This window comes from Mucilaginibacter sp. UR6-1, from assembly GCF_020880975.1.
Classification (GTDB): Bacteria; Bacteroidota; Bacteroidia; order Sphingobacteriales; family Sphingobacteriaceae; genus Mucilaginibacter.
In genome coordinates, this window is the sequence record NZ_JAJIWP010000001.1 from 57,672 (window position 1) to 519,044 (window position 461,373).

Annotated in this window: 418 protein-coding genes, 7 tRNA genes, 1 other RNA gene and 1 pseudogene (2 of these 427 running past the window's edge); 215 read left to right on the forward strand and 212 right to left on the reverse strand. The window is 44.4% G+C overall.

Going from position 1 to position 461,373, the window contains the following annotated elements; translation table 11 throughout:
* Both ccsA and LJ707_RS00265 read left to right on the forward strand, forming a co-directional pair.
* Window positions 1-1,351, forward strand: the 3' portion of a protein-coding gene (gene ccsA / locus LJ707_RS00260; protein ID WP_228948715.1) for a cytochrome c biogenesis protein CcsA. Its footprint begins 1,097 nt before the window's first position; only the last 1,351 of its 2,448 coding nucleotides appear in the window; its start codon lies beyond the left edge, outside the window; the stop codon is at window positions 1,349-1,351.
* Window positions 1,351-2,076: a phytanoyl-CoA dioxygenase family protein gene (locus tag LJ707_RS00265; RefSeq protein WP_228948716.1), complete on the forward strand. Its 726-nt coding sequence runs from the start codon at window positions 1,351-1,353 to the stop codon at window positions 2,074-2,076. Before ccsA ends, LJ707_RS00265 begins: the two co-directional genes overlap by 1 nt.
* On the opposite strand, the gene LJ707_RS00270 is transcribed toward LJ707_RS00265, so the two are convergent.
* Complete coding sequence (locus LJ707_RS00270) at window positions 2,069-2,728, reverse strand: hypothetical protein (protein WP_228948717.1); 660 nt, start codon at window positions 2,726-2,728, stop codon at window positions 2,069-2,071. The two genes, LJ707_RS00265 and LJ707_RS00270, sit on opposite strands and share 8 nt — an antisense overlap.
* Window positions 2,729-2,786: 58 nt before the next feature.
* Here LJ707_RS00270 and LJ707_RS00275 point away from each other — a divergent pair, with 58 nt between their 5' ends.
* From LJ707_RS00275 to LJ707_RS00310, 8 genes are all read left to right on the forward strand, one after another.
* Window positions 2,787-3,557, forward strand: coding sequence for a Rossmann-like and DUF2520 domain-containing protein (locus LJ707_RS00275; protein WP_228948718.1), 771 nt, complete (start codon window positions 2,787-2,789; stop codon window positions 3,555-3,557).
* A 31-nt stretch (window positions 3,558-3,588) separates the two neighbouring features.
* Window positions 3,589-3,921, forward strand: a complete 333-nt coding sequence (locus LJ707_RS00280) for a 2Fe-2S iron-sulfur cluster-binding protein (protein WP_228948719.1) — start codon at window positions 3,589-3,591, stop codon at window positions 3,919-3,921.
* A gap of 23 nt (window positions 3,922-3,944) precedes the next feature.
* The gene (gene iscX, locus LJ707_RS00285) at window positions 3,945-4,187 is read left to right on the forward strand and encodes a Fe-S cluster assembly protein IscX (RefSeq protein WP_228948720.1); all 243 of its coding nucleotides are present in this window, start codon (window positions 3,945-3,947) and stop codon (window positions 4,185-4,187) included.
* Between the two features lie 11 nt (window positions 4,188-4,198).
* Window positions 4,199-4,720, forward strand: a complete 522-nt coding sequence (locus LJ707_RS00290) for an HAD family hydrolase (RefSeq protein WP_228948721.1) — start codon at window positions 4,199-4,201, stop codon at window positions 4,718-4,720.
* Between the two features lie 72 nt (window positions 4,721-4,792).
* A complete protein-coding gene (locus LJ707_RS00295) occupies window positions 4,793-5,368 on the forward strand; it encodes a nucleoside triphosphate pyrophosphatase (RefSeq protein ID WP_228948722.1) in 576 nt (191 codons plus the stop codon).
* A gap of 39 nt (window positions 5,369-5,407) precedes the next feature.
* On the forward strand, window positions 5,408-6,154 hold the full coding sequence (locus LJ707_RS00300; protein WP_228948723.1) for a prolipoprotein diacylglyceryl transferase: 747 nt from the start codon (window positions 5,408-5,410) through the stop codon (window positions 6,152-6,154).
* The gene (locus LJ707_RS00305) at window positions 6,147-7,544 is read left to right on the forward strand and encodes a radical SAM protein (protein WP_228948724.1); all 1,398 of its coding nucleotides are present in this window, start codon (window positions 6,147-6,149) and stop codon (window positions 7,542-7,544) included. Before LJ707_RS00300 ends, LJ707_RS00305 begins: the two co-directional genes overlap by 8 nt.
* On the forward strand, window positions 7,541-7,810 hold the full coding sequence (locus LJ707_RS00310; RefSeq protein ID WP_228948725.1) for a hypothetical protein: 270 nt from the start codon (window positions 7,541-7,543) through the stop codon (window positions 7,808-7,810). The genes LJ707_RS00305 and LJ707_RS00310 overlap by 4 nt, the downstream gene beginning before the upstream one ends.
* Window positions 7,811-7,825: 15 nt before the next feature.
* On the opposite strand, the gene LJ707_RS00315 is transcribed toward LJ707_RS00310, so the two are convergent.
* From LJ707_RS00315 to LJ707_RS00345, 7 genes are all read right to left on the reverse strand, one after another.
* Complete coding sequence (locus tag LJ707_RS00315) at window positions 7,826-8,752, reverse strand: exopolyphosphatase (protein ID WP_228948726.1); 927 nt, start codon at window positions 8,750-8,752, stop codon at window positions 7,826-7,828.
* Between the two features lie 37 nt (window positions 8,753-8,789).
* The gene (locus LJ707_RS00320; protein WP_228948727.1) at window positions 8,790-9,407 is read right to left on the reverse strand and encodes a hypothetical protein; all 618 of its coding nucleotides are present in this window, start codon (window positions 9,405-9,407) and stop codon (window positions 8,790-8,792) included.
* Between the two features lie 84 nt (window positions 9,408-9,491).
* Window positions 9,492-10,655 carry a molecular chaperone DnaJ gene (gene dnaJ / locus LJ707_RS00325; RefSeq protein ID WP_228948728.1) on the reverse strand — a complete coding sequence of 388 codons (1,164 nt, stop codon included), beginning with the start codon at window positions 10,653-10,655 and terminating at the stop codon, window positions 9,492-9,494.
* A gap of 89 nt (window positions 10,656-10,744) precedes the next feature.
* Window positions 10,745-11,317, reverse strand: a complete 573-nt coding sequence (locus tag LJ707_RS00330; protein WP_228948729.1) for a nucleotide exchange factor GrpE — start codon at window positions 11,315-11,317, stop codon at window positions 10,745-10,747.
* 288 nt (window positions 11,318-11,605) lie between these two features.
* Window positions 11,606-12,292: a cell division ATP-binding protein FtsE gene (locus LJ707_RS00335; RefSeq protein WP_228948730.1), complete on the reverse strand. Its 687-nt coding sequence runs from the start codon at window positions 12,290-12,292 to the stop codon at window positions 11,606-11,608.
* Window positions 12,293-12,298: 6 nt separating this feature from the next.
* Window positions 12,299-12,502 (reverse strand): fructose-6-phosphate aldolase, encoded by a 204-nt coding sequence (locus LJ707_RS00340; RefSeq protein ID WP_228948731.1) that lies wholly within the window; start codon window positions 12,500-12,502, stop codon window positions 12,299-12,301.
* Between the two features lie 104 nt (window positions 12,503-12,606).
* Complete coding sequence (locus tag LJ707_RS00345) at window positions 12,607-13,632, reverse strand: acyl-CoA reductase (protein ID WP_228948732.1); 1,026 nt, start codon at window positions 13,630-13,632, stop codon at window positions 12,607-12,609.
* Window positions 13,633-13,722: 90 nt separating this feature from the next.
* Between LJ707_RS00345 and LJ707_RS00350 the strand changes: the two genes are divergently transcribed.
* Complete coding sequence (locus tag LJ707_RS00350; protein ID WP_228948733.1) at window positions 13,723-14,076, forward strand: 4Fe-4S dicluster domain-containing protein; 354 nt, start codon at window positions 13,723-13,725, stop codon at window positions 14,074-14,076.
* A 505-nt stretch (window positions 14,077-14,581) separates the two neighbouring features.
* Here LJ707_RS00350 and LJ707_RS00355 read toward each other — a convergent pair.
* Window positions 14,582-15,523 carry a bifunctional helix-turn-helix transcriptional regulator/GNAT family N-acetyltransferase gene (locus tag LJ707_RS00355; RefSeq protein WP_228948734.1) on the reverse strand — a complete coding sequence of 314 codons (942 nt, stop codon included), beginning with the start codon at window positions 15,521-15,523 and terminating at the stop codon, window positions 14,582-14,584.
* A 96-nt stretch (window positions 15,524-15,619) separates the two neighbouring features.
* On the opposite strand from LJ707_RS00355, the gene LJ707_RS00360 reads away from it, so the two are divergent.
* Window positions 15,620-16,384 carry a C40 family peptidase gene (locus LJ707_RS00360; protein WP_228948736.1) on the forward strand — a complete coding sequence of 255 codons (765 nt, stop codon included), beginning with the start codon at window positions 15,620-15,622 and terminating at the stop codon, window positions 16,382-16,384.
* On the opposite strand, the gene LJ707_RS00365 is transcribed toward LJ707_RS00360, so the two are convergent.
* The 18 genes and pseudogenes from LJ707_RS00365 to LJ707_RS00450 all read right to left on the reverse strand — a co-directional run bounded on the left by LJ707_RS00365 (window position 16,381) and on the right by LJ707_RS00450 (window position 32,496).
* Entirely contained in the window at window positions 16,381-17,289 is a 909-nt protein-coding gene (locus LJ707_RS00365; RefSeq protein ID WP_228948737.1) for a WD40 repeat domain-containing protein, read from the reverse strand. The genes LJ707_RS00360 and LJ707_RS00365 overlap by 4 nt on opposite strands.
* A 136-nt stretch (window positions 17,290-17,425) precedes the next feature.
* On the reverse strand, window positions 17,426-18,016 hold the full coding sequence (gene hisIE, locus LJ707_RS00370; RefSeq protein ID WP_370632371.1) for a bifunctional phosphoribosyl-AMP cyclohydrolase/phosphoribosyl-ATP diphosphatase HisIE: 591 nt from the start codon (window positions 18,014-18,016) through the stop codon (window positions 17,426-17,428).
* A 38-nt stretch (window positions 18,017-18,054) separates the two neighbouring features.
* Window positions 18,055-18,840, reverse strand: coding sequence for an imidazole glycerol phosphate synthase subunit HisF (gene hisF, locus LJ707_RS00375; protein WP_228949749.1), 786 nt, complete (start codon window positions 18,838-18,840; stop codon window positions 18,055-18,057).
* 9 nt (window positions 18,841-18,849) lie between these two features.
* Window positions 18,850-19,194: pseudogene (locus LJ707_RS00380) on the reverse strand (endonuclease domain-containing protein); the annotation flags it as partial.
* 36 nt (window positions 19,195-19,230) lie between these two features.
* Window positions 19,231-19,980, reverse strand: a complete 750-nt coding sequence (locus LJ707_RS00385) for a HisA/HisF-related TIM barrel protein (protein ID WP_228948741.1) — start codon at window positions 19,978-19,980, stop codon at window positions 19,231-19,233.
* A 6-nt stretch (window positions 19,981-19,986) separates the two neighbouring features.
* Window positions 19,987-20,640, reverse strand: a complete 654-nt coding sequence (hisH, locus tag LJ707_RS00390; RefSeq protein WP_228949750.1) for an imidazole glycerol phosphate synthase subunit HisH — start codon at window positions 20,638-20,640, stop codon at window positions 19,987-19,989.
* 50 nt (window positions 20,641-20,690) lie between these two features.
* On the reverse strand, window positions 20,691-21,836 hold the full coding sequence (hisB, locus tag LJ707_RS00395) for a bifunctional histidinol-phosphatase/imidazoleglycerol-phosphate dehydratase HisB (RefSeq protein WP_228948742.1): 1,146 nt from the start codon (window positions 21,834-21,836) through the stop codon (window positions 20,691-20,693).
* Complete coding sequence (gene hisC, locus LJ707_RS00400; protein ID WP_228948743.1) at window positions 21,833-22,879, reverse strand: histidinol-phosphate transaminase; 1,047 nt, start codon at window positions 22,877-22,879, stop codon at window positions 21,833-21,835. Before hisC ends, hisB begins: the two co-directional genes overlap by 4 nt.
* Before the next feature lie 2 nt (window positions 22,880-22,881).
* Window positions 22,882-23,622: a hypothetical protein gene (locus LJ707_RS00405; RefSeq protein WP_228948744.1), complete on the reverse strand. Its 741-nt coding sequence runs from the start codon at window positions 23,620-23,622 to the stop codon at window positions 22,882-22,884.
* 101 nt (window positions 23,623-23,723) lie between these two features.
* Window positions 23,724-25,013: a histidinol dehydrogenase gene (hisD, locus tag LJ707_RS00410; protein WP_228948745.1), complete on the reverse strand. Its 1,290-nt coding sequence runs from the start codon at window positions 25,011-25,013 to the stop codon at window positions 23,724-23,726.
* 96 nt (window positions 25,014-25,109) lie between these two features.
* A complete protein-coding gene (gene hisG / locus LJ707_RS00415) occupies window positions 25,110-25,961 on the reverse strand; it encodes an ATP phosphoribosyltransferase (protein ID WP_228948746.1) in 852 nt (283 codons plus the stop codon).
* Window positions 25,962-26,229: 268 nt separating this feature from the next.
* Window positions 26,230-27,201, reverse strand: a complete 972-nt coding sequence (locus tag LJ707_RS00420) for a FimB/Mfa2 family fimbrial subunit (protein ID WP_228948747.1) — start codon at window positions 27,199-27,201, stop codon at window positions 26,230-26,232.
* 26 nt (window positions 27,202-27,227) lie between these two features.
* Window positions 27,228-28,127, reverse strand: coding sequence for a FimB/Mfa2 family fimbrial subunit (locus tag LJ707_RS00425; protein ID WP_228948748.1), 900 nt, complete (start codon window positions 28,125-28,127; stop codon window positions 27,228-27,230).
* A 9-nt stretch (window positions 28,128-28,136) separates the two neighbouring features.
* A complete protein-coding gene (locus LJ707_RS00430) occupies window positions 28,137-29,081 on the reverse strand; it encodes a FimB/Mfa2 family fimbrial subunit (protein WP_228948749.1) in 945 nt (314 codons plus the stop codon).
* A 12-nt stretch (window positions 29,082-29,093) separates the two neighbouring features.
* Window positions 29,094-29,960, reverse strand: coding sequence for a hypothetical protein (locus tag LJ707_RS00435; protein ID WP_228948750.1), 867 nt, complete (start codon window positions 29,958-29,960; stop codon window positions 29,094-29,096).
* Between the two features lie 60 nt (window positions 29,961-30,020).
* On the reverse strand, window positions 30,021-31,520 hold the full coding sequence (locus LJ707_RS00440; RefSeq protein WP_228948751.1) for a hypothetical protein: 1,500 nt from the start codon (window positions 31,518-31,520) through the stop codon (window positions 30,021-30,023).
* Between the two features lie 19 nt (window positions 31,521-31,539).
* Window positions 31,540-31,989, reverse strand: coding sequence for a hypothetical protein (locus LJ707_RS00445; protein ID WP_228948753.1), 450 nt, complete (start codon window positions 31,987-31,989; stop codon window positions 31,540-31,542).
* 15 nt (window positions 31,990-32,004) lie between these two features.
* Window positions 32,005-32,496 carry an HAD-IIIA family hydrolase gene (locus tag LJ707_RS00450; RefSeq protein WP_228948755.1) on the reverse strand — a complete coding sequence of 164 codons (492 nt, stop codon included), beginning with the start codon at window positions 32,494-32,496 and terminating at the stop codon, window positions 32,005-32,007.
* A 342-nt stretch (window positions 32,497-32,838) separates the two neighbouring features.
* Here LJ707_RS00450 and gltB point away from each other — a divergent pair, with 342 nt between their 5' ends.
* The 3 genes from gltB to LJ707_RS00465 all read left to right on the forward strand — a co-directional run bounded on the left by gltB (window position 32,839) and on the right by LJ707_RS00465 (window position 39,496).
* Window positions 32,839-37,362, forward strand: a complete 4,524-nt coding sequence (gltB, locus tag LJ707_RS00455; RefSeq protein WP_228948757.1) for a glutamate synthase large subunit — start codon at window positions 32,839-32,841, stop codon at window positions 37,360-37,362.
* 8 nt (window positions 37,363-37,370) lie between these two features.
* On the forward strand, window positions 37,371-38,855 hold the full coding sequence (locus LJ707_RS00460) for a glutamate synthase subunit beta (RefSeq protein ID WP_228948758.1): 1,485 nt from the start codon (window positions 37,371-37,373) through the stop codon (window positions 38,853-38,855).
* A 140-nt stretch (window positions 38,856-38,995) separates the two neighbouring features.
* On the forward strand, window positions 38,996-39,496 hold the full coding sequence (locus tag LJ707_RS00465) for a YcxB family protein (RefSeq protein WP_228948759.1): 501 nt from the start codon (window positions 38,996-38,998) through the stop codon (window positions 39,494-39,496).
* 132 nt (window positions 39,497-39,628) lie between these two features.
* On the opposite strand, the gene LJ707_RS00470 is transcribed toward LJ707_RS00465, so the two are convergent.
* The 3 genes from LJ707_RS00470 to LJ707_RS00480 form a co-directional block, all read right to left on the reverse strand.
* Window positions 39,629-40,798, reverse strand: coding sequence for an MFS transporter (locus LJ707_RS00470; RefSeq protein WP_228948761.1), 1,170 nt, complete (start codon window positions 40,796-40,798; stop codon window positions 39,629-39,631).
* Between the two features lie 99 nt (window positions 40,799-40,897).
* The gene (locus LJ707_RS00475) at window positions 40,898-41,560 is read right to left on the reverse strand and encodes a YdeI family protein (RefSeq protein WP_228948762.1); all 663 of its coding nucleotides are present in this window, start codon (window positions 41,558-41,560) and stop codon (window positions 40,898-40,900) included.
* Window positions 41,557-42,090 (reverse strand): RNA methyltransferase, encoded by a 534-nt coding sequence (locus LJ707_RS00480; RefSeq protein WP_228948764.1) that lies wholly within the window; start codon window positions 42,088-42,090, stop codon window positions 41,557-41,559. The genes LJ707_RS00475 and LJ707_RS00480 overlap by 4 nt, the downstream gene beginning before the upstream one ends.
* A gap of 105 nt (window positions 42,091-42,195) precedes the next feature.
* Here LJ707_RS00480 and LJ707_RS00485 point away from each other — a divergent pair, with 105 nt between their 5' ends.
* From LJ707_RS00485 to LJ707_RS00545, 13 genes are all read left to right on the forward strand, one after another.
* A complete protein-coding gene (locus LJ707_RS00485) occupies window positions 42,196-42,486 on the forward strand; it encodes a YciI family protein (protein WP_228948765.1) in 291 nt (96 codons plus the stop codon).
* Between the two features lie 36 nt (window positions 42,487-42,522).
* On the forward strand, window positions 42,523-43,305 hold the full coding sequence (locus LJ707_RS00490) for an NIPSNAP family protein (RefSeq protein WP_228948766.1): 783 nt from the start codon (window positions 42,523-42,525) through the stop codon (window positions 43,303-43,305).
* Window positions 43,306-43,480: 175 nt separating this feature from the next.
* On the forward strand, window positions 43,481-44,119 hold the full coding sequence (locus tag LJ707_RS00495; protein ID WP_228948767.1) for an RNA polymerase sigma factor: 639 nt from the start codon (window positions 43,481-43,483) through the stop codon (window positions 44,117-44,119).
* Entirely contained in the window at window positions 44,119-45,312 is a 1,194-nt protein-coding gene (locus LJ707_RS00500; protein ID WP_228948769.1) for an outer membrane beta-barrel protein, read from the forward strand. Before LJ707_RS00495 ends, LJ707_RS00500 begins: the two co-directional genes overlap by 1 nt.
* Before the next feature lie 13 nt (window positions 45,313-45,325).
* Window positions 45,326-45,889, forward strand: coding sequence for a YceI family protein (locus LJ707_RS00505; protein ID WP_228948770.1), 564 nt, complete (start codon window positions 45,326-45,328; stop codon window positions 45,887-45,889).
* 2 nt (window positions 45,890-45,891) lie between these two features.
* A complete protein-coding gene (locus LJ707_RS00510; protein ID WP_228948771.1) occupies window positions 45,892-46,833 on the forward strand; it encodes a DUF5777 family beta-barrel protein in 942 nt (313 codons plus the stop codon).
* 4 nt (window positions 46,834-46,837) lie between these two features.
* Window positions 46,838-47,278 (forward strand): ubiquinol-cytochrome c reductase iron-sulfur subunit, encoded by a 441-nt coding sequence (locus LJ707_RS00515; protein WP_228948772.1) that lies wholly within the window; start codon window positions 46,838-46,840, stop codon window positions 47,276-47,278.
* Between the two features lie 208 nt (window positions 47,279-47,486).
* Window positions 47,487-48,179, forward strand: coding sequence for a TolC family protein (locus LJ707_RS00520; protein ID WP_228948773.1), 693 nt, complete (start codon window positions 47,487-47,489; stop codon window positions 48,177-48,179).
* Between the two features lie 3 nt (window positions 48,180-48,182).
* Window positions 48,183-50,339 (forward strand): exopolysaccharide transport family protein, encoded by a 2,157-nt coding sequence (locus tag LJ707_RS00525; RefSeq protein WP_228948774.1) that lies wholly within the window; start codon window positions 48,183-48,185, stop codon window positions 50,337-50,339.
* An 11-nt stretch (window positions 50,340-50,350) separates the two neighbouring features.
* Complete coding sequence (locus LJ707_RS00530; protein ID WP_228948775.1) at window positions 50,351-51,529, forward strand: glycosyltransferase; 1,179 nt, start codon at window positions 50,351-50,353, stop codon at window positions 51,527-51,529.
* A gap of 2 nt (window positions 51,530-51,531) precedes the next feature.
* Window positions 51,532-51,681 (forward strand): hypothetical protein, encoded by a 150-nt coding sequence (locus LJ707_RS00535; protein ID WP_228948776.1) that lies wholly within the window; start codon window positions 51,532-51,534, stop codon window positions 51,679-51,681.
* A 10-nt stretch (window positions 51,682-51,691) separates the two neighbouring features.
* Window positions 51,692-53,224 carry an O-antigen ligase family protein gene (locus LJ707_RS20360; RefSeq protein ID WP_228948777.1) on the forward strand — a complete coding sequence of 511 codons (1,533 nt, stop codon included), beginning with the start codon at window positions 51,692-51,694 and terminating at the stop codon, window positions 53,222-53,224.
* Between the two features lie 4 nt (window positions 53,225-53,228).
* Entirely contained in the window at window positions 53,229-54,443 is a 1,215-nt protein-coding gene (locus tag LJ707_RS00545) for a glycosyltransferase (protein ID WP_228948779.1), read from the forward strand.
* Here the strand turns inward: LJ707_RS00545 and LJ707_RS00550 are convergent.
* Together LJ707_RS00550 and LJ707_RS00555 are read right to left on the reverse strand one after the other, a co-directional pair.
* The gene (locus LJ707_RS00550; protein ID WP_228948780.1) at window positions 54,440-55,210 is read right to left on the reverse strand and encodes a glycosyltransferase family 2 protein; all 771 of its coding nucleotides are present in this window, start codon (window positions 55,208-55,210) and stop codon (window positions 54,440-54,442) included. The two genes, LJ707_RS00545 and LJ707_RS00550, sit on opposite strands and share 4 nt — an antisense overlap.
* A 5-nt stretch (window positions 55,211-55,215) precedes the next feature.
* Entirely contained in the window at window positions 55,216-56,010 is a 795-nt protein-coding gene (locus tag LJ707_RS00555; RefSeq protein ID WP_228948781.1) for a glycosyltransferase, read from the reverse strand.
* 125 nt (window positions 56,011-56,135) lie between these two features.
* On the opposite strand from LJ707_RS00555, the gene LJ707_RS00560 reads away from it, so the two are divergent.
* On the forward strand, window positions 56,136-57,473 hold the full coding sequence (locus tag LJ707_RS00560; protein ID WP_228948782.1) for a lipopolysaccharide biosynthesis protein: 1,338 nt from the start codon (window positions 56,136-56,138) through the stop codon (window positions 57,471-57,473).
* Window position 57,474: 1 nt separating this feature from the next.
* Here the strand turns inward: LJ707_RS00560 and LJ707_RS00565 are convergent, their stop codons facing one another.
* Complete coding sequence (locus tag LJ707_RS00565) at window positions 57,475-58,587, reverse strand: acyltransferase (protein WP_228948783.1); 1,113 nt, start codon at window positions 58,585-58,587, stop codon at window positions 57,475-57,477.
* A 91-nt stretch (window positions 58,588-58,678) separates the two neighbouring features.
* Here LJ707_RS00565 and LJ707_RS00570 point away from each other — a divergent pair, with 91 nt between their 5' ends.
* On the forward strand, window positions 58,679-59,533 hold the full coding sequence (locus tag LJ707_RS00570) for a beta-1,6-N-acetylglucosaminyltransferase (protein ID WP_228948785.1): 855 nt from the start codon (window positions 58,679-58,681) through the stop codon (window positions 59,531-59,533).
* On the opposite strand, the gene LJ707_RS00575 is transcribed toward LJ707_RS00570, so the two are convergent.
* From LJ707_RS00575 to LJ707_RS00590, 4 genes are read right to left on the reverse strand one after another with little or no spacing between them, the layout of a single operon-like run.
* Complete coding sequence (locus LJ707_RS00575; protein ID WP_228948786.1) at window positions 59,530-60,066, reverse strand: hypothetical protein; 537 nt, start codon at window positions 60,064-60,066, stop codon at window positions 59,530-59,532. The genes LJ707_RS00570 and LJ707_RS00575 overlap by 4 nt on opposite strands.
* A gap of 1 nt (window position 60,067) precedes the next feature.
* On the reverse strand, window positions 60,068-60,403 hold the full coding sequence (locus tag LJ707_RS00580) for an STAS domain-containing protein (protein WP_228948787.1): 336 nt from the start codon (window positions 60,401-60,403) through the stop codon (window positions 60,068-60,070).
* Window positions 60,400-61,536, reverse strand: a complete 1,137-nt coding sequence (locus LJ707_RS00585) for a response regulator (protein WP_228948788.1) — start codon at window positions 61,534-61,536, stop codon at window positions 60,400-60,402. Before LJ707_RS00585 ends, LJ707_RS00580 begins: the two co-directional genes overlap by 4 nt.
* The gene (locus LJ707_RS00590; RefSeq protein ID WP_228948789.1) at window positions 61,536-62,075 is read right to left on the reverse strand and encodes a hypothetical protein; all 540 of its coding nucleotides are present in this window, start codon (window positions 62,073-62,075) and stop codon (window positions 61,536-61,538) included. Before LJ707_RS00590 ends, LJ707_RS00585 begins: the two co-directional genes overlap by 1 nt.
* A 60-nt stretch (window positions 62,076-62,135) precedes the next feature.
* Between LJ707_RS00590 and LJ707_RS00595 the strand changes: the two genes are divergently transcribed.
* The 3 genes from LJ707_RS00595 to LJ707_RS00605 all read left to right on the forward strand — a co-directional run bounded on the left by LJ707_RS00595 (window position 62,136) and on the right by LJ707_RS00605 (window position 64,954).
* On the forward strand, window positions 62,136-63,050 hold the full coding sequence (locus LJ707_RS00595) for a glycosyltransferase family 2 protein (protein ID WP_228948790.1): 915 nt from the start codon (window positions 62,136-62,138) through the stop codon (window positions 63,048-63,050).
* A 4-nt stretch (window positions 63,051-63,054) separates the two neighbouring features.
* Entirely contained in the window at window positions 63,055-64,218 is a 1,164-nt protein-coding gene (locus tag LJ707_RS00600; protein ID WP_228948791.1) for a glycosyltransferase family 2 protein, read from the forward strand.
* 121 nt (window positions 64,219-64,339) lie between these two features.
* A complete protein-coding gene (locus LJ707_RS00605) occupies window positions 64,340-64,954 on the forward strand; it encodes a DapH/DapD/GlmU-related protein (protein ID WP_228948792.1) in 615 nt (204 codons plus the stop codon).
* 445 nt (window positions 64,955-65,399) lie between these two features.
* Here the strand turns inward: LJ707_RS00605 and LJ707_RS00610 are convergent, their stop codons facing one another.
* On the reverse strand, window positions 65,400-66,599 hold the full coding sequence (locus LJ707_RS00610; protein ID WP_228948793.1) for a sugar transferase: 1,200 nt from the start codon (window positions 66,597-66,599) through the stop codon (window positions 65,400-65,402).
* Between the two features lie 26 nt (window positions 66,600-66,625).
* Entirely contained in the window at window positions 66,626-67,027 is a 402-nt protein-coding gene (locus LJ707_RS00615) for a response regulator transcription factor (RefSeq protein ID WP_228948794.1), read from the reverse strand.
* A gap of 225 nt (window positions 67,028-67,252) precedes the next feature.
* On the opposite strand from LJ707_RS00615, the gene LJ707_RS00620 reads away from it, so the two are divergent.
* Window positions 67,253-70,042: a PAS domain-containing hybrid sensor histidine kinase/response regulator gene (locus LJ707_RS00620; RefSeq protein ID WP_228948795.1), complete on the forward strand. Its 2,790-nt coding sequence runs from the start codon at window positions 67,253-67,255 to the stop codon at window positions 70,040-70,042.
* Between the two features lie 9 nt (window positions 70,043-70,051).
* On the opposite strand, the gene LJ707_RS00625 is transcribed toward LJ707_RS00620, so the two are convergent.
* The 6 genes from LJ707_RS00625 to LJ707_RS00650 all read right to left on the reverse strand — a co-directional run bounded on the left by LJ707_RS00625 (window position 70,052) and on the right by LJ707_RS00650 (window position 76,108).
* A complete protein-coding gene (locus LJ707_RS00625; protein ID WP_228948796.1) occupies window positions 70,052-70,861 on the reverse strand; it encodes a glycosyltransferase family 2 protein in 810 nt (269 codons plus the stop codon).
* Between the two features lie 37 nt (window positions 70,862-70,898).
* Window positions 70,899-71,075 (reverse strand): hypothetical protein, encoded by a 177-nt coding sequence (locus tag LJ707_RS00630; protein ID WP_228948797.1) that lies wholly within the window; start codon window positions 71,073-71,075, stop codon window positions 70,899-70,901.
* A gap of 52 nt (window positions 71,076-71,127) precedes the next feature.
* Window positions 71,128-71,397 (reverse strand): UBP-type zinc finger domain-containing protein, encoded by a 270-nt coding sequence (locus LJ707_RS00635; RefSeq protein ID WP_228948798.1) that lies wholly within the window; start codon window positions 71,395-71,397, stop codon window positions 71,128-71,130.
* Between the two features lie 18 nt (window positions 71,398-71,415).
* Window positions 71,416-73,074: a response regulator gene (locus tag LJ707_RS00640; RefSeq protein WP_228948799.1), complete on the reverse strand. Its 1,659-nt coding sequence runs from the start codon at window positions 73,072-73,074 to the stop codon at window positions 71,416-71,418.
* A gap of 43 nt (window positions 73,075-73,117) precedes the next feature.
* Window positions 73,118-74,518, reverse strand: a complete 1,401-nt coding sequence (locus LJ707_RS00645) for an ATP-binding protein (protein ID WP_228948800.1) — start codon at window positions 74,516-74,518, stop codon at window positions 73,118-73,120.
* Window positions 74,519-74,647: 129 nt separating this feature from the next.
* The gene (locus LJ707_RS00650) at window positions 74,648-76,108 is read right to left on the reverse strand and encodes a cell wall metabolism sensor histidine kinase WalK (RefSeq protein ID WP_228948801.1); all 1,461 of its coding nucleotides are present in this window, start codon (window positions 76,106-76,108) and stop codon (window positions 74,648-74,650) included.
* Window positions 76,109-76,258: 150 nt separating this feature from the next.
* Here LJ707_RS00650 and LJ707_RS00655 point away from each other — a divergent pair, with 150 nt between their 5' ends.
* A complete protein-coding gene (locus LJ707_RS00655; RefSeq protein WP_228948802.1) occupies window positions 76,259-76,618 on the forward strand; it encodes an iron chaperone in 360 nt (119 codons plus the stop codon).
* On the opposite strand, the gene LJ707_RS00660 is transcribed toward LJ707_RS00655, so the two are convergent.
* The 4 genes from LJ707_RS00660 to LJ707_RS00675 form a co-directional block, all read right to left on the reverse strand.
* Window positions 76,615-77,364: a DUF3575 domain-containing protein gene (locus LJ707_RS00660; RefSeq protein ID WP_228948803.1), complete on the reverse strand. Its 750-nt coding sequence runs from the start codon at window positions 77,362-77,364 to the stop codon at window positions 76,615-76,617. The genes LJ707_RS00655 and LJ707_RS00660 overlap by 4 nt on opposite strands.
* An 84-nt stretch (window positions 77,365-77,448) precedes the next feature.
* Window positions 77,449-78,684: a PepSY domain-containing protein gene (locus LJ707_RS00665; protein ID WP_228948804.1), complete on the reverse strand. Its 1,236-nt coding sequence runs from the start codon at window positions 78,682-78,684 to the stop codon at window positions 77,449-77,451.
* 6 nt (window positions 78,685-78,690) lie between these two features.
* Window positions 78,691-81,153, reverse strand: a complete 2,463-nt coding sequence (locus LJ707_RS00670; protein ID WP_228948805.1) for a TonB-dependent receptor — start codon at window positions 81,151-81,153, stop codon at window positions 78,691-78,693.
* A gap of 117 nt (window positions 81,154-81,270) precedes the next feature.
* Complete coding sequence (locus tag LJ707_RS00675; protein WP_228948806.1) at window positions 81,271-82,494, reverse strand: dicarboxylate/amino acid:cation symporter; 1,224 nt, start codon at window positions 82,492-82,494, stop codon at window positions 81,271-81,273.
* A gap of 128 nt (window positions 82,495-82,622) precedes the next feature.
* Between LJ707_RS00675 and LJ707_RS00680 the strand changes: the two genes are divergently transcribed.
* Window positions 82,623-84,284 carry a M1 family metallopeptidase gene (locus LJ707_RS00680; protein WP_228948807.1) on the forward strand — a complete coding sequence of 554 codons (1,662 nt, stop codon included), beginning with the start codon at window positions 82,623-82,625 and terminating at the stop codon, window positions 84,282-84,284.
* A gap of 64 nt (window positions 84,285-84,348) precedes the next feature.
* Here LJ707_RS00680 and LJ707_RS00685 read toward each other — a convergent pair whose 3' ends face one another.
* Together LJ707_RS00685 and LJ707_RS00690 are read right to left on the reverse strand one after the other, a co-directional pair.
* Window positions 84,349-84,747, reverse strand: coding sequence for a VOC family protein (locus tag LJ707_RS00685; RefSeq protein WP_228948808.1), 399 nt, complete (start codon window positions 84,745-84,747; stop codon window positions 84,349-84,351).
* Between the two features lie 111 nt (window positions 84,748-84,858).
* Entirely contained in the window at window positions 84,859-87,228 is a 2,370-nt protein-coding gene (locus tag LJ707_RS00690) for a glycoside hydrolase family 127 protein (protein ID WP_228948809.1), read from the reverse strand.
* Between the two features lie 233 nt (window positions 87,229-87,461).
* Between LJ707_RS00690 and LJ707_RS00695 the strand changes: the two genes are divergently transcribed.
* The 10 genes from LJ707_RS00695 (at window position 87,462) to LJ707_RS00740 (ending at window position 100,152) form a co-directional block, all read left to right on the forward strand.
* The gene (locus LJ707_RS00695) at window positions 87,462-88,400 is read left to right on the forward strand and encodes a dihydrodipicolinate synthase family protein (protein ID WP_228948810.1); all 939 of its coding nucleotides are present in this window, start codon (window positions 87,462-87,464) and stop codon (window positions 88,398-88,400) included.
* Between the two features lie 9 nt (window positions 88,401-88,409).
* Window positions 88,410-89,993 carry an aldehyde dehydrogenase (NADP(+)) gene (locus tag LJ707_RS00700; protein ID WP_228948811.1) on the forward strand — a complete coding sequence of 528 codons (1,584 nt, stop codon included), beginning with the start codon at window positions 88,410-88,412 and terminating at the stop codon, window positions 89,991-89,993.
* A gap of 1 nt (window position 89,994) precedes the next feature.
* Window positions 89,995-90,996: a 4-hydroxyproline epimerase gene (locus tag LJ707_RS00705; RefSeq protein WP_228948812.1), complete on the forward strand. Its 1,002-nt coding sequence runs from the start codon at window positions 89,995-89,997 to the stop codon at window positions 90,994-90,996.
* A gap of 44 nt (window positions 90,997-91,040) precedes the next feature.
* Window positions 91,041-92,285, forward strand: coding sequence for an FAD-binding oxidoreductase (locus LJ707_RS00710; RefSeq protein WP_228948813.1), 1,245 nt, complete (start codon window positions 91,041-91,043; stop codon window positions 92,283-92,285).
* Between the two features lie 115 nt (window positions 92,286-92,400).
* Window positions 92,401-93,300 (forward strand): AraC family transcriptional regulator, encoded by a 900-nt coding sequence (locus tag LJ707_RS00715; RefSeq protein ID WP_228948814.1) that lies wholly within the window; start codon window positions 92,401-92,403, stop codon window positions 93,298-93,300.
* Between the two features lie 92 nt (window positions 93,301-93,392).
* Complete coding sequence (locus LJ707_RS00720; protein WP_228948815.1) at window positions 93,393-96,134, forward strand: DUF5695 domain-containing protein; 2,742 nt, start codon at window positions 93,393-93,395, stop codon at window positions 96,132-96,134.
* A gap of 35 nt (window positions 96,135-96,169) precedes the next feature.
* Window positions 96,170-97,075 (forward strand): AraC family transcriptional regulator, encoded by a 906-nt coding sequence (locus LJ707_RS00725; RefSeq protein ID WP_228948816.1) that lies wholly within the window; start codon window positions 96,170-96,172, stop codon window positions 97,073-97,075.
* A 126-nt stretch (window positions 97,076-97,201) separates the two neighbouring features.
* Window positions 97,202-98,245, forward strand: coding sequence for an alpha/beta hydrolase (locus LJ707_RS00730; protein ID WP_228948817.1), 1,044 nt, complete (start codon window positions 97,202-97,204; stop codon window positions 98,243-98,245).
* Between the two features lie 136 nt (window positions 98,246-98,381).
* Window positions 98,382-98,882, forward strand: a complete 501-nt coding sequence (locus LJ707_RS00735; protein ID WP_228948818.1) for a DUF6265 family protein — start codon at window positions 98,382-98,384, stop codon at window positions 98,880-98,882.
* Between the two features lie 28 nt (window positions 98,883-98,910).
* Window positions 98,911-100,152, forward strand: a complete 1,242-nt coding sequence (locus LJ707_RS00740) for a deoxyguanosinetriphosphate triphosphohydrolase family protein (RefSeq protein ID WP_228948819.1) — start codon at window positions 98,911-98,913, stop codon at window positions 100,150-100,152.
* Window positions 100,153-100,216: 64 nt separating this feature from the next.
* Here LJ707_RS00740 and LJ707_RS20365 read toward each other — a convergent pair whose 3' ends face one another.
* Both LJ707_RS20365 and LJ707_RS20370 read right to left on the reverse strand, forming a co-directional pair.
* Window positions 100,217-100,396 carry a helix-turn-helix domain-containing protein gene (locus LJ707_RS20365; RefSeq protein ID WP_370632372.1) on the reverse strand — a complete coding sequence of 60 codons (180 nt, stop codon included), beginning with the start codon at window positions 100,394-100,396 and terminating at the stop codon, window positions 100,217-100,219.
* A gap of 87 nt (window positions 100,397-100,483) precedes the next feature.
* The gene (locus LJ707_RS20370; RefSeq protein WP_370632373.1) at window positions 100,484-100,534 is read right to left on the reverse strand and encodes a hypothetical protein; all 51 of its coding nucleotides are present in this window, start codon (window positions 100,532-100,534) and stop codon (window positions 100,484-100,486) included.
* 738 nt (window positions 100,535-101,272) lie between these two features.
* Between LJ707_RS20370 and LJ707_RS00745 the strand changes: the two genes are divergently transcribed.
* The 4 genes from LJ707_RS00745 to LJ707_RS00760 are packed head-to-tail and all read left to right on the forward strand — an operon-like array spanning window position 101,273 to window position 109,006.
* On the forward strand, window positions 101,273-104,506 hold the full coding sequence (locus LJ707_RS00745; protein WP_228948820.1) for a TonB-dependent receptor: 3,234 nt from the start codon (window positions 101,273-101,275) through the stop codon (window positions 104,504-104,506).
* 11 nt (window positions 104,507-104,517) lie between these two features.
* On the forward strand, window positions 104,518-106,536 hold the full coding sequence (locus tag LJ707_RS00750; RefSeq protein ID WP_228948821.1) for a RagB/SusD family nutrient uptake outer membrane protein: 2,019 nt from the start codon (window positions 104,518-104,520) through the stop codon (window positions 106,534-106,536).
* Window positions 106,537-106,596: 60 nt separating this feature from the next.
* Complete coding sequence (locus LJ707_RS00755; RefSeq protein WP_228948822.1) at window positions 106,597-107,766, forward strand: DUF4959 domain-containing protein; 1,170 nt, start codon at window positions 106,597-106,599, stop codon at window positions 107,764-107,766.
* Between the two features lie 19 nt (window positions 107,767-107,785).
* A complete protein-coding gene (locus LJ707_RS00760; protein ID WP_228948823.1) occupies window positions 107,786-109,006 on the forward strand; it encodes a DUF4998 domain-containing protein in 1,221 nt (406 codons plus the stop codon).
* Between the two features lie 93 nt (window positions 109,007-109,099).
* Here LJ707_RS00760 and LJ707_RS00765 read toward each other — a convergent pair whose 3' ends face one another.
* Together LJ707_RS00765 and LJ707_RS00770 are read right to left on the reverse strand one after the other, a co-directional pair.
* Window positions 109,100-109,453, reverse strand: a complete 354-nt coding sequence (locus tag LJ707_RS00765; protein WP_228948824.1) for a hypothetical protein — start codon at window positions 109,451-109,453, stop codon at window positions 109,100-109,102.
* Window positions 109,454-109,606: 153 nt separating this feature from the next.
* A tRNA-Gly gene (locus tag LJ707_RS00770) sits at window positions 109,607-109,679 on the reverse strand.
* Between the two features lie 306 nt (window positions 109,680-109,985).
* Here LJ707_RS00770 and LJ707_RS00775 point away from each other — a divergent pair.
* Window positions 109,986-111,146, forward strand: a complete 1,161-nt coding sequence (locus tag LJ707_RS00775) for a hypothetical protein (RefSeq protein ID WP_228948825.1) — start codon at window positions 109,986-109,988, stop codon at window positions 111,144-111,146.
* 102 nt (window positions 111,147-111,248) lie between these two features.
* Here LJ707_RS00775 and LJ707_RS00780 read toward each other — a convergent pair whose 3' ends face one another.
* The gene (locus LJ707_RS00780) at window positions 111,249-112,100 is read right to left on the reverse strand and encodes an endo alpha-1,4 polygalactosaminidase (protein ID WP_228948826.1); all 852 of its coding nucleotides are present in this window, start codon (window positions 112,098-112,100) and stop codon (window positions 111,249-111,251) included.
* A gap of 234 nt (window positions 112,101-112,334) precedes the next feature.
* Here LJ707_RS00780 and LJ707_RS00785 point away from each other — a divergent pair, with 234 nt between their 5' ends.
* Together LJ707_RS00785 and LJ707_RS00790 are read left to right on the forward strand one after the other, a co-directional pair.
* Window positions 112,335-113,279 carry an NADP-dependent oxidoreductase gene (locus LJ707_RS00785; protein ID WP_228948827.1) on the forward strand — a complete coding sequence of 315 codons (945 nt, stop codon included), beginning with the start codon at window positions 112,335-112,337 and terminating at the stop codon, window positions 113,277-113,279.
* Window positions 113,280-113,324: 45 nt separating this feature from the next.
* Window positions 113,325-116,015, forward strand: a complete 2,691-nt coding sequence (locus tag LJ707_RS00790) for a family 78 glycoside hydrolase catalytic domain (RefSeq protein WP_228948828.1) — start codon at window positions 113,325-113,327, stop codon at window positions 116,013-116,015.
* A gap of 81 nt (window positions 116,016-116,096) precedes the next feature.
* On the opposite strand, the gene LJ707_RS00795 is transcribed toward LJ707_RS00790, so the two are convergent.
* The 3 genes from LJ707_RS00795 to LJ707_RS00805 form a co-directional block, all read right to left on the reverse strand.
* Window positions 116,097-116,182: transfer RNA gene (locus LJ707_RS00795), tRNA-Leu, on the reverse strand.
* A gap of 49 nt (window positions 116,183-116,231) precedes the next feature.
* Window positions 116,232-116,307 (reverse strand) — tRNA-Gly (locus LJ707_RS00800).
* A 109-nt stretch (window positions 116,308-116,416) separates the two neighbouring features.
* Window positions 116,417-116,899: a regulatory protein RecX gene (locus tag LJ707_RS00805; protein WP_228948829.1), complete on the reverse strand. Its 483-nt coding sequence runs from the start codon at window positions 116,897-116,899 to the stop codon at window positions 116,417-116,419.
* A 64-nt stretch (window positions 116,900-116,963) separates the two neighbouring features.
* On the opposite strand from LJ707_RS00805, the gene LJ707_RS00810 reads away from it, so the two are divergent.
* The 4 genes from LJ707_RS00810 to LJ707_RS00825 all read left to right on the forward strand — a co-directional run bounded on the left by LJ707_RS00810 (window position 116,964) and on the right by LJ707_RS00825 (window position 122,362).
* Window positions 116,964-119,426 carry a bifunctional UDP-N-acetylmuramoyl-tripeptide:D-alanyl-D-alanine ligase/alanine racemase gene (locus LJ707_RS00810; RefSeq protein ID WP_228948830.1) on the forward strand — a complete coding sequence of 821 codons (2,463 nt, stop codon included), beginning with the start codon at window positions 116,964-116,966 and terminating at the stop codon, window positions 119,424-119,426.
* Between the two features lie 22 nt (window positions 119,427-119,448).
* Entirely contained in the window at window positions 119,449-120,066 is a 618-nt protein-coding gene (locus LJ707_RS00815; protein WP_228948831.1) for a DUF502 domain-containing protein, read from the forward strand.
* A gap of 75 nt (window positions 120,067-120,141) precedes the next feature.
* Window positions 120,142-121,626 (forward strand): sodium:solute symporter, encoded by a 1,485-nt coding sequence (locus LJ707_RS00820; RefSeq protein WP_228948832.1) that lies wholly within the window; start codon window positions 120,142-120,144, stop codon window positions 121,624-121,626.
* Window positions 121,627-121,654: 28 nt separating this feature from the next.
* Window positions 121,655-122,362 carry a TIGR00730 family Rossman fold protein gene (locus LJ707_RS00825; protein WP_228948833.1) on the forward strand — a complete coding sequence of 236 codons (708 nt, stop codon included), beginning with the start codon at window positions 121,655-121,657 and terminating at the stop codon, window positions 122,360-122,362.
* Between the two features lie 53 nt (window positions 122,363-122,415).
* Here LJ707_RS00825 and LJ707_RS00830 read toward each other — a convergent pair whose 3' ends face one another.
* Window positions 122,416-124,368 (reverse strand): TlpA disulfide reductase family protein, encoded by a 1,953-nt coding sequence (locus tag LJ707_RS00830; RefSeq protein WP_228948834.1) that lies wholly within the window; start codon window positions 124,366-124,368, stop codon window positions 122,416-122,418.
* Window positions 124,369-124,446: 78 nt separating this feature from the next.
* On the opposite strand from LJ707_RS00830, the gene LJ707_RS00835 reads away from it, so the two are divergent.
* The 3 genes from LJ707_RS00835 (at window position 124,447) to LJ707_RS00845 (ending at window position 127,235) form a co-directional block, all read left to right on the forward strand.
* Window positions 124,447-125,703 (forward strand): TCR/Tet family MFS transporter, encoded by a 1,257-nt coding sequence (locus tag LJ707_RS00835; protein ID WP_228948835.1) that lies wholly within the window; start codon window positions 124,447-124,449, stop codon window positions 125,701-125,703.
* 75 nt (window positions 125,704-125,778) lie between these two features.
* Window positions 125,779-126,396 carry a recombination mediator RecR gene (gene recR / locus LJ707_RS00840; RefSeq protein ID WP_228948836.1) on the forward strand — a complete coding sequence of 206 codons (618 nt, stop codon included), beginning with the start codon at window positions 125,779-125,781 and terminating at the stop codon, window positions 126,394-126,396.
* Window positions 126,397-126,398: 2 nt separating this feature from the next.
* Complete coding sequence (locus tag LJ707_RS00845) at window positions 126,399-127,235, forward strand: glycosyltransferase family 2 protein (protein ID WP_228948837.1); 837 nt, start codon at window positions 126,399-126,401, stop codon at window positions 127,233-127,235.
* Between the two features lie 51 nt (window positions 127,236-127,286).
* Here LJ707_RS00845 and LJ707_RS00850 read toward each other — a convergent pair whose 3' ends face one another.
* Complete coding sequence (locus LJ707_RS00850; protein ID WP_228948838.1) at window positions 127,287-128,150, reverse strand: SDR family oxidoreductase; 864 nt, start codon at window positions 128,148-128,150, stop codon at window positions 127,287-127,289.
* Between the two features lie 283 nt (window positions 128,151-128,433).
* Here LJ707_RS00850 and trpD point away from each other — a divergent pair, with 283 nt between their 5' ends.
* From trpD to trpA, 4 genes are all read left to right on the forward strand, one after another.
* Complete coding sequence (trpD, locus tag LJ707_RS00855) at window positions 128,434-129,423, forward strand: anthranilate phosphoribosyltransferase (protein WP_228948839.1); 990 nt, start codon at window positions 128,434-128,436, stop codon at window positions 129,421-129,423.
* 2 nt (window positions 129,424-129,425) lie between these two features.
* On the forward strand, window positions 129,426-130,046 hold the full coding sequence (locus LJ707_RS00860) for a phosphoribosylanthranilate isomerase (RefSeq protein WP_228948840.1): 621 nt from the start codon (window positions 129,426-129,428) through the stop codon (window positions 130,044-130,046).
* 5 nt (window positions 130,047-130,051) lie between these two features.
* Window positions 130,052-131,233 (forward strand): tryptophan synthase subunit beta, encoded by a 1,182-nt coding sequence (gene trpB / locus LJ707_RS00865; protein ID WP_228948841.1) that lies wholly within the window; start codon window positions 130,052-130,054, stop codon window positions 131,231-131,233.
* An 83-nt stretch (window positions 131,234-131,316) separates the two neighbouring features.
* Entirely contained in the window at window positions 131,317-132,093 is a 777-nt protein-coding gene (gene trpA, locus LJ707_RS00870; RefSeq protein ID WP_228948842.1) for a tryptophan synthase subunit alpha, read from the forward strand.
* Here trpA and LJ707_RS00875 read toward each other — a convergent pair.
* The 5 genes from LJ707_RS00875 to LJ707_RS00895 all read right to left on the reverse strand — a co-directional run bounded on the left by LJ707_RS00875 (window position 132,088) and on the right by LJ707_RS00895 (window position 136,433).
* A complete protein-coding gene (locus tag LJ707_RS00875; RefSeq protein WP_228948843.1) occupies window positions 132,088-132,708 on the reverse strand; it encodes an L-threonylcarbamoyladenylate synthase in 621 nt (206 codons plus the stop codon). The two genes, trpA and LJ707_RS00875, sit on opposite strands and share 6 nt — an antisense overlap.
* A 90-nt stretch (window positions 132,709-132,798) precedes the next feature.
* A complete protein-coding gene (locus tag LJ707_RS00880) occupies window positions 132,799-133,332 on the reverse strand; it encodes a YceI family protein (protein ID WP_228948844.1) in 534 nt (177 codons plus the stop codon).
* A gap of 207 nt (window positions 133,333-133,539) precedes the next feature.
* A complete protein-coding gene (gene sucC, locus LJ707_RS00885; RefSeq protein WP_228948845.1) occupies window positions 133,540-134,733 on the reverse strand; it encodes an ADP-forming succinate--CoA ligase subunit beta in 1,194 nt (397 codons plus the stop codon).
* A 40-nt stretch (window positions 134,734-134,773) separates the two neighbouring features.
* Entirely contained in the window at window positions 134,774-135,706 is a 933-nt protein-coding gene (locus tag LJ707_RS00890) for a hypothetical protein (protein WP_228948846.1), read from the reverse strand.
* Window positions 135,707-135,914: 208 nt separating this feature from the next.
* Complete coding sequence (locus tag LJ707_RS00895; protein ID WP_228948847.1) at window positions 135,915-136,433, reverse strand: hypothetical protein; 519 nt, start codon at window positions 136,431-136,433, stop codon at window positions 135,915-135,917.
* A gap of 217 nt (window positions 136,434-136,650) precedes the next feature.
* On the opposite strand from LJ707_RS00895, the gene LJ707_RS00900 reads away from it, so the two are divergent.
* The 4 genes from LJ707_RS00900 to LJ707_RS00915 are packed head-to-tail and all read left to right on the forward strand — an operon-like array spanning window position 136,651 to window position 139,776.
* Complete coding sequence (locus LJ707_RS00900) at window positions 136,651-137,301, forward strand: ABC transporter ATP-binding protein (RefSeq protein ID WP_228948848.1); 651 nt, start codon at window positions 136,651-136,653, stop codon at window positions 137,299-137,301.
* A 5-nt stretch (window positions 137,302-137,306) separates the two neighbouring features.
* Window positions 137,307-137,612, forward strand: coding sequence for a hypothetical protein (locus LJ707_RS00905; RefSeq protein ID WP_228948849.1), 306 nt, complete (start codon window positions 137,307-137,309; stop codon window positions 137,610-137,612).
* On the forward strand, window positions 137,602-138,210 hold the full coding sequence (locus tag LJ707_RS00910; protein ID WP_228948850.1) for an HAD family hydrolase: 609 nt from the start codon (window positions 137,602-137,604) through the stop codon (window positions 138,208-138,210). The genes LJ707_RS00905 and LJ707_RS00910 overlap by 11 nt, the downstream gene beginning before the upstream one ends.
* A gap of 42 nt (window positions 138,211-138,252) precedes the next feature.
* A complete protein-coding gene (locus LJ707_RS00915; protein WP_228948851.1) occupies window positions 138,253-139,776 on the forward strand; it encodes a S41 family peptidase in 1,524 nt (507 codons plus the stop codon).
* A 54-nt stretch (window positions 139,777-139,830) separates the two neighbouring features.
* On the opposite strand, the gene smc is transcribed toward LJ707_RS00915, so the two are convergent.
* The 11 genes from smc to lpdA form a co-directional block, all read right to left on the reverse strand.
* Window positions 139,831-143,370: a chromosome segregation protein SMC gene (gene smc / locus LJ707_RS00920; protein ID WP_228948852.1), complete on the reverse strand. Its 3,540-nt coding sequence runs from the start codon at window positions 143,368-143,370 to the stop codon at window positions 139,831-139,833.
* Window positions 143,371-143,488: 118 nt separating this feature from the next.
* On the reverse strand, window positions 143,489-144,274 hold the full coding sequence (locus LJ707_RS00925) for a PhzF family phenazine biosynthesis protein (RefSeq protein WP_228948853.1): 786 nt from the start codon (window positions 144,272-144,274) through the stop codon (window positions 143,489-143,491).
* A 2-nt stretch (window positions 144,275-144,276) separates the two neighbouring features.
* On the reverse strand, window positions 144,277-145,737 hold the full coding sequence (locus LJ707_RS00930; protein WP_228948854.1) for a glycogen-binding domain-containing protein: 1,461 nt from the start codon (window positions 145,735-145,737) through the stop codon (window positions 144,277-144,279).
* Complete coding sequence (locus LJ707_RS00935; protein ID WP_228948855.1) at window positions 145,734-146,708, reverse strand: pepsin/retropepsin-like aspartic protease family protein; 975 nt, start codon at window positions 146,706-146,708, stop codon at window positions 145,734-145,736. The genes LJ707_RS00930 and LJ707_RS00935 overlap by 4 nt, the downstream gene beginning before the upstream one ends.
* A 68-nt stretch (window positions 146,709-146,776) precedes the next feature.
* A complete protein-coding gene (locus LJ707_RS00940) occupies window positions 146,777-147,439 on the reverse strand; it encodes an ABC transporter ATP-binding protein (protein ID WP_228948856.1) in 663 nt (220 codons plus the stop codon).
* Window positions 147,414-147,740, reverse strand: coding sequence for a hypothetical protein (locus LJ707_RS00945; RefSeq protein WP_228948857.1), 327 nt, complete (start codon window positions 147,738-147,740; stop codon window positions 147,414-147,416). The genes LJ707_RS00940 and LJ707_RS00945 overlap by 26 nt, the downstream gene beginning before the upstream one ends.
* A gap of 20 nt (window positions 147,741-147,760) precedes the next feature.
* Window positions 147,761-148,465 (reverse strand): deoxyribonuclease V, encoded by a 705-nt coding sequence (gene nfi, locus LJ707_RS00950; protein ID WP_228948858.1) that lies wholly within the window; start codon window positions 148,463-148,465, stop codon window positions 147,761-147,763.
* A 48-nt stretch (window positions 148,466-148,513) separates the two neighbouring features.
* Entirely contained in the window at window positions 148,514-149,374 is an 861-nt protein-coding gene (locus LJ707_RS00955; RefSeq protein ID WP_114004714.1) for an RNA polymerase sigma factor RpoD/SigA, read from the reverse strand.
* Between the two features lie 110 nt (window positions 149,375-149,484).
* Window positions 149,485-150,327 (reverse strand): MBL fold metallo-hydrolase, encoded by an 843-nt coding sequence (locus LJ707_RS00960; protein WP_228948859.1) that lies wholly within the window; start codon window positions 150,325-150,327, stop codon window positions 149,485-149,487.
* Window positions 150,328-150,339: 12 nt separating this feature from the next.
* Complete coding sequence (locus LJ707_RS00965) at window positions 150,340-151,611, reverse strand: hypothetical protein (RefSeq protein WP_228948860.1); 1,272 nt, start codon at window positions 151,609-151,611, stop codon at window positions 150,340-150,342.
* 77 nt (window positions 151,612-151,688) lie between these two features.
* Window positions 151,689-153,080 (reverse strand): dihydrolipoyl dehydrogenase, encoded by a 1,392-nt coding sequence (gene lpdA / locus LJ707_RS00970; RefSeq protein WP_228948861.1) that lies wholly within the window; start codon window positions 153,078-153,080, stop codon window positions 151,689-151,691.
* A gap of 290 nt (window positions 153,081-153,370) precedes the next feature.
* Between lpdA and LJ707_RS00975 the strand changes: the two genes are divergently transcribed.
* Window positions 153,371-156,631, forward strand: coding sequence for a carboxypeptidase regulatory-like domain-containing protein (locus LJ707_RS00975; RefSeq protein ID WP_228948862.1), 3,261 nt, complete (start codon window positions 153,371-153,373; stop codon window positions 156,629-156,631).
* 126 nt (window positions 156,632-156,757) lie between these two features.
* Here the strand turns inward: LJ707_RS00975 and LJ707_RS00980 are convergent, their stop codons facing one another.
* Entirely contained in the window at window positions 156,758-157,939 is a 1,182-nt protein-coding gene (locus LJ707_RS00980; protein ID WP_228948863.1) for an AIR synthase related protein, read from the reverse strand.
* 64 nt (window positions 157,940-158,003) lie between these two features.
* Here LJ707_RS00980 and LJ707_RS00985 point away from each other — a divergent pair, with 64 nt between their 5' ends.
* Window positions 158,004-159,788, forward strand: coding sequence for a chloride channel protein (locus tag LJ707_RS00985; RefSeq protein ID WP_228948864.1), 1,785 nt, complete (start codon window positions 158,004-158,006; stop codon window positions 159,786-159,788).
* 48 nt (window positions 159,789-159,836) lie between these two features.
* Here the strand turns inward: LJ707_RS00985 and LJ707_RS00990 are convergent, their stop codons facing one another.
* Window positions 159,837-162,014, reverse strand: coding sequence for a glutamine synthetase III (locus LJ707_RS00990; protein ID WP_228948865.1), 2,178 nt, complete (start codon window positions 162,012-162,014; stop codon window positions 159,837-159,839).
* A gap of 502 nt (window positions 162,015-162,516) precedes the next feature.
* On the opposite strand from LJ707_RS00990, the gene LJ707_RS00995 reads away from it, so the two are divergent.
* The 7 genes from LJ707_RS00995 (at window position 162,517) to LJ707_RS01025 (ending at window position 169,442) form a co-directional block, all read left to right on the forward strand.
* Entirely contained in the window at window positions 162,517-163,572 is a 1,056-nt protein-coding gene (locus LJ707_RS00995) for a porin (protein ID WP_228948866.1), read from the forward strand.
* A 78-nt stretch (window positions 163,573-163,650) separates the two neighbouring features.
* Window positions 163,651-164,253: a DUF4468 domain-containing protein gene (locus tag LJ707_RS01000; protein ID WP_228948867.1), complete on the forward strand. Its 603-nt coding sequence runs from the start codon at window positions 163,651-163,653 to the stop codon at window positions 164,251-164,253.
* A 200-nt stretch (window positions 164,254-164,453) separates the two neighbouring features.
* Entirely contained in the window at window positions 164,454-165,323 is an 870-nt protein-coding gene (locus LJ707_RS01005) for an energy transducer TonB (protein ID WP_228948868.1), read from the forward strand.
* Window positions 165,324-165,480: 157 nt separating this feature from the next.
* Window positions 165,481-167,703, forward strand: coding sequence for a phosphoribosylformylglycinamidine synthase subunit PurL (purL, locus tag LJ707_RS01010; RefSeq protein ID WP_228948869.1), 2,223 nt, complete (start codon window positions 165,481-165,483; stop codon window positions 167,701-167,703).
* Between the two features lie 122 nt (window positions 167,704-167,825).
* Window positions 167,826-168,215, forward strand: a complete 390-nt coding sequence (locus LJ707_RS01015) for a VOC family protein (protein ID WP_228948870.1) — start codon at window positions 167,826-167,828, stop codon at window positions 168,213-168,215.
* Window positions 168,216-168,929, forward strand: a complete 714-nt coding sequence (locus tag LJ707_RS01020) for a tRNA1(Val) (adenine(37)-N6)-methyltransferase (protein ID WP_228948871.1) — start codon at window positions 168,216-168,218, stop codon at window positions 168,927-168,929. It abuts the gene before it with no gap.
* A gap of 18 nt (window positions 168,930-168,947) precedes the next feature.
* On the forward strand, window positions 168,948-169,442 hold the full coding sequence (locus tag LJ707_RS01025; RefSeq protein ID WP_228948872.1) for a metallophosphoesterase: 495 nt from the start codon (window positions 168,948-168,950) through the stop codon (window positions 169,440-169,442).
* 2 nt (window positions 169,443-169,444) lie between these two features.
* Here the strand turns inward: LJ707_RS01025 and rnhA are convergent, their stop codons facing one another.
* Window positions 169,445-169,915 carry a ribonuclease HI gene (gene rnhA / locus LJ707_RS01030; protein ID WP_228949751.1) on the reverse strand — a complete coding sequence of 157 codons (471 nt, stop codon included), beginning with the start codon at window positions 169,913-169,915 and terminating at the stop codon, window positions 169,445-169,447.
* An 80-nt stretch (window positions 169,916-169,995) separates the two neighbouring features.
* On the opposite strand from rnhA, the gene LJ707_RS01035 reads away from it, so the two are divergent.
* Together LJ707_RS01035 and LJ707_RS01040 are read left to right on the forward strand one after the other, a co-directional pair.
* Window positions 169,996-170,069, forward strand: a tRNA-His gene (locus tag LJ707_RS01035).
* 180 nt (window positions 170,070-170,249) lie between these two features.
* A complete protein-coding gene (locus LJ707_RS01040) occupies window positions 170,250-171,074 on the forward strand; it encodes a sialate O-acetylesterase (RefSeq protein WP_228948873.1) in 825 nt (274 codons plus the stop codon).
* A 132-nt stretch (window positions 171,075-171,206) separates the two neighbouring features.
* Here LJ707_RS01040 and LJ707_RS01045 read toward each other — a convergent pair whose 3' ends face one another.
* From LJ707_RS01045 to LJ707_RS01055, 3 genes are all read right to left on the reverse strand, one after another.
* Complete coding sequence (locus tag LJ707_RS01045) at window positions 171,207-172,157, reverse strand: hypothetical protein (RefSeq protein WP_228948874.1); 951 nt, start codon at window positions 172,155-172,157, stop codon at window positions 171,207-171,209.
* A 328-nt stretch (window positions 172,158-172,485) separates the two neighbouring features.
* The gene (locus LJ707_RS01050; RefSeq protein WP_228948875.1) at window positions 172,486-172,845 is read right to left on the reverse strand and encodes a hypothetical protein; all 360 of its coding nucleotides are present in this window, start codon (window positions 172,843-172,845) and stop codon (window positions 172,486-172,488) included.
* An 86-nt stretch (window positions 172,846-172,931) separates the two neighbouring features.
* Complete coding sequence (locus LJ707_RS01055) at window positions 172,932-173,585, reverse strand: hydrolase (protein ID WP_228948876.1); 654 nt, start codon at window positions 173,583-173,585, stop codon at window positions 172,932-172,934.
* 330 nt (window positions 173,586-173,915) lie between these two features.
* Between LJ707_RS01055 and LJ707_RS01060 the strand changes: the two genes are divergently transcribed.
* Together LJ707_RS01060 and LJ707_RS01065 are read left to right on the forward strand one after the other, a co-directional pair.
* Window positions 173,916-174,500, forward strand: a complete 585-nt coding sequence (locus LJ707_RS01060) for a Crp/Fnr family transcriptional regulator (RefSeq protein WP_228948877.1) — start codon at window positions 173,916-173,918, stop codon at window positions 174,498-174,500.
* Window positions 174,501-174,602: 102 nt separating this feature from the next.
* Window positions 174,603-174,839: a (4Fe-4S)-binding protein gene (locus LJ707_RS01065; protein WP_228948878.1), complete on the forward strand. Its 237-nt coding sequence runs from the start codon at window positions 174,603-174,605 to the stop codon at window positions 174,837-174,839.
* Between the two features lie 189 nt (window positions 174,840-175,028).
* On the opposite strand, the gene LJ707_RS01070 is transcribed toward LJ707_RS01065, so the two are convergent.
* Window positions 175,029-175,991, reverse strand: a complete 963-nt coding sequence (locus LJ707_RS01070; protein WP_228948879.1) for an alpha/beta fold hydrolase — start codon at window positions 175,989-175,991, stop codon at window positions 175,029-175,031.
* Between the two features lie 100 nt (window positions 175,992-176,091).
* Between LJ707_RS01070 and LJ707_RS01075 the strand changes: the two genes are divergently transcribed.
* A complete protein-coding gene (locus LJ707_RS01075; RefSeq protein ID WP_228948880.1) occupies window positions 176,092-176,949 on the forward strand; it encodes a LysR family transcriptional regulator in 858 nt (285 codons plus the stop codon).
* Window positions 176,950-177,027: 78 nt separating this feature from the next.
* On the opposite strand, the gene LJ707_RS01080 is transcribed toward LJ707_RS01075, so the two are convergent.
* The 3 genes from LJ707_RS01080 to LJ707_RS01090 all read right to left on the reverse strand — a co-directional run bounded on the left by LJ707_RS01080 (window position 177,028) and on the right by LJ707_RS01090 (window position 179,739).
* The gene (locus LJ707_RS01080; RefSeq protein WP_228948881.1) at window positions 177,028-177,732 is read right to left on the reverse strand and encodes a Crp/Fnr family transcriptional regulator; all 705 of its coding nucleotides are present in this window, start codon (window positions 177,730-177,732) and stop codon (window positions 177,028-177,030) included.
* Between the two features lie 302 nt (window positions 177,733-178,034).
* Window positions 178,035-178,604 (reverse strand): Crp/Fnr family transcriptional regulator, encoded by a 570-nt coding sequence (locus tag LJ707_RS01085; protein WP_228948882.1) that lies wholly within the window; start codon window positions 178,602-178,604, stop codon window positions 178,035-178,037.
* Between the two features lie 271 nt (window positions 178,605-178,875).
* Window positions 178,876-179,739 carry an SDR family oxidoreductase gene (locus LJ707_RS01090; RefSeq protein WP_228948883.1) on the reverse strand — a complete coding sequence of 288 codons (864 nt, stop codon included), beginning with the start codon at window positions 179,737-179,739 and terminating at the stop codon, window positions 178,876-178,878.
* 281 nt (window positions 179,740-180,020) lie between these two features.
* On the opposite strand from LJ707_RS01090, the gene LJ707_RS01095 reads away from it, so the two are divergent.
* From LJ707_RS01095 to LJ707_RS01115, 6 genes are all read left to right on the forward strand, one after another.
* The gene (locus LJ707_RS01095; protein WP_228948884.1) at window positions 180,021-180,653 is read left to right on the forward strand and encodes a hydrolase; all 633 of its coding nucleotides are present in this window, start codon (window positions 180,021-180,023) and stop codon (window positions 180,651-180,653) included.
* A gap of 7 nt (window positions 180,654-180,660) precedes the next feature.
* Window positions 180,661-180,786, forward strand: coding sequence for a hypothetical protein (locus LJ707_RS20270; protein ID WP_255678675.1), 126 nt, complete (start codon window positions 180,661-180,663; stop codon window positions 180,784-180,786).
* Between the two features lie 263 nt (window positions 180,787-181,049).
* A complete protein-coding gene (locus LJ707_RS01100) occupies window positions 181,050-181,856 on the forward strand; it encodes an SDR family oxidoreductase (RefSeq protein ID WP_228948885.1) in 807 nt (268 codons plus the stop codon).
* A gap of 9 nt (window positions 181,857-181,865) precedes the next feature.
* Complete coding sequence (locus LJ707_RS01105; RefSeq protein ID WP_228948886.1) at window positions 181,866-182,798, forward strand: AraC family transcriptional regulator; 933 nt, start codon at window positions 181,866-181,868, stop codon at window positions 182,796-182,798.
* 85 nt (window positions 182,799-182,883) lie between these two features.
* Window positions 182,884-183,189: a helix-turn-helix transcriptional regulator gene (locus tag LJ707_RS01110; RefSeq protein WP_228948887.1), complete on the forward strand. Its 306-nt coding sequence runs from the start codon at window positions 182,884-182,886 to the stop codon at window positions 183,187-183,189.
* Window positions 183,190-183,243: 54 nt separating this feature from the next.
* On the forward strand, window positions 183,244-184,224 hold the full coding sequence (locus LJ707_RS01115; protein WP_228948888.1) for a zinc-dependent alcohol dehydrogenase family protein: 981 nt from the start codon (window positions 183,244-183,246) through the stop codon (window positions 184,222-184,224).
* An 877-nt stretch (window positions 184,225-185,101) separates the two neighbouring features.
* Here LJ707_RS01115 and msrA read toward each other — a convergent pair.
* A complete protein-coding gene (gene msrA, locus LJ707_RS01120; RefSeq protein ID WP_228948889.1) occupies window positions 185,102-185,590 on the reverse strand; it encodes a peptide-methionine (S)-S-oxide reductase MsrA in 489 nt (162 codons plus the stop codon).
* 270 nt (window positions 185,591-185,860) lie between these two features.
* Here msrA and msrB point away from each other — a divergent pair, with 270 nt between their 5' ends.
* The 3 genes from msrB (at window position 185,861) to LJ707_RS01135 (ending at window position 189,520) form a co-directional block, all read left to right on the forward strand.
* A complete protein-coding gene (gene msrB / locus LJ707_RS01125; protein ID WP_228948890.1) occupies window positions 185,861-186,373 on the forward strand; it encodes a peptide-methionine (R)-S-oxide reductase MsrB in 513 nt (170 codons plus the stop codon).
* Window positions 186,374-186,449: 76 nt separating this feature from the next.
* Complete coding sequence (locus tag LJ707_RS01130) at window positions 186,450-188,528, forward strand: hypothetical protein (protein WP_228948891.1); 2,079 nt, start codon at window positions 186,450-186,452, stop codon at window positions 188,526-188,528.
* Between the two features lie 83 nt (window positions 188,529-188,611).
* Window positions 188,612-189,520: a metallophosphoesterase gene (locus LJ707_RS01135; protein WP_228948892.1), complete on the forward strand. Its 909-nt coding sequence runs from the start codon at window positions 188,612-188,614 to the stop codon at window positions 189,518-189,520.
* Window positions 189,521-189,589: 69 nt separating this feature from the next.
* Here LJ707_RS01135 and LJ707_RS01140 read toward each other — a convergent pair whose 3' ends face one another.
* Entirely contained in the window at window positions 189,590-190,438 is an 849-nt protein-coding gene (locus LJ707_RS01140) for a family 16 glycosylhydrolase (RefSeq protein WP_228948893.1), read from the reverse strand.
* A gap of 176 nt (window positions 190,439-190,614) precedes the next feature.
* Between LJ707_RS01140 and LJ707_RS01145 the strand changes: the two genes are divergently transcribed.
* A complete protein-coding gene (locus tag LJ707_RS01145; RefSeq protein ID WP_228948894.1) occupies window positions 190,615-192,378 on the forward strand; it encodes a M14 family zinc carboxypeptidase in 1,764 nt (587 codons plus the stop codon).
* A 156-nt stretch (window positions 192,379-192,534) separates the two neighbouring features.
* Window positions 192,535-192,891: an RNA-binding protein gene (locus tag LJ707_RS01150; protein ID WP_228948895.1), complete on the forward strand. Its 357-nt coding sequence runs from the start codon at window positions 192,535-192,537 to the stop codon at window positions 192,889-192,891.
* 1 nt (window position 192,892) lies between these two features.
* Here LJ707_RS01150 and LJ707_RS01155 read toward each other — a convergent pair whose 3' ends face one another.
* Genes LJ707_RS01155 through LJ707_RS01170 form a run of 4 tightly spaced genes read right to left on the reverse strand, consistent with a single transcriptional unit; the run spans window position 192,893 to window position 197,174 of the window.
* A complete protein-coding gene (locus LJ707_RS01155; RefSeq protein ID WP_228948896.1) occupies window positions 192,893-194,749 on the reverse strand; it encodes a heme ABC transporter ATP-binding protein in 1,857 nt (618 codons plus the stop codon).
* Window positions 194,750-194,752: 3 nt separating this feature from the next.
* A complete protein-coding gene (locus tag LJ707_RS01160; RefSeq protein WP_228948897.1) occupies window positions 194,753-195,793 on the reverse strand; it encodes an iron ABC transporter permease in 1,041 nt (346 codons plus the stop codon).
* Window positions 195,793-196,623 carry a hemin ABC transporter substrate-binding protein gene (locus tag LJ707_RS01165; RefSeq protein WP_228948898.1) on the reverse strand — a complete coding sequence of 277 codons (831 nt, stop codon included), beginning with the start codon at window positions 196,621-196,623 and terminating at the stop codon, window positions 195,793-195,795. Before LJ707_RS01165 ends, LJ707_RS01160 begins: the two co-directional genes overlap by 1 nt.
* An 8-nt stretch (window positions 196,624-196,631) precedes the next feature.
* The gene (locus tag LJ707_RS01170; RefSeq protein ID WP_228948899.1) at window positions 196,632-197,174 is read right to left on the reverse strand and encodes an HmuY family protein; all 543 of its coding nucleotides are present in this window, start codon (window positions 197,172-197,174) and stop codon (window positions 196,632-196,634) included.
* Window positions 197,175-197,496: 322 nt separating this feature from the next.
* Here LJ707_RS01170 and LJ707_RS01175 point away from each other — a divergent pair, with 322 nt between their 5' ends.
* The 7 genes from LJ707_RS01175 to LJ707_RS01205 all read left to right on the forward strand — a co-directional run bounded on the left by LJ707_RS01175 (window position 197,497) and on the right by LJ707_RS01205 (window position 205,136).
* Window positions 197,497-199,848 (forward strand): TonB-dependent receptor, encoded by a 2,352-nt coding sequence (locus LJ707_RS01175; protein ID WP_228948900.1) that lies wholly within the window; start codon window positions 197,497-197,499, stop codon window positions 199,846-199,848.
* 10 nt (window positions 199,849-199,858) lie between these two features.
* A complete protein-coding gene (locus LJ707_RS01180; protein WP_228948901.1) occupies window positions 199,859-200,533 on the forward strand; it encodes an HmuY family protein in 675 nt (224 codons plus the stop codon).
* A gap of 33 nt (window positions 200,534-200,566) precedes the next feature.
* Complete coding sequence (locus tag LJ707_RS01185; protein ID WP_228948902.1) at window positions 200,567-201,322, forward strand: HmuY family protein; 756 nt, start codon at window positions 200,567-200,569, stop codon at window positions 201,320-201,322.
* A gap of 58 nt (window positions 201,323-201,380) precedes the next feature.
* Window positions 201,381-202,295 (forward strand): DUF5018 domain-containing protein, encoded by a 915-nt coding sequence (locus tag LJ707_RS01190; RefSeq protein WP_228948903.1) that lies wholly within the window; start codon window positions 201,381-201,383, stop codon window positions 202,293-202,295.
* Between the two features lie 94 nt (window positions 202,296-202,389).
* The gene (locus LJ707_RS01195; protein WP_228948904.1) at window positions 202,390-203,010 is read left to right on the forward strand and encodes a Vmc-like lipoprotein signal peptide domain-containing protein; all 621 of its coding nucleotides are present in this window, start codon (window positions 202,390-202,392) and stop codon (window positions 203,008-203,010) included.
* A gap of 86 nt (window positions 203,011-203,096) precedes the next feature.
* On the forward strand, window positions 203,097-204,038 hold the full coding sequence (locus tag LJ707_RS01200) for a hypothetical protein (RefSeq protein WP_228948905.1): 942 nt from the start codon (window positions 203,097-203,099) through the stop codon (window positions 204,036-204,038).
* Between the two features lie 114 nt (window positions 204,039-204,152).
* Window positions 204,153-205,136 (forward strand): AraC family transcriptional regulator, encoded by a 984-nt coding sequence (locus tag LJ707_RS01205; RefSeq protein ID WP_228948906.1) that lies wholly within the window; start codon window positions 204,153-204,155, stop codon window positions 205,134-205,136.
* A gap of 9 nt (window positions 205,137-205,145) precedes the next feature.
* Here the strand turns inward: LJ707_RS01205 and LJ707_RS01210 are convergent, their stop codons facing one another.
* The 5 genes from LJ707_RS01210 to scpB form a co-directional block, all read right to left on the reverse strand.
* Window positions 205,146-205,994 (reverse strand): ThuA domain-containing protein, encoded by an 849-nt coding sequence (locus LJ707_RS01210; protein ID WP_228948907.1) that lies wholly within the window; start codon window positions 205,992-205,994, stop codon window positions 205,146-205,148.
* A gap of 13 nt (window positions 205,995-206,007) precedes the next feature.
* Window positions 206,008-207,747 (reverse strand): glycoside hydrolase family 9 protein, encoded by a 1,740-nt coding sequence (locus LJ707_RS01215; RefSeq protein ID WP_228948908.1) that lies wholly within the window; start codon window positions 207,745-207,747, stop codon window positions 206,008-206,010.
* Complete coding sequence (locus LJ707_RS01220) at window positions 207,737-208,534, reverse strand: ThuA domain-containing protein (protein WP_228948909.1); 798 nt, start codon at window positions 208,532-208,534, stop codon at window positions 207,737-207,739. The genes LJ707_RS01215 and LJ707_RS01220 overlap by 11 nt, the downstream gene beginning before the upstream one ends.
* An 83-nt stretch (window positions 208,535-208,617) precedes the next feature.
* Window positions 208,618-208,827: a hypothetical protein gene (locus tag LJ707_RS01225; RefSeq protein ID WP_228948910.1), complete on the reverse strand. Its 210-nt coding sequence runs from the start codon at window positions 208,825-208,827 to the stop codon at window positions 208,618-208,620.
* A 124-nt stretch (window positions 208,828-208,951) separates the two neighbouring features.
* Window positions 208,952-209,512, reverse strand: coding sequence for an SMC-Scp complex subunit ScpB (gene scpB, locus LJ707_RS01230; RefSeq protein WP_228948911.1), 561 nt, complete (start codon window positions 209,510-209,512; stop codon window positions 208,952-208,954).
* A gap of 123 nt (window positions 209,513-209,635) precedes the next feature.
* Here scpB and LJ707_RS01235 point away from each other — a divergent pair, with 123 nt between their 5' ends.
* Window positions 209,636-210,334, forward strand: coding sequence for a ferritin-like domain-containing protein (locus LJ707_RS01235; RefSeq protein ID WP_228948912.1), 699 nt, complete (start codon window positions 209,636-209,638; stop codon window positions 210,332-210,334).
* A 12-nt stretch (window positions 210,335-210,346) separates the two neighbouring features.
* Window positions 210,347-211,195: a ferritin-like domain-containing protein gene (locus LJ707_RS01240; RefSeq protein ID WP_228948913.1), complete on the forward strand. Its 849-nt coding sequence runs from the start codon at window positions 210,347-210,349 to the stop codon at window positions 211,193-211,195.
* Window positions 211,196-211,266: 71 nt separating this feature from the next.
* Here the strand turns inward: LJ707_RS01240 and mqnC are convergent, their stop codons facing one another.
* On the reverse strand, window positions 211,267-212,391 hold the full coding sequence (gene mqnC / locus LJ707_RS01245; protein WP_228948914.1) for a cyclic dehypoxanthinyl futalosine synthase: 1,125 nt from the start codon (window positions 212,389-212,391) through the stop codon (window positions 211,267-211,269).
* 103 nt (window positions 212,392-212,494) lie between these two features.
* Between mqnC and LJ707_RS01250 the strand changes: the two genes are divergently transcribed.
* A complete protein-coding gene (locus LJ707_RS01250) occupies window positions 212,495-213,169 on the forward strand; it encodes a hypothetical protein (protein ID WP_228948915.1) in 675 nt (224 codons plus the stop codon).
* On the opposite strand, the gene LJ707_RS01255 is transcribed toward LJ707_RS01250, so the two are convergent.
* Window positions 213,162-214,664 carry an ATP-binding cassette domain-containing protein gene (locus LJ707_RS01255; RefSeq protein WP_228948916.1) on the reverse strand — a complete coding sequence of 501 codons (1,503 nt, stop codon included), beginning with the start codon at window positions 214,662-214,664 and terminating at the stop codon, window positions 213,162-213,164. The genes LJ707_RS01250 and LJ707_RS01255 overlap by 8 nt on opposite strands.
* A gap of 109 nt (window positions 214,665-214,773) precedes the next feature.
* Between LJ707_RS01255 and LJ707_RS01260 the strand changes: the two genes are divergently transcribed.
* A complete protein-coding gene (locus LJ707_RS01260; RefSeq protein WP_228948917.1) occupies window positions 214,774-214,935 on the forward strand; it encodes a hypothetical protein in 162 nt (53 codons plus the stop codon).
* Window positions 214,936-214,959: 24 nt separating this feature from the next.
* Complete coding sequence (locus tag LJ707_RS01265) at window positions 214,960-215,421, forward strand: PA2169 family four-helix-bundle protein (RefSeq protein ID WP_228948918.1); 462 nt, start codon at window positions 214,960-214,962, stop codon at window positions 215,419-215,421.
* A 50-nt stretch (window positions 215,422-215,471) separates the two neighbouring features.
* On the opposite strand, the gene LJ707_RS01270 is transcribed toward LJ707_RS01265, so the two are convergent.
* Genes LJ707_RS01270 through LJ707_RS01280 form a run of 3 tightly spaced genes read right to left on the reverse strand, consistent with a single transcriptional unit; the run spans window position 215,472 to window position 220,147 of the window.
* On the reverse strand, window positions 215,472-217,658 hold the full coding sequence (locus tag LJ707_RS01270; protein ID WP_228948919.1) for a TonB-dependent receptor domain-containing protein: 2,187 nt from the start codon (window positions 217,656-217,658) through the stop codon (window positions 215,472-215,474).
* Between the two features lie 6 nt (window positions 217,659-217,664).
* A complete protein-coding gene (locus LJ707_RS01275; RefSeq protein WP_228948920.1) occupies window positions 217,665-219,209 on the reverse strand; it encodes a phosphatase PAP2 family protein in 1,545 nt (514 codons plus the stop codon).
* 11 nt (window positions 219,210-219,220) lie between these two features.
* Window positions 219,221-220,147, reverse strand: coding sequence for a hypothetical protein (locus LJ707_RS01280; RefSeq protein ID WP_228948921.1), 927 nt, complete (start codon window positions 220,145-220,147; stop codon window positions 219,221-219,223).
* A gap of 307 nt (window positions 220,148-220,454) precedes the next feature.
* Between LJ707_RS01280 and LJ707_RS01285 the strand changes: the two genes are divergently transcribed.
* The 4 genes from LJ707_RS01285 (at window position 220,455) to LJ707_RS01300 (ending at window position 225,612) form a co-directional block, all read left to right on the forward strand.
* A complete protein-coding gene (locus LJ707_RS01285) occupies window positions 220,455-221,672 on the forward strand; it encodes an AGE family epimerase/isomerase (protein ID WP_228948922.1) in 1,218 nt (405 codons plus the stop codon).
* Between the two features lie 111 nt (window positions 221,673-221,783).
* On the forward strand, window positions 221,784-223,772 hold the full coding sequence (locus LJ707_RS01290; protein WP_228948923.1) for a glycoside hydrolase family 97 protein: 1,989 nt from the start codon (window positions 221,784-221,786) through the stop codon (window positions 223,770-223,772).
* An 11-nt stretch (window positions 223,773-223,783) separates the two neighbouring features.
* Window positions 223,784-224,872 carry an SGNH/GDSL hydrolase family protein gene (locus tag LJ707_RS01295; protein ID WP_228948924.1) on the forward strand — a complete coding sequence of 363 codons (1,089 nt, stop codon included), beginning with the start codon at window positions 223,784-223,786 and terminating at the stop codon, window positions 224,870-224,872.
* The gene (locus tag LJ707_RS01300) at window positions 224,869-225,612 is read left to right on the forward strand and encodes an SGNH/GDSL hydrolase family protein (protein WP_228948925.1); all 744 of its coding nucleotides are present in this window, start codon (window positions 224,869-224,871) and stop codon (window positions 225,610-225,612) included. Before LJ707_RS01295 ends, LJ707_RS01300 begins: the two co-directional genes overlap by 4 nt.
* 71 nt (window positions 225,613-225,683) lie before the next feature.
* On the opposite strand, the gene LJ707_RS01305 is transcribed toward LJ707_RS01300, so the two are convergent.
* Window positions 225,684-228,170 carry a glycoside hydrolase family 9 protein gene (locus LJ707_RS01305; protein ID WP_228948926.1) on the reverse strand — a complete coding sequence of 829 codons (2,487 nt, stop codon included), beginning with the start codon at window positions 228,168-228,170 and terminating at the stop codon, window positions 225,684-225,686.
* 112 nt (window positions 228,171-228,282) lie between these two features.
* On the opposite strand from LJ707_RS01305, the gene LJ707_RS01310 reads away from it, so the two are divergent.
* Complete coding sequence (locus LJ707_RS01310) at window positions 228,283-229,926, forward strand: AGE family epimerase/isomerase (protein WP_228948927.1); 1,644 nt, start codon at window positions 228,283-228,285, stop codon at window positions 229,924-229,926.
* A 51-nt stretch (window positions 229,927-229,977) separates the two neighbouring features.
* Here LJ707_RS01310 and LJ707_RS01315 read toward each other — a convergent pair whose 3' ends face one another.
* On the reverse strand, window positions 229,978-230,976 hold the full coding sequence (locus LJ707_RS01315) for a glycosyl hydrolase (protein ID WP_228948928.1): 999 nt from the start codon (window positions 230,974-230,976) through the stop codon (window positions 229,978-229,980).
* Between the two features lie 210 nt (window positions 230,977-231,186).
* On the opposite strand from LJ707_RS01315, the gene glgX reads away from it, so the two are divergent.
* The 4 genes from glgX (at window position 231,187) to LJ707_RS01335 (ending at window position 240,532) form a co-directional block, all read left to right on the forward strand.
* The gene (gene glgX / locus LJ707_RS01320) at window positions 231,187-233,328 is read left to right on the forward strand and encodes a glycogen debranching protein GlgX (RefSeq protein ID WP_228948929.1); all 2,142 of its coding nucleotides are present in this window, start codon (window positions 231,187-231,189) and stop codon (window positions 233,326-233,328) included.
* Window positions 233,309-235,135, forward strand: a complete 1,827-nt coding sequence (gene treZ, locus LJ707_RS01325) for a malto-oligosyltrehalose trehalohydrolase (RefSeq protein WP_228948930.1) — start codon at window positions 233,309-233,311, stop codon at window positions 235,133-235,135. The genes glgX and treZ overlap by 20 nt, the downstream gene beginning before the upstream one ends.
* Window positions 235,128-239,339: a malto-oligosyltrehalose synthase gene (treY, locus tag LJ707_RS01330; RefSeq protein WP_228948931.1), complete on the forward strand. Its 4,212-nt coding sequence runs from the start codon at window positions 235,128-235,130 to the stop codon at window positions 239,337-239,339. Before treZ ends, treY begins: the two co-directional genes overlap by 8 nt.
* A gap of 92 nt (window positions 239,340-239,431) precedes the next feature.
* Window positions 239,432-240,532, forward strand: a complete 1,101-nt coding sequence (locus tag LJ707_RS01335) for a Gfo/Idh/MocA family protein (protein WP_228948932.1) — start codon at window positions 239,432-239,434, stop codon at window positions 240,530-240,532.
* A 56-nt stretch (window positions 240,533-240,588) separates the two neighbouring features.
* On the opposite strand, the gene LJ707_RS01340 is transcribed toward LJ707_RS01335, so the two are convergent.
* Together LJ707_RS01340 and LJ707_RS01345 are read right to left on the reverse strand one after the other, a co-directional pair.
* On the reverse strand, window positions 240,589-241,557 hold the full coding sequence (locus tag LJ707_RS01340; protein WP_228948933.1) for an EamA family transporter: 969 nt from the start codon (window positions 241,555-241,557) through the stop codon (window positions 240,589-240,591).
* A 26-nt stretch (window positions 241,558-241,583) separates the two neighbouring features.
* On the reverse strand, window positions 241,584-242,063 hold the full coding sequence (locus LJ707_RS01345) for an Lrp/AsnC family transcriptional regulator (RefSeq protein WP_228948934.1): 480 nt from the start codon (window positions 242,061-242,063) through the stop codon (window positions 241,584-241,586).
* A 148-nt stretch (window positions 242,064-242,211) separates the two neighbouring features.
* Between LJ707_RS01345 and LJ707_RS01350 the strand changes: the two genes are divergently transcribed.
* The 29 genes from LJ707_RS01350 (at window position 242,212) to LJ707_RS01490 (ending at window position 279,670) form a co-directional block, all read left to right on the forward strand.
* On the forward strand, window positions 242,212-243,762 hold the full coding sequence (locus LJ707_RS01350; protein WP_228948935.1) for a CotH kinase family protein: 1,551 nt from the start codon (window positions 242,212-242,214) through the stop codon (window positions 243,760-243,762).
* 138 nt (window positions 243,763-243,900) lie between these two features.
* Window positions 243,901-244,137: a hypothetical protein gene (locus LJ707_RS01355; RefSeq protein WP_228948936.1), complete on the forward strand. Its 237-nt coding sequence runs from the start codon at window positions 243,901-243,903 to the stop codon at window positions 244,135-244,137.
* A gap of 41 nt (window positions 244,138-244,178) precedes the next feature.
* On the forward strand, window positions 244,179-245,270 hold the full coding sequence (locus tag LJ707_RS01360; RefSeq protein WP_228948937.1) for an AI-2E family transporter: 1,092 nt from the start codon (window positions 244,179-244,181) through the stop codon (window positions 245,268-245,270).
* A gap of 68 nt (window positions 245,271-245,338) precedes the next feature.
* Window positions 245,339-245,518: a hypothetical protein gene (locus LJ707_RS01365; RefSeq protein ID WP_228948938.1), complete on the forward strand. Its 180-nt coding sequence runs from the start codon at window positions 245,339-245,341 to the stop codon at window positions 245,516-245,518.
* A gap of 138 nt (window positions 245,519-245,656) precedes the next feature.
* Window positions 245,657-246,232, forward strand: a complete 576-nt coding sequence (locus LJ707_RS01370; RefSeq protein WP_228948939.1) for an RNA polymerase sigma factor — start codon at window positions 245,657-245,659, stop codon at window positions 246,230-246,232.
* A 67-nt stretch (window positions 246,233-246,299) separates the two neighbouring features.
* Window positions 246,300-247,796: a calcineurin-like phosphoesterase family protein gene (locus tag LJ707_RS01375; protein WP_228948940.1), complete on the forward strand. Its 1,497-nt coding sequence runs from the start codon at window positions 246,300-246,302 to the stop codon at window positions 247,794-247,796.
* 144 nt (window positions 247,797-247,940) lie between these two features.
* Window positions 247,941-248,918, forward strand: coding sequence for a FecR family protein (locus LJ707_RS01380; RefSeq protein ID WP_228948941.1), 978 nt, complete (start codon window positions 247,941-247,943; stop codon window positions 248,916-248,918).
* A 9-nt stretch (window positions 248,919-248,927) separates the two neighbouring features.
* Window positions 248,928-252,350, forward strand: coding sequence for a SusC/RagA family TonB-linked outer membrane protein (locus LJ707_RS01385; protein WP_228948942.1), 3,423 nt, complete (start codon window positions 248,928-248,930; stop codon window positions 252,348-252,350).
* An 11-nt stretch (window positions 252,351-252,361) separates the two neighbouring features.
* Window positions 252,362-253,801 (forward strand): SusD/RagB family nutrient-binding outer membrane lipoprotein, encoded by a 1,440-nt coding sequence (locus LJ707_RS01390; RefSeq protein WP_228948943.1) that lies wholly within the window; start codon window positions 252,362-252,364, stop codon window positions 253,799-253,801.
* 29 nt (window positions 253,802-253,830) lie between these two features.
* Window positions 253,831-255,390 carry a DUF5689 domain-containing protein gene (locus tag LJ707_RS01395; protein WP_228948944.1) on the forward strand — a complete coding sequence of 520 codons (1,560 nt, stop codon included), beginning with the start codon at window positions 253,831-253,833 and terminating at the stop codon, window positions 255,388-255,390.
* A gap of 182 nt (window positions 255,391-255,572) precedes the next feature.
* Complete coding sequence (locus LJ707_RS01400) at window positions 255,573-256,595, forward strand: LacI family DNA-binding transcriptional regulator (RefSeq protein ID WP_228948945.1); 1,023 nt, start codon at window positions 255,573-255,575, stop codon at window positions 256,593-256,595.
* A 400-nt stretch (window positions 256,596-256,995) separates the two neighbouring features.
* Entirely contained in the window at window positions 256,996-259,998 is a 3,003-nt protein-coding gene (locus tag LJ707_RS01405; protein WP_228948946.1) for a SusC/RagA family TonB-linked outer membrane protein, read from the forward strand.
* 38 nt (window positions 259,999-260,036) lie between these two features.
* Window positions 260,037-261,554 carry a RagB/SusD family nutrient uptake outer membrane protein gene (locus LJ707_RS01410; RefSeq protein ID WP_228948947.1) on the forward strand — a complete coding sequence of 506 codons (1,518 nt, stop codon included), beginning with the start codon at window positions 260,037-260,039 and terminating at the stop codon, window positions 261,552-261,554.
* Between the two features lie 42 nt (window positions 261,555-261,596).
* The gene (locus LJ707_RS01415) at window positions 261,597-262,457 is read left to right on the forward strand and encodes a PKD domain-containing protein (RefSeq protein WP_228948948.1); all 861 of its coding nucleotides are present in this window, start codon (window positions 261,597-261,599) and stop codon (window positions 262,455-262,457) included.
* Window positions 262,458-262,500: 43 nt separating this feature from the next.
* Window positions 262,501-263,619 (forward strand): acyltransferase family protein, encoded by a 1,119-nt coding sequence (locus LJ707_RS01420; RefSeq protein WP_228948949.1) that lies wholly within the window; start codon window positions 262,501-262,503, stop codon window positions 263,617-263,619.
* Between the two features lie 15 nt (window positions 263,620-263,634).
* A complete protein-coding gene (locus LJ707_RS01425; protein WP_228948950.1) occupies window positions 263,635-265,185 on the forward strand; it encodes a DUF4832 domain-containing protein in 1,551 nt (516 codons plus the stop codon).
* 136 nt (window positions 265,186-265,321) lie between these two features.
* A complete protein-coding gene (locus LJ707_RS01430; protein ID WP_228948951.1) occupies window positions 265,322-266,446 on the forward strand; it encodes an aminoglycoside phosphotransferase family protein in 1,125 nt (374 codons plus the stop codon).
* Entirely contained in the window at window positions 266,443-267,111 is a 669-nt protein-coding gene (locus LJ707_RS01435; protein ID WP_228948952.1) for a carbohydrate-binding family 9-like protein, read from the forward strand. Before LJ707_RS01430 ends, LJ707_RS01435 begins: the two co-directional genes overlap by 4 nt.
* 24 nt (window positions 267,112-267,135) lie before the next feature.
* Entirely contained in the window at window positions 267,136-268,443 is a 1,308-nt protein-coding gene (locus LJ707_RS01440) for a sugar MFS transporter (protein ID WP_228948953.1), read from the forward strand.
* 12 nt (window positions 268,444-268,455) lie between these two features.
* Window positions 268,456-269,805 carry a Gfo/Idh/MocA family protein gene (locus tag LJ707_RS01445; RefSeq protein WP_228948954.1) on the forward strand — a complete coding sequence of 450 codons (1,350 nt, stop codon included), beginning with the start codon at window positions 268,456-268,458 and terminating at the stop codon, window positions 269,803-269,805.
* 161 nt (window positions 269,806-269,966) lie between these two features.
* A complete protein-coding gene (nagB, locus tag LJ707_RS01450; protein ID WP_228948955.1) occupies window positions 269,967-271,892 on the forward strand; it encodes a glucosamine-6-phosphate deaminase in 1,926 nt (641 codons plus the stop codon).
* A gap of 10 nt (window positions 271,893-271,902) precedes the next feature.
* Entirely contained in the window at window positions 271,903-273,288 is a 1,386-nt protein-coding gene (gene glmM / locus LJ707_RS01455) for a phosphoglucosamine mutase (protein WP_228948956.1), read from the forward strand.
* A 125-nt stretch (window positions 273,289-273,413) separates the two neighbouring features.
* Entirely contained in the window at window positions 273,414-275,777 is a 2,364-nt protein-coding gene (locus LJ707_RS01460) for an ABC transporter permease (protein ID WP_228948957.1), read from the forward strand.
* A 183-nt stretch (window positions 275,778-275,960) separates the two neighbouring features.
* Window positions 275,961-276,896, forward strand: coding sequence for a ring-cleaving dioxygenase (locus tag LJ707_RS01465; RefSeq protein WP_228948958.1), 936 nt, complete (start codon window positions 275,961-275,963; stop codon window positions 276,894-276,896).
* A 3-nt stretch (window positions 276,897-276,899) separates the two neighbouring features.
* Window positions 276,900-277,523, forward strand: a complete 624-nt coding sequence (locus tag LJ707_RS01470; RefSeq protein ID WP_228948959.1) for an alpha/beta hydrolase — start codon at window positions 276,900-276,902, stop codon at window positions 277,521-277,523.
* A 71-nt stretch (window positions 277,524-277,594) separates the two neighbouring features.
* Window positions 277,595-277,948 carry a hypothetical protein gene (locus tag LJ707_RS01475; protein WP_228948960.1) on the forward strand — a complete coding sequence of 118 codons (354 nt, stop codon included), beginning with the start codon at window positions 277,595-277,597 and terminating at the stop codon, window positions 277,946-277,948.
* A gap of 53 nt (window positions 277,949-278,001) precedes the next feature.
* Complete coding sequence (locus LJ707_RS01480) at window positions 278,002-278,589, forward strand: Crp/Fnr family transcriptional regulator (RefSeq protein ID WP_228948961.1); 588 nt, start codon at window positions 278,002-278,004, stop codon at window positions 278,587-278,589.
* A gap of 10 nt (window positions 278,590-278,599) precedes the next feature.
* On the forward strand, window positions 278,600-279,295 hold the full coding sequence (locus LJ707_RS01485; RefSeq protein ID WP_228948962.1) for a molybdopterin-dependent oxidoreductase: 696 nt from the start codon (window positions 278,600-278,602) through the stop codon (window positions 279,293-279,295).
* A 48-nt stretch (window positions 279,296-279,343) separates the two neighbouring features.
* Window positions 279,344-279,670, forward strand: coding sequence for a hypothetical protein (locus LJ707_RS01490; RefSeq protein WP_228948963.1), 327 nt, complete (start codon window positions 279,344-279,346; stop codon window positions 279,668-279,670).
* Here the strand turns inward: LJ707_RS01490 and LJ707_RS01495 are convergent.
* Window positions 279,667-280,530, reverse strand: coding sequence for a YitT family protein (locus tag LJ707_RS01495; RefSeq protein ID WP_255678683.1), 864 nt, complete (start codon window positions 280,528-280,530; stop codon window positions 279,667-279,669). The two genes, LJ707_RS01490 and LJ707_RS01495, sit on opposite strands and share 4 nt — an antisense overlap.
* Before the next feature lie 185 nt (window positions 280,531-280,715).
* Here LJ707_RS01495 and LJ707_RS01500 point away from each other — a divergent pair, with 185 nt between their 5' ends.
* The 3 genes from LJ707_RS01500 to LJ707_RS01510 are packed head-to-tail and all read left to right on the forward strand — an operon-like array spanning window position 280,716 to window position 283,476.
* Window positions 280,716-282,032: a sensor histidine kinase gene (locus tag LJ707_RS01500; protein WP_228948965.1), complete on the forward strand. Its 1,317-nt coding sequence runs from the start codon at window positions 280,716-280,718 to the stop codon at window positions 282,030-282,032.
* A gap of 17 nt (window positions 282,033-282,049) precedes the next feature.
* On the forward strand, window positions 282,050-282,433 hold the full coding sequence (locus tag LJ707_RS01505; RefSeq protein WP_228948966.1) for a response regulator: 384 nt from the start codon (window positions 282,050-282,052) through the stop codon (window positions 282,431-282,433).
* The gene (locus LJ707_RS01510) at window positions 282,433-283,476 is read left to right on the forward strand and encodes an adenylate/guanylate cyclase domain-containing protein (protein ID WP_228948967.1); all 1,044 of its coding nucleotides are present in this window, start codon (window positions 282,433-282,435) and stop codon (window positions 283,474-283,476) included. Before LJ707_RS01505 ends, LJ707_RS01510 begins: the two co-directional genes overlap by 1 nt.
* Window positions 283,477-283,496: 20 nt before the next feature.
* On the opposite strand, the gene LJ707_RS01515 is transcribed toward LJ707_RS01510, so the two are convergent.
* Together LJ707_RS01515 and LJ707_RS01520 are read right to left on the reverse strand one after the other, a co-directional pair.
* On the reverse strand, window positions 283,497-283,877 hold the full coding sequence (locus LJ707_RS01515) for a PleD family two-component system response regulator (RefSeq protein ID WP_228948968.1): 381 nt from the start codon (window positions 283,875-283,877) through the stop codon (window positions 283,497-283,499).
* Window positions 283,878-284,051: 174 nt separating this feature from the next.
* Window positions 284,052-284,759: a Crp/Fnr family transcriptional regulator gene (locus tag LJ707_RS01520; RefSeq protein ID WP_228948969.1), complete on the reverse strand. Its 708-nt coding sequence runs from the start codon at window positions 284,757-284,759 to the stop codon at window positions 284,052-284,054.
* 274 nt (window positions 284,760-285,033) lie between these two features.
* Here LJ707_RS01520 and LJ707_RS01525 point away from each other — a divergent pair, with 274 nt between their 5' ends.
* Window positions 285,034-285,651, forward strand: a complete 618-nt coding sequence (locus LJ707_RS01525; protein ID WP_228948970.1) for an HAD family phosphatase — start codon at window positions 285,034-285,036, stop codon at window positions 285,649-285,651.
* A gap of 18 nt (window positions 285,652-285,669) precedes the next feature.
* On the opposite strand, the gene LJ707_RS01530 is transcribed toward LJ707_RS01525, so the two are convergent.
* Genes LJ707_RS01530 through LJ707_RS01540 form a run of 3 tightly spaced genes read right to left on the reverse strand, consistent with a single transcriptional unit; the run spans window position 285,670 to window position 286,973 of the window.
* Complete coding sequence (locus LJ707_RS01530; RefSeq protein ID WP_228948971.1) at window positions 285,670-285,831, reverse strand: hypothetical protein; 162 nt, start codon at window positions 285,829-285,831, stop codon at window positions 285,670-285,672.
* Window positions 285,828-286,355, reverse strand: coding sequence for a hypothetical protein (locus LJ707_RS01535; protein WP_228948972.1), 528 nt, complete (start codon window positions 286,353-286,355; stop codon window positions 285,828-285,830). Before LJ707_RS01535 ends, LJ707_RS01530 begins: the two co-directional genes overlap by 4 nt.
* A 6-nt stretch (window positions 286,356-286,361) precedes the next feature.
* Window positions 286,362-286,973, reverse strand: coding sequence for a hypothetical protein (locus LJ707_RS01540; RefSeq protein WP_228948973.1), 612 nt, complete (start codon window positions 286,971-286,973; stop codon window positions 286,362-286,364).
* 127 nt (window positions 286,974-287,100) lie between these two features.
* On the opposite strand from LJ707_RS01540, the gene LJ707_RS01545 reads away from it, so the two are divergent.
* Complete coding sequence (locus tag LJ707_RS01545; RefSeq protein ID WP_370632362.1) at window positions 287,101-288,126, forward strand: low specificity L-threonine aldolase; 1,026 nt, start codon at window positions 287,101-287,103, stop codon at window positions 288,124-288,126.
* Window positions 288,127-288,624: 498 nt separating this feature from the next.
* On the opposite strand, the gene LJ707_RS01550 is transcribed toward LJ707_RS01545, so the two are convergent.
* The 3 genes from LJ707_RS01550 to LJ707_RS01560 are packed head-to-tail and all read right to left on the reverse strand — an operon-like array spanning window position 288,625 to window position 290,283.
* Window positions 288,625-289,215, reverse strand: a complete 591-nt coding sequence (locus LJ707_RS01550) for a hypothetical protein (RefSeq protein ID WP_228948974.1) — start codon at window positions 289,213-289,215, stop codon at window positions 288,625-288,627.
* Window positions 289,202-289,699, reverse strand: a complete 498-nt coding sequence (locus LJ707_RS01555) for an RNA polymerase sigma factor (protein WP_228948975.1) — start codon at window positions 289,697-289,699, stop codon at window positions 289,202-289,204. The genes LJ707_RS01550 and LJ707_RS01555 overlap by 14 nt, the downstream gene beginning before the upstream one ends.
* Before the next feature lie 56 nt (window positions 289,700-289,755).
* Window positions 289,756-290,283 (reverse strand): hypothetical protein, encoded by a 528-nt coding sequence (locus tag LJ707_RS01560; RefSeq protein ID WP_228948976.1) that lies wholly within the window; start codon window positions 290,281-290,283, stop codon window positions 289,756-289,758.
* A gap of 316 nt (window positions 290,284-290,599) precedes the next feature.
* Here LJ707_RS01560 and LJ707_RS01565 point away from each other — a divergent pair, with 316 nt between their 5' ends.
* From LJ707_RS01565 to LJ707_RS01625, 13 genes are all read left to right on the forward strand, one after another.
* A complete protein-coding gene (locus LJ707_RS01565; protein ID WP_228948977.1) occupies window positions 290,600-290,926 on the forward strand; it encodes a YbjQ family protein in 327 nt (108 codons plus the stop codon).
* A gap of 69 nt (window positions 290,927-290,995) precedes the next feature.
* On the forward strand, window positions 290,996-292,366 hold the full coding sequence (locus tag LJ707_RS01570; protein ID WP_228948978.1) for a dicarboxylate/amino acid:cation symporter: 1,371 nt from the start codon (window positions 290,996-290,998) through the stop codon (window positions 292,364-292,366).
* A 40-nt stretch (window positions 292,367-292,406) separates the two neighbouring features.
* Window positions 292,407-292,781, forward strand: a complete 375-nt coding sequence (locus LJ707_RS01575) for a four helix bundle protein (protein WP_228948979.1) — start codon at window positions 292,407-292,409, stop codon at window positions 292,779-292,781.
* A 55-nt stretch (window positions 292,782-292,836) separates the two neighbouring features.
* Complete coding sequence (locus tag LJ707_RS01580) at window positions 292,837-293,337, forward strand: hypothetical protein (protein WP_228948980.1); 501 nt, start codon at window positions 292,837-292,839, stop codon at window positions 293,335-293,337.
* A complete protein-coding gene (locus LJ707_RS01585; protein WP_228948981.1) occupies window positions 293,334-294,023 on the forward strand; it encodes a M48 family metallopeptidase in 690 nt (229 codons plus the stop codon). Before LJ707_RS01580 ends, LJ707_RS01585 begins: the two co-directional genes overlap by 4 nt.
* 71 nt (window positions 294,024-294,094) lie before the next feature.
* On the forward strand, window positions 294,095-294,403 hold the full coding sequence (gene rplU, locus LJ707_RS01590; RefSeq protein ID WP_194100723.1) for a 50S ribosomal protein L21: 309 nt from the start codon (window positions 294,095-294,097) through the stop codon (window positions 294,401-294,403).
* 50 nt (window positions 294,404-294,453) lie between these two features.
* On the forward strand, window positions 294,454-294,831 hold the full coding sequence (gene rpmA / locus LJ707_RS01595; RefSeq protein WP_228948982.1) for a 50S ribosomal protein L27: 378 nt from the start codon (window positions 294,454-294,456) through the stop codon (window positions 294,829-294,831).
* Between the two features lie 171 nt (window positions 294,832-295,002).
* Complete coding sequence (gene rpsO / locus LJ707_RS01600) at window positions 295,003-295,281, forward strand: 30S ribosomal protein S15 (protein WP_194100721.1); 279 nt, start codon at window positions 295,003-295,005, stop codon at window positions 295,279-295,281.
* A gap of 133 nt (window positions 295,282-295,414) precedes the next feature.
* Window positions 295,415-297,556, forward strand: coding sequence for a polyribonucleotide nucleotidyltransferase (gene pnp, locus LJ707_RS01605; RefSeq protein WP_228948983.1), 2,142 nt, complete (start codon window positions 295,415-295,417; stop codon window positions 297,554-297,556).
* A 165-nt stretch (window positions 297,557-297,721) separates the two neighbouring features.
* Window positions 297,722-297,994 carry a hypothetical protein gene (locus tag LJ707_RS01610; RefSeq protein WP_228948984.1) on the forward strand — a complete coding sequence of 91 codons (273 nt, stop codon included), beginning with the start codon at window positions 297,722-297,724 and terminating at the stop codon, window positions 297,992-297,994.
* A gap of 57 nt (window positions 297,995-298,051) precedes the next feature.
* Window positions 298,052-298,720: a ribulose-phosphate 3-epimerase gene (gene rpe, locus LJ707_RS01615; protein WP_228949753.1), complete on the forward strand. Its 669-nt coding sequence runs from the start codon at window positions 298,052-298,054 to the stop codon at window positions 298,718-298,720.
* Between the two features lie 147 nt (window positions 298,721-298,867).
* Window positions 298,868-299,935: a 3-phosphoserine/phosphohydroxythreonine transaminase gene (gene serC / locus LJ707_RS01620; RefSeq protein WP_228948985.1), complete on the forward strand. Its 1,068-nt coding sequence runs from the start codon at window positions 298,868-298,870 to the stop codon at window positions 299,933-299,935.
* Window positions 299,936-300,015: 80 nt separating this feature from the next.
* Window positions 300,016-300,963, forward strand: a complete 948-nt coding sequence (locus LJ707_RS01625) for a D-2-hydroxyacid dehydrogenase (protein ID WP_228948986.1) — start codon at window positions 300,016-300,018, stop codon at window positions 300,961-300,963.
* A 310-nt stretch (window positions 300,964-301,273) separates the two neighbouring features.
* On the opposite strand, the gene LJ707_RS01630 is transcribed toward LJ707_RS01625, so the two are convergent.
* Together LJ707_RS01630 and LJ707_RS01635 are read right to left on the reverse strand one after the other, a co-directional pair.
* Entirely contained in the window at window positions 301,274-302,671 is a 1,398-nt protein-coding gene (locus LJ707_RS01630) for an MBL fold metallo-hydrolase (RefSeq protein WP_228948987.1), read from the reverse strand.
* 117 nt (window positions 302,672-302,788) lie between these two features.
* Window positions 302,789-303,565, reverse strand: a complete 777-nt coding sequence (locus LJ707_RS01635) for an S-adenosyl-l-methionine hydroxide adenosyltransferase family protein (protein ID WP_228948988.1) — start codon at window positions 303,563-303,565, stop codon at window positions 302,789-302,791.
* A gap of 100 nt (window positions 303,566-303,665) precedes the next feature.
* On the opposite strand from LJ707_RS01635, the gene LJ707_RS01640 reads away from it, so the two are divergent.
* From LJ707_RS01640 to LJ707_RS01655, 4 genes are all read left to right on the forward strand, one after another.
* A complete protein-coding gene (locus tag LJ707_RS01640; RefSeq protein WP_228948989.1) occupies window positions 303,666-304,625 on the forward strand; it encodes a PhoH family protein in 960 nt (319 codons plus the stop codon).
* A 125-nt stretch (window positions 304,626-304,750) separates the two neighbouring features.
* Window positions 304,751-305,695 carry a phosphoribosylaminoimidazolesuccinocarboxamide synthase gene (locus LJ707_RS01645; protein ID WP_228948990.1) on the forward strand — a complete coding sequence of 315 codons (945 nt, stop codon included), beginning with the start codon at window positions 304,751-304,753 and terminating at the stop codon, window positions 305,693-305,695.
* A gap of 49 nt (window positions 305,696-305,744) precedes the next feature.
* Window positions 305,745-306,122, forward strand: coding sequence for an STAS domain-containing protein (locus LJ707_RS01650; protein WP_228948991.1), 378 nt, complete (start codon window positions 305,745-305,747; stop codon window positions 306,120-306,122).
* Window positions 306,123-306,143: 21 nt separating this feature from the next.
* Window positions 306,144-307,061, forward strand: coding sequence for a ribonuclease Z (locus LJ707_RS01655; RefSeq protein ID WP_228948992.1), 918 nt, complete (start codon window positions 306,144-306,146; stop codon window positions 307,059-307,061).
* Between the two features lie 3 nt (window positions 307,062-307,064).
* Here the strand turns inward: LJ707_RS01655 and LJ707_RS01660 are convergent, their stop codons facing one another.
* The 4 genes from LJ707_RS01660 to LJ707_RS01675 form a co-directional block, all read right to left on the reverse strand.
* Window positions 307,065-308,027, reverse strand: a complete 963-nt coding sequence (locus tag LJ707_RS01660) for a YpdA family putative bacillithiol disulfide reductase (protein ID WP_228948993.1) — start codon at window positions 308,025-308,027, stop codon at window positions 307,065-307,067.
* Between the two features lie 153 nt (window positions 308,028-308,180).
* Entirely contained in the window at window positions 308,181-308,843 is a 663-nt protein-coding gene (gene fsa, locus LJ707_RS01665) for a fructose-6-phosphate aldolase (protein ID WP_228948994.1), read from the reverse strand.
* Between the two features lie 92 nt (window positions 308,844-308,935).
* An RNA gene (gene ffs / locus LJ707_RS01670) (signal recognition particle sRNA small type) lies at window positions 308,936-309,035 on the reverse strand.
* Between the two features lie 100 nt (window positions 309,036-309,135).
* A complete protein-coding gene (locus tag LJ707_RS01675; protein WP_228948995.1) occupies window positions 309,136-309,687 on the reverse strand; it encodes a 2'-5' RNA ligase family protein in 552 nt (183 codons plus the stop codon).
* A 51-nt stretch (window positions 309,688-309,738) separates the two neighbouring features.
* Here LJ707_RS01675 and dinB point away from each other — a divergent pair, with 51 nt between their 5' ends.
* The gene (gene dinB / locus LJ707_RS01680; protein ID WP_228948996.1) at window positions 309,739-310,950 is read left to right on the forward strand and encodes a DNA polymerase IV; all 1,212 of its coding nucleotides are present in this window, start codon (window positions 309,739-309,741) and stop codon (window positions 310,948-310,950) included.
* Window positions 310,951-311,003: 53 nt separating this feature from the next.
* Here the strand turns inward: dinB and LJ707_RS01685 are convergent, their stop codons facing one another.
* The 8 genes from LJ707_RS01685 to queG form a co-directional block, all read right to left on the reverse strand.
* Entirely contained in the window at window positions 311,004-316,598 is a 5,595-nt protein-coding gene (locus LJ707_RS01685; RefSeq protein WP_228948997.1) for an alpha-2-macroglobulin, read from the reverse strand.
* 65 nt (window positions 316,599-316,663) lie between these two features.
* Window positions 316,664-317,068: a hypothetical protein gene (locus tag LJ707_RS01690; protein WP_228948998.1), complete on the reverse strand. Its 405-nt coding sequence runs from the start codon at window positions 317,066-317,068 to the stop codon at window positions 316,664-316,666.
* 51 nt (window positions 317,069-317,119) lie between these two features.
* Entirely contained in the window at window positions 317,120-319,450 is a 2,331-nt protein-coding gene (gene topA / locus LJ707_RS01695) for a type I DNA topoisomerase (protein WP_228948999.1), read from the reverse strand.
* Between the two features lie 205 nt (window positions 319,451-319,655).
* On the reverse strand, window positions 319,656-320,744 hold the full coding sequence (gene mnmA, locus LJ707_RS01700) for a tRNA 2-thiouridine(34) synthase MnmA (protein WP_228949000.1): 1,089 nt from the start codon (window positions 320,742-320,744) through the stop codon (window positions 319,656-319,658).
* 371 nt (window positions 320,745-321,115) lie between these two features.
* Window positions 321,116-321,268 carry an aldehyde dehydrogenase family protein gene (locus tag LJ707_RS20375; protein ID WP_370632374.1) on the reverse strand — a complete coding sequence of 51 codons (153 nt, stop codon included), beginning with the start codon at window positions 321,266-321,268 and terminating at the stop codon, window positions 321,116-321,118.
* Window positions 321,269-321,910: 642 nt separating this feature from the next.
* On the reverse strand, window positions 321,911-323,161 hold the full coding sequence (locus LJ707_RS01705; RefSeq protein WP_228949001.1) for a glutamate-5-semialdehyde dehydrogenase: 1,251 nt from the start codon (window positions 323,159-323,161) through the stop codon (window positions 321,911-321,913).
* Between the two features lie 8 nt (window positions 323,162-323,169).
* Window positions 323,170-324,246 (reverse strand): glutamate 5-kinase, encoded by a 1,077-nt coding sequence (gene proB, locus LJ707_RS01710; RefSeq protein ID WP_228949002.1) that lies wholly within the window; start codon window positions 324,244-324,246, stop codon window positions 323,170-323,172.
* A gap of 142 nt (window positions 324,247-324,388) precedes the next feature.
* Window positions 324,389-325,348: a tRNA epoxyqueuosine(34) reductase QueG gene (gene queG, locus LJ707_RS01715; protein ID WP_228949003.1), complete on the reverse strand. Its 960-nt coding sequence runs from the start codon at window positions 325,346-325,348 to the stop codon at window positions 324,389-324,391.
* Window positions 325,349-325,491: 143 nt separating this feature from the next.
* Between queG and LJ707_RS01720 the strand changes: the two genes are divergently transcribed.
* The 3 genes from LJ707_RS01720 to LJ707_RS01730 all read left to right on the forward strand — a co-directional run bounded on the left by LJ707_RS01720 (window position 325,492) and on the right by LJ707_RS01730 (window position 327,669).
* Complete coding sequence (locus LJ707_RS01720; RefSeq protein ID WP_228949004.1) at window positions 325,492-326,958, forward strand: hypothetical protein; 1,467 nt, start codon at window positions 325,492-325,494, stop codon at window positions 326,956-326,958.
* 119 nt (window positions 326,959-327,077) lie between these two features.
* Window positions 327,078-327,470, forward strand: coding sequence for an STAS/SEC14 domain-containing protein (locus tag LJ707_RS01725; protein ID WP_228949005.1), 393 nt, complete (start codon window positions 327,078-327,080; stop codon window positions 327,468-327,470).
* On the forward strand, window positions 327,460-327,669 hold the full coding sequence (locus LJ707_RS01730) for a hypothetical protein (RefSeq protein WP_228949006.1): 210 nt from the start codon (window positions 327,460-327,462) through the stop codon (window positions 327,667-327,669). The genes LJ707_RS01725 and LJ707_RS01730 overlap by 11 nt, the downstream gene beginning before the upstream one ends.
* A 48-nt stretch (window positions 327,670-327,717) precedes the next feature.
* Here the strand turns inward: LJ707_RS01730 and LJ707_RS01735 are convergent, their stop codons facing one another.
* From LJ707_RS01735 to ruvB, 3 genes are all read right to left on the reverse strand, one after another.
* Window positions 327,718-328,569, reverse strand: a complete 852-nt coding sequence (locus tag LJ707_RS01735; RefSeq protein ID WP_228949007.1) for a polysaccharide deacetylase family protein — start codon at window positions 328,567-328,569, stop codon at window positions 327,718-327,720.
* Window positions 328,570-328,653: 84 nt separating this feature from the next.
* Complete coding sequence (locus tag LJ707_RS01740; RefSeq protein WP_228949008.1) at window positions 328,654-329,733, reverse strand: Gfo/Idh/MocA family protein; 1,080 nt, start codon at window positions 329,731-329,733, stop codon at window positions 328,654-328,656.
* 30 nt (window positions 329,734-329,763) lie between these two features.
* The gene (gene ruvB, locus LJ707_RS01745) at window positions 329,764-330,786 is read right to left on the reverse strand and encodes a Holliday junction branch migration DNA helicase RuvB (RefSeq protein WP_228949009.1); all 1,023 of its coding nucleotides are present in this window, start codon (window positions 330,784-330,786) and stop codon (window positions 329,764-329,766) included.
* Window positions 330,787-330,972: 186 nt separating this feature from the next.
* On the opposite strand from ruvB, the gene LJ707_RS01750 reads away from it, so the two are divergent.
* Window positions 330,973-332,193, forward strand: coding sequence for a GAF domain-containing sensor histidine kinase (locus tag LJ707_RS01750; protein WP_228949010.1), 1,221 nt, complete (start codon window positions 330,973-330,975; stop codon window positions 332,191-332,193).
* A 217-nt stretch (window positions 332,194-332,410) separates the two neighbouring features.
* Here LJ707_RS01750 and LJ707_RS01755 read toward each other — a convergent pair whose 3' ends face one another.
* The 5 genes from LJ707_RS01755 to LJ707_RS01775 form a co-directional block, all read right to left on the reverse strand.
* Entirely contained in the window at window positions 332,411-333,130 is a 720-nt protein-coding gene (locus LJ707_RS01755; protein ID WP_228949011.1) for a CPBP family intramembrane glutamic endopeptidase, read from the reverse strand.
* 60 nt (window positions 333,131-333,190) lie between these two features.
* On the reverse strand, window positions 333,191-333,727 hold the full coding sequence (locus LJ707_RS01760; RefSeq protein ID WP_228949012.1) for an efflux RND transporter permease subunit: 537 nt from the start codon (window positions 333,725-333,727) through the stop codon (window positions 333,191-333,193).
* Window positions 333,728-333,839: 112 nt separating this feature from the next.
* Complete coding sequence (locus LJ707_RS01765; protein WP_228949013.1) at window positions 333,840-334,790, reverse strand: hypothetical protein; 951 nt, start codon at window positions 334,788-334,790, stop codon at window positions 333,840-333,842.
* A 66-nt stretch (window positions 334,791-334,856) separates the two neighbouring features.
* Window positions 334,857-336,137 (reverse strand): DNA polymerase IV, encoded by a 1,281-nt coding sequence (locus tag LJ707_RS01770; protein WP_228949014.1) that lies wholly within the window; start codon window positions 336,135-336,137, stop codon window positions 334,857-334,859.
* A gap of 55 nt (window positions 336,138-336,192) precedes the next feature.
* Complete coding sequence (locus LJ707_RS01775; protein WP_228949015.1) at window positions 336,193-336,804, reverse strand: WbqC family protein; 612 nt, start codon at window positions 336,802-336,804, stop codon at window positions 336,193-336,195.
* A gap of 36 nt (window positions 336,805-336,840) precedes the next feature.
* Here LJ707_RS01775 and LJ707_RS01780 point away from each other — a divergent pair, with 36 nt between their 5' ends.
* Complete coding sequence (locus LJ707_RS01780) at window positions 336,841-337,722, forward strand: lysophospholipid acyltransferase family protein (protein WP_228949016.1); 882 nt, start codon at window positions 336,841-336,843, stop codon at window positions 337,720-337,722.
* Window positions 337,722-338,759, forward strand: coding sequence for a glycosyltransferase family 2 protein (locus tag LJ707_RS01785; RefSeq protein ID WP_228949017.1), 1,038 nt, complete (start codon window positions 337,722-337,724; stop codon window positions 338,757-338,759). The genes LJ707_RS01780 and LJ707_RS01785 overlap by 1 nt, the downstream gene beginning before the upstream one ends.
* A gap of 57 nt (window positions 338,760-338,816) precedes the next feature.
* Here LJ707_RS01785 and LJ707_RS01790 read toward each other — a convergent pair whose 3' ends face one another.
* Window positions 338,817-339,698, reverse strand: a complete 882-nt coding sequence (locus tag LJ707_RS01790; protein ID WP_228949018.1) for a bifunctional 5,10-methylenetetrahydrofolate dehydrogenase/5,10-methenyltetrahydrofolate cyclohydrolase — start codon at window positions 339,696-339,698, stop codon at window positions 338,817-338,819.
* Window positions 339,699-339,810: 112 nt separating this feature from the next.
* Window positions 339,811-341,598, reverse strand: a complete 1,788-nt coding sequence (lepA, locus tag LJ707_RS01795) for a translation elongation factor 4 (protein WP_228949019.1) — start codon at window positions 341,596-341,598, stop codon at window positions 339,811-339,813.
* Between the two features lie 80 nt (window positions 341,599-341,678).
* Here lepA and LJ707_RS01800 point away from each other — a divergent pair, with 80 nt between their 5' ends.
* From LJ707_RS01800 to LJ707_RS01865, 14 genes are all read left to right on the forward strand, one after another.
* Complete coding sequence (locus tag LJ707_RS01800) at window positions 341,679-342,536, forward strand: fructosamine kinase family protein (protein ID WP_228949020.1); 858 nt, start codon at window positions 341,679-341,681, stop codon at window positions 342,534-342,536.
* A gap of 128 nt (window positions 342,537-342,664) precedes the next feature.
* Window positions 342,665-344,224 (forward strand): VCBS repeat-containing protein, encoded by a 1,560-nt coding sequence (locus tag LJ707_RS01805; RefSeq protein ID WP_228949021.1) that lies wholly within the window; start codon window positions 342,665-342,667, stop codon window positions 344,222-344,224.
* A gap of 242 nt (window positions 344,225-344,466) precedes the next feature.
* Window positions 344,467-345,630 carry a TlpA disulfide reductase family protein gene (locus LJ707_RS01810; RefSeq protein ID WP_228949022.1) on the forward strand — a complete coding sequence of 388 codons (1,164 nt, stop codon included), beginning with the start codon at window positions 344,467-344,469 and terminating at the stop codon, window positions 345,628-345,630.
* 11 nt (window positions 345,631-345,641) lie between these two features.
* Window positions 345,642-345,714: transfer RNA gene (locus LJ707_RS01815), tRNA-Cys, on the forward strand.
* Window positions 345,715-345,962: 248 nt separating this feature from the next.
* Window positions 345,963-346,283, forward strand: a complete 321-nt coding sequence (locus LJ707_RS01820) for a co-chaperone YbbN (RefSeq protein WP_228949023.1) — start codon at window positions 345,963-345,965, stop codon at window positions 346,281-346,283.
* 344 nt (window positions 346,284-346,627) lie between these two features.
* Entirely contained in the window at window positions 346,628-349,726 is a 3,099-nt protein-coding gene (locus LJ707_RS01825; RefSeq protein ID WP_228949024.1) for a TonB-dependent receptor, read from the forward strand.
* A 9-nt stretch (window positions 349,727-349,735) separates the two neighbouring features.
* Window positions 349,736-351,085 carry a RagB/SusD family nutrient uptake outer membrane protein gene (locus LJ707_RS01830; RefSeq protein ID WP_228949025.1) on the forward strand — a complete coding sequence of 450 codons (1,350 nt, stop codon included), beginning with the start codon at window positions 349,736-349,738 and terminating at the stop codon, window positions 351,083-351,085.
* A 20-nt stretch (window positions 351,086-351,105) separates the two neighbouring features.
* Entirely contained in the window at window positions 351,106-352,440 is a 1,335-nt protein-coding gene (locus LJ707_RS01835; RefSeq protein ID WP_228949026.1) for a DoxX family protein, read from the forward strand.
* A 12-nt stretch (window positions 352,441-352,452) separates the two neighbouring features.
* Window positions 352,453-354,138, forward strand: a complete 1,686-nt coding sequence (locus LJ707_RS01840) for a hypothetical protein (protein ID WP_228949027.1) — start codon at window positions 352,453-352,455, stop codon at window positions 354,136-354,138.
* Window positions 354,098-354,772 (forward strand): c-type cytochrome, encoded by a 675-nt coding sequence (locus tag LJ707_RS01845; RefSeq protein WP_228949028.1) that lies wholly within the window; start codon window positions 354,098-354,100, stop codon window positions 354,770-354,772. Before LJ707_RS01840 ends, LJ707_RS01845 begins: the two co-directional genes overlap by 41 nt.
* Window positions 354,773-354,784: 12 nt before the next feature.
* Window positions 354,785-356,044 carry a sulfite dehydrogenase gene (soxC, locus tag LJ707_RS01850; RefSeq protein WP_228949029.1) on the forward strand — a complete coding sequence of 420 codons (1,260 nt, stop codon included), beginning with the start codon at window positions 354,785-354,787 and terminating at the stop codon, window positions 356,042-356,044.
* Between the two features lie 50 nt (window positions 356,045-356,094).
* Window positions 356,095-357,342 (forward strand): YeiH family protein, encoded by a 1,248-nt coding sequence (locus LJ707_RS01855; protein ID WP_228949030.1) that lies wholly within the window; start codon window positions 356,095-356,097, stop codon window positions 357,340-357,342.
* Between the two features lie 195 nt (window positions 357,343-357,537).
* Window positions 357,538-359,814: a catalase/peroxidase HPI gene (katG, locus tag LJ707_RS01860; protein ID WP_228949031.1), complete on the forward strand. Its 2,277-nt coding sequence runs from the start codon at window positions 357,538-357,540 to the stop codon at window positions 359,812-359,814.
* 145 nt (window positions 359,815-359,959) lie between these two features.
* Complete coding sequence (locus tag LJ707_RS01865; protein WP_228949032.1) at window positions 359,960-360,409, forward strand: pyridoxamine 5'-phosphate oxidase family protein; 450 nt, start codon at window positions 359,960-359,962, stop codon at window positions 360,407-360,409.
* A 156-nt stretch (window positions 360,410-360,565) separates the two neighbouring features.
* Here LJ707_RS01865 and LJ707_RS01870 read toward each other — a convergent pair.
* The 7 genes from LJ707_RS01870 to LJ707_RS01900 all read right to left on the reverse strand — a co-directional run bounded on the left by LJ707_RS01870 (window position 360,566) and on the right by LJ707_RS01900 (window position 365,930).
* Window positions 360,566-360,639, reverse strand: a tRNA-Pro gene (locus LJ707_RS01870).
* A 321-nt stretch (window positions 360,640-360,960) separates the two neighbouring features.
* The gene (locus tag LJ707_RS01875; RefSeq protein WP_228949033.1) at window positions 360,961-361,692 is read right to left on the reverse strand and encodes a polyprenol monophosphomannose synthase; all 732 of its coding nucleotides are present in this window, start codon (window positions 361,690-361,692) and stop codon (window positions 360,961-360,963) included.
* Window positions 361,693-361,742: 50 nt separating this feature from the next.
* On the reverse strand, window positions 361,743-363,254 hold the full coding sequence (locus LJ707_RS01880; RefSeq protein WP_228949034.1) for an MFS transporter: 1,512 nt from the start codon (window positions 363,252-363,254) through the stop codon (window positions 361,743-361,745).
* A gap of 113 nt (window positions 363,255-363,367) precedes the next feature.
* Entirely contained in the window at window positions 363,368-364,291 is a 924-nt protein-coding gene (locus tag LJ707_RS01885; RefSeq protein WP_228949035.1) for a hypothetical protein, read from the reverse strand.
* A gap of 74 nt (window positions 364,292-364,365) precedes the next feature.
* Window positions 364,366-364,536 carry an Arc family DNA binding domain-containing protein gene (locus tag LJ707_RS01890; protein ID WP_228949036.1) on the reverse strand — a complete coding sequence of 57 codons (171 nt, stop codon included), beginning with the start codon at window positions 364,534-364,536 and terminating at the stop codon, window positions 364,366-364,368.
* A gap of 6 nt (window positions 364,537-364,542) precedes the next feature.
* Window positions 364,543-365,061 (reverse strand): hypothetical protein, encoded by a 519-nt coding sequence (locus LJ707_RS01895; protein ID WP_228949037.1) that lies wholly within the window; start codon window positions 365,059-365,061, stop codon window positions 364,543-364,545.
* An 11-nt stretch (window positions 365,062-365,072) separates the two neighbouring features.
* Window positions 365,073-365,930: an SPFH domain-containing protein gene (locus tag LJ707_RS01900; RefSeq protein WP_228949038.1), complete on the reverse strand. Its 858-nt coding sequence runs from the start codon at window positions 365,928-365,930 to the stop codon at window positions 365,073-365,075.
* A gap of 116 nt (window positions 365,931-366,046) precedes the next feature.
* Here LJ707_RS01900 and LJ707_RS01905 point away from each other — a divergent pair, with 116 nt between their 5' ends.
* The 7 genes from LJ707_RS01905 to LJ707_RS01935 all read left to right on the forward strand — a co-directional run bounded on the left by LJ707_RS01905 (window position 366,047) and on the right by LJ707_RS01935 (window position 372,696).
* Window positions 366,047-368,110 carry an HD family phosphohydrolase gene (locus LJ707_RS01905; protein ID WP_228949039.1) on the forward strand — a complete coding sequence of 688 codons (2,064 nt, stop codon included), beginning with the start codon at window positions 366,047-366,049 and terminating at the stop codon, window positions 368,108-368,110.
* A gap of 79 nt (window positions 368,111-368,189) precedes the next feature.
* A tRNA-Ser gene (locus LJ707_RS01910) sits at window positions 368,190-368,279 on the forward strand.
* 246 nt (window positions 368,280-368,525) lie between these two features.
* Complete coding sequence (locus LJ707_RS01915) at window positions 368,526-369,794, forward strand: site-specific integrase (protein ID WP_228949040.1); 1,269 nt, start codon at window positions 368,526-368,528, stop codon at window positions 369,792-369,794.
* 119 nt (window positions 369,795-369,913) lie between these two features.
* The gene (locus LJ707_RS01920) at window positions 369,914-370,177 is read left to right on the forward strand and encodes a helix-turn-helix domain-containing protein (protein ID WP_133230799.1); all 264 of its coding nucleotides are present in this window, start codon (window positions 369,914-369,916) and stop codon (window positions 370,175-370,177) included.
* A complete protein-coding gene (locus tag LJ707_RS01925) occupies window positions 370,174-370,464 on the forward strand; it encodes a hypothetical protein (RefSeq protein ID WP_228949041.1) in 291 nt (96 codons plus the stop codon). The genes LJ707_RS01920 and LJ707_RS01925 overlap by 4 nt, the downstream gene beginning before the upstream one ends.
* A 361-nt stretch (window positions 370,465-370,825) precedes the next feature.
* The gene (locus LJ707_RS01930; protein ID WP_228949042.1) at window positions 370,826-371,710 is read left to right on the forward strand and encodes an RES domain-containing protein; all 885 of its coding nucleotides are present in this window, start codon (window positions 370,826-370,828) and stop codon (window positions 371,708-371,710) included.
* Window positions 371,711-371,790: 80 nt separating this feature from the next.
* A complete protein-coding gene (locus LJ707_RS01935; RefSeq protein WP_228949043.1) occupies window positions 371,791-372,696 on the forward strand; it encodes a hypothetical protein in 906 nt (301 codons plus the stop codon).
* A 77-nt stretch (window positions 372,697-372,773) separates the two neighbouring features.
* Here the strand turns inward: LJ707_RS01935 and LJ707_RS01940 are convergent, their stop codons facing one another.
* The 16 genes from LJ707_RS01940 to LJ707_RS02015 all read right to left on the reverse strand — a co-directional run bounded on the left by LJ707_RS01940 (window position 372,774) and on the right by LJ707_RS02015 (window position 390,727).
* Window positions 372,774-375,080: a DEAD/DEAH box helicase gene (locus LJ707_RS01940; RefSeq protein ID WP_228949044.1), complete on the reverse strand. Its 2,307-nt coding sequence runs from the start codon at window positions 375,078-375,080 to the stop codon at window positions 372,774-372,776.
* Window positions 375,077-375,760, reverse strand: a complete 684-nt coding sequence (locus LJ707_RS01945; RefSeq protein ID WP_228949045.1) for a hypothetical protein — start codon at window positions 375,758-375,760, stop codon at window positions 375,077-375,079. The genes LJ707_RS01940 and LJ707_RS01945 overlap by 4 nt, the downstream gene beginning before the upstream one ends.
* 442 nt (window positions 375,761-376,202) lie before the next feature.
* Entirely contained in the window at window positions 376,203-376,544 is a 342-nt protein-coding gene (locus tag LJ707_RS01950; protein WP_228949046.1) for a helix-turn-helix domain-containing protein, read from the reverse strand.
* 61 nt (window positions 376,545-376,605) lie between these two features.
* Entirely contained in the window at window positions 376,606-378,768 is a 2,163-nt protein-coding gene (locus tag LJ707_RS01955; RefSeq protein ID WP_228949047.1) for a CHAT domain-containing protein, read from the reverse strand.
* 61 nt (window positions 378,769-378,829) lie between these two features.
* A complete protein-coding gene (locus LJ707_RS01960; protein ID WP_228949048.1) occupies window positions 378,830-379,858 on the reverse strand; it encodes a PD-(D/E)XK nuclease family protein in 1,029 nt (342 codons plus the stop codon).
* Window positions 379,859-379,907: 49 nt separating this feature from the next.
* Window positions 379,908-382,484: a hypothetical protein gene (locus LJ707_RS01965; protein ID WP_228949049.1), complete on the reverse strand. Its 2,577-nt coding sequence runs from the start codon at window positions 382,482-382,484 to the stop codon at window positions 379,908-379,910.
* The gene (locus tag LJ707_RS01970) at window positions 382,474-384,048 is read right to left on the reverse strand and encodes a hypothetical protein (protein WP_228949050.1); all 1,575 of its coding nucleotides are present in this window, start codon (window positions 384,046-384,048) and stop codon (window positions 382,474-382,476) included. The genes LJ707_RS01965 and LJ707_RS01970 overlap by 11 nt, the downstream gene beginning before the upstream one ends.
* An 81-nt stretch (window positions 384,049-384,129) precedes the next feature.
* On the reverse strand, window positions 384,130-385,962 hold the full coding sequence (locus LJ707_RS01975; RefSeq protein WP_228949051.1) for a hypothetical protein: 1,833 nt from the start codon (window positions 385,960-385,962) through the stop codon (window positions 384,130-384,132).
* A gap of 164 nt (window positions 385,963-386,126) precedes the next feature.
* Complete coding sequence (locus LJ707_RS01980; RefSeq protein ID WP_228949052.1) at window positions 386,127-386,726, reverse strand: hypothetical protein; 600 nt, start codon at window positions 386,724-386,726, stop codon at window positions 386,127-386,129.
* A 287-nt stretch (window positions 386,727-387,013) separates the two neighbouring features.
* Window positions 387,014-387,745, reverse strand: a complete 732-nt coding sequence (locus LJ707_RS01985) for an SDR family NAD(P)-dependent oxidoreductase (protein WP_228949053.1) — start codon at window positions 387,743-387,745, stop codon at window positions 387,014-387,016.
* Window positions 387,746-387,783: 38 nt separating this feature from the next.
* Window positions 387,784-388,029 (reverse strand): hypothetical protein, encoded by a 246-nt coding sequence (locus tag LJ707_RS01990; protein ID WP_228949054.1) that lies wholly within the window; start codon window positions 388,027-388,029, stop codon window positions 387,784-387,786.
* Entirely contained in the window at window positions 388,029-389,138 is a 1,110-nt protein-coding gene (locus LJ707_RS01995; protein WP_228949055.1) for a S1/P1 nuclease, read from the reverse strand. Before LJ707_RS01995 ends, LJ707_RS01990 begins: the two co-directional genes overlap by 1 nt.
* Window positions 389,135-389,371, reverse strand: coding sequence for a hypothetical protein (locus LJ707_RS02000; RefSeq protein WP_228949056.1), 237 nt, complete (start codon window positions 389,369-389,371; stop codon window positions 389,135-389,137). Before LJ707_RS02000 ends, LJ707_RS01995 begins: the two co-directional genes overlap by 4 nt.
* Before the next feature lie 13 nt (window positions 389,372-389,384).
* On the reverse strand, window positions 389,385-389,972 hold the full coding sequence (locus LJ707_RS02005) for an alpha-ketoglutarate-dependent dioxygenase AlkB (protein ID WP_228949057.1): 588 nt from the start codon (window positions 389,970-389,972) through the stop codon (window positions 389,385-389,387).
* A 3-nt stretch (window positions 389,973-389,975) separates the two neighbouring features.
* A complete protein-coding gene (locus LJ707_RS02010) occupies window positions 389,976-390,470 on the reverse strand; it encodes a helix-hairpin-helix domain-containing protein (protein WP_228949058.1) in 495 nt (164 codons plus the stop codon).
* On the reverse strand, window positions 390,467-390,727 hold the full coding sequence (locus LJ707_RS02015) for a hypothetical protein (RefSeq protein WP_228949059.1): 261 nt from the start codon (window positions 390,725-390,727) through the stop codon (window positions 390,467-390,469). The genes LJ707_RS02010 and LJ707_RS02015 overlap by 4 nt, the downstream gene beginning before the upstream one ends.
* Before the next feature lie 140 nt (window positions 390,728-390,867).
* Here LJ707_RS02015 and LJ707_RS02020 point away from each other — a divergent pair, with 140 nt between their 5' ends.
* The 4 genes from LJ707_RS02020 to LJ707_RS02035 are packed head-to-tail and all read left to right on the forward strand — an operon-like array spanning window position 390,868 to window position 396,584.
* The gene (locus LJ707_RS02020) at window positions 390,868-391,113 is read left to right on the forward strand and encodes a hypothetical protein (protein ID WP_228949060.1); all 246 of its coding nucleotides are present in this window, start codon (window positions 390,868-390,870) and stop codon (window positions 391,111-391,113) included.
* An 8-nt stretch (window positions 391,114-391,121) separates the two neighbouring features.
* Entirely contained in the window at window positions 391,122-391,847 is a 726-nt protein-coding gene (locus LJ707_RS02025) for an ImuA family protein (protein ID WP_228949061.1), read from the forward strand.
* On the forward strand, window positions 391,840-393,342 hold the full coding sequence (locus LJ707_RS02030; RefSeq protein ID WP_228949062.1) for a DNA polymerase Y family protein: 1,503 nt from the start codon (window positions 391,840-391,842) through the stop codon (window positions 393,340-393,342). The genes LJ707_RS02025 and LJ707_RS02030 overlap by 8 nt, the downstream gene beginning before the upstream one ends.
* 20 nt (window positions 393,343-393,362) lie before the next feature.
* The gene (locus LJ707_RS02035) at window positions 393,363-396,584 is read left to right on the forward strand and encodes an error-prone DNA polymerase (protein ID WP_228949063.1); all 3,222 of its coding nucleotides are present in this window, start codon (window positions 393,363-393,365) and stop codon (window positions 396,582-396,584) included.
* 2 nt (window positions 396,585-396,586) lie between these two features.
* On the opposite strand, the gene LJ707_RS02040 is transcribed toward LJ707_RS02035, so the two are convergent.
* The 35 genes from LJ707_RS02040 to LJ707_RS02210 form a co-directional block, all read right to left on the reverse strand.
* Window positions 396,587-397,522 (reverse strand): SOS response-associated peptidase, encoded by a 936-nt coding sequence (locus LJ707_RS02040; protein ID WP_228949064.1) that lies wholly within the window; start codon window positions 397,520-397,522, stop codon window positions 396,587-396,589.
* A complete protein-coding gene (locus tag LJ707_RS02045) occupies window positions 397,471-397,773 on the reverse strand; it encodes a hypothetical protein (RefSeq protein ID WP_228949065.1) in 303 nt (100 codons plus the stop codon). Before LJ707_RS02045 ends, LJ707_RS02040 begins: the two co-directional genes overlap by 52 nt.
* Before the next feature lie 372 nt (window positions 397,774-398,145).
* Window positions 398,146-398,379, reverse strand: coding sequence for a hypothetical protein (locus tag LJ707_RS02050; RefSeq protein ID WP_228949066.1), 234 nt, complete (start codon window positions 398,377-398,379; stop codon window positions 398,146-398,148).
* 131 nt (window positions 398,380-398,510) lie between these two features.
* A complete protein-coding gene (locus tag LJ707_RS02055; RefSeq protein WP_228949067.1) occupies window positions 398,511-398,969 on the reverse strand; it encodes a PH domain-containing protein in 459 nt (152 codons plus the stop codon).
* A complete protein-coding gene (locus LJ707_RS02060) occupies window positions 398,953-399,546 on the reverse strand; it encodes a hypothetical protein (RefSeq protein ID WP_228949068.1) in 594 nt (197 codons plus the stop codon). Before LJ707_RS02060 ends, LJ707_RS02055 begins: the two co-directional genes overlap by 17 nt.
* Window positions 399,546-400,319 (reverse strand): DUF4099 domain-containing protein, encoded by a 774-nt coding sequence (locus LJ707_RS02065; RefSeq protein ID WP_228949069.1) that lies wholly within the window; start codon window positions 400,317-400,319, stop codon window positions 399,546-399,548. The genes LJ707_RS02060 and LJ707_RS02065 overlap by 1 nt, the downstream gene beginning before the upstream one ends.
* A gap of 1 nt (window position 400,320) precedes the next feature.
* Window positions 400,321-401,496 carry an ArdC family protein gene (locus LJ707_RS02070; protein ID WP_228949070.1) on the reverse strand — a complete coding sequence of 392 codons (1,176 nt, stop codon included), beginning with the start codon at window positions 401,494-401,496 and terminating at the stop codon, window positions 400,321-400,323.
* Window positions 401,489-401,914 carry a M23 family metallopeptidase gene (locus LJ707_RS02075; protein WP_228949071.1) on the reverse strand — a complete coding sequence of 142 codons (426 nt, stop codon included), beginning with the start codon at window positions 401,912-401,914 and terminating at the stop codon, window positions 401,489-401,491. Before LJ707_RS02075 ends, LJ707_RS02070 begins: the two co-directional genes overlap by 8 nt.
* Complete coding sequence (locus LJ707_RS02080; protein ID WP_228949072.1) at window positions 401,911-402,321, reverse strand: hypothetical protein; 411 nt, start codon at window positions 402,319-402,321, stop codon at window positions 401,911-401,913. Before LJ707_RS02080 ends, LJ707_RS02075 begins: the two co-directional genes overlap by 4 nt.
* Window positions 402,318-404,309, reverse strand: a complete 1,992-nt coding sequence (locus LJ707_RS02085; RefSeq protein ID WP_228949073.1) for a type IV secretion system DNA-binding domain-containing protein — start codon at window positions 404,307-404,309, stop codon at window positions 402,318-402,320. The genes LJ707_RS02080 and LJ707_RS02085 overlap by 4 nt, the downstream gene beginning before the upstream one ends.
* Before the next feature lie 36 nt (window positions 404,310-404,345).
* On the reverse strand, window positions 404,346-409,799 hold the full coding sequence (locus tag LJ707_RS02090) for a helicase-related protein (protein ID WP_228949074.1): 5,454 nt from the start codon (window positions 409,797-409,799) through the stop codon (window positions 404,346-404,348).
* 2 nt (window positions 409,800-409,801) lie between these two features.
* A complete protein-coding gene (locus LJ707_RS02095; RefSeq protein WP_228949075.1) occupies window positions 409,802-410,017 on the reverse strand; it encodes a hypothetical protein in 216 nt (71 codons plus the stop codon).
* Between the two features lie 5 nt (window positions 410,018-410,022).
* Window positions 410,023-410,808, reverse strand: a complete 786-nt coding sequence (locus LJ707_RS02100; protein WP_228949076.1) for a DUF4138 domain-containing protein — start codon at window positions 410,806-410,808, stop codon at window positions 410,023-410,025.
* A 55-nt stretch (window positions 410,809-410,863) separates the two neighbouring features.
* A complete protein-coding gene (traM, locus tag LJ707_RS02105) occupies window positions 410,864-412,012 on the reverse strand; it encodes a conjugative transposon protein TraM (protein ID WP_228949077.1) in 1,149 nt (382 codons plus the stop codon).
* A 9-nt stretch (window positions 412,013-412,021) separates the two neighbouring features.
* The gene (locus tag LJ707_RS02110; RefSeq protein ID WP_228949078.1) at window positions 412,022-412,435 is read right to left on the reverse strand and encodes a hypothetical protein; all 414 of its coding nucleotides are present in this window, start codon (window positions 412,433-412,435) and stop codon (window positions 412,022-412,024) included.
* Complete coding sequence (gene traK, locus LJ707_RS02115; protein ID WP_228949079.1) at window positions 412,413-413,027, reverse strand: conjugative transposon protein TraK; 615 nt, start codon at window positions 413,025-413,027, stop codon at window positions 412,413-412,415. Before traK ends, LJ707_RS02110 begins: the two co-directional genes overlap by 23 nt.
* An 18-nt stretch (window positions 413,028-413,045) precedes the next feature.
* Window positions 413,046-414,188, reverse strand: coding sequence for a plasmid transfer protein (locus LJ707_RS02120; protein WP_370632363.1), 1,143 nt, complete (start codon window positions 414,186-414,188; stop codon window positions 413,046-413,048).
* Window positions 414,188-414,967: a hypothetical protein gene (locus LJ707_RS02125; protein WP_228949080.1), complete on the reverse strand. Its 780-nt coding sequence runs from the start codon at window positions 414,965-414,967 to the stop codon at window positions 414,188-414,190. Before LJ707_RS02125 ends, LJ707_RS02120 begins: the two co-directional genes overlap by 1 nt.
* Before the next feature lie 17 nt (window positions 414,968-414,984).
* Entirely contained in the window at window positions 414,985-415,650 is a 666-nt protein-coding gene (locus tag LJ707_RS02130) for a hypothetical protein (RefSeq protein ID WP_228949081.1), read from the reverse strand.
* Complete coding sequence (locus tag LJ707_RS02135) at window positions 415,647-416,312, reverse strand: hypothetical protein (protein WP_228949082.1); 666 nt, start codon at window positions 416,310-416,312, stop codon at window positions 415,647-415,649. Before LJ707_RS02135 ends, LJ707_RS02130 begins: the two co-directional genes overlap by 4 nt.
* On the reverse strand, window positions 416,309-416,971 hold the full coding sequence (locus LJ707_RS02140; RefSeq protein WP_228949083.1) for a hypothetical protein: 663 nt from the start codon (window positions 416,969-416,971) through the stop codon (window positions 416,309-416,311). Before LJ707_RS02140 ends, LJ707_RS02135 begins: the two co-directional genes overlap by 4 nt.
* A 5-nt stretch (window positions 416,972-416,976) precedes the next feature.
* Entirely contained in the window at window positions 416,977-419,391 is a 2,415-nt protein-coding gene (locus tag LJ707_RS02145; protein ID WP_228949084.1) for a TraG family conjugative transposon ATPase, read from the reverse strand.
* Window positions 419,369-419,656: a plasmid transfer protein gene (locus LJ707_RS02150; RefSeq protein WP_228949085.1), complete on the reverse strand. Its 288-nt coding sequence runs from the start codon at window positions 419,654-419,656 to the stop codon at window positions 419,369-419,371. The genes LJ707_RS02145 and LJ707_RS02150 overlap by 23 nt, the downstream gene beginning before the upstream one ends.
* Before the next feature lies 1 nt (window position 419,657).
* Window positions 419,658-419,963, reverse strand: a complete 306-nt coding sequence (locus tag LJ707_RS02155) for a DUF4134 domain-containing protein (protein WP_228949086.1) — start codon at window positions 419,961-419,963, stop codon at window positions 419,658-419,660.
* A 195-nt stretch (window positions 419,964-420,158) separates the two neighbouring features.
* Window positions 420,159-420,449: a DUF4134 family protein gene (locus LJ707_RS02160; RefSeq protein ID WP_228949087.1), complete on the reverse strand. Its 291-nt coding sequence runs from the start codon at window positions 420,447-420,449 to the stop codon at window positions 420,159-420,161.
* A gap of 2 nt (window positions 420,450-420,451) precedes the next feature.
* A complete protein-coding gene (locus tag LJ707_RS02165; protein ID WP_228949088.1) occupies window positions 420,452-420,733 on the reverse strand; it encodes a hypothetical protein in 282 nt (93 codons plus the stop codon).
* Window positions 420,730-421,077, reverse strand: coding sequence for a hypothetical protein (locus tag LJ707_RS02170; RefSeq protein ID WP_228949089.1), 348 nt, complete (start codon window positions 421,075-421,077; stop codon window positions 420,730-420,732). Before LJ707_RS02170 ends, LJ707_RS02165 begins: the two co-directional genes overlap by 4 nt.
* On the reverse strand, window positions 421,028-421,693 hold the full coding sequence (locus LJ707_RS02175; protein ID WP_228949090.1) for a ParA family protein: 666 nt from the start codon (window positions 421,691-421,693) through the stop codon (window positions 421,028-421,030). Before LJ707_RS02175 ends, LJ707_RS02170 begins: the two co-directional genes overlap by 50 nt.
* Before the next feature lie 15 nt (window positions 421,694-421,708).
* Window positions 421,709-422,665, reverse strand: coding sequence for a relaxase/mobilization nuclease domain-containing protein (locus LJ707_RS02180; RefSeq protein WP_228949091.1), 957 nt, complete (start codon window positions 422,663-422,665; stop codon window positions 421,709-421,711).
* A gap of 25 nt (window positions 422,666-422,690) precedes the next feature.
* Window positions 422,691-423,011, reverse strand: a complete 321-nt coding sequence (locus tag LJ707_RS02185) for a hypothetical protein (RefSeq protein WP_228949092.1) — start codon at window positions 423,009-423,011, stop codon at window positions 422,691-422,693.
* 616 nt (window positions 423,012-423,627) lie between these two features.
* Complete coding sequence (gene mobC / locus LJ707_RS02190; RefSeq protein ID WP_228949093.1) at window positions 423,628-424,038, reverse strand: plasmid mobilization relaxosome protein MobC; 411 nt, start codon at window positions 424,036-424,038, stop codon at window positions 423,628-423,630.
* A 139-nt stretch (window positions 424,039-424,177) separates the two neighbouring features.
* The gene (locus LJ707_RS02195; protein ID WP_228949094.1) at window positions 424,178-425,107 is read right to left on the reverse strand and encodes a toprim domain-containing protein; all 930 of its coding nucleotides are present in this window, start codon (window positions 425,105-425,107) and stop codon (window positions 424,178-424,180) included.
* Window positions 425,108-425,535: 428 nt separating this feature from the next.
* The gene (locus tag LJ707_RS02200; protein ID WP_228949095.1) at window positions 425,536-426,375 is read right to left on the reverse strand and encodes an RteC domain-containing protein; all 840 of its coding nucleotides are present in this window, start codon (window positions 426,373-426,375) and stop codon (window positions 425,536-425,538) included.
* Window positions 426,376-426,449: 74 nt separating this feature from the next.
* Complete coding sequence (locus LJ707_RS02205; protein ID WP_228949096.1) at window positions 426,450-427,811, reverse strand: cysteine peptidase family C39 domain-containing protein; 1,362 nt, start codon at window positions 427,809-427,811, stop codon at window positions 426,450-426,452.
* A gap of 32 nt (window positions 427,812-427,843) precedes the next feature.
* Complete coding sequence (locus LJ707_RS02210) at window positions 427,844-428,485, reverse strand: hypothetical protein (protein ID WP_228949097.1); 642 nt, start codon at window positions 428,483-428,485, stop codon at window positions 427,844-427,846.
* A 104-nt stretch (window positions 428,486-428,589) separates the two neighbouring features.
* On the opposite strand from LJ707_RS02210, the gene LJ707_RS02215 reads away from it, so the two are divergent.
* Window positions 428,590-429,204, forward strand: a complete 615-nt coding sequence (locus tag LJ707_RS02215) for a rhomboid family intramembrane serine protease (RefSeq protein ID WP_228949098.1) — start codon at window positions 428,590-428,592, stop codon at window positions 429,202-429,204.
* A 42-nt stretch (window positions 429,205-429,246) separates the two neighbouring features.
* Here the strand turns inward: LJ707_RS02215 and LJ707_RS02220 are convergent, their stop codons facing one another.
* Window positions 429,247-429,414, reverse strand: a complete 168-nt coding sequence (locus tag LJ707_RS02220; RefSeq protein ID WP_228949099.1) for a hypothetical protein — start codon at window positions 429,412-429,414, stop codon at window positions 429,247-429,249.
* Window positions 429,415-429,547: 133 nt separating this feature from the next.
* Here LJ707_RS02220 and LJ707_RS02225 point away from each other — a divergent pair, with 133 nt between their 5' ends.
* The 4 genes from LJ707_RS02225 (at window position 429,548) to LJ707_RS02240 (ending at window position 431,131) form a co-directional block, all read left to right on the forward strand.
* Entirely contained in the window at window positions 429,548-429,859 is a 312-nt protein-coding gene (locus LJ707_RS02225; RefSeq protein WP_228949100.1) for a helix-turn-helix transcriptional regulator, read from the forward strand.
* 111 nt (window positions 429,860-429,970) lie between these two features.
* Window positions 429,971-430,177, forward strand: coding sequence for a DeoR family transcriptional regulator (locus LJ707_RS20380; RefSeq protein ID WP_370632364.1), 207 nt, complete (start codon window positions 429,971-429,973; stop codon window positions 430,175-430,177).
* Window positions 430,178-430,213: 36 nt separating this feature from the next.
* On the forward strand, window positions 430,214-430,654 hold the full coding sequence (locus LJ707_RS20385; RefSeq protein ID WP_370632365.1) for a MauE/DoxX family redox-associated membrane protein: 441 nt from the start codon (window positions 430,214-430,216) through the stop codon (window positions 430,652-430,654).
* Between the two features lie 150 nt (window positions 430,655-430,804).
* Window positions 430,805-431,131: a DUF6520 family protein gene (locus LJ707_RS02240; RefSeq protein WP_228949103.1), complete on the forward strand. Its 327-nt coding sequence runs from the start codon at window positions 430,805-430,807 to the stop codon at window positions 431,129-431,131.
* A 157-nt stretch (window positions 431,132-431,288) separates the two neighbouring features.
* On the opposite strand, the gene LJ707_RS02245 is transcribed toward LJ707_RS02240, so the two are convergent.
* The 4 genes from LJ707_RS02245 to LJ707_RS02260 all read right to left on the reverse strand — a co-directional run bounded on the left by LJ707_RS02245 (window position 431,289) and on the right by LJ707_RS02260 (window position 436,836).
* Window positions 431,289-432,659 (reverse strand): RagB/SusD family nutrient uptake outer membrane protein, encoded by a 1,371-nt coding sequence (locus LJ707_RS02245; RefSeq protein ID WP_228949104.1) that lies wholly within the window; start codon window positions 432,657-432,659, stop codon window positions 431,289-431,291.
* A gap of 9 nt (window positions 432,660-432,668) precedes the next feature.
* The gene (locus LJ707_RS02250; RefSeq protein WP_228949105.1) at window positions 432,669-435,866 is read right to left on the reverse strand and encodes a SusC/RagA family TonB-linked outer membrane protein; all 3,198 of its coding nucleotides are present in this window, start codon (window positions 435,864-435,866) and stop codon (window positions 432,669-432,671) included.
* The gene (locus tag LJ707_RS02255) at window positions 435,863-436,450 is read right to left on the reverse strand and encodes a TlpA disulfide reductase family protein (RefSeq protein ID WP_228949106.1); all 588 of its coding nucleotides are present in this window, start codon (window positions 436,448-436,450) and stop codon (window positions 435,863-435,865) included. The genes LJ707_RS02250 and LJ707_RS02255 overlap by 4 nt, the downstream gene beginning before the upstream one ends.
* A 104-nt stretch (window positions 436,451-436,554) precedes the next feature.
* Window positions 436,555-436,836, reverse strand: a complete 282-nt coding sequence (locus tag LJ707_RS02260; protein ID WP_228949107.1) for a hypothetical protein — start codon at window positions 436,834-436,836, stop codon at window positions 436,555-436,557.
* Window positions 436,837-437,149: 313 nt separating this feature from the next.
* Here LJ707_RS02260 and LJ707_RS02265 point away from each other — a divergent pair, with 313 nt between their 5' ends.
* From LJ707_RS02265 to LJ707_RS02315, 12 genes are all read left to right on the forward strand, one after another.
* Window positions 437,150-437,371 carry a helix-turn-helix domain-containing protein gene (locus LJ707_RS02265; RefSeq protein ID WP_228949108.1) on the forward strand — a complete coding sequence of 74 codons (222 nt, stop codon included), beginning with the start codon at window positions 437,150-437,152 and terminating at the stop codon, window positions 437,369-437,371.
* A gap of 280 nt (window positions 437,372-437,651) precedes the next feature.
* Window positions 437,652-437,876, forward strand: coding sequence for a helix-turn-helix domain-containing protein (locus LJ707_RS20390; protein ID WP_370632366.1), 225 nt, complete (start codon window positions 437,652-437,654; stop codon window positions 437,874-437,876).
* Window positions 437,877-438,215: 339 nt separating this feature from the next.
* A complete protein-coding gene (gene dndC, locus LJ707_RS02270; RefSeq protein WP_228949109.1) occupies window positions 438,216-439,535 on the forward strand; it encodes a DNA phosphorothioation system sulfurtransferase DndC in 1,320 nt (439 codons plus the stop codon).
* A complete protein-coding gene (locus tag LJ707_RS02275; RefSeq protein WP_228949110.1) occupies window positions 439,525-441,672 on the forward strand; it encodes an AAA family ATPase in 2,148 nt (715 codons plus the stop codon). Before dndC ends, LJ707_RS02275 begins: the two co-directional genes overlap by 11 nt.
* Window positions 441,662-442,057, forward strand: a complete 396-nt coding sequence (locus tag LJ707_RS02280) for a DndE family protein (RefSeq protein ID WP_228949111.1) — start codon at window positions 441,662-441,664, stop codon at window positions 442,055-442,057. The genes LJ707_RS02275 and LJ707_RS02280 overlap by 11 nt, the downstream gene beginning before the upstream one ends.
* Window positions 442,058-442,209: 152 nt before the next feature.
* Window positions 442,210-442,467 (forward strand): helix-turn-helix domain-containing protein, encoded by a 258-nt coding sequence (locus LJ707_RS02285; protein ID WP_228949112.1) that lies wholly within the window; start codon window positions 442,210-442,212, stop codon window positions 442,465-442,467.
* Window positions 442,468-442,472: 5 nt separating this feature from the next.
* Complete coding sequence (gene dptF / locus LJ707_RS02290; RefSeq protein WP_228949113.1) at window positions 442,473-444,227, forward strand: DNA phosphorothioation-dependent restriction protein DptF; 1,755 nt, start codon at window positions 442,473-442,475, stop codon at window positions 444,225-444,227.
* Window positions 444,224-445,705, forward strand: a complete 1,482-nt coding sequence (gene dptG / locus LJ707_RS02295) for a DNA phosphorothioation-dependent restriction protein DptG (protein WP_228949114.1) — start codon at window positions 444,224-444,226, stop codon at window positions 445,703-445,705. Before dptF ends, dptG begins: the two co-directional genes overlap by 4 nt.
* Complete coding sequence (gene dptH / locus LJ707_RS02300; RefSeq protein WP_228949115.1) at window positions 445,677-450,869, forward strand: DNA phosphorothioation-dependent restriction protein DptH; 5,193 nt, start codon at window positions 445,677-445,679, stop codon at window positions 450,867-450,869. The genes dptG and dptH overlap by 29 nt, the downstream gene beginning before the upstream one ends.
* A 4-nt stretch (window positions 450,870-450,873) precedes the next feature.
* Window positions 450,874-452,862, forward strand: a complete 1,989-nt coding sequence (locus LJ707_RS02305; protein ID WP_228949116.1) for a hypothetical protein — start codon at window positions 450,874-450,876, stop codon at window positions 452,860-452,862.
* 105 nt (window positions 452,863-452,967) lie between these two features.
* Window positions 452,968-453,519, forward strand: coding sequence for a hypothetical protein (locus tag LJ707_RS02310; protein ID WP_228949117.1), 552 nt, complete (start codon window positions 452,968-452,970; stop codon window positions 453,517-453,519).
* The gene (locus LJ707_RS02315) at window positions 453,516-454,715 is read left to right on the forward strand and encodes a DGQHR domain-containing protein (RefSeq protein WP_228949118.1); all 1,200 of its coding nucleotides are present in this window, start codon (window positions 453,516-453,518) and stop codon (window positions 454,713-454,715) included. Before LJ707_RS02310 ends, LJ707_RS02315 begins: the two co-directional genes overlap by 4 nt.
* Before the next feature lie 72 nt (window positions 454,716-454,787).
* Here the strand turns inward: LJ707_RS02315 and LJ707_RS02320 are convergent, their stop codons facing one another.
* The 6 genes from LJ707_RS02320 to LJ707_RS02345 all read right to left on the reverse strand — a co-directional run bounded on the left by LJ707_RS02320 (window position 454,788) and on the right by LJ707_RS02345 (window position 459,137).
* Entirely contained in the window at window positions 454,788-455,213 is a 426-nt protein-coding gene (locus LJ707_RS02320) for a hypothetical protein (RefSeq protein ID WP_228949119.1), read from the reverse strand.
* Window positions 455,214-455,227: 14 nt separating this feature from the next.
* Window positions 455,228-455,563: a penicillin-binding protein gene (locus LJ707_RS02325; RefSeq protein ID WP_228949120.1), complete on the reverse strand. Its 336-nt coding sequence runs from the start codon at window positions 455,561-455,563 to the stop codon at window positions 455,228-455,230.
* Between the two features lies 1 nt (window position 455,564).
* Window positions 455,565-456,047 carry a hypothetical protein gene (locus LJ707_RS02330; RefSeq protein ID WP_228949121.1) on the reverse strand — a complete coding sequence of 161 codons (483 nt, stop codon included), beginning with the start codon at window positions 456,045-456,047 and terminating at the stop codon, window positions 455,565-455,567.
* A 53-nt stretch (window positions 456,048-456,100) separates the two neighbouring features.
* Window positions 456,101-457,162: a DUF932 domain-containing protein gene (locus tag LJ707_RS02335; protein ID WP_228949122.1), complete on the reverse strand. Its 1,062-nt coding sequence runs from the start codon at window positions 457,160-457,162 to the stop codon at window positions 456,101-456,103.
* A 12-nt stretch (window positions 457,163-457,174) separates the two neighbouring features.
* Entirely contained in the window at window positions 457,175-457,690 is a 516-nt protein-coding gene (locus LJ707_RS02340; protein WP_228949123.1) for a hypothetical protein, read from the reverse strand.
* 874 nt (window positions 457,691-458,564) lie between these two features.
* Window positions 458,565-459,137, reverse strand: a complete 573-nt coding sequence (locus LJ707_RS02345) for a GNAT family N-acetyltransferase (RefSeq protein WP_228949124.1) — start codon at window positions 459,135-459,137, stop codon at window positions 458,565-458,567.
* Window positions 459,138-459,731: 594 nt separating this feature from the next.
* Here LJ707_RS02345 and LJ707_RS02350 point away from each other — a divergent pair.
* Entirely contained in the window at window positions 459,732-460,085 is a 354-nt protein-coding gene (locus LJ707_RS02350; protein WP_228949125.1) for a hypothetical protein, read from the forward strand.
* A 288-nt stretch (window positions 460,086-460,373) separates the two neighbouring features.
* Here the strand turns inward: LJ707_RS02350 and LJ707_RS02355 are convergent, their stop codons facing one another.
* From LJ707_RS02355 to LJ707_RS02365, 3 genes are all read right to left on the reverse strand, one after another.
* Window positions 460,374-460,691: a hypothetical protein gene (locus LJ707_RS02355; protein WP_228949126.1), complete on the reverse strand. Its 318-nt coding sequence runs from the start codon at window positions 460,689-460,691 to the stop codon at window positions 460,374-460,376.
* Between the two features lie 108 nt (window positions 460,692-460,799).
* Window positions 460,800-461,168 (reverse strand): helix-turn-helix domain-containing protein, encoded by a 369-nt coding sequence (locus LJ707_RS02360; protein WP_228949127.1) that lies wholly within the window; start codon window positions 461,166-461,168, stop codon window positions 460,800-460,802.
* A gap of 95 nt (window positions 461,169-461,263) precedes the next feature.
* Window positions 461,264-461,373 carry the end of an N-acetyltransferase gene (locus LJ707_RS02365; RefSeq protein ID WP_228949128.1) on the reverse strand. It continues 193 nt past the right edge of the window, so only the last 110 of its 303 coding nucleotides appear in the window; its start codon lies beyond the right edge, outside the window — the gene reads right to left on this strand; its stop codon occupies window positions 461,264-461,266.

Here is a 461,373-nt window from a genome sequence, read left to right on the forward strand (position 1 = left end):
AGAACTGCCGATCACCAAAAAGGATGAAGATACTTACTCGCGTGAGTTCTGGATGTTTGTAGGCGCGGTGTTTTTGGCGCTGGCTTGTTTCCAGTTAATCATCTTTACCTCAAAACCTGTTTGGAATGCCATGTTTGGCACCAATATGGGGCCTTCAGAGGTAAAAGAGTATAATATTATACAGGCATCGTTCGCGGTAGTGATTATGCTGCTTACCGGCTTTACCCAATTCCTGAAATATAAAAAGACCGACTCGGGCCGTTTCTTTATAACCACGGTGGTTTATTTAGTGTTTGCCGGTGCAGTAACGGCCTTACTGGCTTATATAACTGGTGCTTATAAGCTGCATTGGATATATGTAGTGGTAATTCTTACCTCTATTTACAGCGTAGTTGCAAACAGCAAAATATTGATTGATGCGTTTAAAGGCAAATATAAACTGGCCGGTTCGGCAGTGGCGCATATTGGCTTCGGGTTGATGCTGATTGGTGCGGTTATATCAGCCGGTACAAGTAAAGTAGTATCTGAAAACAATACCGGCGAGCAATACAGCGCTGAGTTTGCCAAGGAAGAAAACCCGCGCGAAAACGTGTTGCTGTACAAAAATGAGCCTATTGAAATGAATGGCTACTCGGTTACCTTTTTGGGCGATACCCTTGAAGGCGCGCAGCACTTGTTTAATATATTGTACGAACGTAAGGATGCAACCGGCAAACTGACCGAAAAATTTGTACTTCGCCCCAATGTGATACAATCTCAGGATGGTATGTCGTCATCACCGGATACCAAACACTATCCGCTGTACGATCTGTACACCCACGTAACCATGACCAATGTTTTGGCCGAGAAAAAGGAAGATGAAAAGGCCGGGCATGACGAAGCGGACGAAGACAAGAACTACGATGCCCCAATGGCGCACGAGGTTGGCGTGGGCGATACTATTCGTTACCGCGATGGTTTGATTGTATTTAAGGGTGTGAATAAGCAGGCTAAGCTGCAAAATATTCCGCTTACTGAAAAGGATGTGGCCGTAGGCGCGCAGTTGGAGGTAATTACCCATGGCCGTACACTAAGTGCCGAGCCGATTTATATGATCAAAAACGGCAGCGCGTTTGATTTTCCGAAAAAGCTGGAAGATGCAGGCCTGAAGCTGCGTATTAGCAAAATACTGCCGGAGAAGCAAAAGTTCGAGATCACCGTATACCAGCAGCCCGAAAGCAAAAAGAAATTTATTGTTTTGAAGGCCATCCAGTTCCCATACATAAACTTTTTATGGGCGGGTGTAATTATCATGGTGATCGGTTTCCTGATGTCTATCTTCCGCAGAAACAAGGAGCTTAAAACGGTATAATGTTTTTTGAGGCTGACAAGCACAAGCATAATTTAAGGCAGGATGGTTTTACCATGCTGCCTTTGGTTTTTACAGCCGGTGAGATAAAGTCAATTGAACAATGTATTGCCAGTGCGGATAATTCGGGCGTAAACTTTCGTAAAACGGCTGATCTGTTTGCTATACGTCGCTTTTTCAATGAAGTGCCTGATGCGTTGCCCTTGATAATGAACGACAGGCTGAAAGCTATAATTAAGCAACTTTTTGGAGGTGATTATTTTATTGTCAAAAGTATTTACTTTGATAAGCCCGGCAACTCCAACTGGTTTGTAGCCTATCATCAGGATTTGACCATTGCCGTGGCAGAAAAGCACCCGACCGACGGCTATACCAACTGGACAGTTAAACAGGGGCAATATGCAGTGCAACCACCACTTGAGGTGCTCGAAAATATCTACACCGTACGCATTCATCTCGATGATACCGACGCTGATAACGGCGCGCTGAAAGTAGTAGCAGCATCGCACAACAAAGGCATCTATCGTCCCGAAAATATTGATTGGCAAAACGAACGCGAACATATTTGCGAAGTACCCGCAGGCGGAGTAATGATTATGCAACCGCTTTTGCTGCATGCCTCAAACCGGACGGTAAACAACAACAACCGGAGGGTAATTCATATTGAGTTCAGCAATTTGGATTTGCCGGGAGAATTGCAATGGGCTGAGCAGCTAAAAGTTATTTAGTGATAGTGCCTGTTTTAAATCCCAATCCAGCAAAATACCTTCTTAATATTTCATATTTCTGAGTGCAATATGTGCCCGTGCCAAATTTCTCAGACTGAGATCTGCCATTCTTGCATTCAAAGCATATTTCCAAATAATCAAATACCTTTCCTTTCTTATCAATAAATACTAAGGCATTTCTTGGGTTAAAACACGAATATCCTAAAAAAGCATAATCGTGTTTCACTTTCGTGCGGTAGTTATAAAATATAGAAGTCAGGGAGTCGATTTGAGATCGGGTTAATACTTTTTCTTCTCTAAGGGTAGTATGGTCAAGTATACCGTTTTTAACAAATAGTCCCGTATGTATGTCCGCATACTTTGCGTTAGTATCAATATCAGTGCTATCTATTACAATAGGTAAATTGACAGGTATTTCATATGATACAGCTAATATTTTTGTAGCTTTTGAGTATGGATAGAATTTACGCCTTTGTGCTACTGAGTATTTGTTGGTGAACCGACAATCATCGTAATATTTTTTACTTTCGGGCAAAGAATATCTTACGGTTGGATACTTATAGTTCTTTCGAGCCTTTTTAGCTTTAGTTTGCCCTGCCGCGAAACAAATAGGTAGCAATGCCAGGATTACGATGATAAGCAGGTTCTTCATGCTTTAAATATCTAATTAAAATATCATCCTGCCAAACCAAAACCCTTAGCTTTGCGCTATGCGTATCACCATCATCGGGTCGGGTAATGTGGCCACACACATGGCCGCGGCTTTTAAAAATGCAGGCCATCGTATTGTGCAGGTTTACAGCCCCACCATGCAAAATGCCGCCATGCTGGCCTACCATGTAGGGGCGGAGGCTATCGATCAACTGGCAGGCATCAACCCCGAAACCGATATATTTATCATCGCCGTTAAGGATGATGCTATTATGGACGTAGCCAAACTATTAGCTCCCTATAACAAACTTACAGTGCATACCTCGGGCGCTACCAGTATTTCGGCGTTGGAGATATTTACGGCTAATTGCGGCGTACTCTACCCGCTGCAAACCTTTAACAAGATACGGGAGCTCAACTTTTTAAATGTGCCGCTATGTATTGAGGGGGCTGATGATGAGATCACCAAGCAACTACAGCAGCTTGCCCAAACCATCAGCAACAAGGTGTATAAGGTAAGCTCGGATCAGCGGAAGATATTGCACCTGGCGGCGGTATTTGCCTGCAATTTTCCAAACTATTTATATCATGTGGCCGAGCAGTTGCTCAACCAAAACCAGTTGGATTTTAACATCATCCGTCCGCTGATTGATGAAACGGCGCAAAAGGTGCAACACACCTCACCGGCAAAGGTACAAACCGGCCCGGCCGTACGCGGCGACGAAAAAACCATGCGGGCGCATCTGGCGTTGTTGAATAATAGTGCTGACTTACAGGCTATTTACCAACTGCTAAGTCAGGCCATTATCAAAATGGATAAATCAGAATAACTACACCGCTAATTTTGTTACTTTTGCCCAAATGAATGTTTTTAAAGTAAAGATAAACTTTGAGGAGAAGGATCACCAGACGGTTGAACTCCCCATAGCTGAAGGCGAATCGGTGCTGGATGTTTGTCTTGAGAACGGTATTGAACTGCAGCATAACTGCGGCGGCGTTTGCGGGTGCAGCACCTGCCATATTTATGTGAATAAAGGCATGGATAACATCCAGGAAATATCAGACAAGGAAGAGGATTTTATTGACCGTGCGGTAAACCCGCGCATCAACTCACGCCTGGGCTGCCAATGCGTTATTATTGACGGCGATATTGAAGTTACCCTGCCCGATCAATCACAATTTTTAGGACACTAAACAAGTACCCCACTTATACCGACATGACACAAGATAAATTTGCGTTGCCTATCCACTGGAACGAGTACGAAGACATTGCCATGGGACTTTACGAAAAGTTTGGCGATGAATTTACCGAGGCTAAAATTTACCGTATCCGGTTTACCGACCTGCTGGAATGGGTTTTAACCATACCAAACTTTGCCGGTACACGCGAAGAGGCTAACGAAGGTCACCTGGAGCAGATACAATCGGCCTGGGTTTACGAGTGGCGCGATAACCAATAACAGCACCCTGCATGGAATCGTTTTTAACCAAGCTTAAAGATATTACCACCTTTATTTTTGACGTTGACGGTGTATTGACCAATGGCTCTGTATTTGTTGCCGATAACGGAGAGCAAACCCGTGCTTTTAACATTAAGGATGGTTATGCCCTGCAATTAGCGGTTAAATTGGGTTATAACGTGTGCGCAATATCGGGCAGTCGTTCAAAAAGCATTATCCACCGCCTTAACAGCCTGGGTATTACCGATGTTTATATAGGTGCCCGTAACAAGGATGAGCGCTTTAAGCTGTACCTTGAAGAAAAACGCATAAAAGCCACCAACGTTGTTTATGTTGGCGACGATATACCTGACCTTACTGTGATTCAGTTGGCCGGTTTACGCATTTGCCCTGCCGATGCCGTTGAAGAGATAAAGGCCGTGTGCGATTACGTTTCGCCGGTACCCGGCGGCAAAGGCTGCGCGCGCGACATCATCGAAAAAGTGCTGAAAGTACAAGGCAAATGGATGAACGCCGAAGCGTATAGCTGGTAGGGTGGAGGCTTATGGTTCATGGATCATAGTTCATGGCCATTAAATTCTACTATGAACCATGAACTATCAACTATGAACTCAATAAAATTCCCTCCTGTAATCCTGGCTTCAAAATCACCACGCAGGCAGCAGTTGTTGCAACTGATGGATGTAGATTTTCGTGTGGTGTTAAAAGAGGTGGATGAAAGCTACCCCGAAGGCTTAACGCCAGAGGAAGTTGCCTTATATATAGCTACCCAAAAAGCCGAGGCGTTTGACGAGGACGTTACCGATGAGGTAGTACTTACTGCCGATACCATTGTAACGCTTGATGGTGAGATACTGGGCAAACCCGAATCAGCAGAACATGCCGTACAAATGCTGAAAAAGCTATCAGGCAGGGTACACAGGGTGGTAACCGGGGTTTGTTTATTTTATAAGGGCGAGTATAATAAATTCTATGATGTAAGCGAGGTTTTCTTCCGTAAGCTGACTGATGCTGAGATACAGAGTTATGTTAATGAATACCAGCCGCTTGATAAGGCCGGATCATACGGTATTCAGGAACGTATAGGCCTGATCGGCATCGAACGAATCAATGGCTCATACACCAATGTGGTTGGCCTGCCTACCGAAAAGGTTTACCAGCAGTTGTTACGATTGGTTTAAACCTCCTGAAAATTTGTATTTTGCCGTAAAAACCCGGCTTTGCATTTTCCTGTTGACTTACATATCGGCAAACTTTCGCTCCCCATACACTTCATCTGCGAAACACTTTCTTATTTCATTGGCTACCGTTGTTACAGTTACCTGCGCAGGCAGGTAAACGATAAAATAAGTGATTATAACCGCCTGATTATTTTTGTTGGTGCCGCCGCCGGGGCTTTTTTAGGCTCACATTTGGTCGGCATTCTTGAAAATCCCGAATATTTAAAACAACTCAGTCTTTATAATTTCATGGCCAATAAAACCATCGTAGGCGGTTTGCTTGGCGGGTTGATAGGGGTTGAACAGGTAAAAAAAGCCATCGGCGTAAAAGCCTCTTCCGGCGATCTGATGGTTTATCCACTGATAGTAGCCATGATTATCGGGCGTACAGGTTGTTTCTTCGCCGGGTTGGAGGATGGTACTTATGGCGTTGCGTCCACCTTGCCCTGGGCCATCAATTTTGGCGATGGCGTATACCGGCATCCTACCAATTTATACGAGATTTTGTTTTGGCTGATGCTGTTGATAGCCTTACTATCGCTCAATAAAAAGTACACATTTGCCGATGGTGCCAGGTTTAAAATGTTTATGGTGAGCTACTTGTTGTTCAGGTTTTTTATTGAGTTTATTAAGCCTGCCTACTTCTTTAGTTTCGGCCTTTCGGTAATACAATTGGTATGTTTAGGCGGATTATTGTATTATTACAAGGTATTTACCCATCCTTCAAAACTGATTACTTATGCCTGAACGTCCGTACATCTATTATGATTTTACCCTCAGCATTTGTTCAACCTGCCTGCGGCGGGTTGATGCCAAAATAGTTTTTGAGGACGAAAAGGTATATATGCTTAAAGTGTGCCCCAGGCATGGCCGCGAAAAGGTGCTGATAGCTACTGATATTGAGTATTATAAAAACTGCCGTAACTACGCCAAGCGCAGCGAGATGCCTTTAAGGTTTAACACGGCAACACACTATGGTTGCCCATATGATTGCGGCCTGTGTGCCGACCACGAGCAGCACTCATGCCTTACAGTTATAGAGGTAACCGACCGTTGTAACCTTACCTGCCCAACCTGCTATGCCATGTCATCGCCGCATTACGGGCGGCACCGTACGCTGGAGGAGATTGAGCAGATGTTGGATGTGGTGGTACGTAACGAAGGGCAGCCCGATGTAATACAACTGAGCGGCGGTGAACCCACGGTGCATCCCCAGTTTTTTGAGATACTGGACATTGCCAAAACCAAACCTATTAAGCACCTGATGCTGAATACCAACGGCATCCGCATAGCCAAGGATGAGGCCTTTGTTGAACGGCTGGCCAGCTACATGCCCGATTTTGAGATCTACCTGCAATTTGATTCGTTTGAGCAGGAGGCGCTGGAAAAACTGCGTGGCGAGGATTTGCGCTGGGTGAGGGAAAAGGCAATCGAACATCTTAATAAATACAATCTATCGACCACATTAGTAGTCACCCTGCAAAAGGGAGTGAATACGCACGAGATAGGCAAAATCATTGAGTATGCGTTAAAGCAGCGTTGTGTGCGTGGTGTAACCTTTCAGCCAACGCAACAGGCAGGCAGGCTCGAAAACTATGACGAAGCCACTGAGCGCTATACCATGACCGAGGTACGCAGTGCCATACTGGAGCAAACCAGCATCTTTAACCATAACGATCTGATTCCGGTACCCTGCAACCCGGATGCGCTGGTGATGGGCTATGCGCTGAAACTGGGCGATCAGGTTTTTCCGCTTACACGGATGATCAACCCGGATGACTTGCTGGACAACTCAAAGAACACCATAGTTTATGAGCAGGACGAGCAGTTGAAGCTGCATCTCCTCAATATGTTCAGCACCGGCAATTCGGTTGATAAGGCCAAGGAGCATCTTAAATCCATCATGTGCTGCCTGCCCGAGATTGACGCGCCAAACCTGGGCTATGATAACCTGTTCAGGGTTATCATCATGAATTTTATTGACGCGCAGAATTTTGATGTACGCGCCATTAAAAAATCTTGTGTGCACATCGTGAACAAGGACATGAAGATCATCCCGTTTGAAACCATGAACCTGTTTTACCGTGATGACAAAATAGAATATCTCAACCAGTTACGTAACGAAATACCTGTATGACGCCTGAACAAAATCCCGACACAAATAAGCGCCCTGTTTACATGGGCATTACCGGCGTTAACATAATTATACTTGTTGGTTATACGATAATTTGTGGCATGTTGGGCGAGGAGGGATTAATATTTCAAATGGTTATAGTATTTATCCATGCTGCCGTATGTGTAATTATTGCACCTTTCGCGCGTAAGTGGGAATGGGTGCTTGCTGGCATTTTGGTGTTAATAATTGGTATGTCAAGCTGTTATGGTTTAGCGGTAATGCTTTAATTAAGGCGGGTTAACCTAACTTAATTCTGCAGCTAAAACACCTTCCTTTAGTGAATAGGTAGACATGACGATATTGGATATGCCAAGCCTCTGCATAACAAAACGGGTAATAAGTGATGCCATCACGATCATATCAACCCGTACGGGAATAATGGCCGGGTTTGATGCCCTTTGCTGATGTGATGATATGATCACCGCGTTGGTAACTTTGGTCAATTCATCTGTGTTAAATGAATAATTCCGTACATCTTTTAGCCGGAAACCTTCATTTTTCGGCTTTTCTATCAGCTCCGTAAATGTTTCAAAAGCACCTGATGAGCCTATCAGCGTATCCGCTTTATTGTTTTTTACGGCATCAAACAGTGGTGTTAACTTTTCTTCCAGATAGGCATTTAATTCAGCAATTGAGGCCTGCGGAATAGGGTCGGTTTGATGAAACTTATCCATCAGGCGTGCTGCGCCAATTTCAAAGCTTTGTTTCCAGATGATGCCTGCGTTGCTACCTAAAATAAATTCAACGCTGCCGCCCCCGATATCCATAATCAGCGTATTATTGGCAGACAGGCAGCCGGATGCCTTTATCCCCTCATAGATCAACCCCGCCTCGGTATCGCCGTTAATGATCTCTATCTGTATCCCGGTAAGTTCTTTTACCTGGTTGATGAATTGCTGCCCGTTACCTGCATTGCGAAGGGCAGAGGTAGCAATAGCACGCACACAATCAACCCCGTGATTATTTATTAGCTGACCAAACTGTTGCATGGTAGCCAAGCCGCGCCCAAAGGCTTCGGGTTGAATGGTGCCTTTATTGATGCCCCCTTCGCCAAGCCTTACGGCAATATGTTCATGCTCCAATATAGCGTAATCGGTAATGCTGCCCTCGGTAATCAATAAATGAAAAGTGTTGGTACCAAGGTCCATCACAGCTACACGTTTATTCATATTAGCCATAAAACCTTAAAGCTGATGAGTAGTTTGTTTAAACTTTTTTGTTAATAATAACCCCTTCGTTAAGCAGCAGCCACACTTTTTGCAGGATGAAGAAGATGGCGAAACCGGGAAGTAACGATATTAATTCAACCGCTGATACAGACAGTTTATTCATAACCGGTGTTTGTACGGCAGGCAATAATCTGGGCAGGTAATTGCTTATTAAAGCAGACAGTATAACCACAATAAAAAATGCCCTGAATGCCGCACCTAAAGATGAAGGAGTGATTTTGAACGAAGTCATCATCATAATAATGATAGTTGCGAAAGTAGCGAATACAGGAATTGCTGGTATAAAGCTTGTTGATGCCGATAAGGTAAGCAAACCGGTATGATAGGCTATCGGTATAAAAAAACTGATAATACTCAATGCCAGATAGATAGAAAGCCACAAAGCTGTTGATTTAGCCTGCCAATGCCTCAATGAACCAATCAGGAATATGATAACAGCCACAAAGCTCAACTCAGCCAGGAATAACAAAAAATATTGTAGTCCTTGAGGTATAATCAATGGAATGATCTTTACCGCCGCCGATATGCCCCGGCTAACTATATATATTATATTCAGTAAAAAAGCCAACTGGGCTGATTTTAAAGTGATCTTCATGGAAACAAATTAATGGCGGTAAATATAGCATATAAACAAAACAGCCCGGAATAACCGGGCTGTATATTACTTTACGCTTACTTTTTACTCAAAATATTCCTTCATCCGTTCAAAAAAGCTTTTTTCGTTTTTGCCCGGGTTGGGTTTAAAGTTGGGCGAGCTTTGCAGCTTTTCAAGCAGTTCGCGCTCTTCGCGGCTCAGTGCCTTTGGCGTCCAGATGTTGATGTGCACCAACTGGTCGCCACGGTGATATGAATTAACCTCGGGCACGCCTTTACCTTTAAGGCGAAGTATTTTACCGCCCTGTGTGCCCGCGTCTATCTTAATTTTGGCTTTACCATCAATAGTAGGCACTTCAACGCTGGTGCCTATTGCGGCATCAATAAAGCTGATGTGCAGATCGTATATCACGTTGTTGCCATCGCGTTTCAGTGTTTCGTGAGGCACTTCCTCAATCAGGATGATCAGGTCGCCGGGTACACCGCCACGCGGGGCCGCGTTACCTTTGCCGCTCATGCTTAGCTGCATGCCTTCGCTTACACCGGCAGGTACGTTAATGGTGATGGTTTCCTCACCTCGTACAACGCCATCGCCATGGCAAACATTACATTTTGAGGTGATTATCGAGCCTTCGCCATTACAGGTAGGGCAGGTGCTGGTGGTTTGCATCTGGCCCAAAATGGTGTTGGTTACCCTGCGCACCGCGCCGCTGCCGCTGCAGGTTTTACAGGTTTGAAAGGATGATTTATCCTTCGCTCCGCTGCCGTCGCAGGTTTTACAAATAACTTGTTTGTTAACCTTTATCTTCTTTTCGGCACCGTTTGCAATTTCCTCAAGGGTTAGTTTTACCTTGATGCGCAGGTTGCTGCCACGGGCTACGCGCCTGCCGCCGCCCTGACGTGCACCACCGCCGCCAAAAAATCCCTCGAACGGACTGCCTCCGCCAAATATATCGCCAAACTGGCTGAATATGTCGTCCATATTCATGCCGCCGCCACCGTAGCCGCCACCTGTGGCAGACTGCGCATTGGCCGCATGGCCAAACTGGTTATAGCGCTGGCGTTTTTCGGGATTGCTTAATACCTCGTAAGCCTCTGCCGCTTCCTTAAACTTTTCCTCAGCCTCCTTATCGCCCTGATTTTTATCCGGGTGATATTTGATGGCCATTTTGCGGTAAGCCTTCTTTATTTCGTCAGCCTCGGCAGTACGCGAAACCCCAAGTACGTCGTAATAATCTCTTTTTGACATCTCTGTTTATGTTCAATTATTGAATTATTGATTGACGGAATTATTAATTTTCTCTCATTCAATAAATCAGTAATTCAATAACTCAATAATTAATTTCCTACAATAACTTTGGCAAAACGCACAACCTTGTCGCCAAGGTAATAGCCTTTTTCCATTTGGTCTATCACTTTGCCCTTTAATTCATCAGTTGGGGCAGGTATATTGGTGATAGCCTCGTGTAAGTCAGCATCAAATGGTTCGCCAACGGCTTCCATCGGTTTTAAACCTTTTTGCGATAGTATGTTATTCAATTTGCTATGTATAAGCTCAATGCCGGCTTTAACAGCCACAACATCAGTAGCCTGGTCCATTGATTTGAAAGCGCGCTCAAAATCATCAAGCACCGGTAATAATGATACAATGATTTCCTTACCGGCGGTTTGCAATAGCTCTACACGCTCTTTAGTGGTGCGTCTTCTAAAGTTATCAAATTCGGCATACAGGCGCAAATATTTATCGTTGGCTTGTGCCAGTTCTTCTTTTAATTTGGCTTCAGCAGTAGGCTCCTGGGTAGATTCTTCGACCGGTTGCTGCGTATTATCTTGTTCGGCAGCGTTGTTATCGTTCACTGCTTCGTTATTATCTTGCATGTCGGTATGTTCTTTCTTTTTTTTCTTCAACATATCATTAAATTTCATAGCTAAATAATGCCAAACAAATGCCTTGCCATACCGGCAAAACAGCCAAGCTGACAGCAATAAGTCATTTTTTTAAGAAGCTATGACAGACTTTTGTTATAAAGTGGCAGTAGCAGTCATATAAGAATAGTAGTGGCAGTCAGTGTAGAAAAAAGTGGCAGTTGCGGTGCCAGTAGCAGTTGTATCGTTAGATTTTTGCTATAGCCACTACTGGCTATCAAAAAATACTGGCACTGTCACCGCAACTAATAAAAACTGCTGCCCAAACTAAACTCAGGCTATCTGCACATCCTCTAATACCTTACCATTTTCGCATTTAATAATGCGTGATGGAAAGGTGCGGATGATATGATAATCATGTGTGGCTACCACAACGGCTGTGCCCATTTGCTGGCTTATCTGCTTAAGCAGCATTACAATTTCTTCGGATGTATCAGGGTCAAGGTTACCGGTAGGCTCATCGGCAAGTATTATCTCCGGATCGTTAAGCAAGGCACGCGCAATTACCACACGCTGTTGCTCACCGCCTGATAGCTCGTGCGGCATTTTTTTAAGTTTTGAGCGCAGGCCAACTTTTTCCAAAACGTCGAGGGTGCGTTCGGTAACCAGTTTTTTATCCGTCCAGCCGGTAGCGTTTAGTACAAAATGCAGGTTTTGTTCAATGGTACGGTCGGTTAATAACTGAAAATCCTGGAAAACGATACCCAGCTTACGGCGCAAAAACGGCACATCGCGGTCGGCCAGTTTACCCAGATCGTACCCGCAGGCATACCCGTTGCCGGCGGCAATGTTAAGGTCGCCGTATAATATTTTCAGCAAGCTACTCTTGCCCGATCCGGTTTGGCCTATCAGCCAAACAAAATCATTTTTGTCAATATGCAGGTTTACGTTTGATAGTACCAGGTGTTTTTGCTGAAATATATCAACGCCGGTTAGTTTTATTATAGAATTTCCGATCATGGTGGTCTATAGCTCCAGTTTTAAAATCTGCCCGAAAGGCAGGTCCTTAATAATATTCATAATTTGCTCGGCCTTGTCGGCAAGCCCCACTTTATCAAGTGATTTGTCGGGCCTGTCAACCCTGAAATATGCCAGCAGCGTAAACTTATCGTCGCGCAACTGCACATAATCCGGTATTTTGGCAACGCCCTTTACTTTTATAATATACATTTTTGTAGGCTTAAAGCTCAAAGCAGAAAGCATAAAGCAATTAATATGGGCTTTCAGCTTTTTGCTTTACGCTTTTACCTTATCCTCCCAAAGTTATCGTTATTTTAAAGATCAGCCAAAAATTTCATGGTATCAATTCCATCGGCATAATCGCCAAGGCCGGGTTGCTGGCTTTGGCCAAATTCAACCACCTGGTTATTAACCTTTAATGATGTGACGCTAACCACGCATTGTATCTTGTCGCTTTGGCTGTTAATAATGGTTTCAGCGGCCTCTAAATGCTCATATTCATCGTAAAACAATACGGCCAGGGGCGAGGCCAGTCTTTCATCCTGCTTTACCAGCAAAAAGCCGTTATCATAATGCTTATCGCGGTTTACAAGGTATATTGATTTATTGTAATCGTAATTATTATGGTATTTATGGTGATTTCCTACTTCGCTGTATGCTTCTATCGACTCAAAAAACGTGGTAAAATCATAACCGGCAGGTACCAGTAGTTTTGATACATTACGGCAACCCAGGCCATAATAATCAAAAATATCGTGCCCGAGGGTATGCAGTTGCTCACGCGTTTCGTTACCGGTAAGCACTGCTATGCTGTTACGGTTTTTGCGGATGATGTGCGGCACCTTGCCAAAATAGTATTCAAAATAGCGGGAGGTATTATCACTGCCGGTGGCAATAACGGCATCAAAATTTTGTAATCGTTCAACAAAAGTAAAGCTGCCCTCAATGCTGATGTTTATTTCTACCAGTTTATTAAGCAGATAGATGATCAGCCGGGCATCCTGCGATGAAGCCTTTATTAAAGCCCTGTTGCCTGACAAAATTACGCTCAGCACATCATGAAATCCAACTAATGGAATGTTACCGGCCAGTATCAAGCCAACGCTTTTTGGTTGTTTATTTTCGTTTTGCGGATATTGCTCAAGCCACTGTTTAAGGTTAGCTATAGTAAGGTTGACGGCAATAGCATCAATGGCCGATTGTATATTTTCGGGTGTGAACCATGCGTTGTGCAGCTTTTCAGTTTGGATGAGTTGCGTAAGCTGTTCATCGGGTTGGCGCAGGTATTCGCCAAGGGCGGCAAAAGCTTGTATGTATGTATTGGGATTGTAATTTGACATATTAAATGTGGTATCGGTATAAACCCTGAAACCCTTTTTTTGTTATATTTGTGGCTTGCAAAGTTAATTTAGAATATAGAATAATAAAATATGGCGATCAAAATCACCGATGAATGCATTAATTGCGGGGCCTGCGAACCAGAATGCCCTAACAATGCTATTTATGATGCTGGTGCCGCCTGGCGTTTTTCTGATGGTACAGGTTTAAAAGGGCTTATCGACTTTGGCGATGGCAATACCCTTAATGCCGAAGAATCTCAGGCTGCATTATCTGATGATATATATTACATCGTACCCGATAAGTGTACCGAATGTGTTGGTTTTCATGACGAGCCACAGTGTGCTGCTGTTTGCCCTGTTGATTGTTGTGTAGATGACGAAGACATCCGCGAAACTGAAGAAGAACTGCTTGCCAAAAAAGATTGGCTGCATTTAGGTGAATAATTAAATTCTTTTTTTAAGAAATGTTAAAAAGGAGCATCTGTTGGTGCTCCTTTTTTTGTTTACCCCTCCTAAATCCTCCCCGAGGGGGAGGACTTGCTTGTCGCTTTTTTTTATTTATTGTCATTTCGAACGAGGTACGAGGAGAAATCTGTCGTTTGATTGTGAACGCGTGCAGATATCTCGCTGCCGCTCGATATGACAAGGTTGGTTAACTCGATATTAAAAGTCCTCCCCCCGGGGAGGATTTAGGTGGGGTTTTACGAGGAGAAATCTGTCGCCTGATTATGAATGCGTGCAGATATCTCGCTGCCGCTCGATATGACAAGGTTGGAAAGGAATGTAAAAAACACGTTCATTGCGCGGTATGAAGCAAGCTTTTTAGGTAGTTCGCAAACCCCTCCCTGGCCCTCCCGGGGGAGGGAAATTTGAGACTCTTTTAAAGTGAATTTGTAATTCCCTCCCTCGGGAGGGTCAGGGAGGGGTTTAACAAAGCTTCCTGCTAACCTTACAAATACATCTCCATCTTCACATCAGCACGTTTATATGGCGAATCTCCCACCGGGATATCCTTAAAGCCAAATTTGCGGTACACGGCAAGGGCAGGGGCAAGTTTGCTGTTTGAGCCTAACCAGATGCGTTTGGCACCCAGGCTGCGGGCAGTGTCGACGATGGATGTCATTAAGGCCTGGCCTATTTTGCGGCCCTGGTATTTGGGGCTTACACCCATTTTGGCTATTTCGTACTCAAGGTATCCTGTTTTAATAAGTGCGCAGGTGCCTGCTATATCGCCATCCACTTCGGCAAAAATTATGCGGCCACCGTTGTTTAATATATGTTCGGGATGATCGAGTTGTTCCAGATCATGCGCTTCAACGGTAAAATAAGTATTTATCCACTCCACGTTAAGCGATTTAAAATACGGAGCAAGCTCAGGCTTATAATCCAGCACCTTAACATCAGTAGGGCCCGAGTAGCTGAACATTTCCTTAAAACGCTGGTAGTAATTCTTTTCGGCCAATTCAGCCTCAATTTCAATAAGAGCTTGCAGTAAGTTGTTTTTTTGACTGCCGAATAATGATTTATTCAGGCTTAAAATCTTGGCCCAAACATGCTCGAATTTGACCAGGGATTGCTTGCCTTTTTCGGATAGGCGCAAGTTGCGTTTACGGCTGTCGGTTGATGATTTTACTGATTCAATATATCCTAAAGCCTCCAAATCCTTCGCCAGGTGGATTACGCCCGGATGGCTCATGGAAAGCTCTTCTGAAATTTCAGTAATTCCTATTTCATCGCGGCGACTGATCAGGTAATACAATGCAAAATATTTCGGTTCAAAGGTTAATCCTTCATCTTTATATATCTGCTCCACATCCTGCGAAAAGATATCATATAAACGCTTCATACGCGCGCCAACAGCAAGCTCCTGCAAATCATCAATTATCGCCATAGTAATTTATGTAAGTACTTACGTATTTACTTACGTAAGTACTTACAAATATATTATTTGTTATTGATTGTTTACATTTGGCGCAAATATTTTTTAATGGAATACGGTATTTGTAATATGGCCATAGCGCCTTTAAAGGCTGAACCATCTGAGCGCAGCGAGATAAAAACCCAGGTTTTGTTTGGCGAAGCCTTTATGATATTGGAGCGCCAGGAGCACTGGGTAAAAATCACCACCGCGTACGAAAATTATACCGGCTGGATAGGCAAGTTGCTATTTACCCAACTTGATGAGGCCGACTACAACCATATTAAACAAACACCGCCAACCATAACTACTTCTGCCGTTACCTGGGCATTTAAAAAACCGGAGATGGCTTTGCTGTATTTGCCGTTTGGCAGTTCGCTGCCTTTTTTAGAAGGTGATGAGTGCCGGGTGGGGGATAATTTTTACATGGTACCCGAAGTGGATGACGAACTGGAAGATACGCTGATTGAAACCGCCATGCAGTTTTTAAATGTGCCTTATTTGTGGGGTGGGCGTACGCATTTTGGCATTGATTGCTCCGGGTTAACGCAGGCCGTGTTTAAATTGCATGGCATCAAAATAGACCGTGATGCTTCGCAGCAGGCAGTGCAAGGGGCGTTGGTAGTCAATATTGAAGAGGCCAAAGAGGGCGATCTGGCGTTTTTTGCCAATACCGAAGGGCGTATTACCCATGTAGGCATCTTGTTAGGCGATGGCCAGATCATCCATGCATCCGGTCGTGTTAAAATAGAGCAAATAGATGAAAAAGGTATTTACTCCGAGGAACAGGGCAAATACACCCATCGGTTAGCGGTAATAAAAAGATACTTTTAAGCGAAGTTTACCTGCCATATCAGCACAGCTTTATCATCACTTACCGAGATCAGGTTGTCGCCGTTCCACACCAGTTTATTAACGGATAGCACATGCGATGGTATGCCTTTTTCACGGCTGATGATCTTGCGGAGCTTAAAGCTATGTGCATCCCATATTTTGATGCTTTTATCCATACTGGCCGTAGCAAAGTAGGGGCGGGTGGGGTGAAAGGCAATATTATTGATAGCAAACAAATGCGCCGGTATATTTTGGAGCAGGGTGTAGCTGTTAGTATCCCAAACCTTCAATTGCGCATCGCGCGAGCCGGTGAGCAGGTAACTTCCATCAGGCGAGTATTGTACCGAAAATACGGCCATGGTATGCTCATGTAGGGAGGTAATATAGCCGTAATCGTCCATATCATATATCTTTACGCTGTTATCGCGGCAGCCAAAGGCTATATGTTTTTTTTGAGTAGATACGGCAATGCACCGTATGGTGTCTCCCGAAACCTGTATAGTGTGCAGATGCTCCAGCGTATCAAGACTCCAAACGGTTACCGAGCCATCCTCGCTGGCTACTAATAACTCTTTTTTGGAGATAATGCTCTTTACATCAAACACCGGCTTGGTATGGTGCTTTAGTACTTTTACTACTTTTTGCTGAATAAAATCAAATACTGTTACATCACCAGTGCGTAAGCCCACAAACATATACGGGTAACCTTCGGGGCAATGAATGGCATAAACCGATGCAGGTACCGGAAACATCACCTTAATAAAGGAATTGTCCTTCAGGCTCCACTCCACAACGCCCTTGTCATTACCCCCGGTAAACAATATCCCCGGTTTTTGGGATAGCTCAGCGGTAAATATTGGGTTACCATGCCCTGTAAGTTCTGCTATTTTTTGTACTTCGATCATTTACCTCGTTAGTTCATGGTTCATGGTTGATAGTTCATAGTAGTACAAGGTTCATGGTCTATAGTTTCGGAATATATGCGAGCAACTAAGTAGCTATCTGCAAATAAGCCATGAACCATGAACTATCAGCTATGGACTACTTATGCCTCTCCTCTAAATTCTTAGCTATAGTTTCAAGGCTGATGCCTTTTTCGCGCAATAGTACCAGCAGGTGGAAAACCAGGTCTGACGATTCATTGATAAAATCGTGTTCGGTTTCGTTTAGCGCGGCTATAACGGTTTCAACGCCTTCCTCGCCAACCTTTTGGGCTATTTTATTAAGGCCTTTTTTGTGCAGCTTGTTCACGTACGATCCTTCCTGCGGGTTTTCATACCGATCAGCTATAATGCGTTCCAGTTCATGGATAAAGTTCTGATTATATTCCGTTTTAAAGCAACTGCGCGAACCTGTATGGCAGGTTGGGCCATCGGCTTTTACCTTGATCAGCAGGGTATCGTTATCGCAATCAATATCAATGCTTTTTACATGCAGATAGTTGCCGCTGGTTTCGCCCTTTTTCCAAAGGCGGTTTTTTGAGCGGGAGAAGAAGGTGACCACATTTTCCTGTACGGTTTTGTCGTAGGCCTCTTTATCCATGTAGCCCAGCATCAGTACTTCAAGGGTCTGCTCGTCTTGTATAATAACCGGCACCAGGCCGTCGCTTTTATCGAAATCAATGTTCATTATGTGAGTTTTTTGATAGGGATGATGAGTTAGCAAAACTATCAAACCATCCGCACTTCAATGCTATGTTGTTGTAAAGTGTTTTTCAGGTCAGGTATCAGTATCTCGCCGTAATGAAACACCGAGGCAGCTAACGCGGCATCCACATTTGTTTTTTCAAATACATCCACAAAATGCTGTACCGAACCCGCGCCACCCGAAGCTATAACAGGTATATGCACGGCATCGTTAACGGTTTTAAGTAAGCCATTATCAAACCCTGCCTTGGTGCCATCATGATCCATTGAGGTGAGGAGTATCTCGCCCGCGCCGCGGCTTTCGGCTTCTAAAATCCACTCTAAGGTTTCGCGCTCGGTAGGCAGGCGGCCACCATTCAGGTGAACAATGTTTTTATCGCCGATGCTACGGGTATCAACCGCGATCACCACAAACTGTACCCCAAAGGCTTTGGCCAATTCATCTATCAGTGCCGGGTTGCGCACCGCTGCCGAGTTGATGGAGATCTTATCAGCACCGGCGTTAAGCAGGGCATCGGCATCGGCAATCTCATTAATGCCACCGCCTATAGTGAAGGGTATATTTATTTGCCGGGCTACTGATTTCACCAGTTCAACCATAGTTTTTCGGCGTTCAACAGTAGCCGTGATATCCAGAAATACCAGCTCATCCGCCCCCTGGTTAGAGTAGTTCCATGCCAGTTCAACCGGGTCGCCGGCATCGCGCAGATCAACAAAGTTTACACCCTTAACCGTGCGCCCGTCCTTAACGTCAAGGCAGGGGATAATTCGTTTGCTAAGGCCCCCCGACCCCCTAAAGGGGGAGGAAATAGCTTGTTGTATAGTGTTCAATACCTTTTGTATTTGAGTAAATATCTCATCGTTGGTGAAACGCAATACCTTGATCCCATCATTTTCAATATTCAGTTGCCTTCTAATATCATTAACGGCTACCTCGGGTAAATTGTGAATGCCGCCATCTACCTCAATAATCAATTTGTGTTGATGGCAATAAAAGTCGGCAATGTAAATGCCTAACGGGTGTTGCCGCCTGAATTTAGTACCGAGCTGGCTGCCTTTTAAATGTCCCCATAAGAGCATTTCAGCATCAGTCATGTTGTTTCTTAATTGCTCAGCGTTTTTAAACATCAAACTATTTGCGCCAAGAAACATCTTCTTTTTCATAAAACAGGCAAAACTCCCCTTTAGGGGTTGGGGGCCTTATATAGATATTAAAGCGTCCAAATTCCAGTTTTTTACATCTTCGATAGAAATATGGCCTTCGTAGATGGCTTTGCCTACCACGCATGATTCCACTTTGATGCGGCTTAGCTTTTCGATATCGCCCATTGAGCTTACACCACCCGATGCGATTAGTTTGATGAAAGGTGAATGATCCAACAATTTTTCGTATAGTTCAATACCTGCGCCACCTAACTTACCGTCCTTATTAATATCTGTACATAAAAAGCGGAAAAAGCCCAGCGCCAGGCACTTATCTACGTAATCCATTAGTTTGATGGGGGAGCTTTCCATCCAGCCCGAGTATTTGATCACTTCGTCCAATACGTCAATGGCGATAACTACCTGGTCAGAACATTTGTAATCGCCGCAAATAGATTTGCTGAGGTCAACAAGGAATGTGGGGTTGGTAAGGGCTTGTGTACCAACGATAACACGGTGCACGCCGGCATCAATCAGTTCCTTTACCTTTTCAATGCTCCGTACGCCGCCGCCATATTGTATCTTCATGTCCGTTTTACGGATCACATTGAAGAGGTACGCCTGGTTTGAGAAATCGTTTTTAGCGCCATTGAGATCTATCACGTGGATAAAGTTTGTACCGTTTGACTGGTAACGCTCGATCATCTCTTCTAAAGATACATCATACTCTGTAACCTGTTTATAGTCGCCTTCGCGCAGGCGCACCACTTTTTTGTCCAGAATATCAATAGCGGGAATAATATACATGCCTTTTTAAATTTTTGAAAAGTTAGTTAAGAGGGTTTCACCATACAGGCCTGATTTCTCGGGGTGAAACTGCACTCCGTAAAAATTATCAAGCCAAATTGATGCCGAAAATTTGTTGTTATAAGTTGTTGACGACAAAGTGTATGCACCATTGTATTCAATAAAATATGAATGTACAAAGTAAAAGTGCGAACCTTGCGGAATATTTGCAAAAAGTTTATTCTCTTTTTCGGGGTAAACGCGGTTCCAGCCGGTGTGGGGTACCTTGTACTCAGAGCTGTCAGTAAAGCGCATGGTTTTAACCGGAACAAGGTTAAGCAGGCTGGCGTCACCCTCCTCGGAATGCTCGGTTAGTAGCTGCATGCCTACGCAAATACCCAGTACAGGTTTGGTAAGCGAGCGTATTTTGGGTACAAGGCCGGTGTTTTTTAATTTTTCCATAGCCGCGCCCGCATGGCCTACGCCGGGGATAATATAACGGTCAAACTGTTCAAAATCAGCTTCAGTATGTATCATTCCGTAGGCAATGCCCAGCCTGTCTAAAGCAGCAGTGAGCGAGAATATATTGCCGGCACCGTATCTTATTATTCCAATCCCCCCACCCCCTGAAGGGGGAGCAACTTCACTTGTTTGCGAAGCCTGGGTATTGTTAGCGTTCATTTCATCCATGCTATTAACTTCTGTTCCCCCTTTAGGGGGTTAGGGGGCCACTACAGTACTCCCTTAGTGCTTGGTAAAACCATCTTGTCTACATCGCGTTTTACGGCCATTTTTATGGCTTTGGCAAAGGCCTTAAATATAGCTTCAATTTTGTGATGCTCGTTTACACCCTCAGCCTTTATATTCAGGTTGCACTTAGCGGCATCGCTGAACGATTTAAAGAAATGATAGAACATTTCGGTAGGTACATCGCCTACCTTTTCACGTTTAAAATCGGCATCCCAAACTATCCAGTTACGGCCACCAAAGTCAATAGCTGCCTGCGCCAGGCAGTCATCCATCGGGAGGCAAAAACCATAACGCTCAATTCCTTTTTTATTGCCTAAAGCCTCAGCAAAAACCTCGCCGAGGGCAATGCCGGTATCCTCAACGGTGTGGTGCTCGTCAATATGCAGGTCGCCTTTGGCTACTACTTCCAGGTCAACACTGCCGTGGCGGCCAATCTGATCAAGCATGTGGTCAAAAAAATGCAGACCTGTTGAGATCTTGCCTTCGCCTGTACCATCAAGGTTTAGCTTGATGTAGATGTCGGTTTCCTTAGTGGTGCGGCGGTGTTCAACCACGCGCTGGCCCAGTTTCAGGTATTCGTAAATGTCTTTCCAATCGGTGCTTTCAATAGCGATGCTTTCCTTAATGCTTTCCGGCCATTTATCGGTATCAAACTCGGTGCCGCCAAGGTTGGAGTCATTATTTAACCAGATGGCTTTAGCGCCCAAGTTTTTAGCCAATAACACATCATTCTTACGGTCGCCAATAACGAATGATCCTTGCAGATCGTACTCATCGGTATTCAGGTATTGCGTAAGTAAAGCGGTGCCGGGCTTGCGCGTAGGGGCATTATCGCGGGCGAAGGTACGATCGATAAATATGGCATCGAAAGTTACGCCTTCGTTCTCAAACGTTTTTAAAATGAAATCGTGTACCGGGTAAAAGTTAGCCTCGGGGTGTGATGATGTACCCAGGCCATCCTGGTTGGTAACCATCACCAGCTCAAAACCGAGTTGAGCAATCTTAGGTAGCCACTGTAGCGCGCCGGGGTAAAACTCCAGCTTGGCAAACGAGTCGATCTGTTCGTCGGCAGGCTCCTTGATCAGCGTGCCGTCGCGGTCAATAAAAAGTACTTTTTTCAGGCTCATTTATAATTCTGTAAAGCGTTGATCAATGTTTCATTTTCGGCAGGGGTGCCGATGGTGATGCGCAGGCAACCTTCGCAAAGCTCCACTTTTGAGCGGTCGCGGATGATGATGCCCTGCTGCACCAGGTAGTTGTAAATCTCCCTTGCACCGGTGGTTTTAATCAGGATAAAGTTGGCATCGGATGGGTAAATATCCAATACAAAATCAAATGATTTTAGTTGAAGTACAAGTTTATCTCTTTGGTTTAAAGTTTCTTTAATCCAGTTATTTACGATGTCAATATTGCTTAACGCCTCAAGCGCTAACTGTTGCGATGCCTCGTTGATGTTATAAGGTGGCTTTACCTTGTTCATCACCTCTATGATCTCTTCGCTGGCAAAGGCCATACCCACACGCAGCCCGGCTAAGCCCCACGCTTTTGACAGGGTTTGTAATACCACAAGGTTGGCATATTCCGTCAATTCCTGTATAAAGGTTTTTTGGCGACTAAAATTGATATAAGCTTCATCAACCACTACTAAACCACTAAAGTTGGCCAGCAATGTCTCCACATCTTCACGGTTAATAGAGTTGCCGGTGGGGTTGTTGGGTGAGCAAATGAATATCATTTTGGTATGCTCGTCAATCGCTTCGGCAATACCTTCAAGGTTGAGCTGGTAATCCTCGGTAAGCAATACCTTGCGGGTTTCCACATCATTAATGTTGGCCGATACCTCATACATACCATAAGTAGGCGGCACCAGTATTACGTTATCAACTCTCGGGTTACAAAAGCTGCGGAACAGTACGTCGATAGCCTCATCACTGCCATTGCCTAAAAATATATTGCGCGGCGGTACGCCTTTTATCTCGCTCAGGCGCTTTTTAACTTTGTATTGCAATGGGTCAGGATAACGGTTATAAGCGGTATCCAGCGGGGAGCCAAAAGCGTTTTCGTTGGCATCCAGATACACGCTGGCCTCTCCCTTAAATTCATCTCTCGCGGAGGAGTAAGGAACCAGCTTTTTTATGTTAGGACGAAGTATTTTATTTATGTCGAACATGGTTATTTAAGAGTTAAATCGGGAGAAAACTTATATCTCTTTCCTTTAAATTGAAAAATTACTTGGCCATTATATGATTGAGGTGATTCAAAATATCCTCCATCATCAGTTTCAATTAAATCATTAAATAAATAATGGCTCGTTGTTTTAAGTATCAGAGGGTCAAACATCGCGGCGAAAACACGATTGTTAGTGCCTGCTTCTGATACTTTCCAATAATAGATCTTTTGATTAATGATTGCCGGATTCGCAAACCAGCCAAAGTCTTCAGCTTTGTTGTTGAGGCTGATCTTATTCCCTTTATTTAAAATAATAAAATCACCTATGTTAGCGAATATTGATTTTTTATAATGGTTATTACCAACCATTCCATCTTCGTTTTCTTTGTTGGTTAGAATACTTTTGCCATCAATTACCAAATACAAATAAACGTCATTTGAGATTTTTTGTATTCCGTATTGCTGATCAATGGTGTCCAATAGCTTATTGTCTTTCTTTACAACAGCATATGTGCCTTCTCCCAAGCCAAAATCAAAATAGCCAGTATCTGTAATTATGAAATCATTTATCACCGTGTAAGGCTTAAAAGCGGTATCCTTAGATATAGCTTTTTTACTTGTATCTATTTTTGGAAGCACAGGTGCGGTATCAAACAGTAAGCTATCCGATTGTGCACTTGTTTGCTTGCCTTTGCAAGCGGCAAACAATATCAGGCTCAAAATATAGATAATGTGTTTATTCATTCTATTTTTCATCCCGTCATTGCAACGTACGAAGCAATCTCTTGAAGCATGTAGATCGGAGATTGCTTCGTACCTCGCAATGACGGATTGGTTTTATTTTATTACTTATCAGCATACCTCACACTCACCGCATTCGCATGCGCATGCAGACCCTCCAACTCAGCCAGTGTTTGCACAGCCGGGCCGATGTTTTGCAGGCCATCAGCCGTAATATGCTGAAAGGTTACCTTCTTAACAAAAGAATCAACTGAAACACCGGAATAGGCTTTGGCATAGCTGCTTGTGGGTAGCGTATGGTTAGTGCCTGATGCGTAGTCGCCCGCGCTTTCGGGTGTCAGGTTGCCTAAGAATACCGAACCGGCATTGATGATGCTACCCGTTATCGCCTGCCATTTTTCAGTAGCTAAAATGAGGTGTTCCGGCGCATACTGGTTGCTAAAGGTCATGGCTTCACTAAGGCTGCCTGTTACTACGATGTAGGATTGGTCAATCGCCTGGCGGGCTATTTCTGCTCGTGGCAATATGGCTAACTGTTTCTCCACTTCGTTAGATGCCGCCGCGGCTGTTTCATAAGAGGTGCAAACTAATATCGCCTGGCTATCTATACCATGCTCAGCCTGCGCCAAAAGGTCGGCGGCAATGAATTTGGGGTTGGCTGTTTCATCCGCAATCACCAAAACCTCTGATGGGCCCGCAGGCATATCAATCGCCGTAGTGGTGGTTGATTGTATGATGGTTTTCGCCTTGGTAACAAATTGATTTCCTGGGCCGAATATCTTATCAACTTTAGTAATACTTTCGGTTCCGTAAGCCATTGCCGCAATGGCTTGTGAGCCACCTGCCAAGAATATCCTGTCAATATTCAGCATCAAAGCCACATAAGCGATGAAGGCATTTACCTTGCCATTTTTTTGCGGCGGCGAGCATACGATGAGTTCATGGCAACCGGCAATTTTAGCGGGTATACCCAGCATCAAAAAGGTACTTGGTAAAACGGCAGATCCACCTGGGATATATAGGCCAACTTTCTCGATCGGCCGCAACTCGCGCCAGCAGGTAACGCCGGGCATGGTTTCCACCTTATCCTCAGTTTTTAATTGTGACTGATGAAACCTGTAGATGTTTTGGTATGCAATATCCAATGCGGCTTTTTGCTCAGGCAATACGGTGGCGGCTATTTCCTCCAACTCATGCTTGTCGAGGTAGAGCTTTTCAAGCGTTACTTTATCAAAGCGGTCGGCGTAATCAAACAGAGCGCGGTCGCCATGCTGTTGTACGTTGCTGATCACCTCTTCAACAATGGCACGGATCTCGTTTGCCGGGTCAATATTGCGTTGTACCAGCCTGGCTATATCCTGTTTTGTTAGTTCTGAATAGTTGTATGTTTTCATAAACCTCATTCCCCCAAACCCCCTGAAGGGGTGTTACGTCCTGAATTTAATATGCGCATTGCTCCGGGTTCCCCTTTAGGGGCGGAGGGGCTGGCATTAAATTATTATCTTCTCTATCGGCAATACCACAATGCCCTGGGCACCGGCCTGTTTAAGCTGGCTTATACGGTCCCAAAAATCACGCTCGGGTATTACGGTGTGTACGGCCACCCAGTCGCTTTCGGCAAGTGCCACTACCGATGGGCTTTTTACACCCGGTAATAACGCTGTAATGGCATCCAGGTTTGCTTTCGGCGCGTTCAGTACCACGTATTTGGTTTCTTTAGCACGCAATACTGATTGTACACGCTGGATAAGTTCCTGGATCAGGTCGCTGTTTTCTTCGCCTTTACGTCCAATCAACACCGCCTCGCTGCTCATTACATCGGCAAAAGGCATTAGTCCGTTACTTTTTAACGTACCGCCGGTTGATACCAGGTCGCAAATGGCATCACTTAAACCTAAGCCCGGAGATATTTCAACCGAACCTGATATGGTGCGAATGTCAGCCTCAATATTATTGTTTTGCAGGTATTTATTAAGAATGACAGGGTAGGTGGTGGCGATGGCTTTGCCATTTAACGCGGCCAGGCTGCCTATGTCGCTATTGTTTGGGATAGCTATTTTAAGTGAGCATTTGCCAAAGCCAAGGCGTTGCAGATAAGCTACCTCAACCTCAGTTTCTTCAATCACGTTTTCGCCAACTATGCCCAGGTCTGCAATGCCATCCTGTACGTATTCGGGTATATCATCATCACGCAAAAAAAGTATCTCAAGCGGAAAATTTGATACCGGTGATATTAATGAGCTTTTATAATTCTCAAAGTTAAGGCCGCAGTTTTTAAGCAGCTCAACAGACTTTTCATTTAGCCGACCCGATTTTTGGATCGCTATTTTTAGTGTTTTCACAAAATAAAATTAAGGGTAAATAAATAAACGGGGGTGCTGTTATTTCACGTAGAAACATACATTATCTAATATCGCCATGGTGGCGATGGTGCAGATGCAGATGATGTAGTTTGTAACCGTTCATTTTTTAATATATAGTAGTACTATAGATTTTGAAGTGCTGCAAATATATACAGTAGATCATAAAATCAAAATTATATGTGAATTTTTATGAAAATGAAAAAGCCCTTTCGGTTGAGAAAGGGCTTTGATTAAAAAGTATTGTTACTCAAAATTCCTTTTCTATAACATCACTACTCCAGGTGGGATCGATGTTGATATTGGTATTATTATTTGATGTTCCATTACCACCAAAAAGATTACCTGTTAATGTAACTATCTTGTTGGGTTTAAATGTAATGTCTGACAATTTACTTGAGATTAGATGGCTATCGCCATCATAAGCACTTAGTTGTACTGTGTATTTGATAACAGGATCAGCAACAAATACTGCGGAGAATTTAACATTTGTTTTACCTTTAACAGAATCAGGAAATGCAAATCCTTTAGAATAATAAATGCCATAGCTGCTATTGTTATTCGGGAATCGCGAATAAACCGGTTTTCCGGTTGAAATACTAATAGCGTCGGGTAGAGGTTTGTTAAATGTAAATCCCAAACTTTCAGCCTTTTGAGGTATCGCATCCTTTATCACAATTTCAAGTTGCGAAGAAATCCTGTCAAGGCTAACCGTTTGTGAAATGTCGCTATCTGCAATAGTTATAGTTGTGCGCTTATAGTAACTTTCGGGCAAAAGTGATGATGTATTAACGTTTACTCTTCTAAAATAACAGTAATTGTTGCTAAAACTTAAATCATATGGGCTTTCTAATAAAAATGATCTTCCAGTATTTTGATAATCTATCATTCCTACAAATATCACAGTATATGTGCCCCCGGGTAATGATTCAGTAAAAGAGTTATTAGGCGTACCCCAGCCTGATGATCGGTTAGCTTTTAATCTGCCTTTATCATCATATATCAACAATTGAAGATACCGGGATTCATAGGCAGGTGTATTTACTTCACTGCTTTTAATACTGTTCGTTTTTATATCAGTAATTTCTGTTGTAAATCCACTTACAGTAAACGTTATTTTATGCAATTCGTCCGAACAGGAACTATGCTGTTCACTGTTTTTTTTGCATGAGCCAAATGCTACACACAAAACCAATAATATATTTAATATATTTTTTTTCATTTGATGTTGAATTGAAACATTTAATATTAAAACTGAACAACTTCTTTATCCGGGTCCCAGGCCTCGTTAAAGGTTGCGTTAAATGATCCTTTCGCATCTGTAAATAACCTACCTGATAGTATTGTTCTTTTGTTAGGCAAGCAATTTATATTGGGTACTGTAATGTTGGCAAGTAAGCCGCCGGTTTTTGAGGTACAAACAATTTTTACAGTGAACGTTTTTGTAGTATTCATTACGTTTGTGGCTATAGTGAAATTCTGTTTTCCAATTAAGGAGTCTACAAACGTTGCTGATCGTTCAGTTTCAAATGACGGAGAAACCACAACCCCTGTTTTTAAATTCAATGAATAATCAGGCGAAACAGTAATATTAATAGATTTAGCTTCCGGTGGTATAGAATCTAATACCTTTACCTGAAGTTGTCCTACTATTCGTTCTAAATTTATGTTTTGCTGTTCAGCAGGAGTAGATGAAGATACAGTGAGATTGAACTTTTTGTAAAAAATATCACGCCCAAATGCCCGCAAAATGTAGTTGCCTACAGGCGGAGAACCCCAAGCGCCCCATACAACCACAGTATACTCGCCTGTAGTAAAAGTGTCATTTATAATGCCAAAATTAGGATCATCATAATCTTGCAGGATAGTGGTTATTATATTGCCATTATTATCTAAAACGTAATATGCCAGTTGGCTTATTGTTGTTTTTAAATCGGTTGATTGTGCAGTAAGTGATTTATTAGTTTCATTTTTAACGCCTGATACAGTTTTTGAATTTGCATCAATACCTACATTAAAGTTTACTGTGTAAACTTTGCCGGTAGTATCCGGCTCCTCCGGATCGGGTTTACCCGGGCTCTTACCATCCTTTTTACAGGCCGCGAAAAGCAGGAAGAGCAAGGGGAAAATTAAATAAATTTTTCTCATAACTAATATTTAAAATGATTTATTGATCACGGTTGAACTCCAGGCGGTATCAACTTTAACATTATTGCCAGACGGGCCTGTAGCGCCACCAAATAAATTGCCACGCACCAGCGTAATTTTGTTAGGACTGCAAACAACGCCTGTAATAATTTTTTGTGCATATAACGTACTACCTGAATAAGCTCTTATAATTACTGTATGGGTACTGTTAGGCGGTACAAGCATTTGTAGTTCAGCGGTTATGTCACTGCGCTTATTTTGTGCAATCCCGAAAGATCCGCCGCTGCCAACTACCTCATGATATTTCTCGGGGCTGTTGCTGAATCTATTATAGGTCGAATCAATGCCAATGTCTATACGCGTTACAGCGGTAGGTACATAGTCTTTTATGTTTACCCGTAGCCTGCTGGTAATTCGTTGCAAGGTTACGTTTTGTGTTTGATTAGTTTGCGGAATGTTAAAGCTGATTTCTTTAAAAAAAATGTCTTTCGATAACTGCATAGGGCCAAATTCAGTATCGTTTTGATAGACGTAGTAATAGTTACCATCACTTTCCAGGTCAACTATTAAATTATAGCTAAACCGGCCTTCACTATAGTAAGTCTCCTTCATGCCGGTAAATACCGCCTTGTAGTTGCCCTGCGGTAATATTACCGAAAACTGCCCGAGGTTGCCTCTGTATACTGATGTTACGCCCTTATAAACTTCTTTTTTCTGACTGTCAAAAATATTAAGGCGTATGGCATCAGTTGTGGTGTCAAGTATGTCGTTGGTTTTTAAGCCATTGGTTACTGATGATAGATCAAAATCCGTAAATTCCTGCGAGAAGCCTGTAGCATTAAATTTCACCTCGTATTTTTTACCGTCGTTGGGCGTGTTTTCGGGAGCTTTATCTTTTTTGCACGCTGTAAATATTAGGCATGCAAGTATGGTTATCGTAAATATTTTTTTCATAAGATGGCTGTGTTAAAATTCAACAATCGTTGTATCAGGCTCAAATGCTTGATCGTAGCTTGCGTTAAAACCGGCTGAGTTCACGTCAAACAATTTACCTGATAGTATTGTACGCGTGTTTGGCATTACCTTTACGCTGTCAATAATTACTTTTTTACCTGTCGCAGAATTAATTGTTACCCTAAGATTTCTATCGGTGTTGGTTAACGATAGCAGGAAACTATAATTGGTAGTACCGATCAAGTTAGTCGGTATTTTTTTTACATAGCTCCTTAAATAAGTAGGATCGCCCGGCAAGCCGTCGGCAATATTTAAAGCCCTGTCGGTATTTACTTCATAGCTTATGCTGGTGGTTCCCTGTGGTATGGCATCCAGTATTTTGATTTCCAGTTGCCCGTTGCGGCGCTGCAGGTTTATATTTTGTGTTACGGATGAATTGGTTACCGTTAGCGTAAACTTTTTATAAAAGTTATCCCTGCCTACAGCTACAAAATTCTTATCGTTATACAACGTAGGCTTACCATCGGTAGCTAATGATATTATGGTGTACGTGCCGGCTTGTAAATTATCGTTTACTGAGCCGAAGTTCGATAGCGTGCTGTCCTGCACATAATGGCTTACCAGTTTATCTTGCGAGTCATAAACAAAATAAGCTAAAAACGAGGCTACGTCGGAAATATCAATATCCGCAGTGGTTTTTTGCCCGATTGCTGATTTTGTGCTGACGGTTTTACTGTTAGCATCTATGCCAACATTAAAATTTATGTCGTAGGTTTTACCATTATTATCCGGATCAGGTGTTGATGGGCTTTTGCCGTCTTTTTTACAGGAGAGCACAGCAAGCCCAATCAATGCAAAAAGGTAAAAGGTTTTTTTCACGGTAACGAAAATTTCGGTAAAGATAGTTATTTTGCTAATAACCAATTGTTTAATTTTAATTCAGGGCTTACTTACCAGGTAGATTGCCCCTTCATCAAATCCATAAAGTTTTTTTACCCGAAATTGTTTTTCAATGTCAGTAAGGCTAATCAGTTCAGTGTTAGCCATGGCGTTGAACCATACCAGGTAAAACTGTGTTTGCCGGTTAAATTCAGCTACATCGGCAGTAAAAAACTTTTGAGGCACCAGTTTGGCGTGGCCGCCGGTAAAAAAGTAAACCGCCTCGTCGGCATCTGAGTAGATGGGGATGCCGGGTTTATACATATGCTTATTTTGCTTGAGGAAGTTGATGAAATGCGAGGTGTTCCAATCATCATCGCTATAGCCCGGTACGCCATATTCAAATTCATCGTCATAGCGTTTTAAATCAATGAGGGTAAGGTTGTACAAAAAGCCTGCTATAATAGTAACTGCCGCGGCAGTTGCCCATTTACGGTTGTTTGTTTTTATGGCTTTAACAGCGCCAGGTATCCAACCGGTACAGGCAATAAGCATTGGCACGTACATGGGCGAAAGCAGCCTCGAATTTAACCGCTCAAACCGCGAAAAGGTGGCAATGAGTAAAATAAACAGGGCGTATACAATGGTATAAAGCAAAAACAGGTTTTCGTAGCGGTTTAAGTCCTTATGCAGCACCCGCCAGGCAAAGTTTATTATTAAGGCTACCAGTATTAAGGCACTTAACAGCGCGCCGTAAGCATAGGTAATATCTGTAAGGCCGAGCCAATCGCAAATTACTACACCAAAATAATGCAGGTTTTCGCCAAATGAGGTGATGGATGGCTTGCGTGTACCGGTTGATAGGCCTGACGACAGGTAGTTAACAAGCAGGTTAATAAGCAAGGGCGCTATAGCGGTTGCACCAAACACTAAAGTGTTGATCAGTCGCTTTTTTAGTGAGCGCCTTGCATCAAACAGCAGCATTAAACAGCCTGTAGCTATAACGGTAATGCCCGCGTAGCGGGTAATGCAGCATAACCCGGCAACAAGCGCGGCAAGTAATAACTGTTTTATCCCCGGTGAATCTGAATATTTCTTAAATAGAGGAATAAAAAGAATGGTCAGGAAGATGAATAACGTTTCTGACCATAGGAAGCTGTATATCTCCAGCAGTGCAGGGCTAAGCAATATGGCCGCTAACACCAGCCATTTATATATTATAGATGGCGTTTTAAACCGGCTGATGCAATAGCCTGTCAGCAATATAACGCCGCCAAACAATAATCCGTTAATTACCGGCCCGCCCTTAACAGCATCGGCACCGAACAAAAAGCTGCTGCTTAATACCGTGGGGTAAAAAACCGGGAAAAAGGTGAGAGGAGTGCCGTTAAAGGTAATGAGGTTGCCGTGTTTATAAATACTTTCGGCAGTGCTGGCATACATAATGGAGTCGGGCGATATGCCGACCCCACTATATTTTGTAAAAAAGTAAACAGCTAAATAACCCGCTATGGCGAATAGTAATGTATCGATATGGCGGATGATTTTGCTGTTTAGCATAATAATATTTGCGGTAATCTTAATCTATCTCAATGCTTTTTGCACTAAATGATTCAAAATTTATGGATAAAATATGTCCTGATCTGTAAGGTAAATCAAAAGTTAGCTCCCACTTTGTATCATTATCATAGGGTAGCGTAATCGCGTCTAATTTAAATTCTGAAACGAACTCTTCTTTAGTAAAATTTTGATCAATTTTTTTAAGAAAAGATATTGTCATTGGTATTGCACTAAGCAGTACCTTGTTATATGAAGACTCTATCATGCGGAAGTAATCTTTTTGATATAAGGTAGGCCCATGTTTGTCTGCATAAATCATAATATCAACCGGATACGCTACCGGTTTAAAATCCCTTTTTACATTGTACCAATAAGGTCCTTTATCAAAAAAATATTTATGATAAATTAATTGTCCGAAGAAATCATCATTTGAATACCTTATACCAGGTAGCCAATCTTTAAATCCCATTATTTTCGCAGGTAATTAATCTATCAAATTCAGCACCGTACTAATCGGCTGATCGCTATCAATCAATATACCGGTAACGCCTGCCAGGGTACCTGCTTCCACGTCGCGCTCACGGTCGCCAATAAAGTATGATTTTGATGGATCGATGTTATATTTCTCGATACCTCTCAGCAGCATGCCCGGTTTTGGTTTGCGGCAATCGCAGTCGCCTGTAAACTGCGGGTGGTGGGGGCAATAGTAAAAATCGGTGAATTTAACGCCATGTTCGCTGTACACATCGCTAAGGTGCTGGTGCATTTTGCCCAGTTCGTCCTCGGTATACCAGCCTTTGGCCAGGCCGCCCTGGTTGGTAGCTACAATAAGCAGGTAACCTTTATCCTGCAGGGTTTTTAGCGCCTCAAAGTTATCCAACACCTGGAAATCCTCTAAACGGCACACATAATCGCCCATCTCACGGTTAAGCACACCGTCGCGGTCAAGGAACACGGCTTTATTCTTTTCTTGCATTTGTTTGATTTTTTTGCAAAATTAGCAAATATTAAATTTTAACTGACCCAATAAAGAATTAGCGAATAAGTGTTTGCCGGTATTATCCGGTATTTCTATCACTTTAATCGGAATACTATATCATCATTATTTAATTATCAAAATAAAATTCTGATTTTAGAATGATTCTATATTCGCTAAAATATGTAATGAATAATAGTTTTTATTAAAAAATTATTAAATTAACATCATTATATGTTGCATACATTAAGAATGTCGCAAAAGTAATGCGCTTATTTTTAGTATTTATCAATTTAATTATCTTCGTAATTACACCCTAATTGAAACGGTTTTATTTTTATTATGAATCAAACTGATAGCCACCAGGGCCTTTACCGGCCTGAATTTGAACATGACTCGTGCGGAACCGGCTTTATAACGAATATAAACGGCCATAAGGAGCATAGGATAGTAAGCGATGCGCTTACCATGCTTGAAAATATGGAGCACCGCGGCGCCTGCGGTTGCGACCCCGACTCGGGCGATGGTGCTGGTATATTGATACAATTACCGCACGAATTGTTGATGGAAGAGTGCTCAAACCTTGAGATCAGCCTGCCTGAACCGGGTGAGTATGGTGTGGGGATGATATTTTTCCCTAAGGACTCAACCCTGAAAAAAGCCTGCCGTACCATTATTGATAAGGCGGTTGAAAAGCTGGGCCTGCATAAGCTTGGCTATCGTAAGCTAACTACTGATAATAGCGTAATTGGCGAAACCGCCCGCAGCGCCGAGCCGGATGTGGAGCAGATATTTGTTGCCAAGCCGCACCATATATTAAATATTGACGATTTTGAGCGTAAGCTATACGTGTTGCGCCGTTATATCAATAAATCAATTACAGAGCAATTCCCGAAAGCGGCAGAGGCATTTTATTTTACCTCGTTCTCGGCTAAAACCATCATTTACAAGGGTCAGCTTACCACTTACCAGTTGCGTAAGTATTTCTCTGATCTTTCTGATCCGCGTGTGGCATCAGGTTTTGCCTTGATCCACTCTCGTTTCTCAACCAATACCTTCCCGTCATGGAAATTGGCCCAACCGTTCCGCCTTATTGCGCACAACGGCGAGATCAACACCCTGACCGGTAACCTTAACTGGTTCTACTCAGGCCTGCAATCGCTGGCATCATCATACTTTACTAACGAGGAGATGGAGATGCTGCTGCCGGTTATTGATAATAACCAGTCTGACTCGGCTTGCCTGGATAACATTATCGAGATATTGGTACATACCGGCCGTTCATTACCGCACGTAATGATGATGCTGATACCTGAAGCCTGGGATGGCAACGAGCAGATGGACCCGATCAAAAGGGCATTCTACGAATACCATGCTACTTTAATGGAACCATGGGATGGCCCGGCCGCCATCAGCTTTACCGATGGTAAGCTGGTAGGTGCCGTGTTGGATAGGAATGGCCTGCGCCCGCTGCGCTACGCAATCACCAGCGATGGCCGTGTTATAGCAGGTTCAGAAGCCGGTGTACTGATTATTGATGAAAGCACCGTGGTTAAAAAAGGCCGCCTGCAGCCGGGTAAGATGTTTTTGGTTGATACCGAAAAAGGAAAGATCATTACCGATGAAGAAATAAAGCACGAAGTAGCTTCGCGCCAGCCTTATGGCCGCTGGCTCGAAAATTATAAGATTCGCCTTAACGAGCTTACCGAGCCGCGTTTGGCTTTCGCATCATTAAGTGCCGATTCGGTTTACCGTTACCAAAAGGTATTTGGTTACAGCCGTGAGGATACTGATCTGATCATCAAATCAATGGCGCTGGATGGCAAGGAGCCTATCGGCTCAATGGGTACCGATGTGCCGCTGGCTATCTTATCTGATAAGCCTCAGCACCTGTCGAGCTACTTTAAGCAGTTCTTCGCGCAGGTAACCAACCCGCCTATCGACCCGATTCGTGAGCGTTTGGTAATGAGCCTGGCTACCTTTATTGGTAACAACGGCAACCTGCTTGACGAGGATAAAATGCATTGCCATTGCGTAATGCTTAAACACCCGATATTAAAAAATAATCAGCTTGAAAAGCTGCGTAGTATTGATACCGGCCTGTTTCACGCTAAAACGCTGCAAACTTACTTTAAGGCTGATGGCCTGCCGGGCTCATTGGAGAAAGGTATAGCCAGGCTTTGCCGTTATGCTGAGGATGCCGTGGATGATGGATTCGAGGTACTGATCCTGTCAGACCGTGCTGTTGATTCAGAGCATGCGCCAATCCCGTCATTGCTTGCCGTATCAGCCGTGCATCACCACCTGATCAAAAAAGGCCGTCGTGGCGCGGTAGGTATCGTTGTTGAAAGCGGCGATGTTTGGGAAGTACACCACTTTGCCTGCTTGCTGGCATTCGGTGCTACGGCTATTAACCCGTACCTGGCCCTGTCAACCATCGAAACCATGCTTGAAAGCGGCAGCCTTGAAACAAGCCTGGATCTGCGTCAGCTACAAAAAAACTATGTTAAGTCGGTTAATGATGGCTTGTTAAAGATATTCTCAAAAATGGGTATCTCTACCTTGCAGTCATACCATGGCTCGCAGGTGTTTGAAATATTGGGTATAAACCAGGATGTGGTTGACCGTTACTTTGTAGGTGCCGTTAGCCGCATAGGTGGTTTAGGTTTGGATGAAATAGCCCGCGAATCGCTTACCAAGCATCGCGCAGGCTTTAACATCAACAAACAGGAAGAAGCGCACCTGCTGCCCGAAGGTGGTATATACCAGTGGAAACGCAGGGGCGAGGCGCACTTGTTTAATCCGCAAACCGTACACTTGTTACAGCATGCTACCCGTACCAATAATTACGATGTATATAAAAACTACTCGAAGCTGATTAACGAGCAGGGCGAAAAGCATTATACCATCCGTGGTTTGTTTGATTTTGCCCATCACCGCGAACCGATCAGCATTGATGAGGTTGAATCGGCCGAAAGCATCATGAAGCGTTTTGCTACCGGTGCCATGTCATTCGGATCTATCTCACACGAAGCGCACAGTACCCTGGCCATTGCCATGAACCGCATTGGCGGCAAAAGTAACACCGGCGAGGGTGGTGAGGATGAAATGCGTTTTGAGAAACTGCCTAACGGCGACTCTATGCGCTCAGCGATCAAGCAAATAGCATCAGCACGTTTTGGGGTAACTTCAAACTACCTTACTAATGCCGATGAGTTACAGATAAAAATGGCGCAAGGCGCTAAACCGGGCGAAGGCGGACAACTGCCCGGCCATAAGGTTGACGACTGGATTGCTAAAACCCGTCACTCAACACCGGGTGTAGGTTTGATATCGCCGCCGCCGCACCACGATATTTATTCTATCGAGGATTTGGCGCAGTTGATCTTTGATTTGAAGAATGCTAACCGTGCCGCGCGTATCAACGTTAAGCTGGTATCAAAAGCGGGTGTAGGTACTATTGCCGCGGGTGTGGCCAAAGCCCATGCCGATGTTATTTTAATAGCCGGTTATGATGGCGGTACAGGCGCATCGCCAATAAGCTCAATTAAGCACGCGGGTTTACCGTGGGAGCTTGGCCTGAGCGAGGCACACCAAACACTGGTACGCAACAAACTGCGCAGCCGTGTGGTATTACAGGCTGACGGACAGTTAAAAACCGGTCGTGATATTGCTATAGCTACCTTATTAGGTGCCGAGGAGTGGGGCGTAGCCACCGCTGCCCTGGTTGCAGGTGGCTGTATCATGATGCGTAAATGTCACCTTAATACCTGCCCGGTAGGTGTGGCCACGCAAGACCCTGAACTGCGTAAGTTGTTCTCAGGTGATCCGGACCATGTGGTTAACTTGTTCAAATTTCTGGTGCAGGAATTCCGTGAAGTAATGGCCGAGCTGGGTTTCCGTACGGTTAACGAGATGGTTGGCCGTGTACAATTCCTGAAGGTAAAAGATAATGTTAAGAGCTGGAAGGCCCGTACCGTTGATCTTTCAGGCATACTGCACCCGGTTACCAATGCCAAAGGTGCTACCCTGTATAACAGCGAAAGTCAGGATCATGGCATGAGCAACATTATCGATTGGAAATTGCTTGATGCCGCCAAACCGGCATTGGATGATAAAACCCCTATTTACGCCTCATTCAATGTAGTAAATGTTGACCGTACCATTGGTACAGTACTTTCAAACGAGATATCAAAGAAATACGGGTCAGCAGGTTTACCGGCTAATACCATCAACTTTAAGTTCAAAGGTTCGGCAGGGCAAAGCTTTGGCGCGTTCGCTACCAAAGGTATATCCTTCGAACTGGAAGGCGAGGCTAATGATTATGTAGGCAAAGGCCTTTCGGGCGCGCAACTGGCCATCTACCCGGCAGCTAACGCAACCTTTAAACCGTCAGAAAACATCATCATTGGCAACGTGGCCTTGTATGGTGCCACAGCGGGCGAGTTGTTTGTAGGCGGTATGGCAGGTGAGCGTTTTGCGGTACGTAACTCAGGCGCTACTACGGTAGTTGAGGGTACCGGCGATCACGGTTGTGAGTACATGACCGGCGGCCGCGCGCTGATTCTGGGTAAAACCGGCCGTAACTTTGCCGCAGGCATGAGCGGTGGTTTGGCCTGGGTGTATAACCCCGACAATACCTTTGCTGAAAACTGCAATACCGAAATGGTTGACCTTGACCCGCTATCAGTTAGCGATGAAGAGGAAATACTGACCCTGCTGCGCAAGCACATACAGTTAACCGGCAGCAAGCTGGCGCAAGGATTACTGGACAACTGGAATGAGGTATCAACCCAGTTTGTTAAGGTATATCCAAAAGAGTACAAAAAAGTTATCGAACAATCACAATATCAAACTACAGCATAATTATTAAGATGGGAAAACCAACAGGATTTCAGGAATTTAACAGAGAGCTTCCCGCTAAAACACCCGTTGCCGAACGTGTTAAGAATTATAACGAGTTTGTAGGATTGTATAGCGATGAAAAGCTGAACCAGCAATCGGCACGCTGCATGAATTGCGGTATACCGTTTTGCCATTCGGGCTGCCCGCTGGGTAATATTATACCTGAGTTTAATGATGCCGTGTACCGTAAAAACTGGAACGAGGCATATAACATATTATCATCAACCAATAACTTTCCGGAGTTTACAGGGCGCATTTGCCCGGCTCCGTGCGAGTCGGCTTGCGTGTTGGGTATCAACAAACCGGCCGTAGCTATCGAGGAGATCGAGAAGCATATCATCGAGATAGCTTATTCAAAAAATTTGGTTAAGCCTACCGCGCCACTTATTAAAACAGGAAAAACAGTTGCTGTTGTAGGCTCAGGCCCTGCGGGTTTAGCCGCTGCCGCCCAATTGGCAAAAGCCGGCCACAGTGTAACCGTTTTTGAACGCGACGACCGTGCGGGTGGTTTGCTGCGCTACGGCATCCCCGATTTTAAATTAGAGAAATGGGTGATTGACCGCCGTGTAAAGGTAATGGAAGATGATGGCGTGGTATTTAAATATAACACCGAAGTAGGTAAGGATATTGCTGCCGACGAGATTACCCGCAGCTTTGACGCGGTGGTATTGGCCGGTGGTTCAACCATTCCGCGCGACCTGAATATACCGGGCCGTGAGCTGAAAGGCATCCACTTCGCTATGGACTTTTTGAAACAGCAAAACAAGCGTGTGGGCAACAGCCCGTTCACTACCGAAGATATTTTAGCCACTGATAAGGACGTGATTGTTATTGGTGGTGGCGATACCGGATCAGACTGTGTGGGTACATCAAACCGCCAGGGTGCACGTTCGGTTAAGCAGTTTGAGGTAATGTTTAAGCCTGCTGATTCGCGCCCGAGCAGCACGCCTTGGCCAAGTTTCCCCGGCCCGGCGGTACTTAAAGTAACCAGTTCGCACGAGGAAGGTGCCGACCGCTACTGGAGCATTAATACCAAAGAGTTTTTAGGTGACGAGAATGGTAACCTGCGTGCCGTAAAAGTGGTTGATCTGGAATGGGAAGTTGACTTTTTAGGTCGCCCGGTTAAGTTTACCGAGGTTGCCGGTACCGAACGTGAGCTGCCTTGTCAGCGTGTATTCCTGGCTATGGGCTTTGTGCATCCGCAATTTTCCGGAGCCCTTGAAAACCTGGGCGTTGAGCTTGACGAACGCAAGAACGTTAAGGCTGCCGAAGGCGTTTACCGTACCAACGTAAGCAAGGTGTTTGCCGCAGGCGATATGCGCCGTGGCCAATCACTGGTAGTTTGGGCCATATCCGAAGGCCGTGAAGCTGCCCGTAAGGTTGATGAATTCCTGATGGGGCACTCGATACTGGAAAGCAAAGACGGGGTTAATGAGTTTGAACAGGCTTATTAGGCAGTAGGCAATTGTCATTAGTCATTAGTAAATGGTGATTAGTGAGTGCCTCTCTTAAATAAATATTAAGTTTAGCCGGGCGGTTTGTACGTCCGGCTTTTTTGTTTTATAATCGCAACCTTAATTTCACTTATCACTAAATGAAAATATCTACACAGATAACCTTACCGGAATACCGAAAACTTCAATACACGTTACTTTATACCAAACTTATTTTTGTATGGGTAACACTTTGTGGATTAGTAATGTTTGTTGCGGCTATTGTACAACTATTAAATGGAGAAGATGCTAATGGAAGCTCAATTAGTTTCGGCTTAGGATTTGGGTTATTGGTGATTTTGATGCCTTTGTTCATATACATATCCTCAAGTAAGACATTCAAAAGCCTTGTAGCATTAAACAAGCCAACTAAATATGAATTTCTATCAGACAGGTTAATTATTGATACCGCTGTTGGTCATACGGAAATGCCTTGGGAAAATTATTACAAGATAAAGGAACTTAGTAACTGGTTTTTATTGTATCAAAATGCAAATGTGGCTAATTTGATACCCAAAACAAACCTAAGCGAACAGGATATAGTAGGCATACGCTATATTTTGCAAAATGCACCTGTTAAGAAGAAGAAACTGAAGAAATAGATTCGAGCTATCCCACATAAATTCTCTATCCCTGTCATTTCAACGTAGGAGAAATCCGCACACGTTCATAATCAGGTGACAGATTTCTCCCCGTACCTCGTTCGAAATGAAATAGTTTATTAAAGCCTCGCTTTACTGCTTCAGCTTTGAGGATAGCATTGTAACTGTCAATCCCATAACGGCTATAATGGTATATGATACCCGCAGGTTTGTTGCCGCCGCCGCAAAACCGATGATAGGCGGACCCAACAAAAAGCCCAGGAAGCCCACTGTTGATACGGCCGCCAATGCCACCCCGGCCGACATGGTGGTTGATTTACCGGCCTCGCCATATACCAGTGGAATGATTGACGATACACCAAAGCCAACTATAAAAAAACCGGCTATTGCTGTATAAAGCTGTGGAAAAATAACAGATAATAGTAATCCGGCGGCTATGAGCGCACCGCTCATTTGCAGCATCTTTTTCATGCCGAAACGTGCGGTAAAAAAGTCTGCTACAAAGCGGCCACCGGCCATAGTGCACATGTAGGCGGTGTAACCGGCGCCTATCCAGGCCTTTTGGGCGTGTACAATTTCTTTAAAATAGATGCCGCCCCAATCAACCATAGCACCTTCGCACATCAGGCCGGAAAAGGCTATAACCCCTAACAGCATAAGCGCTTTATCGGGTTTGGCAAATACCGGCTGATCTGCCGAAACACTGCCTGTATCCTTTATTACAAAGCCGGAAGCGATGGCCGTAATAATCAGCACAGCCGCTGTAATGATAACATAATGCCAAAACGGGATCAGCTCAAAGCCGATCATTATGGTGCCGATAGATGCACCTGTAAAGCCGGCCAGGCTCCATAAACCGTGGAAAGATGCCATGATCGGCTTACTGTACAAAGCCTCAACCTGTACGGCCTGCGTGTTCACCGCTATGTTAACCATGTTGCCGCTAAACCCGAACACGAATAAACCTGCCAGTAACGCATAAACCGATGGCGATAAACCAATAACAATTAATGTAAGCGCATAGATCACGGTAGCGGCAAGCACTACTACACGGCTGCCAAACTTAGCGGTAAACCATCCTGAAAAAGGTAGTGCTACCATCAAGCCTGCCGGTAAGGCCAATAATAATCCGCCTATTTCAGCTTCGTTTAATTGGAATTTCTGCTGAAACGTAGGTATGCGTGATGCCCAGCTTGCAAAGCATAAACCTTGTGTAAAAAAAAGCGAACTTACGGCAACGCGATGCGCCAGGCGTGATACGCTTTTTTGCGGGGCAGGGGCTATTATGGCGGTTTCGTTCATCAGTATTAAAATAATACTGCAAAATTACTATTTTATATAGTGTATTTTATACACTTAGTATTAAAATGGCATAAGTATGAAGCTGATGTACAGCGTTACCTATTTATCAGCAGGATTCTTTTTGTTATCCAGCAGCATTTGCACCATTTTTTCGATCCGGCTTTGGCGGGTTTTCTCTTGTTTGGCGCTCAATATCCACACCACATATTCCTTTTTGTTGCTGTAGGCCAGTTTTTCAAAATAACTGATGGCGGCTGGATGATCGCTCAATGCTTCAAGCGCATCAGGAGGGAGGATCACTGTTTTTTGTTCGGTGTTGATGTACCGGCCATAGTCGTTTTGCTGGATGGCTTCGTTACGCGAATCTGATTTTTTTACCAGTTCCTCCGGTTTATAGCGTAACGAGGTCCATGTTTTATCAATAGCTGCCGAGGTTACAGGGCGCAGGCCATATTGTGCCATTATATCTAACCCGTTGTCCATCATTTCCAGGTCGGTTGTTATGCCGCTGTTCTTTTTAGGGTATATTACCCATAGCACCGTATCAGGTTGTAGTAGGTTTTTTAATAACTTTAAAAAAGCATCAAGCTCGTTGCCGGTGGTTACAAAAAGCTGAACTCCGTTAAACTTACCGTCAACATCCGTGCTGATGGTTATATCATCATGTGGTTCGAGCAGGGCGGGGTATCCATTGGGTGCATTAAGCAGCAGCCAGTGTTGCCCGGTCTTCATCTGTAGTTTTTTTGCTAATGCGCTTATCATGTTTTATTGAGTTTGTTAAAAAAATCCCACAACACAATGCCTGCCGATACCACAATGTTGAACGAGTGCTTGGTGCCAAACTGTGGTATCTCAATACAGGCGTCAATCTCCTGCATCACCTCATCGCTTACACCGTTTACCTCGTTACCGAATATCAGCGCGTACTTTTCGCCTTGTTGTGGTTCAAAGGTGTCCAGCATCAGGCTGTTTTCGGCTTGTTCAATAGCTATTATTTTATATCCTTCGTCACGGAGTTGCTGTACCGCTTCAAGCGGGGTTTTAAAGTATTCCCAATCCATTGATGAGGTGGCGCCCAGGGCTGTTTTTTCAATTTCACGATGCGGAGGGCAGGCGGTAATACCGCACAGGGCTATTTTCTCTGCCGCGAACCCGTCTGATGTACGAAAAATAGAGCCGATGTTGTGCATGCTGCGTACATTATCTAACACCACGGCTACGGGCAGCTTAGCCTGTTCCTTAAATTCATCAACGGTTGCCCGGTTCAGCTCATCAAGCTTTAATTTGCGCATGGCCAAAGGTATTAAAACGGGGTAGCATAAACAACCATAGCGCTTACCCTATATCACTTGTACATCAGCTTAAACATACTTACATTGCATTAAATATCGCACCTAATGAAACAGTACGTACTTACCGCATTTGATCATACCGATACTGATGCCATACAGCGCAGGCTTGATGTGCGCCCTTTGCATGTTGAAAGGGTAAAACAGCTCAAAGCATCCGGCAATTTTATTGTAGGCGGAGCCATGCTTAATGATAATGGCGATATGATCGGCTCAACAATGATTGTACAGTTTGATAGCGATGATGAACTGGAACAATGGAAACAGAGCGACCCCTACGTAACCGGTGGTGTTTGGGATAAGATCGAGGTTCGCCCTTTCAAGGTAGCTAACGTTTAATGTTTTCCATATCTAATAATTAATAAGCCTTTTACAATGTATAGTTTCAAACGTTTTTTGGCCGCCTTCGCGGTAGTGCTTTTTGTGTTGACAGCCGTAGGCGCCTCAGCTAAGGATGTAAGCTATTACCAGCTAAAGGTTTATCATTATAAAACCGCGGCGCAGTTTGAGCAGCTTAATCAGTATTTAGAAAAGGCTTACGTGCCGGCATTGCACCGTTATGGCATAAAAAAGGTTGGTGTATTTGCCACCCTGCCCGAAGATACTGCCGACAGGCGTGTTTACGTTTTTATTCCCATCAAAGGATTGAATAAGCTGGAGGAAATAGACCAGCGTTTAGCCGCCGACCAAAAGTATATTGCCGATGGTGCAGCTTACCTTAACGCGCCATATAACGGCTCGCCCTATACCCGTATCGAGAATATTTTGCTTAAGGCGTTTGCCGGTATGCCTAAGCCGGAAGTGCCCGCACTAAAATCGCCCAAGGCCGAGCGTATATATGAGTTGCGCAGCTACGAGAGCGCTACCGAAAAGTATCATCAAAATAAGGTGGAGATGTTTAATGATGGTGATGAAATATCGCTATTCAAAAGGCTTGGCTTTAACGCGGTATTTTATTCGCAGGTGCTATCAGGCGCACGTATGCCTAACCTGATGTACATGACCACCTTTAACAACCGCCAGGATCGTGATAAGCACTGGGAAACCTTTGGCTCGGATGGTGTGTGGAAGATACTTTCGGCCAAGGATCAGTATAAAAACAATGTATCGCGTAACGAGATCGTGTTCTTACGTCCGGTTGAATATTCTGATTTTTAGGTATTTAGTAAGTTTTTTATAAAAATTCCAAAAAATATTTCTCTGCCCAGGCAACCCAGGCCACCTGCCCGGCGTAATTACTTATAAACAGGTTTTAATGTTGCGATGAACATTAGCTGTAAGTGATTAATTATGCGATATTTATAGTAAAGATCATGATTGGCCCCCTCAATTTATGGCAGAGAAAAACTTACAGGAACTGATTGAAGGTTGTGTAAAGCAAAACCGGCAGTGCCAAAAGGAGCTGTACAAACTGTACTACAGCTATGCCATGGCTATATGCCTGCGTTATGCTAATGATAGGGATGAGGCCGCAGGCATCATGAACCAGGGTTTTTTCAAGGTTTTTAAATACCTGAAGAACTATGATGAGAACCGTCCATTTAAAATATGGCTCGGTAAGATCATGACCAATGTGGCTATTGACCATTATCGCGCAGCGGCGCGTATGGCTGTTGTTGAGGAGCTGGATAAGGCGGAGCATGTAAGTGATGTTGATATGGCCGATAAGCGGCTGCATTACAATGATCTGTTGGGGATGATACAGCGCCTGCCGCGTGCCTACCGTTTGGTTTTTAACCTGTTTGCCATTGAAGGTTACAGCCACGAGGAGATAGCCGATATGCTGGCTATAAGCACCGGGGCATCAAAATCAAACCTGCACAAAGCCAGGCAAAAGTTAAAGCTGATGATACTGGCAGCAGATAAAAGTGACAAAGGCAACTACGGTGCGGATGTGCAGTATGCGCCAATAGTAGCGATGAACGGACTATACTTAAATACCAATTACGTACTCAACAATTTTTTCAGGTAATGGATCAGGAGAAGGATAAAAAATTGGACGAGTTTTTTAGTGACGCCATGCGCAACCATGATGAAATAGATTTTCGTGAGCAGGATTGGGGCATGATGGAGCATATGTTGAACAGGCGCCGCAAACCCTTTATAATGTGGATGCGGGTTGCCGGGAGTGTTGCTGCCATGTTGCTGATAGCGTTAGGTATATGGTGGTTAATGCCCGATAAATATAATGAACAGGATACCATAACCCGGGCCAAAAATAATAAGCCGATGCAGAAGATAACGAAGCGTAACGAAGAGCCTGTGGTTGAGGGTAAAGGAGATAGCATAGCCGGGTTAACTGTACGTAAGGGGGTTACTGCAGCCGGAACAACGCATCGTAGTAAAAGTTCCGGTCCGGATGCTGCTCCTTTAAATGTTGACACCCTGGAGAAATCTCTTTTTCAAAAGGATGTAAATAATTCTGTTGCGGATATTGCATCGGTTAAGCCGGTAAATAATACCGGGCCCGATACTGCCGGCATGCAGTATACTGATATTGTAACCACGCAGGATGCAGACACCGGGGTTAATGAAAAGGTTGAGAAAACCCAAAGCCCTGCTAAGCCGCAGGGGGTAAGCAAACGGCCTGTGTTTGCGATAAGTGTACTGGCAGCGCCTGATGTTAACGGGGTTGGCTCATTTGGCAGCAGTAAGGTAGGGGCAAACGCCGGTGTTATGCTGAGTATGAAACTAAGCAGCAGGTTTACGGTAAGCACGGGCGCGGCCTATTCATATAAGCCGTATGATGTAAGGTTTAGCCAGTACCGAACTATTTATCAGTTTGCGGTTAACCCAACCAATGTTATGGCTGATTGCCGGGTGCTGGATATTCCGTTGAATATTGATTACAAGTTTTACAGCAAAAAGCAAAACAGTTTGAGCATGGGTGCTGGTTTATCATCATGGTTTATGCTGAATGAGAAGTACAGTTTTAGCTACCCGGGTAATGCCAGCGGACCAGCATCATACAGTGTATCAAATCAAAATAAACACATACTGGGCATACTTAACCTGCAGGCTACTTATCACCGGCAGCTTAACCAAAAGGTAGGTATAGCGGTACAGCCGTTTATGAAGGTGCCGCTAACCAATATAGGATACAGCCAGGTGCGATTACAAAGCCTCGGTATAGCAGCCGGGTTAACATGGAATTTAAGCCCATGATAAACTAAAAAACATGAAACATTTATTGATTTTATTTGCCCTGACAAGCGGTTTGCTTGCTCAGCAGGCCCCCTCTGCGCTTTATGTTAGCAAAAATGCTTCGGTAACCTTGTATTCCGAAGCTCCTATGGAGAACATTGAAGGCTCATCAACCGATGGCAAATCAGTGTATAACGCCGCAACCGGCGAGTTGGCATTTAACGTGGCCATACGCTCGTTCAAATTTCAAAAATCATTAATGCAAGAGCATTTTAATGAGAATTATATGGAGAGCGACAAATATCCGCAGGCATCATTTAAAGGCACTATTAACGAAAAGCCCGATGTAAAGGTTAATGGCAGCTACCCCGTTACCGCCACCGGTGTATTAGATGTACATGGTGTAAAACAGCAGCGCACCATTAAAGGCAAGCTCAATGTTAACAATGGCAAAATAACCATCACCTCAGAGTTTATGGTAAAGTGCGCCGACCATAAGATAGAGATCCCCAAACTTGTTTTTCAAAAAATAGCCGAAACATTAAAGATCACGGTAACGGCTAACTATACCGCATACAACAAAAACCCCACAAATTGATTATGAAAAAAGTATGTATTGTACTGGCAATGCTGCTGGCATGCCACACACTTAAAGCGCAAACGGATACGTCGTCGGCCGACGCGATAATGTCATCATTAAGTGCTGATGATAAGCATGAGGATGTTATCGCGACCTTTAAGGCTACCCGGCTTATTTTTACACAAACTACCGAAACGGTAAAAAAGCACAACCTTAACTTTTTGGTTACCCACCGCTTTGGTGATATAGCGGGCAGCGAGGGCGGCGGCTCAACACTGTACGGGTTGGATAATTCGAGCGATATATTTATCGGCTTTGAGTATGGCCTTACCGATAATCTCGACCTGCAATTTGGCCGCAGTAAGTTTGAACAGTTGATAGAGGCCGGTTTTAAATATGCCGTGCTGCATCAAAAAGCGGATGATAGCATGCCCTTTTCATTGGCTTTAGCAGGTAAGGCAGGCCTTAAACCCTACAGCGTAAACACCGATGTTTTTGATGATTACACCAATCGCCTTAATTATATGGCGCAGGCCATTATAGCGCGTAAATTTTCATCGAGCTTTTCGCTGCTGATATCGCCAACATTTGTGCGCAACAACCTGCCGTTCCCTTTTATTAACGGTAACGAAAAGGATTACATAGCGCTTAGCGCGGCAGCCAGGTATAAGTTTACTAAACGCCTGGGTATAGTGGTTGATTACGCACACCCGTTCTCCTCATTCCGCAATAATAGTACTAACCCCAAATTTTACGATCCGCTGGGTGTAGGGCTTGAGGTTGAAACAGGCGGGCACGTTTTCACGCTCAACTTCTCGAACGCAAAGGCCATATCAGAGATGAATTACCTGAGCGATACCGAATCGAGCTGGGGTAAGGGGCAGTACCGCATCGGGTTCACCATATCGCGCATGTTCGATCTCGGACCAAAAAATAAAAACAAAAAACAATCAAATTATTAACGCAATGGAAAGAAAAGAATTTTTATCAAAACTGGGCATCGGCTTTGCCGCGGTTTGTGTAGGTTGTGGTGTTGCCGCCTGCGGAAGTTCAAAGAGTAACGATCCGACACCGGATAAGCCTGATGACGGCGATGATGATGGTAACCTGTTCAGTGTTAACCTAAACAGCGAGCTTACCGCTGTAGGGCAGTCAAAGGTATCAAACGGGGTAATACTGGTACGTACGGCTGCCGGTAATGACGAAAGCTCATTTACCGCCGTTCAGGTAGCTTGTACCCACCAGGGCACCGCCATCAATTATAATAATGCGCAGGGGCGGTTTATTTGCCCTAACCATGGCAGCCAGTTCAGCAATGCCGGCGCGGTGTTGGTTGGCCCCGCTACTACTGCGTTAAAACAGTATAATATTGATATTAACGGCAATACATTAACCGTATCAGCCTGATTATTCGTATAAGTTTTAGGTTATAAAGCCTGTGCCTTAATTGGGTACAGGCTTTTATATTTACATAAGTTTAAGCAGGCAAACTAATTTTTGATTTATACGTATATACGTATCTGTAAAAAAGCTTGCACACAACTTTGTGGTATTTTTCAGCGATATTTACCGTGTAAGGTATATATTGCCGATAATTACATTTAAAATACGTTTAATGAAAATAAAGGTACTTTCAGTATTTGCTTTCCTGATCATGATATTACAGCATGGCTATGTGCTGGCCCAGGAGAGTATAGTACAGGATATATCGGAAGTATATGTTGATAAACTGGTTAATGTGGCCAGGCAAAACTATCCGCGCATCAAAACTTATCAAAGCCGGGTTGATGTTGCTAAGGTCAATGTATCTATAGCCTCGGTTTCGCTATTTGATGCATTGAGCCTGTCCTATATTTATCAGCCTGATAATGTTACGGTGGTTGATCCGGCAAACCCGGGTACGCGTTTTTTTAAGGGATTGCAGCTTGGCGTTTTTATTAACCTGGGTACCATACTGCGTACGCCCATGAATATTAAGCGCGCTAAAGCCGAGCGCCGGTTAGCTGAAAGCGAACGTGACGAATATACACTAACACTGGCTGCCGAAGTAAAGCGCCGGTATTACCTTTACATACAGCGCGTTGGCCAGTTAAAAACACAAACCCGCGCATGGCAGGAGGCTGAGAATGGCATAAAGGATATTGAGTATCGTTACAAAAAAGGTGAGGCTACTTTTGAAACCTTTAATACAGCGCAGATACAGCTTACGGAGCGCCGTACGCAAAAAATTGAGTCGGAAGCCAACGTGTTTATTTCAAAGGCCGACCTTGAAGAAATATTAGGCGAAAAGCTGGAAAACATAAAATAATAAATGGAATTCGGTAAATTTTTTAAACTGCTGCTAAAACATAAGTACACGCTTATTGCCATACCTGTAATAGCGGTTGTTATAACTTATTTTTTAGTACGCAATCAGCCTGATGTGTTTACCTCAACCGCGCAACTGGCTACCGGTATTGTTGACCCTACACAGCAGGTACTAAGTACTGAGCAGCCGCAGGAATCAAAAATAAGCCAGGAGTTTAGTAACCTGGTGCAGATGCTGCGCTCAACCCGGATACTCGACCAGGTGTCATACCAGTTAATGCTGCACGATCTGACCAGCGATAAGCCGTTTCGCAAACCGAGCGATCTTTTAGAGGATCTTAACCCGGATGCCCGCAAACATGCCATACAGGTTTACAGCAGGTTGTATAAAAACAGGCAGGAGCTTTCGCTTTTTGATCAGGATCAGAACGGATTGAACAAGGTGATCGAATCCATGCGGTATGATGACCAGTCGCTGCTTAAAACCCTGACAATTTACCGCCTTGAGAACAGTGATTTTATAAACATACAGTTTGATGCCGAAAACCCTGAACTCACCGCTTTTGTAGTAAACACGCTTTGTAAGGAGTTTATTAATTACTACACCTTTATCGTAAAAGAAAATCAGCGTAAGGCGGCTACGTTTTTGGGTAAGCTACTGCAAAACAAGCAAGACTCATTACATGCCCTAAGTGATTCCCTGAAACAGTACAAGATCAAGAACCGTGTGTTTAGCCTTACCGAGCAGGCCCGCAGTTTGTACGGCCAGCTATCTGATTATGAAACACGCCGGCAGGAGAATGAAAAGGATGTAGTATCAACACGCGCGGCTATCCGCAGGATTGATCAGAGCTTTGACCCGGCCGACAGGCAGTATGTTGAAAGTTCAATGACGCGTGTTAACGCACAGATAACCGAGCTGGATAAACAACTTAACGCGGCCAACAATGCCTATATTGAAAGTGATTTTGACCCGGCTTATAAAGGCCGTGTTGATTCGCTCAACAATATAATATCATCAAAAATAAGGCTATCGTCTGATAAATATATCCTCAACCCGCTATCGGCCAAGCAGGAGCTGGTTACCTCTAAGCAAGAGTTGCAAACCGCTAATGTGGTAGCCAAAAACAGTTCAAAATCAATAAATAAGGAGCTTGGTCGCCTTAACCGCCGTTTTGATAACCTGGTACCGCACGAGGCGGTTATAGGCTCGTACGAAAAGGCTATTGATATTGCCCAGGAAGAATACCTTACCCTGTTGGCCAAATACAACCAGGTAAGTATGGAGGCCAGCATGTCTGTAACGCTTAAACAAGTGGTAGCGGCCATGCCGGGTGTTGTACAGCCATCAAAAAAAATGCTGCTGGTTATATTGGCGGGTATAGGCTCGTTCGCGGTATGTGTTGTAGTATTGTTCGCGCTCTTCTTTTTAGATAATACCGTAAAAACCGCTAAAGATCTGGCTAACCGTACCAAGATACCGGTATTGGGCTATCTTAATTTGCTGGATAATAAGGTTATCGACTTTAAAAAACTATGGGACAGTAAAGATCCTGATAAAAATACCCGCACTTTTAAAAATTTGCTCCGGTCATTACGCTACGAGATAGATAACGAGATGCAGGGCGATAAGCTATTGCTGGTTAACAGCCTGAAAGCCAACGAGGGCAAAACGGTAATTGCCGTAAGCCTGGCATACTCGCAGGCGGTGATCAACAAGCGTGTTTTGCTGATAGATGGTAATTTTGAGGATTCGGGAATTACCGGTATGACTAAGCCCGCCATCTACCTGGAAGATTATTTGACCGGGAAGGTTAGCGGTACCGAAAATACATCGGGCATGCTTACCGTATGGGGTAACCGCGGCGGTGATGTTTCGTTATTTGAGATACGCCCGGAGCATGAGGTAAAGGAAAAGTTGGACGCTTTAAAACAAGCTTATGATCTGATTATTATCGAAGCATCAGCGTTGAATACCCTCAACCGATCTAAGGAGTGGGTAGGTATTACCGACAGGTTGCTTACTGTATTTGAATCGGGCCAAAACTTAACCGAGGCGCAAAAGCCAAACATTCAGTATCTCAAATCCGTAAAAAATAAATTCATGGGTTGGGTGCTTAACAAAGTTACCGATGTTGACCCGGCAGACAGAAAAGCTTAACAAGGCATTATATGGCGGTTATTAAAATTGTGTGGATAATTGTTCAGGTTTTAATAGGATATAACCTGGTATTGCCATTTATACTTTACCTGTTTTCGGCCACTGTACGCCGCAAATTGTATCCATCATCCATTGCCGAGGCTGATTATGCTGTTATAGTTACCGCTTATGAGCAAACCTCATCGCTGCCGGCGGTAGTTAATTCTATTCTGCGTGTAAACTATAAAAATTACCTCATATATGTGGTGGCTGATAAGTGCGACATCAGCAACCTGCATTTTGATGATGAAAGGGTAGTGCTGCTGCGCCCGCCCGAAACGCTGGCCAATAATATCAAATCGCATTTTTACGCTATCAATAATTTTCGCCGCCAGCATGATAGGGTAACCATTATTGATAGTGACAACCTGGTGCATCCGTCATACCTTAACGAGCTGAACAAAATGTTTGATGCCGGTTTTTTGGCAGTACAAGGCGTTCGCGAAGCAAAAAACCTTGATACTACCTATGCCCGTTTGGATGCCGCGCGCGATATTTATTATCATTATTATGATGGCAAACTGCTGTTCAACCTGGGCTCGTCGGCAACGCTGGCAGGGTCGGGCATGGCGTTTACCACACAGTTATACCGCGATTGCCTGGAGCGGAAAGAAATTTCAGGAGCCGGTTTTGATAAGGTTTTACAAGCCGAAATTGTTGGCCGTAACCTGCGTATAGCCTTTACCGAAAGCGCTATTGTGTACGATGAAAAAACCACCCGGTCAGATCAATTGGTAAAGCAGCGCTCGCGCTGGATAAATACCTGGTTTAAATACTTTGGTTTTGGCTTTACCATGATAGGCAAGGGCATAAGCAACTTTAGCCGTAACCAGCTATTGTTCGGGTTGATATTGCTAAGGCCGCCGCTGTTCATCTTTTTACTGTTGTCGGGTCTGTTCATGTTCATTAACCTGTTTGTAAGCATAACGGTAGCCTTTACCTGGCTGGTGGCATTTATATTGTTTGTACTTGGCTTTTATATAGCACTGGCTAAATCACCAACGGATAAGCGCATCTATCAATCGCTTATTAACATACCAAAGTTTATTTTTTACCAGGTACTATCGTTAGCCAAAGCACGTAAGGCCAACCAGCATTCGGTAGCCACACAGCATTACCATACCGGCGAGGGCGAAAAAGGGGAGCAGTAATTATGCGCATTGATCCGGCAGAAGAAATAATATACAGCGACCGTTTTAAACGCCGCTACCAACGCAGGGTTAACCGTATAACGCGCATACTGGCCATAGTTTTGGCGGCTTTAAGTACCTACGCGCTTATATTCAAGATCGTATTTTTTTAAAACAGCACCAGTGGATAATTTTCAGCTTAAAATAGATAACTCGTTAAGTGCCGCGGGCACCGGTAACGGGCTGTTTGGCAAGCTGAAAAAGCTGCTTTTTATTGATAAGCTCAATAACGGTGTCGGCATAGCCTTACTGCTTGTTTTGGGTGTTGTTTTTAGTGCCGGTATTGCCAAATTCGGCGCTATTTTCGGCGCGTTGATATTCGCGGCTATTATAGCGGTTTGGGTATTGGCAGGCATCATTGTATCTATCGAGTTTGGTATACTGGTACTCATGGTAATGGCATTTATGCTGTTTATGCTGATGCGTATAGGTGTATCGGGGCCTATTGGTATTTTGATGGATGCCCTGCAGGTAATGCTCATGATAAGTTCGCTGGTACGCCTTAAACGTGAGCGAAACTGGGAGTTGGTGCGTGGGCCTGTCAGCATAGCCATTTTGGTGTGGATTGGCTACAACGTGTTGCAGTTTGCTAACCCCATGGCCGAATCGAGGATGGCCTGGGTATATAGTATACGTACCGTAGCCATTGTGCTGCTGAGTTACTTTGTATTTGTATATAACATCCGCACACTGCGTATGGTGCGTATTATATTTAAGCTGTGGCTGGTGCTCGGGCTTATAGCGGCATTATATGCTTACAAGCAGGAGTATATCGGCTTCTCGGCTGTGGAAGATGCTTACCTGCATTCAGATCCGGAGATAGCAGGGTTACTTTTTATTGGCGGGCACTGGCGTAAATTCTCCATATTTTCTGACCCGGTAGTGTTTGCCTACAACATGGTAATGGTATCTATCATCTGTATTTGTATAGCTGCCGGTAAATTCAAAATATGGCAAAAAGTACTGGCCATTATTTTTACCTGCCTCTACCTGCAATCAATGCTGTTTTCGGGTACGCGTGGTGCCAACGTGCTGCTGCCCGCGGCTATGGTGCTGTTCGCCATCATGAATTATAATAAAAAAGTGCTGGTATTTGCCATTTTAGGCGCCATGTTTTTACTGGTACTTATTAATATACCTACAAGCAACCCCAATATTGTGCGCTTTCAAACCGCTTTCAGGCCTAATAACGACGACTCTTACAACCTGCGAAAATATAATCAGAAACGTATACAACCCTACATACAAACACACCCGTTTGGGGGTGGCTTAGGCGCTACAGGCACCTGGGGTAAGCGTTTCGCGCCCGGCTCGTACCTGGCTAACTTTCCGCCTGATAGTGGTTACATACGAGTGGCGGTTGAACTTGGCCCCATCGGTTTGATTATCTTCTGTACCATGGTTTTTACCATCCTCAGAAAAGGCATTAACTATTTTTACCGCATTCGCGATCCGGAACTGCGAACCTACTGCCTGGCCATGACGCTGGTGATCTTCGCTTACAACGTTGCTAACTTTCCGCAGGAGGCATTGGTGCAGTACCCGTCGAATATCCTGTTTTCGGTAGCGGCTGCGTTAATTACCGTTACTTACCGGCTTGACCGCGAGCAGAACCGCAATGCTGAACAAGCGGAGCCTGAACTTATAAAATACTGATACCATGAGCGCTATTGACAGCATACAAAACCGCGACATAGTAATTGTAGGGCAGCAACCCTGGGATGTTGAGATAGGCAGCAACTGCAAAAACCTGGCCCTTGAATTTAGTAAGCATAACCGGGTGCTGTATGTAAATTCGCCGCTCGACCGTATTACGCTTTACAAACAAAAGCATGATGCTAAGGTTCAAAAACGCATTGATGTTATTAATGGCAAAACCAACGGACTTGTAACCTTACAGGATAACCTGTGGAATTTATATCCTGATAAAATGATCGAATCCATCAACTGGGTTCGTGGTAATTTTGTATATGATGTTTTAAACAAGATCAATAATAAGCGCTTCGCGGCATCCATCAGCAAGGCTATAAAGCAACTGGGTTTTAAGGATGTCATCCTGTTTAATGATAACGACATGTTCAGGAGCTTTTACCTGAAGGAGCTATTGCAGCCCGATGTAAGCATCTATTACTCGCGAGATTATATGCTGTATGTTGATTACTGGAAACGCCACGGCGAACGTATTGAACCTTTGATTATAGCCAAAAGCGACCTTTGCGTAGCCAACTCCACTTACCTGGCAAGCTACTGCGGCAAATACAATAAAAATTCGTTTTACGTAGGGCAGGGCTGTGATCTGGAAATGTTTACCAACCAAACCGGCTTACCTGTTCCGGATGATCTGTCGGGAATCAGTAAGCCCATTATCGGTTACGTAGGCGCGTTACAAAGCATCAGGCTTGATATTGACCTGCTGGCCCATATAGCCACTACAAAACCTGAATGGAGCATTGTTTTGGTAGGCCCCGAGGATAATGAATTCCAGGCCAGCAATTTGCACGATATACCTAACATTCACTTTTTAGGTGCAAAGCCCGGCGATATGCTACCTGCCTATATCAACGCTTTTAATGTATGCCTTAACCCGCAAAAGGTTAATCAGGTTACAATTGGCAATTATCCCCGCAAAATTGACGAGTACCTGGCCATGGGTAAACCAACCGTTGCCACCCGTACCGAGGCCATGAGCGTTTTTGAGGAACACACCTATTTGTGCGATACCAAGGAAGATTATGTTAATGCCATCCAAAAAGGGTTGGACGAAGATTCACCCGAAAAACAGCAGGAGCGCGTAGCCTTTGCGTCAACCCATACCTGGGAGAATAATGTAAAGGCGATTTATAAAGCTATTATTACGGTTAAGGCCGGTAATTAATCCCGCTTGGTTTTAAAGGTTGCCAGGTCGTAATTATGTTTGATGTTACGGTAGATCATCCGGGCAAAGGTTATAAATGGATTGCTGCTCTGCCTGAAATCGCTGCGTGTCATGGTTGATGGTTCATCGTCAGGATTCACCTGGTCAAACAAACCCTTAAAGTCTTCATAAAATACGGCCTTCCCTTTATTTTTGAGGAATGAGATCGCCATTAAAAATTCTGTACGGTCGCCTTTCAGGCCCTCGGCATAACGCCCAAACTTACTGAAGAACGAGGTACGGCGCAGGTGTGGATGATCACTATAAACGTGAAATTTGCGATAACCCAACTTCCACACGCTGAACATCATCTCCGAAAATCCTTTACGCAGCGGTTTTAAGTATGGATACTTAAAGTAAGCGTAAAAGCGCGCCATATCCAGTTCAGGGCGCTCGTTTAACAGATCCAAAGCATCCTGTAAATGTTCGGCATAACCCGGAAACGGATCAAAATCTTCCTGGACATATAAGGTGTATGGTGTTTGCACGGCATCCTGCCCCTTGTTAATATTGTTACCCAGCCCACGGTTCTTTGGCGTGGTAATCAGCCTGAAATTATAGGTAATGGCCAGCTCACGCAACTTGTCCAGGTGCTCGGGGCGGCTGCCATCGTCAGACACCACAATGTCGGCAAAGTTGATGTTCTGGTTAGCAAAGGCCTGCAGCAGGCGCTGTAACGACTGGCTGCGGTTATAATGGGTTACAAGCAGGGTAATGGTATCAAACATGGTTTTTATACTTTCTTAAACAGCACATCATAGGTCCACCTCAGCAGCTTAAATTGCAGGTATACCGCCCTTGCTGCCAGGGCAAGCGGGTTTTTGCTTTCGCGCCATGAGGCACGGCCCATGGTGCTGGGCTCATCCGACGAGTTTTTTTGATAGAACAGATCGGTAAAACGGTCAAAAAATATGCCTTTGCCCTTATGCTGAATAAATGATAATGCCATGCGGTACTCTGTAATATCGCCCTTTATACCTTCGGGATAGCGCCCGAATTTTTGCAGAAAGGTGCTGCGGCGCAAATGCGGGTGATCGCTGTATACATAAAATTTGAGGTGGTTATTTTTAAATGGCGATGCCGAAAACCTCATCTCCGAAAAGCCTTTGTTATAAGGCTTGGTGTACGGATATTTAAAGTATGCGTAAAATCGGGCTATGTCAAGCTCCGGGTCGGTATTAAAAAATTGCAGGGCATCCTTAAAATGTGTGGCAAATATCTCCTTCGGTTCAAAATCCTCCTGAACATACAAGGTGTAAGGCGTTTGCACGGCATCCTGCCCTTTATTGATGTTGTTGCCCAGTCCCCGGTTTTTAGGGGTGGTTACCAGGCGATAGTTGTAGTCGGGCTGCATGGCTTCCAGTTTTTCAAGATGCTCGGGGCGGCTGCCATCGTCAGACACTACTATGTCGCCAAAAGTTATACCCTGCGCCCTGAAAGCGTTAAGCAATCTTTCGAGCGAGCGGCTGCGGTTATAGTGGGTAACCAGCAGGGTAACATCCTTAAAATGTAAATCAGGATCGGTCATACAATCTTTTACGCAATTTATACCGTATAAGGTTTAATATTGCTTTGTTTATTTTTTTAAGCTAATATGCAATAAAAACATGTTTTATCAATAGGTGTTTTATAAACGCTGTATAACAACTGTTCATGCTATCAAAACTACTGGCCTTAATTAAAAACAAGCATTTCCTGTCATTAGCGGGCAACATCATCATGTCCGGATTGGGTATGCTTACCACCGCCATTATTTACCGCTCGCTCACCCTTGCCGAGGTAGGTATATGGGTTATTTTTCAAACCACCATACTTTTTGTTGATACCTTCAGGTCAGGGTTTCTTACTACCGCTTTTATTAAATTTTATGCCGGTGCAACGCCCGAGCGCGCTGCCGAAGTGGTAGGCTCAACGTGGTATATCGCGCTGGGAATAACCGGTACATTGATATTGCTTAACCTGCCTGTGCTGTTTTTTATGCAGCATATTCAGGATGGCGGGTATATTTTATTTTTTAAATATTTTGGGTTAACATACATCCTGTCGTTACCCTGGTTTATAGCCAGTTGCGTATTACAGGGCGAGCAGCGGTTTGACAGGCTTTTGTACGTGCGCTTTGTTAACCAGGGCAGTTTTATACTGATAGTAGTACTGCTGCTGATATTTGGTAAAGCTACTTTGTTTACTGTATTGTATGCCTACCTGGCATCGCATGGGTTAACCAGCCTGTACACGCTGGTTATGCGCTGGACGAGGTTTAACACCATTGGCAAACGTACTAAAGAAACCACTGCCAGCATTTTTAACTTTGGTAAGTTCAGTGTGGGTACCACACTTAGCTCAAATATGTTCAGGCTGTCTGATGTGGCTATAATCAACCACTTTTTAGGTGCCGCGCCGGTGGCTATCTATAATCTCGGGCAAACATTAATGCAACTGGTAGAGATACCTTTGCGCAGTTTCGCGGCTACAGGTATGCCATCATTATCTGCGGCATACAACCAAAACAGCCGCAGCGAGGTGATCTACATCATGAAAAAATATATAGGCCTGATCACCGTAGTGCTTATACCCGCTGCTATTGTTGCCGTTTTACTTGCCGATGTGCCTATTTATATGATAGGCGGCGGTAAATATGTAGGTACCGAGGCTGCTAACGTGTTCCGTTTGTTCATGACGTTCGCGCTGCTTTACCCGGCCGACCGTTTCTTTGCCCTCACGCTTGATGTTATACACAAACCTAAAGTAAACTTTTATAAAGTGCTGGTAATGCTTGCCGCCAACATTGTATTTGATGTTCTTGGCGTAGTGCTGTTAAAAAGCATATACGGCATAGCCATAGCAACCGTTGTACCAACGCTGATAGCCGTGGTGGTGGGTTATGTGGCCCTGAACCGCTACCATAAATTCCCGTTTTTAAGTGTATACGCTTTAGGTTTTTCGGAAGCGAAGATATATTGGGGACAGATAAGGCAAAAACTGAAATTTTAATTTACCACAACCACCATGTTCTTTTTCCTTCGCGGCGGGTGCTCAGGTTAAAGCGCATTTCAATGTGCTTAAAAGTCCATCGCGATAGCCAGAATATAATAAGGTAGTTGAGTACAAATAAATAGGCATATGCCGACGGCGGCAGTTTTAACACCCTGATAAAGGCTATGTTGAATAAGCTCAGTATCAGTGTATGTATCATATAAATAGAGTAGGAGAGCTTGCCTGTTTCGTGCAATATGCGGGGCTTTTTTAACATAGCCGACAGCCATCCCTTTTCAAAAGCGAAGATGAGGATAGTGACAAAGAACAGCAGCTCAAAAACATAACCATACTGTTTAAAAATATCGCCATGCCAAACAAAGGCAAAAGTTATGGCAAGTGCCGCTATCTCTAAAAAACTGAATAACGCGTTAGGTAATGGCCGCAGCCAGGTTTTTAAATAATTATAAGCGTTAAAGCAAAGTACACCGGTAAAAAAGCCTGCAATGCCGCGTAAAAAGCCATAGTTAAAGGTGTAAGTAAGCTCGGTACTTTGGGTAAGATAAAACAACAGGCCAAAGGCTGTTACCACTATAAGTATATAAACCACATTGCGGGCGGCAAACAACTTGCTTTTGTTGATGAACAGCATGGTTAACCCGAAAACCAGGTAAGCTATCATTTCGGCACTGATGGACCAGCTTGCAATGTTCCAGCTTACATCATTAACTCCCGGCATTTTTACTGAATTGAGCAAAAACAGGTTAGTGAAAAATGTAGTGGTGTTATTGGCCGCGTTATCAATTTTGTTAACCTGCACGTACTGCGCTGCAAAGTGTTTGGATAGTTCAATGCCTACAAACAGTAGCAGCACTATTAAATGTAAAGGGTACAGCCTGAAAAAGCGCTTTTTAAAGAACCTGCCAAGCTGTTCGCCGCTTTCAATATATTGGTAGCTATAGCTGATCACAAAACCGCTCAGCACAAAAAAGAAATCAACAAACAAATCGGCATTGTATACAAAGTTGTTGTTGATCACCGGCGTGGCCGAAAAAGCGCTCATGTGAAATAAAACAACCAGGCTTGAGAATAAACCCCTGAAAATGTCTAAAACCTCAAACCTTTCTTTCATTATCTGTTCAGTTAGTGATGTGTAAATCTATATTAAATTTAAAGTAGTACGAAACGTATCATAAAATGGTTATGTTACGTAAAAATTATACATGAAGCTTGCCCATTTAATACTTGCTCATAACAAGCCTGAGCAACTGGCGCGCCTGGTGGCGGGCCTTGCCCACCCGGATGCTGATTTTTATATACATATTGATGCGAAAACGGATATAGGGCCATTTGAGCAGTTAAAAAAGTTAGCCAACATATATTTTATTGCTGATAGGGTTGCCGTTTACTGGGGGGCTTTTAATATAGTGCAGGCTACTATTAACGGTTTTAAGGAAATTGTTAATAGCGGTAAAGGATACGCTTATATTAATTTACTGAGCGGGGCCGACTATCCTATACTGCCTGCGGATACATTACACTCCTTTTTAAATGATAACCCCGGCAGGGCATTTATGAATGCGCTTGTTGCCGAAACCCATTGGCTGGAAGCATTGCCCAGGGTGCAGCAATATCATCTTAATAACTATCGTTTTCCGCTTAAATACAAAGTACAGCAGTTAATGAACAAGGTATTGCCTCCGCGTAAAATGCCTGATAATATGGTATTGGTTGGCCGTTCGCAATGGTTTACCATAAGTATTGAATGTTTACGGTATATTATTAATTACTGGGATAACCATCCGGCGTTTCGCAGGTTTATGAAATTTACCTGGGCGCCCGATGAATTTGTTTTTCAAACGATATTATACAATTCGCCGTTGCGCAACAATATGGTTAATGATGATCTTCGCCTCATCGATTGGTCGGCAGGGGGAGTGAGCCCTAAAATACTTACCATGCACGATACCGAAATGATAAAAACATCGGGCAAATATTTTGCACGCAAATTTGATACGGATAAAGATGCCGCCGTATTAAGGTATATAGACGAGCATTTGCTTAAAGTAAAGGGTTAATTAGCAGGCAGGTTTATTTTTGCTGTAAAAAGGTTCAGTTTGTTTTCATCATCATAATGGTATATAAAATCATCAGCACATTTGGTGATGATGAGCAATCCAAAATGCTCTGTGAGGTTCTCAATATCCGGTAGTTCATCATCAGTGCATTCTTCAATAGCAAAACTTACGTTATACTCATCGTGGTAATTGGCAAAAAGGCGGCACATAATATCATAGCTTATTTGTTTTTTGCCGTTGCACAAACCTGGTTTGCCAAACTTTACAGGCGGGCCGCTATCGTATTTTTGAATGATGAGCTTATCGCTGTCAATATCAACCACCAGGTTTACGGTATGTGCGTGCGAGTGCTTAAAGCTGTTGGTAAGCAACTCCGTGGCTATTGATTTAACTTTAAAAAAAACCTCATAGTTTTCAATTAACGATGCCCCGGTACACTCCTCAACATAAGCCAGCACTTGTTTAAGTGATGGCGTTAATACCGACTTGTCGTTTAAAAAAATAAACTCTTTATGTGTGGTTCTTATACGCATGTTATCCTGCGGTGGCTTCGTTTAGGTTTTTGTATATTTTAAATACTTTATCAAGCCTGATGAGGGTGAACAGGTTATGAATATCAGGCCTTAAACCGGTAAGCAATATATCGGTTTTAATGGCGATAGCGTGCTTTAATGATGATACCAGCGCCCCCAGAAATGAACTATCCATATACCCTATGCTGCTCATATCAAGTATGGTTTTTTTATGGTACTGATCAAGTATGGCAATAAGTTCGGCCTTAAATTTTTCAGAATTATTAAGGTTGGCTTCGTTTATTGTTGTTTTTAAGGCTATGTAGCCTTCGGTATCAGTTTCAATGCTGATCATCATGTTTTTATAATATTTATAATGCTCTGGTCATCAACTACAATGTCAGGGCTCAGGTTAAATAGTCGTTTCTTAATTTCGTCAAAATTGATGCCTTGGGCAAGTAATCCGGCAAGTTTTTGTTTAAAACCTTCATAATCGGTTTTAACACCGGCTTCATGGGCCATATCTATCATCCCATCAGTAAAAATAAAAAGTTGGTCGTTTTTGTTTAAAACTATTTTTTGTTCGGTATAAGCTACATCGGCAAACATGCCAAGCAGCAAACCATCGGTGCTTACCTGTTCAAGTATCGCATCATGGGCTTTGTAATGCAGCAGTGGCAAATCACCCGCCCCCGCATAATTAACAATGCCTGTTTCAGTATCTATCAATATTAGCGACAGGCTGGAGAGTATATCCTGCAGCACATCGTCAAGGCAAATAATGCTGTTTACTTTTTGCAGTATGTTGGCCGGCGAAAACTCATTGCTCAGCGTGGCAAAACGCACAGCCGAGCGTACATAACTAAGATACCCGAAAGTAAAATACCAGGCCATCCATTTTTTACCCATAATATCGCCAAGTACTATAAAGGTAAAGCGCTGGTTAACCTGTATAAAATCAATAAAATCGCCACCCGGAACATCATGGTAGGCATGATGCCAGAAATCCACGCTGATTCCGTTTATTTGCGGCGTTTTTTGCGGTATCGATTTTATATTGAGCGCCTTGGCCGCGTTTTGAACTTCGAGTGTTGAAAGCTCGCGCTGCTTGTTTACCGTAAGCAGTATATTGTTAAGCTTGGATATGATAACGTTGATAGGCGTATCCTTAATTATAAAGTCAATGGCCTGCAGGTCAAGCCCCTGTTCAATGGTTTCCTTATCGCTAAGCGATGTCAGGAACACAAAGGGTATATCTTTAAGGCCATCCAGCTTCATCAGGCTTTGCCTGAATTCAATACCGTTCATGCCGGGCATCTCATAGTCAGACAGGATGATATCGGGCACGTTTAACCGTAACTTTTCAATAGCCTGCGCTGCAGAATAAGCTGTGTAGCATTCCCATCCCGTTTTTTTGAACGCCTGAACCATGATGTTCAAAAAAAGCAGGTTATCGTCAACCAGTAATATCTTATTTTCTTTAGCCGGCATTATTGCTTGGGGTTGACAGGAGATTTAAACAACGATTTGATGAACAAATATATGCCCGAAAGTACAATTAATGATGATATAAGATCCATCACCGTAATACCATCATTCGGGTTAAAGAAAAAAATGGTGTATATCTCAAAGTCAGGCGGGGCGGGCATCACTATCATGGCCAGGCCAAGGGTGATGAGTACCAGGCTGATGATCATTAATACAATGTTGGCTCCCTTTTCTGCCCGTATGTATTTTTTTGAGGCTTCGCTGTCAAACTGGTGCGATGACAGCAGGATGCTGAATTCATCCAGTAGGTCATCCCGCGAGGCGTTGTCAGTATCTATCTGCCGCAGCGCCTCAATGCCTTCGCTCTCCTGTGCCGAGTTTTCAATAGCATGGTTAAGCCGCTGCTGTATGTTACGCGCTTTGTCACTATCAATATTAGTTTCGGCGAGCAGAGCTATCAGTTCATCCAGTTTTTGGTTGATGGCCTGCTCGTCGCCCGTGTTGCCGGGGCCTTCATTTATATTATTAGTTTTGTCGCTCAATTTAAATTGATAATTTCAACAACACATTACTTGTAAAACCGTACAAAGGTTATAATTTGAATGAAACGCGTATCTATAATAACAGTCAATTATAATCAAAGTTTGGTTACTGAGGCCCTGCTTGCTTCTATTAAATCAACCAATAATTATCCCGCTATTGAGGTAATAGTTGTTGACAATGGCAGCGCGGTAAACAGCATACCCGACTGGACGGTTAAGTATCCCGACGTACGCTTTATACGTTCTGACAAAAATTTAGGTTTTGCCGGAGGTAATAATATTGGTATTGCCGCCGCAAACGGTGATTATTTGTTTTTGGTGAACAATGATACCGAGTTTACCCCGGGCCTTGTTGAAACATTGGTTAAAACGCTGAATGATAATGCCGGGGTAGGTATGGTATCACCTAAGATACGCTACTTTGACCAGCCTGATACCTTGCAGTATATGGGCTTTACCGCGATGAACTATTACACCGCACGTAACAATTCAATAGGGCAGTTTGAGGTTGATAAGGGGCAGTATGATGATTTAACAGGCCCAACCGGCTATGCTCATGGTGCCGCCATGATGCTTCGCCGAGAATGTATTGATAAGGCCGGCCTAATGGCCGACCACTTTTTTTTGTATTACGAGGAGTTGGACTGGTGCGACCGTATAAAACGCGCCGGTTACGAGATATGGCTGAATACCGCGGCGCTTATTTATCATAAAGAGTCGGTTTCGGTAGGGCGGGTAAGCGCGTTAAAGGAGTATTTTATGAACCGTAACCGCATCCTGTTTATTCGCCGTAACGCGCCGTTTACAGCACGCCTGGTGTTTTATGTGTTTTTTTTGTTGGTGGTAACGCCGCGTAACATCATCAGGTATGTTAAAACCGGCAATACCGAATTTATAAAATGGCTGTTTAAGGCCATTTGGTGGAACATCACCCAAAGTAAAAACAGCGCTTATTTAGGTTACCCTTTAAAATAGTATAATGATAATTGCTTTTTGGCTGAGCCTTTTTATTGTTTTTTACGCCTTTGTGGGCTATGGTATAGTACTGTTTATACTCATCAAGATAAAGCGTGCCATAAAAGGCAGGCCTGTATTGCCCGGCGCGGTTAACCTGCCTACCTGTACCCTGGTAGTGGCTGCTTATAACGAAGAACGTTTTATTGCCGAGAAGATACAGAACAGCCTTGAACTGAATTATCCCGAAGGCAAACTGCAATTTATTTTTGTTACTGATGGGTCTACAGATGATACGGCTGCCATTGTTTCAACATTTTCACAAGTAAAGCTGATGCACAGGGATGGGCGCAGCGGTAAAATAGCCGCCGTACACCGCGCCATGACGGAGGTAACTACCGATGTAGTGGTATTTACCGATGCCAATACCTTTTTAAATAAGGATGCCATTGTAAATATATGCCGCCATTATGCCGACAAAAAAGTAGGCGCGGTAGCAGGTGAAAAGCGGGTGCATATTGATGAAACCGCTGACGCTACGGCAGGAGAAGGCTTTTACTGGAAATATGAATCAAAGCTAAAAACCTGGGATTCTGAACTGTATTCAGTTGTTGGAGCGGCAGGCGAGCTATTCAGCATTCGCCGCGAACTGTACGCGCCGGTACAGCCCGATACCATTCTGGATGATTTTATGATCTCGCTGCTGGTTACCATTGATGGTTACCGGGTGATTTACGAGCCGGATGCTTACGCTACCGAAACCGCATCGCAAAACGTGGGTGAGGAGCTAAAACGCAAGATCAGGATAGCGGCGGGGGGCATACAATCCATATTAAGGCTAAAGTCGTTGTTAAACCCGTTTCGTAATTTTGTGTTAAGCTTTCAGTACATCAGTCACCGTGTATTGCGGTGGACGGTGGTGCCATTTTTAATGATATTGGCATTGGTTTTAAATATAGCTATTGTAGCCAACGGCATTCATGGTATATACCTTTTGATGCTGATAGCGCAGGTTGGTTTTTACGGCATGTCGCTATTAGGCTGGATACTTGAGGCCCGTGAGATCAAGGTGAAAATATTTTTCATCCCCTACTATTTTTGTATGATGAACTATGCCGTAATACGGGGGATATTCAGGTATTCGGCAGGTAAGCAAAGCGCCATTTGGGAGAAAGCGAAGAGGCAATGATTGGAGATTAGTGGTTGGTGATTAGTAATTGGTAAAAAAGTAAATCAACCGAGAAATACTAACTACTAACTATTCACCATTTGCTAACTAACTAATCTCTAACCACTAATCACTTAAAAACATGTCCTTAAAAGATAAAATAAAACATAACCCTAAGCTAAAAAAGCTAATACACTGGATGCTGATCCCGACAGGTGAAGCCCGGCCGCGGCTTTGGGTAAAGTGGTTTGTAAATCCATTCATCCATAAAAGGGGCAAGGGCTCAAAGGTGCGTAGCCGTACCCGTATGGATGTGTTGCCATTCAACCGGTTTCAGCTTGGCGCTAACTCAACCATTGAGGATTTTTGTACCGTTAACAATGGTGTGGGTGATGTGCTGATAGGCGATAATTCACTGATCGGTATGGGCAATGTTATAATTGGCCCTGTAACAATAGGTAACAACGTTATTTTTGCTCAAAACATAGTAGCCAGCGGCCTTAATCACGAATATCGTGATGTTAGCCAACCCATACATGCCCAAAAAATACTGGTAGCACCCATAGTGGTTGAGGATGATTGCTGGATAGCGGCTAACTCCGTAATTACATCAGGTGTAACCATCGGCAAACACAGTGTAATAGCCGCCGGAGCTGTGGTCACCAAAGATATTCCACCATACTCAGTAGCTGTAGGCAACCCGGCTAAGGTAATTAAGCGGTTTGATTTTGAGGTGAATGATTGGGTGAGAGTATAAGATAAAAGGATAGTTTCATTACCTGTCCTAAATTTCTTTTGAGCGATCAAAAGAAACAAAACTTAGCGTTAGCGATCTCACGAGCTCAACTAAAAACAAAATAACAGCGAATAAATCGCCGGCTTTTTAATTTTATATTTAAGGTAGTGCATCCACCTGGTATCCGAAATTAAGAGGCCGAATTGTAGGTTATGATTGGCTTGTAATATTGTATGAAGCGTAATATTAATTCCCTCCTTGGGGAGGGCAGGGAGGGGTTCGCAAACTATTCAATCAACTTCATAGAGATAAAGTTATTTATAAGTTGCTTCATTAAAAAACATCTGCACGTATTTAAATAGCGGCAGATTTCTCCTCGTACCTCGTTCGAAATGACAATGATTATAACTTATGATGGTCGCATTTTTTTAAAGTCCTCCCCACAAGGGAGGATTTAGAAGGGGTGTTACACCTGCTCTTTTTGCAACAGCGCCGGGATGGTTTTTAATATCACTCGGGCATCGTTCCAAAAGCTGTGGTTTTCGGCGTAATAGTTGTCGAGCATCAGGCGTTCTTCTTCACTCATTTCGGCTTTGCCGCGTTTTTCAACCTGCCACAGGCCGGTAATGCCGGCAGGGGCTGCAAAACGCAGAGCGTATTTGTCGGTAGTTAATTTTTCAGCTTCGTACAATGGCAGCGGGCGGTTGCCTACAATGCTCATGTCGCCTCTTATAACATTCCACAATTGCGGCAGTTCGTCAATACTGGTATTGCGTATAAAGTTGCCTATTTTGGTAATACGCGGGTCGTTCTTGATCTTAAAGAAGGCTGAATCACCGGCCTCGCGTTTTGAGCTGATGTATTGTTTTTCGCACCATGTTACCTTATCGGCATGCAGCGGAAACTGGCACCTGCCGTAAGCGGTACATTCGGCACATAAAAAGTTAGTATTATCGCTTGCCGATTTTTCCTGTTTGCTTTGCGCGTCAATAGTGTATTGGTTAAGGTGTTTAAGATCCTTAATGCGCTGGTCGGCATTAACATACATCGACCTGAACTTATAAAACTTGAATACGTTATAACCCGTACCTACGCGCAGCGAATAATAAAACGCAGGCCCGCGCGACTCAAGCTTGATAGCCAGGTAAATAATCAAAAAGAATGGCGATAGCACCAGCAGTACGCCACCGGCAAAAAGTATATCAAAAATACGCTTGCCCAGCGGTGTTTTTTTAGGGGCAGGGGCCTTTTTAACCAGGTTGGTTTTAAGCTTGCTCCATTGCGAAAGCGTAAAGTTAACACGCGATTCAATATTTTCACCAACAAGGGGCTGCCAGAATACATCAACCACGCCTGATTCAAGGGCCAGTTTACGCAGGTTGGCGCTAAGGTGGTTAACCACTAAAAAGAAAGGAGGGGCATCTTTCCTTGTTTTTTTAATGGCTTCAATTAATTGTACACCGCCCGGTGCCAGTATTTCGCTTTGCGAAATTACGGCCGTAATATTAGTGCCTTTTTCCAGGGCATCGATCAACGCGTCGTTATCATCATAACATACCACATCTTTTACCGGCAGGTTCAAGCCTTTAAAAAAATCAGTAGTATGGTTGTTGCAGTTAACAAGTGCAATTATACCTGTGTTGCCTGGTGTGTTAATGTCTGACATAAATAAATACCTTGTTACAATCTTACTTATAGCGGTCTTTCTACACGCCTTAATACAACCCTTATACGTGCGGCAAGCTCGGCAGGGTTAAAAGGTTTTACAACAAAATCATCGGCACCGCTGTCAAGGCACTTAATACGTTTTTCTGAACTTTCTTCGCCTGAGAGGATGATGATGGGTATCGATTTAAAGAAATCGCTCGCTTTAACCTGCTCAATTAACTGCAGGCCCGTTATCTCGGGAGTATTATAGTCGGATAATATCAGGTCGGGTATGTTACCGTTTTGCAAAAAGGCAAGCGCGTGCATACCATTATCGCTTATTTCAACCTCGTAAGTAGCGCTCAAAAACTCATTCAGAATGATCTGCATATACGGATCATCCTCAACAACAAGTATTTTAATTTTATTAGTATCAGTAAATGCCATAGGCTATCGCTTGTTTATGATTTTTTATAAAAATATCCAACGTTTAGATATCTGCCAATTAAACTTACATTTATTTTATATGTAACATTATTACGTAAAACACAGTATATAGGTTGGTGCCGTATTATAATAAATTATTGTTTACTATTTTATACGGAATTAACACCGCTGGTTTTATTGTGATAACTTAAATAGTAACTTCGCTTAACGCTATTTTGTTGGTTAATGAATGTATCGCACTTTTTTTTTAATGCTGAGCAACTTGGCCGGTTGTTTCCTTATTACATATTGATAAGCAATCCTGAACTTGAAGTAGATGGTTACGGTGCTGCGCTCAGCAATATGATAAGCCTGCAAGTGCATGATAGCTTTGCCCACACTTTTCGTATAGCCGATAAAGATGATGCTTTAAGCAGTAATTACCTTTCGGTGCTTATTGGGCGTGCCATAACGCTGGTGCCCATAAACAATAAGGGAATACATATACATGGCCAGCTTGAATATTTAAAATCAACCGATCAGTACCTTTTTGCCGGTAATGCCATAACCGGTACCGAGGCCACGAGCAACCTTGCAGATACGGCGCTTAAAGGCAAGCTTGATTTTTATTTTGATGTACTTAACGAAGTGCCTGCCGAGGTGGTGGTTTTTGATACCGAACACCGGTATATATTCATAAACCAGGCCGCTATACGTGATACAGCCCTGCGCGAACGGATGATAGGCCTGAAGGATGAGGATTTTTGCTGGCTTACCAACAGGCCCGAAAGCCTTGCACGTGAACGACGCGCGCATTTTAATGAAGTTATGCAAACCCGCAAGCTTAAAACATGGGAAGAAACCATTGTAAACAGGCACGGAGAAGAGTTGTATAAATTGAGGCACATGTACCCAGTGCTTGACCACAACAGGCAGGTTAAGTTTGTGGTGGGTTACAGCATTGATATTACCGACCGTAAACGTGCTGAAGACCAGTTGCAGATAAGCGAACACAAATACCGCGAACAATATAACCTGAGCCCGGCACTTATATATACCCATAATTTACAGGGTCATGTATTATCGGTTAACCCTGCTATAACCGACACATTGGGCTATACCGGGGCAGAAGTTACCGGTAAGGCCATCAGTGCGCTATTGCCTAAATATGATGAGCGAAGGCTATCCAGAATGTACCTGGAGAAACTAAAGGCTGATGGCCATGCCAGGGGGATATTTAAAACGGTGCATCGTAACGGTAAGGATGTGGTATATATGTTTTACCAGAGCTATGTGGCCGGTGCCGGTAGTAATGATCCATATATCATCGGTTTTTCGCATGATATAACGGATCGGATAAACATTGAAAAACAATTGCGCGATGCTAAGGTAACCACCGAACATGCCGCCAAGGCCAAAGAAATATTTTTAGCCAACGTAAGCCACGAGATACGTACACCAATGAATGGTATACTCGGGGTAAATAAATTATTGGCCAAAACGCAACTTACCGAGCAGCAGCAGGGCTATACCAAGCTGATCGCCGAGTCGGCAGATAATTTGCTGGCCATTGTAAATGATCTGCTCGATCTTGAAAAAATAACATCTAACAATCTTGAGTTAGAAAGCCGTGCCTTCAATATCAGCAATAAGCTTGTACGTACACTTCAGCTTTTTCAGCTCAAGGCCAGGCAAAAAAACATCGATCTGGTACTCAAAAACCGTTTGCCGGAAGAGTTTATTGTATTAGGCGACGAATCGCGCTTCGCGCAAATACTGTCAAACCTGCTTAGTAATGCCATTAAATTTACCAAAACCGGTAGCGTAACGGTATCAACAGCGCTGTTGTATAATGCAAATGATAAGGTGCTGCTTGAATTTTCGGTTGCTGATACCGGTATTGGTATTAGCGACGAGCACCTGCAATATATATTTGATCCGTTTATGCGGCCTTCAACTAACCTGGCAAGGCAGCAAAGCGGCACAGGCATGGGGCTGGCCATTGTTAAAAGCCTTGTTGAGCTACAGGGCGGGCACCTTAAAGTAAACAGCAAAATTAACGCAGGTACTGAATTTGTATTCAGCGTTACGCTTAAAAAGGGAATGGCTTACGCGCAGCGCTACAACGGCAGCGATAATAATCAACTTGATCCTGACAGGTTGAAAGGCAAACAGATATTGGTGGCAGAGGATGTGGAACTGAACCTGTTTTTGGTGAAAACGTTGCTTGAAAGCTGGGGCTGTGTGGTTGATGTGGCCGAGGATGGTGTAAAGGCGCTTCAAAAAGCCGCGAATACTTATTACGACCTTATTTTGATGGATATACAAATGCCGGAGATGGATGGCCTTACCGCCACACGCCACATCAGGCATTTGGATAATGCCTTGTACAGTAACGTGCCTATAATTGCCCTTACTGCCAACGCCCTTAAAGGCGACAGCAAATATTATATTGACGCCGGCATGAACGATTGTGTTACCAAGCCATACTCTGAAGAATATTTATACGAAAAGATAGTTGAAGCGATAGGCAAAAGCAAGGACCGCAGCAGTACAGTTGATACCGCTGAAAATGGTGTTATACCCCAGGCCGATCAAGAACCGGCCATTGTAGAGCGCGAAGATACACCATCGCCAACAAATTGTGTTATTGAAGAAATTACCCCTGTTATAAATACCCCGCAACCTATGGATACCAGTATTAAGCTATACGATTTGTCGATAATTGACAGTATAAGCAAAGGCAACCAGGCCTTTAATAACAAAATGATCAAGATGTTTTGTGATATAACTGCGCAGGATATGAGCAAAATGAAGGATGTTGCCGCCGCGCAGGATTGGCAAACGGTGTCATCATTGGCACACAAGCTTAAATCAACCGTAGGCAATATGGGGGTTGAGGTATTGAAAGATCCTATTCGCGAGCTTGAAAAAAACACGGCCGCCGACCCGAACGCCACCATTGCCGAACTGGAAAGCAAGCTTGAACAGGTGAGGGGGCAGCTAAAGGCCGATTACCCGGATGCTTTTCAATAAGATGTAAAGTTATTTGATGTTTAAAACGCGTTTAAGGCGTTTCCAGGTACCTTTCCACAGGCCGCCGTCAATTTGTATGCGGCGGTCAGTGGTCCAAACAATAGCGTTTGAGCTTGATACACGGTGCATTTTGCCAAAGCCTTTACCTGTAAGCTTTAAGGCAAGGTAACCATCCTCATTAGTGCCCGGCGGGTGGTTAAAACCGTCAACCTGCAGGCCCTGCTCTTTACGAAAGCCGGAGTTAAATCCGTAAACATTTACAGCCTCGCTTTTAAACTTGCTGTTGTAAAAACGGGTAAGCTCGGCAAACCATTCGTAAAAATAATAGGTAAAGCGCCCCGTGCTGCCAATAGGGATAAATGAAAATATACCGTAGGTAATGGCCACATTATTACTGTTTACCAGCGGCTTTATCATTTCTTCTATCCAGTCTTTAGGATAAATGGTATCAGCATCAGCGTTAAGTATATACTTGCCGCGCGCCTGGGCCAAACCGCAATTACGGGCAGGTGTAATACCCTGGGTAGTTTCCAGTACGTAATTTACGCCACAATGTTTTATCAGTTGCTCGGTAGCATCTTTTGAGTTGTTGTTCACCACCACAATTTCAACAGGCCATTGGGTTATGTTGCTGCATAAAGATGCAAGGGTTTGTACAATGTTCTCTTCCTCATTATAGGCCGGCATAACAACCGAGATCAGTGGTTCAGCATCTTTTGAGAGCTTTTTGTAAGCAGCACGAATGCGCTCAAAGTTTGCAGCCGAATGATCTTTTGTAAGATATTGTTTAATGTATGCAGGTATATAGATGGGTCTCATTGCCAAAGTAGGGTGCTTTATTTATGAATATAGGTTTTTATACGTTTGTTTTTAAAAATAGATACATCAGGCTATGGCGCTGTAATAAACCCATAAAATAAACAGTACCTGCAACGGCACCCTCAACCACAGGTAATTTGTTCCGCTTCACGTAATTAGTGCCTTTTGGGTAATCAATATGTTTAATGGCGGCATAAATATTGGCGGGCAGCATCAGTACAAAATATAATGAGCGCTATGCACGTAGCCCTTGCAAATCTAACAGTTTAGTATTCTGTGAAAACCTCATCCGGGTAGCACCACAGCCAGCGCTCGCCCGGCTCGGCCGAGGCTATTACCGGGTGCTGCGAACGGTGGTAATGCTTGGTCATGTGTTTGCGGGGCGATGCATCACAGCATAATGTAACGCCGCAGGTTTGGCAGGTGCGCAGGTGTACCCAGGTGCCATCGTTTTTAATACACTCCTCGCAAACGTAATTATCACCAATGGTAACCTCGGTAATGGCGCCTATGTGCGCACAGGTTGGTTGTTCCATATGTTAATGCTGTTAAAGTTAAACTTCGGCCAGGTATTTATGTACAAAACTGATGGCCATTGAGCCTTCGCCCACGGCGGATGCCACGCGGTTCATGGCCCCGGCACGTACATCGCCCGCGGCAAAAATACCCGGTGTGCTGGTTTCAAGCATGTAAGGGTCGCGGGTCATTTTCCATATCTTGCCAAAACCATCGTAACGGTTTAGCTCGCGGCCGGTTTCAACAAAGCCTTTGTTATCCTTAATAATATTGGTACCCAACCATTCGGTATAGGGTTTGGCACCTATAAATATATATAGCGCGTCGGCATCAACAACTTCGCTTTCACCGGTTTGCAGGTGGGTAATGGTAAGCTCGCGCAGCTTATCGTCACCTTTAGCCTCGGTTATTTCGCTGCAGGCCTTCAGGCATATGTTGGGTACACCGTTGATCTGCTCAATAAGGTAGGCCGACATGGTTGACGACAAATCTTCCCTGCGGATGATGATGCACACCTGTTTAGCGAATTTTGACAGGTACATGGCCGCCTGCCCGGCCGAGTTGCCGCCGCCTACTATATACACCTGCTTATCGCGGCAGGAGAGGGCCTCGGTATTGGCCGCGCCATAGTAAATGCCCGCGCCGGTAAAGCTGTTTATACCCTTGGTGTCAAGCTTGCGGTAATCAACGCCGGTGGTAATAATTATGGCCTTGGCATTTATCTCGGTTTCATCATTCAGTATAATGGCCTTGTAACCATCCTTTACGCGTATCTCCTTAACGGTTTGGGGCGATAAAAATTCGGTACCAAAGCGGGTTGCCTGTGTAACGGCACGGCGGGTAAGGTCTGAGCCGCTCAACCCGCTCGGAAAGCCCAGGTAGTTTTCGATACGTGAGCTGGTACCAGCCTGTCCGCCTGGTGCATGGCGTTCAATAAGTAAGGTTTTTAACCCCTCGGATGCACCGTAAACAGAAGCGGCCAGTCCGGCCGGGCCGGCGCCAACAATGGCAACATCATAAACATTATTGCTTACCCTCGGGTTAAGGCCAATTTTTGAGGCTACATCAATTATGCTTGGTTTTTTAATCACCTCGCCATCCTCAAATATCAGCACCGGGAAATCCTTGGGTTGCAGGTTGTTTACGCTGCACAGGCGGGTGCCCTCCTCATCGGCCATATCAATCCATTGGTAAGGTACCAGGTTGCCGGCCAAAAACTCCTTTACCTCGTGGCTTTGCGGCGAAAACTGGTAGCCTAAAACCTTTATGCCTTTAAAATCAGGGCGATAGCCGCCCTGCCAGTCATCCAGCAGATCATCAATTATAGGGTACAGCTTTTCTTCAGGCGGGTCCCATGGTTTGGTGAGGTAGTAATCCAGCTTTACATCGTTGATGGCCTTTATGGCGGCATCAGTATCAGAGTAAGCAGTTAGCAGTACCCGTTTAGCTTCAGGAAAGAAAACCATAGCCTTGGTTAAAAAATCAACACCCTGCATTTCGGGCATGCGTTGATCTGATATAAAGGCGGCAACAACCTCACCTTTGTTTTTTAATTCAAGCAGGCTGCTTAATGCCTCATTGGCTGATGATGTGCTTAGTATGCGGTAGTCCTGACGGTATTTGTTACGCAGGTCGCGGTTTATGGCCCGCAATACCTGCGGGTCGTCGTCAATTAAAAATATTATTGGCTGATCCATTGATGGTTATAGTGCTGGTAGATTGGTGATTTATAAAAAAATGTTATTCCTGGTTTAAAGGCAGGCAAACCTCAAACTCCGTTTCGCCGGGTTTTGATTTAACCTTTACCGTACCATTGTGCTGCTGAATAATGCGGTTAACCACATCAAGCCCCATGCCCGTGCCTTTGCCCATAGCTTTAGTTGTAAAAAAAGGATCGAATATGCGGCTGCGTATCTCCTCCGGAATACCCGGGCCGCTATCGGTAATTTTTACCTGCAAAAATGCACCGTCTCTGCGGGTGCTTATCTTGAGTACGTTGCCGTTATTGCTCTCCATGGCATCAAGGGCATTATCTATCAGGTTGGTCCAAACCTGGTTCAGATCGCCGGGCCGCGCGTTTATTTTAGGCAGGTCATCGGCAAAGCTTTTTTCAAGATGTATGTTATTCTTTTTGATCTTATAGATCATCATTTTTAAAGTACTGATGATGCCTTCTTTTATATCCACTGGTTGCTTGTCTGCCGCCATGTCCATGTGGGTAAAGTTTTTTACCGAGGTTACCAGCTCGCTGATACGGCGCGATGCTTCCTCAATATCGGTAACCAGTTTGTCGGTCATCAGGGTATTATTTATCCAAACCAATACGGGCGATACACAATCAACTGCTACCTGGTCCCTTAACTTGTCGAGGTCGGCAACGGTAAAGCCAACATCAACCAAAGTTTCGGCCATTTCGTAGCTGTTCACCTCATGGTCTTCAAGCCAGTCCATTATCTCATCCTCTTTGGCTGATTTTTCGAGCATGCTCAGCACCGGTTTATCCGGCCGGTTAATAATCTCCTGTATAAACACGTTGATAGGGTCAACTTCGCTCATTTTTAATTTAATGGCGGCTATTTCCTTAAAAATATGCGGGTGTTGTTTAAGCTGATCCTTTAATGCCGATGTATTGCGTACAATGGCCGCCGCGGGGTTATTGAGCTCATGCGCCAAGCCTGCCGAGAGCTTGCCCAGGGCCATCATCTTTTCGTTTTGCTGTTGCAATGCTGTAAAATCACGCACCCGGTTGGTCATGATGTGTACCAGCGCTTCAGTAAGTTCGTAATGTAATTTAATGGCTTCCTGCATTTTTTCAGCCGGGCACATCAACGCAGTCATCTTTTTTACGCACTCACCGTACCCTATTACTTTTTTACCTCGCGAGTAGGGTAGGTAACCGGTAATTGATCCTTCGGAAAGCATAGCAACCTCGCGTATGCTGCCACCCTGCACCATGCAAACACGGAAACTGCCCTGTAAAATAATAAGCGTAAAATTTAAAGGCGAACCAGCCTCAAACAAACGGTCGCCGGGCTCAAATTCTTCAACATGGCTTTGATCTATAAGCCACTGCAACTGCTCATCAGGCACATTTTGCAGGTTTTCGTTGTGTTTAAGCAGGTCAACAGTTATAGTATGCATAGGTAGTGTTTTACGTAAGTAAAAGTAATGCACATTTTTTACAAATGCGTTATACAAAACACTACAAATAATGTATAAACATTAATAACCCTGAGCATATGATACCAGCTACCAGGATGGTAAGTTTGATCAGACCGAAAGGGGCAGGCTGAAATAAAAAGTGGCACCCTCAAACTCCTCGCTCTCAACCCATATTTTGCCTTTATGCAGGTGAATGATCTCGCCTGCTATGTACAGGCCGATGCCAAAACCGGCAACTGTTTTCATGATCTCGTTATCGGCACGGTAAAAGCGGTCAAACAGTTTTTCCTGATCCTGCTTTTTTACGCCGATGCCCTTATCAGTAACTGATATTACGGCATCGGTTTCATTAACCACGCAATTAACATAGATCTCCGTTTCGCGCGGTGAGTATTTGGCGGCGTTACTTAAAAAGTTATCCAATACCTGGGCTATCTTATTGCGGTCGGCATTTACCGGGGCGGCGTCATTGCGGTCAACTTCAATAAAGTGGCTGCTATTTATAAAGCGGGCATCGGCCACTACTTCATTTATGAGTTCGCTGATGTCAAAAACTTCGGGCGATAGGGTGATCTTACCCGACTCCAGTTTTGAGAGGTCAAGAAAACCGCGTATCATTTTGGTCATCTTCACAATCTGCAGATCAGCTTTGGCAAGGGCACCGGCAATAAAGGGTTCGCCCAGTTTTTGCGCCTTACCCATTGATATTTGTATGTACGATTTGATGGACGTAAGCGGCGTTTTAAGCTCGTGGCTTACCATCGCTATAAAATCATTTTTACGTATCTCTTCCTGCTTGCGCTGGGTAATATCTATCATTATACCCGAGTAATTGGCCGGGTTTCCGTGAGCATCATAATATAACCTGCCGGTTGAGTGCACCCAGTATTGCTTGCCTGTTTTTGGATCGGTAATAGGGTACTCCATATCGCAGCCACCGCCTTGTGCAAAGGCTTTGGTAATAGCGGCAACAACTTGCGGGCGCTGCTGTTCGCCTATGCGGGCCATAGCTTCGTCAAACAAAAGCTCATCATCAGGCTGCAACCCAAAAAACTGCTTGGTACGTGCTGATGGGTATATCTTCATGCTGGTGGCATCAATACTCCAGGTACCCAACCCGGCCGACTCAATGGCTAATTGCAAACGCTGCTGTGCCTCGGTAAGCTGAAAGCGCGCTGTTACCTGTTCAGTAATATCAATAGCGGTATGCAGTATGCCCCAAATACTGTGGTTGCTATCAGTAAGGGGTTTAAAAGTAATGTTATAGTATGATGCAATGGCTTTACCGTTTACTACACGGTCAACACGTTCCTCTTTAAGCTCAATATGCTGATTGTTTTGATAAGCATCGATCAGCAATGAGCCGAGCCGCTGGCAGGCAATCTCGGGCAGGGCATCGCAAAAAGGGGTGTCGAGTATGTCATCATCCTTTAACCATATTTGCAGCATGGCCTTATTAGCTACTTTTATGAGCATGTTTTTGCCGGTATAAAGCGCAGTTGGAGCGGGCGTTTCGTCAATAACGGCACGCAGCATATCCGGTTCAATATCAAAAAGGGAAAAACTCATACTTGGTTAGCAAATATAGATTGCAATCAGCATTTACTTATACGTAATTTTAAATGTAATGGTTAATGTCTTTTTTTTATCTTAAACGCATGGCATCTTTGTAATTTACAATTTAGTTTGCCGGGGGGGCACTGTAAAAAAACTGATAACATGCAAAGCAAAGCTACCAACGTTGACGATTATTTGAAGGAAGTGCCTACCGACCGCCTGGAGGCGCTTATACACTTGCGCGGGCTGTGCCGCCAAATATTTATTAACCATACCGAAAGTATGCTGTATGGCATGCCCACCTATACCATTAACGGCGTTGCCCATGTTGCCTTTAACAGCCAAAAGAATTACATATCGTTATACCTCACCGGTACTGAAATAATAGCCCGGTACAGCGACCGGCTGAATGCTTCGACAGGTAAAAGTTGTATAAGGTTTAGCAAACCGCAAAAAATGGATTTTGATTTAATTGCCGAAATGCTGCGCGAAGTGGTGGCATTAAACACAACGGGTGCTTAAAAGCGGATACCCAATGCCAAACCAAGCCTCGCCGTAATCCACTTACCATCCAGGTCTATCGTTGCGCCGTTTTGGTCAACCTTGTAATCAGTTTTTATAAAGCCGTTCTTAAATTCTTCCAGCTCATCGCGCAGGGCTTGCTGCTCGTTTTCATCAAGCGGCGCACGGCCGTCAACACGGCCGGATGAGTGGCCATAGCTGCCGCCAATTATCCACCAGTCAAGGTAAACCAATTGGCTTATTTTAAATTGCGAACCTATCATCACCCCGCCCGAAAACGCGTTGAGGCTGCCCGAAAACGGGAATACCTTTTCGGTACCGTTATAATCATACTTGAACGGCAGCTCGGCAGTGTAATGCGCATAGCGAACATATGGCGCAATGTAAAAGCCCCGGCCGGCCTGTTCGCCGGTATAGTACCTGAATTCGGGCTCAACCACAAAGTTTCCGGTACGAAAACCGTCTATCTGTTTTGATACCTCATCATCATCAATAATATTTTTAAAAGCTTGTTTAAAAGGCAGGCTCGAGGTAGGCGCGTACCTGATACCCAGGGCTACCGATGTTTTTTGCCCTACAGGCCGCTCATACTGCAACGAAATGTTTTTGAGCAATAAGGCAGGTACATTCAGCTTTAAATAGTTATCGCCATCGTAATCGGTAGTTTGCGCTTGCAGTGTTGAACAAATAAAACTCAGGCAAGTAACAAGGCAGGTTAGCTTCACCGTATATTTAAAAGCAGCCATGGTATACAATTATATTTAACATTTGGTAGTTGTATAATCGTATACGATGCCTGCTTTTTATTTGTTGTACCGATGGTAAATTAATTACACAACCTGATCCTCTTTAACCACCGCAAGGTTACGGCGTACAGGCGCTGCCCGTTTAGCCAATGGCTTTTTGCTTTTTTTATTGCGTTTGCCCCACCATATCATAAAACCGGTTATGGGTAATGATGCGCATACCAAGCTTGCCAAAAATGCCAGTAGCTGCGTGCCCAAACCATAAATACGGCCCGTATGAATATCTTTGTTGGAGTTGCGCCATTTTAAGCCTAATGGTTTTTGGCTGTGTATAAGCTTATCAAACTGTTTGCCGTTGCGCATATCAAAGTAAAAATAACTCATATTGCGCCAGCCATCGCTGCGGTTTTTGTGGTATACAAAGGCCATCAGGGTTGGTTCGTCCTTCTCAGGCAGGTTAAGGCCGATGGTAAGGTAGTTGTTGCTGACCTCGTGTTGTATATGCGCTAAAATGTTATCAAGCGTATGTTTTTGATTAACAGCAGGAGGGAGGGTACTAACTTCAGGCGCTTTGCGTACCAGCTCAACCTTGCCCGGTGAGCCTAAAATGCGGTATATGCCATCTTCCCACCATTTGAACGACCATACCAGCCCAGTGATAGCAATAATCATGGCAATGGGCAGCACGTAAAAGCCGAAGCTGTTATGCAGATCGTAATTAACGCGTTTCCACCGGGCATTCCATTTTACCGAGAGGTTTTTCTTTAGCTGCTTTAAATTTTTAGGCAGCCATAGCATAAACCCGGTAATCATCATCAGCAAAAACAACAAAATGCACGAGCCTATGATAACACTGCCTACCGGTTTTACCAGCAGCAACTGCCGGTGCAGTTGTTCGGTAATATTGAAAAACTCGTACCTAACGTCAATAACCCCAAGTACTTCACCTGTATATTGATTGATGTAAACATCATCTTTATACTTAAACTGGCTAAAATAGCTCCACCATTGTATTTTATCCTTTTTATTAATTTTTGATGCGGAGAAGATATAGCTGTGGTCGGCTTCATTAATACGGATATCACTAACCGGCTTTTTTTTGCCCAGCTTTGCTTGTGCTATCACCAATAACTCAGAAACCGGCCTTGCGGGGCCGGTTTGTTTCACCTCGACAAGGTCGCGGTGAAAAGTATCAAAAAGCTCATCTTCAAACACCAGGATGCACCCGGTTACTGATACCAGTACTACGATGATACCGGTAACCAGGCCTACCCATAAATGCAGCCATGCAGCTACGGCTTTAACTCGCTTCCAGATCATAAGCTATTAAAAATCGTACGTTAAAGTTAAAAGATAATTTGCAGGTGCGCCCGGGAACAGCCTGATATAATCATAGCCACCTACCCAGTATTTTTTGCCGGTGATGTTGTTGGCATTAAATTGCAACTGTACTTTATTAACACGATAGTAAGCCGCCGCGTTAACCAGCAGGTACTCCGGTATGGTTTTAGTTAAATCGATAGATAAGTTACGCTCACCCACATAGTTTGAGCCAACACCTAAACCAAAGCCGCTTAACGGGCCACGTACAAAATTATATCTCGTCCAGATGTTTGCACTGTTTTTTGGCGCGTTTGGCTTTTGCAAACCAAGTTCAACAGGATTTGGACTATCTACAATTTTTGCATCGTTATAAGCGTATGACGCTAAAATGCTCCAGTTTGGCAAAATACGGCCGGTAATATCAAACTCAATACCACGTGCGCGCTCTTTACCAATCTGCCTTAAAAGTTCAGGGTTAGTGGCATCATTAGCATTATAAAGGGTATTGTTCTGCTCAATTTGATAAACTGCGGTAGTGATGCTCAACCTGTCATCAAACCAACTGCTTTTTGCACCAAACTCGATCATGTTGCTGGTTAAGGGATCAAACGGTCCACCCGCATTAGGGTTAGCCAGGTTGGCCGCGGTTTGCGGGTTGTAACCCATTACATAAGTACCGTAAACATTGATATTTTTAGTAGCGGTATACACCAGGCCGAAACGTGGCAGCCAGGCGCTTGAATGCGTTTTAACTTCGGTATTGGTGAGGTAATTGTTAAAGTCGGTATAGTATTCATAACGGATTCCGGCTAATAATTGCAAACGGCCCAATTTGATTTGATCCTGCACATAACCTGCATTCAGGTAATAATAAGTTGGTGCAAGGGTAGTTGGTGCAAAAAAAGCTTTGGTATCGTCCTGCATGCGCTGAGACAATATTGAATTGTTAAGATCAAACGATGGTACGTTTGGCATTGGATTGCCATTAGCTTCATGTTTATATAATGAATCGCGCGTTGATACATACGACGCAATTGAGCGGGTATTTAATGAATCACGATATCCGGATGCTGTAAGCTGTGATGCACCAGCAGGCATTTTCTCGCTGCCATAATCATAGCCAACTACAATTTTGTGCTCAAAGGGACCCGTTTTAACATTGTAATTGAAGTATCCGCTCAGGTTGTCAATGTATCGTTTACGCTTGCGCTGAAATATTTGCATTGCTACTAAGTTCGAAATATCTTTTCCGGTTCTGTCCTTAGCAAAAGCATTTGCACTTCTGTGCTCATACAAGTCTTCCTGGTAGCCGGTTTTTGAATAGGCGGCGTTAAAGCTAAGCTTATCATTAAATTTATGGTTTAATGATAGGGTTACAATGTAGGTTTGCTCGTTCAAAAAATCGTTAGCGGTACTCAGCGCTAATGATTGTGGGGTAGAGTAAAGGTCGTTACCAATTACTGACTGGCCCCTGTCAAGCCTTGAGCGTGAGCTGTTGTACACCATATCAAAGTTGATGCTGGTTTTTTCGGACGCTATAAAGGTAAGCGATGGCGCAACCACAACATTCTTGTCAAATTGCAGGTCGCGGAACGAGCCTGCATCCTCATAACCCAAATTGAGGCGGTAAAGCAGTGAACTATCCTTATTGGCAGGACCGGTAAAGTCAGCCAAACCACGCAGGGTGTTAAAGCTGCCTAATGACATGCTTAACTGGCGGCGGGTTTCATTCAGCGGTTTTTTAGTTACACGGTTAACAACACCACCCGGGCTGGCGTTACCATACAGGGCTGATGACGGGCCTTTCAATACCTCAACACGCTCCAGGTAATTGGTAAGCGGCTGTTTCCAAAAGCCGGTGCTGGTACGCAGGCCGTTAACCAGTTGCGTATTGCTTTGGCCGTTAACGCGAAAGCCACGTATGGTCAGGTCATCATAAAAAGTGAACTGGTTTACACCACTAAAGTTTTTAACGATATCGCCGGTACGCACAACGCCCTGGTCAGCCATTAATTCCTTACTGGCGTAGGATACAGACTGTGGCAGATCCTTAATATCGGTTTCGGTTTTGTTGCCGATAAAGGTCGATTTGGTTTTGTAAGTTTTCTCCTTACGGCCGGTTATCTCAACCTGTTGCAGTGATGAATTATCAGTAGATAGGGAGATGTTCTGTTTAACGCTGGCACCCGCTGTTACATTTATTTTATGCGATGAGGCAGTGTAGCCAATAAAGCTAACGTGCAGGGTATAAGTTCCGGGTTCGAGTTTAATGGTGTAGCGGCCTTTAGCGTCAGTAGCGGCGCTGAGTGATGTGCCTTCAATAGCTACAGTAGTGCCGGGTAGCGGGTCGCCTTTTTCGTCAATCACTACGCCGCTTACGGTTTGTGATGTTTGTGCATATGCGGGAGGAATAAAATAAAGAACGCAACTGAGCAGCAAAAAAGAGAATAATAAACGTTTCGTCATGTTAAATTGTGCGGATTGTGATGGTAATAAATAACACCGCAAATGTATATTCTTATTTAGATTAAATCCAAATAAATTGTTAAAAACATGTTAAAACATTCAAACAAGTTGTAAATATTATGTTGAAACCTGCTCCATCCAGTTTTTACCATGGCTAAAGCGAGCTACAAGCATGGCAGCAACCGTATCGCCGGTTGAATTAAGGAGGGTAGCCAATGGATCAACCAGTGTGCCTATGATGATGGCAGGGGGGAGCGCCTCCGGCGGAAAACCGTAGGCAGATATAAAAAGCAACTCGCCAACGTAGCCGCCATTGGGGATGCCGCCCTCAACAATACTAACCAAAATGGTAATAGCCAGGGCAGTAATAATAGTTTCCGGGCTGTCAAACCCTTTGCCAAACAATGCAAACACCACTGCCATTTTTACGATGGACGAGATGCTCGAGCCATCCTTATGCAGTGTAGCGCCAAGCGGTATGGTAATATTGGCAATATAATCGGGCACGCCAATTTTTTTGGCGGCTTCCAGATTAGCCGGTATGGTAGCAATGCTGCTGCAGGTACTTACCGCCGTTGCCGATGGGATGATGTTGTTTTTCCAGTAGCGTTTAAAACCTTTGATGCCGCCCGCTATAAAGGCATAGGCACTAAATCCAAACACAAAATAAAATGCGCCCACACTATAGTATAAGCCTAATGATTTAGCATAAGCGCCAAAAAGCTGCGGCCCGAAATAACCCACCTGGTAAGCAAAGTAAGCCCCAAGGCCAACAGGTGCCATCTTCATCAGTATGATGAAGAGCTGCTTGAAAACCTCGTTCCCCGCGTTTAAAAAGCGGGCAAAGCGTACGCCATCCTCGCCGGAGCGCAGTACCGCGAAGCCGATGAGTACAGAGAATAATATCATGGCCAGCATGCTTGAGCGGGTGAATAGCTGGTAAAAATCGGCCGTGGTAAAAAGCTGTACCATTTGCTCACCAAAAGGCTTTTTACTGATTTGCTCGGTAAGTGGTGGCGCGGTTAACTGCTCATGTACCGGGAACAGGCGTACCGCTATTATGGTTAACGTGGCTGATACCAGTATCGTCCCTAAAAATACCAGCGATGTTACACTGAGTAATTTACCAATACGGTTGGTGCCGTTTAAATTAGCTATGGCCGATGATATGGCAAAGAATACCAATGGCACTACTGCGATGAACAACAAGTTCAGGAAAATATCCCCGATAGGTTTCAATACAACTACCTGTTTGCCCATTACCAAACCTGCAATGGCACCGGCGCTTACGCCGCTGATAAGCCATAATATTCCGCTGTAGTTTTTTAGCCAGTTATTCATTTACCGTTTTAAAGGTGTGCCGCAGGCTAAGATATGTAAAAAAGGAGCTAATAAGCGGTTGGCAAGCCATGGCTTTGTAAACTATTTTTGCTAATTGCAGGCCTTATGCCCGTATATTTATTTTGATTATGATACACACCAGATTATGCCTTACTGCTTTAGCACTGCTTGCCGCTGCCGGTTGCTTTGCCCAAACAGCCCCCAAAGTTTATATCCGTGCCGATACCCTGCGCGGCACCATCACCCCGGAGCGTGTTTGGTGGAACGTGTTAAAGTACGATATTACCGTTAAGCCCGATTACAACAGCAAAACCACATCAGGCTCAAACGTGATCACCTACAAAGTGCTTTCGGGCAAGCACACACCGGTAATGCAGGTTGACTTGCAGGAGCCGCTGAATATTGACAGCATATTGCTGGATGGCAAACAAAAACTAAAATATACCCGTGAGGGCAATGCCTGGCATGTAACCGTTGGCGAACAGGCCGCGAAATCAGAACATAAGCTGGCCGTTTATTTTTCAGGCACGCCCAAAGAGGGGGTTAGGCCGCCCTGGGTAGGCGGGTGGACGTTCGCCAAAGATTCACTTAACCGCCCCTGGATGACAGTTACCTGCCAGGGCCTCGGCGCTTCGGTGTGGTATCCTTGTAAAGATCACCAGTCGGACGAGCCGGATCAAGGGGCTTCGCTAACCATGATCGTGCCGGATACGCTGGTAGCCGTTGCCAATGGCAGGATGCTATCACACGCAAAAAACAATGATGGTACCGCTACCTACAAATGGGCGGTAACCAACCCCATCAACAATTACGATATTATACCCTACATAGGCAAGTACGTAAACTTTAGCGAGGTTTACAATGGCGAAAAAGGCAAGCTCGACCTGAATTACTGGGTGCTTGATTATAACCTGCCGAAGGCTAAAACCTATATGCCGTTTGAAGTAAAACACATGCTAAAGGCGTTTGAGCACTGGTTTGGTCCGTATCCGTTTTATGAGGATGGTTATAAGCTGATTGACGCGCCGCATACCGGTATGGAGCATCAGAGCGCCGTGGCTTACGGCAACTGGTACAAACCGGGCTACCGCCTGCGCGATGCATCAGGTACCGGACTCGGCATGAAGTGGGATTTTATCATCGTGCACGAGAGCGGGCACGAGTGGTTCGGCAACAACATCACCAGTAACGATCTGGCTGATATGTGGATACACGAAAGCTTTACCAATTACTCCGAAACCCTGTATGTTGATTACCGCTTCGGCGTTGATGCCGGTAACGATTATAACTACGGCATCCGCAAGGGAATACAAAATAAGGAACCGATCATTCCGCCATATAACGTAAATGCGCAGGGCAGCGGCGATATGTATCCTAAAGGCGGCAATATGCTGCAAACCATCAGGCATAGTATTAATGATGATGTGCTGTTTCGTAACATTATGCGCGGGTTGAACAAGCAGTTTTACCATCAAACCATAACCGCCGCGCAGATTCAGAACTACATATCCGGCCAGGCTAAATTCGATTATAAAAAAGTGTTTACACAATACCTGACCACCACGCAGATCCCAAACCTGGAATTGCAATACAGCACTGACGGTAAAACGCTTAAATACCGTTACACCAATTGCATACCCGGCTTTAATTTACCATTAGTGTTAAAGGATCAAACCAAACAGGTAAAACTCAGCCCGACAACCGAATGGAAAACCATTACAGTAGGTGCGGATAAAGAGTTATTTAAGCCGGAGGCTATTATTAAAATGTACTATATCACGGTATCTTAATATGTTTATAACCCATAAAAATGGCCGCTTTGAATAAAAGCGGCCATTTTATTTTATATCGATATTATAGATATTTCTCCGGTACGGAATGCAGCGCTACGCGGTTCCCCTCGGTATCTAAAAACACCGCCATGTAACCATACTCGGGCGATATTTCTGTTTTAGGTACGATGATGGTGCCACCGGCTGCCTCAATACGGTCAACCACAATTTGTACATCAGGGTTAGCATTCAGGTAGATCATGGTACCGCTGTTTGCCGATGGCTGATGAAAATCAGATACCTGGCACAGCGCGCCGCCTACACCGTTCATCGGGTCCTCAAGCGGGAACATGGCCATAACGGCACCCTCAAACTCAATGGTCTGCATCTTAATATCAAATATCTTTTCGTAAAAGCTTTGCGCGCGTTCAATATCTGCGGCCGGTATCTCAAACCAGCTAATGGCGTTTTTAAAGATCATAATTAGTGTTTTGGTTTAATTTAAAGTTAACGCTCAAATAGTTATAATCAAAACGTTTGCAACAAAAAAGCCCTGCTATTTGCAGGGCTCGGGTTAATAGGGGAGAGTTACTTATTCGCGCACCATGTGGCTGCCGTAAACCGGGCCTGCGCTGTTTTGCGGTTTGGCCTGTAGCTTAACAGTAACCTTGCTTTTGCCTTTAGTAAGCTCAATCGGTATGTTGTATTCAATATCGTAAAAGCGGCTTTCCTTGTATTTGTTCAAATCTTCGGTGGTAACCTTTACACCATCAACCAGTACATCAAATACACGGCCGCGGTTATCCATACCCCAGTAGGTATTTATCAACGTGTTTTGCTTGTTCGGGTCGGTTTTCATGGTGTACTGCAAAAAGCCGCCATTATTTGCTACACGGAATTTCTTTTGATGGTCTTCACCGGTTTCGCCATGTTCGTCGGTTAAGTTATGGTCGCGCTCAGGCTGCATCTCACCCAGGCGGATCAGGTCGGTAGTGCGCACCTCAAGCTCCTGCTGTTTTTTGCGCTGCTCCTCATAAGCCTTTTGCTGCACAGCCCAGGTAGCAGGCGTAAACACATCCCAGTAAACCGAATAGTATTGATTGTTAACCTGGTTAAAAGGCACCAGCGTAACATCCGCAGGCTGTGCAATGCTGGCCGTACGAAAGCTCAATTGGTTTTTATCAACCATTTGCAGCCATTTGTTCGGGTCGGTTTCGCTGGTTACCAATACCGGGGTACCCTTCATCGGGTCGGGCTCGGTTGTGCCTAAAACGCCTGCAAGCAATACCGGGCCATAAAATACCGCCTGGCGATTGGCATTATCAGGCATTGCCTCGGTATAAATATGCTCGGGCATGGTAAAGGTAACCTTGTCATTATTTTTCCAGCTTCGGTTAATTACCAGGTAGCCGTCAGCATCAGGGGTAGCTTGCACCGGCGAGCCGTTAACTTTTAGCGTATAGCCGGTTGTCCAGCTTGGTTTGCGCAGGCGGAGAGCGAATTTAGCGGTTTTAGTGGTGCTGATGCTCAGGGTAGTTTCATCGGTTGCAGGGAGGCTGCTTTGCTGTGTAATGGTAATGCCCTTTTCTTTCCAGGCCAATACTGATGGAATAAACAGGTTTACATACAAACTGCCGTCAGCGCCCTGAAAATAAATGCTCTCGTTATACTTAACATGGTTTTCCATACCCGAACCCACGCAGCAGGTAAACGTAGTGAACGGGGCACTGAACTCCTTACGCCCACCCATACGCAGGGGCACAAAGTAACACATCATGCCGTCATCATGGTTTTGCGATGCGAGAATGTGGTTGTAAAGCGCCTTTTCGTAATAATCCATTAAATACGCCGATGGTGCCTGCGCGAACAGATGACGCGTAAGCTTCAGCATATTATAGGTATTGCAGGTTTCGGTAGTGCTTTCGGTAAGCGTATTGTTCAGCTTACGGGCCGGCCCCAGGTATTCGTAATTACTATTACCGCCGGTAGCGTAGGAGTGATCGGTAACCACCGTTTTCCAGAAGAATTTAGCGATGCGGTCATCCTTTTCATCCAGGTTAACCTGGTAGCGGCGCGCACTGGCAATAATTTTAGGGATTTGCGTGTTGGAGTGTTTGCCGGGTAGAATGTCTTTTTGCTCAGCCAACGGATCGAGTATCACCTTATCATAAAACTTGTACGATAGGTCGAGATATTTTTTCTTCCCGGTGATGGCGTACAGGTTCACCAGCGTTTCGGCCATGCCGCCATACTCGCAAAAAAGCATTTTTTGCAATTGCTCATCATTCAAACCGTTAACGGTGTTACCTGTCCAGTCGGCAAGGCCTTCGGCAACTTTAAGCGCCTGCTTGTTGTTAGTATATAGGTAAGCATCCAGCAAACCGGCAAATACCTTATGTACTGTATACCACGGCGACCAGCCGCCATTCAGGTCAAACCCATGCGAGCGGATATCGCCTTTGGCCACTTCAGCCCAAATGGTATCCTCCTTAGGTATCGCGCCAACGTAGCCTGTTTTGCGCGCAACCTGGCATTCGCCAAGCTCGGTAACTATGTAGTTTGATCGCTTTAAAAACTCCGGGTCGCCGGTTGAGGCATAGTGCAATGCAATGGCCGATAGGTAATGCCCCAGGCTATGCCCTGCAAGACCTGATGATTCCCAGCCCTCATACTTGGCGCCTTTAGCTTTAAGGCCGGAGTGCACGCGGAAGTCAGACAGTAATCTGTCCGGTTCTATTGATAGCAAATAAGCTACATCCTTATCCATAGCCGTTTTAAATGGGCTTTGTAAAAGTTTTACCTGTTTAAGGTTAAAGGCATAAGCTTTAAGCGGAGCCTTGGGTTTAACGGCCATTTGCTTATCATTAAGCTCGGGCAGGTACGATTGTGCCATGGCTGCACGGCCAATCAGTAAGCCCACGGCAAGGGCGGTAAATAATTTACTCCTTTTTTTGAGATACATATATAAAGGTATAATTAACAACGCTGCGCGTTAGGTGAACAAGGCACTAAGTTACGCGGCCACAATATTGCTTTATGCGTGGTTATTGGCCTATACTGTGCATATTTTGACCTCTTTTTTTTGTAAGCTGATACAGGTCAGGTTTTTGGGTAAAATGTAATAAGTATAGGCTAATTTGTTATGAAGCAGCCATGTTTATTAAATATACTTTTGTAAAAAAATATTAATTACAAATGATAAATTTTAGCTGGAAAGGTGTATTCCCGGCAGTAACAACCAAGTTCACTGCAGATGATCAACTGGATTTTGAGGCTTTTGATGTAAACATACAAGCGCAGCTTGAAGCCGGTGCTGAAGGTATAATATTAGGTGGTTCGTTAGGTGAAGCAAGTGTGTTGACCGAGGACGAAAAATTCGGCCTGCTTACCCATACATTACAGTTTGTTAACGGTACTGTGCCGGTTATTTTGAACATTGCCGAGCAATCAACCCGTGCGGCAGTAAGGGTAGCGCAAAAGGCTTACGAGCTTGGTGCCGATGGTTTGATGGTATTGCCGCCAATGCGTTACAGTGCCGATGAGGACGAAACCATCGCTTACATTTCAGCTATTGCCGAGAGCACTCCGCTGCCGATCATGATCTATAACAACCCGGTTGACTATAAAATTGAGATCACGCTGGATATGTTCGAGCGCCTGTCGGTTTATCCAACTATCCAGGCCGTAAAGGAATCAACCCGTAACGTAATGAATGTTACCCGAATGATTAACCGTTTTGGCGATCGTTTCAAGATCATGACCGGTGTTGACCCTATCGCTACCGAGAGCATCATCATGGGCGCGCATGGCTGGGTTGCAGGTTTGGTTGATGCCTTCCCTAAAGAAACTGTAGCTATTTACCGTTTAATAAAGGCTGGCCGTGTTGATGAGGCTATCGCTATTCACCGCTGGTTTTTACCGGTGTTGGAGCTTGATATCCATGCCAAGCTGGTACAATACATTAAACTGGCCGAAGTGGCTACAGGTATTGGTACCGAGCAAACACGTGCGCCGCGCCTGCCATTAAAAGGCGCTGAGCGTGAAAGGGTATTAGCGGTTATTGACGCGGCATTGGCTAACCGCCCGGAATTGCCTGAAGGAAGTTGGGGTAGATTAGATGCGGTAAGTTTATAAATTTGACGAATGATCAAAGGACAAAATATTGTAGGCTGTAAACACATATCATTATCGGGCGAAAGCTTTAAGGCTATCGATCCATCTACAGGCAAACATCTCGACGGAGATTTTGAGGTAGCTGATGAACAAACAGTTGAGCAGGCCTTGCAGGCTGCCCAAAAGGCTTACAGTAGCTACAAGAATATATCGAACACAAACAAAGCGGCATTTTTACGCACCATAGCCGAAGAGATAACCGCCCTGGGCGATACCTTGATAAGCCGTGCCGTTGCTGAGAGTGGTTTACCCACTGCCCGCCTTTTAGGCGAAATGGGCCGCACAACCGGTCAGCTACGTATGTTTGCTGACCTGGTTGAGGAAGGCTCATGGGTTGAAGCGGTTATTGATACCGCTATGCCCGAACGTACGCCATTGCCAAAGCCCGACATCCGCAGGATGTACAAGGCCATTGGTCCGGTAGTAGTTTTTGGCGCAAGCAACTTCCCGCTGGCATTTTCTGTTGCCGGTGGCGATACCGCTTCGGCTTTGGCTTCAGGATGCCCGGTAATTGTAAAGGCGCACCCTGCACACCCCGGTACCAGCGCCTTGGTGGGCGAGGCTATCAGCAAAGCGGCTGTAAAGGCCGGTATGCCCGAAGGAGTTTTTTCGCTACTGCATGATTCAGGTTATGCTGTAGGTAAAGCCCTTGTAAAACACCCGCTTACCAAGGCGGTAGCTTTCACTGGTTCGTACAAAGGAGGTATGGCGCTGGTTGATATGGCCCGCGACCGTAAGGAACCTATCCCGGTATTTGCCGAAATGGGCAGCATTAATCCCGTAATTCTGCTGCCTGAAACATTAAAGAAACAGCCTGAAACACTGGCATCAAAATATGCCGCTTCTATCACCCTGGGTGCCGGGCAGTTTTGCACTAATCCGGGTTTAATACTGGCCGTAAAATCAGATGCGCTGAACGTGTTTATCGACAGCCTGAAAAAAGCTATCGAGGTAGTGCCGTCAGCAACCATGCTTACGCCGGGCATCTGGCAAAACTATCAAAACCTGTCGCAGGGTGTGGCAGGCGAAGCCGGTATTGATTTGATAGCCCGTTCAGGCAACGTTAACCAGGAGCTTTGTAACCAGTCGGTAGCTACGGTTGCCACGGTTAAGGCGAGCGAATTTATCAGTAATCATAAACTGAAGGAAGAGATATTTGGCCCATGGTCGTTATTAGTAGTAGCTGATGATGCTCAGGAGCTTGAAGCTGTAGTAGATACACTTGAAGGTCAATTGACCACTACTGTTATGGCCGAGCGTGAGGAACTTGCGGCGTATACCACTTTGCTTGATAAGCTGGCCGATATATCAGGCCGTGTAATTTTAAACGGTGTGCCAACCGGTGTGGAAGTTTGCGCGGCTATGCAGCATGGTGGGCCCTTCCCGGCAGCAAGCGACAGCCGTTTTACCTCGGTGGGTACAGGCGCAATCTATCGTTTTGTGCGCCCCGTGGCATGGCAGGATTGGGAAGACAGCCTGTTACCGGCCGAATTGCAGGATAGTAACCCGCTGAATATTTGGAGGCAGGTGAATAACGAATGGACGAAAGCATAACATGAGCAGCAAGACTTTTTTTTGTATAGATGCGCATACCTGCGGCAACCCTGTGCGGTTGGTTGCAGGTGGCGGCCCTCAGCTCAAGGGCGATAACATGAGCGAAAAGCGCCAGCATTTTTTAAAGGAATATGATTGGATCCGTACAGGCCTGATGTTCGAACCCCGCGGGCACGATATGATGTCGGGCAGTATACTGTATCCACCGCATGATCCGGAGAATGATGTGGCCGTACTGTTTATTGAAACAAGCGGCTGCCTTCCTATGTGCGGGCATGGTACCATCGGCACCATCACCATCGCTATTGAGGAGGGATTGATCCAGCCCAAAACGCCGGGTGTAGTACGTATGGAAGCGCCTGCCGGGTTGGTTATCATTTCGTACAAACAAGTAGGCCAAAAGGTAACTTCGGTAAAACTGGTCAACGTACCATCGTACCTGGCAGCGGAGAACCTGGAGGTTGAATGTCCTGATCTGGGTAAGCTAACGTTTGATGTAGCTTATGGTGGTAACTATTACGCTATTATTGATCCGCAGGAAAACTTTGGTGGTTTAGAGAATTATACTGCCGGGCAGCTTATTAGCTGGAGCCGTACCATCCGTACCCGCATTAACGAGAAGTACAATTTTGTGCATCCGCAAAACCCAACCATAAACACCTGTACGCATGTGTTATGGGCGGGGGCAACCTTGTCTGACGACGCAACCGCCCGCAATGCCGTATTTTATGGCGATAAGGCGATTGACCGTTCACCTTGTGGAACGGGTACATCGGCACGTATGGCGCAGTGGCATGCTAAAGGCAAGCTAAAAAAAGGCGATCAGTTTATCCACGAAAGCATCATCGGCAGTAAATTTATTGGTACCGTTGAGGATGAAGTAAAGATAGGTGATATAAACGCCATTGTTCCGGGTATTGAAGGTTGGGCAAAGGTATATGGTTACAACACCATCAAAATTGATGATGAAGACCCATACGCGCACGGTTTCCAGGTTATATAAATAAATATTAAAATAAGGCCGCTGCAATGCGGCCTTTTATCAATATGTCAAAAATAGTTATTATCGGAGGTGGCATCATGGGGTTGTGCTCTGCATATTATTTGCAGCAATCCGGCCATGAGGTTACTATCCTCGAAAAAGGTGATCTGAGCGACAACTGCTCGTTCGGCAACGCGGGCATGATTGTGCCGAGCCACTTTATACCCCTGGCCGCGCCGGGCATGGTGCAGCAGGGTATCCGCTGGATGTTTAACAGCAAGAGCCCGTTTTATGTAAAGCCGTCGTTAAGTGGTGAGCTGATCTCGTGGGGGGTAAAGTTCCTGAAAAATGCTAACAATGCCCATGTGGAGCGTTCGGCAAAACCATTGCTGGAGATCTCATTGTTGAGTAAAAAGCTTTACGGGGAGCTTAATGCACAACCCGGTTTTGATTTCGGTTTGGTGGAGAAAGGCATCCTGATGTTTTACAAAACTGAAAAAGCAGGGGAGGAAGAAGCGCACCTGGCCGGAAAAGCCCGTGAATTGGGTTTGGATATGGCCGTTTTAAGCGCGGCTGAATGCAAGGCCCTGCAGCCTGACCTGGCTCTTGACGTGCTTGGCGCGGTGCACTACCGTTGCGATGCGCATTTGTATCCTAACAAACTGATAGCCCTGCTGGTGAACTACCTGCAAACTAACGGCGTAAAAATAGAGCGCAATGCTGAGGTTACCCGTATTGAAACCGCGGGCGGCAAAATATCAAAAGTGTTTACCGGCAGCAAAGTTTGGGATGCTGATCAGTATATCATAGCGGGTGGCTCATGGTCGCCGGCGATAGCAAAAATGGTTGACATAAATGTGCCGCTGATGCCGGGCAAAGGCTACTCTTTTATGGTGCCCGAACCACAACAGCGTATGCAGATACCGGCCCTGCTTTGCGAAGCCCGTGTGGCTATTACGCCCATGAACGGCAGCATTCGCTACGGCGGTACTATGGAACTGGGCAAACTCAACAATAACATCAATATGAACAGGGTGAAGGGAATTGTTGAATCGGTACCTAAATATTTTCCCGACCTGCACCCCGAAGTACCGGCCGAAAAAGATATATGGTTCGGGTTCCGCCCGTCATCACCGGATGGCTTGCCATACATAGGCCGCAGCAAAAAATATAGCAACCTGGTGGTAGCAACCGGCCATGGTATGATGGGTTTGAGCCTTGGCCCGGCAACCGGCTTACTGGTTAAGCAGGTAGTTGATGGCAACAAAACAGAGATCAATATCGACGCGTTCTCTCCAAACAGGTTTTAACAAATTATTCTGGCCCGTACCATATGTTAGCAGTATTTTAACATTGGTGCGGGTGTTTTTTGTTTTTTGGGGATAAAATCGTAATTTGGGTTCCTGATTCACCCAAATTAATACGATGAAAGTACTGCAATTCACCATCCCCGTAGCGCACGATAAAAGTGTGATAACCGATCAGGTTGAGTTGCCTTACCATTACCCGCATCTGCATCGCCACAAAGAGGCCCAGCTTACCTGGGTGCAAAGTGGGGAGGGTACACTGATAGCCGGTAATAACATGCACGCCTACACGGCCGGCGAAATCTACTACATAGGCCCAAACTTGCCGCATCTGTTTAAAAGTAATCCTGAGTATTTTAAATCCGAACAGCACAGACCGGTAAAGGCGCTTACGGTTTTTTTTAATCCGGATGGTGTATTATCATCAATGTTTGATCTGCCCGAATTGCGCCCGGTAAAGCAGTTCTTAAATCAGCATACACAGGGTTTTAAAGTGCCCGTAACCAATAATGATGCTATTGCCGCCATAATGATGCAGGTACGCGAAGCATCGGGCAGTAAAAAACTGGTGCATTTTTTAGAATTGATGCAGGGGCTTATTGCAGTTGAGGGCAAACCCGAAGCGCTGTCAACCCATGGCAATTTGCCTTCAATGGCCGAGAGTGAGGGTATCCGTATAGGTAATATTTATAATTACATTATGCAGAATTACAATAACGCCATCACACTTGACGATGTTGCCCGCGCCGCCTGCATGACCTCCGAATCATTTTGCCGTTACTTTAAAAAACATACCGGGCATACTTTCGTGTCATTTTTAAATGAGGTAAGGGTTAACGAGGCTTGCAAAAGGCTTACCTCGCATAAGTTCGAGAACGTTTCGGAAATTGCTTTTAAATGTGGCTTTAAAAGTATCACCAATTTTAACCGGGTGTTTAAGGCGGTAACCGGTAATTCGCCGCGCGAGTACCTGGATAACTATCTTAACAACATCAACAGCCTTTCGCAAACCGCTTAGGTTAAAAACGGACTACTATTTGGCAAATTACAGCCGAATACACTCAAGCTGCTACCGTATTTTTATAGCCTGATTAATAGGTTGACTTAAATATGGTAAATATCTCCCTTCCCCCCCAAAATAATATTAACTGGCGCACGGCCATTTTTGCAAGTATGCTGATGTTCGGCAGCCTGCTGGCTAACGCGCAAAACCCTTGGGAAGTGCTTTCAAAGCGACCGTCTACACTTGGTATAGAATCAGGTATTGATACCTATAGTACTTCGGCGTTTAATTTAAAATTGGTAAAGGCCTCGCAAACAGTAGCCGGGCTTGAACCTAAATCATCCGCAGGTTTTGATTACATCCCCGCCGACAGGCTAAAACAACGCAGCAGCAATGGCATGTACCAGTTAGGCGACATCAATATCAGGCTGAAAACAGAGGGAGATACGGCCTGGAAAAGCTTTTCATCGGCCAGCAAACGCGCCCCTGTTAAAGCGCTTGCAGCTAATGACAGTGTTTTATCAGCCGCCGATCTGGCTGCTACCTTGCCTGCCGATATTCCGCTAAAAATTGAGCGTTTGTGGAAACAACGGAATGGCCAACTGATATTGGAGTTTGATATTACCAACACCAGCAACAAAGCGGTGGAGATAGGATCACTGGGTATGCCGATGATATTCAATAACATTTTACAGGATAAATCGCTTGAAAAAGCCCATGCCGAATGTGTTTTTTATGACCCATATATAGGCAGTGGTGCAGGCTACTTACAGGTTACCCGCCTTAGCGGACAAGGCCCCGCCTTGCTTGTGGTGCCCGATGGTGATACGCCTTTTGAAGCCTATAATCCATTATTGGATGACCCAACTCCGCGCGGTATTGACTTTGAAGGCTTTTACGAGTGGATGGTACACAGCAAAGCCTACGCGGATAAGGAATGGAAGAAAGCCGAGCCCTGGAATGAGCCGACCGCGTTCACCCTTAAACCGGGAGAAACACGCCGCTATGCCGTAAAATTCATTTTGGCTGACGCGATCAGGAATATCGAGAAAACGTTGATAGTAAATAACCGTCCTGTGGCTATGGGGGTACCGGGATACATCATTCCGCAGGATGTGGATGGCAAGCTTTTTCTGAATTATAATAAGGAGGTAACATCTATAAAGGTACAACCCGCAGGTGCTTTAACTTTTACAAAAGCTATTGATGCTCCGGCCGGATGGTTGGCCTACCAGGTTAAGGGCAATGTATGGGGCAGGGCAAGAGTTACCGTAACCTATGCCGATGGCCTGAAGCAAACCATCAGCTATAAAGTGATAAAGCCGGAAGAACAGGTAGTAAAGGATTTTGGTAACTTTTTAACCACCAAACAATGGTATCATAATGATAAAGATCTTTTTGGCCGAAGCAATTCCGTAATTACTTATGACTACGAGAAGAAAGCCAAAGTATTGCAGGATAGCCGTGCCTGGATAGTTGGCCTGAGCGATGAGGGCGGCGCAGGCAGTTGGTTGGGTGCCATGATGAAGGAAGTGATACAGCCCGACAAAGCAGAGGTGCAAAAGTTACAACTGTTTGTTAACCATACTATATGGGGCGGTTTGCAGCACAGCCAGGGTAAAGAGAAATACGGTGTTAAGAAAAGCCTTTATTATTACGATCCGAAAGGTAAACCGGCCGGTACATATAGCGATAGCATAAATTACAAAACCTGGGCCGCCTGGGATAAAAAAGGTGCTGATGATATAGGCCGGTCATATAATTACCCACACGTTGCGGCGGCGCATTGGGCGTTATACCGCCTGGCGCGTAACCATAAGGGCTTGGTGAGCGAGTATAACTGGCAATGGTATTTAACTAATGCCTATGGTACCAGCATGGCCATGATAACACTGGCGCCGTACTATGCGCAGTTTGGGCAAATGGAAGGGACTGTTTTTTACCTGATACTACAAGATTTAAAAGCCGAAGGCTGGGGCGAAATGGCAGGCAGGCTTGAAGCCGCCATGCGTAAACGCGCCGATCACTGGCGCACGCTGCAATATCCGTTCGGTAGTGAAATGCCCTGGGATTCAACCGGGCAGGAAGAGGTTTACGTATGGTCAAAATACTTTGGGTATAATGATAAAGCACTGGTAACCCTGAACGCCGTATTAGGTTACATGCCAACCGTTCCGCACTGGGGGTACAACGGTTCGGCACGCCGTTACTGGGATTTTTTGTATGGCGGTAAACTATCGCGTGTGGAGCGCCAGTTGCACCACTATGGCTCGGGGCTTAATGCCATACCTGTACTTACCGGCTATCGTAGCCAGCCTGATGATCTGTACTTGCTTAGGGTAGGTTACGGCGGTACACTGGGTGCCATATCAAACATTACCGAGGATGGTTTTGGTCCGGCGGCGTTTCACTCGTTCCCGTCAACCTTGAGGATAGATTACCTCTCCGGCGATTACGGGCCTAACTTTTTTGGTTATGCCGTAAACACTGCTACCTATATTGCTAATGATGCAACCTTCGGCTGGCTGGCCTTTGGAGGTAATTTAACCACAAATGGCGATGTAGTTAACGTGGCTGTAACCACGGCAGCAAAATCAAAGGTATTTATTGCGCCTCTAAAATTATGGTTAACCTTAGATGCCGGTCAATTTAAAACGATATCATACAATAAAAGCACCGGCGCGGTAAGCTTTATGCTTGATAAGGCGGATGCTTATACACCTGTTGCTTACCTGCATGTGGAGGGCGGCGAAAATAAATATCGATTACCACAAACCAAGGTGCGTGGCGCTTACGTAATTAAGCTAAGCAGCAAAACCGCAAGTAATTTCAAGCTGTTAAGCAATTAGTATTTTTCGTAACGATAAATGCCGGACATGGTTACATGTCCGGCATTTCGTTTTTTGATGTATTTTTGCAAGGCATTTATTCCTCAATTAACATGGCCCGTTACAAGCAATTCGCGTTTAAACAATTCGGTTATTTTGATATTGGTGCCGAGCAAAATGAGTTTGCACTGCATCCTGATTTTGCAGGCAGCGTTAAGGTTGCGTTTGTAAAAGCGGGCGGTAATGTTACGGTTGATTTTAAGGGGTATCAGCTTGAGCAGGATGCCTTGTTTTTTATTAGTGCCGGGCAGTATTACCAGATAGCTGATGATAGCCGCGGCACCATGATCTACTACAATCGTGATTTTTACTGCGTGGCTATACATGATAAAGAGGTAGCCTGCGATGGGTTACTGTTTCATAATGTGTATGAGATACCTGTGATATTGCTGAGTGATGAACAATCAGCAGGTATGCAGGCCATCATTGCCGAGATTAAGGAGGAGATAGTGCATGATGACTCGAGCATGGAAGAAATGCTGCGTATCCTGCTCAAAAGCATCATCATTAAAGCCACACGCATCTATAAATTACAGCATAACACCTCAACAGATGAAGCCAGGCAGGAGGTAGAGTTTTCCCGCAAATTCAGTCAACTGGTAGAGTGGCATTACGCCAGGCACCATACCGTAGCTGAATATGCCGAATTACTTAACATGACACCCAAGGCGCTCAATAAACGTATTACCCGCAACAGCGACAGTACACCTAACGATATTATCAAGAACCGCATCATTCTCGAAGCAAAACGCCTGCTGGTACATACCGACCTCAGCGTAAAAGAAATTGGCTATAAACTTGGCTACGATGATCCATCGTACTTTATACGTTTATTTACCAACCAAACCTCATCATCGCCACAAAATTTCAGGCAGCAATACCAGCATGCTACGGTAGCCTGAGCGTTTTTTTAGATGGAGGGGAAAAAAGTGCAATACATGTATAAAACCGTGCATTGAGTGGCCTTGTTTGGCGCCATACCTTTGTTGTGTTCAATTAATCATAATAATTAAAACATAAACAAAGTCATGAAAACTCAAACTATCTCACAAGGTATTTCAGCAGTAATTTTAACCATAGCCTTAACCGGTTCAGCCATAGCACAGGTTGCCGACCCTGCAACCGATCCGCATATTGAAAGTAATACCAAGGCATTTTTAAATGTATTGAATTCGGGTAACGGCAAACCGTTGGAGCAACTTAGCCCGGTTGATGCCCGCGCGGTACTTACCGGCGCGCAATCATCAGTAAATGTTGATCTGTCGGGCATTGCCGTAACTGATAAAACAATAGAGGCCGATGGCCAATCAATTAAACTGCACATTGTAAAACCCGAGAATAGCAAAGGTACACTGCCGGTATTCATGTTCTTTCATGGTGGTGGCTGGGTGCTGGGCGATTTTCCTACACACCAGCGCCTGGTGCGCGATCTGGTAGTTAACTCAGGTGCTGCCGCCGTGTTTGTTGATTATACACCATCACCAGAAGCACATTACCCGGTGGCTATAAACCAGGCTTATGCCGCCACCAAATGGGTAGCCGCCCACGGTAACGAGATAGGGGTTGACGGTAAACGTTTGGCCGTAGCGGGTAACAGTGTAGGTGGTAACATGGCCGCCGTGGTAGCGCTAATGGCTACAAACAAACAAGGCCCCGAAATTAAACTGCAGGTATTGTTATGGCCGGTAACCGATGCCAATTTTGAAACAGGCTCATATAATCAATTCGCTACAGGTCGTTTTTTGACCAAAAACATGATGAAATGGTTTTGGGATAACTATACTACCGACCAAAATGCCCGCAAAGAAATATACGCTTCACCATTGCAAGCTACTACCGAACAATTGAAAGGCCTGCCAACCGCCGTGGTGCAAACAGCAGAGAACGATGTGCTGCGCGATGAAGGCGAAGCTTACGCCCGCAAATTGGACGAAGCCGGCGTAAAAGTTACCGCTACCCGCTACAATGGCATGATACATGATTGGGGTTTGCTTAACCCGCTGGCAACTGTACCGGGCACGCAATCAGCCATGCTGCAAGCCGCTGCCGAAATTAAAAAAGCACTTAAATAATCTCCGTCATAATCAAAAAAGCAAAGCATCGGGTACTGGGCCCGGTGCTTTTTTGTTTTGTGCAGATGGCGAATAAATTTTGAGCATGTTTGGGTAATTGTTTAATTTACAGCCATCAACCAATTATAATATAACTATGAAACCAAAGTACATTTACCTGCTACTTACATTACTATTCAGCATTTCAACCGCGTATGCGCAAACCGGCAAAGGCTCGGTTGCCGATGTTGCTTTTATACAAGGTAACTGGAAAGCCACCACCCCGGATGGCCGTACCATTGAAGGCTCGTGGCTGCCGCCGCAGGGCGAGAATATTTTAGGCTTTATGCGGATGATGAATGGCGATAAGCCCGATCTGTATGAGATATTAGCCTATGAGCAAACCGACAAGGGCTTAACCTCCATGGTAAAGCATTTTCAACCCGGATTGATAGGTAACGAGGAAAAGGACAAGCAGGACCGGTATGTATTTGTAGAAGCCGCCAAAGGCCGCGCCATATTCCAAAAGGAAGGGGAGGAAACCCTGCGTATATTGTACGAAAAGCGTTCGGCAAGCCAGTTTGTAATAGCCCGCGGCAGCCAGCAGGATGGTAAATGGGTTTTTGTTGATCTGTTTGTGTTTAACAGGGTGAAGTGATAATACACTTAATTTTGATGATATAATTATGATTTCAACTGATTTAGAAAATTATTGTAGAGAAAAAGAAGATCAACTTAAAGTAGTAAAAGATATAAGAGTTGACAATACTTATAAAGGTACAATCGAATATTTCCGTAACAACGCTGATATAGATTACTCAAGAGTACTTTATTCTTCATCTTGTCGAAGACTTCAAGGGAAAATGCAGTTGTTTATTCCTAAAAGCCAAGTTTTTTACAGGAATAGACTTACTCATAGTCATGAGGTTGCTCAATGTGCAAAAACGATAAGTAAAAGATTAAAACTTCAAGACAATATAACTGTTCAAACCTGTTCACTTGCTCATGATATTGGCAATCCTCCATTTGGTCATGCAGGTGAAGTCTTTTTGAGTGAAGTAAATAGTAATATTCCATACGAGGGTAATGCGCAAACTTTCAGAATACTAAATCGATTAGAAGAAAGACATTATGATTTTAATGGTTTGAATTTAACAATTAGAACTATGTTAGGAGTAGTTAAATACTTCAAGCCTGAAAAAGAAATAACTACTGATGAGAGTGGGAACGAAGTGTCGATTGTAAATAAAAAATTTCTCTATAAGGGTGATTATAAGTTAGTTGAAGAGTGGTTAAAAGAATACAATATTACGCATAAGACAATTGACTGCGAGATAATGGATTTGTCAGATGAAATTGCATATGCAATTCATGATTTAGAAGATGCATTACGACTAAAATATTTTACCATTGACGAATTACTATATGAATTCTCAATTCGTAAAGAATATCATGAAGTATTAATTGAGTTCAAGAAGTTTAATGTTTTGGCAAGACAATTTGCAGAAAAGGCTCATGCATATAAAACATCAGAAGAATATACTATGCTTTATCGCAAAGAATTAACATCTATATTAACTAATGCATTTATTAGAGATGTTGATTTTGTAAACGGTAAACTGGGGTATAGAGCATTAGGTTCTTTAGTAAGTGGCCTTAAAAAACTAACTTTTGAAGCGATTAAAAGGCAACCTGATATTATTGAGTATGAGCAACTTGGCAAGCACGTTTTAACTAAGCTTTATGCTTTGTACACAGATAGGGATTATAATAAAGAAATGGTTTTACTACCAGCAAATTATCGAAGCAAGGTTAACTGGGAAAGATGTGTTCAAGATTATATTGGAGGAATGATGGATATTTATGCGATTCAACAGTATGAAAAATATTATGGAAAACTTGAAGGTAAGGGGATATATTTCAAATGATTTACTCTAAAATGATTGTATCGGCTGTTGAAAATAATTATTAAAATTAAATAATCATTTACTATTAAGCCCTGAACTCCAAAGGCGTAAAACCCGGTTTGCTTTTAAAGTAATTGGAGAAATTACCCAGGTCATCAAAGCCTAATGAGTAGGCGATGTTGGCAATGGTCCAATCGGTTTGTTTGAGCAGTATTTTAGCTTCGTGTATTACCTGCTTAATAATAAGCAGGGTAGTCGCCGGTATTTAATAGCAGGGCTGCTGCTTTTTGTCTGGTTTGTTCAATTTGCTGAACTATATCCAGTGCTTCCTTATCTTTATTATAACAAGTATTTATAGCGTAATGCCGTTTTTGGCCAGGCGCAAGGCTATATCTTTACCCAACCCGCGGCTGCCGCCGGTTACCAGCGCTGTTTTATTTAAGGCTCAGTTTCGCAAAATGCAGTTCAAACCCGTTGCATAATATTGATCAATCATGGTCAGGATCGTCATTTGTTACCGATCAGGTAATACTCATATGGTTAATAATCGTTTATTATACAATTATTAATTACTGTTTTAACATGCATATTCGTTATTATCGAATTATATTAACTCGTTTTAGCAATTAAATAACCAATTTTAATCGATTGCAGAGCGTATAGATTGTAAAAAATATTTTTTATTGTTTTTTTTACAATTAAAAATATTCGTTTATATTTGACTCACAATCAATTGTAAAACCAACTTTTAAAACAAATTTTCATGGAAAGATCTGTACTTCGGCGTAAGTGCTGTCTGCTTTAATCGGTTCGTATACTGCATTACATTAACATGCGCTTTAATGTGCTTGCAGGCTGCAATAACTGATTGATATAGCCGGTGCCTGCTAAATAATATTTACAGCAAATTTTACCGGTTTATATAACTGATTATACCAATTATAATTCGGATGGGATACTTATTGCCTTTAGGCTGAGTATGTGGAATGTGCTGCAAGTAGGTGTCCCGGCTTTTTGATAACCTGATTTTTTTAAAACGAATGATGCCACCCTGAACATAGTACCCGCTTATGCGCAGTAATTACTGTGCGCAACACTAATATATCTCACATACTCGCTAATCAATTTAAACTGTAAACATATGAGGAAAAATTACTTTCGTTTTTTTAGAAAGCTTGCTATCCTGCTATTGTTTCTGTTAACGGCAACACTTGCAAAAGCTCAGCAGGTAACCGTACAGGGGATAGTGCAGGATACCGTTGGCGGTATACCCGGTGCCACCATCGTTGTAAAGGGGGCAAGCGGCCAGGGTACTAATACCGATAACCTGGGGCGGTACAAGTTAAAGGTAGCCGCCGATGCCACGTTAACTTATTCGGCCATAGGTTCTAAACCCAAACAAATTATTCTTTCGGGCTATAAAGCCAATGCCGCCGGTGTAATCAATCTGGATGTTACACTGGAGGTAAACACCACCTCACTTGAGGAGGTAGCCGTAACCGGTTTTGGTAACACGCAAAAAAAGGCCAGCCTGGTAAGTTCAATTACTACGGTAAATGTTAAGGATCTGAAAACACCCTCATCCAACCTTACTAACGCGCTCGCGGGCAGGGTAGCGGGTATAATTGCCTTTCAGGGTAGTGGCGAGCCGGGTTTGGGCACTGATAACTCTACGTTCTATATCAGGGGCTTATCTACGTTCGGTTCCGGTAAGCAGGATCCGTTGATCCTGATCGACGGTATCGAATCATCATCTACCGACATGGCCCGTTTACAGCCCGATGACATCTCTGACTTTTCTGTACTGAAAGATGCTGCCGCGGCTTCAATATACGGTGCGCGTGGTGCAAACGGTGTGGTGCTCATTAATACAAAAATGGGTAAGGATGCCGCGCCACAGTTCAACTTCAGGGTAGAGAACCGCATGTCGCGTAATACACGCGATTATGAGTTTGCCGACAATATTACTTATATGAATATGAGTAACGAAGCCGTGCTTACCCGTAACCCCAACGGTGTCGAGCCTTACTCTCAAAATAAAATAAACAGCACGCGTGCCGGCGAAGATCCGTATCTGTATCCCAACAACAACTGGATCCAAAAACTGATTAAGGATTACACCATTAACCAGGGCTACAACTTAAACATCAGTGGTGGTTCTAACAGGGCAAGGTATTATATAGCAGGTACTTATAATAAGGATAACGGTATATTAAAAGTTGAGCCCATCAACGACTTTAATACCAACATCAGCCTTAAAAATTACTCTTTACGTTCAAACGTTGATTTTAATGTTACCAAAAGCACCGTGCTGATTGTGCGTATGTATGGCCAGTTTGATGATTATCAGGGCCCGATAGGCGGGTTTAATGAAAATGGTGCCCGTATTTCAGGCGGTGAACAAACTTTCCGTAACGCGCTTAATGCCAATCCGGTTATGTTTCCGGCAGTGTATCCGGCTTCAAAACTGCCGTTTATTGAGCACCCGTTGTTTGGCTCGGCACAAACCCGTAATTCTGATCTGAGCCTGAGCTCAACCATGTATATTAACCCTTATGCTGAGATGGTTAAAGGTTACCAGGTTTATAAAACATCAAACCTGCAACCTCAATTGGAATTGAAGCAAAATCTGGATGGTATTACACCCGGGCTTACCGCGCGTGCTATGGGCTATTTACGCCGTGTATCGTTCTACCGCGTAAACCGTAGCTATGTGCCTTTCTTTTATTCCGCTATCATCAACCCGCAGGATCAATCTTACTCGCTTCAGCCGCTTAATGATGGTTCGGCCAATTCTCTGCAGCCTGTAGGTCGTGAGTTTTTGGATTTTAACCAGGATGCAAAGGAAATTGATTCACGTTTCTGGCTTGAGGGCGCGGTAAATTACAACCGTACATTTAAAAAGAAACATTCGGTAAGCGGTATGTTGGTGTCGTACATGTCGAGCTATGAGAACGCTAACGCTTCCAGCCTTATCCAATCACTGCCTGCGCGTAACGCGGGTGTGTCCGGTCGTTTCTCATACGGATATGATGACCGTTACTTAGCCGAATTCAACTTTGGTTATAACGGCTCGGAGCGTTTTGACAGGCGTAACCGCTGGGGTTTCTTCCCTTCAATAGGTGTTGGTTACCGCATCTCACAGGAGAAATTTTTTGAACCACTGCGCGAAATTGTAAGTAACCTGAAATTCCGTGCTACTTACGGTTTGGTAGGTAATGATGCTATTGGTAACGTTAACGAGCGTTTCTTCTATATGTCAAACGTAAACCTTAACGATGGCGGTTTTGGCGCTACGTTCGGTCGTAATGATGGTACCGCCGTTTATAACCGCAACGGGGTATCTATATCACGCTATGCTAACAGCAGCATCACCTGGGAGCGGTCAAAACAAATAAACCTGGGTATGGATTTAAGCATTGCCAATGCCTTTGATTTAATTGTTGATGCTTACAAGCAAGAACGTTCAAACATCCTGCAACCGATATCAAATATTGATAACGCCGCAGGCTTAATGGCGGTTCCGTTCTCAAACTTCGGTAAGGTTAGCGCTAAGGGTGTCGATTTATCGGGCAGTTACCGTGCAAATATTTCAAAAGATTTCTCTATCAACGCACGTGGTACCTTTACTTATGCTACCACCCGTATCGAACGTATAGACGAGTTACCGTATTCAAGCGATCTGGCTTACCTTTCTCGCAAGGGGTATTCTATCAACCAGGCTTGGGGTTATGTTGCTGAGCGTTTATTTGCTGATGATGAAGAGGTTGTTAACTCGCCTGTTCAGTTTGGTAACACCAATCTGCGTGCGGGCGATATCAAATACCGCGATATCAACAAAGACGGTATAATTAACAGCGACGACCAAGTAGCCATTGGCTATCCAACACAGCCCGAAATTATTTATGGTTTTGGATCAAGCTTTTACTATAAAAATATCGATTTCAGCTTTTACTTTCAGGGGGCTGCGCGTTTTTCATTCTTTATCAACTCATCGCAAATACAGCCGTTTTACCAAAGCGGTGGTTATCAAACCGGCTTGCTGCAGGCTGTTGCTAATGATTACTGGTCAGAAACCAACCCTAATCTGTACGCTTTCTGGCCTCGTTTGAGCACTTACCGTATTGACAATAACAACCAGATATCAACCTGGTGGATGCGTAATGGTAGCTTTTTGAGGCTTAAGAACTTAGAGTTTGGTTATACTTTCAACAACCTGAAAAAAGTAAAAATGCAGCGTGCACGTCTTTATTTCTCAGCAACCAACTTGTTCATAGTAAGTGGTTTCAAAATGTGGGATGCTGAAATGAGGGGCAATGGATTGAACTATCCGCTGCAATCACTTTACAACCTGGGTGTACAAGTTAGTTTTTAATAGCAATCAACATGAATACACAAAAAAATATACATAACCAAAGCAACGGCAAACACATGGCGGGCTTTCGTAAGCTTATATCCGGCAAAAAAATCCGCCTGATAGCTGTGGCAGGATTGTTCGCTATAGCATCGAGTTTATCAGCCTGTAAAAAATATCTTGATATAGTGCCTGATAACGTTGCCGTTATTGAAAACGCATTCAAATTGCGTACTGAGGCCGAAAAATATCTGTTTACCTGTTACTCGTACCTGCCAAAAAACGGCGATGGCTGGTTTAACGCCGGCATGATGAGTGGCGATGAAATGTGGTTGCCGCAAAGCGATCAGGCACACTGGCACCCTGCTTTCCGCATAGCCCAGGGCCAGCAAAATAAGGACAGGCCACTGTTTAACGAATGGGGTGGTGATTTGAAAGGCGGCGACGGCCGATTCAATTACCTGGTAATGTTCAGGGGGATACGCCATTGCAACATATTCCTTGAAAATATTAAGGATCAGACTAAAGTGCCTGACCTGAGCCTTTCTGAGCGCGAAAGATGGATAGGCGAAGTTGAATTCCTGAAAGCTTATTACCATTACTACCTGCTGCGCATGTATGGCCCGATACCGATTGTTGATAAAAACGTGCCTGAATCATCAGCACCTGAAGAGCTGTATTACAAACGTATGCCGGTTGACGAATGCGTGAATTATATATCAGCTTTGCTGGATGATGCTATTGCTAAACTCCCGCCGCGTATTGTTGACGAGAATAAAGAGCTTGGCCGTACAACACAGGTTATAGCGCTGGCAGTGAAGGCTAAACTTTGGTTAATGGCTGCGAGCCCGCTATTTAACGGTAACAGCGATTTTGCCGGCTTCCGTGATAAGGAAGGCATTGCGCTTTTTAACCCCACGGTTGATCAAACCAAATGGGAGAAAGCACGCGACGCGGCAAAAGCGGCAATTGACGCAGCCGAAGCCAACGGTAACTCGCTTTACACCTACCGTAACGACGTTTTTAACCTGAGTAACGAAACAAAAACACAGTTAAACATTCGTAACGCCGTTACCGACAGGTGGGGAACCGAAGTGGTTTGGGGTTTATCAAACAGTTACTTTGTTAACGAGGCATTGTGTATGCCGCCGCTGGTGCGTGGCTCTAATACCGACAGGTTTCAGTTACAGGGTGTTTGGGCTGCACCGATCAAGATCGCTAAGATGTTTTACAGTAAAAATGGCGTACCCATTGATGAAGATAAAACACTCGATTTTACGAATTATATGCAGACCCGTACTGCCGTTACTTCTGAGCAATTTTATATTGAACCGAACTTTGTAACAGCACGCCTGAACTATGACCGCGAGCCACGCTTTTATGCTGATCTGGGTTTTGATGGCGGCCGCTGGTACATGAAAGATGGAACAACCACCGGTAGTGATGTTAACGGGATGTATGTGCAGATGAAGAATGCGCAAACCGCAGGCTTCGGTCACTTTACCAACTGGAACGAAACAGGTTACTTTATTAAGAAATTGGTTCACTGGGAGTCAACCACTAACAGTAATAACGCGCCTACCTGGAAAAGCTATCCATGGCCCGAGATCAGGCTTGCGGACTTGTACCTGATGTATGCTGAAGCCCTTAATGAGGTTGAACCTGCATCGCCGATGGCTATATCATATGTTGACAGGGTAAGAACCCGCGCCGGTTTAAATGGTGTGGTTGAATCGTGGAGCAATTTTTCACGTAACCCGGGTAAATACGGCAGCCAGGACGGCTTACGTTCGATAATCCACCGAGAGCGCCTGATCGAGCTTGCCTTTGAAGGGCAGCGTTTCTGGGACCTGCGCCGTTGGAAACAATCGGGCGAGGAGTTAAATAAAGATATTACTGGTTTCAGCATATTAGGTAAAACTACCGAAGCTTATAATATTGAGCGTACTATCTTCAACCAAACCTTTATCGCTCCGCGCGATTATTTGTGGCCGATAGGTAACTATGAAACCAGGCGTAATCCTAAGCTTGTTGAAAATCCGGGATGGTAATTATAAACTTAAAATAGTTGTACTATGAAATTGATAAAATTAATCCGTTATATACCAGTTTTGGCGACGCTATTGTGGCTGTCATCATGTAAAGAGGATATGGACTATAAAACCCCGGCAGGTGGCGATGGTTCGGTACCGCAGGTGGTTAGTAATGTAACTGTAGAGAACCTGGCCGGCAAAGCCCGCATTACCTATAAATTGCCAAACGATAAAAATTTACTGTATGTAAAAGCGGTTTATAAAAACTCTGCCGGTGCAACGGCCGAAACCAAATCATCGTACTATAAAGATACGCTTACGGTGGAAGGCTTTGCTGATACTTTAGAGCATGAGGTAAGCTTGTATTCCGTTAGCCGTAGCGAAGTGCTTTCATCGCCGGTAGTAATAAAGGTAAGGCCACTTGAGGCGCCGTTTAAAAAGGTTTTCAAAACCATTTCGGTTATCAACGCTTTTGGTGGTTATAACCTTACAGCCTTAAACCCTACGCGCGATAATGTGGCCATTATTGTAATGAAACGTAACGCGTTCAACCAGTTTGAGGTAGATAATTTTAAGAGTATTTATACACGTACTGATGATATCATCTCCAAAATACGCGGGCTTGATACAACCAACCATGAGTATGCGGTTTATGTTAAGGATAAATGGGGTAACAGTTCAGATACGCTGGTTGTAAACGTAAAACCCATTTATGAGGCAAAACTTGATCCCGGAAAATTCAGAGGTTTTGTATTGCCCGGCGATGCGCCGCAGGTAACCAACGGTGCCCGCCTGGAGTATGCCTGGGATGGCCAATTAGGCTGGCCTTGGGTTAGCTTTACCGCCCAGGTAACCGGTGGTACCAATCCGCATATGATCACTTTTGACACCGGTGTAACTGCCAAAATCAGCCGTATCTGGATCAGGCCTTTCCCTGAAGGAACAAGGTTCTATTACCTGTCTACCATGCGCCGCTTTGAAATTTATGGCGCAACAAATCCATCGCTAAATGGTGCGCTTGATGGTAGCTGGACTTTGATGGGCACCTACGAGGTTAAAAAGCCATCAGGCTTACCTTATGGTACTGATAATGCCGAAGATCAGGCCACGGCAGCGGCAGGCTTTAGCTGGGAGGTTGACCTGAATGCGCCAAAAGTTCGCTACATACGCATCCGCTGCCTCGAAAACTGGGCTGGTGGTACCGCGCAAAGTATCAATGAGCTTGAGGTTTATGGTTCAACGCTTTAACTTTTAACGATCAATGGTTATGAAACATAAATTTCAACATAAAATAAAAGCGTTATTAGCGGTTGCCGCGGTTTGTACGCTTACATTCTCATGCTCAAAGTGGGATGATTTTAAAAAATATAAAGAGGGTGGCGAAATCATTTACACCGGTAAGTTAGATTCGGTTAAGTTCCTTTCAGGCAACCAGCGCATCAGGCTGAAAGCCATGCTGAAGGCCGACCCGAAGTTAACTAAAGTAAAAGTTTTGTGGAACGGTGGTAAAGACTCTATTGTATACGATGTGGATATGCAAGCCGAACCACGCGAGTTTATCCGTACTTTCCCGATGGAAGAGGGGATTAAGAACTTTGTTGTGTATACATATGATGCTGCCGGAAACCAATCGGTAGCGGTTAACGCGGTAGGGCAGGTGTATGGCCCCCGTTATCAAAATGGCTTAAATAACCGCGTGGTTAGTTCGGCTTCTTCACTGGTTGATACCACAAAGATTGATTGGTTGCCAATTGATTTATCAGCAGGCCCTATTGCTACTGAGGTTACCTATCTTTCAAAAACCGGTATTAAAAAAGTACTTACACCAATAGCGCAGGAGCGAACCATAATAGGTGACCTTGATGCAAGTGCTGCAACGATAAGCTACCGCACGCTGTTCAAGCCTCAGCCTACAAGTATTGATACCTTTTATACCGAACCCGTAGAGGTGAAAGTTACCAAGGAGTATTTACGTAACACCAAAATTCCGTTTGAAACCGTATTAAACAGCGACAGGTGGGCTATACCTAAGTATTGGAAAACCAACGCGGCGGTGCTTAATTTCACCAATGGGGCGGGTACTAAGTTTGGCGGTGTCGACTTTTGGTTTGGCGGCCCTCAGTTAGCTATGGAAGCCGGTTGGTCATCAGATAATATGGTAACCATCACCAACGGGAAAATTTACCAAACAGCGGAACTGCCTGCCGGTAATTACACTCTTGAGATGGATATACCGGATTGTACTCAAAACGGCAATTTTTACACTGTTGCCGCTGAAGGCTCGATCATTCCGGATATCGAGAATTTATCGTCAGCAATCAGCTACGCTAAAACAAGTACCACGGGTACGCATAAAATCAGCTTTAAGCTTACATCAACCAAAACCGTATCAATGGGTTTTGTAGGCACGCTGCAAAATAAGGGCTGCTGCGACGGTACTTTCTGGCGCATAAGCGCGGTAAGGCTAAAGCAACTCCCGTTAGAATAAAAAAGTAAAAATATATCCGGTAAAGCAGGCTGATCATAAAATGGTCAGCCTGCTTTGTTTTAAATAAAACTTACTTGGTATAGGATACTATCATTAAACATCATTATCATTCACATCCTTGCTTAGCACAGGTTTTTCGCGTAGCTTTTTACGAATGGTATAAGCGCCGTACACAAACATGCAGGCAATAAAAATGTACACCCACGCAGGTATGTTTCGCCCGGCAACTATAATATATACATAAGGTATACTAAATGCTAATGCCGAAAACAGGATAGGCACTAACACCGGCGCTTTTTTGCGCGCACGATTTACCGTTAACACCAGGCAGCCAATAAAGCATGGCTTGCTGATAAAGTACAGAATACCGAGCGTTAATGGGTCAACGTCATATTCTTCGCCTAATGAGGTGAGCCAGTCATTAAATTCGGTAAGGTAATCCTGCATTTATTACAATGTTAGTTTGAAAGTTTGAATTTATAAGGTGTCGCCTCAAAAAAAATATTACGAGTACAATAATAAGCTGTTAAAGTGGGGTTTTAATCGGAAGGTATAGAAACAATAAATCCTTCTCTGCCAGCAGAGAAGGATTTATTTTAGAGCGAAAGACGAGATTCGAACTCGCGACCCCGACCTTGGCAAGGTCGTGCTCTACCAACTGAGCTACTTTCGCATTGGGTGAAAAATAAAGCCCTGATATTTTTATCAAGGCTTTATGCCTGCAAAGGTATACTTTTCCTGTTATTTTTAAAATCATTTTTTGGCTTTTATGCCTTGGCTTATATAATAAGTTGATTCTTAGCCAAAAAATTATTTAGTATACATAAGCCTAAAAAGTGAAACTTAATAGTATGTTATTAATACAAATGAAAGTTTATATACACCTGTTGAAAGATATATCGTATTCTGTATGCGAATATTAACTTATCTGTAAAGTTTTATTTATAAATTAACGAAATTGAACTATAAAACTTTATCTATGAAAAAACTCTTATTGCCGGCTATGGCTATGTTACTTGCCGCCTGCCAAAACAAACCACTTGTTACTCCTGAAAACTCAAAAACACAGCAAGATTTATCGGTTAAATCAAAAAAGCGCCCCGGGGCTATTGCTACCGATAGTATTTATGGTGTATGTGTACACTTTGGGCAGGCTAATAACCTGGAATATACAATTAACAAGATTGGCTTTGCGATTGACCTTGCCGAAACCATGAACCTTAATTTTTTTCGTACAGATGTTACACTGAATTCCAGCGGTACACCAAACGCTACGTTTGAAGCTTTTGCAGATTCGGCCTACAACGCCGGATTTGGTATTTTAGCTGTGATGAACAACCCAACTGTAACAGCACCTGCAAATGGTACTACTTACACAAGTACTGAATTGCAAAGCTATTATAATCAAGGGTATAGTAAGGGTTATGGGTTTGCAAGCCGGTCTTCATTGCAAGGCAAGGTGCAGTATATTCAAATATTTAACGAGCTTGAAAATGATAATAATGCGGCAATCCTTAGTCCTACTTATGGGGGTACTCAGGAACCTACGGTTGGCCAGAATGATAGCAAGTATAACATGACTAAGTATCCTGCTTATCTGCAATTTATGTTAGGTGCTTATACGGGTATTAAAACCGCTAACAGCACGATTAAGATCGGCACTAATTATGCCTGGCTGCATTACGGTTTGTTTTTACGCTTTACCAAAGATATGATCGCGCAAAACAAGAAACTTGATTTTATGCTGCTAAACTGGTATAATGTTGAAGAATATGGTGTTGATCAATCACACAATGTTGATCCCAACAATGTACCTATGGCAGGGCAGGCCATTAATCGTCTGAAATATAAATTTTTGCAGCAGCCCACGTCGCCCCTGGTTAACCAGGTTGGCTTGAGCGAAACCGGAATTTCTTTTGGCGGTGGCAGTACACCTAACCCTAATAATTTAAGTAAAGGCGGTTTTTTAACACTTATGCATAACCAATACAGGCCGCAAACAAACATGTTTTTTTATTACGAGTTGTTTAAACAATTACAAACAAAATCACAAAACCCTAAAGAGGCGCAGTTTGGTATACAAATAGCCACCAATCCGGCTAATCATTTGGTGACAGATACATTGTCAAACTTATATTAATTAAATCCTCAGGTTGATACAGACGGTTAACCGTCGGTTTGTAATCAAAAAGGCGCTTTAACAATTGTTAAAGCGCCTTTTTTAAATATAGTGCCCTGCTAATTACTCGCACTTATGCACCCAGGCATCCAGATCACGTTTTTTGAGGATGGCCGTATAGCCCAAAGCTGCTGCTGCCGGGCAGTATTGAGCATCAAAGGTTTTTTGAGGTGTTTCATCGGTATATTCTACCACGAAAACCGGCTTTTTAAGCTGAGCGTAGAGCTTTAAGTCGTTTTGCCAGCCTTGTTTAAAAGCATCTTCAGTAAGGGCCCAATCAAATTTTGAAGCGTATTGACCTGTAAGTTCGGGTACATTTTTTTGGCCAATGCCTAAGCCGTTGCTATGGGCTGTAGTTATTAAAAAATCAATATACTTTTTAGTGTCATCTATATTAATATCAAAACCTGTAGTGTTGGCATAGCTGTCGAGATTATCAGGCTCAATGGCATCAAAGCCCTTTTTCAGTATCATGTTGAACCTTGAATTTAGCCAGGGCTTCAGTTTATCTATCTGGCGTATATCCACCCACTTTTCGTGCGGCCACTCATCATACTTTTTGCCCACTACATCCTTTGGCAGGAGCGAACCGTCGGGCCTGTCATCCTCAAATGTACCAACAGACAAATAAGCGATCACTTTTTTGCCTTGCGCGTGCAGTGCCGCAACGGTTTCGGCCGAGGTGGTAAACGCGTCAACATCCACCACGCTGCCACTAAAAGTGGTTGATGAATTAATGTCATCCAGTTGCCAGTCAAAACTAATGCCTGCGGCTGGCTGCCACCAGGTAGTTTTATCGCCGGGAAGTTCGGTAGGGTCTACCGTGTTCGGGGTATCGTTATCTGTGGTGTCTTTTTTGCAGGCTATTAATAATAACAGCATCAGGGCAAGGCCGGAGGTCTTTCGGTTGAACATGAAAATGTGAATACTTGAATGCTTAAACGCAGGCTAAGTGATTTTTGTATACAGTTGTAAAGATTAATATTACAGTTTAAGCGCCATACGTAATGGAGTATGCTTCACTAAAATAAACATTTAGCCAAACGTTTGTGCACCTCAAATACTGTGTAAAAAAGTGCTATTTATTAGCTGATATGTATACTTTTTTTAAAGTACGTAGGTATAATTTTGCTTAATAACATTAAACAAATGAAAACATATATCTTAAATGAGCCTGGAGATACCACTCATTTGCAAATTTCAGATCAACCGAAACCACGTGTTAGCGGTAATGATGTACTTGTGCGGGTTAAAGCGATCAGTATTAACCCTGTTGACGTAAAGACGAGGGCAGGTAAAGGCGTTTATGGCCGTTTAAAAACCCTCGACCCAATAATTATCGGGTGGGACATCGCCGGTATTGTTGAAGAAACCGGCGATCAGGTAACCGGTTTCAAAGCAGGAGATGAGGTGTTTGGAATGATCAATTTTCCCGGACATGGAAAAGCATATGCGGAATATGTATCTGCTCCGGCTCGGCATCTTGCTCTTAAGCCTGCAAATATAAGTTTTGAAGATGCTGCCGCCGCAACATTGGCGGCTTTAACGGCTTACCAGGTGCTGGTTAAAAAAGCCGGGGTACAGGCGGGTGATAAAGTTTTGATCCATGCCGCGTCCGGTGGCGTAGGGCACTTTGCCGCGCAGATAGCTAATCACCTCGGTGCCCGGGTTACAGGTACATCTTCTGCACAAAATCGTGATTTTGTGTTATCATTAGGTATAAACGAACATATAGATTACCAAACAAACGCGCTCGAAAAAAGGGAAGGGTATTTTGATTTTGTGTTTGATGCGGTTGGGGGTAGCACTATTGAACGGTCTATACCATTAATAAAATCTGGAGGAACGCTGATCTCAATTCCTACCGGGATCAGTGAGGCCGCCTTAGCCCGGGCTAAGGCACTTAATGTTGAGGCTTATTTTTATCTGGTTGAATCAAACGGAGACGACATGATAAAAATAGCTGATTGGCTTGCTACAGGTGTTATTAAGCCTACCGTGTCAAAAACATTTCCTTTTGAGGATATGGCCTTAGCGCATAAAGCCGTTGAAAGCGGCAGAACAATTGGGAAAGTTGTAGTATATATTAAGTAAAGCCTGTAATAAATGTATCTTGCGTGTATACCAATTAAACACACTATGAGATCAGCTTTAACTACGATAGTTCTGTGTTTTTTCGCATGCCTGGCCTTAGCTAAAACGGCGGAGGTTACGGTTGTTAATTTGAGGTGTGAATACCTGTCTGATCCTATCGCTGTGGAGGATCAGCACCCCTTACTAAGTTGGCAATTAACATCAATCTACACGGGTAAAAGTCAAAAAGCGTATCAGGTACTGGTAGCAAGTTCGCCTGTATTGCTGGCTCAAAATAAGGGCGATTACTGGAACAGCGGGAAGGTTAATTCATCCAATTCAACACAAGTTATTTACGGTGGTAAACCCTTATCATCACGAAAACAGGTGTATTGGAAAGTGATGGTGTGGGATGAGAAAAATATAGTATCCGGCTGGAGTAAAACCGCCTCCTGGCGTATGGGTTTGTTACAACCTGCCGATTGGCAGGCAAAATGGATAGGAGAGATGCGGGATCCTCAACCTGATTCGGCGATTACCTATCCGGCACCTTTTTTTCGTAAAGCGTTTACGGTGAAAAAAAAGATCAAAAGGGCAACTGCCTACGTTAGTGGCCTCGGTTTTTATGAGTTATATATAAACGGTAAAAAAATAGGAGACCAGGTATTGGCTCCTGCCGTTACCAACTATGATAACAGGCCGCTTAAAAAGTTGCTGTATCCGTACGATGATCAGTCAAGGCAGCGGGTACTTTACAATGCTTTTGATGTTACAAATTACCTCATCCGTAATGATAACGCTATTGGTATACTACTCGGTAACGGTTGGTATAACCAACGTGACCGTACCGTAGAGGGCCTGATGTGGTATGATGTTCCCAAAGTCATCCTTCAACTGGAGATCCGGTACGAAGATGGAACGTTTGGTACTATCCTATCAGATAATTCCTGGAAAACAACTACCGGTCCGTTGCTGAAAGACGGGATATTTACCGGAGAAAAATATGATGCCAGGGCAGAATTAGGTGCATGGAACGGCCCGGGTTTTAACGATTATAAGTGGCGCAAGGCCATCCTGGTTAAGGCTCCAAACGGTACACTGCATCCGCAGATGGCGCCGTTCGATAAAATAACGCGTATTCTAAAACCTGAGTTTAAAGGCCGGATCAGCGATTCTGTTTACCAATATCATTTAAAGGAGACCGTGTCGGGCTGGGCAGCACTGCATGTTAAAGGTAAAGCGGGCAGTAAGATAACCATGAGGTACATTAGCGAAGAAGGTGAGGATTACGGGCAGTTTGATAGCTATGTTTTAAAAGGTAACGGTACCGAGAGCTGGGAGCCAAAGTTTACATGGCATGCTTTCATGAATTTGGAAGTAACATCGCCGGATGTGGTGTTGGATGCTTCAAATATTACAATCAAAGAGGTGCGTACTGCCGTAGTTTTAAACGGAAGCTTTGAGTGTTCAAATACTTTTTTGAACAAGATTAACACAGCCTATGTAAGAACACAGAATGCTAATATGCATGGCAGTATAAGCAGTGATTGCCCGCACCGGGAACGGTTGGGTTATACCGGCGACGGACAAGTGGCGATGGAAAGCGCGTTATTGTCTTACCATATGCCGCAATTTTATCGTAAATGGCTGGATGATATGGATGATGCCCGTAACCACAATACCGGATTTGTGCCGCACGCGGCACCTTTTGGTGGTGGTGGCGGCGGCCCGGCCTGGGGTTCGGCTTATGTGATCATGCCCTCCTTGTATTTTTCTTATTATAGTGATACCCTGGTTTTAAAGCGGCATTACGCGGGCATGAAGCAATGGGTTAACTATTTACAAACGCGGATCAATGAAAATGGCTTGATCACCAAAGAAGAGCCTGATGGTTGGTGCCTTGGCGACTGGTGTACGCCGGAGCAGATTCAACTGCCTGAGCCACTGGTAAACACGGCTTATTTTTTTCATGTAACCAGCCTGATGGCTGATATAGCCGGAGTTTTGGGGAATGAAAGCGACAAGGCGCAATTTGCCGGCATGGCGCAAAAAATAAAGGCCGACTTTAATAAAGCTTACTATAATACTGCAACAAAAACCTACTGGCAAGGGCGGCAGGGCGCGGATGTTTTTGCTTTAGCATTTGGCTTGGTGCCCAATGATAAGTATGATGCCGTGTTTAATTCGTTATTAGCGCATTTAAAGCAGATCAATTACCATTTTGATACAGGTATTTTGGCTACACCGCTATTGCTCAAAGTGCTTTCGCAAAACAACAGGGATGACATCGCCTACCAAATCATGAACCAGAAAGACACACCCGGATTTGGTTATTTATTAAATAATAAAAACAGCACTTTATGGGAAGAATGGAATGGCGGCGGCTCACACAGCCACCCGATGTTCGGCAGCGTGGTGGCCTGGTTTTATTCGGCTATCGGCGGTATTAAGCCTGATCCGGGCAGTGCCGGTATGAAACATTTTTTTATAGCGCCAAAACCCGTTGGTGATCTGAATTATTGCAAGTCAGCATATACAAGCTTATACGGCAAAATACGTTCGGAATGGGTACGGGAAAAAAATGGCGGGTTGCAGATTGTTATAGAAGTGCCGGCCAACACATCGGCAACATTTATTTTACCCGAAGGTATGAAAAACCTTGTGAGCGGCCCCGGTAAAAAAAATCACGCAAAAAAAGTTAACAAGCTATACATTGCAGAGTTTGGATCAGGGATTCACCGGTTTAAAATTGACTGATGCAAAATGCGATGTTTATCGGATGAGCAATTGTAAGTAAATAAAAACGGGAAAGAACGTATATACGTCTTTCCCGTCAAGTACTCGGGGCGGGAATCGAACCCGCACTCGCTTTAAGGCGAACAGGATTTTAAGTCCTGCGTGTCTACCAGTTCCACCACCCGAGCAGGTGATTAACCTTTTAAAAATAAATCCCTTCTGCTTGAGGGAAGGGATTGGAGCGAAAGACGAGATTCGAACTCGCGACCCCGACCTTGGCAAGGTCGTGCTCTACCAACTGAGCTACTTTCGCATTGTTTTTGCTTACAATCGCTGTTCGTGTTTCGTTCGTTGATTGTGGTTGCAAAGATAGAGAGAAAACCATTTTCCGCAAGTAAAAAGTGTAATTTTTTTAAAGTTTTTTATAACTCGCTGTTTTTCAAAACTTCTAAAATTAAGTTGCTCTCAAAACCCCGGCTTAAAGCGTATTGTTGTAGTTTATAGCGGCGTTTTAAGCTGTGTTTTTCCTTTAATGATGCCGCTTTTTTTTCCAATAAATGCTGCAATGCGGTCATATAGTCGTCCAGGTCAATACCAGCCAGGGCTTTTTTAATAAGTACATCGGGCACGCGTTTCAGTTTAAGGCCTTGTTTTATTTTTACTTTTCCCCAATGTTTTTGGTTGAATTTGCTTTTAGCGTAAATACGTGCAAAGCGCTCTTCACTCAAAAAATTCTCGGTGATGAGCCTGCTTATCACAATTTCAATAATGCGCCCGGCAACGCCCCATTCATACATCTTGTCGCGCACTTCCTGTTGCGCGCGTTCCTGGTAGGCGCAATAGCGCATGGCTTTGGTAAGGGCGGTGTTCTCGTCGGTAATTTTTATCGGGTTATCGCGTTCCATTTGAAAATCAAAAATCGCTAAAATTTCTTCTATTAACAGGAAATATAAGCAACTTAGCATTGTGATGTACAAAAGCAGGTATACAACTACTCAGGTAAAACAAATATTGAATGCCACCGGCGATGTGGTTAATGATAATAGTATCAGTTTATTAATAACCGATAGCCGCCGCATCAGTAACCCATCCGGCGGCTTATTTTTTGCTTTAAGCGGCAGGCGTAACGGGCACGAGTTTGTGGCCGAGGCTTATAATGCCGGCGTGCGTGATTTTGTGCTGAGTGCAAAGCCGCAAGGGTATTTCCCCGAAGCAAACCTGCTTATTGTGCCCGATGTGCTGGCAGCCTTACAGCAGTTGGCCGCGCATCACCGTGCGGCGTTTAATTTGCCGGTAGTAGGGGTAACGGGCAGCAACGGTAAAACCATTGTAAAAGAGTGGTTGTACCAACTGATGTCGCCCGACAGAAATATTGTGCGTAACCCCAAAAGCTACAACTCGCAGATTGGTGTACCACTATCTGTATGGCAAATTAACGAGAAGAATGACCTGGGTATATTTGAAGCCGGCGTATCAACCACCAGTGAAATGGATAAACTGGAAGCCATCATTCAGCCGGAGATAGGTGTGCTTACACATATTGGTTCGGCGCACGACGAAGGCTTTAGCAGTCGTGATGAAAAGGTTGCCGAAAAGCTGAAGTTGTTTAAGCATAGCCGCCTGCTGGTATATAATTACGAGCAAATGCTCGATTATAAAAAGCTCATAAGCACCCCTGAAACCTTTGTTTGGAGCCGTAAGTTCAATCAGGCTGATCTGTATGTGTTCAGTGAAGCGGTCATCGCCAAAAATTATTATATGCGCGCCGTGTATAAAGGGGCGGAGATAGAATGTATCATTCCGTTTCGTGATGAGGCCTCTATAGAGAACGCTATTATCTGCTGGGCAACTATGCTGGCCATGGGGTATGAACCCGCCGTTGCCGACGATCGGCTGGAGCGCCTCGCCCCGGTAAGTATGCGCCTCGAATTGAAAAATGGCATAAATGATTGCTCCATTATTGACGATACTTATAATTCCGACATACAATCCTTAGAGATAGCGCTTAACTTTTTGAGCCAGCAAAATCAACATCAAAAAAAGACGCTTATCCTGTCAGATATTTACCAGAGCGGCTTGCAGCAGGAGGTGTTATACAAGCAAGTAGCCGAACTGGTTAAAGCCAGCCAGGTCGACAAGTTTATCGGCATCGGCACGGCTATATCAGGCTACCGTGATGTGTTTGAGGTTGCCGAAAAGCAGTTTTACCCGGATACCACCGGTTTTTTAGCGCAACTGCAAACGCAGCATTACCGTAATGAAACCATATTGGTAAAAGGCTCGCGCAGTTTTGAGTTTGAGCGTATAAGCCGTGTGTTTGTACAAAAGGCGCACGAAACCGTGATGGAAATAAACCTTAACGCCATGCTTAACAACCTTAACTATTACCGCTCAAAACTTAATCCGGGAGTAAAGCTGATGGCTATGGTAAAGGCATTTTCGTACGGTAGCGGTACTTATGAGTTGGCCAACGTGTTGCAATACAATAAGGTTGATTATCTGGCTGTTGCTTATGCTGATGAAGGTGTGGCCCTGCGCCAGGCAGGTATCAGCCTGCCTATTGTGGTGCTTAATACCGAAGTTGGCGCTTTTGAAAAATTAACGGGTTTTAAGCTTGAGCCGGTTATTTACAGTTTTGGTTTGTTTGATGAATTCATTAAATATGTACAGGATAGTAACATATTTAATTATCCCGTACATATCAAGATAGATACGGGTATGCACCGACTTGGTTTTGAGAATTTTGAGGTAGAAACTTTGTGCGATCTGTTAGAGGAGAATCCTTACGTGCGTGTGCAGTCGGTATTCTCGCACCTGGTAGCCAGTGACGCGGTCCAGCATGACGAATTTTCGCTGAAGCAGATCAATTCGTTCGAGAAAGCTTATACTGATATTGAGGATGCGCTGGGGTACCGGGTGATCAAGCATATCTGCAATACGTCGGGTATTACCCGTTTCCCGAATGCGCAGTATGATATGGTGCGGCTGGGTATAGGGCTTTACGGGGTTGATGGCGCTATATCACCCGATGAAGGGGTGCTACAGCCTATTGCCACCTTAAAAACAAGCATATCGCAGGTGAAAAAAATTACGGCGGGCGAAACCGTAAGTTACATGCGTAACGGTAGTTTAACCAAAGATGGACGCATAGCAACAGTGCGTATAGGTTATGCCGATGGTTACCTGCGGGCATTTGGCAACGGGGTAGGGCGTATGCTGGTTAACGGCGTGCTGGCACCCACGGTAGGCAACATCACCATGGATATGTGTATGATAGATGTTAGCGAGGCAGAAGTAAAAGAAGGCGATGAAGTGATCGTATTTAATGATGAGTTACGTATTGAGGAACTGGCTAAACAGATAGGTACCATCCCATATGAAATACTGACCAATATTTCGCAAAGGGTAAAAAGAGTGTACTTTTACGAGTGATTTTGTTACTTAGCCCATTGCCATGAAAAAATTAATCGGTGCCATATTAAATTACTTTATCAAAGGCTTGCTTGTGGTGGTGCCTTTGGGCGCCGCTTTCTTTTTGATATTCTGGGCGGTGTCAAGCATTGATAATGCGCTTAATCTGAGCGGTATATTGTGGACAGATAAGCATGGCAAACCCATTTATATACCGGGTTTAGGCATCCTGAATGTTATTTTTATTATACTGATAGCGGGCATATTGGTAACCAACGTAATTACCGAACCCATAAAACGCTGGATGAGCCGCTGGCTTAACCGCTTACCGTTGTTCAAGTTTCTGTACTCATCAATAAAGGATCTGACCGAGGCTTTTGTAGGCGAGGAAAAGAAGTTCAGCGAACCGGTTTTGGTTGAGGTAAACGAGTTCGGGTTAAAAAAGATAGGCTTTTTGGTAAAGAAAGATCTGAGCGCTATTGACCTGCCGGGCGAGGTAGCCGTTTACTTTCCCCTGTCGTACTCATTTGCCGGGCAGGTGGTAATCATCCCGAATGATAAAGTGAAGCCTATTAACAGGAGCGCGGCAGAGGTAATGAAATTTGTAGTATCAGGCGGCGTAAGCGGGCTGGATGATCATCATGATAAAGTTTCAAAATAAAAGCATCATTGCTAAACTAACTGAAATTTTTATACATTCGGATGTTAACAGATTATATCTAAAAACAGCATCTGCATGGAACCGGGAATACTGCTTTCTTTTATCATAGGGTACTTTTTAGTACTGATATTGATCTCGTGGCTCACCTCACGCAACTCAGCCGATAACGATACCTTTTTTGTGGCCAACCGTAATTCAAAATGGTATTTGGTGGCATTTGGCATGATAGGTACGGCTTTAAGCGGCGTAACATTCATATCCGTACCGGGTAAGGTGGGCGCCGCCAGCGGAGATGAATTTGCATACTTTCAGTTTGTGCTGGGCAATGCTGTAGGTTTTATCATCATCGCCACAGTACTGCTGCCTTTGTACTACAGGCTCAAGTTAACCTCAATTTACAGTTACATTGAAAGTGCTTTAGGTACATGGAGTTATAAAACCGCCGCCGGTATATTTCTGATCAGCCGTACTATTGGCTCGGCGTTCAGATTGTATTTGGTAGTGATTGTTTTGCAGCGTTTTATATTTGATGCTTACCATGTGCCATTTGCGGCTACGGTGCTGATATGTTTGCTGCTGATATGGTCGTACACCTTTAAGGGCGGCTTAAAAACCATCATTATTACCGATAGTTTGCAAACGCTGTTCCTGGTATCGTCAGTGTTTTTATCTATCTATTTTATTTGTGATAGCCTTGATATGACCATCTTTCAGGCTGCCGACGAAATAGCCAAGAGCAGCTATTCCAAAATATTCTTTTTTGAGGATTTTATAACCAGCAAGTTCCATTTCAGCAAGCAGTTTCTGGGCGGTTTGTTCATCACCGTGGCCATGACGGGTTTGGATCAGGACCTGATGCAGAAGAACCTTAGTCTTAAAAACATCCACGAAGCGCAAAAAAATATGTTCAGTTTCACCAGTATTTTCGTGGTGATCAATATATTCTTTTTAAGCGTAGGCGCGTTGCTATACATCTATGCTAACAAATACGGTGTAACGGTCGAAAAAACAGATTACCTGTATCCAACCATTGCCCTTAATTACCTGGGTTTGGCACCGGCTATTGTGTTTATGCTGGGCTTAACGGCGGCAACCTTCGCCACTACCGATTCGGCACTGACGGCGCTAACCACCTCTTTCTGTGTCGATTTTTTGAACTTCAATAAAAAGGCGGATATCAACAGTAAAAAAATGGTGGCGTTAAGGCATTATGTGCACATTGGTTTTTCCGGTTTGATGTTTTTAACCATTATTATCTTTAATTCGATCAATAATGATGCGGTGGTGAGTGCTATATTCAAGGTCGCATCATATACCTACGGGCCGCTGCTGGGCTTATATTCATTTGGCTTGTTTATGAGTGGCAGGCAGGTGAATGATAAGCTGGTGCCCTTTATCTGTTTGATCTCGCCCGCGATCTGCTTTTACCTGAGCACCAATTCTGCCACGTTGTTTAATGGCTACGTATTTGATAACGAACTGATTATTGTTAACGGTTTAATAACCTTTGCCGGGTTGCTGTTAACCTCAAAGGCCAAAACAAAAGTGGCCGTTTTATAATTATAACTTCCTAAATATATATGTGATTATGACTGGTGATGAAAAAATAAGAAACGCCTTTGAGAACAAGAACTGGCCCGAGGTTAAGGTAACCGACTCGTGGCAGATATTTAAAATTATGGCCGAGTTTGTGGATGGGTTTGAAAAACTGGCCCGTATAGGCCCGTGTGTATCCATATTTGGTTCGGCGCGTACCAAAACCGATCATCCGTATTATGGCCTTGCTGAAGATATTGCCAGCCGCCTTACCGAACGTGGTTACGGTGTAATTACCGGCGGTGGCCCTGGTATTATGGAGGCCGGTAATAAAGGCGCTTATGAAGCAGGCGGCAAATCGGTTGGGTTAAACATTGAACTGCCCTTTGAACAATTCCATAATAAATATATCGACAGGGATAAGCTGCTTACATTTGATTATTTTTTTGTGCGCAAGGTAATGTTCATGAAGTATTCGCAGGGCTTTATTATTCTGCCCGGCGGTTTCGGTACAATGGACGAATCATTCGAGGCCATCACCCTGATACAAACCGGTAAGATAGCCCGTTTCCCCATCGTATTTGTTGGGCGCGATTACTGGAAGGGATTGTTTGATTGGGTGGAGGAGAAGATGCTGAACCAGGAAAATAACATTAGTCCGGATGATTTGAACCTGTACCGTGTGGTAGATACGGCTGAAGAAGCTACCGAACACATCTTTAGATTCTACGACAAGTATATGTTGAAGCCAAACTTCTAAAAACAAAAAAAGCGATAGTTGCCTATCGCTTTTTTTCTTAATACTACCGGTAATTATTTACCGGTTGATATAGCTTTTGATTTAATATCAGCTTTAGCGGCTGTTGGGCTGGCAAGCATATCTACCATGCTGCTTACCTCATTCAACACGCCTTCATCCGTTCCCGAAAAACCTACGTGCTTAAAGCGGATGTTGCCGGTTTGGTCGATAATAAATTTGGTTGGTATGCCTGTTACGTTGAATGATGATACCACTTTTGACTGACGGCCATCTGTGCCTTTTTCATCGATCAATACGTGGAAGGTATATTTATTATCGGCAATAAATTTTTTAACGCCCGGTACATAGTTATCGCCACTTTCCCAGGTATCAATAAACAGGAATTTAACGTTCGGGTTATCTTTGTATTTATTTACGGCTAATTGCATACCCGGGAACGATGCCTTACAAGGGCCGCACCAGGTTGCCCAAAAATCAATCACCACAACTTTACCTTTCAGGCTGGCTAATGATACCTCTTTGCCGTCAAAATCTTTCAGGGCAAAAGCAGGCGCTGTTTCGTTGATCATGGATTTGGCCAGTTCTTCGCGGGCTTTTTCTTTCGCTGCTTTATCAAATGCGCCAACATAAGCGTCAAAGCCGGTTTCGTTGCCTTTTTGTTTTATGTAGATCTTTTTAAGTTCGGCACGCAGGGCGGTTGAGCCTTTACCATCTTGTAATGATTTTTCGATGATCTCCTTCGCTTTGTCAGCTTGTCCGCTGGCTGAAAGAATCAACGCGTAATGTTCGGTAATTTCAGCATCAGGTGTCGGGGTACTGTCATAAACCTTTTGCTGGTATTTTAACGCCTCGGCATAATCGCCTTGTTTGTATTTAATAAAGGCATAAGTATCAGCAAACATATAGTATGATGCGCGGTTGTTGGTTTTTGCCTGCTTAACCGACTGAAACATGGCCGGTTTTGGGTTAGCATAAGCGGCATCCAGTATTTCAAGAGATTGCATTGAATACTTGGCAGCCTTTTCCAGGTTTTCACCCTTTTCGGCCATTGGCCAGGCAACACTGTTCAGAGCGCTTGCCAGGTTTGATTTATCTTTTATCTGCGCGGCATATTTTTGGTAGCCCGCATCATTACCGGCTTGTAAGTAGGCTGATGCCAATTGCATCCTGAAGTTATCGATAAGGCTTGCGTTATCCTTATTTTCAGGATATTTAGCCAGGTAATCGTTAAGTAAAGCTTCTTTTTTAGTCAGATCCTTTTCTTTATTAAAGGCCATACCTGCTTCATTTTTTGCAAACTCACCTTTTGTGAATTTTGCCTTTATTATGGCGTTTACTGAATCGGCTTGTGCAGTTTTACGCTGGCGTGAATACCAATTGCTCAAAGTCATCAGGTCTTTCTCATCCTTGCTTTTACCAAGGGCAGCCAATTTGCTGTCAACAACGGCTTTGTTAGCCGGGTCTTTAACAGACGACAGATACATCAGGTAATTAAGCAGGTGCTCTTTTTCACTTTTTGGGTATAAGGCAAATTCCTTTTTGTATAGTTCACCGGCACGGGCTATATCGGCATTTATCTTTCCAAAGTAATTACCCATGCCCGATTGTATGAGGTAAGCCTCATTAGCATAAGCACCCTCAACAGGCTTGCCGCCTTTATAAACTTCGTATATATAACCCTTACCACTGTTATTGTCAATATTTTGCCCATTGGCCAAACGCACAAAAAATGAGGTAGCCGTTGCAGGTACCGTAAACTCGCCTTTAAAAAGTTTGCCATCCTCGGTTAGCTCAACATCGCTCACCGGGTAAGTTTTTTCCAGGAAATGCACGGTAGCTTCCGGTTTGCCGCCCAGGTTTGCGCCTGTGGTATCATAAGTAAAGGTAATTTTTTGATTAGCAGCCGGGTTTGAGGCTGATAGCTTCAGCCTTTCGGCGGTTTGGGCAAAGGTGCTTTGTGCTAAAAGGGGTAGCAGTAAAGCGGATAAGAGTTTAAAGTTTTTCATGATAACTATAATTTTAGTCAAATTAAAAATTAAATAATTAATAACCAAAATTTTAATTGTACTTCATTACTTTGCACGATGGAAAAATCTGAAACTCAAAAACAACAGCGCGGTTTAATATTTATTTTTATTACGTTGTTGGTTGATGTTATCGGTTTGGCTATAGTTATACCGGTATTCCCAAAGCTTATCGAGAAGCTGATACATGGCAATGTAAGCCAGGCATCAAGCTATGCAGGGTGGTTACTGGTGGCTTATTCTATCATGCAGTTTTTGTTCTCGCCGTTTATAGGCAACCTGAGCGATAAATATGGTCGCAGGCCGGTGCTGTTATTATCATTACTCGGTTTCGGGGTCGATTATTTATTTTGCGCTTTCGCGCCAACCATAGGCTGGTTATTTTTGGGCCGGGTAATAGCCGGTATCACCGGTGCAAGTTTTACCACGGCATCAGCCTACATAGCTGATGTTAGCACACCCGAAAAACGCGCGCAAAACTTCGGGATGATCGGTGTAGCTTTCGGGTTAGGCTTTATTATCGGCCCGGTTTTGGGTGGCATACTCGGTAAAATTGATACGCAATATCCTTTTTACGCGGCGGCAGGGCTGGCTTTACTCAATGCGTTGTACGGTTACTTTGTACTGCCCGAATCATTAAGTAAAGAAAACCGCCGGGACTTTGATATTAAACGTGCTAATCCGATGGGGGCATTGCTGCAATTAAAAAAATACCCATCAGTAATAGGTTTAGCGTTATGCCTGTTCATCGTATACTTTGCCGGCCATGCCGTACAAAGCGTTTGGACATATTATACTATCGAGAAATTCAAGTGGAGTGAAGACCTTATCGGTTATTCGTTAGGTTTCATCGGTTTGATGATCGCCATCGTACAGGGTGGATTGATCCGCATTACTATACCCAAATTAGGGCAGGAGCGGAGCATATGGATGGGGCTGCTGCTGTATGCTGTGGGGATGCTTTTGTTCGGCCTTGCCAATAAAAGCTGGATGATGTTCGCCTTCATGATTCCTTATGCGCTGGGTGGTATTGCCGGGCCTGCTTTGCAGGGTATCATGACCAGCGAGGTACCGGCCAACGAGCAGGGCGAATTACAGGGCGGCCTTACCAGTTTAATGAGCCTGAGCTCCATATTCGGCCCGCTGTTCATGACGCAGGTATTCTCCTACTTTACCAGCGATAAGGCTCCCGTACATTTGCCCGGTGCACCATATTATGTGGCATCGGCACTCATGTTACTAAGCGTTTGGCTGGCTGTGCGCAGCTTTAAAAATGTGCATCATCATAGTAAACCGGCTGAAGTTATAGCGCCTTAATAATATTACATTACGCTTGCGGCAGTCTATTAATATTGATTAACGGCTTAGCTTAAAAATAGCTAATTTTGCAGCATGAATTTTTCTTCAAAACTACTGGAGGATGCCGTTGCAGAGTTTGCCAAACTACCGGGCGTGGGCCAAAAAACCGCGCTGCGTTTGGTATTGCACCTGCTTAACCAGGATAAGCCCGAGGTGGAGAAATTCAGCCGCAGCATCAGCAAACTGCGTAATGAGATACAGTTTTGCCGTGTTTGTCACAATATATCTGACACAAATGTTTGCGAAATATGTGCATCGCATAAGCGTGATAAAAGCCTGGTTTGCGTAGTAGAGGATACCCGCGATGTAATGGCCATTGAAAATACCAACCAATACAACGGCGTATACCATGTTTTAGGCGGATTGATATCGCCTATGGATGGTGTTGGCCCCTCAGATCTGCAAGTGGATACATTGGTTGAACGCCTTGCTGCAGGCGAGGTAAAGGAGATCATATTCGCCCTAAGCGCCACCATGGAGGGCGATACCACCATCTTCTATCTTAATAAACGTGTAAAACATTTTAATATAACTATCTCAACCATCGCCCGTGGCATAGCTTTTGGTGGTGAATTGGAGTACGTGGATGAAATTACGCTTGGCCGCTCTATTGCTACGCGCGTTCCGTACGAAAATTCGTTAACCCGGTAGTTATGAAGTTATCCGTAATAGTAGTTAACCACAATTTATGTATGTGGCTCAGGCAGTGCATCAGCTCTTTAGAAGCCGCCCGTAATGGTATTGACTGTGAGATAGTTGTGGTGGATAACGCCTCTGCCGATAAGTCGGTTGAAATGATGCAGTCAAAATTTCCGGGTGTGCGTTTAATAGAGAATGAAAAGAATGAGGGCATTGCCAGGGCACTTAATCAGGCTATTACATCATCATCAGGAGAGTATGTTTTTCTGGTCAGCCCAGATACAATAGTGAGCAAAGATACCCTGACCAAGGTGGTTGATTTTATGGACAGCCATACCGATGCTGCCGGTACAAGCGTACGCATGGTTACGCCGCAGGGGCATTTTATCCGTTCATCAAAATACGGATTGACCAAAAAATGGAACTTGCTGCTCAAATGGGCCGGCTTGTCAAAATACTTTGCCAAATCGCGTATAACATCATCAAACCATTCTCAGCCGGATGAATTTGAAACCGCCGAGATTGATGTACTTAACCGTTCATCAATGCTATTACGCCGCTCGGCATTAAATAAAGTGGGTTTGTTTGATGAACGTTTTGTCATGTTCGGTTACGATGTCGATCTGTCGTTCCGGTTAAAGGTAGAAGGGTTTAAAAACTACTACTTTCATAAAACCTATGTAATCAACTTTAATATAAAGCCCGTACAAAAATATACCTTTAGCTACCTCAAATATTATTACGGAGCCATGCTCGCTTTTATATCAAAGTATTTGTTTGAGGCGCCAAAACTTACGCTGGGGGCCCCCGTTAAAACACTATACACGCCACAATACGAAATAGAGCAATAACAAAAGCGGCTGTATTAAATATACAGCCGCTTTTGTTATATATGTTTTAAATTATCCATTTATTACTTCGCCGCCGTTAACGTGCAATATTTGCCCGGTAATGTATGAGGCATCATCAGAAGCAAGGAATACATATGCCGGCCCAACTTCAGATGGTTGCCCGGCACGGCCAAGCGGCACATCCTGTCCGAATTTTGATATTTTTTCGCCATCAAAAGTTGATACGATCAGTGGTGTCCAGATAGGGCCGGGAGCCACACCATTTACACGTATTTTTTTCTCGGCCACGCTTGTAGCCAGCGATCGTGTAAAGGTAGTTATGGCGCCTTTGGTTGCCGAATAATCTATTAATCCCGGTGATGAGCGATAAGCCGTTACCGATGTGGTATTAATGATAGAGTCGCCCTCTTTAAGGTATACCAGCGCGGCCTTAGCAAAATAAAAATAAGCGAATATATTGGTGCGGAAGGTGGTGTCTAACTGCTCATCACTAATGTCCTTCACATCCTCCTGCGGAAACTGCACCGCTGCGTTGTTAACCATTATATTTAGTTTGCCTAATTCATCAACGGTTTGTTTTACGGCGCTTTCGCAAAATGCACTATTCTTTACATCGCCTTTTATCAGCAAGCACTTGCGGCTTTCGGCTTGTACCAATTGTTGGGTTTCCTTTGCATCAGCATCTTCATCAAAGTAAACAATGGCCACGTCGGCACCTTCTTTAGCATAATGCACAGCTACTGCACGCCCAATGCCGCTATCGCCGCCGGTAATCAGGGCTACCTTGCCGTTAAGCTTTCCGGCTGCTTTATAATTGCTGTTAATGTATTCCGGTTTTGGGTCCATTTCATGCTCATTACCCGGCTGTCGTTCCTGCTTTTCATCGGGAGAAAATGTTATCTCTTTGTTTTCCATAGTATATGTTTTGTTATATCAGGAACAATTATATTGTGGTAGGGTTTCCTTTAAATAAAATATATTAATTATAAATATCTGTTTTGCTGTTTTAGGTTAGCCCAGATTATTTTTATAAAAATTGCATTTCAAAAAAATATTTACATATTTGTGCTGTAATGAAAACGATAATATTAAACAACAACTGGTGGTGGCTTAACGAGTAATCGTAAGGCAATTCCGTTTTTGTTTTTTTAATAATATTCAGGAGGGTTGCCACAAGGCAACCCTTTTTTGTTGGCACATGAAACAGATACTAAATCATTTATTTGAGCATAAAACCTTTAGCCGCGAGCAGTCAAAACAAATACTGACTGATATTGCGCAGGGTAAATACAATACATCGCAAATGGCCGCTTTCATGACGGCTTATTGCATGCGCAGCATCACCGTGAGCGAGTTAGAGGGCTTTCGCGATGCCATGCTGGAGCTTTGCCTGCCGGTAAACATTGAGCACGATACGCTGATTGATTTATGTGGTACCGGCGGTGATGGTAAGGACACCTTCAATATCTCCACGCTGGCCTCATTTGTTGTAGCAGGAGCGGGGTACAAGGTAGCCAAGCACGGTAACTATGGCGTTTCATCAGGCTGTGGCTCATCAAATGTAATGGAATACCTGGGCTACCGGTTCACCAGTGATATGGATACCCTGAAACGTAATGTTGATGAGGCCAATATCTGCTTTTTGCATGCCCCGCTGTTTCACCCGGCCATGAAAACCGTTGCGCCTATCCGCCGCGAACTGGGGGTGAAAACATTTTTTAATATGCTGGGTCCGCTGGTTAACCCGGCGAAGCCGAAAAATCAGTTAGTAGGTGTTTTTAACCTTGAACTGGCAAGGGTGTATGCTTATTTGTACCAGCAATCAAAAGCTAAATACACTATTGTAAACGCTTTGGATGGTTATGACGAGGTATCGTTAACCGGCGACTTCAAAACCTTTTCGGCCGATGGTGAAAAGATAAATGATATTGAAAGCCTCGGCTTTGAACGTTTGGATGCGGCTGAAATAGCGGGAGGCCATACTGTTGCCGACTCGGCAGCTATATTTACCGGTGTACTTACCGGTGAAGGTACAACAGCTCAAAACAATGTGGTTTTATGCAATGCCGCACTGGCCATCCGTACCATCCACCCTGAAAAGAGCTTCGCCGACTGTTACTACGAAGCTGAAGAAGCATTGCATAGCAAACGCGCGCTTAATAGTTTTAAACGCTTAATTGAAAACTAAAGGTGAAAATTAAGGTTTGCGGTTTAAAGATTCCGGATAATATAAGTGAAGTTGCAGTATTGCAGCCCGATTATATGGGGTTTATATGTTACGACAGATCGCCAAGGTATATTGATGAACTTGAGGCGGATGATTTGAATGATGTTCCCGTAAATATTATCAGAACAGGAGTTTTTGTTAATGAAGATGCCGATCAGATCAATGGGCTGATCGAAAAATATAACTTTAAAGCTATCCAGCTACATGGCAGCGAAACACCTGAGTTTTGTGCGCAGTTTAAAGGCAGGGTGCAGGTAATAAAGGCTTTTGGTATAGATGTTCATTTTGATTTTGACACGCTTAAACCTTACGAAAATGTGTTGGACATATTTTTGTTCGATACCAAAACCGCGGCACATGGGGGCTCAGGCAAAACGTTTGACTGGCAGGTGTTAAAGAATTATACACTCCATGTACCATTCTTCCTTTCAGGTGGCATTGGTTTAGAGAACCTGGAAGAAGTGAAAAAGATCGATCACCCGCAGTTAGCCGGGCTTGATCTGAACAGTCGCTTTGAGCTATCGCCCGGAAATAAAGATATAAATAAGCTGAAACAGGCTTTTGAAATAATTAAGCAACTATAATGCACATGAAATACGGAGTTGATGAACATGGTTATTACGGCGATTTTGGCGGAGCCTACATTCCCGAAATGCTGTACCCCAATATTGAGGCCTTGCGCGCACAGTACCTCAAAGTACTGGATGATGATGATTTTAAAGCTGAGTACGATCAGTTATTGAAAGATTATGTTGGCCGCCCTTCGCCATTGTACCATGCCAAACGTTATTCAGAAAAATATGGCGCTAATATTTTTTTCAAGCGCGAGGATCTGAACCACACCGGCTCGCACAAAATAAACAATGCCATCGGGCAGATACTGCTTGCTGAGCGTCTTGGCAAAAAACGCATCATTGCTGAAACAGGTGCCGGGCAGCATGGTGTGGCAACGGCTACCGTTTGCGCATTAAAAGGCCTGGAGTGCGTGGTATACATGGGCGAGATAGACATGGAACGCCAGGCACCGAACGTTGCCCGTATGAAGATGTTGGGTGCAAAGGTAGTGCCTGCCACATCAGGCAGTAAAACATTAAAAGATGCCACCAATGAAGCCCTGCGCGACTGGATAGGTAATCCGGAAGATACACACTACATCATCGGCTCGGCAGTAGGGCCGTACCCTTACCCGGAAATGGTGGCCAAGTTTCAGTCCATCATTTCATTCGAAGCTAAAAAACAATTGCTGGAGCAAACCGGCAGTGAGTTGCCGCAATATGTACTGGCTTGTGTTGGCGGTGGAAGTAATGCCATCGGTATGTTCTATAACTTCCTTGATGATGAAACGGTAAAACTAATAGCCGTTGAGGCTGCGGGAAAAGGTGTTGAAACCGGGCATTCGGCTGCTACTACATCGTTAGGTAAAGAGGGGGTATTGCATGGTACCCGTACCATTTTAATGCAAACTGACGACGGGCAGGTGGTTGAACCATACTCTATCTCTGCCGGACTGGATTATCCGGGCATTGGCCCGCAACACGCGCATCTGTTCAAAGTAAATCGCGCTGAATATGTAAGCGCTACGGATGATGAGGCATTGAATGCCGGTTTATTAGCTTGCCAGTTAGAAGGCATCATCCCGGCAATTGAAAGCGCTCACGCGTTGGCTCACCTCGAAAAAATGACATTCAACCCCGGCGATAATGTAGTGATCTGCCTGTCAGGCCGTGGTGATAAGGATCTGGATACGTACATAAAACACTTTGGATATTAATTGATCAGCATATAGTTAATGGTTCACAGATCATAGCCAAAAACGGCCATGAACCATGAACTATCAACCATGAACTACACATAATGAACCGTTTACAAACTCTTTTCGCGAATAAAAAAAACAACCTGTTATCTATCTATTTTACGGCGGGTTATCCTGAACTGAACACCACACTTGATATTGCCGTGGCGCTGGAACAGTCCGGGGCCGACTTTCTGGAAATAGGCTTCCCGTACTCTGATCCGGTGGCTGATGGACCTACTATTCAGCAAAGTTCAGAAAAAGCACTGGAGAACGGCATGACGCTGAATGTGTTGTTTGAACAGTTAAAGCAGTTGCGCGAACGTGTAACTATCCCGGTTTTACTGATGGGTTATATCAACCCGATTGTGCAGTACGGCATCGAACGTTTTTGCAAAAAAGCCGCCGAAGTAGGGGTGGACGGAGTGATCGTACCTGACCTGCCTATTTACGAATACGAAAAACTATATGCCGATACCTTTAAGCAGAATAACCTAAGCAATATATTCCTGGTAACACCCAACACCAGCGAGGAGCGTATCCGCAAAATTGACAGGTTGAGCAACAGTTTTATTTACCTGCTGTCATCATCATCAATTACCGGTAGTACGTTAAATGTGTCAACTTCTATTGAGGATTATTACAAGCGTATCAAGGCTATGGAGCTGGATAACCCGACCATTATAGGCTTTGGTATATCAAATAATGCGTCTTACAACAAAGCTTGTGAGTACGCCAATGGCGCTATTGTAGGCAGCGCGTTTGTTAAGCATCTGGCTACGGATAATCACCTGCAAACCATCCCCGATTTCATAAATAATATTCGACCAAAATTATAGATAAAGCTCAAGATCACCTTTACCCTCGCGGATCACTTCAAAGTCGCCCGAGGTACAGTCTATAACGGTAGAGGCAAGGTTACCGCCGTATCCGCCATCGATCACCAGGTCAACAAGGTCCTCATATTTTTCGTGGATCAGTTCCGGGTCGGTAGAGTATTCCATGATCTCGTCCTCATCCTTAATTGAGGTTGATAGGATTGGGTTCCCCAACATACGGACTATTTCGCGGGCTATGCTGTTATCAGGCACACGTATACCCACTGTTTTCTTGTTAGAGCTTAGCAGTTTAGGCACCGCGTGGCTGGCATTAAAAATAAAGGTGAATGGCCCCGGCAGCGCCTTTTTTAACACCCTGAAGGTGGTGTTATCAATTGGCTTTATATAATCGGATATATGGCTCAGATCATAGCAGATGAATGAGAAGTTAGCCTTTTCGGGCTTGATGTTACGCAGGCGGGCAATACGCTCAATAGCCTTATGGTTGGTAATATCGCAACCCAAACCGTAAACGGTATCAGTAGGGTAGATGATGATGCCCCCCTTACGCAGCACCTGTACCACCTGTTCAATGGCCTTTTCGTTCGGGTTTTCGGGATATATTTTGATTAGCATGTAAGTAAAGCAAATATATGGCTAAAAAGGTTTTAAAAAGCAAAAAGCCACCTGCAAAGCAGGTGGCTCCAATATATTAGTGCCGAAAATTTATTTCTGTTTTGCGAACTGTACGTTGGCGATCAGTTTAATGTCTTCGCCAACAACAATTGAGCCTGCTTCGGTTACGCCATCCCAGGTTAAGCCAAACTCTTTACGGTTAATTTTGCCGGTTACTTCAAAGCCTGCTTTGGTATTGCCATAAAAGTCATCAGCCGAACCACCGAATTCAACATTCAGCGTTACCGGTTTGGTAATACCTTTAACGGTCAGGTCGCCTTCGGCCACATACTCGTCATCACCCTTAGCGGTTAAGCTGGTTGATTTAAAAGTGATCTTAGGATATTGTTCAGCGTCAAAAAAATCAGCGCCTTTAAGGTGACCATCACGTTGCTCCTGGTTAGTGTCAATTGAGTTAACATCTAATGAAAATTCAACAGTACCGTTAGCAATGTCATCGCCCTCGGTTGTTAATGTACCTTCAAAGTTTTTGAATGAACCTGTTACAGTTGAAATTACAAGGTGTTTAACTTTAAACTGTACTTCTGAGTGGGTAGGATCTAATGTCCAAATTGTAGTTGCCATGATTGTATGTGATTTATTTTTTTTATTTACTTGTTGATTAACAGAACAAATATACAAATAGATGTTTAAACATGTAATTTATATTTACCTTCTGACACTTTGCAGACAATGTATGTTTAAACGTGCAATCACTCAACTTGTTTTAAAATTTTTGATAACAAAAAAGGGGACAATCGTCCCCTTAAATATTTGTTGTTTAACGAGTTGTTAATTTGCTAAAACTTCTTTAACACGTTCAGCAGCTTCTTTCAGCAAAATGGCTGAGAATACTTTGAGGCCTGAGTTATCGATCAGTTCTTTCGCTTCGGCAGCGTTGGTGCCTTGCAAACGAACAATGATCGGCACCGGGATGTTACCTATCTCATTATAAGCATCAATTACACCTTGTGCCACACGGTCGCAACGTACAATACCACCAAAAATGTTGATCAGGATAGCCCTGACATTAGGATCTTGTAGTATGATGTTAAAACCGGCCTTAACGGTTTGCGCGTTAGCGGTACCACCTACATCCAAAAAGTTGGCAGGCTCGCCACCGGCAATTTTGATGATATCCATAGTAGCCATAGCTAAACCGGCACCATTAACCATACAGCCTACGTTACCATCAAGCTTAACATAGTTAAGGTTTGATTTACTGGCTTCAACCTCGGTTGGATCTTCTTCGGTTACATCGCGCAGGGCGGCATAATCCGGGTGGCGGTACAGCGCGTTATCGTCAAGGTTTACCTTAGCGTCAACAGCTAATATTTTATTGTCAGATGTTTTTAAAACCGGGTTGATCTCAAACATTGACGAATCAGTAGCGATATATGCTTTGTATAAAGCGGTGATGAATTTGGTCATGTCCTTAAAGGCATCGCCTGAAAGGCCCAGGTTAAAGGCAATTTTACGTGCCTGAAAACCCTGTAAACCAACTTTAGGATCAATCTCTTCTTTAAATATTTTTTCAGGCGTGTGCTCAGCAACCTCTTCAATGTCCATACCACCTTCGGTTGAGTACATGATGATGTTGCGGCCTTTAGCGCGGTCAAGCAAAACACTTACATAAAACTCTTTAGTTTCGCTTTCGCCGGGATAATAAACGTCCTGGGCTACTAATACCTTGTTAACCTTTTTACCTTCCGGACCGGTTTGCGGGGTAACCAACTGCATACCAATGATAGCGCCGGCTTTTTCCTTAACCTCGTCAAGATTTTTTGCCAGTTTTACACCACCGCCTTTACCGCGGCCGCCTGCATGAATTTGTGCTTTTACCACAACCCAGTCTGAGTTGTACTCATCTTTAAGCTTTTGTGCCGCCTCAACAGCCTGATCTGCAGTGTCGGCAACAATGCCTTCCTGAACTCTTACACCAAAGCTTTTTAAGATGGCTTTACCCTGATATTCGTGAATGTTCATGTTCTAAATCGTATTTGCGGTAAATCTACACTTTTTTGCTTTAAATGGTAGTTTGATGGTCTATTAAGTTGTTTTTGTGTAATTGTGGTGATAAAACATCTATTTCATAAGGCAGGTTGCGTTTTTTAGAGTGAAGCACATCTATAAGTATGGTAATACAAATGAGTGTCCATAAGCACAGCATGCCGTACAGTTGAATATTAATATTATAAGGCAATAAAACAATACCAACCTTTTCAAAAGTTAAGATGCTTACCACACGCACACCTACAGCATATATTATAGCTATGATAATTGCTATGCGCATCCAACTTAACGCAATTGTTTTTTTGATAAAGTTGTATAACAAACTGTAGTCAATAAAGGCCATGTATACAATTCCGTTTACTATAAAATTTATATTGAAGAATAGTAAATTGATCAGATGAAAACCGGCTGCCATAAGCAACCACGTTTGCCAGGCTTTACGAGAGTATAAAAGTGCTGCAAAGGGCATTAGTTCAAACAGCACTCCTGTAAAGTCCATTATTTTAAAAAGCCAGAACGGTGCCGTTTTAAGTAACGGAGCCAGTATTGGCTGACGCTGATAATTGTACAAGGAGTTATAAAACCAACGTGCTGACCCATTAGAGCTGAGGTCAAAATTAATCCAGTTTATAGCTTTTTCAAAACCTGCTGTAAAGTATCCAAAGCAAATTAAAACGGCGAGTAGTGAAAGGCATTTAGTCGTCGAGTCAAACTTTGCCGGTCTGTCTGGCCACAGTGCAAGCTTTAGGCCCCAGCCTGAGAAGGACATACACGCCAGCATTGCCGGTAGCAATATCTCATGATCTATTTTACCAAACGAATACTGATAATTTAATACTCCTACCTTTGTTATGATAAATACAAACACCGCAATGCGCGGCTTAATTCCAAGAGTAATGGCTACAATACTCGCAATCAATGTAAAATCAGCAATAAATAGTATCACCTCGCCGGGAAAGTTATCAGCAAATAAGTTGATAATGCTTAATACGGGTGGTATGAAAAATGCTTTAGGCAGATCTGCCATCCAGGCATAGTTAGGCGTAACAATAAATAACAGAAAAACGCCTGTTAATATCCTGAAAACTGATAATGAATAAATATTTGCGTTAGTTGAATTAACCGCCGCACTCCAAAATTTTGTATTAATATTATTAATCCAAAGCATAATATTTCTCATTCTTAAGTTCCCTTTCTAAAATTTCTCCGTTAATTGTTGATATGGTATGCGAATAGGTGGCTACCTTTATTTGAGAGGTTTGGTAGTTGTTTTTCTCAAGCCGTTCTTGTATCCACGTTCGTAATTCAGTTAAGTCCTGGGGTGTAGATTCATCATTTTGAGATCTGAACAGGTAGTTAACCACAGGGTACTTGCCATTAAAAAGCTTAGGCTTAGCTTTTTTAAATCCCATATCCTTATATATTAAATTGGTTAAATAAGGGGCAGGTGCGGGGTACATAAAATTTCTGGGCTCAACAAGCCGCCATTGTCCGTGTTTATTTTGGGCAAATAATTGTTTAATCTCAACCTTGATTTTTCCTTGAATGGATTTAACGGTTTGTGGCCCGGATGGAAAAAGTATAGCCGGGTAAGGCTCATACCTCATTAGCCTTAATAAAAAAGGAACTAACAGGCAGATAAATAAAATTGTAGTGAATTTTACCGAATACATGTTGTTGGTTTAGGTTAAAAACTGTGAATTAGTATGCGCTATTTACAGTTAACAGTCGGTTCAGTTAATGTTGTTTATTTATTGGTTATATTAAAGTTATATAATATAAACTATAAATCAATGGTTAAATATTTTTGTTTTTTTAGATTACATCTGAAAGGGTGTTCATTTTGGCTTTTTCCTGATTTAAATCATTATAACAATTACCTTTGCCCATATGCTTACAGCGCGATCAATTCATAAAAAATACGGCACGCTCGAAATTTTAAAGGGAGTGGATATTGAGGTTAATAAAGGCGAGATAGTTACCATTCTTGGGGCATCAGGCGCGGGCAAAAGTACGCTGCTCAATATTTTAGGCACGCTTGACAGGCCCGACTCAGGCAATATCCATATTAATAACATCGAGGTAAGCCGTTTAAGCAATAAGCATTTAAGCGCCTTTCGTAACCGCTATATTGGTTTCATATTTCAGTTTCACCATTTATTGGCCGAATTTTCGGCTATTGAAAATGTGTGTATCCCGGCGTTTATTGCCGGTACCTCAAAGCACGATGCCGAAAATCGCGCTACTGAATTATTAGAGCGCCTTGGCCTTGCCGACAGGCTGCACCATAAGCCGAGCCAATTATCAGGAGGAGAGCAGCAGCGTGTGGCCGTGGCCCGTGCACTGGTTAATAACCCGGCGCTAATTTTTGCTGATGAGCCATCAGGAAACCTCGATTCAACCAACGCACGCGAACTGCACGAACTATTTGTGAAATTACGCAATGAATTTGACCAAACCTTTGTGATCGTAACGCATAATGAGGACCTGGCTGCCCTGTCAGACCGTAAGGTGATCATGAAGGATGGTTTGATACAATAATATATATGCCTTATACTTTAATTACAGCCGCAGCAGGGGCACGTGCGCACCAAATAAAACAATCATTTGGAGGCAATGTCATATTGGGCGATTATCATGAACTACCTGCTTTTATGATAAGCTCGGGTAAAATGGTAAAGCTACCCAGTCCCGAATCGGTAAGTTATGCCCACCAGATGCTTACTTTTTGCCTGGATAATGATATTGCCGCTATCTTTCCGTTAGAGGAGAAGGAAGCCGCTTTACTGGCAGAGGCTGTACAGCTTTTTAACGAATTTAACATTACCCTGCATTTGCCCGATGACCTATAGCGATATCGATCCTAAAAAAAGCGCCTTTGTTTTTGAGCTGGATAATGTATTGTATCCCGAAAAAGATTACCTTTTCCAGGTATACTACCTTTTTGCAAGCATGATAGAGTATACTGAGCTTTGGGATGCTAAAGCAATGGTTAGCCTCATGACGGATACCTACAAGCAACACGGGCACCAGGCGGTGTTTGACGCACTAAAACAAAAATTTAATGTTGATGAAAAGTATCGTACCAATTTTAACGATATGCTCATCACGTCAAAACTGCCTTTAAAATTGCTGTTGTTTCAAAAGATGCTCGAACTGTTGCAGCAGATAGTGGTTGACCGTAAACGGATATTCATCGTTACCAACGGTAACCCGCAACAGCAGTTGAACAAGATAAAACAAACGGAATGGAATGGGCTCGAACAGTATTTAACCTGCTATTTTGCTGATGAAATTAACGCCAAGCCCGAGCCCGACGCAATAAACCAGTTACTGGCCGATCATAACATCAGCAGGCGTGATGTAGTGATGATAGGAATAACTGAAGCAGACGAACAGTGCGCCGAAGCTGCAGGAATTGATTTTATAAATTCAGACGGTTTTTTGTAACATATTTGTGGTTATAACGTTCATATGCTTATATTTAGAAAGATGAAAAGATATTTTTACGCAAGTGTACTTTCTTTAGCTGTGCTGATGACGGCTTGTAAAAAGGAAAAGAATACTCCAGATACAGATGATGATGGTAGTGATACTACTACAACGCCAACCACCGGCACTGCGCTTGACAGGATTAAAGATTCGGTTTTTCTGTATGCACAGGAAGATTATCTATGGAACGATCAGTTGCCAACATACAGCAAGTTTAATCCCCGCTCCTTTAAAGGATCTAATGATTTAGCAGCATTGCAAAATGAGGTTGATGCGCTTTCGCAATATGCTAAAAATTCGTCAGGCCAGGTATTTGAATATAACGCGTCAAGTCCGGGTACTTCAAAATACTCATTTATTGATGATGGCAGTACATCAGGCGAGTTAGGTGGGCAAGCCAGCGGCGATTTTGGCTTTGAGCCTCGTTACGGTGCCGATGGCGGATTGTATATTAAGTATGTTTATCCTAATTCACCCGCCGCCGCAGCCGGTGCTAAGCGTGGTTACAAGGTTACCAAGCTTAATGGCAGCACAGCTTTAACACCAACTAATGATAATGTTGAAGCTATAATCAATGCTTTTTATAACAAAACTACCATGACCATAACGCTCCAAAAGCCCGATGGTAGTTCTATTAACGCTAATTTAAATACAGCAAGCTACACCATAAACCCGGTGCTTACTTATAAAGTATTTGATGCAGGCAGTAAAAAAGTAGGCTATATGGTTTTTAACAGCTTTACATCACCTGCTAATGCTACTCCTAAAATTGATGCGGCGTTTACTAAATTCAGTGAAGAGGGTGTGACGGACCTGATCATCGATTTGCGCTATAACGGTGGTGGTTACGTAGCCACGTCAGACTATATTTCAAACCTGATAGTACCTGCTGCTAAAAGCGGATCATTGATGTATACTTATTACTTTAACCAAAGCTTGCAAAACAATAATTTCGCACTCATTAACAAAAAAGTGTTTGATGGCGAATTAGAAGCAGGAGCATTTAAGCCGGAGCAAAATCAGGTTAAGTTTTCTAAAAAGGGTTCATTAGCTATTAACAAGGCAGTGTTTATAGTAACGGGCAGCAGCGCGTCTGCCAGTGAGCTTACTATAAATAACCTGCTTCCGCATTTAGATGTTAAGATAGTTGGTGAAACAAGCTATGGTAAACCGGTGGGCTTTTTTGCCATTCCTATTAATAAGTACGAATTGTACATACCGGAGTTTGAAACCCGTAATTCGGCTGGTAACGCCAACTACTATACTGGTATGAAACCAGGCTCATCACTATACCCTGGTGCGGAGATTGATGACGACGTAGCCAAAGATTTTGGTGATGCCACCGAAGGTTGTACACAAGCTGCGTTAAGCTATATTACAACAGGCGATTTCCTGTCATTTTCACGTACGCAATCACCAAGGCTTAATTCAACACGTGTACTAACAGTACAACAGGTGCGAGACTTTGGCTTAAAATTGGATGGCCCTCACTTTAAAGGGATGATCTATAACAAAGTGAAATAATAAAAGCGGATATGATATTATAAGCGGTTGCTGAAAAGCACCGCTTTTTTTGTTTTAGTCCACCAGTTCGCGCAGATCTACGGGCACTACGCGCGATATGCCCTGCTCAACCATGGTAACACCATAAATAACATCGGTGCTGGCAATAGTGCGCTTGTTGTGCGATACAATGATGAATTGCGACTCCTTTGAAAATGTACGGATGATATTATTGAACTTATCAATATTGGTATCATCCAGCGGAGCATCAACCTCATCAAATATACAGAAGGGGGCAGGCTTTAACAGGTACAGCGAAAATAGGATTGCTGTCGCTGTCAGCGTTTTTTCACCGCCCGAGAGCTGGTTGATGGATAGCGGACGTTTACCTTTGGGGCGGGCGATAATGTCGATGTCCGACTCAAGGGGTTTATCCGGATCAGTCAGGATCAGGTCGCAGGAGTCCTGCTCATTAAACAGCGAACGGAATACTTTAATAAAGCTCTCGCGCACCTGCATAAATGCCGACATGAATTTCTCCCTTGCAGTATCATCAATCTCCTGAATAGTAGCCAATAACGATGCCTTAGCTTCTGCCAGGTCGCGCTTTTGCGATTGAATAAACTCGTAACGCTCGTTCATCTCGTTATAAGCTTCAACCGCCATGGGGTTTATCGCGCCAAAGTCATCAAGCTGTTTCTTTAATTTTTCGGTTTTTTCGCGCAGGTCGGCCTCGTTCTCATCTTCGGGTATCGCGGTATCAAGCAAATCCTCTATCTCTACATTAAACTCTACCGAAAGGCGCTCCTTCAGGCTGTTCAGTTCAATTTTAAGGTTGTTGCGTTTATCGCGAAGCTCATTTTCAATAAGCTCGGCGTTATCCTTTTTGCGGCGAAGTGCGGTTATTTCATTTTCGGTTTCGGCTATTTTGCCCCGCCAGGCATAATGCTCCTGTTCAGCTTCCTGTGTCGCTTTTTCAAGCAGTTCCTTTTGCTCGTACATTTCTAACAGGTCATCGTCCGAGTGGTCGGCCTGCTGCAAATTTTCATGTATGGCGGCCTTTACCTTTTCCATCTCCGCATTATTTTGCCTGATGCGGGCATCCAGGTTTTCCTGCTGCGATTCGCGGTACTCAATATCCTTAAACAAGCCCGATACCTTATTTTGCTGCTGATGAAAACGGATATTCTCCTGGTTATAAGCGTTTGAGCGTACGGTAACCATTTCATTCAGCTCGGCAAAGTCGGCCTGCTTTTCAACCATCTGCTCGTTTTGTATCTGCTTTTGGGTTTTAAGCTCTTCCAGTTCGGGCTTTAATTTTAATACATCCTGCCTTATGCTATCTATCTTATTGGCTATATCCTGTTTGCGGTTCAGGCTGTTCTCAATAAAGGCCTGGTATTGTTCCTGTCGTGTTTTTATGGTGATCAGTTCGGTATTCAGCTTGCTGAGTTCCTGCTGTTGCTGGCGTATCTCGTTGGCCTTACCGGCGGCTTTTAAGGCCACCAGTTTGTCCTGCAGGTTTTGCAGTTCGCCCCGTCCGGCATTTACCTGCGCATCTATACTTTTGATCTCTTTCAACAGGTTCTCCAGATTTTTGGCCCTACCGATACGCTTACCCTCAAATAAACCCACCGAACCACCGGCCATGGTGTATTTTGATTTATTGAATTTACCACTTTTGCCCAGCAAAACCATATCAGCAGGCACAGCGGTGTTATTCAGGTCTTGCTCATTGTCATCATTTATCAGGAATACGTTTTTAAGCAGATGGCTGCACAGCGGCTGATAACGTTTCTCTACTTCAATAACTGTTAGGGCAGGTACACGGTCATCTATCGTATTGGGGGTTTCTACCACCTCATCCGTATAATTACTCAATATAAAAAACTGCGCCCGCCCGCGCGAAGCATTGCTCAGCAAGTTGATCGCCTTGATGGCTTCGTCATAATTATCAACCACATAATGGTTCATCAGCGGCTCCAGGTAGTTTTCAATAGCTACGCGGTATTCCTCCTTACAAAACAGTACATCACTAAATAGCGGCGCGTTTTTGGCCCAATCCGTATTTTTTTTCAGGAAACGGATAGACTCCGGGAACCCTTCGAGGTTATCAACCAAACTTTTGGTTAGGTTGTACTCGTTCTGTTTGGCATCCAACCGGCGGCCTTCGGCCGTAATTGTATCCTTTAGGGTAGATATATTGGTTTCGGTTTGGCCGATCTGTTCCTGCAACTTGTTCTCAAAATCAAGCGCGCCCTGGTATTCGCTTTCCAGCGTTTCAACCCTGGTTTGCAACTCGGCCACCGCCTGGTTAAAATGCGATAGTTCAGCCTCCTTATTACTGGTATCCTCAATATTACGCTGGCTTTCCTGCTCAAGTGCCTGCTGCTGTATACTGAGTATCTCCAGATCCTTTTCGGCTTTGTAAACCTGGTTTTGCAGGCGGTTGTTAATGCTTGTCAGTTCATTCAGCTCATTACGTGCTTCGGTTTGTTGCTCGCGTAATTCATCAACGGCTTCTTTTAGATCAGTGACACGGCTTTGGATGGTTTGCAGGTTTTCATCTTCCTGCATCTTTTCTTCGGCCAGGCGTTTCAGGTTATATAAAACGTGATTAAGCTGACCACGGTCGCGCTCTAACTCATCGTTCAGTCGAGCCTCTTTATCCTGTTGAAATTTTAGCTGCTCGTTCTTTATCTTTTTCTCGCTCTCGTAAGCGCGTATCTTGCTTACAAACTCGTTTGTTGTTTTTTGCTGTAGCGACAGATTTTTTTCTTTGGTTATGCTATCCAGCTTTTGTTGCTGAACAATCGCCTCCAAACTATCTATCTGCGTTACTATGCCCGATTTATCTCCCCGGTGCTTTTGTTCCTCATCCTCAATACGTGCCAGCGATTCGCTGAATGAGGCTATGCGGAATGATGCCAGCGTAATGCTCAAGGCCTTATACTGATCGCGCAGGCGGTAATAGCGCTCTGTTTTCTTAGCCTGATTTTCGAGGGTTTTCAGGTTTTTCTCTATCTCAAACAGCAGGTCGTCAACGCGGGCAAGGTCGGCCTCGGTATCGCGAAGCTTATTAAAGGTTTGCTTTTTGCGCAGCTTGTACTTTGATATGCCCGATGCTTCCTCAAACAGGTTACGGCGCGAGCCTTCCTTATTAGTGATAATCTCGTCTATCATCTTCAGCTCAATGATAGAGTAGGAGTCGGACCCGATGCCGGTATCCAGAAAAAGATCGGTAATATCTTTCAGACGGCATTGAACATCGTTTAAACGATACTCACTGTCGCCGGTACGATATAGCTTTCGGGTTAGCGTAACCTGCGAAAACTCGGTAGGCAGTATATTCTTTGTATTATCAAAGGTGAGCGATACCTCGGCCAGGTTGGCTGCCTTGCGGTTTTTGGTGCCGTTAAAAATGATGTTTTCCATCTTCTCCGACCGTAAAGCACGGGTACTTTGCTCGCCCAACACCCAGCGTATGGAATCAACCACGTTTGATTTTCCGCAGCCGTTAGGGCCAACAATTCCGGTAACGCCATCGTTGAAATTGATGGTGATCTTGTCCCCGAAACTTTTAAAACCCTTAATTTCTAATCGTGTAAGCTGCATGCACCTTTTAGCTCCCTCGCGGGGATGATATAAAGCTGAAATATACTAAACATCCTTGCTTGTGGCAATAGCGATGTTTGGTAGCAAGCAAATATGTTTTGCCCGGTTATGGTCTTATTTATAAATAGATCTCGCCCTTTAAAAAAGTAACAGCCTTACCGGCCATTAATACACGTTCGCCGTTCAGCTTGCACCAAAGCTCTCCTTTACGGGCGGATAATTGATAGGCATGTAAGTCGTTCCTGCCCAGTTTATCAGCCCAGTAAGGTATCAGGTTACAATGTGCCGATCCGGTTACCGGATCCTCATTTATACTGGCGGCAGGCGCAAAAAAGCGCGACACAAAATCGGCCTCTATACCCGGCGCGGTAATAATAACGCCTACAGTAGGTATTTTGGCGAGTTTCTCAAAATCGGGAGCGGCGGCGCGTATATCATACTCATTATCAAAAACAAGCATATAGTCGCGGGAGCGGAGTACCTCAACCGGCGTTTTCATACCGAGGGCCTCTATCAATCCTTGAGGCAGTTCAACCGGTTCGGCAGGGCGCGAGGGGAAATCCATGCTGTATTTGTCGCCATCCCGGGTTACAATAAGCGTGCCCGCCTTAACGGTTTCAAAATGCAGGGTATCATTTGCATAGCCAAGCTCAGTAAATAATATATGCGCCGTGGCAAGCGTGGCATGGCCGCAAAGGTCTATCTCATATTCGGGCGTAAACCAGCGCAGTTTATAGCCGCTGTCGGTCTTTACAAAAAATGCTGTTTCGGCAAGGTTGTTCTCAATGGCTATCTTTTGCATCAGCTCATCAGGCAGCCACTCATCAAGCGGAACAATGGCTGCCGGATTGCCGCCAAATAGTTGATCGGTAAAGGCATCAACCTGGTAAATAGGTAGTTTCATAATCATATAGTTTTGGTTGAGGTTTCAGGGTCTATCCATATTACGGAGTTGCCCGTATCAAACTCATTGCTTTCCCATTGTTTGTTGCCGGGGTCAAGTATCCAATTGCCATCCACCACAAATTTATAGCGTGTTTTGCCAACAGGCAATTTAATATTAAGTATCCACTCATCGCCCTTGCGGCCCATGGTATATTGGTCGGGGTTCCAGTTGTTAAAGCTGCCTGCAACGCGCACGCTTTGCGCATTAAGGTAGCCGAGCAATTTAAAGGTATAGTTAGGCTTAACCGCTATAAACGAATTGGTTTCGCCGCCTTCGTTTACATAGCAGGTATTGGCCGGGTCGGTTATCCATTTACCGTCAACAATGTATTTATAGCCGTAGTTACCCTGCGGTATAATAACCGGTAACTGCCAAAGGTTATCTGTCTTTTTCAGAAAAATACGTTCGGGTTGCCAATTGTTAAAGCTACCCGCAATGCAAACCTTATTGGCGTTGGTATAGCCTTTCAGCTTAAAGTTCACCATTTCGCCCAAATTAATTACCGAGGCGATAAGCCCTTTTTCATCATTTGCTTTACTTTTATTGGCAGGGTCAGTTATCCACCTGCCGTCCAGCATAAAACGGTACAAAAAAGTGCCATCGTGCAGATACATGGATGCCTGCCAGCCGTTGTTGTTTCGTGTAAGTGGAATCTCATTTGTATTCCACTTGTTAAAGCTGCCCGCTACAAATACCTTGGCCGACTTTTGAAAGCCTTTAAACCTAAACGTGTAATTGTAGCGGTAGTAAATAGAGTTTACATGGTTAAAGCCATCATGCTCGGTAAGTTTATTATTAACGTCATGCGTCCAGTTACCGTTGATGATGAATTTATACGCATAAATGCCGGGCTTTAGCTTAACGTCTGTTATCCAGCCACTGTCGGTTTTCAGCATAATGCCTTTTGACAGGCTCCACATGTTAAAGCTACCCGAAACATACACCCTTTTTGCCGTAAGGTTTCCGGGTACAAAAAAGCGTGTCATCCCGTTAGGGAGTTCGCGTACCGTTTGGAGGCCAAACTTATTTACGCCGTAAAGCACATCTGCCGGGTAACCGGGGCTGCCCTCACTGTTTACGGTATTGGTTGTTATGATGAAGGGCTGCTGTACAACTGGTGCTGAAAAGTTGATATTAAGCGCCCGGTTAAAGCGCACTTTAAAGCGGCTGTTTTCAGCAAGTTGCCAGCCTTTTGAGGTAAGCGCGCTATAGTCGCCTTTTAGTATTTTAGTGCTGATGTTATCGCCATTCACACCGGCGCGGGTAAGTATGGTATCCAGATAGTTTTTTGCAGAACGCTTGTCAATCTGCAATATCAGTTTGTCGTTTGCAAGGGTAAGACTGTTACGTTGCTGGGCACGCATAGGTAAGCCGCCTGCCAGCAGCAGAATGATAATAACCAAACACCTCAAAAACATCATACCTTATACGTGTACATCGCAAACTCCTTTTTCACAAAATTTATTGTGAAAACTCCCCGCATAAAAAAGTCGTAACCTAAAATACCATCAACTGAATGGCCATAGGCTTTACCCATATTATCAAGGCTGGTAAGCACTACCTGATTTTTGGTGAACAGATTTTCGCCCACCATCAGTTTATCTAATTTAGCATAAATTATTTCAAATACCGAACCACCTACCCCGGTTAATTTCGAGGTGCTCAATACTTCAAAGTTCCGGATGATCTTTTTTGAGCGGCGGTAATCAAGCAGATTGGTTTCGGCCCCGGTATCAAAGGCCATCCACAAGGTATTGTTATTGATGCTGGTTTTTAGAAAGATAACGTCATTCATCAGCTTAAAGCCGGTTTTCATGAATGGTTTACTGAAAGGGAGTTCGGCCGGGCTTATATCGCCATCACTGTTTAGTTTGTGGATGTACAATACGTTATTAAAAATGTCGACAGTGATTGCCAATTTGGCAAACAGGCGGGTACCCAGCAAGCCTAATATTTTAATGTTTCGGCCGTTCTCAATAGCCGACAGATCGGTAACATCGGCTTTTAGGCGCTTATAAAACAGATCGAGGATAGCGAAATTTTGTACCTCGGTAATAAAGGAATTGGCTACCTCGCCGTTCACGCCGCCTGATTCCTGGTTAGCTATGCGGGGCATATCCCTGAAATAAGTAGCATTAAGCACCAGGTGAGGGGCTCCGGTATCCAATACAAAATTGCCCGTAATACTGTCAACCTTAGCTTCAATAATAATAAGGTTGCCTGCCCGTTTAATGGGCACAACCAGCGTACTGAAGTCACCGTAGGGGTCGGGCGCGGGGTCGTCAATTGTACTGAAAGAAATACCACCTATGCTGATATGGCCTGCATGGGCGTTCGCCTGAACGCCCGATGCCAGCAAAATCATAATAAGGTACGTTAAAAACTTGCGCATCAGTAAGGTTGTTGTGTATATATGACGGTTTATTACACCCCAGTGTTACACCTTACGTATATTAATTATTAAATGCCGCTGAGATATTTATAAGTAACAAGATCATGCGCGCTGTTAACAGCACGGGTGCAGCCGTTATCCAGCAAAATTATACGATCGCTAACATCAAGCACATTGTAATATTGATGGTCTGTTACGATCACGCCTTTGGTTTTGGCGCACTGCTTTATGAGGATTTTCAGATCATCAGCCTGTACCGGTGAAATATGGGTAAAAGGTTCATCCAGCAAAATAAAATCAGCATGGCTGCAAATAATCATTAATGTTTCTAACTGCCGTAACTCACCACCCGATAACTGATTAACTGTTTTATGCTGATGTAGTTTAAACGCCGGTTGCCTGCAAAACTCATCCCATAATAATGGATCAACAAAAGGTTCGGCCAGTTTATATATTTTGATGCCTGCAGGCAAGTAGTTATGCTGTGGCAGATAGGCAATGCGGTTGTTGTGATACCCTTTTTGTAAATGATGCCCATCAATACTTACGTACCTGTAGCTGCAATTAAGGCTGCCGAAAATTATACGTAACAATGATGATTTGCCACAGCCATTACGACCAAGCAGCCCTACAATCTCGCCCGTTGAACAGTCGAGATAAATATCCTGCAATATTTTACGGCCGTCAAATTCAAGTTGAACACTGTCAACCTTTAAGGTGTGTGAGGGCATAAAAAGGGATTAAGATGATGGTTGATAGAAGGATGAATAGCAGTATATCTAAAATAAAAATATACGTATACATTAGCCTGGCGCTTAAACCGGCATTGCGATAATAAAAGTACGATTTGGCTGAAAAGAAGTACTGATAGCTGATACACACCAGGTAGCCGAATAGTTTGATTATTATTACGATAGGCATAGCCCGCAAGCCAAATTTAATCAAATCAAAAATAGCGCAAAAGCTGAATACAAGGTTAATGAAGAATAAAGGGCGATAAAAATGAAAGATGAGCGTTGTCAGTCTTTTCATCTAATTAATTGTGGCGCAGGTTAGCTAAACAAATCATGTTGGTTGTTGGGTGCATTGCCGTTGGCTATCCGTATCTTATTTACCAGCAGGTGGGCCTGCCGGGTAGGTTCGGGTATACGGTAACCGCGAAGGCAATGCTTTATCACCTCAACGCTTTGTGGGATATTAATATTATTGCCCGGCGAAATAAACAAGGGATTACAATTGCGTTTACTGCGCAGTGCCACGCCAACGTGCTCGCCTTTATGGTACAAGGGGCTTTCGGCCATAGGGGCGTTGCCCGGCTCCTGGTAAGTACCTGCAAGGCGGCTCTTGGCGCAGCCCAATGTTGTGGCACCGGTTACCAGGCCAAAATGTGTAGCGATACCTAAACGGCGTTCATGCGCTATGCCTTGGCCATCAAGTACAATAACATCCGGTTTGCTTTCCAGTTTGTTCCACGCCTCAAGCAAGGCGGGTACCTCGCGGAATGCCAGCAGACCCGAAATGTAAGGAAACGATGTACGACTGATCGCAGTGGCATTGCCAATTATCTTTAACTCCGGATAGCTAAACACCACGATGCCGGCATAGACAGTTTCCTCATATTTATTGAATGATATATCAGCCCCGGCAATGGCGCGTATTGGTGTATCAAGCGGCTTTATTTGAATTTGCTTACGCAACTCGTGCTGGTAAGCAACGGCTTCGGCAGGGGTGAGGTGTTCATAATCGGAAGGGTGCATAATCAGGCAACAAAAAAGCCTTCCGTATGTTCGGAAGGCTTTTTTATGTTAACCTAAATATGATTTCAGGATCTTGCTCCTTGAGGTGTGACGCAGTCTTTGCAGCGCCTTATCTTTTATCTGCCTTACACGCTCACGTGTCAGGTTAAATTTCTCGCCTATCTCTTCAAGCGACAGGGGATGATTTGTACCCAAGCCGAAGAACAATACGATGATCTCGCGCTCACGCTCGGTAAGGGTTGATAGCGAACGTTTGATCTCCTCTGATAATGATTCGTTGATCAGTATCGAGTCTGTATTCGGCTCGTGGTTTTCCAGTACGTCTAACAGCGTATTTTCCTCACCCTGAACAAAAGGCGCATCCATTGATACGTGTCGGCCTGAATTGCTCAGCGTGTCAGATATCTTGTCAACGGTAGTTTCCAGTATGTCGGCAAGCTCTTCAGGTGATGGCTCGCGCTCGTACTCCTGTTCAAGTTTAGAGAATGCCTTGCTGATCTTGCTTAATGAACCTACCTGGTTCAAGGGTAAACGCACGATACGTGATTGCTCGGCAATAGCCTGCAATATCGACTGGCGGATCCACCATACGGCGTACGAAATGAATTTGAAACCTTTGGTTTCATCAAAGCGCTTAGCGGCTTTAATCAGGCCGAGGTTACCCTCATTTATAAGGTCGCCCAGTGTTAAACCCTGGTTTTGATATTGTTTTGCTACAGAAACAACAAAGCGAAGGTTGGTTTTAGTTAAGCGCTCAAGGGCTGCTTGATCGCCTTCGCGTATCTTTTGTGCTAATATTACTTCTTCTTCGGCAGTTATCAGGTCAACTTTACCAATCTCGTGAAGATATTTATCAAGTGATTGCGATTCACGGTTGGTAATGGATTGTGTTATTTTGAGTTGTCTCATCTATTTATATAACCTCGATTCTTTTGATTTAGAATTGAACGTGCAAAGGTATAAAATTGTTCGCTATTTAGCACTGTAATATAGCATATTTACGTAAATATTATATGACATCATATAATGTCTCGCAAATTAAATGTTTCTTTTAAACGTATGCCTTTTTCGGTTTGTTGCAGTGTACAGCACTCATTTTCGGCATCATGTTCCAAAAACAAAATATAATCATTTTTAAACGATTCGGCTAAAAAAGTTTTCTTTTCATTCAGCGTAACCAGCGGGAACATATCATAAGCCATTACATAAGGTATGGGCAAATGGCCCACAGTAGGCAGCAAATCGGCCATGTACAACAGCTTTTTATCTTTGTAGGTAATTAACGGCAGCATTTGCGCGTCAGTATGTCCGTAAACAAATCTTACGTCAAAACCGGGTAAAAAACTAATGCCGTCAGCATCTTTAATAAATTGTAACTGTCCGCTTTCTTGTAAAGGCAGTATATTCTCCTTTAAAAAAGATGCTTTTTCTCTTTCATTAGGGTTTATCGCCCAGTCCCAATGCCTCTCATTGCTCCAGTAAGTGGCGTTTTTAAATGCCGGTAATAGTTTTTCACCATCACGAGCTACGGCTCCGCCTACATGGTCAAAATGCAGGTGGGTTAAAAATACGTCGGTTATATCATCACGGTGAAAGCCATGTTTGGCAAGTGAGCTATCAAGCGTGGCATCACCATGCAGGTAATAATGGCTATAAAATTTTTCGCTTTGCTTGTTGCCAATGCCGGTGTCTATCAATATCAATCGTTTATCATGCTCAACCAGCAAGCAGCGCATAGCCAAATTGCAAAGGTTGTTTGAGTCGGCCGGGTTGGTTTTATTCCAGATGGTTTTAGGCACCACACCAAACATAGCGCCTCCGTCTAATTTAAATAAACCGGTATCGATACTGTACAAATTCATTTATATGCGCAATTAAAACCTATAGGTTAAAAGCAAATAAAACACTTTTGGTTTTGCATTATAAAAATCATACAGGTCAAAGCCGCTGGTAACTTCGTAGCGTGCTTCGAGGCCGTAGTTTTTGTAATTTAAACCGGCACCGCCTAAAAAGCCCATCTCATAAACACCCGGTTTTTCATCTTTAAGATAAGTGTCATCCACCTCAACCGAACCTTCCTGAACATGTGAATAGCCGCTTTTCGCGTTTATTACAAAACTATTAGTGATGCCTGCAATAATAAAAGGCTTTATATCGCTTTGAGTGAAAGAGTATTTAGCAGCCGCATTGGTTTTTAGGTATTTAAAGTCGAAATCATATTGTTTTATAGACATGTTGCTCAAACCATTTTCGATAATACCTATGTGGCTTTTTAAGCGATAATATTGTGCTTCAAACAATAATCCGAAATTTGATCGTGGTAAAATATAATCCACACCAATACCTATTACAGGTTGCGTATTGTTAGCTGATTTTACGTTGTTATTAGGATCATCGCTATTGTTGCTTTTGGTAAGGCTGAGTTTTGAGAAGGATGCGCCTAACAACGCTTTAAAAACTAATTTTGACCGGCCTTTTTCAAAGGTGGTATTAGTGTTTTGATTATTAGTTGATCCACCGCAATTGTTGTATTGAGCAACAGCATTGGTTAACGCTTCCGCATTGTATAACAGGCTGCGAGCCTTCTTTAAATCTATTTTTTCGCAATCGGTCATCGCCTCATATAATTGCGATTTGTATTGCTGATTATTAACTACATTTTTACTTACCTGGTCAATGTACTTATTGCTGATTAATTCAGTGGCTTCTCCCTGGCCTTTTCTGATGATAAAGTGATCGCGTTTATCGGTATAGTTGTATAGTTGCAAACTGCCGTCAACTAATACAAGGGCGAAAATCCACTTCTTCTCAAAAACGGTTTCAGGCGTTTTGCGGTAGTTTTGAATGTTATCTGACGATTTATCGATATTGATGTTAAACGTGCGATATTTTTCTACACTGTTTTTAAGATATACACCAAATTCACTAACATCCTTACATGTTAATGTGCTGTAGCTGCCACCTTGTGTGGTACTAAAATCAATAGCGGTTGGGCTTTTATCCCAGTTATTGTATTTAATAAATCCCTTTGTGGTGTCGGTACCATTAATAATGTAGCCGGCAAGCTGGTTGTTTTGTGCGGATGAGTTTTTAAAACAAAAGATAAGGCAGACAAAAAGTGCCACGCTGGGTAAGCGTTTAATCATGGTTTAATTAAGTTTAGGTATTACAAAAGCCCCTGCTAAGCAGGGGCTTTAAATATTTGTGATTGTTATGTTACAATTTAGATATGGATCACCTCGCCATACGCAGCGGCAGCGGCTTCCATAATAGCCTCGCTCATGGTAGGGTGAGGGTGTACCGATTTAATGATCTCATGGCCGGTAGTTTCCAGTTTACGTGCGGTTACTACTTCAGCAATCATCTCGGTAACATTGTTGCCAATTAAGTGCGCGCCTAAAAACTCGCCGTATTTAGCATCAAATATTACTTTAACAAAGCCATCTTTAGCACCGGCGGCACTTGCCTTGCCTGATGCCGAGAATGGGAATTTACCGATCTTTACTTCGTAGCCGGCTTCTTTAGCCGCTTTTTCGGTATATCCTACTGAGGCAACTTCAGGTGAGCAATAAGTACAGCCCGGGATGTTGTTGTAGTTGATAGGCTCAGGGTTTAAACCTGCTATTTTTTCAACACAGGTAATACCTTCGGCTGATGCTACGTGAGCCAGGGCCTGGCCTTTAACAATATCGCCGATAGCGTAAACACCTTCAACGTTGGTTTTGTAATAATCGTCAACCAATACTTTACCTTTGTCGGTTTTTACACCGGCTTCTTCAAGGCCTATACCTTCAAGGTTGGTAGTAACGCCTACTGCTGAAAGTACGATCTCGGCTTCAAGCACTTCAGTACCTTTAGCGGTTTTAACGCTCACTTTGCACAGGTCGCCTGCGGTATCAACCGACTCAACGGTAGAGTTGGTCATGATGTTGATGCCTTGCTTTTTAAGGGAGCGTTCAAGTTGTTTTGAAACTTCTTCGTCCTCCAGTGGCACAACATTCGGTAAAAACTCAACAACGGTTACTTTAGTGCCTATAGAGTTATAAAAGTAAGCAAACTCAATACCAATAGCGCCCGAACCTACAACCACTATTGATTTTGGTTGCTGCGGCAATACCATGGCCTGGCGGTAGCCGATGATCTTTTTACCGTCCTGTTTAAGGTTTGGTAACTCGCGCGAGCGACCGCCTGTAGCTACGATAATATGTTTTGCTGTATAATCCTTAGTAGCGCCGTTAGCATCCTTTACCTCAACGGTACCCTTGCCTTTTAGTTTACCAAAGCCCATGATCACGTCGATCTTGTTCTTCTTCATCAAAAACTGCACACCTTTGCTCATGCCTTCGGCCACATCACGGCTGCGTTTTACTACGGCTTTAAAATCAACCTCGCCACTGCCGTTTACCTTTATACCATAATCGGCAGCGTGATTTATATATTCAAATACCTGGGCGCTTTTTAACAATGCTTTAGTTGGTATACAACCCCAGTTTAGGCATATACCACCCAGCGATTCTTTCTCGATGATGGCGGTTTTTAAACCTAACTGAGAGGCACGTATTGCGGCAACGTAACCTCCGGGACCTGAACCAATAACAATTAGATCGTAGCTCATATTTACCTGTTATATGTTTTTTATTGATGCCAAAGCTAAGTAAATAGCCTGAATTGCCGAAATGCCCCACTTCACCCTTATGTAACTTTAATTGGGTCGAAATTTATTTTCTGCATAGTGATATGATCTGCATCATATAATTATAGCGCTATTATAATAATTTGATTAATTGTGTATTAATGTTGATAAATTTTTTAAAATAGTTAATGTTAAATTAACATTGACCGTTAAACTTTTATATATTTTTGCAGAAATATTAATTAACTGATTTATTAACAAATTTCCACCACATGAGAAAGTTTTTACTTTTTTTAACTTTTTTATGTTTGTCTGCCGGCATTACGCTGGGTCAGGTAATTACAACCAGTAATATTTCTGGTGTTGTTACTGACGAGAAAGGACAAACTGTTCCGGGTGTTACTGTAATTGCTGTACACACACCAACAGGAACCAATTATTCTACAGCAACCCGTGGCGATGGTCGTTACAACTTGCCTAACTTACGTGTAGGCGGCCCGTACACTATCACCTACAAATTCATTGGTTATTCTGACTATTCACAAAACAACATCAGCCTTGCTTTAGGTCAGGATTTTAAGTTGAATGCTAAGCTTAGCCCAACAAACACGCAATTAAGCGAGGTTGTGGTAACAAGCACTCAAAACAAAGTGATCAACAGCTCACGTACAGGTTCGCAAGAGATCATTACCCGTACTCAAATTGACCGCCTGCCTACTATCAGCCGCTCAATTTATGATTACACCAAGTTAACCCCAACAGCAAACGGCCGTTCATTCGGTGGTCGTAGCGACGCAGGTAACAACTTAACTATTGACGGTGCTTTGTTCAACAACTCTTTCGGTTTATCGAGTTCATTAGGTGGCCAGGCAAACTCCCAGCCAATATCGCTCGATGCGGTTGAGCAAATTCAGGTTGCAGTTTCACCATTTGACGTTACCCAAGGTCGTTTCTCAGGTACTTCAATTAATACTGTTACCAAATCAGGTACTAACGAAGTAAAAGGTAGTGTATATTATTATCAGCGTACGCCCGGGTTAGTTGGTCGCAAGAGTATGACTACTTGGGTACCTACGCCAGCAATTGACTATAACCAACGTGGTTTTAGTGTAGGTGGTCCGATAGTAAAGAATAAGTTATTCTTTTTTATATCAGGTGAACAAGAACGTATTAACGATCCATATTCAAACTACACTGCAAGAAGAGGTACTGAAACAGGAGGAACAATTTCTCAGGCCAGTTTTACGGAGTTATCAGCTTTACGCGACACCCTAAATCGTAAATATGGTTATAATGCAGGATCTTTTGAGAACATTTCACTGCGCACACAGTCTGATAAGATTACTGCTAAATTAGATTGGAATATTAATGATAAAAATACTTTGTCATTGAAGTATTTCTATCTGAAATCTTTCCGTGATGTAGCGCCGAGCAACTCTGGTGCAAACGGCTCTCGCGCGGCGAGCTTAACTACCCTTCCTTTCTTCTCATCATTTTATACCATTAATAATAATTTTAACATTGGTATAGCTGAGTTGAATACACGTATTAACGACAGGATGGCTAACAAGGTGATATTAGGTTACCAGGCTCTGCGTGACTTCCGTGAATCACCAGGTGGCGGCCAGTTTCCATTGGTTGATATATTAGGTGCTAACGGAAGCACCATGACCACTTTTGGTTACGAGCCTTTTACTGCTAATAACTTATTAAATACTGATACTTACCAGTTTACTGATAACTTTACTTATTACAAAGGTGATCATGAATTTGATGCCGGTGTATCATTCGAGTACAACAAATATAAAAATGGTTTCGCTCCGAACTATTATGGTGCTTATCGTTTTAACAGCCTACAGGATTTTTACGATTCAGCAAATGGTGTACCAGGTAAAGTTGCACGTTACGAAAAAAGATATTCAGCACTTCCTGGCGGTGCATTCCCGTTTGCTTTTGTTAAAGCCTATACAATTGGCGCTTACATTCAGGATAAATGGCAAGTACAGGATAATCTTAAAATTACTTACGGCTTACGTGCTGACATGCCTGTGTTTAATACAAACAGCGAAGCAAACCCTGCTCTCTTGAATCTTGACAGATTTCGTGATGGTGTTAGACTTGATGTATCTCAATATCCTAAAACACGTATTCAATTATCTCCGCGAGCAGGCTTTAACTGGGATGTTAACAATGATGGTGTTACCCAGTTACGAGGTGGTATAGGTATATTCAGTGGCCCAACTCCGTTTGTTTACATATCAAACCAGGCAAGCAATAACGGTGTTCAATTTGGTTCATACGTTGTTACTCCAACTACTACTGGTGTTTTACCAACTGATCCACGTTTGATCTTCAATCCTGATGTTAACGCCAACAAACCCACAAATGCTGCTGCAAATACATCATATAATATAGCAATTACCGATAGGAATTTTAAACTGCCAAGCAATTTCCGTACTACATTAGCGGTTGACCAAAAACTACCTGGTGGTATCATCGGTACTGTTGAGGGTAACTATTCTAAAGATATTAATGCGGTTTACCATGTAAACGTTGCCTTGCCTACAACAGGTAAAGCATTTGTTGGTTCTGATAACCGTATCCGTTATGACGGAACAACTGTTTACCCGGCAATCAACGGTGGTGCAGGTAATACTGCTGAATTACCCAATATTACGGACGCTATCCTGATGAAGAATACCAGTAAAGGTTATTCATACAGCATTACTGGTCAGTTGCAAAAAACCACACGTAACTTGTATGCAAGTATAGCATATACTTATGCTGATTCTCGTACAGTAAATGATGGTGGTTCAATAGCTCAATCTATTTGGCGTGACCGTGTAGTAGCGGGTGATCCTAACTCAGATGAAACGTCATACAGCAACTTCTATCAGCCTAATCGTGTAGTAGCTGCCTTATCATACCGTAAAGAATACTTAAAGCATTTGAGCACATCTTTTGGCTTAACTTACGAAGCTGCCAACAACGGTACTGCATCTTACATATACAGTAATGATGTTAACGGTGATGGTCAAACCAACGACTTGATCTATATACCACGTGATAAAGATGATATTGTTCTTGTTCCAAATGACATTAACGATACTCGTACTGCTCCTCAGCAATATGCTCAATTAAGCGCTTACATAGAGCAAGATCCATATTTGAGCAAAAACAAAGGCAAGTATGCTAAACGCAATGGCTTAGTATTGCCTTATTATCATTTGGTTAACTTTAACTTTAGCCAGGATATATTTGTTAACGCCGGTAAAAACAAAAACACGCTGCGTTTTGAGTTTAACATCATCAACTTTGGTAACTTCCTGAATGATGCATGGGGTAACTTTAAATTTGTTAACCGTAACACTTTGTTAACTTATAAAGGTTTGGATGCTAATGGTCGTCCGACTTATTCATTCCCTTACTTTGATAACGCTAACAAAGTGCCGTTAGTTAATTCATTTGGTAACGGTATATCTCAGCAATCACGCTGGCAAGCACAAATTGGTTTAAGGTATATCTTTAACTAATAGTTGCTTAATAAAACAAAAAACGGCTGCCGAATTTCCGGCAGCCGTTTTTTGTTTAAGGTGCATAAAAAAAATGCCGGTTGATATTTATTCAACCGGCATTTTTGTTTTAAGATGAGTCGGAACTCAATTATACACAAACTCGCCAAATTCCGACTGTATAGTCACTTGTTTTTTATCAGCAGCCTCAACACGGCCAATTATCCGGGCATCTACATTAAAGCTTTTTGATATGGCGATGATGTCGGCAGCGATGCTTTCAGGCACATAAAGCTCCATGCGGTGCCCCATGTTAAATACCTTGTACATTTCATGCCATGAGGTGCCCGATTCTTCGTGGATCAGTTTAAACAATGGTGGCACCGGGAAAAGGTTATCTTTAATCACATGTACATCATCCACAAAATGCAGCACTTTGGTTTGCGCGCCACCGCTGCAATGCACCATGCCATCAATTTGCGAACGGTATTTTTCTAAAATAGCTTTAATAATCGGGGCGTAAGTACGTGTTGGCGAAAGCACCAACTTGCCCGCGGTTACGGTTTGGCCATTGCCAATGTCAATTTGATCGGTAAGGCTTTTTGAGCCGGAGAAGATCAGATCATATGGTATACCGGCATCGTAGCTTTCCGGATATTTTTCGGCAATGGTTTTATTAAATACATCGTGCCTTGCTGAGGTAAGGCCGTTGCTGCCCATGCCGCCGTTGTATTCGGTTTCATAAGCAGCCTGTCCGTAAGATGCCAGGCCTACAATAACATTACCTGGTTGTATACGGTGATTTGATATAACCTCCTCACGCGGCATACGGCAGGTAACGGTCGAGTCGACAATAATGGTACGCACCAGGTCGCCTACATCGGCAGTTTCGCCACCGGTTGAATAGATGCCAATGCCTGCGTCGCGCAGTTCGGCTAATATTTCTTCGGTACCATTAATAATAGCGGCAATAACTTCGCCCGGTATCAGGTTTTTGTTGCGACCTATGGTTGACGACAGCAGGATATTATCAACAGCGCCCACGCACAGCAGATCATCAATATTCATGATGATGGCATCCTGCGCAATGCCGCGCCATACTGATATATCGCCTGTTTCTTTCCAGTAAGTATAAGCTAACGATGATTTTGTACCCGCGCCATCAGCGTGCATAATATTGCAAAAGGCAGGGTCGTTTGTTAAAATATCAGGAATTATCTTACAAAAAGCTTTAGGATATATACCTTTGTCGATGTTTTTGATCGCGTTGTGTACATCATCCTTTGATGCCGACACGCCGCGCTGATCATATCTTTGCGAAGAAGTCATGGGCAAATATACGGCTTAATCGCTTTTTTTAAACCTCTAAAGTACTACCGCATTTAAAATTGTTATGCATCTACTAAAAACGCTTACCTACAAACTCAATCGTATACGGCTAACACTTAATAGCCAGCGCAACTTTTTGATCTATTGCAGTGTGTTTGTTGGCCTCATTGGCGGGCTTGCCGCGGTAGTTTTAAAGTTTTTGGTGCATTTTATGGAAGAGCTGAGCCGCGATATATCATCACACCTGCCATACCATTTCATCTACGTATTTTTACCCGCGCTGGGTATATTGGGTACGGTAGCATACTTACACCTCATAAACCGCGATAAAATACAAAAGGGGATAGGGAATATTCTGGTAAGCATAAAGCGCAACCGCTCCAACATGCTTTTTAATAATGTCTACTCCCATCTCATAAGCAGTTCATTAACGGTAGGTTTTGGTGGTTCATCAGGTTTGGAGGCACCTATAGTTTGTACCGGGGCGGCTATCGGCTCAAATACCGGTAAGTTTTTTAAGCTGTCAGCCTACGAAAAAACAGTTCTGCTTGCCGCCGGTACATCAGCCGGTATAGCGGCCGTATTTAACAGCCCTATAGCCGGGGTGCTTTTCTCGCTGGAGTTATTGATAGGGGAGATCACCATACCTACATTTATCCCGCTTCTTATCGCTTCGGCAACAGGGGTAGTAGTATCAAAGGTGCTGTATTCAGGTCAGTTATTTCATTTGGTTACCGAGGGCTGGGTAATGCACGCGCTCCCGTTTTACATTTTATTGGGCATACTATCGGGCTTAACATCGGTATATATTACAACGGTTGCCGGCAAGCTCGAAAAAGGTTTGTTTGTTAACCAGAACAGGTATGTAAGGGCTTTATTTGGTGGGCTATTGTTAGGTGTACTGATATTATTGTTGCCGCCGTTATTTGGCGAGGGTTATCACGAGTTGCAGCAAGCGCTTAACGGTAATATCGAAGCTATAAAAGATCAATCAATTTTTAGTGAATACCTTAATCACCCCCTGGCCTTGCTGGGTTTTATTGCGCTGTTGGTTTTTATGAAGATAGTGGCGGCGGGCATTACCATTGGTTCGGGTGGTAACGGCGGTACGTTTGCACCAACCATGTTCACCGGTGCCTTTTTAGGATTATTCATCGCTTACGGTTGCAACCTTACGGGGCTGATCCATTTAAATACCAGCAATTTTATAGCTGTAGGCATGGCTGGAGCATTGAGTGGTGTATTGCATGCGCCGTTAACCGCGATATTTTTGATTGCTGAGATTACAGGCGGATATGTGCTATTTATCCCGTTAATGATAGTGTCGGCCATATCATATATCATATCGCGGCATTTTAACCCGCATAATATGTACTGGCACGATCTGGTGCACGAGCGTAATATTCACCCCGATCATGACCATGATATGCTGTCATCCATTGTGATAGATAGTGTTATCAACCGGAACTACACGGCTGTGGCCAAAGATATGCCTATCCGTAACTTTTACCAGGTAATATCGCAAAGCCAGGCAAATATTTTTCCGGTACTTGGGTTTAACGATCATATAGAAGGTGTGGTTTTGGTTGATGAGATACGCAAACAATTATTTACAGCGGATTTTGCCGACCATACCGTTGCCGAGATCATGATAACGCCACCGGCTGTTATACAATATCACGAATCGGTAAATGCGGTGATGAGCCAGTTTGATAAGCTTGATGTATGGCAACTGCCGGTTGAGCAGGATGGCCGCTTTATTGGTTTTATATCCAAATCGTCACTCCTGGCTAAATATCGTGAAGTGCTTATAGCGCAGCATAAACAGGCGGATCTGTTTGCGCATTAAAAAAAGAAAAGCGGCACCATTTGATGCCGCTTTTCTTTTATCGGTTATTTATTTAAAGAATAATAATTCCCTGAATTTTGGCAATGGCCACAGCGAATCATCAACCAGTTGCTCCAGTTTGTCAACATGGTAACGTATCGGCTGAAAGTATGAACGTACCTTTTCGTCATAATCAATAGCCTTTTGGCGTACATCTTCAACGTTATTGTTAATGTTTTTGCGTGCCTGTACCATTTCCTCAACGTTGGTTTTAACAAAGTTGATGTGTTCTGACAGTTTGGTAATAATGTCAAGCTGTGCCTGGTAGGTATCTTTACCCAGCCCTATATCTTTAAGGCCTTTTACGTTTTCAACCAGCTTGCTCTGGTAAGCAATAGCGGCGGGGATGATCACATTGTTAACCAGTTCGCCCATTACACGGGCCTCTATCTGTACCTTTTTATAATAGCTTTCCAGTAATATCTCGTGGCGGGCATGTGCCTCGCGTGGAGAGAATACGCTGGTACTGGCAAAAAGTTCGGCGGTTTTTTCGGTAATCATTACATCAAGCGCCTTTGGCGTTGTTTTGATGTTTGACAGGCCGCGTGCCTCGGCTTCTTTTTCCCAATCCTCACTGTAACCATTACCTTCAAAACGGATGCTGCGCGATTCCTTTAAATACCTTTTGATGGTCATCATCAGGGCTACATCCTTTTTCTCGCCTTTTTTCAGCAATTTATCTACATCTACCTTGAATTTTTTAAGCTGATCGGCAACTATCAAATTAAGTATCGTCATTGGGCTGGCCGAATTGGCTGATGAACCAACGGCACGCAACTCAAACTTATTGCCGGTAAAGGCGAAAGGAGAGGTGCGGTTACGGTCGGTATTGTCCGCCAATATTTGCGGTATCTTCGGGATGCCCTGCCAAAGGGTGTTTTCCTCTTTTATTTTTTTGCTGAGGCGTGAGGTTTCTATCTCATCAAGCACCTCGCTAAGCTGGCTGCCTAAAAATATAGAAATAATGGCCGGCGGCGCTTCATTAGCACCCAAACGATGATCGTTATTTACTGACGCGATGGAGGCTCTTAACAGATCAGCATGTTCATAAACCGCCTTAATGGTATTCACAAAAAAGGTAAGGAACATCAGGTTGTTCTTAGGCGTTTTGCCCGGCGATAACAGGTTTTTACCAGTATTGGTGATCATGCTCCAATTATTATGCTTACCCGAGCCGTTAATGCCCGCGTAAGGTTTTTCGTGCAGCAACACTTTAAAGTTATGGCGTTTGGCTACGCGATCCATCAGGTCCATCAGCAATTGGTTATGGTCAATAGCCAGGTTGATCTCCTCGTATATAGGGGCGCACTCAAATTGCGAGGGGGCTACCTCATTGTGGCGTGTTTTTAACGGAATGCCTAATAATAGGGCTTCGGTTTCCATATCCTGCATAAAGGCCAGTACACGCTCCGGTATCGAGCCGAAATAATGGTCTTCTAACTGCTGGTTTTTGGCGGATATGTGGCCGAACAGGGTGCGACCGGTGAGGTACAGATCCGGCCTTGCATTAAAAAGGGCTATATCTACTAAAAAATACTCCTGCTCAATACCAAGTGAGGCATTTACCTTTTCAACGCTTTTATCAAAATAATGGCAAACATCAACGGCGGCTTTATCAAGCGCTGTGAGGGCCTTTAATAACGGAACTTTATAATCAAGCGCCTCGCCGGTGTACGATACAAATACGGTAGGTATACATAAGGTACGCCCCATCAGGAATGCAGGCGACGATGGGTCCCAGGCGGTGTAGCCGCGTGCTTCAAAAGTATTGCGTATACCACCACTCGGAAAGCTCGAGGCATCAGGCTCCTGCTGGGCCAGTGCATCGCCCGAGAAACGCTCAATAGCGCCGCCATCTGCTGTCGGCTCAAAAAAGGAGTCGTGTTTTTCGGCAGTGCTGCCGGTTAAGGGCTGAAACCAGTGGGTATAATGTGTAGCGCCTTTGCCTATTGCCCAGGCGCGCATGGCTGATGCCACCTGCTCCGCCATATCGCGGTGTATAGGCTCGCCAAGTTCAATAGAGTTGATAACACTTGCATAAGCGTCGTCAGACAGGTATTCCTTCATCTTCTTTTTATCGAAAACGTTGGCCCCATAAAAATCTGAAATTTTTGCTGAGGGTGGCTTTATCTCTGGTACGGTACGGTTAAGCACCGATTGCAGGGCTTGAAATCGGGTGTTCGACATATCGGGTAATTATTTTAGGTCGGCTCAAAAATAGAACAAAGTATTAATAAAGTATAATTTAAAAGCCTTGAGCTTAATAGTCGTTATATGCTGCTGTTAATATTATAAATGGTGGTATTATTTAATAATAATACGAAGGCTGGATTTTGTTGTTTTCTCAACAATTAATTCAAATACTTATTAATTTTTTTAAAAAGTTATAAAAAATGAAGTATAAAATTGTGTTTTGTATAAAAAAACCAACCATGTGTTGATATTAATGCAATTATTTTAATATAAAATTTTGATTTGTAAATATCCATCTATATTTTAGGAAAAGATTAAACAAAAAGCCACTTATAATTCGGTTTGGATAAAAAATATCTAATTTTTTTCGACTTATAATTGTTTTTTGTTCTAAATAGGTTTAAAATTTTGTCATTTAACTAACTAATTCTATGTAAATAACTCAATAATTAAAAAATCAACACAAATTAACCCCTTAACTATCCAAATCATTGTCATGAAAAGAAAACTTTTACTCTTATCATTATTATCTGCCGGAGTTTTTTCTGCAAACGCGCAGGATTCAACTCAAACGGATCCCCCTTTAACTATTACCGGTTCTGTTGATACTTATTATAAGTATGATTTTGCCGACCATAGTAACCTGCCTACAAGCTTTGCATCTGATCATAATTCCATGTCAATAGGTATGGTTGATATTGCGCTGAAAAAAAAGGTGAGTAAAGCTTCTTTTGTAGGCGAAATTTCTTTCGGCCCGCGCGGGCAATCGCAATCATTGCCCAATGCCGCCGGTGTTTATGATGAAACCACCAACAGCTATAATATCCAAAACCTGTACGTATCATACGATGTAACTGATAAACTTGCGCTTACAGCCGGTTATATGGCAACATTTGTAGGTTACGAGGTGATTAGTCCGGTGGGTAATTTTAATTATTCAACATCGTATTTGTTTACTAACGGCCCTTTCCAGAATGCCGGCTTTAAGGCTTCTTACGCCTTTTCGGGTAAAGTTAGTTTGATGGCCGGTATATTTAATGATTACTGGAATGTATACAAATCAGCATCAAAGCTGAACACTTTTGGCGCTCAGTTATCATTGGCGCCTGTTGAGGGGTGGTCTGCTTATGTAAATTTGCTTACCGGCCCGTCATCAGGTACCGAAATCGACCTTACAACTTCTTATCAAATTACATCAGCGTTTAAATTAGGCCTTAACGCGGCAACGTTTTCTGCGGGTAATGATTATGAAGACGGTGGATTTACCGGTGTAGCATTGTACCCGCAATATGCTGTATCAAGTGCGGTAACCCTTGGGCTGCGTGGCGAGTATTTTAAAACAAAAACCGGTGATTATGCCACCTTTGGCCCTGCACCTGGCGAATCAGTTACTGCTATTACCGCGACAGCTAATATTAAAGCGGGACCGCTGAGCCTGATTCCTGAAGTGCGCTTTGATAATATGAGCAACGATGCCGTGTTTACTAAAAAGAGCGGTGCGCCATCAAAAAATGCCGGTCAGTTTGTACTGGCAGCGGTGTACGCATTCTAACAAAATAATTTAGTTTAAGTTGATTTTTTGTAAAGGCCGTTACCTGTTAAAAGGAACGGCTTTTTTTATATTTACCAGATGAAGAGATTGATTATAGTATTGTTACTGGCGTTAGCGGGTAGTGCCGTATATGCTCAGGCACAGCAAACAGATTCGCTTGGGTTTGATGAGAACAATAAATATATATACTACCAGGTAGCTGCACAGCCAGGCCTTAATGCTGATACCATATATAAGAGGGCATTGAATTTTTTGAAAACCGCTTATACAAAGGATAAGCTGAAATTAAAAAAGCAGGATGATGGCAAAGCTACGTTGATGGGGGAGGGCGGGTTCCTGGTGTCTAAAAAAGCGCTGGTATCAAAGCATGAGGATGCTAAAATTACCTATGATATAACTGTTGAGGTTAAGGATGGCAAATACCGTTACTGGCTAACTAATTTTGTGGTGATACCCTACGAACGTGATCGTTATGCCAACTTTGTACCGGTTAACGGCAAAAAAACTCCGCTTGAACATGGCCTGCGAGTACTGGGGCAAAAAGATCTGGATGATTACCTGGAAAAAGTATTGGTGAACAGCAGGGAGATAGGTAAACGATTAAAGAATTTTATTCTGTCGCCGGCGCCTGCAACCACAAAAGAGTCTAAAATAAGCCCGGTAATAAAGAAGGATTGGTAAAAAACCAAATAATATATTGTTTAAGGCCGGAGCGATCCGGCTTTTTTTATGCGAAAAATTTAATAATAGGGCGCTTTTTTGCTGGTATTGCAAAAATTTGGCAGCAGGAATAAAAATGTATTAAAAATTCTGTTTATTAAAAAATAACAAAATTTAATTCTGTAAAATAGCGTTATGATTATAAACTAAATTCTAATTATATGCTTATCACCAAATTAAATTTGTACAACACCGAGTGGCTCGATGTTGTATTTAAAAACCGCAACAAAAGCTATGGCGCTTATGATCTGCGGAAACACAATGGTACAAATATGCTAAAATCTTTGCTGATTACATTCTCGGCAGTGGGTGTTGGTATAGCTTTTTATTCTTTTATGAACAATCGTGGGTCAGGTGAAATTTCATCGGTGCCAATATTCAACCCTGAAAAGGATACGATGATCGTTGTGCCTATTCTTCCCCCACCCAAAGAAGAAGAAAAAGTATTTGAGGCTACGCCAAAAACGGAATTGCCAAAAGTTGCTCCAAAGGCAGAAAAAGTAAAAACTACGGCTATACCAACGCATGTTACTAACGATGAAGCTAAAGCGGTTGAGCCTACTCCAACAGATAAAATAGAAGGTGCTATAGGCCCAACAAATCAGGATGGTCCGGCTACAGCGGCCAATATACCCGCAGGTACTGAAAATGGTAAGGAAGGTGGTAGCGGGACTAATGATGGAAATGGGGAAGGGGCCAGTAATGAACCTGTCGGCATAGCCGGTTTAACTTCGCTACCCGAACCATTTGACGGCATGGATGGCTGGAATAAATATTTAAGCCGTAACCTGCGCTACCCGGCAATAGCTTCTGAAGAGGGTAAAAGCGGCAGGGTATTCATCAGCTTTATTATTGAAAAAGATGGAAAACTGACCGATATAAAAGTAGAGAAAGGCGCAGGGTATGGTTTTGATGAGGAGGCCCTGCGCGTACTTAAAAAAGCCAAAGCCTGGAAACCCGGTACACAAAATGGCAGGCCCGTACGTGTAAGGTATACCATACCTATCAGTTTTACCATTACCAACAACTAATATTACCTAAACCTGTAAATATGCCGGTGCCATACTCAGGTATGGCCCGGCTGCGTTTTTTAAAGGCATTGCGGCATCTAACTAAACTGTAAACTTATTACCTGCTTTCGCCTGATTTTCCTAATTTTGCGCCATCCTTTAAAATAAATATAAAGCATTGGAGAATCAGGAGCTAACTACCGTTGATACCGCCAAAGACCTTGGCCTGTTACCCGAAGAGTATGATCGTATAAAAGAGATATTGGGCCGCGTGCCTAACTTTACCGAATTGTCTATATTTTCGGTAATGTGGAGCGAGCATTGCTCATACAAAAACTCTATAACATGGTTAAAAACCTTACCAAAGGATGGCCCGCGCATGCTGGCCAAAGCCGGTGAAGAAAATGCCGGTTTGGTTGATCTGGGCGATGGCATAGGTTGCGCCTTTAAAATAGAATCACACAACCACCCATCAGCGCTTGAGCCTTACCAGGGCGCGGCAACCGGTGTAGGCGGTATAAACCGCGATATTTTTACCATGGGTGCAAGGCCTATCGCGCAGCTTAACTCCCTGCGTTTTGGCGACATCAACCTTGATAAAACCAAGTGGTTAATTAAAGGCGTGGTAAAGGGCATCAGCCATTACGGTAACGCCTTTGGTATTCCAACCGTTGGAGGCGAACTTTTCTTTGACGAATGCTATAACATCAATCCGCTGGTAAACGCCATGTCAGCCGGTATAGTTAAGGCTGGTGAAACCGTTTCGGCTACATCTTATGGTGTGGGTAACCCGGTTTACATTGTGGGTTCAGCCACCGGTAAGGATGGTATACATGGCGCGGCTTTCGCGTCAAAAGATATTACGGAAGATTCGGTAAACGATTTACCTGCCGTACAGGTAGGTGATCCATTCCAGGAAAAATTATTGTTGGAAGCTACCCTTGAGGTAATCAAAACCGGTGCTGTAGTAGGTATGCAGGATATGGGTGCCGCGGGTATCATCTGCTCAAACTCTGAAATGTCGGCCAAAGGTGAGCACGGTATGCGCATTAATCTCGATGCGGTGCCAACCCGCCAGGAAAACATGAAGCCGTTTGAGATATTGCTTTCAGAATCGCAGGAGCGTATGCTGATTGTGGTACATAAAGGCCGCGAAAAAGAAGTAGAAGCTGTTTTTGATAAGTGGGATTTAAACTGCGCCATTATTGGTGAGGTTACTGATACCAAACGCCTGGAGTATTTTATGAATGGCGAACTGGTGGCTGATGTACCTGCCGATGATTTGGTATTAGGCGGCGGCGCGCCGGTTTACCAACGCGAATACCGCGAACCAGCTTATTTTGCCGAGAACCAAAAATTTAAGATAGAAGATGTTGCCGAGCCGGAAGATTTGGTAGCCGTAGCCGAGCATTTGCTTGGTCACCCTAACATTGCATCTAAACGTTGGGTAACTGATCAGTACGACTCAATGGTAGGTGTATCAACCATGACCACCAACCGCCCGAGCGATGCCGCTGTAGTGGCCGTACGCGATACCGAAAAGGCTATTGTTTTAACGGTTGACTGTAACTCACGCTACGTATACGCCGATCCGCAAAAAGGTTGTGCTATTGCCGTTGCCGAGGCCGCGCGTAATATTACCTGCGCCGGTGGCGAGCCGGTGGCTATTACCAACTGTTTAAACTTTGGTAACCCGTACATTCCTGAAGTGTACTGGCAGTTTGTGAGCGCCATTAAAGGTATGGGCGAAGCTTGTACCAAGTTTGAAACCCCGGTTACAGGCGGTAACGTGAGCTTTTACAACCAATCATCAGATGAAGGCCCGGTATTCCCGACGCCAACCATAGGTATGCTGGGTGTAATGGATAATATTGATAACATCATGACGCTTGACTTTAAACAGCCGGGCGACTTTATATACCTGATAGGCGAATCGGTTAATGATATCGCTTCATCACAATACCTGGCCTCATGGCACAAGGTATCGGCGTCTCCGGCCCCGCATTTTGATCTGGATCAGGAATTTGCTACGCACCAGGTGATCAAAGAGCTGATCAAACATAAACTGGTACAATCAGCCCATGACGTTGCCGACGGTGGTTTATATGTAACCCTTGCCGAAGCAGCTATGCCCAACGGTTTAGGTTTTGATATCAGTACCGATGCCGCTATCCGTAAGGATGCCTTCCTGTTCGGTGAAGCACAGGGCAGGATAGTAGTGAGCGTTGCCCCGGCAGATCAGGACAAATTTGTTGAACTGATGGCCACCAGCGAAACTGACTTTACCTTATTGGGTACGGTAACCAACGGGCAGTTTAATGTTGACGAGCAATTGTTTGGCCATGTAACTGATGTGAAGATGTTGTTTGACAATGTGCTGCACGTTGCCTTAGGCGAATAATTTCGATTTCGGATTTCGAAGTTTCGAATTCTGAATTATACTATAAATATTAAATGATTATTCCCTCTCTGTTTACAGAGAGGGATGTCGAGCGAAGCAAAGACAGGGTGAGTCCTAATAATATGCTAAAACTTAACCGCGTACATCATATAGCTATTATCTGTACCGACTATGAGCGGTCGAAACAGTTTTATACCGATGTATTGGGTTTAACTATAGTACGCGAGGTTTACCGTGAAGAACGGCGATCATACAAGCTCGATCTGGAAGTTTCAGGACTATACCAGATCGAGCTTTTCTCTTTTCCCGATCCGCCTGCAAGGCCATCACGCCCCGAAGCAGCGGGCCTGCGTCACCTGGCTTTTGAGGTGGATGATGTAGAAGCCGCTATAGCGCATGTAAATGGGTTTGATGTAGCCACGGAGCCAATCCGCATAGATGAATTTACCGGCAAGCGATTCACCTTTCTCGCCGACCCGGACGGGTTGCCTATCGAATTTTACGAAAGATAAATGGCCGGCGTATTTCGCTTTAAGCAGTTCAGTGTCGATCAGTCGGGCTGTGCCATGAAGATCAATACCGACGGTGTACTACTTGGCGCATTGGCAGGGGAGGGACAGCCTCAAAGCATACTTGATATAGGCACCGGCACCGGCGTTATCGCGCTAATGCTGGCGCAACGCTTTACATCGGCACAGATAGACGCGGTGGAAATAGATGATGATGCCGCCAAAACCGCGTTAAATAATTTTGAAGGTTCGCCCTACAGTGATCGCCTAAAAGTATATCATCAGGATTTCAATACATTTTTCGCTGAAAATCCCGAAAAGCGTTACGATATCATCGTAACTAACCCCCCTTTTTATATTGATGCCTTAACATCGCCCACGGCAAAAATTAACCAGGCCAAACATGCAGACCGAAACTTTTTCGAGGACTTGATTAAAGGTGTATCAAATCATCTTACCAAAACCGGAACCTGCTGGCTGGTGCTGCCGGTTAATACGGCTGGGTATATTAAAACGTTACTTACCGACCATGACCTGCATCTGCAAAAAACAATAATTATACGATCATACGCTGATAGTGAACCTCACCGGTATATTATAGTGATAGGCAAAGCCGATACAGAGCCAACGAGCGAGCAATTTTTAATTTACGATGCGCCAAAGGTTTACAGCCAGCAATACATTGCTACGCTAAAAGCGTTTTTTATTGTGTTTTAATTTGCTTTGTTTTGAAGCATGACGAGGATAGGCCTGATATCAGATACGCACAGTTATTTAGATGATGCCGTATTTAAGCATTTTGAACAATGTGATGAGATATGGCATGCAGGGGATATAGGTAACCTTGAACTGGCCGATAAACTGGCGGCTTTTAAGCCTTTTAAAGCCGTATATGGTAATATTGATGGTGGCGACATCAGGCGTGTGTACCCCGAAAGTTTGCGCTTTAAATGCGAGGATGTTGATGTTTGGATAACGCACATCGGTGGTTATCCGGGTAAATATAGTCCGCAGATACGGAATGAGATATATACTAACCCGCCACAGTTATTTATCTGTGGGCATTCGCACATATTAAAGGTGATGTTTGATGAGCGCATCAAATGCCTGCACCTCAATCCCGGAGCGGCCGGTAAACAAGGCTGGCACAAAGTGCGCACACTAATGCGCTTTAATATAGATGGCCATAAAATTCAGGATATGCAGATAATTGAGTTGGCCGGGAGGTAGGTCTACAGTAAATTCACTCTTGCATTTTCAGCCTCAAACACGGTATCGATTTTTAAGTTAGGTTGTTTTGCCGCCGCAACGGCAAGTTGATCGCAGCGCTCATTCTCCGGGTGCCCGGCATGTCCTTTTACCCATACCAGTTTAATTTTATGTGGTTTGCTCACTTCCAGGTAGCGCAGCCAAAGGTCTTTGTTCTTTTTATCCTTAAAACCCTTTTGCCGCCAGCCGTAAACCCAGCGCTTCTCGATGGCATCGATCACATATTTCGAGTCGGAGTAAAGGATAACTTCCTGGTTAGGGTTCTTAAGTGCCTCGAGGCCCTTGATAACAGCAAGCAGTTCCATGCGGTTATTGGTGGTTTTACGAAAACCCTCCGAAAGTTCCTTATAGTGCTGACCAGCACGTAGTATAGCTCCGTATCCGCCCGGCCCCGGGTTGCCGCTTGAAGCGCCATCCGTAAATAATTCGATCACCATGCGGCAAAGGTATCAGAAAATTGAAAAAAAACTTTGCAAATAGTCGCGAGATTTCTATTTTTGCAGCCTCCAACACGGTAGATGTAGCTCAGTTGGTTAGAGCATCGGTTTGTGGTACCGAGGGTCGTGGGTTCGAGCCCCATCATTTACCCAAAAGGAGATAGTCAGTTTTGATTATCTCCTTTTTTTGTATAAATTACTTTTAATCCCCCTCACGGTATTTGCAACTTAGTATTCTGTAGACTTGTATTTTTTGCTACCAAATACAAAAAGTCCAATATGACTTTGCTTACCCTTTCTTATCTTCCACTTAATACCAATAACAAATAAAATGTTAAATTCATTTTTGATGATAGGCCAATCGAACATGGCAGGTCGCGGTTTTTTAAAAGATGTGCCAATCATTTATAATCATCATATTAAGATGCTTAGAAATGGACGTTGGCAAACCATGTGGGAACCTATTAATTATGACCGTCCTAATGCCGGTATTGGCCTGGCCGCTTCTTTTGCTGCTGCATTGTACACAGAAAACCAGGATAGTGAGATCGGGTTGATTCCATGTGCAGATGGAGGAACCAGCTTAGATGATTGGAATATTGATGGAGTATTGTTTCAAAGTGCTATTTCTCAAGCAAAAATCGCTCAAAAGACCAGCCGCATAAAGGGTATTCTGTGGCATCAGGGCGAAAACGATTGTCAACCCGGAAATGCACCAAAGTACGGTGAAAAATTTGCTGTAATAGTAAAAAAATTGCGTGAAGAACTTGGCGATAGTGATATTCCGTTAATTATTGGCGGACTTGGAGATTTTCTAACAGAGGGCATCTATTGGGCTTATTTTGAATCCTACGCTGTTGTAAATAAAGAGTTGGAGAAATTTGCTCAAAACACTAATCATTGTTACTTTATAACTGCTGCCGGCTTAACGGCAAACCCGGATAATATCCATATGAATGCTGAATCGCAACGAATTTTTGGCATTCGTTATTTTGAAGGTTTTCACAAAAGACAACATGTATTAAAACCTCTTACGAACGAAAGTAAATTGGTTGAGGCTATATATGAACGTAACCTAACTAAAGAAGAACAGAAAGGGCTTATCGATATACAATTTTCTATGGGAGAGTTATCTATCGAGGCTTATAAAAACTAAAATTTCTGAATTAAAATAACATCTCGTGCCGTGATCAGCCCTGTGAAAGTATCCTTGAACCGCGCGGGTTAAGAGTGCTTTCCTGTTCAGGAGGAAAAATTTGGCCATTACCTTTCAAAATGGATCCATTGGTCAATATTCCAAAACGTAAATCTTTTTATGAGCGTAGTCCCAAACCGTTTTGTACTTTACAAGAAACCGGTAACCAATGTTCATCAGGTTAGGCTCTGTAATTCCTGACTTTTCCCGTTCAATTTGGGTGGCATTCAGTTCGGTCAGGGCCAGTCCGTTCAGGCTGGTTTTTAACTTCCCACCTACGATGATATTCTTAACATTCAGCAAAGTGTCACCGTAACTGTCTGTGCCGGACCGTAGAACAGAGCCATGGCTTTCAAGTAACTTAGCAGAAGTGGCATCCAATTGTAACAGACCATTTTGACCTGTATCGAACACGCCCACAACATTTATCCCGTCTATTTTTAACCTTATGATCGGGTGATTTGCTAATTTCCTGATCTCAAAATCGATAACAGCTAAGACCTTTTCATTCTTTAAAAAATCCCTTGTCCGGGTCCGTTCAGCGGTGGATTTGTAAAAAGTGACCTTCCGGTGGAGATAATCAAGCTTAAAAAGATACCCCCGGAAGAAATCGTAACCGATAAAGCCTATAAAATCAGGTGTAATGTTCTTCTGTAGAAAATCATAATTAGCACTGGGGATATTTAACAGTTTGCGATAAATGAGCCCGTTGCCGAACCTGATCTCGGAAATGGTGTCATTGACATTTGTTTTGAAAGACTGGCCGCTACCGGTAACACCACTACTTTTCGCTTTTTTATCGGGTAGCTCAATAAAGTTGTCATTAAGTGAAATAAATGTTTGATATCCTGTATCGAACATGAATTTTCCGCCAACACTGTTGACCGTTCCAGATATGAAAGGATAAACATCGATGAGGGTGAGCGGAAACACAACGGTGTCACCATGGAGTTCGGGTGTTTCATATACCTGGGCTTTCAGGCCAGATGCTGAACAGCACAGAAACAGACCGGCCAGTAAAAAAGGTAATTTGAATTTTGACATATTTTTTAGTTAAACCGTGTAATAAAAATGATCTGTATCAGGTTCAAAATATTTGTGCAATATTATGAAGCCGGTTTTCAGGTATAACATTCCTAATTCTCCAGCGGTGTTCCGTTCATAAGTCTTATCATTGGTGCCCATTGATCATTCCAGGGTTATGCTGAATATAATGCTCCTGCCAGTATTTTTCAATGGCATGCGAGTCACGATCAACGAAGAATTCTTTCATTGCCTTGACAACGATCTCTTTATTAGACATTTTGATATGAAAATGTATTAAATAGATAATGTGGTGATGATCTAACGTTAACGATAATGCAGAGGCTGTTTAGCTATCAAGAAAGACATAAAGGGAGGTAATCACATCGTTCTCGAACCGGGCGACATCCATACCGGTACTTATGGGAGCTTGCCCCGATGGTCCGGCCCCCCAAACCAGTCTGCCGATATCATTATTTATGATCACCGGCTTCAGTTTGGTAAATACAAAATTGGATGGCAGTATTTTTTGTGTGATGGATACGCTTTCATTGATCGCATCAGCACCGGTAACCCGGTCGCCAACGTGATTCAGGGTAGCTGTCGGGCTGTAAATTTTTTCGATGGCTTTCAGCCGGGTGGCCGGATCTCGCTCGTTCCAAACCCGCTCAAGGTTTTCTTCCATTATCCGGGCTTCGTTATTGGTCATGATCTATAAGTTAAGGTAGGTATCGTGTTAGCATTTTGATGATGACATCCCGGTAGGTTCCGGGATGTCATCTGAGTCTCTTCGGACTATTGTACCGGAACTGGTGTGTTCAGTAACTGTAATTCCCAGTTAAACGCTACACCGGTAGCTCCGGCATGTTCAACCATAAGTCCAGCAAGTTTGCCGGCTGTGTCGGTGCGCGCCCAGTCACGCTGCCACTCAGAAACCACAGCTAACCAGGTGATAGGCGTTATGCCATGTTGTACCATACGACGGACGGCCATATCGTGTGCTTCCGCCGATACTGCCCCGCAGGCATCTGTTACAACGAAAACATCATAACCTTCGGCCACTGCCTGGATTGACGGCATTGCCACACAAACTTCTGTCCATAGCCCTGCGAGGATAAGTTGTTTACGGCCGCTCTTAGCAACCACATCGGTAACGGCTGGGTCCTGCCAGGTATTGATGAAGGTACGGTTGATCGGTTTTTGTTCCGGAAATACATCCTGAATCTGTTTGATGATCAGGCCGCCGCGTTCTTCAACCACGGTGGTCAGTATTGTTGGTACATTGAAAACTTTTGCCGCTTTTGATAAGCCAGTTACTGCGTTAATGATCATAGCCGGTTCGTGGCTGTTCAGGTTAGCGAACTGAAAAGGCTGGTGATCAATCAGTACGACGATGCTGTCTTCAGGACGCAGGAGGGCATCAAGGCCGGTTTTTAAATTGTTTGACATGGTTATGTAGTTAGATGGTTAATATGCGGCTTTCGCCATATCCCAAATCTCATAAATTGTATGGTGCGGAAAGATGACATAGGTCTAAAAAAAAAGTAGATATATGTCTACTATCCAATGCAGTAATGAATTCGATATTTATAGGTTATTAGGTCGGGAGCTGTATCGACCCCGGGTTGGTTGCCATATAGTATTAACGAAATAAAATCCTGCTGCGCAGGTCGGGCAGGAATGCGCGATTAATATTATATTTGACTATGGATTTCCGGAGAGGGATCATTTATAATTATATTATTCAACTAAAATCGCTGGGTGGGCGCTGTTCTGTTAATGCACGAGGCTTTATTCAAGTACTTTAAAAAATTTAATTCTGAACCGCTGAAAGAGGAGGAAGAGATGCTGATAAGGCAGGCTTTCATCCCTTTTAAACTGAAAAAGAAACAATACCTGCTGCAGGCTGGAGATCATTGCCGGCATTTTGCTTTTGTGGTAAAAGGCGCGATGCGGCAATATTCAGTAGATGAAAAAGGCGGCGAACATATGGTACGTCTGGGTGTCGAGGACTGGTGGATGGGCGACCGCGAAAGCTGGGTCACCGGGAAGGCCAGCGCTTATCACATTGATGCCTGGGAGAATACAGAGATGCTGCTGGTTACTAAAGCCAGTATAGACCATCTGCTGAACAAGACTACGATCATCGCAAAAATGATGCTTCAACTGGATGAGCGCAATAATATCGCCAACCAGCGGAGGCTGACCTCTGCCATCAGCGCAACGGCGGTGAAAAAATACACTGATTTTGCAGCCTGCTATCCCAATTTAATAGAGCGGTTTCCGCAGCATATCATCGCGTCGTATCTGGGTATCACCAAAGATACATTAAGCCGTGTAAAGCGGCAGCTTTTACAGCGCTGATGAAGCTACAGATTGATACTTAAAAAGTAGACATAGGTCTGCTTTGTTGTATTAATGGTTATCTATCTTCGGTAATTATCCCGGAGATACTAAAGATGGCTTATGGAAACACTTGAATACTTTAATGGAGAAGTAACGATCCTTTGGAAACCGAAAGTCTGCATTCATTCGGGCATATGCGTAAAAACGCTGCCACAGGTTTATAACCCTAAAGCCCGACCATGGATAAGGCCTGAAAATGCAACAACACAGGAGATCATCAACCAGGTGGCCATGTGCCCATCGGGCGCATTAAGCATCAAGGAGCATTATGGGGAAAACCTTCAAGTATGGTGTTAAAACTCCTGAAGGGTAATGTCCTCTGAACCCGATATTTTATCGACATGAGCCTTCCTGGTACGCGGCGACCGATCACGGATGTATGGAACCTCTTGTTACCCATTAATTTCTTTTACCCTCAGATAAAAAGAGCACGGTAATGATGACCGTGCTCTTCCCAACATTTTTACAGAATTTTTTTGACAGAATTTAACGGGGCAATTCGGCCATGAAGTCCAGTATCTCGGCACCGATCTCGCTGGCATTTGTTTCCAGCGCAAAATGGCCTGTGTCATAAAATTTTAGTTTAGCGCCGGGCAGGTCCTTTAGATAAGCCTTAGCGCCGGCAGGAAGAAAATAAGGGTCGCGGTTTCCCCAAACCAGTAATGCCTTGGGCTGGTATTTTCTAAAATATTCATGAAACTTTGGATAAAGCGCCACATTCGTCCGGTAATCTTTTACCAGGTCAAGCTGGATCTCGATGTTGCCCGGCCTGTCCAGAAAATGCTGGTCAAGCGTGTATGTTTCCGGCGCGATCAGCGAAGCGTCCGCTACACCCTCATGGTATTGAAACCAGGTCGCTTTTTCCGAAACGAAATCCTTTAAAGCATCACGGTTCGCCTGCGACTGATCCTTCCAGTATTTTTGGATCGGGCCCCATTCCTTGCTCAGTCCTTCTTCATAAGCGTTACCATTCTGTGAAATGATACCGGTGATCTTCTCCGGATTAGCCATGGCAAGCCGAAGGCCAACAGGCGATCCGTAGTCAAAAATATAAACGGCGAACCGCTTCAATCCCAGTTCATCGATGAAGCCTTGTGCTGTACTGGCAAGATTATCGAACGTGTAGTTGAAATTTTTGTGATCGGGTGCATCAGAATATCCAAAACCCGGCAGGTCCGGCGCGATCACATGATATCTGGCGTTCAGTATCGGTATCAGGTTCCTGAACATGTGCGATGAGGTTGGATAGCCGTGCAGCAGTAGCAGCGTGGGCGCGCCTATCGGCCCGGATTCTCGGTAAAAGATATTCAAACCATTTACTTTTACATTACGATAGTGGATCTGTGTGTGTTCCATAGTGCTTTTGATTATTTGTTTATTTTTATACTGCGCGGCAGCATTGCCGGTGAGCAATCCTGTGACCATCAGGATCATTAACAGTTTTGTCATAATTCTATTTCTCTTATACATATGTCAAAATTAAAACGGATATTTAATTATTAAAAACGATTAATTGTGATTTTTTATATCATTATTAGTGATTGATAGTATGAATTTGAACGACCTGAAAATATTTGAGGCAGTTGCCGAGACCGGAAGTTTTACCAAAGCTGCCGGAGCAACCTTCACCGTACAGTCTAACGTCACCGCCCGGATCAAAAGCCTGGAGGAGGAATTCGGTGCTGCACTATTCGCCCGAACTTCCCGTAAAGTTTCGCTTACGCCCGCCGGACACACCCTGATGCAATATTCAAAACAGATCGGTAAGCTCGTAGAGGAAGCGAAGTTCCATGTTCAGAAAGGTGATAAGATTGCCGGTAACCTTAAGATTGGCTGCATCGAAACAACCATGGCCCTTAAAGTGCCCGGCATGCTTCGGCAATTCGAAGACCTATATCCGGAGGTTGAGCTCGAATTTCGTTCTGATATACGTAGCGCGCTGATCAGCGCGGTGCTTAAACATGAACTGGACGCGGCCTTTGTACCTGCCCCACTTAATGTAAGCGGGCTTGACCAAATCAAAGTCAGGACGGAGCAACTTGTACTCATCAGCGCCTCGGAAGGGCCGGATATTAAAGAGCTGATTGAAAGCGATCCGCTTAAGATAGTCGTCTTCGCCGAGGGCTGTGTCTTCCGGGCGAGGCTGGAATCGTGGTTAAGTTCTAAGGGCATTATCAATTACAAAAGCACGGTTCTGAATTCGATAGAAGGCATCATTAATTTTGTCGAGTCGGGCATCGGCATCAGTTTGCTGCCTGAAGAGATCATCCGGGATTTTTACACCGGCCGGAAGATCCGTACAGATACCTTAAATAAGGAACTCTCCACCATGAACACGGTAATGATCACGCGAAAGGATGAGCCGCCGTCGAGAGTGCTCGCTGCATTTATGGATCTCTATCGCTGATCTTGTCAAAGAACGGTGGCGAAATATTTGGCTGGTAACAGCCTCATGGTATTATGATGAACTTACCCGCGACGTTGTTTAGCCCGGTAGGTTACCACTATTATTTGTGATTGTTGGTGCCGGAACATGATCTATGGTTAGATGTGCTGCCAGGAAGGCAGGTGTACAGCCGTTCCCTAACTCTTTGCTCAACGGGGGGGGCTTGTATTTGTAAAGCTGTCTTTTAATCCTGCTTAATGAATCTTTGTTTATCCCGAGATAGGAAGCGATATCCCGCTGGGGAAAGCGTTCAATAAGTTCAGGATGACAGGCAATGAAATCTTTATACCGTTCCAGGGCTGTAACGCTGATGGCTGCATTCAGCCGACGCTGGCAGGCAATGATATCCCGGCTGTCCAGCTCCCGCAGCATCTGCGCACAAGCGGGCACCTTCATAAGATCGGGCAGATCCGACCTTCGGATCAGCAGCATTTCCGTATCCTCGACGGCCTCAATGTAGTAATTGCTCGGGCGGTAAAGTACATAACTTTCGCGGTCACCTATCCACCGGTTTTCTATCCCAAGGCATACCATATGCAGGCCGCCCTTCTGATCGAGGAAATACTGTCTCATTGCGCCTTTTACAATGAAAGCATAAAACTTGCAATGGAAACCCGGCTGCAGCAGGTATTGCTTTCGCCGTATTTTATAAGGTGTCAGCGCTTTCCTGATCAGCTCAACTTCGTCAGCCGTTAACGGCAGGTAATTAAATCCCTGTAGATAATTAAAAAATGCTTCATACATATCCGGATTGTGACAACAATAGTTTAACATGGCCGGCTCAGTTGTAAATAATTACTTTGCAGAGCACTGTTCCGCACGTGCGCAACAGATACCCGGCGGCACCGGCCGCAGCACGTTCCGATCATATCCATCGTCAACATAAAGCGGCAGGATGCTTAGTGGAGCAACCACGTTCTCTAAGCATACTGCCGCACCTCAGCCCCGCAATTGATCACGGGCGCCTCGATCCTGAAGACGAGATGATCTTATTACAAATGTTAGGATATGTTTACAGAATCCACTGAACATATGGTAAATAATAATCAGCGGATATTTTTTCTTATCCTGCTCAACGACTGTTGCGTGATACCAAGATAAGATGCAACATACGCCAGCGGAACCCGGGAAGCAATCTTTTCAAACCCGGTCAGGAAAGAACGGTAACGGGAAGCGGCGTCCTCGGTGATCAGGCGGCTCCGACGTTCTATTGATTCGTGCAGGCATTTCTTTGCCATTTTACTTTCTATTTCCGCCCAGCCCACGATAGTATTGCCAATCTCGTCCCAGTCCTCCTTCTCGAACATCAGGAATTCGCAGGGGGTGATTGCCTGGATATATTCAGATGCCACGATCTGGGTCTCGAATCTGGCGTAATCCGTTACAAACTGACCCTCGCCAACAAAATAATGGGTGATCTCCTGGCCTTTATTGTTATAGTATACGAAACGTACCACACCGCTTAACAGAAAACCGACCTGCCTCGGTACCTTTCCCGCCTCTGTCAGATAGCCTTCCTTTGCAAATTTGACCGGTGTTGCCTTGCTTATTATTAATTGGATCTGCTGTTCATTCAATTTACCGAATTGCAGGATGAAATTTATGAGTTCTTTCATTATTAAATATACAGGCTATCTCATAACAATCCATTTACCATATGGTAAAAAAATTGGACAAAATGATGGTTGAAATACCGTGTGCTGTATGACAAGTAACGAAAGCGGGACAGCATTTAGAAGGTAACCCTTATTTATTTTTGATGATTTTTTATACGCGAACATTGCCTTGATGTGTGGTTACTCAAATAAAAAAGCCGGTCCATCACACCCTTGGCTATTGATGCCTGGAGGTGAAGGGCCGGCCTGTGACTTGAAGATAGGGACTTAATTAGGCTAAAAGCTCTTTCAGTCCGTACGCTTCCATGGCTTTTTTAAGTTCAACCTGCTGCACGGCATTGATCGTTTTTATGTATTCTCCTGTTGTCGGGTCAATAACCGTTCTTAACGGCCTTGCCCCCTTAGGCTGACCGATCAATTCCACCACGGCATCTGCGATCATCTGCGGATCAGGTTTGTGGATCTCAAATAGCTGGCCGATAGCGGCAAACATCCTATCCTGTAGCCCATCAAGGACTTTGTAACCTCCGGCGACAGACGCGTCGGCACCGAACTGTACTTTGGTGCCCATTTCCGTTGGGAAGCCGCCGGGTTCCAATATCGCCAGGTCAATACCCAGTGGCCGCAGCTCATAATGCAAACCTTCGCTCAAGCCTTCAAGCGCATACTTTGAGGCGCAATAGGCGGTAAAATAGGGAAAGCTGACCCGCCCGAACCCGCTTGTTACATTAATGATCAACCCTTCCGATTGTTCACGCATTACAGGTAACGCCAGTTTGGTTGTACGCCACGGCCCCAGTACGTTGATGTCAAGCATACGCTGAATGTCTGCAGCAGTAGCTGTTTCTCCAAGGCCGAACATACTGGCACCGGCGTTGTTCACCAATACGTCAATCCTGCCTTCGGCCTCAATGATGCTGTCAAACGCCTTTTTCACACTTTCGTCGTTCGTGAGTTCCACATCGAGCACCTTTACGTTCTCTACCTGCGATAGTTCGTTAGCTTTTTCTGCGTTCTTGCCGGTGGTGTCTCGCATGGTGGCATATACCTGGTGCCCGAGTGCGGCCACGCTGTGGGCGGTCAGCCAGCCGAAGCCACTGTTAGTCCCTGTTATCAATACAACTTTTTTGCTCATGATATAGATGTTAAAATATTGACGCAAAATTCATCAAGAGTTCTTTAAATCTATTTACCATATGGTAAAAAATGAGTCAGTTGCTGTAATGTCAATCATAATGACCTCTAAATGACAGGAGGTTGGACCGGCTTTACAGCGATCAATTTCTATTGTAGTTTATATGACCCGGAAAATGTAGGCATAGGTCTACTTAATTTAATGGCATAGGTCATCTTCCGGTGATATACTGATGCGGAGATTTGAGCCGGAACTCTTTTATAAAAAACTAAAATTCTATCATGAGTAGCATTACACCTATCCGCGATCCTAAAGAGGATCACCTGATCACCCCGGAAAATTCTGCCCTGATCCTGATCGATTATCAGCCACTGCAGGTCAACTCCGTAAGGTCAATGGATCACATTGAATTGGTTAAGAACATCGTTACCGTCGCTAAGGTAGCTAAGGCATTCAAAGTGCCTGTTATCCTGAGTACCGTTAATGTAGCCACAGGTATCAATAAACCAACCATCAGTCATCTCCGCTCAGTATTGCCGGACGTGCCTGAACTGGACCGCACGTCCGTCAATTCATGGGAGGACAAGGAATTCCAGGATGCGGTCAAAGCCCTCGGCAGGAAAAAACTGGTTATCTGTGCCCTTTGGACCGAGGTTTGTCTTTGCTTTCCGGCACTTGACCTTATTAAGGAAGGTTACGAGGTATACACCATTGTTGATGCCGTTGGCGGTACTTCACCTATAGCGCACGAGGTTGCCTTACGCCGAATGGAACAGGCTGGCGTGCAACTATCATCGGTTACGCAGTTCGCCTGTGAACTGCAAAGAGACTGGAACCGTCTTGATACCAAGCAGCCGTTCTTCGATGCGCTGATGGAGAACGGCTCGTTCTTCGTAGAAACCCTGCGCTGGTAGTTTTCTGATGAACCTTTCGCTTGCGGCATCACCTGGTCAGGCTGATGCCGCAAGCGAAGGTTTTTCTGACATGCTGAATGACCTTGACGGCATTTTGAATAAACAGTTAAGCAAGCTAAGGAACCGAAATTGAATAAGGGATTAAAAGGACCGTTCTCGATTTGCAGCCTGTGACCGTTAGTATAGGCACTGTCAGCGGTGCAGAAAAGGTTCTGTTTCCGATCAGCTATGTAACTAAGGTACCTATGATATCGGCGGCCTCAATAAAATACCCAATTGGGATACAATAAACAGCGTTTTGGATAATCGGTTAAGGCATTTCCCGGATAAATTTGTTGATTCACATTTCGCTGAACAAATAATGTCATCTCGGTATTTATTTATAAAATTCTGCTTATGAAAAAAACGATCTTTATAACGGGAGCTTCTGCCGGACTCGGTAAAGCTACCGCCAGGCTGTTTCAGCAAAAGGGCTGGAATGTTATCGCTACCATGCGAGATCCGGGAAAGGAAAAAGAACTTTCTCAACTACCCAATGTTACCTTGCTGCCACTTGACGTAACCGACCTGAAACAGATCAGGGAAACTACTGAAAAAGCGACAACACTACATGATGTTGACGTTGTGTTCAATAACGCCGGCTATGGCCTGATGGGTGCCTTGGAGGCTTTCAGCGATGAACAGATACTTAAACAACTTAACACAAATCTTATCGGTGTTATCATGGTCACCCAAGCGTTCATTCCCCATTTCAGGAAAAAGAAAAGCGGGGTGTTTATCAGTACCACCTCTATGGGAGGGCTGCTGGCCTATCCTTTGCATTCCATCTATCATGCTGCAAAATTCGGAGTTCAGGGCTGGTCAGAAAGTATGTCGTTCGAACTCGGCTTGCACAACATCAGGATCAAAACGGTTGCACCCGGTGCTGTGGCAACGGATTTTTTAGGAAGATCACTGGACAAGAACTTGCATACTGCTTACAAAGAGCTTGAGGATAAGCTTTTTGCCATGACAGAAGCGATGATGTCTCAGGCGGTGGCACCTGAAAAGGTTGCGGAGGTTGTTTATGAAGCTGCTACTGATGATAAGGACCAGCTCACCTACATCCCAACCAGTGATGCCCGGGCAGCTTATGACAGGCGGGTTGAGATAGGGAGTGAGGCTTCACGAATAGAGATAAGGGAACAGATATTGGGAAAATAATGGTTCTGCATGGAAATCATCGGCACTATCGCGGATAAACACCGTCTGCTGTCCTTACCGCAACCGTTTCATCCTTTAATAAGTGTCGTGAGGGTGGCGGACGTTCGTGCGGTGGACGATCCCATCTGGCAACGCTTTGCACTGAATTTTTATTGCATCGCCCTTAAACGGAATGTCAAGAGCAAAATGCAGTACGGTCAGCAGCGATACGATCATGATAAAGGGATACTGACCTTTATAGCCCCTAAACAGGTATTATCCCTAAATGGCCCGCCGGTTTATGAAACAGGTGAGGATGCCGGTTACGCTTTGTTTTTTAATGCTGAATTCCTGCACGATCACCCGCTGGCATCGAAGATCAGAACCTACGGTTTCTTTTCTTACATGACCAGCGAGGCATTGCATTTATCAGAAAAGGAGGAAAAATGTATTGGTGAGATCTTTTTGAAGATAGAGGAGGAGTTACAGCAGTCAGATCAGCACTCGAAGGATGTTATTCTTGCGCAGATAGAACTGATACTGAGTTACAGTAAACGCTATTATGAAAGGCAATTTATTAGTCGCAAGACAGTCAGCCATGCTATTCTCACCAAAATTGAGCAGTTGATGAATGACTACTTCGACGGGAAAGAAGCTTTAAATAACGGGATACCTACGGTCGAATATTTAGCGGTCAGGCTTAACCTTTCACCCCACTATTTCAGTGATGTGCTGAGGTCGCTGACTGGCGAGAGCGCACTGCATCATATTCAGGAAAAGCTGGTTGATAAAGCGAAGGAGTATTTGTCTGTAACCGACCTGACCGTTTCGGAAATTGCCTACAAGTTAGGATTTAAACATCCGCAATCGCTCAGCAAGCTGTTCAGAAGAAAGACGAATATTTCTCCCTTAGTGTTCCGCAGGAACTTAATTACTTTGACGCGTACTAAACCTACGGGATAAATTCAGGATCCGTTGATCTTATCATAAAATTGTAAATATTGGATAGATACTTGTAGGTATTTAGGTAAATGCCTAAATTTGTTTTATGAAATTGTTAGAGGTAATTAAATCATTGTCTAATCAAACGCGTTTGGATATCCTTACTTGGTTAAAAGACCCCTTTGCTTATTTTCCGGCAGAGGAGTTGGTTGATTACTCACCGTCATTAGGTGTTTGTGTTTCTGATATTGCTAAAAAAGCAAAAATGTCTGTTCCTACGGTTTCAGTTTATCTTAAAAACATGGCGGCAGCGGATATTTTAGTGGCAACAAGAAAAGATCAATGGACCTATTATAAACGTAATGAGGACGCGATACAGGAATTAGCGGAGTTGATCAAAGAAAAATTATAAAAAAAATTAACGAATAACTTAGAGTTTTACCTAAATAGCTAAATACAAAAAACAATGAAAGCAGCAGTTTTAAAAGAGTTCGGCTCGGTTGAAAAATTTGAGATATTAGATGTACCAACCCCAAAACCGGGATTTGACGAAGTATTGGTAAAAGTAATGGCTACATCAATTAATCCGCTGGATTTTCAGGTGCGTAGGGGAGATTATAAAAATGAATTGCAACTGCCGGTGATTACCGGGCATGATGTGTCAGGCGTGATTGTTGAGATCGGCTCAGGCGTAAAAAATTACAAAGTAGGTGATGAGGTGTATTACACACCCGAAATTTTTAACGGGAACGGCAGCTATGCTGAATATCATGTGGCCAAAGAATACATAATTGGTATCAAACCGAAAAATGTAAGCCATTTAGAGGCCGCTACATTTCCTTTGGCTGCAGGTACCGCCTGGGAAATGCTTTATACCAGGGCACAACTTAAGATCAATCAAACGATATTGATACATGGTGGTGCAGGTGGGGTAGGTATACCCGCTATTCAACTGGCCAAGGCTATAGGTGCCATTGTTTATACCACAGCAAGAGGCGTTCATCATGAATTTTTAAAAGGATTAGGAGCTGACTATGTGATTGATTATGAAAAGGAAAATTATGTAGACGCGATCCTGGAACTGACAGATAATAAAGGCGTGGATGTAGTGATCGATACCATAGGCGGTAACACTCTTGCCGATAGCGGTAAGATATTAAGCCAAATGGGACAGGTGGTAACAATAGTTGATATTGATAAGCCTCAAAACCTGATACACGCATGGGGGAAAAATGCCACCTACCATTTTGTATTTACCAGACAGAACAGAAATAAATTGGACGAACTTACTAAGCTGATAGAGACCGGAAAGCTGAAACCGGTGGTAAACAAAATTTTCCCGTTGGCTGAGATTGGTAAGGCCCACAGGCTGCTTGAATTTAAGGATGGCGACAAAAATTTTTATGGTAAGATTGGAATACGGATCGGCAATTACAACATTGATTAGAAAAGTTTTAATGGAAAAATAATGTGGTTAATAAAGCTGGCCGATGGAGCACAGTTGGAGATGAAACCGAGATATTTGTATGATTGATTGTTTAGACTGAATCGGCTTCTTAGTACAATTTATCCTATTGTAGTTAAATTTTAATAAAATGGGTTCGAACGCTGTACCCTTATCAACCCAAAACGCCCTTCATGAAAATGAAGGGCGTTTTTTTAGCCGCTTTTTTGTTATCTATTTCAGGTCGTTGGTGTTTTCTGCTAATTATATTTAACTCTTCTAATCCGTCTGCTTTCAAGATAAAGGTTAATATTCTTAGACATCAATAAGTTAACAATAAACCATACATTATAAATTGTGATTATTAACGGTAACCAGTCAAACCAACTGTTTAGCTCAATAGACCGAAATTTTTTTGCGAATTCTAAAACTGAGTAAACAAACATAAACAGCAACATCCATTTAGCAAATCTATATCCGTTTATAGTGAATATGGTAAGAATGGTACTAAGTGAAAGACGAAAAATTTGGGCTGGTAATCTATCATGACCAATTCTATAATTATATATGAATATAATGCATGAACTGATAACTATTGCTACAGTGCACATTGCAACTAATTCAATTTGTCCCTTTTTAATATTGTCCAACGTATTGTAATATTATTAGGTTAAAGATAAATAAATATCAGCAGGAAAGATCTTCGCATAGAGTGGTTGATTATTAAATGTATCAAACAGTATGGAAGTAAATAGTATTATACTGCGGGTAGCTAAAAAAGTGTGTCGGGCAGTTATACAAAATATACACTTGCATCCACAAAAAAGGCGGAAAGATCTAATAGTCTTTCCGCCTTTTTTTTAGAAATCGTATCCCGTTTTTACAATGTCCACTCAGGGCGTTCAAAGTGGCAGGTATAACCAAAAGGATGTTTTTGCAGGTAATCCTGGTGTTCTTCCTCAGCATCCCAAAAATCACCGGCGGGTACTACTTCAGTAACAAACTTTCCGGGCCATTTGCCTGATGCTTCCAACTCGCTGATCAATGTCGTTGCGGTTTCTTTTTGCTTTTCATCAACAAAAAATATGGCCGAACGGTAAGATGTTCCGATATCATTACCCTGGCGGTTACGCGTTGTAGGGTCATGTATCTGAAAAAAGTATTCCAGCAAATTTCTGTATGATAAAACCTCCGGATCAAAAGTAATGGCAATGCCTTCGGCATGAGTGCCATGATTGCGGTAGGTTGCGTTAGGCACATCCCCGCCCGTATAACCAACCACGGTGTTTTTAACGCCCGGCAATTGCCTGATCAGTTCTTCAACACCCCAAAAGCAACCGCCGGCCAATATAGCTTTTTCAATGCTCATATAATTTTATTTAGTATCAGGTTTAGTTCAACTGTCGTGCCATATTATTTTTGTCAGGCCTGTTTTGTTTATACCTAAGGTCCTTATTTAATTCGTTAATGGTTTAATGGTTGTTTACGCCATCTTGTCGGGTTTTACTGACTGTATACCATATTGTCATTTTAAAATAAAATAGATGTACAACAGCATCCATTGCTCACTGTTTATCGTTTATACAAGTAGCAAAGCATATACAAAGCTTTGCATACTTATCTGATACAAAAACTGATTATGAGATTAACTATCATTTTATTACTCCTTGCCATAGGCTTAGGTGTATCGGCCCAAAATATAAAGGGTGACAAGGGGCATGAAAATAACCCATACTACTCCAATACTGACACCAAAAAGCTAAAGGTTAGTAATGCGCAGTGGAAAAAAATACTCCCGACGGAGTTATATAAAGTGGCCCGCGAGGCTGCTACCGAACGCGCGTTTACCGGCAAGTACTGGAATGCCACAGCCAAGGGTACTTATTATTGTGCGGTTTGCGGCAATAAGCTGTTCCGCTCGGATGCCAAGTTTGCAAGCGAGTGTGGCTGGCCAAGTTTTTTTGAACCGGTACGAAAAAACAGCGTTATTTATTTGACCGATAATTCACTGGGTATGGAGCGCACCGAGGTAAAGTGTGCACGTTGCGATTCGCACCTTGGGCACATTTTTGATGACGGCCCGCCGCCAACACATAAACGCTATTGCATGAACTCCGTATCGCTGGAGTTTCAGCCTGACAGCGGAATTTAACATCGTTTTATAGTTTGACTGATTGGTTGTGTTTTGCAGGAGAAAATTATATCTTGCCGCAACCAATTGAAAAACTATGCTAAAAAAGCTCATGCTTGTGCTGGGGCTGTGCCCCTTGCTGCTTAATGCGCAAACTCCTGTAACTTTTTCCGGCTTTAATAAATCCGGATCTGCAAAAGCTGTTGTAAATAACAACATACTTACTGTTAGCTGGCCCGTGGGCAGCAATGAAAACGGGCAACTGTTGCTTGACCTCGACCAAGGTAAGCCCTTGTTTAAAAGCATGCAGATAAGTAAAAACAAGGTGTATAAGGCCGTTGCCACTAATTTAAACCCTGCTTTTGTGCTCACGGTTGGTAAGCGTGACCTGGTATCACAAAACGGGTGGAATATTTTTTTTGACAAGGTACCGCAAAAGCCGCATCAATCATACCCGGTTAAGTTTGAAAAGGGCAGGGTAAATATAAGCACTGCAGGCTCACGCACGGTGGTAAAGGTAGGTAAGGTAACTGCCGAGAAATTCAATGGCACGCTCGAAATAACGTTATTTAACGGTTCGCCGCTCGTAAATATAGCTGCGGTAATGTCAACACCGGTCGACTCGACCGCTATTTTATATGATGCCGGCCTGGTAAGCCAAACACCATCATGGAAAAACCTTGCCTGGGCATCAACCGATGGGCAGCTCCAAACAGCGGTTGCTAACATTGGCGAGGCCAGCCGTAACCTTGCCGTTAAGTATCGTACTATTTTGGCGCAGCAGAACAGCGGCAGCCTGGCCGTGTTTCCGGCACCACATCAATATTTTTATCCGCTGGATGAAGCTTTTAACTTAAAATTTGTTTGGTATGGTAATAATTACCGTGATATGCTGCACGGCTATGGCCTTGGCATAAGGCAGGAGCTGGAGGGCGATAAGCGTTTTGTGCCCTGGTTTAACGCTCCGCCTAATACACAACAACGCTTAAATTTTTTCTGCCTGTTAAGTGCCGGTTCGCCGGGTGATGCGCTGGCGGAGGTGAAAAAATTTACTCACAATGATGTATATCCCAAAGTAGCAGGTTATAAAACACTGTCAAGCCATTTTCATAATGAGTTTATAATGAGTGTGGTACGTAATGGTAAGCCCGTGCCTGATAGTCCGAATTTTGTTAAAGTATTTAAAAATACAGGCATTGATATTATTCATTTGGCTGAGTTTCATTATACCGCGCATCCTAAGGGCCCTGATAGCCTGCGCCTGCCGGAGTTAAAAGCCTTGCATGATATATGCGCCCGTTTCTCAAACAATAAGTTTTTGCTGCTGCCGGGCGAGGAGCCTAACGAATTTTTGGGTGGCCATTGGTTGTCATTTTTTCCTAAACCGGTATATTGGGTAATGTCGCGCAAGCCGGATCAGCCCTTTGTAAGCGAGGTGGCAGGCTATGGCAAGGTTTATCACATTGGCGATAAAGAGGACATGCTTAAACTGATGGAAGCGGAGAACGGCCTGATGTGGACTGCTCACCCACGCACAAAAGGTTCAACCGGTTATCCTGATAAATACAAGGATGAAAAATTCTTTCAGTCCGATCATTTTATGGGCGGTGCCTGGAAGCATATTCCGGCCGACCTGTCTAAGCCGCGCTTTGGCGACCGTGTATTTGAGTTACTGGATGATATGAACAACTGGGGACTGAAAAAGCATATTATTGCCGAAGCCGATCTGTTTACCGTGGAGCCCGAAAATGAGATGTATGCCCACCTCAACGTTAATTATTTAAAGATGGATAAACTGCCCGACTACAAGCAGGGCTGGCAACCCGTATTGAATGCTATTAAGGGAGGGCATTTTTTTACATCCACGGGCGAGATCATGCTGCCTGTTTTTAATGTGAATGGCAAGCAATCCGGCGAAACATTAAAGCTGCCTGCAAATGGAAAAGCAACCGTGAACGCGCAAATAAACTGGACCTTTCCGCTAAGTTTCGCGGAGATTATATCCGGAGATGGCAAAAAGGTATACCGCCATCGTATCGAATTGAATAGTACGCAGGCTTTTGGTAGCAAACAGTTTAGCTGGCCGGTAGATTTGAAAGGCCGCAAATGGGTAAGGTTTGAAGTTTGGGATGCTGCCGTGAACGGTGCGTTTACGCAAACTATTTATTTGCAGTAGGTATTTAACTATTTAATAACATTCGGCATTCATCAAATAAAACCCGCGCTGATAATTTTGCCTGATATTGATAACCATCTATCATGCAAAGGCGATCTGTATTAAAAACTATCGGCGCGGCATTAATCGCGCCTTCAATAACCTTAGCTGCTCCAAGCCCGTCGCGCAAGCGGGTGTTGCGCGTTGCCCATTTAACCGATGTTCACCTTAAAAATGACCTTGGTGCACCGGCCAAGTTTGTTAAGTGTTTGCACCATGTGCAGCAGCAAACTCCCCGGGTGGATATGATATTAAACGGTGGCGATATCGTGTTTGACATGAACAAGGAGAACATGGACACCATCAATACCCAGTGGAAGCTGTACAAAGATGTATTGAAAAACGATTGCAGCCTGCCTGTAACCTACTGCCTGGGTAATCATGATATTTGGTGGGCGGAGAATAATAAAGGGCAGGCCATATACGGCAAACAATACTCGCTCGATCAGTTACATTTAAGCAAGCCGTATTACAGCATGGTAAAAAGCGGCTGGAAATTCATTATATTGGACAGCGTTAATTTGGATATTGACGGTACCTGGTACATTGGCAAACTGGGCGATGTGCAGTTTAGCTGGCTGGAACAGGAGCTGAAAAACACCGATCCTGGTATGCCGGTGCTCATCATGTCGCACATACCCATACTCACCGCTACCAATTTGATAGAGGATGATATTGTAAACCGCTGGCAAATGTATGGCGGCGATATGCATACCGATGTTTCAAAGATCATCAAGCTGTTTTACCGGCATCCAAATGTTAAACTATGCCTTAGCGGCCACATCCATTTGCGCGAACGCCTGGAGTATAACAACGTAACCTACATTTGCGATGGCGCGGTAAGCGGTGCCTGGTGGAACGGTAACCGCCGCGAAACTGCACCGGGCTACGGCCTGATCGATTTGTATAATGATGGAAGTTTTGATGAACGTTACGTAAACTATCTATCATAAAAAAAACCAGGATGGCGGTTCTTCTGAAATCATCATCCTGGTTTAAAATAGGGGTGTTTATTTTTTTAATCAGCCCGCTGCCGTACGGCCAACATAAATATTTTTGGCTTTGTAATATGTATTGGTTGTTGGCCCGTTTGATCCGGATGAACCTTCCATCTGCAGGTTAATGATAATCCACATAGGTTTACCTACAAAATTGCCGCGATGCACCGCCTTCCACACCCCGTCAAGATAGTAATGAATATCAACCTCGGTGGCGTTTACTTTTGTTATCCATGCGCGGTAAGTATGCCAGTTACCTGGTGATGGTACGTTAACCAGCGTTGATGATACATCACTCGGTGTACGGAAGGTATTGAACCAGTTCTGCGTATCGCCCTTAAATTCAAGTATATCGCTTTCGGGTGGCCATGAGTTTACTGCGGTTAGCCAGAATGCGGGCCATGTTCCGGGTGATGAAGGTGCCTGAAAATCACCTTTAACCTCATAGTTAGGGTACTGATCGTTAATTAATACCTGATGCTTTGCATGTATCGCGCCCGAATGGTAGCGAATAGGCAGGTGTGGTACAGACGAACTTACACCCTCATCCCAGTTAATACGCGTGGCCAGCAAAGTAAGTTCGCCATTAGTTAACGATACATGGTTATGATCTGTAGGGCTGCCATACATACGTGCTGTGCCGTTATGGTCTGCCCCCCAGGGATACAGGTAATTCCATTGTGCCTCAAATGCTGTATAATCAGCAAAACTCGAATTGTCGATCACAGTTTGCCAGGTATCAGCGGCGCGTTTTTCTTTTTCCGTTGGGTCAGGCCCTGATTTGGCCCGTTTTTGGGCGGCATCTTTTTTACACGAAAATAAAAATACCAATGCCGTTAACGCCAGGCACAGGCGAAGGTTTCTGTGTTTCATAATGTAGAGGATTAGGAAATTAATAATTAGTTAAATCCAATTTATACAGATATTTAATTAGTTAAAAGGGGCTAATGAGCAAATAAACAGGGGTATATTTAATATTAGCATAATTGTATAACGTATTTTACTAACCGCATTTGGTTTAAGCAGGCTTGGCGGCTTAAATTTACCGCATGGAATTTTTTGGTAAAGTAGCGGTACGCGCATGGGTGTATGGTATTGCATTAATGTTTACAGTATCTACCGCCTTCGCGCAGCTTACTCCCTTTGAAAAAAGCAGCGATAAAAATTACACGGCTACGTATGCCGAGGTAGTAACCTACTATAACGCGCTGGCTAAGCAATATCCAAAGCAATTGCGCTTGCTTAACTATGGTACAACTGATGTGGGCAAACCACTCACATTAGTGGTGCTTTCAAAAAGCGGAGTGTTTGATCCGGCAACTATAAAAAAGCAAAACAAACGTGTGCTGTTCATTAACAATGGCATCCATCCCGGTGAGCCGGAGGGTATTGATGCCAGCATGATGTTAACGCGCGATCTGCTCAAAAGCAATCAACTACCTAATGATGTGGTGCTGTGTTTTATCGCCTTATATAATATTGACGGGAGCCTGAACAGGGGCGTATCGCGCATCAGCCAAAACGGGCCGCGGGCGTATGGCTTCAGGGGCAATTACCGTAACCTCGATCTTAACCGTGATTTTATTAAGGCCGATAGCCGCAACGCGCTGGCTTTTATGCAGATATTCAATACCTGGCAGCCCGAGGTATTGTTGGATAATCATGCAAGTAACGGTGCTGATTACCAGTATGTAATGACGTTGATTGAAACGCAGAAGGATAAGCAGAACCCCGTACTGGCCAACTATACCTCAAAAACGCTTTCGCCTGAATTGTATAAGCGCATGGCCGCGGGTTGCTTTGAGATGACACCTTATGTAGAAAGCATGAAGGAAACGCCCGACTCGGGTATTGTGGCTTTTTTGGAAACACCGCGCTTTTCAACCGGTTATGGCGCGCAGCATAATGTGATCAGTTATATGACCGAAACGCACATGCTGAAACCTTATGACAAAAAGGTATATGCCACCTATACTTTTATGCAAAGCCTGATAGCTATTTGCCAGCGCGATGCCAAAAAGATAGGAGAGCTGAAACGACAGGCTGATACCGATGTTGCTAAGCAGCAAAGCTTTGTGCTTAACTGGGCTCTTGATGCTGAAAAATTTGACATGATAACTTTTAAAGGTTTTGAGGCAAGCCACAAACCCAGCGATATCAGCGGCTTGCCAAGGCTTTATTACGACAGGAGCAAGCCTTTTACTAAACAGATAAAATACTATAACACCTACAAAGCTATTACTACGGTAAATAAACCGGCAGCTTACATTATTCCGCAGGCCTGGGGTAAAATAATTGAGTTGTTTAAACTGAACAAGGTGGTTATGCAGCAGTTGCAGCATGATACCACACTTGCCGTACAAACCTATTATATAGCTGATTACAAAACACGCACCAAACCTTACGAGGGGCATTACCTGCATTATGATGTAGCGTTAAAAACGGTTGATAATAACATGGTTAAGTTTTACAAGGGCGATTACCTGATTTATACCGATCAGCCGGTTAACCGTTATATTGTTGAAACGCTGGAACCACAGGGCGTGGATTCATTTTTTGCCTGGGGATTTTTTGATTCAATGCTGGGGCAAAAAGAGCATTTTTCTGATTATGTTTTTGAGGATATTGCTTTTGAATATCTGAAGACCCATCCTGATCTGCAACAAAAACTTGATTCGGCAAAAGCAACACAGCCTAAGTTAATGCAAAGTGCCGCCGCGCAGTTGGAATTCATTTACCAAAACTCGCCTTTTTTTGAACAAACTTACCTGCGTTACCCGGTAGGGCGGCTGTTAAAATCAGTAAAAAAATAAGTATTAAACGCTGCTCTGTCAGCCGTGTATAAAATTCCCTGCAATGTGTGTATAAATTACACTTCGGTGTTTAACTTCGCAGGCGATACGATTAGTTTTTTGCCTGTAAAATTTAGTGGCACACTTTTCGTTGTTATTTTGATATAGCAAACAAACATGACGAAACTTTTTATCGTGGGTATTCCCCGCGACATGGACGAGGCCGAGCTTACTGAAATATGCCACCAGTATGGCCATGTAGCTTCTGTTAAGATAATTACCGATATGGAGAGCGGACAAAGCAAAGGCTATGGCTTTATCAATATGGTTGATGAGCTGAGCGCTACCGCAGTAATCAAAGCGCTTGATGGCGGTACTATTGACGACCGCACCATCAGCGTACGCCTTGCCGACAGGCAGCAACCCGTACAGCAATCGCAGCCGCAGGTAAGGCGTAAGCCCGTGCGCCCGGCAGGCTATGCGGTATCCGCCGTGTCCGAACGCAGGGGCAAACGCCCGAGAAAAGCTTCCTGATCTAATTTATTGGTTCGGTAACCTGCCCAATACCGGCAACCACTTCGCGCCACTCATTAAGTTCAGGCACGCCGGGTTTGCGTTTACCAAACATTTGCAATATCATATCGCCATTCTCGTCATACAATTCAATCGAGTTTACGTCGCTATCTGTTGATGGTTTAATAACATGCCAGGTTTCGGCAATGGCATCCATGCGCAGGTGCAAATTAAATTCCGGATCGAGCACATTATACCAAGGGCCCATCTCAACCAGCTTGTTAATATTGCCGGTGTGGATTTGTATGCACCCATGATTGGGCACAAATATCATCACCGGAACATTTCCTTCAGAACACAGCTCACATGCCTTTCTGAAATTATCAGCATTAAGTTTTCGGGCAAAACCTTCGGGGGCAAGTCGCAGTGCCTGCGTGCGTGATAGGTTGAACCTTTTAAGCAGGCCGAAAAATTCATGGCTGTCATTCATACCTTTCCATGCGGTTTGAAAATCGGCTGTCTGTACCGCATCATCGGGCATCTCCGTATTGGGTTTGCTTTCTTTAGCAGTTACATTTATGGTTTGTACTGCTGCATCGGTAAAATCATTTAACAGGCTTTGATAGGCATCATTGTTACTTTTATCAGTAAGATAGATTTTGTGCAGGGCGGTGCCGTCCTTGTCAAAAAATTGCAGGCTGTGCCTGTCGTTCTCATTAACGGCAAAGCCAAACTGCCAGGCGTGCATAAACAGGCGCAGGTCAATATCCTCGCCCAAAACCAAGCCGGCGTGTGGGGTAAATGATATTTTTTCGTACACGCCTTTACGTTCGCTCACGCAATACTCGTTACGTGTAAGCGCCATTACATAACCCAGATCATGCACGCGTTTAAGCAGGTTTTCAAAGTCTTTTTTCAGCGGGGTGGCAGTTTCGCCAATACCGGTAGCTACCAGTTCAGCCTCGCTCACATTAAGATCAGTAGCTATTTCGCGGATGCGCTTCTTGGGGTTTTCGGCTTTGTATTCAGTGTACCGTTGTTTCAGGTTGTTTTGTGTTGTTTCCATATCCGTAGGGTTTAAAGTTTGTTGTTTATAGTTAAATACCACTTCACGCGGCATAATCATTTGTTTTAATGTTGATGGGTTGATCACAATATCGGCCTCAACCTCAAAAATTTCGTACACAGGCTTGGGCTGCAATATCTCCTGCGGCGTACCGTCATACCATTTACGGCCATTTTTTAGCATCAGCACACGGTCTGCGTAATGCGATGCCAGGTTCATGTCGTGCAGTACGCATACCACCATATGCCCTTTTTTCGCCATTGATTTTAGTATGGCCAGGGTTTGTTGCTGGTACAATATATCCATGCCGGTAACAGGCTCATCCATCAGCAACAATGCTTTTTTTTGTTCCCATAATTGTGCCAGCGACCGTGCTAACTGTACCCGCTGTTGCTCTCCGCCTGATAGGGTAAGGTATGATCGCCCTGCCATCAAAGTAATACCCGCCGCTTCCATTACTTCATTTACTATAGCTTCATCATTTATGGATGGCGAATTTTTAAAATAAGGATATCGCCCCATCATCACCAGTTCACCAACCGTAAAGGGCAGGCTCACATTGTTTTGCTGGTTAAGTACCGAACGGTGTTTGGCAAGCTCGGTTGTTGAATAGTCGCCAAGCGGTTTTCCGTTAAACACAATATGCCCTTTGCCCGGTTTGTGCATACCCGCCAGCATTTTAAGCAAGGTTGATTTACCGGCACCGTTGGCACCCAGCAAAGCGATCATCTCGCCCGGCCTTATACTGAATGATACATCACTCACCAGCGTTCGATGGCCTGCATAAAAGGATATGTTGTTTACCGTAAGCATTTGTTAAATAATGAGTTTACGTTTATCACGTATCAGTATATATAAAAATACCGGTGCGCCTATCAGTGCTGTTATTACACCAATAGGCAGCTCAATAGGGGCAATGATGGTGCGGGCTATCAAATCGGCAAGGGTTAACATCAAGGCTCCTAACAATGCCGATGCGGGCAGTACATGGGCATTATCAACCCCGATTATTAACCGAACGATATGGGGCACCAGTAATCCCACGAAGCTGATGATCCCGGTTAGCGAAACCGCTGACCCGACTGCCATGGTCGATAGCAATATCACACGCTTTTTTACCTTGTCAACATCAATGCCCAAATAACCTGCCTGTGCCTCGCCAAGCGAAAAGGCGTTCAATGCCTTGCCCGATAAGGGGAGCAGTATAACGGGTATCAATACGAAGGGCACCAGCGTAGTAATGGTTTGCCAGGTAGCGCCACCCAGGCTGCCGAGCATCCAGAAGGTAATGTTACGCAACTGCTGCTCGGTAGCAAGGTAAGTGATGAGGCCGGTTAAAGCCCCCGCTAAGGCGTTAATGGCAATGCCTGCCAGCAACATGGTAGTAATATTTGGCCGCCCCTCATGTTTTGATATATGGTAGATGATGAGCGCCGTAACCCCGGCTCCGGCAAAAGCGCCGAACGCCAGCAGGTAATAACCAATCAAATTGCTTAATCCGGCAAACACTACACCTTCAAGCCCGATAACGGCTACTGCCGCTAATGATGCCCCGGCAGATACGCCGATCAATCCCGGTTCGGCCAGCGGGTTACGGAATATGCCCTGTATAGATGCTCCCGAAATTCCAAGCGCTGCACCGGCCAGTAAGCCAAGTAACAGCCTTGGCAAACGCACAATGGTAATGATGGCCTCGTGCTGTAAATTCGCTTGCGGGGCATTCACACTAAAAATTTTGTTAAAAAGCAGCGTTGCTACCTCCACCGGCGGAATGCTAACCGCCCCCAGGCCTATAGATAATATACCCGATACCACGATACCTGTAATCACTAATGTATAAAAGAGTTTTTTATTCATCAGAGCTTACCGTGGAGTTGAAGTATAGCCTGATCCAGCCGTGTGCTGAAACCTACCATCAGGTTTGAATCCATTTGAACAATGCGTTTGTTTTTACCCGCGTTGGTTTGTGCCATACCCGGCATCTTTATAATACTTTCAGTACCGCCCAGGCTGCTAAAGCCAAAATCAAACATCAGTATAATATCCGGGTTAGCCTCCACAAGGGCCTCGGTAGTGTATGGTTTAAAATCATTAAAGCCCGATACCGCATTTTGGCCGCCTGCCAGGCTGATCATGGCATCAACACTGGTGTTTTTTCCGGCTACCATCATTACACCGGTACCGCGGGCGTAAACAAACAGTACCTTGCTTTTTTTAGGATGCTGTTTTACAAAGTTTATTGCCTTGTTTACCTTGGCTTGCAGGGTTTTAATAAGCGCCGCACCTTTTGCCTGCACTTGCAGTGCCGCGGCAACATCCTTTATTAACTGGTAAGTGCCCGCCGGTGAGTATACCTGCTTTATTTGTACCACCTTGATACCTGCGGCTGTTAGCTGATATTCAATTTCCTTATTCACGCTGCCCTCTGCTGCAAGCACAATATCCGGGCTGAATGATAACAGCCCCTCAGCCGATACCGAGCGGTTTTTACTTGCCTTTGGTAATTTTTGCACATAGGCAGGGTAGGTGCTTGTAACATCAACCGCTACAATATTTTTGCCCAGGCCAAGTGCATCCACCGTTTCGGTAAGGGTATTGTTTAGGGTGATGATGCGTTTTGGAGTTGCCGCTATGGCCGTTTGTAAGGTGGCCAGCAGCAGGCATATTATAATGATGTATTTTTTCATATTAAGGCTTAGTTGGCTTTATTTATGAACGCGTACCTGAAAGTATAATAACCGGGATCACCATCGCCATTTTTATAATAGTTCAACACCTCGATCTTAGCGTATTTTCCCGATGATGTTTTAACCACTATTATACGGCCCGGTGCCGGGTTAACGGTGTGGTTAGTCATGTCATATAAATACCAACCCTGCCCTGTGCCCGGTGGCACGGCCTTGGCTTGTGCCGAATCTTCAATATAACCATCGGCAGGCGCAGTTGTTACTTTATCAAACGCGGTGTTCTTTAATAGCTGCGCGGCGGTAGTGCCTTTGCCGCTGGTACCGCTGTTCACTAATATATTGGTGCGCTGTAACGCAATATCCCACACTGCCGACGCGGTATCAGTTCCGGTTACCTGTGTTCCGTTATCTATACTGAAGTAGACTTTTGATGTAGCCTGTAAGTCTTTTACAACTTTAATATCCTGCGCTTTGAGGCAGGTATTTGCAAAAAACAATAAACCTATTGTTAAGTACAGGCCATTATGCAAAGCCTTTATATTTGATTTCATGCCACAAACTAACCTCTTATTTATAAGCATTCCAAATAAGAGAGGGGCGGCTTACGGAATCAGGATTTAGCTACAGGCGTTTATCGGGTTGTTTTAAATGTGTTTACGAGAAATGTTAAATAATTGTATATCTGATTATTGTAAAGGATTTCAATGCTTTTAACACGATCTCATTTATGGTATAAGTTGCGCTGTTTATCTAAATAACAGTCCCAAAGTCGTAAAAAATAATCCCGATTTCGGTAATAAACTATCAATTAAACTGCACACCTTTGTCTTGTTGTTATTTAGACTGATTAAAAATAGTATTTATAGACCCTTAATGAAATACTTCTATTCCTTGTTCGCTATGCTTACGTTAACCATCCATACAGTTTATTCTCAAACCCCGGCAGGGCGTTTAAGCGGTACTGTAACCGATGAAAAGGGCAATGCGGTAGCAGGTGTAGCGGTTACCATTATACAAACCGGGCAGGGCACAGCTACCGGCGATAGGGGTGAGTTCGTTATAAATAAAGTAATAGCTGGTAATTACCATGTACGGGTAAGCGGCGTTGGCTTTAAACCACTGGTAGTTAAAACCAGCGTAAAACAAGCACAGCAGGTAACACTGGCTATATCTGTTGAGGCGGATGTTAACGCCTTGCAGGAGGTAAGCATCAACACAAAGCCTTATAACCCGGATAACCTGATCGATTTTCAGCGTACGCCCATGCCGGTAACGGTAATAACCCGTAAGCAAATTGACCAGATGGGCAGCCGCAGGCTGGATGAAGTGCTGAAAGAGCAAACCGGCCTGGCCATTGTGAGTGATATTGGTGCCGGGCCGCGCGCTGTAGGTTTACAGATGCAGGGTTTTGACAGTGGTTATACCATGATACTGATAGATGGCCAGCCCATGACAGGCCGTAACTCCGGGAATTTTGATCTGTCGCGCATTACGGTAGCTAACATTGAACGTATCGAGATCATCAAGGGGGCATCATCGTGCCTGTTTGGTAGCGAGGCAATGGCCGGCGCGGTAAACATTGTTACCCGTCAGCGTATATCACAAAGCCAGGGCATGGCATCAGTACGTTATGGGAGTTTTAACGTAGTGGATGCCAATCTGGAGGGCGAAACACCTTTTGCCGGTGGACGCGGCTCGGGCTACATCGGAGCCAACTATTACCGTACCGATGGCTTTAATGCCAACCCTTATTTAACTGAGGGAAAGACGGTTTACCCGTACAGCAGCTTCACCTTACAGGGGCGTGGCCGGTACTCGCTGAGCGAAACTAACTCTTTGAATTTTACCGGGAGGTTCGCCTCTCGCGAATCAGTGAACGATAAGTCATTCGGTACCACGCCACAGCGTGATGCGTTGAGTGAGGATGACCTGAACGCATCGGCAGTGCTGAACAGCAACCTGAAAAGTGGCCTGCGCTTAAAAACGCAATATTACATTACCCGATATTCTAACCGCCAAAACAATACCGACCTTACATCTACCCAAATTTTAACTGCGAACAATTTTACGCAGTACCTGCACCGTGGCGAGGTGCAGGTATCAAGGTCGTGGCATAATGCGTTTACGCTAACCGGTGGGGCGGGCACACAGTATGAAACCATGGACAATACGTTGTATGGTGGCAGCCGTAACCAGCAAAATAGCTTTGCCTACTCGCAGGGCGATTGGCGCCTTACCGACAGAACCAGCGTGGTGGGCGGGCTTCGGTTTGAGCATCATAACCGTTACGGCAGCAGCCTTACCCCAAGCCTGGGTATCGACCATAAAATAGGCAGCACATTAACGCTTAAAGCGGCCGTTGCATCAGGCTTTAAAACGCCGGATTTCAGGCAGTTGTATATGGTGTTCACCAACTTTGCCGGCGGTGGTTACACGGTTTTGGGTAACGAGGTACTTGCGCAGGAGTTGCAGCGCCTGCAGGATAATGGCGAAATTTCATCAGTATCACCAAACGTACAGCGTGCCGGGCCTTTAAAGGCCGAACGGTCAATATCATATAGCGCAGGGTTTAATTATACCCCTTTAAAAGCGCTTAATTTTCAGGTAAACGGATTTTATAATGATGTAAACAATTTTATAAACTATGATCTGGTAGCTTCAAAAACCAATGGTCAGCAGGTTTACTCTTATTTCAATATCAAAAAGGTTACGCTTAAAGGCGTTGAGGTAAGTGGTAATTTCAATGCTTTTCGCGGCCTAACCATATCAGCGGGTTACCAATTGTTATATGCCAGGGATCAAGGTGTAATTGATTCGATAAAGGCAGGAGAGGGGCTTTATGCCACCGTCCACAATCCCGAAACGGCGACTGACAGGCGCTCAACCACGGCTGATTATTTTGGTTTGAACAACCGCTCACGGCATATGGCTAATGTAAGATTGGTTTATGAGTATGAGCCAAAAGGTGTCACCGGCACATTCAGGGTGAATTACCGTGGTAAATATGGCTTTATGGAAGCTAACCGGAATAACGGTTTTTTGGACCCATATGATACTTATGTACCCGGCTACTTCCTGCTGAACGCGTCTGTACAAAAAAGCCTGATGCAAAAGCATTTATCGGTACAGGTAATAGTTGACAACATTATGAATTATCGCCATGAGTATATGCCGGCCAATTCAGGCCGTACGGTATTGCTGGGTATTAATTACCGCTTTTTTTAAATCAATGTGTATGAAACTAAATCAACTTATAAAATTTAAAACGATGTTTTTGGGCTTGCTTGTGGTAATGGCAATGAGTGCCTGCACCAAGGAGGAAGTAAAGCCGGTACTGGCCGATGGTAAAAGCACCGTTGTTGCCGATTTGCCCGGCGATATAGGTAATACGGTAGGTAGCGGTAAGCCATTCACGCCGTTTTACTTCAGCCTGGCAACCAGTGCCAAGGTAGATAGCAGCGAGAAAAAAACCACCAAATGGGATATTGCCTTTGCCAAGGAGTACAATTCCTATATATCCATTAATAACGGCAATAATGAGTTGAGCTTTGGCTTGGGCGGGCCGGGTAAGGGAGCGCTTATCGCTGTAAATCAAAATTATGATAAGCTGACCATCGCACCGTCTGACGAGGAATTCGCTAAGAATGGCATTACCGCCGCGGGTTGGGATAGTGGCAACGGTAACGGCTGGTATTTTTATGATTTAAACACACATATAGCTATACCGGTTAAAAACCGCACTTATGTGCTGCGTACCGCCGAGGGCAAGTTTGCCAAACTTGAACTGGTGAGCATGTACAAAGGGGCACCGGCTGTGGTTACAGACCTTACCTGGCCCTCGCCATATTTTACCTTCAGATATTACGTGCAGCAGGATGGCAGCCGTAACCTCTCAACTAAGGATCAATAATCTATTTACTTAACAAATACATATTTAAAAAACATGATGCGATCATTATTAAAAAGTTCAGGAAAGTGGTTTTTTATGCTGACAATGGTGAGCTTGCTGTTTACAGCATGTTCAAAAGATGACGATGTGGTGCCAGATGACGAAACCGGAACTGAAACACCTAATCCTAATGGTAATGTACCTTACTATAAAACACAACGGGTTGAGAATTTTTTAGCACCTGTTGATGATACGCAGCCAACCACACCGCCGCCGATAGTTTATTTCAGTTTGGAAAACAAAGAGGAGGTTGCAGCCGAATTTAAAACCACTGCCCGTTGGGATATAAGCTTTGCCAGTTTGTATAACAGTTTCATTGGTTCAAACAACGGCAAGGATGAAAAGAATATGGGTTATGGCGCCAATGGCGTTGGTGGTATTTTAATATTAAAACAACCTTTTGAGGAAGTGACCAGCGTACCTGCCGATGCGGAATTTTCAACCTCTGATAGTTACGGTACTGATGCATTAGGCGCATTTGGTGAAGGTACAGGCTGGTATCTGTATGATTTTGCCGGCACTATCCGCGGGGATGGCAGCGAGCAGAAAAAGCACGTAGCCTATGCCATGCCCGAATCGCGTACGCTGGTAGTGCGCACCGCATCAGGCGATTATGCTAAAATTAAGATGATAAGCTGTTATAAAGATGCCTTTACGCCCGACTTGTGGTTTAAAGATACCCCGCACATGTATTTCACTTTTGAATATGTGCTGGTACCTAAAGGCAGTACCAAATTCGAGATAAAATAACCGCCGCAGATAAACTGAAATGAAACCGAAACTTATACAATTTTTATTACTGATAATAATGGCAGCGGGTATTGCATCGTGCACAAAAACGATGGATCTGCCTGGTTTGCCCCAAAACAAGATCACCTTATACAAAGTAGTGAACCTGCCCGATACGGTGATTTACGGCGCTATTGATAATGTTGAAAAAACGATAACGGTTTATGTGCCTTTTTACTACAACATGGCGGTTATTGATCCGGAGATCACCTTGTCCGAAGGGGCTAAGCTAAGCGAAAGGGCATTGCCCGTATCAGTAAACGCGCAGGATGTAAAGTATACGGTTACAGGCGCTGATGGTAGTACCAATACCTACGCGCTGAAAATAGTCAATCAATCCATATCATCACTTGAGGTTGACTGGTTAACAACTGACGAACAAATTGCCAGCCCGGTTGGGGTATTGCCTAATATAGCAGGCAATTTTCAAAGCAGAAACGCGCAGGCGGTTAGTGTTGAACTTGCAAAACAGGGATCGGGAGAGAAAGTGAGCCTGGTTATGGATGCAGCCGGATTAGAACCATCGGGTAACAGTTATACGCTGTTCAATCCACCTATACCTGCCACTATCGATACCGGTTATTATGACGTTACTGTAAGTTTTGCCGGCCATAGTTCAAAAATCAGCAGGCCGGTGCACGTTGTATTTCAACAGCCTGATCTGTTAATACCAAGCCGTGAGGTTAAGCAAGGCGGCGAGATAAGTTTTACTGCTTTTAATACCGTGTTTGTCGGCCTTAAATCGGCATCGGTTACTGTTAACGGGCTAACTTATCCGTTAAGCATAGTAAGTTTTGACAGGCTTAACATGACCCTTAAAACGCCCGACAATATGCCGGTTGGAGTTTACAACTATACAGCCACTTACAATTTTGAGTTTGAAGGATGGCCGGCGGTAAGTAAAGTAGGCGCGTTAACGGTAACATCAAAATAAGGGGACATCTATACAACAATGGTTAATCCGCTTTAGCGTACGGAGAGCGACTAACATACATCACAATCTATTTACATTTTTAATTTAAAAACAAATGAAAAACAAATTCCTAAGCACCGTAAGGTCAGTAACCGCAATTGCAGCCATCGCTATTGTTGCCGTGTCATGTAAAAAAGATGCCGCAGTGCCTGAGTCATCAGCATCAGCGCAATCAAACTTAACTACTAACGCGGTACCAACAAGCGCCACGTATACCATTTATGGCCGTTATGCTAACCCGGCTTTAGGCCCTGCAGGTTACGGTACCATTTATGTTGACCTGGCCAATGGCGATCAGGACAGCGTTGCAACCTTTACCGGTGTTGATGTGCATTTTACCAGCACTAACAACTCTGTTATCCAGGTGCCTTCAGGTTCTACACTAAAAACGTTATACAATACTTCTAAAACGTTAGCCACATTAAAAATCACTGATTTTACAGGCAGCGCGGTAACAAGTGTAGGCCGTAATACCTCAACAACAAGTACACCTAACGGCTGGTATAACTATGCTGTACCGGGTGGTGTTACGCCAATTGCAGGTTACTTTATATTGGTTACACCAGCTTCAGGCAGTCCTTACGCTATCCAGGTAACTGCCGCGGCAGGTGATGGTACTGCTACCAGCAACAGAGGTGTTTACACCATCAGAACAGGTGTTATAAACAACTCATAACAACCTGTTAAATATAGCCGGGCCCGTAATGGGTCCGGCTGTTTTTAAACGTGCAGCGCACAAATAATACTGAAACTTTAAACAAAATGACCCACGCTAAACGCCAAACTTTTATCAGCAAATTTTACGCATTCATCTTAATATTTATGGTGACAGCCGGCCTGTTATCCTGTAAAAAGGAATACCCTGCATTGCCATACAACGATATTGAACAATTTACCATTAAGGATGCCGACGGTAACGATATTAAGGCATCGATTGATGGTAGCAGCATTATAGTTTATTATCCGCCTTTTCAAACCGTGCCCGATAAAATAAAGCCAGTAATAACAGTATCTGAAGGGGCAACGGTAACCCCGGCATCGGGCAGTGAGGTTGAATATAAGGACGGTACAGCCTTTGAGGTTAAAGCTGCAGATGGCAGTACTAAAATCTACACATTAAAAGCTTATGTTAATCAGCCTACACCAACTTTTGAGGTTGGTGATTTGCGCATAGGTGATTATATTTCTATTCCGGCTGAATATTTATTACCCGACACTAATCAAACCAAGTTATATCTTATCAATACCCAAAACAACGAAATTCAGGTATCTGCATCAACATTTACTGAGTTTTCGGCCTCGCGCATTGTAGCGCCTTTGCCTGCAGTAATTGATACCGGTAATTACCGTGTACGTTTAATTACCGGCACCTATAATATAGTTAAGGGCCCTATACATATAGACCGCCCCGGCCTTATGCTTGAACTTCCGCAGGAGACAGCTAAAAAGGGTGGTGACATCACCCTGGTTAATACCAACAATTCAATGAAATATTACCGCGATGGTATTGCCACCAAAGCGCAGATATATTACGCCCGCAGAAATTTTGTTGAAGCCGATGTTATAAGCATAACTGATACAGAAATTAAATTAAGACTGCCTGCTGATTTTCCGGGAAGTATTATCACCAATGTGGTATTAAAGGTAGAGGGTTTAGACTCAGTTGTTTCGCCATTAATGGGCAGCATTACAGTTACTGATTAATACTTTAATTAATATACATACACAACCCCAAGTCACAAACTAAAAAAGATAAAAAGTCCTGCGGGCCTGTGCTTATTGTGTAGGCACGGGCGCGGCAGGCACAAACGTTACTAAATGCATATAAAATCAAAAATAGAAGGGTTTGAAGACTGGCTGTTTATTGAAGAACTGCCTGATACATTTAACGCGAACACACCGCTGGCCGAAAAACGCATGACCATTAAGCGGCCGCCGGTGCAGGAGTTTTCCAACTACATGCTAAGTTCGGGCGGTATGTTTTTGATGCACGCCAAAATGCAGTTTGAGGAACAGGCCACCATACTTTTTGAAATAGAGGGCGAAACCATTAATTCGCAATTTATATTTTATGATAACGTACCGGTTACTGACGATAGGGCCGGTAAAAAAACACGCGGAGGCGCTCGCCATAATATAAGGTATATACCGTCCCTATCGGGTAAGTACGATCTGATTAAAGGGGTTAGTTACAGTTACTTTTTGGTAGTGCTGTCCAAAGAGTATTATTTCCATCTTATTAATAAGGACTCCATTCTTCATGCTGATTTTGTGGAGGAGATCAAAAATGGCAAGTATACTTCCATATCGGCAAAAGATCTGCTGGTATCGCATGAGATGAGGCAGATGATCAGTGATATTGTGGAGTGCCGTAAAACGGGTGAGATAAAACGCCTTTTTACCGAAGCAAAAATACTTGAGCTGCTGATGCTGCAAATGGAACAGATACAAAACGATCAGTTAAATGAAACCAATACCTTTACACCTGCAGAACAGGAAAAGGTGGAGCATGCCCGCGATGTACTTGATGAACAGTTTGTTAACCCGCCGGTGCTGCCTGTGCTTTCGCGCCTGGTAGGTTTAAATGAGTTTAAGCTGAAGCGTGGTTTTAAAGCCTATTTTGGTACCACCATTTACGGTTATGTTACCCGCCTTAAAATGGAGCATGCCCGCCATTTGCTGATCGACAAAAAACTTACCGTACGTGAGGTTACCTACGAGGTAGGTTTTAAACACCAATCGCACCTCTCCGAAGCCTTTAAAAAATACTACGGTATTTTACCCAGTGAGATAAAGCAATAACAGGTTGTTTTAATGTGCCGCCTGCTTGCCGCCCAGCCATAACAGGCTGTTGATGATGAGCTGATCTTCAACGGTACTATCAAACGTATGCGAAAGCGTTTGGTTGGTGCCATGCTCGTAATCCATATCATTATGGCCCATATTAAAGTATATCATCTTATACCTGGTATTGGTCCATACCACCGGGTAATAGCCGCTGTGCCATATCTCCTCCGGCTTTGGCCCGGTACCCAGCGGAAAGCTGCATGTATCTATTGAGCAAAGTATGCGTATATCCTTATTCTGGCGCAGATCCTTTTCCCAGCGGTACCACTCATTGGGTGCTGATCTGAACAGTACCGGCATACCTTTGGTTACAGGGTGGTTTCTGTCTTCAACTTTAATACTTGCTGATGTTGGCCGCCACGTGTTGCTAACATAACTGCCCGAGCCTAAAAATTCATTATGGTACCAATCCCAGTTCTGCGGATAATCTGACGGGGTAAGGGCAAATGCCGAAAAGTGGAAACCCATCCATCCGCCGCCATTGCGCATATAGGTTTCAAAAGCGTCGCGCTGTGCTTTTGTCTCCGGGCGTGTATCTAAAAAAACAACTACTTTATATTTTGATAAAAATTTGGCGTTGAGTTTGTTCCAGTCGCTGGTAGCATCATAAGCAAAATGATTTTGTGCAGCTACCTGCGCAAACCATTTGTTGGCCTCATCAACAAAGCTAATGTGGGCCGCATCATTTTTAGCGGTGTAAAAAGCGATCACTCTGAAAGCTGGCTGTGTTTTTTGCGCAAAGCAGGCGGTGCTTATCAGCAATGTTATTACTACTAATATAAACCTGATAGTCCTGAAAATCTTAGTCATCATTATCAATAAATATTTATTGTGCCGATAGGGCGGCAATCGCCTGCATAAACCATGCGGCATGTGGTATCCACTGTTCAGTCCAGCGCCACTCGTTGCCCCCGGCTTCTCTTTTAAAATCAATTCCGCTGCCATCGGCATTGCCATCCTTACCGGTTATGCCGTTGGATATTCCGCCCCGTTCAGAGCCATGGCCAAAGCTTGATTGCATGTAAGGTACATTATTTCGGCCAAATTTATACATAAAACAGGTTTGATAGGGGTTACATCCTAATATCCAGTTTATTTGCTGCGTGGCAAACGCTTTAAGTTTTTTTTGGGTATGCTCATCATTATTAAAAGCAATTTTACTGCCTGTTAACGCCGCGGTAGCTAATGATGCCAGCCGAGCATTTTCGCCTTGCCACCACCACCCGGTTTCGTTTTCGTGCGGAATAAAATAGCTATCCTTAATTACATTATTTACCCTTACAGTTTGCCGGGCGTAGCCAAAAGGGTTAGCACCATTGTTACTTACTTTTAATAAATACAGCAAATGCTTTTTAACTGTCTGCGTTGCTGATAATTTTAATTCCTCATCAGTTTCTGTAGCTATGTAACGGCATAAGGCAATAACCGGCAGCCCGGCATCCGAGGCATGCCAGTAGGGGCGGGTACCATCATCGGCAATAAAGTATCCGGCTGATGTTAAGCGGCTATTTAACTTTTTGGCACGCTTGCGGGCCTCAGTTTGGTATTGTGCATTATGTGTGGTTATCCACAGTTCGGTGGCAGCCATTAAGGCGCAGTAATCATCAATGATATTTTCATTGCCATCATCGCAATACTTTTTGTTGTTGATTAGCAAGTGGGCAAAAGCCCTTTTAGCTGCCGTGAGGTATTGCGCCTGAGTATATTCGCCATGCTTTTTCCACCGGGCGGCACGCGCTAACGCGGCTATACCCATACCACCGCCCTCGCGAAAGGCGCACTGATACTGATCGGTAGTTACGCTGTTTGCCAGTAAGCCTACCACACGCCGTTCATTCGGGTCTTTTTTAAAGTAGCTGAACAGGGTCATGTAAAAATACCCCTCTTTGGATAGCGACCGGTAAACATAATCAGCCCCGTACAATGCCTCGTGCTCCAGCGAATCTCTGATATGTAACTGATCCAGCATGCCGGGCAGCGTTTCGCAGGTGTTGAGCATTGACCATGTTACCAGCGGTATTTGTTGCGGCGACATAAAGTTGGCATAAGCCAGGTGCGAAAAGTATTTGCTTACATCTCCGGATGCATCACACCAGCCGCCACGCAGATCAACCCGTTTGTTGCTGCCGAATAATTGTACATGTTCATCTGCACCTAATTCCTGGGGAGTATTAGCCCTTTGCTTGTGATAGTAATTAAGCATAGCGGGCAGGGTAAGGGCAGCCAGTTGGTTATCGCCAATTGTAAAAACATCCGATGTATCACCCTTAAAAACAAGCCTGCAACTTCCCGTTGTTTTTAATGAACTAAAATCAGCAGGATAAAAATATTTTCCGGGCATCCATTCCTCAATTTGTTGTTGCGAACCTAATGTGCCGTTGTAAATGTTTTGATTTGATGAATTTATAATGCTGAAAGCAGCGTTGTTGCCAACCGGCGATGCCGATGCAACAAGTGCCAGTTTAGGGCCTTTGCTATTGAAGCCCACCTGGTTAATGTAGATGTTGCTTTGCGCATGGCAAACGCTTGCTAATAACAGCGATATCATAATGGCTCTAATTTTCATCAGCTACAGATTTTGATGATGCCCATACAATAGCATTGCTGAACAAGGTTGTGTATGCCATATTGCTAAACAACTTTGGTGAGTGGCCCATAAAAATATAAATATTACGAGCCTTGAATTTAGGGTTTGTCCATATTACAGGGTGATCGCCCATTACAACGTTTGATGCCGGTTTGTAAGATTTTTCATCAACGCCGGCCAGCACGCTTACATTAGCCCGCGGACTTTTATCATACGTATACCACTCATCGCCTTCAATAATAAATTCATTTGGTACACCTTTAAATACGGGGTGTTTGCGTTGTTCAACATTTACGGTAGCATCGGCAAAAGTGGCTATATAGTTTTTAAATTTGATACCGCCTATAAAATCATAATACCAGTTCCACATTTTAAACCCGTCAAAATCGCCCGTTAAGCTGGCGTGGTGAAAGCCTATCCACCCGCCCCGGCCCTCGGTTATGTATTTTCTGAAGGCCTGTTCGGCGGTTTTGCCCCAGCCGTAAGGCGGGTAATCAAGCTGGATGATAAGATTGTATTTTTTTAGCAGTTTGTTGGTAAAAGTTTTGGGCGAATTAAGGTAATCAACAGTATAATTGCTATCGGCAGCCAGTTTATCAAGCCATGTTTTGGCAGCAGTTGAATATGCTACATGGTGCCCGCCATTTTCATAAACGGCCAGAATGCTGATATGTTTTTTTGCCTGTTGTGCCGAACAGGTTATCCCGTACAACAGCAGGAGAGGGAGAAAGATAATTTGTTTGATAGTGGCTGATAATCTGATCATTATTACACTAATATACATGATGACGGTTATAGTATCAGCCACAAATAAAAAAGCATTCAGCTTAGGCCGAATGCTTTTGGGTATTAATATTTATAATCGTCATCATCTTCATCGTAGCTGTTGCCTAACGAGTCATAGTCAAGCTCGTCCAGCGGGGCATCAAACTCGTCATCATCGTCATCATCTACAAATCGTTTTTGCGGTTTGGAATTATTAGCCAGGCCGCTTGGTTTTTTGTCGCCGGCAGTTTTAGAAGCAGGCTTTTTGTTCACTGTTTTCTTTGGCGTTCCCATTATACAAACTTTTGGTAATATTTAATTCAAATAAGTTATTTAAGCGGTTAGCTATTTAATCAGGGTTAAATTGCGTTCAGTAAAAATAGCGAAAATCCATTTTTTTATAAAAAAAAGCGAAAAATTATTCGCCTGCTTCACCAATGGTTGAACTGTCAGTTGTAAGTTCTTTTATCTGAGGTAATTCATTGGCTGAGTTAATTCCAAAGTAATCCATAAAAAGCGGACTGGTAGCGTAAAGTATAGGTCTGCCAACAGCTTCTGCCTTGCCTGCAATGGCTATCAATTCCTTTTCAAGTAGTTTTTGTATCGAGTAATCGCAGTTTACGCCGCGTATCTGTTCAATATCGGTTTTGGTTACCGGTTGTTTATAGGCGATGATGGCCAGGGTTTCCATAGCTGCCTGGCTCAACTTCTTTTTAGCGCGCTGTGCCTGCAGCATACCTACAACGGCATGGTATTCCTTTTTAGTTAAAAACTGGTAGCCGTTATTAAGTTTTACAAGTTCAATGGCAAAGCTTTGGTGCCTGTATTTCTCACTTATATTATTAATATGGTTTATTATTTCCTTATCATCAAAATCCTGCTCAAAGGTGCCCTGAAGGCAATATAATATCTCCTCGAGCCGCAAACTTTGTTCGGACGAAAAGATGAGTGCCTCAATGTATAATTCAATATTATGCATGCTATTTAACTGTATTTGCGGGTATTACTCCAAAAGGTTGTAACAACATTTTTGAAATACTAAAACCGCCGCTTATAAAAACAGGTATGTACAATTATAAACTAAAAATTATATATCAGTATTATGAAAACAGAAACACAAAACCTAAATAATGCAAATATGGCAAGGCGGGCCTTTTTGCGTTATGCCGGGGCGAGTACTGCTGTTGCCGGTATTGTGGCAATGCAGGCCTGCTCTAAAGACAACAGTGCCTATGAGGACGATGGCAGCAACAGCAGTGGTGCTATTGATGTTGGATCGGGCGATCCGGGTATATTGAATTATGCCTATGCGCTTGAGCAATTGGAAGCAGCATTTTACATCCAGGTAGTAAATTCATTCTCGGCTGATTTTAGCGCGGAAGAGAGATTATTACTTACCGATATTCGCGACCATGAGGTAGCTCACCGTGAGTTTTTTAAAGCAGCATTAGGCTCAGGTGCTATAAAAGGCCTAACGCCTGATTTTAGCAAGATTGATTTTAGCAGCCGTGCAAGTGTATTAAATACTGCTAAAGCATTTGAAGACTTGGGCGTTGCCGCGTATGATGGCGTTGCATCAAAAATTCAAAATGTTGATTATCTGGTTATTGCCGGTAAAATTGTTTCAGTAGAAGCAAGGCATGCGGCTGTTATCAGTAACCTCAGATCAACCGGTAGTTTTGTTGATAGCGACCAGGTAGATGCTGATGGTCTTAACATCACCCTCGGCCCAACCAAGGTTGTAGCTACAGCTAACACCTTCCTGAAAACCAAAATCAGCGCAAAAAGCTTTAACTTTTAATCCACAGCTACCATGAACTTATTTAATGTAATTGAAAATATAGAGAAGATTGACCCTGAGTTGGGCGATCGTATCAACCCGCGCCGCAGCGCTATCAGAAATATGGCAAGCTTCGGTTCAAAAGTGGCTGTTGCCGCTTTACCATTCGCATTTGGCACTTTGCTTAAAAAAGCGTATGGCCAATCATTACCTACAGCAATTGTTGATGTATTGAACTATGCTTTAACATTGGAGTATCTTGAAGCTGAATTTTACAACCAGGGCAGGGCTGCTTCAGGCCTGATCCCGGCATCAGATAAATCAAATTATTTTGATAAAATATCACGTGATGAAAATAACCACGTAGCATTTTTGCAAAAAGTACTTGGCTCATCAGCTACACCAAAAAGTGCGTTTACGTTTGACTTGACCGCCAATGGTGCTTTTGCCGATGTACTAAGTAATTATGATACATTCCTTAAAGTTTCTGTAGCGTTTGAAGATACTGGCGTACGTGCATACAAAGGCCAGGTTGGTGCTGCAAAAGCTAATGCTGATATTTTAACAGCAGCGGTATCAATCCACGCGGTTGAAGCACGCCACGCGGCTATAGTGCGTTATGTACTCAACAAAAAACTAAACCTTGGCTTAAAACCATGGATAGTGAGCACCACTACAGGTAATGATACCGGTATTGCCGCTGTTAACGGTAACTATGAAGGTGAGGACAATGTATCACAAGCGGGTGTTGACATCACTAAGTTACCTGCTACAGGTACAAGCGCAAGCAAAGCATCTGCTACTGCCGCGTTTGATGAACCGTTGACGAAAGATGCCGTTTTGGATCTGCTGGTAGGGTCATTCATCAAGCTTAATGATTAATAGCGATCTATTTTTTATAAAAGAGAATGCCCTGCAAAATTGCAGGGCATTCTCTTTTTATGAGATTTATTTTAGTAATTGATCACCTGTTCTTCTATTTGAGCAGGTATTTCGCGCCACTCATATCTTTGGTTACGCAGTTGTGGCTCAAATCCCGCTTCAATAATTGATTCCTGTATGCCTTTGGCTGTAAAGCGGTGCGGCGCGCCGGCTGCCGAAACCACATTTTCTTCGATCATGATCGAACCAAAATCATTAGCCCCGCCATGTAAACATAACTGTGCTACCTGCTTGCCTACGGTAAGCCATGATGCCTGTATATTTTTTACATTGGGCAACATAATACGGCTCAGCGCTATTATACGGATATACTCATCACCACTTACATTATTAGTTATGCCACGAACTTTGCGCAGTAATGTACCATCATCCTGAAACGGCCATGGAATGAACGCGGTAAAGCCGTAATGGCCTTCAGGTTTTTCTGATTGTACCTCACGTATCCATACCAGGTGCTCAAAACGCTCCTCAATGGTTTCAACGTGGCCAAACATCATGGTAGCCGATGTTGGAAGGTTTAATTTATGGGCGGCGCGCATCACGTCCAGCCATTCCTTACCACCGCATTTACCTTTTGATATCAGGCGGCGAACACGGTCATTCAATATTTCGGCACCTGCGCCGGGTAATGAATCTAAACCGGCTTCCTTCATGGCCTTTAGAACATCATAATGGCTCATGCCTTCCAACTTTGATACGTGGGCAATCTCCGGCGGGCCAAGCGAGTGTAGTTTAAGGGTAGGATAAAGCTCCTTTAACTGGCGAAACAGGGTGGTATAAAATTCCAGACCCAGATCAGGGTGGTGGCCGCCCTGCAGCAGCAACTGATCGCCGCCGTACCTGAAGGTTTCCTCTATCTTGCGTTTATAAGTTTCAATATCGGTTATGTAACTATCCTCGTGCCCCGGGCGGCGGAAGAAGTTGCAGAATTTACAGTTAGCAATACAAACGTTAGTAGTGTTAACATTTCTATCGATCTGCCAGGTTACCTTGCCATGTGGCACCTGTATTTTTCGGAGTTGGTTGGCTACGTGCATCAATTCGGCAGTAGGGGCGTTGTGGTAAAGGTAAACGCCTTCCTCCATACTCAAAAAATCAAACTCCAGTGCACGCTGCAACAGATCGGCTGTATTCATGTAAGCAAAAATACGTGTATTGTAGGCCAATTAAAACTACTGTTTAATAATTGACACAAAATGTACAGTTTGATGCTATATTTAACTGTTAAATCAATACCCAATGAACCGCAAACCTAAGCACATAAAAATCTATCATCCAGGCATGATCAGTCTTATCATCTTACCCGTACTTTTAGTTATTTATATTTATCATGATGCCATTGTAACTAAATACTTTTTAACTGAAGTGGTTTGGCGTACCCGGAGTATTGAAGCTACATCACATATGTATGGAAGTGAATTTTACCGTAATGGTAATGACACCAGCTACAGGCAGTATAAAACAGTATTAGTAGATGGGCAGGAGGTTAAAGCAAATGCTGCCATGCAACAAGCATCGGTACTTATAAAACAAATGATCGCAAAAAAGGATACTGTAAACGGCGTGCGTGTAAAGTTTGGCAGCAAGGCTACATACAAAAACATGGTTGATGTAATCAATTTATGCTTTTTAAACGAGCAGCCGAATTTTGATTATTACTGTGTGGATGATGAAGTTATGGCATATTATAAAGTTGCACAAAACAGCGATCATGATATTTGGGCTGTCTGCGGTTTTAATGGCGGTTCCGAGCCTGAGATTCGTAAAATTCCAGTTTTAGAAGGGATAAAGTATATTAATCAAAATCTTAATGATTTCGGATTAAACAATGCTTCAATATTAATCGCCTGTGTTGCTTGGCTTATTTTGTTTTTTGGTATGGCTTTTAAACCTGTTACAAGTTTATTTAGCTAACTACCGCTCCTTTTTGCAAACGTAACACCTTATCAACACTATCCGGTATCTCGTGCTGGTAATGTGTAACGTATATCAGCGTTACCGGGGTATTATGGCATATCTGCTCTACCACGCTTTTAAAGTGTTCCTGCTGGTGGGTATCAAGGCCCTGGCAAGGTTCGTCAAAAATTAGCAGGGGCGGGTTTTTCACCAGCGCGCGTGCCAAAAGGCAAAGCCTTTGTGCTGATGCGGGTATGTTTTTAAGTAAGGTGCGGGCATACTGATCTATCTCTAAAACCTTCATCCATTGCAGCGCTTTTTGTTGGTACACCGAGTTTGACGGACGGAAAAGACCCAGCGTATCATAATATCCTGATTCGATTACCTGTAAACAACTGTTATCCGCCGGGAAGTACTGGTAAAACTCAGGCGACACGTAACCGATGCGCTTTTTTATATCCCAAATGCTTTCGCCGCTGCCGCGCTTTTTGTCGAACAACACAATATCGTTGGCATAAGCCTGCGGATTATCGCCATTTATCAGGCTTAACAAGGTTGATTTGCCGGCCCCGTTCGGGCCCAAAAGTGCCCAATGTTCTCCGGGCTTTATTTGCCAGCTTACGTTTTTTAGTACCTGGTTTTCGCCATAGCGGATGTTTACATCACGCATATTTACAATGTATCGGTATGGCGATGTCTCGGTTTGCCGGGTAAGTTCGGCAATGGCATTTCCATCGATGTTGCTTTTAGGGTTGAAACTATATTTAGAGGCATCAAATGCCTCACGGCGGCTGGTTTCAATAATGTTGCCGTCCTTTAAAACAGCTACGTTAGTTATAGCGGCGGGTATCTCATCGGGTGCAGCCGTCATTATCACGGTGGTACCTGCTTTAGCTATTTTACCAATAATGGTGTTGAACTCCTGTCGTGTACTCACATCAAGCCCGGCCAGCGGGTTATCAAGCAACAACAAAGCCGGGTTTTTTATTAATGCCGATGCAATGCGCAGGCGTTTGGTTTCACCGTTGGATAGCATGATCAGTTTTTTATGCAGTAGCGACTGCAGGTTAAGCAAAGCAATAACCTCATCAAGGTTCCAAAGTTCACGGCCTTTCAGCGGATGAATGTCCTGTATATACTCATCAACCGTTGAGGAATCGTCAGAATCTGACGAGTTAAAACGCTGCTGATAGTAAAAGTCAGTAGTGTTTGACAGGTTTTTAAAATGATGCTTTGACTCAAGCAGGGTGATAAGTTGATGGAAGGTGATTTGGCTATTGTCAGGGTGCTGTTGTATATATTCTTCCCAAAAGCCATACACAATGTTACCATTGGTTACATTAAGTTTACCGGCAATGGTTTGCAGCAATGCGCTTTTGCCCGAACCGCTTTGGCCAACCAGGGCCCAGTGTTCACCTTTGTGTACGGTAAGCGATAGGTTTTCAAATAATAGTTTGTTATAACCGCGTACGCTAACATTATTAAGCTCTAAAAAAGTATCAGATACATCCATCGGCGGCTAAAATAAACATATCGGCCAATAAATAATATCGCTTTTAAAACATAGCGGGCGCAGGTTATGTTAATAGTTAAATAATATCCTCACTATTTAAAACACATATATGAGAAAATTTAGCATGCTGGCGTTTATGCTGGCTATAATGAGCTTAAGCAGTTGCCAGGTTATTGGCGATATATTTAAGGCCGGGGTTTATGTTGGTATCATAGTTGTGATACTGGTGGTAGCTATTATTATCTGGATAATCAGAAAGATAAGCGGATAATGGTAGTTGTTAAAAAACATTACCATGGAAAACACAAAAGCAACAGTTGAAATTTTGAATGATCTGGTACAGATCAACAACGACCGTATTAACGGCTTTGAACGCGCACTGAACGATTTGAAAGAAGGCGACGCAGATGTTCGTTACCTTTTCACTAACTGCGTGGGCGAAAGCCACCAGTTTAAAATGGAACTGGCAACAGAGGTACAGGCATTAAGCAGCCCTAAGGATGTGCAAAACAATACATCGGTATCGGGCACGCTGCACCGAACCTGGCTCGATCTGAAAGCTCAATTCACCGGTCATAGCACTAAAAGTATTTTGGAGGAATGCGAGTTTGGTGAGGATGCCATATTAAAGGCATATAAAACAGCGCTTGATGAGGAGTTTATCCCGGCTTACATCCGCGAGATGCTCATTAAACAACAGGCCATTTTGCAAAAAGCGCATACCGAAGTGAAAGCGTTGTGCGACCATGTTGCTTAATACCAGATGATTCAATGCAGCTATAAAACCACCGCCACAAAGCGGTGGTTTTATAGTTTTATACCCAAAGTGGCTGACAAGGTACGCCCATCCGAAGGCCATACACCCGGGCCGGGATAAAATTGCGGCCTCTTGGTAAAATACTGCTTATCAAATGCGTTGTTCAGGTTAAGGCGTAAGCTGAGGCTGCCGGTTAAGTTTACCCTCGCATTTACATCAAATATATGGTATGATGGTACCAAACCTGCCGAACCGGCGGCATTTGGTTCAACTGTGTTCAGGGCATCAGCAAATGTGCTTGAGGTATAACTGTGCAATATTGTAAAGCTGTAGCGGTTAAATTTTACTGTAGCACCGTTGCGGCTTTGCCATTCGGGCGCGCTTTCCACCTTGTTGCCGCTTACATTAATATTTGTAGTTCCTGATCGTACCGCGGCATCTTTATAAACTGCATTCATGTAGGCGGTAGAGGTAAAAAGCGTAAGGGCCGCCTTATTGCTCAGTTTAATATCAGCCTGTGTAAAAAACTCAATACCATTATTTACCGAGTTGCCAATATTGGTGCGGTAAATAATATCATCGCCATTATCATTCTTTATCGCTACCGTACCCAGCCTGTTTTTGTACAACAGCCTGAAATAGTTTACATCCCAGCTTAAAATGCTCCAGCTACCCCTGAAGCCGCCTTCAAGGTTATAGCCTTTGGCATCCTTCAAATTCTTGTCAGATACCTCGTAAACTGATGCCGGGATAATATCCTTAAATATTACCGGGCGGTACGCCTGCGACCATCCGGCATAAAAATTTATGGTGCTGTTAAGTTTATACTGTGTGCTTACCCCAAACAGCGGGAAATGGTGTTTAATAGTATTGGGTACATCAGCAGGGCTCAAATAGTTAATTGTGCCGGTTAAATCAGTAGTGCCCCGCTCCACACGGAAGCCGGTATTTACGCTTAACCTTTTTGATAGCGTCCACTTATTTTCGGCAAACAGGGCTATGTTGTTGGTTTTGTAGTGCATATCCCGCCCAAAACCCGGGGTTATCAACGTCAGGTCATAATTGCTGCCGGTAGTGCCTTTGCCCAATTGCTGGCGGTGCAGGTTGTTGTTCATGTACTGTACGCCGCCTGTAATGGTGTTGGTATTGCCAAAAAACTGGTAGTTATGCAGTACCCGCAACTCCGATGTATAGCTGTTAAAATGATCAATATCAACCTGGCGGTTATTGTATTGCAGGGTTTGCGCGTTTATGGTATCGGCAACAGTAGCCAGCTTATCATACAGCACGCTGTTGCGTGAGCCAATAATGGCCGATGTGGTTAGCAATACGCGGGTATTTTTGCCGGGCTGCCAGTCCAACGCGAGCGAGGGTATATTTATGATCGGATTATAGTAATTGCGCGCCCTTGTTGACATTTGAGGGTCCTGCTTAAACATGGCATCCGTTAACGGGCCTGCCAGGTGTATGGTATAGTCTGACCGTGTCCACTCTGCCTTTAACAATAACTTAGGCGAGAACCGGTAAAACAAGCTTATGTTCTGCGAATTGTACTTTGAGTCACCGTTATCACGATAGCCGTTATTGCTTTTATTGTTAAACCAGGCATAATAACTAAACTTGCCCCTGGTACCGCTAACCGAGTTGAAGGTGCTCAACAAACCGTATGAACCAACGGTATTGATACTCTCGAACGAGAATGGTTTTACCGAGGGTTGCTTACTGATGTAGTTAAGCATACCGCCAAACTGCGCCCCGTATTGCAATGAGCCGGTGCCGCGTACCAATTCAATACGCTCAACAGCTTCCATGGGTATGTTATAATGACTGGCCGGATAGCCATACATGTCCGAATTGGTAACGATACCATCCTTACGAATATTAAACTCCCAGCCCCGGTGCGGATCGAGGCCACGGGTGGCAATATTTACCTGGTTGCCTGTGCCGTCCATATCATACATAAAAACACCGGGTATCTTGGCGAAGATCTGCCTGCCGTATTTTTCGGTAATGGCAGCATCAAGGGCCGGTAATTTGATCACCTCGTTTTTTTTACCCGAGAAGATGTAAGTGCCCTTGATGCTGTCCAGTCTGGCTATGTTGCCATTTCGTTTTATTTCGGATATAGTTACTTCATTCAGTGTAGTTGAAGTATCATTTTGTGTTTGAGCAAGGGCGTTATCAGCAAATAGTATTGATAATGATATGTATAAGGTAGTACGTAATTTCGTCATCATTAACAATTAGTTCGCGCCATCAATTTTAGCCCTTTCAACCGCGTAGTTGCCTACTTTTTGGCCGGTTATCAACCCTTCTGAGCAATCAGACCGGTAGTGGATACCGCCATACATACGCGACATAGAGGCTTCGTTGGCCATATCCTCAAAGTCCTTAGCCTTTGATGGCACCAGGAAAGCCAGTATAGTAGCTGCCGCGCCGCTAAATGTAGAGTGCCCCGATATATAAGCCGGGAAGTTTGGTACGCCTGTAAGTGTTTTTATGCGCCCATCAAGCTGGCAGGGGCGGGCATTAAAATAATAGTATTTAGTGTTCCAGCATACTATGGCGGCATCCATCAACGAAGCGTTTAATAAGGCATAGTTACGCGCCCAACGTACTTCGCTGTATTGGTTCTTCACGAATTCAGTGGTCGCTATAGCATTCCAGTGGCCCGGTGGGGTATATGTGCCCACACCATCAGCCCAATAATTCACAATGCGCATCCGTTCACGGCTGGCATTTTTAGTAAAATCCAGCACCTCGGCCACTTCCTTTTTCATGATTTCTGAATTAGTTGCAGGTGGTGCAGGCGGACGGATAGACGCTACATCGGCTGCGGCAAACATCATTGGTTTTACGTTGCCGAACACCGGCAACATAGGCGGCCTTTTAGGGATTTCTAACGAGTACCATGGTGTTTCGCCTTTGGCAATGCAATCATCTTCCAGTTTTTTCCAAACCGTAGCGTTACCAACTGCGGCACCCATGCCATCAGTTTTGGCGCGGGCCACCACTTTGCGGGCTACCCAGCGGCCTAATGAATCGCCTGCAATAACATCGCTTGCAACATTTACACCGGCAAGCATACGGTATTGTTTTTCTTCCTCGGCTTTTTGTTTGATGTAATCAATATCAGCAGGGAAAAGTAGTTTCATGATCTCGAACGAAGCACCTGCTACCACGGCATCCTCAGATGGGTAAGATGGCAAATCGCTCTTAGGTACTGAAACTGTTATGCCCGATGCGGTTTTATAAGGTGCCTGGCGGTTGTATTTATATTTAAAATGCCATGCAGCTACCAATGCATCATACTGTGCCGCGCTCACATAAGCGTAGGCACGGGCGGCATACGGTGGGTTTGAGAACGGGAATTGTGGGTACGAGAACGGGTTAGCCGCGCTCGGAATAGGGTAGGTGCCGTCCGGGTTTTGATAGGGCGGCAGGTTATGCTTGGCTACCAGTTCGCGCATTATCTCATTCCAGCGCAATACGCTGCCTACTTTCCAGTAGTTTATTATCTCCCGCTGATCTGAGGTCAGGTTTGATGACAGGGCTTTCAGGTCATCCAATTCCTTCTGATAAGCGGCTGAGCTCGTAGCTTCGGGCGCTGGCAGGTTAAATTCTTCGGTAGAGGTGATCACCAAAGGTTTCCAGTTACCGGCGGTTGCATCAACCTTGGCAGGTTGCAATGCCGGGAAATCTTCATTATATTCTTTAATATCCTTATTACAGGCTGCAATTGACGAGGCTAACAGGATAAGGGATGCGTAAGTAAATAGTTTCTTCATAAATCAGTTAATTATTTTGATTTAGCCACATTTAAAGTATAAAGCACGCCAGCCATAAAACCGGTGGCCTGGCCAACATTGCGGCCTTCCAAAGTTCTCCATGCGGCTGCATGTAAGCCAAGCGCGCGCAATTGGGGCAGGTAGTACTTACCTTCAAAACCAACATTGGTGCTGTTCATGGTATTGCTTACAAAAGGCATGTCATTACGGCGAATATCAAAACCGCCGTAAGTACGCATATGGTCAACATAAGCCTCGGCAATAATATAAGGCGTACGGTAACCTGTCCTGAACTGGTAAACACCCGCGTTGGGCATTTGCACCTGGTTGGAGTTGATCTGGCGGGTGGTGTAATAAGCAGTACGGTCAATCTCTACATTGCTGCGGTACAGGTAAGAGCCTGATGCCGTAGCGAAAAATTTGCTCAACTGGTAATCAACAATTAAGCGCCCGGTGGTAACGTTGCTGCCCATACCTATTGATACCGGCATCAGGTCAACATTATAATTATGGCTTGGTGCGCTGTAACCTGCAACGGCAAATACCGATAGTTTTTGGCTGCTGCCGAATGTTTTACGTACTGGCCGGTACTTAACATAAAAGCTCAGATCCTGCAAACCGTTAAGGCCGCTCAGCGTACCTGCTGATGTTTTGGTTGATACATAAGGTAATGATACCATGATGTTCAAATCGTCGCGAATGCCATAATTAAGCATAGCCATTATTGACGATGCCGAGAAAGTGCCTATGTTGGCGTTGTCACGTTTCAGGCTGCCTTCCCAGTACCTGTCCCACGAGGAGTAGGAGTAACCGGCGGCGATACATAAATTGTGTTTGCCCATCATAAGCGCGTCGGCTTCATTTTGCGCATGGGCTGTCGGGGCCGAAAGGCCTAAACACGCCATTGCAATTGCAATAGGTTTAAATAGTGGTTTCATTAAGCTTAATTAGGGTTAGCTTTTTAATTTTTGTGTAAGTTAAGTAATAAATTTATTACAAAACAATAACTTATTAATTTTTTAACAAAGTATTCGCCATTGGTTAAATGGCTCATTTATAACTGGTAAAACAACATTGTAAATTAAACAACTTAAATTATACTGATGACGATATTGATGGTTTTATATAAGTTTTTGATAAAAAAATATTAATGACGGAGTAGTGTATGCTCGTAGTTTTGATGATGATAAACCTGCCGTTTTGCGGCGCTACTTTTTCGTAACAGTTTAAAACATAATTAACCTTTTGGAAAAAACAGATCAACTGCTGCAATACGGCAAACAGGTTAGGGCTGAGCTTAGCAATATCCTTAACTTTTGGAGTCACCATTCGGTTGATCATATAAATGGAGGTTTTTTGGGCAGGGTTGATCATCATAACCATCCGTACCCGGATGCGCCTAAAGGTTCAGTTATGCACGCGCGTATTTTGTGGGCATATTCGGCAGCATATAATTTTCAGCGCCATGATGCTTATCTTGAATTGGCCCGCCGCGCTTACCAGTACATACTCGGTTTTTTTGTTGACGAACAACACGGCGGCATCTATTGGACGGCAGATCATCTTGGCAATCCGCTCGATACCAAAAAGCAGGTATATGCCAATGCCTTTGTTATTTATGCACTGGCCGAATACTATAAGGCTACAAATGATGATGACGTAAAGCAGCAGGCCATTGATCTGTATAATCTGCTGGTTGAGAAAAGTTACGACCATGAATATACCGGTTACTTTGAAGCCTATACCCATGATTGGCAACCCATAGCCGATTTGCGCCTGAGCGCTAAAGATGCCAACGAGCAAAAATCAATGAACACGCACCTGCATGTGCTTGAGGCTTATGTCAACTTGTATACTATTTGGCCCGATGCAGGCTTAAAACAGCAGATCATCAGCCTGCTCAAAAACTTTAGCGACCATATTATTGATAATGAAACCGGGCACCTGGTGTTGTTTTTTGATGAGTATTGGAACAGGCGCTCAAACATTGTTAGCTACGGCCACGATATTGAAGCCGCCTGGCTGTTATTAGAGGCGGCGGAGGTTATTGATGATGAACAACTTATTACGCAGTTTAAAGGCTTTGCCATACACATGGCTGATGCCGCGCTTGAAGGAATTGATACCGCAGGCGGTGGCTTGTGGTACGAGTATGATTCCGCGCATGGTGGCTTGGTAAAAGAAAAGCATTGGTGGGTACAGGCAGAGGCTATGGTTGGGTACCTGAGTGCCTGGCAACTTACCGGCGAATGGAAATATGCCGCTATATCCCTTAAACTTTGGGCATATGTGCAGGCAAACATTATTGATAGCGAACGTGGCGAATGGGTATGGGGTGTTTATGCCGATGGCAGCCTTATGGCACACGAGGATAAAATAGGTATATGGAAATGCCCTTACCACAATAGCCGTACCTGTATAGAAGTCTATAAACGTGTATTAAAACAACATATACCGGCCTGAAGATGATAACTTATACTTGTTATCGGCTAAAATAGGCGTAGATGACGGGTAAGCGATATTGTATCTTGCTGCAGTTTACATAAACCAAATTATTACTGATATATCTTTATCATGAAAAGTATTTACAAATTTTGTGTGGTAATGCTTGCTATGCTGGTTAGTCAGCAACTTATCGCGCAGCAAAAAAGCTACTCCGTTACCTCGCCCGATAAAAAGGTTAAAGTCACTCTTAGCGCAGGCAGGCAGTTAAGCTGGTCGTTATGGTATGATGGTACACAGATCATTCAGCCCTCTGTTGCCGCCCTTAAACTTGATGGCGGAGAGGTGCTGGGCAATGATGTTAAGGTAACTGCAGATAAGGTTATCGCAGTAAACTCAAAGTTTGAGGCTTACAACTATAAAAAAAAATTTATTAATGAAAGCTATCAGCAGCTAACACTTAGCTGCAAGGGGGGCTATAGTTTTATAGTGCGCGCTTATAATGATGGGATAGCCTATCGCTTTGTTCTTAATAAAACCAAGCCGGTGAAGGTGATGGCCGAGGATGCCAATTTTAAATTTGCTGATGATTATAAGGTGTTTATCCCTTACGCGCATGATCCGCGGTTAAAAGGCGATTATTATCAAACCTCATTTGAGGCTTTATATAATGAGGTGCCTTTATCAAAAGTCGGGGTGGATTCACTGGCCTTTCTGCCCATGCTGGTTGATCTGGGTAATGGGGCAAAGGCTGCCGTTTTAGAGGCCGGACTGGAAGATTACCCGGGTATGTACGTAGTTAAAAACAAGGATGAACAGTATGCGCTAAAAGCCGACTTTGGAAAGTATCCGGTAAAAGAAGAACTCAGGAGGCTGAATACGTTGGTTACCGAACGTGGCGATTATATAGCAACGGTTAACGGCAAAGCAGCTTTGCCCTGGCGGGCGGTTATTGTAGCGCCGGATGATAAAACATTGCTGAATAATGATATGGTGCAAAAGCTGGCCGGCCCATCGCGCATAAAGGATATTGCCTGGATAAAACCCGGCAAAGTGGCCTGGGACTGGTGGAACGACTGGAATATATCGCATGTTGATTTCAAAGCGGGCATCAACACCGCTACCTATAAATACTATGTTGATTTTGCATCAGAGAACAAGCTGGAGTATGTAATATTAGACGAGGGCTGGAGTAACTCGGTTGACATGACCAAGCTTAACCCCGCTGTTGATCTGCACGAGATTATTACCTATGCTAAGCAAAAAAACGTAGGTATTATACTTTGGGCTACCTGGCATGGTGTAATGGCCAATATGGATGGCATATTTAAACAATATGCAGATATGGGTGCCAAAGGCTTCAAGATAGATTTTTTTGACCGTGATGACCAAAAGGTAACCTCATCGGTTTATAAGATTGCCGAAACCGCCGCTAAGTATCGCCTGCTGGTTGATCTGCATGGTATGTACAAACCTGATGGCATACAACGCGTATACCCTAATGTGCTCAACTTTGAGGGCGTAAAAGGTTTGGAGAATGCCAAATGGGCACCTGATGATGATGTGCCGCGCTATGATGTTTCTATACCCTTTATCAGGATGCTGGCCGGGCCGATGGATTATACACCGGGAGCTATGCGCAATGCCAACAAGGCATCATACCGTCCCATAAATTCAAACCCCATGAGCCAGGGTACACGCAGCCACCAACTGGCCATGTATGTAATATTTGAGGCCCCGATACAAATGCTGGCCGATAACCCGACAGCTTACCGCAGGGAGCAGGAGTCGACCAATTTTATAAGCAAAGTACCTACTGTTTTTGATGAAACCGTGCCGTTGCTGGGCAAGGTAGGCGAGCATGTAGCTATTGCCCGCCGTAACGGTGACACCTGGTACGTAGGTGCCATGACCAACTGGGACGCGCGCGACCTGGAGATCGACCTGTCATTTCTGCCCAAAGGTACTTACGAGGCCGAAATATTTAAGGATGGTGTTAATGCTGATCGTGATGCTGCGGATTATGTGCGCGAATTGGTTAAGGTATCAGCAGGAGAGAAGCTAAAAGTACATTTGAGTAGTGGCGGCGGCTGGGCTGCAAGAATATACCCGGCAAAGTAAAAAGATAAGTTATGCGGATTTTTGGATTATTAATAGGAGCTGTATTATTGGCCGGCTTGTGGGCATGGAAAGCTCCTGCAGATAATCTCCATGAATATAAATCTACCGACAAGCGATTTCAATACGTAGGTCGAATTGATTTTACCAATCCGCAGTTGCCGCGTTTTTGGGCGGCAGGTGTTTACATCAAGGCAGCATTTAAAGGCACATCCTGTGAGTTGTTAATTAATGATGAAATGATGTGGGGTAAAGATCATAACTACATCTCGGTAGCTATTGATAACCTGCCTGTGCAGCGTATAAAACTCACACAAAAAAATAATACCATAAAGGTTGCAAATAACCTTACCAATGCACGGCACGAGATTACCATCTGCAAAAGTACCGAATCAGGCATCGGATATTTGGAATTTGTGGGGCTGAGGTGCAAGCAACTGCTCGCTCCTGCACCATTACCGGTACGTAAAATTGAATTTATAGGTAATTCCATTACTTGCGGTACAGGTAGCGATGAAAGCGCCTTTGCCTGTAATACCGGCCAGTGGTACGATCAGCATAACGCATATATGGCTTACGGGCCTGTAACCGCACGGGCTTTAAACGCGCAGTGGCATCTTACGGCTGTTGCAGGCATCGGTTTAACCCGTAGCTGCTGCAATATGGAGGTTATCATGCCCGATGTGCTTGATAAGGTTAACCTGCGTGCCAATGCCATACAATGGGATTTTAAAAAATACCGGCCTGATGTGGTAACCATATGCCTCGGGCAAAATGATGGCCCTGTTGATTCTTTAAAGTTTTGCCCGCCTTATGTATCGTTTATTAAAAGATTGCGGGCTTATTATCCATCAGCAACCATTATTTGTTTAACCAGCCCAATGGCCGACAGCAGCCTGGTACAAGTTCAAAAAAATTACCTGCGGGGTATTGTTGATGAAGTAAATAATACGGGTGATAAAAATGTGTATAAATACTATTTTAGCAAACGCTATCATAAGGGTTGCGGTGATCATCCTGATTTAAGTGAGCACCGCCTGATAGCTGATGAACTGATTACCTTTATTGAAAAAACAAAACACTGGAGAAGAAACACACCATGAAGAAAACCTTTATTTTACCGGCGCTTTTTTCGGCGCTGTTATTTACATCTGCTTACGGCCAAACTGCTGATACGGCACGTATGGCTAAAGAGTTAAAACAATTAAATTATTTGAGAGAAGACTGGGCAAACCTTAAACGTTTTGAAAAAGAAAATGCCGCTGTACAACCACCGGCAAAAGGGGAGGATCGTGTGGTTTTTATGGGTAACTCCATAACCCAGGGCTGGAGCGATAAAGACCCTGAGTTTTTTAAAGGCAAACCTTACATAAACCGTGGCATAGGTGGCCAAACAACCCCGCAAATGCTGCTTCGTTTTCGCCCTGATGTGATCAACCTCAAACCAAAGGTTGTGGTGATATTGGCCGGTACTAATGACATTGCAGGTAACACCGGGCCAACGTCTGAAGAAACAATTGTAGGCAACATACAATCTATGGCTTTGCTGGCACAGCATTATGGTATTAAGGTAGTGCTGTCATCTATATTGCCGGTGTACGATTATCCATGGAGACGCGGACTCAATCCGGTACCTAAAATCGCATCAGTTAACAAAAGCCTTAAAGAGTTCGCCGCGGCTAACAAAATGGTTTACCTGGATTATTTTACCCCGATGGTTGATGAACAGCAAGGCCTTAAAAAGGAGTTAACCTACGATGGCGTACACCCTAATGAGGCAGGCTACAAAGTAATGGAGCCACTTGCGGAGGCAGCCATTAAAGCGGCTTTAAAAAAGAAGTAATCAATTAAGCAGATAAAACAAAAGCGGCCTGTATCACTACGGGCCGCTTTTGTTTTTTAAGATATTCTGGTTTATTTCTTATTCAAAACATGATCTGCAGCTAAGGCCAGGAACAGGTAGTCGGTTGTGCCGCCGCCCAAAACGTATTCACCTTGCTGCCATAAGTAAGGCCATTTAAGCAATTCCGGGAAATCCGGGCGGATCAAAGCTGTGCCTGATGCGCTGCCGCCGGGTATGTACGACCAATCCGCACGGTTAAAGCCATACGCCGTGGTCATGGATTGTGAACCCACGCCCGATACGAATGAAGAGCTATTTGAGCCCGGATGGCATCCTAATACAAAGTTCAACGCATCCAGCATGTAATCAGTCGGTATAATATCAGGGAACGAGGCATGTAAAAAATACTGCCTGAAACCAAAGCCCTGTATACCCCAGCCTGCGCCCCAAATATCCGGTTCGTAAGGTACGCCATACGGTGTTTTTTTACCGTCGGCTACGATGGCGCTATACATGGTTTTCACGGCTGAATTTACCGCCTGTTTGTATTGGGCGTTATTAACCAGCTTTAATGTACGGCCAACGTACCAGCCTGTTTTGGTTATGTTTTTAGTAATGTCATCGGTTTTGCTCACTAAATAATCAGCATACTCCTTATCGCCGGTAGTTATCAAAAGCTCGGCAGCTAACTGTATACGCGGTAATATGTTGTTTGATGCCGTGTTTTTCCAAACCTCTTTAGCTATTTGCAGCGATTGCGTGGCCAAAGTATCATTATATCCCTTCATAACCCTGCTGGCAGCAGCCAGATCAGCGGCGGCTTCCAGCTCGCGTGGCGGATTTTGCTCCGTAAACACCCAGCGGTCGTCGGCCCAGGTTTTAATGCCTGTCGCATTTACCGGCGGCTGTTTGCTGTTGTAGGGGATGTTATCCGTAAGGTTGGCGGCATCGCCTAACAACACATACTGCTGTAGGGTAGGCTCAATTATGCCGCGGTAAAAGCGCCCTAAAGTGCGGTAACCGTTTGTAACGGATAATAAACCATGCTCTATTTGCTGTAACAGATCGGGCTTATTATCGGGCTCATGTATCTCTGTTACTAAAGTGGTTTGATTAATTGCTGTATTATCATGCTTTTCGCCAAACTCCTCGTAAGCCAGGGTCAGCCCGTAAACGGTTTCCGCCTGCGATTCAACCCTTAAGTCAAAGTCGCCCGCGTCATGCCAGGCACCACGGTTAAGCATAGGTACATTGTCGCCAGGTTTGTATTTGGTAAGGGTTGAACCGTCCTGAATATAACCATCAAAGTGATTAGAGTCGATAGGGGCCATGCGGGCATCATCCAGGTGGCACCAGCCATGCCAAACACGGTATTTCTCGTTTACACGCATGTGGCACATTTGCGCCGGTAAAAAATAATCAAGTGTAGGCTGCCAAACGTTTTCTTTAAATACGCCCGCGTTAATAGCGAACGGACGGCTTTGGTAATTACCGTACTTTACAATATACATGCCCGGTTTGGTTACCTTGGTAAAGTCAAACTGAAGGTAATGGTAACGCAAAAAATCACCCCATTCTTTTGGTGCTGATGTAAGTACCGGTTCAAGCCCGCCTTTTTCGGCTATGCGCATAAGCGATACCTGTTTGCGGCTTTTATCTTTACTATCCAACTCAATAACGGCAATTTTTGATTGTGCCGGATGATAACCTACCTGTGATATCTGGATTACAGGGTCTGACTGCCAGCCGCTGACCGCGTTAGGCGTAACCAGCCACTCAATAGCATTTTTTGAGGCGCCTTTTTCTACCAGCGAGCGTACCACAAACCAGCCGTTATTGTGCTTGCCGCGGCCATCCAATAGCTCCAGGTTGCCGCCCGAAAGGTTTTGGATCGTCATGCGCTGGGCATCAAGTTCAGGCACTATGGTGAGTGATTTTCCACTGGCCATCGGTTTTATTTGCAGCTCACCGGCGGCATCCTTATACATTTGTCCGTTAGGTTGCTGCGGAAATATGCCGAACTGGTTATCCATGTAATAAGAACGGCCGAATAGTATGCCCGGAAAAAGCTCGAAGTTGAAACCAACCTTGCCAATCCATTCGTCAGGCAGCGGCTTATCCAGGTCAACAATAATGCGGAATGAGCGACCCTCTGGCTTTACCCGAATGTTGTAGGCAAAGTTCAGGTCGGGGTAAATAATGGGGTTAAAGCCTTTGCGGTTCATATCCGGGTTAGGGTACTCCATGCGTACGCTAACCTCGTTTTTTTGGCGGTCAACCACACGTTTGCCCACCTTAGGTATGGGCGACCATTGCCCCGGCGTAGGTTCAAGGCGCAAATCGCCGTTGGTAGCGGTGCGCTGCCCGTTCTGTATAACGCCAACACCGCCCTGGTGCCCTTCGGGATAAAAATCATGCGCGAGCATCACATTTACGCCTTCAAGCTCAAGGTAATCCTTACTGTTGATCACCATCGCCTTTTTTTGCTGGCCGTAAACCGAGCAGGCGGTTGCTATGCCGACGAGAAGCAGAAGAGTTGATTTGTATAAAATTTGCATAGATATGTTAAGTTACATAGTTGGTAAGCTAAAAGTAACATGGTGCCCAACAGGCATGTAATGTATTTTTACCAAATGTTTGTAATATATTGGCAAAATAAGGGCTGCACCAATGTCAGCATTTATTTTTAAGCCTGAAACCACTTATTTAACCATGAATAAACTTATACCTGACTGCCTTAAACTCGTGTTTACAGGCAGTTTTTTACTACCGCAAATGTTGTTAGCACAAACCGACAAACCGGCCATTGCTAAACAAATGGAGCGTTCTGCCCGGGTAGAACTGCTTGATAAGTGGTACCCGCGTTCGGTTGATACGGCTGATGGCGGCTTTCTGAGCGCCTTTACCTACGACTTTAAAATAGCGCCCGATCAGCATAAAATGATCGTTACGCAGGCAAGGCATGTATGGTCAAACGCTAAGGCGGCATTGTTTTACCCTAATGTGCCTTATTTTAAGGCTGATGCCAAACATGGGTTTTTGTTTTTGCGGGATAAGATGTGGGATAAGGTAAACGGTGGTTTTTATACCTATACCGATAAGGAGGGCAATGTGGTCGAAAATTCATTCGCACCAAAGGAATCGTATGGTAACTCCTTTGCCATATACGGGCTGGCTGCCTACTACCAGGCCTCAGGCGATACAGCCGCGCTTAACCTGGCCAAGCAAACCTTTTGGTGGTTAGAGAAACATGCTCATGATCCGGTTAATAAAGGATACTTTCAGCATATGGAGCTGGATGGAACCGTGATAAAGCGTACGGCTGATTTTCCGTCAACATCAGATAAAGGATACAAGGATCAGAATACCTCCATCCACCTGCTCGAAGCCTTTACCGAATTATATACCGTTTGGCCTGATAGCCTGCTGCGCGAAAGGCTGAATGAGATGCTGCTGTTAGTGCGCGATAAGATCACCACGCCAAAAGGCTACCTCACGTTGTTCTTTCAGCCGGATTGGACACCTGTTTCAACCCGAGATTCATCAACTACAAGCATCCTGAAACATCGTTATCTGGATCACGTATCCTTTGGGCACGATGTGGAAACCGCTTACCTGATGCTGGAGGCTTCGCATGTGTTGGGCAACGAGCATGACGAGGCGACATTAAAGGTAGCCAAACGCATGGTTGACCATTCCCTGAAAAACGGATGGGACAACAAGGTAGGGGGCTTTTACGATGAAGGTTATTATTTTAAAGATCAGCCCGGCATCAGCATTATAAAGGATGGTAAAAACTGGTGGGCGCAGGCTGAGGGGCTGAACTCGTTGCTGCTGATGTCTACACTTTATCCAAAGGATGAGTTGAAATATTACGATAAATTCACACAGCTCTGGACGTATGTGCAAACCTATCTTATCGACCATCAGCACGGCGATTGGTATCCCGGAGGAATTGACAAGGAACCCGAGATGAAAAAGGCACTCAAGGGGCAGATATGGAAAGGTACATACCACAACTTCCGCGCGCTGATGAACTGCATTAATCAGCTTAAACCAGATAAAACGCCGCCATCGGTACCACAAAAAGTAACAGTAAAAGAACTCGCGACAGGGACAAGGCTGCAATGGACTGCCTCAACGGATAACCGCCAGTTTATGGGCTACAACATTTACAACAACGGCAAACGTATAGGCTACACACCGCTTACCTGGTTTCTGGTAAATACTGGTGATGCCAAAGCGGCCTACACCATTCGCGCTGTTGATTTGCAAGGCAACTTATCTAAGCCGGGCAATACGGTTTCAAACTAAACAAAAATGCCGGGCTGATTAACCCGGCATTCTTGTCTAACGATAGTATCATTATTTGTAACTGATCTCATCAAGCGTTAAAGCTTGCGGGCGGGCGTAATTACCTTTTACCAATTCCCTGGTATTATGCGTCCACAACCAATCTCCCCAAACCATAAACCAAACCCATTCAGGCTGTGCTTTAAGTATTTCGGGTTTAGGTAGTTCACCAACTTCTGTTAAAGCGATGGGTTTACCTTTGGCCAATTGTAAAAGCTCGTTATAATCCTTCTGCTCATAATCGGCGTTGTAAATATCGGTGCCTAAAATATCAACATACTTAGCACCCGGGTAATAGTATTTGTACGAGTAAGCCTGGTCTTCGGGCAAGTCGCGCGGGCCATTGGCTCCCCATACCCATATCAGGTTGTTAAGCTTGTGATAATTGGTGTAACGGTCATACATCATCTTCCACAACTTACTGATGCCGTCCGGTCCTTTTTTATCACCCCACCAAAACCATACGCCGTTCATCTCATGGTATGGGCGCCAAAGTACAGGCACTTTGGCATCCTGTAGTTTTTTCAGCCATACGGCTATCTGGTCAACCTGAGCAAGCCAGCGTTTGTTCAATTTTGTGTTTGGTGTTGTTAGCTCCTTCCATTGCGCGGGTGTAAGCTTGGCCTGTACACTTTCTTTCCAACCGTAAGGTGGGTTATCTGTTGGGCGGCCCTGGTGCCACATCAGGCAAATCAGGTAGCCTTGTTTGTAACGTTCAATGGCTTGGTCAACTATAGTTTGGCCAACATCATTAGTACCGCTCCAAATAAAATCGGCACCCCAAAGGCCGGGCTCTTTACCGGTGAGGGCCTTTACACTATCCAAATGCTTGTTGGGTATATGCGGATAGTTATGCTGCCCGGTTATAATGTTTTTGCCTTTGATGCTGTAAATGTAGCTGAGCAGTTTTCGGGCTTCGGGCGTGGTGTTTGGGTTTACCGGGGCAAATTGCTGCTGGGCAAAGCAGTTTAGCCCTGCCACAAGGGCAAGTAAGGTAAGTTTTATTCTCATAACAGGTTTTTAAACAAAGCTACTACAAGGCCAACCCCGGGGTTAATATTTATTTATCCTTATAAGATATTTTTTAAGCCATTTTTAAACGTTGCTTAAACATTATAGGGGTTTTGCTGTAATTATGGTGGCTGTTATCAAAGCAGACTGCAGCCTTGGCAGCCGGTGCTTATTGTATCTGCTGCCGCACTAAAACATTTAAATCTATCTATGAAAATAATTACTTACCCGGGTAAACCGTACCCGCTTGGTGCAACATGGGATGGCGAAGGCGTTAACTTTACTTTATATGCCGATAATGCCACCGGTGTTGAACTGTGCCTGTTTGATTCGCCCGAAGCAACAGCAGAATCAAACAGGATAAAACTTTATGAACGCTCGCACCAGGTGTGGCATATTTACCTGCCCGGCGTTAAGCCCGGTCAGTTATATGGCTACCGTGTGCATGGCCCTTATGAACCTCAAAATGGCCACCGCTTTAACCCCAATAAGTTATTGTTGGATCCGTATGCCAAAGCCATAGCCGGTGTAATTGACTGGCACGATTCGCTTTTTGCTTATGAGGTTGGTCATCCTGACGAAGACCTTAGCTACAGCGAAACCGACAGTGCCCCGTACATCCCAAAATCAGTAGTTGTAGACAATAATTTTGATTGGGAGGACGATCAGTTACCACGCACACCTTATCACCAATCCGTAATTTATGAGGCACATGTACGCGGCCTAACCATGCAGCATCCTGAAATTCCTGAAAATATTCGTGGAAGTTACGCGGCGATAGGGCATCCGGCTATCATAAAGCACCTTCAAGATCTGGGTGTAACGGCTATTGAATTGATGCCTATACACCAGTTTGTTAATGATCGTTACCTGGTTGAAAAAGGGCTGCGTAACTATTGGGGCTATAACTCCATCGGTTTTTTCGCGCCGGATGTTCGCTACTCATCAACCGGCGTTACCGGCGGGCAGGTAAGCGAGTTTAAAGCGATGGTAAAAGAGCTGCATAAGGCAGGCATTGAAGTGATATTGGATGTGGTATATAACCATACCGGCGAGGGTAACCAGATGGGGCCAACCCTCTCATTTAAAGGGGTAGATAATGCCTCATACTATCGCCTGGTTGATGATGATAAGCGTTTTTACATGGATTATACAGGTACAGGCAACACGCTTAATGCTATGTTACCTAATGTGTTAAGGTATATAATGGATAGCCTTCGCTACTGGATAACCGAAATGCATGTTGATGGTTTCCGTTTCGATCTGGCCTCAACACTGGCGCGTGAATTACATGAAGTGAACAGGCTGAGTGCCTTTTTTGATATTATTCACCAGGACCCGGTTATATCGCAGGTTAAACTCATCGCAGAGCCATGGGATATAGGCGAGGGTGGCTATCAGGTAGGTAAATTTCCGCCGGGATGGGCTGAATGGAACGGAAAGTACCGCGATTGCATACGCGATTACTGGCGCGGCGCGGACAGTATGCTTGGTGAATTTGCCCAGCGTTTTACGGGCAGTCCTGATTTGTATCAGGATGATTACCGCAGGCCAACAGCCAGTATCAACTTTATAACCGCGCACGATGGTTTTACCATGCACGATCTGGTATCGTACAACGAAAAGCATAACGAGGCCAATGGTGAAGATAATAACGATGGCGAAAGCCATAACCGATCATGGAATTGCGGTGCCGAAGGAGAAACTGATGATAAAGCGGTGCTTGAACTGCGCGCGCAGCAAAAGCGTAATTTCCTGTCTACACTCTTCCTGTCGCAAGGGGTACCTATGTTGGTTGCGGGCGACGAGATGGGCCGTACGCAGGGAGGTAACAACAATGCCTACTGCCAGGATAACGAAATTTCATGGCTGGATTGGGAAAACGCCGATACCGACCTGTTGAAATTTACTCAAAAGCTGATACATTTTCGTAAAGAGCACCCTAACTTCAGGCGCAGGCGCTGGTTTCAGGGGCAGCCTGTAAAAGGGCAGGAACTTGAGGATGTAGCTTGGTTTTTACCGGAAGGTACCGAAATGAGCGAGGAAAACTGGAGCCATGATTTTGCAAAATCATTAGCGGTATTTCTTAACGGTAAAGGTATCCACTCGCTTGGCCCTAAAGGAGAAAGAATAGTGGATGATAGCTATTATCTCATATTTAATGCTTTCCACGATTCGATAGATTACAAACTGCCATCTGAAAAATTTGGCCATACCTGGAAAGTTATTATGGATACATCAGCCTACGAAGCTGATGGAAACACGCACCATGCGGGCGATACCATTACCGTGCAGGGGCGTACAGTTGTATTGTTGCAGCATCATAATAAGCATGAAAAACCCACAGATTAATAAGCGCAGTTTAGGCGTAAGTTTTGATAAGCTGGGTGTTGCTCATGTTACCTTATGGGCGCCATTAGCTAAAGAGGTAGCTGTGCTGATCGGTAATGAAAAGTCAGAACTTGCTTTGCAGGCAGGTGAATATGGCTACTGGACGTTAAGTACCGATAAGTTGAAGCCTGGTGATACTTACACCTTTTCGCTTAACGGTGAAAAGGAGCGCCCTGACCCTGCATCATTAGCTCAGCCGGATAGTGTGCATGGCCCGTCAAAGGCAGTTGATATAACTGCCTTTAGCTGGACGGATGCAAAATGGGCCAATCCAAAGCTTGATGATTATATTTTTTATGAGCTGCACATAGGTACATTTACCGCTGAAGGTACTTTTGAGGCGGCTATAGATAAGCTTGATCATTTGGTGGAGCTTGGCGTTACCGCGGTGGAGATAATGCCTGTAGCGCAGTTTCCGGGCGATCGGAATTGGGGATATGATGGTGTATTGCCGTATGCCGTACAAAACACTTACGGCGGTGCCGAAGGCTTAATGCGTTTGGTGGATGCCTGCCATGCCAAAGGTTTGGCCGTGGTGTTAGATGTGGTTTATAATCACCTTGGCCCTGAAGGGAATTATTTTAACGATTTTGGCGCGTACTTCACCGATAAATACCACACCCCCTGGGGCAACGCCATCAATTTTGATGATGCCTGGTGCGATGCTGTGCGGTTGTATTATATAGAAAATGCCCTGATGTGGTTCAGGGATTTTCATATTGATGCGCTGCGGATGGATGCTGTACATGCCATAAAGGATCTGAGTCCGGTGCATATCCTGAAAGAAATTAAACAGCATGTTAACCGGTTAATTGCCGAAACCGGCAGGCAACATCATCTTATTGCTGAACTTGACCTGAATGATCCTGTTTATATAAATACTTTAGAAGAGCATGGTTATGGTATTGATGGACAGTGGATAGATGAATTTCATCATGCTTTGCGGGTAACTGCCGGAGAACCACAAACAGGATACTATTCTGATTTTAACGGCATCGAACATTTAGCTAAAGCTTATCGCGATGCTTACGTGTATGATGGCATTTATTCACCCCACCGGCAAAAGGTATTTGGTGTCAAAGCCGAAAAAAATACAGGCAACCAATTCGTGGTATTCTCTCAAAATCACGATCAGGTGGGAAACCGCATGTTGGGCGAGCGCACAAGCACACTGGTAAGTTTTGAGATGCAAAAGCTAATGGCGGCGGCTGTAATGGTTAGTCCGTACATGCCCATGTTGTTTATGGGAGAGGAATGGGGCGAAACCAATCCTTTTCAGTACTTCATCAGCCATACCGATAAGGAACTGGTAGAAGCTGTACGCAAAGGCCGCCGTGAGGAATTCAAGGCATTTCACGCCGAAGGAGAAACACCCGATCCGCAAGCTGAGGAAACCTTTAACCGTTCAAAGCTTCAATGGGATCTGTTGTTTCAAAGTAAGCATCAAACTATGTTTGCTTTTTATAAAGAACTTATTAAAGTAAGAAAGCAACATCCTGCACTTAAATACTTAAACAGAAGTGATTTAAATGTTGATTATAATAAAGAAAAGAACACGCTTTTATTACAACGCCGGCATGGTGATGAGAAGGTTTGCTGCGCCATGAACTTCTCTGATCAGCAACAAAATATAGCATTACCTGCAGGCCCGCAGTGGGTACAATTACTTAACAGTGCCAACCAACAATGGGGCGGCAATGCTTCGGAGGTAACTCCGGGCGTTGTGGAACCCGAATCTATTATTATTTACATCAACCATTATGTTTGATCCCGCAGCTACCTATCGCATTCAATTCAATAAGGATTTTACCTTTTCGCACCTTGAGCATATCATACCTTACCTGCAGCAGTTGGGTATTAAAACACTTTATGCCTCACCAATATTTGAGGCCGTGCCGGGTAGTACGCATGGTTATGATGTTACCGATCCGCATCGCGTAAACCCCGAGATAGGTACTTTAAAGCAATTAAGGCAGGTAACTGCCCGGCTAAAAGACGCGGGTATTAACTGGGTGCAGGATATTGTACCAAACCATATGGCCTTTGATGTAAAAAACAGTTGGCTGATGGATGTATTTGAAAAGGGAAGCCTATCAGCTTATGCATCATTTTTTGATACTTCCGGTACGAGCGAATTGTTTGAAGGCCGCATTATGGTGCCTTTTTTGGGTGCTCCACTAACAGATGTTATAAGCAAAGGCGAACTAAAACTGGGTTATACCCGGGGCAGTTTGTTCCTGGGTTATTACGATAGCCAATATCCGCTTAACATATCAGGGTATTCATGGGTTATCTCATCCATAAAAACAAAGGATGATTCCCTTAAAAAGCTGCTCCAGCAAATTAAACAGGCACATCAGGTTGATGATGTAAAAGCTTTTTGTATAGAGTTTAATGAGTTGAAAAGTCAGTTTAATTCATTATTCTCAAATGCTGAACATAACGCATTGTTAACCGAGGCCATCAACAGTATAAACAAGAGCAGCAAAAAACTTGAACAGCTTGCAGACGAACAATACTATCGCTTGTGTAACTGGCAGGAAACAGATAGCCGTATAAATTTCAGGCGCTTTTTTACGGTTAACGGGCTGATATGCCTTAACATGCAAAACCCGCAGGTTTTTGCGCATTATCATAAATTTATATCGCAATTACTTAAAGAAGGTGTTTTTCAGGGTTTGCGGGTTGATCATGTTGATGGCCTGTATGATCCTGCAGGTTATTTACAGCAACTTCGTAAACTTACGGGTAACGAAACTTACATTGTTGTAGAAAAGATACTGGAAAAAGGTGAAAGGCTACCTGCTGATTGGCCTGTACAGGGCGCAACCGGTTACGAATTTTTGGCGGCTATAAATAATCTGTTAACGCATCGCGAGAGCGAGAAACAGTTTACATCGCTATATCAAAAAGTTACAGGCAGGCAAAAGTTTGATGAGAGCGATATTTGGGAAAAGAAGGCCTACATACTGCACAATCATATGGCCGGCGAGCTGGTTAACCTTACCAGATATTTTTGCGAACTTAACCTGATAGATGAGGAAACGCATAAGCAAATTGCTCATGAAAAACTTAAAGAAGCTATAGCGAAATTGCTGATATACTGCCCTGTTTACCGCTACTATGGTAACAGCATGCCCCTGCAGTGCAAAGAAGCAGCCAACGTTGAAAATATTTTAAAACAGGTAAAAAATAGCGATAAGGAGCTTAAACCTGTAGCCGACCTTTTGGAAGCAGCACTATTAAAATTGCCTTCAGAAAAAGGGGATGACTATGCCGCTAATGCCCTGCGCTTTTATCAGCGATGTATGCAGCTTACCGGGCCGCTTATGGCAAAAGGGGTTGAGGATACGCTGATGTATACCTATAACCGCTTTGTGGCGCATAACGAGGTTGGTGATGCGCCTGATGCCTTTGGTATATCTGTAGATGATTTTCACGCACTAATGCAGGACAGGCAACAGCACTGGCCGCTGGCCCTGAACGGTACCTCAACCCACGATACCAAACGAGGTGAGGATGTACGCGCGAGACTTAATGCTTTAAGTGCAATGCCTGATGTGTGGGGTAAATTGGTTGAAAAATGGCTTAAAGAAAATGTGCAACCAGCAGAAGGTAAAAGGCTCGATGTTAATGATGTATACCTGATTTTTCAAACCATTGCAGGCGCTTACCCGATGCCGAGCGAAGGTGATGATGGTTTTGAGCAACGTATACATGAATATCTTGAAAAGGCCTTGCGTGAGGGTAAGCAACACTCGCAATGGGCCGGGCCTGACGAAGAATATGAAACCGCCTCCAAAAGTTTCGCGTCAGCTTTGCTGAAAAAAGATTCCGCTTTTTGGCAGAGTTTCAGGGCCTTTCATAAACAACTTGCCGATCATGGCATCATCAATTCACTGGTTCAGGTAGCGCTTAAATTTACCGCGCCCGGCGTGCCCGATGTTTACCAGGGGTGTGATCGCTGGGATTTGAGCCTGGTTGATCCGGATAACCGCAGGCCGGTTGATTACACATTAAGCGGTGAATTGCTTAATGCCATTAATCAAGATGATGAAAGTTTGATTGAACAGCTTTGGAATGATCGTTACAGCGCGAAAATAAAGTTATGGTTTACCAACAGATTATTATCCCTGCGCGGCAAATATCCTGATCTGTTCGCTAAGGGGCAATATATCCCGCTAAAAGTTAAAGGCAAATACAAAGCACATGTAATAGCATTTGCACGGCAGCATGGCAGGCAATGGCTGGTATCTGCTTTGCCGCTTCATCTACCGGTTATAACGCCTGAGTTTAAAGCCGGAGAGATAAACTGGGCATCAACAAGGGTAATACTGCCTGCTACATTACCCAATCAATATACCGATGAGCTTACTGGTTTAGCCGCTAATGTTGATGGGGGTGAGTTGTACATTAAGGACGTATTTAAACCTGCATTACCGCTGGCGGTGCTCAACTTTAAACGACCGGAAAATCCCCGTGGTTCGGGTTTACTGATGCACATTACCTCGCTTCCGTCAAATTTTGGCGTGGGTGATCTTGGGCCGCAGGCTATGGCATTTGCCGATGCTTTAAAGAATAGTTTGCAAAAGTACTGGCAACTATTACCGCTTAGTCCTACTGAAATGCTTGATGCCCACTCGCCCTACAGTTCATTTTCGAGCATGGCTGGTAATACACTATTGATCAGTCCTGAACTATTGGCTGCTGATGGCTTACTTACCGCCGCCGACCTGAAAGATAATGCCCTGCCATCAAAAATTGAAGTTGATTACGCCGGGGCTGAGCGGGTGAAAACACACCTGTTCAATATAGCATGGGCAAATTTTAAAAAGGGCAGCAATGTTTTGCAGGATGATTTTAATGCCTTTTGCCTTGGACAAGCCGCCTGGCTTAATGACTTTGCACTTTACGTGGTTATCAAGCATCACCATGCAGGTAAACCCTGGTTTGAGTGGCATACGGATTATATGCAGCGTAACGATAAGTCGCTTAAAGGCTTTGCCCGTAAATACGCTGATGAAATTACAAAGATCAAGTGGCTACAGTTCATTTTCGCCAGGCAGTGGAATGGTTTACGCTCATATTGTAATGATCTCGGTATAAAGCTGTTTGGCGATCTGCCTTTTTATGTAAGCTATGATTCGGCCGATGTATGGGCTAACCGCGAGATATTCAGTTTAAATGCAGAGGGTAAAATGCAAGGCGTAGCCGGTGTGCCGCCCGATTATTTTAATGCCGATGGCCAGTTGTGGGGTATGCCGGTTTTTTGCTGGAATAAGCTTAAGCAAACCAATTACAAATGGTGGGTTGATCGGGTAAAAAAGAACATGGAGCTGTTTGATATTTTACGCTTAGATCATTTCAGGGCCTTTGCCGCTTACTGGGAGGTGCCCGCGGGAGAAAGTACAGCTATTAACGGGCAGTGGCAGCAAGGGCCCGGTAAGGAGTTTTTTGAAGTGCTGCAAAAGGAAATGGGCTGGCTGCCTTTAGTAGCCGAGGATCTGGGTGATATTGACGATGCGGTTTACGAGTTGCGCGATGGCTTTAATCTGCCCGGCATGAAGGTGCTGCAATTCGCTTTTGGTGATAATATGCCGCAGTCAGCCTACATACCGCATAATTACACCGAAAACTTTGTGGCCTATACCGGTACGCATGATAATAATACCACTGCCGGATGGTACAAGCAGGATGCCGATAAACAGGTAAAAAAGCAATTGGCCGCGTATAGCGGCATTAAAACAAAGCAGGGTAACGTACATGAGGTTATGGCTAAACTGGCATTCGGTTCGGTAGCTAAAATGGCCATACTCCCGGTGCAGGATTTGCTTGGGCTTGATGAAGATACGCGCATGAACACCCCGGCATCAACAGCTAAAAACTGGTTATGGCGTTTAAAACCCGGGCAGTTGGATGAAAAGCATATACATAAACTGCTCCACTGGACGATATTATACAATAGGGCTTAAATAAATTGGTTGCAACAATTTGGTATTAAGTGTGTTGATAAAATACACCACCCAATAGTAGTAACCAATTTTATTATTTAACTCTTACAGCCATGAACGATCGCGAAGCATTCAGCCGGAGAAGTTTTCTAAAAACATTATCGGTTGGTACAGGGGCGCTTGCACTGATGCCAACACTGCAGTCATTCCTTCCGCAAGGTAAAAAATTAGGCATAGCCCTGGTTGGCCTGGGCGGTTATAGCCGTGGGCAGCTTGCACCCGCCTTGCTCGAAACCCAACACTGCTACCTTGCCGGGTTAGTTACAGGCACACCATCAAAGGCTGACGAGTGGTCAAAAAAATATAACATTCCTGATAAGAATATTTACAATTACTCCAACTTTGATGATATAGCTAATAACCCGGCTATTGATATTGTGTACGTGGTGCTCCCGGTATCTATGCACAAGGAGTTTACTATTAGGGCGGCTAAAGCAGGCAAGCATGTTATCTGCGAAAAGCCGATGGCACTAAATGCTGCCGAATGTACTGAGATGATAGCCGCCTGTAAAAAGGCTAACCGTATGCTGTCTATCGGTTACCGTTTGCATTTTGATCCGCATAATATGGAGATGATGCGCCTGGGGCAAAAAAACATTTATGGCAAGATTACCGCGCTCGATACCGGCAATGGTTTCGTTTATCGTGGCGACCCGAATGCCTGGCGTTTAAAGAAAGCGCTTTCCGGTGGTGGCGCGCTAATGGATATGGGGGTTTATTCCATACAGGGTACACGTTACACGCTGGGGCAGGAGCCACTGTTTGTTACCGCTACCGAGCAAAAAACCAATAACGATCTGTTTAAAGAGGTTGATGAAACTATAACCTGGCAAATGGAATTTTCGGGCGGACTAATTACTACCGGAAAAACAAGCTATAACAATAACTGGGGTTATCTGAAAGCCACAGCCGAAAAGGGACAATTTGCGCTGGAACCCGCCTTTGGCTATGGCGGTATAAAAGGCAGCACACACTTAGGGGTGATGAATATGCAGAATATTAATCAGCAAGCCGCGCAGATGGACGATTTTGCATTATGTGTACTAAATAAAAAACCAACACGTGTACCGGGCGAAGAAGGGTTAAAAGACCTGAAGGTGATAGATGCTATTTACAGAAGTATAGCATCAGGTAAAAAGGAAAAAATAGGGTAGATGTAATTGCCCACAAAATTTCCGGAAGGAGTATTTTGTGAGCAATGAATTTATTATCAGGCATTGGCGCATTTCTGCTCGGTTGTAACCTGGGCAGGCTTTCTGGCGCTGCGGTATTTTGCAAGGTTAATGAGCAGTACACTGCTCAGGATGATCACCAGTCCGCTGATCTGTAAAGGTGTTATCTGTTCATTTGCAAACAAAATTCCCAGCAGTACCGCAATCACGGGGTTAACATAAGCGTAAGTGCTTACCTGTGTGGCCGGGCGAACTTTTAACAGCCATACATACGCGCTAAACGCCACTATCGACCCAAATATTACCAGGTAAGCCACCGCCCACCATGATGCAGCCGGTATTTCGCTTATTTTTAACCCATTCCATTCATGATGCGCTATGCTGCAGGGAATAAAAGCGATGCCTGCTGCCAGCATTTGCCAGGTGGTATTTACCGTAGTTGAGGTACTGCCTGCCTTATATTTTGAATATAACGACCCTGCCGACCATATAACAGATCCAAAAACCAATATGGCCATATAAGGCAGTTTTGAGGCGCCATTAGTGTGCATGGCGCCACTAAGCTGCTCGCCAAACAGCATTACCACGCCACCAAAGCCTATCAGTAAACCGATGATGGTTGACGGGCTTTTTAAATTTTCGCGCCAATGCCCGGCATCCAATAAAACAAACCATATGGGCGCTGCTGATACCAGGATGGCCGAAACCGCGCTTGGTACTTCAAGTTCGCCCAATATGAGCGCGCCGGTGCCGCCAAATAACAACAGCACGCCGCTTATCATGGCGTGCTTGTTGTACTTAAAATTCCAAACTTTTTCGCCGGTAATTATGCACCATATCAGCATAATGCTGCCTGCCGCTAAAAAGCGGGCTGCCCCTAAAAAAAAGGGAGGCATCCCTTGCAGGGCCATCTGTATAAAAAAATATGTTGAGCCCCATACAATGTATACCAATGCAAAGGATACGATCACCATTACGGTTGATGCTTTGTTTTCTGAGGTTGACATAGGTATCGGTATTTAAGTATTTTTAATTAAGCTTCGGGTATTACCAGTTGCTGTTGTTCTTTCACGGTTTCAAGCACTATGGTTGTGCGGGTACTCACAATATTGGGTATCTTGCTTAAATGGTTCCGCATTATATTCATTAGCGATGCCGAGTCATATGTGCGCACTTTTACCAAGTAGCAATCATCTCCGGCCACATGGTGCACTTCCTGCACTTCGGGTATGGCCGCCAAATGCTTGGTTGCCTCAATATTAGCCGGGCCCTCATTGGCTTTAATGGCTATAAATGCCAGCAAATTCTGTTTTAACGCTGATGGGTTAATGGCTGCCGTGTATTGCATTATCACATTTTTCTGTTCCAGCTTCTTAACCCTTTCAAGTACCCCTGATGGGGCCATACCCACCTCGCGTGCTATATCAGCGTTTGATATACGCGCGTTATCCTGCATCAGGCGTAATATGTGCAGGTCGGTTTTATCAAGAATTAGATCGTTTTCTAAAATCATTCTCAAATTTAAATATAATTCAGAATTAAATTCAATAAAATATAAATAAATATGAATAAAATTCTTTTTAGTTCTATATTGTAAATTTAATGTTACTTAAACATTAAGATCATATATTTGAAGAACCAATTATTTCTAAAAACCAATTATGATTAAAAGATTTACTATTTGCTTATTAATAGCTGTAGCCGCGTGGAGTTGTAAAAGTACCAAAGAAACCGACCCTGTACCTGAGCCTGAAAAAGCTGATACGGTGATGCTTACCTCGGTAACCATCGAGGCCAAAAATAATCCTGATCTGCTAACTGCGGATGTTAAGGCAACCATAAAGGATAATGATATAACAGCGCTTATTCCGTCTATCAAAAACAGTAAAAAACTGGTGGTTACTTTTACCACCAAAACTGCCGGTACAGTTGTAAAGGCTAATGATACGCTGCTGGTAAGCGGTACTACTAAAATTGATTTTACCAAACCCGTAACTTACGCTTTAACTACGCCTAAAGGGTTAACCCGTAACTATAATTTTAAGGTTAAGAATTTTACGGGGATACCTGTATTTTATCTAACCACCAGCGCACCTGTAAACTCGAAGGATAATTATGTAACCGGTACATTGGTTATTAATACCAATGGCGAATTTGAGCAGGAAAAGCTAACCATACCACTGCAAATAAAGGGTAGGGGAAATTCAACCTGGGGCCATCCCAAAAAGCCATATCGTTTAAAGTTTAATGATAAAACGGCTGTTTTGGGTATTGGCGCTGCCAAAAACTGGGTGTTGCTTGCCAATTACTCCGACAAAACATTAATGCGCACCAGCATTGCTTTTAGCCTGGGTAAAAAGCTCGGTGTTGGTTTTACGCCCGACAGCCGTTTTATTGAGGTGGTGCTTAATGGCGAATATATTGGCAGCTACCTGCTTACCGAGCAGGTTGAAGTGCATGAGAACAGGGTGAACGTACCCGAACTTAAAAAGGGCGATGTTGCGGCTGATAAAATTACCGGTGGTTATTTATTAGAGTGGGATCAGCGCCTGGATGAAGAATATTGGTTCCGCACTTCGCATAATATACCATTTACTATAAAATCACCCGAAGATATACCGGATGCCCAGTTCAATTACATTAGTGGCTATGTGCAGCAAACCGAGGATGCCATATTTGCCGATAACTTTGCCGACCCTAACGAGGGATATGCCAAATATATTGATGTAAACTCGTTTGTAAACTATTACATCATCCAGGAAATAATGAAGAATCAGGACGCTAAGGACTTTAGCAGCATCTTTTTTTATAAGGATAGGGGCGGCAAACTGACGCTTGGCCCGCTGTGGGACTTTGATCTGGCCATTGGTAATGTTGATTATTCAGATGCCACGCAGGCAACCGGGTGGTGGATAAAAGATGGCCCATGGTATTCGCGCTTGTTTGAGGATGCTGTCTTCCGTAAAAAAGTTAAAGATCGCTGGAACCAGATCAAAGGGAATGAGATCAAAGGTATATATACTGATATTGACAGCAATTATAAGTACATCAACCTGTCGCAACAGCAAAACTTTAAGCGCTGGCCAATACTTAACGAGTATGTTTGGCCAAACCCGCTCATTCTTGGAACTTATGATAACGAGGTTAGCCAGATCAAAAGCTGGCTGACAAAACGCATAACCTGGCTTGATATTGAGATAAACCGATGGTAGGCGATTGTTGAATTGATGGGTGTTCCCTAATAAATGTTATGAATACATTAATAATAAATGTAAATATTTATTAAAATGTTAAAACATTGTGGTATCTTTATGTGTTACTATCCTTACACACTAAATTTTTCAATACTTATGAATACCGCATTGTTACTAAACCCTATCATGTTTGTAGCAACATATTGGGGAGCGCCCGCATTTATTAAAGTAATTCAAGATGGTGATATGTTTGATCTTTCAATAAACGATCAGCATATGGCTACGCTTGCCTATACCAATAATCAGGAGCTTACGGATATTGACGAGCGTTTAAGCGGTTCAGAAATGCTTAAAGAAATTTCACGCCGCATTCGCGAAAGTCTTTCCGCTTAAGTTTGCCTTAAACTTTATCACAATATGCTTGTTGCTTAGTCATGGCTAAACTTCAACGCAGTGTTCTTGTGCTTTTTCTTTTGTTTTTGCTCATTAGCGGGCTTTATTTTGCAAAAGAGTTTTTAGTTCCCATAACCATATCGGGTTTGTTTGCAATGTTGTTTATCGGCTTTAGCAACTACCTCGAATCCAAAGGCCTGTCTCGCGGGGTTTCAGCTTTCCTATCAGTATTTACATTGGTGTTATCAGTCGCAGTGATCATTTATCTGTTATCACTACAACTTGGCGAATTTTCAACCAACGTTGATACCATGAAACAACGGCTTGGACAAATGCTTTTAGATGTTAAGCGTTGGGTAAATAACACCGTAGGCATATCCATGAAACAGCAGGATGATATGCTTAAACAGCAAACCGAGCCGGGCAGTGCGGGTAACGCGGGCAGTATGGCCGCAGCGGTAGCAAGTTCAATAATGGGCGTTGCAGTAAATATGGTGCTTGGTTTAGTGTACATGTTTTTGCTGCTGTATTACCGTAGCCACATCAAAAAATTTATACTTAAAATAGTGCCTGATGAGCAATTAAAGCGTACCGACGAGGTGGTGCATGATTCGGCACGCGTGGCCCAAAAATATCTTAGTGGTTTAAGTTTAATGATTGTGATGCTGTGGGTGTTATACGGCATAGGCTTTAGTATTGTAGGGGTAGAGAATGCTATATTTTTCGCAGTGCTGTGTGGTATTTTAGAGATTGTACCCTTTGTGGGCAACGTTACCGGTACCTCGCTTACAGTATTGGCTGTAGTAGTTCAGGGTGGTGATGGAGGTATGGTAGCAGGCGTGCTTGGCACTTACTTTTTGATACAGTTTACCCAAACTTATATACTTGAACCATTGGTAGTAGGTGAGCAGGTTAGCGTTAACCCGCTGTTTACTATTATGGCTATAGTACTTGGCGAATTGATATGGGGCGTACCCGGAATGATATTAGCCATACCGGGTATAGGCATAATCAAAATTATTTGTGATAATGTGCCCGAACTTAAACCTTATGGTTTCCTGATCGGTTCGCAAGGCAAAAAGTCAAACACCGGCATACTGGATAAAATTAAATCCGTCTTCAAAAAAAATTAGCGGTACAGTTATTGTTTTAATAAGGTGGTTGCGCATTAGTGCGCATCTGTTAATTTAAAACCATAGTTATGAAAAAGGGACAGGATCTAAGAAACACCGGAAACTTTCAGGGTAACTCCATTGCAGACAGGGCATTTAATGATAGCCGCGAAGTAGCCAAATCAAAAGGCATAACCAATGGCGGCGCTCAACGGGCCGACCAAACATCAAACCGGGATAATATCCGCAAGCAGGAGAACAAAAAATAGTAATAAAAACAGGCCAAAAGCCTGTTTTTATGTTTTAACGCAATTTAATTGTAACAAACACACTGCGATAGAATTAACATAAAATTAATAGTGTTGATGTAAGCCGGGGGGTAAAAGCCATTTAATTTTGCATCTGGCATGCAAACGGTAAGTGAAGTTAAAATAAGTACCCTCCATAATCTTGAAACTATTTTCAAGGAACATTACTCGTCCCTGTTCAGGTACGTGCACACCATGGTTAAGGATGACGACGAAGCGAAGGATGTTTTGTCGGACTTGTTTCTTAACCTGTGGATGCAAAAAGATGATCTGCAAATAATAAACATCAAAGCCTATCTGTTTCGTGCGGCGAGAAATGGTGCTTTAAAAGCGCTTACAGCAAGGCAAACAGATGAGTTGACTGAGAATTGCTGGAATATTAGTGAACAGGCCTTTGGCCCGTTTGAACGTTTAGTGGCTAAGGAGTCGGTAAAGATTGTTGAACGGATGATCAATAAACTGCCGGCCATGCGTAAGGAGATCATCCAACTGCGGCTTACCGGTTTAAAAAATCATGAGATAGCCAAAGTACTTGATGTTACCGAAAAAAAGATAGAATACCACATGCGCGAAGCCATTGAACAATTAGGCTACTACATGCGCCACGAAAATTACGACCGCGCCACCATTGCCGGTGGGCTGCTGCTGGTTAATATAATGTTAACATTTATTTAACGATTTTTTTCGGTGAAAACCGGCCTGGCTTTGCTCTTTGCTTAAAAGATATCTTGTAATTAAACATATGTCGAACAGAAGAGATTTTATTAAAGGCCTGGGCATAACCGGGGCTATGCTGAGCATCCCGGCGGTTATTAACGCCAAACCGGCAGTTGCCGCTTCCGAAAAAGTTGATATTGCTAATATTACCCTAAAGGGCCGTGTGCTTAGCAACGGGCAGGGGGTAGCCAATGTTGCTGTTACTGATGGTATTAACATGGTACTTACCGATAAGGGTGGTAACTACCAACTGCTAAGTAATAAAACCGCGCAGTTTGTGTACATCAGTTTGCCTGCCGGTTATGCATTTCCTCACGAAAAAAGCATTACCCAGTTTTTTAAGCAGATTGATAACAGCCAAACAATATTCAAGGCTGATTTTAACCTGACCCGTCTTGAAAAGGAAGATACCAATCACGCTTTTGTAGTTTGGGCCGATCCGCAAATTATCTCAAAAAAGGATGCTGACATTATGTTAGCAACCTCGGCGCCTGATCTTCGGGATCTGGTAGCATCATACCCTGCCGGTACGCTGATGCACGGCATTGGTTGCGGTGATCTGGTTTGGGATCACTTTGAGCTTTACGAGGATTATAAAAAGGCCATCAGCATGTCGGGCATACCATTCTTTAACCTGATAGGTAACCACGATATGGATCTGGATGCCCGTACCGATGATTACTCGGCACAAACTTTTAAAAAGAATTTTGGTCCAACATATTACTCATTTAACCGCGGGCAGGTGCATTATGTAGTATTGGATGATGTGTTTTTTATCGGTACAGCTAAACGCTACATAGGTTACCTTACCGAAACGCAGTTGCAATGGCTGGAGCAGGATCTGTTGCACGTAAAGCCGGGTACAACGGTGGTAGTGTCATTACATATACCAACCAATACCGGTGTTAAACGCCGTGCGAATGCTAAAGAGGATGAGTTAGGCGGCGTGGTGTCTAACCGCGAGCAGTTATATAAAATACTGGCACCATATAAGGTACACATCATGTCGGGCCATACCCACATGAACGAGAAATGGGAAGACCGTAACATGATAGAGCACGTACACGGCACGGTTTGCGGTGCATGGTGGACAGGCCCTATTTGCAGTGACGGCGCGCCGGCCGGTTATGCGGTGTACGAGGTTAAAGGCGGCGATATCAGTTGGTATTATAAATCAACCGGTAAACCAAAGGATTATCAGCTTAAAATATATAAAAAAGGATATCTGCAAACCGCGCCTGATGAAGTGGTGGCCAACGTTTGGAACTGGGACAGCAAGTGGACGGTACAGTGGTATGAGGATGGCGTGTTAAAAGGCAACATGGAGCAACGTATTGACTATGATCCATGGACGGTAGAGCTTTACAAAGGCGACCAGCTCCCTAAAAAACATAAATGGGTTGATCCGACTTTGACTGATCACCTGTTCTTTGCCAAACCATCAGCAGGAGCAAAAAAGATAAGCGTTACGGCTACAGATCGTTTCGGCAATAAGTATAGCCAGGACCTAAGCCTGGTATAATAAAGATTTTTCACTTGATGGAGGGCTGTTCCTGCTTGGCAGGGCAGCTTTTCCTGTTTTTAGGTGATGCTTAACAATTACTTCATAAACGCTTAACTATTTCTTTCAGTGAAAAGCGGCTTCAGGGTGCTCTTAGGTATAAATATGATCGCAGTGAACTGGGAGATACTTATAAAATACCTGAACAAAGAAACTACAGTGGCCGAAAGCGCTGAAGTAGAAACATGGCTTACTCAACGGCCCGAAAATAAAATGCTGCTGCAACACCTTCAGGAGCGTAGCCGCAAAGCTAATGAGCCTGTTAAAAGCGACGAGATACATAACGAGTGGGTTAAACTGCTTGACCGGATGTATGCTGACCCAAAGCGGGTAAAGCAAACTAAGGTTACCAGGCTGTACACATGGGCCGGGGTGGCAGCATCGCTGGTATTGGTTTGCTGTTTTACGTGGTATTCACTACAGCGAAAAAAGGAGGTTTATGAAAACAATTATACGCTCATAAAAAAATCGCCCTTACGCAAAAAAGTGGCATTGCCTGATGGCTCGCTGGTTTATTTAGCCCCGGAGGCATCTCTTGAAGTTAGCAACGCCTACGGACAGGCCAAACGTGAGGTGCGCCTGAGCGGTGAGGCCTTTTTTGATGTTAAGCACGATGTAAAACGGTCATTTATTGTACGTACGGCAAATAACCTGCAGGTTAATGTACTGGGTACATCATTTAATGTTTACTCACACAAAGGGCTATCTGAAGAAATTAAGGTGGCTACCGGCCTGGTTGGTTTTGTTGAAGGTAAGCATACCCATTTTGTTAAGGCAGGCGAGCAGCTCAATTACAATGTAGCAGCTAAAGCGGCGCAAAAACAAACTGTAAATATTCAGGAAGCCGAAAGCCTGCTTAACGGCACCCTCTATTTTAGTAAAAGTAACGCTACACAAATAGCGGACAAGCTTGAGCAGTATTACCATATTAAGGTAGAGGTAAAGCCATCGGCTAATAAAAAATATAGCCTGTTTAGCGGTGAAATGCAGGATAATGGCCTGGATAAATTACTCGAAGGACTTAACTATGCTACCGGAATCCACTATAAATACAAAAATCCACAAACGATTATTTTTTACTAATCATTAATCATGTATCGAAAATTTTTACAAAAAAAAGTTCGGAATTACTTATGTGCCATACTGTGCTGCATGTTTGCCTTGCCGCTGCATGCGCAAATGAGGCAGCTAAAATTTAACAGTAAGCAGGTAACCATCTCAAGTATCATTGATCGTCTGCAATCGGTATATAACTACAAGGTATCCTATGATGCTGACGTAAATACAGCCGGTCAGATCAATCTTTCATCAACCGATATTACACTTGGGCAACTGATCACCGAAATTGAGCAGCAGGCCGGTGTAGGTATCCGCAATATTGGCGGTAACCTTGTTTTTAAAAAGGTTGATACTTTTATAGTTAGTGGTACCGTTACCTCGGCAGATGATGACCTGCCCCTGGCTGGTGTTACCATCAGCAACATCGCTAAAAAATCATTAGGCAGTACCAATGCCGATGGCCGTTTCAGCATCCGGATTACCGCGGACGCGCCGGTAAGTTTTGGTATGATCGGGTTTGATACCTATACCACAAAATTTAAATCGGCAACGGCTAATGTTAAGGTGAAACTGATTACAGCTAATACCTCGCTTAACGAGGTGGTGGTAACGGCCCTTGGCATCAAGCGTGAGGAGAAGGCACTGGGTTATGCGGCTACGGTAATTAAAGGCGAAGATATTGCCAATGCCCCGTCAAATAACTGGACGGACGCGCTATCAGGCAAGGTTGCGGGTTTAAACCTGCTGCGTTCAAACGGTGGCCCTACCGGATCAAACAAAATAATATTACGTGGTGAGAATAACCTGACCGGCGAAAACGAGGCATTGATAGTGATTGACGGTGTGGTGATCAATAACGGTAGCGGTCGTGCTACGGGTTATGGTTCAAGCTCTTATCTTGCTGATGAAACCCCGGTGGATTTTGGTTCGGGCTTAAACGATATTAACCCGGCTGATATTGAAAATATCACCGTACTAAAGGGGGCTAACGCTTCGGCATTATACGGCCAGCGTGGTGCCAATGGTGCTATCATCATCACTACAAAAGCCGGTTCGGCGCGTAATAAAGGTGTAAATGTTACCGTTAACTCAAACTTCGCGATGGAAAGCATTAACCGCTGGCCTGATCTGCAATATGAATATGGCCAGGGTGTTGATGGCGCTAACTACTACTCGTTCAACGCGTCCGAAGATGGTGCCAGTACCCGTAGTACCAGTTCGGCATGGGGGCCTAAGTTTGATGGACAAGCATTTTATCAGTACGATCCGGTTACGCATACCAAGGCAACTAACCGCACACCATGGGTGCCTTATGTAAATAATATCCGTGATTTTTTTGAAACCGGTAAAACCTATACCAATTCGGTAACGGTTGATGGGGGTAATGATAAAACAACGGCAAGGTTCTCGGCTACCAACGTAAAAAACTCATGGATAATACCTAATACCGGGTATGATCGTAATACGGTGGCATTATCCATCAATCAAAAAATGAGCGATAAGTTTCAGATCGCTGCCAAGGTGAATTATACTAATAAAAAGAGTGATAACCTGCCATCAGTTGGTTACAATAACCAATCTATAATGTACTGGTACATGTTTTGGCAACCTAATGCTGATATAAATTGGTTAAAGGATTACTGGCTGCCTGGAAGAGAGAACATTCAGCAAAGCTATCCTTTTAGCAGCTTTCCGGACAACCCATATCTTATTACACAGGAGATGCTCAATACCATGAACCGCCATGGTGTTACGGGTAATATACAGGCAACGTATAATTTTACCAAGGAGTTAAGCCTGATGGTGCGTACCTCGCTTGATTTTGGTTATGACCAGCGTACACAGCAACGCCCTTGGGATACCGAGAAATTCAGAAAAGGTATGTACCGTACCCAAAATATATTCTCGCAGGAGGTATCAGCCGATTTTTTGCTGCGTTATGCTAAAAAGCTGAATAAAGATTTTGAAATATCGGCCACGGCAGGCGGTAGTACCCTGAGCAATACCTATAGCCGGGATGAATTACGTGCCGACTCGTTAGCGTACCCGGGTATTTATAAACTGGCAAATACTGCCGGTGTGCTTGCGGCTTATCCATATAAAAGCAAATACAGTATTAATAGCTTTTACGGCTTATTAACCGCCAGCTATAAAGATTATCTTTTTATTGACATGACCGCCCGTAACGATTGGAACAGCGTTTTGGCAACCCCTAACGGTACTGATAATGTTTCATTCTTTTATCCGGGTGTAAGCATGAGCTTTATACCTACCGAGATATTTACCTTCCCTAAGTTTGTTGATTATTTTAAGGTAAGAGGTTCGGTATCATCAACCGGCAGCGGTTCATTGATACCGTATCGTACATCATACAATTACCAGCCCTTGCCAACCTACCCCGGTGGCGCGCTCGAAAATCCATCATCGCTTGCTAACCTGAATTTAAGGCCTTTACGTACAGTATCATACGAAGCAGGCGTTGAGGCTAAATTTTTTAACAACCGCTTAGGCTTTGATTTGGCATTGTATACCGCCGATACCAGGGATCAGCATTTAAATTCAATTCCTGATAGATCAACAGGTGTATCAACCATACTGGTTAATGCCGGCCGTATACGTAATAAAGGTATTGAGTTAGCGGTTAACGGTACACCATTTAAAGTTAAGAATGGCTTTACCTGGAACATTAACGGAACATTTACCGCCAACCGTAACGAGGTGCTGGAGCTTTTGGATAGTATTCCTGAACTTACCTTACAAAACGGACCCGGCAGCCGTGGCGCTATTATAGCCAAAGTTGGCGGCAGTATGGGCGATTTTTATGGTCGTGGTTATGAACGCGCACCTGATGGGCAAATAGTTTACGAGAATGGCTATCCTGTTTTAGGTACTGATCTTAAATACCTGGGTAACACGATGCCTAAATTCAGGGCAAGCCTGCAAAATGAGTTCCGTTACAGGCAATTCAGTTTCAGCTTTCTTGTTGATGCGCAAACAGGCGCGGTTGGTTACTCATTAACCAGCGCTGTACTTACCGAGCAGGGTAAAACAACTAATACAATGCCGGGTAGATATAACGGTATAATTGGCAATGGCGTGGTGCGTAACGCCGATGGTACCTACAGCCCTAATACCGTTATTGCCGAAAATATATCAACTTATTATAACGCGCATGGCGGTCGCGATAATGTGGAGGGTACAACCTACTCAACAGATTATTTAAAGTTGAGAGAAGCCCGTATTGACTATACCCTGCCTGTAAAATTTGCCAAAAAAATAGGCATGAGGCGAGCCGTTGTAGGGGTGTATGGCCGTGACCTGCTGATATTCAGCGACTGGCCTGCATTTGATCCTGAATTTGGTACCCTTAGCGGTGCTGATATAAACCGTGGTTTTGAATTAGGCCAGTTGCCGTCAACACGCACCTTTGGTATGAACGTAACCTTAGCATTTTAACATTACAGTAAATGAAAAAGAAATATATTATTTGGGGAGTGGCGCTGTCATTATCATTATTCAGCGCATCGTGCACCCGTAACTTCCAGGAGATAAATACTGACCCTAACAGCAGCTCGTTCGCCCTGCCGCAATCATTATTAGCTCCTGCCATAACTGATGTGGTAAGCGCTAACATGAGCCGTAGCCAGCGTATTACCAATGAGCTGATGCAGATCACCGTAAATATGGGTGATACCGATGGTAAGATTTTTCGTTATGAAGTGCGTGCGGCCGAGGCTGATTATTTGTGGAACGCCTGGTATTTACAGCTTACCAACTTTAAGGATATATATACCGGCGGTAAGGATAACCTGAGCAATACGTATATGGCCATATCGCTCATCTGCCAGTCGTGGGTGTACTCAATGCTTACCGATACTTATGGCGATGTGCCGTACTTTCAATCAAACCGTGCCAAGGAGGGTTTGTTTTTGCCTAAGTTTGATACACAGCAGGCTATCTATGCTGATATTTTCGCTCGCCTTGAGGAAGCGAATGAATTGTTAAAAACAGGCACTAATGTTGTCAGCACCAGCGATCCGATATTTGGCGGCAACGCTACATACTGGCGCAAGTTTGGTAACTCCCTTTACCTGCGTTTGCTGATGCGTGTATCGAATAAAGATCAGGCAGCTATTGATAAAATAAAGGATATGGTAGATGTAAATGCTACCAATTATCCTATCATGACCAGTAATGCCGAGTCGGCTATATTAAAATGGAGCGGTACTGCACCCTATGTGTCGCCATTTTCAACCTGGAGGCCTGCTGATTGGTATACGCCTAAACTGGCAAGCTTTTTTGTGGACAATCTGAACGAATGGAGCGATCCGCGTATAGGCAAGTGGGCTACGGTATTTGAGGGAGAATATGCCGGTATTCCGAGCGGTTACCCGGTAGGGCAGGTGCCTGTTGCAAAATCAACCCTGCCAACCGCCCTGCAAAAGGAACCATTGCTGGGTAATGTGCTTAATTATGCCGAAGTGCAGTTCATCCTTGCCGAAGCAGCGGCCAAAGGTTGGATCACCTCAAAACCTGCACAGCAATATTATCAGGAGGGTATAACCGGCGCTATCACCATGTGGGGGTATACCGTGCCGGCAAACTACATGAATTATTCGCTTATAAAGTGGGACGATAGTTATACGCTCGATCAAAAAATGGAGCTGATACATAAGCAAAAATATTACGCGCTGTTTTTTACCGACATGCAATCGTGGTTTGAGTATCGCCGTACAGGCCACCCTGTGTTACCAAAAGGTTCAGGCCTTGACAATGGTGGTGTAATGCCGGCCCGCTTAAACTACCCGGTTTATGTTCAGGCAGCAAACAGCGAGAATTATCGTGCAGCGGTTGCCGCTCAAGGTCAGGACGTTATCAGTACACAGGTTTGGTGGCAAAAACCATAATCAAAAAATACGATCAAATATCATACACAATGAAAGCTAAGATATTTTTATTAGTTACAATATTATCGGCGCTGGTTTTAAGCGCCTGTAAAAAACACGATTTTGCCGATGGCGAACTTAGTCCTGTCATAGCGCTGGTTGATCTGCGTGCTATACATAAAGGTGCCGATGTTATGCTTAATAAAGATAACATGCTGGGCGCTTATCAAATTACAGGCAAGGTAATTTCTATGCCTGATTCAGGAAATGTTCCGCAGGGGGTTTTGATCTTGCAAAACAATCGCCGCAAGGCCATTCGTGGCATACAAATACCTATTGGCGATGCCGCTGGTACTTTCAAATCAGGTGATAGCATAGTGGTTAACGTTGAGGGTACAACACTAAAGAGAGTTAACGGTGCGCTACAATTAACAGGTGTAAGTCCGGCTAACATTACAACAATATCAACCGGGAATGAGGTGCAGGTGCAGCAGGTTTCAAGCTACTCAATTAAAACAAGGCCTGATGATTATGAAAGCACGCTGGTGAGCATCAAATCGGCAACGGTTTCACCCGCGCCTATATTGGGGCAAACCAAATACGCCGGTAACAAATACCTTGTAAATGGTGCGGATAGTATTATTATGCACACCGAGCCTGCCGCGCAATTTGCTGATGAGTTTTTACCTGCCGGGGCTACAGTAGCCGGTATATTGGTAGTTAACAATGCTGCCGATTCAGCTTCGGCGTACCAGGTTTGGCCGCGCAGGTTTTCGGATATAAGTGATATCACCCAACCGGCCGATCCGAACGCGCCTGATCTGGGCGAAATGCCGGTAGTTATATCGGGCTTTGTTAATGATGCCAAAGGGTCTGACGGTAACTACGAGTACTTCCAGTTCAGGGCAACTCAAAATATCGATTTTTCTGTTACGCCGATGGCGGTAGTTACCTGTACCAACGCAGGTGCCGCCCAACCTAACGCAGGCGATGCCCCCGGAGCCGGATGGGCAACAGGTGGTGGCCGTACCTACAAGTTCAACCTAACTTCAGGTCAGGTTAAAAAAGGCGATTTCTTTTATGTTGGCGGTAGCAACAAACGCATTAACGGCCCTAATACAACTGACATCAGCGAAGCCAAATGGATAAGCGCCATTGCCTATGTAACTAATGATGGCGACGGTTTTGGCAGCGCCAGCAGCGGTTTATTGCCAAACAGCGGTAATGCCGGAGGCATAGCCATATTTAAGGGCATAAACGTAACCGAACAAACTGTACCTGTTGATGTGGTGTTTTTTGGTGGCACAGGCAAAACAACTATGTATAACCCAACAACCAACAAAGGTTATCGAGTACCTAAAAATGATCATTATAACTTTGTTGACGAAGCAGGGGCTGAGCAGCCGTTCTTTTATCAGGGTACCAACCAGTATGTGATACCTCACGTAGCGCCTGCCGATCAGGGCGTGTTTATGAAACTGGGCGGTAATTTTGATGCCGAAACCAAATCATGGATCACGCCGCGCGGTATATCGGTATTCATCATGTCGGGCAGTACCACGCTTATGGAGATTGAATCAGGTAGTGATGTAACAGCTATTTCGAACTAAAATTCTTACCATATTTAATAAAGCCGCTCTTTTTAACAGGGCGGCTTTTTGCGTTTAAGCCTGTATTTATGGTTGAGGGATGGTTTATTATTAACTGCATAAAAAGCAACTGTTATATTTTTTCACTATAATAGTGCTGTTAAACCAATTAAGCAGTTGCTACCGAGATAACCACCCTAAGTATGCAAAGTAATAAGTTACCCACTATTAAGGAGATCGCCAAAAAGCTCAATGTATCCATATCAACGGTATCCCGGGCATTGCACGATCATCCGAGTATAGGCCTGGTAACCACCATGCGGGTGCACAAGGTAGCCCAGGAGTTGGGGTACGAGGTAAACAAATCGGCCATATATTTTAAGGAGCGTAAAACCTACACTATCGGCGTAATCATCCCAAGTTTGGCTGAGCCATTTTTTTCATCAGCTTTATGCGGGGTGGAAGATTTTGCCGGGCAGTTCAATTACAACGTGATCATTGGCCAGTCGCTGGATAGCTTTGAGCGGGAGCAGCGTATTGTTGAGAACATGAAAGATCATCGCGTTGATGGTATCTTGGTATCGCTTACTAAAGAAACATCCACTTACGAGCATTTTGATAACCTGAAAAAATATAATATACCGATCGTTTTCTTTGATCGGGTGCCGCAAAAAAAGGATATCCATTTCGTGTCTTGCAACCTGCACTCGGGTATGTTGCAGGCCATAACCCGTTTTGTGGCGATGGGGCATAAAAAAATAGGGCTCATTAATGGCCCTGCAAAAATGGCCGCTACTTTGCAACGGCTCGAGATATATTTTAAATGCCTTAAAGAAAATAACCTGCCTATTAATTATGACATCATCGCCTCCACTACATTAAGCAAAGAGGATAATGTTAAGGCCATAAAAAAACTTATTGACCAGGAGGAAATACCCACTGCGGTAATGGTTTTTAATGATTATGTATTGCTTGATTGCATTGCGACAGTTAAAGCCGCGGGTTTGGAAGTTAACAAGGATATTAGTTTTATCAGCTTCGCCAATCTTCCTATCTGGGAATATATGGATACCCGTCCGCTCGCTTCTATCGAACAATTCTCATATCGGCAAGCTTCTATCGCTACTGATTTTCTTTTTAAATTAATTGAAACTAATAACAAGGGTGAAAATACAGACTCGAATTATTTGCAGCAAATTATTGACTCCGAAATGGTGAATTATTGATCTAATAATTCATTTAACTTGATATTTTTCGTTTTAGCAATTTTTCTTAGTGTGATTTTTACAATAAGCTTGATATTGTTTAAAATTACCGTACAGTTTCTGCGATTTTAGCTGTTGATTTTTTTACAGTTTGAATAACATTCGAATTTATTGATGGTATTGTTATTGATTTGAGGCGCTAAACAGTGCTAAAATTTCATTTTTGATTGTAAAAGGCATCAATAATTCTGTTGTATGCAAAAATTACACAAACGTTTGCGTAGTCTACACAAACGTTTGCGTAAATAAAATTAGGCCTGTGCAGCCCTGCACAGGTTTTTTTAATGCCTTTTTTCCATCAACTTTAAACTATTCCAATTAACGATGTACTAACTGTTTATTTAACCCTACTTAACATTATATGAAAAAAGTTGTACTCCTGTTTTGTTGCCTGATGGTTTTTGCGAGAGCCTTTTCGCAAAACCAGCCGGTGTCAGGTAAGATCACCTCCGGCACTGATCAGCAGCCGCTCCCGGGCGCGGCTATCACCGTTAAAGGCACCACTATTGGTGTATCATCACAGGCTGATGGATCGTTCAAGATCAATATTCCTGCACAAAAATCAACCCTGGTTATTACCTCAATGGGCTTTTTAAGCAAGGAGGTTGAGGTTACCGCCGGGCAAAAGGATCTGGTGATCTTCCTGTCCGAAAATATTACCCAGCTTAACGATGTGGTGGTAGTTGGTTACAGCAGCAAAAAGCAAAGCGAACTTACCAGCGCGGTAACCGTAGTATCTGCAGATAAGCTGAAGGATGTTACGGCCAATAATGTAGGTACCATGCTGCAGGGTAAGGTGGCGGGTTTGCAGGTAGTTAACAGCTCAGGCGCGCCGGGTTCACAGCCCGAGATCAGGCTGCGTGGCGTGTCGTCAGTTAATGCTAACCAAAGTCCGCTTTATGTGGTTGATGGTATCATTGGTGGTAATTATGACCCGAATGATGTGGAATCAGTTACTGTACTTAAAGATGCTGCTTCTACGGCATTATACGGTTCGCAGGCTAACGCGGGTGTAATTATCGTTACTACCAAAAGCGCCAAAGCCGGTAAAACCCGTTTTGAGGCCAAAATAACTTCAGGTTTTCGTACGGCCGATTTTGGCAAGATGAACCTGATGAACAGTAATGAATTGTACGATTATCAAAAGGAGTTTTACCGCGATTATATAGTAGGCGCAACAGATAACTCTTATAAAATAGACCTGATCAAGTTTTACAGCGAGCGCCCGCTTGAACTGCGTAACCAGGATTATGACTGGGCGAAGGAATCATTCAAGGCAGCGCCTATGTATAATGTATATGTAGCGGCCAGCGGTAAAACCGAAAAGAATGATTACTATGTTGGTGCATCCTATTACAACGAGAAGGGTACTTTTATGAATACCAATTATCAGCGTATAAACCTGCGTGCCAATTCAACTTACCACTTTTCTAAAAAGCTTGATATCACCAACAACATCAACCTGAGCGCGTCAACCGGCCGCAGTTATGATTATATGGACATGTACTACTCATTCCTGAACATGCCATGGGATAATCCTTATGACGCAGCAGGCAACCCGGTTTATGTGGATGGTACCTCAACATTTAAATGGTGGTCGCGCGATAAGATCAACCCGATACATACCATCAAAAACTCCGATCATACCTACAAGGGCTTTGATGTGAACTATGATTTTATGCTGAACTACCGCATTACCAACTGGTTAACCTTTACCAGCACCAACAGGGTATCGGCAGCATTTAATAAGGGTGTAAATTATGTATCGCCTTTGGCAGCAGGTACCTATCATGATGATGGTTATATAGATGAATTGAACACGCTTAACTACGGCGGTATATCAAACAACCTTTTAAAATTCAATTTTGAGGCAGGTGATCATGCATTAAGCGGCTTGGCGGGTATCATTTTTGAGGGAGGCAGAACCGAGTATTCAGGCGGATCAGGCAGGGGACTGCCGATAGGTTTAAAGGTGCTTAACGTTGCATCAAACACGCAATTAGTAAATGGGTACAATTTAAGTACTGAACTGCGCTCGTTCCTGTCGCAGGTAAATTATACTTACAAAGGCCGTTACATATTGTCGGGCTCATTCAGGGTTGATGGTTCATCCGCTTTTCCTGAAAGTAAACAATATGGTTCGTTCCCGTCAGTGTCAGGTGCCTGGATCATCAGTAATGAAGAATTCCTGAAAAGTAATGATGTAGTTAATAACCTGAAATTGCGTGCCAGCTACGGTGTTACCGGTACGCAGGATATTGGCGCCACCCGTTACCTGGGCCTGTTCTCGTTAACAACGCAATACAACTCATTAACAGGCGCGGTGCCATATCAATTGGCTAACCCACTGCTAACCTGGGAAGCTAAACATCAAACCAATGTTGGTTTTGATCTGAGTTTGTTCAGGCGTGTTAACTTAACTGTTGATGCTTATCGTAATAATACCAAAGATCTGTTATTGCAGGTATCACAGCCATTATCGGTTGGGTTTGAAACCCGCTGGGAGAATGTGGGCAACGTAATTAATAAAGGTATTGAGGTTGGCTTGAACACCATCAACATTACCAATAAGAATTTTGAGTGGGTTACTGATTTCAACATCAACTTTAACAATAATAAAATTTACGGCCTGCCGGCTGATATTGTAAAAACGGGATCGTGGAGCATATCGCAGATCTACCGTAACGGTGGCAACCTATACGAGTTTTATATGCCTAAATGGCTGGGTGTTGACGCGCAAACAGGCGCCCCTGTTTGGGAGAAACTGGTTTACAACGATGCAGGCGAGGCAGTTGCCAGCGAGAAAACGTCTAACTATTCTGAAGCTACCATACAGGAAGTTGGTTCGGCACTGCCTAAATTTCAAGGTGGCTTTAACAACAGCTTCCGCTACAAAAGCTTTGGTTTGCGTATAAATACGTATTTTAACTACGGTAACAAGGTATTTAGCAATAACCTGCGCTTTATGATGAATGACGGCCACGAACCCTATTACAATCAGATAAAGCTACCTGATGACGCGAAAGTTTGGAGTGGTCCAGGCGATACGGAGGCTACCGAGCCAAGTCCGCAAAATTCGGCCAACTCCACCGAAACCTCAACCCGCTATTTGAGGAATGGCAGCTACTTTACCATACGTAACATAGCTTTTAATTACACCCTGCCATCGGCATTCGCTAAAAAGCTGAATTTTGAGAGCATTACAGTAGGTTTAACGGCCGACAATGTGGCTACGTTTTCAAACTTCCTGGGTCAGGACCCGCAAACTACCATTACACCCGGCAGCTTTGCCACCCCCGGCGTGTCCGACTTTAAGTACCCTAACAACAGGCAGTATTTGTTCACCGTTAACTTCAACTTTTAATAAAGCTACAGCCGGTAACCGGTTAAAATATTCATAACATGAAAAAGAAGCTATCATCCATATTGGTACTGTTGCTGCTGGCAGCAAGCAGTTGCAAGGACCTTACCGTAAATCCAACGGATGCCATTAGTACCGAAACGCTGGTGACTACCACCGCGGGCCTTACCAATGCCCTGAACGGCGCTTATGCACTGTTTAAGGATCACATAACCTTTAACGGCACCATTGATCAAAATAACATGTACCTGCGCCAGTACTATCACCTGTCAGACTTTGCGAGTGATGACATTGTGTGCGGCCAGGTAACCACCGACCCGTTATTCTACAGCTTTAGCCTGGGCCATGCGCCATCGCAGGGCAATACCCGCTACTTTTGGTATGTATCGTACAAAATTATATCAGGCGTAAATACAGTTATTGATGCCGTTGAAAAATCAGGCGATCAGGATGCCGCTAAACAGCAATTGCTGGGCGAATGTTATTTTTTACGGGCGTTTTGCCACTTTAACCTGGTGCGCTTGTTTGGTAAGCCTTATAGTGTTGATCCTAACGCCCCGGGTATTGTTTTGCGTACCTCATTAACTGACGAAGCCAAGAAAGCCCGCTCAACCGTGGGTGAGGTTTATACATCAGTTATTGCCGACGCTGAAAAGGCAGCTACGTTAATGACTCAGAACCGTGGCGTGCAGTATGCCTCAAAAGAGGCGGCATGGGCTTTACTGAGCCGGGTTAATTTGTATAAAGAGGATAACCAAAAGGCATTGGATTATGCTAACCAGGTAATCAGTTCAAACCGCTTTAAGCTGGAAACCAAAGCTACTTATCCTAACTTATTCGCCAATGCCACTACCGGCAGCGAAACCATTTTTTGTGTAGCCTTTACCGCGGCTGATGATTATGGCAAGTTCGGTTCTATCGCATCGATGATCTATTCTGATGGTAACTCAGGCTGGGGTGAGGAATATGCCTCATCATCATTACGTAACGTAATGTCAAAGCATACAGAAGATGTGCGCTGGAACTACATTGTGCCGGCTAAGGACGCAGGCAATAATGTCCAGAAAAAAAACGGTATTGAAATGTACTACATAAGCAAGTTCTCGTTCCAGGGCGGCTCACCTAACCTGAGCTCACCCATCATGTTCCGCCTGGCCGAGATGTATTTGAACAAGGCTGAGGCTGAAGCCAAGCTTAACCAAACCTCGGCCGCGCTTAATGATGTTGACGAAATTCGCAAAAACCGCGGTTTGGAAGGATCGCTGTATGCCGGTAAACTGCCATCGGGCTATACCGCGCTTGATGCTGTGTTAGAGGAGCGTCGTATTGAGCTGGCTTTTGAAGGCCATCGTACATATGATGTTTTCCGTAACAAACGCACGCTCAATAAAACTTACTGGGGCTACCACCTGGCCGGGTTAAAAGAAACGGATATTGACTTGAGCAAAACCCCAAGCGGCTACCCTAACATGACAGTGCCTTACACCAGCAATCGCATTATTTATTTTATTCCGGTTGATGAAGTGCTGAGCAATCCGCAGGTAACACAAAATCCATAAACGCAATTATCCCAAACTGTAATAATTAACAGAACAAGAGATATGAAAAATATTAAGACCCATATATGTTTACTGGGCGTACTGGCTTTAGGCATGGTAAGCTCCTGTAAAAAAGATAGCACCGAAATAAAAACGGATTTACTTTATGACGTAACCGTTGAAGGTAATGAGGCTAAGTTTACCGTTAAAACAGAGGGAGTAAGCGGTTACCGCTGGGATTTTGGCGACGGCGAAAGCTCAACCGATGCTAACCCTACACACGCTTACCCGGGTAAGGGCAAATATGTGCCAACCCTTTATGCTACCGTTAACGGTAAAGAAGCAGAAGCCTCAACCGTATTACGTATAGCTAAAACCACCCCGGTTAAAATAAATGATAACACGTTGAACGATTGGGCTAACGTAACCACCACTGTCAGTTTAGGTGCACGTAAAGGTGTATTTAACGAGGTGAAAATGGATTACGACGGCAATTATGTGTATGTGTACGTAGATATGGTTGGCAAAAAAGCTAATGGCGATATTTTTGATTTCTACATGGATTCGGATAACAATCCTTCAACAGGTTTGGCAACAGGTACCTTTACTGAGGGCGGTTATGATATACTTTTGGAAGGCCAGTTGCTTACCAACGGTGTAGATATTTTTTATCATAACAGCGCCAACCAGGCCGATTTCAGTTTTGCACAGCAAAGCATAGCGGAGGCTTACCAGGTGGGTACTATTGCTGATAGCGGTGCCAATGTTAAGTTTGAGATGCGTATAGCCCGCGGTAAACTTAAAGGCTTAACCGGCAGTGGCCTGCGTATTGCCATACAAGCAATAAAAAACGATTGGTCGGTGGTGCTGGGTAGCGCGCCTGATGATGGAACGGCGAGTTTTCTGCTGGATATGAGCGAATAAATGTTGATATAACTAATACATCAACAAATAAGTATCTATATAAATGAACAATCCGGCTAACCAGGTTTTTACAGGGCGTGTTATATCTCTTGATGTGATGCGTGGCATAATTATGCTTCTGCTTTGCGCAGAGAGCTGCCATGTGTTTATCGCCTTGAGCGAACTGCATCCGGCACAACCCTTTGCCGCCCTTGTTGATCAGTTTTTTCATCATCCCTGGCATGGCCTTCGGTTTTGGGATCTGGTACAGCCCGCCTTTATGTTTATGGCAGGGGCAGCCATGTACATATCCTACAGCCGTAAACTGGCAAAAGGCGTAAGCTGGAACGATAACCTGAAGCATGTGCTTTGGCGTAGCCTGAAACTGTTTATATGCGGTACGGCATTGCATTGTGTTTACGCTGGTAAAATGGTTTGGGAGTTATGGAATGTGCTAACGCAACTATCAATTACCAGTATCATCGCTTATGTAATTATCAACCGCTCATTCACCTATCAGATAGTGGTATCGGTATTACTATTATTGCTTACCGAGGTATTATACCGCACAGTACTGATGCCGGGATTCGATCAGCCCTTTGTGCAGCATCACAACTTTGGCGCTTATATGGATACGGTGCTGATGGGTAAAATAAACAGCGATGGTTGGGTAGCTATTAACATCATCCCCACAGCGGTACACACCATTTGGGGGGTGCTGGCCGGCCGGTTGCTGGTTTCATTTAGGTCATCAACAGAAAAGATAAAGCTGCTGGTTATTTGTGGTATAATATCGCTCGCATTAGGCTTCGGCCTTGATTGGGCAGGCATAACACCCATCATTAAACGTATCAGCACAACTTCATTCGCACTGGCTTCGGCAGGGTGGGTATTGCTGATGCTGGCGGCTATTTACTGGCTGGTTGATGTAAAGCAAAACGTAAAACATGCCTGGATATTTACCGTAATGGGCATGAATGCCATATTCATCTACCTGTTTTTTGAGACGGTAGGCATGCAATGGGTTAATGGCTTCGTCAACATTTTCACCGGCGGCATGCTACAACAATTTTTTAATGCGCCTCAACATATAGCGGCATTAGTATCAGCATTAGCTGCCTGGATTGCCGAGTGGGGCCTGTGCTATTGGCTGTACAAACGAAAGATATTTTTTAAACTCTGATTAATCCTGAACATAATGAAATTTAAACTCAATAATTTTTGCCTGTGCTTTAGCTTCGCGGCACTGTCTGTTATGCAGGCTTGTAAGGATAGCGATAAGAAATTGGTACAGGTTGAAAAGATCAACGTTACCTATACCGAAAGTAATGATGATTTCGCGAACCCCGAGCGTGGTTTTTATCGCTACTCCGAAACACATGCCAGCAACTTTAGTCTGCTTAATGCCGATGAGCTGAAAAGCTACCGTAGCGAGCAAGCCATTGAAGGTGCAACGTACAAGGTGTACAGTACGTTAGTATTCAGGTATTATATTTTAGATAACGTTACCTCAACACCCATACCTGCTTCATTTTTAACCAATGTAGAAAAAGATATGGTTGCCGCCCGTACCGCGGGCGTAAAGCTGATACCGAGGTTTGTATACACCGTACGCCAAACCGCCGGTAGCTGCCCGGAAGGGTTTATTTGTCCGCCTTATGGCGATGCGCCTAAAAGTATCATTCTGGGCCACATAGCGCAGCTTAAACCGGTGCTGCAAGCCAATGCCGATGTTATAGCTGCTGTGCAGTTAGGCTTTATAGGTACCTGGGGCGAACAATATTACAGTGATTTTTTTGGTGATGCCTCAACCAACGGCGGGCAGGATAATAAGCTACTGGATAAAAACTGGCTTGACCGCGCCGAAGTACTGCGCGCCATGCTTGATGCCGTTCCAAACGATCGTATGGTACAGGTGCGTTATCCGCAGATAAAACAACGCTTTTTATATGGTGTTAACGCGCCGATAACATCAGCGGCATTGGCTGATGGCACCGCCTTTACCACGGCTGATAATGCCCGTATCGGTTTTCATAACGATTGTTTTTTGGCCAGCTCTAATGATTTTGGTACTTATGAGGACTATGGTAACAGCTCATCGCCGCGTGTATCCGGTGGTTCGGTAGTAAACGTGCTGCGCGATTATTTAAAGGCCGACAGTAAATATGTGGCCGTAGGCGGCGAAACCTGTTCAGACGGGTACAGCCCGTCTAACGACTGCGAACCTGCCGGTAAAGCGCAGGAAGAATTTGCCGCCATGCACTATAGCTATCTTAATGCCCATTACAATAACGATGTAAATAACGACTGGCAAACCGGTGGCTGTATGGATAATATTAAAAAGAACTTAGGCTACCGTTTTGTACTGCAAAGCGCCGTATTGCCCGACAATGTTGTGCATGGCACAAGTATGACCATTGTAATGAATTTAAAGAATACAGGCTACGCCTCGCCGTTTAACAAACGTACCGCTAAGCTGGTGCTGCGCAATAAGCAAACCAACGAGGTTAAGTCGTTTGATCTTACATCTGATGTTCGTAAGTGGTACTCTGGCGCTAACAGGATAGAGGAGAGCGTTAAGATACCTGACAATATGCCCGCCGGTGATTACGAGATGCTGCTCAACCTGCCTGATGTATACGAAAGCCTGGCAGGCAAGCCGGAGTATAGCATTCGTTTGGCCAATAATGATGTTTGGGAATCATCAACAGGATATAATAAATTGAACCATACAATCAAGGTCAATTAAGTTATCAGGTGCTGTTAATGATCATGTTTTATAGTTAGTTTTTTCGGGTTAGTTGCCATGCTGCTGTGCCGTGATTTGGGGCACAGCAAGCATTGGCAATCCAATAAAAAGTGTTTAATTTTATAATATATACAGCGTGCAAAGTGTAGAGAACATAGCAGAAATCGTAGCGAACTTTAATTGCAATGCGGATACAGCTTCTTTAAGAAATTTTGGGTCGGGGCATATAAACGATACGTATTTTCTGAAAAATATTGACGCAGGAGGCAGTGATTACCTGCTGCAGCGCATCAATCACCACATATTTACCAATGTTGCCGCGCTTACCGATAACATGTGCCTGGTAATTAATCATCTGAAAACCAAGGTCAATCCGGCAAATGCTGATAAGGAGGTAATGACGCTGATTCCCGGCCGTGACGGTAATTATTTTTACCGGGATAAACAAGGCGACTACTGGCGCTTGTGCTTTTTTTTAAGTGATACCAAAAGTTATGATGTGGTTAAAACGGAAAAGCAGGCTTTTGAGGGCGGTAAGGCTTTTGGTAAGTTTCAATGTATGCTGGCCGATCTTGATCCGGATGTGCTTTTTGAGGTGATACCTGATTTTCATAATATAAGTACCCGGCTTGCATCCTTACAGTTAGCCGTTAATCATGATATGAAGGGTAGGGCAGCGAGTGTTAAACCTCAGCTTGATTACATTGCCGGCTATGCGGAAACCATGCAGTATTTTCAAAAACCTCAACAACAATCGGTATTGCCTAAGCGTGTTACGCATAACGATACCAAGTTCAACAATGTATTGCTCAACAGCAATGATGAGGCTCAGTGTGTTATTGATCTGGATACGGTTATGCCCGGCTATGTGGCTTATGATTTTGGCGATGCGATACGTACCATCATCAATACCACGGTAGAGGATGAGGCCGATCTGGATAAGATACAGTTGAATTTACCTTTATTTAATGCCTATACAAAAGGATATTTGCTTGAAGCGGGACGGTTTTTAACTAAAGCTGAGGCGAACTCATTGATTATGGGGGTATTGCTATTGCCATATATGCAGGCAGTACGGTTTTTAACCGATCATATTAATGGCGATACATACTTCAAAACAAATTTTGAAGGGCATAACCTGCAACGGGCAAAAGCGCAGTTGCGTTTGTTCGGGATGTTAGATGCTAATAAAGAAGCTTTGCATCAAACCATCATCAGGCAAATGGAAAACTTTGGCTTGGGGGCAAAACTATCTGTATGAGTTTGGTGAACATACCTTATATCCCGGCCGGTAATTTCAGCCCGTACCCGCTTATGGATGATGTTTCGGCCATGCTGGGTGCGCAGCAAACCTACGAGCTTACGCCCGCCAGTTGGAGCAAAGGCGGAGCTGATGTTTCGGTATCGTTTACTTTGGCTTACAGCGATCAATATCTGTTTGTTAAATACTTTGTTATTGAACCTGTTGTTAAAGCGACATATTATCGCCCAAATGAACCGGTTTATAATGATAGTTGTGTAGAGCTTTTTATCGCCTTTGATGATGACGCTAACTACTATAACCTGGAGTTTAATTGTGCCGGTACCTGCCTTGGGCAATATGGCAGCGGCCGTGATAACCGTGTTTATTTACCGGCAAACCTGCTAAAGCAAATAAAACACCTTACCGTGTTACGCGCTGTGCCTAACGAGGGTATTGTGTGGGAGTTGTCGCTTGCTATACCGTTGAAGGTATTTTGCTACCACCCTTTATTAAAGCTATCCTGCTGTAATGCAAGGGTAAACACTTATAAATGTGGCGATGAGCTGGAGCAGCCGCACCATCTTTGCTGGGGGCAAATTGAATCAGCCGAACCCAACTTTCACCGGATTGAATATTTTAAGCGTGTATTGTTTACACTAAGTGAAACATTTTCTGTAGATTAAGGGCCACTAAAACATTTAAGCAACATGATTTCAACAGAAAACTCTTCAACGCAAACATCAAAACTTAACCCCATTGTTCTCATCGGTATCCTGTTCTTTATTTTCGGGTTCATTACCTGGTTAAACTCGGTACTGATACCTTATCTTAAACTGGCCTGTGAGCTTAACAACCTTGAGGCTTATCTGGTAGCTTTTTGCTTTTACATTGCCTACTTTTTAATGGCAACGCCATCAGCACGGATATTAAATATTACCGGTTATAAAAAGGGGATTGCAGCGGGTTTAGGAGTGATTGCGGTTGGCGCGCTGTTGTTTATCCCGGCTGCGCTTACCCGCCAGTATAGCCTGTTTTTATTCGGTCTTTTTGTACAGGGTACAGGTTTGGCTTTACTGCAAACAGCATCAAACCCTTACATTACCATTCTGGGCCCGCCGGAGAGTGCAGCGAAGCGTATCAGCATCATGGGTATTTGTAATAAAATTGCAGGTGCCATTGCGCCGATAGTTTTAGGTGCTGTTGCTTTAAAGGATGCCGACGGTTTGAAGGAACGTTTAGACAAAATGTCGATTGATGAAAAGATTGTTCAGCTAAACGAGCTTGCCTCAAGGGTGATCACACCTTACATCATCATTGTAATAGTACTGGTTATACTGGCCGGGTTTATTTACTACTCAAGCCTGCCCGAAATTGACAGCGATAAAAAGGATGATGCGGATATTGTTGAAGCGCCATCTGTAACCAACAAAACAAGTGTGTTCCAGTTCCCGCATTTATTATTAGGCGCGTTTACATTATTTTTATACGTAGGTGCCGAAGTTATTGCCGGTGATACGGTGATCAATTACGGTGCCGCGCAGGGAATAGCCTTAAGCTCTGCCAAATTTTTTACTACGTGTACACTGGTTTGTATGATAGCAGGTTACCTGATAGGCATCTTTTGCATACCAAAATATTTTACCCAGGAAACAGCCATGAAAGGTAGTGGCATTTTAGGTATTATCTTCTCGATACTGGCCTTGGTTACCAGTGGCTTTACCTCCGTTTTAATGATTGCGCTGTTAGGTTTGGCCAACTCTCTGGTATGGCCTGCAATTTGGCCAATGGCTTTGGCGGGTTTAGGCAAATTTACTAAAACCGGGGCGTCTTTGCTGGTCATGGGTATTTCGGGCGGCGCGGTTATACCATTAATTTATGGTGCCTTGTCTGATTCATTTAACCCGCAGCATGCGTATGTTATATTAATACCCATCTACTTAATGATATGGCTTTACGCCGTTAATGGGCACAAAATAGGCTTGCATCAAAATTTAAAAATCAAATCAACTCAATAAAAACTAAAAATTATGGATCGCAGAGATTTTGTTAAGAATACCGCTGTCGGATTAGCAGGGTTAACAATTTTGCCTTCAGGTATGTTATTCGGTAAAGCTAAGGATAAAGTTCGCCTTGGTTATATAGGTGTTGGCCTGCGTGGCCGTAACCACATCAGCGAGGGCTTGCTTCGTGATGATGTGGAGATTGTGGCCATTTGCGATACGCAGGAAAGCTCACTTAAATATTGCCGCGAACAATTTGTGAAGGCCAAAAAGAAACTGCCTGCCGAATATACCGGCGGTGTGGATGCTTACAAAAAGCTCATCGCGAGAAAAGATATTGACGGCGTGATCATCGCTACGCCGTGGCAGTTCCATAAGGATCAGGCTATTGATGCTATGCGCAGTGGTAAATATGTAGGTTGCGAGGTGATAGCCGGTATTACTTTGCAGGATCACTGGGACATACTGAAAGTGTATGAAGAAACCAAAGTACCTTACATGACTCTGGAGAACGTTTGCTACCGCCGTGATGTAATGGCAGCGCTGAATATGGTTCGTCAAAATCTATTTGGCGAGATAGTTCACCTGGAGGGCGGTTATCAGCACGATCTGCGCCAGGTATTGTTTAATGATGGCAAGCAGTTTTACGGTGGTGGTGCCGAGTTCGGTCCGCAAACGGTAGGCGAGGCGCAATGGCGTACACAATATAATATTGACCGCAACGGTGATATTTACCCGACTCACGGCGCAGGCCCGGTAATGAATTATATTGGCATAAACCGCGGTAACCGTTTTACTAACCTGGTATCGTTCGCGTCAAAATCTCCGGGCTTGCCGGCTTACATCAAAAAGATCTCTCCCGGAAATAAAAACGCCGACATCAAATTCAAGAATGGCGACATCATCACCACAACACTTAATTGTGCCAATGGTGAAACGGTTGTGTTATCGCACGATACACATTTGCCACGCCCATATTCATTAGGTTTCCGTGTACAGGGTACCGAGGGCATCTGGATGGATGTGGCCGATGCGGTATACATTGAGGGTAAATCAAAAAATTACGACCAGTGGGATAAGGCCAGCGAATGGTTTACCAAATACGATCACCCGCTTTGGAAAAAATACGAACATCTTGCCGAAGGCGCAGGCCACGGCGGTATGGACTGGTTTGTGTTCAATGCCTTTATTGAGGCTGTTAAACAGAAAAAGCAAACCCCGATTGATATATATGATTCGCTGACCATGAGCGTGATCACCCCGCTATCTGAAAAATCAATAGCCGATGGCAATGCCCCGCAGGAATTCCCTGACTTTACCAAAGGCACCTGGAAGGATCGTAAAAACACCTTCGCGCTTGATGATAGCGGCTTTTAAACCATAATTGAAACCCTTGTTGCCGTAAATGGCGGCAAGGGTTTTTAATATTAACAAATCCCAACTAAATACAGGTGACAATAAATTACCGGCAGGCAAAAAATGCTTCTGCACGATACTGGAAATCTCATGCCTTATTTAGTTTAAAATAAAAATATAATATGTTGAAATTAAACTTATTAGAAGAAACACGTTACGAAAAAGTTCCGGTAAAAATTTACAGTGACGATATCGAGGCCAGCGTTGATGTGGCCCGCCGCATAGCCCAACTGATAAAAGATAAACAAGCCAAAGGCGAAACTGCTGTGCTTGGCCTGGCTACAGGCGCTTCACCGGTAAAGGTATATAAGGAGCTGGTGCGCCTGCATAAAGAGGAGGGACTCAGCTTTAAGAATGTGGTCACCTTTAACCTCGACGAATATTACCCCATACAACCCGATGCCGAGCAAAGTTATGTGAGGTTTATGAAGGAGCAGTTATTTGATCATGTTGATATTGATATGGCCAACGTAAACATTCCCGACGGGACGCTGAAACAGGAAGATATTGCCGGATATTGCCTGGCTTACGAACAAAAGATAAACAGCTATGGTGGTATTGATCTGCAGGTGTTGGGTATCGGGCGTACTGGTCACATTGGCTTTAATGAACCGGGTTCGGCACCAAACTCGGGCACACGGCTGGTTACTTTGAATGATCTTACCCGTCGTGATGCCTCCAAGGATTTTGGCGGAAAGGAGAACGTGCCCAAAAAAGCCATCACGATGGGCATTGGTACCATATTTAAGGCTAAGGAGATCATTCTGCTGGCATGGAACGGTAAAAAGGCCCCGATCATCAAAAAAGCGGTTGAGGGGCCAATCTCAAATGAGGTACCGGCTACTTTTCTGCAAATGTCAAACAACGCGGAGTTTGTTATTGATGAGGATGCCGCGGTCGAGCTTACCCGTTTTGATATACCCTGGCTGGTAAAAGATTGCCGATGGACAGATTCGCTGACCAAAAAAGCGGTAGTGTGGCTGGCCAAAACTTTGGGTAAACCTATTTTGAAACTTACCGAAGCTGATTACAACAACAACGGGATGGCGCAATTAGCTACCGATTTTGGGCCGGTGTATAATATCAACATTAATGTTTTTAACAAACTGCAGCATACTATTACCGGCTGGCCGGGGGGTAAGTTTAATGCCGATGATAGTCAGCGGCCGGAGCGGGCACTGCCGCAGGTAAAGCGTTCAATCGTGTTTTCTCCGCATCCGGATGATGATGTGATCTCGATGGGTGGCACGTTTATTCGTTTGGCCGATCAGGGACATGAAGTGCATGTGGCCTACCAAACATCGGGCAACACGGCTGTGTGGGATGAGGATGCGCTGCGTTATGTGGAATTCGCTATGGATTTTGGGCAGGCACAGGGGCAGGATACAACGTATCTGACTAACCTTTACGCCACCATGAACGAGTTTTTCAAAACCAAAAAACCTAATCAATCCGACCCAAAAGAAATACGCACCATTAAAGGTTTAATACGCAAGGGCGAAGCCATTGCCGGTGCCCGCTTGTCAGGCTTGCGCGATGAGAATATCCATTTTATGGATCTGCCTTTTTATGATCGTGGTAAGTTTGAAAAGGTGGTATCTTATGAGGACGATGTACAACAAACGATGGAACTATTACAACAGGTAAAGCCGCACCAGATATTTGCCGCCGGTGATTTTGCCGATCCGCATGGTACGCATAAGGTGTGTTTTGAAATAATATTGGAGGCGCTTACCCGTTTACGCAAAACCGAGGCCTGGACAGCGGATTGCTGGTTATGGCTTTACCGTGGTGCATGGCACGAGTTTGAGATACACGAAATTGAAATGGCAGTACCGCTTTCGCCGCAGGAGGTTGAACGTAAAAGACTGGCCATATTCAAGCATCAATCGCAAAAGGATCTGCCGGTATTTCCGGGTGATGACGCGAGGGAGTTTTGGGTTAGGGCAGAGGACAGGACACGCGTAACAGCACGCTTATATAATGCCCTCGGTTTGGCTGAATATGAAGCTATCGAAGCTTTTGTAAAATGGAAGTTTGAAGATTAACTGAAAGAACATGACACTAATCAAATCAATAAGCGGCATCCGCGGCACCATCGGCGGCGCAGCCGGCGAGGGGCTAACGCCGCTTGACATTGTAAAATTCACCTCTGCCTATGGTAGCTGGGCGGTAAAAAAGGCAGGCATTAACAAGATCGTTATCGGCCGTGATGCCCGCATCTCGGGCGAGATGGTAAGCAGCCTGGTAACCGGCACCCTGCAAGGCCTGGGCATCGATGTGATCGACCTTGGCCTGAGCACTACACCCACGGTAGAAATAGCCGTACCACTGGAAAAAGCCGCAGGCGGCATCATCCTGACGGCCAGCCACAACCCCAAGCAATGGAACGCCCTGAAACTGCTGAATGAAAAAGGCGAGTTCATCAGCGATGCCGATGGCAAGCAAGTACTGGATATAGCCGAACAAAGCGACTTTACCTACGCCGATGTAGACAGCCTGGGCAAAGTAACCCAGGATGACACTTACCTGCAAAAACACATCGACCTGATACTGAACCTGCCACTGGTGGATAAGGAAGCGGTAAAACAAGCGAACTTTAAAATAGCGATAGACTGTGTAAACTCCACCGGCGGCATCTACGTACCGGCATTATTAAAAGCATTAGGTGTAACAACTATCTATGAACTCTATACCGAACCCAACGGCCACTTCCCGCACAACCCTGAGCCGCTGCCTGAGAACCTGACCGCGATAGCCGAAACGGTAAAGGAAAACAAAGCCGACCTGGGCATTGTGGTAGACCCGGATGTGGACAGGCTGTGCTTTGTAAAAGAGGATGGCAGCATGTTCGGCGAGGAATACACTTTAGTAGCGGTAGCCGATTACATACTGAAACATACCCCGGGCAATACGGTATCCAACCTGTCATCCACCCGGGCATTGCGTGATGTCACCGAAACCCATAACGGCAACTACACCGCTGCCGCGGTAGGTGAGGTAAACGTGGTGAACAAGATGAAGGAAACAAATGCCATCATTGGCGGAGAAGGTAACGGCGGTATCATTTATCCGGAGCTTCACTACGGCAGGGACGCGCTGGTGGGCATCGCCTTGTTCCTGACGCACTTGGCAAAGGAAAACAAAAGTATCTCCCAACTCAGAAAAACCTACCCGGAATACTACATCTCCAAGAACAAGATCGAGCTGCAGGCGGGTATGGATATTGACGGCTTGCTCAGGCAAGTCGAAGAAAAATACAAGGATCAGCCATACAGCACGATAGACGGATTAAAGATAGAATTCGGTAAAGAATGGGTACATTTGCGCCGGTCGAACACGGAGCCGATCATCAGGATCTATTCGGAGTCATCAAGCGAGGCAGCAGCAACTGCTTTGGCCGAAAAGCTCATTGCTGATATGAAGGCGATTCTGGGGATATAAGCACCATCCGCAAACGAACATCAATTGCATCATAACCGAACACATAGTTTAGTTATGATGCTGATATTAAGTTAATTGTTATTTGGCATTGGTTTGGTTGCAATAGTGTAGCTTAATGTAAAACTATGCTGAAAAATTACTTTATCACCGCCTTTCGCAGCCTTAAAAGGTTTAAGTTGTTCACATTTCTTAATCTTTTCGGCCTGTCAACCGGTATGGCTTGCAGTATCCTGATTATGTTGTGGGTGCAGGATGAAAAAAGCTACGATAAATTCACCCCGAATGCTGCTGAAATTTACCGGCTTACCTCCAATGTATCCGGCTCGATAGCCGCGGTAACTCCTCCGCCTGTTGTTGATGCTGTTAAACAACAAATTCCGGCTGTTGAAAACGTGACCCATGGTGTACCTATATCCGCTACGGTTAGTATTGGAGATAAAAAGTTTGACGAAAAAAACCTGCTGTATGCCGACGCTAATTTTTTGCAATTTTTTAATTATCCATTGGTACGGGGTAATGGTAATGTACTTGGGCAGCCTAACCAGGTGGTAATCACGGCTTCAACCGCGATTAAATATTTTGGTACTGAGAATGCGGTAGGCAAAACTTTAAAAGTTGAAAACGGCTACAATAGCGATTATATAGTAAGCGGTGTTCTTAAAAATCTGCCGCATAATTCGCATTTGCAGTTTAGTATGTTGCTGCCCATAAGCTATTACTATCTCTCAAACGGTGAAGATTGGGGTAACTTTTCGGCTTATAGTTATGTAAAACTGGATAAGCATTTTAATGCGACATCATCGTCCATCGCATTGCTTGAAAAGCAGATTGATCTGATTCACCAAAAGAACGATCAATCCAATACCAAAAGCCGGTTTACGCTGCAACCTTTAACCGATATTCATCTTACCGCCGGTTTACAGCTTGATGTTGAAGGGCAGGGCAATATGCAGAATGTAAAAATATTCAGTATTGCGGCCATATTCATACTGGTTATCGCCTGCATTAATTTCATGAACCTTTCTACCGCGTTGGGCAGCACCCGTGCAAAGGAGGTAGGCCTGCGAAAAACCATCGGCGCACGCCGTATCGATCTGATTGTTCAGCTCATGGGCGAATCATTACTCGTGGCCTTATTGGCATTGATGATCGGCGTATTGCTTGCCTGGTTCTTACTGCCTTTGTTTAATGAGCTTGCATCAAAAAATATTGGTATTGATTTATTGAATGGCAGTTTGATAGCACAATTACTTGCTATCGCGGTGTTTGTTGGGTTGATTTCCGGCAGTTATCCGGCTATATTCATTTCTTCGTTTAACCCGGTAAAGGCGTTAAAAGGTATAAAGGCTCCAAAAGGCGAGCTTTCTTATTTACGTAGTGGTTTGGTTATCTTTCAGTTTGCCGTATCGGTAGTACTTATTATCAGCACGTTGATAGTAAATAACCAGCTTGATTTTATCAGGAAAAGGGATATTGGCTTCAATAAACAAAACCTTTTATATATACAGGTGCCGCAGGTGGGCTATCAAAAAGCAAATTACGACGCATTAAAGCAGGCTTTACAGTTAAATAATGGTATAGCTGATTATACCATTGTTGATCACTTGCCAACTAACCTTACCACCGGCACTACCGACGTGGTGTGGAGTGGCAAAGACCCTAATATGCAAACCGTATTTCCGCATATTGGTGCCGATGCCAGCTTTTTGAAAACCTTTGGCATGAAACTGATAGCAGGGCGAATGTTCAATGCCAACTCAATTGCCGATGATAGCACTTACCTGGTCAATCAAACCGCGTTGAAGATCATGGGCATAAAACCGGCAGCGGCTGTAGGTCAAAAAATATCAACCAACGGTAATCAGGGTACCATCATAGGCGTAGTGCAGGATTTTAATTTTAAACCGGTACAACAAGCTATCGAACCGTTAATCATCAGGCATAATAACCGCGCGGGGTTTGTAGTGATCCGTACCAGTGGCGCAGATTACCAGCAAATTATCGGAAATTTGAAGGATGTAATTCATAACCTGTATCCAAACTATCCATACAATTACGGTTTTGTTGACCAGGATATAGCAAAACTGTATGTTACTGAACAGCGCACAGGTATGTTGTTCAATGTGTTCTCCATTATGTCGGTCATTATATCATGCCTGGGCTTGTTTGGCCTGGCTACTTTTGCCATACAAAAACGGGTGAAGGAAATTGGCGTTAGGCGCGTTTTAGGCGCAAGCGCGCAAGGTATAGTCGCCATGTTATCTGCCGATTTTATAAAACTCGTGGGGGCATCATTGTTAGTAGCATTTCCTGTTTCATGGTATATAATGCACCAATGGCTTGCAAATTATGCTTACCGCATCACTATTAGCTGGTGGGTGTTTGCCATATCAGGTATTTGCGCGGTGTTAATAGCGCTTATAACCGTTAGCTATCAGTCAGTAAAAGCGGCTTATGCCAATCCCGTTAAAAGTTTAAGGAACGATTAAAAAGGATTTGATCTATATATAAAAAATGTAAAGCGATGCGTAAACCATCGCTTTTTTGCTTTCAGCAAAAAAACAATCATAAAAATACTTTCTTGTCCTATGTCAAGTCGGCGGGCTAAAATGTGGGGTACATTTGTAGTGTTAAAACAATAAATCAAAACAAAAAACTAAATATTAAACACTATGGAAAGTACAATCAACGGCATACACCACATCACTGCAATAGCAGGTAATGCCAAACGCAATCACGATTTTTATACCAAAACTTTAGGCTTACGCATGGTTAAAAAAACGGTGAACTTTGATGATCCTGAAACATACCATTTGTATTATGGCGATAAAGAAGGTACTCCCGGCACCATTCTGACTTTCTTCCCATGGGAAAATATCATGACCGGCAGGCGCGGCGCACGCCAGGCTACCGAGATTGGTTACTCAGTACCTGAAGGCAGTTTGAATTTTTGGCAAAAACGCTTTGAAGACCACGACGTGATCTATAACAAAGTGGCCGAAAAATTTGGAGAACAATATTTAACATTCCTTGATCCGGATGGCTTGAAACTGGAATTGATCGTATCAAAAACAGCCGACAACCGTTTGCCTTGGGAAACTGATGAGATCAAGGCTGAAAATGCCACCAAAGGTTTTCATAACATTACCATCACTACTAACAAAATGCAGCCAACTGCTGATATTTTGACCAATGTATTCGGTTATAAATTATTGGAGCAACATGTAAACCGTTTCCGTTTTGTTACTGACGCAGTTGATAACGCCAATATTGTTGACCTGGTTGAAGTACCTGGAGAGGTTGCCGGCCATGTAGCAGGCGGTTCGGTACACCACGTAGCATTCCGTGTAAAAAATGAAGAAGTGCTGATGCAATATCGTGATAAAATAGCTTCGCTTGGTTTACATATAACCGAAAAGATAGACCGTAACTACTTCTACTCACTGTATTTCCGCGAACCGGGTGGTGTTTTATTTGAGATAGCTACTGATAATCCTGGCTTTGCGGTTGATGAACCGGTTGAAGAGTTAGGTCAGCACCTTAAATTGCCTGCACAATACGAGCAATACCGTGCAAGTTTAGAAACCACTTTACCAAAATTAGTTTAAGTAATGTACACACACCAAAAACAATATATCACCGCCGGAAAACCAATTGCCGAAGCCGGCGGTGCCCTGATCATGATACATGGCCGGGGCGGCACAGCCGAGAACATCATTAGTTTGGCTGAGGAGTTAAATGCGGGTGAACTGGCTATTTACGCGCCGCAGGCCAGCAACCATAGCTGGTACCCATATAGTTTTATGGCGGCTGATAATCAAAATCAGCCCGCTTTAAATTCAGCTATCGAGGTGATCGGTGAACTGGTTGAGGAGATTGTCAGCAAAGGCATCCCGGCTGAAAAAATATACTTCCTCGGCTTTTCGCAGGGGGCATGTTTAACGCTGGAGTACATAGCCCGCAATGCCAAACAATATGGTGGCGCGGTAGCTTTTACCGGTGGATTGATAGGCCAGCAATTGGATGTTAGCAAGTACACTGGCGATCTTAATGGCACCCCGGTACTGATAACCACCGGCGACCCTGATCCGCATGTGCCGCTGACAAGGGTTGAGGAAAGTGTGGCGCTGCTAAAAAAACTGAATGCTGACGTAAACGTAACCGTATTCAACGGTCGCCCGCATACCATCATTCAGCAGGAAATTGACCTGGCTGACAAATATGTGTTTCGTTAAAAAACTGCGCGACCGGCTGCTGGCATTTTATACCTCGTTGCAATTCAGTAAGTATGATAAATATTAAAAACATGGAAGCATTTAAAGTGACCCGGGTTTATGCCGACGAAAATGGTGACAGTCGTTTTGATGAAGTATATTACCCATTGCATGAGGGTGGGCCTATAGGTTATTTCTCAGAGAAGATAGCGGTACATGAGCTCATCTTCCGCAAAGTAGTGCCCACGTATGATGACTTTCACGCCGCGCCGCAAAGGCAATATGTTGTACTGCTTGATGGGGGTGTGGAAATTGAAATATCAACCGGTGAAAAGCGGCGGTTTGCAGCCGGTGAGGTATTGCTGATGGAAGATACCGAAGGCAAGGGCCACCGCAGCCGCAATTTGAAAGAGCAGGTGCGTAGTTCGCTGTTCATTACTTTTTAGGCGCGCAGAGGCGCTTTTAGTAGTATATTGCGTTTTTATCGCGATTACTATCTATGTCAACCGATCTGATACTGAAAAGCATTGGCAAATACATTGGCCTTACCGATGAGGAGAGAGAATATTTTTTAAGCCTGCTGCATCCAAAGGAGCTGACACGCAAGCAATTTTTATTAAAGGAATTTGAGGTTTGTAAATATTCGGCTTTTATAAACAGCGGCTGCCTGCGGGGCTATACGGTTGATGAACACGGGCTGGAGCATGTAATGAATTTTGCCCCGGCAGGGTGGTGGATAGCCGATATGTATAGTCTGTTAAGCCAAAAGCCCGGTACTTTAAATATCGATGCCATTGAACCAACCGAAATATTACTGCTCTCAAAAGTAAAGCAGGAGCTTTTATATCATGAGGTGCCCAAATTTGAGCGCTTTTTCAGGATTATAACAGAAAATTCGCTGGTAGCCTATCAGCAGCGGTTGATGGATAATTTGAGCCTTACGGCAGAGGATCGGTATAACAATTTTTGCCGCAGATACCCTACATTGATCAATCAGTTGCCTAAAAAGGATATTGCCGCCTATATTGGCGTTACGCCGGAGTTTTTTAGCCGGATGATGGCAAAGCTTTTGCGAGCAGAAAAGTAAAACAATAGCTATGGAAGATCAGGAAAAACTCAACCGCATTATTGAGGCCCGCATGAAGCTGAAGGCGCGTTTTGAGGAGCAGATGCGCAACACACCATCCGTTGCTGATGACAAGCCCAAAGGCTCAGGTGAACCTAACCGGCACGGTATGCCCGTCATCCCGATAGGGCAAACGGCAACTTCAAAATGGCCGGTGCTTGACCTGGGCTATCAGCCCAATGTTCCTTTAGACAGGTGGCGCTTAACCATTGATGGTGAGGTGGAAAATCCGGTTCGTCTTACCTGGAAACAGTTTATGGATCTGCCGCAAACCAAAGATACCTCTGATTTTCATTGTGTAACCACCTGGTCAAAACTCAATATGCACTGGAAGGGTGTTAGCCTGCTTGACCTGGCGGCATTGGTTCATCCAAAGGAAACGGCTACCCACATTATGTGTTATGGTTATGATACGTATACTACCAATGTATCACTACAGGAAGCCTTGAAGCCCGATGTACTGCTGGTACATACCTACGAAGGCCAGCCGCTGCCGCATGAACATGGCGGCCCGGTGCGAATGATCACCCCGCAGTTATACGCGTGGAAAGGCGCGAAATGGATAAAACGAATTGAATTTTTATCAGCCGATAAACTTGGTTTTTGGGAGGACAGGGGTTACTCTAACACCGCTTACCCGTGGCGGAATGATCGTTATAGCGAATAGTAAAACACACAGCCGTTTTACCTGTTGAGCTTATAAAATAAGATAATCATGATCAACCCGGCAACCTTCAACACGTCCGCTCAAGACGGTACTATAAGAAAACTTATAATAGAGCCTGTTTTAAAAAGGGACAATAATGGCGAACTCGCCGATACCGGCGTTTATAGGTTACTCAAAAATTCTACAGATAACGATAGCTTTTTATTTACCGAGCCGCTTGAAACTACGGAAAGTAATACAGATATACCGGATACTATTAACCCGGATTACCTCGGCAAAATTACATTTGCAAATGGTAGCTGGGCCTTTGAAGGAGATTTGTTAACCGAGCATGAGCAGCAGCAGGTGGCCGGGTTTATCATTAAGCATGCTTAGTGCCTTGCCCGGCGTTTAAGTACGCCACCGGCAGCCTCTTTAATGGTGCTGGTAAATACAAATGCTTTTGGGTCAATATCATGTACCAGGTTACGTAATCGCCTAACTTCAAGACGGGTAACTACGGTGTATACAATATCTACAGGATGGCTCACATCAAAACTTTCCTTTAAAAAACCGCGTTCGCCTTTGTAAACGGTAATACCTCTGCCAAGCTCCATAACCAGTCGTTTTTTAACCTCTTCACTTTCTGATGAAATTATGGTTACGCCGGTATATTCTTCAAGCCCTTCAATCACAAAGCTAATAGTGCGGGATGCCGCGTAATATGTTAGTATAGAGTATAACGCGGTAGGCAGCGTAACTTCAATGGCCGCTATTAAAAATATAACGATGTTGATGCCTAAGATGATCTCGCTGATGGTGAAGCTGATGCGTTTACCGGTATATAAGGCCAGCACCTCAATGCCATCCAGCGCGCAGCCGCCGCGAATGGCCAAACCCACGCCGATACCCATAAATACACCACCAAATATGGATACCAGCAATTTATCTGACGTTATTTGCGGGTAGGGCAAAAACAGCAAACACAAGCCAAGGCCAATAATGGCGGCCAAAGTTTTTAAAGCAAAACGGTTATTTACCTGGTAAGCCCCCATAATAACAAATGGGATGTTGGCCAGCACAATTACGTAAGCTATATTAAGATGATAAAGCTCATGTATAAGCAGGGCTATACCGGTTACGCCGCCATCAAAAAATTTGTTAGGTATCATAAAACTTTTAAGCGCGAACCCGCAAAAAAGGATCCCTAAAACTGTGTAAGTTGTATCAATTAACCAACGTGGCAGGTGCTTCATCTGTATAAACGTGTACTTGTAAATCGGTATTTAAATCCCATTGAAATAAGCGTTCAATACCATAACTTCAAATTCAATGCTAATATATTCAAATGTTTCTATTTATAGGCCGTAATGGTTTAATAAACGGAAATGTTATATTTGGTAGCCGGCATTAAAATTAACCGGCCTGCTTTATTTCAATTATGTATTTTTTTGTATATATAGGTGCTTTTTTGCTTTTAACACGTTTACGTACCTCTGTAAAATATACGGAGTTATTTGATAAATGGAACCAAACATTAAGGTGGGCGGCCATTGGTGTTGCCGTATCATTTTTTCTTTTTGAAAAGATTTTTCCGGATGAAATTACGCCATTTTTAGGTCCGTTGATTTTAGGATTTATAGTAGCCTATACCTTAAAAGAGCCCGATTTTAAACCGCTGAAAAGCTTTATTAACACCCATTTACCTTTGGTGATTGTAGGTTTTTTGGATGCGGTTGTAGATTTGATTACGCCAAAGTTCTACGCCGAATATGATGACTATTTTCAGATAGGTGTATTGCTTGCCTTCTTATGGATATTCGCGCGCTGGGCAAGTACCAAGAAACAGCAGCAGGAACTGCGCATGATGTCGGTAAAAAAGGATGAGCTGGAAGCCGTTGTTGCCGAACGTACCGCCGAACTAACCAAACAGCGTAATGAACTGCAGGATTTGGTGAAGGAACTGAAAGCCACGCAAGCCCAGTTGATCCAGTCCGAAAAAATGGCATCATTGGGTGAGCTTACCGCGGGTATTGCGCATGAGATACAAAACCCGCTCAACTTCGTTAATAACTTTTCGGAGGTAAGCGCCGAACTGATAGACGAGATGGAGGAGGAGCTTGAAAAAGGTGATAAAGAAGAAGCCCTTGCCATAGCTGCCGACATTAAACAAAATCTCGAAAAAATACGGCATCACGGTAAGCGTGCCGATGGTATAGTAAAAGGCATGTTGCAGCACAGCCGCCAAAGTAATAATGTTAAAGAGGCTACTGATATTAATAAACTGGCCGACGAATATTTGAGGTTGGCCTACCACGGTTTACGGGCTAAGGATAAATCATTCAATGCCGAACTAATCACCCGTTTTAGCGAAAATCTGCCTTTGGTAGAGGTGTTGCCACAGGATGTTGGCCGGGTACTGCTTAACTTGTTTACCAACGCGTTTTACGCCACGCAGCAAAAGCAAAAACAAGGCGACCCAAAATATCGCCCGGTGGTTGAGGTAGCTACCATCGCCAAAAAAGGTATGATCGAAGTGTTTGTGCGCGATAATGGTACAGGCATCCCTGAGCATATAAAGGATAAAATAATGCAGCCGTTTTTTACCACCAAGCCTACCGGCGAGGGTACAGGTTTAGGACTTTCACTAAGCTATGATATTATTGTAAAAGGCCACAACGGTAAAATTGATGTACAAACCAAGGAGGGCGAATACACCGAGTTTGTGATATGTATTCCCCTATCTGTTAAAAATTAACTAATTTTACCACCTCTATGAAAATACTGGTTGTTGATGACGAGGCGGATGTACAGCCGCTTTTTTTGCAGCGTTTTCGTAAAGAGATACGCAACAACGAAATTGAATTTGACTTTGCCCTGTCGGGTGAGGATGCCCTGAAATATTTGGAAGATAAACACTCCGAAGTAGTGCTCATCCTGTCGGATATTAATATGCCCGGCATGAGTGGTATTGAATTGCTGGGCCACATACGTGAAGATTTTGGCGATCCGCCGCCGCCGCCCGTGGTAATGATGGTAACCGCCTATGGCGATGAAGAGAATTACAAACAAGCGATGGATAAAGGCGCGAATGACTTTTTGACCAAGCCGCTTGATTTTGATCTGCTTAAACAAAAACTAAAAAACCTTACTGCATAATGGCCAAAATACTGGTAGTTGATGATGAAGCCGACCTGGAACTGCTGGTAAAACAAAAGTTTCGCCGCAAGATAAGGGAGAATGTATACGAATTTATTTTTGCGCAGAATGGGGTTGAGGCGCTTGAAAAGGTTAAAGAACATCCTGACCTTGATATTATACTGAGTGATATAAATATGCCCGTGATGGATGGGTTAACCCTGCTTACCCACCTGCCCGAGGCTAACCCTACGCTAAAGGCGGTGGTAGTTTCGGCTTATGGTGATATGCAGAATATACGTACCGCCATGAACCGCGGCGCGTTTGATTTTATATGCAAGCCTGTTGATTTTGATGATCTGGACGTTACCATGCAAAAAACCATTGATCATGTGCGTCAGTTACAAAGTACCATTAAGGCCATCAAAGAGAATAACATACTTAAAATGTATGTTGATGAAAATGTGCTCAACTTTATGACGCACAAGGAGTTTGAGAGTAGCCTGCTCAAAAATGAGTTGGTGCAGGCCTCTGTGATGTTTGTTGATGTATGCGGGTTTACCGCCCTTACCGAGCAGGTGCCACCCAATACCGTAGTGAATTTACTTAACAGTTTATTTGATAAGATAGTAAAGGAGATAATTGCACAGGGCGGCCATGTGGATAAATTTATGGGCGATGCGGTAATGGCTGTATTTAAAGGAGATTATCATTTAGACAGGGCTATTGATACGGCATTAGCCGTGCGTGATCAGATTAAAGCGACAGAAGAAATTGATGCAGGCAGCCGTAAATATAAACCGGGTGTATCAGTAGGGATTAACTCAGGCGAGGTAGTGTCGGGCAATATCGGCTCAGCATCACTTAAACGTTTGGACTATACCGTAATAGGCGATATAGTTAACGTAGCGCAGCGCCTGCAATCAACCGCTAAAGAGGGGCAGATACTGATCAATGAAGCTACTTACGAAAAGGCTAAAGAATCATTCAGTTGTGAGAAGATAGGTGAGGTGGTACTTAAAAACAAAGCAAAACCTGTTACCATATACGAGGTGCTTGAATAACAGCACCCCGTACACGATAATTAAGCGTGTTCGTAATGGCTTTCGCCAAGGCAGCGTTTTATAGCGCCTATCATCTCGTCAAGATCAAATGGTTTGGGTATAAAAGCATCGCAGCCGTAATCGCCAAAAGCCTCCAGCAAGCGCGGGTATCCTGAAAGTAAGATAACCGGTAGCGATGCCGTTAACGGGTGGTTTTTGATCTCCCGGCAAAGTTCGCCGCCGTTTACCCCGGCAAGCAGGTGGTCAAGCAGCACTATATCAGGCTGATAGATACTGATGCTTTGGGCAATATCATCGGTGTAAAGCAGGGCGGTAACGTTAAACCCTTCAGGGGTAAGCACGTCAGTCATCAACTCCAGCATCTCCGGCTGGTCATCAATGATCAAAATATTCGTTATCATTTCAGTTTATATGATCGGTACTGTAATAACGTGCAATTATCAATATTTGTTTCTTACCAAACAGGGTATGCAGCAAATATAATCCTGAATTTATTTGGGCTTAACATGCTTTGTTGATAAGGCAACAGGGGGGTGCACAATCAAAGCTTAAGGAAGAGTAATTTTGAGTGAATTCTATACAGGTACCTGTGTAGCCGCTTCCTGTGTTAGTGAAAGCAATCCATCGTAATTAGCTATGGCTATGCTTTTGCCTGATAAAGTGATAAGCTGTTCGGCCACCAATTCGTTAATTACCCTGAACACCGTTTCGTATGTGGCTCCGGCGTAAGAGGCAAGATCTTGCCGGCTCAGGTCAATACTAATATATCCTTCAGATGAGGTTCCGAATTGTTTATTGAGCAGTATCAATGCTTCGGCCACGCGGCCCTTTACCGGCATGTGGGCCAGGTTGCGCATCTTTTTTTCGGACTCGCGTAATTCATCAGCAAAAAACATTAGCAAGCGATAGGCAAACTCCGGGTTTACTTTTAAACTGGCTTCAAAAAAATCCATGTCAATATAGCATACCACACCCGCCTCAAGTGCCGAAGCCGATACTGGGTATATTGCATCACCGCCAATGCCACGATGCCCCAATATGGCACCATCCCTGGCAAACCGTATAATCAGTTCTTTCTCAGCATCCCATTTTTTGTAAACTTTAACCGTGCCCGAATAAACAAAATAAACACCCGTTACCGGGTCGCCTTCTTTAAATATTTTTTCGCCTTTTTTTACTTTAAAGCTTTTTTTATGTGCTGAAATAGCGGCATGCCATTCTTTAATAGCGTGTTTGCACAAAAAACAATCGCAGTTATCGCTAATTAAGTTCTTTTTAACCATTGTAGTGGGGGTATCTCAACTCCAAAATTGCTTAATTTTAAATAAATATCAGCAATTTGTTTAAATATTTAATTAGTAGTAAGTGTTTGTTTTGAAATTAATAAAATATGATTGCTGTAAGTGGTTTAAAATGAAGTTAATCGATATGTTGATTTAAAATTTTAATAAATAATGCTTTTTGGCCTTGTCTTAAATTTATGTTTAAAACAGGAACTTAATGTATTTATTACACTATAATAACGCTGCAACATTAGTATTTTATTAATATTTGCATATGATTAATGATGTATTGCACCAGCAAAAGCTTGATAAATTAACTGAAATATCTAAAGGCTATAAGGCTTTTTTGTACGATTGTGATGGCACCCTTGCCGATAATATGCCTGCACATAAAGCCGCCTATATAAAAGTTGCCGCTAATGGCGGGTTGGTTTTTGACGGTGCTATTGTAGACGAACTGGCCGGCTGGCCGGTAAAAAATGTAGTTGAAGAAATAAACAAACGTTACAACAGCACCTTTGATCCGGTTATTTTTGCCGAGCAGCGTTACCAGGTATTTTACGATGAATATATTGAAAGCACGCAACCTATATCATTTGTAGTTGAGCACTTAAAGGCTCATGTGGGTAAGGTGCTTATAGCGGTTGTATCGGGCAGCGGGCGTAGGGCTGTTGAACGTACATTGGGTATTTTAGGTATATTGAATTTGGTTGAGGTGCTGGTTTGCGCCGGTGAAACCGAGCATGGCAAACCGTATCCTGATCCGTTTTTGGCAGCGGCCGAAAAGCTTGGCGTAGCGCCAGCGGATTGCCTGGTTTTTGAAGATGGCGAGGCCGGTACCAAAGCCGCCGAGGCCGCCGGAATGCAATGGGTACGTATTGATAAAATATAAGTAGTATACAGCCGGGGTTTATTGCTGGTGGGATGCTTTTACTTTGTTAAAGTATTCTATCAGCTTATCAATATTATTAAGGTTGAACTTATTTTGCTGGATGAGGCCAACCACTTCGGGTTCATCGCCCATAATATCGCTCATAATATCATTAAAGTTGATAGGGGTGAGCAACATCATTTCGGCAGTGTTGGCACCAAAGTAATAAGCTGTTTTTTGCTTACCGCCGTTGCCGCCGCCGCCAAGTGATATACCCACGCCGCCGCCAACGCCGCCATAGCCGCCGCTACCCAAACCAAAACCGCCCGAAAGGCCCGGCCGTATACCAAAGCCGCCCGATTTGCCTGCGCCCTTACCGGTATAAAGTTTATTTCCTCATTAAGTACTACCTGCACAAAGTCAAGTTCCTTACCTGCCCACATAGTATTGCCGGGGGCATGGGCAACCACAAAGCTATCGCGCCCAATGGTAAATGAGCGTAATTCGCCCGCGCTTAGTTTAATGGGGTTCATCTTGTCATCAAGCTTGTATTCAATAAATGCTTCCTCTTTTACCGGGCCTTTGCCTTTTGGGTTAGGGTTAATAAAGCCGGTTTGCCTGATGCCTTTTGCATCGGTAAAACTGCCCGCCTGCCATTTTTGCGCCGAGGCGGTAAGTGTTGTTATAGTAAGTAATAGAATAGCTAAGCAGCAGTTTTTCATCATCAGGAATTAATCTATCAGCGATGGCTCAACACCGGTGTTGTAAAATATCACCAGTTCGTCCATATCGCCATAACGGAATGTTTTGTCTTTTATTTTGGCAGTAACCTTAGGTTTGTCGGCCATAATGGTGCTGGTAATATCTACAAAGTTTTGCATGGTAATGGTAGCCAGCGAGTTTTCGTCCTGGCCGTAATAATAGCCGTTGTAGCTTTTTAGGGCACCTGCATGTCCGCCAATTTCAGCACCGGTTTCACCGCCCAGCAGCCCGCCTATCATGGAGCCTTTACTGAACTTTTTTACCAGCGGCCGCGATACGTATATTTTAGTAGGGCCATTAGTTAGTACCTGTACAATAACAGGCTGCCCGAAAACAGGCGCACGCGATACCCTGAAACTATCTTTATCAACCATAAAGCCGTTTATTTCGGCGGCGGTAAGTTTTATTTCTTTATCCTTTTTGGTGGGTTTATATAAAATGTGCTGCTCGTCCCTTTTTATAAGGCCGGTATTTTTGTTGCCGCTCACATCATAATAGCTGCCTTTTTTCCACTGGGCGCTGGCGTTTAAGGCCATTACGGCAAAAAATAATAGTAAAGTTATCCTGTTAAATAATTGCATAAGTTAAGGTGTTTTGCTGTGATTGACTTAGCGTTTGCATAATGGTTTAACCGGATGTTGTAAGCTATGCAAAATCAATAATAATGTTTTGCGCATAAGGCTTAGCTTTGCAGCTAAATTACTAAAAATGCCTGATATGCAACTAACGGTCGATTTTCGCAGCGATACCATAACAAAACCTACACCGGCCATGCTTGAGGCCATGATGAATGCCAAAGTGGGCGATGATGTTTTTGGTGAAGATGAAACGGTTAACGCGCTCGAAGAAAAGGCTGCCGCCATGTTTGGTATGGAAGCAGGGCTGTTTTGTCCGTCAGGCACCATGACCAACCAGATCGCGATAAAATGCTTTACCCAGCCTATGGATGAGCTGATTGCCGACCAAACCGCGCATGTTTACCGCTACGAGGGTGGGGGAATCGCGTTTAACTCAGGGGTGTCCACACGTTTACTTAATGGTTACAGGGGTATACTTACTGCGGACATGATAGCGCCGGAAATTAATGCCGACAATATACATTACCCGCACACCAGCCTGGTAGTGCTCGAAAATACGGTGAACAAGGGTGGAGGCAGTTGCTACACACTTGAGCAAATCAAGCCTATAGCTGAACTGTGCCGTCAGCACGATCTAAAGCTGCACCTTGATGGCGCACGTATATTCAATGCCATTACGCATACCGGTGATAGCGCCGCAGATTACGGAAAATATTTTGATGGCATTTCTGTATGCCTGTCAAAAGGTTTGGGTACGCCTGTTGGTTCGGTTTTATTAGCCGATAAGGATACTATTAAAAAAGCACGCCGTATACGCAAGGTGCTGGGCGGAGGTATGCGACAGGCCGGCTTTTTAGCCGCTGCCGGTATATACGCGCTCGATCATCATGTTGAGCGACTGAAAACAGACCATGCACACGCGCATATCCTGGCTGATGAGCTCAGTCAGTGCGATTGGGTAACCCACGTTATGCCCGTTGAAACTAATATTGTATTATTTGATACCATTGAACCTGCCGACTTAATAGTTGCCCGCCTTGTCGAACAGGGTGTTAAATGCGGCACTACCGATAAACACCGCATTCGCTTTGTAACCCATCTGGATGTACATGCTGATGGTATTGAGTATACGGTTAAGGTTTTGAAGGGCCTGTAGTATATAGTTCTGATTACTATTCTTATCCTGTCATTCGAGTGACAGCGAGAAATCTGCACGCGTTCATTGTAAGCGACAGCTTTCTCCTCGTACAACCCCTCCTAAATCCTCCCCCAAGGGGAGGACTTTAATATGATACGTTTTTCAAAAAAGCGCGGTGGCCTGGCAGAAAACCGGGCAAGGGAGTATGGCCTGTGGGGGGAAGGTTTTTTCTGCCTTGATGTTTGGTTACTTTGCATCTTAAGGTAAAGTAACGGGCCTCTGCGGCCAAAAGCGGACATTCATTAAAGCCCCCTTTATATATCGGGCACAAACTATAATAGTTCATTATTTGTCCTCAATTTCTTTTGAGCGATCAAAAGAAACAAATATCGCCGTCTACGCCCTGCCCGGTGAAAGGTTCTGCTTTGGCAGGGCTTGTGCTGCTCCGGGCATTTCTGATGCCGGTAGAACAGGTTATTTGCGATTTGTGCTTTGTTGATTAATAAGCTCAGCTATTCAATCAAACTGATTCTGCAACCGTTCTAATCGCTCTATTATCAGGTTCAGTTTTTCCTGTTCCAGTTTAAATATGCGGTCTTTAAGGTAAAAGGCTACATATAAAAGCCATACAAGGGTAAAGCCGTAAAACGAAAAGCGGAACAATCGTGAGGAATGTTCAAGCACCTCAAACAGGTATAGCGAAAGGCCAACGGTAATTAATAGCAGGTACAGGTAATATAACCAGCCATACAGGTTTGAGCGGCGGTGCTGGTATTCTTTTAAACCTTGTAAATAACCTACAGGGTGTATGGTAACGTCCTCTTTTGATACCAGCCTGTAATCTTTTATCATTACAAACATGTACAGCAGCATGGTGCATAAAATAATGCCGATACCGCAATACGTTACCCACGATTGAAATACCAGGAACAGCATTACAAATAATACCGCTACCGAACCGATCAGCATACTGATTATGCCGCGTAACAACCTTTTGTTAAGGCTTCCCACCCCACGTTTCACCTGCCTCAGCGCCTCGTCTACCGAAAGCTGATCGCGTTTTGGCTGCTCCTGCCAAACCGACATTATATGATCAAAGTCTTTCATACTGGTTGTATAATTCTGTTAACTTTTGTTTAATACGATGAATTTTTACCCGCAGATTGCCTTCGGATATCCCTGAAACCTCAGCAATTTCAGGGTAGGGCATTTCATCAAGCACCATAGTTATTATAATTCTTTCCGATTCTTCAAGTTTAGAGATACATTTATAAAGCAACGCCACCTGCTCATTCTTTTCAGATAGTTCCTCGCGTTTGGTTTCCGCGATTTGCGGGGTCAGTTCATCCTTAGCCTGGCGTTTTTCAGATCGCAGGTAAGTTAGGCAGGTGTTTACAGCAATGCGGTATATCCAGGTCGATATCATGGCCTGGTTACGAAACTTGTCCAGGTTTTGCCAAACCTTTAAAAAGGTTTCCTGCAGCAGGTCATGCGCCGCGTCGTCATCGCCCGTGTAACCATAACACAGGTGAAATATCTTTTTTGAGTTGGCTTCAAAAATTTGCTTAAAGGCAGCTTCTTTACCGGGCACGCTTGCAGTTACAGTTAATTGTGTTTTATAGTTTAGATGGCAAAGTTATTATTATGTTACAACTCGTAATCAATAATATTTAACCATTGTAATTTTTTATCCGCACTGCTCAGCAATTGTTCATAATCAGGTATATGGTCGTGCTTTATGTCCTCGTGCAGCTTGTTAATGTTGTTACGTATCTTTTCTAACTGCTTTATCAGTATCATACGTAAGGGTTTGTATGATGTTTTTCGGTCGGCATATTGCAGGTAGTTTTCGCCAAAATTTATCAGCAGCTCAATCTCGGCGGTTTTTGAGGCCATGAACTTTACGTATTTATTGATCAGCCTTAATATTTTACGTAGTGCTTTAGCGGCAAAATAGCTTTGCGAGGGTAGTTGGCTAAAGGCGAAACCAACCTCGGCCTTAACCTGCTCAACAAAAGCCGCCTCATTATTCGCCTCGAACATCAGGTAAGCCAGCAACTCCTTATTTTCTTTTTTATGACGGGCAAGGCGCAGCAGTAAGTCGGCCATTTGTGCGGGCTGTAAATGCTGCAGTTCCTTTTTTATGTTTTGTAGTCCGTACGTATTAACACTCATAGCTGGTATATCATCTAAAACAACAAAGTTCTGTTATTCATTTAAATATTGATGATATAACTTATGTTTGAGGTAACAAACACATTTAGTAATCTTAAAATATAATTTTGCATCCGCGAACATTTGCCAAAATACAAGTATTTATTATAGGGGCTTTTTTGTTCATACTGGGGTTGTCCTTAATGTTTGTCCAAGGAAAATATTTCGCCCATGCTAAACCATATGTTGCATATTCAGGTTTAGCCATATGTGCTACCGGACTATTTATATTGAAATTTCATAGAGATATTATTGACTTTAAACATAGAAAAGGATTATGATAGTAACAACAAGTACACATTTAGAGGGTTACAAAGTAACCGAACATTTAGGCGTTATCCGCGGCATAACCGTTCGTTCGCGCGGTGTGGGCGGCAACTTTTTGGGTGGCTTACAAACCATCTTCGGTGGCCGAAACAGTATTTACACCGAGCTTTGCGAACAAGCCCGCCAGGAAGCCTATAACCTGTTGATTTTGCATGCGCAGGAAGTTGGTGCTACCGCTATTATTAATATGCGTTATGATGCCAATGAGGTGATGCAGGGCGTTACTGAAGTGCTGGCTTATGGCACTGCTGTAAAGGTGAGCAAGGTTGATGTGTGACAGGCGGGTTTTCAACGCCTGCTTTTATTACCCGTGTAAATTTGTAGCTTTGGGGTTTAACTGACTTGCATGCGCCGTAGCAAACTTACACTTTACATATTTATAGCCCTGGTTGTGGGCGTAATAACAGGGTATTTATATAATACCCTTGTTATTAATGAAATCAACACCAAAATGGCCGCTGCCGAGGCGCAGATAAAAACCATTGACGCGCGCCTGGTTACCATGACGGATACTACGGTTGCCGGTTATAAAGAGCTTAATATACAACGCGCCGAACAGGTAACTATCCGCAAGGCCAATGATGCCGCCCGCGAGGATAAGCTGGTTGGGTTTAACATTCTTAGCGATATATTTTTACGGCTGATAAAAATGATCGTGGCACCGCTGGTGTTCACTACACTGGTGGTGGGGGTTGCCAAGGTGGGCGATATAAAGGCCGTTGGGCGTATTGGCGGTAAAACCCTGCTTTGGTTTTTAAGCGCTACGCTGGTATCGTTACTGTTAGGTATGGTGCTGGTTAACTTTTTTGAGCCGGGTAAGGCTATGCACCTGCCGCTGCCTGATAGCCATATCAGCACAGGGGTACAAAAGGCGGCGCTTTCTCTGCGCGATTTTATTGGCCACGTATTTCCCAAAAGCTTTATCGAGTCGATGGCTAATAATGAGATATTGCAGATCGTGGTATTCTCCCTGTTCTTTGGTGTGGCTACCGCCGCCATCGGCGAAAAAGGGGAGGTGGTGATCAAGGCTATGGATGCCATTGCCCATGTTATCCTGAAAATTACCGGCTATGTTATGAAGGCCGCGCCGCTTGCCGTATTTGGCGCTATAACGGCCATTATTGCCAAGCAGGGGTTAGGCATTCTATCAACCTATGCCATTTTTATAAGCGAGTTTTATTTTTCGTTATTGATATTATGGCTGGTTATCATACTTGCGGGTTACGTAGTGCTGCGCAGGCGTGCCTTTACATTGGTTAATAATATTAAGGATGCCATGCTGGTAGCCTTTAGCACCTCAACCAGTGAGGCCGCTTATCCACGGGTGCTTATCGAGCTTGAGCGTTTTGGCTGCAATAATAAAATTGTAAGCTTTGTGCTGCCGCTGGGTTATTCATTCAACCTTGATGGCTCCATGATGTACATGACCTTTGCCTCGCTGTTTCTGGCGCAATCTTATAACATCCATCTTTCGTTCGAGCAGCAACTGTCTATGCTGCTTATATTGATGCTTACCAGTAAAGGTATTGCCGGTGTGCCCCGCGCATCGCTGGTGGTAATTGCCGGTACCATCTCCATGTTCAATATTCCGGAGGCTGGTTTAGCCCTGCTTATCGGCATCGACCCATTGCTTGACATGGGCCGCTCGGCAACCAACGTTTTAGGCAACGCCATGGCTACCGCTGTAGTAAGTAAGTGGGAGAAAGAAATAGACTAAGTTAATTATTGATTTATTGAGTTAATGAATTATTGATTTTATGTCAGACAAAGAGAAAGTTGATTTTGCTGAAGCTTTTAAAGCCAGAACGAAAAGATTTGTGGTTGATAACATCAAATTTTACAGAACTTTACCAAAAACCGAAGAAGCAAAGATAATCGGGCGGCAATTACTACGTTCATCATCCTCAGTTGGTGCTAATTACAGGGCTGCATGTCGTGCTCGTTCACAGGCTGAATTTCATTCAAAACTTTCAACTGTTGTTGAAGAAACTGATGAATCCGTTTTTTGGATGGAAGTATTAATTGAGGCTGAAGTGGTGCCTGCGCCACAACTAAATTATTTGCTTGATGAAGGTAATCAAATACTCAAAATAGTTTCAGCCTCCCGTAAAACGGTATCTGCAAAAAAGTAAAAATTCAGTAAATCTATAACTCAATAATTCAGTAATTCAATCATTAATTAAGTAAATGACCCTTCGTAATAAAAAGATCTTCCTTGCCGCCAGTGTTATAGTGCCTTTTCTGGCTTATTGCTTTTACTATTATGGTATGATGGTTAAGAATGCGCCATACAAGTTCAATGAGTTTCAGTACATCGTTTTTGAGTATGGCAATGGCGATAGCCTGGTAAATAAATATAACTCGAAAACGCATAACTATCAGTTTATTGATGGTCGCGATTCACTGGTTAAAACTACGCTGAAACTTACCAAGGATGATCTGTTATACCTGCACCGCAAGGCTGCTGATCTTGGTTTTTGGGACTTCCCGGCGCAGGAAGTGAATAGTGCTAAGCGCGACCCGAACGTGCCGTATTATGTTATTCAGTTCAACTACATGCGTAAAAGTAAATCGGTATTGTTTCAGGCCAATTACCAGGGTAATGAGAAGCTGATAGATGCTAATCAACGCCTGATAAAAGAGATACAGCGTGTATTGCGCGATGCCGAGCAGCGAAATAAAAAATGAAGCAATTAACACTGTTTTTTTTAATCGCTGCTTCTAACCTATGTTTAGGTCAGAAAATAACCTACAACGAGTGGAAAATTAAAGCTAAAACAGAAATCAGGTTGTTGCCTGAGTTTGGTCACGCAGTTAAAAATAGCGGGCAATTAGCCGCTGATAAGGAATTTATAGAAACAACTTTAGCTGATCAGAAAAACCCGCGTAAAGCATCTGATGCTTCAATCAGCAGGGGATTTCAGTATTTATATTCCGGTGATCCGGTCACGGCTATGTACCGGTTTAATCAGGCTTGGCTTTTAGATAATAAAAACGAAAACGTTTATTGGGGTTATGCCGCTGTATATTTTTATTTTGAGGATTATAATGAAGCACTCAGGCAGCATGAAACCGGATTAAAAATCAATCCCAAAAGCGCTAATCTTTTAACAGACAAAGGAACTGTACATTTTGTATTGTATACAAAAAGCGGTAACAAAGCTTATTTTGCAAACGCAATCAAGTTATTGGAGTCATCTTACCGGATTGATCCTTCAAATCAAAATACATCTTACAAACTATCCATTTTATATTTTAACAAAAACGATTGTATCAATGCAGTTAAATACTTTAAAGTTTGTAAAGAATTAGGCGGTAAGCCAATTGAAGCAGCTTATGAGCAAGCGTTAAGATCAAAGTGTAAATTAAATTAACATAGGTTTGTGTTTTGTTTTTGAAAGAACTATATTTGCACCTCGAAATTTTAAAAACATAATTTATAACAATGTACGCAATAGTAAGTATAGCCGGACAGCAATTTAAAGTTGCAAAAGACCAGCAGATCTTTGTACACCGCTTACAGGGAGATGAAGGCGCTAGTATTGAATTTGACACAGTATTGTTAGCAGAAAACGAAGGTAAATTCAAATTAGGTACTGATTTGAAAGGCGCTAAAGTATCAGCTAAGATCTTGTCGCATGTAAAGGGTGATAAAGTGATCATCTTCAAAAAGAAAAGAAGAAAAGGTTACAAAAAGAAAAACGGTCACCGTCAGCAATTTACCAAAATCGAGATCACAGGTATCGCTCTGTAATTATTGTTTAATCCCGAAGGGTTTTTATCCTTCATAAAAAGATATAAGAAATGGCACACAAAAAAGGGGCCGGTAGTTCCAAAAACGGCCGTGAATCGCATAGCAAACGCTTAGGTATCAAAATATTCGGTGGTCAGCCTGCAATCGCTGGTAACATCATCGTTCGTCAGCGTGGTACCCCGCACAACCCGGGCCTTAATGTAGGTATCGGTAAAGATCACACTTTATTCGCGCTTATTGATGGCCAGGTAGTTTTCAAAAAGAAAGCTGATAACCGTTCATACGTATCAGTTATTCCTTTTGAGACTGAAGAAGTTGCTGAAGTAGCAGTACCTGCTCCAAAAGCGAAAGCTGAAAGCAAAACAAAAAAAGTTAAAGCTGAGGCTCCTGTAGATGAAGGTACTGAAGAAGCTGCTGTAGCTGAATAATTTCAGTATAAATATTACCACATACAAGGCTGCCCTAATAGGGTGGCCTTTGTTTTTTAAGCTAAAATATATTTATAAACAAGCTGTGCCGCTATTGTATATGCTGATTAATAAGTATATCTTTGCACCCACAATTAATAAAGTATTAACAGCTTTAATATTATTCAAGTAATGTATTTAAGTAAAGAAGCGAAACAAGAAATTTTCGCAAAACATGGTAACAGTGCTGCCGATACAGGTTCAGCAGAAGGTCAGGTAGCGTTGTTTACAACCCGTATTGCTCATTTAACCGGGCACCTGAAAAAAAACAAAAAAGATTTTGCAACCCAGTTATCACTGCAAAAGCTTGTAGGTAAACGCCGTGCATTACTGGCTTACCTTTATAATAAAGATATTGCAAGGTACCGTGCTATCATCAAAGCTTTACAGCTTAGGGATATCATCAAGTAATCTTCAATCGTATTGCAAAAAAAGCCGTTCGTTAAATACGAATGGCTTTTTTACTTTTGTGCGCAAGTTTTTAAACAAACATAAACAACCGGTGCGTTCCTGAAGATGAAAAACGCATCACAATAAAAACAAAATGAGTTATAACGCAATTAAAAAGGTATTTGATTTAGGTGACGGCCGCACCGTTGAGATCGAAACCGGCAAACTGGCCAAACAAGCTGATGGCTCTGTAGTAGTAAAACAAGGCGACACCATGTTGCTGGCTACTGTAGTATCATCACCTGAAGCAAAAGAAGGGGTTGATTTTTTACCGCTTTCTGTTGACTATCAGGAAAAATACGCGTCTACCGGTCGTATACCGGGCGGCTTTTTACGCCGTGAAGCACGTTTGTCAGACTATGAGGTATTGATCTCTCGTTTGGTTGACCGCGCTTTACGTCCGCTTTTCCCGGAGGATTACCATGCCGATACACAGGTAATGATCTCATTGATCTCGGCAGATAAGGATATTATGCCTGATTGTCTTGCCGGTTTGGCGGCATCAGCGGCTTTGGCTGTTTCTGATATCCCGTTCAACGGCCCTATATCAGAAGTTCGCGTAGCTAAAATTGATGGCAAGCTGGTAATTAACCCAACCCTGAGCAATTTAGAGCGCGCTACGTTAGAGTTCATCGTGGCAGGTTCTGAGTTTGACATCAACATGGTTGAGGGCGAATCAAAAGAAATTCAGGAAGAAGAACTTGTTGAAGCGATTAAATTCGCTCATGAGGCTATCAAAGTACAGGTGCAGGCTCAAAAAGAACTTGCTGCCGAAGTTGGTAAAACCGAGAAACGTATTTACAGCCACGAGCATAGCAACGAGGAGTTAAAAAAACAAGTTTATGCTGCCACTTATGATAAAGTTTATGAGGTAGCCAAATCAGGTTCAAGCAAACACGAGCGTCATCAAAAACTGCGTGAAATACGCGATATATTCATCGCTACTTTAGGTATCGAGATAGATGCGGTTACTGAAGGCCTGATCAAAAAATATTTCCATGATGTAGAGTACGATGCTGTACGTAACCTGATCCTTGATGAGGATCTGCGTTTGGATGGCCGTAACTCAAAACAAATACGCCCGATATGGAGCGAAGTTGGCTACCTGCCTGCGGCTCACGGTTCGGCGGTATTTACCCGTGGCGAAACACAATCATTAACCACTGTTACCCTGGGGGCTAAGGATGATGAGCAAATGATTGATGGCGCGTTCATCAACGGTTATCAAAAATTTATTTTGCACTACAATTTCCCGGGTTTCTCAACCGGCGAGGTTCGTCCTAACAGGGGTGCAGGCCGTCGCGAGATCGGTCACGGTAACCTGGCTATGCGTTCATTAAAACAAGTATTGCCAGTTGCTGATGAAAATCCATACACTATCCGTGTAGTATCTGATATATTGGAATCAAACGGTTCATCATCAATGGCTACCGTTTGCGCGGGTACATTAGCGTTGATGGATGCCGGTATCAAAATCCAATCTCCGGTATCAGGTATCGCCATGGGCTTAATTACTAATCCTGAAGGTACTAAATACGCCGTATTGTCTGACATTTTGGGCGACGAGGATCACTTAGGTGATATGGACTTTAAGGTAACCGGTACTGAAAATGGTATTGTTGCCTGCCAGATGGACTTAAAAATCAACGGCCTGTCATACGAAGTATTGGCTAAGGCTTTGCACCAGGCTAAAGATGGTCGTTTGCACATCCTTAACGAGATGAAAAAGACACTTGAACAGCCTCGTGATGATTACAAACCACACGCTCCGCGTATCATCACCATTAAAATTGATAAAGAATTTATTGGTGCGGTTATCGGTCCCGGTGGTAAAATCATCCAGGAAATGCAGCGTGAAACCGGTGCTACCATCTCTATCGAAGAAGTTAACAACCAGGGTATAGTACAAATATTTGCTGATAACAAGGCATCTATCGATCAGGCTGTTACCCGCATACGTAACATAGCCGCTAAGCCAGAGGTTGGCGATATCTATGAAGGTAAAGTAAAATCGATCATGCCTTTTGGCGCTTTCATCGAAATTTTACCGGGTAAGGACGGATTGCTTCACATATCAGAAATTGACCACAAACGCTTTGAGAGCATGGACGGTATTTTCCAGGTAGGTGACGAGGTGCGTGTAAAACTGCTTGATGTTGATAAGCAAGGTAAGCTGAAATTATCACGTAAGGCTTTACTGCCAAAACCGGAAAGACCAACTGAAGAGAATAAATAATTTATTATTATTGCAACATGAAACCCTCCCTAAAAGCGAGGGTTTCATTGTTTAAAGATGGTTTGTAACATTATTGTAACAAAAGTTTATTCATTAAAACATTGCTAACAACTGTTTGTATTGGATAGTTAGATGGTATAGTTATATCCGGTGCTTATATAGAAAATGAATTTTACACCTCTTGATCCTTTAGATTTTCTGAGTAATAACCCGAAAGGGCTAAAGTCTGATGCGCAGGCGGATCTGGTGCAACTACTGCTATATGAGATTATTAGAGTTAAGGATATTATAAAGTACTACGAATCGATACCCAACGGGGCCGGGCAATTGGGTGCATCAATACTTAATGAGCTGGTTTCTGAGGCGTATAATTCACTTGTAAATTACGATACGGTTTTAATGAAAAAATATTATGATCTTTTGCTTAATTGCGATTGATTACATTCTACAGAAACAAATTTTAACCGCACCCTAACAATGCCTATATTTACCGCCATGAAGCCATTAGTTGCCCCTTCTATTCTTGCGGCGGACTTTGCCAATATGCAGCGTGATATTGAAATGTTGAACAACAGCGAAGCTGATTGGATACATGTGGATGTTATGGATGGCGTATTTGTGCCCAATATATCTTTTGGTTTCCCGGTGATGAAAGCGGTTAAGCAGTACGCAACCAAACCGCTGGATGTACACCTGATGATTGTAGATCCTGACCGTTATTTAAAGGCTTTTAAGGAGGCCGGTGCTGATGGCATAATGGTGCATTATGAAGCATGTACTCACCTGCATCGTACCATACAGGCTATAAAAGATCTGGGCTGCAGGGCAGGGGTGGCGCTTAACCCGCATACCAATGTAAGTTTGCTTGAAGATGTTATTACTGATGTTGAGCAGGTTTGCATTATGTCCGTAAATCCGGGTTTTGGCGGTCAAAAATTTATTGCCAATACCTACAAAAAAATAAAGCAGCTACGCACACTTGCTGAATATCATAACCCTAAGCTTTTAATTGAGATAGATGGTGGGGTAGATGTAACCAACGCCGCAAAATTGATTGAAGCCGGCGCTAATGTATTAGTAGCAGGTAGTTCAGTTTTTTCGGCTGATGATCAATCCGCGGCTATATCAGCACTCAAAAATGTGCAACCCCTTCAGCAAGCCTGAAACCCATCCTGCTGATTGTTAATAAAGTGTCGCTTTTTTTCAACAAAAAGCAAATAATCTCTATATACTTTGTCAAAATAATTAACTTCGGCGCGTTAATATACTAACTGACCAAAGTGTTTTAGCATTCACATTTCAACAAATTATATGAAACATAATTTTGGTGCCGGGCCGGGCATATTACCCCAGGAGGTATTAAAGCAGGCCGCTCAGGCTGTTATCGATTTTAATGGTACAGGCTTATCAATACTTGAGATCTCGCACAGATCCAAAGAGTTTGAAGCTGTTTTAGATGAAGCTGTACGTTTGGTTAAAGAGTTATTTAGTTTACCTGAAGGTTATTCGGTATTATTTTTACAGGGCGGTGCAAGTACGCAATTTGCGTTAGTGCCATATAACCTTTTGCCGGAGGGCGGCAAAGCCGCATACCTTGAAACCGGTGTATGGGCAAACAAAGCGCTTAAAGAGGCTAAGTACTTTGGCGAGGTTGCTGTGGTTGCTTCATCAAAAGAGAGTAACTTTACCTATATCCCTAAGGATTTTGAAATACCTGCCGACGCGGCTTATTTCCACATAACATCAAATAACACTATTTACGGTACGCAGTTACAAAACTTCTCACCGTCGCCGGTACCTGTAGTTTGCGATATGTCGTCAGATATATTCAGCCGCAAGATCAATGTTGCCGACTTTGGCCTGATCTATGCCGGTGCGCAAAAAAATATGGGCCCTGCCGGTGTAACGCTTGTTATTGTTAAGGATGAGATATTGGGTAAGACAGATCGTAAGATACCTGCAATGTTCAACTATCAAACACAAATTGAAGGCGGTTCAATGTACAATACGCCTCCGGTGTTCGCTATCTACGTATCAATGCTAACCTTGAACTGGGTAAAAGCAAAAGGTGGGGTTGAAGCCATCGAGCAGGAAAATATTGCCAAATCAAAAGCATTATATGCCGAGATAGACCGCAACCCATTGTTTAAAGGTGTGGCTGCAACTGAAGACCGCTCGCACATGAACGTTTGCTTTGTGGCTGAAAACCCGGAACACGAAAAACCATTCCTGAAACTGTGTGACGAAAAAGGTATAGTAGGCATTAAAGGCCACAGGAGTGTAGGCGGTTTCAGGGCATCAATTTATAATGCTTTGCCAATAACCAGTGTGCATGTGCTGATAGAAGCTATGCAGGAGTTTGCTGAAAAAAATAAATAATTTAGTCAACGGTCAGTGGTCAATAGTCATTAAATAAAATGATGTTTGCCAATGACTAATGACATAATGACTAATGACAAATGAAAATATTAGCTAATGACGGTATTGACCCGGTAGGCAAGCAGATGCTTGAAGATGCTGGTTTTACTGTTGATACCAACAATATACCGCAGGATGAATTACCTGCCCGTTTAAATGAATACGATGCTATCACCGTACGCAGTGCTACTAAGGTTCGTAAAGCACTTATTGATGCCTGCCCTAACATTAAACTGATAGGCCGTGGTGGTGTAGGTGTTGATAATATTGATGTTGACTATGCTAAGGAGAAAGGCGTAGCCGTATACAATACGCCGGCTTCATCATCATTATCAGTAGCGGAATTAGTATTCGCCCACTTATATGGCGGTGTACGCTTTTTGTATGATAGCAACCGCAAAATGCCGGTTGAGGGTGCTACCAATTTTAACGGCCTTAAAAAAGCTTATGCCAAAGGTGTTGAACTGCGCGGTAAAACATTAGGTATCCTGGGTTTTGGCCGTATCGGTCGTGAAGTGGCCAAGATCGCTATTGGCGTAGGTATGGAAGTACTGGCTTATGATGTATTCCCTTTTAACCCTGAGCTGGAAATTGTTTTAGGTGGTGGTATTAAAGTGAATGTATCGGTTAAAACCGCCACATTAGAGGAAGTTCTGAAACAATCAGATTTTATCACGCTGCATACGCCATTTGTCGACAAAGCCCTGATTGGCGAAGCTGAGCTGGAGCTATTGAAAAAGGGTGTAGGCTTAATTAACTGCTCACGCGGCGGCCTCATTGAAGAAACAGCTTTGATATCGGCACTTGATAGTGGTAAGGTTTCATTCGCTGCACTTGATGTATTTGACAATGAACCAACCCCCCGTCAGGAAATTCTTTCTCACCCTAAAATTTCGTTGACTCCGCACATTGGCGCGGCAACCAACGAAGCGCAGGAAAGAATAGGCGTAGAACTGGCCAGCCTGATCATCGATCACTTTAAAAAGTAAGATAATTTATCAATCTGATATTTAAAGTCCACGGGTAGTAATGCTCGTGGATTTTTTTTACCCCTCCTAAATCCTCCCCTGGAGGGAAGACTTTTATATTGAATTTTTTGTCATTTCGAACGAGGTACGAGGAGAAATCTTGTCGCTTTTTTATGAACGCAGACAGATTTCTCGCTGTCGCTTCGAAATGACAAGTGGGATAAAAAATGCGTCATTGTGAGGTACGAAGCAATCCCCGGGCGATTTGCTTGAAGAATGTTCTAAAGAGATTGCTTCGTACCTCGCAATGACGCTTTTTATAAAGTTCGATTTATAAAATATACTCCACACCCTTTTCAGGCACAGTAGCGCTGTAACCGGCTTCCTCAACAGAAGCTGACAGGGCATCCATACTTGAAGTTTCACCATGTACCAGGAAGACGTTTTTAAGCTTGTTCTTATCCTGTGAAAGGATGTTACCCATCAGGTCGTCATGATCGCCGTGGGCGCTTAATACATCCGTTTGTTTAATGGTGGCGTAAACAGCCAGGTCGCGATCTTTGATATGCACAATCGGGTCGCCGCGCAGCAGGCGATGGCCCAATGTGCCTTTGGCGCAATAGCCTATAAACAGGATGGTGCAATAGTAATTTTGTATGTTGTAAAAAAGGTGATCCTGTATACGGCCACCCTCAAGCATACCGGCTGATGATATAATGATGCAGGGCTCAAAATAATTGGAAACCTGCCGGCTATCCTTCAGTGTTTCTACATAGGTAAGATTATCAAATTCAAATTCGTCGCCTTGCCTGTTGTAAAACTCTTGCGCCTCATCATTAACCAGGTAATGATATTTGCGAAATATCCGGGTGGCCATCACCGCCATGGGGCTATCAACAAATACTTTAACAGGAGGCAGTAACCCGCTGCTGAATATTTTATTAAGGGCAAAAACCAATGATTGCGTGCGCCCGATACTGAATGCCGGGATGATGAGCCGGCCCTGCTCTTTAATACAGGCTTTCTCAATGGTTTCAACCAAGGCGTCCTCAACGGTTTTATTTTTGGTATGGTAACGACCGCCATAGGTAGCCTCGCTAACCAGGTAATCAACAGGAGGGAGCGGCTCCGGATCATTCAGTACAGGGTAATTTTTGCGGCCTATATCGCCGGTAAATGCGATCGTTTTTTCCTCGCCGTTATCATTAACCTTTAAAACAGCTCCGGCAGCACCAAGCAAGTGCCCTGCGGGTATAAAGGTAAGTTCAACATCGCCGGTTAGCCTGAATGGTTTATTAAAGCCGATGGTAACAAAGCGTTCCATCGTGTCCATTACGTGCTTTTGCAGGTATAAGGGTTGTGCGCCACTGTTGAATTTACCGCGGTTACGGCCATGTTTGCGGCCTTTGTTGGCCTTGTTCATGAATATGCTTACTGAATCTAATAAAAGCAGTTCGGTAAGATCGGCCGTGGGGGCGGTGCTTAATATCTGCCCTTCATAACCCATACGCACCAGCGTAGGTAAATTGCCTGAGTGATCAATATGCGCGTGAGTGAGTATCACCACATCAATGTCAGCCGGGTTAAAAGGAAAGTTCTCGTTGCTTTGCAGGTGCCGTTCACGCTCATAATCCAATCCGCAATCTATCAGTATCTTATAATTATTTACCTCAAGCAAATGCATGCTCCCGGTAACCTGGCGGGCGGCACCATGTATAGTTAATTTCATTAAATTACCATCAGTTAGTTGCCTGCAATGCAGGCTTGGTTGAGTATTTTACCCACGGCAAAGTTAAGCCAAAAAGCCCTGTTTACAGTTAATTAAAGTAAATGTTACAAGGCATTGCTATTCAAACTCAATAATTACGCTATCGCCTAAATTAAGGCCTAATAATCCGCTGGCATTGCCTTTGTTTATAGCTATCTCAAGGTGATCGCTAATGCCAAACAGGCACAGCTTTTCGCCCTCGGGCACTTCGTTGTAATGCCAGCTCAGGTGGTTAATGGTTTCGTTGCGTTTAAAATACAAAGTGAAACGGCGGCCCTGCTGTATGGTGTTAAAAAACTCTTTAGTGATATTGGTGATCACATTCTGGAATGAGTCGATATAGATCACCGCGCCTTTGATCAGGTTCTTCTCAACCACTGGCTGCAGGTTCATTTTTTTCTCGATGCCGCTTATACGTAAACCTATCTCGTCAATAGGGTCGCCATTGGCCAGGTGGCAAGCCGCCTTAACAAAAATATCAGCCAGCGGAAAGTGCAAAAATTTAAGGTCCTGCATAATGTTTATCTCATAAACCTCTTCCGGTTCTTCATCAAACATCAGCGAGAATATGCCATTATCGGCCCCAACAAAAAAGTGATTTTTATAATGGATGGCAAGGTATTTTGTAAATGAATTATACACGGTATCAATACCGATAAGGTGCACCGTATTGTCCGGAAAATAGTGAAAACTATTCTTTAAAATAAAAGCCGCCTGTTGTATATTGAACGTGGATACGCTGTTGGTAATATCAACAATATTAACCTCGGGCAACAATTTTAAAATACTCCCCTTTAGTGCTGCAAGGTATATATCCTTATCGCCAAGGTCGGTAGTTAAAGTTATTATTGCCATTAATTATTTAAATATTTATTACTAATCTTGTACAAGCGATAAGCGCTACAAATATTCAATTTTTAATTCATAAAAATCAGCAACTAAAAATCAATTTGTATTGAACGAGTTAAAATTATCTATCGAAAACATCAATCCTGCGGTACTTTGGGGGCCTAATAATGATCATTTTGAGATCATTAAAAAACAATATCCAAAGTTAAAAATAGTTGCACGCGGCAGTGAAGTAAAGGTATTGGGTGATGAGCAGGAACTGCTGGTTTTTAGTGAAAAATTCGGTTATCTGCTACAGCATGTTGAGAAATACGATAACCTTAATATAACTGATATAGAGCGCATACTGGGTTCAAAAGTATCGCTTGCGCCGGTTAATGATACTCCTGCCGATAAATCAACCACCGGAGAAGTTATAGTTTTTGGCCATAACGGTATAATGGTTAAGGCGCGTACGGCCAACCAGCGCCGCATGGTTGATAGCATCCTGAAAAATGATGTGTTGTTTGCCATTGGCCCCGCCGGTACCGGTAAAACCTACACTGCCGTTGCCCTGGCCGTTCGTGCTTTAAAAAACAAGGAGATAAAGCGCATTATACTAACCCGCCCGGCTGTTGAGGCAGGAGAGAACCTGGGTTTTTTGCCGGGTGATCTGAAAGAGAAGATAGACCCGTACCTACGCCCGCTTTACGATGCGCTGGACGATATGATACCGCCGGAAAAGTTAAAAACTTACCTGGAGAACCGTACCATAGAGATAGCCCCGCTGGCGTTTATGCGTGGCCGTACGCTTGATAACTGTTTTGTGATATTAGATGAGGCGCAAAACGCTACCGATATGCAGTTGAAGATGTTTTTAACGCGTATGGGCCCTACAGCTAAGTTTATAGTAACCGGCGACGTAACGCAGATTGACTTGCCCAAAAAGCAGCAATCAGGCTTGCATACGGCCTTGAGGATACTTACCGACATTAAAGGCATCGATATTATATACCTGAGCGGCGAGGATGTGGTACGCCATAAACTGGTAAAACGCATTCTGGAGGCTTACGGCGATATACAATAGTAGGGCATAGTTTATAGTTCATGGTTCATAGTTTTATTGCCATGAATTATACATTATAGTACTAACTCTTTTTTACGGTTTATAGTTATTCCATGAACTATGAACCATCAACTATTAACTCATAAATGGACGCGATAAAAGAAACACATTTTAATTTTGACGGGCAAACGGCTTTTTACAAAGGCAAGGTGCGCGATGTATATACTATAAATAATAAATTCCTGGCCATGGTGGTTACCGACCGCATATCAGCATTTGATGTGGTATTGCCTGAGCCGATTCCGTATAAAGGACAAGTACTTAACCAAATAGCGGCCAAGTTTTTAAAGGCTACCGAAGATATTGTACCCAACTGGGTGATCAGTGTGCCCGACCCAAGCGTTACCATTGGCCGTATATGCGAACCTTTTAAGGTTGAAATGGTGATACGCGGCTATTTAGCAGGCCATGCCTGGCGCGAGTACAGCGCCGGCCGTAAAGAGGTTTGCGGTTTGGCCTTACCAGAGGGTTTAAAAGAGAACGATAAGCTTCCTCAGCCTATCATCACCCCAACAACTAAGGCATCAGTTGGGCATGATGAGGATATATCAAAAGAAGAGATACTTGCTCGCGGAATTGTATCGCCTGAAGATTATGCAAAGCTGGAAGCTTATACCCAGGCATTGTATGCGCGTGGTACCGAAATAGCGGCTGAACAAGGCTTGATATTGGTAGATACCAAATATGAGTTTGGCAAGGCCGATGGGGTTATTTATCTGATAGATGAAATTCATACGCCCGATTCATCGCGTTATTTTTACAGCGAAGGATATGCCGAGCGTCAAAAAAATGACGAGCCTCAAAAACAGCTTTCAAAGGAATTTGTTAGAAGGTGGCTGATAGAGAATAATTTTCAGGGCAAAGATGGCCAAACCGTACCTGAAATGACAGCGGAGAAGATCCTGTCAATATCTGAGCGATATATTGAGCTTTATGAAAAGATAACCGGCGAAAAGTTTGTTCGTTCATCAAGCGATGATATTTTGAAAAGGGTAGAGGGCAATGTTAAACAGGCATTGGCAGCGCTTTAATTTTACTAACATTAAAAAATTGCTATATTAGCTATATAATAAACGTACAATGAAATTTACTGTTGACAAACACGAGAAGTATATATTGGTGAAGCTGAATGAATCAAAGTTAAATTCATTGGTTACTCCTCAGCTTAAATCAGAGCTTATACTTATCAATACCGAAGGCCAGCGCAATATCATTCTTGATCTGTCGCAGGTTAAATTTGCTGATTCATCGGGCTTAAGCAGCCTTTTGGTTGGCCATCGCCTTTGTAAAAATGCCGAAGGTGTTTTTATTTTGTGCGGGTTGAATGATGCGGTTAACCGTTTGGTTACCATATCACAACTGGAGAATGTATTAAGCATTGTACCAACCTGTGAAGAAGCTATCGACCTTATTTTTATGGAAGAGATAGAAAAAGAACTTAAACGGGAACTAAAATAACTTTTTGATTGTTTTCCGGGTATGAAGTTTGAAGTTATAATACTTGGAAGCAGTTCGGCAACGCCTATTTACAACCGTAACCCCACGGCCCAGGTACTAAACATTAACGAACATTTATACATGGTTGACTGCGGCGAAGGCAGTCAGCAGCAAATGATGCGGTTTGACATTAAAGCAAGCCGCATCGATTGTATCTTCATCAGCCATCTTCATGGCGATCACTATCTCGGTCTTGTTGGCTTACTTTCATCACTGCATTTAAACGGCCGTAAAAAGCCCATGAACCTTTTTGGGCCCGCACCGCTTATAGAGATCATTGAAATGCAGCTCAAATACTCAGAAACCACGCTGCAATATCCGCTTGTTTTTAAAGCTACTAATGCCGACAGGCCTGAGCAGATATTTGAGAACAATGATTTTACCGTTGAAACTATACCCTTGCTTCATCGCATAGCCTGCACCGGTTTTATATTCAGGGGCAAAAAGCGCACCCGTAAGCTTGTAAAGGAACGTATAGATGAATTAGAGGTGCCCGTAGCATATTTTAGCGCTATTAAGGCGGGGCGCGATTATACCGCGCCAGATGGAACTGTATATGCTAATGACAGCCTTACTATTCCGCCACCGGAGCCGAAATCATACGCATATTGTTCGGATACCATATACAGCGCGCATTATTTTGAACAGATAAAGGGCGCCACAGTTTTGTACCACGAGGCAACGTTTATGAATGATATGCTGGAGCGAGCCAAGGATACCTATCATACAACCGCGCTACAGGCTGCTGACGTGGCTGTTAAAACAGGTGCTGAAAGATTATTGATCGGCCATTTTTCTGCGCGATATAAAACCCTTAATGATTTGCTTGACGAAGCCTGTACCGTATTTCCGGATACGGAGCTGGCGATAGAAGGAAAGACGTTTATTATTGATGAATAGGAGTTAAGCCTGATTCTTGTTCAATATATCCCCGATGATCATCTCGGCATGTATACGCGAGTTTTCAATAAACCATAAATGCGTATCTAACCCGCCGCAAACTACACCTGCAAGGTACATGCCCTGCTGGTTGGTTTCCATGGTATCTTTATTATAGTGTGGAATGAATTTATCTGCTGAAAGTTCTATTCCCAGCTTTTTCAGAAAGTTGAAGTTAGGTTTGTAACCCGTCATCGCCATTACAAAATCATTCGGGATGGTAACGATGCCTTCGGCTGTTCTTATATCAGCCTCGTGCTCGCGTACAGCGGCAAGTTCTGAGTTAAAGTACGCCTTAATACTGCCTTCATCAATACGGTTGATAATATCCGGCCTTACCCAATATTTTACACGGCTGCTTACTTCGCTGCCGCGCACTACCAAAGTTACGTCAGCGCCTTTACGATAGGTTTCCAGCGCCACATCAATAGCTGAGTTGCTGGCACCCACCACAATCACCTTTTGCATGGCGTAATAATGCGGATCTTTATAATAATGCTTTACTTTGGGCAGGTCTTCGCCGGGGATATTCAGGTTTACGGCAATATCATAAAAGCCCGTAGCCAGCACTACATACTTAGTCTGGTAAGATGCCTTGCTGGTAGTAATGTTGTAATATTCTCCATCACGTTTTACTTCGGTAACTTCTTCAAATAAATTAACGGGTAATTCATTTGATAGTGATACACGCCTGTAATATTCCAGAGCTTCGGCACGATTGGGTTTGTTGTTGATGGTAACAAAAGGTATACCGCCAATCTCCAGCCTGTCTGACGTGGAAAAGAATGTCATGGTATACGGATAGTTATACAGCGAATTTACCAGGCAACCCTTTTCAATTATCCTGAAAGAAAGCCCTGCCTTTTGCGCTGCCAGCCCGCAGGCCAAACCGATAGGGCCGCCGCCTATAATGAGTATATCAAGCATTTGTTAAATATCAGCAGATGTAAAATAAAACAAAAAATGTCATTCTGAAGGATGATAGCGGTATTTCTTTGGTCACAGTAATGTTAATTACCTCTTTTCAAAGTATGCCGCATCCGTTCAGGATGACATTTTAATATTGTTGTAACTGTATGCTTACGCTTTATTAGCGCCCTTTTGGTAGTCAGCTAAAAACTGAGCTAAACCGGTATCAGTTAAAGGGTGTTTAAGCAATGCGGCAATAGCGCTTAGCGGACCGGTAATTACATCCGAACCAATTTTAGCACACTGTATAATGTGCATTGGGTGGCGTACCGAAGCAGCCAATATCTGCGTTTCGTAACCGTAATTGTCAAATATCAAACGTATATCTTCAATCAGTTGTATACCATCGGTTGATACATCATCCAAACGGCCAACAAAAGGAGATACGTAAGTGGCACCGGCTTTAGCGGCCAATAATGCTTGCCCTGCTGAGAATACCAGTGTACAGTTTGTTTTAATGCCTTTTGAGGTAAAGTACTTAATAGCTTTAATACCATCTTTAATCATAGGTACTTTAACCACTATACGCTCATGCAATTTAGCAAGGGCTAAGCCTTCAGCTACTATCTCGTCATAAGTAGTTGCTATAACTTCGGCGCTTACATCACCATCGGTAATTTCGCAAATTGCTTTGTAGTGGTTAATGATATTGTCGTGGCCTGTAATGCCCTCTTTAGCCATTAACGATGGGTTAGTAGTTACACCATCTAAAACACCCATTTCGTGTGCTTCTTTGATTTGTGCAAGGTTTGCAGTATCAATAAAAAATTTCATTTTGTATGATGATTTTGTTGAAATAACAAAAATATATAGTTACCCGAGTTATAATATGGAGTACTCAGGTAACAAAAGGTCGAGTTAAAAAAAATGGGTAAGCTACTTTTATCGCACCGCTACAACCCTCTACCCTTGCTGCGTTCCCACCCTGGGGGAGTTCAAGAGGAGCTGGTCGTAAAAGACTTACCCACCGCAAATATAGCAAAGATTTCGTCACCGCAACATAAATTGCTGATTGTGTATTTAACACACTTATAATCAGCATGAATAATTATTAATATTGCTAAACTTAGCTAAAAAATCGATTGTGGAAGGGCAATACCTTATGTTGCTGCCAATGCTGTTCGTGCCCGAAAGTATCGCGTTTAAGTACAGTGAGGGCATCAATTTTAAAAACATCATTGTATTGTGCTTTGGCAAAGTATGGCCATAGCAACTCAAATTGTTTTGCCGTAATGTTACGCACAACGGTAATGTGCGGGTTTAAGCTTATTTTAAGGTTCATGTTTTGCAATAGCAGTTTAAACCATTTTTTAACAGCGTCGTTATAGTCAACATTGGCATAAATGGTCATGCTCTTGTCGCCATGCTTAAAAAAGCCAAAGCCTTTTATATGTAATACAATAGGTGGTATGGTACTTAGTTTTTGCGCTAAACGTTGCAGGGTAGGTTCAATAATAAAGGTTTTTTGCCGTTCGGCCTTACAAATGCTAATATGTGCTTTGGCGTGCATACTCTTAAATTGACCAATATGTTTGGCCGAAGCTTTTTTGTATCTCTCAATCTCATAAACCACCTCATCAGGCGGGGAGAGCAACATCATATAATCGGCGTAGTGCATGGTTTGATATAATGGTTTTAAAGCCACAATATTTGCTAATAATTTTAGTAATTGCAAATTATTTTTGATATTTGCACCATGTCCGGCAAGCGCCATATTGTACATATTGATCTTGATTCGTTCTTCGTTTCGGTTGAGCGTAAGTTCAATCCTGAACTTATCGGCAAAGCTGTCATCATCGGAGGCTCGGCTGATAGGGGTGTTGTGGCATCATGTAGTTACGAGGCGCGCAAGTACGGCGTACATTCAGCCATGCCTACCAGGCAGGCGCTTAAACTTTGTCCGCATGCTATTTTAATCAGCGGCAGTCACGGCCGGTATGGCGAGGCCTCACGCGAAGTAACCGAGATCATCCATAACGCGGTGCCGCTGTATCAAAAAACATCGGTTGATGAATTTTATATTGATTTGACCGGGATGGACAGGTTTCATGATCCCTACAAGATCGCCTCTGATCTTAGGCAAAAAGTGATGCGGGATACCGGGCTGCCCATCTCATTCGGTATGGCATCAAGCAAAACGGTTGCTAAAATGGCTACCAATAAAGCAAAGCCTAACGGACAATTATTGATACCCCACGGTAGCGAAATGGATTTTTTAGCTCCGCTGCCTATTAATAAGATACCCATGCTGGGCGAGAGTACCTGCAAAAAACTATACGAATACGGTATTGAAAAAATAGGCGATCTGCAAAAGGTGGAATTGCGTTTTTTGCAAACGGTTTTTGGCAAGTCGGGCCTGTATATATGGGAAAAGGCGCGAGGGATAGACCATAGCGAGATCGTACCACATTCAGACAGAAAATCAATTTCAAGCGAACATACTTTTCATCATGATGTTGCCGACGCGCGCACGCTGGAAACTATTTTGGTGAGCATGACGGAGGAACTATCCTATAAACTACGTAAAGAGAATAAACTGGCCTCGTGCCTTGCCATCAAAATAAGGTATGCTAATTTTGAAACCCATACTTTACAGGAAAAAATATCACTCACCGCTGCCGAACATATACTGATACCGGGTGTAAAAAATCTGCTTAAAAAAGCCTGGAACGGGCATAGGCCTGTACGATTAATAGGGGTTAAGCTCAGCAATCTGGCTACCGGCCGATACCAGATCAACCTGTTTGAAGATAACGAGGAACGTATCCGCCTTTACCAGGCTATGGATAACATTAACTTTAAGTTTGGCGATAAAACCGTATGCCGTGCCGCCGGTATGGAGATAGGAACGAGAAACTTTAACCCGTTTTTAAAAGGATAAAACAAACAGGGTTGCAATTAGCAACCCTATTTGTTTGGTGTAAATAGTATTTATTACTTAATTACTTCAACCCACTGGCCTTTAATCAGGGCGTTGATGGAGTTGTTATACATTGCTTCGCAATAGGTTGCCGGCAAATAATACCTGCCCGCATAAGCCGCGTTAAGCATTACATAATAAGTAACTTCCTGTCTTTCGCCCAAGCCAAAGTAGGTGTTCACCCTGTCGTCGCGAATGTCGCGGTAATCAGATGGGGACGATTTAAAGGCTTCATCATTATTCAGCATCCGGCTGTTCAGTATCTCCCATCCGGAAGGGAAGATCTGCGTTAATGCCATATTATCATAACGGCCCTGCTTACCCGGGTTACGTAATGTTACCTGGGCTACAAAGTCGGTACCTTGTTTAAGTTTTGCAACATCAACCGGTTTGCCGCCCAATGTAAAGTAGGCTATGCTCATACCCAAAACATCCGGATTTACATTAGTGGCAATATTATCTGCCGATGATGGCTGCCCCTTTTGGATCAGGCGCACATACAATTTGTTAGTGCCGTTATTTTTAACAAACACCTTACCGCCATTTGGGGCGGCATCTGCCTGCCATATGTACGAGTTGGCATTAACCGAACCTTTAGCACCCGCCTGGTAGGCAAATGCCATTTTGCCGCCGTTTTTGTTCACGCCGCAATACTGCGCTATCGCGATGAGTGAGTAGGCGGTGGTTTGGGTGCTGTACCAGTAATCGTGCGATAAATGAGCGGCCACAGTACGCATTAAGGCTGATGCCCTTTGCTGTTGGCCTAACAAGGTCAATGTTTCCAGTATCATGGCCTGGTCGCGCAGGTCTGACCCATAGGTGCCAAACATGCTATTGTATGGCTTGATCTCTGTAGGTAAGCCTTTTATCAGGTTAAGCGCTACCTCGGTTTGCCCGGCCAGTTTGTAGGCTGCTGCCAAACGCCATTTAGCTTCAATGCTGATGTACTGGAATTCGCGCAGCCGGTTCATTGCCCCAAGTTCCGGCGAGCGGGCGAGCGCCAGCAGATATAAACGATAAGCTTGTATCAGATCGGCACCATAAAAACTGCGAGTATCCGGAGCCCAGCCAAGTGCTTTTTGTTTTTGGAATTTTTTCCATTGTTCAATAAACCCAACAGGTAACTGATAGCCTTTGGCTTGAGCAGCCAGCATAAAATGACCGGCGTAGTTGGTTCCCCAATCGTCAGCTTCGCCATAACCGGGCCAGTAGCTTAACCCGCCGTTGTTAACCCTGAAGCCGTTAAGCCGGTTAATGGCAGCCTTGATATTACGCTCGGCCTCAGCTTTCTGGCGGTCTGTCAAATCCTGAAGCTGCTCCAGGTAAAGTTGCGGGAAAGCTGCCGATGTAGTTTGCTCCACGCAACCATGCGGGTACTGTATCAGGTAGCTTAAGCGTTTTGATAGGTTAAGTGCCGGTATGGCCGAAACCTCCAACGTTGCCTTGTTCGTGCCGATCATACCCAGCGCAGCATACAGTGTACCCCATGTTTTACCCGGAGCCAGTTCGGCTTCCAGTATTTTAGTAACCGGAGGATTAGGATTACGTACGTTCAGCTCAACATCATAAGCCGCGGTTTCGCTGCCGCTTTTAGCAATTATCCTGACTTTGCCTACGCCAACAAAATCTTTAACGTTTAAATTGAAGGTTACCAGTTGGTCGCCTGTTTTAGTAAACGTGAGCGATTTGCTGTTGTTACCACCAAGATTGCTGAACGCGTTTGATTGTACCTGAACATTCACGTTCTTGATATTCTTTTCGAGCGCGAAAACGGTTACCGGCAGTTGTATCTGTTCCTGCGGAGCAAGTACACGGGGTAGGGTAGCTAAAATCATTAATGGTTTTTTAACCGCCACTGCTTTCTCGGCAAAACCGTAACCACCCGTATGGCCTGCAATAACCATTGCACGTACTGAGCCAATGTATTGCGGTAGAGTAAAGCGCTGGGTTTGTTTTTCGCCTGCATTTAAGTGGAATGGCCCCAGGAATTTTACCACAGGCTTAAAGCGGTTAACCGACACATTCTTATTTTGCGAGGCGGTACCGTCGCCACCTATGCTGAGTATACGTTCTAACCCGCCGCCAAACGCACCGATAACGTAATCAAACAGGTCCCAGGTTTTAACGCCTAACGCTTCCTTAGCATAAAATGTGCTATGCGGATCAGGCGTTTTAAAGCCGGTTATATCCAGCAGGCCTTCATCAACAATAGCAACGGTATAGGTCATTTCCTTGCCCGATGCTTCGGAAACGGTAATAGCCGACTGTGTTTCCGGTCGTATCTTATCAGGCATGCTGATCACCGGTTTCAGTATCGTTTCCGGGTTTTCAACCTGCAGGCCTATAGTACCGTACATGCGTATCGGTAAATCATTAATGGTTTGCGCGTGGCGCTGTAGCAAGGTCACGTTTACAAAAACGTTAGGTGCCATGCTTTCATCAACCTTAAAGCTGTAACGGGTTTGGCCTTTTTTGGTATCTATCCATTCGGTTTTAAGCACCTTGCTGCCATTTTCAAAGCTGATCAATGCGCGGCCATCACTACTGGTTGGAATGGTTAGCGTAGCATCCTCACCAACTTTGTAGCTTTTCTTGTCAGAGGTAAATGAAAGCATCGCCGCTTCGGTAGGGTTATCCTGCTGTAACCTTTCTGACCAGTTTGGCCAGTCAACATAAATGATCTTACCGGTTGAGTGCCCCGTTTGTGGGTCTTTTACTTTGATGAGGTACCGGCCCCAATCGGCCTGTGCTATACGCATTCCCCATTTACCGCGACCGTTGGTCAGGTTAACAGTTTCGGTTTTTATCAGTTTATTATACCTGTCTTGCGTAAAGTTGCTTAGCTCGTCGCCGGTTTCATCCCACCACCAGCGCCATTGAATTTTATACAGTTCAACCTCAACCGAACGACTGCCGGGTAATAGTTTGCCTTTGGTATCCACATCGGCAATATCTATCACATGATCTTTACCAGTAACCAACATACCCGAAAGTTCACTGCCTTTTGGTGTTTTTATACCTACGTAAGCAGGGTAAACATTATAGGGTAAAGCAACCTGATTTATGCTGAAATTACCTCCCGGTTCAAAAACCTTTACCACAAAATTAGCACGTAAACGGCCTGGCGCCTGGCGTTCAACATTAATATCGGCACTTACAGGGGCCGTGCCATTGCCATTAAGGCGTGCATCAAATACGGTTTGGGTTTGTGTGTTAAAGGCAAGGGTAGGGTCATCAAATACATAGTCATCAAAACCTTTAAAGGTGGTTGTTTGTGCCGATAAGAAGGCATCCACCTTAGCTTTTAAGTTTTGAGCCGCGCCGCCAAACAGCCATTGTGCTGAGAGTGCGCCGTTTTGGCCTGCACCTTTGGTAAGTTCATCAGCCCCGCCGAATGACAAGTTGAGCTTTAGCCTGTTAGGCATAATGGTTTCAACCTTAATATTTTTCTCAAACACTGCGCCGCCTACCTTAACCCTGGCCAGCCAGTTACCTGTTGGTGATGAAGTTTCGGTAGCGGTATGAAAGCTGTAAAAACCATCAACAGATTTATTTTGGGTGATACGTTTATATACCTGCCCCTGCGGATTGTAAAGCTCAAACTCAACAGGGTGATCAGCAGGGAGGGTTTTAAGTTTATCCTCTAAAATAAAGGTGAGGTAAATATCATCGCCCGGGCGCCACACGCCACGTTCGCCATAAATAAAGCCTTTTAAGCCTTTTTGTACCTGTTCGCCGCTTACATCAAAACGGGTTAATGGTAGCGAACTGCCATCATCTAATTTAAGGTAGCCCCGTTCGTTATTGTATTTGGCCATCAGCAGGTAAGGCTTGCGCTTCAGGTCAAATTTAGCCAGGCCATCACCGTCTGATGTGGTTTTGAAGATAACCTGCTTTTGATAATCAAGCAACTGAAGCTCAACACTACCCATAGGTTGTGCGGTAAGCAAATTGGTAACGGCAACCACCATGCTGTTATCGCTGCCACGCTTGGCTATTAAACCAATGTTTGATGCCATAATGTTGCGCGTGGCCCAGCGCTGTTTGCTGAAGTAGGAGTTGGTACAAGGGTCGTTACGCTCATCCCAACGGTAATCATCAGGGTAATAATTATCATAACGCTGCCAAAATTCATCGTCTTCATCATTTACCTTGCCGGTATTATTGCCGCCATATTCGTAATCATCATAACCCTCATCTTCATCACTAACTTTTGCAGCCGAACCTGCGCGGCAATTAAATAGCGAATACTCCTTGCGGAAACCGATCACTACGCGGTATATAGCACCCGGTTCGGTACGTAGTAACTGGTCAATATCCAGCATAAAACGGTTCTTTTTACCCAGGTTAAGAGCTTTGTCATCATCCAGGCGAATGGTTTTTTGTACAACCGGTTTACCTACCTGGCGAAGTTCGGTACCGCCATCAAATCCATTGTTTTGGAAGTACTGCGGTACGTTGTTTTCGTATACCTTAATGATGGTTACATCCACCGCTTTCAGGTTTACGGCCTCAAAAGGCATCATCAGGTGACCAGAATCCGGCAGGATAACGCCTTTGCCCGGTATGGTAACAGCAGGCAAACGATTTTCAAAAAATACGTTTGCAGTATAAGGCTTAGTAAGCTTTTTGTTTGAAATATTTTCGATGCCGGGATTTACCGTAACCGTATAATTGCCTTCCAATCTCTCGGGTGCGTAAACCTTAACCACGCTGCCGTCAATGGTGTACGCGGCATCGCCAATGTTATTAATGCTGATCAATCCGTTCAATTCCTGCCCGACCATGATAGCATCTGAGAATTGCACTTCGGTATACTCATCGTTATTTTGTACTGCACGAACTGCCAGCACCCTGAAATCGCCAATGGCGGGTACCACGAAAGCCTGGCTGCCTTGCTTCTCAACGTTAAGGCTGCCGCCATTCCAGTCAACAGTTAGGGGAGTGGCCTTGTCCTTAGCACGGGCAAGGTTATTTACCGTAAACGTGTGCGATTTTGTGGCCGCGTTATGCTGCCAGGTTATTTTGGCTGAAGATGAATAGTTTACAGCTAAAATCTTTTCTATCGCTTTCGGGTCTTCGGTATCGGCTGTTTGTATACAGCCGCCAAGTTTCATTTTATCTATAGATGTATTGGTGGCCGTACGTAAGCCTGCGAAGGTTACGGTAAAATCGGGTTTTATGATCTGGAAATCAAAGCTGAAATTCTGATACTCTTTAGGTACCTCAATAACCTTGCTCAGGCTAAAGTCAGCCGAATAATTTTGCCCGGGTTCAAGTTTCTCTGATGGTGTGAATTCAATGGTGCGGGCATCAACCCAGCGGGCCTTGCCTTTTATTGACGGCGAAAATTCAAACAGATCATCGCTAAGATCACCATTTTGCTGATGCGATACCTGTACCTCGCCAGAAAGTTTTATGCGTATAACGCCTTGTTTGGAGATAATACCGGTGGTGTAAGCCTCAATATACTTGCTAAAAACCGGATCGACAGGCGGGCGTTTAGGCTTGGTAATAAAAAAATAACTTACTATAAAGATCAATATCAGGGCTATCCCTATAGTGACTAATCTTTTGCGATGGTTAAAAAGATTGCTCTCACTCTGCATAAAAAAGGTTTAAATATTTTGAGTAAATATAAACCTCTTATCATATTAAGCAAATAACCCCGGGTTTATTTTATCATTACGCCTGGTTTATTTATTACGGGCAGTTTTATCAGGTTCATATCCACAATGCTTTCGGGCAAAAAGATGAATTTTTTATCGAATATGTTTTTGCCGATGTAGTAGCTCAGCCAGTATTCGTTACTCAGGCCAAAAGTTTCCTCGTCAATCGGTTCTATCAAAGCGAACGAGTTGGGCTGTACATTTGGGATCATGTGGCGCAGGGTGGAGGTTTTTACCTGCTCGCCATTTTTTTCACCATAGCCTTTGGCCGTGATCAGCACATTCTCTATAGCTTCGTTTTTAAGGTTAATGAGGTATACATACCAGGTTTTCCCCTCAACGTTCTCTCCCTCTAAAGCCACCGCGATGGCAATATCCTGAACCGTATTATCCGGAAGATCCTTAATCATTGTACAGTATTATAATTTAACCTTAAATAACACGCTGTAACATGCAGGTTATTATTTCTTTTTAGCGAATTTTTTAGCGCCTTTTTTGGGTTCTTTACCAGCTTCTCCTGCTAAGGCCTTCACATCTTCAAACGTAATAGTGTTCGGATCTTTATCCTTTGGTATCTTAATGTTTTGCTTGCCGTATTCAATATATGGCCCCCAACGACCATTCAATATCTTGGCATCCGGATCTTCATCAAAAACCTTGATCAGCTTTTCGGCATCCTTTTTACGTTTTTCGTTGATGATCTCAATGGCTTGTTCTTCGCTTACATCCAACGGATCTAAGCCCTTAGGCAGCGAATAGAACGCACTGTTGTGGCGAATGTACGGTCCAAATTTACCGATGGCTACCGTCATGTCCTTATCTTCAAAAAAGCCTACCTTTTTAGGCAGCTTAAATAGTTCAAGCGCTTCTTCAAGCGAGATCGTTTCTATGCTCTGGCCGGTACGCAGGCTGGCATACAATGGTTTGTTTTCCGCGTCATCATTATCACCAACCTGTACAAACGGGCCATAGCGACCAATGCGTACAGATATTTTCTTTCCATTTTCGGGATGTACACCTAATTCACGTTCGCCGCGGGCTTTGTCTGCCGTTTCGATGGTGTTCTCTACATCTTTATGGAAAGGGCCATAGAACTTGCGGATCATGTCCGTCCATTCTTTTAAACCCTGGGCTATTTCGTCAAATTGTTTTTCAACGCTTGCGGTAAAGTTAAAGTCGACAATGCCGTTAAAGTATTGCACTAAAAAGTCGTTCACAACAGCGCCAATATCAGTAGGGAAGAGCTTGCCTCGTTCGGCACCGGTATTTTCTGATTTTTCCTGCTTTGATATTGAACCGTCCTTTAATGCAAGCACACGGAAATTGCGTTGTTTGCCATCACGATCTTCCTTAACCACGTAACCACGGTTTTGTATGGTTGATATGGTTGGGGCGTAGGTTGACGGGCGGCCGATACCCAACTCCTCTAACTTTTTAACTAAACTTGCCTCAGTATAACGTGCCGGCGGACGAGAGAACCTTTCGGTAGCTGTAAGCTCCTGCAGATCTAACTGCTGGCCTTTTTGTAATGGCGGCAGCATGGCGTTATCACCTTCCTGGTTATTGTCATCTTCATCGTCATTACTCTCAAGGTAAACCTTTAAAAATCCGTCGAATTTCATTACCTCGCCATTGGCAACTAAATCCTCATTACGTGTTGATATTCCGATTTTTGCCGTGGTTTTCTCAAACTGAGCTTCACTCATTTGCGAGGCTATGGCACGTTTCCAGATCAATTCATACAAGCGCTTTTCAGCGTTATCGCCATCAATGGTATGCTTGTCAAAATATGTTGGGCGGATGGCCTCGTGAGCCTCCTGTGCGCTGGCGCTTTTGGTTTTATATTTTCGTTGCTGATGATAGTTTTCACCGTAGGCGCTGCGTATTTCCTGCGCGGCGGCATTCAAGGCCAGGTCAGACAGGTTGACCGAATCCGTACGCATATAGGTAATATTACCCGATTCGTACAGGCGCTGTGCCAACGACATGGTACGCGATACCGAGTAACCCAGCTTACGGCTTGCTTCCTGCTGTAATGTTGAAGTAGTAAAAGGTGCGGCAGGCGAACGTTTTGCCGGTTTGGTTTCCAGCGAATCAACTGTAAAAACAGCACCTATGCAATCCTGTAAAAACTTCTCGGCATCTTCCTGCTGAGCAAAACGATGCGGCAGTTCAGCCTTAAAGGCATTTTTACCCTTGCCAAATATGGCCACTATTTTAAAGGCAGCCTCGGTTTGGAATTTATTGATCTCGCGCTCGCGTTCAACTATAAGCCTTACAGCAACAGACTGTACACGACCTGCGGATAATGATGGTTTTACCTTTTTCCACAAAACAGGGGAGAGCTCAAAACCTACCAGCCTGTCTAACACACGGCGTGCCTGTTGGGCATTCACCAGGTTGTAATCTATCTTGCGTGGATTATCTATCGCTTTCAGGATAGCCGGTTTGGTTATCTCGTGAAATACGATACGGCGGGTTTTATCTTCTTTTAAATTAAGCGTATCAAACAAGTGCCATGATATGGCTTCTCCCTCGCGGTCCTCATCGGATGCCAGCCAAACCGTTTCGGCCTCCTTAGCTAATTTCTTTAATTCGCTAACTACCTGTTTTTTATCCGCGGGTACCTCATACCGTTGTTGAAAGTTATTGGCTATATCAATAGCATCCTCAGATTTCACCAGATCGCGGATGTGCCCGTAGCTCGATTTAACGGTGAAGTCTTTTCCGAGGTATCCCTCGATGGTTTTTGCCTTCGCGGGAGATTCTACTATAAGTAAGTTTTTAGCCATTAACAGTTTAAATTTTCTGCAAATAAAATATAAAGAACGCTAAACACAAATTTGTTTTAGTTTTAATTGGGTTAAGTTTTTAGCGGCAGGGTTGTTAAATGAAGTTTAAAACACTTTATACGTACGTGTAACCGCCTATTAAACCATGTACTTACCTATTTGGTTTAACCTATAAAATCAGCACGAAAAAAAGCAGGATTTTTTTTTATATCAGGAACCCTCCGCCCAGCAGGTCATTGCCTTCATAAAATACGGCCGACTGCCCCGGCGCAATGCCTGAAACCGCGTGATGGAAGTCAACCTTCATGTGTTCGCCCATTTGTACAATATGGCTATCCATACCGGCATCCTTGTAACGTATCTTGGTGATCGCTTCAATGGGCTCGGTAATTGTTTCGTACTTTATCAGGTTAAGGTTTTTAACCCAGGCTTCCTTACGTTCAAGCTCATCGGCAGTGCCAAGCACTACGGTATTGGTTTCGGGGCGTATAGCGGTAACAAACATGGGTTTACCCAGGGCAATACCCAAACCTTTACGCTGGCCAATGGTATAAAACGGGTATCCTTCGTGCTTGCCCACAACGGTGCCGTCAGTAAGTACATAGTTGCCTTTGCCTATCTTTTCGTCAAGATCTTCAACCTTGTGGCGCAAAAAGGCGCGGTAATCATTATCAGGTACAAAGCATATCTCGTAGCTCTCGCTTTTACCGGCAAGTTCCATCTGTCCCATATCCAATGCCATTTGGCGTATTTCGGGTTTTGAAAAGCTGCCTAATGGAAATTTAGTACGCGCCAGGTTTTTTTGCGAAACACCCCATAAAACATATGATTGATCCTTATTGAGATCCTTACCACGCGAGATAACATATCGGCCATTATCATGCACGCGAATGTTGGCATAATGCCCTGTAGCTATAAATTCGCAATCCAGCTTATCGGCACGCTTTAACAATGCATCCCATTTAATATGGGTGTTGCATAATACACATGGGTTAGGTGTGCGGCCGGCCAGATATTCGTCAACAAAATTATCAATAACGTAATCACCAAATTCGTTACGTATATCTAATATATAATGAGGGAAGCCATAGCTTACGGCAAGGGCACGGGCATCATTAATGCTGTCCAAACTGCAACAACCGGTTTCCTTTGAGCTGCCACCGGCCGAGGCATAGTCCCATGTTTTCATGGTAAGGCCTATCACCTCGTAACCCTGCTCATGCAGCATTACTGCTGCTACAGAACTATCAACGCCGCCACTCATGGCCACTAATATCCTACCGTGCTTGCTCATATTAGCTGCAAAGGTAATCAATGTTTTACACTCACTTATAAATGCTATCTATTTTGACGGTTTGGTGATAAGTTTTGATGGTTAAATAATTGGGTATTTAGCATCAAGAAGTTTCTGGATGTGAAATTTTTTGAACTTTCATTTTAATTAATAGTGTTTATTTATCAATTTATTAAAGAGGTTACCTTGATAATCACTTTATCAGCATGATGGGGGTTGTAACACAAACAAAGTTTTGATATTTAGAAATTCATGGATGCCGAATAAATCCAATTCACGGCCGTAGCCTGACTGTTTTTATGGCGCCAAATGGCAATCTTGTATGGCACTTTACAAGCGCGTTTACAAGCACTAACCCGCCTCCGGTTTTGTTAATGCAATAAATTCGCCATGGGCGGCATCTTTAGTAATACACCGGCACCCAAACAAAAAGAGCTTGTGTTATCCAGCCTGATCTCGTCATTTTCATCCTTGGCTGGTATTATGGAGGCTACCGGGCCGAAAAGCTCTTCCTCAAAATCAATATGCCTTTTTTAACTATTGATAATACTGTAGGCGCGTAAAAGGCATGTTCACATTTTAATAACATTTCCTCCAAGCGGCGAATTATTATAAGTGGTATACTTCGCTACTTTTTAAGATTATATGGACTTACAGAATAAAAAATTCATCTCTGTGTTTTTGAGGTAAATCATACGATCAGGAAAGGTTTTCAAGAGCCATAAAACATGACTTAAAATATATGCAACGCCATTTATGTACTAAAACACGGTAAAATGTGTTTGTGATACACTTAAAATAGTAGTTAAATTCATCTATTCTGTGTTCCATTTGTTAATGTTGAAACATTTTTTTTGAATTTTTTTTATAAAAGATGCCTTTGGGTAATTAGGTTAAAATCAAGTTTATGATTTTGTTAAAAATTTAATAAAAATGAATGCTGCTATTGCAAATTTTGTAACAGAATATAGATTTGTAATACCCTAATTTATAAAGATATGAATGCTGTTAATTTAACATTTGAGCAAAAATTGCAAGGAATTATCGTTGCGGTTGTATGCTTGGCAGTGGCGGTGAATTATTTTCTATTGTAACTACCCCAAAAAATCTTTCAGCGGGATACTGGTGTGCAGTATCCCGCTTTTTATTTACAGCAAACTTTAATATCAGGAATTTCTGATCTGCCCATTACCTTTCACAAGCCATTTATAGCTGGTAAGTTCGTTTAGTGCCATAGGGCCACGGGCGTGCAGTTTTTGGGTACTTATGCCAATTTCGGCACCAAGGCCAAACTGGGCACCATCAGTAAAAGCGGTTGAAGCATTTACATATACCGCAGCGGCGTCAACCGCTATGGTAAAGCGGTTGGCATCTGCATCATCTTCGGTAATAATGGCCTCGCTGTGCTTTGAGCTGTATTTAGCTATGTGTGCCAAAGCTTCGCTTATATCCGTAACTGTTTTTATAGCCAGTTTATAATCCAAAAACTCAGCGCCAAAATGTTCTGTGGTTGCAGGCTGTAACAGTTCTTTCGGGTAATTGCCGTTAAGTATGGCGTAAGCCGGTTCATCAGCATATATAATTACTTGCTTATCTGCCAGGGGCTGTATAATGGCAGCCAGTGTATTTAATTGCGATGAGTGGATAAGGAGGCAGTCTAAAGCGTTGCATACGCTTACACGCCTTGTTTTGGCGTTGAATACAATGGCGGCGGCTTTGGCAACATCAGCAGAGGGCGCTATATAGGTATGCACTATTCCGGCACCGGTTTCAATTACCGGCACCTTGCTGTTATCGCGCACATAGTTTATAAGGCCCTGGCTTCCGCGGGGTATCAAAACATCAACCTTGCCTACAGCGTTTAGCAGCGCATGCGTAGCCTCACGGTCGGCAGGTAATAGGGTAGCGCAGTTAACATCAACATTGTTTTTTTCAAGTACCCGGTGTATAATGCTAATGATGCAGTGGTTGGAATGATCGGCATCGCTGCCACCTTTTAACACCGCAACATTGCCTGTTTTAAAACAAAGCGCAAAAACATCAAAAGTTACATTTGGCCTGGCCTCGTATACCACTCCTACAACACCAAGTGGCACGCTTATTTTTGAAATATGCAGGCCATTATCTAAATGCCGGTCATCCAATATGTTCCCCAACGGGCTTTTAAGTTTAGTTACCGCGATAATGTCATTGGCAATGCCCTGTATACGTTCGGCAGTAAGTTTTAGCCTGTCATATTTCGGATCGTCCTTGTCCATGCGGTCAAGGTCTTTTTTGTTTTCGGCGAGTATATAGTCTGTTTGTGCAACAGCGGCTGCTGCTACTCCGGTCAATATATCATTAATGGTATCATTTGATAGCAGCGCCATTTTGCGGCTTGCTGCCACGGCGTTATCAAAATAATGGTTAAAACTCATAAGGTGTGTTATTGCAAATAAAGATAATCATAATGCACCAGCGGCTTTTGGTTCTTTTGCCCCATTTTTTCGCGGGCTTTATCGGCGCTGTACTCGGCACGGCCTAAACCGATCAGGCTGCCATGGCTATCTATCAGTTTAATAATGTCGCCTTTTTTAAAATCAGTATTTATGGCGCTTATCCCAATTGGTAGCAGGCTTGTCGCCTTGTCTGATGTTAAAGCTTGTTTGGCTCCATCATTTAATTCAACTACCCCGGTAGCCGATGTTTCTGAATGCGCTATCCATTTTTTACGCCCCGAAGCATTTTTTTGAGGTATAAAACGGGTATGGGGCATATCGCCGCTTAAAATGTTAGTTAATATACCATCTCGTGTGCCGTTGGCAATATGCACGGTTATGCCTAACTGCGCTACCTTTTGCGCCATGTGTGTTTTGGTGATCATACCGCCACGCCCAAATTGCGATCTGCGCTGCGATACAAATGCCGACAGATCAACACCCTTGCCATTAACCTCATGTATAATTTTTGAGGTTTCCAGTTGTGGGTTACCGTTGTAAATGCCATCAACGTTGGTGAGTATTATAAGTGCCTGTGCATTTAGCATAGATGCTATTAGCCCGGCAAGTTCATCGTTATCGGTAAACATCAGTTCGGTTACTGATACCACATCGTTTTCGTTTACAATGGGTATCACCTGGTGTTGCAACAAAATTTCGAGGCAGTTTTTTATGTTGAGGTAATGCAGCCTGTCCCTGAAATCCTCTTTGGTAACCAATACCTGAGAGCAAAGTATGTCAACCTTTTCAAACAAATGGGCATAGGTATTAATAAGCTTTACCTGTCCAATTGAGGCAAGCAATTGCCGCGCTGCTACGGCATCACACCTGTCAGCAACGGTGATCAAGCTTCTACCTGATGCCACAGCGCCCGATGATACCAGGATCACCTCAATGCCGCTTTTTTTTACTTCAGCTATCTGCTGCACCAAGTGTGCTATACGCTCGTTATTGGGTAGTCCATCAGCTTTCGTGATAACGTTTGAGCCTATTTTTATAATAATTCTTTTATATTTTGTCGACATTGATGCCTTTTTACAGCAAATTAAATCATTTTATATCATTCATGCCTATCATTGTAGTTGAAAATGGCAATATTTAAAATAAATCATCATTTTTAAATGCATTAAGATGATAAAGAATAATAATTGAATTAAATTGTATTTATTATTCGGATTTTTGGTGATCTGAATAAGTTTGCAAAAATTTGATGTTGCGTTCAAGTCCGCTGAATTTAGCACGCTTTACTGCCGATTTTTGGAATACTTTTTTGAATGTTTCTTCCGTCAGTTCGGTCCAGTCGGCCGTGGTAAGGCCCAAAAGGTCGGGGTGTGGGTTAAAAGATGGTTCGTTATGTATAACAGAAAATTTATTCCAGGGGCAAACATCCTGGCAAACGTCGCAGCCAAACATCCAACCCTCCATTTTATCTTTAAACGCTGATGGTATCTCGTTTTTGAGTTCAATAGTTAGGTACGATATGCAACGGCTGCCATCAACCACATAAGGGCCAACAATAGCATCAGTAGGGCACGCATCAATGCAGCGGGTACAGGTTCCGCAGTGGTCGGCAGTGGGTTCAATATCATATTCCAGGTCCAGGTCAATGATCAGTTCGGCCAAAAAATAAAACGAGCCTGCCTTTTTATTGATCAGGTTACTGTTTTTACCTATCCAACCCAGGCCTGCTTTTTTAGCCCAGGCCTTATCAAGCACCGGTGCCGAATCAACAAACGCACGTCCGCCAACATCCCCAATATTTTCCTGTATAAACTGCAGCAATTGTTTTAGTTTATCTTTTATAACATGATGATAATCGGCACCGTAGGCGTACTTTGATATTTTAGGAGCGTCAGGTTCTGCCTGTTTTTGATCGGTATAATAATTTAATGCTAATGATATTACCGAGCGGGCACCTTCAACCAGCAGCCTTGGATCAAGCCTTTTGTCAAAGTGGTTTTCCATGTACTGCATTTCGCCGTGCATGTTTTTGTTGAGCCAGCTTTCAAGTCGGGGGGCTTCGTCTTCTAAAAAATCGGCCCTGGCTATACCGCAAAATAAAAAACCGAGCCTTTGTGCCTCGTCCTTTATTAATTTACTGTATAATACTTTATTATTTAAGGCCATTAATCAATTACACCACTTTGATAAGCACAAAATTAGGTAAAACTCATAAATGCTGAGTTAATATAATTTTATAATCAAATACACTTTTAACGTTACTTGACAGGATATTTTTATATTTAGCTGACAATTGTGTGATATTAGATATGCTTATACGGAAAAGGTACTACTTTCTTGCACTGTTTTTCTGTTTGGCATTAACCCGTGCATCAGCAGGTATTATTGATACTGCTTATGTAACACGCTTACTGAAAGGGGAAGAGCGACAAGCTAACGATGGCGATCTGGCACGTTACTTAAATAATTACTTTATTGCCGCGCCGTTAAATGATGTTGCTACAGCCCGTACTTACATTGGCCCGATATTAAAAAAATACAGAAAAAGGGAAGGCCCGGCATTTGAATATTTTATAAGCGGAATAATTCAAAAAAGACTGCTGCATTATGACAAGGCTAAAAAAAGCTTTGATAACGCTATTGTAATAGCCGAAAAAACGGGCAACCATTACCTGCTATTTTCATTACATAGTAACCAGGCTTTTATTTGGGCATCGCAAGGTAACAGTGCCGAGGCAATGGATAATTACCGTTTAGCACAAAAGGAGGCTACGGCACTTAATGATATAAACCGGCACATTTTGCTGGCTATCAATATCTCTGACCTGTATTATAAGAATAATCTTTTTAAGCAATCGCTGCAATACCTGGATCAGGCGGAAGCCATGAATAATGCCGCCAAATCAAAAAAATTCCACCACGAAAATTTTATCTATCTTAATAAGGCCGAAATATATTTCAGGTTGAACAACCTGGATTCGTTAAAAAAATATCATCGTTTGTTATTTAGTCCCGATAGGGCTTCAACCGGTATCTACGAGTTCAGGAAAAGGGTTTCCTATCTTTTAACCATAGCCGGAGGCAGTTATATAAAAGCTATTGATGAAATAAATACCCTTAAAACTGATAAAAAATACCCTTTTTGGAATGAAGATCTGATATACCTGGCTGATGCATACTACAAGGCGGATATGAATGATTCGGCAAAAGTTACCATCAACAGTATTTTAGGGTCCATTGGCAAAAACGACAATCCATTTTTAAAATATCATTTGCATGAGATACTCGGGCAAATAGATATGAAGAATGCAGATACCATTAGTGCTGCTAAAAACTTTGCAATAGCATTAGCCGAATTCCAAACGCATACCGACCGTATGGTGCAGGTAGCTAATATATCTTCGCAAATGAAGATTGACCAGATAGCTGAAGACTTTATCAGAAAAGAGGAACAATATAAACGGCAACGGTTGATGTTGATATTCGCGGTTGTTGTATTTGCGCTTTTGGTAGGTATCATCATTATGTTTTACCGTAACATTAAGCAAAAGCATTACTACGAGCAGCTTTTGTATAAAGCAAAACACCACGAACTGGCATTTATTAACTCGCACGAGGTGCGCCGGCACTTGTCAAATATATTAGGATTGGTGGGTTTGTTGCAGGATAAAGGTCTTACGAAAGCAGAAGCCGATCAAATAACAGGCAATCTTGATCACTCCGCTCAAAGCCTTGACAGCGCCATCAAAAATATCTCCGAAAAATTAGACAATTGACCTTTACAGGCTACGAAATAGGTTTTCTATAAGTTTTAACTTGCTTAGCGAGGGCTATGGTATGGCCTTTGCTTAATGGTTAATAAATTTATGAAGATCCATTTTATTAGCAAAAGCATATGTTACGACAGATAGAGGAACTGCCTGCTCATGTGCTTGGTGTACATGCGGTTGGAAAGATAACCAATAAGGATATTAAATCTGTGCTTGAACCTGCTGTAAGCCATTTATTTAAAGCATATGGCGAATTAAATTATATACTTGTTGCCGAGAGCAGTATCTGGGATTTTACAACCGGGGCCATGTTTGCCTATTTTTTTCTGATCTTGAAATATTACTCTAAATGGAACAAGGTAGCCGTGGTTGCTGATGACAGGGGTATTAACAGCTTTACAACAGTTTTCCGGTTTTTGATACCGGGCGTTTCAAAGCGGTTCGGTTTTAGTGATATGGATAAGGCTATACAATGGATAGCAAAACGCGATACTAAATTAAATACCTATGACAACTGAAAACAACGATCAAAACACTGACCCGAAAGAAGCTAACCCAGGGGAGAATACCGGTGGTAATGAACTGGCTAAAGGCAATCAGCCAAATGAGCAGAAAAAGCTGGATGATGAGCGCGTACATACCGTAACCCCTGATAATGATAGTGGCGACCCGGGGCCACCCATTGAAGAAAGGGATACACAAAAGCACGACGAATGATAATAAATTGAACAAACAAGCCCGCTGTTTTTGGCGGGCTTGTTTGTTTTAAAAGCTGTTTTTAATACTGTTGTGCAATGTTTTTGGACTCCAGTAACCACTGCCTAATATGCGGCGAACGGTATATAAAGGGTCTTGCTGATCGCGTTTTTCGGCTAACTGGAAAGCCAGCTTAAAGCCACGGCTTTTTAATTCAGGAAGGCCATCAATATTCCATAAGCCGAAAGGATAGGCAAAATATTCTATTTTTTTGCCGGTGATATCCTCAAGGCGTTTTGTTGGCTTATCTAACTGGATCAGCCAATCTTCGCCTTTAAGTTTTTTAAAGTTATGATGATCCCAGGTATGGCTGCCTATGATGTTTCCCTCGTCAGATAATTCTTTAATCTGCTGGCTATTCATATAATTAGGCCTGCCTATTGATACCGTCATGATAAAGTATACAGCCTTGTAGCCATACTTTTTCAGCTCCGGTGCAGCAATGGTATACTGATCGAGGTCGGTATCATCAAAAGTAAGCATTACCGGTTTTGAGGGTAGCGCTTTACCGTAAACCAGGTAATCATACAACTGATCGGGCAAAATAGTATGGTAGCCACTATCAGCCAGCATTTTTATATGGGCTTTGAAATTATCAGGTTCAACAATGTAATCCTTAGCGCTTTTTGAGTCGCGCGGGCGCCAGTTGCGTATCTGGTGATAGCAGATAACAGGCACCTGGGGCCTTGATAGTATGGTAGTGGCATCAGCAGCCTTAGTGTGTACAGTTTTAATAGCAGTATCACTATCCACAGCGGCCTTGGCCGAACTATCTGTAGGTAAATTACTGTTTGATACAGATTGGCAGGATGTAAGAGCCGCGCCCACAAAGCAGGCAACGGCTAAAAAATGCTTTAGCATAAATTAAAACGACGTTTTTTTTGAAGGCGCTAAATTAAAATAATTCAATCGCATAAAACGGGCGGTATAAAAATAAAATCGGGGTTATAATACAATGCGTTTACCCTGCTTTATGGAGCGCTTGGCAGCATCCAGTATTTGCATAACTATCATATTATATTCAAGCGATGCCTGGTCGTTCTTTTCATCTATCTTGCCATTAATTACGGCTGACAGATACAATAAAGGATTATTGAAGGGAGCTTTCAACGCCTGCGCTTTATGTGTATTGCTGCTGTTCTCTTTAAGGCGTACCTGTAAATTGGTGCCATCAAAGGCATGTACGTAGCCGGTGCTGCCAAATACTTCCATATCCTTAATATTAAAAGGCCAGTTCCACGAGGCCTCTATTTGCCCTACAGCGCCGGGGTATTCAACCAGTATGGTGGCATCGTCCTCAACCTTTGGGTACACCTGTGGTTTGTAATGGCGGGCTATTGCGGTAACGGCTGTGGGTTTTTGCCCTTTCATTAGCCATGTCATCAGGTCGGCACCATAACAACCAAAGTCATTAAGCGCACCGGCTCCGTTAAGTACAGGGTCGGTAAGCCAGCTTAAAAACTCTTCGCTGCAACCAATTTCCCGCGGGCCACGGTGCCCGTCATGCACTACCATTTTACGTACCGTGCCCAGGCTGTCATTGGTTACCAGGTCATAAACCTCTTTGAACGAGTCATACCAGGTGGTTTCGTAATTAGTAAGCACCTTTATTTTGTACTGATTGGCAAGTGTTTGTATTCGCTGTGCCTGCTGTAATGTTGCTGCCAAAGGTTTTTCAACCATAACGGGTATATGCAGCGGGGCGCAGGTTTCAACCACATCAACATGCCGGGCAACGGCATTATAACCTAAAACCGCATCAGGTTTTTGGCGCTGCAAAGCTGTTTTCAGGTCACTGTAAAATATGTTTTCAGGCAGTTTATAGAGTTTGCTGTATTTATCCCACAGTTTTTTATCAGGTTCGGCAATGCCTATAATATCAACCTCACCTTTGCGCTGCTGGTTCATAATGTTGTGCACATGGTCATGCGATAAGCCGGCTATAACAACCTTCAATTTACGTTGTGCTGATGCCATGGTGCAGGCGCTTAGTACCAAAATGGCAGCGCATATTATGTTTTTCATTCTCATAGGATAGATTGGTGTATAGCTAATTTAAAACAGGGAAGGAGTGCCGCCCGGTTTAATTTTACCTAAATGTTTATAAGCTGCTTCGGTAACTTCACGGCCGCGGGTAGTGCGCATTAAAAAGCCCTCCTGTATCAAAAAGGGTTCATACACCTCCTCAATCGTACCCTCATCTTCGCCTACAGCGGTGGCTATCGTTTTTACCCCGACAGGGCCGCCTTTAAACTTGTCAATAATGGTTGCAAGTATCTTATTGTCCATCTCATCGAGGCCGTGCTCATCAACGTTCAGGGCGTTCAGGGCATAGCGGGCAATATCGGTATCAATATTACCATTGCCTTTTATCTGGGCAAAATCACGTGTGCGGCGCAGCAGTGCATTGGCAATACGCGGGGTACCGCGGCTGCGGCGGGCTATCTCATAAGCGCCCTCATCACTAATATCTGTTTTTAATATAGATGATGAACGCATCAGTATAGTGGTAAGCAATTTCGCGTCGTAATACTCGAGCCTTGAGTTAATGCCAAACCTCGCCCTTAAAGGCGCGGTAAGCAAACCTGAGCGTGTAGTAGCGCCCACCAGTGTAAAGGGGTTAAGTGATATTTGTACCGACCGCGCGTTAGGGCCGCTCTCCAGCATAATATCTATCTTAAAATCTTCCATGGCCGAGTACAAGTACTCCTCAACCAGCGGGCTAAGGCGATGTATCTCATCAATAAATAAAATGTCGCCGGTTTCAAGGTTGGTAAGTAAACCAGCCAAATCGCCGGGTTTATCAAGTACCGGGCCCGATGTTATTTTTATACCCACGCCCATTTCATTAGCAATGATGTGCGAAAGGGTGGTTTTACCCAAACCCGGAGGGCCATGCAGCAGCACATGGTCAAGCGCTTCGCCACGCTGGCGCGCCGCCTGTACAAAAACTTTTAAGTTGGCTAATATTTTATGCTGGCCCGTAAAATCTTCAAATGCCTGGGGGCGTAATACTTTTTCAATATCACGTTCAACAGGGCTTAAGCGTTCACTCGCCGGATCAAGGTGCTCATTCATTGCCAACGAAATTAGTAATTTTTTCAGGTTTTACATACAGTAGTATATAGCTCATTGCTTATAATTCCAGATAATTTAAACCGCCGCCGCTATTATTTTGTTATTATTTATGGTTGTTAAATATGTTGCAACCTGTTAATATACAAACCGTAAACAGGGCTAAACCTGCTTACTAAACTTTATATTATGCAAGCTGATATGCTACCGGTACCTGTAAATGAGATGGAAAGGGTTATTGAACTTTCTGATTATGACCTTGACTACAGCAGCCTGCAGGACCAATTTAAGGATCTTACCACCCTTGCCGCGAAAATAGCCGGTACTGATGTTTCCCTGGTAAATCTTATCGACTCGTATACCTCATGGACAATAGCCCGGCATGGCCTGCCTGTTGAACAACTGCCGCGTGAAGAAACGGTTTGCCAGTATACCATAGCCGGTGCTGATAATTTTGAGGTGAGCGATCTTACCGCTGATGAACGATTTAAAGATAAATCGTACGTAAGCGGAGCGCCGAACCTGAAATATTATTTCGGCGTGCCTTTACGTACGGCAAGCGGTAATAACTTAGGCGCGCTTTGTTTGATGGACGCGCAAACCAAACAGCTAAGCCCCGAAAAAATAGAGATGCTGAAAATTATTGCAGGCGAAATAGTTAACCGTTTACAGGTTTATAAAACCCTGCAGGAACTTAAACGTAATGCATCCGAGGCGATTGAAAGCAAAAAGCGGGTAGCGCATGATATACGTGGCCCGGTAGGGGGCATCATCGGGTTGGCCAGGGTAATAAGCGAGCAGGGTGATGAAAACAGCATGGAAGAGGTGCTTGAATTTATAAACCTGATATATAAGAGCGGTAACTCCATACTTGAACTGGCTGATGAGATTTTAAGTACCGATATATCTAAAAGCGCTATTGCTGCTGTTGGCGTTAATGAGTTCAATCAGCTTATGCTGAAGGACAGACTTGAAAAACTATATGCGCCGCAAGCTTTAAATAAAGGTATACATTTAACCATTACCACTAATGCAGGTACCGAGGCGGTGCCCTTTTCGCGCAATAAGCTGATGCAGATCATGGGTAATATCATATCTAACTCCATTAAGTTTACACCAAGAGGGGGCGGGGTTTCGGTAAGTATCGATCTTCAGTTGGGCGGCAGTTTAAATACATTGATATTTACCGTTGCCGATAATGGCATAGGCATGTTGCCCGCACAGGTAGCATCTATTTTAATGGGCGAGGGCAAATCAACCAAAGGCACTGTTGGTGAACAGGGGTATGGTTTTGGGTTATCGCTTGTTAAGCATTTGATAGATAGCCTGAACGGAAATTTAGATATCGCATCAACACCCGGCCAGGGCAGTGTATTCACCGTAAAAATTCCGCAAAGCCAGGCCGGATAAAATAGAAAGCCCCACGCACTCGCTGCTGGGGCCTTCAAACCTAAACCTTATCACATAGCAGGCAGGAGCCTGCTGGTACAATAGTAGCACAAAATTTTGGTTTAGCTAACTCTTAATAGGAATTTTAATGCAATTCTAATCTCGGTTAACTATAGTTATATGATTTAAGCAATACTTACTAAGTTCAGTACTTTGGGATAATAATTATACCGACATTTCATAGTGGCACAACATCGATAATTTCAAATAAACATGCCGTTAGGTTAAAGGCAAAGTGAAAGCACACACCATACCACATTGTTTTTTCTTTCAGAAATATATAAGCGATGAACATACTAAATGGCAGCAGCCAGTATAGCGATAAAAAACTTAGGTGGATGATGGAAAACAAGAATGACGAGATAATAATAGCCTGCTTAACATCAACTATTTTTAACAGGCCATTAATGAGGTATGCCCTAAAGCCAAGTTCTTCAGACAAAGCGGGTACTACCGCCATAGAGAGCAACATAAGTGCTTTGCCATATTTTAAATCAGCAAAGGCGTAATAGTAATAAACATGTTTGTCAAAAATGGTTTCGTTTATCCATGTAATAGTATAGTGGGTAAACAATGATATTAACATGGCAATGCCTACGTATAGTGATAGTTTTTGTATGGAAAAGTCAGGCCATTTTAAATAATGTTTTACAGTAGACCAGTTCAAGGCCACAAAGCTTATATTTATAGTAGCCAGAATTATATCAAACACCGCCATCCATTTAAGCGTGTCAAAGTAGTCCACAAACTCAGCCAGGCAACATATTATTAAGTGTAGCCCAAAAAACAAACCGACTTGTTTTAATTGTAAAAAACGGTACGAGGTTTCTGGTATGTCATCCACAATCTGGCGATGGCCGCATGTGCCGCAATACCTGCTGCCGTTAACAACAGCCATGCAGTTATTGCAAAGTTGTTGATCAATATCATGAGTTAATTCGGATATATGATTCATTTTTTAATTCAACTCTCTGCTGAGCTTTTCTGCATCCATGGCTGCTTTCATGCCTTTTATAAGCCAGGTAACCACAACAATTTTTACAATGATACCACGCAGCAATGATGCTGGTTCAACAATGGCGTTAAGTATGGTTATGAGGCCATACAGGGTTAAGGCTACTATAAATGCCGTTAATGGTTTATTTCGGCTCCATACACCAAGTAAAGCAAATACTGCTGATAAAACAATGTTTAATATCAGTGTAAATACGGCATCTTCAGCTTCCTGGTTAACGGCGAACATGATGAACCCAAATAGCAGGAACGATCCGGCAATCCAGTACAACGAATAGCCCGCTTTCTTCATGCTTTCAGCATGTGTGTTAAGGTCTATTTGTTTTGATATGCGATTGGCCATGAAATTGTCTTTCTCTTCTTCAGTACCTTTTACAGGATAACCGCAACTGTTGCAGAAATTATCATCAAGTACTATTGCAGAGGTACAGGCAGTGCATGTGGTGTTTGCCTGTTGGGCGGGGATAGGGGAATTTTCCATTGTGTTACCGATAAGGTTGTTGCCCCGAAGATAATTTTTTTCTGTTTTTTTGGCAAATAGATTCTTAGCTTATTTTAATGAATAAGCGATGTTATGTAACTTGAAAAAGAGATCAACCCTGATAGGCCATTAGTATAAAATACCCGTTTAAAATAATATAGCATCCCAATACAATACGCCCGCAGATCAGATCAAAGCGGCGCGACCGTTCCAGTTTGTCCTGCTTAATAAGCCTTAATGTATATGATGTACAAATAATGATGGTAAGTATGCAAAACAGCGTTATACCATGCAGGGTATCTACCAGCGTAAAGGTAGTTGAATCGGGCAGGGAGGCATCAATAATATATTTATTACCTATTACCGCGAACAGCGCGCCTACGCTTAATCCAAAACGCGAATCAATACTATCGGCATGAATGTAGAAACACATGTAGGCAATTAAAAATGCTACATACATACCCAAAAACATTTTCCAGAACAAACCCATTGCATTGCGGTGTATCACCAAACGGGTTTTAAAATTACTGTACTCGGTATGTGGTTTTGCAAGCGTTTCATCGCCAAAGCCGGTTTCATACTTCTTGATGCCGGTGGTAATGTCAATACTGTCAATATTCCAGCCGCGCAAGGTAAAACGCGGGTCAAAATGCTGCCCGAGTGTATCGGCTGTAAAAATAAGCGCGTCCGAATCAAACTGCGAGTTCTCTATTGAAAAGCGTAATTTTTGTTCATCAAACGGAAAGTTATTGATTGTCCAGCTATCCTTCATTACGCATTGCAGCTTCATCATCTGGTATATCTGCCCGCCGGTAGTATCAACCGTCGAAAATGATTTTTCGACCGTTTTTGCTTGTGGTACCTCAAGGTTGTGCTCAAAATCAAAGTCTTTGTTCTTATACTTCATCCACAACCATAGGTTAACGGTATATTCCTTATCCTTAAAATTAATGTCGTGAATGCTGGTAATGTAAATACCGGTGTGCACGGTATCGGGCGCGGTTTGTGCGCTGGCCGTAACCAGTTGCGTTAAAATAAAAAATAGCAGAAGTTTAAATTTCAAGGCCTTGCAGTTTAATCGAACTAACTAACAGCCTTTTGCCCAAGTTGTTTTGCCTCTAACCGGGCTTTATACCGTTTTATAATCAAGGTCTGTCAGGTCCTTCACCGAGCCGAAGCCAATAACATCCTTTATTACTTTACCGTCGGTCATTTCAACAGCACGTACCAGCTTATCGGCACCAAATTTATTTTTGATGGCATGCATGGTTTTTAGCGCTGTTTGTTTTTGATCCATATCCTCAAACAAGCTATACAGCATATCACCATTGTCAACAAAGTTAGTAACGGCAACCCGCATCTGGGTAATGTAAGTATTCAGCACGGGGCCGCAGCCGGTTTTTTCACGAAACTTGTCAATCCGCAGACGGATCATCCGCATCAGGCTAACAGCATCCTGTACAGGCGTAGTTATAGTAAAAGCATCATCCCAGCGGGTATCATCTTCATAACGGGCGGTAAAGCCGATGGATTTGCAGTGGAATTTATGATGTACCATACGCTTCTCAAGCGTTAGGCACAAGGTCATAAAAAGCTGATCGATAAACTCCGGGTTTTTACGTTTCTCGGCCGAGATTTGCCGCATGGCCTGCATGCCCCGGTAATCATGCGCTACTATGTTAGTTTCAACAAAGTTGAGGCGGTAATGCCAGTAAATGCCATCAATACTTTTAAAAATGGCCTTTAACTTTTGTGGCGTGGCGTACCGCATCTCAAGCGGACTTTTAATTCCGTTACGTTCAAGCCGGTAGCTCATGTTGTGGCCAATACCGGGCAGATCGCCCAGTTTTAAAGGGCGCAGTATATCATCAATATTATCAGGCGTTATCATTACCAGGCCGCCGCGCTTTTTACCTTGTACCGATGCCAGCTTGGCCAAAAAAGCATTGGGCGCTATGCCGATGGAGCAGGTAAGCCAATCGCCAACCTTGGTTAAAATATCCTGCTGTATCTGCCGGGCAATATCAAATGGCGTGGTATGGTCATAATGGGTAAGGTTAATAATAGCCTCATCAATACTTTTGGGCACCACATCATTGCAATAGTTGCGTATAACGTTAATTATCTTTTTATGAAACTCGCGGTAGCGGGCAGGGTTGCTCTCTATCGGTATAAAGTCAGGGCATTGTGCCATTACATCATTAAGGCGCATACCGGCCTTTATACCGCGCTCCTTAGCCTCGGTTGATAGGGATATTACGCAACCATACTTGCCCGTATAAACACAAACGCCTACGGGCCGGTTGCGCAGCCAGTAATTTACCTGTTGCTCACAACGTGCAAAAAAGCTGTTCATGTCAACAAACAGCACACGTGCATCTGTCCGCGCCTCTATCGAATTCTGGTTCACAAAAACAAAATTGCTAAATATATTAGCAAAATGCAAGTGTGTTGATAAGTATAGCTTAAATATATAATTGCGCTTGCGGCCCCTGGTTAAACAGCAGGTCAACAATGCTCAAATCGGGCACAAAGCCGTTTCGCTCCTCAAACACCTGGAAGTAGGGCTTATTATCCGTTATCAATCCTTTTTTAGGATGAATGCTATCACGCAGATCAACGGCCTCTTCATAATGGTGCTCGTAACTTTCGGTAAATTTAAGATCGGTTTTTATTTTCAGCAGCTTTAATATCAGTTCAAGCATTTGCTGGTTATAATCAAAAAGGTAATCCGTTTTTTGCTCATAAAACGGCGCGAAATCATCCTCGTAATACTCAAAATAGGCCGACCGGCGGTAACAGGCTTGCAGGCTCATCCAGTGCAGGCGCTGCCAGTTAAAATCGTAACTGATGCGTACATCTTTTATCTTGGTATGATTTTTTGATCCTTTAATAACAGGCACTACCAGGCTTAAAACACCATCTGGAGAGTAGATGTTGGCGCGGTTACGATAGGTTTGCTTTGGGAAATGCTCCTCACGCTCAATCCATACATCGGGCTTATACTTGTTAAATTGTGCAAAGTATGATACCGGTGGTAGATAAAACAAGGGAAGTACTGCGCCTTTATCGATCATATATTTTATGTTTGTGGTCAAATTTCGCAGAAATAAATGATAAATAAAGGGCTTTCATATATAGGTATCGGTTTTTTGTACCTTGTATCGCTATTGCCTTTTTGGTTTTTGTACCTTATTGCCGATGTGCTTTTTGTTGTAATATACTATGTTACAGGCTACAGGCGCAAGGTGGTGCAGCAAAATCTGCGTAACGCTTTCCCCGAGAAGAGTGATGAGGAGAGAGAAAAAATAGAGCGTGATTTTTTTCGCTATTTTGCTGACCTGATCGTAGAGATCATCAAGGGCATAACCTTGTCAGAGCGGCAAATTATCAAACGTATTAAAATTTTAAATGCCGACCTGATCAATGGTTACTTTGAGCAGGGCCGCAACGTGATAGGGGCGGTTGGGCATTACGGTAATTGGGAAATGTCTGCACTGAGCCTGGGGGTAATTACTGATAAGCCACGCATTATTGTGTACAAACCACTTAGTAACAAGTTATTTGAGCGGTTTTTTATATACGTGCGATCGCGGTTTGGAGCTACACTGGTGGCCATGAAAAACACGCTGCGCAAACTGAGTGAGGTTCGCAGGCAAATTTCAATAACGGTTTTAGTGGCCGACCAAACACCGGTACGCCACGAGGCACATTATTTTACCACATTTTTAAACCAGCCAACGGCGGTTTTTTTAGGGGTTGAAAAACTGGCGAAAATGATGGATGCCGTAGTTGTTTTTTGTGATTTAAAACTTGTAAAAAGAGGGCATTACACCTGTACATTTGTGCCACTTACTGAAAACCCCAAACAAACGGCAGAATATGAGGTTACTGAACTTCACGTAAAATATTTAGAGAACATGATAAGGCAGGAACCCCGCTATTGGCTTTGGACGCACAAGCGGTGGAAATTTAAGCCGGAGGATAAGCATTAATGAATTATACACCTAAAGTTGCCGCTGTTATTTTAAACTGGAACGGCCTTAAACACCTCCAGCAATTTTTGCCTTCGGTAATGGCCTCAACATGGCAAAACCTTGAGATAGTACTTGGCGACAACGGCTCAACCGATAGTTCGGTGGAATGGGTTTCAAGCGTTTATCCGGCAGTAACCATCATTAAGAACGACGAGAACTATGGCTTTACCGGCGGTTATAACCGTGTGCTTGAAAAGGTAGATGCCGATTATTTTATACTGTTAAACTCGGATATTGAGGTGCAGCCCAGTTGGATAGAGCCGGTTATAGGTTTAATGGAAAGTGATGAGTTAATCGCGGCGGCATCACCCAAAATACTATCATATGCTGATAAGCGGATGTTTGAACATGCCGGTGCCGCAGGAGGGTTTATTGACAGCTTTGGTTACCCGTTTTGCCGTGGCCGTATTTTTTATGAGATAGAGGAGGACAGGGGCCAGTACGATCAATCGGGCGAGGTATTCTGGGCATCGGGCGCGGCGTTGTTCATCAAAAAGAAATACTGGCAGCAATCCGGCGGGTTTGACGAACGCTTTTTTGCCCACATGGAAGAGATTGACCTTTGCTGGCGCTTAAAAAATATGGGATATAAGGTAATGTATTGCGCCGAGTCGACCGTTTACCATGTTGGCGGCGGTACATTGAATACCGAAAATCCGTTTAAAACTTACCTGAATTTCAGGAATAACCTGCTGCTGTTAAAAAATAACTTACCGTTTGGCCGGGCAACCTTTGTAATTGGTTTGCGTTTTTGGTTGGATCTGCTGGCACTGTTTCGCTTTTTAGGTGAGGGTAAGCGCAAGGATGCCTGGGCGGTAAGCAAGGCACATCAAAATTTTGTAAGGCAGTTGTTCAAATCATCAAAGCAAAAGGGGAGTAAGCGTGGCAGTATTAAATCGCTTACAGGTATGTACAAAGGCAGTATAGTATCGGCCTTTTTTGTAGGGAAGAAGACAAAGTTTACCGATATACCTCCTGAATTCTTTTACAAGTAGGAGAGTGTATCCTCATAATAAAAACGGCTCGCTTTAATTAAAGCGAGCCGTTTTTGTTTATTGATAAACTTCTTTATTGGCCGAAGCTAAAGTGTTTTTTAGTAAACCGACGATGGTCATTAAGCCAACGCCGCCCGGTACCGGGGTTATCCATGATGATTTTGGCGCTACGTTCTCAAAATCAACATCGCCATATAATTTATAGCCAGATTTTGTGGTGGCCGATGTTTCGCGGTTCATGCCTACGTCAATCACTACCACACCATCTTTAACCATATCGGCAGTAATAAAATTTTTTTTACCTATCGCCACGATCAATATATCGGCATCTAAGGTGAATTTCTTAATATCCGGTGTGCGGCTGTGGCAAATAGTTACGGTACAGTTGCCCGGCTGGGTGTTACGCGCCATCAGTATGCTCATTGGCGAACCAACTATATTGCTACGGCCGACCACCACGCAATGCTTGCCCGCGGTTTCAATGCCATACTCTTTAAGCATCAGCGTAATACCATAAGGCGTAGCCGGGATGAACGATGGCAGATTACGCTGCATGCGGCCCAGGTTTACCGGGTGAAAGCCGTCAACATCCTTACGGTGATCTATACGCTCGGTTACCTTTTCAGGGTCGATGTGTTTTGGTAAAGGTAGCTGAACAATAATGCCATCAATATCAGCATCGGCATTAAGTTCTTCTACTTTTTTCAGTAGTTCATCCTCGGTAACGGTATCTTCATAACGCACCAGTGTCGATTTAAAACCCACCTTTTCGCAGTTCTTCATCTTGCTGGCCACATAGGTTTCGCTGCCACCATCGTGCCCTACCAGTACCGCCACCAGGTGCGGCTTTCTGCCGGTTTTTTCCAAAATTACAGCCGCTTGCTCGGCTATCTCCACCTTAAGTTTCTCTGATACGTATTTTCCGTCTAATAAATTCATTTAGCCCCCTAACCCCCTAAAGGGGGAATAAAAGTTTAGCCCCCCCAACCCCCTGAAGGGGGAGCAATATAATGAGCCGCCAATAACACCCCTTCAGGGGGCAGGGGGGCTCTTAATCCAGTTTTAAAACAGCCATAAACGCGCTTTGTGGTATCTCAACGTTACCTACCTGGCGCATGCGTTTTTTACCTGCTTTTTGTTTTTCTAATAGTTTACGCTTACGCGAGATATCACCACCGTAACATTTAGCGGTAACGTCTTTACGCATGGCCTTTACCGTTTCGCGGGCGATGATCTTGGCACCGATGGATGCCTGTATCACGATCTCGAACTGCTGGCGCGGTAAAAGCTCTTTCAACTTTTCGCAGATCTTTTTACCAAAATCGTACGAGTTGCTGCGGTGTATCAATGATGATAATGCATCCACAGGCTCTGCATTCAGGCGTATATCCAGCTTAACCAGATCAGACTGGCGATAGCCTATCTGATGATAATCAAACGAAGCATAACCTTTTGATATGGTTTTCAGCTTATCATAAAAATCAAATACGATCTCGCCCATAGGCATCTCAAAAATGAGTTCCACACGGTCGGATGTTAGATATGATTGATTGACAATGACACCACGCTTGTTGATACACAATGACATTACCGGACCCACAAATTCAGATTTGGTGATGATGGTAGCCTTTATGAACGGCTCCTCCACAAAATCTATCTTACTTGGGTCAGGCAGATCGGATGGATTGTTTACCAACATGCTATCGCCTTTAGTGGTGTAAGCAATGTACGATACGTTAGGAACGGTGGTGATCACCGTCATGTTGAACTCACGCTCCAAACGCTCCTGGATGATCTCCATGTGCAACATGCCCAGGAAACCGCAACGAAAACCAAAGCCTAAAGCGGCTGATGATTCCGGCTCGAAAACCAGCGAAGCATCATTCAGTTGCAGCTTGGCCATTGATTCGCGCAGCTCTTCATAATCCTCAGTATCTACGGGGTAAATACCCGCGAATACCATTGGTTTTACTTCCTCAAAACCTTGTATACCTTCGGCACACGGGCGGTCAACACGGGTAATGGTATCACCCACCTTAACCTCACGCGCTTCCTTAATGCCTGAAATAATATAACCTACGTCGCCGGTTTTGATAACATCCTTAGCCAGAGGACGTAATTTTAAAGTACCCACCTCATCAGCCAAATATTGCTTCTCGGTAGCTACGAATTTTACTTTATCATTTTTGCGGATCTCGCCGTTAACTACTTTAAAATAGGCGATGATACCACGGAAAGAGTTGAAAACCGAGTCGAAGATCAAGGCTTGCAGCGGCGCGTCAGGGTCACCTACCGGTGCCGGTACACGCTCAACAATGGCACGCAAAATATCGTGCACGCCCATGCCCGTTTTGCCGGATGCAGCTAAAATATCCTCACGTTTGCAGCCTATCAGGTCAACAATCTGGTCTTTTACCTCCTCGGGCATAGCGCCGGGCAGGTCCATTTTATTAAGTACCGGGATAATCTCCAAGTCGTTTTCCAACGCCAGGTACAGGTTTGAAATGGTTTGCGCCTGTATACCCTGCGCGGCATCAACAATCAGTAACGCACCCTCACAGGCAGCTATTGAGCGTGATACCTCGTACGAGAAATCCACGTGTCCGGGTGTATCTATCAGGTTCAGGGTATATTTTTGACCATCAAGCTCATAATCCATTTGTATGGCATGGCTTTTAATGGTGATACCGCGTTCGCGCTCAAGATCCATATCGTCAAGCAACTGGGCCTGGCTTTCGCGCTGGGTAATGGTGTTAGTATATTCAAGTAACCTATCGGCTAAAGTGCTTTTGCCGTGGTCAATGTGGGCGATAATACAAAAGTTACGAATGTGCTTCATCAGAAACGCAAAAATAGCTTTTTGCCACGATAAATTTGCAACGCGTACCGCGGATATTTACTAACGTTAAATTTGAACCCATGAAAGCATTGCTTAGCGCCATTGAAAATGAACTTAATGAACGTATAATAACTTGCTTACCGGTAAGCGGTGGCGATATTAATAAAGCCTTTTGTTTGCATACCCAAAGCAGCAAATATTTTATTAAAGTGAACAGCAATAGTAGTTTCCCTGGGATGTTTGAGGCCGAGGCTGCTGGATTGGAGCTGATAGGAGATACCGGCGCAATTGCTGTACCGCAGGTATTATTGCAAGGCAATGTAAATGACGATGCTTATTTAATTTTAAAATGGCTGGATACCCAAAGCGCAGGTGCCGCTGACTTAAAGTTACTGGGTACACAGTTAGCCGCTATGCATCAAAATACTTCGGCAAGCTTTGGCCTGTATCATCATAATTATATGGGTTCCCTGCGTCAAAGAAATAAAAAGCATAATAGCTGGGCTTCGTTTTTTATTGAGGAGCGCCTTGAGCCAATGGTAAAGCTGGCGGTAGATAACGGTTTGTTATCGGCAAAGGAAGCAGCAGGCTTTGATGAATTGTATCATCACATGCCCAACTTATTTGATGAAGAACAACCCGCACTCATCCATGGCGATCTGTGGGGCGGCAACTATTTAATAAGTACTGATGGCAAACCTAATCTGATTGACCCGGCAGTTAGTTATGGCCACCGTGAGTTCGATATAGCTATGACGACCTTGTTCGGCGGTTTTGGTAACGGGTTTTATGAAGCCTACAGCGCTGCTTACCCTTTGGCGCAAGGCTGGCAGCAACGCCTGCCGCTGTGGAATATTTATCCGTTGCTGATACATCTCAATTTGTTTGGCGGCATGTATAAACAGCAGGTGTTGGCTAACCTGAGCCGGTACATTTAAACCACATCATCATGCAATTGTAATAACGGGCTATTGTATCAAATAAGTTATGGAGTAAAAACAGTAAGCACAAATACTTAACGATACCTTGCCGACGATCTATCTATATATATCGTCAAAAAAAATCAATGAGCTTTAAAGCCCCTGTTATTACAGGTCTCCTGCTTGCTGTGTGTTCACTCAGTTTAATATCCTTTGATAACAAACATGCCCGTTTATCAAAAGATGATGACGGCCGTACGATATTTATAAAACATTGCAGTGCCTGCCATATGTTGCCCGAGCCGGGGAGTTTAACTAAGCAAATATGGCAAACCCACGTGCTGCCTGTTATGGCCAGCAGGCTGGGCATTATTTATGCGGGATATGATCCGCTTGGCGGTTTATCTGTCGAAGAAAAAAAGATAGTCAACGATAATTACATCATCCCGGATCAGCCCGCAATGAGCGATGCGGATTGGAAAAAGCTAAGTGATTACATCATCAGCAACGCGCCTGATAGTGTATATATTGATAAAAGCCGGTTAATGCGTAACGCGCCGCTAACTGCATTTAAACGAAAAGATATTGTGCTGGATGGGCAGCAACCTTCATTGATAACCGGGCTTAAATATAATAATGCCACGCAAACTTTATGGATAGGTATGCTCAGCAACAAGGCATTAAAATGGAAATATGGGAGAGGGGTAACGGGCACTATAAACACCTCCAGCCCCGCGGTAGGCTTTGTGTTTAAAAATGATACAACCTATTTTACTCAAATAGGTAAGCTATACCCAACAGAGCTAAGCAACGGTTTGATCTCGCAATACATTAACGGTGCTAACCCTACTTTAATACCTGCACTGCATCGCCCTGTAAGTACCGCTGTTGATGATATGAATGGCGATGGCCTGCCCGAAATTGTGGTTTGCAGCTTTGGCAATAAAACCGGTAAACTCTCATTATTCAGTAAAAAGAAGATCAATGGCCGTTATGCAGAAAAAGTACTGCTTGAGTTACCCGGCGCTATTAAATGTTATATACGTGATATGAACGCCGATGGTAAAAAGGATGTAGTTGCTATGTTTTCTCAGGGGGATGAAAGCGTGTATATTTTTTATCAAAAGGATAAGCTTAAGTTCAGTGCCAGCAGAGTGCTGCGCTTTCCGCCAAATTATGGTACTACGGATATGGTACTGACAGATTATAATAAAGATGGGCTGACAGATATCATCACTGTACACGGCGACAATGCCGATTACTCTAATATATTAAAGCCGTATCATGGCATCCGTATCAATATAAATAATGGTAGTGGTAATTTTAACCAAAAATATTTTTATCCGCTGTATGGTGTTACCCGCGTGCTTGCCGATGATTTTGATAAGGATGGTGATACCGACCTGGTAGCCACGGCCTTTTTTCCGGAATTTACAAAGCTGGCGGATGAATCATTTGTTTATCTGGATAATGTAAACAGCAAAGCGTTTACGTTTAGATCATACATCACAAAAAGTACCATACCCCTTAAAACGCTTACCCTTGAAAAAGCTGATGTTGACGGCGATGGCGACCTCGATATTATCACCGGGCATTTTGCTCAAAGCCCAGGCGCGGTACCTGATAGTCTGGATGTAAAATGGCGCACCGCCAATTATGGATTATCCATCTTTTTTAACCAGTTAAATAAACCGGTAATTAAATAAAGTTAAGGCTGTTGAAAATTAATTAATTGATATACAGTTAGTTTTTGTATGTATTTTATATTTTATATAAATTCTATAGATTTAGTAGTATATTTGTAGTGTTAATACAACAAACAATGAAAACGCCCTACATCTATCCTATGTATCATCTGTTAAGCTCATCTAAAGCCTGCTTTTATTGTTGTTGATTTTTTTCACCGGGACAACAAAAAATCTATTAACAACTAACTGACATCATCATCATGAAAAAATATACATTACTGGCTGCCGGTTTGGCATTGCCTACGGTTTTGTTTGCGCAACAAATAAATTATAACATAAAGGGCAATATCTCCAATATCAACTCAAGCGGCAAAGCATATCTGCAGTACCGTACCGATGCAGGTACCGTAGTTGATTCGGCAGAAGTGCAAAAGGGTAGCTTTGTTTTTAAAGGCTCACTGCCTGAGGCTACAAAAGCTACTTTAACAGTTACCCGCAACAACGAAAACTATCAGCAGCAACGCAATGCCGACAGGTTGCCGCTGTATCTTGAAAATGGTAACATCAACCTGCAAGCTGCTGACTCGGTAGCAAAAGCAACAATACAAGCAGGGCAGCTCAACAAAGATAATATTGAGCTTAGCACTGCATTAAAACCTTATAATGATAAGTTACGGGCAGAATACCGGGCTTACAGCAGTTTGCCAAAACATCAGCAAACCAGCCAGGCCGAAGCCGAACTTGACAAAAGGGTAGAGGCTATTGAGAATGAGCAGAAAGCTGCGCTGGCGCCATTTATTAAATCACACCCAAACTCATTGATAGCGCTTGAGGCATTAAAAACCTACGGCGGATATTTTCCGGAAGCGGCCGATGTTGAGCCTTTTTATGCCGGGCTATCAAAGCAGGTTAAAAACAGCAAAGCGGGCGCGCAATATCAAAAATGGCTGGATGGCTGGAAAAAAACAGCCGTTGGCGCTACGGCTCCTCAATTTACCCAGGCCGATAAGGATGGTAAGCCGGTTTCTTTAGCCTCATTTAAAGGCAAATATGTACTGGTTGATTTTTGGGCATCGTGGTGCGGCCCTTGCCGCAACGAGAACCCCAATGTGGTAAAAGCCTACGATCAATACAAGGATAAAAACTTTACCATACTTGGTATATCGCTGGATAGCAAGCGTGATGCATGGATTAAAGCCGTTGAAGATGATAAGCTGGCCTGGACACAGGTATCTGACCTGAAATACTGGAAAAATGAGGTAGCCGAGCTTTATGGTGTAAGGGCAATACCGCAAAACTTTTTGGTAGGCCCTGATGGCAGGATCGTAGCTAAAAACCTTACCGGCGACAAGTTGGCTGCAAAGCTTGGTGAAATATACAAAAGCGACAAGAACCTTGCTACGGCAAGTGCAGGCAGCAAATAACATAGTACAACAGGTAGGGTGGCCGAGTGGTCAGGCGGAGGTCTGCAAAACCTTTTACGACGGTTCGAATCCGTTCCCAACCTCTCTTAGCACAAGTGGTGGTTCTTTGTGCTGCTGAAGATGGCCCCGGCGCGAGAGCGCCGGGCCAATACTTCAACTAAAGCTTTAACTATTAACTGACTATTTATTCCACGGGCGGCTGCGATAGCATCCCGGAGGCTTGAAAACCGGCGCAATGCCGGCAACAGGTCAAACAAACTGTGTTAGGGTGTAACTACACAGCAGGAGCGGCTGAAGTCATTGTAGCCGCTCCTTTTTTTTACATTGATGAAATGATGGCTGATTTTGACTCACATATTTTTTACCATCAGGCTAATGATGCTGAGAGCTTGCTTATTTACAGTTTTTGGGCACCCTGGTGCTCATCATGCGCTATGTTAAAACCTGTTTTGAACGCGCTTGAGCAGGAGTACAATAAAAAGATCAGCATTATTTCTGTTAATGTTGATGACGAGCCGGACCTGGCCGCACAATTTTCGGTACGATATATCCCCGCACTTATTTTTATTAAAAATGGCCGTGTAGTTGGCCAACATACAGGCGCTATACCGTATAAGGATATTGATATTAAAATAAATGCTCTACTTGCATAATTAAATACTACTATTTCTATAGATTTTGTTGTGTTTGTGAAATTTATCTTTATATTTGCTTCCGTTCAGTACAAACAGCAGTATTTAACCACAAATAATCACATCATGAAAACACGCTACTATCAGTTACACAACAAGCACACCGGCACCGCCATGCGATGTTGTTGTTGCTGCTGTGCATAGTACGTGTACCTCAATAAAGCGTAACGACCTGCACACAGCATTTCACTAATCGTTGCGTTACGCAATCCCTGTAGTTTAATTCAAATTATCCCTATTGTATAACAATGGTCAGGGTGTGCTTTGCCATGCCTGCGCTATTAATAATTCAACCCAAAATAAAAATGCAACAACGTTACTTCAACATTATTGAAAGTTCTCAGCGTGAGCCTTGGTCGGGTAGTTCCCGGTTTATTAAGCACACGTTACAAATAATTTTAGCACTAATAGTATTTATACCGTTATGGGCAGGTGCGCAAAACCAGCCACCGCTTATCAACTCAAAACTTAACGGACAAATTTTAGATTCAAAAACCCGCGAACCACTTCCGGGTGCATCGGTACAAATAAAAGGCACTACACACCAGGTAGTTACGGATGCTGATGGAAAGTTCACTTTTACCACAGGTCAAAAATTTCCGTATACGCTGATCATCACTTACATCGGTTACGAAAAACATGAAATTGATGCCACAGGCGAAAATATAAGCATCAGCCTAAAGGCACTTACCAACGAGCTTAATGAGGTAATGGTAGTTGCCTATGGTACTCAGGAAAAACGCAACCTGATAGGCTCGGTAACCAAAGCTAAGCTGGATGATGTAAAAGCGTTACCGGGTGGCAGCTTTGAATCGCAATTACAGGGCAAAGTTGCCGGTTTGCAGATCAGCACCAATACAGGCGTACCCGGCGAAACTATTAACGTAAGGCTTCGCGGCGCAACAAGTATAAACGGCAACAATAATCCGTTGTATGTTATTGATGGCGTTTTTATTGAGAACGGCAGCTTGCAAACCTACAGCACAGGCGGTAAGGCTACCTCACCAATCGCGGATATTAACCCGAATGACATTGAAAGCATATCCGTATTGAAAGATGCCGAGGCTACCGTACTTTATGGTGTACGAGGTGCAAACGGTGCCATTATTGTTACAACCAAGCGTGGCAAGTTTAATCAAAAACCAAAGGTTGATCTTAATATATCGCAGGGATGGTCAAAAGCTGCCAAGTTATGGGAATTGGCCACCGGACCTGAACATGCTGAACTTGTTAATGAAAATTTCATAAACACAGGCGGAGATCCGACTAAAGTGCCGTTTCAACCGGCTACAACCACGTTCCCTACCGGTCGTGGTAACCCGCAGGATCAGCAAACTTACGATAGGCTGGGCCAGGTGTTCCGCACTGCCCGTTTGCAAAATTATGATGTTTCGGTAAGCGGCGGTAATAATGGTTCAAGGTATTATTTGGGAGCGGGCTATAACAAGCAGGAATCAATATTGCGTCCGATCGACTTTGATCGTGCCAGCTTTAAAGCCAATTTTGACCAAAAACTGAGTGATAAAGTTACCATTGGTACAAGCAATAGTTTTTCGCGCACTTTCCGTAACGAGGGCCGTGCGGGTGATGGCCCGGCAGGTGGTATTTTGCAGGCCGCATTGCATACGCCAACCTATTTGTCACCTTATAATGATCAGGGTGTTTTGGTGGGCCGTGCGGGTTTTGATAACGTACAGTTACTGTTAGATAACTACGATGTAAACTCAACCAGTTTACGCTATATAGGTAACGTTTACGGCGAATGGGATATATTACCTAACCTGAAATTCCGCTCGAGCTTTAGTGCCGATTATAATAACTATGATGAATCTGAATACTGGAATACTTTTTTATTGTCAGGTTCGCCAAGTGGTTTAGCTACCTCATCATTAGGCCGCCGCAGTTCATTAATCAATGAACAAACTTTAACCTACCGCAAAAAAATTAACGATAAACATTCGTTTGGTATATTGATAGGTAATACACTCCAAAGCACAGTTTACAGCCGCACCTTTGCACAGGGAACCGGCTTTGCCAATAACTCTTACAAGCTGATCTCATCGGCAGCGGTTACAACCGGATCTGAAAGCTGGTCAAAACGTAACCTTGCCTCGTTTTTTGCCAAGGTTGATTATAATTTTGCCGGTAAATACCTGTTTGATGCCAGCGTTCGTGCCGATGGTTCATCAGCCTTTGGTGATAACAAAAAGTGGGGATATTTTCCCGGCGTAGGCGCGGCATGGAATATTAAGGAAGAAGACTTTTTGAAAGATGCAGGCTTTCTTACCGACTTAAAACTGCGTACCAGCTATGGTATAACAGGCAGCCAGGCCGGCGCGTCAGATTTTGCATCATTAGGTTTGTGGGCCAGCGGTGCATCTTATCAGGGTAATCCGGGCACTGCACCGCAGCAGTTATCCAATCCCGATTTACATTGGGAGCGCACGTCGCAGTTTAACGTAGGTGTTGACGTGGCTTTTTTCAACAACCGTTTAGGTGTTGAATTTAACTACTACCGTAAATACACATCTGATGGTATAATATTTAGTCCGCTTGCTGCAACCCAGGGCTTCTCAGGTGTATCTACTAACAATTTCGAGATAAGCAATAAAGGTTTTGAACTTGCTATTACTTCAACTAACATTAAAACAAAAGATTTTACCTGGACAACAAGCTTAAATGTATCCCGCAATATCAACAAAATTGAAAAGTTGGAACGCCCTATCCGTTTTGGCAGCCGCGACCTGATACTGCAACAGGAGGGTAGCCCGCTGTATTCATTCTGGGTATATAAGGAGCTGGGTGTTGACCCGCAAACCGGCAACGTGATTTATGAAGATTACAATGGCGATGGTAAGATCACTGCCGATGACCGCCAGATATTAGGCAGCATATGGCCTAAATACTATGGAGGCTTAACCACCAACCTTACTTACAAGGCTTTTGATCTGGGCGCGTTGCTGTCATTCTCATATGGTAATAAAATCTACAACCATAACCGGTTTTTTGGCGAAGCAGGCGGTGCCCGTGATGCGGCCCGTGTAATATTTGCCAGCAATGTTGACAGGTGGCAGCAACCCGGCGATATAACCGATACCCCACGCCCTGATGGTATAAACAATAATAACTATAAAGATGGCGGTGGCCGCTGGCTGGAGAATGGTTCATTCCTTCGCCTGCGCTCATTAACATTGGGTTACACACTGCCAAAAACACTAACGCAAAAAGTAGGTATTCAAAATCTGCGCGTGTATGCCATAGGTGCCAACCTGTTCACAGTAACTAAATACACCGGCCTTGATCCGGAATCAAGCGCGAGCAGTGCGCAAAACGAGCAGGGTATTGACTTGGGTACTCCACCGCAACCCCGTTCTTTCCAAATAGGCGTAAACGTAACATTCTAAGTAATCATCATGAAAATTCAATCATACATCATATTATTTGTTTTATCGCTTTCGGCAGCCTCGTGCCAAAAGTACCTTGATGTTGAGCCAAGGGCATCGATATCTGACGAACAAACCATTTTTGACAAGGCATCGGCACAAACCGCACTTAACGGGGTTTATTCACAACTGGCGTCGGGTGGTTATTACAGCACCACTTTCCAGTCGATAGGTTACCTGTCCGGAGATAATATTCAATGGACCGGTTCACAATCGCAGGTGCAGGAGCTGATAAACCATAATGTAAGTACAGGCAATGCCACCATCAGCGGTGCATGGACAGCCATTTATTATACCATAAGCAGGGCTAACCATATTATAGACAAGGTTCCCGGCGTACAGGATGCCTCGTTTGCCGACGCTGATAAGAATAAGATTTTGGGCGAAGCATACTTTATCCGCGCGTTATCTTACTTTGATCTGGCGCGTACCTGGGGGGCCGCGCCTATTATAACCAAACCCACTAACAGCCCTGCTGATAACGTAGGTATTGGCCGCAGGCCGGTAGCCGAGGTATATGCGCAGGCATTGAATGACCTTAACGCTGCCGAACCTTTATTAACTGAAACCACCGACCGTTACCGTGCAACCCGCAAAACGGTATGGGCTTTAAAAGCCAGGTTTTACCTCTACCAAAAGGACTGGGCTAAGGCCGAGGAGTATGCCACAAAATTAATAGGTGATAATAACTACGCGTTGGTTAAACCTTACAGCGCGTTTTTCGCCAATAACGTGCGTGGTACACAGGAATCGGTTTTTGAGATTTTTTACAGTGCAAACGAGTTGAACAATCATCGTAACCAGTGGCAGCCGCAAACCAACGGCGGTACCCGGCAATGGGCACCTAATGATGCCTTTGTAGCCCTGGTAAATAAACCTGACTCGGGCGGTAACCGTAATGTACTTGTTGCTCAGGATAACCAGGGGCGTTGGTATGGTAATCTGTATTACCGCACACCGGCTGCTGACCCAAGCTTTGTGATACGTATTGCGGAACTGTACCTGATCCGCGCAGAGGCAAGGGCGCAATTAGGCTCGGCTAATGACCTGATAGGCGCACGTGCTGATTTGAATGCCGTGCGTGACCGTGCCGGTTTAGCTGCCACTACATCAACAACACAGGCTGCTCTTTTACTATCTATTGAGCAGGAACGCCGTATAGAATTCGCGCTTGAGCCGCATCGTTGGTTTGATTTGGTGCGTACCGGCCGTGCGCAGGCGGTGCTGAAAATAGCTGATCCAAACAAATTACTGTTGCCTGTTCCGCAGGAGCAGATACAGATCGATCCGTCGCTGTTGCCAAATAACCCGGGTTATTAATCTATTTAAAGCATAAAAAAATGAGTACAGGTATTTTAAACGACGACCGCCATTGGTCGGCAACCGAGCGGAACGTTTTCCGCTTCGCGTTCATTTACTTCCTGCTGCAATCATTGCCAATCAGTACAGGCTATTTTGCCCGGCTATTCTTCATCAACTGGCTAAAGCTGGATTACCAGGACATATTTAACCTGACGCGCTTTAACCCATCCTTTTTTGGAGATGACACCTTTTTGAACTGGCTGATTGTAGCCATTATAGCTTTAGTTGGCGCATTCACCTGGGCAAAAAGAGCTGAAAAACTAACCGACAATGATCATGACAGGCTTTATTACTGGTTGCGTGTTATCGTGCGTTATCGCCTGGCTATCGGCATCATAGGTTATGGTATTATCAAAGTATTCCCTTTGCAGGCACCTTTCCCATCCATCAGTAACCTTAATACCAGCTATGGCGATTATAACGACTGGAAGGTTTTCTCGCTTAGCCTGGGTATAGTACCCTCATACGAAACCTTTTTAGGCGGGATAGAAGTGCTGGCGGGGCTGCTGTTGTTTTTCAGGAGGACGGCATCTGTTGGTGCTATCATCATCCTGATATTTACGGGCAACGTGTTTATATCTAACCTGGCTTATGAGGGTGGAGAATATGTTTACAGCTTTTACCTGCTATCGTTAGCGCTATTTGTTTTGGCACAGGATGCGCTACGTATACACCGTTTGATAGGTGAGGAGAAGCCAACCACACCGGTACATTATAAGCCGTCGTATCCGGGCAGGCTGGCTGTTGTACGCGTGGCATCCAAAGTATTCGTCATCCTGTTTTTTGTGCTGATCTATGGCTTCAAGGCATCAGATGGTTATAAAAATGACCCATACCAATTCCCTAAGTCGACCGGGCTTAGCAACAGCGCGGGCCTGTATAATGTGCGCGAGTTCAGGTTAAATCAAAAGGACCACCCATATTCAGCTACCGACCCTGTTCGCTGGCGCGATGTGGTGTTTGAGAAATGGGCTACCATCAGCATACGCTCAAACAGGCCGGTTGTATTACAAACATCTAATTACGAGCGTACCAGCCGTAATGATAACGAAAGAGATTACGAACTGGCAGGCTCAGGCGGCAGGCATTACTACAGCTATACGGCGGATACAGTTCAGCATGTGTTACACCTGCAAAACAAGAACCGTCATTATGCCGATGAAAAGCTGACGCTAAACTATAGCTGGCTGAGCGATAGTACACTGGCATTATCCGGACGTATACCAAACCAGGATTCCATTTACGTGGTGCTTGACAGGGTGCCAAAAAAATACCTGTTACTACAGGACAGAAGAGAAAAAATAAAACTTTAAACAAACGAAGCTATGTCTGTTTTAGAAGAACAAGTGGCAGTAGCCGAACCGGCTCAGGCCAATGCCCCGGCACCACAGCGTAAACCATGGAAGCCGCTAAAAAGATTTGGGTTTCGCATCGCGTTCATATTCTTTATTCTGCTGTCAATCCCTACGGATGGGCGCTGGTACGTGAACGCGTTGACCATTGATTGGCTGCACCCGCATTACCGTGATATATATGATATTGCAAGATTTTCGCCCAACTATAGCCAGTTTTTTGGCGAAAAGAGGGGTTATGAAAGCATCACACAGTCACAATCAGATACCGTGAACACCAAGGGCTTCCGGACTAAAAAAGCCAACACTGCCGCCGCTGCTGCGGATGAGCGTAGCTTTTTATCGGATTACAAAGAGTGGGGCTATGCCTTACTGATAGCCGTAGCCGGTGCCCTGATCTGGACGGCGCTTGACCGTAAGCGAAAGGAGTATCATATACTGTATTACTGGCTGCGCGTGGTGGTGCGTTACCGTGCAGGTATCGGCATTATTGGTTTTGGTTTCACCAAATTATTTCCAACTCAAATGCCTTATCCATCACTGGGCTTGCTGAATACTGATTTTGGCGACTTTACCTCGCAAAAAATCTATTGGCTATCGGTAGGTATTGTGCCCTGGTACCAGGTGTTTGGTGGTATTGTTGAAGTTGCGGCAGGTGCCATGCTATTCTTCCGTAAAACAACAACCTATGGTGCACTATTGCTTGCCGCCGCGTTGTTTGATATTACGTTTGTAAATTACGCTTATGATGGCGGGGTACATGTTTACGCTTTTTACTTTGTGCTGTTAGGTGGCTTTATTTTGGCGGATGATATTCCCAATTTATATCGCCTGCTGGTACAGGAAAAAACTACTGTGCCGCTCAGGTATTACCCTGACCTTTCAACAGGATTTGGAAAGTATGCACGTATTGGTTTAAAGGCTTTAACCTTTATTATATTTTTTGGTGTATTAACCTATACCGAAGTGATCAACTTTAATTACGATCCATACAAGCAGCCATCAACAGCGGGTGTAAAGGCATTGAGAGGTAATTATTATGTAACGGAATTCCGTATCAATAATAAGGTAATACCATACTCGCCGCTTGATACCGTGCGATGGCAACAGGCTACATTCGAGAACTGGACAACGCTAACCTTCAAAGTAAACAAACCCGCATGGCTTGATCTATCAAACGGCGGCGGCAGCCCGATGAAGGATATTCTGCGCACGTTCGAGATCACCGGTACAGCAGGCGGGCAACGGGCCTTCCATTATTATGCCGACACGGTTGACCATGTGCTGTATCTACAAAATAAGAACGCAGCGGCTAACCGGAGAAGAAGGCAGTCCGGTGCGGATGCAAAGAGTGATAAGTCATCAGCAAAAAAAGAAAAAGCGGATAACTGGATAAGCAAGGCCGCGCTTGCACACATCGGCAATGAGCGTGATATGATCGATAAAAGGGCATGGTCAACCCGCCGCGACCGTGAGTTCGCCGAAAAGGTGAAAGAGCCTAAACGCCAACGATTGGTATTGCATTACCATACTACGGATGGCTCGCGTGTGGTGCTTGAAGGTATCAATGAAAACCGTGATTCTATTTATGTAGTGCTTGACAGGTATACGCGTAAATATGCCTTACCGCAAAGCACATTATCCGCAGGTAAATATTAAAACAAAGCAGATGCACAATTGCAGGGCAGGGAATAAGCTGATATGGTTGCCGCTTGCGGCAGGTTTGCTTTGGGTAGTTTCAGCAGCGTTTGTTGAAGGCAACTTTGGTAAAAATACGGCTTTACCCTTGACTGATACCGTACCCTGGCCAGCAACCTTTGGGTTAGGGCGTGCGGCAACAGCGGCTGATATTAAGGCGTGGGATATTGACGTTAGTCCGGATGGGCAGGGATTACCCGTAGGGCAGGGAACTGCTGTTGCGGGTAAAATAGTGTACCAAACTAAATGTGCAGCCTGCCATGGTAAAACCGGTGAAGCGGAGGCAGGAATAAAACTGCCTGCACCTGTGCTGGTAAGCGATACTGTTTTTGCAAGCCGAAAAACCAACACCATTGGCAATTACTGGCCTTATGCTACCACAGTGTTTGATTATGTACGCCGTGCCATGCCTTACCATGCGCCGCAATCATTAACCAATAACGAAGTTTACGCTGTAACAGCATACCTGCTGAGTGCTAACAAAATAATTGCTGCCGATGCAGTAATGAATGCCCGCAGCTTGCCAAAGGTAGTAATGCCCGCGCGTAAGTATTATATTAATGACGACCGCAAAGGCGGTCCCGAAGTTAAATAGCTGTAGCAGATAATGGAACAGAACCACAAAGAAGGTAGCAGCAAACCAACAAAGTTATCGCGCCGAAAAATATTGGGCGGAATGGCCGCAGCAGGTATATTATACATTCAAACATCATTAGGTAAAACCATTAAACCCGTGTTGCCTGCCAGGTGGCGTAAAAATGATGCTTTAGCTGATGAACTGATAACGCCGGGCCCCGGGCCAAGCAAAATAGGAGGGCGCTCACCGTATGAGAAACCACAGCGTTTACCTTCGGATATTTCATCGCGTACGCCTTTGCAGGATCTGATAAGCCCGATAACGCCGTCTGATCTGCATTATGAGCGCCACCATGCCGGGGTACCGAATATCGACCCTGAAAAATATGAGCTGCTGATACACGGCATGGTTAATAAGCCGATGAAGTTTACGCTGCGTGATCTGAAACGTTTTCCGGCAGTGAGCCGGATCTGTTTTTTAGAATGTTCAGGTAACTTTCGGTCGGGTAAAGAAACCATGACCGCGCAGGAAGTTTGCGGCCTTACAAGCCAGAGCGAGTGGACGGGCGTAATGTTGTCGACGCTTTTCAGAGAGGTAGGCATTAAGCCCAAAGCCGACTGGTTTTTGGCCGAAGGTGCTGATGCGGCCTATCTTACCCGTAGTATACCAACCCGCAAAGCCTGGGAAGATGCCATGATCGTATACGGTCAAAACGGCGAGGCCATTCGTCCGGAGCAGGGTTATCCGGCCCGTTTGCTGTTGCCGGGATGGGAGGGTAACATGAACGTAAAATGGCTCAGGCGGATAGAACTTTCTGACCAGCCGTTTATGACGAGGGAAGAAACCAGTAAATACACTTATCCTGTTAAAGACAAAATAAGGCAGTTCAGTTTTGAGATGGACGCGCGGTCAATCATAACCTCGCCATCATATCCCGCAAAGGTTGAACCCGGCTGGAACGAGATCCGCGGTTTGGCATGGACGGGCAGGGGCAAGGTAACCAAAGTTGAGGTTACCATTGATGCGGGCCGCACCTGGCAGGTAGCGCAATTACAGGAGCCCGTGCTTTCAAAAGCGCATACTTACTTCAGGCTGCTATGGTACTGGGATGGCGGCGAAACCGAAATTGCCAGCCGCGTAACCGACGAAACCGGCTATACCCAGCCTACGCTTAAACAACTGATTGATTACCGGGGTGCCGATATGGGCGGGTATCATCTTAACCCCATTACCGCATGGCAGATCAAGCGAGATGGTTCGGTATTGTTTAAACCCGAGAGTAGAAAATAAATTATAATATCAAACTTAAAATTCAGAAACTTATAACCACCAAAAAATTTATGATGAATAAAAGTATTTTAACTGAAGACTGGACCGTAGTGCTGTTAGGATTTATTATTATCACACTGTCGTTGGCAGGTGTGCTGCTTGCCGCGCCGGAGTTTAGCTGGGCTGCCGCTGATGATCTGACAGGTAAGGTATTAAGTACGGCCAATCTGCTGAATATACTGATACAACTGGTTTATGTGCTTATAATAGCCGTTATTGGCGCGGCATTTACAGGTAAATCAGTAACCGGGGTGCTCAAAGTTTTTCCGCTGGTTTATTTACTTACTATAGTGGCGCTTATAATAGCCGGCAGTAGCCAGGCTAAGGCGCTTAACCTTGAGGCTGTTATTTTTAGCCTGATTATCGGTTTGCTGATTGGTAACCTGTTCAATCTGCCCCAATGGTTTAAGGATGCATTAGCATCAGAGTTTTATGTAAAGGTAGGCCTGGTTCTGTTGGGTACCAGCATCATATTTTCTGATATTCTGAAAGCGGGTTCGTTAGGTTTGATACAGGCTTTGGTGGTTGTGGTATCGGTATGGTATTTCTCATACTGGGTATGTAAAAAACTAAAGATAGATTCGGAACTGACCATGATGCTATCGAGCGCGGTATCTATCTGCGGTGTATCGGCAGCTATTGCTACATCAGGAGCTATAAAAGGCGATTCAAAAAAACTGTCGCTGGTAATATCATTAGTACTGATAACCGCTGTACCCATGATGGTTTTTATGCCATACCTGGCTAAGGTGATGGGCCTATCGCAGGAAGTTACCGGAGCCTGGCTTGGCGGCAGTATTGATACCACGGGCGCGGTGGTGGCATCAGGTAGCCTTGTTGGCGAAACAGCGTTAAAGATCAGCTCCATAGTTAAATTCTCGCAAAATGTGTTATTAGGTATTGCCGCCTTTGTTATTTCAGTTTACTGGACGTATACTAAAAAAGCTACCGGAACTGATGCTGACAGCAAGCCTACGCTCAAAGTGATCTGGGAGCGCTTCCCTAAATTCGTGATCGGATTTATAGCGGCATCATTATTATTCTCTTTCTTTATCTCGCCCGATCAGGCCGCGGCGGTAAAGGGCCCATTAAAAAACCTGCAGGGGTTATGGTTCGCGCTGGCATTCACCAGTATAGGGCTTGAAACCAATTTTCGTGACCTGATACATCGCGATAGCAAAAAACCGATATACGCCTTTTTAATAGCGCAAAGCTTTAATGTGGTGATCACTTTGGTTATTGCCTATTTGTTATTCTAAACCTGATATATTACATAAAGACCCCGTAGAAATATATTTCTGTGGGGCCTTTTATTGTTCGGTGATCTCTCAACTACAAATGGGCATTGATAGTTTTTAGCTATTCGGCATAGAATATATTGATTGTGATTGTATTTATTAATGCCTTAAATTTACTTTATCAATCAAATTATAGCTTAGTAAATAACTCAAATTATGGAAAACGGATCAAATGACATCAGTAAATGCCCTTTTCACAATGGCACCTTAAAACATAATGTTGCCGGTGGAGGTACGCGTAACCGCGACTGGTGGCCTAATCAATTAAAAGTAAACATGCTTCGTCAGCATTCATCGTTAACTAATCCATTGGATGAGAATTTTAACTATGCCGAGGCTTTTAAAAGCCTTGATCTGGAAGCTGTAAAAGCTGATCTGCATGCGCTGATGACAGATTCGCAGGACTGGTGGCCTGCTGATTTTGGCCATTACGGCGGTTTGTTTATACGTATGGCATGGCACAGCGCAGGTACCTACCGCGTTACTGACGGGCGTGGTGGTGCAGGCGCAGGTATGCAGCGTTTTGCACCGCTAAATAGCTGGCCCGATAACGTTAGCTTGGATAAGGCTCGCAGGTTGCTTTGGCCTATCAAACAAAAATATGGTCAAAAAATTTCATGGGCTGACCTGTTGATCCTTACCGGAAATATCGCGCTGGAATCAATGGGATTTAAAACATTTGGTTTTGCAGGCGGGCGTGAGGATGTATGGGAGCCGGATGAATCAGTATATTGGGGTGAGGAAAAAACCTGGCTGGGCGGCGATCTGCGCTATGGGCATGGCTCAGATGGTGTAAAAGGCCATGGTGTACTCGTGTCAGACGATGACGCTGATGGTGATATTCACTCGCGCGACCTTGAAAAGCCGCTTGCTGCTGTGCAAATGGGTTTGATCTACGTAAACCCCGAAGGCCCGGATGGCAATCCTGACCCGATAATGGCGGCTAAGGATATTCGTGATACATTTGGCCGCATGGCCATGAATGATGAGGAAACTGTTGCCCTGATAGCCGGTGGTCACACATTTGGTAAAACGCACGGCGCGGCCCCTGCGGATAACGTAGGCAAGGAGCCCGAAGCGGCAGGTATTGAACAGCAGGGTTTTGGCTGGAACAATAAATATGGCTCAGGCAAAGGTGCCGACACCATTACCAGCGGCCTTGAGGTAACCTGGACAAAAACGCCGACACAATGGAGCAATAACTTTTTTGAGAACTTGTTCGGTTTTGAATGGGAGCTTACCAAAAGCCCGGCAGGCGCCCACCAGTGGGTAGCTAAAACCGACGAAGCTATTATACCGGATGCCTATGATAGTGAGAAAAAACATAAACCAACAATGCTTACTACCGATTTGGCTTTGAGGTTTGACCCGGCGTACGAGAAAATTTCAAGGCGCTTTTTGGAAAACCCGGATGCTTTTGCTGATGCCTTTGCACGTGCATGGTATAAGTTAACACACCGCGACATGGGCCCGCGTGAACGTTACCTGGGCCCTGATGTTCCGCAGGAAGAATTGCTTTGGCAGGACCCGATCCCGGCGGTTGATAATGCTTTGATAGATGAAAGTGATGCTGCCACGCTCAAGGCAAACATATTAGCATCCGGTTTAAGTGTGGCCGAACTGGTTTCTACGGCATGGGCTTCGGCATCTACTTTCCGTGGTTCTGATAAGCGTGGCGGCGCTAACGGTGCCCGTTTACGCCTGGCACCACAAAGGTACTGGCAGGTAAATAACCCATCGCAATTGCAAAGCGTATTAAACAAGCTGGAGGCTGTTAAGCAGCAATTTAATAGCACACAGGTTAACGGTAAAAAAATATCACTTGCTGACTTGATCGTATTAGCCGGTAACGCTGGTATTGAAAAAGCGGCTAAGGATGCCGGAAATGAAATTACCGTACCATTTACACCTGGCCGTATGGATGCTTCGCAGGAGCAAACCGATGTTGAGTCATTCGGTTACCTGGAGCCTTTGGCAGATGGTTTTCGTAATTACCGTAAATCAAAAATTAGAGTATCAACAGAGGAACTGCTGATAGATAAAGCACAACTGCTTACCCTCACAGCGCCTGAACTTACCGTGCTGCTGGGTGGTTTACGTGTGTTGCAAATTAACTATGATGGTTCAAAACATGGTGTGTTTACTCATCGCCCTGGCCAGCTTACTAATGATTTTTTTGTGAATTTGCTTGATATGAGCACCGCATGGAAGGCAGCGGCAGAAGACAGGGAACTTTATGAGGGTACTGACCGCGCTACAGGTGAAGCAAAATGGACAGGCACCCGCGCCGACCTTGTATTTGGTTCAAACTCTGAACTGCGTGCCGTGGCCGAGGTTTATGCAACCGCTGACGCGCAACCTAAGTTTATTAAGGACTTTGTTGCCGCCTGGAATAAAGTAATGAATTTAGACAGGTTTGATATAGCGCGATAATAACGACCTGTTAAGTATAAATATAAAAGGCACCCGCAAGGTGCCTTTTGTATTTATAAGTGATGAAGGACATTTTTTTTGACAGCGTTGCATCAGTAATACTTGATTGTTTACGCTATATTTTTACATAAACAAACACGAATTTATGTTGGGCGAATTAACACAAATACAAGCCGTTGAATTGCTTACAAAGCATCTTACCGGTCGGCTTGGTTGCCATGCTGATGGCGTTACTTATGTGGTACCGGTAAATTATGTCTTTAAGGATAATACCATTTATTCTCACTCCGCATCGGGTAAAAAAATTGACATGATGCGGAAAAACCCGGATGTGTGTTTTGAAGTAGATGAATTGCAAAGCATTTTTAAGTGGAAGAGTGTGATAGCCTGGGGCCGTTTTGTTGAAATTAGTGATATAGCAGAAAAGCAGCAGGTGATGCAGAGTATCATTCATCGTATTATGCCCTTAGTTACCACACCTCATGGGCATCCTTCACACGGTATTACCGATCACGAAAGCGATATTGGTGATAAGGTTGAACTTGTTATTTATAAAATCGTGATCGATAAGATAACTGGTCGCTTTGAAAACTAAAAGGCGGTACTGAAAGATACAGGGGGCATGGCTTTTACCTCTATACAACCAGGTGCAGATAAGTTCAAGCAGGGTACGCGATATTCCAGTAAGATTATGATAAAAACAAAAAACCTCTAAATATATATTTAGAGGTTTTTTTAGTATCGCTTTAAGTCGGGATGGCAGGATTCGAACCTGCGGCCTCCACATCCCAAATGTGGCGCGATACCGGGCTACGCTACATCCCGAAAGGGTTTGCAAAGGTAAAATTTTAATGCTTTAATGCAAAATAAATTTAAAGTATTTTATCAGTAAACTGATGTTGAACCTTTGCTATATTAATGAACTTTCGCTTAAATAAACAGTTGTTGTTTTTTCTGAAGCGCATGCAAAAGTAAGTTTTTAATGGGTAATTGCAATAGCCTGCAAATTTAATTATATAACTTATATTATAGTTGGCAGATTATCAGCAGAATAATTTTTTATTAATTCTTATATCTATGCTTAACCACCCATATTTATACAAAAAAACCCGCCAAAAGCGGGTTTAATACCTTAAACTGGTTGCATCAACCTTCCGGATATTTGCGAAAAATGCTGTTGATGCGCATTTGTATCACACCTAAAAATGCTTCGCGAAATATTCGGGTTGACATTTTTGATTCGCCTGCCGTGCGGTCAGTAAAAATTATCGGTTCTTCAACAACTTTAAAGCCGTGCTTAATGGCGGTATATTTCATCTCTATCTGGAAGGCATAGCCCACAAATTTTATCTTATCGAGTTGTACAGTTTCCAGCACCTTGCGCTTGTAGCACATAAATCCGGCTGTAAAATCCTGTATATCAATACGCGTTATCATGCGCACGTATACAGAAGCAAAGTAGCTCATAAGCACACGGCTCATGGGCCAGTTAACCACGTTAACACCTTTAATATAGCGTGAGCCAATAGCAGCATCAGCGCCGTCAATACAAGCCTGGCGCAGTTTTAATAGGTCGTTTGGGTTGTGTGAAAAATCGGCATCCATTTCAAAAATAAAATCGTAATGCCGCGCTATACACCACTTAAAACCGTGAATGTAGGCTGTGCCTAATCCCTGCTTTCCGGCGCGCTTTTCCATAAAAAGCTTGTCGGTATATTCGGTTTGCAGGCGCTCAACTATTAGCTGTGTACCATCAGGCGAGCCGTCGTCAACTATAAGAATATGGAAATCATGCGGTAAGGAGAACACTTTGCGTATCATCCGCTCAATATTCTCCTTCTCGTTATACGTAGGAATTATTACAATACTATCAGGCACTACTCGTAAACGCTATCGTTAAAAAAAAGTATGCAAAGCAAACAAATTTTTTAAACAATCGGGTTATCCGGATGAATTTCCTGTGTTTTATCGTCCTGTATGCCCAAACCTTTGGCAATGGTTTCGTCAACCAGGTAGCTGCGTTCCTTAATATATGGGCTTACAAACAAGAATAGTATGAAAAATCCTCCGATGATGCCCACAAACAGCCAAAAGTATTTATCGCCCTCAAAATAGGCGAAAAAGCCTTTTTCAGAAATGTTTTTGTTAATAAGCGTAGTAAAGAATGTACCTACTGAATAGGTAAGGTACCAAATACCGGTCATGGTACTCTTCATTGATGGCGGAGATTGTGTGTAAGCATACTCCAAACCTGTGATGGATACCATTACTTCGCCAGCGGATAAGATAATGAAAGCCATTATTTGCCACCATATTGAAGGCTGATGACCGTTTTGCAAACTAACCTGTACAAGCGCTATAATAACAAAGCTTAAACCGGTTACAAAAAGGCCAGCGCCGATTTTTTTAAGCGGCGTAAGTTTTACCCCCATCTTTTCAACCAACGGATAAACACCATAATTGAATACAGGGATAAGGATCAGCAGAAACAGCGCGTTTACAAACTGCACCTGCGATGGCAAAATGTGTATGCCGAATATACCCAGGTCAAGATCGAGCTTTGCGGCTTGTAAAGCCCATTCGGCGCTGTTCATATCCCACATGGCCCAAAAAATAGGGATAAAGGCAAATACAGCCATTACATTCCAAACAGCTTTTATAGCTTCGGTTTTTGTTTTGCCGTATTTTTCTTCAGTAAGGTTCCAGGCTTTTTTGCTTTTGTCTTTATTAGTTAACTTGGCTTTTAACGTGTATAGGCTGATGGTTACAAAGTTTTCTTTACGGATGCCGCTTGGGGGTACTTTAACATACATTTTTCGGCCGGTAAAAAATATAACTGTTGCCAGCGCCATTAATATGCCGGGTACGCCAAATGCTACTGATGCGCCAAAATGCTCATACAAATAGGGTATAAGCAATATACTTACGGTTGAACCTGCATTGATACTGAAATAAAACCAGCTATAAATTTTACTCATCAGGTGCTGGTTATTATGATCAAACTGATCGCCAACGTTAGCTGATACGCATGATTTTATACCGCCTGCCGCAATAGCTATAACAATCAATCCGCCAACAAAGCCGTTTAGCGAGCTATCAAAAATGGATAGCAGGAAGTGGCCAAAGGTGTAGATTATTGAACCCATCAATATCACCCGGTATTTGCCAAAAAACCAGTCGGCCATGATAGCGCCTAACAATGGTGTGAAATATACCAGGGTTGAAAAAAGGTGGTTGTAGTAGTTTGATTGTGCTTCGGCCTGAGTGGTTAGTGCCGGTATGTGGTTGGGATTAAAAAACTGGTTAACAAGAAATATGGCCAGTATACTGCGCATGCCGTAAAAGCTGAAGCGCTCTGAAAATTCGTTACCTATAATAAAAGGAATACTGCGTGGTATCTTACCCTTTGGGGTAGAAGCTGGGGTTAATGTTTCTGCCATTTAAATTTTATGAGGTTTTGCGAAAATAGCATAAATCCCCGAAATCAAAATTAAATGTTGAAAGTGTTACACTTGAGCATACTTAAATTCCGTGCTGTTAAGCGGGTTTAATATTAATGCTTTGATGGCACCTGCTGCCTGTCTTTTATGGCTTGCTTTTTAGGGTCAATATATTCATTCTGATCCTGCGAGGTGGCAATGTTGCGCATATCAAGGTTTTCGGCATATTTCCACTTGCCGTTGTTCAGGCGGTAGGCATCATAGCTCAGGTCAGGCCCAAAGGTTTCAGGTTTGCCGGCCGAGCGCTGGTCGGGTGGGGAGAGGTGATCGAACACAATGATGTTTTCCTCCGGGATGTAGCGTAAAAGCATTGATGCCTGGCGTGCATATTCAAATACCACGCGTTTACGGGTTTTGCCGTTACCATCAAATACAGGAGCGCCAAAAACAGGCTGACCATTCCTGTTAAATGAGATCACCTCTATCACTTTTTTAGTTGATTTTACAGTATTACCTTTCCATCCTAATAGTACATAATAGGGAGTGGCACCGCTTTTTACCGCCGCAATTTTATAATACTGAGCCCCATACCATGTACGGTTATCAGTGACAGAATCCTCCGGATTTTTTAGCAAGGGGGAATAATCTTCAAGGGGGAACATTTTTAGCGGGCCGCCGGTATTTATTTGTACGGTGCCATAAAAGCGGTAGCTGCCATCCTCGTTTACTATATGCCAGCTAAATATACGAAAGCGGTTATCAGGGGCATTGATCACACTTACCGCTTTAACGCTATCAAACGAATAATTGAAAGAGTTGGGAACTTTCAGGGCGGCTACCAGCGTACGGATGAACTGGTAATTGGCATTTTTGCGCTCCATGTCGTCGGGGTCATTAACTAATTTTTGCCCCAAATGCTTCAAGCTATCGGTTAAAACTTTAAGTTGCTTTAAGTTTCTGCCTTCATCATTGCCCTGGGCTAAAATAAACCCGGGTAATTGTATCAATATAAAAACGATAAGTATTGCTTTCTTCATAGTTTGGTTTACCCAAGGTTGTAAACGTAATAAACCGCCTGCAATTATACATACGTATCCGTAAACCTGTTTTATTACTGTTGGGGGTCTTTACGTTTTTTATTTTTTTTACGCGCATTTAATGCCTGCTGTAAAAGGTATTCAATTTGCCCGTTGGTGCTGCGAAACTCCTCGCCGGCCCAGGTTTCAACCTCTTTCAGCATGTCAGGATTTATACGTAATATAAATGCTTTTTTTTCGGCCATGTTACATTATGCACCCGAGGCTGCTGCCTGGCGTTGTTTGGTAATTATTAAGTAAAAGGCTAAAAAAGTGAGTAGCGGCACCCAATGCAATGGCGCTGTGTTTTGTTCAATGAACACCTCATCAGTTTTTGAAAAAGCATTTACATGAATGCGCAGCAAGGGGCCATACATGTTACTTTCCCACCGGTATCTTGCTTTCCAGAATGAGGTTTTCTTCAACACCAGTTCGGTGCCATCAGCCAAAGTAAAAACCGATGTAAAACTGAATGCTTTTACTTTTAATGTGCCAATAAGTGCATCCTGGCCATCGGTAACCATTATGCGGTTGCGCCAAAAGCCATCAAGTTTAAAGCTTAGTGTGCCATCAGCCAGTTCGGCCCAGCCCATGTGTTTAAACGAGATGGTTTTAAAAGTGAGTTTTCCGTAGCTGCGCACATCATCACCAAGTATATATTCGGGTTTGAGCCAGCCATGCCTTTGCATGTTTAACTGGCTGATGTTCCGGTTTTCAAATCTGGCAAACATAATCTTTGTTATTAATGATATAGTGTACCTGTGTTTACTACCGGTGCCACGTTGCGTTCGCCGCATAGCACCACCAGCAGATTGCTTACCATAGCCGCCTTGCGCTCTTCATCAAGCTCAACAATGTTTTTAGCCGAAAGCTTGTCAAGCGCCATTTCAACCATGCCAACCGCGCCTTCAACAATTTGCTTGCGGGCGGCTATAATAGCGGTAGCCTGTTGGCGCTGTAACATGGCGTTGGCAATTTCGGGCGCGTAAGCTAAATGCGATATACGGGCCTCCAGTACTTCAATACCGGCACGGGCAAGCCTGTCGTTAAGTTCTTTTTCAAGCAATATGCTTACATGCTCGGCACCATCGCGCAGGGTAATTGATGCATCCTCATCCTCAAAATGATCATAAGGAAACGAGTTGGCCAGGTGGCGAACCGCTGCCTCGCTTTGTATGTTAACGTATTGAATATAATTCTCAACCGAAAAAACTGCCGCGGCAGTATCTTTTACCCGCCACACAATTACAGCAGCTATTTCAATCGGATTGCCTACCTTATCATTCACCTTTAGTTGCTGGCCGTTGAGGTTGAATGCACGTAACGATACTTTCTTTTTTACGGTGAAAGGGTTCACCCAAAAAAAGCCGTCCTTTTTTACTGTGCCGGTGTATTTACCAAACAGTGTCAGCACCTTTGATTCATTAGGGTTAACAATTACCAAACCGGGCAATACAAGCGAGAAGTCAAGTATAAATACAATTACGCCGATAACCGCCAGCTCCTGCCATATCAAAATTCCTGATACTGCTATTAGTACCAAAAACAATGTAAAGGTAACATATCCCGAAGGCGGATTGATGGTTTTTTCGTTTTCCATGATATTGGTTTTGATTTTAAAATGATATCATAAAGATATCAAATAAGATTTGATAAATGCAAGAAAAAGTACGCAACACAGAAACTTATATTATTTTTGAGAGGTTAACTTTATAAATGGTGCAAATCTCTACATCCCGACGACGTGCTTTATTGCGCAAATATGCCCGCAACATTAAGTTTTTAATGATATTGGGCAGTATCTGTCTTATTGTTGCGGCACTACCCAAGCAGGCCCAGTTCAGGTATGAGTTTGAGAAGGGCAGGATATGGAATCAAAAAGACTTGGTATCGCCCTATAGCTTTGCTATACTGAAAACACCGCAGGAGATTGAGAACGACCGCAAAACAGCCCTGGCCAGTATTACACCTTTATACCGTTTTGACAGGGATATGGGTAAACAGCAAACCGAAGGGTTTCGTAACGACCTGGAAATAAAATGGCATACTGCCGGATTGCCTGATAATCAAAAAGAAAAATATCAGGCAATTGGTGTAAACCTGCTTACTGATGTTTATAACAAAGGTATAATAAAGGTAAATCAAAGGCATCAACGCAACGAAGCGCTTAATATAAGCGTGCTTAACAATAATATTTCTGTAGAAAGAAATATAAACGATCTGTTTACGCGCGACAGGGCGTTGAACTATTGCGAGCAACAGCTAAACGTACGTAAGGATATTGATAAGGCTTTTTTGCTTGATTTAATAAGCGACCGCTTGCTGGTGAATCTAACTTTTGATGATAAGCTTACCGCCAAATCAGAAAAAGAAGCCCTGGATAATTTATCAGTTACGCGGGGCATGGTACAAAGCGGCGAAACCATTGTGGCCAAAGGTGCTGTGGTAAATGATGATATTTTTCAAAAACTGCAATCATACAAAAAAGCATTTGAAGATAATGCCCGTATTGATGGCGATGTTAACCTGGTATTGTTTGGCCGGTTTTTACTGGTAGGCCTGGCCATAACATTGCTCATCGTGTTTCTGTACCTCTTCAGGCGTGATATATATGGCGACAACCGTTTGGTAGGCCTCATACTGATGGTAGTTACTGCCATGCTGGCAACACTGTCAATAGCTATTATGCTGCAAATACCTACATTGTATTATATACCGTATTGCATTGTACCTATTATCATCAGGATATTGTTTGATACCCGGCTGGCACTGTACATACATTTGCTGGTAGTACTTATAGCGGGCTTTTTTGTACCTAATAGCTTCGAGTTCGCTTATTACCAGATCACGGCAGGTATGGTGGCTATTTATACCATCAAAAACCTGATACGCCGCGAGCAGTTCCTAACATCGGCTTTGATTATTACGGCTACCTATTTTGTGGCTTTTTTAGGTATATCATTTATAAGGCAGGGTAGCCTGGCTACTATTGATTGGTTAGATTTTATACCATTTACCGTGAGTGTGTTATTAACGCTACTCGCTTATCCGCTCATTTACGCCTTTGAAAAATTGTTCGGCCTAACGTCAGACATTACATTGATCGAGTTGACCAATACTAACTCGCCTTTGCTGCGTGAAATGGCTTTTACAGCACCGGGTACCTTTCAGCACTCTTTGCAGGTGGCTAACCTTGCCGAGAATGCCATATATGCAATTGGAGGCAACGCTTTGCTGGTTAGGGCAGGGGCGTTGTATCATGATATCGGTAAGATAGAGAATCCGTTATTTTTTATCGAGAACCAAACATCATCATTTAATCCGCACGATAAACTGCCTTATGAAGAAAGCGCGCAGATCATTATACGCCACGTAAGCAAGGGTATCGATATGGCTCGTAAATCAAACCTGCCCGATATTGTAACCGATTTTATCCGCACGCATCATGGCAACACCCGGGTAGACTACTTTTACCAATCGTTTTTGAAGAATTTTCCTGAAAAATTCATTGATGAGAATATTTTTCGCTATCCTGGACCCATTCCTTTCTCAAAAGAAACCGGTGTTTTGATGCTTGCCGACTCGGTTGAGGCCGCTTCGCGCTCGTTAAAGGAGCCCAATCAAAAATCCATCAGTGACCTGGTTGACCGCATTGTGAAATATAAACTTGATCAGGATCAATTGAAAGACAGCAACATAACGTTGAAAGATATTGAAACCATTAAAACGATATTTAAACGAATGTTGATGAGTATTTACCATGTGCGGATAGAATATTAAAAAACCTCACTTTTTTTTTTGACAGGTATGCACTTTTACTATATTTGCAGACCTCAAAAAAACGAGGCGTACTTAAAAAGGTGAGGTGCCTGAGAGGCCGAAAGGATCAGTTTGCTAAACTGACGTACGGGAAACTGTACCGAGGGTTCGAATCCCTCCCTCACCGCCAGATTGATAATCAAAACACATTAAAAGCCTGTAATTCATTGAATTACAGGCTTTTTTCGTTTCCGGGGTTGCTCAGAATATGTCCGGTTTCGCATAATTTTAGTGTGACATTCAGTGTGACATTTTTTTGGTGGAAATGTCACACTGGAAACGTTGTAAAATACTGAACTACAACATGTTCGGGAGCTAAACATCTTGACTTTTATAGGCTGCATTTCGATATTTATTAACTTTTAATTTTTTAGTTATGTTAGAGAAAAGCTTTGGAATGTTGTTTTACCTTAGGAAACAACGTCATGCCGACAAGGGTACCATGTACATTTACCTTAGAATTACAGTGGACGGCCTGTCAAGGGACGTGTCGGTCAAAAGAACCTGGAGTGCTGCCAGATGGAGTGCAGGCGCTAACAGGGCGTCCGGTAGTAAAGAGGACGCAAAAGAATTGAATCACTATCTGGATGTATTGCAAAGCAAAGCCTATGATGCCCGCAAGCAGCTGATTGAATCCGGGCGGGTTGTGACTGCAATTTCAATCATGGACATAATGAGTGGTGCGGAGCAGCGCAAGCGGGAATTGATGTCACTTTTCAAAAGCCATAATGATGATATGAAAGCAATGATCGGGAAAGGCGTGGCAAAAGGTACCTGGACAAATTTCAATACGACTTACCGCCACTTGTCCGTGTTCCTGTACTCGCAGTATAATGTCAGGGAAATCAACATCCTTGCTCTCGATCTGGAGTTTGTTAAAAAGCTTTATCACTGGTTCAGGACGGTCAAAAAAATGGGCCATAACAGTGCCCTTAAAAATATTGCCAACATGAAGAAAATAGTTATCGCCTGCGTCGATAACGGTTGGCTGAAAAATGACCCGTTCGCAAAATTTGATGAGATTAGAGAAGAAGTTCAGACAGTTTTCCTGGTAAAGGAGGAGATTCAGGCCATTGCTGACAAAGAGATAACAAACAACCGGCTTTGCCAGGTAAGGGATGTATTCATTTTCTGCTGTTTTACAGGACTTGCATTTGCAGATGTAAAGCAATTGAAAAAGTCCGAAGTTGATATTGGTATCGATGGTGAATTAAGAATCTATAAAGGAAGGCAAAAAACGGGAACGCCATCAATAATTCCATTGCTTCCAATCACTAAACGAATATTAGCCAAATATGAATACAATGAGCAATGCATCATCAAAGATCAGTTATTGCCTGTATTGAGTAATCAAAAGTACAACGCTTACCTGAAAGAAATAGGGGATATGTGCGGTATCAATAAAGAGTTGAAAACGCATATGGCCAGGCACACATTTGGAACTACCGTAACACTCGCCAACCATGTACCACTGGAGTCCATCAAGGAAATGATGGGGCATAAAAGTTTACGTCAAACTATGCATTACGCGAAGGTTACCGGTATCAAGGTCAATGAGGACATGGCCAAACTTAAAAAGCGGCTGAAAAAAAATAATTTTATATCCGAGCACCAGATCATTGGTGCTGATACCACAATAAGCTAAATACATTGACATGCCCGGCTGGCTAAATGATTTGCCGGTCGGGTTTATTTTTCGGTAGTACCGAAATGCTCGTTAATTTCTTAAACTAAGAACCAGCAGCTTTGCCTAAAATATATAAAATGGCAACTGAAATTATAACGAAGGAAGATTTACAGGTCTTTAAAGAAGAATTGTTAAGCGACATCAGAAAGATTATTGATAGGAAAGAACAGCCTGCCGGTGAATGGCTGCGCAGCAGTCAAGTGAGGAGGATGCTGAACATATCGCCCAATACCTTGCAAGCACTCCGTATCAGCGGCAAATTAAATTATAGCAAAGTTGGAAGTATCTTTTTTTACAAGCTTGAAGAAATTAGAAAGTTGGTAGAAGGGGATAAACTATGATTGAAAGAGAGCGTTTATCGCCCTTAATTAAACGTACTCAGGAAGATGGCAGAATTACGCCGATTCATATGAGTTTCTTGCTTGCATTGCTTTGCTGCTGGGAAGATAACGGCTGGAAGGCTCCGATAAGGGCTTCGAGAAAAATGCTTATGAAGCTGGCCAAAATACATTCCTCATCGACTTATCACAAGTGCGTGCAGGAACTTAGTGCCTTTGGCTATATAGATTACAAACCATCATTTAACCCGAGAGGGAGTGATTTTAGTTTCTCTGATTTAACAGGATGAAATCAATGTTATCCCTTTATCTGGAGAGTTAGGGATTACATTCGAACAATTAGTAGTAACATTTTTAACCTTTTTAGATAATTTAAAATTGAAATAAAATAAGTGGCACAATGTTTCTAAACTGTGACTACAATCCTGTAATTGATTTGACTTTAAGTATCTATAATTTCTGGATGCAAAAGTATATTGTACTCACAAAGTAAGCCCTGCAAAATTTATATAGGTTAGTCTATCTTAATGCGGTCTAAATACCCCTTATATAAGGTAGGGTTAAAACCTTTATATTTTATACCCTCTAAAAATGCCCGGTAAAAAATAACCAAAGATTGTTTTACCTTAGCCATTCTTAACCTAAATTATCATGAGACAAATGACCGTCGCAGCTGTTCAGCAGGCTATTGATCTATTAGAAGCGATAGACCCATCAAACGAACTTGCTTACGAACAAGCCTTCCTTGCTTATCTAAGAATACCAAAACTTCCGGTCGTTATTTACAATATCGTCGAGCCCATAGAAGTGTTTAGGGCAAGAACGCATATCAATGATGTTTTTTTTAGTCAAGTAAACGAGATCTCGCTTGCTCCTCACAGCGCGATCAATCGCTTCGCCCGGTGTAGTCGTCCCTTTCAATCACGTTTTTACGGCGCAACTAACCGTCCTACAGCCTATATGGAGCTGGCTAGTTATTGGGCCTCAGAAAAAGAAGTCGGTCAGCATTTATTCGTGACCGTTGGTCGCTGGGTCGTTAAGCAACCCTTCAGCGCACTAATCGTAAGTTCGCCCGATGTGAACTTGCGTATGAGTGAATACGACAAGGAACACGGAGCCGCTATCGATGATTTGATCGATGGTCTTGAGGGAGAAGAAAAAGAGGCAACAATTTTAGTTTATCACTATTTGTTTGACAAGTTCAGAAAGCCAGCTAAAGATGATCCGTTAACTTACATTATCACCACGTCATATTGTAACGTCGCACTTTTAACAACACCCGGTGAGATTGATGCTATATTTTACCCCAGCGTTCCCTTTGGCGGGAAAGGTGTCAATTTTGCTTTTAACAATAGGTTTATTCATCCGGAAAATATCGAACTCCTCGGTGCACTACGTGATGAATTTCAGGTTTATCTTAACGATGAGAAAATTAAATCTTTTATGCAGGTGGGATCCTATGAAACAAAGGGCATCGATCAGGCAAACAACGTAATCCATTGGAAACAGCCGGACGCAGAAGTTAACAAGATATAAAAGCACTTAAAACTTAACCATTGATTTACTACAACATAAATGGGATTCCGACAGAGGTAAAGCCGGCAAATAAGTTTTGGATGGCCGAAGGACAGCTTGATTTTATAATGAGCGAAGGTGATCTGACGCATGACATCGAGGCCATGGCACATACTTTACGATTTGGCGTTCAAGCAAAATTATTCGGAAGTGTTCAACATTATTACGACCAGTTAGCCTTTGTCCCTCCATGGGTTACGCAAGTTGGAATTGATTCAGACCTTTCTGTTTCGAAGGCTGAGATTGAACCTTATATACAACAAGCTGACGAGTCGACTTTAAAAGCAATGTATTATAATGATGTCAGTGCATTAATCGGGTCATTGCAGAATGCCAATGTTGAGGCGAAATCCTTGCTCGGTCAATTTTATAAGGAACTGAACAACAATTCTTTTATGGTGATGAAAGATCCGTTTGAACCCAATATGGAAATGCACGCTTCCGGTGCCATCGTGACCCGTATATTCAGTTATGTAAACTATTTATTCATATCACTTTACAGTCAGATGGATTATGTAACAAAAATCTGTTATGAACTTGAGCACTTAAAGATGGCTTACAAAAAATATGATAAGTTGCAGTCCTCCGGCATATTGGTAGGTGACGCCAATCGTCTTTCATTTAAAAAAGCGCAGGGTACTATATTCGAAGAATGTCCTAATATGAGACTAATTCAAACACTTCGCAATGAGATCATACATGATGGTTCGTTTGAGAATACCCCTAAAGTGTTTCAATTATTTCAGGACAACAAAATGGTCGAAAAGTATATTTTCCTGCCAGACCATACCAATGGTTTTATCGATTCGATTAAAGGTCGCAAACGTTTTTTTAGCAAGGGTATTAAATTGAATGAGTGTCTTCCTGAATTACTCACAGATTTTTGGAAACGGATGCTAACTACATTTTTACTGCTTCAAAAGTCAACGGGAATCTACTCACAATAGTTAAGCCCCTTTGATATTCACAATTAACAGCGGTTAGACTGGTTCAATCATTTTTTTATTGTTTAGACACGCAGGTATTATCTGATGAATCGCCTTACTGATGTGCGTTTTTCATCTGGTACGGTAGAAATAGTATCCCGGAATATAATCTGTTCTGCATCTATAGATGCGATATGCTGGTCAAGAACCTCTATATCCTCAAACGACATTCCATAACGGAGCATCCATATATCCCGGTCACTTTCCGTTCCGTATCTTACATACAAAGCTAATTTCTTCGCACGGTCATCTTGATATTTTTCAGCATATTTCCAAAATGCAGCGTAAAAAATGTCGCTTAATTTAAATCCGATGAGTTTGTCAATATAATCGTAGGTGTCGTACATGATAAGATCGTAAGAAACATCTTTCGCTTTTGTTCCTAACGGAAACAGACTGAACATTCTCAATTCTTTGTCTGGAATTTCTTTATATCCAGTAATGAATGCTGCAGGCAACTGATCAAGCAACTGAGGTGAGTTTTCCAGCTGTGCCCTTTCATGAGATTTACTTGCATGCGAATACCTGTACCAGCAGATATTTTTAAAGTTACGGCCGTACACTCGCCATAGCATAATTTTAACTGCGGTATCTAAAACCCGGGCTTCTCCATCGCTAAGGGATCTGCTGAGATAAAGTGTGTATAAGTTCCTGAAATATGCATATAACAACAACTTCGCGTCAAGGTCATCAGTGATTTTCTTAAAGGCGATTAGTTGGCCATCTTCAAACACTGAATTTAAAATTTGTTCAATGATGCCATCAATACTATCGGTACTGAGCTTTTCGAGGTCTTTTTCGGTAAGATTATATTCATCCGAATAGGTCCCATTAAGAATAGCGTCCCTAAAGTCATTGTAATCATCATCCTGCAAATCTGTTTTTTCGAGCGAGGAGACGTTGTCGAGTATCTCATCACTGGTCATGATTTTTCGGAACGTAGGAATACGTTGCGGGTTATTCACAATCACATATCCATAATCAAACTTTAAATCTCTCGTTGAGCGGCCAGCTCTTCCGATAAGGTTTTTAACCGCTAATGGCTTACTACCCTCTAAGCGGTCAAGATAAACAACATCAAATGGCATATTAATGCCTTGCTCAAGTGTAGAGGTTGCGAAACAGATGCGACAATGGCCAGCTTTGGTAAATTGTTCAATGATGAGTCTGGTATGTAGAGGGAGTGACCCGTGATGGATAACAATACCCTTGCAAAGTAAGTCTAAAAGCAATGAATAATGGGCAGCGTTGCGCTCGGTGTCACCGCCCGTATATTCTTTAAGTTGGCTTAAGTATAGGGCAGTCGTTTCAGATGGTAATTCATCGCATAGCGCCACGTATTTGGCAAATTTCTCCAGAAATTTCCCGTTATAGATTTTTTGCTTAGATGTATATATCAGCACTGTACCACCTTTCTGGATGGTCGCTGATAGCGGATCAAATCCGGCAATTATTTTCTTATGGCCCATTATCTGTTGGTCAATGCCGAAGTGTGAAAACTGCCCGTCCGGGTTTTGACATAAAAAAAGCTGTCCAACATTTTTCTGAATGTACTGCTTTGCTTTAGCAGTCTGTTGTTCAAAATGATTTTTCTCTATCTGAGATTCGGGATTTTGTACAAAAGGGTGCGCAAAAATAAATTTGGCCTCTGGGTAGGCTTTCTGACATCTACGGACGATACTATCAAAATACAATCCCCGTTTAGAGTCTTCATCGCTTAATTGAGCCTCGTCGAATAAAAATAAATCAACCTTAAACTGCTCACGCTGTTTGAATAGTTCCCGACAGCGTTCTGGCGTGACGATAAAAATGCTTCGCTTGGCATATCTGGTGTTAATTTTGTCGATAAACGTTAAAATATTGACAGATTGATCCTTAATCTGCTCAGACAGCTCCAGATAATATTCATTAATTAAGGCTCTTGAAGGCACAACAACTACAACATCATTTTGGCTCTCCTCAATTTGCTTCCTGAATACGAAGGACTTACCCGTACTCGTAGGGGCCGAAAAGCTAAAGCAAGTGTTGCCATTGATGCCCTTGATAATATCTGCCTGTACAGGGGTTAGTGTGTAACTATATGTGTCCCGGATATACTGGCGATATTGGGTAAAAACCACTTCGGCGAGCGTATCCCGCGTTGTCGGCTTATAGAAAACCGCCATATAGTTTAAGATTGGGATTTTGTGTTGCTCAAATTCTTCCGGCCGGTAGAGTGCCAAGTAGGAAAGTATCTCCAGATCGGTAATAGAAGTCGGACCATTCATGTACAAATTCGCCATGACATACTTGAATATATCTGCCGTGTTTTGGCCTCCTGTAATACTTTTGATTGCATTCTTCATAAGTTGACTGCAACACAAATTAGTTCTTTGTACTTACTCGCATCAACAAAGTGCTTATTACGTTTAATACTCTTTATCAGTTGATCGGTAGGGGTGGCTTTGGCCGAAAATGCAGCGATATACCCTTTGTGGCCTTTTACACAGTTGTTCATAGAGTTTTTGCAGAAGAAATCTTTAATGTCGTTCAAATCAGAGATATCCTGTTGTTGATTTGCGAACCGGATGATCTGTTCCAACGACCTGCCAAATGCGCTTTGTTTGGCCACATACTTAGCTTCACCGAATAGTAAGATCTCATTTAGATTTCGTGTATAAAAATCGAATCCCGGATTCAAAATGATGTTCTTCTTAAATAATTCAGCAAGCGGAATGTCTAAGTAATTTAGCTTTTCAACAATAGTTTGCCTTGCCAATTCAGATACTACATATTCAGCTGAACTACTGGTAATCTTATCTGCCTTTGCCTTAATGATAAAATTTGCGATATGGTCTGCAGTCTTTCGCGCTCTAACCTGGTAAGAAACCCGCTGGTATTCGTCATCAAATTGACGTATCCAAGAAAGGTCATTAAACGAAACCAGAATATTTCTAAGCGTTAGGCTTATATCAGTTGGGTCAATTCTGATAAAACTAATATGATTTTCAATTTGTATGTGGTCAACAATGGTGTAACCGCTCATGAATTTAGATAAAGTATAAGGTAATAATTATCTAATTTACGCAAAACCAATCATCAAATACAACGATCTGAAATATAGTAATTAGCAACGAAAAAAAAATTGCCCTTTTTTAGAACAATTTGTTTGACGGCTCGTGAAAAATAATGCTTAATATTGCTAAGTTTTCCACACTTCGGAAACAAGATAGTACCATAAAATGACCCAAAAACAGGTCGCGAAGTTTGTTTCTAATTTGATACTGAAATCTCATAACTTTTTGATAATCAATTCCTAATTGCTTTCTGTATCGATATATTAACTGTCTCAAAATTGCTTGGGCATAAGGTTATTAAAACTACTTTGATCTATACTTAAGTGAAAGATAAAATTAAGATTGAGGCTACAGGAAGAATCAAGGTTGATTTAAAAAACATGAAAAAGAACAATGGCAAAGCGTCTAAACTCAAATGAACTTGCTGCCAAATTTGCGTTTTGATTTGTTCAACTGCGAACTGATCTCGTTCGCAGTTTTATGCCTTGAATTGCTGATCCACTCTTGAAGTTCTAACCTGCTGAAATATAACCTCTTTCCTGGTTTGGAAAATGGAATTTCTTTGCGACTCACTTTAATGTATAAGGATGCTTCTGAAATTTTAAGAAACGCTGCTGCTTCCTCAACGTTCAATAAATCATTATCCCCGGTATCCGAGGGTTTGAGACCAATAACAAGTTGTTCGATAGATTCTACTTTTTCAAAAAGTAAGCTGATGATTTCAGGAAGTTCATTAAAATTAAATGGATCCATCTTGTAAAGATGTGCCAATTGTCTTGTTACACATCATCAGTTTTTCTGTACTACAGAAGATTTATTCTAAGTAAGTAAATGAACCATAATAGAATAAATTGTCGTACTGAATTTTTGCAGAGTATTCTATTCTATCATATAGATCATTGTTTGAAATATAACTTTTGAACCTATCTACAATTTTGTCCTGTCCACTAAAGAAATGTTCAAGTGTGTCATTAAAACTTTGCTGATAGTCATAGCCTTCAGATAGAGCTATGCCGAGTAATAAACCAAGGATTAAACCTGCATAATCATCAATTGGCCATTGATGGCTAATAAGTGATTGTCCACCGGTTACCAAACTTGCGCCGAAACCAATTGAACCGGGAGAATTGATTAAGGTCGTTGTGGCACCGTCGCAGGCATTTAATACAAGTAATCGTCTGCCATCAGACGATGAAGAAATATAGTTTAAATCAGCCAAAGGGATCTTATTAGGGCTTCCATCTTCCTTCGCACGATTCATCAGTAAATACGACAAGTGTGGCCTGAAATGATCGAATTGTCCGTGGCAGGATATCCATACCAGATTATAATCCTTTTCATGGTAGGCTTTTAAAAAGAGTGCTTGATCATCCTCATACCAGTTAAAACGATCAACTTTGGCACCGGCTTTTTCAAAGATTTCCTGAACGCCGTCGCATTCATACTCCGACATATTGCAATCACCCTGCCACATCAGGATTTTAGAAATACTTTTTGTTGAGTATGGCTTTCTGAATGATTGAACAATTGGCAATCCCGCTTTAGCATATTTCAGAAATAACGCCTGTAATGGCAACTGGAATTCCGAATAAAGGTAATAGGCTGGAGATGATCGAATAGTTTCCTGAATATTTGGATCAGTCAGGTTAAAATGCTCAACGAGTATTTGTTCAAGTTCTTTACCATGTTGTGGTTCTGGCGTTCCTACCTCCTGAAGGTCTTCCGGGCTTCTGGTAGGATGCAATTCATCGATCAGTGCGATAGTCATGTTCATAAAGTGATTTAGTTGCTTTATAATCCTACCACCATAATCATGAGGATCAGTTCCAGAATGAACTACTTTTCCCTGTTTAGCATATCGAACGCCACCTGGGGTATTGTGCTGAATAATTAGGAATTCATTTGAAATTCTGCTTTCGTTTGGTATTTTAAAAAATTCACTGATAATCGTTACTATCGCCTGAATTTCGCCTGCGGCCAAGAGTGTGTCTATTAATTGCTGAACAATGGAATAAACTCTGCTTATTTCGAAATCCTTTTGAATTTCATTTTTTACAAGCTTATCTACCATCTTATGATAACCTCTAATCGAACTAATTATCTGATCCAGGTTTGAAAGTATCGCTGAACTGTCACCTTTATAAACGGCGCACATTAATTGCAACTGTTCATTTGCATCAATACTGAACATTTTCTGTACGCGTTCGAACCATACCTCCCTGGTTGTTTGAGTGTATTCGTAACCACAGGCACAAAACTGCATTGCAATAATTTTGCCGCTTGCAGATAATAGCCATGGCCTAGTATAAAAAAACATTAATATATGAGAGCATTTATCTTTCAAGTTTTGATTGCCGATATTGCTTGCCCAGGTTTGGATCTGACAAAATGCCAAAATTATAATATCATCATAATAAATCGGAGACGCTAATATTTCCAGTTTAGGATAAAAATGCTCAACATAATATTTAACAATTTCGTAAAAGCCTCCTTTCACACGCTGCTGGTAAAAAAGCATATTGGTCCACTCTGCAAAAGACCGATTAAAGCAGTGCCTGACATATGGATGCTGAGACATTTGAAAGATATAAATCCTGTCAAGTTTGGTTTCCCGCTGAACGTTGAATCCAATTGTCGTACTTAAAGAATTCGCTAACCATTGAAATAATTCCATGAAAAGCTTTTTGTGGCCTAGCCGACTACTTAAACTTACTGCAAACTGAAATTGAAGAAACCATAGCAGTTCTTCATGCTGTTGATAACGTGTATGGAGATTTAAGATGTCATGGCAAAGGCTTTCGGTCAGATCAATTTCTTTTTCGTGATAGTCTTGAAGTGGATGAATTTCATCAATCCAGAGATCATGCAACGTTGTACAAGATTCCATGTCAAAATTAAAATCCGAATTCCAGCGTGTGTCCTCTTTTAGGTTGGTGGAGCAATCATAAAATGACGGAAACAATTCTTTCAACATCATAAGCAATAGTAGGATAAGGTTAATTTATATTATTAATTAGATTTAGCTTTTTTAATGCTGATCAGTAAGGCCTTGGAACCAATAGTAGGCTTTCAAGAAAAGATTTGTAGTGAATAAGATTTTGTAAGACTAAAGTTTTATTAATCAGACTTTCACCTGAACCCAGCCAGTCAGATTTATGTACCACAGCACACGTCATATAATCGCCGGTACCAAACCTTTCCGGACGACGTATCGTTCTTTCATCGGCAGCACCAGCATTTTTCTTTATTACATCATGCCACAAATTCCTGATTTCTGATTTTGTATAATCCTCAATATCTGAATCCAAATGAGATATTTTGAAGCACAATTTGCCTTGCTCTATCTGTAGATAAACCGGAAATCCATGCCAATCACGCCAGTTTAAAACAGCATTCCAGAAACTCTCTCCACCCGGAGGGTTGACAAGGTGCCAATCGGTTATTCCCAAATTATCCTCTAAAAACTGGTAAAAACCAATCCAGCATGCGTCGTTCCATTTACCAATAATTGTAGATTCAAATGCGTCATGTGCTTTTTGTAGTTGGTGCAGTCTTTCCCGAAAGTCAATCAGGATATTATTACCCTCAACCGGAAAATGATTTAGGATTTCAATGAATTCTTTACGGTTAAAAGGCTGAAATCCTTTATGCCTGATCATTCCCAAACGTTTTTGCGATTCGCTGCCTGTTTTCAGATAAATGCAACCAAGGCTTGCATTGTTTTGTTCGCACCATTTTTCTCCTGATTTCCGGTAACGTTCCAATTGACCAATTCTTTCCTTAGTAAAGGTCTTATCTTCGATAACAATAAGGTATTTACCTTTATTAGTATCAACTTCTGCATAGACGTCAATGTTTTCCCATTGCCTACCGGCACGGACTTTTATGATCTTAAGATCGGAACTGTCATGATTTTTCATCAGAAGTGCCATCACAAACTGGGTGCCGATGTTATGCAGATCTTCGTCATATTGCCAGTTGTCCGGGTCTGCCCATTGCAGGAGCCATGCGATAAAAGCATCCTGATGTAGTTCTTTGGTAGCGATACTGAAGATATTCGGTTTCATGAAAATGATTTGGTTTAGTTAGTTATCAGGTTTTTATTCTTTTGCCGGGTTACCAAAGCGATTTACGCCATCGCCAATCAATGAGGGAAAATAGTTCTCCGTTCCAGTAATCCCTGATACTTTCATTCCATTCGTATCCGGTATGAATGAGTTTATAAAATTTCACATCGGGTGTATCAGGAACACGTTTTTCAATATAGGTCATTCCATCTTCGGGATGTTCATACCATTTGGATTCATCGAGTTCTGCCTGCATTAATTTGATGTTAGTATGTAATTCATCGATCAGATTGACATCTCCAAGCTCTTCCCTGGTTTCCTCTGGAATAAAAAAAGCAAAGTCTTGTGGCTCAGTGTACGCTTGTCCTGGTTGGGAAAAACAGCGATATGCGTTTTGAAGATTTAGCGTAGTCCAGCGATCGATCTTATCACGATTATATTGGGTATTAACCATAGAAAATATGGATACTGCACTTACTGTCGTTTTAAGGGCCATTTCCTGATAGGCTGTTATCTTAGCTATATATTCTGCATTCCCGTCAATTTTAAGACCGTCCTTCTGTGCACACCATAAGGTAAAAGATCCGATAACATAGTTTAGAAAATCGCTCCAGGATAGATATTTATCGGAGAACAGTAGATCAAGAATTGGCGCTTCTTCCAGTTCATCCTCAACCTTTTCCCGATGGCTAAATAAATGTAGAAGAATTTCAAGTACGATTAGATACATTGTCAGATCGACCAATGTTGGCTTAACAGCTTTGGCGTTTCGTATATTATCTTGAAGAACTTCGGAATAATCATTAAGGAACTTCTCTACCTTTTCTTTCAGTTTATTGAAATTAGATTTTGAGATACGCTTCCGTCCTGACTCGCGGTATTCTGCGACACGTCCGGTTGAGTTATTAATATCCTCCGTTTCTTCTTCGTCGATCAGGGCTTCTTCTTTTCTGGTACGGGCTGTTTTCAAATAGGCGAATATGCTATCCCAAAGGCGCACAGTTTTATAACCAGTTTGATTTTTAACTGTTCCGGCAATCTCCATTTCTCTTATCCGTTCCTGTATCTCAGCATAACTGAGATAGATCAATTCCTGATTTTCCTGGTAGGTTTTCTCTTTCCCTAAACCGGATTCACCGGAAGATGACTGAACTCCAGGGGTATTATTTTGCTGCCTGTGGATTGTATTCAGATATTCGATGATCTTGTAACTCGAAAAGCTGCCGGTTTCGATCAGTTTTCTTATTTGGTTTAGGGAACGGTTTTGAGGGGATGGGTTTGTAGCCTCAAAAGCCGTTACATCGATGATGAATTGTTTATTAGAGATACGAGTACCGTTAATATGGATTTCGGCGTACAACAAGCTATTTGATTGCACTTCAGTCACTAATTTTGATTCACCGGCACTTATATCAATATGCTCGTCCAAAGCTATTGTTGTGCCGGATGAAAAGACGATCAGTTCAGCGCCCCTGATTATTGAATCAGATTGGATATATATAGCAAGTTGATCCAATTCCTTTTCGACCGCTTTGATATAGACGATATTACCGGCAGTATCATCAGCCTGCGGTAACGACTCCGGAATCTCAATATCATTCAAATCAATGGATTTTGAAAATTGAAGACCCAGTAGCTGAGTAAAATCGGCATCACTCTCATACAGTAACCCGGCTTCAATATTCTGGCCTGGAAATCCATGTCCGCCAAAAGCGGCTATCGACGCGTTTGCACTTCCTGAAAAAAGAAGATTGCTGTTAGTCCCTTCAAAGATGATGTGTTTAGCATGAAAAAAAGATTGCCTGAATTTTTCCACCCTTGCATCCTGCCAAAGGAAAAATTTTAAACCCGGCACAGCTTTCATCTGGTATGGTGGCATCCCGAAATTTTCCTGTAATATGACGTTTAAGCGTTTCGGTTTAAATGCTGATTGAAGCTGCTGAATGAACTGGCCTTTAAGATCATAATAAGGGCTCATGATATGAATGGCTGCTATTTCCTGCCCGTTTATTCGCTCGGCGAGCTGATCGAATAAAGAGACCTCATTACTCGAGGCCATAAAGCTGATGGTTCCGCCGTCTTCATTATTCTGATAAGAGATGCTCTGCTCAATTTTTTCGGTTAAGTCCAGTAGCTCACAATTCGCTTCGATAGCACGAAACGCATTTTCAGCAGCAATACCAAGTCCGTCATATAAAGATTTGATGTAAGTCCAGGCTTCTAAAATCAATCCCAGTTTGGGGTCTTTTAAATCTTCGACATAAACTGCATTCCACGATTCCAGGTTCCTGCCATGGCCGCAACTAGTCAGATTTCCGGAGCCGATTAGCAATAACAATGAATTGTCGCCTGCCAGGAAAATTATTTTCGGATGAAACGCGCCATTACAATTGACCCCATGAAGCGCGTAGTTTCTTTTCCTAGCTTCGCTCATGGTCGTATAACTACCCAATTGCGAACTGAGCATGTTCCCGTCTACCAGCAGCGAAACATAGTGAACTCCTTTTGAAGCAAGCAGTGGCAAGACCTGTTGTTCAAGATAATAGAAGTTGATCGAGTAAGTTGTACTAATCGCAGAATGAAATTTGCCTGTTGGGATATCTCGTAATAATACTTTAGACTTCATCTGACAGCAAAGTTTTTCCTGATTCGGTTATAAATAGCAGACCGTCACGACGTTCTGCCCAGCCTATATCAGCCATGTATTGCACCGTGTTCTGAAGGCGTGGTGTTGTCCGTCCGGGATTGGTTTCGCGAGCTCGCCAAATCATCCCATCCTCTATGAAATAGTTGTGCACGAGAGACTGACCAACCTTCGTTTTGCTGTAAGATGAAAAGACGTGCAGATTGATCGCCAATTCAAAAAGCTGTCGAATGTATCCAGCAAGAGATAAGCTGTTTTTACCAGTGATCAGATCATCAATCATAAAAACAGCATACCCAGTCCTGTTAAAATTGTATTCAGGTTTACTTGCCAAGACTTCGATTTGCAGGAGCTGTTTTTTACAATCCCGGTAGATGCATGCTAAACTATTAACGGCTTCGAATATGCATATTCCGAATTGCCCTTCCCGGAAGGCTGTCTGCATGCCATCAAAATGCTGATAGGTATCACTTTTATTATCGACGTGAAGGGAAATGATTTCATTGAAAGTAAAAGCCCAGACATCGATATTATTATCTTCAAAGGCTTGGGTAGCTTGTTGCAGCAGCCATTCCAGCTGGTCATTCAGAGGTTGGGGGAAAACGTCGATTGACCAAAGCAGGCTTCCGTGAAAATGCTCAAGTGCAACGTGCAGCAATTCGTTCAGTTCATAAATATACCAGGCAGACGCTGCATTTTGTGTTAATATCTCATCTCCACAATGAAGCTGATAGTTCTCTCTCAGGAAATTATAAGGAAGACTGGAAGTGCCTTCCGGTTGCCCTGCGAGGCTTTTCAGTAGCAACTTTATAGTCTGCTTCCTGTAGTAGGTTGGTTCGGTGCTTCGATCGTCTTTGGACAACAGCATTTTGCGGTAAAATTCAATTTCTGCAGATTCAGGTATCCAATGTAATGCAAATGGAATTAATGCTTTGAGATGCTCTAAGGTTGCTTTTCCTTTAAATAGACAAGCCCAAAAAATCTCCGTTAAACCTTTCGGGAGATTCATTCCGAAACATTTGCCCAGCTCTGAGCCATAAGCTGTCACAGTATAGATATTCAATTCTGTATTGGGATGATTGATGAGGCCCAGTTCGCGCACCACACCGCTATAGTACTGTCCAAAAACACCGCCCTTAAAAGTCCAATAAAGATTATAACCAGCCGCTTTGGATTCCCAGTCGGCACCCTCAGCAAGATTTATATGATCATTAAGATTACGTGCTGCAAAGGCGCTGCCGCTCACACCGGTTACATCGGGAAATTCGCTTACCATCATGTATGCGATTAACAATTCGGCGCGGCGTATATAGCGCATCTGTTCGTTGACAGAACCTTTTACTGTCGTTTTTGCAAGGATCAGATCGAGCAGCCAGCAATAAAATCCATTATAGCGGATTCTGTTGGTTACATTGGTGATGCCCACCATCATCCTTGTATAGATGACGACACTGCTGTTTTGAATGGCCAGGGGATCACGCCCGCTCGCGGAAGACGGAAAATCGGCCCAGAAAGGTTCGGTTATTTCTTCTGTACTGTATACCATGAAAAATTGTGACGAACTAATATACGCGGTAATACATCATCTTTTACAAAATATCTTTATCCTAACCGCTTGAATAGTTCGTTACGCAGGTGATGCAGCAGCTGTTGCAGGATCTGCAGATGATCTGGAAAAGGCATCCCATTGGGCCATACGACTTACCTTATCGATCAGGAAGTCATCCTGGATTTCGCCAAAGTCGATATTGCGAATCAGCTTACCCAGGTTGTCCAGTGTTTGCTTATTTGCTGCAATAAACGTGTCTACGGCAGCGAGGATATCAGCATTCATCGCTGGGAAAAGGCGTGGTAGATTGATAATCACTTCGTGAACATCCAAAAGGAAACGTAAACTTTCGTTAAAAATCATTCCTGATTCATTATAGGTCTTTTGAATAAGCTCTCGGTATTTATAGACGTCGTACGGCGACATGGTTGAAAGATTTCCTTCAGGTTCATTAGCTCGATATAATCCCCATTCAATCCAGTTATTCAAGAGCTTCAATGCCTGCTCATATTCACCATGTATGCTGTCCACATAACCCGCCAGGTCAAACACTAATGGCAGTTCATTATGTAGCAGATTTAGTAGATCTGATTCGACCTCCGGGTAGGCTTTTAGCTTTTTGGTCTCATCTACGAGTGTTATTAACTGAGCCAGTGAATTTATGGATACGAAATTTTCCGGCCCATCGGCGATAATATTGCTTAGATGGATAAGCGGCGCATTTTGCTGTTCACAGATTTCCATCAGGTTTGCCAGATCCAGCAGCATGTACCGGCTGCGCAACTCGATCTCAGTATCTTTGCCGGTATGGCTGAATTTGTTTCTATCTTCCGGTAAATAATATTCGTAATAATCGAAATGCAGGTCGTTAACTTCAGAAGCGGGCCTGACCAGGCTCACTTTATCCGGCAAACTTCCGCTCGTTTTATTTTTTTCATTGATTAGCAGGCTGATTTCCGAAAATATGCCCTCCACCTGCGGGATTGCTAAGGCGTAAAAGCCGTACCAGTGCTGATGCTGAAATAGTAGTTTCAATTCATCGAAGATGTCTTTTCGTTTTTTTATCAGCGGAAAATTTTTAAGCTTTTCGTTGACTTTATCCAGAAGAGCATCGGCGTCAATACCGTTCAAAATCTCCTCATTTATATCATGGGTATAACCATGAGCATAATCCGCCTGAAAAGTGTGTACGAAGATTTTGTTACGGACGGGATTAACTTTGCGCCAATCCAGCCGCTCCATATCGACTGCAAGTACCAGTTTATAGTTTTCAATAATTATGTCCCGATAAGGATATTTTTCACGCAATTCCATTAGATCTTCAGATGCCCCTGACTGACCATACCAGTTCTCGCGGTATCCCGGTTTGCTGAAACGGAGCACGATTGCTTTGATATCGTTGTCCAGATAATCAGCGATCTGATCCCTTTTTTTTCGCGTCCGTTCATAAAACGCCTTTAGCCAGTACCCTTTATGATATCGCGGCGTTTCTGCATTCCGAATTACCGAAGCGATCTCGGATTCGTTTTCGTAATAGGCCAATAAGCTGTCCAATTGTGCGAGTTCCGCAATTGCAGGAGTCGCGAATTGGCTGCGGAGAGTCGCCGGCAAACCTTCGATGTCCAAAATATTTTCATTGAACTTTTTGATGTATGCTAAAGGATCTTCTGTATCCTGCGGATAGAAAATTTCGGTTATCTGTCTGGCTGCAGATTCGATTGCCTGTTTGCTCTTCAATTCCGGTAATTCAAATAAAGATAAACCTGCTTTGGCCACATCGTGCAGATTGTCTGCAAAAAGTGCATTCTGATCAACGTTTTCCCTGACATATTCTACCATTGCACCGAGGCTTACCTTACCTGATCTCAAATCGTTGATTTTGATCCGTTCTCCGCTGTTTTTCTTTTTCATGCTAAAGAGCCATTTAAAAAAATTGATTATTATCCTAAGCATTTTATTGTTTAATGTATTGATTAGAGCAAAAATACTCTAAAACAATACTAAAACAGCAGAAGCATGAAACGTTGGTTTCATCTGTGGAAATGAGACGAAGGCTAATACAAATAACGATTAATCTAAAATAGGGTTAGCTGAACACTCGCAACTTCGTAGGCCGCAATTGCATTCAATGTGCCCCGGATCACCTGTGGATTATAATTTGACCGGTCGGTATTACCCACTTTTTTCAGCATCATCGCTTTTAGCCGGGCCACACCCTCGTTGATGGCTGCTTCACGGGATGTAAATCGTTTGCCATAAACTGAAAGCGCGCAGCCGCCACCGGCGGTTCCAAAGCTATAGCTCAAGGCATTCGTCCAGATGTTATTCGGTCCTTTGCCGATATTCAGGGTACTATGTTCACCGTATCTTGCCTCGTTGCCGAATAACAGGGTTTCCACGGCCAGAAATTTAGGCCTTTCAAACCAGCCATATTTATCAAAGCCGATTTCCGTAAACCCGAAATCCAGTCCGTTTCGGTAAGCATGGACGTTCATGATGATACTCCTGAAGCAATCGCCAAATCCATTAAACCATGACAGTAGTTCTTCGTTGCCAGCTTCGGCGGCAGCCAGAATTTCTGCAAGAATGAGCGGTTCGTAACGGATGAGACTATGGTTATCCCGATAAGCGATGATCTGGTCTTTTGATCGAACTGTTAATACAAGCTTTTCCATAAAATTAATTTTTTATGCCGGACTAAAGCGAAACGGATGAACTGTCAGGGGCCACGGGCTACCGTGGTTTATATACCCTTGACTGTTCAGGAGGCGCTTTACCTTAGCAGGACAAAATTGATTTTATGGGAAAGCGCATGAGCGGACAAATGATCAGCGCAACGGATGGGAGATGGCAAAAGTAATTCCGGGAGGAATGAAACCTTGATTATCCGGAGATGCGGATCACAGAAAATGACCCAAGGCCGCAGATGAGGTTAAGATGAATATAAGACCTTGTATCCGGCTTAAAGAAAACTGATCCCGGTGATCTTCGCACAGATCTTCAGAAAACGATCCTGCAGTTCGGTTTCGTCCGACTGTAATTGATACCTGGCTTCCTGCTTGTGATGAAAATACCGGCCGGTCACCAATGCTGCTGCATCTTCACTGGTAGCTAACCAAACCTGCGTTTGAAATCCCTGTTCCAGATCGCCCGGTGCGCCTTGGCCACCCATTTTTGTAGGTACCCAGCCAGGGTCGATGGCATTAGCATAAACGGTGGGATGTTTCCGGGCCACGGCTTTAGCCAGGATGAGGTCGTGTAATTTGGAATCGGAATAGGTGGCCTGCGGGGGAACAGCTTCCAGTCCGTTAAGTTTAGGATCGCCGCTGAGGTGCATACCTGAACTCAGATAGATCAAGCGTTTAGGCAAATCGATCATTGATGTCAAAATGTATGGCGCAAGTGTGTTAACGTTAACAATAGTGCTGCCGGCGGCCTGGTATACGCCGGCGTTATGTATGATAGCATCGAAGTTTCCTAATGCATTCACTTCGTCAGCCAGCCTCTTGATCTGGGAGATATCAGACAGATCAGCCGCTAATACGTTCTCTGCTTCCGGAATACGATCAATCGCCTCTTTTGCACGCTGCTGGTTTCTCGCGTGCAGCACGACCTGGTTTCCTTGTCTGATCAGTTCCTTAGCAGCTAACTGCCCTAAACCGTCGGCAGAGCCGGTGATAAATATTCTTGCCATAATCGGTTAACAGTTTCGCCGTTTCAGGGTTTTACGAATCATTCGCTGAGTATCTTCAGTTTTTCAGCGATCAGTTCAAGCAGGCTGAAAGGTACCAATCTCTCCGGGGCAAGGTTTTCTGAAGCTATGGCCCGATAGCTGCCTTCTTCGTCAGGCTCAAAAACAATTGTCGTCTCACCGATCAGCACCGATATCCGGTGTGTATAACCCCAGCGCTCAAAACGCGCATTATATTCCTGTTCGCTGCCCGCAAATACGACCCGGATCAAAAAAGGACCGTTCATTAATATTTGATTTGCGCACTGTCTGTTACGATGATTTCCGGCTTTCCTTTGTAATCGATCACGTCACCCGTTACCGTAATGACTTTATCAGCCAGCTGAGCAGCAAGCTCCTTAGCTTTACCCTTTAGTGCTACGGTCAGTAACTGGTTCGGGTACGCCCCGCCCAGGTTCACCAATACCATACTGCCGATATCTTTAGAGCTGTAGACCTTTCCGCTTACACTAACGGTCTTACCAACGAAGCCGGCAACATTCTTCAGTTGCACATTGCCGATAACGATCCCCTTCGTTGCATTGTTTTCCAGGGTCTTTGATATCTCAGCTGCGGCGGGAGGCGTAGCGCTGTTAAATAATTTGTTCAGTTCTCCGGCAAGCCGGATACCCGCCTGATCGATCCGTTTGCGCGTGACCAGGATGTATTTCTGGTAATAGGCCTCATCAATCACCTGTCCCGGCTTGGCCAAACTATATAATTCCGAACTGATCTGGTAACTTTCCCAAAGCCACTGCATCGGGCTGTCTGACTGCCATTGTTTGATCTGGGCAGAAGTGGCCAGATCATAAGTTTTTGCGATATCCTGTTCGCTCAGGCCTTCATGATCAATCAGCCTGCTGTCCCATAGCGCATGCAGGTTGGTGCCTTTGTTATCAAACTGCACCTGTATGGTATTGCCACCCTTGTCCTCTTTCCGGCTGACATGCATCGGCTGATGCGCATCGCCAACCAGGTGGATCAAATATTTCAGGGCTTCATTTCTCGCCTCAAAGGGCAGATTCTGATCTTTCAAGGCGGCTTCTGTTTTCAGGATCGCCGTATACACATTGTTGTCGCTTTGCGAGACCGTTTGAATGAAGGCCTCATGGCTCAGGCCCAGCGGCAGGTTTAAAAAATGCCATGGCGCGGTTTTCCGGTCTTTGTTCTCATCTGCCCAGGTGGCCACATCCGGCATGGCTTCGCCCTTTAAATAAGCAGACACGACATAAGCTGTATTGCTGGTCAGGTGCTTTTGCGCGATAGTCGCTATGGCACGGTGGCCCTTAAAGCCCCAGGAAATCAAACATAAAGCGCCGCTTAAAGCCAGCGCGCACAGAGAAATCTTTTTTATCATATAGGAAACGTGATCTGCGCCAGATAAGGCGCAAGTAATTGTTTATTAGTGAACGCCTGAAAGCCGTTGATCTTATTGGCGGCCCGGTCATAAAACAGTTCGACATAACAACCGGTCAGGGCGTATAACTGAACTATCAGGCCATCTGCCTCGCGGTCAGCCAGGAAGGTGCCGCGCCAGACCGCTTCGGCTTTTTCTGTATTGTCCAGGGCATTGAATTCGTATAAGGTCATCGGCGCAAAAATACTAAATTACTAACCTGAAAGTTAGATTAACCCGCGGTTTCATCGGTTTGGCGGATTTTGCGATACGATGTTCCCAGTTCTCCTGAAGACCTGGTTTCATCAGCAGGAAAGATCCGTGTTCCAGTCGAACCGAATACTTTTCGTTGTGGTCTGCTTTGCTGCGAATGTCGAAGCTGCGGACATGTCCTAAGCTGACCGAAGCGATCACAGGCTGGCTGCCCATAATACTTTCTTTGTCCGAATGCCATGCGACGGAATCATTGCCATCGCGATAATAGTTAAGCAGCACACTATTAAAGCGGATACCTGCCACTGGTTCTACCATCTGCCGGATTGCCTGAAGCTCATCTGTCCAGGGCAGCATGCCGGCAATCTTATCCGTTTCTCCATACCAGCAGGTTAAACGGGGGGTAAGGTATTCCTTGTCCCAAAGCTTTTGAGTCGTCTGTTTCCATGGTGTATGCCCGATAAAGTGTGCGAGCAGTTTGTCACCTGCCTCGGCTTCGATCAGCGCAGCGCGGTAGTCCAGTAAATGTTTCGGCAGCCCTTTGCTTTGACCGGCAGGCGTGAATAATGCCAACTGTTCCATATCTTATTTTGCTTTATAAGCCTGCATTTTGGGGAACTGCCCTGACTCATACCAGGCGGTTACCGGACGATCGGCGGGAAAACCGTGTTCCGAGCGGTAAGCTTTTCGTTCTGCCGTGAAATTCCACCAGCGTTTGCTGTCATCTTTATGCTCGATATAGTGCACCAGCAGGCGGTAGGAATCCTCTACACAAGGGTCGGCCCAGCAGCCACAGTGCTTTTCAAATGCGTCGAAGAGTTCTGCCGCTTGCTTTCCTTTCAGCTCGTCAAGTGAATAATAGCCCTGGGCCATCAGTTCTTTGGCGAATCCGATACCCAAAGAGGGGATGCTTTGAAACTGGGCCAGCGCAGTTAATTCCCTGGCGCGACCCGCTGAAGCCAGCAATATGGCTGCAATTTCATCGGGGGCATAGTCCTGTAACATCTTCTGCGTTACTTTCCGCTGTTTCAAGATTTGCTTCTCATCCGCGCTCAGATCGTAATCGATTTTCTTTTTCATAAGTCACGTAATAGTTGATCCATTTCTTTCTGATGGCCCGTAAGCAAGCCCGCAATTTCTTCCTGCTCACCGATGCTTAAAACGTTGCCATCATAAATCCAGTTATCGTCTCTGTCGAATAAAATCCTGCCGATAAACGACTCAGCCAGGGCATCAAAAAGGCTGTAGCTGTCGTTTTTATCCGGCAGGATACGCACCCATCTGGCTGTACTGATCTTAGCAGTTTTCGGCCTCTCTTCGAACAACTTACTTCTCATGAAAACAAATGTGGGGAAAAAAATGTAAAAAAGATAGAGATAATGCTAAAAATATTAGCATAACTTTGTAGTCCTCAAAATTGGCAGACATGGTACCATTTCATTCACAACTCGAACTCCAGAATAAGCAGACGACGCTAATGATCGAACAGCTGGATCAACTCGCTGATACAGCCGGATTTATCCGCTATCAGGTCAGGACTTTCCATCGTAGTTCCGTGGTGTATGTGAATGCTGGGGAAGAAACGCCCGGACCTGAAGAAATTACAGGCTTTAGTGAAGAAGAGGCCTTTTCGCCGGATGAAGTGAAAACCATTGCCGCCGCGATCCGGGAATATAACGGCAGCCGCAAACTTAACTTCAACCAGATGCACTTTGACTTTTAACAACGGCCATGAATGTTACCAAAGAAGAAATCATCAGTAAACTCCGGCAGGATATGATCCGCTGGGAGGGCTTCCGGCCGCCGCAACCCGGTACGAGCAGCGATCTCGGCCTCGGCATCGTCGCTGCCGCTTTTGCCAACGGCGTTTTCCCGACCGGCGCTATTCATGAGTTCATCAGCAGCAGCCCCGAAGATACTGCGGCGAGCGGCGGCTTTATCGCGGGATTGGTCAACCGGCTCTTAGGCAGTGGCGGTGCCTGCCTGTGGATCAGTTACACCCGGCGGATCTACCCGCCAGCGCTCAAACTGTTCGGTGTGGATCCGGACCGGGTGATCTTCGTAGATGTGCCGCAGCAAAAGGATGTACTCTGGGTAACGGAAGAGGCCCTGAAGTGTGAAGGCGTGGCTACCGTCATCTGCGAAACCAGGGAGCTCAGTTTTACCGAATCCCAGCGTTTACAGCTGGCCGTTGAAAAAAGCCATGTTACGGGTTTCGTGCTGCGGAAAGATGTCAAAAAAATCAACACGACAGCCTGTGTGACCCGCTGGCAGATACGCCCGGTCCGCAGCCAGTTAAGGGCCGGTATGCCGGGTGTCGGACACCCGCGCTGGGAGGTAAACCTGCTGAAAGTAAGGAACGGAAAGCCCGGCAACTGGACGGTTGAATGGAAAAAGCGGAATTTTCACACGGTCATCGCGCCGCAGATCGCAGTGCCAGCCAAGCGTTATGCCTAAGCGTTTTGCATCCATATGGTTCCGGCATTTGCTCACAGACTGGAAGGCGATCCGCCAGCCCGGTCTGAAAGGGAAAGCTTATGTCTTTGCCGAACCGGATCACGGGCGTATGCTGATCACTGCGCTGACGGACAACGCACGCAAATATGGTGTTACGGAAGGAATGACCGTCGCTGATGCGCGCGTCATCGCACCTGACCTTCAGGTATTCGATGGCAAGCCAGGACGGAATATCAAGTTGCTGACCGGGCTGGCAGAATGGTTCCTGCGTTACACGCCGCTCGTACAGCTCGATCCGCCGGACGGGTTGTTGCTTGACGTGACCGGCTGTACACATTTAAAAGGCGGGGAAAAAGCCTATCTGCAGGAGATCACAAAAAGATTAAAGATCATCGGTTATGATGTGCGCCCGGCGATCGCGGACACTATCGGTGCAGCCTGGGGTGTTGCCCGTTGCGGCAGCGAAAAACTGATCATTGCGGAGGGCCAGCACCGTAACGCCCTTATGCCTTTGCCGCCCTCGGCGCTGCGTCTGCCGTTCGATCAGCTGCTGAAACTGCGCAATTTGGGATTGCACCAGATCAGCAGTTTTATTTACATGCCGGATAGCGTGCTGCGCCGGCGCTTTGGCAAAAACATGGTGCTGCGTTTGCACCAGGCGCTCGGGCAGGAAGCAGAATACCTCTTTCCGCTCAGGGAGCCTGTGCCTTACACCGAAAAGTTAGCATGCCTGGAAGCGATCAAAACCAGGCCTGCTATCGAGATCGCGCTGCATGACCTCCTGGAAAGGCTCTGCAGGCGGCTTTATGGCGAAGGCCTTGGCCTTAGGGCGGCCATGCTGACATGGTACCGTGTTGACGGGAAAAACGGCAATATTACCATTGGTACCAATCATGCCAGTAACCGTGTGCAGCATCTGTTCAAACTGTTTTTTATTAAACTGGACAGCGTCGCTCCGGGACTGGGTATAGAATTGTTTACCCTGGAGGCTCTTTCCACAGAAGCCGTCAGCGACAAACAAAGCGAACTCTGGTCAGCGAGGGGAGGAGCTGACAGTGACGAGTTTGCCGAACTCCTTGACCGTGTGGCCGGCCGTATCGGCACAAAACATATCAACCGTTATTTACCCGGGGAACATTACTGGCCCGAACGGACGCCGGAGCTTAATGCCGACCTCAAAAAGAAACCGGAAAGCGACTGGCGAACAGATAAGCCGCGACCCATGCAGATTCTGGATCAGCCTGAGCCCGTGGAAGCGATGGCACTCACACCCGACTATCCGCCCAAATGGTTTATGTGGAAGGGTGAACAGCATATTATTGTGGGCGCCGACGGCCCAGAACGGATTGAGCGGGAATGGTGGCTCGAACCCGGCGAGCACCGTGATTATTATATCGCAGAGGATGAATCGGGCCGGCGTTACTGGCTGTTTCGCTCCGGGCATTACCATGACGGAAATAAACAGCACTGGTACTTACACGGATTTTTCGCCTGACAGGATCAATAACAACCATCATGAGTTACGTTGAATTACAGGTGACCAGCAATTTCAGCTTCCGGCGAGGCGGCAGCCACCCGGAGGAACTCGTCGATCAGGCGGCTGATCTTGGCTATCAGGCGATTGGCATCACGGACCGTAACACATTTGCCGGGCTGGTGCGCGCTTATGTCGTTGCCAGGGACAGGAATATCCGCCTGATCCCCGGTGTAAGGCTCGATTTGCTTGACGGGCCAGGCCTGCTGGCTTATCCAACCGATAAGGCTGCCTACGGACGGTTATCGGCACTGCTGACGCTCGGCAATCTGCGTGCGGAAAAGGAAAAATGCTATATTTCGAAAAGTGATGTTTACCGGCACGCGGAGGGATCATATTTTATCATCATACCACCGGATAAGATCACTCAGGACTTCGAATTTGAACTGGTCTTTACGAACCATGTTCAGGATTATAAGGTAAACCTGCCAAACCTGTTTCTCGCTGCCACCAAGTATTACACCGGCGACGACGAAAAGCGGCTCTTCCTGCTCTCCGAGCTGGGGGTTCCGCTGGTCGCTACAAATGATGTGCATTATCACCATCCCAACCGGAGGGAACTGCAGGATGTGCTCACCTGTATCCGGGAGAAGTGCACCGTTTTCAATGCGGGCTATAAACTGCATCAAAATGCCGAACGCCACTTAAAAGAAAAAGCAGAAATGGAGCGCCTGTTCCGCAAATACCCCCAGGCCATCAGCAACGCAGGAGCGATAGCCGATGCCTGCCGCTTCGACCTTAAATCACTGAAGTATAAATATCCCAGTGAACTGACGACCGGAGGCAGGACACCGATGGAGCAGCTGACCTACCTGACCTGGAAAGGGGCCAATGAATTTTATAAGGGCGATATCCCTGCGAAAGTTAAAAAAGCGCTCGATGAGGAACTGGAGATCATTGCCGAACTGGATGTTCCTGATTATTTTCTGACCGTTGAAGATTATGTGACCTGGGCGCGTAACCAAAAGATCCTTTGTCAGGGACGGGGATCGGCAGCGAACTCAGCTGTATGTTTCGTATTGGGTATCACATCGGTAGCACCCGATAAATCAAACCTGTTATTCGCCCGTTTTCTGTCTAAAGAGCGGAATGAACCGCCGGACATCGATGTGGACTTTGAGCACGAACGCCGGGAAGAGGTCATGCAGTATGTGTATAACCGTTTTGGCCGAGACCGGGCGGCAATATTGCCGACCGTTTTTATGCTTCATTACAAGGGCGCGGTCAATGATGTTTCCCGGGCCATGGGTCTTTCAGCAGATACTACCAAAATGCTGTCCGATGCCTATGGTGACCTTTCCGATGAAGAGATCACCGCTGCGGAACTAAAAAAACTGGGCCTGAATTTTGAGGACCCGCATTTGCTGAAGGTGATCGAGCTAACGGGCCTGCTCATCGGCTTTCCGCGTCAGCTTGGGCAGCATACCGGCGGGTTTGTCATTACAGACGGAAAGCTCAGTGACCTTTGCCCGATCTTTCACGCCCGCATGAAAGACCGTACGAACATTGAATGGAACAAGGATGATATCGATGCCCTTGGTTTTATGAAAGTGGATATTTTGTCTTTGGGTATGCTTACCTGTATACGTAAGGCATTCGACTTTGTCAGACTGCATTACGGAAAGGAGTTGACGCTTGCCAATATTCCGCAGGACGACCCGAAGGTATATGAGATGATCACATTGGCAGATACGCTCGGCGTTTTCCAGATCGAAAGCCGCGCGCAAATGTCCATGCTGCCCCGCCTGCGGCCGACCTGTTTTTATGACCTGGTGATCGAGGTAGCTATCGTCCGCCCCGGCCCGATCCAGGGTGATATGGTGCACCCGTACATCCGGCGGCGAAATGGTGAGGAAGCGGTCGACTATCCTTCCGATGAGATCAGGTCAATTCTCGAACGCACGCTCGGTGTCCCGCTTTTCCAGGAACAGGCCATGGAACTGGCCATCGTTGCCGCCGGGTTTACGCCGGGCGAAGCCGATTTGCTGAGACGAACCATGGCCACCTTTAAGTTTAACGGCATGGTCAGTAAGTTCGAACATAAACTGATCAGCGGAATGACGTCCAGGGGTTACACGGAAGAATATGCCCGTCGTATCTTTAAGCAGCTGGAAGGTTTCGGGAGTTACGGTTTCCCGGAGAGCCATGCTGCCAGCTTCGCTTTGCTGGTCTATGTATCATGCTGGCTTAAATGCTATTACCCTGAAGTATTCTGCGCGGCATTACTGAACAGTCAGCCTATGGGTTTTTACCAGCCGGCCCAGATCGTTCGCAATGCCCGGGAGCATGGCGTCAGGATTTTGCCGATAGATGTCAACCGGTCGCAATGGGATAACACACTCGAAGCAAAACAAGGTAAATTCTTTGCCATGCGCCTGGGGCTTCGGGAGATCGACGGTATCAGGCAAGCGGAGATCGAAAAACTTATTGATGGAAGGGAACGTCAGCCAGCTCAAATTTATACACAACCGCATCAGCTTTGCGATGCCGGGGTCAGTGTCGCTACAATGGAAAAGCTGGCTAACGCCGATGCGTTCCGCTCTATGGACCTTGACCGGAGAAACGCACTTTGGGAAGTTGCCGCACTTCATGACAGGCCGGTCCAGCTGATGCAGGGCCAGCCATCTGAAAGCCTGCACGAACCTGAACCTCATCTGCCTGAGCTGCGGCTTTCTGAACACGTCGTTCAGGACTATGCGACCACCGGACTGTCGATCAAGGGGCACCCCCTGACATTCATCCGTCACCAGCTGGAAATGCTGCACATTAAAACAGCAAGGGAAGCTAATCAGACGGAAAATAAAACGGTGATCAAAACAGCAGGGCTGATATTGATCCGCCAGCGGCCGGGCACGGCGAAAGGTGTTTGTTTCATTACCCTGGAGGATGAGACCGGAACAACCAACCTTGTCGTATTTCCGAAACTATTCGATAAGTACAGAAAGGAGATCCTGCACGCAAAATTGCTGATGGTAGAGGGCGTAGTTGAACAAACCCAGGTCACCCACATCATCGTCCGCCGCGTATTTGACATCACCAAATTACTGGGCAATCTGACCGAGATCAGAAACGACAATCAGCCGGTGCTGACCCTGTCAAGGGCCGACGAAAAAGCGTCGCCGTTTATTCCGATGGATAAACCACTAAAATCGCTTGATAAGGAATCTGCAGACTATCTGCACAAGGGCAGGAATTTTAAGTAAACTCAATTAAATAAATCGCCTTGCGGACCCATGCCCGGCGGATAATAAGTTCGCACAGTACTTTCGACAATTGTTCCGCTTTCACGCTCGCCACCTGCCAATACCGGTTCCAGCTCGTCGGGCCAGTGATTAAAAGGAAGTTCTTCGGCGTTGTACAGATATGCCGTATCTATCGGTGCCAGATCCTGAAAGTCACGGGGTGTTGCTTCTTTGGCCGTGCGGTAATCCGGATCGATCGTACAGAACTCCAGCAGACGCGAAGGTATCTGTGTCCGGGCAATCGTGCTTAAGCGCTCTTCGTCAGGCTTTTCCAGTAACCATTCATAAGCGAGGTCTTCCGTCAGTATCGTCGGCATGCGCAATTTGGAATTATGGACCTGACGCATCAGTGCATTGGCTTCAGTAATGCCGATAGCGACTGTATTGACGAATGAACTGGTTTCCGGGTCTAACCATTCATTGTACAAACCGGGCATAAAAAAGTATTCCTGGCCTTTAACGGTTACGTAATAAGGGTATTTGATCGTTTCTTTTAGCTGCTGGCCCTTCTTGCCGATCTTTGGGACATGTCGGCTTTCAACGATACCGGTAGACAATACCAGGCAGCGGCGGTTTTTGGCGGCAGACGACCACATGGACTTTTTGCCATCCTCCTTTAAAAACAGGTTTTCTGATTTAAAGTTAAGGGTAGTGTATTTGGCGCGAAAGATATTGGCCTCCGAGCGGGTTTTAACAAAGCCGGGGACATAACCCCATTCTGCCTGTACAATCTCAAAATCCCTGCCGTCTTCAGAAGGGATTAGTATAGCGCAGGGTGCGTAGTTAAAACCGTTGTGAACGCCAACGTTCAGGAAATTATATTTTCTGATGGCTTTCTCTAAACCTTTCAACCGAATAAACTCGGAGCGGGTAATTTTTTGTCCGTTGTAGTAGCACATGCTTGTTTCCTCCTGTCTTCACGAATATACGCAGCAATTACCTTACCGGCAAATTCAGCCTCTTCCTGCCGGCCTTCGGGAAGGGAGGTCCAAAATTTTTCGCCGTCAGTACTTTCAGCGATCGTAATGTTTAACGGCCGTTTATTGTCCGGATAAACCACATGGAAAATGCGGGCTGACTTGATGGTTTGGTCAGACACCCGGACAGTTTGCCCGTTCAGCACAATTTCGAAAACCTGTGGATCGTTCATTACACAAATCTTACTAAATTAATTAGTACTTGCAAGCGGAAAATGATTAAATTGTTTTTATTAAGAAAAAAGTAAGATCTGCAAAGCATTCTTCATTGAGAGGTATTCGTTTTCGGGGGGATATTTGCAGGGGCACTGCAAAATTATGGAGAGGGGATGAATAGGAGCTATAGGCAAGGCGAACTTGTCGGTAGCGAATGGATTTTTCAGCATTGAGAAGCTGATCGGCTGACAAATGCAACAGATGCAGCCTGAAGATAGATATCCAATAAAAATCCCCTGAGCACTCGCTGCCAGGGGATTTTAACCTAAACCTTATCACAATGCAGGGCAAGGACGCCCCGCAAATATTTCGCAATATAACTTTTTTATTTATCTGCGGATCTGTCCGCGCATCTTCGAACGCATGTATTCATTGAACATGCGTTCATGAAAGCGCCGTTGGGCTTCTCTTTTGTTACGTCTTGAAGCAATCCAGAAAAAAAGTGCCCAGATGCCAAACGCAACTCCAAAACAAGGGAACGGGTTTTTTGCCGCCAGTGCTCCAAACATGGCAAAGGTGGATATGACACTACAGGTCAGAAATAGAATTACGTTCTTTTTCATAGTGATTTAATGACATAAAGATACTAATAAAATTAGTATGTATCAAGTGTTTGTGCCGCCTTTTTTATAAGTTTTACTTATAAAAAAGGACAGCATCCGGCATGCCTTCACTGCTAAAATATGAGTCACCATTAATTTAGCTCGTAGATGTTGTTATGCCGCCTGGCCTCCTGAACACGATCCCGGATCGTTTCAATCAGATCGGTGCGGGGTATGCCGGTGAACTGCAGTACGGGCGTTTCTGAATCGGTACTCTTCAGGATGACGTTCATCAGTCCGAGCAATTGTAATCCCAACGGCCGGGTAATAATGTAGTCTTTGATCCGGTACAGCTCCAGTTCATCGGTACGTTTGAAAAAGATACCGCGGCTGGTTTGAATGGTTTCCATCCCGATATGATAGCGGTTGCTCCTTATCCAGAGCAGCCTGTACCAGGCGAAGCCAAGCACGGCGAGGCTGAAGAAAACAAAGTATGGCGAACTGTACCAGGCGAGGACCAGAAAGGCCAGTGATAGCAGGATAAAATGGCATATTTTCAGAATGGCGAAAGTCATCGCCGGGCGGAGGGTAATATCATTGTTCGTTGTCATAGCGCAGTTGGTCTAAAAAAGTATCAAAGCGCACGGGCTTGCGTGTCCGGATGCCGGTGCGTAGGGATGCCGCCTTCTCAAACATGTTCAGACTGATCTTGTCCGCAGGCAGTTCAATGGTCTGGGTTTTCAGCCGGAGCTGAACATTGCCTTTGTTCCAGAAAGGCCTTACAGGCCGTCCCCTGATACCGGCTGCAATCACGATATCGGCCAGCCGGCCGCAGAGGTCATTCGGGAAAACAAGCGTGATCTTTCTTTTCAGGCAGTACCTGTTGATCCAGCGCAGCTGTTCGGGCTGCGGCCGAAGGCCGACAGCAATAAAGGAAAGTGAGCCGTCAGCCGGATGCCGCCAGGCATTCAGCGCCATATAGGCAATGGCTTCCATCGCGCTGGAACTGATGATCAGTTCTGTAGCGGGGTATTTGCCGGACATCCACAGGTCGCTGCTTACGGGAACATGGTGAAAACCGGGGCCGTATATTTCCTGCTCGTCACCATAACTGAAGCAAAGATCCCGCAGGTCAAAAAAAGCCTGGAGTTCCGTCGAAACTCCAAGCTTAGTTAATAAATCATGCATTAACGCGAGTACCGGTTTTTATCAAAACGGATATGGGCATTATCCGCGACCGGCCGTTCGTTCTCCAGGTCTTCCATGGCACTATGGTAACCGGGACTCTGTATTTCGCTTTCCCGGGGGTCATGCTTTTTTCCGAAAGCTGCATTCAGCCCCTGGTAGACCATATAGGAAAGCCCGCCATCGACAAGTATCGAAGCGATCAGCGCCAGCCTGTTCGAGCGGATACCGTTGGAATCACTTCCCGAATAATTGAGCACGGTACCATCGGCCAGTTTTACTTCCCTGCCTTTGCGGTAGGCTTCCTTTTGTGCAGGGGTCAGAAACTCACTGTTTATCATATCCGGTACCAGTATTTTTTCGGTATCAGAAACAATGAATTCGCGGGTTTCCGGGTCGTATTCGACCAGTACTTCCTTTTTGTTGCCCTTTTTGTCCGTTGTTACTTTCAGCAGGCTGGCCACTTCCCCCTTTTCAAGCTGCCGGGCCTCGTTTTCGTCCAGGAAATCGGGGGTAGCGGGCTTACGGTAGATCGGGTGTATCAGGAGGTCTGTTTTTCCCTGCTCATTTCTGCGCAGGGAAATTTTGGCATCAATGGCCTTGATCCTGATATCCGCTGTTTCGAGATTTTCGAGGTGCAGCATTTCCGTGCGCCGCCCGGAAAGCAGCGCCTTCAGGTCGTTCACATTCAGCAGGAGCTGTCCGCCTGAGGCCAGCCCGATCGTTTCCAGATCCTTGATCGGAAGTTCGTGTTCCTTGAAACTGATGAGGTTCATGTTACCTGCCAATTTTATGCGTCTGTTCTGTTTCACCTGCTATCTCCAGATCCGCCGAATGCGATGGGCCCTGCGGATTGTTCCTGGCCTCAACGAGGTTGAGGAACACCTTGTCTGTCGGCTTTACCTTAAAGCGTTCGCCGGTATCGGCTTTTTCGATCTCGAAGGATTTCCCTTTTTTATCCAGCACCTTGTAGGTCGTATCGTTATAGGCGATCTCTTCGCCTTTACGCAGTGTATTACTGACCGCGGCACCTTCTTTCTCCTCGCGTTTCTGGCCGGCATTCAGCAGGATACCGACGATCTTCTGCGCATCTGCTGCCGCGCGCGACAGCTCAAAAGGTTCATCTTTCAGGATCTTTGACCAGGCACCGGTATAGGCGGCATGCTGCCCGAAACTGTGGCCGATCTTCAGTTCGCCGCCGATCAGCATGGCGGCAGTTGCCGCACGGAGTTCTTCACGGGCATAATCCATTGAAGCGAACCTTCCCTCCATGGGGCGGTTCAGCCGGCTTTCGTGCCCGGTCCAGTGTGCCAGCTGGTGAATGGCGGCCTGCAAATATTTGGTTTCGTTCTCAAAGGCTTCCCGTTCCGGCAGGTGGATCTCATCTTTTGCTTTGTCGTAATAGGCTTCATGCCCGCCGTGCACAATGACCGCGCCGGTTTCGGCGATCAGTTTTTCCGCACGTTCGACCGGGGACAGCGGCTGCTGTTCTGCTGCGGCTTTCAGGAAATCCTCCAGCGGCGGGATATCGCGTATCTGTTCTGCGTTGAACAAAAAGGCTTTTCCATTCTGAACCTTATCAAATTCGACCGTTTTGGTTTGGGTCACGCCGGCATCGTCCTTGACTTTGGCCCCGTCCGGTGTACGGATGGCCTGGATCTCGCTGCGTTTCGGGAAATTGATCAGGGTGCCTTTTGAACCCTCTTTAACCAGGTAGCCGTTAAAGCTTGCGGCATCGGCAGACATCCAGCGGGGATCGTCATGGCCGCGCATGGAAAGGTTCAGCGCGTTAAGGGCGCTGTAGCCCTTGCCGGTAATCGGGTTAACCGGGGTTACGAACGCCGGCCTGCCGTTATCCTTCACCGGTTTTTGATACGGTGAAGTTCCGGCCTTGAATTCCGCGATCAGCTTTTCTGCAAGCTGCGCGTAAAGCGGTTTGAAGTTTTTACTCATGACTTTTTGTATTGATTAAATGATAAATGAATTCGAGGGGGTCGACCCAGCGCCCTCCGGCGCGGATCGAAAAATGCAGGTGTTCACCGGTAACACGGCCCGTCTTCCCGGTAATACCGATGGGCTGCCCGGCAGTGACGGTATCAGCCGCTGAAACGAATACCTGGCTCAGGTGACCGTAAACGGAACTGAAGTCCGCATGTGCAAGAATGATATGGATACCTGCCCGTTCATCACAGGCCACGGAATAAACGACAGCGTCGGCCAGCGCGTAAACCGTATCCGATCTCGCGCGGAAATCCACGCCGTTATGAAAAGCGTAAAGCCCGGTAACAGGATGGTGCCGGTAGCCGAAAGGAGAGCTGATCTGCAGGCTGGCCAGCGGAAGGCAGATGAGGAAATAAGTCAGTGCTTTCATCGGCCGATATATTGATTATGTTTAATCCCGAGGGTTTCCTGTACGGATACCAGGCTGGCCGGCCAGATGGCGGGATTGTCCCGTGCGATTTCCAGCGCATTCCAGATATCTGTACTGCGGCCGAGATCCTGTAAGGTGGCGATCTTAAAAAGGTCTTTGTAATCATTGAGTGTCGCGGCATTGGTGCCGCCTGATTCCCGCGAAAATATCTGCTCGCGCTCCTTCAGCAGGAAAAGCGCATCAGCCGGATATACGGCTTCTGCTTCGTCGGTAAAGCGCAGGTAAATTTCGTTCTGCGGTTCGTCGACATAGGCGACGATGCCGATATCGCCTTCGCGTCCGGCAGGGTGGTTCTCAAGGTTCGGGTGTACCAGTACGAGGGTACCCAGCAGTTCCTGATTTGTCATTTTGATCTGAGTTTAGAGGGGTTCGGCGGCGGCTTAAAGAGCGCCACCATATCTTCGATCTCCTGGCCGATGCGGTTAAAGTTCTGGCGGAGTATCTCGTCCCTGCGGCCTTTGAAATTGTAGTAGGCAGGTAAGGGACGGTAGTTCTTTTCTTCCAGGGCGATCTCCGCCATATCAAGGTTAATCCGGCAGTTGACGGCCGAGGTCTCGAATTGCCCGGTAAACTTTTCCTGAGCATCTGCGGCGATCACGCCCACCATTTCTCCGGCGTTGAGCGAAGCGATCTTGCCGGCCGGTATCAGCACTTCCAGTTTTTCATTGAGGGAGGTAGATGTCTTTGCGCGGTCTATGGAAAGGCCTTCGCCGATCTGCTTGGATTTGCCGAACAGGCGCTCCAGCCATTCCAGGGTTTCCTTGTTGCGAACGGACCCGGAAAGCACATTGCCGACCACCGCGGTGATCGTAGCTGCCGTGTCCTTGCCATACTGCTGACTGAACTGCGGCAGTTCCTGCAGTCCCATCAGCACCGCAACCTTGTTGCTCCTGGCCGTTGCGATCAGGTTCTCGACCTTGTGCACGAAAAGTGTGGGCACTTCGTCCACGATCAGGGCGGAAGGCAGGTTGCCCTTGGTGTTGATCAGTTTGGTCAGGCGGTTAATGACGATGGAATAACAGGCGGAATTGATGTTCTGCGTATTCGGGTCGTTAGCGAGTACCAGCATCCCCGGATTGGCTTTGGCCGATATTTTCAGGTCGAAGTCGTCTCCGGAAAATACCCAGTAGGTTTCCTTGGTCGCCAGCCGGCTGATGAATATCTTCAGCGTACCGATCTGTCCTTCGAGCTGGTCGAATGCCTTGGCATTATAAGCGCTCATAAAGGGAGACATGAGCGAACGCAGTTCGCCTTCAGAAACAAGCACGTTGAAGATCTCTTCATAGGTGCGATTGAGCATGGCCAGCACATGCGGCAGGCTGGAATATTTACCGCCGGAATACTTGCTCAGGAAATAGATACAGGATGCCAGGAAGTTAATGGCCGACTGGGTAAAGAACTGATCGCTGCCGCCGGAACGGTCGCCTTTTTTCAGGGCTTCCACCAGGGCCTCGGCAGTTTCCGCCGCGTCGGCGAGCGTCCGGATATAATCCGCCCGCCAGGGATTGATGCGGCGGCTTTTTTCCGGGTCGTCCAGGTTCAGCACGTGAAACTGAAACCCGGCAAGCTTACCGGCTTTTTTGGCTTTCAGGTAATGGAAATAGGCGATCTGCCCGAGGTCAGGGAATTTGAAATCATAGAGACAAACCGCGAATTCCTTGGCGATCAGCTGCCGGATGAACGGGTTGACGATAGAAAAGCTCTTACCCGAGCCCGGTGTACCGATCACGATCGTGCCGCGAAACACATTGCAGATGTTGATCCAGCCCGGCCTGACCTTCCGTTCGAAATAAAACAGCATCGGGATATTGACCGAGTACGGCGTTTCCACCTTTTTCTGCGGCTGCATAAAGCTTTCCGCTTCGGTATTCCATTTATCCTTACCCAGTCCGGAACGGATCATCTTGGAGATGTTATCCATGGACAGGCTGGTGAGTATTGCCCCGGCAAAAGAAAAAGTGATATACACCAGGTCCCACCACCGGGTAAAGGCAAATGCAAGGGGGGAAGCACGGCCCTGAAAAACCATGCTGCCAAAAAACATCAGCAGCCCAAGGGCCAGCGGATAAATGATCTGTTTTTTAGGGTCAAGTTCCGTGTCCTTTTTAGACAGGGTGCCGACGCTCACCAGGCAGATCAGGCCGAAGGTCGTCAGTTTGCTGAACAGCAAACTCCTGTAGATCACGATATGGCTGATCCTTTCCAAAGGCGTAAAAAAAATGCCCCAGAAAGGGGCATCACGGTAAATAAAAATGGCGGCTTCCAGCGCTACTGACAGGTAAATGCCGCATTGCAGAAAGCCATGCAGCTTCTGCTGTTCACGTGTTTCTTCCATAAATAAAGGTTAAATAGCTGCCCAGGTCGCTGGTGCTCAGCGTTTCAGGCCGCCGTAGTTCAGATCCTGCTCCTCCTCATCATCATTTTGGTCAGGATTCATGCGGATCACGTCGTTGCCGGCCTGTTCTTCATTTTCCCGGATCTTACGTGTGATCTCGTCTTCCAGGCGGGCAAGTTCCAGCTTCATGTCAGCCAGTTCTTTTTCCTGCGTGAAGGGCTTTTCGGTCAGCGCCCTGATTTCGGGAATCTCTTTGTCAAGCTTATCCAGCTTATCACGGTACTTTACTACCAGCGAACCGACATGATCGATGGCCTGCAGGAAATACCGTGCAGCGGTTTTCGGGTTATCCGTATTCGGGGCACCGTTGCTGCGCATGTATCTGATCCCGGTCTCCCGGCTCTCGGCGAAGAGGCCGGCGACGTGCTCATATTTGCTGCCCTGATCGGTTTGTACCCAGGCCATTTCTCTTTTTACTTTTAGGTCAAAGCCATACAGTTCTCCGAGTTTATGTTCCTGCTGCTGCGGGTTTTCCGGCCGCCACTTCCTGTAGATGGCAATAAAGTATTTGCCGATGTCCGCCGGTTCGGTTTCCTTCCGGCCGGGTAAACTTACCGGGTTCAGCTTGTTACCCTTGTCATCGAGGCGAAGCGCCTTGTTATAGGCGGCTTCATCCTTCTCCAGTTTCGCCAGCATGGAAACGGTATCGGCTCTTTGCTTTTCCTTATCCTCCAGCAGGTAACGGCTGCGGGCAACATCTTTAAAGTGGGATGAGCGGTAACCTTCCAGCTCAGTAACCTTTTTTTCGGCTTTGGTCTTTTCGAGCAGTGAGGTATCGCCGGAAAGAATGGCGATATACTCTGAAAAGTTCATCCCGCTTTGTTCATCCATCGCACCTTCGTCGATGATGCGTTTGCTCAGTTCAGAGTTTTTCATCTGGCTGATGAAGGTCTGCTTGTTCTTCAGGAGATTGAACTTGTAGTTGTCCAGCGACTGTTCTACGGCGTAGATGTAATTGCGCACCCTGTTACCGGAAAGCAGTTTGGCCAGCCAGTTGCCCTGCCTTGCGCCGCGGCCATCCCGTTGCTCCAGTTCGGAGGGTTTCCAGGGAATATCCAGGTGGTGCATGGCAACCACACGCTGCTGAACATTCAGGCCGGTTCCGGCTTTTTCGGTACTGCCGATCAGAATACGGATCTGGCCGGCGTTCATTCTGGCGAACAGTTCCGGTTTGCGTTTATCCGTCCAGTCATGGATGAAGGTGACCTCTGCTGCGGGGATATCGAAGTCGCTGACCAGCTTATCGCGGAGTGCATCATAGACGTTGAAGCCGTCCGGCTTAGGGGTGCCGATATCACTGAAGATGATCTGCGTACCGCGGTGCTCCATGCTGTCACGGTATTCGCGCGCCACATTGCTGGCGCAGATACTGACCTTGTTCCCGGGGTCGTCGCCGTATTCATCCGCATTGATCAGGCGCATATCGACCGCCATTTTTTTGGCATAATTGGTCGCGATCAGCATACGACCGATGTCCTCGCTTTTGGTCAGCGGTTCCCGACCGATCAGGGTGGCATCGCCGGTTTTGGCAAAAAGCATCAGCAGTTTGGTGAACACCTTCTGGCTGCTTGTCGGCGGAATATTGACCAGCACCTCATCGATCTGCGGCTTATCCAGACTGATATGTCTGGCCGTTTTGTAATCGGTGATCTCGTTATAGAACCGGGCGAGTTCCGGCACTTTGATGAAGTAGCGGAACCTTTCTTTTGCCCTGATCTCGTTCGTGACGCTGAACTCGAAATCAACCGTTTTGCGGGCATAAACTGCCGCCCAGGCATCAAAGTTGCTGATCCGCTGCCGCTCCATTTCATTAGGGCGCAGATATTTGAAGATGAGGTACATCTCGGTCAGGCTGTTAGAGATCGGTGTCCCGGAAAGAAAAGTGACACACAGATCTGACCGGAATTTATCCTGCAGCGTCCGCACCGCAAAAAGCATATTGAGTGCTTTCTGACTTCCGGCGATATTTCCGAGCCCAGCCACCCGGTTATGCCGGGTGGTAAAGGTCAGGTTCTTAAATTTATGTGATTCATCGATAAACAGGTGGTCGACCTCCATTTCCTGAAAGTTGATACCGGTATCTTTGCGCGTATCGATCGCATGGCTCACCGCGTTGAGCTGCACCTGCAGGTTATTCTTGCGTATTTCCAGGCCCTTGAGCATGGCCCGGTTAATGGTGGTGCCGAGTGTCGCGAGCGTTGCCAGGTCACGGCTGATATTGTCAAGTTCCGTCCGGAAGATTTCCCGCTGTATCTCCGGCGACTGCGGGATCATCCCGAACTGGTCGTGGGTCAGGATAACGCAATCCCAGTTATTGTTTTTGATCTCATGGAACAGGCGCTGCCTGCGAGATGGCAGGTAATCATTTTCGCCGGGTGCCAGGATCTTCGCATTGGGATAAGCTGTCCGGAAGGTATCCCGGATGGCGCTCACGTTGGCTTTCAGGGCAAGGATCATCGGTTTATGGATCAGGCCGAGTCTTTTCATTTCCATTGCGGCAACGATCATGGTCAGCGTTTTGCCAAGCCCGACCTCATGATCGATCAGCGCACCACGGTTCTGGATGATACGCCAGGCAGCATCTTTTTGCGAATCGTAAAGGCCCGGTATCTTCAGCGCTTTCAGGTCGAGCCCCGGAAAGGTCAGGTGGCTGCCGTTATATTCCCGGAGCACGTAACAGTTGAAGGTCTCGTTGTATAGTTTTTCGATGTGCTGCTTATCCGCTGCGGGCAGTTCCTTCAGCCATTCGTTGTAGCGGCTGCGGATCATTTCAATCTTGCGGTGGGCATTTTGAATCGCTTCGGTATCCGGTACCCGTTTGATCTTACCCTTTTCGTATTCTACCGGATAAGTAATATTCGGCGTGGTGTTTTCCAGGGCATGCTCCAGCAGGGTTTTCCCGGTGATCCTGTCGCTTTGCTTCGGAACCACCGCGAATTCAGTATCCGTGGTCGTGTTGCCTTTACTGTAATTTACCTTGAACGTATCGACCGACGGGAAATAATGGATCTCCGTATCCACCTGGAACAGGTCACTGGCAAATGCCTCATAGTAATGAATGGGCAGCCAGCGTTCACCGAGGTTAAAGTCCAGCAGTTCAAAAGGAATATGCTGCGGCTGGACCCGGCGTATAGCGGTCAGGCTGCGCAGGAGCTGGAAATTTTCCGGGTCTGCAGCTGCATAGCGTTCAGCGGCCCGCAGTTTGGCAACAACGTTGCCTGATAAATAACCGTCGGTAGTTTCCCAGCGGTCTTTCTCCGGGTCGAAGAGTATCTGCTTTTCGAGGCGGTAGATCACATCATCGTGATTAAGCCCTGTCAGCTGCCCGATCCGGTCGATATCCACACGGCCGGTTTCGTTAAGGCAGCGCGCGAGCGCATCGGCAGGGTCGTCGATCTGCTCCCGTTTCGCCGGCGGAAATACCGGTTCCCGGAATATATCGGACGGCACGAACTTTTCCCCGCTCTTCCGTTCGAGGGATGCCAGCATTTTGAAGCCGAAGGCCAGGTCGGCCGCGATGCGCGCCCTGTTTTGCGGTTTATTCAGTAAGCCATGCTTTTCGGTGAAGGCACGATACAGGCGGTTCAGCGCCCCGCGCATTTCCGGAAAAGCGATGCGGTTTTCTGCTTCAGAACGGAATAGTTCCAGGTAGGTATCCCGCAGCGGCACATAAGCCCGGTAGAACGGCAGGTTTTCCTGCGAGTCCAGCGGCGTGAAGGCCGCTTCGCCATTCCCCGGCTGGCCGATCAGCCCGGCCTTCCCATCCAAGATGACCAGTGTGTCTTTTTCGTAAAACGAGCGCAGGTCAGTAAAAGCCTTCGGCCTGTCGGGCATGATCCTGAATGCGGCTTCGAGGCTGGTGTCGCCTTCGTACCGGAAATCGTAAGCAAAGTACTTCAGTTTGCCGGACAGCTTATCCAGTTCATTGCCGAGCGTCATGCCGTTCATCCAGCGGGCAGGCACGGAAACTTCGGCCACATTGCTGAACAGTTTGTACAGATAGCGCCCGTTCTGTCTGGCCCTCGCCGTCAGCATCACAATGCTGTCATGTGCCGGGCGTGCGGTTGTCCGGACCGTACTGATCAGCCTGGCGGTTGCCGCGTCCACGGTCGCCCTGTCCGGTTCATCCAGGTAGGATGCCGCCTTATTGTTATTTTCGGCAGGTACCGTATCGAACAATCCGAGCTGCCCGGTCGCCGCTTCAGCCGATACTTCCGGCACAGGGAGAAAAGTAAACCTGCGCCCGGCAGCCTGTTCCTGCTGAAAACGGATGGACTGCCATTTTTCATAGTTAAAGTTCTTTGAAAGCCCGGCGGCTATCTCAGAACGCAGGGCGTTCGCAATGTCGTTCATATCGCCGTTCTGCCAGGTCATCAGCGAGGGCTGCCCGTAAGCGTTGGTATCTTCCAGCACTTCGTCTCCAAGCATCAGGCCGGCATTTTCGGCCAGGTAGGCATTCAGGTGATAGGCACCTTTGGGGCCTGATCTGTCAATGGTCGCGATCAGCAGCGCCTCCGCTTCGCTGAGTGCCTCCTTGCCGTCATTTTTCTGTACGATCAGCAGATGGGTACCCACTTCCACATTCGCATTCTCTTTCATCAGGTTGGCCGGTAATGCGGCCAGGCTCACCAGGTCGGCTGAGGTAAAAAGATATTTACGCGCGGCGTCATTGGCCGGCGTGTTGAGGAACCCGTCGGTTACGAGATAAGCCAGCAAACCTCCGTCGGCCAGTTTCTCCAGGCCTTTGGCAAAGAAATAGTTGTGTATGCGGGAGGTGATGCCGCTGCCGCCGTAAGCAGGGTCATGCACCGAAAAGTTGCCGAACGGGATATTGCTGATCACCAGGTCGGACATCCCTTTCTCATGGGGGCCGGTTTCTTCAAGGCCTTTGATCTGTACGCTGATCTTCGGACTGAGTGCCTGTGCCAGTGTCGCAAGTATGCGGCCGGTCAGGACATCCTTTTCCACCGCGATGATACTTTCGATCTCCGGGAATGCCCGCAGCGCCGCGGTTATAAAAACACCTGCCCCGGCACTCGGTTCGTAAAGCCTGCGCGGGAAAACGGCATGGTCTGCCAGTGCACCATAGATCGCATGGGGTATGATCTCCGGTGTATAAAAAGCGGTAGCCGTACTGCTGATCATAGCGTGGTAGGCCCTTTTGTAGTCTGCCGACGACAGTTTGCCTTCCAGCAGTTCATGCAGCTGCATAATGCCGGGCCGCATTTTGAGGTCTGCCTGTGAGATATCGTAAGCCTGCCATTCGGCTTCGGTTCCGGGGGGAAATAATACCGCTTTGATGCCGCCGAACCCCGCATAATTCTGAAGTGCAGCGATCTCTTCAGGAGAAAGTTGCTGCCCGATATAATTCAGCGCGATGCTGATGGCCGATAGATTATCAGCCAGTTTTTTACTGCTGTTAAATGCCATAGCTATTCCTCCTGTAAATAATCCGCGATGGTTCCGATCACTTCGTACCGGAGGTATCTATCGTCCTCATCCAGCCCGGTGAGCAGCGGGGCGCAGAGCTCCTGGATATTGGTGAGTTCGTAATGCAGGATGCCGAGATTGATAAAGCGCAGGTAAACCCCCAGGAATTCCTGCTCCAGCACGAGCCTGAGGTAGTCGTAGGCTGTCAGGTTTGTCATAAGGGTCAGTTTGGGAGTGAATCCGCATCGAGTATATCCTGCCAGGATATTCTGAGTGTAAGGATGCGGCCTGATAGCTGCTTTTCGCTGAGTTCAGCGAGCAGCACTTTATTACCCGGGAAACTCATTTTCTTAAAGACGAAAATATTCCGGTAGGCTTTAGAGAAGGAGGGGGTGCTGAACAGCACGAATTCGGGTTTGAGTTCGAACGACTGGACATTGGAAGCCCTGTTCACTTTTTTGTCGTCTATGCGGAAACGGAAATCCGCTATATCGTACCTCAGGCGGGTGGTATTTTTATAACCGATGTCGAGAAAAATATAATCTCCGAGGGTGTAAACATGGTTGAGCTGCCCGGTCAGGCCGAATGCCTTTACCTTTTCCATTCTTTTTTCGGGTTTTCGCGAGATCAGGCCGAGCGCCATGCGCTTCAGCTCGTTTTCTGAAAAACCTATACCGGAAATATCGAGCGGGCGGGTATCTGCGGGGCTGATCTCGATCGCTGTGTTACCCGCCGCTTCACCCGGAACGATGCGGTATTCCGCAATAAATTTTTCGCCGGCGATGGTGACGAAGGCACCGGTAAAACCTGAAACGGAATCTTTGAGCCGGAGCCTGAAAACGTTTTTGAGGGGAAGATCTCCCGTCAGGTCTTTGGAAGAGATATCCACGTATTGTATGCGTTCTGGTGATATAAAATGAAGGTTGAGGTTTTTGGAAATATTGATTGCCGGCTGTGCGTACAGGAAATACGGGCACAGCAGGGCCAGGTAAAAAAGAAACTTTTTCATGGTCGGGTTTTTAATGATGTTAAGCGGATGATCAGAAATGGCCAAAAAGGCCGGATCAGTAGGACTTCTGCGTGTTTTGCAGCGCGTCCGTATCGATGAGATAGATATAGGAATTGTATTTCATTTTTGCCTTGTTCTTGCGGATTACCCCCGCAATGGCGGAAGAGGTCGACTGGAACAGTTTGTCCACGGAACTCATCAGGAACTGGCTCCCGGTAGCATTCCCGTCAATGGTCACACCCTGAACAGAGTTGCTGCCCAGATCTTTGGTGAATTCCCGGAACGCGGATGAGGGCACATACAGCCCGGGCAGGCCATCAAGGTCATACACGTCAAGTTTCACGGGCAGGATCCGGCCTTCCGACAGGATGGTGCTGATCGACAGAGTCACCCGCTGTTCGGAAAAGCCGCTGATCTGGGCGAACAGGAAAGTGCCTTTCGGGATGGAGAAGCCGCCGGCGCGGATATCCTCCAGCAAACGGAGGCGGAGCCTTGAGCCAGCATAGCCGGTCACGTTCTCATCGATCACGGCCGTGATGAATTTGTTTTCGGCAGGCGGCCTGACCGTGTTGAAATCCGCTGGCAATTCGTCCGCACGGCTGACGGTCAGCTTCTTTTCCGCTGCTTTCAGCTGTGCAATTTTCGCGGCATGCTGTTGTTTTTGTTTTTCCGCTTTCAGGGCCGGGTCGTTCTCCCTGCTCAGGCTGTCCATATAAGCCATCTGCATTTTAAAGACATCCATCGGGTCCCGTTCCCGGTTGACAGGCGGCAGGGGCCGGTTCACCGGCTGCCGTTGAGGCATGACATTCAGCCTGGCGGCAATCGCCTTGTCCTTTATTACAGTTGCCGGCGCATTGAATTTCGCTTTCATGGCCCGGTCAATCGAATCGAGCATTCGTTTTTCGCGGCCGGTGTAACTATCCCTAAAGCTGGCATTACTGCTGACTTCCTTCGGGATCACATTGACGGCGGAATAGCCATCGGCTTCCTTGTAGGTATTCCGGTAAGCATTCAGTTTGTCGTCCAGCTCTTTTTTGCGCACGACTGCAGAAACATTGCCGACACTGCCGTTCAGGCCGGCCTGCTGTTTCGCTTCAGCCGGCGGTTTGCTGAAGGTACTCTGCCAGACATAAAAAAAGAGGAAGAGGAAAGGCAGCGCAAGCAGTGGCAGCACATACTTGGGCTGTTTAAAGTTGATGTTCATGATGATCTGTTATTTAAGTTGTTGAATCTGCTGCAGGCGGCTGAGCACGCTGTCAAGCAGCAGGCTGTCTGCGGCATTCAGCTGCTTCCCGGAGGTCAGACTGTCGACCGTCTTTTTCAGCCGGATGGTCTCCCGGAGTTTACCGGCAGTTGCCATGATCTGGCTGAAACCATCGGAAAATACGGCGGGAGCTTTAGCCGGTTGTTTAGTCCCGGAGGTATCGGGGTGCCGGAAGACCGTAAAGGAAATCGCTGCCGACAGCAGCAGCAGGATGAGCATCCCCGAATATGCGGCTTTCGGGTTTCGGGACAGCAGCGACCTGCAAGCCCCGGTCAGCTTTTCGAACCAGGGCCGGAACTCTTTGCGCAGTTCACTGTACAGCGTATCCCTTGGATCGCGGTCAGAATGTATTTTTCTCCACATCTTCGAGGTCTTTATTTTCCAATGTTTTCCAGCCGGTGATGAGCACACCATGCGGGTTATTATCGCTGCGGGGGATGTCTTTCAGGTAGCCTTCCGTAATTAGCGAACGGACAACGGTAGAACTGCGCCGGTCGATTTTGAGCTTGCCGTAGTACCGGAAATAATGTTTCGGCATGTCGAGTGCAATGGAATCCGTTTCCAGCGTCAGCACGGAACTGGAGGATAGTATCGAGTTGAAGAACCCTTTCTCCTTCAGGTCATTGTACTGCTGCATCCCGGATTCATCGATGAGGTACATGGCTTTCTTCATCTGGTATTCCATGTAATTATCATCGGGCGTCAGCGAGAAAAACAGAGAATGAAACAGGTCCACGTGTGCACGGTATTCCGCAGGCCGGTTCATCTGCATGTCTGTCTGCCTGGCGAGTATCGGTACACTTTTGTCCAGTATATAAATACTTTTCTGTGCATTGGAGACCAGCCGGTAGGCGTAAAAGCTGTTGATGCCGACAATGATTAATGCGCTGAGCAGGCTGCCCGCCGAAATAAACATCGCCAGCCTGATCTTGGCTTCGATATTTTTGATGATCATAAGTTCTGATGATTAGGGTTAAAAGAAACTGCCGGCGACCTTACGCGCTGCACCGGTTACCGTTCCTGCACTGCGGCCGAAGGTTGAGGCAGCCGAACTGATGCCGGAAGTGGAGATGATCCAGGTGGAGATGCTCGGAACCGTGAACATACAGATGGCACCGATCAGGAAAACAATGATGACGGTGCCGAAGGACAGCACGCCATTACCGGCGAACCAGGCCATCTTTTCCAGATTGGCACTCATCCCGTTCTCGCCGACAAGCTCTTTATATTTGCTGATCTCCGAGGTCAGCGCATATTCCTGCATCAGGCCGCAGAGGTACATAATCAGGTAGGCAATTCCTGAATAAAGGTTGACTGAAACGAAACGGGCGATCCAAGTGCTGAAACTGTCGCGGAAAGCCGGGAGAATACTCACGGATACGGCAAAGGGACCGAGAATGATAAGAATGGATGAATAGATGATCTGCAGCATGAAGATGATGTAGACCGCAAGACGAAGTATCCAGATCCCCATCAGTTCCAGTGCCTGCGTAAACAGCAGCTGCATGCCGACGGTGAGCCGGTTCTTCAGTTCGAGCAGCGGCGATACGACGGTGCTGATCCCCTGTTTAACGGTGCTGGTCACGGCATCCCAGGCCTGTCCGTACCAGGTATCGCTTTCTTTCGCTGCGACCTCTGTCTGCGCCTGATAGGTATACAGCGAGTTGGCAACGGCCAGCATGAGTTCGGACCGGTTAAGGCGAAGGTTGTTAACGACCGTTTGTTCGCTTTTGAACATCTGTTCCGTCTGGTTGGCAACCAGGTCGGTGGGGAAGGCGATGACCTTGACAAAAATCCCCCACCACAAGATGACCATCGCCAGGCCAAAGGGCCGCAGCAGCGGCATGATCTCCATTTTCTTGTCGCCGACCATCATTTCATAGGAGCGGATCGCAAAAAAAATGATCATAAAAATGGCCGCCAGTGCTTTGGCGTCAGCGATGAAAAGATCGAAATGCGTCCATATGGAATCTTTCAGCCCTTTCAGGAACACCATCACGCCGGTCTCATAGACACCATCCCCCTGGAGATATTCCAGGGTCTTGCCGGTACCGTTGTCCGCGTAAGCCGCCGTCATCCCGGATGACAGCAGCAGGAAGAGTAATAATTTTTTCATCAGTGAACGTGCTGAAGTACTTGCCTGGCGATCTGTATATCCGTTTGCGGTGTCCAGTCCGGTGCGGATGTCGTACGGTTATGTAATTGCTGCTGTTGTTTTTCCATAGTAAGGGTCATTTGCGCCGAAGCGGTACGTATCGCCCAGACACCGGCCAGCCGGCGGTATTCATTCAGCAGCCGGAAATAAGCCATGATCCGCGAGCCGCGTTCCATGTCTGCGGAATGTGCGCCGTCGATGCGCTCTTTCAGCCGGTCCAGCTCATTCCGGTACCAGTCGTACATGCCTTCTGAAACCAGCCTTGCACTGACCTGCGGACTCAGCCCGCCGAGGATAGTTGCCGCGGAATGCTCCAGTACGGGTTTGAACTCGCGGCTGTAGTAGAGCGCCCAGAGCGGGTCCGCCCCGGTGACCAGCCCGGTCGTCCCTGCGATCTCGGCAACGGCGGTCGTCCGGACGGTATCCGACTCTTTTTTGTACTTATTGTCGATGCCGTTCATCGTGCCGACCAATGCGAGGCGCTGGCTCTGGGGGCCGTTCGCGCTCAGGGGGCGCAGATCGTTTTTATGGTAATTGGGATAAAAGAACCCCCAGGTCAGCCAGTACCAGGGATTCAGTCCGAGAAAGCCGGGGGTAGGGGTGAACTTTTTCTGATCCCATTGTTTATAAACCATCCGTTCCTGCTGGTAACGGATATTTTTGTCAACCACGTAAGATTGGGCAATGCCGGACGCCGCACAGCAAAATGCGGCCAGCGTAAGATAGATCGTCTTTTTCATGTTAAATTGAATTTAGTTTAGTGCTTCAGGTATTTGGCGTTACTGATGATCCGACCGACCAGTTCCCGGTCACGGCTGACATAGGCAGCAAAGGGATTAAGCGAAGCGATGATGCCGCGTTCTTTTGCCCAGAACATCGCTTTCCAGGCACCGTAGGCCAGCCCGTCCAGGATCTGCAGTTCCCGGGTCACCCTGCGGAGCAGTTCATCGCGGGCAGCATAGTCGGCCAGTACGTTGCTGCCCTCTTTGAGGACAAACCCGGAAACGTCGGTAACGAGTGCAAGGGCCCGGCTTTTCATTTCTCCGGACATGCGGCCCGCAAAAACGAGCAGCGCAGGATCGGTTCGCGCCATCGCCAGTGCCTGGTTGATATACCCGGTCATATCGGCGATGATGACCGCCATGTTCTTCACTTCCAAACCGTTCTTCAGTGCGGAATTGACATTCGACAAGGCATTGTAGATCATGGTTTGGGCAAGGATAACGGAACCGACATTGGTATTGAGGTCATTGATGTTATCGTTGATCTTTCCGAGATAGCTGGCATGGGCCGATTCAGCTGAACTCCGGACAACTCCGTTCTCCGTAACGGCAATGGCATGCTGCACATCGATCACATATTCCTGCGCCCTGGCAGAAACGAAAAACCCGGTCAGCAACAGTAGATAAAGGCGCTTTTTCATTGTTTCAGGTATCTGGCGTTTTGAATGATCGCTGACGCGATATTTTTGTCAGCATCGATGAAGTTCTGAAAAGGATTGGCCGCACGCAGTAATGCTGCCATGTTCGAATACTGCATCATGCCCAGCATGTTTCCCGAGAGCTCCTGAATCGTACTGAGTTCCGACAGGACAAAATCGAAAAGCATTTTCCGGTCAGAAGGCTTCATCCGGTTAATATCGCCGGCAGCAAGGGAAAGCCCGGCAATATAAGTGATCAGGCTGCGGGCTTTTTCCGCGAACTGTAAAGCAGACGGGTAACCGATCGCGGCAAGGGCCGGTGTTTTTTCGGCCAGTTCCACGATCTCTTTTTCATTGCTGACGATCCTGCTGACCATCGGTGAACCATAGATCCCGATCTGGGCGACATCGATCGCGGTACCCAGCGTGTTGTACCGTTGCTGTATCGTCCGGTAAACACCTTTAAGTTTGGCCAGCAGGGTCAGGTTGGCCTGTTCGTTTGCGGTCGTCAGCGCCTGCCCATTCCTGGCTTTCACCTGTAATTTGTTCTCGGAAACGGATTCATTGACCAGCTGGTGGATGCCGATGATATTGATCGTGCTGCGCTGGGCCAAAACATGCTGCCCGGTCAGGGCAATGCCGATAAGTAAGAATAAAGCTTTCATTTTTTCAGGTATTTGGCGTTACTGAGTACATCATTGGCAATGCGGACATCAGTGTTCTGCCATTCCGCCCAGGGGTTGAGCGACCGGAAGATACCGTTGAGCCTTGCCCAGTACATGGCGCGGTTCATGCCATAGGCGATGCCGCGCAGGATGCGCATTTCTTCGGCGATGTGATTAAGCAGCTTTCCGCGTTCGCCGGAATCCATCAGGTTATTTGTACCGCCTTTAAGCACGAATGAGCTGACGTCTGCCGCCAGCATATAGGCACGCGTCTGAAAATCCCGGGCGCCCTGTTCGGCGAACAGCAGCAATACCGGATTGGACCGTGCGATCCGCACGGAACTTTCCACGTCGCTGACAATGTCACTGCCGCATTCGGCGATCTCCTTAATGGTATTCAGGCTGCTGATCACGGCGGCGACCTGGCTTAAGCCGTTATAGATCTTACTCTGAAGATTATTGACAATTAACAGCTGTCCGCTTACGGCCAGCTGCCCTTTCTGGATCAGGTCCAGGCGGTTGTTGGTGGTATTCAGCTGGCCGTTAATGATGCCGGCATTGACCGCGATAGCGCCGGTAACAGCGGGATCGACCACCAGTTTCTGGGCAAAGCAGGCCCGGGCGAGCAGCCAGGGCAATAAAATAATAAGGTATTTCATAGTATTCAGTGTTGGTTAACGTTTCGGATGAATTGCGGCAGGGACAGCCCGCTCTGCCGGAAATCGGCAACGAAGGCATCAAGCCCGTCCGCGTAGGAACCGAACCTGCCGGTATAACTTTCTACAGCAGATTTTTCAGGTTTCTCGGTGGTATAGGTCAGGTATTGTTCGAGGGAAACTTCGACACCGTAAACTTCACCGGATGAACCCCGCCGGATATACACCTCCTTGAACCTGCCGCGTCCTTCCGTATTGTCCAGCTGGTTGATGGTAAATATCTTCCGGCGTTCGGTTTCACTGATGGACAGCAGCGCGGCGATCTCCTTATAGTTATCCCTGAACTTGGTTTGATCAAGCAGGCAGATGGTATCCGAATTGCTGATGATACTATCCTTGACAACGGCATTACCGATGATGTCGCCGAGCTCCTGGGTTACCACGATGGCCTCGCCCCAGAACTTGCGGACAGTTTTGTAGAGATACAGCAGGTAGCCGGCCATCAGCGGGCTGGCGATCGCTTTCCAGGCTTCCTCGACCACCAGGGTTTTGCGGCGGTCGGAACGGTAGCGCATTTTCTGGATGAATACATCCATGATGATGAGCGTGACGATCGGGAAGAGGATCTTGTGCTCCTTGATCGAATCGATCTCAAAAACGATAAACTTTTCGGTAAAGAGCGACTTGTCGGCTTCCTTGTTAAGGATCGGCGCGAATTCGCCTCCCTTATAGAATTTTTTCAGCACGTAGCGGAACTCATCGAAATCGAACAGGATCTTTTCCTCGGCTTTGATCTCGGGAATTTTGACCAGTGCGAATTCATAAAAGGTATCGAATTTCAGGTCGCCGCCGTCCGAAAAGAACCTGCTGTAATAGGCGGATAATACGTTAGCCACCACATCGCGCTCTACCGGGCTGAAAGCGCCTTCGGCACCTTTCCAGGCCACGCCGATCAGCGTACATAGGAAGTCCTTCTTCTCTATATTGTATTCCTCTTCCGTCATCCGGAAGGGGTTCATCGTGATGGGCGACCTGTCCGTGTAGGTAATGTATTTCCCGTTGTAATAGGAACAAAGCCCGGAATAGGAATGCCCGGTGTCGACGATGACCATATCCATATTGTACAGCATGTACTGTTCGATCAGCGCATTCATGAAAAAGCTTTTGCCGGATCCGCTGGGCCCGAGCACGAATTTGTTGCGGTTGTTGATGCGCCCTGTCCGCATGGGCAGGTCTGCCGGGTCCATACCGACGGGAACACCCTGACGGTCGGTAAACCGGATCAGGAAATCTGAAGGCTCATCCCTTGGCAGCGATTCCTTAAAGAAAAAGCAGGCTGCGGCGTCGGCGGTGGTCAGGAACCAGTCGTAAGGTTTGAGTTCCACCGCATTGCCGGGCAGGCTGCTGCGGAAGAGTTCCAGCTGGTTATAGGCATTTTTGCTGGGAATGATGCCCAGCTGAAAAAGTGAACTTTCAATAAAGTTGGCGGCTTTTTGCAGGTTCTCCGCGGGCGCAGCGACAAGGATATTAAAGTGGCAGTTGACCAGCAGCTGGTTTTCCCTGGCTACATCGGTCAGCAGCAGATCGATATCTTCCACGCATAACTGGTTGGCAGGATCCGGGATGCCGGAATGCCGCTTCTTCTTTTGCTCCAGTTTCCGGAGGGTCATCGTTTGATTCGGTATCTCGATCACCTGGTGATAGACCACCGCATCGGTTCCGGGAACCTTAAAGAGAAAGGAAAGAAAGTCCACCGGAAATCCCCGGATGCTTTCCTTATCGTTCAGTTCGATGTGTGTGCCCACTTCCGGCGGGAGGTCTATGCTGTCAATGTTAACCAGGCTGATACTCCGGATGGCCTTGCCGCCGCTGCGTATCTCCGTATCTGCCGGTGCCAGGTTATCGAGGCTGATAGGGCCGCCGCTGAAATTCAGGCCCAGTATCTGCATGACCAGTTTGTTGATACCGGCCTCGTCCAGCACGGCCGGAGCGGGCAGGAGTCCAAGCACCTTGCCCGCGGCCTGCCGGAATTCGCGCAGTACTTTAGCATCGTAGACGAAGAATGCCCCTTTTCTGACCTGCCGGGTAATGGTGAGGTAGGTTTCGACCCGCAGGCATTCCCGGCCTTCAAAGTGCCGGTTGTACTTTTGCTGCAGGTATTCGCCGCTTTGCCCGGCTTTCCAGGCGGCACGGCTGACGATATCATGTTTCTGGATAAGGTAACCGTCGCCCAATACCTTGACGATGTTGAGCAGCAGGTTGTGGAATTCGTCATAGCCTGCCGGGTATGCAGAATAGCGGATAACGGGATTGATGATCCGGATAACGACCGAACATTCCCCGTTCTTGCCGATGAGCAGATCGTATTCGCCGCTTTTGTCTATGCCCGCATAGGGAATATCAAAGCGTGTTTTTACGGCCATAGTGATTGATGATATTGATGCCGGTTAGGCGGCTTTTGGCGTGGAGTCCGCCTTTCTGCTTTCCGGCAGTGAAAAGCAGTCCGCCGACAATGCAGCCGATCAGCACAAGTGCGCCGAGCCACATATTGATAAGGGACATGGTGAGTGCCCCGAGTACAAGTCCCGCAAGCAGGAAGCCGAGGCCCCAGTAGATGAATTTCCCTTTAAAGCCTTTGAATATAAGGGGCTTCTGCAGCCCCTTATAAACAGGATACTTCCTCGCCATATTACAGGCCGAAGAAAGCTTTGATCACCAGTGCGGATACCACCAGGAATACGCAGGAACCGCCCCAGCCCATCAGCTCTTTGTTGATGTCCTGGTCACCGGAATTCCATTTGGAATAAACGCGGATGGCACCGACAATACCGACGATACCGCCGATCACCAGCGTGATGTTGGTTACGGGAGCTACATAGGTTTTGAGCGTTGAGGTTGCCGTGTTCAGGCCGTTAACGCCGCTTTGTGCCATGGCGGGTACCGACAGGGCCAGGAGGATCGCTGCTGCCCACAGTTGTTTCGTTTTGTTAAACATTAAATAAGGGAATGAGAAATCAGGCAGTGACCTTTTAAGGGCAACCGGGAGGTTACCGTTGCAGAGACCCGGTGTTCAGATCACGAAATACACCGGCAAATACCCGTCAGGGATATCGTACAGCAGTTTGCTGTGCTGGAAAGTTAATCAGGGATTTCTTCGCTGCCCCCGGACAGCGGAATGCTTATCAGGCTTTCAGATGCCAAACAGGGCACTCAGAAAAGCGCCCGCGAGTAACATAAAAAATGCTGCGTAGAACCAGGCGGCAATGTCGGCATCGATATGGTGTTTACCCATCTGCCAGTTGTGATAGATCTTCACTGCACCGGTAAGCCCCAGGATGGTGGCCAGCACAAGTGAAAGATCAAAGGCCGAAAAGTAATCCGCGGCGAGTTCATCACGCGCCTGCTGCATTTCCGAAATACCCGGCTGCGCCGCTGCACCCAGTGCGAGCAGGCAGACAAACAGGGTAAGCGAAAATTTCATGGTCAGAAGCTTACCGGGCGGATGTATTCAATGGCCTCTTCTCGGGCCAGGCTGAACAGCTGTTTAAGACTGACCCCACCGGAAGAGAGCACCGATGCATCATATATTTCCGGCTGTGGCGCGGAAATTTCCTGCGCAGGTTCGGCATCTTCATCAAAGGAAATGATTTCGGACTTTTCGTCCGGGGGCAGTTTCCCGCTGCGCAGAAAGTCCCAAAGCAGGACAGCGCCATAATAGGCCAGGTATATCACACTCAGCCAGAGTATAAATTTCATCCAGTTCATAAGTCGTTGTTTTGAATAAATTGTTTGATCGTGGCTTTCAGTTCCGGACAGGTGTCGAACAGGTTTTTGACGGCAAAGGACACGAGGCGTGTTACTTCAATGCCGGTTGCCATCTTAAACTGGTTCATGGTGCGAACGGTCTTTGCGTCAAAGCGCGCGTGTACCATGCTTTTATTATTGCTGTTGTCGTAGGCAAGCATATCGGCAATGATCTGCGGCAGTTCCTTCGGTTTCGTTTTTCTTTCCGTTTTCGCCTTCCTGTCCGGCTTAAGTTCAGGTTCACCGGGTGCCGGATTAACCAGCTGTTCCCGTATCTGGTCTGCCAGTGATTTCATGTTTTCCATAGAGGTGCTCGGTATAGATCTGTTCAAGAACGGGGTTAATTACAGGCTGCAGGCTGACGGGTGTGTAGAATGTACTGACCCGCTGGAAGTCGATCCTGTCAGGAAGCACCGGGGTGACCCGGCCAAATTTAGAAAGCTGTTCATCCACTTCCTGCATGATCTCGTAGCGGGCATTCGACTTGATACGGTTAGGGACGAACACCATGCTGATAAGGGGATTGATCCTTTTCATCACGACCGTAAACAGCACGGTGGACTGGAAGGTGAATTCATCATAGGAGAACGGGCAGATGACCAGGTCGGCGGAATTAAAGACCGGGATCAGCCCGTCATCATCCAGTTTGCCGGGCAGGTCGATGAGTACGACAGCCTTTTCATTTTTACCGAGCAAACCCCTGAGGTAGGGGTAACTCTCCAGGTTGGCAGGAACCACGTCATAGGGTTCTGCATTTTCAAGGATCTTCGCCTTTTCGAATTTCTGTGCGATCGACTGCTGGTAGTCCATGTCAATGACGGTGACGGGACAGCTTTTTTCCAGCGTCAGGTAATTAGCCAGCACGAGTGCAAGCGTACTTTTCCCCGCGCCGCCTTTTTGGTTTCCGATTATTATTATCATAGTTCATAGGAATTGTTATCTGGTATTGGTGCGGGCTTTCCTTTGCCGTCTCCGGCCCATCCCGTGTATCTGCTGATCGTCCACGTCATCGGCAATACTGACCGGCGGGACATAAACCGGGGTTTCTGCCGCTGCGACTTCGGCCTGTATTCCGGTTTCTTTACCGGCCGGCCCGGCAGGCACGCCGGCTGTGAGCATCAGTTCTTTCAGCGGCAGCACTTCGCTGCCCTTGAAAACCATTTTGGCCCCGTGGTCGATAATGGAATAGCCATACGGCTTCTGACCTTCTGCGGAATGAAATATAAGTTCGATCCGGTAATTCTCCTTCAGGAACGATGCGAATCCGGGTCGGTGTTTGTGCTGCCTCAGCAGCGCAGCGATTCCGGCTGCATGCCGCTTGTCCGGAACATAGCCTTCTATTTTATCCCTGATCTGCTGTTCATCGGGGTCTGTACCCGGAAAGCCTCCCGATTCCAGGATCATGCAAAACTGCGCACGGGTACTGAACCTGTACTGCATGGCCATTTCGTAGCCCAGTACCTTATTGATATTCCGCTGAGCCCTCACATGTTCATAAGCACTGCTGATCTTTTTACCGTCGCGCCCCACGCGGCTGCTAACGATGTGAACGTGGTTGTTACCGGTGTCCTTATGGTAAACGATCAGGTACGGCTGATCGCCATAGCCCATTTCTTTCAGCCAGCTTTCGGCGATTCCGGTCAGTGTAACCTTATCGTATGACCGCCCCCTGCCCGATATCACCGCATGGAACTGTGGCAGCCTGACATGCTTATTCAATGCGGAAAGCGCCGTCAGGTAATTGATATAGTCTTTGGGTTTAAGCTGACCAAGTGACTGCAGCGAACCGAAATTCGCCGTCTTCATCAGTTCACCCTTGTTCTTATCTATTTTCCGGGTATTGTAACTCACCCCCGTAAAGCCTGCAGCAGGTGCCAGTATCTTCACAATCATGGTATCAAATTAGAACTGCACATTGTTAAGGCCGGTACCTTTCCACCGCAGCGATGGTATCATGAATGGCACCGCCATGACTGAAAAGGGCGATCTTCTCCAGTTTAAAATCCCTGCTTTTACCCATAACTACGGAATGGTAACCGAAGGTGATGACGAGGCCGCCGGGTACAAGTACGCGGGGAATCGCATCTTTCAACTGACGGAAAGGACTGCAGACCATGCCTTTATAAAGTTCCATACTCTTTCGGTAGGCATAGGGCGGATCAAGCAGGATCGTATTGAACCTGCCGCCGTTCCAGGATAACAGAAACTGCAGCGCGTCCAGGTGGTACGCAGCCGGCATTTCCGGATCGAGATCGTTCCGGATTTCATTCACTTTCAAGCGCGTCTTACCGGCGAACAGGTTCAATACCTGCCCTTCACAGGTTCTTTCCACCCATTCCCGCAGCGGCCTGATTTGAAAGGTATAGCGGTTAAGCGGACACCTGAAATGCTCGAAGGTAGGCATGGGCTGGAATTAAAAAGAAAATGGGTACCGGTTCATGGAGGGACAGCCGGGCAGGGGTATCAACTGAACGGTAGCATTTAATAACGCTGTAACCCGGTACAGGGGCAGCGATAGAACTTCAGCATTAAAGCGCGATGTAACCAGGTAACCGGATACCGTTAGATCAGGAGAGCTGCTGAACAGCTGATCAGGATAACCCGGTAACCCGGCACCTTCCTATCCAAGCATCCGGGCGGTTTGGTAACAATGGGCCAGGCTACCAAAATAACGACGGATCGGGCTATCCGTCCGGCACCATAACCCGCTAACGATTGAACCGTGTAACCCGGTAACCCGGTACCGGTATAACAGCAGAACGCGGTAAATTGATAACGCTGCCGCTTGATAACAAGCTAAAATCGTAACAATGCATCAGGCTATCGCAGGAACAGGAATGCAGTAGAACCGGATATCATTTCCCCATCAGCCGGATGATCTTCCTCAGCGAGGTTTCCAGCAAGCGCTGGATGGCAATATATTCTTCCATCAACCGGTTAAAGTTACCGATGACCTGTGGCGGCACGCTTCCCTGAAGTTTTAAAGTATTGGCATGTTTAGCCAGCTGGTTGATATTGTTGCCCGAGCGGCCAAGTTCAGCCCCGGCTTTGTCCAGCACTTTCAGCAGCTCAGCCCCATTGACAATGATCCGGCCGGCATCGTTCAGGACCCGCATCCGCAATATTTCGGTTTTGCTGATCCCGAATTCCTTTTCCATCGCAATGATCAGGTCATATTCTTCCTGTGTAAACCGGACATCCAGCTTTTTCACCCGTTTGCCGTTTCCGAGTTTTGGCCTTCCCTGAAGCCTTTTCTGATCAGCCATAAAGAAAAACGAGTTGCGAAGTTTTGACCAGTCCCCCGGAGGGGCAAGATTCTTTTTGTCCGACAAAAAGACATCTTGCCCGAACGAAATCAAAGTGATTTCGGATTATGGTGAACTGCGTAATGGGCAGGACAGCCCCTTAGACTGAGCGGCCCCTGGGGCCGTCGCCCGATGCAGGAAGCAGGCGTTCAGCCTTGAGCCCTGCGACCAGCTTGTCGTTGTAATCGTTGAATTTTTCATAGGCTCCCGAACGGTCCGAGGCATAGGGCAATGCTTTGATAAAGTCCTTAGTCGCATGAAGCCCGGCAGTATCCCTGTCGAGAAACAGGTCTATGGCCGGGTACTTGATGGCCTGCCTGATGCCTTCTGCCAGCAAGGAAAGGGTATTCAGGACAATAACACTTTGTGACGCCCCCCGGCGCTCCCTCAGCCAGCTGAGGTAATTCATATAGCCTTCAAAAACGGCGACCGATTTCGGATCGCCGGGGATAATGCTGATGGCCTTTTGGCCGAGGCAGCCTTTAAAATAGCGGTTACGGACCTCCCAGCTTCCGGCCTCATTTTTCCACCCGGCAGCAAAAAACTGCTTCTTTTCGCCTTTCTCGTTCTTGACGTGGTAATACACTTCATTCAGCCGGTTTTTGGCGATGTCAAAAACGCCGCGGCTTTGCAGGTAAGCGGTTATCGCCGGGTGAGTGCCTATCGTTTTGATACTTTCGATCACATAGTTGCGTGTCCTGACCGGCAGGCGTGGCCTGGCCTCCCTGCGTACAGGCGGACCCATGTTGCAGGCCACCTGGATCTTTTCTACGACCTCATTAAATTTCAGATCGGGCCAGCAGGCCAGTCCAAGGTCAATAATGTTCCCGCCTTTGCCGGTTCCGTGGTCATACCAGGCACCCAGTTTATCGTCCACGCTGAAGGAAGGATCATTGTCGCCTTCCCTGAGCATACTCCTGTACATGTATTCCTTGCCGAACTTTTTTACAGGTTCGAAGCCTAGACGGCTGAGCAGGTCGACGATCGAAGCCTGTTCTTTGAGCTCTTTCGCGTTCAATAGTTGCGTCATGATATTTACAGCTAAATATGAAGTACCCCGGAGCACTCCGGGCCAGTACCGGCAGCGGGTAACGAACCCGTTCAATCCGCTTCTGCCGGTATATATTTTCGGGACTACTCACGTCGGCATCTACATGCCGGGCCTTCGCCTGCCAATGCGTTTTCGGTATCTTGATATGATCTCACCTTCGCAGAATTTTCCGCTCCCCGCGGAATAATGCTTTGTCCCCGTACGTCAAAGATCCTTTAGGAGGCCTGGCATTCCATTGCTTGTCCTGGCCAACGGATCAAAGGTGGCGCTATCCCGGCCGGGTAAATCAGGAGCTTTTCGGTACTACCGATAAATAAATTTCAGGCAAAAAAAAGGGCGGCCCTGAATCGGCCACCCGGGTACCGGCGCAGATTACCGGCTGAAAAGAAAAGAAAATGAGAGCACCGTCAGGAATTGTCGCTGTCGATCTTCCGGAGGATCGCTTCCTTCATCTGGTCGATGAATTTGGTAAAGCTCAGGCGTTTCCGTCGCTCGATCTCGTTAAAACGGCGCTGAACAATACCGATCGAAACCTGCAGGCTGCTTTCGAGCCAGCGTACGATCTGGTTGAGGCTGGCATTGCCATGGTTCAGCTGGCCGGTCAGCCAGAGACCGTACGCCAGTTCAACAATATTAACGGCATCTCCGGTCCAGCGAAGGTCGGATACCGGCTGGGCTGATCTGACCGCATGTAACTCCGGGTGCGTAACCTGCGCGATCTGTTCCAGCAGGTAATATTGTATGCATTCATAAGCGATAAACTTGGCGAAAAGATAGGTCATCGGGGTCGAGAACTGGTTGCCGAATTCTGAAAGATCGGCCGCCGGGACTGACAGGGGCGCGGCATCTGCCAGGAAGTAATGCCTGTCGAGGTCAGTTAGCCCGGTCTTAAAATACTGGTAGTGGAAATTATTCATGCGGAAAAAGCTTTTGCGCGCTTTGAGTTCATCCTCGTAATAGCGTATCCTGCTGGCATCCGTGCCGATAGGTACGTGCATGTGAATATGGTATTTCATGATCTCTTCGATGCGTTTGGCCAATATTTCCGGCTGGAAATACTTGAAGAAAAAGATCTCTTCGTCCACATCCGTGAATTTCAGCTGGTCACGAACCTGATTGACCGCAGCAATAGCGGTATCGATCGCTTTGAGCATAAGGTTCAGCCTCTCCAATCCAGGCTCCATTTCATTCAGTTCCAGAATGTCTTCATTCAGAACTTTTTTGATTTCTTCTAATTGCTGATCCATGATATTTAAAATTAGGCATCGCCTTCCCATTTCGCACGGGAACATGCAATGCCGGTACTTCCGTTTTACGGGCATTAAGTTAATTTTTCAAATTGCCTGATTAGCCTTGCACCCTCATTGATGACGGGGAATGCCTGACATATCCTCGGCGTAAGCACACTGATAAAGAAACTGATAATCACTTCGGTCATCAGCATATTATAGGAAATGTGGCCGTTGCGCAAGTTGTAAAGGCAGCTGATCAGGACACAGATAACGCTTGCTGTGCCGCAACAATCATAGAGGAGGTTGTAACGGTTAACCGATCCGGCCAGGGATCCGGCCTGTTCAATATAGGCGGACTGTTCCTGCAATCGAATTTTCAGGGAATCACGGGCCGCATGGTCACCGGTCAACGCCTGTACGAGCGCCTTTTCATTGGCACTTTCCGTTCCGGACAATGCCGCCTGCCGCGCTGTAAAAAAGGTAGAATTACAGAAACCTAACCACAAGACAACCAGCACATAAAGGGAATCGATCAGCGCGGTCACCGGTTCGAAATACCAGAGGCCTGCCAGCAGCAACATGACCAATGATCCTTCGCAGAAGAGGACGCCAAGCAGCGCCATAAAAGCATTTTGTATCACTTGTATGTTCCTGAGCCCTGATTTTATAATTGCCGCATCAGTTTGTTTACCCGAATACCGGGCAATAAAGCGGTAAACGTATTTTCGCCGGATCTCGCCGTTAAGCCGGATGAGCATTTGCTGCCTGAGGTAGCTGCACAGGCTTTTAGCCAGCATCATGCAGCCAAGCAGGATGACGGTAGCAACCAGCAGGCTTATCTTTTTCTCCGAGGGTGAATCGCTGATGCCCCGCTGGAGCAACCACGACAAGGCTATCCCGAATAACGTTACGCCGGCATTCATGACCGGGATGCTGATGTAAAGTGTTTTCTGAAAGGAGTCTGTCTTGAGCAGGGCATACCAGATATGATTGGCCAGCCTGAACGGGCCGCGACGCAAATCTTCCACGTACAGTGATGCCCCGTCACACCAGCTCTTTTCCAGCGAAGTACCCGGAAGCCATGCCATTCCGGTTGCCGGATCGCCGATCAGGTATCTCCATTTTCCCCGGCTGCTCTCAGCCCCGAAGCAAACGACAAAATGATAGGTCCCGTCAGGATTACGGGTGCGGAGGATACAGGGCGAATCAAGGGCGCGCAGGGTATTTTCGTCCATGCTGACGCACCGGGATTTCAAACCGCTCCTGGTGGCGAGTTCCCGCAGGTCGAAAAGTGACAGTCCGGAGGGCGTTGCGTTCTCGTACAGGAGTAAATGCAGACCATCATCATAGCGCCCTGCATAATTAAGCAGCATGGCTATGCAGGCGATTCCGCAATCGTCGGGCCCCCGTTGCCTGACGAAGGTGTTGTTAAGCATCAACAGATTTTTCATAGGTCATCTATTTAAAGTTCAAATCCCGGGATTTACCCGGTGGCAGGGAACATCAGGAGCGAGAAGAAGGTAACAGCGGCGATCCAGACCGCCAGCGCCGGGACGTAGGAAACCAACACGATCCTGAGCGACTTATCGAAACCGGCATCCGTGACTTCAGATAATCCATAGGCCAGGATAAACCAGTAGCCTACCTCAAAAAGATTCAGTGACTGAAGCGCGTAATACCAGTCAGCCGGAATATTGCTGAAAAATGAAAGGGCGGAACCCATATAGTAACGGTGCCAGTCTGACAAGGTGCCGTTTTCGAACATATCTTTAAAACTCAGGAGTTTGATGACTGCCGGTATTAGAAATATGAAATCAGCGAGAACTGCTATCCTGAATATTTTGCCGGCAGAGACCTTGATATCGCTCAGATAACAGGCGGTGTGCAGGATCAGTGTGACCAGGGCAAGTTTAATCAGCAGATAAGCTATCGCTGAAACATATACCCATTGCTGTAGTGCATCATAAATGCCTGCGCCGGATCCCGGGACACCGGAAAGCGGGTTACCGCTGTTTTCATAAAATTCAGGGGTAAGGATATAATGGCTCGTCAGACAGATCAGTAAGCAGGTGATCCCGAGCAGCAGCGACAGGCTGAGTTTACCGTGATGATAAAAGTATTTCATTTCGTCAGATTTTCTGGTAAAATTCTGCCCGAACAGTGTCATTAACAATAAGTACAGATTGTAAGTTATAAGCAGAAGTGATAGGGCTTTTAAATTAAAAAATTATGCCTGACCTGATTCCCATCTTAGACAGCCGCCCGGTCACCACGGTTATCGGCATCCTGAATTTTGCGGTCAGTATTGCCGGTATGAGACGGCGGGACCTTTACCATCAATGGATACTGCATCCCTACGGTATCAGGAGACGAAAAGAATTCTGGCGTCTGATCACATCGGATTTCATCCATCATGACCTGGTCCATCTGCTCATTAACAGCGCGATGCTGTTCTTCATCTGCGGAGAACTGGAAATGTTCCTTTCGGAGCGTTATGGGTCGGGAAGCCTGATCTTTCTGGCGATATACCTGCTCAGTCATTTGACCGGAGCTATGACCGTTTCCTGGTCGAACAGGAATAATTTTGAGTATTCCAGTGCAGGTGCGTCCGGCAGCATCATGGGCTGTATGATGAGTTTTATGATCCTTGCACCGCACGAAGTTGCTTTTTATTTACCGCTGGCCGGTGCAGTGGAAAATGAATTTGCCGCTTTGCTGGTGATCCTGGGACTGATGGTGTATCGATGGCGGTCGGGTAATGAAATGCTGGATAACGAACTGCACTTCTTCAGCGCATTGGGAGGGATTGCCGCTACGGTGATTTGTTGCGGCATCATTTTTTAGAAGCAACACCGGGTAGAAGTATACTTCCGGTGTTGCGTCCTGTTACCACCAACCGAGGCAGGATGGGCCGGTGGCTGCGATCACGGCACCGATGGCCGCGCCGGCACCGCCGAACAATCCCCCGACTGTAGCTGAAACGACGATGTGGTAGCCGCACGAAGTCGCGCCCCCGATCATCTGCTTTGCCTGTGCATCTGATAATTCTTTCATGATAATTATATTTTAAGCGCTCCCTGAATTGAAAGCTTGATAAAGTTCCTTACTGTTTCCTGCGGTAGCTAAAACATTAACTTGTATTTTATTACTTTTGCTTATAGAAATAATATCAAAAGGTATTAAGTAAATGCAGCAGAGTATAGGAGAAAAGGTGAGGGTTCAGCGAGTGATCAGGGGCTTCAGCCAGGAATACATGGCATTTATGCTGGAAATTTCGCAGGCTGCCTATTCCAACCTGGAAAGGAACGAAACCGAGATGACCATTACCCGAGCCTTTGAGATCGCCGAGATCTTGGAGATTTCGCCGTTCGAGCTGATGCCCAAGCCTAAATTTGGCAGTGGTATCAATTATCATCGCTTCGCCGACATGATCAGGAGTCTGGCCAATCGCTGGCGGTTAGGTTTAGGAACAAGGAGCTTTTCACCGCCAATCCTTTGACTGGTCGTCACAGTGACACATTGAAGCCGAAATTTAAATAGTTTATAAGTTGAGGTTATAGCTTTTTCCTGCCCGTTGCGCCAAATTCACCTCACCAACGGGAAAGGTGCTATGGATTATCGATCATATGAGAAACGGCTGGAATATATCCTGGAACTGATCCGGAAGAGCCGGTTTCGTACTGTCGATGATGCAGCAGCAAGGTTCAGCTGCAGCGGACGTACCGTCAAACGCATGCTCAATCACCTGCGTGACCGCGGTCACCATATCCGGTATGACCGCCTCCAAAAAAAATATTTCCTGATAGAAAAAGAGTGACATTTTTTGTCCCAAAGGCGAATATACCTTTATTCCATGCCGATAAGACAACACAATAAAGCCTTTATCACCACATTTTCCGCCGGATTGCTGGCCCTGCTCTGGTTCTATGCAGCACTGAGCAAACTGATGGACTTTCAATTCTTCAAAGAAGCGATCCATAAACAGCCCCTATATCCGGTCATTCAATTTTTTGTCATTTACGGACTTCCGGCCGCAGAGATAATTACCGGGGGAGGCCTGCTGATAGCCAGGTTCAGTAAATCTTTCTTTTATGTTTCCGCGATCATGTTGTATGCCTTTACGGTTTACATCGCGCTCATTCTTTTTCGCGCATTCGGACATATCCCATGCGGTTGCGGGGGAGTGATCGGCCACATGGGCTGGACCTTCCATTTGTGGTTTAACCTGGTTTTTCTGGCACTAAATACTTTCACCATAATCATTTACCAGCGAAAGGAGCCCGGTGACAATTAAACAGAAATCATAAATAACTGCATTTACAAGGGAGTTTGCAATTGCGGACAGGACAAGCCGAAAACCTGAAGACAGAGTAGGCACAGCATTGAATAAAATTATCATTGAAGTTTTTCGCTTGCTTTTTGATCTAACAAAGCGGCATATATCATGAAAAAGTTAATTATTCCTGTTATAGCCATTATACTGGCTTTTGGTTCAAGTGCTTTCACTGCAAAGAAAAGCACCAGCAATTTCTTTAAATATATCGGCCCGGCAGCCAGGACTTCAGGTGATGTTCAAAGTATCACCAATTATCAGGCACAAACTTTAGATCCTTGCGCTGATGTAGAAAATGTTTGTGGTGTTACATTGCCCACCGCAAAAACTGTTGGGCAAAACCCGGCCTCAACCGAATTCAACGCCGAGAAATCCAACCTTTGGACCTCGCAGCAAAACCATTCGCCCGCTGATGACGCCATTGGAATGGAACCATAATTTGACGCCAGTTCAAATAAAAAAGCTGCCAGATCCAGGCAGCTTTTTTATTTATTTGAATCGGCTATTATGATAGGTAGACATTCATGATATTTCTCTTCAAGCAACAAGGAACCGTTCTTCACTATTCCCGGTGTCGAAACGGTAAGTGATCTCATCAGGGATTCTGCTGAAGCCCGCTTATGTCGACTGCTTTTTGATCGATCTGAAAGACATACCTCAAAGAATTAGGTTCCAGCGTGTAAGTGGTACCTGATAAATTCCGCGTTAATGTTCTCGCAAATGCCGGTTCCTGATTCAACCGGCGAAGGTCACTCCAGCGTAGCGTTCGGAAAGGCAACTCCTTTCTTCTTTCTTTAAGAACAATGTTGAGCAATTGTGTCTGGTCGGTGATCGCGTAAGGAACGAAGGTGCCGGTTTTCCATCTGTTCATTAATAGTTTATTAAGCGCGATCAAAGCGTTTTGAGTATCACCATTGCGAACCGCCGTTTCTGCTTTGATCAGATACAGCTCGTCGGTGGCTATGCCATTGAATAAAAACGTTCCGGTCACCCCGGCATAAGTGCCTTTAAAGTTAAATGAACTTCCGGTGCCGGTTTTAAATAGGATTGTCCTTCTCAGATCGGTAGAAGCATAAGATGTGTACAGCAAGGTATCGATCTTCGCCTTAGCCTGGGTTAAAGCGGATGCACCTAAAGCCCTGGAGTCATAGATCACCTCATCATTAAATTGTTTAAACGGAAGCGTTGCAGTAGCGCTTAAGGTATTATAGTTGATGAGGGTATTGTAGAGAGCCAATGCTGAATCAGCGAACAGACCGGCATTTTTATAATCTCTCATAGATAAATAAACCCTTGCAAGTAAACCGTAAGCAGCGGGTTTACTTGCTCTGTATTTTAGAGTTGACGAAGACGGCAAAAGCGGGAGACTGTTCTTTATATCGGAAATAATTGCCGTATAGGTATCCGCCAAATTCGCTCTGACCGGTTTAACCCCGGCATCCGCCGTTTGGCGCAGGGCGATCCCAAGATCTGAATTTGCAGATGATGAATATGGTTTGGCAAAAACCTGCGCTATCGCATAGTGATATGAACCTCTTATAAATAAGGCATTTCCCCTGATCTTGTTTCTTGCCGATTCATCACCTCCAGATATTTTTGGCAGGGCATCGAGAATCACGTTTGCATATTCTACACCCTGGTAAGGGGAACTGTAGTCAGCCACAAAATTCGGGGACTTTTGCCAGCTGTAGTAACTTCGCTGGGCATCATTCAGGCCATTGAAGTCTGCAGCTGTCAGGTAATAATCATCGGAAGCAACTTCCGGAGCTGAAGGATATCGTGCGTTTACTGTGCTATATGCGTCGAGTAAACCCTCAAGATCATCGATTGTTGAAGGGGTTGATATAGATTGATCCGGCTTAGCGTCCAGATATTTTTTGCATCCGGCAAACAAAGCCGGAATGGACAGGCAAAGCATTAATTTAATTATGCTGCCTGCAATAAGATCAACATTTATTTTTTTCATAGCTTTCGATTAAAGATTGAATTTCACTCCGGCTGAATAAGCAACAGGTGGCTTATAATTGTAAAGGATATCCGGATCAATACCCGGTTTGTTGGCTTTCCATAACATCAGGTTAAGCTGATTGGCAAAAAGATACACCTGAAGCGATTTGATCCCAATGAATTTCTTATATGGCCGAATGGTATAGCTCATATATATTTCTTCCAGCCTTATATTATCTGCTTTTTCTGTATTGACCGAGGCATAGTGATAGAAATTGTCCCTCAGACCATTTCCCGGATAAATAAAGGATGGTGTGTTGGTGAGCTGTTCATCACCTGATTTTTGCCAGCGCTGATCATAATCTGTATATCCTGAACCTCCGGAAAGCAAGCTTTCATAGGATGTGGTCGGCTTTCGGAAATAATAGCTCAACCGGTATGATAAGTTAAATGCCAATGAAAATTGACGCCAGTCAAGTGTATTACGCAGGGTCCCGAAAATTGTCGGCAATGCCGAACCGGTTATTACCTGTTGCTCTAATGGGTTTTGAGCTATTGCTGCATAGTCTTTACTGACTACTCCGTTGACATAGCCCATTGGGTCACCGGTTTTTGGATCAAGTCCCGCCCATCTGTAACTGACAATGACGTAGGGGTTTTGATCAAGAATAGGGAGTATAGATGTCCCGTCCGAAACAAAACCTGTCCGGGGCAAAGGGTTTAGATTTTTTGTGGTTTTATAATTGACATTACTGAACAATAAAGTTGTCCGCCATTTTACATTACCATCAAGATTGAGTGAGTTCAACACAATATCTGTACCTCTGGCGAAAATACTGGCTGAATTCTGATTAGCACTTGCAAAGCCAGTTGTCGGGTCAAGCAGTACACTGCTGATCAGATCATCCGAATGCTTATTATAGTACTCTATGGAACCGCCTAAACGGTTATTAAACAATTCAAAGTCTACACCCAAATTAAGCGTTTTGACCTGTTCCCACCGCAGATGAGGGTTAGGTGGTGCCGTCACGCCGGCAAATGGTATTTTTAGCGGGTTGAGGGATGCCTGAAGATATTGAATGCGCGTTAAAGCAGACTCATTGGGCGAAATATTTCCGCTTACACCATAGGTGACCCTGAGTGAAAACTCCGGTAACCAGTTGATCCCATAAAAGCTTTCACGATTGACCCTCCAAAGTGCTCCGGCCGACCATAGAGGAACCCCTTTTTGGTTAGTGCTGACACCAAACAAATTGGATTCATCGCGGCGGGCCGAGGCCGTTATGGTGTATTTTGAACTATAGGTATATGCAGCATTTGCAAAGTAGGATACGAAACGATTCAGATAAGACTTGAATAGCTTATTATCATAGATATAGCTATCCCCATTTATGGCATCATAAGTTGGGTAAAGATTTGCGAAATCAACCGGAATGGTTGTTAGCGTATTCGGGTCATATCCGTAAGTTATGAAGTTGGTAGAGTTGCTTTTGGTTTCCCTGATCTCCATACCTGCAATAGCTGTAATCCTGTTTTTTGAATCAAATGCCTGATCAAAGCTTAGCTGACCTCTTATGGCCTGTTGCTGGCTGCTTTGATTAAACGATGTCAGGATCGGTTTCTTTGGTATGGCGTAAAAAACGCTGCTGCCATTTAGCTGAGTAAAGGTATTTATATAATCCCTTGTTGAATAACTGTTAAGGTTTTGAAGGTTATCAGCGGATGACCATGATTGTTCATACTGATATTTTACATCCGCTTTTAAAGATTTGAAAAGCTTATAGTTCATGCCGAGATTCAGCAATATGTCAGACATTTTCGAGCGGTTGTCGTTATTTTGTAATTCCTGTAAGGGACGATATTTCCAATCCAGTAGTCTGCCATTTCCTGCGGTATCGGTGAATGCCCGGCTGTGATAAAGATCTACTGCGGCTGGACTGCCGTCACTGCTGACCAGCGAAGCATACGGTGAAATGGACATACGACTATTGGTATAAGAACCATACCCGCCCGGGCTATTAGCCATTGAATTACTTTTGGTCAACAGCAAGTCGGTTGACAGCTGCCATTTTTGGGTAAGATCGATTACATTGTTCGATCTCAAGGTAATCCTGTCACTTCCGTTGCCAATAAGATTATCGTTGTTTTTATCATAACCTGCTGAAAATAAATACCGAATGCCATTACCTGCGCCGGTCAGATTCAAATGATACTGGTGATTGACCGAGTTTCGGTATAGATATTTTTGCATGTCACTTCGAACATCTTTTGACCTGAGCTGATTGATCTGCTGTTCAGCCTGGGGACCGGAAATGGTACCATTTCTTGCCTGATTGAGCAAATCGACGACCTGAGAAACCGCTGGATATGCGGGATCGGAAAAAAGGTTATCATAAAAACCCTGAGCGAAAAGATTTTTTTCCAGATCGATGTAACTGGAAGAGGATAACTGGTTGGCAGAAAGCAAATTCGGCTTTTGACGCAATGAAATATTGCTGTTGAAGGTTACTTGTAACGGCTGATTCAGCCTGGCCTTCTTAGTATTGATCACGATGACACCATTCCCGGCACGGGCACCCCATATGGATGAAGCTGCCGCATCTTTCAATACTGTAACGCTTTCGATATCATTCGGATTGATATTATTGATATCACCGGAATAAGGAAAATTATCAAGCACGATCAGTGGCGTGGCCGTAGCTATATCAAGTGTGCTCAATCCCCGGATCTGAATGGTCTGTTGATTCGGGTTTCGCCGGTCTATCTGCAAGCCGCTTGTAAGGCCTTCAATTCTGCTGATAATATCAGTACCGACGCGCTGGCTCAGCAGCTGATTATCCAGCTTATAAAAACTACCCGTCGCTCTTTCCTTTGGAATATCCTGATAACCTGTACTGACTAACACTTCCTTCAATTCATGAACCAAAGGCTCCATCGTAATATGGATCAGCGAGTTAACTTTAGTATCGATTACCTTTTTGACAGTTTTGTAGCCGATCAGGGTGAAGGTAATGGTATCGTTTCCCCGAATATATACTTGAAATCTGCCTTGTGCATTAGTGACATCCTTAAATACCCGGCTCTGGAGCGTGAACGTAACTCCTGAAAGCGGCTGACCTGTATCAGATCTTACGTCCCCGTATAAAATGATACTTTCCTGAGCCTTTGTTTCACAGACAATGAATAATGAAATGAGGAAAAATAATATTGATTTACCGGCTTTCATAGCGTTACCTTTCTTGTGACTTTAGGCTTTTTGACAACGATCTGTTTGATATCAATTTTCTTTCCGGCAAGGAGGGCTGCTATGTTGGCTGCGGTAATTTCACTCTTTTGAGGAAAGCCGACTATAGAACCATCCGGGTCGATCCATACCCCAAACGGCACACCGTAGAATTCAAAATTTGGATAGATAGTGCTGTCCCTAAAAGCAATAGGAAGAATGAATTTTTGATCTGACCAGGAGTTCATTCTGTCAAGAAGAATATTCATCCTTCGCATGGTCTCCTGATTACTTGCCGGATTTACGAGAATAACCTGAAGTTTATTCCCAAACTGACGCTGGAGGGAATCGAGATGAGGAAATCCGGCGATACATCCGCTACAGAATGTATTCCAGAAATCAAGAATGATAACTTTACCCTTGAAATCCGAGATCCTTGCCGATTTATGTTTCCAGTTTATGATGTTGGTGATTTCCAGATCAGGCATTTTATCGCCTGGTTTTAAATACTTTGGAGTATTTTGAGCATGGGAACGGGCCTGAAAAAAAAGGCAAAGCACTCCCAGTAAGCATATTTTTAGCTTCATTTTCGTTAAGATTAGTTGTGAAAAATGGATTAATTATCTCCTGAAATATGGAGCATAATTATTCAGCAGGAGAGATAAGCAGAACCCAGTTCTGGACAGGATAGCTAATCATGTCCTTCTCCTTTCTGCGGATTTTCGGGAACCCCGTTCGCCTGATGTAATATGTAAGCCGCGGCCACCAGGTCTGTTAACTGATCGAAGAACAGGGCTACTTCTTCGTCTGAAACTTCTGCTTTGTAGGTGCATTCTTTAGTTGCCCAGCATTGGAACAATTTCCAAAACATCACCTTGGCGGCTTCAGGTGTATGATTCGCGAAGAACTTAGACACCACATCACTTAAATGTAAGGATGCATTAAAATCATATTGTTGTATTGCCGCTTCCATCGAGTTATATTAATAAATGGTAAGTCGGGTGAATAAGAAACGCCATAGGCGTGGACTCAACTTACCGTCTTAGAGGCCCTGAGAAGTGCCGCCACGATAAGAGAGCCCACACCTATGGCGTGGGCAATACACTTACCGTCTCGCGGCTCTAAAATTTCTCAGGTTTCTAAGACGAGACAAAAAGCGATTGCTTCAATTTCTTTGACTGAAGTATCGCAAAACAAATATAATCTTTTTTTATAATTGCGGAAGTATTCTACCGCAATTATTTTAAATTATTCAAAGACCTTGAATCGCACTTATCTTACAAAAATTGAAAAGCGATTACAAGAGGGTTCAAGAAGATTTCGGACGAAATTTAAAAAAAATCAGAGAGGAAAAAGGTTTGTCGTTAAGGGCTTTGGCTGCTAAATGTGATTTAGATGATAGTCAAATATCCAAAATCGAAAATGCAAAATGGGATGTACAATTGTCAACAATTTTTGAACTTGCCAAAGGATTAGAAGTTGAGCCTAAATTGCTTTTGGATTTCTAATAATTTCTTGCAACACTTATATTAATTTGAGGCAACCCACCAAGTAAATTATAATCCATAGAATAATAAGGCTTACACCGAAAATTAATTGATTTTTAGTTTTTCCTTTTCTAAAATCAGGCTTTTCCATTTGGATATAGTGCGTTTAAATCAATATGCCGTAAAAAAAGTCGCACCGACGAATTATGTTTGAAATTTGAGAATCAAATATAAGATATGGTGAGATATTTCTCACCACTTTTAAGCTGTAAAATGGCAACTTTCGTATTCAGAAATTGAAATGCGTAGCGAAAGTCACAAAGACATACTTATAAAATTTGGATCCCATCTCCAAACGCTGCGCAAAAACAAAAATCTTTCCCTACGAAAATTAGCTTTGAATTGCAATCTTGATCATTCTGTAATTAAAAAGTATGAAAATGGTGATCACAATTTAAGTTTAATATCTCTTACTGAATTGGCAGCCGGACTTGATATTCCACTAAAGGAATTGATGGATTTTTAAGTACTCGATTGGTTTTTTGTGAAGTTATAGCAGTTTGGTAAGAATTAATTAATTAATTAATTGCTAATTTTGTTAGCTAGTATATATTGTCGTTTAATTGCAAGTAGCCTGGTTTGTTAATTTAATAATTTTAGCATTATTAATTTTAGTAGCGGTTAATTGTCTAAAGAGTGTTTTTTTAATTAAGCATTTGATTTTTAATCAACAGGAAGGTATGATTGTCTTAATATTTAAAATCATGCGACTATTTTTCAACAACTGAGTACTTTTGCACCAATTGCTGATATGTCGGCCACATGTTTTATATTAGTTAGCATATCCCTATTTTGACCAGTTCATATGTCGTTAGATATTAAATTTTTAGAATCAGAGATACAGGATCAGTATCTTAACGATGACAGTCCAAGGCCTTGGATCATAGGCTTTAGCGGCGGAAAAGATTCTACCATGCTACTTCAACTCGTATGGTTAGCAATTAAAAAACTACCCCAAGAATTGCGGACAAGGCATATCTATGTCGTTTGTAACGATACGCTTGTAGAGAACCCGAAGATCGCGCAATTTGTGCACCATACTTTAAAAAAGCTGCAAAGCGCAGCGGCCAGTCAAGGCATGCCCATCACCGTGCATGAAACTACCCCGATCTTGGAAGAAACTTTTTGGGTCAACCTATTGGGGAAAGGATACCCGGCACCGAACAATATGTTCCGATGGTGTACCGAGCGTTTGAAGATCAACCCAACAACAGACTTCATCAAAACCAAAATAAGTGAAACCGGTGAAGTGATCATTTTACTAGGAACGCGCAGCGCTGAAAGCTCTAACCGTGCCCGGAGTATCAAAAAATATGAAGTGAAAGGCGAAAGGCTGAGGAAACATATCCTGCCCAATGCCTACGTGTTCGCTCTGATCAAAGATGTACTTACCGATGAGGTGTGGACCTACCTGTTGCAGGTCGATCCGCCATGGGGTGGTACCAACCGCGACCTGGTGACCCTTTACCGAAATGCCAATGGCGGCGACTGTCCTTTAGTGATTGACGATACGACCCCGTCCTGCGGTAACAGTCGATTTGGCTGCTGGGTATGCACCGTGGTCAATAAGGATAAGTCAATGGAGGCGCTGATCGACAATGGCGAAGAATGGATGATTCCTTTATCCGACTTCCGAGATATGCTCCAGGAAGAACGAAACAATCGTGACTGGCGAGAAAAGAGGCGACGCAACAGCGATATCACAGGCGAAGATGTATGGGGGCCTTACTACCCAGAGAAGCGTGCTTTGATGCTGAAGACCCTATTGCAGGCACAAAAAGAAGTGCAGCAATCCGAACCCGACCTCGTGCTGATCAATTACCAGGAACTGGTAGCGATCCAGGTTACCTGGCATCGCGATTCGATCTTCAACTACAGCGTGGCAGAAATATATAACGAAGTTTATGGTACCGACCTGAATAAGACCGATTTCAGCGACAATACGATCTTTGAAAAGGAGATATTACAGGAGGCCTGCAATGATGATACGGAATTTGAACTGATCAACGAGCTGTTGGAAATTCAAAAATCCAGGTACATTATGGTGAACAATTATGGGTTACAGAGCGATATCGAAAATCATTTGGAACACCATATCAAACACAGGAAACAGGATGTTCATTAATAAAATATCATTATCTAATTTCAGGGTTTATTACGGGAATAACGAACTCGACCTGGCTACTGATATCAGTAACAATATCTCGGTCATCGCCGGTAACAACGGCTTTGGCAAGACCTCGTTGTTGACTTCTCTTGTTTGGGGCCTTTACGGTAAATTAATGACGGATGTCGATGAGCGCTATCGTCAGGACATCCTGGAATCGGGTGGTTATAAGCGTTATTGCGAAAAATTGATGAACCGTCTCGCGCTGAGCGAATCGGGTGAAAAGATCGCAGCCCTACAGGAAGAAATTACGCTTACACCTAACTCGGCAGCGAAGCTTGCGCTGAAAAAGCAATTGACTGGCTTTTCTTCTTTCAGCGTCGGCTTGCAATTATCCGGTCTGATGATCCCTTCGGTGCCTTGCGAATTTGTGGAGATCAAACGGACGTATGATATAAAAACCCACCAGGAGGACGTAGAAATTTTGATTGATGGCAAGGTTAATGAACTGACCAAAGGTGTCGGACCTGAAATCTTTATTAATGATTTTATACTACCTAAGGAGATCGCTAAATTTTTCTTTTTCGACGCGGAGAAGATCGTTGCCCTGGCGGATATCAATACTGCAGATGAAAAGCGTTACCTAAGCCAGGCCTATGCCGAAGTATTAGGGATCAAGAAATATACCGACCTGAAAGGTAACCTGCAAAATTTAAGGTTACGTTTAAGGCAGAAGTCCGCTGTAAAAAGTGATCGCAATGTACTGGAGAAACTCTCTAAACAGCTTACCCAAAACAAAAAGCTGGGCCAGCACTACTTACAGCAGCTGGAAGAACGGGCGGATATTATCCATTCCAAAAAAATTGCCTCAGATAAATATCAGGAACAGCTGATCCGCGAGGGGAGTTCGATCACGCTGGAAGAATTAAAAAGGCTTAAAGAACAACAGGTCCAGTATACCCACGACCTGCTTAAAACCAAGACCCGCTTTAACGAATTGCTGGAACTGGCTCCATTCGCTATGCTGGCTGGAAAAGTTGCGCAGGTGAAACAACAACTGGAAGCAGAAATGAATAACAGTATGGCCTCGCGCACTTTATTACAGGATAAATTTTCGGCGATCAGTGCGGCGATGGAAGGCTTTAAAACTAAATTTAACTTTACCTCTGAAACGGAGGAGACGCTGCTCGGCCTTATCAGGGCGGAGTTGCTACCGGAACGCCAGCAGGAAGTAAAAACATTACTTGATTTTAGGCTTGACCAGCAGAACCAATTTTTTGCTATCTACGATAACTTAAAGAATGCTTATAGCAAAACGTTCCGCCAATTGGTAATGGAACAGAAGCGCCTCCAAACCATGTACAGTAATGTTCAACGTAAGCTTTCAGATGCGGAATCAAAAGAACGTGACCCGGTAATCATGGAGATACGCCAGTCTAAAGACCGCATCGATGAAGAGATCAGGTCCCTGGAAAACGAGATCGCCGGTATTACAGCCAAAAAACAAAATGCCGAAACGGAGATACAAGTGCTTTCCCGCAAAATTTCCGAGTTAAGCAAAAAGGTTGACCTGGAAGATACGGATAAGGAAAAAGATACCATGGCCGAAAGGCTCATTGAAAAGTTGGATAAATTCATCAATCAACTTAAAATTAAAAAGAAGATCAACCTGGAGAAAAGCATCCTGCGGGAGCTGAATCGACTTATGCATAAAGACGATTTTGTGAGTAAAGTAAATGTGGTCATTTCCGGGGATCTGATCGATATCGAATTATATGATCATCAAAAGCAGTTTATAGATAAGGAACTACTTTCTAAGGGGGAACAGCAATTATATGCGACCGCCCTTTTGAAAGCGCTGGTTGATGAGTCCAATATTCGCTTCCCTGTATTCATTGACAGCCCACTTCAGAAATTCGATAAACAGCACTCCCGTAACATTATCCAGGAATTCTACCCCTTCCTTTCCGGGCAGGTTGTATTATTCCCGCTATTGCAAAAGGAACTGAACGAGCAGGAATACGAATGGATGCTTCCGCGAGTAGGTAAAGCTTATCTGATCAATCAGAATGGTAAATACCATTCTGTGTTTAAAGCGGTGCAGGCCGATCAACTGTTTGTGAATTACAACCAAAGTCAGGAATATGTTCAGTAATATCAAAACTTCTAAGGCCAACAAGGAGATCGTCAGCAGTTTGACAAGTAAACTGAACCTCGGTGCGGAGAACATCATCGCACGTTTGGCTCTAGCGTACTCTATCAATTTAGAACGGAAAATGGAACTGTCGAAGATCCAGGATTCGGGCGGCAAAGAGTATAGCGCCAAAGTGCTTTTCGGCGATTACACGGATTACTACATTGCGCTGATCTGTGTCCATTACAATGTGTATAAGAGCGATAAGGATATCAGCCGCTATATTAAAATGCATATCGACGATGGCCTGGAATTACTCAATACCGAATTCGCTGGCAATGTCAGTACTACTGGCTTCGATTTCATCGCCACAAAGATCGATCAAGGGCTTCAGTTCGCCCTTTGATTCAGCATAAAAGCAGCCAATAAATGGCTGCTTTTTTTTTTGATAGGGACGCGAAACGCGAAAATATCCAAATACGAAAAATAAGCTTAGCCTTTTTGAAAGTACCGTTTTAGACAGGTACGAAATGCGCCTGCAATTAGCAAGATTTGCTAATGCCTAAAAGTCAAACCGAAAAATTCAGCCCCGAAGAATTACTACTTTTAGAAAAACTGGCGAAAAGGATAAAAGAATTGCGGATCGAAAAAGGTTTTTCCAATTATGAACATTTCGCCTATGAAAGCGGGATCTCCCGCACCCAATACGGAAAATACGAGATAGGCGACAACCTGAAATTTTTGACTCTGATGAAAGTCCTGAAAACACTGGATATACCGGTGTCCGAGTTTTTCGCAAAAGGATTTGATAATTAATAACTATGCAGACACATCAACTCATCGCCCAGTTGGGTAAACTTAAAGAGTCTGCCAAGGAAGCGATCGCGAACGCCAATGCCCCGATCGACGACGCCCTGAAAAGCTATCTTCATATCAGTCGCCCGGTAGAACAGGTCCTGACCGATATGGTCATCCGGGCAAGCCAGTCGCCAGGCCCGTCTTTGCTCTTAGTTTGCGGTAACGTAGGTGACGGTAAATCACACCTGCTCGCCCGGCTTAAAGGCACGAACGATCTGGAGCCCTATTTCTCTAAATTCCATATTCATAACGATGCGACCGAGAGTTACAGTCCTGATGAAACCTGTAACGATACACTAAGTAAAGTACTGCAACCTTTCGCGGATGATCAATTAGGTTCAGACCCAAAGAAAGTCATATTGGCCATCAACTTAGGGACGTTGAGTAATTTTCTGGAAGAAAAGAAAGATGGTTTTGGCCGGCTAAAGGCTTTCGTCGAAAGTAACCGGATCATAGAAGCCGACGGCACAGAACCAGACAATGATACCGGCACCGACCCGGTATTCAAATTTGTCAACTTTACGAATTATCATTTTTACAGCTTAAGCGCGGACGGCCCGAAAGTAGACCTGATCGAAGAATTGCTCGGCAGGATCGTTCAAAGTTCCAACCAAAATCCCATCTATCAGGCTTACCAATGGGTGGCTGCCCAGCCCTGGGCCGGGCAATGCGCGATCAAGGCTAACTACGAGTTTCTAACCCATCGTCCGTATCGAAAGGTGATCGCGTACATGTTGGTGGCCTGCCTTGTCAAGGAAAAGCAGATTATTTCCTTTCGTCAGGTACTCAACTTTATTTATGATCTGTTGGTACCTTATCAACTGGCCCACCCAGAATTACCTAAATACCTGGCGCTGACCCAGGCACTTTCAGTGGAAGAAAAGGTGCAGTTCCTGGCACCTTATTATCTGTTCGAAAACCCTAAGCTGTCCAAGATCTTTTTTAATCTCTACCAGCTTGACCCGGCCATAAGGCGTTACGAAGCACTTGATGAGTGTGCAATACTGCTTTTTACCGAACCAGAACCCATTACCTGGTTAACCGGGGAGTTTCCGGAGCTCTTAAGCCGGCCACTGGATCTGAAGCCCAATGAACGGATTAAACATGAACTGGTCATCAAAGCCTATTTGCGTTTCAATTACTTTAAAAACCCAACGGCTGCGATCTATAATGACGACTACTTCCTTGAATACACCAGGGCTTTATTCGCCTTTAATAACAACGATGCATTAGGTTTAAGGCCGATCATTGACCTCGTAAAAAAAGCAGCGTACAGCTGGAATGGCGGCACCTCCGAAAAAAATAAAGCCATCGTATCGGGAACCGTGAAAAACAACGCCTATCGGGTGTTTAAGCAATTGAACCTGAAAGTCATCCTGCCCAAACGCGAGGATAAAAAAGACTTGGCAGTTATCAATGAATTTACTCAGGAGGTCACCCTGCGTTTTTCACTTCCCGGTGATCATATTTTCCCGATCACTGTGGATTATGCCTTATATGTGCTGCTCCAAAATGTAAACGCGGGTTACCGCCCTAATAAACTGGACCGCCATACTTATATCAATTTTGCTCGCTTTGTCGAACAGGTAACCTTTGCCGATATCCAGGGACAAACTTTATATATCGACGAGATAAATTTTGGTTTCCCTCTCGACTACAAATTTGAGTTTAACGACGAATACCAGGAATTCACCTTTTCAAAATTACACAGGGCATGAGCTTCGACGTAGAAACAGCATTAAAATATTACGTGAGCAGGACTGCCAAAGGTTACGAGTTCAAACATAACAAGGCGACGCGGCTCCCGATCGTGCCCTTCATCACCAAGCTGGAGGCCAAAGACATCGAGAAACTGGATTTTCGCTCTTTTGATGGTTATATCGGCCACTGCTACCGGCAGATGATCCGCAAAGAACTGCCGCCCGATATGGAAGACGCTAACTTTAAACCGGGCTTGAAGGCGGCGATCTTGAAATTTATTAGGACTGAAGTAAATACCACCGAAGACCTGCGGGATAAGTTCCTGCATATTGCCGAATCATTGTTCTTCAATGGGTCCGAGCTGATCAAATTCAGTGTGGATGCCCAGGCCTACCTTTACTGGAAACGGAAGGATTCAGGCCTGGAAAACATTGCGGATTTCTTGTGCAAGATATTTGTTAACGATCAGGTTGCCACCCTATGGCAGGATAAAAAAGGCGTGCCGGAAAATATTTTTCAGCAACTCCTCAACCAAGCCTTGCCTAAACTGAAAGAAAAAGCAGTCAAATCAAGAAGGCCTGACGATCCGAAAGATCCGGATTACCACGTCATCAATCCCGAGGTCATCTCGCTTTTCCAGCGCGACTTCGAATTCCTGAGCAAGGACAAGCAGAGTTTCCTGGACGAAAGCGACCTGCTCTTTAAATTTTATTACTTTTTCTACATTACCCAACTGGCTTTTTCGCTGAATAGCTTTTTTAACGATGGGACCGGCTTTACTCCATTGTATTTTACCATCGAAAGCGAAACCGTATCGGAAAACCGTAAAACGATCAAGCAAGGCTGGAAGATGCTGGAGCCGAGGCTGATCAATCTGATGTCACATTCGGTCAACCTGGATATGCTCAACCGCTTACCGCTACCGGTGCAGGAAAGCGGCTATGATTACCTGGTATTAAAGGACCTGTTCGCTAAACTGGATGCGGAACAAGCCGCAACATTGGAAACCAATATCCAGGAATTAATCTCCTTTTATGTGAGTGTGGTACCCGTTGAAAAATCAAGCTGGGACGAGTTCCAGGCAGACTTTGACCGCAAAACAAAATCGCGGCCATTTGCCAACGATCTGGAAAAAAAGGTGGTAGAATTATTTCACCGGATAGAATTCCAATTCGACCATTCCAGCCGAAAATCGAAAAGACAGTCCTTCGCCAACTGGTTCCTGTTCTTTTGCAAAGAGAATTTCCTGAAGAACCGCGGGCGAAATGGCTACTCGCTGAACCTTTCCCACGAAATGCTCATCTTCCTGACCAAACTCTGCATTGGTGAGCGGTCCAAGATCAGGCTGAACGACCTGATGCAGGCTTTTAAAAACCGCGGCATTTACTTTGATGAGGCCAGCAAGCGGGCCATTCTGGAGATCTACGAAAAAATTAACCTGATAGAGAAAAAAAGCGATAGCGGAGATGCACAATACATTAGACAAGTTCTATAACTACCTGGCGGAAATTTTATTCCGCTATTTTACGACAACGAACCCGCTTCAGCCAGGTGATCGTTACTTTGTGCATTTTGAGAACGAAGATGACGTAGCCCTATGCTTCCGGCAGTTGATCGAACACCAGCCCGACCTGGTGGAGGACTTCAGCTATCGCTACGATGAAGATACACAACTTTACAACACCAAGACTATTCAATTTGGCGGGATCAAACTGATCCTGGCATCCCATAAAGATGCCACCGAAAACTTCCTGACCATGCTGCGCAATCAGGTAGCCCTGCAGGAAGGTGTTTTTGAAAAAACGGCAATCCTGATTCTTTTTAGCGGGCAGCTTGACAGTTTGATCGGCGGCAGCGGCGATCTGACCAAATCGGGTATGCCGCTCAGCTTCGACAGTTTTTATGCGAATATCCAGGAAAAGATCACCCAGACCTTTCCAACTAAAACAGATAAGCGGACTATATTAGAGCTTGCGCTTAGAAATAAAATCGCAGAGTTTCCTATGGGCGAACTCAGCATTTTTGACTTCAATCATATTATCGCCATCGTTCAAAACAAGCGATTTGAAAAGGAAGATTTCCAACTGCTCGGTTTATTCCCGCATCAGGAATTGGAAACGATCATGGATGTTAACCGGATCCGTGAAAAACTGGATCAGAACCATGGTGTATTTGAGACGATAGAATACGCTGCAAATTATGGTAATGTCCAAAGCGACCTGGACAGGCTGCTTACATCGGCCGGCATTACCGCGATCGAACAGGGCCTGGCCGATGAATCATGGAAACTCATCGATTATGCCGACCTGGTCAGGATGATCATCAAACCAGACAAGGAAAAGCCGGTTGATTATAAGGGAGCCGAACAGAACCTGCTTAGTGCGAACCAGACCCTGTGGGAAAGAAAAGATGTTAAAAACAAGCGCCTGTTTCATGTGATCATTTTTAACGCTAACGGAAGCTACCCTTTTACCCAGAATTTTGGGTTCAGCGCGACTTTACGCGGGAGCCTAAGTCTAACCCGGGTTGATCGCACCTTGGGAAATGTTGAGCGGGTAGGAAAACAGCTTCAACTAACCGTCAATGCACCTGCATTTAACGACGAATCCTTATTTTTTGAATATGCCGACCAGAAAGTCCCAAGCGCCAAATTCCGGTTTCGTGTATGGGTGATCGACGGCACCTCAGATTTTTTAGAAGAGTTCAAAGCAAATTATAGCCTGAGCACGGAAGGGCAGCTCCTGTTGGATACCGAAAACGTTGTCCGCTTAAATACCGGAGCAATCGAAAAAGACGAATTTGATCTGGTACCGGAAGCTGAATATACCATTCAAGAGGATCGCGCATTAATACTGAATATCCGGAACGACAATGAAGAAGAGTTCCCATTCCGCCTGGTTCAGCAAGGGCAAGACCTGGACGTTTTAGTTAAGCAGCAAATTGGGGCTTCTAAGCCGGTAAAAGGCTGGGATGTCTGGCAAAATAAACGGATCGAGCGCAAAAGTTACCAGCATGTGTATGTGCCGGAAACCGACACGCTCAAACTGGTTTTTGGCAATGAAGAATTCGGTCCGCGGGACGATTTTCGCCAAAACCTGTTGTTGGAGATTCAAATGATGGCCGAGCCGTTTCCGGCCTGGTGCCAATCAGAAGGAAATCAATTAAGCGGACGGCACCTGAGGATTTCTCAAAGGATGGCTACGGCCTACCAAAATTATATCAACATCATCAAGTCAGGCAATTATCTTCCGAGTTTGTTTTACCATAACGACGAAGCTTGTGTAGTTGCACGGGAATATATAGAAACGTTTCTGACGGAAGTAAACGGGATCGGCGAAAAACAGATTCTTCAGGAAGACGCAAAAGCTGACCTGCTGATGCTGGGAACCGTAACCGAGACAGATAAGGATCAGATCGTCAAAGTAAGCCCACTTCACCCTTTAATGGTAGCTTACCAACTGGAGATCTACAGCGAGGTTAAAGAGAACAAGCTATACGATGCAATGCTCAGGAAACTGACGCCCCTAAACCTGCTACCGTATTTTTTCTGGCAGAACGAAACCGGTAACCAGTCCCGCCAACTCTACGCCAGCAAAGAGAACAGCCATTCGCCGGAATGGCTTTATTATAGCAATGACCTTCATTTTAAACGCTTCGCAGGAAGGGAGTTTATCCGCGGGCTCGTGAGTGAGAAGATACATGAGTTCGTTACTAATTTTTCCTTTCTCTTCGCTTATGACCTACGGGCACCTATTAAGATCAATGTCTTTAATATGGGTGATTGTAAGCAGGTTTTGCAGGGAATATTTGATTATTACAAAGAACGAGTGCTCGGCGGTGTGGCCATGCATGATCTGCGCCCTATCGAGTTGTTCCTGCACGGTTCAGACCAATACGTAACTACGTTTGAGCGGATGTCCCACCTGATCGAGCAAGAGGATATTGAACGGTCTTTCGATCTGATGACAAATACTAAGCGCATCGATTTTGAAGATCTGATCAATGCGTTCCGCAGCAAAGTTCATTATTACGCCATTGAACCGAATCTGAATAACCAGTATGCCCACCTGACATTTTACCAGTTCGATAATCAGCATACCAGTATCACCTACCGGGATCACAAACAAATCCCCTCGGGCTTGTCGATGAATGGGCTCCTTTCGGACCTGCCATCTTATTACCATGACCTCACTTATGTTACCGGCTTTGGCACTGATTACATATTGGGGGAAAGCGAGTTGATCAATATCGCCAAGGCTTATAACAGCCTGGCTCGGGTATCTTTTTCAAAAGATCCATTTGAAGAAGAAAAAGTAATTTGCACAACCATTAATAATGGTATCAAGGCGAATCTGAATAAGCTTTACGATCATTCACAATGGGTAGTATTCGTCGACCCTCATTTCGACCTGAGCTTTTTCAAGGATGAAACGGACCTGATCATTATTCATTATAGCGACCAGTATAGTAATGCCAGCGGTTTTGACGCGATAACCGTGAGCAGGAAGTCGACGCAATACCGCCATTTACTCGAAACCATACTTACCGCACAGGGAGTAAATTATACGCCACCAGACATTTATAAACTGATTAACTTATATAATGCGATCAATGGGCAATGGCTGATTAAAATGATCGGAAAAAAGGATGAAAAAACCCGAAAGGAAAAAATAAGCATCCCCGCGGCAGTAAAAGTATTCCTGGCTTATTACGAGCACCCGGAAGTAACCTGGGTACCTGTTTCACTCGAAGAGATCCTGCGGATTTCCGGCGGGGCTGGTTTGAGTCGCTCTGAAGGACTTTTCTCAACTTCTAACCTGGGTGCAAAAAATGAGCATTCGGACGATTTGCTGATGATCGGCCTTTACGAGCGGGAAGGCCGCTTGCAGGTTCAGTTTTACCCGGTCGAAGTAAAGATAGGTATCAATAAATCCGATGTACTGGACAAAGCCCGCAATCAGGCGCTGAAAACCTATAACTTAATCTATGAGCATTTGACATCAGATGTTAAATCTTTTGAATCAGCCTTCTACCGCAGCTTTTTCGCCAAGCTTGCCATCATGAACGCCAGTAAGATGGAGCTATACGAAGTGTGGCCTGAAAAGAACTGGGGCAAAGTGACCGGCGACTTCCGCAGCCGCTTATTGAACGACGATTTTGATATAACCACAGCATTATCCAGCGTGATCAATAAATATGCAGTTATTGCTTTCACACAATCGGCACTAATTCGTTCTTATTTGCCGGAAGAAGATGGTATTTTAATTACCCATTTTGAAGAAGATGCCTACCAATACCTTGTTCAGGGAATTCCTGAACTGAACCGGTGGTTGTTTGATATGCCCAATTCCATTAAGAAAGAAGAATTGCTCATCAAAAAGGCGCCGGCACTTACTGACCTGCCGGCAACTATCGAAGTTGCGACGCCTGTACCAACACCAATCCTGCCGGAACCGGTACCTATCCCCGAAACGTTGGTGGCAGAACCGATCGTTGAAGAGGAAGCGGAAACTACTGAAAAACTGCCGATGCGCATTTATTTCGGTAATGACATCAACAATGGACAACCTGTTTATTGGTTCCCGACAGACACTACCCAGGTGATGCACAGTAACACCGGGATCATTGGCACCATGGGCACAGGCAAAACCCAATTCACCAAGTCGCTGGTTACCCAGCTGTATAAAGAAAGCAAAAACAATGTTGAAGCAAAATCCATCGGCATCCTGATTTTCGATTACAAGGGAGACTATATTAATGAAGCATTTGTCAACGCCACTAATGCCAAGGTATATACGCTTTACGACTTACCTTATAACCCTTTATCGGTTGATGTCACACCGCGCTCAGTGCCATTGCTGCCCTTACATATAGCTTCTACCTTACAGGAAACTATATCATTGGCCTTTAATCTCGGAAATAAACAAAAAGCGCTGCTGAAAGAAATGATAATGCTGGCATATGAAGATAAAGGCATACTGAAGAATCAGCGGGAAACCTGGTCAAATCTGGCGCCAACAATTGCTGATGTATATGAAAAGTACCTGGAAGATGAGCGGATGACCACCGATAGCCTGCATGCGGCGCTCAACCAGCTGTACGAGTACCAGATTTTTCAACCGGATGGGTCCAAAACTAAATCATTGTATGAACTGATCGATGGGGTAACCGTCATCAATCTGTCCGGCTATAGCGGTGACATCCAGAACCTGGTCGTGGCGATCACACTGGATGCGTTTTACTCGCAAATGCAAAAGAACGGGCATAGCCAGATCGATCAGAATTTTAGGCAACTGACCAAAATGATCCTGGTTGACGAGGCGGACAATTTCCTGAGTAAGAACTTTATGTCTATTCGTAAAATCCTGAAGGAGGGCCGGGAATTCGGTGTCGGTACATTATTATCTACGCAGTTCCTGAACCACTTTTCGACGGGCGACAATGAGTATGCCCAATACATTTTAACCTGGATCGTGCACCGGGTGAACGATATCAAGATGAAGGACGTTGAGGCCCTGTTTCCTGTCTTTGATAAGGACCAAAAGGATCAATTGTTACAGATGATAAAGAAATTGGAAAAACATCACAGCGCGGTTAATTTGGCCGGTTCAAAGCCAATCTTAATTGAAGATTATCCGTTTTGGAAGCTAATCTCATAAATCAATGGCGTTGAACTCTATAAATCGGCTCAAAGATGATCTAAGAAACAATTATTCCCAATCATCAATTGCTCATTTAGAAAGTGCAACGGACGTAAACGTTTTGTTAACTTTCAAGGAACATAAACTTTTGCTAATTCCTGAAGATAAAATTGAATTAACCAATGCCTATCGTAAGACTGTTTATCGTCTGATTCCGGAATCAGACGAGCGTGATTATGAATTAAACTATCTCGCTTTTTTAAACACTTTTTCGAGCCATACGCGTGAAATTGAGAGCCAAGTCATAGAATTCTTATCGCCACTTAAAAACCAAGGGCTAAAAGAGTTTCTATTCCTGGCAATCACGATTGTTAATGGCCGCTTGTTACAAATGGTCGAGCATTTTTACGAGAACCTGGAGCAATATGATCAGCAGGCAATGGAGCATGAGCAATTGGCAGACTTTCAGAGTTCAACCCAAAATTCATTAAGAGGGAGATTAGTCGATACGCTTTTTGCCGTGAGTAATCTTCTCAATATCTTTTCAAAATGTCAAATCGCCAATCCGGATACAGATTTAAAAGGCTTGATAACGGACGAAGAACCAGAATTTCTATTTCAAGCAATTAGAAGGTCCGCCAATATTAATTCGTACCAATATGCCCTAGATAAAGTATCTTACGGGGAATGGCTGGTGAAATCAACAGCATGCAACGATTCCAAACTGATTTATAAATTCGAACTAACCGATTTTAATTTGGAGAAGGCCCGTGATTTGGGTTTGCAACGAATTTTGGCTGACCGGTTTAAAGGTAGACAGGAAAAACGCTGGTTGCGCATAGTTCTCGAAAATAGCATTCTGAGAGCTTTTGACCTTGCCTGGGATCATTACCAAAACGAAAGTTCAATTTTCGTTAGTGGCACCGAAAAATATGATGCCGGAAAAAAGAAGTTATTCGCACTTTTAGATCAATTGGATGCCGAAGACGAATTGCTTGTGGGTTTCAACCTAACAAAATCGCAAGTTCTGTCGGCCTATCTTTCTGCCGTAACTTTGTTAGCTTTCACACTCGCCCCGGAGCTGCTAAAGGGAAAATCCAGTAAAGGAAAGTACCTATTTACCTGTGCCAAAATACCCCTAAAGCTGATTAAAAATTTTTTAACCACCATCGAAATTAACGGTGCAGAAATTGTTGACGCAACTGGGCTATTTATTTCAGATTTGCCGTTGGTTCAGCATTTGGATCTATTCAAAGCACCCTTTGTTCGAGATAAAACGGGAATAGTTTATGCACTTGATAATTTCGTTTTTGATAACTGGCCTGAAAGCGTACGGGTGAATTTAATGCGGGGCGGCTCAATTGCCGATCAAATTGGTAAAGGTTGGGAGCGATATGTTGCCTATACCATGTTAAACCATGACTGGGAAAAGGTAGCCACAGGCATTAAACTTAAAGAAAAAAATAAATTGATCACCGATATTGACCTGGTTGCAAAAAAAGGGGATTTGCTTCTTATCATACAACTTAAAATCTACTACGGAACAGGAATTAACCAGTTCGAGCAGTGGAAGTTCAAAAATAAGCTTATTCATGGTGTCAGCCAGGTAAAAAAAGCCATAGAGGTTATTGGACTGAAAAAAGATATTCTAAATCATCATTTCAGCAAAAAAGAACTCGATGAAATCTCTGTGATTAAACCAGTTGTAATGACAAATGCTCATATGTTTAACGGCTGGAAATATGATGGAGTGAGCATAATGAGCACAGGAAGTCTAATGCAAATTCTTAACGGAGCGAAAGTTAGGTTTACCAACCAGAACCATGAGGTCATAAGCGAAAAGCGATATGCAAAATCAGATAAATTAACGACCCAGGAAATCGTGAGTTTTATTGATGAACCACTTGACTGGAGAATAGGTTCACCTCAAATTGAAATCAAATATCATCACGAAATATTTTCAAAAAGCGAAATGTTATTTCCGACAATTCAGGTTAATGGTTTGGAGTAAAATTAAATGTGCAGTAATGTTTGAATATTATATGTTTCACAATAATATGTGCTGCATATATAGATTTTATTTTAACTTAGAAAAGAATCCTAAATACTTCACGTAATGCTTGAATATCCCAGTTTTGGCTACCTATATCAATTTTATAGGTATGTTTTGGCTAAAAGAAAAATGGAATTCGCCATTTTTTTCTCAATTACATTTATCTTTTCACTGTTCCCTTTTCTGATTTTGTGGTGGGAAGTACATGGGCTTGGTGATAAAGAACAGCGAGGTTTTTTCGGGGATGGTAGTATACTAACCCTTTGTTCTGGCATCCTGTGTTCTTATTTTGCGATTCTTTTCGATTACAAAAATGAAAAAGAAAAGCATTTAAATACCATCGTCAATATTGGCCTTGTCATTTTATATTTTACGCTTTCATACGTTTTCATAAAATGTCAGCTCAATTTCGATAGGAGTTGGTGCTTCATAACCAATATCGTCATGCTTTCTGGATTTGTGTTACTTCTTACCATATTTTGTGCGATGTATTTAACCTTTAAGGAAAAGGTTGAATTTGCGGACGTTCAAAAATATTCAGAGGAAGTAAAAGCGAAAAAAATTGAAAAAGAATTGTCAAAAAAGACTAAAAGCAAGAAGGGAGTAAGTGTATGATTAGGGAAATAAATGGCACAGAATGCGTACTTCTTTTTTGCCAGAGGACAGTTCAACCCATTGGGGAATTATATACCACAGTTGTACCATGGGAGGTATTGAAAAAAATCGCTTATACTAACCCACGGATTCTGATGGGTATAGACGAAGCCGGAAAGGAAGAGTATGCGGGGATACAAAGGCAATTGGCCCCTGATCGAAAAAAGGAAATTTCGGATTATGTAAATAAAGACTCCTCGGCTACCTTTCCATCTTCAATAATCATTAATATACCAAATGAAAAACTGGATGTAATACAAATTGCGCCGACCTTCGATCTGAATATTATTGTAGATGATAATAATGATATCAAAAACTTCCCCAACAATTATCACTTGGGTTTGGCGCTGCCAGATACTTTTCTTTTCGTATTTCCGTACGTGGAAAATGTTGCGCAAATCATAGACGGTCAACATCGTATGTCCGGTTTTGATAACAGTGGCTCAGATTTAATATTCGATTTGCCCGTGACAATATTCGTGGAACAATTAGTCGACAAGCAGGCAGAGATTTTCGCAACTATTAACGGAAAACAAACAAGGGTGTCGCCTTCGCTCGTTTATGATTTGTTTGGTTTGTCGCAAAAAAGAAGCCCATATAAAGTGGCAAATGAATTAGTAAAGCTGCTGAATGAAAGCGAACTTTCCCCAATCAAAAACTGGATCAGGATTTTAGGAAAGGCAAACTCGTTTTACGCTGGATATATCACCCAAAGCACTGTCATCAAAAACATCTTATTGCTCTATTGCGGGAATATCAAGCAAGCAGAAGAGGACAAGCGTGTTCTGGCCGATGGGAAAAAGCCGTCTTTGATACCTACAATGACCACACGACGACCAATATTCCGACAGTTTTTTGTCGACGAGGAGGATGATATTATCTTTAAGGCACTGATTAATTTTTTCAATGCTGTTAAAAAGACATATCCGGTTGAATGGGAACTGCCGGATACGGTAATAAAAAAGACTGTGGGATTTTCCGCTCTCTTTAAGATATTTATAATATTGGCATCTAAAGGAATGGCGATCAATGACTTAAAAGAAACGTTCTTTATAGCACAGTTAGAAGGTATTGATGTTGATTTTAGCAATATATTATTGAGTAGTAAAGGCGTAAACCAATTAGTAGATCGATTTAATATTGAACCATTAAACTAGTTATGAGCACGTTTAATAGACTATTTATATTGGTACTGTTTATACCGTTTGTTTAATAATGTGGATGTATTTTTAATGATGTTGATTGTCTAAGGTCATATTTTTGCTTAAAGTTTTTAATTTTTCTATAAATTCAGCACCATATCCAGGACTTTCTATATCCAGCACTTCCGCTTCCCGTTCTTCTGCAACGATTAGCTTATTCCAGTCATCGTACTGGTAATAGCAAAGACGGTGATTGAAATGATGGTATTCTATTTCCTCTCGATTCATCGGTCGGGACAGAAAAGGCACCGCGTAATAAAGCCCCATCGGTCTGCGGTTCCGGTCGCACCATATCTCAGCATGCATAAAAACATAAATGCGCGGTGGGTATTTCGTTTGTGGTTTGAAATAATAGTCAACCCTGCCACTCAGTTTACGGGGCAGCGCATCAAGACGTTCAAACTCCGCTTTTTCCCTAGGTGACATTACATAGCCTTCTTTGATCTTTACCATCTTTTTGAAATTGATTAGTTCTTAATCATTCGTATGTAAGCATCATACCGCTCTGTAATGTTCTCACCACGGGTGAACCTGCCCGTACCGTCGTTGTAGCTTTCCTCATAGAATGAAACCCGTTTGGTAAGCAGGTTGATTTCATAACGATACATTGCATTGATGCGCTGTTCATTCATGGAACAATGTTCCCTAAGCAATTTGAGTTCCGCCTCAGCTTCGCTGATTTCCAAAAGCGGCAATAGCAGATTTTCGACGATATAGCCCTGTTCGGGTGCGCTGCTGCTGTCGGCAACGCATTTAATCTTTTTACCGTTGCTCAGTATGATATGCAGATTTGAGCGTGTCATATTATTCGGATTTAGCTGTTAATAAAACATTTGCTTTCTCGGAGTTAGTGAGCCGGCTGATGTCAAATGCTTCCGTCCAGTACTCTTCACCGGAATGTTTACCGATGGCGTTGTACGTAGCTGTGCCGTAGGGATAAACGGTTAGCATAAATGTGCCCAGTCTGCTTTCCGGTGCTACCAGGTTTTCAGGTTCACCATCTTCAAGGGTGATATAGCACCACACTTCGTCCTCGTTAAGCAGGTCTTTGGGAGTGCCGTTTTCATCTTCGTCATTGTTCTGATAAAATCCGACAGGGGCGTCCCAGTAAAGGAGGCTGCATAATTCCTCATCTGTTCCGAAACGTTCAATTTCAGCGAGGCGTTCCCTCATTTTGCCCTTCCATTCTTCGGTTAAATGGATGACGGCGAAATCGCAGTTATCCCATTCGCTGGCGGTGTCGGCCAGAATCATGATATAGGGTGTTGGTTCTCCTGATCTTTTCATGGTTATAGTATTGTGATTTGAGATAAGGGGGATTGCTCCCCCTTGTGGGTTGATTAATTAAAGCGCAGCACCTCTGCGCCATGGATGGCAAATTCCTTGCACAGGTTGAAAGCGGTCTGTCCGCGCAGTTTGGCTGTGCCTTCTATGATGGATTTGAATTTGGTTTCCTCGTCTTTGTAATTGCGGACGTTTTGGAAATACCCGGTCACAGCGTTGTAAGCACCGAATACCGTACCTGCTGTGGTGGCCAACTGCTGGTTAGGGCTGCCGAAGGCATATTCATAAACCTTGTCCACCATGTTGGTGTAATTGGCGGATAGTTCGTCTACGATGCCATTTTGCAGCTTCTGCAATACTTCCTTGTTCGGTGCCATTGCGATCTGCACCAGTTTCTTAACCTGTTTATCAGTGATGCGTACCTGCGCCCACCGGTTGAACAGCCCGTCCAGTTCTTTGGATAGATTGCTGCTGATACCCATTAAAGTATGTGCTTGCCTGATACGATCGTTGGCCGATGAAGTGTGGCGTATCTTGATGGCATTGGTATGGTTGCCGAGTGCTGCGTTGAGGGTATTATTGCAGACGATACGCACGGGCGTGAATGCCGCCATAATGCTGCCGAAGCCGTTGTGCGTAGTGGTCAGGAAAAGGTATTGTTCGATCAGGTCTTCCTTGCCGACACGGATATAATCAGGCAGCTTCGCTGTTATAAAAATGCGTTCGCCCTTGCCGAGTGCGCCTGCAGTTTCGTACAGGATACCGTCACCACCGCCGACGATAGCGTCAAAGAACTGGAAAGCATCGATATTCTGTACTATTTCATAGTCTTTGCCGACTACGCCGAGCACGTCCTCGGTATCGGTTCGGACGGTGGCGTAATAGTGGGGTACTTTAATTTCGGGGATAATCACATCCGTTTCACCGTAGTGGTTACCGGTATCGTAGGTAAACAGGGGGCGTTTTTCTACGGAATAATCCAGCCCGGCGTACTGTATAGCTTCGGCGCTGGTGGGGTATTGGTCGACAATTTTGCCGAGTCCGTGCCATGCTTTTTCCTTTACGCTGAAAAATGCGTGTTCATTGTTTTTCTGATTGTAATTAAGATGGTGTGCCATGATATCTGATTTTTAAAATGTTGCGGATTGGTCGTTATCGGTCGGGTTGAGGTCGTGCTGTTTGTGTGCAGCCTTTTTGCGTTCCAGCAGGGTTTGCAGAATGTCTTCCGGGCCTTCGTAGTTTCGGTTCTCGAAGCGGTAGGTATCGTTATCTTCGTCGTATTCGTACTGTGCGAAATCGTCGGGATCAAGGTCGATATCGGTACATACCCCGTTGAGGTATTGCGTTTCGCCGAATACCATATTGCCCGGTTCATTGTAGCTGTGGATGAAGCCGACGCCATATCTGATGGCAATCCGCATCACTTCGCGCCTGTTAGGCGACCATTTTGTCAGATAATACAGGATGCCGTTCTCCCAACCGATCTCAAAGAAGTAGCCTGTGTCCGAAATCTCTGCACACTCGGGCAGCTGCCCGCACCTGTCTTTTTTCTCCTTTTTTGCCATTGCCTGAAACAGGCTGGCCAATTGTTCCATCTGGCTGTGTTCGCCGATGAATTCTACTCTGTTGCTGCACCAGTTTGCCATGTTCTTTATGTTTTTTTGTTAATTTTTTTCTTTTTTGCCAGCCTCTTCTTTGTGTTTTTAGCGATGAGGGGAAAAAGAAAGCAGCAGTACGTGGCCGGTTACAGGCAAAAGGAAACGGAATAATGGGAGGGGACCCTTTGGGGAGGAAGCCGTTTATGCCGTAGTCTTTTGACCACCCAAAGCATCCGCCGGGCACGAGCTTAGCTGTGCTTTTTGCCCGGTCGGTAAAAACAGCATGAAGGCGGGAAGCAGGAAGGAATGCGGGAGCGCATAACTGATCAGGAGTTAGCGATCAGCGGGATACACCGTCGGATGAAAAACAATAAAAAAATAAGGAAAATGAGTTCCTGTGAGCTAATGCTAAGCAGCGCGGTAATAGCTAAAGCAGATCGCCAGCCAGCTGATGATCGTACATCCGGTGTTGCCAGGATTTACCTAAGCAATCTCGCCATTGAAATACCGCAGGTCGCGCAAAGTCGCTTTATCGGTGCTATTATCCAAATGACTGTAGATGGCTTCACGTCACGGCCTGCGTCAATGGTCAGGTTTTCCCTGGACCTTAACTGCTCTGTTGCCTGTTGCAGTTTATCCTGCCGACCAAAAGGGATCTTGAATAATTTACGGTGTACCAGGCATGAGCGATCATGTCGGCAAAAAGGCGGTATTTAGGGATCACTGCCTGCCCGGTTTCTACGTGTTGCAACAAAGAAAGGAAGCAATAATATTTATAAGTCGTAACCGTATGGTTAAAACAGGCTGTAAGTCAATGGACAGGGGGATCTTTATGTTGGGGCAGGTCCTTTTCCCAATATAAAGTTATCTACGGGACAACTTCAGAAATAAGGATCATCCGGCTGATCAAAGATCTGAACTTTCAGCCGGCTTGCCGGAACGGCATCATTTCCGATACCGACAATTCATAAAGGTCCTGCACCGGATCAAAGGCAGCCCTGAAGCGGAAACCTGTTCGGGCCAGCACCTTTTGAGCTGCCGTATTCCGGCGGTTTACCACCGCACCCAAAATGGTAATATTGCGTTCCTGGAGTTCCGCAACAACCCCGGGCAATAGGGTGGACATGATCTTTTGACCCCGCGCGCTGCCTGCCAGGTAGAATTCGATAAAATAAGGATAGTCGTCCAAACGGTAATTGGTCATCGCCACTTCCGGGGATATGATATCGATCATCCCCACCAGTTTCCCGGTGACTTTATCCGTGATAAAATGAATAAAATTCCGTCCGCAATGGAAATTAAGGATCGCTCCCTGCAGCCATGCATCTGCCTCTGAGACCGAGCGCAGGCGTTTTTCGGGAAGGAAGTGAAGGGTGTCGTCGTCGGACAACAGGTGGAATATTTCTTTGACCAGTTTACCATACCTTTTCATGTCTTCTGACCTGAAGGGATGGATGATGTAATTTTTGTTTTCAAGGCAAACAGGCTGAAGCATGGGTGCAAAATAGAAATGTCAGGTATACATCGCAAGTTATTTTACTCACAATCTTTTTAACCTGCTCAAAGCAGGTGGCGGTTAGCGGGAGGCATATTCAGTGAGATCCTGTAAATAACGGCCTGGAGGAAATTGAAGGAGCAAGTGCCTGACTGCCGGATAAGCGGGCGGGATCAGCCAGGTTAAGCAGCGCGTACGGGCTGATCCGGGCGGTGTGCAAGGCATACGGCAGTCAGGCTTTTGCTCAGGCCGCCGTGATCGGGAGAAGTAATGCAGCGCCGCGGAATGCATGAGCCGGATCGGTGGCGGCAACAGTCCCGATACGCCCGGTCTCGTTAACAGTTATCTGCGGGATTGTTCAGCTGCCTTCCTGCGCCCATTTAAAAAACGAACCGGATGCTGATATTTGAATAGGGATAGCACTTTACAAAAAATACATAAGATCACCTCTTACAATGTTGTGGCCGGAAATCAGATTATCGCCGAGCCAGATTGTTATACAGACAGTGAAGATGCAAAGTCATTCGTCCTGGAAGTGATGCCTTTCGAATCTGAATCAGAAAATGCCGGCTTTACGCTCCTTGATGAAAAGCAGTGGGATGTTTTTTTGATTCCGATGAAACGGAAGAGACCGTATCGCCGGAAGATATACTTGACCGGCTGCTGTCCACCATCTTTGCCGGCTATGCCGCAAAGAAGCAGCAGGTCGAAATCAAAAAAAGGAAAGATGTATTCGATCTGGTTTTCACTAAAAACAACAGGATACTCAGCCTTGCTATGGTTTACGAATATGACCGGTTTGTAAACAGTGATCCGAATTTTAAACCGGCACTATTTATTCACGATACGGAAGAGTTTGATGTCTGGCAGTTCCCGCTTGATGCAACAGATGAGGATATCTTCCGGGTCGTCTATCCGGCCGTAAAAAGTCCAAAATCCCGGAAATGACGGACATAAGAATCTAAAGGGCGTATTCGGAATTTTTTCCGCGGGGGCAGGTTTCCGGAGCCTGCGTGAGGGGTGAATGAGTTGGATTAAGCGAAGCGTCCGGCGCGGTTAAAGCACTATGGCCTGGTAGCGGTATGGAGACAGGGGAGGGCCTTTTTTATTAAGCCGCGGTATCAGGTTAGACTTACTTAGGATCTTTGTCCTTTCGGAAAACGGCGACTAATAAAATAATCAGGCTCACTGACATGATCACATGCGTGAATGTATAAATGCCCTTCATCAGGGCGATTAATGACAAAGCCTAAAATGCTGTTCCGGCCTTACAGCTAATAATCTTTCGTTCAACCCGACACAGCCGGCTTTAATAACTTTCAGGTTTCTTTTTAAGCAATTCAGCAGAACGTTGGCCCTCATCAGAAGTGAGGCCATGATAAAGGATGCCAATACCAGAACCGGTAATACATGCTCGGATTTAAGCTCGGGCATCAGGATAGCGATAAGAGCAGCAAGTAACTTCATAATAATAAATGTGCTTGGTTTACTTTGTAAAGTTCGGTGTTGAAATCTGCGCAGGAATTGAAGCTGGTCAAGAAATTCAGTTGACATTTATCAATATTTAAAGTAAGCAGGCAGAGTATGGCACATGCAACCTGTATGCCCGTCTTCAACGCGCCTGTTGCGCCGTTAATCCCGGGCTTGAGGCTGATTTGGCTTTCACGGCGCATTTTCTACGTCCGGATCACGTCCTGCAATTACTTCCCGGTGCCTTTTTCCCCAGCTGCTCATAGCCAATACAACATCCTTCAATGTCTTGCTGTAAGCTGTCGCCGAATACTCCACCGTGAGCGGCCGGGTATCAAGCGGGGTTCTCCTGACCAGTTTGTTTGCTTCGAGGTCATCAAGTTCCTTTGACAACATGCGTGAGGTAATGCCGACATCACGTGACAACTGCCGGAACTGCCGGTCACCCTTTGTCAGTAATTCGGTAAGCAAGATTAATTTCCATTTTCCGCCGATAACGGAGATGGTGTCCTGGATTGCCAGGTAAATTTTCTGGCAATCCTGTGTTTCAATATCATCCATGGTTTTTTTAATAAATAACAGGTTAATCATCATCCCTTCGGACTTGCAACAGCGCATGTTGCGGTGGAACAGGCCGGTGAGAAAGCAGGAGCTGATCAGGGATGGATCGTCCCGGGCGTAAGCGCTTTAAACAACCTGCTGTGATCGGGGTGGACCGGCAGGTAATTTTTAAAGAGGGTATCTGTCGCGATCAGTTTGACCTTTG

Excerpts from the sequence above, each read along its gene's own strand:
- LJ707_RS00965 (WP_228948860.1), bottom strand. The coding sequence starts at position 151,611 with ATGATTAAACGCTTACCCAGCGTGGCACTTTTTGTCTGCCTTATCTTT.
- LJ707_RS01180 (WP_228948901.1), top strand. The coding sequence starts at position 199,859 with ATGAAACTAAATCAACTTATAAAATTTAAAACGATGTTTTTGGGCTTG.
- LJ707_RS01305 (WP_228948926.1), bottom strand. The coding sequence starts at position 228,170 with ATGCAAATTTTATACAAATCAACTCTTCTGCTTCTCGTCGGCATAGCA.
- LJ707_RS01510 (WP_228948967.1), top strand. The coding sequence starts at position 282,433 with ATGGCCAAAATACTGGTAGTTGATGATGAAGCCGACCTGGAACTGCTG.
- LJ707_RS00530 (WP_228948775.1), top strand. The coding sequence starts at position 50,351 with ATGGCGGTTATTAAAATTGTGTGGATAATTGTTCAGGTTTTAATAGGA.
- LJ707_RS01170 (WP_228948899.1), bottom strand. The coding sequence starts at position 197,174 with ATGAAATCAAATATAAAGGCTTTGCATAATGGCCTGTACTTAACAATA.
- LJ707_RS00720 (WP_228948815.1), top strand. The coding sequence starts at position 93,393 with ATGGTAAATATCTCCCTTCCCCCCCAAAATAATATTAACTGGCGCACG.
- dndC (WP_228949109.1), top strand. The coding sequence starts at position 438,216 with ATGTCGTTAGATATTAAATTTTTAGAATCAGAGATACAGGATCAGTAT.
- LJ707_RS00495 (WP_228948767.1), top strand. The coding sequence starts at position 43,481 with ATGGCAGAGAAAAACTTACAGGAACTGATTGAAGGTTGTGTAAAGCAA.
- LJ707_RS01565 (WP_228948977.1), top strand. The coding sequence starts at position 290,600 with ATGATAGTAACAACAAGTACACATTTAGAGGGTTACAAAGTAACCGAA.
- mobC (WP_228949093.1), bottom strand. The coding sequence starts at position 424,038 with ATGGCTGATCAGAAAAGGCTTCAGGGAAGGCCAAAACTCGGAAACGGC.
- LJ707_RS00670 (WP_228948805.1), bottom strand. The coding sequence starts at position 81,153 with ATGACGAAACGTTTATTATTCTCTTTTTTGCTGCTCAGTTGCGTTCTT.
- LJ707_RS01075 (WP_228948880.1), top strand. The coding sequence starts at position 176,092 with ATGAATTTGAACGACCTGAAAATATTTGAGGCAGTTGCCGAGACCGGA.
- LJ707_RS02315 (WP_228949118.1), top strand. The coding sequence starts at position 453,516 with ATGATTAGGGAAATAAATGGCACAGAATGCGTACTTCTTTTTTGCCAG.
- LJ707_RS01260 (WP_228948917.1), top strand. The coding sequence starts at position 214,774 with ATGAGAAAATTTAGCATGCTGGCGTTTATGCTGGCTATAATGAGCTTA.
- LJ707_RS01275 (WP_228948920.1), bottom strand. The coding sequence starts at position 219,209 with ATGAAGAAACTATTTACTTACGCATCCCTTATCCTGTTAGCCTCGTCA.
- LJ707_RS00875 (WP_228948843.1), bottom strand. The coding sequence starts at position 132,708 with ATGCTAATCAAAATATATCCCGAAAACCCGAACGAAAAGGCCATTGAA.
- LJ707_RS02210 (WP_228949097.1), bottom strand. The coding sequence starts at position 428,485 with ATGAAATACTTTTATCATCACGGTAAACTCAGCCTGTCGCTGCTGCTC.
- LJ707_RS00650 (WP_228948801.1), bottom strand. The coding sequence starts at position 76,108 with ATGAGTTTTTCCCTTTTTGATATTGAACCGGATATGCTGCGTGCCGTT.
- LJ707_RS02060 (WP_228949068.1), bottom strand. The coding sequence starts at position 399,546 with ATGCATGATTTATTAACTAAGCTTGGAGTTTCGACGGAACTCCAGGCT.
- LJ707_RS01785 (WP_228949017.1), top strand. The coding sequence starts at position 337,722 with ATGAATTATACACCTAAAGTTGCCGCTGTTATTTTAAACTGGAACGGC.
- LJ707_RS00480 (WP_228948764.1), bottom strand. The coding sequence starts at position 42,090 with ATGCGCAAATTAAAGCTTGATGAGCTGAACCGGGCAACCGTTGATGAA.
- LJ707_RS01045 (WP_228948874.1), bottom strand. The coding sequence starts at position 172,157 with ATGTCAAAATTCAAATTACCTTTTTTACTGGCCGGTCTGTTTCTGTGC.
- LJ707_RS00675 (WP_228948806.1), bottom strand. The coding sequence starts at position 82,494 with ATGAATAACTGGCTAAAAAACTACAGCGGAATATTATGGCTTATCAGC.
- LJ707_RS02110 (WP_228949078.1), bottom strand. The coding sequence starts at position 412,435 with ATGTGGAGAAAAATACATTCTGACCGCGATCCAAGGGATACGCTGTAC.
- LJ707_RS01315 (WP_228948928.1), bottom strand. The coding sequence starts at position 230,976 with ATGAGAATAAAACTTACCTTACTTGCCCTTGTGGCAGGGCTAAACTGC.
- LJ707_RS00810 (WP_228948830.1), top strand. The coding sequence starts at position 116,964 with ATGTACAAAAGCAGGTATACAACTACTCAGGTAAAACAAATATTGAAT.
- LJ707_RS00355 (WP_228948734.1), bottom strand. The coding sequence starts at position 15,523 with ATGGCGATAATTGATGATTTGCAGGAGCTTGCTGTTGGCGCGCGTATG.
- LJ707_RS00475 (WP_228948762.1), bottom strand. The coding sequence starts at position 41,560 with ATGATAAGCGCATTAGCAAAAAAACTACAGATGAAGACCGGGCAACAC.
- LJ707_RS02015 (WP_228949059.1), bottom strand. The coding sequence starts at position 390,727 with ATGAGAAGTAAGTTGTTCGAAGAGAGGCCGAAAACTGCTAAGATCAGT.
- soxC (WP_228949029.1), top strand. The coding sequence starts at position 354,785 with ATGGAACAGAACCACAAAGAAGGTAGCAGCAAACCAACAAAGTTATCG.
- LJ707_RS00330 (WP_228948729.1), bottom strand. The coding sequence starts at position 11,317 with ATGTTGAAGAAAAAAAAGAAAGAACATACCGACATGCAAGATAATAAC.
- LJ707_RS00690 (WP_228948809.1), bottom strand. The coding sequence starts at position 87,228 with ATGTATCTCAAAAAAAGGAGTAAATTATTTACCGCCCTTGCCGTGGGC.
- LJ707_RS00730 (WP_228948817.1), top strand. The coding sequence starts at position 97,202 with ATGAAAACTCAAACTATCTCACAAGGTATTTCAGCAGTAATTTTAACC.
- LJ707_RS01495 (WP_255678683.1), bottom strand. The coding sequence starts at position 280,530 with ATGAAGCACCTGCCACGTTGGTTAATTGATACAACTTACACAGTTTTA.
- LJ707_RS01070 (WP_228948879.1), bottom strand. The coding sequence starts at position 175,991 with ATGACAAAACTGTTAATGATCCTGATGGTCACAGGATTGCTCACCGGC.
- LJ707_RS00955 (WP_114004714.1), bottom strand. The coding sequence starts at position 149,374 with ATGAGACAACTCAAAATAACACAATCCATTACCAACCGTGAATCGCAA.
- hisD (WP_228948745.1), bottom strand. The coding sequence starts at position 25,013 with ATGAAAACATACAACTATTCAGAACTAACAAAACAGGATATAGCCAGG.
- LJ707_RS01205 (WP_228948906.1), top strand. The coding sequence starts at position 204,153 with ATGCATATAAAATCAAAAATAGAAGGGTTTGAAGACTGGCTGTTTATT.
- LJ707_RS00780 (WP_228948826.1), bottom strand. The coding sequence starts at position 112,100 with ATGTTCAACCGAAAGACCTCCGGCCTTGCCCTGATGCTGTTATTATTA.
- LJ707_RS01535 (WP_228948972.1), bottom strand. The coding sequence starts at position 286,355 with ATGATGAAAAACTGCTGCTTAGCTATTCTATTACTTACTATAACAACA.
- LJ707_RS01235 (WP_228948912.1), top strand. The coding sequence starts at position 209,636 with ATGAAAACAGAAACACAAAACCTAAATAATGCAAATATGGCAAGGCGG.
- LJ707_RS01830 (WP_228949025.1), top strand. The coding sequence starts at position 349,736 with ATGAAAATTCAATCATACATCATATTATTTGTTTTATCGCTTTCGGCA.
- LJ707_RS00785 (WP_228948827.1), top strand. The coding sequence starts at position 112,335 with ATGAAAACATATATCTTAAATGAGCCTGGAGATACCACTCATTTGCAA.
- LJ707_RS01130 (WP_228948891.1), top strand. The coding sequence starts at position 186,450 with ATGCTAAAAAAGCTCATGCTTGTGCTGGGGCTGTGCCCCTTGCTGCTT.
- LJ707_RS00815 (WP_228948831.1), top strand. The coding sequence starts at position 119,449 with ATGAAAAAATTAATCGGTGCCATATTAAATTACTTTATCAAAGGCTTG.
- LJ707_RS01930 (WP_228949042.1), top strand. The coding sequence starts at position 370,826 with ATGAGACAAATGACCGTCGCAGCTGTTCAGCAGGCTATTGATCTATTA.
- LJ707_RS01720 (WP_228949004.1), top strand. The coding sequence starts at position 325,492 with ATGCTTATACGGAAAAGGTACTACTTTCTTGCACTGTTTTTCTGTTTG.
- LJ707_RS00340 (WP_228948731.1), bottom strand. The coding sequence starts at position 12,502 with ATGTATATTATAAAAGTAAAGGGCGTTGCCAAAATACCGGATTATGTG.
- proB (WP_228949002.1), bottom strand. The coding sequence starts at position 324,246 with ATGTCGACAAAATATAAAAGAATTATTATAAAAATAGGCTCAAACGTT.
- LJ707_RS00930 (WP_228948854.1), bottom strand. The coding sequence starts at position 145,737 with ATGATGTTTTTGAGGTGTTTGGTTATTATCATTCTGCTGCTGGCAGGC.
- LJ707_RS00850 (WP_228948838.1), bottom strand. The coding sequence starts at position 128,150 with ATGGAAAACAAAGAGATAACATTTTCTCCCGATGAAAAGCAGGAACGA.
- LJ707_RS01335 (WP_228948932.1), top strand. The coding sequence starts at position 239,432 with ATGAACGATCGCGAAGCATTCAGCCGGAGAAGTTTTCTAAAAACATTA.
- LJ707_RS00985 (WP_228948864.1), top strand. The coding sequence starts at position 158,004 with ATGCATCTACTAAAAACGCTTACCTACAAACTCAATCGTATACGGCTA.
- LJ707_RS01165 (WP_228948898.1), bottom strand. The coding sequence starts at position 196,623 with ATGAAAAAATACATCATTATAATATGCCTGCTGCTGGCCACCTTACAA.
- LJ707_RS00945 (WP_228948857.1), bottom strand. The coding sequence starts at position 147,740 with ATGAAAAGACTGACAACGCTCATCTTTCATTTTTATCGCCCTTTATTC.
- LJ707_RS01580 (WP_228948980.1), top strand. The coding sequence starts at position 292,837 with ATGACCCTTCGTAATAAAAAGATCTTCCTTGCCGCCAGTGTTATAGTG.
- LJ707_RS02195 (WP_228949094.1), bottom strand. The coding sequence starts at position 425,107 with ATGACGCAACTATTGAACGCGAAAGAGCTCAAAGAACAGGCTTCGATC.
- LJ707_RS00790 (WP_228948828.1), top strand. The coding sequence starts at position 113,325 with ATGAGATCAGCTTTAACTACGATAGTTCTGTGTTTTTTCGCATGCCTG.
- LJ707_RS00445 (WP_228948753.1), bottom strand. The coding sequence starts at position 31,989 with ATGGGATTTAAAGATTGGCTACCTGGTATAAGGTATTCAAATGATGAT.
- LJ707_RS00490 (WP_228948766.1), top strand. The coding sequence starts at position 42,523 with ATGTATAGTTTCAAACGTTTTTTGGCCGCCTTCGCGGTAGTGCTTTTT.
- LJ707_RS02185 (WP_228949092.1), bottom strand. The coding sequence starts at position 423,011 with ATGCCGGCTGCGTACCACCTGGACGCGCTGCAGTTTCTGTTATCCTGG.
- rplU (WP_194100723.1), top strand. The coding sequence starts at position 294,095 with ATGTACGCAATAGTAAGTATAGCCGGACAGCAATTTAAAGTTGCAAAA.
- LJ707_RS01240 (WP_228948913.1), top strand. The coding sequence starts at position 210,347 with ATGAACTTATTTAATGTAATTGAAAATATAGAGAAGATTGACCCTGAG.
- LJ707_RS01050 (WP_228948875.1), bottom strand. The coding sequence starts at position 172,845 with ATGACCAATAACGAAGCCCGGATAATGGAAGAAAACCTTGAGCGGGTT.
- LJ707_RS00745 (WP_228948820.1), top strand. The coding sequence starts at position 101,273 with ATGAGGAAAAATTACTTTCGTTTTTTTAGAAAGCTTGCTATCCTGCTA.
- LJ707_RS01855 (WP_228949030.1), top strand. The coding sequence starts at position 356,095 with ATGATGAATAAAAGTATTTTAACTGAAGACTGGACCGTAGTGCTGTTA.
- LJ707_RS00420 (WP_228948747.1), bottom strand. The coding sequence starts at position 27,201 with ATGAAAAAAAATATATTAAATATATTATTGGTTTTGTGTGTAGCATTT.
- LJ707_RS01845 (WP_228949028.1), top strand. The coding sequence starts at position 354,098 with ATGCCTTACCGCAAAGCACATTATCCGCAGGTAAATATTAAAACAAAG.
- LJ707_RS01635 (WP_228948988.1), bottom strand. The coding sequence starts at position 303,565 with ATGGCAATAATAACTTTAACTACCGACCTTGGCGATAAGGATATATAC.
- LJ707_RS01190 (WP_228948903.1), top strand. The coding sequence starts at position 201,381 with ATGGCAGCGGGTATTGCATCGTGCACAAAAACGATGGATCTGCCTGGT.
- LJ707_RS01970 (WP_228949050.1), bottom strand. The coding sequence starts at position 384,048 with ATGGTATACAGTACAGAAGAAATAACCGAACCTTTCTGGGCCGATTTT.
- LJ707_RS00655 (WP_228948802.1), top strand. The coding sequence starts at position 76,259 with ATGCAAAGCAAAGCTACCAACGTTGACGATTATTTGAAGGAAGTGCCT.
- topA (WP_228948999.1), bottom strand. The coding sequence starts at position 319,450 with ATGGCTAAAAACTTACTTATAGTAGAATCTCCCGCGAAGGCAAAAACC.
- LJ707_RS00460 (WP_228948758.1), top strand. The coding sequence starts at position 37,371 with ATGGGAAAACCAACAGGATTTCAGGAATTTAACAGAGAGCTTCCCGCT.
- LJ707_RS02245 (WP_228949104.1), bottom strand. The coding sequence starts at position 432,659 with ATGAAAAAAATAAATGTTGATCTTATTGCAGGCAGCATAATTAAATTA.
- LJ707_RS01980 (WP_228949052.1), bottom strand. The coding sequence starts at position 386,726 with ATGGAAAAGCTTGTATTAACAGTTCGATCAAAAGACCAGATCATCGCT.
- LJ707_RS00290 (WP_228948721.1), top strand. The coding sequence starts at position 4,199 with ATGGAATCGTTTTTAACCAAGCTTAAAGATATTACCACCTTTATTTTT.
- LJ707_RS02180 (WP_228949091.1), bottom strand. The coding sequence starts at position 422,665 with ATGATTGTGAAGATACTGGCACCTGCTGCAGGCTTTACGGGGGTGAGT.
- LJ707_RS00705 (WP_228948812.1), top strand. The coding sequence starts at position 89,995 with ATGAGCAGCAAGACTTTTTTTTGTATAGATGCGCATACCTGCGGCAAC.
- LJ707_RS01540 (WP_228948973.1), bottom strand. The coding sequence starts at position 286,973 with ATGCAATTATTTAACAGGATAACTTTACTATTATTTTTTGCCGTAATG.
- LJ707_RS00915 (WP_228948851.1), top strand. The coding sequence starts at position 138,253 with ATGAAAAGATATTTTTACGCAAGTGTACTTTCTTTAGCTGTGCTGATG.
- LJ707_RS02330 (WP_228949121.1), bottom strand. The coding sequence starts at position 456,047 with ATGAAAAGATCAGGAGAACCAACACCCTATATCATGATTCTGGCCGAC.
- LJ707_RS01065 (WP_228948878.1), top strand. The coding sequence starts at position 174,603 with ATGGAAACACTTGAATACTTTAATGGAGAAGTAACGATCCTTTGGAAA.
- scpB (WP_228948911.1), bottom strand. The coding sequence starts at position 209,512 with ATGCATAATATTGAATTATACATTGAGGCACTCATCTTTTCGTCCGAA.
- LJ707_RS01550 (WP_228948974.1), bottom strand. The coding sequence starts at position 289,215 with ATGAAAGACTTTGATCATATAATGTCGGTTTGGCAGGAGCAGCCAAAA.
- LJ707_RS01465 (WP_228948958.1), top strand. The coding sequence starts at position 275,961 with ATGGAAAGTACAATCAACGGCATACACCACATCACTGCAATAGCAGGT.
- LJ707_RS02335 (WP_228949122.1), bottom strand. The coding sequence starts at position 457,162 with ATGGCACACCATCTTAATTACAATCAGAAAAACAATGAACACGCATTT.
- LJ707_RS02360 (WP_228949127.1), bottom strand. The coding sequence starts at position 461,168 with ATGGATGATATTGAAACACAGGATTGCCAGAAAATTTACCTGGCAATC.
- LJ707_RS02025 (WP_228949061.1), top strand. The coding sequence starts at position 391,122 with ATGAATGTTACCAAAGAAGAAATCATCAGTAAACTCCGGCAGGATATG.
- LJ707_RS00805 (WP_228948829.1), bottom strand. The coding sequence starts at position 116,899 with ATGGAACGCGATAACCCGATAAAAATTACCGACGAGAACACCGCCCTT.
- LJ707_RS01140 (WP_228948893.1), bottom strand. The coding sequence starts at position 190,438 with ATGAAACACAGAAACCTTCGCCTGTGCCTGGCGTTAACGGCATTGGTA.
- LJ707_RS01150 (WP_228948895.1), top strand. The coding sequence starts at position 192,535 with ATGACGAAACTTTTTATCGTGGGTATTCCCCGCGACATGGACGAGGCC.
- LJ707_RS02125 (WP_228949080.1), bottom strand. The coding sequence starts at position 414,967 with ATGAAAAAGACGATCTATCTTACGCTGGCCGCATTTTGCTGTGCGGCG.
- LJ707_RS01370 (WP_228948939.1), top strand. The coding sequence starts at position 245,657 with ATGCAAACGGTAAGTGAAGTTAAAATAAGTACCCTCCATAATCTTGAA.
- LJ707_RS01660 (WP_228948993.1), bottom strand. The coding sequence starts at position 308,027 with ATGCTTGATATACTCATTATAGGCGGCGGCCCTATCGGTTTGGCCTGC.
- trpB (WP_228948841.1), top strand. The coding sequence starts at position 130,052 with ATGAAATACGGAGTTGATGAACATGGTTATTACGGCGATTTTGGCGGA.
- LJ707_RS00610 (WP_228948793.1), bottom strand. The coding sequence starts at position 66,599 with ATGTCAGACATTAACACACCAGGCAACACAGGTATAATTGCACTTGTT.
- LJ707_RS00620 (WP_228948795.1), top strand. The coding sequence starts at position 67,253 with ATGAATGTATCGCACTTTTTTTTTAATGCTGAGCAACTTGGCCGGTTG.
- LJ707_RS01740 (WP_228949008.1), bottom strand. The coding sequence starts at position 329,733 with ATGAAAAACATAATATGCGCTGCCATTTTGGTACTAAGCGCCTGCACC.
- LJ707_RS00465 (WP_228948759.1), top strand. The coding sequence starts at position 38,996 with ATGAAAATATCTACACAGATAACCTTACCGGAATACCGAAAACTTCAA.
- LJ707_RS01800 (WP_228949020.1), top strand. The coding sequence starts at position 341,679 with ATGAAAGCATTGCTTAGCGCCATTGAAAATGAACTTAATGAACGTATA.
- LJ707_RS01950 (WP_228949046.1), bottom strand. The coding sequence starts at position 376,544 with ATGGATCCATTTAATTTTAATGAACTTCCTGAAATCATCAGCTTACTT.
- LJ707_RS01225 (WP_228948910.1), bottom strand. The coding sequence starts at position 208,827 with ATGGGAACGCCAAAGAAAACAGTGAACAAAAAGCCTGCTTCTAAAACT.
- LJ707_RS00765 (WP_228948824.1), bottom strand. The coding sequence starts at position 109,453 with ATGCAGGATTACCTTACCGAATTTAATGACTGGCTCACCTCATTAGGC.
- LJ707_RS01290 (WP_228948923.1), top strand. The coding sequence starts at position 221,784 with ATGAAAAGTATTTACAAATTTTGTGTGGTAATGCTTGCTATGCTGGTT.
- LJ707_RS02030 (WP_228949062.1), top strand. The coding sequence starts at position 391,840 with ATGCCTAAGCGTTTTGCATCCATATGGTTCCGGCATTTGCTCACAGAC.
- LJ707_RS00265 (WP_228948716.1), top strand. The coding sequence starts at position 1,351 with ATGTTTTTTGAGGCTGACAAGCACAAGCATAATTTAAGGCAGGATGGT.
- LJ707_RS01185 (WP_228948902.1), top strand. The coding sequence starts at position 200,567 with ATGATGCGATCATTATTAAAAAGTTCAGGAAAGTGGTTTTTTATGCTG.
- LJ707_RS01340 (WP_228948933.1), bottom strand. The coding sequence starts at position 241,557 with ATGTCAACCTCAGAAAACAAAGCATCAACCGTAATGGTGATCGTATCC.
- LJ707_RS00520 (WP_228948773.1), top strand. The coding sequence starts at position 47,487 with ATGAAAATAAAGGTACTTTCAGTATTTGCTTTCCTGATCATGATATTA.
- LJ707_RS00775 (WP_228948825.1), top strand. The coding sequence starts at position 109,986 with ATGAAAAAACTCTTATTGCCGGCTATGGCTATGTTACTTGCCGCCTGC.
- LJ707_RS00270 (WP_228948717.1), bottom strand. The coding sequence starts at position 2,728 with ATGAAGAACCTGCTTATCATCGTAATCCTGGCATTGCTACCTATTTGT.
- LJ707_RS01160 (WP_228948897.1), bottom strand. The coding sequence starts at position 195,793 with ATGAATAAAAAACTCTTTTATACATTAGTGATTACAGGTATCGTGGTA.
- LJ707_RS00425 (WP_228948748.1), bottom strand. The coding sequence starts at position 28,127 with ATGAGAAAAATTTATTTAATTTTCCCCTTGCTCTTCCTGCTTTTCGCG.
- LJ707_RS00700 (WP_228948811.1), top strand. The coding sequence starts at position 88,410 with ATGATCAAAGGACAAAATATTGTAGGCTGTAAACACATATCATTATCG.
- LJ707_RS00980 (WP_228948863.1), bottom strand. The coding sequence starts at position 157,939 with ATGACTTCTTCGCAAAGATATGATCAGCGCGGCGTGTCGGCATCAAAG.
- dptH (WP_228949115.1), top strand. The coding sequence starts at position 445,677 with ATGCACAATACATTAGACAAGTTCTATAACTACCTGGCGGAAATTTTA.
- LJ707_RS01375 (WP_228948940.1), top strand. The coding sequence starts at position 246,300 with ATGTCGAACAGAAGAGATTTTATTAAAGGCCTGGGCATAACCGGGGCT.
- LJ707_RS00715 (WP_228948814.1), top strand. The coding sequence starts at position 92,401 with ATGAAAGTACTGCAATTCACCATCCCCGTAGCGCACGATAAAAGTGTG.
- LJ707_RS01385 (WP_228948942.1), top strand. The coding sequence starts at position 248,928 with ATGTATCGAAAATTTTTACAAAAAAAAGTTCGGAATTACTTATGTGCC.
- LJ707_RS01310 (WP_228948927.1), top strand. The coding sequence starts at position 228,283 with ATGTCAGCATTTATTTTTAAGCCTGAAACCACTTATTTAACCATGAAT.
- LJ707_RS01735 (WP_228949007.1), bottom strand. The coding sequence starts at position 328,569 with ATGCTAAAGCATTTTTTAGCCGTTGCCTGCTTTGTGGGCGCGGCTCTT.
- LJ707_RS01625 (WP_228948986.1), top strand. The coding sequence starts at position 300,016 with ATGAAAATATTAGCTAATGACGGTATTGACCCGGTAGGCAAGCAGATG.
- LJ707_RS02050 (WP_228949066.1), bottom strand. The coding sequence starts at position 398,379 with ATGAAAAAGAACGTAATTCTATTTCTGACCTGTAGTGTCATATCCACC.
- LJ707_RS02075 (WP_228949071.1), bottom strand. The coding sequence starts at position 401,914 with ATGAAAGCACTGACTTATTTCCTCATCTGCCTTCCGCTGGCCAGCCTG.
- LJ707_RS00995 (WP_228948866.1), top strand. The coding sequence starts at position 162,517 with ATGAAAAGAAAACTTTTACTCTTATCATTATTATCTGCCGGAGTTTTT.
- LJ707_RS00470 (WP_228948761.1), bottom strand. The coding sequence starts at position 40,798 with ATGAACGAAACCGCCATAATAGCCCCTGCCCCGCAAAAAAGCGTATCA.
- LJ707_RS01835 (WP_228949026.1), top strand. The coding sequence starts at position 351,106 with ATGAGTACAGGTATTTTAAACGACGACCGCCATTGGTCGGCAACCGAG.
- LJ707_RS00900 (WP_228948848.1), top strand. The coding sequence starts at position 136,651 with ATGCTTACAGCGCGATCAATTCATAAAAAATACGGCACGCTCGAAATT.
- LJ707_RS02135 (WP_228949082.1), bottom strand. The coding sequence starts at position 416,312 with ATGAAAGCTTTATTCTTACTTATCGGCATTGCCCTGACCGGGCAGCAT.
- LJ707_RS01355 (WP_228948936.1), top strand. The coding sequence starts at position 243,901 with ATGAATACCGCATTGTTACTAAACCCTATCATGTTTGTAGCAACATAT.
- LJ707_RS01880 (WP_228949034.1), bottom strand. The coding sequence starts at position 363,254 with ATGGCAGAAACATTAACCCCAGCTTCTACCCCAAAGGGTAAGATACCA.
- LJ707_RS00925 (WP_228948853.1), bottom strand. The coding sequence starts at position 144,274 with ATGAAACTACCTATTTACCAGGTTGATGCCTTTACCGATCAACTATTT.
- LJ707_RS00820 (WP_228948832.1), top strand. The coding sequence starts at position 120,142 with ATGGAACCGGGAATACTGCTTTCTTTTATCATAGGGTACTTTTTAGTA.
- LJ707_RS00605 (WP_228948792.1), top strand. The coding sequence starts at position 64,340 with ATGTCCTTAAAAGATAAAATAAAACATAACCCTAAGCTAAAAAAGCTA.
- LJ707_RS01690 (WP_228948998.1), bottom strand. The coding sequence starts at position 317,068 with ATGATTAAGGATCTTCCGGATAATACGGTTCAGGATATTGCCATCGCG.
- traM (WP_228949077.1), bottom strand. The coding sequence starts at position 412,012 with ATGAACATCAACTTTAAACAGCCCAAGTATGTGCTGCCACTGCTTGCG.
- LJ707_RS00825 (WP_228948833.1), top strand. The coding sequence starts at position 121,655 with ATGACTGGTGATGAAAAAATAAGAAACGCCTTTGAGAACAAGAACTGG.
- LJ707_RS00430 (WP_228948749.1), bottom strand. The coding sequence starts at position 29,081 with ATGAAAAAAATATTTACGATAACCATACTTGCATGCCTAATATTTACA.
- LJ707_RS02275 (WP_228949110.1), top strand. The coding sequence starts at position 439,525 with ATGTTCATTAATAAAATATCATTATCTAATTTCAGGGTTTATTACGGG.
- traK (WP_228949079.1), bottom strand. The coding sequence starts at position 413,027 with ATGATCATCAAAAATATCGAAGCCAAGATCAGGCTGGCGATGTTTATT.
- LJ707_RS01085 (WP_228948882.1), bottom strand. The coding sequence starts at position 178,604 with ATGAAAGAACTCATAAATTTCATCCTGCAATTCGGTAAATTGAATGAA.
- LJ707_RS00310 (WP_228948725.1), top strand. The coding sequence starts at position 7,541 with ATGACGCCTGAACAAAATCCCGACACAAATAAGCGCCCTGTTTACATG.
- LJ707_RS02155 (WP_228949086.1), bottom strand. The coding sequence starts at position 419,963 with ATGTTTAACAAAACGAAACAACTGTGGGCAGCAGCGATCCTCCTGGCC.
- LJ707_RS01560 (WP_228948976.1), bottom strand. The coding sequence starts at position 290,283 with ATGAGTGTTAATACGTACGGACTACAAAACATAAAAAAGGAACTGCAG.
- LJ707_RS02010 (WP_228949058.1), bottom strand. The coding sequence starts at position 390,470 with ATGAAAAAGAAAATCGATTACGATCTGAGCGCGGATGAGAAGCAAATC.
- LJ707_RS00350 (WP_228948733.1), top strand. The coding sequence starts at position 13,723 with ATGGCGATCAAAATCACCGATGAATGCATTAATTGCGGGGCCTGCGAA.
- LJ707_RS01755 (WP_228949011.1), bottom strand. The coding sequence starts at position 333,130 with ATGGCTGTTGTTAACGGCAGCAGGTATTGCGGCACATGCGGCCATCGC.
- LJ707_RS01135 (WP_228948892.1), top strand. The coding sequence starts at position 188,612 with ATGCAAAGGCGATCTGTATTAAAAACTATCGGCGCGGCATTAATCGCG.
- mnmA (WP_228949000.1), bottom strand. The coding sequence starts at position 320,744 with ATGAGCAAGCACGGTAGGATATTAGTGGCCATGAGTGGCGGCGTTGAT.
- katG (WP_228949031.1), top strand. The coding sequence starts at position 357,538 with ATGGAAAACGGATCAAATGACATCAGTAAATGCCCTTTTCACAATGGC.
- LJ707_RS02055 (WP_228949067.1), bottom strand. The coding sequence starts at position 398,969 with ATGACAACGAACAATGATATTACCCTCCGCCCGGCGATGACTTTCGCC.
- LJ707_RS00575 (WP_228948786.1), bottom strand. The coding sequence starts at position 60,066 with ATGCGTATAAGAACCACACATAAAGAGTTTATTTTTTTAAACGACAAG.
- LJ707_RS01630 (WP_228948987.1), bottom strand. The coding sequence starts at position 302,671 with ATGAAATTAACTATACATGGTGCCGCCCGCCAGGTTACCGGGAGCATG.
- LJ707_RS01090 (WP_228948883.1), bottom strand. The coding sequence starts at position 179,739 with ATGAGCAAAAAAGTTGTATTGATAACAGGGACTAACAGTGGCTTCGGC.
- LJ707_RS01195 (WP_228948904.1), top strand. The coding sequence starts at position 202,390 with ATGAAAAACAAATTCCTAAGCACCGTAAGGTCAGTAACCGCAATTGCA.
- LJ707_RS02070 (WP_228949070.1), bottom strand. The coding sequence starts at position 401,496 with ATGAGTAAAAACTTCAAACCGCTTTACGCGCAGCTTGCAGAAAAGCTG.
- LJ707_RS20270 (WP_255678675.1), top strand. The coding sequence starts at position 180,661 with ATGAACCTTTCGCTTGCGGCATCACCTGGTCAGGCTGATGCCGCAAGC.
- LJ707_RS01265 (WP_228948918.1), top strand. The coding sequence starts at position 214,960 with ATGGAAAACACAAAAGCAACAGTTGAAATTTTGAATGATCTGGTACAG.
- LJ707_RS20380 (WP_370632364.1), top strand. The coding sequence starts at position 429,971 with ATGGATTATCGATCATATGAGAAACGGCTGGAATATATCCTGGAACTG.
- LJ707_RS00845 (WP_228948837.1), top strand. The coding sequence starts at position 126,399 with ATGAAGTTATCCGTAATAGTAGTTAACCACAATTTATGTATGTGGCTC.
- LJ707_RS01895 (WP_228949037.1), bottom strand. The coding sequence starts at position 365,061 with ATGTTTGCCAGATTTGAAAACCGGAACATCAGCCAGTTAAACATGCAA.
- LJ707_RS01155 (WP_228948896.1), bottom strand. The coding sequence starts at position 194,749 with ATGCTTACGGTAAACAACATATCCTTTTATGCAGGCCATCGAACGCTG.
- LJ707_RS02080 (WP_228949072.1), bottom strand. The coding sequence starts at position 402,321 with ATGACAAATCAGGAACTGCTGGGTACCCTCGTACTGGTACACCCGAAC.
- LJ707_RS00405 (WP_228948744.1), bottom strand. The coding sequence starts at position 23,622 with ATGAATAAACACATTATCTATATTTTGAGCCTGATATTGTTTGCCGCT.
- LJ707_RS00545 (WP_228948779.1), top strand. The coding sequence starts at position 53,229 with ATGAGCGCTATTGACAGCATACAAAACCGCGACATAGTAATTGTAGGG.
- LJ707_RS01955 (WP_228949047.1), bottom strand. The coding sequence starts at position 378,768 with ATGATGTTGAAAGAATTGTTTCCGTCATTTTATGATTGCTCCACCAAC.
- LJ707_RS02130 (WP_228949081.1), bottom strand. The coding sequence starts at position 415,650 with ATGAAAAAGCGCCTTTATCTACTGTTGCTGACCGGGTTTTTCGTTTCT.
- recR (WP_228948836.1), top strand. The coding sequence starts at position 125,779 with ATGAATTTTTCTTCAAAACTACTGGAGGATGCCGTTGCAGAGTTTGCC.
- LJ707_RS00750 (WP_228948821.1), top strand. The coding sequence starts at position 104,518 with ATGAATACACAAAAAAATATACATAACCAAAGCAACGGCAAACACATG.
- LJ707_RS02005 (WP_228949057.1), bottom strand. The coding sequence starts at position 389,972 with ATGGAACAGTTGGCATTATTCACGCCTGCCGGTCAAAGCAAAGGGCTG.
- LJ707_RS01410 (WP_228948947.1), top strand. The coding sequence starts at position 260,037 with ATGAAAAAGAAGCTATCATCCATATTGGTACTGTTGCTGCTGGCAGCA.
- LJ707_RS01570 (WP_228948978.1), top strand. The coding sequence starts at position 290,996 with ATGCGCCGTAGCAAACTTACACTTTACATATTTATAGCCCTGGTTGTG.
- LJ707_RS01810 (WP_228949022.1), top strand. The coding sequence starts at position 344,467 with ATGAAAAAATATACATTACTGGCTGCCGGTTTGGCATTGCCTACGGTT.
- LJ707_RS00645 (WP_228948800.1), bottom strand. The coding sequence starts at position 74,518 with ATGCATACTATAACTGTTGACCTGCTTAAACACAACGAAAACCTGCAA.
- hisH (WP_228949750.1), bottom strand. The coding sequence starts at position 20,640 with ATGAACGCTAACAATACCCAGGCTTCGCAAACAAGTGAAGTTGCTCCC.
- LJ707_RS00570 (WP_228948785.1), top strand. The coding sequence starts at position 58,679 with ATGAAGCTTGCCCATTTAATACTTGCTCATAACAAGCCTGAGCAACTG.
- LJ707_RS01145 (WP_228948894.1), top strand. The coding sequence starts at position 190,615 with ATGGAATTTTTTGGTAAAGTAGCGGTACGCGCATGGGTGTATGGTATT.
- LJ707_RS01885 (WP_228949035.1), bottom strand. The coding sequence starts at position 364,291 with ATGAAGAAAGCAATACTTATCGTTTTTATATTGATACAATTACCCGGG.
- LJ707_RS01425 (WP_228948950.1), top strand. The coding sequence starts at position 263,635 with ATGAAATTTAAACTCAATAATTTTTGCCTGTGCTTTAGCTTCGCGGCA.
- LJ707_RS00685 (WP_228948808.1), bottom strand. The coding sequence starts at position 84,747 with ATGATCTTTAAAAACGCCATTAGCTGGTTTGAGATACCGGCCGCAGAT.
- LJ707_RS01390 (WP_228948943.1), top strand. The coding sequence starts at position 252,362 with ATGAAAAAGAAATATATTATTTGGGGAGTGGCGCTGTCATTATCATTA.
- LJ707_RS01585 (WP_228948981.1), top strand. The coding sequence starts at position 293,334 with ATGAAGCAATTAACACTGTTTTTTTTAATCGCTGCTTCTAACCTATGT.
- LJ707_RS01610 (WP_228948984.1), top strand. The coding sequence starts at position 297,722 with ATGAATTTTACACCTCTTGATCCTTTAGATTTTCTGAGTAATAACCCG.
- LJ707_RS01300 (WP_228948925.1), top strand. The coding sequence starts at position 224,869 with ATGAAGAAAACCTTTATTTTACCGGCGCTTTTTTCGGCGCTGTTATTT.
- LJ707_RS01675 (WP_228948995.1), bottom strand. The coding sequence starts at position 309,687 with ATGCACTACGCCGATTATATGATGTTGCTCTCCCCGCCTGATGAGGTG.
- treZ (WP_228948930.1), top strand. The coding sequence starts at position 233,309 with ATGAAAAACCCACAGATTAATAAGCGCAGTTTAGGCGTAAGTTTTGAT.
- LJ707_RS01750 (WP_228949010.1), top strand. The coding sequence starts at position 330,973 with ATGCAAGCTGATATGCTACCGGTACCTGTAAATGAGATGGAAAGGGTT.
- LJ707_RS02200 (WP_228949095.1), bottom strand. The coding sequence starts at position 426,375 with ATGGATCAGCAATTAGAAGAAATCAAAAAAGTTCTGAATGAAGACATT.
- LJ707_RS00550 (WP_228948780.1), bottom strand. The coding sequence starts at position 55,210 with ATGTTTGATACCATTACCCTGCTTGTAACCCATTATAACCGCAGCCAG.
- LJ707_RS01925 (WP_228949041.1), top strand. The coding sequence starts at position 370,174 with ATGATTGAAAGAGAGCGTTTATCGCCCTTAATTAAACGTACTCAGGAA.
- LJ707_RS01805 (WP_228949021.1), top strand. The coding sequence starts at position 342,665 with ATGAGCTTTAAAGCCCCTGTTATTACAGGTCTCCTGCTTGCTGTGTGT.
- LJ707_RS00515 (WP_228948772.1), top strand. The coding sequence starts at position 46,838 with ATGGAAAGAAAAGAATTTTTATCAAAACTGGGCATCGGCTTTGCCGCG.
- LJ707_RS01545 (WP_370632362.1), top strand. The coding sequence starts at position 287,101 with ATGCCTGATATGCAACTAACGGTCGATTTTCGCAGCGATACCATAACA.
- glgX (WP_228948929.1), top strand. The coding sequence starts at position 231,187 with ATGAAAATAATTACTTACCCGGGTAAACCGTACCCGCTTGGTGCAACA.
- LJ707_RS02205 (WP_228949096.1), bottom strand. The coding sequence starts at position 427,811 with ATGAAAAATCTGTTGATGCTTAACAACACCTTCGTCAGGCAACGGGGG.
- LJ707_RS00580 (WP_228948787.1), bottom strand. The coding sequence starts at position 60,403 with ATGATGATCAGCATTGAAACTGATACCGAAGGCTACATAGCCTTAAAA.
- LJ707_RS01365 (WP_228948938.1), top strand. The coding sequence starts at position 245,339 with ATGAAAAAGGGACAGGATCTAAGAAACACCGGAAACTTTCAGGGTAAC.
- LJ707_RS01655 (WP_228948992.1), top strand. The coding sequence starts at position 306,144 with ATGAAGTTTGAAGTTATAATACTTGGAAGCAGTTCGGCAACGCCTATT.
- LJ707_RS01115 (WP_228948888.1), top strand. The coding sequence starts at position 183,244 with ATGAAAGCAGCAGTTTTAAAAGAGTTCGGCTCGGTTGAAAAATTTGAG.
- LJ707_RS01760 (WP_228949012.1), bottom strand. The coding sequence starts at position 333,727 with ATGGAAAATTCCCCTATCCCCGCCCAACAGGCAAACACCACATGCACT.
- LJ707_RS01460 (WP_228948957.1), top strand. The coding sequence starts at position 273,414 with ATGCTGAAAAATTACTTTATCACCGCCTTTCGCAGCCTTAAAAGGTTT.
- LJ707_RS01995 (WP_228949055.1), bottom strand. The coding sequence starts at position 389,138 with ATGATAAAAAAGATTTCTCTGTGCGCGCTGGCTTTAAGCGGCGCTTTA.
- LJ707_RS01865 (WP_228949032.1), top strand. The coding sequence starts at position 359,960 with ATGTTGGGCGAATTAACACAAATACAAGCCGTTGAATTGCTTACAAAG.
- LJ707_RS01055 (WP_228948876.1), bottom strand. The coding sequence starts at position 173,585 with ATGTCAAACAATTTAAAAACCGGCCTTGATGCCCTCCTGCGTCCTGAA.
- smc (WP_228948852.1), bottom strand. The coding sequence starts at position 143,370 with ATGCAGCTTACACGATTAGAAATTAAGGGTTTTAAAAGTTTCGGGGAC.
- LJ707_RS00630 (WP_228948797.1), bottom strand. The coding sequence starts at position 71,075 with ATGCTGCCCGCCAATATTTATGCCGCCATTAAACATATTGATTACCCA.
- LJ707_RS01515 (WP_228948968.1), bottom strand. The coding sequence starts at position 283,877 with ATGATAACGAATATTTTGATCATTGATGACCAGCCGGAGATGCTGGAG.
- LJ707_RS01960 (WP_228949048.1), bottom strand. The coding sequence starts at position 379,858 with ATGAAACCGAATATCTTCAGTATCGCTACCAAAGAACTACATCAGGAT.
- LJ707_RS01505 (WP_228948966.1), top strand. The coding sequence starts at position 282,050 with ATGAAAATACTGGTTGTTGATGACGAGGCGGATGTACAGCCGCTTTTT.
- LJ707_RS00880 (WP_228948844.1), bottom strand. The coding sequence starts at position 133,332 with ATGGCAACTACAATTTGGACATTAGATCCTACCCACTCAGAAGTACAG.
- LJ707_RS00615 (WP_228948794.1), bottom strand. The coding sequence starts at position 67,027 with ATGGCATTTACTGATACTAATAAAATTAAAATACTTGTTGTTGAGGAT.
- msrB (WP_228948890.1), top strand. The coding sequence starts at position 185,861 with ATGAGATTAACTATCATTTTATTACTCCTTGCCATAGGCTTAGGTGTA.
- LJ707_RS01080 (WP_228948881.1), bottom strand. The coding sequence starts at position 177,732 with ATGTATGAAGCATTTTTTAATTATCTACAGGGATTTAATTACCTGCCG.
- LJ707_RS01215 (WP_228948908.1), bottom strand. The coding sequence starts at position 207,747 with ATGAAAATTAGAGCCATTATGATATCGCTGTTATTAGCAAGCGTTTGC.
- LJ707_RS00960 (WP_228948859.1), bottom strand. The coding sequence starts at position 150,327 with ATGAATTTGTACAGTATCGATACCGGTTTATTTAAATTAGACGGAGGC.
- queG (WP_228949003.1), bottom strand. The coding sequence starts at position 325,348 with ATGGCCTTAAATAATAAAGTATTATACAGTAAATTAATAAAGGACGAG.
- serC (WP_228948985.1), top strand. The coding sequence starts at position 298,868 with ATGAAACATAATTTTGGTGCCGGGCCGGGCATATTACCCCAGGAGGTA.
- LJ707_RS00485 (WP_228948765.1), top strand. The coding sequence starts at position 42,196 with ATGAAACAGTACGTACTTACCGCATTTGATCATACCGATACTGATGCC.
- LJ707_RS00830 (WP_228948834.1), bottom strand. The coding sequence starts at position 124,368 with ATGAAAAACTTTAAACTCTTATCCGCTTTACTGCTACCCCTTTTAGCA.
- LJ707_RS00510 (WP_228948771.1), top strand. The coding sequence starts at position 45,892 with ATGAAAAAAGTATGTATTGTACTGGCAATGCTGCTGGCATGCCACACA.
- LJ707_RS01025 (WP_228948872.1), top strand. The coding sequence starts at position 168,948 with ATGACGAGGATAGGCCTGATATCAGATACGCACAGTTATTTAGATGAT.
- LJ707_RS02345 (WP_228949124.1), bottom strand. The coding sequence starts at position 459,137 with ATGCTTCAGCCTGTTTGCCTTGAAAACAAAAATTACATCATCCATCCC.
- LJ707_RS00990 (WP_228948865.1), bottom strand. The coding sequence starts at position 162,014 with ATGTCGAACACCCGATTTCAAGCCCTGCAATCGGTGCTTAACCGTACC.
- LJ707_RS02085 (WP_228949073.1), bottom strand. The coding sequence starts at position 404,309 with ATGGAAGAAACACGTGAACAGCAGAAGCTGCATGGCTTTCTGCAATGC.
- LJ707_RS02145 (WP_228949084.1), bottom strand. The coding sequence starts at position 419,391 with ATGGCCGTAAAAACACGCTTTGATATTCCCTATGCGGGCATAGACAAA.
- LJ707_RS01650 (WP_228948991.1), top strand. The coding sequence starts at position 305,745 with ATGAAATTTACTGTTGACAAACACGAGAAGTATATATTGGTGAAGCTG.
- LJ707_RS01575 (WP_228948979.1), top strand. The coding sequence starts at position 292,407 with ATGTCAGACAAAGAGAAAGTTGATTTTGCTGAAGCTTTTAAAGCCAGA.
- LJ707_RS00895 (WP_228948847.1), bottom strand. The coding sequence starts at position 136,433 with ATGTATTCGGTAAAATTCACTACAATTTTATTTATCTGCCTGTTAGTT.
- gltB (WP_228948757.1), top strand. The coding sequence starts at position 32,839 with ATGAATCAAACTGATAGCCACCAGGGCCTTTACCGGCCTGAATTTGAA.
- LJ707_RS01485 (WP_228948962.1), top strand. The coding sequence starts at position 278,600 with ATGGAAGATCAGGAAAAACTCAACCGCATTATTGAGGCCCGCATGAAG.
- LJ707_RS00595 (WP_228948790.1), top strand. The coding sequence starts at position 62,136 with ATGAAACGCGTATCTATAATAACAGTCAATTATAATCAAAGTTTGGTT.
- pnp (WP_228948983.1), top strand. The coding sequence starts at position 295,415 with ATGAGTTATAACGCAATTAAAAAGGTATTTGATTTAGGTGACGGCCGC.
- LJ707_RS00505 (WP_228948770.1), top strand. The coding sequence starts at position 45,326 with ATGAAACATTTATTGATTTTATTTGCCCTGACAAGCGGTTTGCTTGCT.
- LJ707_RS01015 (WP_228948870.1), top strand. The coding sequence starts at position 167,826 with ATGCTAAAACTTAACCGCGTACATCATATAGCTATTATCTGTACCGAC.
- dnaJ (WP_228948728.1), bottom strand. The coding sequence starts at position 10,655 with ATGTCAAAAAGAGATTATTACGACGTACTTGGGGTTTCGCGTACTGCC.
- lpdA (WP_228948861.1), bottom strand. The coding sequence starts at position 153,080 with ATGAGCTACGATCTAATTGTTATTGGTTCAGGTCCCGGAGGTTACGTT.
- LJ707_RS01440 (WP_228948953.1), top strand. The coding sequence starts at position 267,136 with ATGATTTCAACAGAAAACTCTTCAACGCAAACATCAAAACTTAACCCC.
- LJ707_RS00665 (WP_228948804.1), bottom strand. The coding sequence starts at position 78,684 with ATGATCTGGAAGCGAGTTAAAGCCGTAGCTGCATGGCTGCATTTATGG.
- LJ707_RS02285 (WP_228949112.1), top strand. The coding sequence starts at position 442,210 with ATGCCTAAAAGTCAAACCGAAAAATTCAGCCCCGAAGAATTACTACTT.
- LJ707_RS01790 (WP_228949018.1), bottom strand. The coding sequence starts at position 339,698 with ATGAATTTATTAGACGGAAAATACGTATCAGAGAAACTTAAGGTGGAG.
- LJ707_RS01105 (WP_228948886.1), top strand. The coding sequence starts at position 181,866 with ATGGAAATCATCGGCACTATCGCGGATAAACACCGTCTGCTGTCCTTA.
- LJ707_RS01705 (WP_228949001.1), bottom strand. The coding sequence starts at position 323,161 with ATGAGTTTTAACCATTATTTTGATAACGCCGTGGCAGCAAGCCGCAAA.
- lepA (WP_228949019.1), bottom strand. The coding sequence starts at position 341,598 with ATGAAGCACATTCGTAACTTTTGTATTATCGCCCACATTGACCACGGC.
- LJ707_RS02320 (WP_228949119.1), bottom strand. The coding sequence starts at position 455,213 with ATGGTAAAGATCAAAGAAGGCTATGTAATGTCACCTAGGGAAAAAGCG.
- LJ707_RS01990 (WP_228949054.1), bottom strand. The coding sequence starts at position 388,029 with ATGAACGGTCCTTTTTTGATCCGGGTCGTATTTGCGGGCAGCGAACAG.
- LJ707_RS01530 (WP_228948971.1), bottom strand. The coding sequence starts at position 285,831 with ATGATGTTGCTCACCCCTATCAACTTTAATGATATTATGAGCGATATT.
- LJ707_RS20390 (WP_370632366.1), top strand. The coding sequence starts at position 437,652 with ATGCGTAGCGAAAGTCACAAAGACATACTTATAAAATTTGGATCCCAT.
- sucC (WP_228948845.1), bottom strand. The coding sequence starts at position 134,733 with ATGAACATTCACGAATATCAGGGTAAAGCCATCTTAAAAAGCTTTGGT.
- LJ707_RS02355 (WP_228949126.1), bottom strand. The coding sequence starts at position 460,691 with ATGTCAACTGAATTTCTTGACCAGCTTCAATTCCTGCGCAGATTTCAA.
- LJ707_RS00975 (WP_228948862.1), top strand. The coding sequence starts at position 153,371 with ATGAGAAAGTTTTTACTTTTTTTAACTTTTTTATGTTTGTCTGCCGGC.
- LJ707_RS01095 (WP_228948884.1), top strand. The coding sequence starts at position 180,021 with ATGAGTAGCATTACACCTATCCGCGATCCTAAAGAGGATCACCTGATC.
- LJ707_RS01000 (WP_228948867.1), top strand. The coding sequence starts at position 163,651 with ATGAAGAGATTGATTATAGTATTGTTACTGGCGTTAGCGGGTAGTGCC.
- LJ707_RS00565 (WP_228948783.1), bottom strand. The coding sequence starts at position 58,587 with ATGAAAGAAAGGTTTGAGGTTTTAGACATTTTCAGGGGTTTATTCTCA.
- LJ707_RS00640 (WP_228948799.1), bottom strand. The coding sequence starts at position 73,074 with ATGGATCAGCCAATAATATTTTTAATTGACGACGACCCGCAGGTATTG.
- LJ707_RS02150 (WP_228949085.1), bottom strand. The coding sequence starts at position 419,656 with ATGGCGAGGAAGTATCCTGTTTATAAGGGGCTGCAGAAGCCCCTTATA.
- LJ707_RS01685 (WP_228948997.1), bottom strand. The coding sequence starts at position 316,598 with ATGCAGAGTGAGAGCAATCTTTTTAACCATCGCAAAAGATTAGTCACT.
- LJ707_RS00835 (WP_228948835.1), top strand. The coding sequence starts at position 124,447 with ATGGAAAAATCTGAAACTCAAAAACAACAGCGCGGTTTAATATTTATT.
- LJ707_RS02170 (WP_228949089.1), bottom strand. The coding sequence starts at position 421,077 with ATGGAAAACATGAAATCACTGGCAGACCAGATACGGGAACAGCTGGTT.
- LJ707_RS01380 (WP_228948941.1), top strand. The coding sequence starts at position 247,941 with ATGATCGCAGTGAACTGGGAGATACTTATAAAATACCTGAACAAAGAA.
- dptG (WP_228949114.1), top strand. The coding sequence starts at position 444,224 with ATGAGCTTCGACGTAGAAACAGCATTAAAATATTACGTGAGCAGGACT.
- LJ707_RS00935 (WP_228948855.1), bottom strand. The coding sequence starts at position 146,708 with ATGCGCAAGTTTTTAACGTACCTTATTATGATTTTGCTGGCATCGGGC.
- LJ707_RS02140 (WP_228949083.1), bottom strand. The coding sequence starts at position 416,971 with ATGAAATACCTTATTATTTTATTGCCCTGGCTGCTCGCCCGGGCCTGC.
- LJ707_RS01250 (WP_228948915.1), top strand. The coding sequence starts at position 212,495 with ATGAACCGCAAACCTAAGCACATAAAAATCTATCATCCAGGCATGATC.
- LJ707_RS01445 (WP_228948954.1), top strand. The coding sequence starts at position 268,456 with ATGGATCGCAGAGATTTTGTTAAGAATACCGCTGTCGGATTAGCAGGG.
- LJ707_RS01985 (WP_228949053.1), bottom strand. The coding sequence starts at position 387,745 with ATGGCAAGAATATTTATCACCGGCTCTGCCGACGGTTTAGGGCAGTTA.
- LJ707_RS00275 (WP_228948718.1), top strand. The coding sequence starts at position 2,787 with ATGCGTATCACCATCATCGGGTCGGGTAATGTGGCCACACACATGGCC.
- rpmA (WP_228948982.1), top strand. The coding sequence starts at position 294,454 with ATGGCACACAAAAAAGGGGCCGGTAGTTCCAAAAACGGCCGTGAATCG.
- LJ707_RS01400 (WP_228948945.1), top strand. The coding sequence starts at position 255,573 with ATGCAAAGTAATAAGTTACCCACTATTAAGGAGATCGCCAAAAAGCTC.
- LJ707_RS20385 (WP_370632365.1), top strand. The coding sequence starts at position 430,214 with ATGCCGATAAGACAACACAATAAAGCCTTTATCACCACATTTTCCGCC.
- LJ707_RS00345 (WP_228948732.1), bottom strand. The coding sequence starts at position 13,632 with ATGTCAAATTACAATCCCAATACATACATACAAGCTTTTGCCGCCCTT.
- LJ707_RS00365 (WP_228948737.1), bottom strand. The coding sequence starts at position 17,289 with ATGATCGAAGTACAAAAAATAGCAGAACTTACAGGGCATGGTAACCCA.
- LJ707_RS02100 (WP_228949076.1), bottom strand. The coding sequence starts at position 410,808 with ATGAAAAAGTTTCTTTTTTACCTGGCCCTGCTGTGCCCGTATTTCCTG.
- nagB (WP_228948955.1), top strand. The coding sequence starts at position 269,967 with ATGTTGAAATTAAACTTATTAGAAGAAACACGTTACGAAAAAGTTCCG.
- LJ707_RS00335 (WP_228948730.1), bottom strand. The coding sequence starts at position 12,292 with ATGATCGGAAATTCTATAATAAAACTAACCGGCGTTGATATATTTCAG.
- rpe (WP_228949753.1), top strand. The coding sequence starts at position 298,052 with ATGAAGCCATTAGTTGCCCCTTCTATTCTTGCGGCGGACTTTGCCAAT.
- LJ707_RS02065 (WP_228949069.1), bottom strand. The coding sequence starts at position 400,319 with ATGAACCTCATCAGTTTCAAGGAACACGAACTTCCGATCAAGGATCTG.
- LJ707_RS00305 (WP_228948724.1), top strand. The coding sequence starts at position 6,147 with ATGCCTGAACGTCCGTACATCTATTATGATTTTACCCTCAGCATTTGT.
- LJ707_RS01060 (WP_228948877.1), top strand. The coding sequence starts at position 173,916 with ATGCACGAGGCTTTATTCAAGTACTTTAAAAAATTTAATTCTGAACCG.
- LJ707_RS00910 (WP_228948850.1), top strand. The coding sequence starts at position 137,602 with ATGACCTATAGCGATATCGATCCTAAAAAAAGCGCCTTTGTTTTTGAG.
- LJ707_RS00625 (WP_228948796.1), bottom strand. The coding sequence starts at position 70,861 with ATGAGACCCATCTATATACCTGCATACATTAAACAATATCTTACAAAA.
- LJ707_RS01520 (WP_228948969.1), bottom strand. The coding sequence starts at position 284,759 with ATGGTTAAAAAGAACTTAATTAGCGATAACTGCGATTGTTTTTTGTGC.
- nfi (WP_228948858.1), bottom strand. The coding sequence starts at position 148,465 with ATGCACCCTTCCGATTATGAACACCTCACCCCTGCCGAAGCCGTTGCT.
- LJ707_RS01900 (WP_228949038.1), bottom strand. The coding sequence starts at position 365,930 with ATGGAAAACGAAAAAACCATCAATCCGCCTTCGGGATATGTTACCTTT.
- LJ707_RS01420 (WP_228948949.1), top strand. The coding sequence starts at position 262,501 with ATGAACAATCCGGCTAACCAGGTTTTTACAGGGCGTGTTATATCTCTT.
- LJ707_RS02220 (WP_228949099.1), bottom strand. The coding sequence starts at position 429,414 with ATGAAAGAATTATCAGATGCACAGGCAAAGCAGATGATCGGGGGCGCG.
- LJ707_RS02040 (WP_228949064.1), bottom strand. The coding sequence starts at position 397,522 with ATGTGCTACTACAACGGACAAAAAATTACCCGCTCCGAGTTTATTCGG.
- LJ707_RS01920 (WP_133230799.1), top strand. The coding sequence starts at position 369,914 with ATGGCAACTGAAATTATAACGAAGGAAGATTTACAGGTCTTTAAAGAA.
- msrA (WP_228948889.1), bottom strand. The coding sequence starts at position 185,590 with ATGAGCATTGAAAAAGCTATATTGGCCGGCGGTTGCTTTTGGGGTGTT.
- LJ707_RS00635 (WP_228948798.1), bottom strand. The coding sequence starts at position 71,397 with ATGGAACAACCAACCTGTGCGCACATAGGCGCCATTACCGAGGTTACC.
- LJ707_RS02165 (WP_228949088.1), bottom strand. The coding sequence starts at position 420,733 with ATGAACTGGATGAAATTTATACTCTGGCTGAGTGTGATATACCTGGCC.
- LJ707_RS02095 (WP_228949075.1), bottom strand. The coding sequence starts at position 410,017 with ATGACAAACCTGACAGCCTACGACTACCTCAGGCTCGTGCTGGAGCAG.
- LJ707_RS01730 (WP_228949006.1), top strand. The coding sequence starts at position 327,460 with ATGACAACTGAAAACAACGATCAAAACACTGACCCGAAAGAAGCTAAC.
- LJ707_RS00385 (WP_228948741.1), bottom strand. The coding sequence starts at position 19,980 with ATGTATATTATTCCCGCTATTGATATTCTGGACAAAAAAGTGGTGCGC.
- LJ707_RS01295 (WP_228948924.1), top strand. The coding sequence starts at position 223,784 with ATGCGGATTTTTGGATTATTAATAGGAGCTGTATTATTGGCCGGCTTG.
- LJ707_RS01005 (WP_228948868.1), top strand. The coding sequence starts at position 164,454 with ATGCTTATCACCAAATTAAATTTGTACAACACCGAGTGGCTCGATGTT.
- LJ707_RS01825 (WP_228949024.1), top strand. The coding sequence starts at position 346,628 with ATGCAACAACGTTACTTCAACATTATTGAAAGTTCTCAGCGTGAGCCT.
- LJ707_RS01500 (WP_228948965.1), top strand. The coding sequence starts at position 280,716 with ATGTATTTTTTTGTATATATAGGTGCTTTTTTGCTTTTAACACGTTTA.
- LJ707_RS01490 (WP_228948963.1), top strand. The coding sequence starts at position 279,344 with ATGATCAACCCGGCAACCTTCAACACGTCCGCTCAAGACGGTACTATA.
- hisC (WP_228948743.1), bottom strand. The coding sequence starts at position 22,879 with ATGTTCGACATAAATAAAATACTTCGTCCTAACATAAAAAAGCTGGTT.
- LJ707_RS00660 (WP_228948803.1), bottom strand. The coding sequence starts at position 77,364 with ATGGCTGCTTTTAAATATACGGTGAAGCTAACCTGCCTTGTTACTTGC.
- LJ707_RS01020 (WP_228948871.1), top strand. The coding sequence starts at position 168,216 with ATGGCCGGCGTATTTCGCTTTAAGCAGTTCAGTGTCGATCAGTCGGGC.
- LJ707_RS00585 (WP_228948788.1), bottom strand. The coding sequence starts at position 61,536 with ATGCCGGCTAAAGAAAATAAGATATTACTGGTTGACGATAACCTGCTT.
- LJ707_RS00560 (WP_228948782.1), top strand. The coding sequence starts at position 56,136 with ATGCTATCAAAACTACTGGCCTTAATTAAAAACAAGCATTTCCTGTCA.
- LJ707_RS00760 (WP_228948823.1), top strand. The coding sequence starts at position 107,786 with ATGAAACATAAATTTCAACATAAAATAAAAGCGTTATTAGCGGTTGCC.
- LJ707_RS02225 (WP_228949100.1), top strand. The coding sequence starts at position 429,548 with ATGCAGCAGAGTATAGGAGAAAAGGTGAGGGTTCAGCGAGTGATCAGG.
- LJ707_RS01255 (WP_228948916.1), bottom strand. The coding sequence starts at position 214,664 with ATGGATGTATCTGATACTTTTTTAGAGCTTAATAATGTTAGCGTACGC.
- LJ707_RS02000 (WP_228949056.1), bottom strand. The coding sequence starts at position 389,371 with ATGACCTTATACGAATTCAATGCCCTGGACAATACAGAAAAAGCCGAA.
- LJ707_RS01525 (WP_228948970.1), top strand. The coding sequence starts at position 285,034 with ATGATTAATGATGTATTGCACCAGCAAAAGCTTGATAAATTAACTGAA.
- LJ707_RS01945 (WP_228949045.1), bottom strand. The coding sequence starts at position 375,760 with ATGAGCGGTTACACCATTGTTGACCACATACAAATTGAAAATCATATT.
- LJ707_RS01840 (WP_228949027.1), top strand. The coding sequence starts at position 352,453 with ATGTCTGTTTTAGAAGAACAAGTGGCAGTAGCCGAACCGGCTCAGGCC.
- LJ707_RS00360 (WP_228948736.1), top strand. The coding sequence starts at position 15,620 with ATGGAATACGGTATTTGTAATATGGCCATAGCGCCTTTAAAGGCTGAA.
- LJ707_RS01915 (WP_228949040.1), top strand. The coding sequence starts at position 368,526 with ATGTTAGAGAAAAGCTTTGGAATGTTGTTTTACCTTAGGAAACAACGT.
- LJ707_RS01965 (WP_228949049.1), bottom strand. The coding sequence starts at position 382,484 with ATGAAGTCTAAAGTATTATTACGAGATATCCCAACAGGCAAATTTCAT.
- LJ707_RS00315 (WP_228948726.1), bottom strand. The coding sequence starts at position 8,752 with ATGAATAAACGTGTAGCTGTGATGGACCTTGGTACCAACACTTTTCAT.
- LJ707_RS01405 (WP_228948946.1), top strand. The coding sequence starts at position 256,996 with ATGAAAAAAGTTGTACTCCTGTTTTGTTGCCTGATGGTTTTTGCGAGA.
- LJ707_RS01415 (WP_228948948.1), top strand. The coding sequence starts at position 261,597 with ATGAAAAATATTAAGACCCATATATGTTTACTGGGCGTACTGGCTTTA.
- LJ707_RS00500 (WP_228948769.1), top strand. The coding sequence starts at position 44,119 with ATGGATCAGGAGAAGGATAAAAAATTGGACGAGTTTTTTAGTGACGCC.
- LJ707_RS00280 (WP_228948719.1), top strand. The coding sequence starts at position 3,589 with ATGAATGTTTTTAAAGTAAAGATAAACTTTGAGGAGAAGGATCACCAG.
- LJ707_RS01905 (WP_228949039.1), top strand. The coding sequence starts at position 366,047 with ATGGTGCAAATCTCTACATCCCGACGACGTGCTTTATTGCGCAAATAT.
- LJ707_RS01175 (WP_228948900.1), top strand. The coding sequence starts at position 197,497 with ATGAAATACTTCTATTCCTTGTTCGCTATGCTTACGTTAACCATCCAT.
- LJ707_RS00450 (WP_228948755.1), bottom strand. The coding sequence starts at position 32,496 with ATGCAAGAAAAGAATAAAGCCGTGTTCCTTGACCGCGACGGTGTGCTT.
- LJ707_RS00320 (WP_228948727.1), bottom strand. The coding sequence starts at position 9,407 with ATGAAGATCACTTTAAAATCAGCCCAGTTGGCTTTTTTACTGAATATA.
- LJ707_RS01040 (WP_228948873.1), top strand. The coding sequence starts at position 170,250 with ATGTTAAATTCATTTTTGATGATAGGCCAATCGAACATGGCAGGTCGC.
- LJ707_RS02090 (WP_228949074.1), bottom strand. The coding sequence starts at position 409,799 with ATGGCATTTAACAGCAGTAAAAAACTGGCTGATAATCTATCGGCCATC.
- LJ707_RS01200 (WP_228948905.1), top strand. The coding sequence starts at position 203,097 with ATGACCCACGCTAAACGCCAAACTTTTATCAGCAAATTTTACGCATTC.
- dptF (WP_228949113.1), top strand. The coding sequence starts at position 442,473 with ATGCAGACACATCAACTCATCGCCCAGTTGGGTAAACTTAAAGAGTCT.
- LJ707_RS01890 (WP_228949036.1), bottom strand. The coding sequence starts at position 364,536 with ATGGCCGAAAAAAAAGCATTTATATTACGTATAAATCCTGACATGCTG.
- ruvB (WP_228949009.1), bottom strand. The coding sequence starts at position 330,786 with ATGAATGAGCACCTTGATCCGGCGAGTGAACGCTTAAGCCCTGTTGAA.
- LJ707_RS00905 (WP_228948849.1), top strand. The coding sequence starts at position 137,307 with ATGCCTTATACTTTAATTACAGCCGCAGCAGGGGCACGTGCGCACCAA.
- LJ707_RS01780 (WP_228949016.1), top strand. The coding sequence starts at position 336,841 with ATGATAAATAAAGGGCTTTCATATATAGGTATCGGTTTTTTGTACCTT.
- LJ707_RS02325 (WP_228949120.1), bottom strand. The coding sequence starts at position 455,563 with ATGACACGCTCAAATCTGCATATCATACTGAGCAACGGTAAAAAGATT.
- LJ707_RS00555 (WP_228948781.1), bottom strand. The coding sequence starts at position 56,010 with ATGACCGATCCTGATTTACATTTTAAGGATGTTACCCTGCTGGTTACC.
- LJ707_RS02160 (WP_228949087.1), bottom strand. The coding sequence starts at position 420,449 with ATGAAATTTTCGCTTACCCTGTTTGTCTGCCTGCTCGCACTGGGTGCA.
- LJ707_RS00725 (WP_228948816.1), top strand. The coding sequence starts at position 96,170 with ATGTCCGGCATTTCGTTTTTTGATGTATTTTTGCAAGGCATTTATTCC.
- LJ707_RS01480 (WP_228948961.1), top strand. The coding sequence starts at position 278,002 with ATGTCAACCGATCTGATACTGAAAAGCATTGGCAAATACATTGGCCTT.
- glmM (WP_228948956.1), top strand. The coding sequence starts at position 271,903 with ATGACACTAATCAAATCAATAAGCGGCATCCGCGGCACCATCGGCGGC.
- LJ707_RS00525 (WP_228948774.1), top strand. The coding sequence starts at position 48,183 with ATGGAATTCGGTAAATTTTTTAAACTGCTGCTAAAACATAAGTACACG.
- LJ707_RS00680 (WP_228948807.1), top strand. The coding sequence starts at position 82,623 with ATGATACACACCAGATTATGCCTTACTGCTTTAGCACTGCTTGCCGCT.
- iscX (WP_228948720.1), top strand. The coding sequence starts at position 3,945 with ATGACACAAGATAAATTTGCGTTGCCTATCCACTGGAACGAGTACGAA.
- LJ707_RS01100 (WP_228948885.1), top strand. The coding sequence starts at position 181,050 with ATGAAAAAAACGATCTTTATAACGGGAGCTTCTGCCGGACTCGGTAAA.
- LJ707_RS02035 (WP_228949063.1), top strand. The coding sequence starts at position 393,363 with ATGAGTTACGTTGAATTACAGGTGACCAGCAATTTCAGCTTCCGGCGA.
- LJ707_RS02280 (WP_228949111.1), top strand. The coding sequence starts at position 441,662 with ATGTTCAGTAATATCAAAACTTCTAAGGCCAACAAGGAGATCGTCAGC.
- LJ707_RS01775 (WP_228949015.1), bottom strand. The coding sequence starts at position 336,804 with ATGATCGATAAAGGCGCAGTACTTCCCTTGTTTTATCTACCACCGGTA.
- LJ707_RS01975 (WP_228949051.1), bottom strand. The coding sequence starts at position 385,962 with ATGAAAAAGAAAAACAGCGGAGAACGGATCAAAATCAACGATTTGAGA.
- LJ707_RS00295 (WP_228948722.1), top strand. The coding sequence starts at position 4,793 with ATGAACTCAATAAAATTCCCTCCTGTAATCCTGGCTTCAAAATCACCA.
- rpsO (WP_194100721.1), top strand. The coding sequence starts at position 295,003 with ATGTATTTAAGTAAAGAAGCGAAACAAGAAATTTTCGCAAAACATGGT.
- treY (WP_228948931.1), top strand. The coding sequence starts at position 235,128 with ATGTTTGATCCCGCAGCTACCTATCGCATTCAATTCAATAAGGATTTT.
- LJ707_RS02260 (WP_228949107.1), bottom strand. The coding sequence starts at position 436,836 with ATGGAAGCGGCAATACAACAATATGATTTTAATGCATCCTTACATTTA.
- LJ707_RS02175 (WP_228949090.1), bottom strand. The coding sequence starts at position 421,693 with ATGATAATAATAATCGGAAACCAAAAAGGCGGCGCGGGGAAAAGTACG.
- LJ707_RS01725 (WP_228949005.1), top strand. The coding sequence starts at position 327,078 with ATGTTACGACAGATAGAGGAACTGCCTGCTCATGTGCTTGGTGTACAT.
- LJ707_RS00735 (WP_228948818.1), top strand. The coding sequence starts at position 98,382 with ATGAAACCAAAGTACATTTACCTGCTACTTACATTACTATTCAGCATT.
- LJ707_RS02305 (WP_228949116.1), top strand. The coding sequence starts at position 450,874 with ATGGCGTTGAACTCTATAAATCGGCTCAAAGATGATCTAAGAAACAAT.
- mqnC (WP_228948914.1), bottom strand. The coding sequence starts at position 212,391 with ATGAATACAGCCGATCTGTTGCAGCGTGCACTGGAGTTTGATTTTTTG.
- LJ707_RS00440 (WP_228948751.1), bottom strand. The coding sequence starts at position 31,520 with ATGCTAAACAGCAAAATCATCCGCCATATCGATACATTACTATTCGCC.
- LJ707_RS00940 (WP_228948856.1), bottom strand. The coding sequence starts at position 147,439 with ATGCCCTCACACACCTTAAAGGTTGACAGTGTTCAACTTGAATTTGAC.
- LJ707_RS00740 (WP_228948819.1), top strand. The coding sequence starts at position 98,911 with ATGATTTCAACTGATTTAGAAAATTATTGTAGAGAAAAAGAAGATCAA.
- hisB (WP_228948742.1), bottom strand. The coding sequence starts at position 21,836 with ATGAGCCTGAAAAAAGTACTTTTTATTGACCGCGACGGCACGCTGATC.
- fsa (WP_228948994.1), bottom strand. The coding sequence starts at position 308,843 with ATGAAATTTTTTATTGATACTGCAAACCTTGCACAAATCAAAGAAGCA.
- LJ707_RS01645 (WP_228948990.1), top strand. The coding sequence starts at position 304,751 with ATGGACGCGATAAAAGAAACACATTTTAATTTTGACGGGCAAACGGCT.
- LJ707_RS01940 (WP_228949044.1), bottom strand. The coding sequence starts at position 375,080 with ATGAAGAATGCAATCAAAAGTATTACAGGAGGCCAAAACACGGCAGAT.
- LJ707_RS01935 (WP_228949043.1), top strand. The coding sequence starts at position 371,791 with ATGGCCGAAGGACAGCTTGATTTTATAATGAGCGAAGGTGATCTGACG.
- LJ707_RS01435 (WP_228948952.1), top strand. The coding sequence starts at position 266,443 with ATGAGTTTGGTGAACATACCTTATATCCCGGCCGGTAATTTCAGCCCG.
- LJ707_RS01280 (WP_228948921.1), bottom strand. The coding sequence starts at position 220,147 with ATGAAACCACTATTTAAACCTATTGCAATTGCAATGGCGTGTTTAGGC.
- LJ707_RS00695 (WP_228948810.1), top strand. The coding sequence starts at position 87,462 with ATGATAAATTTTAGCTGGAAAGGTGTATTCCCGGCAGTAACAACCAAG.
- LJ707_RS02045 (WP_228949065.1), bottom strand. The coding sequence starts at position 397,773 with ATGAACGATCCACAGGTTTTCGAAATTGTGCTGAACGGGCAAACTGTC.
- LJ707_RS01395 (WP_228948944.1), top strand. The coding sequence starts at position 253,831 with ATGAAAGCTAAGATATTTTTATTAGTTACAATATTATCGGCGCTGGTT.
- trpA (WP_228948842.1), top strand. The coding sequence starts at position 131,317 with ATGAACCGTTTACAAACTCTTTTCGCGAATAAAAAAAACAACCTGTTA.
- LJ707_RS01110 (WP_228948887.1), top strand. The coding sequence starts at position 182,884 with ATGAAATTGTTAGAGGTAATTAAATCATTGTCTAATCAAACGCGTTTG.
- LJ707_RS01345 (WP_228948934.1), bottom strand. The coding sequence starts at position 242,063 with ATGATTTTAGAAAACGATCTAATTCTTGATAAAACCGACCTGCACATA.
- LJ707_RS02340 (WP_228949123.1), bottom strand. The coding sequence starts at position 457,690 with ATGGCAAACTGGTGCAGCAACAGAGTAGAATTCATCGGCGAACACAGC.
- LJ707_RS01820 (WP_228949023.1), top strand. The coding sequence starts at position 345,963 with ATGATGGCTGATTTTGACTCACATATTTTTTACCATCAGGCTAATGAT.
- LJ707_RS00535 (WP_228948776.1), top strand. The coding sequence starts at position 51,532 with ATGCGCATTGATCCGGCAGAAGAAATAATATACAGCGACCGTTTTAAA.
- LJ707_RS01350 (WP_228948935.1), top strand. The coding sequence starts at position 242,212 with ATGATTAAAAGATTTACTATTTGCTTATTAATAGCTGTAGCCGCGTGG.
- LJ707_RS02250 (WP_228949105.1), bottom strand. The coding sequence starts at position 435,866 with ATGAAAGCCGGTAAATCAATATTATTTTTCCTCATTTCATTATTCATT.
- LJ707_RS00710 (WP_228948813.1), top strand. The coding sequence starts at position 91,041 with ATGTCAAAAATAGTTATTATCGGAGGTGGCATCATGGGGTTGTGCTCT.
- trpD (WP_228948839.1), top strand. The coding sequence starts at position 128,434 with ATGAAACAGATACTAAATCATTTATTTGAGCATAAAACCTTTAGCCGC.
- LJ707_RS01470 (WP_228948959.1), top strand. The coding sequence starts at position 276,900 with ATGTACACACACCAAAAACAATATATCACCGCCGGAAAACCAATTGCC.
- LJ707_RS01220 (WP_228948909.1), bottom strand. The coding sequence starts at position 208,534 with ATGATCAGATTATCAGCCACTATCAAACAAATTATCTTTCTCCCTCTC.
- LJ707_RS02215 (WP_228949098.1), top strand. The coding sequence starts at position 428,590 with ATGCCTGACCTGATTCCCATCTTAGACAGCCGCCCGGTCACCACGGTT.
- LJ707_RS02255 (WP_228949106.1), bottom strand. The coding sequence starts at position 436,450 with ATGAAGCTAAAAATATGCTTACTGGGAGTGCTTTGCCTTTTTTTTCAG.
- LJ707_RS01360 (WP_228948937.1), top strand. The coding sequence starts at position 244,179 with ATGGCTAAACTTCAACGCAGTGTTCTTGTGCTTTTTCTTTTGTTTTTG.
- LJ707_RS01475 (WP_228948960.1), top strand. The coding sequence starts at position 277,595 with ATGGAAGCATTTAAAGTGACCCGGGTTTATGCCGACGAAAATGGTGAC.
- LJ707_RS00600 (WP_228948791.1), top strand. The coding sequence starts at position 63,055 with ATGATAATTGCTTTTTGGCTGAGCCTTTTTATTGTTTTTTACGCCTTT.
- LJ707_RS02120 (WP_370632363.1), bottom strand. The coding sequence starts at position 414,188 with ATGAAAAAATTATTACTCTTCCTGCTGCTGTCATCCGGGATGACGGCG.
- LJ707_RS02240 (WP_228949103.1), top strand. The coding sequence starts at position 430,805 with ATGAAAAAGTTAATTATTCCTGTTATAGCCATTATACTGGCTTTTGGT.
- LJ707_RS01270 (WP_228948919.1), bottom strand. The coding sequence starts at position 217,658 with ATGATGACGAAATTACGTACTACCTTATACATATCATTATCAATACTA.
- LJ707_RS02020 (WP_228949060.1), top strand. The coding sequence starts at position 390,868 with ATGATCGAACAGCTGGATCAACTCGCTGATACAGCCGGATTTATCCGC.
- LJ707_RS01210 (WP_228948907.1), bottom strand. The coding sequence starts at position 205,994 with ATGATGACTAAGATTTTCAGGACTATCAGGTTTATATTAGTAGTAATA.
- LJ707_RS02310 (WP_228949117.1), top strand. The coding sequence starts at position 452,968 with ATGCTTGAATATCCCAGTTTTGGCTACCTATATCAATTTTATAGGTAT.